This window comes from Photobacterium sp. MCCC 1A19761, from assembly GCF_037389125.1.
Classification (GTDB): Bacteria; Pseudomonadota; Gammaproteobacteria; order Enterobacterales; family Vibrionaceae; genus Photobacterium.
Genome location: NZ_JAZGTF010000002.1, coordinates 115,343 through 543,259, shown reverse-complemented (window position 1 = coordinate 543,259; position 427,917 = coordinate 115,343). Strand labels below are relative to the sequence as shown.

The window sequence follows — 427,917 nt, the reverse complement described above, 5'->3', positions numbered from 1 at the left end:
ACATCACGGAATATTACAGCAAGGTCAGGCCACATCAATATAACGGTGGTTTGACGCCAAATGAGTCAGAACGGTTATTCTGGAATGACTCTAAAACTGTGGCCAATTTTACTTGACCACTACAGACCGACTTGCAGAACCGCGGCGTCAAAGACATCCTGATCGCCATCAGTAGATGGCCTGAAAGGCTTCCCCGAAGCAATCGAAACCATCTATCTCGAGACAGAGGTGCAGGTCTGCGTCATTCACCATATCCGCAACTCCATGAAGTACGTCGCCAGCAAGAACCAGAAGGCCTTTATGGCTGATCTCAAGAGTGTCTACAAGGCCCGCAACACAGAATGCCGCGGAGCAGGCGCTGGACGAGCTGGAAGCCTTAAATAGCGCGGATGTTCATGATTTTTTCGTGGCGATGATGCCACTACAGCCAGCTTGGCACGGATCTGATTCATCAATGCTGTCCGTTCATGGACCCAATGATCACGTGCACGGTGCAGGAGCAAAATCGCCTGCTGCTCAGCCAATTTGATCCGGACGAAGCGCGTTGAAGGACGGGTGACAGTGGTGCAAATCGCGACGGCGTCATTGAGATCGTTTTTGGCCCCCGTTCTGAAGGGCGCCACATATTTTGATGCCATGATCTTTGGCGTATGGCCAAGTTTGGCCAGCTCTCGTGCCCAGTAATGAGAAGCGCCGCAGGCTTCCATCCCGATGATGGCAGGCGGGATATTGGCAAAAGTCGAAAGGACTTTCGATCATGATATTGTTCTGTAGATCAAAACCTTGCCTCGGTGATCTTCTCTGTGGATACTGAAGCTATGTCTGGCTAAATCAATGCCATAGACAGAGGGTGACATGGTGGCCTCCGGTTTAAATGGGATCAGACTTACTAAGTGTGGCAAAGCCTGATGAGGGGGAGTCCATGTTATTCGTTATATGCGGTATGATTTTTGAAAGTTGAGAGAAATATATAAGACATTATTCTTGATACAAAAGTTAGATTTAACTAAAACTATAAAATTTATAGGTGATAATTTTATTAAGGACTATTTTGTTTCATACTTTCGCTCTATGAAAGTTTACATTAAATTAAGTTAGAATTGAAGAGTAATAAGGTGAACAATTAGAAAAATGAATTTCTGAGCTTAGTGCCTTAGGCGCTTATTAAGCTTTTGTGGAACCTAATAAGTCTCCAGTTTCTCTGGAAGGAATTTTAACCCCTCAATTCTTTGTTAAGTGGAAAAATCCTGATTTTCTGTGGCTGCGTTGGTCACTTACTGAATAATATATCGAATCGCTTTCAGCAAAATAATGGGCTATAAAATGAAAATATTAGTAACTGGTGGTAGTGGGTTCATTGGTACACGATTAATCGATCTACTATTGAAAGAATCTCATGAGGTAATTATTTTTGATAAAAATGTTAGCGCCAAATATCCAGATTTATCAGTTATAGGAGATGTTCAAAATTTCGATTCTTTGAATTCAGCATGTAAAGGGGTTGATGTTTTATATAACTTGGCCGCCGAACATGCAGATAATGTAACACCTTTATCTTTATATCATGATGTAAATGTTGGTGGTGCTAAAAACATAGTTAAAGCTGCAGAAGAAAATAATATTAATAAGATTGTTTTTACTAGTTCAGTTGCAATATATGGATTAAATCGTGGTACACCAGATGAAAACACAGAACCTAGACCTTTTAATGAATATGGTCGAACTAAGCTAGCAGCTGAGCAGGTGTTTAATGAATGGTATTCCCAGAATAACGAAAGGACGCTTGTAACTGTTCGGCCAGCGGTTGTCTTTGGAGAAAGCAATCGAGGAAACGTTTATAACCTAATAAATCAAATCGTTTCTGGTCGATTTTTTATGATAGGTGATGGAACAAATTGTAAGTCGATGGGCTATGTTGGTAATGTGGCTGAATTCCTTAAGTACCAGTTAGATCAAGCCCCCGGTTACTACAGATACAACTATGCTGATAAAGCCGATTTATCTTCGTCGCAGATTGTATCTATTGTACGTAACGAGATGAATATCCCCGCTAGTAACGTTAAGGTGCCATACAGCATAGGTCTTTTGGGAGGATATGCGTTTGATGTTTTGTCGAAAATTACAGGTAAGAAGTTCCCTGTGAGCTCAATCCGTATTCAAAAATTTTGTGCCGATACCACGATTGACTCCAGTGCTGCCATGTCTTCAGGTTTTGTTCCCCCTTACACTTTAGAGGAAGGGTTGAAGCTTATGATTGAGCATGAATTCAAATAGTTTGGCCTATTAGCAGGGACAATCCCGGCAGTGCAATGGCTCGATTATTCAAGTGCTTGTATTCTAAGAACCATTGCCTAGCCAATGCTGAGATGCTTTGGTGGTCTCATTTTTAAATAAAATGTTTCTCTAACTGCTCAGGTGGACAGGCTTGATTGGTTTTAGCACACTTTCTGTCATTGCAGGGGCCCAGGACCAGGGTGAGATCACGAACGTTTTGTGACCAAATTCTGTGAGTTTGAACGGCCGATCGAATTATGATCTTATACTCTCTTTTTCGGGAGTTCTAAGGTGAGTATCGAGGCTTTTTCTCAGTATTTTGGCGATCTGCAAGACCCTCGTCAGTCTGCGAAAATCAGCTATCCCTTATTCGATGTTCTGTTTCTTACTGTTTGTGCGACGATTGCAGGAGCTGAGGGCTGGGAAGACATTGAAGATTTCGGTGAAGCACATTTTCAATGGTTTCAGCAAAAAGGACTTTTTGCATCCGGACTTCCTGTTCACGACACCATTGCTCGCGTTATCTCGCGCCTAGATCCAAGTCAGTTTCAGCAGTGTTTTATCAACTGGATGCAAGTCGTCACTGAGCGCTCAGACGGTGAGTTGATCGCTATCGATGGTAAGGTGTTGCGTGGCTCATATAACCGCGAAAGCAGGCAATCCACGATTCATATGGTTAGTGCCTTCGCCACGGCCAACGGCGTAGTTATGGGCCAACTCAAAACCAATGCGAAGTCGAACGAGATCACGGCAATACCGGAACAGCTTAACTTGCTGGACATCAAAGGCTGCCTGATTTCGATTGACGCAATAGCCTGCCAGACCAACATCGCCTCGACCATCATTGATAACGGTGGTGATTATTTACTTGCAGTTAAAGGTAACCAGGAAACACTGGCTAAAGCTGTACGTCAGGCGTTGTCTGCGAAGACTTCGATTCAGAGCGCCCCTGAAAATGTCACGGTGGAGCAAAGCCACGGACGAATCGAAGCCCGAGAATATCATGTACTACCTGCTGGTGAGTTGGTACAACAGTTTCCTGATTGGAAAGGGCTAAAGAGCATCGGCGTTACCATTGGTTATCGCATTGATAAATCAGGTAAAGAGTCACTCGAACACCGTTATTACATCAGCTCTGCTGAATTGGAGACAGAGCGTTTTGTCACCGCAGTGCGTGGCCACTGGGGAATTGAAAACAGCCTGCACTGGGTACTTGATGCATCAATGAACGAGGATGCTTGCCAGATTTATCGCGGAGATGCAGCTGAGATCATGGCCTGTTTTCGGCACATTGCACTGAACATGTTGCGAGCCGAAACCTCGAAAAAGGCTAGCATCCGACGTAAACAGAACATTGCAGCGATGAATACCGCTTATCTGGACAAGGTGTTACTGGCTGGTTTTAAGGCGGTGAGCAAAAAATGAGCATTCATGCTCTCACCCTGGGCCCAGGACACTGTTTGGCCGTTATGTGATGAAGGCGCAGTTGGCCCTAATATTTAAGGATATGTATGAAAAAAATAACAAAAGCCGTCATTCCGGTGGCGGGGCTAGGGACGAGAATGTTGCCTGCGACTAAGGCGATTCCAAAGGAAATGTTGCCTTTAGTGGATAAGCCACTCATTCAGTATATCGTTAATGAATCTATTCAAGCAGGGATCAAGGAAATTGTGCTGGTGACGCATTCTTCCAAAAATGCGATTGAAAACCACTTTGATACCTCTTTTGAGCTTGAGGCAACTTTAGAGAAACGGGTCAAGCGTCAGTTGTTGGATGAAGTGCAGTCTATTTGTCCACCGGATGTGACAATCATGCATGTGCGTCAAGGTCAGGCGAAAGGGTTAGGTCATGCGGTACTCTGTGCGAAACCCTTGATTGGGGATTCACCATTTGCGGTGGTCTTACCGGATGTAATTTTGGATGAGTACACGGCTGATCAGTCGATGGAAAATATGGCAGCGATGCTGAAGCGTTTTGAAGCGACGCAGGCGAGCCAGATCATGGTCGAGCCGGTCCCGATGGAAGATGTCTCGAAATATGGTGTGGTTGATTGTAATGGGGTTTCTTTTGGCCCAGGCGAATCCCAGCCACTGAAGGCGCTGGTGGAAAAACCTGCGTTAGAAGATGCACCGTCCAATCTGGCTGTGGTGGGCCGCTATATCCTGTCATCGACCATTTGGAGCAAGCTGGCGATTACCCCGCCTGGTGCCGGGGATGAGATTCAATTAACCGATGCGATTGCCATGTTGATGACTGAAGAGCCTGTTGAAGCGTTCCATATGTCTGGAAAGTCCCACGATTGTGGTGATAAACTTGGATACCTGAAGGCTTTCGTTGAATATGGCTTGCGCCATGATGCGCTGGGTGACGAATTTGCCCTTTACTTAAAAGAATTAACGGCTTCTGAAGTAACATTAAAGCTAGTCGGTTAAGGAGCAAAGCGCTGTTTTTAGATTGTTAGAACAGTGCTTGTTAGACCAATTACTCCATAAGAGTTTGCTATGACAGCTACCGCATTTGTTTTCGTTTTTGTTTTCTCTTTCTGCAGTCTCTTTGTTTTTCGTAAGCTGGCAAAGAGAGTAGGTTTAGTGGATAAGCCTAACGCCAGAAAACTTCATCAGGGCGTTATTCCGCTGGTTGGTGGGGTCTCTATTTTTACCACCCTAACTATTGCTTTTCTCTTGTTTACCCCTATTGCTCAAGACACCATTTTGTATCTGGGCAGTGCTGCTGTTCTTGTGATGATGGGGGTCATTGATGATCGCCTGGATATTAGTTTTAAAATCCGGCTGGTGATTCAGGCTGCTGTGTCTCTGGCAATGATCCAGATTGCAGGCAAAAGCCTGCATAACCTGGGCTTCCTGATGGGCAGCGAAGCGATTGAGTTGCCGCTTGCCATGAGCTATTTAGTCACTATCTTTGGTGTCATCGGTGCGATTAATGCCTTTAATATGGTGGATGGCATTGATGGGTTACTGGGCGGTTTGGCGTCCGTAACGTTCGCTGCATTGGGCTATATGTTTTGGGTTGATGGCAATGCTGAGTTGGCAGCCGTGTGTGGCTTGATTGTCACCGCAATGGTGCCTTATATCATGCTCAACCTTGGTTTTCCGCTGGGCCGTCGTTTTAAAGTCTTTATGGGGGATGCCGGCAGCATCTTTATCGGATTTACGGTGATTTGGCTCTTGATTGAAGCGACTCAGGGCGAACGGGTAACCCATATTCGTCCGGTCACAGCGTTGTGGGTGATTGCTGTACCGCTGATGGATATGGCGACCATCATGATCCGCCGGATCCGCAAAGGCCAGTCGCCATTCAAGCCGGATCGTGAGCACCTCCACCATATCTGCCAGCGGATTGGGTTGTCTTCCGGGATGTCTCTGGTGGTGATCTGCTCCTTGGCTTCTGTGCTGGCCGGGATCGGCATTTGGTCTGATGTGAACAAGATCAGCGAGTCGGTGATGTTCTTCAGCTTCCTGGCTGTATTTGTCGGCTACTTCCTGTCGATCAGCTACATCTGGCGTATTACGACTTTTATCCACAAACTCATGGGTCGGCAGAAAGTATCTGAACTTGAGCTTGAGATGAGTCAGTCTCACGTCGAGAAATAGTATTCGGTTTGTCTGAAGGCGAGTTTACAATTGGGTAGCTGGTATGAAGTGCTGCATCTGTTGGATGCAGCACTTTTTGTTTCTGACGTTTGTGTATGAGGAAAAGAAAGCCTTATGTTTCATAAAATCTTGGTTGTCTGTGTGGGTAATATTTGCCGGTCACCATCGGGAGAGTATTTACTGAAGCAGCTGTTGCCTGCAAAGCAAATTGCTTCTGCTGGTGTTGGTGCATTGGTCGGAAAGCCTGCCGATAAGATGGCTGCGGATGTGGCATCAGAACAGGGAATCTGCCTGGAAGGGCACGAAGCTCAGCAGTTGACCAGTGAATTGTGTCAGCAATACGACCTGATTCTGGTGATGGAAAAAGGTCATATCGAGGCGGTGACCAGGATAGCGCCGGAAGCGCGCGGTAAAACGATGTTATTTGGTCAGTGGATTGGCCAGAAAGATATTCCGGATCCTTATCGCCAAAGTCGCGAAGCGTTTGAGTTCGCCTATAGTCTGATAAAAGAAGCCGCCGAGGCTTGGGCCAAAAAACTGTAGTCCGGTATCTTCTGGGGAGAAGGCGTAGCACGATTAACGCATATCGACAAATGAAAAATGCCCTGTTGTCATTACGCAACAGGGCATTTTTATATCCAAGTTTGATAGCCACGATATTTTCTTTTGTGCTTCCTGCTTCAAACCCCTTTCAACCGATCTTCCCGGCGCATTGCCTTCGACATTTGGTCGTATTGTTCTAATTCATCAAAAAACAAGGAGAGTCGCAACGCGAGTAAAATACAAGTTTGCGTCGCCATATGGTAGACGTCGCTAATCAGGTTTGCTGCGAAATGAATTTTTTGCATACATCCTCCTTGCAATGAACGGGTGTTGTAAACAGGTAAGGCGACGTTATCTCCTTGAATATGAAATCAGTATGTTAGAAAGGTGACTCTAATGTTGAGTATAGTTGATTTATTGGGGAAGGGATTGATTTTGAGCACGTTTTTTGCGACGAGCGGGAAATCTTCGGCTTACAGCGGGTTACTGTAAGCCGAAGGAAGTTACTTCTGGTTGGTAAAGGTATTTAATTTTTGTTTAAGGTTGTGTGATTTGAGATGAGTTTGTGTCTTGATGGACAACTTTTTAAATGGGGTCCGTCGAAACGACAGCTTTCTGATCCAGGTTGTGATACGCCAGATGTGAGAAATCATGAAGTAGTACAGGGTAAAGACGAGTAGAAAGCTCAGGAACATCACCGCTTCATGAATCTGATATTGCTCACTTAGAATTCCAACATAGGCAAATAAGCCAGCGATACTACAGATGGTGACCAGCGTCATTCTTTGAGACAGTCCAACCCGTTGGCAAATGTGATGCAGGTGCTCGCGGTCTGGCTTGAATGGGGACTGGCCTTTCTGGATCCGACGGATCATGATGGTGGCCATATCCATGAGCGGCAAGGCAATGATCCATAGTGCCGTTACCGGGCGGAATGATGTTTCTTCACCTTGTGTGCCTTGCACCAGCAGCCAAACGATGGTGAAACCGATGAAGACACTACCTGCATCCCCCATGAAAATCTTAAATCGGCGGCCGAAGGGCAGCCCTAAATTCATCATGATATAGGGAATGGTTGCAACGACAAAGATGACGCAAAACTGGTATAAGTCGACTTGGTTTCCGGTCCAGAACAGATATCCCAATGCCGTAAATGAGACGGTAGCCAGTCCACCCAATAATCCGTCAATGCCGTCGACCATGTTGAAGGCGTTAATTGCCCCGAGAATTGCGAAAATCGTGACCAAGTAACTCAGTGGTGTTGAGAGGGTTAGTTCTTGGAAGCCACTGATATTGCCTAAGTTTGTTAATTTCAGGTTGCCAAAAGCAATCATCACAGCAGACATCAGGATTTGAACGAAGAGGCGACTTTTGACACTGATATCAAACTTGTCGTCAATCGCGCCCATCAGAACGAGGACTGTAGCGCAGCTGAGATACAGCGCGGGTGCTGTGTGGATGTCGGGAGATAGCAGGATGCCGACAAATACAGACCCAAAAATGGCAATACCGCCGACGAGCGGGATCACGCCTTGGTGTTGTTTCCGGCCATTGGGGATGTCAACCAGTTGAATTTTTTTAGCCATGACTCGAAGCGCAAATAAGCTGACTAAAGAGAAACTAAAGAGTATTGGGAGTTCCATATCCATCATTCTGCCTTTTCAAAGAAGCAAAAATTTTTCGTTATGTTATACCCAGAGACGGTGACATTAAAGTTACATATGCAATCTGTTTTGTTGTTGTTGCATAACGTGAATTAAGATAACAAAATTAGTATTTTTTTGTGTAATTGGTAAATTTATAACTATCATTAATAGTTTTCTAAACGTTATCCCATCACTTTTGAGTGTAGTGAGTTTGTCCTCAGACTGTCAAAATTAGTGTGAATCTTATAAGAAAGTGCAATGGGGAAGATAAACTATTTTAGGTAATCGTTATATCTGTCAGGGCGTTTTATAGTGATTTATTTCTAGACTCTCGATTGCCGCTATTTTATATCCCGCCGATTTTGTCATGATTTCTTCTTGGTGCAATGGGATAGGTGCAGGTTGTGGAGATCATACATCATGGAGCAAGTTCAGGTGTCACGGGTTCATGCCATGAACTCAAGTTGGGGCAGCACAGCTTATTAGTCGATTGCGGTCTGTTTCAGGGCCGTGAAGCCCCATCACGCCATGATATTGATTTTCCTATTTATCATATTCGTGCGCTGTTGCTGACCCACTGTCATATCGATCATGTCGGGCGGATCCCCTGGCTCCTGGCGGCAGGATTTCGCGGGCCAATTTATGCCACGGAAGCGACGGCTGCCTTATTGCCGCTGATGCTGGAAGATGGCTTAAAGATCAACCTGGGTCTGAATCAAGAGCAGTGCGAGCAGTTTACCCGGGTGATCAAATCTTTACTGAAACCGATCCCTTTTGGCTGTCGTGTGGATTTGACTTGGCCCAGTGGCGAGTTGATTCATGTTTGCTTTCGACCGGCTGGCCATATTCTGGGCTCGGCTTATATCGAGATCGTGTTGCCCGATGGCCATGTCGCTGTGTTTTCCGGCGATCTCGGACCTTGCCATACACCGTTACATGTTGACCCGGTGTCGCCCGTTCGTGCCGACACATTAGTGCTTGAAAGTACCTATGGCGACCAACGTCATCATGCGGTGACTCAACGGGAAGCGTGTTTATCTGAAATCATTCAGCGTTCTTTGCAGGATGGCGGGGCGATTTTGATTCCTGCTTTTTCAGTGGGTCGGACTCAGGAAGTTTTGTTTGATCTTGAGAATTTGCTCGCCAAAGCGATGCAATCCGAATTTGGTTATCCCTCGAATCAGACAAACTGGCCAAACATTCCTATCATTCTGGACTCGCCGTTAGCAGCTAGGGTCACCGAGCAATACCTGGATTTTCAGCGGCTTTGGGCGAAAGAAGCCAAGCAGCGGGTCTATCGGGGTCGGCATCCGTTATCGTTTGATCAATGTATCACCATCACCCAGCACGCAGATCACTTGGCCTTGGTCAATCGCTTGAAAGCAACGGGGGAGCCGGCAATCGTTGTTGCAGCCAGCGGTATGTGTAGCGGCGGCCGGATTATGAATTATTTACAGGCGTTACTGCCGGATCCCCGAACCGATGTGATTTTGGTGGGCTATCAGGCGGAAGGAACGCTGGGGCGTCAGTTATTAGCTCAACCCGAGCTGGTTGAGATCGATCAGAATTCAGTCGAAGTTAAGGCTGCGATTCACGCCATGTCCGGGTACTCAGCCCATGCGGATCAGCACGATCTGATTCAGTTTGTAGCGGGCATTCAACAGGGTCCGCAGCAAATCCGGTTGGTTCATGGCGAGCCTTCTTCGCAACAGGCTCTGTCCCAGAATTTGTCAATATTGCGCCCGGAATGCGAAATAATTACGACATTTACTTAGCAACAATATTCATTTTGCACTATCCGTTTAGATAGCTAGAGAGATGCTGTTTCAATATTCGTGTCACACTTTGCTGCTAAGGTGACTGAAGTTGAAACGGACATAATAACACTGCTTTCAGTTGATTCTTTGGGGGATAGTAATGAAGATTACTGTTGCGGGAACTGGATATGTTGGTTTATCGAATGCGGTCTTATTAGCACAGCACAATGAAGTTGTCGCGCTTGATATTTTGTCTGAAAAGGTTGATTTAATTAATCGTCGAATCTCCCCGATTGATGACAATGAAATTAAACGTTTTTTTTCAGGGAGTTCATTAAGTCTTATTGCAACGACTGATAAACTGAAAGCCTACCAGAGCGCTGAATTCGTGGTGATTGCAACCCCAACAGATTATGACCCGGTGACAAACTACTTTAATACTTCTTCTGTAGAGGCGGTTATTAGAGAAGTAATGGAAGTCAATCCGGGCGCCGTGATGGTGATTAAGTCCACCGTGCCGGTTGGGTATACTCAGCGGATGAAAAAGGAGCTGGGTTGCGACAATCTGATTTTCTCACCGGAGTTCTTGCGTGAAGGCCGGGCGCTTTACGATAATCTGTATCCTTCCCGAATTATTGTCGGGGAGCGCTCTGAGCGGGCCGAGACGTTTGCCCAGCTGCTGGTTCAGGGTGCGGTGAAAGAAGTTATTCCGGTTCTGTATACGGATTCAACCGAAGCAGAAGCGGTGAAATTGTTCTCCAATACTTACCTAGCCATGCGTGTTGCGTATTTCAACGAGCTGGATTCTTACGCCGAAGCGCACGGACTGGATACCCGCCAGATCATTGAAGGGGTTGGTCTGGACCCGCGTATTGGCTCGCATTACAACAACCCGTCGTTTGGATACGGGGGGTACTGCCTGCCGAAAGATACCAAGCAGCTGCTGGCCAACTACCAGGATGTGCCGAACAATATTATCGGCGCGATTGTTGATGCAAACCGGACCCGGAAAGATTTCGTGGCGGAGTCGATTTTGAGCCGCAAGCCGAAAGTAGTGGGTATCTATCGCTTGATCATGAAAAGCGGCTCCGATAACTTCCGTGCCTCATCTATTCAGGGCATTATGAAGCGACTGAAAGCGAAAGGGATTGAAGTGGTGGTTTACGAGCCGGTGCTCAAGGAGCCGGAGTTTTTTAACTCTCGTGTGATGACGGATCTGGAAACGTTCAAGCAAGAATCTGATGTGATTGTCTCCAACCGGATGGCTGCTGAACTGGCGGATGTTGCCGATAAAGTCTATACCCGGGATTTGTTTGGCTCTGATTAAGCTTATTCTCTGCGGTGACTTGCACAGCAAGAAAATCTGAACTCAAGGGGTGTCATTGAGGCACCCCTGACTGTCTGAATAACAATGATTTTTCCTTCGCTTTTTCCGCTATTGACCCGCTGTGCGGCTTTCTCACTTCTAAGATTGATTGCATCCTTTCTCTGGCCTCATCTCCCGTTTTTGTAAGCTGACCTATACTTATTTACATATCTATCAGCTCGTATTTGTGGTTCGGGGAATGATATGAAAAGAGCAACGCTTGCACTATTTTGCGCCGGTATTTTTGCTGGCATGGTGAGCTTGTCGGCATGCGCGGCTGAGCGCACCAGTGTGCAGCCCTCGGTGGCGCGCCAAGCACCTCAGACACAGGCGTCTCAAACACAGGCACCTCAGAAACAGGCTCCTCAAACAACCGCCCAGAATTTATCTGCTGTCAATTCGACATCGACAACGGCAAATCAAGTCGGAAAAACAGGAAAAGCTGCGGGGATTGATACGGCAATGGCTGCCTCGGCAGGTGGGATCACTGCCACGGTATTAGCAGTTGGTGTCGCGGCTTTAGTGGTGGGGGTTGCCGTCTCAGATACTGGTGGTGGCGACGATCCGGCACCACCGGTGACGGTTCAGGCGGAATAGACTGCCAGGCAGTCGCGGGCCATATGAAACCTGAAGTGATGGGTGACAACTCACCACTTCAGGTGTGGTTCTGCGTGTTGTTACACTTTCTTCCCTTTCACCAATTTTCTCACCCACATCCGGCCCGGATGGAGCGCATCTAAGACGCTATTCGGTAAGGGTAATGGATCCCCACAGATTTGCGAGGCAAGCAGCTCTCCCAACAATGGCGCTGAACTTAACCCGCGAGAGCCCAATCCAATCATGGCATACATGTTCGGGTAAACCGGCACTGGCTCCGCTGTAGTTTGCTGGGTCTTAAGCTCGGCATATTGCGTCAGTAACTGTTCGTACTCGCACACATCCCCGACGAACGGTAAATGATCCCGGCTGGCACAGCGCACAGCAGCCCGGGCTTGGTTATCGTCCATATTGATGGCTTGTGGCCATTCAACACCCGGCAGGCAGTTGACCAGGCGTTGTTTGTTGTCCGCGTGTTCTGACGGACAGAAGCCTAGGTCCGTGCTGCCCCGGCGGTAGCTGGCGCCGATGCAGTGGCTTTGGGAGGCCGGATTTGCCGGGGTCAGGTAGCCGTCGTAACACAGAACGGTTTTGAGCTGCGAGAGCGCTGGGTTGGTTGGAATATGGCTCACCTGGCCCCGGACCGAGTAGGCCGGGATCTGGTTGGTTTGCGGGAAGTCTTCAAAACGATGGCCATTGGCGACGATCACGGTATCGTGCTGAAAACATGCTTCATCGGCAATCAGCGTCCATTGTTTATCGGTTGAGTCTGTGTCAACTGGGTCGCTCAGCTCGAGTTGACGGATTTCGGTGTTAGTTCTGAGCGTCAGATGACCACTTTCACTCGCCAGTTCGATCAAGGCCCGGGTCAGAGCCTGCGGGCACAGCCAACCGCCCAACGGATAGTTCACACTGGTATGGCCGGTTTCGACGCCGGTGACGGTTTGGGTTTGGCCTTCATCCAAAAATCGGATCAGCGTGTCCGGGAATCCGCCTTCCAGCATTTTCCCCAGTTTCTTTTGTGCATTGTCGTCCCAGGCCAGTTGCGTGACGCCACACCAGTCATGGGCAAAGGCTTTATGCTGTGCCGCTTGTTCGACAAACTGCCGGGCATACAAAAATGCCGGGCCAAAAAAGCGCGACAGAGCATCGTTCGAGCCATTGAGCAGGGGATAAACGGCCCCCTGGCGATTGCCGGAAGCACCTTCTGCCGGCAGTGGATCGGCGCAGTAGAGTGTCACATCGACGCCGCGTCGGGTCAGCGCGAGTGCGGTGGTGGCCGAGCCAATGCCGCCCCCGATAATCGCTACGTCTTGCGGCTGGTCGGCACGTTTGCGGGCATACCAGGGCTTGAAGTTGGCTGGGTGTTGGCGCTGAGTCATGGTGCCGGCCAGCATGTCTCGCTTGGTGCCGAATCCTTTGACTTTCTTCATGTCGAAACCGGCTTCAATCAGGCCGCGGCGGACAAATCCGGCGGCGGTGAAGGTCGCGGTGGTACAACCTTCCCGTGCCAGTTTGGCCATGCCGTCAAAGAGATTCTGGTTCCACATTTCCGGGTTTTTGCTTGGGGCAAAGCCATCTAAAAACCAGGCATCCACGATCCCGTCATCATTGGTCCATACTTGTGGCATACAGTCTTTAATGTCGCCGAACCAGAGATCCAGGGTGATCAGGCCATTTTCCAGCACAATCCGGTGGCAGTCCGCGACGGCAGGCGGATAGTGCGCATGCAGTTGCTCCGCCAAATCCGCCAGCTCCGGCCAGGACGCATGCGCCTTGATTAAATCGTCACGCGTCACCGGAAATTTTTCAAAACTGATGAAATGCAATTCTTTGATGGCTGCATCCGGGTTCGCCTGGCGAAAGGCCTTGAACCATTGCCACACGGCCAGAAAGTTCAGGCCGGTGCCAAAGCCGGTCTCGGCAATCACAAATCGGCGACGCGTCGAGGTTTCCCAGCGCTGCGGGAGTCCGTTCTGATGGAGAAATACATAGCGCGTTTCTTCTAAGCCATTGGCATTCGAGAAATAAACATCGTCAAAGTCATTGGAGACCGGGGTGCCGGACGAATTCCAGTCGAGAACGGCATTTTCAATGCGATGGGGAGACTGCTCGGACAAGGGGAAACCTCATGTAGTGCTGTAACAAGGGTCGGTCATGGTCTTTGAATGCTTGATAAGCGATTGATTCGCGGGCAATGACCGATCAAACAGATGATCTTGGTGCTGATTGTACCGTTTGCCGGGAAAGCTGACCACTTTCCCGAGATAAACCCGTTATGATCAGCATCGTTAAATGACAGTAGGAATTCATCATGAAACGAGCCGTAATTACAGGCATGGGTATTGTATCCAGCATCGGTAACAATGTGAAAGAGGTGCTGGAGTCTCTGAAAGCCGGTAAATCCGGTATTAATTTCTCCGAACAGTTTGCGGAAATGAAGTTGCGCAGCAATGTTTGGGGTGATTTGAAAATGAACCCGTCTGAGCATATCGACCGTAAAAAAATGCGTTTCATGGGCGATGCCGCAGCATTTGCGTATTTGTCTATGGAGCAGGCAATTGAAGACGCCGGTCTTACTGAAGAACAAGTTTCCAACGATCGTACCGGCCTGGTTGCTGGCTCGGGCGGTGCATCCTCGCACAACCAAATCGCAGCGGTGGATATCCTGCGCGAGAAAGGCGTGAAGCGTGTCGGTCCTTATATGGTCCCGCGTACTATGTCTTCAACCGTGTCTGCCTGTCTGGCGACACCTTTTAAAATTCGTGGCGTAAACTACACCATGAGTTCTGCTTGTGCGACGTCTGCACACTGTATCGGCCATGCGCTGGAACTGATCCAACTGGGTAAACAAGATATTGTGTTTGCGGGTGGCGGCGAAGAGCTGGACTGGACCCTGACCATGATGTTCGACGCCATGGGCGCGTTGTCGACCAAGTACAACGATGATCCGACGAAAGCATCCCGGACTTACGATGCCGATCGTGACGGTTTCGTGATTTCTGGTGGTGGCGGCATGCTGGTGGTTGAAGAGCTAGAGCATGCGCTGGCGCGTGGTGCGAAAATTTACGGCGAAATCGTTGGCTACGGCGCGACCTCCGATGGCTACGACATGGTGGCACCATCAGGTGAAGGTGCGGTGCGTTGTATGAAGATGGCGATGCAGGATCTGGACGCGCCAATTGACTACATCAACACGCACGGAACCTCAACGCCGGTCGGCGATGTCAAAGAGCTGGGCGCGATCCAGGAAATCTTCGGTGACAACAGTCCTGCGATTTCTGCGACCAAGGCCATGACCGGTCACGCGCTGGGCGCGGCGGGTGTGCATGAGGCGATTTACTCAACGCTGATGCTGGAGCATGGTTTCGTTGCCCCGAGCATCAACATCGAGAATCTGGATCCGGCTGCGGAAGGTTTGGATATCGTCACGGAAACCCGGGAGCAAGCGCTGAAGACCGTGATGTCGAACAGCTTTGGTTTCGGTGGCACCAATGCAACGCTGGTGATCAAGAAGTACGAAGGCTAATGGGTCACCGCGGCAACAATTCGCGGTCACAATTATCAGAGACGAGATTCAATCAGGGAAGGCATTCCCGGCGCTCGACAGCAGGATCTTGTCTCTGCGCATGACTTTTGTCATTTTTCCGGGAGTGGCACTGGCTAATGGACTGCACTGAGATGGCTTTGCAGAGACTTCAAAGACAGGCCCGGTTAACCAGTGCCGAAAACAGACGCGGCACTTGTTGGTGTGAATAGTATTTTCTTTTGCGGGAGCTGTCTATTGCACTGGCAGGTGTTTTTAATCCTGGAATTTTTTACCCGGCTTGATGCCGGGTTTTTTTATGCTGGTCGTTCGGGGTAGGCAACGGCCCAACGGCTTGATGAACGCCAGCCCTAATCCCTCAATAGGCTTGTACTTTCCCAGGCAACTCAATACTATTTTGACACTTTTATTCTTATTGCCGCCGCAACGTGAGCCATCGCCGCGCAGGCCGCAATTGTCGCGAGATCTGTAATGGTCGCGATGCTACAGGAACGGACCCATGAAAATCCTCATTGATGAAAATATGCCTTATGCGCACGACCTCTTCAGCCAGCTCGGAGAAGTGATTGCCAAACCCGGTCGTAACCTGACGGCCGATGACCTGGTGGATATCGATGCGCTGATGATTCGCTCGGTCACCAAAGTGAATGCTGACTTACTGGTGAAGGCGAACCGGTTGCGTTTTGTCGGTACAGCCACGGCGGGGCAGGACCATGTCGATCAGGCATTGTTGGCGGAAAAGGGGATCACCTTCACCGCAGCGCCGGGATGCAATAAGGTAGGCGTGGCCGAGTATGTGCTGAGTAGCTTGATGGTGCTGGGCCAGCAGCAGGGTTTTTCTATTTTTGACAAAACGGTGGGGATCATCGGTGCGGGCAATGTCGGCAGCTATCTGGCGAAATGTTTGGACGCGCTTGGGATCCGTTATCTGCTGAACGATCCGCTGAAAGCCGAACAGGGCGACAGCCGGGCATTTCACTCGCTGGAAGCGCTACAGCAGCAGTGTGACATTATCACTATGCATACGCCGCTCACCCGTGACGGCGCATACCCGACCTATCATCTGGTGGATGAAGCGTTTTTGCAGCAGTTGAAACCCGGTGCGATTTTGATCAATGCAGCCCGTGGCCCAGTGGTTGACAACACCGCATTGAAGGTCGCGCTGCATCAAGCGCAGACCGGCGAAGGCAAAGCCCTGACGGCCGTGTTGGATGTGTTTGAGCAAGAGCCGTTGGTGGATCTTGAATTGCTGCCGTTGCTGGCGTTTGCGACCCCGCATGTGGCGGGCTACGGTCTGGAAGGCAAGGCTCGGGGGACGACCATGGTCTTTAACCGCTATTGCGAGTTTTTTGGCCAGGGGCAACCGGTATCGGCCGCCAGCCTGCTGCCGGAAGCGCCGCTGCCGCGGGTGGCCCTCAGCCGCACCTGGCAGGAAGATACCCTGTTTAGTCTGATCCAGCTCGTCTATGATGTGCGTAAGGATGACGGGTTATTCCGCCGCGAAATGACCGCCGCAGGAGAGAATACTGCCCGGATGGCATCGGCCTTCGATCAAATGCGGAAAAATTACTGGGATCGGCGCGAATACAGTGCGATTACAGTAGCCGGACAGGCTGGTTTTGGGTTAGAGTCGCTGGCTAATTTAGGTTTTACAGTTACAGTTGAGGAAACGCCATGAGTCAGGAATTTGATGTTGCCGTTCTGGGCGCCACAGGTGCCGTGGGCGAAACGATCGTAGAGGTATTAGAATCGCGTGATTTTCCGGTTCGCAATCTCTATTTACTGGCTTCGGAACGCAGCGCGGGTAAAACGCTGCGCTTTAAGGGTAAAAGCGTTCGTGTGACCAACGTCGAAGACTTTGACTGGAGTCAGGTTCAGCTGGCACTGTTCTCGGCCGGCGCCGAAGCGTCTGCACACTGGGCGCCGATTGCGGCGGATCAAGGCGTGGTGGTGATCGATAACACCTCACACTTCCGCTACGACTACGATGTTCCGCTGGTGGTGCCGGAAGTGAACCCGCACGCGCTGGCGGATTACCGGAACCGGAATATCATTGCCAACCCGAACTGCTCGACCATTCAGATGCTGGTCGCCCTGAAGCCAATCCATGATGCGTACGGCATTGAGCGCATTAATGTTGCCACGTATCAGTCGGTATCCGGCTCCGGCAAAAAAGGGATCGATGAGCTGGCCGGACAGACCGCGAAGCTGTTGAATGGCTTGCCGGTAGAAAATAAAGCGTATGACAAGCAGATTGCGTTCAACTGCCTGCCGCATATCGATGCCTTTATGGATAACGGCTACACCAAAGAAGAGATGAAAATGGTGTGGGAGACCCAGAAGATCCTGGGAGATGACAATATCCGCGTGAATCCGACCTGTGTTCGGGTGCCGGTATTTTACGGTCATGCTGAAGCTGTGCATGTCGAAACTTGCCAGCCGGTTCATATCGAAGAAGTGATCAGCCTGCTGGAAAATGCCGAAGGGATAGAAGTTTTCCATGGCAACGATTATCCGACCCAGGTTGGTGATGCAACCGGGAAAGATCACGTTATGGTTGCCCGGATCCGGGAAGACATCAGCCACCCGTGTGGTCTGAACATGTGGGTTGTGGCCGACAACGTCCGCAAAGGTGCTGCGACGAACAGTGTGCAGATTGCCGAAAAACTGATTGCAGAATACCTGTAATTGCTTCTGGTGCGGCTCACCCTGTCTTCCGGCAGGATGGGCCGCATTTGTTTTTATTCAACCAGAACGCCTGAACCCGCAAACCGGTTCGTCTTTCGAATTAGGCAGCATCCCTCATTTACCGTTCAAGAGTCTTGATGAATGGCCGATAGATTCATTATGCTTAGCGCCATAACTTCGAAGCTCGACGCGACTTTTTCGATACTCGAAACCAATTTCTCATCTCTGCCAGAGAGGACAGCAGGCAGTGTCTGACTTATCGACTATGATTAAACGTTTTATTTTACCGGTCGTCATTGCCGGAGCCGCCCTTCAGATGCCCTTGTCAGCCCATGCGGTGCGTATTATCGGCCCATCCGCAGATGAGGTGCGCGCAGCTTCGACTGAGCCTGCTCAATCTTTTGCTTCGAACCAGAATGCCATCAATCGCTACGGTCCGACCGGAAGTGACGAAACTCTGTGGTCGATCGCCTCTCGCTACCGTCCGAATAACCAGATCTCGATTTATCAGGTCATTGGCGCCATCCACCGGGCGAATCCGCAGGCATTTGAGCAGAACAATATCCACGGTCTGATCCCGGGCAGCGTGCTGAGAATGCCGACCCTGGATCAGATCCGTCAGGAAGATGTGGACAGCGTGCGGCGTCGTTTAGATGCCGACCAGCGTCGCCAGGTACGCCAGTCGGCGACGCCAAGTACTTCGGTTTCCAGAGCACCGGTACCAAGAACACAGGTAGCAAGAACTCAGGCACCAAGTACGCCCGCGCCAGCGCCGACCGTTGTGGCGAATCCACAACCGAAACCGCAAGTTGCTATTCAGGAGCAGGTGACACAGACGGCTAAGTCCGTTCCGGCTGCATCGGCTCAACCGGCAAGTGAAACAGCCCAAGCGACCGGCAATGCGGATAAGGGAGGCATCCCCGTGAAGCCGAGCGCTTTGCAGACGCAACTGGATGCCTCCGACGTGCAGATGACCAAGCTGGTGGAGAGTAACCACTTGTTGCGCGTTCGTCTGGCAGAAATGCAGCATGAGGTCAGCGCGCTCAAAGATCAGATCAGCAACGACGAGCGGCTGCGCGATGAAATCCTGAACTTCATTCAGCAACAAAAAGCGCAACCGGTCGCGCCGGTGGTGCCTGAAACTTCCTGGGTGGATGATTTGGTGGCTAACCCATGGGCGATGGCGGCTGCCGCGCTTGTGCCCGGCGCCCTGATTGCCGGTGCGATTGCATTTTTCATGATGCGTCGTAAGGAAGAAGATGAAGAAGTGAAATCGCTGGAAGGTCCGCAAACGCAGGAACCGGCGATCCCGGCACCGCCGAAAGGGGACGCTGAGGCGATCCCGGATCTGGATGGCGATAAGCAAGACGTCGATGATCTGTTTGCCGGGGATGATTCTCTGTTCGATGATCCGGAAACCAGCCTGTTTGGGCCGGAGCATGATAGTAACCCGTTGGGTGAGCAGGATGACTTGCTTGACTTGTCCGCCGGTGGTCATGATGACTTCGAAATTGAAAGTGGCCTGACGCCAAGCAGCATCTCGGTGAAAGGCGGTGAAGAAGCGATTGGACTCCAGGATATGGAGCGGGCGCTGGATGAGATTGAGCAATCCTCAGAGCCAAGCTCGGACGAAGCGCTGGCAGCCATGTGGGAGCAATCCTTGCAGGGCGATGATGATGACGACGACAGTTTTGATCTGGCGGATGCGGAACTGGCCGGTGATGCCGACAAAGATATTGAAGATGGGTTGCTGGATCAGTCCATCCTGGATGACTTGCTGAGCGAAGCGGGCGGGTTAACGGATGATCTTCCGGAAGCAGAACCTGCCAGAGCGGCTGAGCCTGAAGCTGCAATGGCCCAGGTCGTGGATCAGGATGAACTGGATTCGTTATTTGAGACGGTCGGATTGGATGAGCCAGTCCGTGAACCGGCACAAGTGCAAGTTGATGAGCCGGAGGAGCAAGCGCAACAGGCCGCTGTGGATCAAGCCCTGGCTGATGCAGACGCGTTGTTTGCAGTAGAAGAAGATGCGTTGCCGGAAGAGGCGCTGGACGCACTGTTTGATGCAAACAGTACGGCGTTGTTGGATGAATTCATTGATGATGATGAGCTGAATACCCCGGATATTGAGCTGGAAGAAAACAGTACTGCATTGCTGGATGAGATCCTCGAGGATGGCGAGGACACTTTCAATCGGTCCGATATTACAATCGATGAAAACAGTACCGCCCTGCTTGATGAACTGGTTGCGGACGATGACGACAGTGACGAGAGCCGTATTGATGTCGCGGATGTTGAAACCGACGATGAGCCGGTCCTGAACCTGGATGAGGTCGTCATCGATGAAAACAGCACCGATTTGCTGGATGATATTCTCGCGCAGCAGGGACATCAGCCTCAAGCGCTTCAGATGACGTCAGAGGTCCGTGAGCCGTTGGAGCCTACGGACCGTTTGGATTCTGCCTCAGATTCAGAGCGCAATGATGATGTCAATTGGGACGCTGATGCGCTGATGTCAACGGCACCGGCGACTGAGCCAGCGATTGCCGAGTCTACAGACTCGGCCGTCGACGCGTTGTTGTTTGACGATCCGGAATTTGAGCCGGTGGAAACGCAAACCGGCACGCATGACCTGGACACGTCACTTGATGCGGACTTCCCGGAAACCCGTGAAACGGGGTTTGCGGATGCGTTGCATGAAGCGCTGAATGAGCAGCAGGCAGAGCCCGTCGCAGACGTTGAAGCAGTCGCAGACGTTGAAGCAATTGCAGACGTCGAACCTGCCGCAGACGTACCAGATGATGAGATTGATGCGCTGCTTGCGGATGTGCAAGAGTTGGTGGATGCATCTGAGCCTGATGAAACACCGGCGTTTGAAGAGGCCGATGCACTGGCAGCGCTCGAGCCGGAAGCTGAAGCTGAGTTGCAAGCAGTACCGGCACCGGTTGAATCTGCCGCCGAGTCGACCCTGACCCCGGAGACTGCTGAGGACCCAGAGTCGGATGCACCGCTGAATCTGGAAGATTTACCCGAGTTTGATGAAGAAGCTGCCCTGGCTGAGTCTGACTTCGAAGCCGAGCCGACACTGACCTTGGAAACTGCTGAGAAGCCAGCTTCGGATGCACCGCTGTCGCTTGAGGACTGGCCGGAGTTCGATGAGGCCGCAGCAATGGCGGAGTTCGGGGCTGAATCGGAGGCGTCGTTTGAGGATGAATCAGCGCCAGCGCTGGATCTGGATAAGGCATTGGCATCCGAGGACGCCGTGACAGCGGCCGAGCCGGAAGAAACACAGCAGCAGGAGCCTGAATCAGATCCTGAGTCTGCACACGTTGAGCCGACACCGGACGAACTGGTGCTGGCCGCGGAGGAAGCCATGGGGGAGGTTGTGTCCGCAGAGCCGCGTTTCTCAATCCATGGCGAGCAACAGATTGAATTTGAAACGATTGATCCGGCCAGTATTGCTGAGTTCAGCGAAGATGATGCATTGCAGGCGTCGTTTGATGAGCAAATGGAGTTGGATCAATATCATACGGGTGCCCAAGAGTCGGCGGTTGCATTAGCACCGGTGTCAACTGCAGCATCAACTCCGGCGTCGGCTCAGGCTCATCAGGCTTCTGGGCAGACAACACTACCGGATGCTGCTCAGGTGCCTGCAGATATGTTTGATGATGAGCTGGTCGATTCGGCCGGGCTCGATATGGCCGCATTGCTCAGCGATCCGGACGAACATTTTGCGGATAGCCGCTTTGAAAATGACCGCTTCGAAAATGATAGCTTCGAAGATGACAGCTTCGAAAATGATCACTTTGTCGGCATGGATGTCGCGACCGCAGACAGTTTGCTGGCTGAGCAGGCACGGGCAGAAGCCAGTGCGGCAGAGCGTTCGGTAGCATCGAACCCCTCGGTAAGTGAAGCTTTGGAGCGTGCCGGATTTGAGCCTACCGAAGTTGAAGATGCACATTCTCTTCGTGAGGCCGAAACATCGGGACAGCAAGCACCGTCGGTCGCCGAAACGACCGCTGCTCAGCATGAGCTAGGCCTGCAGGACGAGCAAGATGCTGAGCGGGATCAGCTTTGGTCATCCGCTGTTGACGATGATGCCCTGGCCTCGGAAACGTATCCGGAAGAAGATGCGGAGATCTGGGGTACCAGCAATCCGGAGCCGGAGCTGGAAACGGAAGACTGGGCAGAGCAACCACAAATGGATATCGATGATGTGGCTGCGTTTGATCCGGAGTTTCTGTTGGCGGAAGCGGATTCAGAAATGTTGACTGATGAGGTCGGTGAGAGTGAGCTGGTCGATGATCCGGAGCCGGCACCGTCGTATATCAGTATCGATGAACTGATGAAAGATATGGAAGCTGACGCACCGGAAGAGCTGGAAGAGCAGCCGTTGGATCTGAATGTTGGTCTCGATGAGTTTCCGGATATCCTGAATAATGTTGCTGGCATTGATGTCGACAGCCAGGGGGAGTACGCCAGCAAACTGGACTTGGCCAAGGCGTATCTGGAGATGAATGATCGCGAAGGTGCGCAGGGGCTGCTGGAAGATATTGTCAGTAATGGCGATGCCCAGAGCCAGAAAGAAGCACAGACCCTGCTACACAAAATGAGTCGTTAAACGGCCATCTTCATCCTGGGAAAGGGCCCTCATCCGGAGGGCCCGAGCCCCGGCCGTGATTCCCCCTCGAAACCTGCCCGCTTTTTCCCTATAATTCCGCATCTCGATTAACCGGCCTGTGATGCCGACAGACAGTAAGAACAAAGTAGATGATGCGCGTAGCTTTAGGCATTGAGTATGATGGGTCCAAGTATTATGGCTGGCAGCGTCAGCGTGATGTTGACAGTGTTCAGGAGCGGCTTGAAAAAGCGCTCGGTAAAATAGCCAATCACCCGGTTGAAGTGCAATGTGCCGGCCGGACCGATGCCGGCGTGCATGGGACGGGCCAGGTAGTCCATTTTGAGACCCATGTTGCGCGGAAGATGGTTGCCTGGACCATGGGGGCCAATGCAAATCTTCCTAAAGATATTGCTGTGCGCTGGGCTGTCGAAGTGAATGAGGACTTTCATGCCCGTTTTAGTGCGACAGCACGCCGGTACCGCTACATCATCTATAATCATGCACTGCGACCTGCGATTTTGGGCTCCGGCGTCAGTCATTATCACGGCGAACTCGATGTAGAGAAGATGCACGAAGCCGGTCAGTACCTGCTCGGTGAGAATGACTTCACATCCTTCCGAGCCGTGTATTGTCAATCCCTGAGTCCTTGGCGTAATCTGATGCATCTGAACGTTTCCCGTCAGGGGCACTATGTGATTATTGATATCAAGGCCAATGCCTTTGTTCATCATATGGTGCGGAACATCACCGGCAGCCTGATCAAAGTGGGCCGCGGTGAAGAGAAGCCGGAATGGATGAAATGGCTGTTAGCACAGAAAGACCGGACCCTCGCTGGAGCCACAGCAAAGGCGGAGGGCTTGTATCTGGTGGAAGTGGATTACCCGCAAGCGTTTGGGATCCCGAAAGCGCCGATTGGACCGCTGTTTCTGCCGGAGTGAATGCTGGGATAGGCCCTGAGACGTTCAGGGTCGATATTAGGATCAACCGCCTAATCTCAACTAGTACAACCAGTTTTTTATCTACAGCCAGACAACTTTGTGCTTTAATTCCACCTCGGTAAAATTTAACGAATTTATAATTCTCTGCGAGTGAGCGGGGATATGAAAAAGATGAAAGGTCATTCATGAGCTGGCTTGAAAAGATCCTCACGAAAAGCAATATTGTTTCCTCACGTAAAGCGTCTATCCCGGAAGGGGTGTGGACCAAGTGTACATCATGTGAGCAAGTGCTTTATCACGCGGAACTGGAACGTAATCTGGAAGTCTGTCCGAAGTGTGATCACCACATGCGCATGAAAGCGCGTCGCCGCCTGGAAACTTTCCTGGATACCGAAGGTCAGGTCGAAATTGCAGGTGATATGGAGCCGCAAGACAAGCTGAAGTTCCGCGATTCCAAGAAATATAAAGATCGTCTCTCTGCTGCGCAAAAGAGCAGCGGTGAAAAAGATGCCCTGATTGTGATGAAAGGCACCTTGCTGTCGCAGCCGCTGGTTGCCTGTGCTTTTGAATTCTCATTTATGGGCGGTTCTATGGGTTCTGTCGTCGGGGCGAAGTTTGTCCGCGCCGTGGATGAAGCCATTGCCAACAACTGTGCTCTGGTGTGTTTCTCGGCCAGTGGTGGTGCCCGGATGCAGGAAGCGCTGATGTCGCTGATGCAGATGGCCAAAACCAGTGCAGCCCTGGAGCGCCTGTCTGCCAAAGGCCTGCCGTTTTTCTCCGTCCTGACCGACCCGACCATGGGCGGCGTGTCTGCCAGTCTGGCGATGTTGGGCGATATCAACATTGGTGAGCCGAAGGCTCTGATTGGTTTTGCCGGTCAGCGTGTGATTGAGCAAACCGTGCGTGAGAAACTGCCGGAAGGCTTCCAACGCAGTGAGTTCCTGCTTGAGCATGGTGCCATCGATATGATTGTTGACCGTCGTGAGATGCGCCAGCGCATCGGCGGAATGGTGGCGAAACTGACTCAGTCACCATCACCGATGGTGGTACCGGTGATCCGGCCGGAAGCTGTGGCGGTTGAAGATGAAGCTAACGCCAATGCCAACGCCCCTCAAGAAGAAAGCGGTCAGGATAAAGAGTAATTCTTGCTGACCGTATTACGCCGGTGTCTTCTGACCCGGCGTAAAACATGCAGACCGATGCGCGTTTCCCGCAAATTATTCGTCGGTTTGCATGAACTTCCTCCCGATTCAGTGGTAAATTAGTCCCCCTTACAGTGATTTATTAGAACGATAAAGAATGTCCGGACTGACAGCACCACAAGCAACCGATTCATTAGCCGACTGGCTGACCTATTTAGAAAACCTTCATACCAGTGCCATCGATCTCGGGTTAGATCGCGCAATGACTGTTGCCCGTCGTGGCGACCTTACCAAACCAGCGCCGCGGGTGATCACCGTCGCCGGGACGAATGGTAAGGGCTCCACCTGCGCTATCCTGGAAGCGATTTTGCTCGAAGCCGGCTATCGCGTCGGGGTGTACAGCTCACCGCATTTGGTTCGTTATAACGAGCGGGTACGGATTAACGGCCAGGAGTTGGCAGATAGCGAGCACAGTCGCGCTTTTGCATCGATTGAACAGTATCGTGAAGCAACCAGCCTGAGCCTGTTCGAGTTCGGCACCCTGGCGGCGCTGGAGCTGTTCCGGACCCATCAGGTGGATGTCGCGATCCTGGAAGTCGGTCTTGGCGGACGCTTGGATGCGACTAATATCGTCGATCATGATGTCTCTGTGATCACCAGCCTGGCTATCGACCATGTTGACTGGCTGGGGGACGACATTGAAGTGATCGGGTATGAAAAAGCCGGAATTTTCCGCACCGACAAACCCGCAGTATGCGGTCAGCCGAATCCGCCGGCCAGTGTACCAGCCCATGCCGATGATATTAGTGCCCAGCTGTATCAAGTCGGGTATCAGTTTGATTACCAGCAACATGACGGCGGCTGGGACTGGCAGTGCGGTGCGTTTGATTTGAAAAACTTGCCATTACCGTCTTTGCCGCTGCCGAATGCGGCCACCGCCCTGATGGCGCTGGGCGTGGCCGAGCTTGAACTCAGTGATGAGCATATTGCTGCCGGGTTGTCTAAAGCCAGATTACCGGGGCGCATGGAGCGGGTTTCGGAATCCCCTTTGGTGATCATGGATGTGGCGCATAACCCGCATTCAGCCCAGTATTTTGCGCAGCAACTGACGGCAATTCAGCAGCGCGAGCAGAAGCAGCGGATCTACGCTGTGGTCGCGATGCTGCATGACAAAGACATTGCGGCAACGGTTGCCGAATTGAAATCAATCGTTGATGTCTGGTATCCCGCTTCGCTGGAAGGCCCGCGGGCAGCCTCGGCGGATGAGATTGTTCGGCACTTGGCAGGGCAGACTTATCATGCCTGTGAGACGCCGGCACAGGCTTATGACACAGCGCTGACACAGGCGACCGAAGCGGATATGGTAATCGTGTTTGGCTCGTTTTACACTGTCGGTCAGATTTCCAGCCATATTGCAGCAACACAGGAGTAGACGTGGCAAGTAAATTCCAAAGCCGGTTGGTCGGGACCATTATTCTGGTCGCGATCGGGGTGATTTTTCTGCCGGACCTGTTCGACGGGAAGAAACAGCATTATCAGGAGCAGTTTGCCAGTATCCCGCTTCAGCCGGAAATGGAAGCGGCCGTGGAGTACGAGACCATTCCCGAGCCTGAATTTGCGGAAATAGAATTGCCGCCGGATCCGGTGACGGTCGTAATTGAAGATGAGTCCGCAGCGGCGGATGCACCGTTGCAGGTTGCTCCGCAGCCGGTTCAGCCACCGAAAGCCGGTAACCAGGAGAGCGGCTGGGTGGTACAGCTCGGGGTGTTCCGTCAGTTTGATAACGCCCATCAGCTGGTGGCGACGTTACGGGATGCCGGTTACCAGGCCCATGTATTTCCCAAGAAGCCCAAGCCGGGGGATTTGGCCCGGGTGGTTGTCGGACCGGATCTCTCGAAAGACAAGCTGTCTACCCAGATCAAAGAATTGGAAAAATTAACCGGCCTGAAAGGTCAGTTGCTCAGATTTAACCCACTAAATCCCTAGGTAAACGTTTGCGTTCTCATTTTTTCTGTTAGAATACGCACCAACAAGACGAATACAACAAATGATGATCTGGATAGATTACGTAATTTTAGGCGTCATCGGCTTCTCGGCACTGGTCAGTTTGATCCGTGGTTTTGTCAAAGAAGCTTTGTCACTTGTGATTTGGTTTGCTGCCTTTTTTATTGCCAGTAATTTTTACACTGAGCTGGCGGCATTCTTCACCAATATTCAAGATGAGATGCTACGCAAAGGTAGTGCCATCGCCGCATTGTTTATTGCGACTCTGGTTGTCGGGGCCGTCGTGAACTATGTGATCGGACAGTTAGTCCAGAAGACCGGCCTGTCAGGAACGGATCGGGTTCTGGGCGTTGTCTTTGGGGGAGTGCGCGGGGTTTTGATTGTGGCGGCCCTGTTGTTCTTCATTGACGCCTTTACCGGGTTTTCGGATGCTGACTGGTGGAAAGAGTCGCAGCTAATCCCGCAATTTGGTGTTGTGATCGAGTGGTTCTTCACTTACCTCAAAGAAACATCAAGCTTTTTGCCCGGTGCATTCTAGTATCGGAAATCAGGCAGTTGACTGATGGTGTCTTGAATCAGCGGGGATCCGGGCAGCCGGGTTCCCGCTGAATATTAAGAACTGCGTCATACTGCTATCATTGCACTTAATGCGTGACGAGGATTTAGGACATGTGTGGTATTGTCGGAATCGTGGGTTCATCCCCGGTCAACCAGTCTATCTATGATGCACTGACTGTGCTACAGCATCGCGGCCAGGATGCCGCCGGTATTGTTACCCTGGAAAGCAATCGTTTCCGTCTGCGAAAAGCAAATGGACTGGTGCGGGATGTGTTTGAAGCCAGACACATGCAGCGCCTGCAGGGAGAGGTGGGAATTGGCCATGTCCGTTACCCGACGGCCGGTAGTTCAAGTGCATCGGAGGCACAGCCGTTTTATGTCAACTCGCCTTATGGCCTGGCCCTGGCGCACAACGGTAACCTGACCAATGCTGCTGAAATCAGAGAGACCTTGTTTGAACAGACCAAACGTCATGTCAATACAACCTCTGATTCAGAAATCCTCCTGAATGTGCTGGCCAGCCAGCTTGAAAAAGCCCCCTCTTATCCAATCACCCCCGCCGAAATTTTTGCTGCCATTCGTGAAGTGCATCGGATTGTCAAAGGTGCCTATGCTGTGGTCGCGATGTTGATTGGTCATGGCATCATGGCCTTCCGTGATCCGAACGGCATTCGCCCGCTGTGTCTGGGTAAGCGCGAAGTGGATGGGAAGATCGAGTACATGGTGGCGTCGGAATCCGTCGCCCTGGATGCGGTCGGTTTTGATTTTGTCCGTGATGTTGCGCCGGGCGAGGCGGTCTATATTACTTTCGACGGCGAACTGTTCACGGAGCAATGTGCAGATCACCCGCTGCTGACCCCATGTATTTTTGAGTTTGTGTACTTTGCCCGACCGGACTCCTTTATTGATAAGGTGTCCGTCTATAGTGCCCGGGTGCGCATGGGCGTGAAGTTGGGTGAAAAAATCAAGCGGGAATGGGAAGATCTGGACATTGATGTCGTGATCCCAATTCCGGAGACCTCCACTGACAGCGCACTGGAAATTGCCCGGACGCTGGACAAGCCGTATCGCCAGGGCTTCGTGAAGAACCGTTATGTCGGCCGGACCTTTATCATGCCGGGTCAGCAGATGCGCCGCAAATCGGTACGCCGAAAGCTGAATGCTATTCGTTCTGAGTTCAAGGACAAGCGTGTCTTGCTGGTGGATGACTCGATTGTGCGCGGCACCACTTCAGAGCAGATTATCGAAATGGCCCGTGAAGCCGGCGCGAAGAAAGTCTACCTGGCTTCTGCGGCGCCGGAAGTGCGCTTCCCGAACGTTTACGGCATTGATATGCCAAGTGCCAATGAGTTGATCGCTCATGGCCGCGAAGTGGATGAAATCTGCAAGATGATCGGTGCCGATGGCCTGATTTTCCAGGACCTGGAAGATTTGGTGGCAGCGGTTTCCGAAGGTAATCCGGATATCACCCAATTTGAGAGTTCGGTCTTTAACGGCACGTATGTCACCGGGGACGTCAGCCAGCAGTATCTGGAATACCTGGAAACGCTGCGCAGTGAAGACTCGAAAACCCAGCGTGAAATCCAGCAGGATCTGGCCAACCTTGAACTGCACAATGAAGACGCTTAAGGCGGTACAGAACGGCTAACGTGCTGTCGCCGGTTTTGAAGCCAGACCGATAAACACCGTTAAAAAGCGAGAGGGGTTACCTCTCGCTTTTTTGTTGTCGATGTTCTGTGTCGAGCTGTGATGGGCGTTTATACTGCGCTGCAATCTTTTGTGATGCCAGGATCTACCGCTAGTGACTGAACTGCGGTCCCAGCCCCAGATTCCACAAAATGACCGAGCTGGCGATGATCGACACCAGCAACACCAAGCCACAGGTCACAATCGAGCTGGCATAAATGAACCCACGCTCTTCCGGAATATGCATCAGAATCGGTACTCCGGTGTAGAGCAGATAAACCGAGTAGGCAATCCCGATTAAGCCGGCAACCATCAAAAACCACACATGCGGATAGATCGCCGCGATGCTGGTCATAAAGAGCGGTGTTGCCGTATAGGCGGCCAGTTCTACTGCCTGGGTGTAGGTTGGCGTTGAACCGAACGTGTGGCTCATCCAGTAGGTCAGGTAGGCGAGGGCGAACACACCGGCGATTAAAGCAAAGTACATCGCAACGCTCATACCCAGTGCACTGCCCTGAGTCAGGTAAATCGGCTCACCGACCCCGATCCGCCAGCCGATAAAGACGCTGGAAATAAACGCAAAAATCGGGGGAAGCAAGGCAATCAGCAAAATATGCGATACGCTGCTCTGAACCCCTTCATGTTCCTTGTCAATGGTGCGCCACTCTTGTTTCGGATGTGTATATAGCCCGAATAAATGTCCCAGAATCATAACGTTTCCTCATTCCTCGGCGCATCAAGCGCATCATAAGGTTATTGTTCCCAAGAACACATCCCACATGTTCCGTATGTGCTCTTCTGTCAAACCGAACAGAAATGTACTGTCCTGAATGCCTGGGTTCGTTGTGACGGCGGGTCGCCGGGTGGAGCAGGCAAAAATTGCTCTATTCGGTCTATTAATGTTTAGTCTGGGTTGACAGGCTTGGCAAGAAATTCACCTGTCGTTTCACGGGCTTTCCTTGGGTTAATCGGCGCGGTTCAGAGTTTGAAATAGCTGCTGGTGAACTCGATAAACAACCGCAGCTTTTCCGGTTGATAATCGCGATGGTTGTACATCAGGTAGACATCACGGGGGTTTGCCGACCAGTTTTGCAGAATCTGGACCAGCTCACCGGATGCAATGTATTTCTCCAGCATCACATCCGGCATCAGGGTGATCCCTAGGCCGCTGACGCAGGCTTTGCGCACCACATTGAGCTGGTTGGCTTCAAAGCGTCCTCGTTCACTGATGGTCACCGTCTCACCATTGTGATCGGTCAGGCGCCAGCGCATCAAGGGACGTCCTTTCAGTAGCGAATGTTGGGAGAGATCCTGCGCGTGCTTCGGCTCCGGCTGGTGGGCCAGGTAATCCGGACTGGCGACGAGAATATCTTTTACGCTACTGATCCGCCGGGCGATCAGCGTCGAATCCCGCTGCGGCCCGACGCGGAAAATAATATCCCAGTCGGTTGGATCCAGCTGTTCCGGCTCATTGCTCATTTGCAGCACAATGCTGATGGCCGGGTGTTCGCGCATAAAGGCGTTGAGCATCGGCTGAAGCATGACCTTGGTCAGATTGGAAGGGGCTGCGATTTTCAGCTTACCGGCCGCGCCTTTACATTCCTCGCTAATATGCTCGGTGGTGTCGACCAGCTGCTGGAGCAGTGGGCTACAGTCATCATAGAATTTCTGCCCGGCCTCAGTCAGAGACAGTTTACGGGCGTGGCGGTTGAGCAAGCGAATACTTAAACACTCTTCCAGCGCCTGAATACGTCGGGTCAGGGTGGCGACAGGCACTTGGGTTTTTCGAGAGGCGGCAGTATAGCTGCCATGTTCAACCACCAGGCGGAACAGGTTCAGATCATCAAGCTTCATAGGTCTACAGCGGTTGAAATTAAACAAATGAGAATTGTATAACAAACTGTGTCTAAACATGTCATTATCATTAGATGATTTGCGGTAAATCAAAATCCATCCAGAGTCGCTATCGAGATCGACTTGCGGCAAATTCATGACGCAAAATTTGATATTGTTTGCATAACCCAATAAATTCCGTCTCGGATACAGTGATCCTTGTGACGGGGCATCAATTCCGACCTATGCTTTTGATAGGTTCATTTGCTGACCGGGGTTTCATGCGCACTTCTCCAGACAATACTGCTAACTCGCCTGACACCACTCAGGAGGCGACTCATCATCACTCATGGAGGGCACAGACTTTGCTTGAGGATAAAGATGTTCTTGTCGTTGAAGATGACCCTGTATTTCGCAGTATGCTCACTGGTTTTTTGAAAAGCCAGGGCTGCCATGTGCGTGAAGCCGAAGATGGTCTGGAAGGATTACAGGCCTTACGGGACAATATTCCCGATGTATTGCTGTGTGATTTGGCGATGCCCGTGCTGACCGGGATGGAATTTGTCGAAGAGGTGTCGGTTCAGTATCCCATGGTGCCGGTGATTGTGATCTCCGGGACTGGTGATATGGCGGATGTGGCCACGGCGTTACGCCATGGCGTGAAAGACTTTCTGATCAAGCCACTGGATAATATCATGGTGCTTAAATCAGCCATTTTATCTGTGCTGCGAACCGAGGATTCGATTGCCGACAACCGGGATTTTGCCAGCCAGTGGTTTGAGGTCGGGGGGGAAAGTGCCGGCATTGATGAAGAGTTGGAATGGCATATCGAGGAGCTGAAAGCGAATCCGAAAGCGGCGAGAGAGTTACTCTTGGGGTTGATGCCGGAAACTGAGTCGCAACTTGGGGATTGGCAACTCAGCTATTGCGTGTTGCAGTCGGTCGATGTACAGCCGGTCTTGCTGGACTACACTTGGTTGATCGACGGCAGGCTGGCATTTTACCTGGTGGATTCTTCATCGGATACTGAAAACGGCACGGCAACTACGTTGCTGATCCGGGCATTTTTCAATGATTATCTGCGTACCCGGATGGCCGATGAGCGGGATATCCGCGGTTTACTGCGCTTGATTGAGCAGGGGATGAAACATTCGGGTTATGCATCGCCCATCCGGGCTCTGTTCGGGATTTTTGATGCCTGCGATAAAAGTCTGAGTGTAACCTCAACCGGATTGGCGGCTGTCCTGCAAACCAGTGATGATCGGAAAGAGATTGTCGCCCAACCTTGGCTCGGCACTCAGGCTTATCAAAACGATACCATTGAATTGCAGCTCTCTGAGTCGGGCGGACGACTGTCGCTCAGTGAAATTGGCGCAGCCAGTTTCAGCCTGACCATCAAACGATGTGGGTTTTAGTTAAAGGTGAGCTTTAAAGGTGAGCTTATAACCGGGTCGCTTTTTCACTTCCGCCGTTTTTCTTCAATCACGACTTACCCTACGAGCTAAAGTACGATCAAAAAAGCGGAGCCCGGGGCTCCGCTTTGTTCATTTCGGGGCGTAATAGCGCGGGGCGCTACACCGGAAATGGTTTATGCTTTGGCTGGTTGAGGCTCAGCGCCTTCAAGCACAGCTTGATCGATTTTGCCTTCGGCACCGTGCATCCAGCGGATCAGTTGGTTCGACAGCAGGAGCAGCACAACCCCGGAGATCCCTGCGGCAATGGCAATGCCGCTGAAGATGGCCATTGGACCGGCTTCACCGACTTGCGAACCAATGATCCCGGCGACGTAGTTGGCGACGGCATTAAACCCGAACCAAACACCCATCATCAGGGACGCCAGACGAAGTGGTGCCAGTTTGGTCACCATTGACAGGCCGATTGGTGATAGGCACAGCTCACCCATGGTATGGAAGAAGTAGGCGGCGATAATCCACAGCATGGACGTTTTCGCGGTGAGGTCTCCCCCTTGCTGCACTACGGCGCCCATCATAAAGACGAAACCAATCGCCAGCATAAACAGGGCCATCGCAAACTTGACCGGCGAGCTTGGCTCTTTCGGCCCCATTTTCACCCACAGCGAGGCCAACACCGGCGCCATGGTGATAATAAAGAACGGGTTCAGTGACTGGAACCAGGCTGTCGGGACTTCAAAACTGCCAATCATCCGGTCAGCATATTCCTGGGTGTAGATGCTCATCAGGCCACCTGCTTGTTCGAAGCCGGCCCAGAAAACCACCACAAACAGACCCATGATCATGATCACTTTCAGACGATCGATTTCCTTTTTGGTCAGGGGCTCTTTCTTGCCGGATGCGTTCATGTTTGCCGCGCGTTTGGCTGCAGGCACCTTCCCGACATCGCCCAGCAGACGCTCAGCAAAAATCATTTGCGTGATCAGGCTGATCACCATCCCGATCCCTGCGGCAACAAAGCCGGCTTTCCAGCCATAAGCGGTGGATGCAGAACCTGCAACAATACCAGCCAAGAGCGCGCCCAGGTTGATTCCCATATAGAAAATCGTAAAGGCGCCATCGCGACGGTTATCCCCTTCCTGGTAAAGATCGCCGACCATGGTCGAAATGTTCGGCTTGAACATGCCATTACCGATAATCAGCAGGCCAAGGCCCAGATAAAAAGCGGTGACGGCATGCGGGTCGACCATGCTATTTGGCAGGGCGAGCGTAAACTGGCCCAAAGCCATCAGTACACCACCGATAATGATTGAGCGGCGTTGGCCCAGGAAGTTATCGGCAATCCAGCCCCCGATCAGCGGGGTGATGTAGACCAGACCGGTGTAAATCCCGTAAAGGCTTAAGGCTTCCTGGGTTGTCCATCCCAACCCGCCATTGATGGTTTTATCTGTGAGATACAGGACCAGAATGGCACGCATGGCGTAGTAGGAGAACCGCTCCCACAGCTCGGTGCCAAACAGCAAAAATAACCCTTTCGGATGTCCTAACAGGGTACCACTATTTCCATTGTTCATGATTTTACTCTGTAATCCATTGTCAGTGTGTTTGCAAATTTGGCCTATTTTATAATCTACAAATTTTTAAACTGCAAACTTTTACAAAATCAGAACAATTTATTATCAGTGTAAGTGGTTGATCTGTAAGTGAGTGGGTGAAATGTGCTCAAAAGTGAAATCTTAGGTTTAAAGGTTTGAGTTGGTTTTATTTGCTGCAGTTGATATTACTTTTGGGATTATATGTCGATTTACTATTGAGTGCTTGGTTGATAATGGTTGCCGATCGTTTTTTTTCATATTTGTTACATTTCTCGGGGCGAGTGTGGCACACAAAGGCGGGGGTTTTATGCGTATGATTGCATCGGGTCAGGCCTGATGACGCTTCAATTTTTGTTGTTGTGTGAGCGTGTGCCGGTCATGGCTGAAGTGAGTCCAAGCTCCGGCGACTAGCAGTGAAGCCTGTCGTGAGATTTCGAATTCTGCACCTTGAGGTTGTTTCGGTATATAATCTTGGGGTTTGGCGTCAATGAAAAAGAGAAGCAGATGAAAGATTGGTACCTTCTATATTGTAAGCGCAGTGAACAGGAGCGCGCCGTGATCAATCTTGATCGCCAAGGTGTCGAATGTTATTACCCGCAGGTTACGGTACAGAAGATTGTTCGGGGAAAACGCACAGAAAGTTGTGAGCCGTTATTTCCCGGTTATATGTTTGTCTACTTTGATCCGGAAGATATCAGCTACACGACTATTCGTTCGACCCGGGGGGTCGCCAATTTCATCAGCCAGGGCGCCAAACCGCAAATCGTGCAGCCGGATATCATCTACGGACTGATGATGAATGAAAATTGCGAGGAGCATCAGGCCAAACTTTCCAGTTTGCCGCAACCGGGTGAGAGCCTGAAGCTAACGCAAGGCCAGTTTAAAGGTATTGAAGCGATTTATCAGGAGCCGGATGGCGAAAAACGATCTTTTATGTTGATCAATTTGCTGGGCAAGCCGGTGAAAGTCAGCGTTCAAAATGAAGATATTGTGAAAAAATAATACGGTGTGTTTTCTTCGGGGTGAACGGTCGCTACTTTTTTGGTGGTTTGATATAGTTTGCCCGAATCTTGATTAATGGAATAAAAAATGCCTACAACTTCCCCTGTCCGTAAAGCGGTGATCCCAGTTGCTGGTCTGGGTACCCGGATGCTGCCTGCAACCAAGGCCATTCCGAAGGAAATGCTGCCGATTGTCGACAAGCCGCTGATTCAGTATGTGGTGAATGAGTGTGTGGCGGCCGGTATTAAAGAGATCGTGCTGGTCACCCATTCGTCGAAGAACTCGATAGAAAACCATTTTGATACCTCATTTGAGCTGGAAGCCACGCTTGAGAAGCGGGTTAAGCGCCAGTTGCTGGAAGAAGTACAAAGTATTTGTCCGAAGGATGTCACCATCATGCATGTCCGTCAGGGACAGGCCAAAGGTCTCGGCCATGCCGTATTGTGTGCGTATCCGCTGATCGGGGATGAGCCGTTTGCCGTCGTGTTGCCGGATGTGATCCTGGATGATGTTGCCAGCGACCTGCGCCAGGAAAATATGGCAGCCATGGTGAAAGCCTTTGCCGAAACCGGGATCAGCCAGGTGATGGTTGAACCGGTGCCGATGTCTGAAGTGTCCAGTTATGGTGTTGCGGATGTCAACGGCAGCGAGTTGCACCCGGGTGAAAGTGCTGCGATGACCAAGGTTGTTGAAAAGCCTGCTGTAGAAGAGGCGCCTTCAAACCTGGCGATCGTCGGCCGTTACGTGCTGCCGGCTGAAATCTGGAAATTGCTGGCGCGAACGCCAGTGGGTGCCGGGGATGAAATTCAGCTGACCGATGCGATTGATATGCTGATGGAATCGACCCAGGTGAATGCGTTCCATATGTCCGGCAAGAGCCATGATTGCGGCAGCAAGTTGGGTTATATGCAAGCCTTTGTCGAGTACGGCATGCGCCACGAGACTCTGGGTGAAGATTTTACCAAGTATCTTAAAACTGTCGTAAAAAGTCTGTCATAGCTCGGCTTAGCGGCGGCGGTGGTCCCATTGTTCGTCTTGGGATGCCATCACTTTGTACCGCGCTGATCACAGCACTGTGTTCAGCATTTTTGATACAAGTTATCCGCCGGCCAAAGAACATTAAAAAAGCGAAAGGGAGACCTTTCGCTTTTTTTGTGTGTGCGTGATTGATCGTTGATCAGCGTTCAATGATGGGGTGAGCACCCATCAACCTTCGCTGTGGAATTGCTCGCAGGCCAGCATCGTGTTTTCGATCAGGGTAGCAACCGTCATCGGGCCAACGCCGCCCGGAACCGGGGTGATATGACGGGCTTTTTCACGAGCGATGTCATATTCGACATCGCCGACCAGTTTGCCGTTATCCAGACGGTTAATGCCGACATCCAGCACAGTTGCACCGGCTTTGATCCAGTCGCCCGGGATAAAGTTCGGTTTACCCACGGCAACGACCAGAATATCGGCCTGGCGAACATGCTGCTCCAGATTTTGGGTAAAACGGTGGCAGGTGGTGGTGGTCGCACCGGCCAGCAGCAGTTCCAGCGTCATTGGTCGCCCAACAATATTGGACGCGCCGACAATTACCGCATGTTTGCCGCGAACCGGAATATTGTAACGATCCAGCAGGGTCATCACCCCCTTCGGGGTGCAAGAACGAAGTTTCGGGATCCGCTGACACAGACGACCGACGTTGTACGGGTGGAAACCATCCACGTCTTTCTCCGGATCGATTCGCTCTAAAACCTTGGTCGCATCGATCCCGGCCGGGAGCGGTAACTGAACCAGAATCCCGTCAATACTTTGATCGGCATTGAGTTCATCGATCAGCGCCAGTAGCTCAGTTTCGCTGGTGGTCGACGGAAGGTCGAACGATTTCGAGGTAAAGCCGACTTCATCACAGGCTTTGCGCTTGCTACCGACATAAATTTGTGACGCAGGGTCATCCCCGACAAGGACAACGGCAAGCCCAGGGGCACGCAACCCAGCTTCGGTTCTCGCTTTTACCCGTGCAGCAACTTCTTGACGAACAGTTTGTGAGATCAGTTTTCCATCAATAATTTGAGCGGCCATGTTTATCCTTTGAGCTGTTAATAACTGAGCGGCGTTATTGTCGCAGAGAATAGAGAATAGGTCTAGCGCAAACGTTTGCCTTTTGGTTTTTGCCGGAATGATGCCAATATGACTCGGGGCCTGCCGGCGTGATGCATGCTGTCATTTCAACAAAATAAAGCTTGGAACTGCTGGTGAGAGCAGGGCTTAAATTTCGTGAATTGAATCAAATTGTTGCTCCTTTAACCGCTTGAGTGCATCGAATGGAAAATTCAAGGAAAAAGCGTTGACGTGGGGGACGGGCAACGTATAATCCCGACCCGTAACTTTTGTTACACACTCCGCGCGCCCTTAGCTCAGTTGGATAGAGCACGTGCCTTCTAAGCATGTGGTCACAGGTTCGAATCCTGTAGGGCGTGCCATTCTTCTAAAGCCCCGATAAGCCTTTGCTTGTCGGGGCTTTTTCGCATGGGCTTCGCGCCAGACGTAGCAGATTTCCTCGTCGCTCGCTGAGGGTTTTGCAGTGTAATCGAGTGATATCACGGATTAATTACCTGACGATCTCCAGGGTTTCATATTCATGAAGAGTCAGCCGAAAAACCGAATATTTGGCTGATTCATCAATAGACAACTTTCTTTGTCAGTGAAAAAAATAGAGCAATCTGTTACTGAGCGTGCAAAGGAAGACCATGTTTGAGCAAATCACCACCCTGATCGCCGAAATCAAAAAAGATCCTTCCCTGAAAGAGACCATCACCTTAGAGAGCCACCTGATTGAAGATGTGGGCCTGGACTCGCTCGATATCATTGACTTTCTGCTGCAACTGGAAGCCGAATTTGACCTCCGGCTTGATTTTGACCAGTTGGATTTTTCAATTATGCAAAGTGTGCAAGCGCTGATGACGTTTATTGCCGAGCAGCAGAGCGAAGTGGCCGCGGATGAGCACTGAGATCCGATGGGCCAGCTTTGAGGCCGAAGCCTTATGGCAGGATCCCTCCCTCGTGACGCTACCGAGATTTGCCGCAGAGCGTGTTGATCCCCAGCTGTATTGCCTGGATGAAGTACTGGTTGCCCGCACCGCCACGGAGCAGGTCTTTACCGTGATTGCGCCGGATCAGGCGTTAGTCCGCTATCACGCCAGTTTGGGTATTGTGTCCTCGCGTCATGCTGCCTTTGTGCATCCTGAGGACTGGCAGGCAGCCGGAATGCCCAACTGGGGGGAAGCGGCTGAAACACTGTGCCACGGGTTACCCCACCAAGGCTTGCAACGGCCGTTTGCCTGTGTGTCGGCTGCTTATCAGTGCACGGCAAGTTCGGCGCATCTGCCATCTTTTGACGCTGTGGTGAAAGTCAATGACAAGCGCTACGCCGTCGAGGTTTGTCGTCAGCTGAATATCCCGCAATTGGGAGAGATCGTTTCAACGCGATCGTCGCTGCTGGCGCTGAACGCCCATCCCCTGCCGATGATTTTAAAAGAGCCGTTTGGTGTCTCCGGTAAAGGTAGCCTGGTGGTGCGTCATCCGGCCATTTGGGAGCGCGTCAGGGAGCACTTGCTACGTCAGGTGGAGGCTGGCCGGCAGGTGGGGCTCATTGCCGAGCCGTTTGTGGATAAAGAGATCGATTTTTCCAGCCAATGGCAGATCAGCCGGGATGGCGATATTGCTTTGCTAGGGTTATCAGAAATCATCAATGACAACCTGAAGTTCTCCGGGGTGAAAGCGATGGGGGATGGATTGTTACAGCGCATCCGTGCGCACGGGTATCCCGAGCTGTTGCGACCATTACTTGCCCGGCTTTATCAGGATGGCTATTGGGGACCGGTCTGCGTGGATTCCATGCTGTTGACGAGTGGGGAAATCGTACCGGTTGTCGAGATCAATGCCCGAGAATCGATGGGCGGCATTGCACATGATTGGTTCGCCCGGCTGGCCGTCGGCGGCGAGGTGCGGTTTCAGCAAGTCAGTGTCAAATACAGCCAGCCACTCGATATCCAACAGCTGTTGGACGGACTGGCGCGGCGAGGCTGCCTGGTCACCGGTGAGCACCGATATGGGTATGTTCCGCTGAACAGCCGCTGCGTGCAATTGCCGGGCGAAATGCCACGGATTGGGCGGCTTTATCTGTTGCAAGTGGGAGCTGATGGCGATGTACAGCAAGCACAGCTTGCTGCGGCACTCGCGGATCAGGGAGCCCGATTGTTATGACATCTGGCACGATTGCGATTTTAACTGCCAGCAGTGGGCTGGGAAGTTTTGTCCCTGCCGTCGCACTGTCCAAATGGTTTCAACGACAACAGCGGTCTGTTCGCTTTTATGCCTTAGAGCAACTCTACACACCGCAGGCCCTGGTCCGATTGGAAAAGACCAAGGCGCAATGCCGGCGGAGCTTGCGCACGGCGTTGCTAACCCAACGCTGGCTGAGCCACAGTCCGGGATCGATCCGCGAGGCGATTGATGCTGAGAAATGGCAAGCATTCAAGGCGCAGTGGCAGCATTGTCCGCCGGAGCAAGTATTTATCTTTAGTGGGTTCTGGCTGTCATTAATTTCTGAGCTTCAGGCAGCGCAAGGCGCGCGAACAACGGGTGAAAATCAACCGGTTTACCATGGGGTACATGTGGATGTAACGGCGTCTCTCTCCTGGCAGCCCGGTGAGATTGGTGATCTACAACACCATCACTTGCTTGCCGAGGGCGACGAGCAGTATCTGGTGCCACCGCCACCTGTGGTGGACTGGGCACAACGGGAGTCACGGGTCGCGGTGCATGGTGGTGGCTGGGACATCGGGGATCTCGACGCATGTATCGCCCTGCTTCGCTCGCGCTATACCTTGCTGCTTGGTCAATCCTCGCTTGCCGATGCCGATGCCGATGCCGATGCCGATGCCGAAAACTGGCAGCTGTTGACCGATCCGGACTGGCTCCCCTGGCAGCACGGCTGCGCTGCCGGAGGGCAGTATCCTGCGCAGACGCTGCTCGGCCAGACGGAAACAAGGACTGGTGAGCAGAGTCGAGCCATAAACGCACGGTGTCCGGACGAGCCACCTTTTCAGCAGCTGTTATCCCGTTGTCGGGCGTTGATCACCAAGCCCGGCGGGGCAAGCCTGATCGACAGTATGGCAACTGCGACGCCGCTCGTGCTGCTGTCACCATTCGGCGACTATGAAGCGGCCAATGGCCGGGCCTGGATCTCACGCGGTTTTGCACTGAGCTTTGATGACTGGAAAGCCCAGGGCTTTGCTGAGGCGCCACTCTATCGCTGTCATCAGGCATTGCTGGTGATGCGGGGCAATCGGTCTGTTTACGGAGAGAAATATGCAAACGAAAACGCAACAGAAGTTGGATGAACACAGTTTTGCCCGGCTGAAGGCGCGGGTGAAGCAGATTTCGTCTACCCAGCGGGGGCTGCGACAGCGGGCAGATTGGGCGGCTGAGATGCCGCATCAGGTCGGGGTGAAGATGAATAATCAGTGTAACCTGCGCTGTCAGCACTGCTTTGAGTGGAATGATGAAGGGTATCACCACCAAATGGAGCGAGATGTCCGCTCGCAGGAAGTTGATCTGGCAATCATCGACAAACTGCTGCGGGCGACGGAATCGACCCAGGCGCCGTTCTATCTCTGGGGTGGTGAGCCGCTGATGTACAAGCAGATGGAAGCTCTGATGGATCGCTTCGTCGAGCATCCGAGGTGGGTCACCATTTGCACCAATGGCCTGCTGATTGAAAAGCACCTGGCGCAACTCTCCCGGATTGATGAGCGGCTGGCGCTGCTCATTAGCCTGGATGGTCTGGAGGCCGAAAATGATGCGATCCGCGGCAAAGGGGTGTTTCGGCGGGTGGAGCGTATCATTCGCACCTTGTTGGAACAGCGCCAACGGCAGGCGTTTGCCGGTAAAGTGTCGCTGTGTCTGACGATCAGCGACAGCACGGTCGGCAAGCTGTTTGAGTTTGTCCGCCACTTTTCCGATTTGGGCATCGACAGTGTGTACCTGGTGTTTCCCTGGTATATCCCGCCTCAGGTTGCCGAGCAGATGGATCAGTGGGTCGGGGAGCAACTGCCCTGGAAGCAGGCGCGGCCGGCCGGGACCCAGGAATACAGCTGGCACGGTTATACCTACCATTTAAGCGACAGCAACATCCCCGCGTTGCTTGATGATATCGCTCGTATCAGTGCTCAAACCTGGGATTGCCGGGTTCGTTTTCATCCCAATCTTGAACCCCACGAAGTTCCTGATTTTGTCGCTGGCAGCACCAAACCCGCTGAAAACAAAACGTTTTGCAGTGCGATTCGCAACCGGCTTGATGTCCTGCCCAACGGGGACGTCACCTCATGCAAGTTTTTTCCCGAGCTGGAGGTTGGGAATCTGCAGTTGCTGCCGGTGCGGGAAGTCTGGCACAGCGCGGCGTACCAGGCTTTTCGCAAACAGCTGCATTGTGGGCTGATGCCCGTCTGTGCCAAGTGCACCTTACTTTACAGCACCGGCTGAGCCAATCAGGAAAGGAAGCGTGATGTCGAATACAAATATCTTACAAAATAAACTGCCGGTCTGGGTCACCCTCCAGCTCACGGATGCCTGCAACCTGCGTTGCAAAATGTGTTACGAGTGGGGAGAAAACGGTGCCTATCACGGGCGGAAAATCTCCCGGCTGGATAAAGACGCCGTGCTGCGGGTCATCGATGAATGCCTACCGGTCAAACCCTACTTTGCCCTGTTTGGCGGTGAGCCCATGATGTATCCGTGGTTTGAGGATGTCGTCGGCCGGATCCGTCAGGGCGGTGCCCGGGTGGATGTGCCGACCAATGGCACCTTTTTAAAGCGCAAGGCGGAGATGTTGGTTGAGACCCCGCCGAACCGGTTGTGGGTGTCGCTGGACGGTCCGGAGGAGATTAATGACGCCCAGCGCGGCGAAAATGTGTATCGCAACGTGCAGGAAGGGGTCGCAACCCTGTTTGAGCTGCGCGAGCGCAAGGGGCTGAAAGAGCCGAAGATCGGCTATACCTTTATCGTGACGCCGCTGACCCACCTCTATATTCAAGGATTCTTTGAAAACTGTCTGGATTTGGACATGGTGGATCACATCAGTATTGAATTTCAGACGTATGCGACGGCGCATGAGCATGACCAGCATCGTCAGCTGTTCCGCCGTTTGTTCGGAGTTGAGGAAACACCTTGTGCCGCCGGGATGCAGGATGATCCGCGCAAGTTTGAAATGATGGATTTCGAAGCCATTCAGGCCCAGATCCGCTGGGTGGAGCAGGCGTGTAAAAAGCGCGGCATTTACTTTGTGTGTTACCCCAAAACCATTGCCAGCGAGAATTACCGGGCATATTTCACCAAACAGTACGCGGACATGGCGGATCAACGTGACAAGTGTTTTTTCCCCTGGATCTACATGGAAGTGGCGTCGAATGGCGACATTACGCCTTGTCATACCTTCTATGATGTCCCGCTCGGCAATATCTATGAGCAGAGTGTGTCCGAGATCTGGAACGGCGGCCATATGAGAAATTTCCGCCATCAGTTGCTGCGCCAAGGCGGGTTGTTTCCCATCTGCGGCTCCTGCGCTCGCTATTATGCAGATCCGAATAAAAGGTGACCGGTATGGCTTATATCTCTGCGCACCAGCTGGGCAAGGAATTCTTCTACTATCGCAAGCAATCCGGGCTGATGGCGTCGCTCAAAAACCTGTGGGGCCGGGAGCAGCTCAGCAAGCAGGTGGTGCGTGATTTGTCCTTTGAAATCGAACAAGGCGAAATTGTCGCGTTTATCGGGCCGAATGGGGCCGGAAAAACCACCACCATGAAGATGCTGTCCGGCATTTTGCATCCCAGCACCGGGCACGCCAGGGTGATGGGGTACGTGCCCTGGGAGCGTGAAAAAGCGTTCAAGCTCAAGTTCTCGATCATCATGGGCCAGAAGCAGCAACTGTGGCCGGACCTCCCGGCGATCGACAGCTTTGAGCTCAATAAACGCATCTATGAAATCGAGGATCGCGCGTATCAGCAAATGCTGGGGGAGCTGAGTGAAATTCTCAACGTCCGGCATTTGCTGGACATCCAGGTGCGACGCCTCTCGCTGGGAGAGCGGATGAAGCTCGAGCTGATCGCTGCGCTGCTGCATCAGCCGGAGGTGATTTTTCTCGATGAGCCGACGCTGGGGCTGGATTTCTTATCGCAGCGGGCAATCCTGGCGTTTTTGAAAACCCTGGCAGAAGAGAAGCGAACCACTATGTTGCTGACCAGCCATAACATGGTCGACATTGCCACCTTGTGTCAGCGTGGGATTGTGATCAGCGGCGGGCAGCTGGTTTATGACGGCAGTCTTGAGGCGCTCGGGGATGTGGTCGGTGCCAAGCGCCACCTGCATGTTTACAGCCATACGCCCATCGAAAAACAGGCGTTTGCCCAGTACGGCCGGATCATTGCTGCGGATCGGAATGAGATTGTGGTTGAGATCAGCAAAGCGCAGTCTCAAACCATTCTGGCCCGGGTCCTGGCGCAGGCGGATGTGGCGGATATCAAGATCAAAGAGCCGCCGCTGGAGCATTGTCTGGAAAGCCTGTATCTGGCGCAAAAGGTTCCGGCATGAGGAAGTATCTGTTTGTCAGCCAGATGGGATTGCAAATGTCGCTGGCCTACCGGCTGAACTATCTGATCAGTGTATTCGCGGCAGGGTTTCCGTTGCTGCTGCAAGTGATGTTCTGGCATGCCATTTTCACTTACACCCAGGCCGAGCAAGTGTATGGCTATCGTTATGAGGAAATGATGGCCTATGCCTTGTTTGCGGCGCTGGTCAGTCAGGCGCTGCGAACCGGGTTTGAGTATGAGGTGGCGACGGATATCAAGGAAGGGGGGCTCAATCGCTTTCTGACCCAGCCCTTGTCGTATTCGGCCTACCGGTTGGCGGCATTTGTGGGGCAGAACCTGGGCTATTTCGCGGCGACCCTGTTGCTGATCGGGGGATGCGCGGTGCTGCTTAATCACTGGCTCCAGATGACGGTGAGTTTGTCTGACTATGTCCGGATGCTGTGTGTCTTGTGCGGGGCGTTCTTCATTCAGTTCTTCCTCTTTTACCTCATTGGGCTGGTGGCTTTCTGGATGCAGGAAGTGTGGGGCGTATTCGAGTCGATTCGCATCGTCGGCCTGGTGCTGTCCGGCGGTGTGTTTCCGCTCACGGTGTTTGGTGAGTCCGGTATGGCCGTGCTTCGCTATCTGCCGTTCCAGTATGTGGTTTTTTTTCCGATCGAAGTGGTGTTGGGGCGGGTCACCGGGAGCGATTTGATGATCGGACTGGCGATCCAGGGGGCCTGGATCATCGGGCTGTTTAGCTTGTCACGCCTGGTTTGGAGCCGGGGTTGCAAACACTTTATTGCACTCGGGGGATGAGGATGGGACGTGAACTGATCAAACACCTGAAAATCTATCTTTTTTTACTCAAGGTCAATGCGATGCGCCAGTTGGAGTATCGCGTCAACATTGTCCTGAACGTGATGGTCGAATTGGGATATCTGGGGGTGAAGCTGCTCTATGCCTATATCGTCCATGACACCGGTGTGCATATTGCGGGATTGCCGCCCAGCAGTATTTATCTGTTTATCGGCACCTATATGCTGATGACGGTTTTTTTCGTCAGTATGCTGCAATTCAACATCATCGGTTTTGATCAGCAAATCAGGAACGGTGATTTCGATGTGTTGCTGACCAAGCCGGTGTCATCCCAGTTTATGGCTACCCTCCGGCATGTCGATACCTGGATCACCCTGCCGAATGTGATTGCCGGGCTGGGGCTCATTGTGTACGGCTGGCAAGCGTCAGCGATTGCGTTGTCGGCTGTCAATCTGCTCGGGTTCATCGGTTATTTACTGCTGGGCGTGGTGACCATGTACGCCATCTTCGTTCTGCCGCTGATGCTGGCGTTCAAGTTTAAAAATATCTCCGCCTTGCAGGCGTTTTACTGGGCGATGTGGGATTTCAATAATCTGCCGCATCGGATCCACCTCAGGCCGGTTCAGCTGGCCTGCACGGTGTTGATCCCGATCTTCCTGGTGACCAACTGGTCGCCGCTGTTTGTGTTGGATCGCCTGTCCGGTGGGGAGCTGGCCTGGGGGATTGCCGCCCCTGTGTTGCTGCTGGCGCTGACGCGGGTGTGTTGGCGCCGGGCAATTCGCCATTATGAAAGTGCCACGAGCTAGAGAAGGGAAGTGATGTTCGATTTAACTGGAAAAACCATTGTGGTGACCGGCAGCTGCCGGGGAATTGGGCTGGCGATTGCCAGGGCGCTCCATGGGCAGGGGGCGAATGTGGTGATCACGGCCCGTAAACCGGCGCAATATCCGGATGTTCTGGCTACGTTTGCCACGGCGCCGGAGCGGGTCCGGTTGGTGCCATGTGACATCACCTCTCCCGAGTCGGTCGCGGCGCTGTTTGAATCGGCTCTGGCCTGGCAGGGGACGCTGTATGGTTGTGTCGCCAATGCCGGCAGCCGTGGCAGCGGGCAGGCAGTGTGCGATATGGATTGGGATGCGTGGCAGGCGCATGTCGGGGCCAACCTGCACGGCACGTTTGCGACGCTGCAGCATGCGGCAAAGCATCTGTGTCGTCAGGGGAAGGGGGGGCGCTTGATGGCGATTTCGAGTTTGTCCGCGGTTAAAGGGACGGCAGGCTTTGCCGACTATGGCGCGGGGAAGGCAGCCATTACCTCGTTGTGCCGCTCCCTGGCGTTAGAGCTGGCTGCCTCAGCGATTACGGTGAACAGTGTCTTACCCGGCTGGGTGGAAACGGAGATGAACCGGGATGTGCTGGCGGATCGCCGTCAGTATGAGTCAATCCGCCGATTGCGGATCCCGCTCGGCCGCTGGGCCACACCGGAAGAGATTGCCCCGTTGGCGGTGTATCTGATGTCGGAGGAGAGCCGTTACCACACCGGCGATGTCATTACTGTGGATGGCGGTTACCGAATTTTCTGAGGATAGATATGCATACAGAAATCAATGTTGCCCCGACGGATTTGGCGCGGCTGGCGCAATCCCGTTTTGCCTTCGATCCGAACAGCCTGGAATCGCCACCGAATTGTTTTATCTTCGGCCTTTATACACTGGCCTCGGTAGAGGCGCCGGTGCCATCCATTGCTAAACTATTCGCCGAGCACAGCTTCTCTTTCCGGCCGGATCACCATTCGCACCCGGCGTTGATCCATCCTGAAACCCGGTTTGCCCGATTTGAGTTTTTCCGCGATCAGACGGGGCCGTATCTGGATGTTCATGCCCGTCATGTCGACGGGAAAATGGCAGATTTACTGCGTGAGCGATGCGGGCTTGAAATTGAGGTGATCCCGTTTACTGATTTTGCCGCGCTGCTCGAGTACATCGGTGAGCGATTCAGTCGTCAGCGCCCGGTGTTGTGTGATTTTGATATGGGCTACATCCCGTCGAGATATCAGTATCAGCTGATCCGTGGCTATGAGCACATCGTCTTTTTGACCCAGTATTGCCCGGCTCAGAGTCGGTTCCTGCTCAGCGATCAGGATGTCCAGGATGATCCGGTGGCGATGCAGGACGTCAGCGCCTGCTTTGATGGGATGCTGAAACTGAAAGGAGTGTTTAACTGTTACCAGGTGAAGCGGGTCGGGGTGCCGTCACCGTACCTATCTATGGCTGAGATCTGTCAGGATGTCGGCGAGAATGTGGCTCACCTGACCACGGGCCAGAGCGAGGCCGGTATGGCCGCCGTCAAGCATTACCTTGAGGGCATGGCACAGGTGAAAGCGTTGAATCAGCCGTTTTATATCTTTGGCCACTGGATCTTCCTCACCCAGCGAAAACTGCAGGTTCGCTGGTGTGAGCTGGCCAGGCAGACACTGACCGCCCCGGCGCAGTGCGCGGCTCTGGCCGATCTTCAGCATCATTTACGTCGACTGACTGACAGATGGGGCGAATTCACGATGCTGGATAACCTTAGTCGCAGCACACAGCGTGTGACGCCAGCGCAGGTTGCCCAGCGGTGTATGGATGCGGCCCGGCTGGAGCTGGAGAGTCCGCGCTATTGGCAGGCGCTGCAAGCAACATTGTGAGTGGCTACCACGGCAGCTCGCTGCCATCCCAGTGAAAGAAACGGCCGGATTGCTCGGGCGTCAAGGTGCTGACAATGCGCAGAATACGTTCCGCCGATTGCGCTGGCGTGTAGTAGCGCCTTGGGTCAATCCCGTCCCGGAACGGGGCTGACAGCGGCGTTTTTGTGGTCCCCGGATGGATGGCAGCAACACTCGCCTGAGGAAACTGACGCCGCCACTCGATACTGAGGGTTTTGATAAACATATTCAGGGCTGCTTTGCTCATCCGGTAGCTGTACCAGCCGCCGCTGCGGTTATCCGAAATCGAGCCGACCATCGCACTCAGGCAGGCGAAACGAAACCGGGCCTGACGTGGATAAAAGGCGGCGAGCCATTGGGCCAGCACGATACTGGTGTAGGTATTCACAGTTAGGTTGAGCTCAAATGTGCGCGGCGTGATCTCGGATAAACGCTTCTCAGGCGTGAGCTGGGGGACATGTGCCTGATGGAGCACGCCGGCCGCGTTAATCACCCAATCCGGATATCCGTAGCGGTCAAATAATGCGGCCAGAGCAGCGCGGGTCGATTCCGGCGCCTGCGAGAGTTCGCCCTGAATCACGGCGAGCTGATTTGGGTAGGCTTTTTGCAGCTGGCACAGGGTGTGTGACGGGGAGCGCGTCATGGCAGTCACGGCGTCTCCGTTTGCCAGGCACCGCGTAACAAGTGCCTGGCCGATACCGCCTGAACCGCCGGCAATCATGACTTTCATTTTATTGGCCGATGAGTGAATGATGATACAGATACGGATTCCGGGGGCGACACGATCAACCCCGGTAAGCCTTACCGGGGCAGGTCGGCGGCATACGTGTGGCGCTGTGGGTGCAGTAAAAACCATCAATCGGCTGTGAAAAAAACCGAAGAATTCAGCTCATGGTCAAAAAATCGTAACGATGCGCGTTTTTTTTGGGTTTTTCCCTTGTAAATGGATTTTTTGCCCCTATCTTGTGTGAAAGGTTTGATGATGACGTACTTTTCTGAAGAGACGCTGTCTCGACGACAGGGCGCAGGATCGCTATAATACCGCGTTTTTAGTTTCTGGCTCAGTGGCCAATTGACCTGGAGTTACAGGAACTATCAGAATTAAGGCGTTATGGTGTTGGCGAGGTCGCCTGCCATAACACGAAAGGATGCCACCGTCAGTTCAACTGATCGGCAACATCACTCAGAGAATACTGAGTAAGTTTTGAGGTTAAATAAAATGCAAGTTACCGTTGAAACCACTGAAGGTCTAGAACGCCAACTCACTATCACAGTGCCAGCTGCAAACATTGAAGATGCTGTAACTGCTGAACTGAAGAAAATTGCTAAGAATCGTCGTTTCGATGGTTTCCGTCCGGGTAAAGCTCCGATGAAAATGGTTGCTCGTATGTTTGGCGCATCTGTACGTCAAGACATCCTGGGTGAAGTGATGCAGCGTCACTACATCGAAGCAATCATCAAAGAGAAAATCAACCCAGCAGGCGCGCCAACCTTCACGCCAGTTGAAATCGCTGAAGGCAAGGACCTGGTTTTCAAAGCATCTTTCGAAGTGTTCCCAGAAGTTGAACTGACTGGTCTGGACAAAATCGCAGTTGAAAAGCCAGCGGTTGAAGTCAAAGACGAAGACGTTGCTGCGATGCTGGATACCCTGCGTAAGCAACAAGCAACTTGGACAGAAGTTGAAGAAGCTGCTGCCGCAGACAGCCGCGTAACTATCGATTTCACTGGCTCTATCGACGGTGAAGAGTTCGAAGGCGGTAAAGCTGAAGGTTTCGCATTGGCTATGGGCCAGGGCCGCATGATCCCAGGTTTCGAAGACGGTATCGTGGGTAAGAAAGCGGGCGACGAGTTTACTGTTGAAGTGACTTTCCCAGAAGAATACCACGCAGAGAACCTGAAAGGTAAAGCTGCCTCTTTCGCCATCAAACTGCACAAAGTTGAAGTTCAGGAACTGCCTGAGCTGACTGAAGAGTTTGTTGCTAAGTTCGGTGTTGAAGACGGTTCTGTTGAAGGTCTGAAAGCTGAAGTTCGCAAGAACATGGAGCGTGAGCTGAAGCAAGCAGTTAAATCTCGCATCAAAGATCAAGTCCTGAACGGTTTGGTTGAGCAGAACGACATCACAGTTCCTGCTGCCCTGATCGACCAGGAAATCAACGTGCTGCGTCAGCAAGCGACACAACGTTTCGGCGGTAATGCGCAAAACGCACTTGAGCTGCCTCGTGAGCTGTTCGAAGAGCAAGCGAAGCGCCGCGTTGTTGTTGGTCTGCTGCTGGGCGAAGTGATCAAGTCTGAAGAGCTGAAAGCTGATGACGAGCGTGTGAAAGCGCTGATCACTGAGATGGCTTCTGCATACGAAGATCCAGCTGAAGTTGTTGCTTACTACGAGCAAAACGAGCAGATGATGAACAACATGCGCAACGTTGCTCTGGAAGAGCAAGCCATTGACGCACTGCTGGCCAAAGCTCAGGTTTCTGAAAAAGAAGTGAGCTTCAACGAGCTGATGAACCAGCAACAGCCTGCGGTTTAATTTGCTGAAATTACTGTAGAGATTTGACTTTGTTTCAAATCTTCTGCTAACAATGGTCCGTGTGAGAGTAATTTCATTCGGGCCATTTATTTTAGGGAAAAAACGTTATGAGCTACCAAGACAACAACGCCATGTCGCCAATTATGAACGCGCTGGTACCTATGGTGGTCGAGCAGACTTCTCGTGGTGAGCGTTCTTACGACATCTATTCCCGACTGCTAAAAGAGCGTGTGATTTTTCTGACCGGTCAGGTTGAAGATCAGATGGCCAACCTAGTGGTTGCGCAGCTTTTATTCCTCGAGTCTGAAAACCCAGACAAAGATATATTTCTGTACATCAACTCTCCGGGTGGCTCGGTCACTGCCGGGATGTCAATTTATGACACCATGCAGCACATCAAGCCGAACGTGAGTACTTTCTGTATGGGTCAGGCCTGCTCCATGGGCGCCTTCCTGCTGGCAGGTGGTGCACCGGGCAAGCGTTTCTGTTTGCCGAACTCCCGGGTGATGATTCATCAGCCGTTGGGCGGTTTCCAGGGCCAGGCATCTGATATTCAGATCCATGCACAAGAAATTCTTACGATCAAACAGAAGCTGAATAATTTGCTTGCAGAGCATACGGGTCAGCCGCTGGAGATTATTGAACGCGATACAGACCGTGATAACTTTATGTCAGCTGAGCAAGCTGTTGAGTATGGTCTGGTCGATGCTGTTTTGAGTAAGCGCGACTAATGTCATTGTTTTTGTTCTGTCACCTTGGAATTTCGGGTGACGGAGCAAAATGGCAAGAGTTGTTATACACTCAAAACAAGGCAATGATGGGGTGAAACCCGAAAAGAGGTTAGCGAATGACAGATAAGCGAAAAGAGAGTGGTAGTGGAAAACTGCTGTACTGCTCTTTCTGCGGTAAGAGTCAACATGAAGTTCGCAAGCTGATTGCAGGCCCTTCGGTTTATATTTGCGATGAATGTGTCGATTTATGTAACGACATTATTCGTGAAGAAATCAAAGAAGTGATGCCTAAGCGTGATGGCAGCGAGCTTCCGACACCACAGGAAATTCGTGCGAACCTGGATGATTACGTGATTGGGCAGGACCATGCTAAAAAAGTCCTGGCTGTTGCGGTGTACAACCACTATAAACGTCTGCGTAACGGCGATACCACCAGTGATGGGGTTGAGCTGGGCAAGAGTAACATCCTGCTGATTGGCCCGACCGGGAGTGGTAAAACACTGCTGGCAGAGACCCTGGCCCGCATGCTGGATGTGCCATTTACCATGGCCGATGCCACCACCCTGACCGAAGCCGGTTACGTGGGTGAAGACGTTGAAAATATCATTCAGAAACTGCTTCAGAAGTGTGACTATGATGTCGCTAAAGCTGAACGTGGTATTGTCTATATCGATGAAATCGATAAGATTTCCCGAAAATCAGATAACCCATCCATTACCCGTGACGTCTCGGGTGAAGGGGTTCAGCAGGCCTTGCTGAAACTGATTGAAGGGACGGTGGCTTCGGTGCCGCCGCAAGGTGGCCGTAAGCATCCGCAGCAGGAATTCCTGCAAGTGGACACCTCAAAGATTCTGTTTATCTGTGGCGGTGCGTTTGCCGGCCTGGATAAAGTGGTTGAGCAGCGTGTCGCGACCGGCAGCGGTATCGGTTTCGGGGCGGAGGTCCGCTCGAAAGACGAATCTCGCACCCTGAGCGCTCTGTTTGAGCAGGTTGAACCGGAAGATTTGGTCAAATACGGTCTGATCCCAGAGTTCATTGGTCGTCTGCCGGTGACCGCCATCCTGAACGAACTGGATGAGCAGGCACTGGTCCAGATCCTGCGTGAGCCGAAGAATGCGCTGACCAAGCAATATGCAGCACTGCTGGAGCTTGAGAACGTTGAGCTGGAATTCCGCGATGATGCACTGGTTGCGATTGCCCGTAAGGCGATGGAACGTAAAACCGGTGCCCGGGGTCTGCGCTCCATTGTGGAAGCGGTCCTGCTAGATACCATGTATGAACTGCCTTCTGCGGAAGGGGTGAGCAAAGTCGTGATTGACGAGTCCGTGATCAAGGGTGAGTCTGAGCCGTTGCTGATCTACGAAAACACCGAAAATCAAGCAGCTGGCGCTGAGTGATTGGTGAATAACTGTTCATAATGCTGAAAAAAAGGAGGCTTTGGCCTCCTTTTTTATTTTCTGCTACTTACCCCGTTGAATCTTGCCGCTTTACCCCCATATACTCAGTTAAAGAGATTGAACGGAAGAGAGAAGAATATGAACCTGGAGCGTTCGGAACGCCTTGAGATCCCCGTTCTGCCACTGCGTGATGTGGTGGTCTACCCTCATATGGTCATTCCATTGTTTGTAGGCCGGGATAAATCTATTCGTTGCCTGGAATCGGCAATGGACGACAATAAGCAGATCCTGTTGGTTGCCCAGAAAGAAGCGGCAACCGATGAGCCTGCGATTGAAGACCTGTACAGTGTCGGTACCGTTGCCACGATTCTCCAGTTGCTGAAGCTGCCTGATGGCACCGTGAAAGTGTTGGTCGAAGGCCAGCAGCGCGCCAAGGTCAATAACCTGCGCGATGATGAATTCTTCGTGGCGGACGCTGAATTTCTGGTGACCCAGGAGATGGACGAGCGTGAGCAGGAAGTCCTGGTTCGCACCGCGATCAATCAGTTTGAAGGCTTTATCAAGCTGAACAAAAAGATCCCGCCGGAAGTGCTGACGTCCCTCAATGGCATTGACGAAGCGGCCCGCCTGGCAGACACCATCGCGGCGCACATGCCGTTGAAATTGGCGGACAAACAAAAAGTCTTAGAAATTATCGAGATCACGGAACGTCTTGAGTTCCTGATGGCGATGATGGAATCCGAGATTGATCTGCTGCAGGTCGAGAAGCGCATTCGCGGCCGCGTGAAAAAGCAGATGGAGAAAAGCCAGCGCGAGTATTATCTCAATGAACAGATGAAAGCCATCCAGAAAGAGCTGGGTGAGCTGGATGACGCGCCGGATGAATTTGAATCGCTGAAGAAAAAGATCGACGAATCCAAGATGCCGGCTGAGGCTCGGGAGAAAACCGAGCAAGAACTGCAAAAGCTGAAAATGATGTCGCCGATGTCGGCCGAAGCCACTGTGGTGCGCGGTTATATCGACTGGATGCTGAGTGTGCCTTGGTACAAGCGCTCGAAGGTGAAGAAAAACCTGGCCAAGGCCGAGGAGGTGCTCAACGCCGACCATTATGGTCTGGAGCGCGTCAAAGAGCGGATTCTGGAGTACTTAGCCGTTCAGAGCCGGATCAATAAGCTGAAAGGTCCGATCCTGTGTCTGGTGGGTCCACCGGGGGTCGGTAAAACCTCATTGGGACAGTCGATTGCTGCTGCCACCGGCCGACAGTATGTTCGGATGGCCCTGGGTGGCGTGCGTGATGAAGCCGAGATCCGGGGACACCGCCGGACTTATATCGGCTCAATGCCGGGCAAGCTGATCCAGAAGATGGCCAAAGTCGGGGTGAAGAACCCACTGTTCCTGCTGGATGAAATCGACAAAATGTCATCAGACATGCGCGGCGATCCGGCATCTGCGCTGCTGGAAGTGCTGGATCCGGAGCAGAACAACGCCTTTAACGATCATTATCTGGAAGTGGATTACGATCTGTCGGATGTCATGTTCGTAGCAACCTCGAACTCGATGAACATTCCGGGTCCGTTGCTGGATAGGATGGAAGTGATTCGTCTGTCGGGCTACACCGAAGATGAGAAGCTCAACATTGCCAAGCGTCACCTGCTTGATAAACAAATTAAGCGTAACGGCCTGAAGCCGGGCGAAATTGAGGTCGATGACTCGGCGCTGATCGGGATCATCCGCTACTACACCCGTGAGGCGGGTGTGCGGAGCCTGGAGCGAGAAATCTCCAAGCTGTGCCGCAAAGCCGTGAAAGAGATCCTGCTCAATCCGGAAACCAAGAAAGTGTCTATCAGTCAGGTTAATCTGAAGGATTATCTGGGTGTGCAGCGCTTCGACTACGGCAAGGCGGAAGAAAGCAACCGTGTGGGTCAGGTCACCGGACTGGCATGGACTGAAGTGGGCGGCGATCTGCTGACGATTGAAACAGAATCCATGCCGGGTAAAGGCAAACTGACCTTCACCGGCTCGTTGGGTGATGTGATGCAAGAGTCGATTCAGGCCGCGATGACGGTGGTACGCAGCCGTGCTGAGCGTCTGGGCATCGATAAAGACTTCTACGAGAAGCGGGATATTCATGTGCACGTTCCGGAAGGGGCAACGCCGAAAGACGGTCCAAGTGCCGGGATTGCGATGTGTACCGCGCTGGTGTCCAGCCTGACCGGTAACCCGGTCCGCGGAGATGTGGCGATGACCGGTGAGATCACCCTGCGTGGGGAAGTGTTGCCGATTGGCGGCCTGAAAGAAAAATTGCTGGCAGCGCATCGCGGTGGCATCAAAACGGTCCTGATCCCGAAAGAGAACGAACGTGATCTGGAAGAGATCCCGGATAACGTGATTGCTGACCTGGAAGTGCGCCCGGTTCGCTGGATTGATGAAGTTCTGACGGTTGCTCTGCAGAACAACCCGACAGGCATCGAGCTGGTCAACGCGCAAAACAGTGACATGCAGCAAAGTTAACTCATGAAAAAACGCTTTCAAGCGCGAAAAGCCTTGTCAGCGTTTTTTTGTATCGCTATAAGTTAGGTCTGATTTGGCTGTGAGCCCAATAATATCAATACTTACCCGTATCTCAGGTGTTCGGTACTGATATACTTAGGCCTGATATCTTTTTTTGTCCGTACCAGACAAGTGATGGTCACCGTGGATTGCGGACGAGGTTCATAGAGGGGATGAAATCGTGAACAAAACTCAGTTAGTTGATAAAATCGCTGAAAATGCAGATATTTCTAAAGCGTCTGCTGGCCGTGCGCTGGATGCCTTCATTGACGCGGTAGCTGACTCGCTGAAAGCGGGTGAGCAGGTTGCATTGGTCGGCTTTGGTACTTTCTCCGTTCGCGAACGTGCCGCGCGCACTGGTCGTAACCCACAAACCGGGGAAGAGATCCAGATTTCTGCAGCGAAGGTTCCTGGCTTTAAAGCAGGTAAAGCGCTGAAAGATTCTGTAAACTAATTGCCGCGATTTTAGCGCTGTTAGGATTGAACAATGATCGATGTCGGTTGTCACACCTTGTGTCACCCTGGCATGAAAACGAAGGCGCATCAGGTTGATGCGCTTTTTTTACTTTGAAACTGTGTGATATTTGTTGTGTCTGGACCTGGTTTCCGGGACCTAAAGCATTCTTCACAACCCCGAGCCCGATCGAATTAAGCAGGAGATACGGCAGACTATGATGGAGCGTATGCGCGAAGGCGCTAGCAGCATTTGGGTTAAGATCATTCTTGGCCTGATTATTTTTTCTTTTATTTTTGCCGGTGTCGGTGGCTATCTCGCCGGTAGTGGTGAGCCGGTTGCCGCGAAAATTGATGACCGGAATATCAGCCAGCGTGAGTTCGAGCAGGCTTACCAGAATGAACGTAACCGGATGCAGTCGCAGCTGGGCGATTACTTCAATACCCTGATGGGTGATCCGGCTTATGTACAACAGTTCCGTCGTAGTGTGCTCGACCGTCTGGTCAACGATGTGCTGATTGAAGAACGCGCCAATGCGCTGGGGATGCGCATCAGCGACGAGCAGGTTCGTAAAGCGATTGTCGCGATGCCGGAGTTCCAGCGTGAAGGTCAGTTTGACAATGAACTGTATAACAGCCTGCTGCGCCGCGCCGGATATACCCCGGATCGCTTCGCAGAGACGATTCGCACCGATATGCTGCGCCAGCAACTGCTGGGTGCGCTGCAGAGCAGTGACTTTGCCCTGAACTATGAGCTGACTGCCCTGACGAAGCTGGAGCAGCAGCAGCGTGTGGTGCGCTCCCTGACCCTGGATTTGGCGGATTTCGAAAAACGTGTCGAAATCACGGACGAAGAAGTCAAAGCGTATTACGAGCAGAACCCGCTGCAGTTTACCCGCCCGGCGCAAGTGAAGGTGGCTTACATCGAACTGTCCGGCCAGGGGCTGACAGAGACGCTGAACGTGTCTGAAGCTGAGGCGAAAGCTTACTACGATGAGCACCGCAATAAATATGCAACGGCCGAGCAGCGTAAAGCGAGCCATATCCTGATCCAGGGTGACAGCGAAGCGGCGAAGGCGAAAGCGGAAGCCCTGCTGGCACAGCTGAAGCAAGGGGATGATTTTGCTGAGCTGGCAAAAACTGCGTCTGATGATACCTTCAGCGGTAAAGATGGCGGCCAGTTAGACTGGTTCGAGCGCGGGGTGATGGATCCGGCGTTTGAAGATGCTGCGTTTGCTCTGAACCCGGGAGAAATCTCCGAGCTGGTTCAATCGTCTTTTGGTTTCCACATCATCAAACTGGATGACATTAAGAACTCAGAAGTGAAGCCGTTTGCCGATGTCCGCGACGAGATCCTGGCTGATCTGCGTGAGCAAGGCGCTGCTGAAGCTTTCTACGATCTGCAAACTCAACTGGCGGAGAAGGCTTTCGAAATGCCGGATTCTCTGGATGATGCTGCGAAAGCTGTCGATGCTGAAGTGCATCACACAGACTTCTTTGCCCATGATGAAGCACCGGGGATTCTGGCCAATCCTTTAGTCCTGCAGGCGCTGGACAGCCCGGAAGTGCGCGAGGACGGTCTGAACTCAGAAGTGATTGAAGTCGGTCCTGAGCATGTGGTGGTTGTCCGGGTGGATGACGCTCGTGAAGAGACCCTGCTGCCGTTTGAAGATGTAGCAGAGACGGCGCGTCAGCAGCTGGCGGCCCAAAAAGGTGAGCAGGCTGCGCAGGATAAAGCTGATGAAGTGATTGCTGCACTGCGTGAGGGCAATACCGGCATTCTGGCGCAGGAAGATCTGAGCTTTAGTGATGCACAGACGATTGAGCGTACCGGAGCGAACCTGATGCTGTCTCGTGTTGCCTTTGGTCTGGCGAAGCCAGAAGCAGATCAGCCGGTTTACGGCATGACGCGTGATGCGCAGGGCAATGTGATGATCATTGCACTCGATGCGGTCGTTGAGGCGAGCGTGGCGCCGGTGGCAACCGATAGCCAACTGGCCGGCCAGGTTGAGCAGATGAACGCACAGCGCGATATTATGGCGACCCTGGAAGTGCTGCGTGATACCGCCGATGTCAGCTACCCAACTTTGGATGCAGTTGAAAACTAATTGTAATCGAGCGATTACTTGACGGGCCGCCCTTGTGCGGCCCGTCGTTTTTTCGGCGTCTGCCTGTCATTTTCAGCTCGTTTCTGTGGCCTGAGGTATTAATCTGCGGATCAGTTCTTTTGAAATCTAATACACGAGGTTTGAAATGAAAAAGCTGATACACAGCCTGGTGCTGGCTCTGACACTTTGTCTGTCTCCACTCGCCCAAGCCGAACAGGATCCCCATGAAGGGATCTCCATTACAGTCAATATCAACACCGCCAATGCGGAAGAGCTCGATACCCTCTTAATTGGGGTCGGTCCGGATAAGGCAGCGAAGATCATTGCTTATCGTGAAGCGCATGGGAACTTTACCTCGGTGGAGGACTTAACTAAGGTCAACGGCATTGGGACAGCGACGGTTGAGAAAAACCGCGATCGGATTCAATTGTAAGATGGGCTGGGACCCGAACCCGGACTCGCTTGTGATGGGAAAGTAAGATTGTGACCATAGCCCGGGGTGTACCTGCATCGCCGGGCTTCTTTTTTGATCAGATAATACTTTGGACAAACAATAGTTTGGTCAGAGAATGGCTGGGTCGCGAACGGTTTGGTGAGTGAACGGCGCCTGTCGCGTTGGCTTCAGATGTTGTTGTGCTGCGTGTCACGTCGTTTTCGGTAACGCTGCCAGGCGATACAGCTCACGGCGATCGCCACCCCGGCCAGCGCGCCGGCCAAATGGGCTTCTGTGGCAACCCGGGCCCCAATCAGCGCCTCAGAGCTGGCAGAGCCGCCTGCGATCTGTTCCCAGCCAATCTTCCCCCCCAGACCGAGTAAGAGCAGCCAACCCCCTTGTTGTCGCGTCTGGATATCTTTGACTGCACCCCAGGCAAATACACCGTGGAGGACTCCGGACAAACCGACATACCAGCGAATCTCGCTGGCCAGAATGGCGAGTCCGACCAGGGTGGACAATCCCAGTAACAGCACGGTGAAGGGCTTGAGGCGAATATGTGCCCGGAAAATAAAACTGATGATGGCCAGTGCCAGGGTATTCATGATCATGTGCGGCCAATTGGTATGGGTGAGGTTTCCTGTTAGGATCCGCCAGATTTCGCCGTGAACAATCGCCTGGCGATCCCAGGCCAGCCAGAACTGGATATCCGGCCATTGGGTGATGACCAGCAGCAGGGCGGCGAGTGATAGATAAATTCGAAGAGACAAGGTTACCTCAATGAGCCGATATTGTGAGCAGTGTGGTAAGGCGAAAAAGGCCTGTATCTGCCGTTGGATTCAAGTTCTTGATGCTAAAACTGAACTGTGGATATTACAACACCCTTCTGAGGTGAAGCGGGCAATCGGAACGGCGCGGATCCTGACCCTGTCGCTCCCCAACGCCCGTCTGTGGGTGGGCGAGGACTTCTCTGAACATCCGGAGCTGAATACATTGCTGGCGCAACGCGAGCGAGATACTTATCTGGTTTATCCGGGTGAGATGGCGATGCCGATTTCCCGGCTGGCTGACGAGTCCCAAACTGGCACCCGGCTCCGGACATTGATCCTGCTCGACGGTACCTGGAAGAAAGCCTATAAGATCTGGCAGTTGTCGACAAACTTGCAGGCGTTGCCAACGGTTACGCTGGATAACGTGGAGCAGGGGAACTACCGGATCCGAAAATCGCCCAAGGCACAGGGTGTCTCCACAGTTGAGGCCGGCTATCTGGCCCTAACGGCGCTGGAAGGTGAAGGCAAGTTTCACCCGTTGCTTGAGGCGTTTGAGCAGATGATTGACGATCAGATCCGCCATATGCCACCGGGGGTGTTTGAGCGCAACTATTGTGAATGAGGCGATGCGAGTGAGGCGAACTGGTGCGAGTGAAGCGATCTGGTGTAAGTCACACGAACAGGCTTCAAGCGAGCACAGCGCAGGTTTTTGCCGGGCGCCTGCTCGCTGATTGAGAGGGTAAGTTAAAACCCTTGCCCCTCATGGTTGAACCCGACCACGGCGTTGGGATGGAATAAGGTGCTGTAGAGTCGCTGGGCGTAGCCATCGGTCATGCTGGAAATATAATCGGCAATGACGCGGTGGGCGTTGTCCCCCCGATCCGCGGCAGCCATCCAGCGGGCGCGGGTATCGCCCGGCAACAGGCGCTCGGGGTCGGCGGCGAACGTATCGAACAGCTCCATCACCAGTTGCTGGCCTTTGTATTCCAGCAACTGGATCTCCGGCTTTTTCACTACATATTCGCTGACGAAGTGCTTGAGGATGGCGAGGACCCGCTCCATGGGCTCAGAAAGAAAAGCATTCCACTGCAACAACGGCTCTGCAAAGCTGTCGACGCCATTTTGAATTGACGGAGCAATGTGGATCGCGGTGAGCAGAGCATTGACCAGGGCGCCGATGGCGTCTTTGCGTTCATAATGGGTCCCGAACAGTTGTTCACTGAGGTGGCCGATATGGGTTTCCAGCCAGGGCTCATCGCTTTCGGCCAACTGGCTGGCCGCCGCCTCATGCCACTGCTCGCGGGTCACAATCCCCATGACGATCGCATCTTCCAGATCATGGACACCGTAAGCGATATCGTCGGCCAGCTCCATGATGGAGCAATCGAGCGATTTGAACCGGGTCTTTAATTGGTCAGTCGGGTGGTTGCGCGGCTGGCGCATCTGGCTGAACAGCTGGCGGTCATGCTCCGACAGCAGGGCCAGTACCCAGTTGAGTGTGGTTTGATCATCGTTGTAGATCCCTTTGGCCGGATGCCAGTCTTTGGCGCGCAGATGGCGGAACTGGCTGACTTCCGGAGGTTGTTCCTGCGCCCGGGTGGTGCTGATCAGCGCCGGATATTTCAGCAGGCCAAGCAGGGTGCGGCGGGAGAGGTTCATCCCGAAGTGTTCGGTGTACGGCTCAAGCAGGGTGACGATGCGGAATGTCTGGGCATTGCCTTCGAACCCACCGTGCTCACGCATCATATAGTTCAGTGCCACTTCACCGCCGTGGCCGAACGGCGGATGGCCGATGTCATGGGCCAGGCACAGGCTTTCCATCAGGCTGGTGGACGGCAGCAGGCTTTTGAAATCGGGTTGCTTGATTTTCAGCTGGGCCACAATGCCGGTTCCGATTTGGGAGGCCTCCAGCGAGTGCGTCAGCCGGGTGCGGTAGAAATCGTGGTGGCCGGCACCATGGACCTGGGTTTTCGCCTGCAGGCGGCGAAACGCGGCGGAGTGTAAAATCCGGGCCCGATCACGCTGGAAAGGCGAGCGGTGATCATTGCGCCGCATTTTCTGCTCGTTGCTGATGCGGATTTCCCACTCGGGATGGTGCTTATATTCCTTCATTAACTGATATCGTCCAACGTCAGGTTAAAACTGTCGGCAAATGTTTCCAGAAAATAGGTCATTTCAGGACTTTTTCGGGCAGCCAGGGTGTCCTCGAGACGTTTTCGGGCCTGGGTGAATTCATGATTGCCGGCATTGAGCTCCTCAAGGCACTTGAGGTAAGCACATAATGTATCCGCTTGTTTTACAATGGCATAGTCTGCCTGATCAATTCGTTCGCTGTCGAGCAGCGGCGCATAATCATCCTGAAACTCTTCCGGCAGCATGGACAGAAGCTTTTGCTCCGCGGCCAGCTCAATCTTTTTGTATTCCTCGGCAATGGCCGGGTTGAAATACTTGATTGGGGTGGGCATGTCGCCGGTCAGCACTTCGCTGGTGTCATGAAACATGCCGAGCAGGGCTATGCGCTCCGGATTGACGTTGCCGCCGAACTTGCGGTTTTTGATCAGCGCCAGTGCGTGGGCGACAAAGGCAACCTGCAGGCTGTGCTCGGAAATATTTTCACTCGACACACACCGCATCAGCGGCCAGCGCTGGATCAGTTTCATTCGGGCCAGGTGGGCAAAAAAATGACTTTGTTTCATATGTGTACTACTCAGCGGCAAGGCGTGTTTTTAGGATATACCCAAACGACTTCAATCGGCAGGACGCAATGTCTCGTCTTGCGTATCCGTTCAGGGGAGATGACGCCGGATTCAGTTCAGGATTATTAAGGTAGCAGAAAATAAAGAAAAGCCCCGGTGGTGTGCCGGGGCGAGAACGGGTTACTGGCGGTAGTTATGGAGGAACCGCTCCAGTCGGCTGATGGCCATTTCAAGATCATCAATCCGGGGCAGGGTAACAATCCGGAAGTGATCCGGTTGTTTCCAGTTAAAACCAGTGCCGTGCACCACCAGGACTTTCTCCTGTTGCAGGAAATCCAGCACCATGCGTTCATCATCAACGATATTGAACTTCTTCTGATCCAGTTTCGGGAACAGGTACAGCGCCCCTTTCGGCTTGACGCAGGAGACCCCGGGGATCGCGGTCAGCATGTCATAGGCTTTGTCCCGCTGTTCCAGCAACCGCCCGCCGGGCAGGATCAACTCGTTAATACTCTGGTAGCCGCCCAGTGCTGTTTGAATGGCATGCTGCATCGGCACATTGGCACATAAGCGCATGGACGAGAGCATCTCCAGGGCTTCGATATAGCCTTTGGCCAGATGGCGTGGTCCGGACAGGATCATCCAGCCGGCGCGGAAGCCACACACCCGGTAAGACTTGGACAGGCCGTTGAAGGTCACACAGAAGACATCCTCGGCCAGCGGTGCGATGGAGTGGTGCTGCGCGCCTTCGTACAGGATCTTGTCGTAAATCTCATCGGCAAAAATAATCAATTTATTTTGTCTGGCAATTTCAACCACTTCCAGCAGAAAATCCCGGCTGTACACGGCGCCGGTCGGGTTGTTCGGGTTGATCAGCACAATCCCGCGGGTATTGGGGGTGATTTTGCTGCGGATATCGTCCAGATCCGGATACCAGTCAGCTTCTTCGTCACAGGTATAGTGCACCGCGTTTCCGCCGGAGAGCGACACAGCCGCAGTCCACAGCGGGTAGTCCGGTGCCGGGACCAGGATTTCATCACCATTGTTCAGCAACGCCTGCATCGCGATCATGATCAGCTCGGACACCCCGTTGCCGATGTAGACATCTTCAACATCAATATCCAGCAAACCGCGTTTCTGGTAGTGCTGTACCACGGCCTTTCGTGCCGAGTAAATGCCTTTGGAGTCACTGTAGCCTTGTGAGGTCGGCAAATTGCGGATCACGTCGACCAGGATCTCATCCGGGGCATCGAAACCGAACGGGGCCGGGTTCCCGATGTTCAGTTTCAGGATTTTATGCCCTTCTTCTTCCATACGCTTAGCCTGTTTCAGAACCGGCCCCCGTATGTCGTAGCAAACGTTATTTAACTTGGATGACATCCCGATGTTGTGCATTGCGATTTTCCTGCGCGAATTGTTATCTAATGACAACAAATTACACTAAGGAATTGTGATAAATAAAGGGTCAACAGGAAAAAATAATGAAAAAAAGGGGAATATATAATTAAGTTCTTTTTTTACTGGCATGATTCTCTGCTGCCAGTCGAGTGCGGTGAAGGAGATGGCTCCTGCAATTGAAAACATACTAGTCAAATTGCATTTGGCGTCCGGTAATAGCACATATATTATGTGGTTAAAGTATTGGCCAATATTGAGCTGGAACAATATCCAAAGTGAGTTGCCTCTCTATAATCGCTTTAGATATGCCGTGACTGACAGAGCGCTGAGTGAGGTTTTTTTGACCGGAATACAAACTGCCATTACATCTCTCATCGAGTTGATTCAAGGTGCCGGTCCGTCGACACGCCGTGTCAGCGTGCCGGTCTGCTGGCCGGTTCATGCCGATATGATCGGCTGGATGGACTCGCAACCTATTTTTCCGAAATTCTTCTGGCAAGCGCGTGACACGCAGGAAACCGTGGTGGCGCTGGGTCAACTTGAGACTTTTTCCGACCCGGCGTTGGCTGAGCAGTCGATTGACGGCCAACAGCGTGTGTGGGGCGGGCGTTCATTCGACGGGCGTACGCCGCGTAACCGTCACTGCCTGTCTGCTTTCTTTTTCCTGCCGGTGATGGAGCTGATCCAGACCCATCAGGGCTGGCAGTTGGCTGCCAACCTGGATCCGGCGGACAAGGCCAGGACAGTGCGACAATTGCGGCGATTGGTGCCATCCGTTGCTCGGGTTCCGGCAATTCGAAGCGGGATCCGCCAGCGGACCGATAGCCCGGATTTCGACCAGTGGTCAATGATGCTGGATGGAGCCCTGCATGCCATTGAAACCAGTGCGTTGGATAAGGTGGTACTGGCACGCCGGACGACCTTGTCGCTGGATGGCGAACTGTCTTCGGCCCAGTTGCTTCAGGCCAGTCGCCAGAAAAATCACCATAGCTTTCATTTTATGATGGCCCAGGATGCCCGGCATGGTTTCGTCGGCTCGACGCCGGAGCGGTTGTTTCTGCGCCAGGAATCGCATTGCCGCACTGAAGCCCTGGCCGGAACGATCGCCCGGGGCCAGAACGAAGCGGAAGATTACCGGCTGGCGCAGTGGTTGCTGGAAGATGGCAAAAATCGCTATGAAAACCAGCTGGTGGTGGATGATATTGTCCAGCGACTGGCTGCCTGTGGTGCGACGCTGGACGTGGCCGAGACGCCGACGCTGGTTCGGTTGCGGCAGGTTCAGCACCTTAAACGGGCAATCTCCGGCGTACTGAATGCTGAGGTGGCCAGTGCGGCGCTGCTGGACACCCTGCAGCCGACGGCTGCCATTGCCGGTCTGCCAAGGGATGAAGCCCTGGCATTTATTGCGGCCCATGAGCCATTTGCCCGCGGTTGGTACAGCGGGGCGGTCGGCTATATCGGATGCGCGCAGAGTGAGTTTTGCGTCGCAATCCGAAGTGCCTTGCTGGAGGGCGATGAATTACACCTGTTTGCCGGCGCCGGCATTGTGCCCGGCTCAACCGCGGCCAGCGAATGGCAGGAGTTGGAGCGGAAAACCGAGACCCTCAGCCACCTGCTTGGTGCGGAGAGCACAGCACCCGGAAACTCGGGTGAGTCTTCAACCCGTGAACAACACCGGGAGCGTCATACTGCATGAGTATTTATCAAGCGACACCGGCATTACAACCTGATGCCACGACCGATCACCGGGCCGGGCTGAACCGGCTTTGGGCACAGCTGATGCTCGAAGAATTGTCCCGCCTCGGGGTGGAGCATGTCTGTATTGCACCGGGCTCACGCTCGACGCCGTTGACTCTGGCGGCCGACCGTCACCCCCGGCTGACGCTTCACACCCATTTTGATGAGCGTGGACTCGGATTTATGGCGCTGGGGCTGGCGAAAGCGACTCAGGCCCCGGTGGCGGTGATTGTCACCTCCGGAACCGCGGTCGCGAACCTGTTACCGGCAGTCGCAGAGGCCGGTCTGACCGGCGAGAAGCTGGTCCTGCTGACTTCAGACCGGCCCCCGGAGCTGATCCAGTGCGGCGCGAATCAGGCGATCCAGCAGGTGGGGATCTTTTCAGACCATGTCACGGCCTGCCATGATATTCCGTCACCTAGTCTGGATATCTGTCCGAGCTGGTTGCTGACGACCGTTGACGCCGCAATGTTCCAGCAACTCCAGCGGGGCGGCGCGGTTCATTTCAATTGTCACTATCCGGAGCCTTTGTATGGAGAAGGCGGCAACTTTACTTCGTACTTGGCCGCGCTGGGGAGTTGGCAGGAGGATACCCAGCCCTATACCCGGTTCCAGCGTGCCGACAGTGGTGCGGTGTGGGTCGAACCGGCATTCTGGTCAACGTTGGTGGCCCAGAAGGGCGTGATTGTTGCCGGGCGGCTGGCACCGGGGGAGCTGGGTGCGGTCAAGGCATTGGCTGAGCGACTGGGCTGGCCGTTGCTGGCCGATCCTCAGTCCGGCGGTTCCAGTGACTGGGCGGGCTATGATGCGTGGTTGCAAAATGATGCCTGTCGCCGGTATCTCAATCAGGCCGAGGTAATTGTCCAGTTTGGTGCCCGGCTGGTGTCAAAACGGCTGATGGGGGTCATTGCCGCCCGTCAATGGCAACAATACTGGCTGGTGGATCCGCTGACCGAACGGCTGGACCCCGCGCACCGTCGCAGCCGACGCATTGTCGCAGACGTGAAAGCCTGGGCCGAAGCCGCTGCGCAGCAGATTTATGAGTCTCCTTATCACGGCTGGGCCGCGCCGCTTGCACAGGCCTCAAAAGCCTATTTTCGTCAACTGGCCGAACGTGCAGATACGCTGGATGAAGTCACGCTGGCGATGCACCTGCCGGGCTGGCTGACGCCGGACACCGAACTGTTTCTGGGCAACAGCCTGATTGTCCGGCTGCTGGATATGTGCGGTCAGTTGCCCGATACCGCGGTGTTTGCCAATCGCGGGGCTTCGGGCATCGATGGTCTGATTGCCACCGCGGCCGGGGTCCAGCGCGCAAGACAGACCCCATTGCTGTGTGCATTGGGGGATACCTCGTTGCTGTACGACCTGAACTCCCTGGCGCTGCTGGGCCGCAGTGAGCAGCCGATGGTGGTCATCGTGACCAATAATGATGGCGGCGGCATTTTTGATTTGTTGCCGGTTCCGGACCAGCAACGCGAGCCGTTGTACCGGATGTCTCATGGGCTGGCGTTTGACCATGCCGCCGCGATGTTTGGTTTGGCATATCACTGTCCGGCCACGCTGGAAGCAGCGGCACTGGCCTGTCGTCAGGGACTCAGTCGTCCCGGAGCCACGCTGATCGAAGTAAAAACGCCACCGGGGCAAAGCGGGGAACTGCTGAAAGCCCTGTTTGCGAAGGTCAAAGATGCCCCTTTACTCTGAAGTGTTTGGCCATGTGAGTGACCGCGCGGAGCACAGCCCGTCATCCCCGCCGGTATTGGTATTTCTCCATGGACTGCTCGGCACCTGCCGGGATTGGGCGGCGGTGATCCAGCAGTGCGCGGCCTATCCGTGTCTGACCATCGACCTGCCCGGTCACGGCCACAGCCGGGAGATCACCACCATGGGCTTTGAGGACGTTAACCGGCAAATCATCGAGACCTTGCGCCAGCGAGAAATCCGACATTATGTCCTGATTGGCTATTCGATGGGCGCGCGGCTAGCGATGTATCACGCCTGTCAGCCGCGTCCGGCGAACGGACCGACGTTGGTCGGGCTGGTGCTTGAAGGGGGGCATTTCGGCTTACCTGAGTCGCAGCGATCAGCCCGGTTAGCACATGACTCGCACTGGGCGCAGCGCTTTATGGTCGAGTTGCCGGAGCAGGTCCTGAGGGATTGGTATCAACAACCGGTTTTTGCCTCGCTTAATCTCGCGCAACGACAGCAACTGATCAGCAAACGCAAGGATCTGTTTGGTCCGGGCATCGCGCAGATGCTGCGGGCAACGTCGCTGGCGAACCAGCCGATGTTGCTGGCCAGCTTGGCGGCGCTGAATTTGCCGATCCACTACCTCTGCGGGGACAAGGATACCAAGTTCCGGGCACTGGCCGAGGCGAGCGCGCTGGACGTCAGTGTGATCCCGGGGGCCGGACACAATGTGCATGTGGAGCGCCCGGATGCATTTTCCGCGGTCTTGCAGCAGTTTTTAAACTTAATTCAGTAGAAGATAAATATGACACGTCACGCGACACTTTATCAATATCAGTTACCGATGGACTCGGGGGTGATTCTGCGCTCCCAGCGCCTGGCAACCCGCGAAGGCTGGGTGGTTGAGCTCAGGGATGGGGACCGCGTAGGCTATGGCGAAATCGCTCCCTTGCCGGAGTTCAGTGCCGAGTCGTTGACGGAAGCCGGTGAGCAGGCCCAAGCGCTGTTGGCCCAATGGCAGGCCGACGGCTCCTGGGAGCTATCCGGCGCGTTTCCTTCCGTGGCGTTTGGTCTCAGTATGGCGCTTCTTGAGCTGACGGGTGATTTACCGGCTGAGGGGAATTATCAGGTTGCTCCGCTGTGCTCGGGTGATCCGGACGAATTAGTGGAACGCTTGAGCCAACACTCAGGTCAGCCGGTGGCCAAAATGAAAGTCGGCATGTACGAAGCGGTGCGCGATGGGATGATCGCTAATATGTTTATCGAAGCGATCCCCGGGATACGCCTGCGCCTGGATGCCAACCGACAGTGGACCCCGCTCAAAGCGCGTCAGTTTGCCAAGTACGTCGCGCCGCAACACCGGGCCGGGATCGCCTTTCTGGAAGAGCCCTGCCGCACGCCGGCAGAAAGCCTGGCGTTTGCCGAGGTGACCGGGATTGCGATTGCCTGGGATGAAACGGTGCGTGATCCGGGATTTACGGTGAAAGCCGAGCCGGGTGTGGTGGCGATTGTGATCAAACCAACCCTAGTCGGCTCGGTGCAGCGTTGTCTGGAGCTGGTCGCGGCGGCGCGGGAGGCGGGGCTGATCCCGGTGATCAGCTCAAGTCTGGAATCGAGCCTCGGGTTGAACCAACTGGCCCGGTTTGCAGCCTGGCAAACCCCTGAGGTGGTGCCGGGACTGGATACCATGCAACTGTTTCAGGCCCAGTTAGAAACCCCGTGGCCGGAGTGTCCGTTGCCGATCACACCATTGTCTTCGCTTGAGGTGGTATGGCAGCAGCACTAGCAGCCGCCAAGTTTTCCACTTGGCCCTGGCAGCATTGGGCGGCAGAGCAGCCGGATGCGCTTGCCCTGACCGAAGGGGAGCGCTGGTGGCGTTGGGCCGACGTGGCCCGTGAAGTCGAACGCTATGCCGCCGGGCTGGTGGCGCAGGGTGTTAAACCAGATCAACTGGTGGCGATTGTTGCCCCGAACTCGATCCAGCTGGTGTGGCTGTTGTTGGCGGTTATGCGTGTCGGTGCCCGCTCAGTGGGGTTGAACCCGAAAAGTAGCTCGCCGGAGCTGGCGGCCCAACTGCGCCGTCTCGATTGCGATTTTCTCTGGACGCCTGCGCCGATCTCTGAGATTTCAGAGCGTTACTCGGCCATTGAACTTCGTACGGTCGACGCTGCGTCGCCGATTGACGTTGACTGGCAGCCGGAGCGGCCGCTGACCCTGACCCTGACCTCGGGCTCAACCGGTGTCCCCAAGGCCGTGGTGCATGCTGCCAAGACGCATCTGGCCAGCGCGCAGGGCTTGCTGACCCGGATGGATTATCAAACCGATGATTGCTGGCTGTTGTCACTCCCGTTGTTTCACATCTCCGGTATGGCGATCCTCTGGCGCTGGCTGTATCGCGGCGCCCGGCTCAGGGTCGCAGATGCGAGCGCCCTGAACCAGGCGCTGTTGCAGGTGACGCATGCTTCTCTGGTACCGACCCAGCTTCAGCGGCTGCTGGCTGAATGTTCGGATGAATGCGCTGAAAGACGTTCAAGCGCCGGTTCAGAGGCTGCGAAGCCGGGGTTCCCGTTGAAAGAAGTTTTGCTCGGCGGGGCGATGATCCCGGTCAGCCTGACCGAGCAGGCGGAACAAGCCGGGATCCGCTGTTGGTGCGGCTACGGCATGACGGAGATGGCCTCGACGGTGACCGCCAAACGGGCCGACGGGCGTTCTGGAGTCGGTACGTTGCTGCCGCACCGGGAGCTGACCATCCGGGATGGCGAAATCTGCGTGCGTGGTGAGACCCTGGCGCTGGGCTATTATCGCCATCGGCACATTGAGCCGCTGTCGGCACAGGCGTGGTTTGCCACCAAAGATTTGGCTCACTGGGAGGCCGGGGAGCTGGTGATTCGCGGGCGGGCAGACAACATGTTCATTTCTGGTGGCGAGAATGTGCAGCCGGAATCGATCGAGCAGGTCCTGCTGGCCCACCCCGAGGTGACGCAGGCTATCGTGCTGCCGATCGCCGATCCGGAATACGGGCAGCGTCCGGTGGCCCTGATTCAGACGAAAACCGCAACGACCACGCTGAGCGAACCTTTCACGCAAGCGTTGAAAGCATATATGGCGGCGCAGGTGACGGCGTTTCGCCGTCCGGTGCATTACCTGAGGTTGCCGGAGCACTTATCCGGCACCGGGATCAAAATATCCCGGCGGCAACTGGCTGACTGGCTGGCCCATCAGCCCCTTTGCTAGAGGATTTGTTCGGAAACGCACCGAGCTGTGGTACTTGTGTTGTAATGGAGCTGGTTCGGTGATCGTTCTGGCTCGTATAGGGGCGCTAGCGGTTCTCGCCCCGCAGGGCCAGAATTTGTTCCCTTAGCATCGCGCTGTTGGCGTGCGCTGCTTCGACTGGCGGCCCGGCGATGATATGGACCCGGGACCAGAATCGCTTCGGTATTTTCAACAGTGCCCGTCCGCCTTCCCGGCTGAAATAGCTGCCCCATAACCCTTGTAACGCGACCGGGATCACCGGCACCTGGGCGCGTTTGATGATCAGATCGATGCCGCGCATAAACGGGCCGATTTCGCCGTCATAGGTCAGCTGCCCTTCCGGGAACACACAGACGATATCCCCTTGTTCCAGATAGCGATTGACATGGGTAAAAGCTTTCATCACGGAGCGTCGGTCGGTGGCATCAATTGGGATCACTTTGCACGCCGAGCAGAAGGTTTTGATGAACGGCAGGTTATAGATATCTTTATCCATCAAGAAACGGATCGGGCGGGGACAGGCCCCGGCCAGTAACAGCGCATCCATGTAGCTGACATGGTTACAGACGATCAGCGCACCACCTTTGGCCGGGATATGGCTCAGATCCTTATGACGTACCCGGTACAGGGTGTGGCTGACCAGCCAGACCATAAAGCGCCAGAAAAAATCCGGCGCCTGGGTGTAGATGTACAGCATCACTATCAGGTTTACTACCGACAGGAACAGGAAAAACTGCGGGATTGACAAGCCGAGTACCGACAGGAAGACAATAGCAGTAATGGCGCTGGCGACCATAAAAATGGCATTCCAGATATTATTGGCGGCGATAATCTGAGCCCGTTCATCTTCTTTGGCCCGGCTTTGCATCATGGCGTAGAGGGGCACGATAAAAATCCCGCCGGAGACACCGAGCATGGCCAGCGAGAAGAAGACCCGCCACAACTCCGGCTGAGTGATAAACGCTGTGATTGAATCGGTGACGGGGATCATCGCCGGAGTGGCAAACATCAAATCGGCACCGAACAGAGTGATCCCCAGGCTCCCGAGCGGAACGATCCCCGGCTCGATGCGATGACCCGAGAGGCGATCACACAGCAGGGAGCCGATCGCAATCCCGACCGAGAACAGGGTGAGCAGGAATGAAACCGAGGCGGCATTCCCGCCGAGGTGAAGCTTGGCAAAATTCGGAAACTGGGTGAGATAGCAGGCTCCTAAGAACCAGAACCAGCTGATCCCGAGTACGCACTGAAAAATGGTTTTATTGCGCCGGGCGATCGAGAGCGTATGGCGGGTTTGGCGCACCGGGTGCCAGTGAAAGTGGCTGTCCGGCTTGCTGGGTGGCGCATCCGGGATCCAGCGCGAGCTGATATAGCCGATGATGGCAAACGCGACCACACTGACTGCGGCAATGGTATGGGCATGCGGCTGATTGGCAATGATCCCGGCCAGCAGCGTGCCGATCAAAATCGCCAGAAACGTTCCGGTTTCGACCAGGGCGTTGCCGGAAACCAGCTCTTCTTTTTTCAGGTGCTGCGGTAGCAGCGCATACTTTGCCGGGCCGAAAAACGCAGACTGCGTACCCATCAGGAACAGCAGGACCAGCAGTGCGGTGTAGCTTTCGGTGACAAAGGCGATGGCCGCCAACGACATAATCACAATTTCGGCGAATTTGACTTTGCGCATAATCAGCGCTTTGTCGTATTTGTCGGCCAGCACCCCGGCGGACGCGGAGAACAGGAAAAACGGCAGGATAAACAGCCCGGCCGCCAGGTTGATCACCAAATCAGAATCAACCGGCAGGGCACCGGGCGCAGCAAACGCGATCAGGATCAGCAGCACATTTTTGTAGACGTTGTCGTTGAACGCACCGAAAGCCTGGGTCAGGAAATAGGGAAGAAAGCGTTGCTGGGTCAACAGACGTGCCTGGGGCTTGCTGCTCATGTCCGTCTCCGTTAGGCTTCTGCCTGCCAGGCATGAAGGTAAGTGTCGATCAGGTTATCGATCAAGGCTTTGCCGTCGACCGGTGTGTCGGTAAAGAGTTTATCGTCCACACTCAGGAGGGTGATGCCGTGAACGCCGGCCCACAAGACCCGGCTGACTTCGAGGATCGCCGCATCGGGTTTGTTCGGGGAGATCTGGCGGATCAGGGCTTCGAGCATGCCGGTCATGTTATCAATCCGCTCCGCTTGCCATTCCGGCAATTCTTCACCGTTCATTGTATGCTGGAAAATCAGCTGCCAGCGGTACGGATGACGTTGGGCGAAATCCAGATAGCAATAGGCAAGGCGGCGCAAGGCGTCTTCGGGCGCGGTGACATGCTGCATTTCGGCGGCAGCTTCAGCGAACAGTTCATCTAAGGTTTGAGCCACGGCATGGAGCAACAACAGGTTATAGTTGCCGAACACATTGACCAGAGTGCTGGGAACATAGCCGATCATGGCGGCGATTTTACGCAGACTCAGTTCGTGGTGTGGATGTTGGTCGAGAAAGTTTTTGACTTGCTCCAGTGTCATACTTACCAACTCTTCGCGAGTATGGTCGTTTCGTCTTGCCATCGAATCATTTCTCTTAAGCTAAAGTGCCTTACTCTGATAATTGTAATATGAGTACAGACCACGAGCGGTCCCAGAGTAAGCAAAAGGGGATACGCTGCTGACGGGCAGCAAAAATAGTATAGAACGATGTTCAATATTCTAGTGGCTCCCTGTTTCGGGGGTCAAGCTGAAACCCGGACCGGGCCGGGAGAGCTGAAGGGGATGTGACTTCTGTCATATCCCGTACAGTGACCCGGCCGGAGAGCCAGCCAAAGCCTGTGGTCCTACGCAGGGTTGCGGCTGGCGTTTTCGCTGTTGCGGATGGAAATTTGATCGTTGAGTGTCCAGAAATCAATGAGCACACCAATCAGGCAAAAACCCAGTGTCAGGAAGTACAGGATCCCGGTCAGCCATTTGCCCATGTACATCCGGTGTACGCCGAACACGCCGAGAAATGTCAGCAGCAACCAGGCGACCGTGTAGTCGATATCTCCGCTTTGAAAGCGCAGATCGGCTTCGCGATCCATGGACGGAATTAAAAACAGGTCAATGAGCCAGCCGATGCCAAGCAGGCCCAGTGTCAGAAACCAAATCGTCCCGGTTACTGGTTTTCCGTAATAAAAGCGGTGGGCGCCGGTAAAACCGAAAATCCACAATAAATAGCCAATCAGTTTGCTGTGAGTATCTTGCATTATCTTCTACCTGTGACTGAAGTGATCTAAGGATAGTCTTAAGCGGGGATGTCAGTAAATGTTTCCTTGGGGTTGCCCCTGAAAGGAATGCATGGCAAATCAGCAGGTTGTCATTGCATCGGGCGGTGGCGTTGGCAAATGTAACTTCAGAAACGACGCAGTTAAATGTTCGTAACAATTTGCCTGAGCGGTTGAGTTGACATTCAGGAGGTTAGCGTTAGGATGCAAAACTATCTAATTGGCAAAGGTATGCATTTCAATGAAACGCTTTTTCACGATTTTTGCATTGATCCTGACGGTCTCATTTATGGCCCCGACGGATGCGTATGCAAAGAAATTTGGCGGTGGTAAGTCGTTCGGTAAGACTCATAAAACGGCCCCGGCACAACAAAAACAACAAACGGACACGCTGAACCAGCAACAACCCACTGCCGGTAAATCCAGCAAGAAGGGCCTGATGGGCGGTCTGCTGGGAGGCTTGCTGGCCGGTGGTCTGCTGGCGGCGTTCTTCGGTGGGGCGTTTGAAGGGATCCAGTTCATGGATATCCTGATTTTCGGCCTGATTGCATTTGTGATCTTTAAACTGTTTAAAACCATGCGTGGCGCGAAGCGTACGCCGATGGGGCATCAAGAGGCGTATGCCGGCAATTCGCAGCATCAGTACCGTCAAGCTGCGCCGGAAGCGCAGCCAAGCGGTTTCTCGTCTCAGCCAGCTTACACGTCAACCGACAGCGATGTGCCGTTCAACCTGCCTCCGGGCTTTGACATGCATGCTTTCCTGAACGGTGCCCGTGAGCATTACCGTACGGTTCAAGGTGCATGGAACCACAATGAGCTGGAAACAATCCGCGAGTACGTCAGCCCGGCGCTGATGGAAGATCTCGCCGCTGAGCGTGCCAAGCTGACCGGTGAGCAACATACGGAAGTGATGTATGTTGATGCGGAGCTGGTTCGTGCCGACTATGACGCCAATGTGGCGCAACTGAGTGTGAAGTTCTCTGGTCGCTACAAAGACCGCCACGAGGATGTTGAGGAGGATATCACGGATGTCTGGCACCTGGAGCGCGATCTGCGTGCCCCGAATGCGCCTTGGCTGATTGTCGGGATCCAGGCTTAACACTTGTCCTGACGGCGAGCATGATCTACGAATAGAAAACCGCTCTCAGGAGCGGTTTTCTTTTATTTTCAGTTCTTTGAATTAGATCGCTTTTTTGCGTCGTTAAGTGCACCGGAGATGATCTGCTTTCCTACTTTTCCTGCCCGAAGCCGCTAGTATTAAGTCATACGCAATAATGAATGAGGTGACTATGCCATATACCCCAGAATTGGTTGATGAAATGAACCTGCTTGTGAAGTTTCCGATGCATAGCGATCGGGAAGGGTTGAAGGTCCATCATGACGCGACGCCGACGGTGATTGCAGCGGCTAGGCGATTGTTTGAAAAAGGGTTGGTGACGGATGAAGACGGTGGCTATCTGACGTATTCCGGCCATCAGGCGGTCGAGCATGCGAAATCGGCGTTGCGGATCCTGACCGGGAAAGTCGAAGTTGCTTAAGGCCAGTCACTGAACCGGGTCATTGAACACAAACGGAAAACATGGCCCTCAGGTCATGTTTTCCAACTCGGTAATATTGGTCAGCGCTTGCTGATTGGTCTCGCCACACAAATCCGGACACGGTTTGAACTGATGGCAAACCGCAGGGCGTTCCGGCCGGCCGAAGAGTTTACAGAGGTTTTGTTCATTGAGCTGAATACAACGGACACCGGCAGGCTTGCCTTTTGGCATCCCCGGAATTGGCGTTGAGATGCTCGGCGCGATACAACAAGCCCCACAACCTAATCGACACTCCATAACCCACCTATACTCTATAGCAACCTCGATGAAACGGGGGCGAACGCTATCACTTTTCCACTTTGGGATCAAAAATTATTCCCGATGGGTCTGGTAAATAATAATGACTCTTATTCCATTGATTTATCTGGTGGGATCCCAAGGAAAGGCTTGCACTTTGCCGGGCTGGCGGCTATAAAACCGCCTCCTTGGTGAATCTGGCCAGGGAGGCAATCAAGACAAGGCGGGTGATATGGTAGGTTTTTGGCAAGAGAAAGATCTGAAAGAAATGACGGATCAGGAATGGGAGTCCTTGTGCGACGGCTGCGGTAAGTGCTGCCTGCATAAGTTGATCGATGATGAGACGGATGAAATCTACTACACTAATGTGGCCTGCAGTCTGCTCGATGATCAAACCTGCTCTTGTAAAGATTACCCGAACCGTTTTGCGTCCGGTGAAGAATGCCTGAAACTGACGCGTGAGCGAATTGATGAGTTTGTCTGGCTGCCGGAAACCTGCGCCTATCGTCTGCTGGCAGAAGGTAAGCCCCTGCCTGAGTGGCATCCGTTGCTGACTGGCTCGAAACAAGCGATGCACAAAGCTGATGCGTCTGTGCGTAATAAAGTGGTGTACGAGATTGATGTCATCGACTGGGAAGATCATATTCTTAATCACCCGAATCGATAATACTTCTACCCCCTGAAAGCGAAGGCTGTACGTTGCCTCAAGAGCACCTACAGTCTTTGTGATTCAGCCTGTGCTATAAAATCTAGTTTACCCCTACCTTATCCCGCACTGTCCCTCGCTCTGGTTCAGAATCTTTCACCCCGCGTTAAGGGGGAATGCCCATATGCGCTTTGGTTGATTCAGGCGAGTCTACATTGAAGAAATGGCACCTTCAGGTTGATAAAAAACATCTGGAAATACCAGTGTCAGTATTTATCTCTGAACAGGACTGTCTGATTGGCTTTTTTTACGGTTAAATTCTTACCGTCGTCTCTCCTTCACGTTTGTCCTGAATCGTGCTGACAAACTGATAAATAGGGTCTATTTTTTATTCTGATGGCTTTAGTATTTCTTGTGGCTTTTGATCAGAATATGAAATTCACGTCATTCAACTTCAGCCATCACAAAATTGTGTGCGATATCGTCACAACTTCGTCCAGACTTTCTCCTTGTTTACCAATGCTGAAGTTTGGTGAATTACAATTTTTGAGAAAACTTTCCAAGGGTATGTCCTCTATTTTGTTTAAGACTACAGCTTACAGTTGGTTAGAGCTTCAAGCTGTTCATTATCTAAGCGATGCCGCTTGGTTAAAATGAATCATTACATGCAGAGGCGCACAATAATGACTCGCTCAAAAAGTACAAAAACAGCTATCAGAATAAGCATTGGAAATAAAAGAAAATCGGCCATTTTGATTGTGTCAATCGGGTTTGCGCTGGGTGTATCTGTCGCTCCCGGTGTCGTTCAAGCAAAGTCTGATAAAGAGGGATATGAGCTGACGTACCTGGAAGAGATGGGGAAACGGTTGTTCTTCGCCAATATTTCCTCCCCCAAACGTCAGGCTTGTGCCAGTTGTCATAACCCCGGCGCAGGGGGCACCAACGGCCAATCTCATACCAATTTAACCCAGGTGGCTGTGACGGGGGCCGATCCGCATACAGTGGGGAATCGTAAACCACCGACGAACAAATATGCGGCTTTTCTCAAGGGTGATGACGTCATGGGGTTATCGACGTTTGGTCCGTGTCGATCAATCGCCGGTGTGTGTGGCGGTGCTTTCTGGGATGGTCGCGCCCTTGGTGGTGATCTCATGGATAGCCAAAATAGAGCGATTAATGTTTTCTTCGGGCTTAAGAACGACTTTGATTATCACAAGATGTACAACAAATATGTGAATAACCCTGTGACTCACCAAGCCCATGCCAGTCCTTTTATTAATCCGGTCGAACAAGGGTTGGCTAATAAAACAGAAACCTGCCAGTTGGTCCAAAAAACGAAGTGGGGGGCGGAATTATACGAATATGCCTGGGGCGTGAAGCTGGATTGTAACAAAGACATTGATATTGTGTTTGCCCGGTTCGCAACGGCATTAGGTGCCTGGCAGTTGTCGGGCGAAAACAATAATTTCACTTCCAAGCGTGATGATGTGATGCGCAAAACTGCAGAATTTACCGACTTGGAACAGCAAGGGCAGGACTTGTTCTATGGCGCGGCAGGGTGTGCGATCTGCCACCGGAGTAGCGAAAGTGCTGAAGTTGCGAAACAAAATCTCCTTGAACGGTATACGGATGATAGTTACCACAAGGTTGGGTTCCCGGTGAACTATGATAATCCGGGCAGTGCTGAGTCGGATCAAGGTCTGTTTGCTGTCACCGGATTCATCAACGAGGAAAACCCGCTGCGTTCTCACATGGGGATGCACAAAACCCCAACGTTACGGAATGTTGACCAACGTCTAAGTAAAAATTTTGTCAAAGCCTACACCCACAACGGCTTCTTCAAAACGCTGGAAGGCTTGGTGCATTTTTATAATACCGGTGCGATTAAAGAGCGTTGCCCAACCAATAAGGTGACCGAGAAAGAAGCCCTGGAGATGGATTGCTGGCCGGAACCAGAGTTCTTCGAAGGCTCACTGATCCAATTATCAGGAAGTATTCCAGTACCGGTTGGCCTGCCAGGAAAGCTAGGCTTAGATGAGCAACAAGAAGCGGCACTGGTCGCTTACCTGAAAACATTTACCGATAGTGAAATCGTGGAGGTGCCAAAACCTTATAAATCATCTCCGGAGCGCGATCCAAACCGTGTGAAATAACAACTTGAAATAAAAAAACCGACATCCGGAAATCCTGGATGTCGGTTTTTTCTACTGTGTTGCCTGCGTCGCAGGAGGCGCGATAGATGCGCAGGAAGGCTTAAGCGGCAAGGCCGTGGTGAGCGGTTTGCAGTACCTCAATGATCGGCGCAGCTTTATTATGGCGGCGGATATCGGCAAACAGCGCTTTAGCTTGCGGGTACTCGTGGCGCAGATAGGCGAACCATTGTTTGACCCGGTTCGGGTAATACAGACCCTTGTCCCCTTTGATTTCGTATTCTGAGTAGCGCAGCAGCAGCGTGAGCACTTCGTCCCAAGGCATATGCGGGGCATTGTGTTTTACGACGTTGCACAAGTTCGGTAGGTTCAGGGCGCCGCGACAGAGCATCAGGGCATCGGCCTGAGTGACGGCCATGCAATCCAGACCATTTTGATGATTCCAGACTTCGCCGTTGGCAACGATGGAGATCGGGGTTTTCGCTTTGAGCTGGCGGATGTAATCCCATTTGATGGCATCGGCTTTGTAGCCATCCGTTTTGGTGCGGGCATGAACAGTCAGTTCATCAGCGCGGGCCTGGACTACGGCATCGGCAATTTCAAAGCAATGGCTCGGGCAGTCCCAGCCAAGACGCACCTTAGCGGTTACCGGAAAGCGAGGATCGACGGCCTCGCGTACGGCTTTGACGATCTGATGCATCAGCTCCGGATCCTGCAGCAATACAGCACCACCACGGCTTTTGTTAACGGATTTTGCCGGGCAGCCGAAATTGATATCAATCCCAGGTGAGCCCAGTTCAACCGCACGGCGGGCGTTTTCTGCCATCCAGTGCGGATCCTGACCGAGTAGCTGGACGCGCACCGGGGTCCCGGACGCAGTCTTCCCGCCTTGCTTCAGCTCGGGGCACAAACGGTAAAAGACCCGATCCGGTAACAGTTGATCAATTACCCGGACGAATTCGGTGACGCAGAGGTCGTAGTCATTGATTTCCGTCAGCATCTCCCGCATCAGGTGATCCAGTACACCTTCCATCGGGCCTAAAATTACTCGCATTGCTTGTCGCACCGTATCGTCTGGGATAAGGGGCGAGATTGTAGTGCGTAAACTCTGGCTTGTCACCTAGTCCGCACGGAGAGGCCGAGCCGCAGTTGTCAGGTGTTTACCTCCCGTAATTGTGACGGGGGGCAGGGTCCGGTTTTCCAGCACCAGCAAGGATAAATTCATCATGGCTTTGGCGACCAGCTCTGCGGGGATCGGGCGCAGATGGGCGAGTGGTCCGATAGCGAGCGGTTGAATCGCGTTGAAGAGCCATTGCACCAGCTGTTCGTCTTGGCGTGGTACAGGCCGCTCGCCTTGTAGCGGGCCGGGACGGACAAATACACAATGCTGGAAGCCCATACGTCGCAGGGCTTTTTCCATCTTTCCTTTGCAGCGTAAATAGTGCGACGGCGACCATGGGCAGGCAAATAAGCTGGAGATCACCACCAGGTGCTTGACCCCGAGCATTTGCATCGTAGACGCGACGGCTTTCACCAGATCAACATCGACAGCCTCCAGGGCCTGGCGACTGCCGGCTTGTTTTTTGGTCGTCCCGAGACAGATAAACCCGATGGTTGGTACCGGATCGGTATCGTCCCATTCGGTGACCCGAAGTTCGGGGTGGATAATCTGGGTCAGTTTCTTACTGTGAAATGGTAGCTGACGCCGGGAAAGGGCGTAGATTTTTCCGAAATGGTCGTTGGCCAGCAGTTGATGCAACAGTTCATCGCCAACGAGTCCGCTGGCACCGGCAATCATCGCGTTGGCTTGTTCGTATGGTATCGCTTGGTCTGGCATAGCTCTGTATGGCATAGCTCTGTATGGCATAGCTCCGTCCTGGTGCGGTTAACAGCTTCATTCTTGCCGATAACTGCATGAAAATTCAACAGTGAATATGCCGCGCTGCCTCACGTTTTTGCCTCTTGCTGCCAAAGCGCCGCGAAAGGGAGCAAGGCTGTTGCTGGTGGCGCTTCCGTGTATAATTTGCGATTACTCAAGATAGCCGAATGAATCGGATGATGATGACAGAATTAGTGACACTACCAGCGGACTGGGAAGGCATGCCGGCTTCCTTTATTGAAGGCGCATTACTTGCCGCGAACGCGAACCCGAAGCCGATGGAGCCCGAGGTTTGGCTGCCGGCGCTGATCACCGGTGGAGTGGTTGAAGAGGCGCCGGTGTTGCTGCCGGAAGCTCAGAAGAAAGCTCTGCTGGCCCATTTCGAATTACAGTACTGCCGGATGAAAGCGGGTGAGTATCAGTTGCCGTACGCCGTGCAATGGCAGGCAGACACCGGGGTGACGGACGAACTGCGCTATTTTGCGGAAGGTTTTCTGGCGGTGTGGCCCTCTATTGAACCAAACTGGGCCGAGCAGCCGGTTTCTGACGGGACGATGCGGATGTTGTCGGCCTTACTGACCACCTGCATGCTGCTGGTCGACGAGGAAGCGACCCTGGCACAAATGCAGGAAGCGGGCGTCGAAGGAGTGCCGGCACCGCAAGCCCTGTACCCGCAACTCGACTTGATGCTTAATGAGGTCGTGATGGCCGCGGATGAATTGCAGCAAGGCGGCGGTACACAGGCCGTCAACCCGTATAAAACCGTCGGTCGGAATGATGCTTGTCCGTGCGGGAGCGGTAAAAAATTCAAACAGTGCTGCGGTCAAGCATGAGCCGAGCGGACGGAAAAACCGAGATCCTGGTTGTGGCCGGGGTGATTGAAAAAGCCGGGCAGTACCTGCTGGCTCAGCGCCCGGTTGATGCCAGCCAGGCGAATCTGTGGGAGTTTCCGGGTGGGAAAGTCGAACAGGGTGAGACGCCGGAGCAGGCCTTGGAGCGGGAGTTGTTTGAAGAGCTGGCTATTACCACCCGGACGGGGTGTTGGCTGGCTGACAGCGTGTTCGATTATGGCGACAAGGTCATCCACCTGAAAGGCTATTTAAGCCACTGGCAGGCAGGAGAGCTGAAGCTGCACAGCCATCAGGATGTGGTTTGGGTTCAGGCCGGTGAGATGGCCGAATATGCCTTATGTCCGGCTGATTTACCGATTGTTGAAGCGCTGCGGCACCGCTAAGCGCTGATGTTTGTTGTGATGGATCCCTTGATGATGAAAAACGGCGCCCCTGAGCTCAGGGACGCCGTTTTGATCTTGGGGCGCGACAATATCTCGTCGACCGGATTCGTTAGGATGGTTAAGCTGTCTTTTTGTTGAAAAACCGGGCAAGCGCAATCACCGCCAGGGCGATCAGGTTGGCGGCAAAAATAATCACCAGCCATTGCGGCATCGACTGACCCAGAAACGTCCAGACAACCTTACTGCAATCCCCGGTGGCCTCAAACATCCACGGCATCCATTGATTCAATGGCGCCCATTCCGGAAAGCGGACGAACAGATCGCAGGTGGCAAACGGCGACGGGTTGAATTGATAACCGACATGTTCATTGGCCAGCTTTAACCCCCAGTAGGCACTGGCGCCCCAGCCGGCGAGTCCTAGCCAACGGAAGACGAAGTTTTGTGGCGCGATCAAACCGACCAGGGCGGCGAGGCCGATCCCCAGCATGGCAACCCGTTCATAGATGCACATGACGCATGGGTCAAGCTTCATGACATGCTGGAAGAACAGAGCACAGCCTTCAAAGAAGATGACAAACAACAGTAGTAGCCCCCAGGAGAGGCGACTTTTGGAAAATGAATTCAGAAATTGCATCGAATGTTCTCGCTCAAGGTTATACCCGAGTGTTGCGCACCGTTTGGCGGGTGGCCTGATTCACGTCAAGGTACCAAAAGAAGGCCCTGATGAATCAGGGCCTTGAATCGTTTAATCCGACACTTATCTTTACGAAAGATTCCCTTAATGTCCAGAGACCGGGGCAATATGTGATACAACTTCCGCGGCATGTTGCGTCAGCCAGCCCATGTCATAGAACCAGTTGGTCATTGGCACCAGCATAAACTCAATCCCGGCCAGGCCGACCATGGACAGGACCAGCGTATACGGCAGCGCCATGTAAACCATGCGACCGTAAGAAAGACGGATCAACGGTGCCAGTGCCGAGGTTAAGGCGAACAGGAACGCTGCCTGACCATTCGGGGTCGCAACCGACGGCAGGTTGGTGCCGGTATTGATGGCAACTGCCAGCATATCGAACTGATCGCGGGTGATGGCGCCTTCGAGCAGGGCTGATTTCACTTCGTTGATGTAAACCGTGCCGACAAACACGTTGTCAGACACCATCGACAACAGGCCATTGGCAATGTAGAACATGGTCATCTGCGCGTTGCCTTCCAGGCTCAGTACCATATGGATGATTGGCGCAAACAGCTTCTGGTCAATGATTACTGCGACGATGGAGAAAAACACCGCCAACAGGGCTGTAAACGGTAGGGCTTCTTCGAATGCCTTGCCCAGGGCATGCTCTTCGGTGATCCCGGTAAATGAGGTCGCCAGGATGATGACCGTCAGGCCGATCAGGCCAACCGCGGCCAGGTGCATGGCCAGTCCGACAATCAGCCAGACTGCAATTACGACCTGAATCGCCAGCTTGGCGTAATCCAGGTTCGTGCGGTTCTTACGCTCTTCGTTATCGAAATCAACCAGGATTTTACGGACGTTTTCCGGCAGCTTGGCACCATAGCCGCAGATTTGGAATTTCTCGACCAGTACTGTCGTGATCACACCACAGATAAAGACCGGTACGGTGATGGGAGCCATACGGAGAATAAATTCGCCGAACAGCCAGCCGGCCTGATCGGCAATGATCAGGTTCTGTGGTTCACCGACCATGGTCATCACGCCACCCAGCGCGGTCCCGATCCCGGCATGCATCAGCAGGCTGCGCAGGAAGGCCCGGTAGTTTTCCAGGTCGTTCCGGCTGACTTCGCGGATATGCAGGTCGGTTGTGTGGTCGTGGCTGGCATGGGGTTCGCGGCCAGAGGCGACTTTGTGATAAATGCTGTAGAAACCAATCGTCACGCTGATCACCACTGCGATGACGGTCAGGGCGTCCAGGAAGGCGGACAGAAACGCAGCCATGACCACAAAGGACAGCGAGAGCAAGGTTTTCGAACGAATGCTGATCAGGATCTTGGTGAAGATGAACAGCAGAAGCTGCTTCATGAAGTAGATGCCCGCGACCATGAAGATCAGCAGCAACAGCACTTCAATGTTCGCCACCAGTTCGTGTTTGACCTGCTCCGGGCTGGTCATCCCGATGGCAACGGCTTCAATGGCCAGCAATCCACCGGGTTGCAGGGGATAGCACTTGAGAGCCATGGCCAGGGTAAAGATAAACTCGACCACCAACAGCCATCCGGCGACAAAGGGATCGATGAGGAAAAAGACGATCGGGTTGATGATCAGAAAGGCAACGATTGCCAGTTTGTACCAGTCGGGGGCCTTACCCAAGAAATTCTTGATAAAGGCGTTCCCTAACGAAATAGCCATGGTGGTCGGTCTCTTATTATAAATGCATAAATATGTGCGACATTAGATTGAACCGGACGCTATCTTGCCCTTGCTGTCTGAAAGTCGGCCACATCATCGGCGATTGTTCTTTAGAGACCCTTTAAGTGAAAAACCTTGGCGATCAGAGTGTTTTACTTAAAGCAGGCAGCAGCATCCGTTCAGCTCCCGTTAAAATCGTGCTCACTCTACCTTTTGATCTAGATCAGTCAAGGGGCGAAAAGTGGGCATCTTGTATTAATTGAAAACTCGTCACTAAACGACAGCAAAACGGGGCTAGATTACCATGAACTGAAATATTTTCTTACAATTCAAAGGAAACATTGAGCATAATCAAATTTATCAGAGCAACGTCAAACATCGCGTTTACAAGTGCCTCAAAGTTTCTTCATTGGCTTAACTAGTGGTATGATGAGTTAATAAATATTAAGCAAGAAGCAATTGGATAAATAATCAGATGGTTATAAAGGCGGATAGCCCAGCAACGTTTGCTGAGAAATATATCATTGAAAGTATCTGGAATAATCACTTCCCGCAAGGTTCCATTTTACCGGCAGAGCGTGAGTTATCGGAGTTGATCGGTGTCACGCGGACCACGCTGCGTGAGGTGCTGCAACGCCTCGCCCGTGATGGTTGGCTGACGATCCAGCACGGGAAACCAACCCGTGTGAATAACTATATGGATACTTCGGGCCTGAGTATTCTGGATACCCTGATCACGTTGGATGGTCAGGATGTGCAGGGCGTTCTGGAAGATCTGCTGTCAGCCCGAACCGACATCAGCAGCGTTTATATGCGTTACGCTGTGAAAGGGAACCGGGAAGAAGCCAGCCAGCTGTTGGACAAAGTGATCAACGCTTGTGAATCTTTGTTGGCGGCCGACAGCTTTGCCGCGTTCGCTGAAGCAAGCGAAGAGCAAGAGCAGCTGATGCAGGAAGTGAAAAAAATCACCGACAAGTACGGCAAAGAACAGCCGGAGCTGTGCGAAGCGATTTGCCGTGCCCGGGCGTTTAACTATTACGATTACCGGATGTTCCAGGGGATGGCGGCGAAGTCCGGCAACACCCTGTACGTGTTGACGATTAACGGCCTGCGTAAAATCTATACGCGCGTTGGTGGTTACTACTTCATGTCGAAAGAAGCCTGCGAGTTGGCTTTGGCTTTCTATCGGGATATGAAGGCGCTGTGCGATAACAACCAGCCTGAGCTGGTGGGCGAGCGGATCAAGAAGTACGGTCGTGATAGTGGGGCGATTTGGTACAGCAACCGCCTTGAGATTGCCCGCTATCTGGTCGAAGAAGAGCAATAATTGCCGCAGATAACCTGATAGGACGTGTAGAAGAAAGGAGATGCCTCGGCATCTCCTTTAGTTTATCCGGCATCAGATGGTCCGGGATCAGATATCGGCGCTGTACTGGCTGCTGCGATTCGGACAGGTACTGAGGATCTGGGTTCTGCCGTCCGGCAACTCTTCCTCCAGGACCACATCAAATCCCCACAAACGGTATAAATGCTTGAGCACTTCCGAATGGCTGTCGGCCAGCGGGATCCGATTGTGCGGTACATAGCGTAAGGTCAGGGAGCGATCCCCCTTCAGCGCCACATTCCAGACCTGGATATTGGGTTCGTTGTTGCTCAGGTTGTACTGAGATGACAATTTCTCCCGAATCGCCCGGTAGCCTTCCTCGTTATGGATCGCGCTGACTTCGACATAGTTGTGCCGATCATCATCTTCGACCGCGAAGAATTTAAAGTCCCGCATCACTTTCGGTGACAGGTATTGGCTGATAAAGCTCTCGTCTTTGAAGTTTTCCATCGCAAAGTGAACTGTCTCCAGCCAGTCGGAGCCGGCAATATCTGGGAACCAGTATTTATCTTCCTCCGTTGGGTTTTCACAGATCCGGCGAATATCCTGGAACATGGCAAAGCCCAGCGCATACGGGTTAATGCCGTTGTAGTAGGGACTGTTGTAATCCGGTTGTGCCACCACATTGGTGTGGCTGTGTAAAAACTCAATGATGAAGCGATCGGTGACCAGGCCCTCATCGTACAGGTGATTGAGAATGGTGTAGTGCCAGAAGGTGGCCCAGCCTTCGTTCATCACCTGGGTTTGTTTCTGTGGATAGAAGTACTGGCTGATTTTCCGCACGATCCTTACCAGCTCTCGTTGCCAGGGCTCCAGTAACGGGGCATGCTTTTCAATAAAGTACAGGATATTTTCCTGCGGCTCTTCCGGGAAGCGGTACTCTTCTGCTTTGTTTTCTTTCTCTTCATGAACCGGAATCGTGCGCCATAGCGCATTCACCTGGGTCTGCAAATAATCTTCCCGGGCTTTCTGGCGGGCTTTCTCCTCAACCAGTGAGATTTTTTGCGGCCGTTTGTAGCGGTCGACTCCGTAGTTCATCAGGGCGTGGCAGGAGTCCAGCAGCTTCTCGACATCATTTACCCCGTACTTTTCCTCGCACTCGGTGATATATTTACGGGCAAACAGCAGGTAATCAATGATGGAGCTGGCATCGGTCCAGGCTTTAAACAGGTAATTGCCTTTGAAAAACGAGTTATGGCCATAGCAGGCATGGGCCATGACCAATGCCTGCATGGTGATGGTATTTTCTTCCATCAGGTAAGCGATACAGGGGTCGGAGTTGATCACAATCTCATAGGCCAGACCCATTTGGCCGTGCTTGTATCCGCGCTCGGTTTCAATAAAGCGTTTACCGAAAGACCAGTGGTGGTAGTTGATAGGCATCCCGATGCTGGAATAGGCATCCATCATTTGCTCGGCAGTGATGATCTCAATTTGGTTTGGATAAGCGTCGAGACGATAAGAATCGGCGACACGTTTAATTTCCGTGTGATACTGCTCAAGCAGGTCAAACGTCCAATCCGGACCGTCACTGAGTGTTTTTGACTTAGTGGTTGTTACCATAACACACTCCCCTATAGCGCTTGCTGACATCTAATGAACTTGCTTTTTAAATAGCTCCCGGAACACCGGGAAGATGTCTTCCACACTCCTTATGTTCTGCATCGCAAAGTTGCCATGGCTGGCCTGCAAGGCTTCATACTCTCGCCACAGGGTCTGATGCGCCCGGCGGGTGATCTCGATGTAGGCGTAGTAGCGGCTGAGCGGCAGAATGTGCTTGTCCAGCAGCTCACGGCAGCCCGGAGAATCATCAGCCCAGTTATCGCCGTCCGAGGCCTGCGCGGCATAGATGTTCCATTCGGCCGGTGAATAGCGTTTCTTGATGATTTCGTCCATCATTCGCAAGGCGCTGGAGACAATGGTGCCCCCGGTTTCCTGCGAGTAGAAGAACTCATGTTCATCAACCTCTTTGGCCTGGGTGTGGTGGCGAATAAACACCACGTCCACATTTTTGTAGGTCCGGTTGAGGAACAGGTACAACAAAATATAAAAGCGCTTGGCCATATCTTTGGTGGCCTGGTCCATCGAGCCGGAGACGTCCATCAGGCAGAACATCACCGCCTGGCTGGTTGGCTGAGGCCGGCGCTCGTAGTTTTTGTACCGTAAATCGAAGGTATCGATGAACGGCACGCGACTGATTTTCTCGCGCAACGCCAGGATTTCTTTTTTCACCCGATCTTCTTCAAGCGGCTGCGCCGGTTCGGTGGTCATCAGGTGGTCAAGCGTCTGCTCCAGCTCCCGTAACTGGCGTCGCTTGGCAGCGGTCATTGCCGTTCGCCGGGCCAGCGAGTTCTGAAGTGACTTGATAATGGCAATATTGGCCGGAACACCGGTCGATTTGAACCCTGAACGGAAGGTTTTCCATTCCACAATTTTATTGAGCTGGTTTTTCTCCAAATTCGGCAACTCCAGATCTTCAAACAGCAGATCCAGGTATTCGTCTTTAGAGATTTGAAACACAAACTCATCCTGCCCTTCACCGTCGGGACTGGCCTGCCCTTCACCAGCCCCGCCTTGACCCGCCCCGCCTTGGGGGCGTTCAATACGATCGCCGGGACTGAACTGGTCATTCCCCGGGTGGACAACTTCCCGTTGTCCACCTCGGCCTTGGTGAAAGCTAGGCTCGCGGATATCCCGGGAAGGAATGGTAATATCTTCCCCGCTTTCCACATCAGTGATCGAGCGCTTGTTGACCGCATCAGCAATCGATTCCTTGATTTGCTGTTTATGGCGGCGCAGAAAACGCTGGCGGTTCACTGTACTTTTATTCTTACCGTTGAGCCTTCGGTCGATAAAGTGCCCCATAAGCTCCCCCTTCTTCATCCTATTCTGCATTGGCCGTTAAGATGATTTACGGACACGCAGATACCATTCGGACAGCAGACGAACCTGCTTGCGGGTGTAGCCTTTTTCCATCATCCGAGCCACGAAGTCGTCATGTTTTTTCTGCTCTTCGGTGGACGTTTTGGCATTAAAGGAGATCACAGGCAGCAGCTCTTCTGTGTTGGAGAACATTTTCTTCTCGATCACAGTGCGCAGTTTCTCGTAGCTGGTCCAGTTCGGATTTTTACCTGCATTACTGGCACGGGCACGCAGCACGAAGTTGACAATCTCGTTTCGGAAATCTTTCGGGTTGCTGATCCCGGCTGGTTTCTCGATTTTTTCCAGCTCGTTGTTCAGGGCGGACCGGTCGAACAGCTGTCCGGTTTCCGGATCACGGTATTCCTGATCCTGGATCCAGAAGTCCGCATAGCTGACGTAGCGGTCAAAGATATTCTGACCGTACTCAGAGTAAGACTCGAGATAAGCGGTTTGGATCTCTTTGCCGATAAACTCAACATATTTCGGGATCAGATAACCTTTCAGGTGCTCCAGGTATTTCTCGGCCAGATCCTGCTGGAACTGCTCACGCTCGATTTGCTGTTCCAGAACGTAGAACAGGTGAACCGGGTTCGCGGCGACTTCGGAGTGATCGAAGTTGAAGACTCGGGACAGGATCTTGAAGGCGAAACGGGTCGACAGACCGGCCATCCCTTCATCCACACCGGCGTAATCGCGGTATTCCTGATATGACTTGGCTTTCGGATCGGTATCTTTCAGGGTTTCGCCGTCATAAACCCGCATTTTTGAGTAAATACTTGAGTTTTCCGGCTCTTTCAGGCGCGATAGCACCGAGAATCGAGCCAGGATGTCTAAGGTGCTGGGTGAGCATGGCGCGGCAGACAGCTCACTGTTCTGCAAGAGTTTCTCGTAGATTTTGATTTCTTCTGAGACGCGCAGGCAGTAAGGAACTTTGACAATATAAACCCGGTCGAGGAAGGCCTCGTTGTTTTTATTGTTGCGGAAAGTCTGCCATTCCGATTCGTTGGAGTGCGCCAGGATGATGCCGTCAAAGGGCAGGGCAGACAGACCTTCGGTCCCGTTATAGTTCCCTTCCTGAGTCGCGGTCAGCAACGGATGCAGCACTTTCAGGGGGGCCTTGAACATTTCGACGAACTCCATCAGGCCCTGGTTGGCTTTACACAAGGCACCGGAGTAGCTGTAGGCATCCGGGTCATCCTGGGCAAAATGCTCCAGCTGGCGGATGTCGACTTTACCGACCAGTGAAGAGATATCCTGGTTGTTTTCATCCCCGGGTTCAGTTTTGGCAATCCCGACCTGGTCAAGAATGGACGGGCGGACTTTGACCACTTTGAATTTGGTAATGTCACCGCCGTATTCATGCAGGCGTTTGGCTGCCCAAGGTGACATAATGTTGTTCAGATAGCGCTCAGGGATGCCGTATTCTTTACTCAGCAGCTCCCCATCTTCGTGTTTGTCGAACAGGCAGAACGGGTGGTCGTTCACCGGGCTGCGCACACCATTCGCGGTAAGGACATAGACCGGTACTTTCTGCATCAGGCTTTTTAGTTTTTCTGCCAGAGAGGATTTACCACCCCCGACTGGACCTAACAGGTAAAGGATCTGTTTCCGTTCTTCCAGACCTTGTGCGGCGTGTTTCAGGTAGGAGACGATTTGCTCAATGGCATCTTCCATACCATAGAAATCTTCAAAGGTTTCATAACGGGAAATCACGCGGTTAGAGAAAATTCGGCTCAAGCGTGGGTCCTGAGCGGTGTCAATCATTTCGGGTTCGCCGATAGCCATCAGCAAACGTTCTGCAGCATTGACATAGGCACTGCGGTCGTTCCGACAGATTTCAAGGAATTCCTGCAATGAAAGCTCTTCATCCTTGGCTTCTTCATAGCGTTGACGATAGTGGTCAAAAATACTCATGGTATGCCCCCTGAATCGTTCTTCAATCAATTAGAAAGGACGAAAACAAATAACTTTCACATCCCTCAATGTTAAGACTAGTCCTAACTGATCAAATTGCTTCACTGAGTTGTTGGTTTATAAACTAAATTTCCCTTTCATGTTGAGCTGATGCGGTGGTTAAATATTGAACATACTTCTACTATCCTCCTATAAATCGGGATGCGCAAGGGGAATTCTTGAAAAAAAAGGAGCGGTATTGTTGCAAAAATGTAACCGTTTGGCAGGGGTGGAATTATTAGCGCATGATCAGTTTGAAACCTGAGATGGCAGGCTGATTCGCTAAGTGTAATGGGTTGCATCGTGTAAAAATCTCATCTCTTGGATTTTCTTTAGTTGGAGATCTCTTTTTTCCGGAACTAGTGGCGAATAGGGTGATATCTCCCCGAATTGCCGGGTATTTTGCCAAGTGTGTCAAATAAATCGTGCGTGGTGACATGGTGACAGGATGTCAAAAAAATGCGATCCCTAGATGATTTCGGGCGCAACTCAGCTGTGCTGGATTAAGCTAGATCTGTATGCAGTACTGGGGGAGCGAATTCAATGGCGATTTCACGGGTGGATACGGTATCGATTCCGGTTTCGGATCAGCGGCAGGCCCTGTGGTTTTATCGGGATGCTTTGGGATTTGAGCTGATCCGTGATCACCACGGCGAAAACCATCAGCGTTGGATCCAACTGGCGCCGAAAGGGGCAGAAACGACGATCAGCCTGGTCAAACCCTTCGCCGGTATGGCGGCAGGCTCGGTCCAGGGATTAGTGGTTCAGACCGATGACATTCAGAAAACACATCAGGAGCTGAGCCGTCGGGGGGTGACACTTTCTGATATTGTCACCCTTGTCGGGGGGCGGTTTGCAACCTTCAATGATCCCGATGGGAATGGTTGGGTACTGATTGAAGCCAACGTGCAGATGCAGGCTTGAACGGATGATTGCCCGGACTACGGCCCAGTTGACAGCCAGCCGCTGAGCCGCATCGCAGACGGATGCGCAGTAGCTGGCCATGGACGATAATGGCCAGCTACTGCGCCGGGGTTAATCGTGGTGAACCTTGATATGCGTACTGAGGGTATGGGAGGTCCCCGGTGCTAGTTCAATCGGAGATTCATGGATCGTGGATTCGACGCAGACCATGGTTTCGAAACTGTTATCCGCCATGTCAGCCATGCTGGCGGAGAGATCCTGCCATGGGTTCCAAATCACGGCGCAATCATGCCCCTGATTGCTGACCTGGATCTGGCGCTGGTTGCGGGCGTCATGGATCACCACCGGGTTCTCTGATGAGGTATAGACGCGATCGGTCTCACCGCGGAACTGCAAGACGGCTTCACCTTCACAAGCAATGTCGCCCTGGGTGCTGTCGAGGTACGTCCGGCCCATGCCGGTGATGGTCGTTTCCTGGATATCACCCACCGTGAAATAGGTATGCAGGGCGCCGCTGAACGACCAGGCATGGGTGTCGGTATTGGTCGATGTCAGGCTGACGCGTAGTTCACGGCCGATTTCAAACGTCAGTTCAGTGCAGAACTGGTGTGGCCAGAGCGCCTGGGTGGCTTCGCTGGCTTCAAGGGTCAGGCTGATGATCACCCCATGGTCGTTTTCGCGATGTTCTTTGAGAGCCCATTCGCTGAGCCGGGCAAAGCCATGGGATGGCGTGCCCGCTTTGCCGAACCAGGGCCAGCACACCGGGATCCCCCCGCGAATGGCTTTTTGAGGGGCAAATTCCGCTTTCTCGCTCAGCCAGATCACGGCGGACTCCCCAGCCGGTTTGTACCAAACCAGATGGCCACCGTGCAGGGAAATGCCGGCTTCAGCCTGCGGATGTTGGATTCGCAGGAGCTTTATGCCTTGGTAGTCGCACACGGTGATTGCATCGGATAATACTGAAATTGTTGAAAGGTTACGTAAATCCATCGAATTCTTCCTTACTCGTGATCAGAAGCAAAGTCGCAGCTCATTGACGGGTTATTGAACGTTTTGAAAGTTAGCACCAATAAATGACAAACTTAATTTTAATTAAAAAATATCAGTAATATTTCAAAAATATTTGTTAATTTTGTTGTTGTGTTTGACGTCTTGGACGCAAATTTTAGTTTGGATTGGTCACCGAATGGGCGAAATCAGATACAAAAAAGGCAGCTTTACGCTGCCTTTTATTCACTATCTCAATCAGAATTACTTAGAGATGTGTGCAATCAGGTCTAGGACCTTGTTTGAGTAACCGATTTCGTTGTCGTACCAAGATACAACTTTAACGAATTTGTCAGTCAGGGCGATACCCGCTTTGGCATCGAATACAGAAGTTTGAACTTCACCGATGAAGTCTTGAGAAACAACTGCATCTTCAGTGTAACCCAGAACGCCTTTCAGCTCGCCTTCAGAAGCTTCTTTCATTGCTGCACAGATAGCTTCGTAAGATGCGCCTTCTTTCAGGTTTACAGTCAGGTCAACGACAGAAACGTTCGCAGTTGGTACGCGGAAAGCCATACCAGTCAGCTTGCCGTTCAGTTCTGGAAGCACAACGCCTACAGCTTTAGCAGCACCAGTTGAAGATGGGATGATGTTCTGAGAAGCACCACGGCCACCACGCCAGTCTTTTGCAGAAGGACCGTCAACAGTTTTCTGAGTTGCAGTCGTTGCGTGAACAGTTGTCATCAGACCAGATTCAATGCCGAACTTGTCGTTCAGTACTTTAGCGATTGGCGCCAGACAGTTAGTGGTACAAGACGCGTTAGAAACGATGTCTTGGCCAGCGTAAGACTTGTGGTTCACACCCATAACGAACATTGGCGTTGCGTCTTTAGATGGGCCAGTCAGAACAACTTTCTTCGCACCAGCAGTGATGTGCTGACGTGCAGTCTCGTCAGTCAGGAAGATACCAGTTGCTTCAGCGACAACGTCAACACCGATTTCGTCCCACTTCAGTTCAGTTGGGTTACGCTCAGCGGTTACACGTACAGTTTTACCGTTGACGATCAGGTTTCCACCTTCAACTTCAACAGTACCGTTGAAGCGACCGTGAGTTGAATCGTATTTCAGCATGTAAGCCATGTATTCAACGTCGATCAGGTCGTTGATGCCTACTACTTCGATGTCGTTACGCTCTTGAGCAGCGCGGAATACGAAACGTCCAATACGGCCAAAACCGTTAATACCTACTTTGATAGTCATTACAGTTGCTCCACAACTTAATTTCTAATGAAAGATAACTGGTAGTAAAATTACAGAATCTTGAGAGACCCTGCAAGCCAAAAACGAACTTAAATTGCGTGAGGTCAAAAAAAAGTTCGGATTTTTTTTACATTCCTTCTACAACGATGAATATTCATACAAGGTATGTATAAAGATCCACCATTGCCGTTGCTAACTTTTAATATCACCACCTCCACGCATGAAAATATGCTTAAATGAGGTGAATAAATGTAAAAACCTTTCGAGCAAAAAGTATGTGCCACAGTTTCGGACATTGGCAACTTCAATTGCTTGGATGGCAGACAGGAATGAAAAGGTAAGATGTTAGATGTCAGATAAATCAGATACTTATTGGCGTGATAAGTTAACGGCTGAGCAGTACCATATTTGTCGGGAGCGCGGGACCGAACCACCGTTCTCCGGAACATTGCTCCATAACCGTGAAACCGGGGTATACCACTGCACCTGTTGTGAAGCGGCCTTGTTCAGTTCAGCGCATAAATTTGATTCAGGCTGCGGCTGGCCGAGTTTTGATGCGCCGATCCGCCCCGAGGCGATCCGTTATCTGGAAGATCACAGTCATGGCATGCACCGGATTGAAATTCGTTGTGCTGAGTGCGACAGTCACCTCGGGCATGTTTTTCCTGACGGGCCGCCGACAACGGGCGAACGCTACTGTGTGAACTCCGTGTCCCTCATCTTTAATGGAGAAGCATCTGAGGGGGAATAATCCTCCCGATTGGGAGCCGGGCCAGGCAGAGCCCGTTGATTGGGCCTGTTTGGCTTATTGGACCTGCTCGGCGCGGAACTCGCCGCGACGAATCGATTTGGCCACTTTCAGTGCTTTCTCGTCCAGACGTTGGCGCTCTTCGTCAGTCATCGGGTAGAAGCTGTTCAGCTTTTCCTGGCTGGCGACCGATGCGCCGAGATCGGTGCCGATTTTGGCCCATAAATAGGCTTCCGTGGCGGACTCGGTCTGGTGGGATAATGTCGCAAGCGATTGGATGATCTCCGGTTGAATCGGCTGCTCACCGGTATGGAGTTCCAGGGCGTGCTTCAGTAACTGAATGGTTTTCTCTTTATCGACTTCGGTATAGAAGGTGGCTAGGGCCAGTTGTAACTCAGGCGTTTCAAGTGCCGGGGTTCCTTCCAGTTGCAGGAATTGACGCAGGGCACGCTTGTCGCCCTGGCTCCAGCGGAAATAAATGATTTGCGGATCGGTAGAATCAGCCAGGGCTTCTGACAGCCGGCGAATTTCCTCATAGCTGTGGATCAGGGCTTGGGTCCGCACTGTCTTGCGTTCTTTGAGCTCGGTTGGTTCAATTCGAGCGGCGTATTCCAGACATTTCTGATAGGCGTAAGTAAATTTCAGCTCTTTAAATTGCTCTTCATCGATCGGATTTTGCAGCACATCATAGCGCTGCCAGATTAACTGGGTCCGTTGCAGCCGGCACTGGCCATCATTGAGATTGGTATTGGCGCAAATTTCAGGATGATCCAGACACAAGCTTTCAGTTGAGCGATGTCGATCAAAACACCCGCCCAGTAGGGTCAGGCAGGCGACTGAAAGGAATAGTCGGTTCGTTGTCGTCAAGACTCGGTTTTTTATCATAAGAAATTGATTGCGTCAGGGTTCCATATCGCTCGGTGAAGAGCATACGATTTCGGTTTCTTTGGCATCCGGCGCGTATCACCAGGTGCACAATGCTTTATCAAAAGGCGACCGGATCCGGGTTGTGATTAATCTTCCCTGATCGCACGCGTGCCTTCGCGCGTCTTGCCCGCCGTTTGGGCGTCTACATTGTGATCGAAGAAACAAATTCGCGATTGTTAGTTGGCGCCAAGGGGCGAAATTGGTATTACTGCCTGCCTGTATTATCGAATCAGCAAGAGTCTGGTGGCATTTTAGCCATTGGACAGGAAGCCTGCAAATGGAACTCGAACAATTACTACAAGCAATGACCCCGGAAGTATTTCAACGGATTTCGACCGCGGTCGAAATTGGTAAATGGCCTGATGGTACGCCGCTGACCCCGGAGCAACGGGATGCGGCGATGCAGGCGATGATGATTTATCAGTCCCGTCATAACACCGAGGCGGAACATATGTCAGTCGCTGCCGGTGGTGACATTATGTTTAAGTCGAAGGCGGAGCTGAAGCGTGATTTCGGGATCGATGAGACCCCGGCACCAAATGACATTGCCCGCTTCGAACACGATCAGCTCTGATCAGCTGAAGTTATTGTGATAAATCATGGGCTCGCAGTAAAAGCTGCGAAGCTCATGGTCTTCCTCGCTCATCAAGTTTGCAACCCATGGCTCTTGTTCAATGGCTGCCAGGTATGCCTGCAACCGCGGGTAGTGGCTCAGTCTCAGCCCCGCCATCCAACCACTGCGACAAACACTCCATAAACTGATCTCCGCCATGGAGAGCTGCGGGGTCACATAGCCGGATTCGGGCAGTTGCTCTTCCAGATAGCGCAGTGCCTGCGGCAGGTGGTGGGTCAGACATTGCTCGATGGCGTCCTCATCGACTTCTTTATTCAGCATCTTTCCCCGCATGATTTTTTGGTAAAACAGTACGCCGCCAATCAATGAGGTCAGCCGGGTGTCGGCATATTCTTCGAGCCAGCGTATTTTCGCCCGGGCTTGGGCAGAGCCGGGGTAGAGGGGCGGCACCGGGCAGATATCATCCAGATAGTGGGCAATCACGGTGGAGTCGATGACGGAAATCCCGTCATGCTCCAGTACCGGGACCTTCCCGAGGGGGTGGCGTTTGAGCGCTAGTTCTTTCTCCAGATACGGATTCAGGGGTTGGAGCTCATATGGGAGCCCTTTATAGGCGAGCGCGAGCATAATTTTTCGGACAAAGGGAGAAATGGAAGAGCCGTGAAGAATCATAAAGCTTGCGCGCCTGTTGTGACCATGAATAGTGAAAGTGTAGTTGGCTCTGACAACATTGGGTGCCGCTTCGCGATGTAAGCGCCCATAGAGCGATGTGTTGAGGGGGCTCGGTCGGGAAGGAGGGGTCGCCGGGTGCTGTTGGGCGTCACGGGTGCAGCTGTCGCTGTCTTTATCTTTTCACGTGTGAATAAAAATAGGGTTGGCCACTTCGAAGAAGTATCTTTTTTCACCAAAGGCTGGTAGTGTCGCTGCCCTTCAATTTGCGTGAAAAGCGCAAAGTTTGTTTTCCGCCATCGAACGCGGCGCCATAAAGGATACGACCTGTGAGCCAGACTGATTTTTCCACCTTGGATCTGAAACCGGATCTGCTGAACAACCTCGCTTCGTTGGGGTATGACACCATGACCCCGATTCAGGCGCAAAGCCTGCCGCATATCCTGGCGGGGAAAGATGTGATTGCTCAGGGGAAAACCGGCTCCGGTAAAACTGCGGCGTTTGGATTAGGCGTGCTGGAACACCTGGATGTCAAACGCTTTCGGGTGCAATCGCTGGTGCTGTGTCCGACCCGTGAGCTGGCTGATCAGGTGGCCAAGGAAATCCGCCGGTTAGCGCGGGCGATTCATAATATCAAGGTGCTGACGTTGTGCGGCGGGATGCCGTTTGGCCCGCAGATTGGCTCTCTGGAGCATGGCGCGCATATTATTGTCGGAACACCGGGCCGGGTGGAAGAGCATGTCCGCAAAGGCTATCTGAATCTGGATCATCTGAATCTGCTGGTGCTGGATGAGGCGGACCGGATGCTGGAAATGGGATTCCAGGACAGCCTGGATGCGATTATCGATGCGGCTCCTGCGCGTCGTCAGGGCCTGTTGTTTAGCGCGACTTATCCGACTCAGATCCAGGCCATTGCCAGCCGGATTCTTGAGAAGCCGGTGACGGTCAAGGTGGCTTCGACCCATGATCAGCAAAGCATCCGACAACACTTTTTCAAGGTCGACAGTAATGACGACCGGATGATGGCTGTTCGGTTGTTGCTGGCTTACCATTGCCCCGATTCGGCGGTGATATTCTGTAATACCAAGCGCGAAGTACAGGACGTGGCCGATGAGCTGAATGCTTATGGCTTCAGCGCACTGGCGTTGCACGGGGATCTGGAGCAGCGTGAGCGTGATCAGACCCTGGTACGGTTTGCCAACAAGAGTGCCTCGGTGCTGGTGGCAACTGACGTTGCAGCCCGTGGGCTGGATATCGATGCGCTGGATGCGGTGATTAACTATCACCTGGCACGGGATGTTGAGGTCCATGTCCACCGCATTGGCCGGACCGGCCGTGCGGGCAGTAAAGGCATTGCCTGTTCGCTGTTCAGCGATAAAGAGCACTACAAAGTCGCTTTGCTGGAAGACTACCTGGAGCAGCCGATTGAAGGTGAGGCGTTGCCATCATCTCAGTGGTTGGCGGAGCCGAGTGCGCAGCCGGCGATGATCACCCTGCAAATCTCAGGCGGGAAGAAGCAGAAAGTTCGTCCGGGCGATATTCTGGGGGCGTTGACCGGCGAGCAGGGTATTGAGGGCAGCCAGGTTGGAAAAATTAATGTCTTTGACCAGTGCGCTTATGTTGCTGTGCAGCGGGATGTTGCCCGCCGGGCCCTGAAAAAACTGGAAAAAGGGAAAATGAAAGGCCGGACATTCCGGGTGCGACAAATTCGGGACTAATCCCGGGCCACCATGCCGAAATCAAGAATAAAAAAAGCAGCGGGATTGGCTCTCGCTGCTTTTTTCTTATCTGCCGACCGGCGTGTTTGCCTGGCGTGTTCGCTTAGTTGCTTAGTCGCTTAGTGGCTCAGCTCACCGCGCAGATCCTCTTGCATCAGGTTGCGAACGGTTTCATTCGGCAGATCCTGGCTCAGCAGGAAGTGCAGTTTGGCCAGTGCCGCTTCCGGGGTCATATCGTAGCCGCTGAGCACACCGGCATCTGCCAGGGCACAACCGGTGGCATAACCGCCCATATTGACCTTGCCGGACAGGCATTGGGTCAGGTTGACCACAACCACGCCCCGGTCGCTGGCTTCTTTCAACTGAGCCAGCAAATCCGCATTTTGCGGCGCGTTTCCGACGCCGAAGGTCAGCAGGATCATCGCATTGACCGGCTGACGCAGGGTGTTGCGGATCACTTCCGGGGAGATCCCCGGGTACATGGTGATCACCCCAATCGGTTGTGGCGTGATGTTGTGGACTTTAAACGGTCCTTCCGGTTGTTTGTTCAGTTCAACATTGTTGAGCTGAATGTTGATCCCGGCTTCCAGCAGCGGCGGCAAGTTCGGGGAAATGAACGCGCCGAAACCGTCTGCATGTGCTTTGGTGCTGCGGTTGCCGCGGATCAGCTGGTTGTTGAAAAAGACCGTCACTTCATTGATCGGGTAGTTGGCCGCGATATGCAGGGCATTCAGCAGATTGCTCTGACCATCTGAGCGTAGCTCGGCCAGTGGGATCTGCGAGCCGGTCACGATAACGGGCTTATCCAGGTTCTCAAACATAAACGACAGCGCTGATGCGGTATACGCCATGGTGTCCGTACCATGAAGAATGACGAAACCGTCATAGTCGTCGTAGTTTGCTTTGATATCGTCTGCGATGCGCTGCCAGTCCGATGGCGTCATGTCCGACGAGTCAATCAGAGGCGCGTACTCGTGGATCGTGAACTTCGGCATTTCCGGACGATGGAACTCTGGCATGCTTTCCAGTTGCTTTTGCATAAAGCCTGCGACCGGGATGTAACCGTGATCAGACTTCTGCATACCGATAGTGCCGCCGGTGTAAGCAATGTAAATGTGTTTTCTTTCCATAATTCAGGTACAGACATAGCGTATTGGTAGCAGCATTATATATGGTTATAGGCCTTGAACATAAAGAAAAAAGCCCGGCGGGTGCCGGGCTGTGTTTATTCCTGAATATTGGTGCAGTTCAGACAGAAGGCATAGTGACCTTTCGGGTCGTTAAAGTTGTTCAGGGCGGTAAAGTCCGAAACCACCTGTCGGGTGACCGGTTGCAGTGCGGCCGGTAACTGACCGAATACGGCCTGAACCATGTGCGCCTTCGCTTCCGAAGTGAACTCCTTCAGCAGTTGCTCGGCCGGGCTCAGCGGCTCTTCCATCCAGCGCAGCTCATAGCTGTCGAGTTTAGCCAGCTCTGCAGCCGTGAGTACGGCGTCATCAAAATCCCCGAGCTGATCGACCAGCCCCAGGCGAAGGGCGTCCTGTCCGGTCCAGACCCGGCCCTGGGCAATGTGATCGGCTTCGGCCAATGACATATCACGGTACTTGCTGACCAGACCAATGAAGCGCTGATAGCCGTGCTCAATGCCCAGTTGGAAAATCTTGGACACGCCTTCCGGCAGCTCGCGGGTGATCCCGACTCCGGAAAATGGGGTGGTGCCGACACCGTCGCTGCGGATCCCCATATTCTTGAGGCCGTCTTCAAAGGTGGTCAGGATGGCAAAAATGCCGATTGAGCCGGTGATCGTGGTCGGCTGGGCCAGGATTTTGCTGGCGCTGGCGGAAATCCAGTATCCGCCCGAGGCGGCTAGGCTGGACATTGAGGCCACGACCGGCTTACCGGCCAGTTTGAGTGCATCGACTTCGTTGCGGATCACTTCCGAGGCAAAGGCGCTGCCGCCCGGGCTGTCCACCCGCAGGATCACTGCTTTAATATCGTCATCCAGGCGTGCTTCCCGGAGCAAGGCGGCGGTGGAATCCCCCCCGATGGTACCCTGGTGCTGCTGGCCGTCTACAATGGCGCCACTGGCGACCACCACGGCTACTTTGTTCTCACTCGGCAGATCGCGGTTATCGACGGTGCTCAGATAGTCGTAATAGCTGATCTGGTTAAAGTGATCGTCCTCATCCTTGCCGAACTGATCGATTAGTTTCTGGTTCAGCACCGGACGGTTGACCAGCTCATCAACCAAGCCCATCTCCAGGCTCAGTTTGGCAAAGTCGCCGCCGAGGGCTTCCAGGCGGGTGATTAGGTCATCCAACTCAGGGGTGAGCATCGCCGGGTCGATTTTACGGTTGTTGGCCACATCGCGGGTGTAAGCATCCCAGAGCTGGTTGAGCCAGGCGGTATTGGCTTCCCGGGCTTCATCAGACATGCTGTCGCGGGTATAGGGTTCAACAAAGGATTTGTAGGTGCCGACCCGGAACACATGGGTATTCACGTCCAGTTTTTCCAGCAGGCTTTTGTAGTACAGCGAGTAACTGCCGTAACCGGTCAGCAACACGGCGCCATCGGGAGACATAAACACCTTGTCGGCATAGCTAGACAGGTAATACTGGCTCTGTTTATAGCTGTCACCCACGGCATACACCGGTTTCCCGGCCTGTTTGAACTCCTGGATCGCCTTGGCAATGTAACGCAGTTTCGTCAGGTTGGTCTCTGACATGTCCTGAAGATTAAGGACCAGGCCGGTAATGTGGTTGTCGGTCGAGGCCGCCCGGATGCTATCGACAATATCAAACAGTACGTTTTCCTGAACCGGCGGCTGACCCAGTGCGCTGCCGGCAAATTCGTCGATTGGATTGGTGTGAGCCCGGTGCTCGACGATCGGCCCGGAGAGATCCAGCACCAGGGCTGCTTTTTCAGGCAGCGCCGGTTTTTCTTCGCTTGGGTAGAACGCGAAGATCAGCAGGCCGGCAAAGGCCAAAAACAGCAGGTTGAGGATCAGTTGGCGGGTAAAACTGATCAGCCGCCACAGGGCGCGGAACAGTTTTCCGATTCCTTTGAATATCACTTTCATGAAGATTCCTGATGATGCAAACGATGATCTGTCTATCCTAACTTAGTAAACAAGGAATTACAGTAATTATCCCTGAGATAGGCGCCTCTCATAAGTGTATAAGGATCGAGCAAGCCGGGCGGAAGAAAAAGCGGTGGCAACCAATTGTGCAGTCGAGACAACATCGAAAGTGTGACATGTTGAGAATTTGTAAAACAAGTGTTTGAAAATCGTTCAATCGCTGAATATACTGGTCAGACCATAACAACAAAAGAATGGAAGCCATGGACGATAAATCTTACCCGCATTTGTTGGCGCCGCTGGATCTGGGATTCACTCAGCTGCGTAACCGTGTATTGATGGGGTCAATGCACACTGGCCTTGAAGAGTCACGTGACGGCTTCAAGAAACTTTCCGCATTCTACGCCGCACGTGCCAAGGGCGGTGTCGGGCTGATTGTCACCGGTGGCTTCTCACCGAACTTCCGGGGTCGTTTACATCCATTCAGCGCTGAATTCAGCTCGGGACGTGCCGCTCGGGCGCACCGAGTCATTACCGATGCCGTGCATAATGAAGGCGGTAAAATTGCCCTGCAACTATTGCACGCCGGTCGCTATGCCATGCACCCCTTTGCCGTGAGCGCCTCGGCAATTCGAGCACCGATTTCCAAATTCACGCCCAGTAAAATGAGCCCCCGTCAGATCCACAAGACGATCGACGCGTTTGCCCGCAGTGCCGAGCTGGCACGGGAAGCCGGCTATGACGGCGTGGAGCTCATGGGCTCGGAAGGCTATCTGATCAACCAGTTCATCTGTAAGCGCAGCAACCACCGCTATGATGAGTGGGGCGGCAGCTATGAGAATCGGATCCGGTTTCCGATTGAACTGACCAAAGCCGTGCGTCAGCGGGTCGGGCGGGATTTCATCATCATTTTCCGCCTGTCGATGCTGGATTTGGTTGAGCAGGGTAGCACCCACGAAGAAGTGGTGCAGTTGGCCAAAGCTTTAGAAGCGGCTGGGGTGACCATTCTCAATACCGGGATTGGCTGGCATGAAGCCCGGATCCCGACCATTGCAACCCAAGTGCCACGCGCCGCGTTTGCCTGGGTGACTGAAAAGCTGAAAAACGAAGTGAACATTCCGCTGGTGACCTGTAACCGGATCAACACTCCGGATGTGGCGGAAGGGATCCTGGCGTCCAACCAGGCTGATATGGTATCGATGGCGCGGCCGTTTCTGGCTGACCCGGAATTTGTCGTCAAAGCGCAGCAGAACCGGGCCGCGGATATCAATACCTGTATCGGCTGTAACCAGGCGTGCCTGGATCATGTGTTTATCAATAAACGGGCCAGTTGTCTGGTGAACCCTCAGGCGTGTTATGAGACCGAACTGGTCCTGACGCCGGCTGCGACATCCCGCCGGTTGGCAATTGTCGGAGCCGGTCCGGCCGGTATGGCCAGTGCCGTCGCGGCGGCAGAGCGGGGGTTCCAGGTGGATTTGTTCGAGAAAAACGATCATGTCGGCGGTCAGTTTAATCTGGCGATGCAGATCCCGGGTAAAGAAGAATTTAAGGAAACAATCCGTTATTTCTCCCGGCGTCTGGAGCAAACCGGAGTCAACGTGAAACTGGGTCACCGCATTACGGCGGAAGAACTGAAAGGCTATGACGAAGTGATTGTCGCCACCGGGGTGGCGCCGCGGCTACCGGATATTCCGGGCATCGAGCATGAAAAAGTGATTGATTACCAGACCCTGATCCGAGAGCAGGTGCCGCTGGGGCAGAAGGTGGCCGTGATTGGGGCCGGGGGGATCGGCGTCGATGTATCGACCATGCTGACCGAGCCGGAGCATCAGGATCTCGATAGCTGGCTGAAAGACTGGGGGGTCGATAAGTCGATAGATCACGCCGGTGGGTTGTATCCTCATGATGCGTACGTCAGTCAGCGCCAGGTGTGGCTGATGCAGCGCCGTCCGGGGAAAGTCGGCAAAGGGCCGGGCAGAACTACGGGGTGGATCCATCGCCGGGTACTGGAGAAACGGGGCGTGGAGCTGCTGGCCGGGGTCAGCTATGACAAGATTGATGATCAGGGGTTGCACATTACGGTCGAAGGCCAGCAACGGGTGCTGGATGTCGATCACATTGTGATTTGTGCCGGACAGCACTCGGTCGAGGAATTGTCGGTGCAACTCAAAGCGATGGCGATCCCGGTCCATGTGATCGGCGGTGCGGATGTGGCTGGTGAAGTGGACGCCAAGCGGGTGATCCGTCAGGGCGTTGAGCTGGTCGCTCAGTTGTAACGAACAAAGTGACAATTTGGGGACGCAGGGGCGCTGTTTCAGGCGCCCCTGTGGTTTTCTCGGCACGGTTTTATGGTACTGTTAGAACAATAACTATTTTCATCAAGATATTTTTAACAAGGTATTGTTATGGATGCTCTCTCGTTACTGTTAAACCGTCGTTCACTGCCAAAGCTGATGGAGCCGGCACCGCAGGGCGAAGCGCTGGAGAATATTTTCCGTGCCGGTTTGCGTGCGCCGGATCACGCGGCACTAACACCCTGGCGTTTTATCGTTTCTGAAGGCGAAGGCTTGCAAAAGCTGGCTGATATTCTGGTTGAGGCGGCCAAAGCAGACGGTGCCGATGACGCGGTGATTGAAAAAGCCAGTAAAGCCCCGTTCCGGGCGCCGATGGTGATCACTGTGGTTGCAAAAGTGACCGAACATGAAAAAGTACCGGTGGTGGAGCAGCATTTGTCAGCCGGATGTGCGGTACAGGCGATGCAGATGGCTGCAGTGGCGCAAGGTTTCTCCGGCTTCTGGCGTACCGGAAAATGGGCTTATCACGCAGTGGTTCGTGAAGCACTGGGGGTGACGGGCGACGACTTGATTGTCGGGTTCCTGTATCTCGGTACCCCGGGTTGCCGTGAAGCCAAAATGGTCGAGCGTGAGCTGAACGATTTCATTGAGTATCTGTAAACGACAGCGTCGTTCAGCTTTAAAGCAATCAGCCTCAATACAGATTCAGGGAAGCCGCACTATGCGGCTTCTTTTGTTTTTGGGGGACGTGTAAAGTTCGGATGCTGCGGTGGATGCCATGTCCCCCTGCGGTAGGCTCCCGATATCTGTGTTTATATCCAGTATTTTCTTGTGATGAAATCCGGTTTTCTCTATAGTGCGGTGTCAGAGCAAACCAACTTACGATTTCCATGACTCGCCTTTATATTGCTGAAAAACCAAGCCTGGGTCGCGCTATCGCGGCTGTTTTACCTCGTCCCCATAAAAACAATAACGGTTATATTGAAGTCGGCAACGGTGACATCGTGACTTGGTGTATCGGCCATCTTCTTGAGCAGGTCGAACCGGACGCCTACGATGAAAAATACAAAAAGTGGAATCTGGCCGATTTGCCGATTATTCCCCAGCAATGGCAACTGACCCCACGGAAATCTGCCCGGCAGCAACTCAGTGTGGTCAGGAAGTTAGTCAAGCAAGCCAGTGAAGTCGTGCACGCCGGAGACCCGGATCGGGAAGGTCAGTTGCTGGTGGATGAAGTGATCGATCATGTCAAACTGTCGGCGGCGAAAAAAGCCGGGATGAAGCGGCTGTTGATCTCCGACCTGAACCCAGCCGCAGTCAAGCGGGCGCTGGGAAAAATGCGCGATAATCGGGACTTTATTCCGCTGTCGGTTTCGGCCCTGGCACGCTCTCGTGCCGATTGGTTGTACGGGATGAACATGACCCGGGCGTATACGCTGTTGGGTCAACAAGGAGGTTATCGCGGCGTGCTGTCGGTCGGGCGCGTGCAGACCCCGGTGCTTGGCCTGGTAACCCGGCGTGATGACGAAATTGCTAATTTTGTCCCGAAACCTTATTACGAAGTGACGGCGCTGATCCCGTATCAGGGTAGTGATATTCGGGCACGATGGCAGCCTAGCGAAGCCTGCAAGCCCTGGCAGGATGAAGACGGACGGGTCCTGAACCGCAAGTTATGTGAGAACGTGGTGAATCGGATCCAGGGCCAGCCTGCCCAGGTGACGGAGGCGGAGCGCAAAGAGTCCCGCCAGTTGGCACCTCTGCCATATTCGTTGTCGGCGTTGCAAATTGACGCGGCCAAACGGTTTGGGATGAGCGCCGCAGACGTGCTCGCCACTTGTCAGTCGTTGTATGAAAAACACAAAGCGATCACGTATCCCCGCTCTGACTGTCGTTATTTGCCTCAAGAGCATTTTGCCCAGGCCGGGGAGGTCTGCCGGGCGATCAGCAACAGCGCACCCAAGCTGGCGGATGCGGTCGCTGGTGCGGATTTGTCCCTGAAATCCAAGGCGTGGAATGATAAAAAAGTCGACGCGCACCACGCGATTATTCCGACGCCGAAATCAGTTAACAGCACGGCGCTTAGTGGCCGTGAGCAAGATATCTATCAATTGATCGCCCGCCAGTACCTGATGCAGTTCTATCCGGCGGCGGTCTACAGCGAAGCCAAGCTGGTGTTTGCGATTGCCGGTGGGTTTTTTATTGCCAAGGGGCGGCAGCTGAAAAGTGCCGGATGGCGGGCATTGCTGGGCCGTGAGGATGTTGAGGATGAGCAGGCATTAGCGGATAAAGTGCCGCCATTAGAACAAGGGACGGTTCTGACCTGTCGGGAGGGGGAGATCAAAGATAAGATGACCGAGCCGCCGAAGCCATTTACCGAGGCCACGCTGCTGCAGGCCATGACCGGGATCGCGCGGTTTGTGTCGGACCCGTCACTGAAGAAAATCTTGCGCGACACAGACGGGTTGGGGACGGAAGCAACCCGGGCCGGGATCTTAGATATTCTGTTTAAGCGCCAGCTTCTGGTCCGTCAGGGAAAGAGTATTCATGCCACCGAAGCAGGACGGGGGCTGATTTATGCTTTGCCGGATGAAGCAACTTATCCGGATATGACCGCCCACTGGGAGCACCAGTTGCAGGATATGGCTGACAAGAAATGTGCCTATCAGCCTTTTATGATTGCGCTTCAGGATCGGCTGCTGCACATGATGGCGCAAGTGCGTGATAGTGATGTTCCACCGAGCTTGCGCGCGTTGCAATCGCCTGAACCGGTCAAAGGCGGAAAGAGAAAAGGATTCGGTAAAAGTGGCGGTCGTCGCAAAGCCAGCGCGCCTTCTGCTGGCAGGGGACGTGCGCGTAAGCCGAAATCGTCATAGCCCGGGCTAGCAGCAAAGCGGTTCAGCTTGAGGTGTACGCCATATATTGGTTCCGGCCACAGGATTTGGCTTCATAGAGCGCGACATCTGCCTGTTTAAACAGGGTTTCCGGTGAGCTGTCTCGGGTGGGTACGAGTGTACTGCCCCCGATACTGACAGTGACAATCCCCATTTTTTCAGTGTCCAGGTCGGTCCGGGGCAATTGGAGTTGTTGAATGGCCTTGATCGCCCGGTTGGCTGCGAACCGGGCTGCTGCACAATCCTGGCCGGGTAACAGGAGGACAAACTCCTCACCGCCGAACCGGGCGAACAGGGCCCCGGCGCGCTTTTCCAGTCCGGCCAGAGTATTGGCAATGATTTTCAGGCATTGATCCCCGGCGGCATGGCCGTAGCTGTCGTTGTAAGCTTTAAAATGATCCACATCGACGATCAATAGGGACAGTGGGAGTTGATGGCGTTCGGCCCGGCGCCATTCTTCATGGAACCTTTCGTCAAAGACCCGCCGGTTGTAGACCGAGGTAAGCGGGTCCAGCCGGGACATGGTTTTGAGTTTCTGATTGACCCGCTCCAGCTCGGCCGTACGTTCTGAGACCCGGCGCTCGAGTTCTTTATTCAGTGTGGTGAGTTTTTCTTCGGCCTGACGTCGGACCAGATGCTGGGACACAATAAAACCGAACTGTTTTAAAATTTGCTGGTGGTAGCTGCGCAGCGGCATCCCGGTGAGCAGGTTATCACAGGCAATCCAGCCGATGGGTGTATCACCGTCCCACAGGGAAATAAAGCCGCTCCAGCCGAATCCGACCTGCTTCAAGTCATGGAACAGCGGGGTGTTGTTTTCAAAGGCCAGGTATTCGCTTTTGGTGCGATCCTGGGTCATGTTGGTAAACCACAGATCCGGAATTTCGCACTCGAAGTAACCCTCATTCACGGTTCGGCCGTGAAGGTCGGTGCCGTAAGTCCCTTGCATGCGGTTGTGCTCCCGGAACAGAAAGACAGCCATGCGATCAACATGCAGGTGTTTCTTGGCTTCATCGACCGCGGTAAACAGCAAGTCGTCGCTGGATTTCGCCCGCCAGAGCTTAAAGGAGATATCATGCAGCGCCTGTAACTGCGCTTGCAGTTGTAAGGTTTCTTGCTGGCTGATTTCCAGCTCTTTTTCCGCGGTTTTTCGACCATCGTGTTCATGCTGAACATCTTCACTGAGCAGCCCTGAATCGACTTCCGCAGCCAGCAGTGTGGCAAGCACCAAAAATGCCTGGCCGTCCGTTTGGGGCCGTTCGGGGAAATCGATAGTCAAGATCCCGATCAGGCGTCCTTGCCGCTCCAGCGGTAACATCAGGCGAAATAACTGCCCATGTTCGGTGAGTGTGATCGGAAAGGGACCAGATGTGTAGGGCGCGAGATCGGGGGGCTCTCCCTCAGACCCTGATGGATCATCGCTCAGTGGCGTCGGGGGAAAATGGTACTGAATATCGCCTTCAACCATTTCCAGCAGCAGTTGCCAGCCTGAGGGGGCTGTAATCTTCAGCCGGGCCCGGATCGCTCCAAAGCTGTCACAGAGGTTACGACAGGTCAGCTCACAGAGCGGACGTAACCCGTGGGCTTTGCCCCACTGGGTCAGGATCCGCTGGTAAAAACTGTCGAGCTGCGTTCGGGTGGTCAATGCTAGTGGTCCGGTTAAAAAACATTCAGCTCCTATTGTTGTCATTTGATGACAGAAAGCCAGATGTTCGCCGGTGAATCTGGGGATCAGATCGGCCGGGTTCGTCGATTTGCGACTCAATACACACCAGATAACTGAATTTTCAATCAGTTGCGTCAAATGCAGGCACGTAAAGTGCCAGCTGACGGGGGGGCGGATTTACCAGGGAATCAGATTGCCCTGGTAGTCGAGAAAGCTTCCCGATTGGTGCGCCTCTAGAGAATCAAGCACTTGCTTGAGACCGGTTGCGGCGGTCGATGTCGAAATCAAGGCATTCGGCCCGCCCATCTCGGTTTGAACCCAGCCGGGGTGCAGCGCAACTGTCTTAATCCCCTGTGGCAGCAAGTCGTTGGACAGGCTCTTGACCACGGAGTTTAGTGCCGCTTTTGACGAGCGGTAGATATAACCGCCGCCGCTGGTGTTTTCCGTCATACTGCCGACTTTCGACGAGAGACAGGCGATGATCCCGGGTTGCGGGCGGCTGAGCTGAGGATAGAAAGCTTCGGCCAGCTTTAGCGGCGCGATAGTGTTGACCTCCAGTACCTCACGCCATTCATCCGCATCCGTGTTGCCGAACCCGTATCCCTTCGGTCCGTAGTAACCGGCATTGTTAATCAGTAAGTCCAGCGATACGTCGGCCAGTTGGCGGCTCAGCGCTGTGATTGCTGTGTGATCGGTTACATCCAGCGCCAGCAGGGTCAGGGTCGGATGGGCTTGTCGGCGTTGTTGCAGGGCGGTCGCCTGTTCCGGCTGACGACAGCAGGCGTACACTTGCCAGCCATCGGCCAGGTAGGCATCGACCAGCGCCAGTCCGACGCCGCGGTTGGCACCGGTGATGAGGATATGTTTTGTCATAAAGCTCTCATTGGCCATAAAGCGATCGATTGTCTGTTTGTCGGGGCTCTCAGTATAGCAAGTCTCCGGGCTGGGAGCCTGGCGGAGGACACGGGATGATTGGCGCTAAAGTTTCACAAGTAAGACAGGGGGCCCGGGCAGGGAAGGCTAATTTTATGTGGTGGGATTTTGTGATTGTCGGAGGCTGGAATGGGGAGGCTTGTGCGCGACTGCGGGGGGCTGCTCCTGGTGATTTTACTGGTCGGTTGTGCAGAAACGCGGCATGAACGTTTAGTGGAGCTCGGATTCACCCGTAACTACCTGGATGGGTATCAGGATGGGTGCAGCAGCCGGAAACTGGCGGCGAAAACCTATCTCGACGGGTTCCGGCAGGATCCGGAACGGCTGGCTGCCGATCCTAAATATGCCCATGGCTGGCAGGATGGTTTTGAGCAGTGCTACGCTGACAACACGTCGTATTTTTGAGCGGTAAGTAAGCGTCGGAAAAATAAAGGCAACCCGAGGGTTGCCTTGAGAGGATTGCTTAAGGCTCCGGCTGATAGAAGCGTTTGAGCTCATGCATGACCTGCATCAGGGTCGACAGCTTCGGTTTGCCTTCGCTTTGCAGTTGGTAGTCCTGATTATAAACCCGGTAATTCCCGTATTTATCGACCACGGTAGTGGTATTTTTTTGCAGGACCACAATGCTGCGGTCATCCCCGGCCAGCACCCAGCGTCGGCTGGTATCCTGATCAAACAGGCTGATGCCGCTGCTGTACTGGGCCGAAGGTGTGGTCGTATTCAGCAGCGATTCCATCAGGGTCGGCACCAGATCCAGATGGCTGGTTGCACGGGGCACGCTCTCAGGAACCATCCCCGGCCAATGAATGATCATCGGTACTTTCAACTGGAATTGGCTGTAGTTGCTGCCGGCACCCCAGGTGTTGCTACCGGTTTCGTTGAACTCACTGCCATGGTTGGCGGTCACGATCACGATGGTATCGTCCAGCACATTCTGCTCAACCAACTGGCTGAAAATATCCATCAGCAGCTCATCGATATGGTAGGCCGCATTGCGATAGCTGTTTTTCAGCAGCACATTGGTATCGGCTTCCGCCGGGTTTATCTGCATATTGCCGAGTGACGGGGTAAACTTCGGAACGTAGTCGCCCCCCTCTTCAAAACTTTCCACCGAAGTCAGCTCAAGGTAACTGAACCAGGGCGTTTTGCGTTGTTGCTGTGCAAGCCAGTCTTTCCACGCTGCAATCGCCTGTGCGTCACTGTGAATCGTCGCTGCATCGTTGGGCATGAGCCGGTTACTGAATATGGCATCCGTGTAGATGGTTTCTTCAAAGCCGTTGCCGCTGAACAGGCCAAACTGATAGCCCCGTTTTTGCAAGGTATCGAGCAGGACCGGTGAGGTTTGCTCTGAGCGAATGCTGTTGATGTAACCGCCCGGCAGCCCGTAGAACAGGCCGAAGACGCCGCCGTCATTGGTGTTGTCGGCACTATAGTGATTGCCGAAATTCAGATTTTGTCGGGCAAATGCCGACAGATACGGCATGGTTTCCGGAGCAACCATGTCGCTACGCAGGCTATCGACCATGATCAACAGAACATTTTGTCGGGTTCCCAGATCATCAAATTTAAGCACGCTCATCGGATAGCGAATATGTTCACTTTCTTCTATGCCCTGTGCTGCCTGACGGCGGGTGTATTCCTGGCGATCTAGCCAGCCATGTTTTTCCATGAAGCTTTTGGCAGTCATCGGATAGGAGAGCGGGAAGTTGGAGCGCTGCGCCGTCACCGGGCGATACAACTTGGCATCGGCCCAGATATAAATCAGGTGGCTACTCAGGAAGCACAGACCGAAGACCATGGCAATCGGTACGCCGACATGCTTTCGGGTCAGTTTTCTGAGTTTGCGCCAAATCCACTCTGCCAGTACCAACTGCATCAGGAAGATGGCTGGCACAGCAATAAACAGGTATTGCCAACGGGCATTCAACTCCGTTTTTTCACCGCTGAGTAGTAGATCCCAAACGAGCGGACTTAAGTGCAGCTCGAGTGTCTCGTAGGCATGGGTGTCAAGCAGCAGGGCTGTTAGGCCAATGGTGCCGACCAACACGGCAAACAACCGCATCAGGCGCTGAGACGGGATCAGAAAACTGGCTGGAAACAGGATCAGAATGTAAAAGCCAAAGACCAGGAACCCGAAATGTCCAACCCAGCTCAGTCCGAGATACAGTTGTCCGAGAAGGGTTTCCGGCCATTCAGAGTGTTCAATATATCGGGTGCCGAGCAGCATGGCGGCGATGATATTGAAAAAGCTGAACCAATGACCCCAGCTAATCAGCTGGGACACTTTGTCTTTATAATTGTTACCGCTGGTGACCATAGATGTCAGAAATTCCCAGTCTGATGTGCAATGCCGAACAACAAGCTTAATCTTCCTTGATGGAGGAAAGCAGCGCTTGTGAGAATTTCTCAGCAATGGCTTTCCGTTGGGCAGCCGGCACGTCGGCATTGATGATGTTGGTCGAAATGTTGCCCATGATCATCAGTGCCAGCTCGGCAGAAGCTTCATGCTTCTCTAGTACATCGAACACGTCATCAATGATTTGTTCAACTTTTTTATTCGAGTATTTTGAAGTAATTGGCATAGGAAGTCTTGTTTAAAGTTATAAAGAAAGCGACTTATAATAACCTACACTTTAGATTTACTGAAATATTTCCATTATGAGCCTAACGCTTTCCAATGTCATTCTTCACCAGTTGACAAAAAATGAGCAGGATGAGCTTGAAGTTCATCTCAGAAAACAACCGCTTGAGAACGACGCTTCTACGGAAGAGTTGGTCGCTGAGCTGCACCGGGTGTACAGCAGTAAGGGTGCGAAGGGCTTTGCCCACTTCGCCGAAGACAGTGAATTCTGTCACTGGCTGAAACAAGTACGCAGCGGCGAGCTGGATTTCCTGGCGTTTTCGAACCAGTCGGCTATCAAATTGCAGGCAGAGCTGAGCAAATACCCGTTTGCCGAAGCCGGAACCCTGGTGCTGGCGGAGTATCAGTCGTTGGCGACGGACTATCTGCTGATTGGTATGCTGCCGACTTGCCATAGCATGAAAGTGACCGAGCAGCTGGATATCAGTGCTACGGATTATCTTGATGTCGGCAAGATGGATATTGTGGCGCGGATTGACCTGTCTTCCTGGGAGACGGATGCCGAATCGAACCGTTATCTGACTTTTATTAAAGGCCGGGTTGGTCGAAAAATTGCGGATTTCTTCCTGGATTTCCTGCAGGCCGAAGTGGGAATGGATGCAAAAGTCCAGAACCAGGTACTGATGCAGGCGGTGGAAGATTTCTGCGCCGACTCGCGACTCGATAAAGAAGAAAAGCAGCAATATCGGAAGCAAGTGTACGATTACTGCAACAGCCAGCTTCAGGCTGGGGACGAAGTGATGGTGAAAGAGCTTTCCGGAGAGCTGCCTGCGGCCGAGGATGGCACGGACTTCTATCAGTTTGCTTCAAATCAGGGGTATGCGTTGGAAGAGAGTTTTCCGGCGGATCGAACCACCATGCGAAAACTGACCAAGTTCGTCGGTTCAGGTGGCGGCCTGACAATTAACTTCGACAGTATGTTGCTGGGGGAGCGGATTTTCTATGATGCAGAAACCGATACCCTGACCATCAAAGGCACGCCGCCAAACCTGAAAGATCAGCTGCAGCGCCGGTTATCGACCGATAACGACTGATGTGACTGACGGGTTAGGCAGGGCAAGCAGCGGCATTTGATGAGCCCGGTTTGATCTTTATCAATTGTTTACCGGGGCGGATCAGGATAATACCGCCCCTATGAACGTTTCAAAACCCGGCGCAGTTCAAAAGCAGCGTGAACTGAATACCGTGAACGTCCTGATCCGCTGGTATTGCCAGATCCTGCACCGTGGTGCAGTGACCTGTCCGGCGTGTCAGGAACTTGCTGCGTATGTCACGGCGCGTATGGCTCGTTGCCCCTCAGCATCAGGCAAGCCACATTGTTTGCACTGTCAACGGCAGTGTTTCTCACCGGCCAGACGCTTGCAGTTCAGTCATGTGCTGCGCTGGTCCATTCCGCGTTTTTTCTGGCGTCATCCCTTTCGGGCCTTGCGTTACCGGCTTCACCCTTTGTCCTCGATGGCCCGTTCGGGCGATAATCCATTGAAAACGAGCCGTTAAGGCGTCAAAGGATACTGCTCCCGGCGGTTCGGTTTAAAGAATACATCGCTTCCGGCTGCGACGACCTTTATAAGGTATGCCTTTGGATTGTCAGAATTTCACCAAAGTAGTTGAGTCACCATGAGGGCAAAGATATGCTTTCTCTCGTTTTCGCATTGCCGTTTAGCAATCGGCAGGTGCGACCATGCAGTTAGATTCAGCAACAGCAGGCAGTTTGAGAAAGCGGCGCGCGACAGGCGTTGACCGCACGAAAAAGAATATCGTTCAAGGTTGGCTATGAGTGCGTGTAAAACAGAAAGGCTGTACAGAAAAATTGTAAACCACGAAACACAACGGCATCTGGATTCGGTGCGGGCGAAATTCCTGAAACAGTATCAGGGCGAACTGAACAAGTCTGCTCAACAGGCGCTGACCTCTCAGATGATCGATCTTGTAGAGCGCGAATACCGATAAACGGAATACCGTTCAGATTTCGGTCGGGCTGTTGTCTTTGGTTTACCTGCCTGTCGCCCATCAACGCGCCCCCAAACGATTAATAAAAAAGCGCCCGAAGGCGCTTTTTTTGTCAGCGTATATGTTGTTAACCCGCCTCGTTCCGATAAAAGGGCGAGATCCAGTTGCTTACGCTGTCTGCTGTACCGGACTTGGTTGCGCCTGGTCAGATTCCTCAGAAGCCTCAGTCACGGACGGCGGGCAGCGGTCGACGAACCAGCCCATGTAAGATGAAATCACCGTGACTAGGATACAGACGAAGCTTAGCCACATGAACGGGGCGTAGGAGAACGTCGCCACACCCAGGATACTGGCCATGTAGATTCCGTTATCGCTCCACGGCACCATACCAGACGTCAGAGTGCCGCCAAACTCGGCGTTACGCGACAGGTTCTTGCGCTGGAATCCCAGGCGGTCATAGTTCTTGGCACAGATTTTCGGCGTCAGGATCAGGGATACATACATCGCAGAGCCGAACACGTTGCCCAGGAACGCCGTCGCAATGGTTGAGACCGACAAGCTACCTGCGGAGTTGACTCGTTTTTCGAACAACTTGGCGATGGTTTGCAGCACACCTACTTTATCCAGCAGGCCGCCAAAGCCCAAACCGAACACGATCACAGCCACGGAGCCCAGCATCGATGACATGCCGCCACGGTTGAGGATCGCGTCAATGAAGTCGACTCCGGAGCTGATGGAGAACGGTGCCCAGGCGGTGTTGAATGCCATCAGCGGGTCCATATCCTGGATCATGACTGCCCAGACGATCCCCAGCAGCGAGCCGAGAGAAATCACCGGGAAAGACGGCAGACGCATGGCCAGCAGTGCCAGCACAATGACCACAGGTGCGAAAGAGAACGGCGAAATGACAAATTGCTGATCCATGGCGGCGATTACGCTTTCCACCTGGGACATATCAACATTGCCGGCATAGTGGAAGCCCACAGCGGTGAACATGATCCCGGTGATCACATAACTGATCAGGGCAATTGGCAGCATGCCTTTGATGTGCTCCATGATTTCCACATTCGACATGGAAGAAGCCAGGATCACCGAATCAGAGAGCGGCGACATCTTATCCCCGAAGTAACAGCCCGACAGCACGGCACCGGCCGTCATCGGTGCCGGGATACCTAACCCCTGACCAATGCCCATCATCGCGATCCCGGCTGTACCCGCAGCGCCCCAGGAAGTCCCGGTTGCCAGCGCTGTTAGTGAACAGATGATCATGGTTGCCAGCAGGAAGATTGAAGGGTGAATGGCTTTGAGGCCGTAGTAAATGATGGTTGGGACAATACCGCCTGCAATCCAGGTACCGACCAGGGCACCGACAGCCAGCAGGATCAGGACGGCTCCCAAGCCGTTAGAGATCCCCTTGGTCGCAGCCTGCTCCAAAGATTTGTAGTCATGTCCCAGCTTGATGCCGAGTGCCATAATCACAAACCAGCCGATGTAGAGGGCAAGTTGGATCGGTAAATCGAGTTTTGCCGTGAAAGAAAATGCCAGCGCAAGAAAGATACCCAACGCGACAACGACCTGCATTAGCGAAGGTAGTTTCACACTCTGTTTGTTCATAGTTCTAACCTTGTTCGTTCGAGTCAGTGAGCCTGAAAAGACCCTGAGTTCGCATCCACGATGACAATGGGAAATCATTGTTATAACGATGGAGCCTTCCATGAGGGAACGTGTCATGAAGTCGCGCTACTCTATCTGAATGAATGATGTGGTGCGATAAATATTGCACTTTTATGTGACCTCATCCAACCAGTGCGAATTTTTAAGGAAAAAAACAGATAAACTTTTTATTTTTTGGTTAATTTTAGGTTTGTATTATGTTTTTTTTTGTGTTCGCCTATTGTTTTTTGGGAGTGTGGTTGGTTTTGCTTTTTTGACATAAAGTTTCTATGTCTTCAGGGTAAACTCGCATTTATGGGTGAATAGACCTGAATGATATTGTGGTCATGGTGTTTTAAACTTGTCGATTTATGCTGGTAACCGTTAATAGTTATTATTTTTGGTGTTTGGGTTTGTTTTAATGAAAATTGGCCGGTATGGGTATATTTTTATCGTTCACGGTGGGCTGCATGAAAGTTTACGTGGGTTCTGGCCCGCGAAACATGTTATTGTGGCCTCGGTTTGACCGGGAGCCATCAGGCAAATCAGGCCAGCCTTCGGACGCGAGAGTCGGGTGGATTTTTATATCATCCAGACGGGTTCCTCTTGTATTTCATGACTGAAACCTCTATAGATGAGGGTTACGCCTGTGGGTATAACTATCTGAGCTTGGCGAAGTGGGCAGATAATTATGGTCGCGAGGCGACACCATTTAGAACATGGACGGAGTGGAGTGAAATGATGAAAGTAGGTTTAGTTGGCTGGCGTGGCATGGTTGGTTCCGTGCTGATGCAGCGTATGGTTGAAGAGCGTGATTTCGATGTCATTGAGCCGGTCTTCTTTTCTACCTCGCAAGTGGGGATCCCTGCACCAAACTTCGGCAAAGATGCCGGCATGCTGCAAGATGCCTTTGACATCGACAGCCTGAAAAAGCTCGATGCGGTGATTACCTGTCAGGGTGGCAGTTACACCGAGAAAGTCTATCCGGCACTGCGCCAGGCTGGCTGGAAAGGTTACTGGATTGATGCGGCGTCGACTTTGCGTATGCATCAGGATTCCATCATTACTCTGGATCCGGTTAACCTTGAGCAAATTCAACAAGGGATCCATCGCGGAACGAACACCTTCACCGGCGGTAACTGTACGGTCAGCCTGATGCTGATGGCAATGGGCGGCCTGTTTCAGGAAGGCCTGGTAGAGTGGATGACTTCGCAAACGTACCAGGCTGCATCCGGTGCCGGGGCGAAAAATATGCGTGAGCTGATCAGCCAGATGGGTGTGATCAACGATGCGGTTTCCAGTGAGCTGGCTAATCCGGCAACCTCTATTCTGGATATTGATCGGAAAGTGGCGGATGTGATGCGTTCTGCGGACTTCCCGGCGCAAGAATTTGGCGTGCCGCTGGCAGGCTCATTGATCCCTTGGATTGATGTGAAGCGTGACAATGGCCAAAGCAAGGAAGAGTGGAAAGGCGGGGTTGAGACCAACAAGATCCTGGGTCTGGAAAGTCAGCCAATCGCCATTGACGGCACGTGCGTGCGGATCGGCGCGATGCGCTGTCACAGCCAGGCACTGACGCTGAAGCTGAAGAAAGCTGTTCCGCTGGATGAAATTGAAGAAATGCTGGCCGCACATAACGACTGGGTGAAAGTGATTCCGAATGAGCGTGACATCACCATGCAGGAGCTGACCCCAACAAAAGTGACCGGGACGCTGTCTGTACCGGTTGGTCGCCTGCGTAAACTGGCGATGGGGGATGACTTCCTGAATGCCTTTACGGTGGGTGATCAGCTGTTGTGGGGTGCTGCCGAGCCGCTGCGCCGGACGCTGCGGATCATCTTGGCTGAAAAGCACTGATGAGACCGAATTTATCGGAGTAATTACCCCGATTCGATGGCCCTGGAATACGGGCCATAAAAAAACGCCTGCACAGATGCAGGCGTTTTTTGTATCCGTCAGGATAACGAGGAATTAGGCTGCCAGGTTCTTGGCAACAAATTCCCAGTTCACCAGGGCCCAGAATGCGTTCATGTAGTCTGGGCGCAGGTTGCGGTAATCGATGTAGTAAGCGTGTTCCCACAGGTCAACTGTCAGCAGTGGTGTTACACCTGCTTCTGTCAGTGGCGTACCTGCGTTAGACGTGTTGACGATGTCCAGAGAGCCGTCAGCTTTCTTCACCAGCCAAGTCCAAGAAGAACCGAAGTTGTTGATTGCAGCGTCAGTGAACTTCGCTTTGAAATCTTCGAAAGAGCCGAAAGCTTTCACAATCGCGTCAGCAACTTCACCTGTTGGCTCGCCGCCGCCGTTCGGGCTCAGGCAGTGCCAGTAGAACGTGTGGTTCCAGATTTGAGCAGCATTGTTGAATACGCCGCCAGTTGAAGTCTTGATGATCTCTTCCAGAGACTTGCTTTCTAGCTCAGTCCCTTCAATCAGGCCGTTCAGCTTTACAACGTAAGTGTTGTGGTGCTTACCGTGGTGGTATTCCAGAGTTTCCTGAGAGATGTGTGGCTCAAGTGCGTTGATTGCGTAGGGTAGCGCTGGTAGTTCAAATGCCATTGCTCGGTTCTCCATTTTGGGTTGTGGGGCCAGGCCCCGCCGACATTGCTTCCAGTAGACTTCATGCCTACCTTTATTGTTTGAAACTATTACTGTTTGAAACTAATTTTTCTCAACCACATGAAGCCAATCGTTCAGGCTGACTGCTTCCCAAGAACGTTGTTTTCTCAAGAACACAGCTTCTCAAGAACACAGCTTCTCAAGAACATTGCGTCTCAGAGCGTTGGCTCATGTGTTGGTGAAAAGTATTTTAGCAAGTTTTTACTTTATTAAAAGCCCTATCTCTAAAAATAGCAGCTCTGGTTGAGTTCTGCCTCGGGTATCAGGGAAATATTCTGCAAAAGTGGCTAGCTCGCAGGCGCATTCGACCGGCTGCAAAGATGTATTTATAATATCCATATAGATATTAGGCGTTTTTTTCCTGAGCATGACCAAGTAGAATGACTGGTTTGAAACTTAATGAAGTGTCGTAAGAGGAAGCTATGGAAACCATCGACAAGATTAAACAACAGATCGCTGAAAACCCAATCCTGTTGTACATGAAAGGTTCACCAAAACTGCCAAGCTGTGGTTTTTCATCTCAGGCATCTCAGGCGCTGATGGCATGCGGTGAGAAGTTTGCTTATGTCGATATTCTGCAAAACCCGGATATCCGTGCAGAACTTCCTGCCTACGCGCAATGGCCGACATTCCCGCAACTGTGGGTGGAAGGTGAGCTGATTGGCGGCTGTGACATCATTCTGGAAATGTTCCAGAAAGGTGAACTGCAACCGTTGATCAAAGAAGCGGCTGAGCGCCGTGACGGTGCGGCTGCTGAATAAGCCGACTGTTACTGCTTCACCATAAAAAAAGACCGCATTTGCGGTCTTTTTTTGTCTCGCGAGTGGCGTTATACCAATCGCAGTAAATATCTGGTCATCCTAGCTTGTTAAAATGCTCGATAACTGCGTTAGAATTTTTGGTTGTAGAATAGCTACTTATCAAAAAAATCTGCCTTGTTCTCAAACATTTTCCCTGCGCTATTTCTGATCATTTACTTACTTTGATTGGTATTACAGAACCATGGCTGCCAGCCAGCCGAAACCGATTAACGGCAGGTTATAGTGAATGAAGGTCGGGACGACAGTTTCCCACATGTGCTCGTGCTGACCATCGGCATTCAGGCCGGCTGTCGGGCCTAGGGTTGAGTCAGATGCAGGTGAACCAGCATCTCCCAGTGCTGCTGCTGTACCCACTAGTGCGACGGTAGCCAGCGGCGAGAAGCCAAAGGTCAGGCAGAGTGGGACATAGATGGTGGCCAGGATTGGAATGGTCGAGAAGGATGAACCGATCCCCATGGTCACCAGCAGGCCGACCACCAGCATCAACAGGGCGGCCAGCGGCTTGTTATCGCCAATAGCATCGGCCAGAGAACTGACTAACGTTTCAACCCCGCCAGTCGATTTCATCACCGAGGCAAATCCGGCAGCGGCAATCATGATGAAGCCGATCATCGCCATCATGTGAACCCCTTTGGTGAAGACATCGTGGGTCTCTTTCCATTTGATCACGCCGCCAAAGGTAAACACCATAAAGCCGATCAGACCGCCGATGATCATCGAGCCGCTGTAGAGCTGGGCGCCCAAGGCGGCGATAATCGCGGCCACGGCGATATAAACATGCTGCATATTGATTTGGGTATGTTCCGGCTCTGTCGCCAGAATTTTATCTTCCGAGTATTCGCGTGGCTTGCGGTAGCTGAAAAAGACCGCCAGCAGCAGACCGAAGACCATGCCCAGCGCCGGCAGGATCATGGCATAAGGCACTTGGCCGGCACTGACATCCAGTCCGTTGTCATGCAGGTTCTTGAGCAGAATGTTGTTGAGGAAAATCCCGCCAAAGCCAACCGGCAGTACCATATATGGGGTGACCAGGCCAAAGGTCAGCACGCAGGCAATCAGGCGTCGGTCCAGCTTCAGCTTGGCGAACACATGGAGCAGCGGCGGGATCACGATCGGAATAAAGGCGATATGGACCGGAATGGCATTCTGAGAAGAGATGGCTAGCAGCACTAAAATGGTGAGAACAGAATACTTTACGCCGGTGGCAGCGGCAGCATTTTCATGACCGCTAATCCGTTTAATGACTTTTTGGGCCAGGACATCGGTGATCCCGGAGCGGGAAATCGCAACGGCAAAGGTCCCGAGCATGGCGTAGCTGAGGGCTGTAGTTGCGCCGCCGCCCAAACCGCTTTCAAAAGCAGACACGGTATCGGCGAGCGACAGGCCGCCTAAAAGGCCGCCTAAAATGGCGCTGAAGGTAAGTGCGACGACAACGTTGACCCGCATTAATGCAAGGACAAGCATGACGCACACGGAGATGACTACTGGGTTCATAAAACTTAGATCCATCGTTGTGTTTATGTCATGGGGAAAACTGTATTTTGTTATTTTTAGCGGTTTTTCCCGAAACGTTCCAGTTTGCTGAATTTTTCCTGTATGTCGAGAAAAATTTGAGCTCGATCAGTTTTTTTATTTTCTCAGGCCATGTCGTCCCCTTGCCATCGAGCCCTGTCTATACTGAGCGGTGAAGATCAAGGTGAGCGCCTGCCCTCGGTCGGCGTCGATTAACGGCATACCCGTCACTTACAGTCAGCGGGGATGTCTACGTGGAGATGATCATGAGCGTACTTGTAGGACGTCCCGCCCCGGACTTTACCGCTGCTGCTGTGTTGGGCAATGGCGAAATCGTCGAGCAGTTTAACCTTAAGCAGCATATTCAGGGCAAAGCGGCCGTGCTGTTTTTTTATCCGCTGGATTTTACCTTCGTCTGCCCGTCTGAGCTGATCGCGTTTGACAAACGCTTTGCCGATTTCCAGGCCAAAGGGGTCGAAGTGATCGGGGTGTCGATTGATTCTCAGTTCACCCATCATGCCTGGCGCAATACGCCGGTCGAAGATGGCGGCATTGGTCAGGTCCAGTATCCGCTGGTGGCGGATACTAAGCACGAGATTTGCCGGGCCTATGATGTTGAGCACCCAGAAGCAGGGGTTGCCTTCCGAGGCTCATTCTTGATTGATAACGATGGCGTGGTCCGCCACCAGATCGTTAACGACCTGCCGCTGGGCCGTAATATTGATGAAATGCTGCGCATGGTTGATGCTCTGCAGCATCACGAAGAACACGGCGACGTGTGTCCGGCGCAGTGGGAAAAAGGCAAGCAGGGGATGGAAGCCTCACCGCTGGGTGTGGCGCGTTACCTGTCTGAGCATACCAACGATCTGTAAAGCCAGCTTGAAAGCCGGGTCCGTGAGTAGTTCGACCCGTTCAGCGATAAAAGAAAGGCTAGCCGGGTGGCTAGCCTTATGGTTTGGTTATCTTGCCTTATGGCGTTGGTAGTGTGGTTAGCACTGAATTATCAGTAACCTCAACATTGCCAGCAGAAATAAAGCTGTGGGTTTGTAATTGCATTTCGTCATTGACTTCTTTGCTGGCAGTTTCGAGAAGCAAAGAACTATGTGAGCCGCTGTTAAAGATCACTGCATCACGTTGAGCATCATTGACTGTCGTGGTGGTCTGGTTATAACCGCTATAGATGAGTGGCAGAGTGCCGCCAAATGGTGAGTATGGCGAATTTTGCGTGGCATCCAGTCCGTTTGGAATCACCTTATCACCCAGAACCATGGTCAGGTAAGACGGTGTTGTTGTCAGCACGCTGCCGATGTGGTTCATTGGATCGACGGTATCCAGCACCGTTTGCGCGGCATAGGCAAAGGAACTCAAGTCACTGTTCACTTTCGCTTTATCTGACTCGCCCAGCATGGCGTAGAAATTACTGAAGCAGGTCGGGCCATCGACATTACCCTCTGGACAGGCTTTGGCTTTATATGCAACGTACTTCTCGCTGGCAGCAGTAAGCAGCTTGTCTTTGACTACGCCACCAAAGCGTTCGGAGTTCATCAGCAGATACGGAATACCGGCGCCTGGGTTAGCGAATTGAGCGCGGTTGACTTTAAACATCGCCTGTTCAGTAGTTTCATCCGCGATTGGCTTGTTGATGGTCGCGGTATAACCGATGCCTGTCATGGCGCCGAGCGAATGGCCCACATAACCCACGCCGACACTGGTGCCATTCACAGGCGAGAGCTTATCGAGTTGTTCACCTACCGTTGGATCGCCAGCCTTGTTACGTGCAAAAATCAATCCCAGCGCAGCACGCAGGCCCATGGCATCAGCGACGGATTGGCGGAAGTTGTCACGGCCGACGGTCAGGTAGGAGAGGTTCATGAACACATCTGGATGTAAGCCGTCGGTAACGGTCCCGTCAGACAGGGCTCGCTCACCATGCAGCGGATGGTCAATAGCAATCATTGCCTGACATTGGTCATTGATGGCCTCAGGCGCCAGGGCCAGCAGCGTCTCTTTATAGCTGGTGATGCCATGCTGATAAATACTCACTGGCACGCCGGTTAGAACATCGGCACACTTGGTCAGATTCGGCATCACCAGCAGGTAGTTGATCTCTTCTACAGATTTCAGCTGTGGGATCGGGCTGTAGCGGGTGATCTCACGCGCAGGATCTAACTGGGTGCCGTCGGCCAGGTACAAGGTTTTGCCGATGAGAGCGGTCATCACCTTCAGCTGGGTTGCCTGATCGGAGCTGACTTTCGCCAGATCTTCCGAAGTGATTCCCCACTCGGTCAGCTTGGTCATTACCGCAGCTTTATCAGCATCAGTACCGTTATTCAGGACATTTGAGATCTTGGCCAGGCTTGGCATGCCGCTTTGCCAGGGGGTCTTTTTCCATGCCTCACCGGTCACCGAAGTTTCCAGAAAATATGGGAGCTTGACGGTACCTTCGTATGCTGTCAGACCTTTGCCACCGAGGTTATCGATAAGAGGCGTAGGAGTGATGTTCAGGGTAAACAGATCGGTGGTATCAACATTGTTCGGGTTGGCACTGCCTTGCCACACGGCATTGGCGCTACCACCTTTGCTGATAGCATCAAGTGCTGATGCTATCGCACCTTTGGTTGCAAACAGGACATCCCCGACGGATGCGGTGGTAAACCAGCTGGAGTAGATGATCTTGTCTTTATCAATGCCCTGGGCAGCAAAGGCAGCTTCGATTTGATGAGTGTAGGCTTGCGCTTTGTCCAGCTTCTGGCTTGGCGGTGGGGTATCTGCCTTCAGATAAGCGTAAGACTGCGACATCCCGACGCTGTTGCCGTTTTTATCTTTCAAATCGTCCGTTAAGGCAAACATGTAGTCTGATTTCGGATCCAGCGGTTTGATCAGAATGACATTCAGGGTATCGCCCTGAACACTGACGACGAAATCGCCATCAGCTTGGGAGAGAACTTGCTTGGCAGAAATAGACTTAGTTGTCGTCGGACTGTCGGACTTAATCAGGAAAAATGCGCTGGCGGCGGTGTTCGGGTTAAGCTCTGCCCCGGTAAAAGAGATAGAGATCGGTTGTGTGGTGCTCCAGCCATCGGTTTTACCCATGGCCACTTTCGGATCCATTAACGAGCCGGTTTCACTGCTGCTTTCTAAACCCAGAGTACCGTCGGTGCTGTCCATGACGATAAAGGTCGGCAGGATGAGTGCAGGCTCTTCGGCCAACAAATCAAATGCAATCTTCGTTTCTGCCTGCAGGCTGCGTTCAATCGCAGGATTAACCGTCGGCTCACCGGAAATTTTGGTGTCATCACAGCCGTAAAGCGCGAGGTTGGCACCGATCAGGAGCGCCAGGAGTTTCTTATTCATGAGGTATTCCTTGTTAAATTCTTGTTCTTACTGGCTTGATTGGGCTTAGAAACGGTAATTTATCTGAGCGGCACTCAGAATCGCATCATTCTCACCACTGAACGCATATTCACGGTCGTCGACGTATTTCTCGTTGAAATCGCTACTCTGGCCGTAGAGGTAGGTCAGGCCGAAATCAAAGGTCATATCGTTGCTGTAGTTGTAAGTTAAACCAGCGGAATACCAGTAACGGTCGGTATCCGGAATACTCAGGGTGGATTTGCCTGCTTGTTCATCAAAGGCAAAACCGGCGCGCAGGATCCAGGCCTGGCTGAGGGTATAGGTTGCACCGATGGAGTAGCGGAAGTTATCGTCGAACTCTTCTTCTTTCAGCAGGCAGACGCCGTTTTTACAGTCATTGCTGGTTGCCTTCAGCTCTTCGAACTTGCTCCACTGGGTCCATTGCACGCCGTAGTGAAGGGCCCACTGGTTGTTCAGCTGGTGGAAGCCGCCAAACTCGGCAATGGCCGGCAGGACAACCGTCAAGTCACCGCCCACTTTCTTCGGACTGGCAATGCTGGAACCGGCGACTACTTTGCCGCTGTAATCGGTAAAGTCACCGGCAAACTCAAGATCCACCTGGGAGCGGTAGCTCAGGCCAAAGCGGTGATTATCGTTGAGTTCCCACAGGGCACCGACATTCCAGCCCCACTCCCAGGTATCGCCTTCAAGTTTCAGGAGATCTTGACCTGGGTTCGCCATATTCAGACTACCTTGATGACGCGTGAGGACGGCATCAGCATAGACCAGAGAGACACCAGCGCCGATGCTGAAGTTGTCGTTAATGCGCCAGGAGACGTTCGGGTTAAAGTTGACGGTGATCAGATCGGTTTTCCCGGCGAGCGCCCCGAAAAAAGCACCATCGGGATATTCGGTTGCAAAGCCGTAGTTCGCGAATACGCCGACACCCCAGGCGAACTGGTCGTTAATTGGCTGAATAAAGAAACCTGCCGGAACGATGGCAAACGGTGCGACATCTTCATAGGTTTGAACCGGGGCGTCGTGGCTGCCTTTAGAAGCAATGTCGATGGATGGGTCGATGAATGACAAGCTGCCGGATACTTCGGCGCGCTCAAAACGCGCCATGGCAGCAGGGTTGCGGGCCAATACGGACGCATTATCGGCAATCGCAGTTTCACCGGCAAAGGCCCGACCGAGACCAGATGCGGAGTGTTCGTTGACCTGGAAACCGGCTGCCTGAGTATTCAGGGAGAATAGTGCAGCGGTGACGGCAACGGCTGTCAATGAGATTTTTTTGGACATTATAATTTTTGCCTCTCTGATGCTTTGCTTCTTGTTCTTCATTCCGTGAAGGATAAAAAACTTGATGAGTGACGGTTTCATCGAACCTCAGTGAATTCAGCGCGGGTGTGCCGAAGGCGATATTGCAGGCAGGTCAACCTGAAATCAGGATGTGATATAGAGGTAACATTGACCTGTTAAGCTGCTTTTTGCACCCGTGACCGAATCAATCTGACAGAGTATGAAACAGTACTTGGCAGTATAAGGAGGAAAAGGTGAAATGTTAACCCATTGTAACACGTTGTTTTTGTTAAAAATGGCTAATTAATGAATATTCAATTGGATTGTGTTTAAAACGCGTGTTTTAAATTGGTCGATTGTTTGAAAAGTGAACTCTAAAAGCCCAGTAGCACTGGGCTTGTAAGAGGTCTGATGAGTTTGCGGATGTTTGATTTTTAAGACGTGCTATTTTCTTCTGTTTGAGAGGCCATAATCGGCCAGCCGCCTAATTTCTTCCATTTGTTAACAATCTCACAAAATAACTCAGCGGTCCGCTCGGTATCGTAGAGGGCGGAGTGCGCTTCTCGGTTATCAAATGGAATACCGGCCGTCGCACAGGCTTTGGCCAGAACGGTCTGGCCGAGGGCTACGCCACTGAGTGCGGCCGTGTCGAAGGTCGCAAACGGATGGAACGGATTTCGCTTTAATTTAGCCCGCTCAGACGCGGCCATTACGAAGCTGTGATCAAAGTTGGCGTTGTGCGCCACCATAATGGCACGGGAACAACCGGTTGCTTTCTGCTCTTTGCGAATTTGCTTGTAGATCTCTTTCAGCGCTTCTGCTTCAGAGACGGCGCCCCGGAGCGGGCTGAACGGATCACGGATCCCGTTAAACTCCAGCGCTTCTTTGTGGATCACGGCACCTTCAAAAGGAGCGACATGATAATGCAGGGTTGTTGCTGGTTTTAACCAACCGTCTTCATCCATCTGCAAAGTGACCGCGCAGATCTCAAGCAATGCGTCTGTTTGGGCATTAAAGCCTGCGGTTTCGACGTCAATGACGACAGGGAAGTAGCCGCGAAAGCGACTTTTCAGGGTGTTCAATTCGTTGTCTTGGCTCATAACAGGGCGGTTGGTCTGTAGTCGGCTCGAAAAATAAAGGGGGCATTATGTCAGATTCAGGTTCGGAGCTAAACCTAATTCCGGTGTCTCTGCGGCTTTGTCTAAACAATTGAATGGCTTGGCGTGTCCGCCGGAGTATGGCCACCTATGGGGATTTTCACCGGCAGGATAAAGATTTTTCGCAAGGATCCGATACAATAGTCAGCACTGTGATTGAGCGGATAACGGAAACATGGTTAACAACACAACGTCCTTCTGTCTGGCTGCCCTTTTGGGCGCGCTGTGGTGCGCCCCGGCCTGGGCCGTCAAACAATATGTGGCCACGCCGGCTCAGTCCAGTTGGAAGGTGGCTGTGGATACGCCGCTGGAGTGCCGGATGCTGCACGCGATCCCCAATTACGGTGAGGCGCAGTTCATTTCCAGGGCGAGCAAGAAAATCAACCTCGATTTTGAGCTGAAAATGCGTCGACCGATGGGGGAAACCCGGAATGTCAGCTTAGTGTCGATGCCTCCGCGTTGGATGCCGGGCGATGCTGCTGAGCCCATCACCAAGATTACGTTTTTCAAGCAGTTTGATGGCTACATCGGCGGCCAGATGGCCTGGGCGATGTTGGCCGAGCTGGAAAGCGGGCGTTATCCAACCCTGAGCTATCCGGACTGGCAGCATCGGGATAAGCGTATTGAAGTGGGCTTGTCTGCGGTGTCTTTTCAGACGACCTATCAGCAGTTCAGTCAGTGCCTGGACAACCTGTTACCTTACAGCTTTGAAGACATTGCATTTACCGTGCTGCATTACGACAAAGACAGCGATGAGCTAAATAAAGCCTCGCGGCAGCGTCTGGCGCAGATTGCTGATTTTGTCCGCTACAGCGATGATGTTGATCTGGTGCTGGTGGCGACTTACACCGACTCCCAAGGCGGTAAAAATGTGAATCAGGCGTTGTCTGAGCGCCGGGCTAAGAAGCTGGAAACCTATTTTATGGAAATGGGACTGCCGAAAAACAGGATTCAGGTGGAGGCTTACGGTAAGCGGCGTCCGATTGCTGATAATGAAACGCCGATTGGCCGCAATAAAAACCGCCGGGTGGTGATCTCTTTGGGGCGTACCATTATCTAACGTCACGGCATCAGTCCCTCGAATGTCTCAGGACTGGGGCATTGCTTATCTGTTACCACGCTACATTCAAAGGAAGCGGATGTGGCAAGAGGATAGGCGATGATGAAAGGGTGGGCGTGGTATTATGCGGTTGCGCTGGTTTTGTGCTGTAGTGGGTCAGCGATGGCGCTGGGTAACAATGGCCAGCTTTCGCAAGGCGCGGCACAGCAAGGCGTGATACATATACAGCAAGGCATAGCACAACAAGGTATAGCACAGCAAGTCAGCCGTGCTCAAGCGGCATCAATGGGTTTGCAGCCACAGGGTTTTTACTTCGTTGAAGACACTTCGGGGCTGGAGGCGTTGGATGCGCGCATTCGACACCGCCTCGCACAGGGGAGTAGTTCGCACTTCGCTGTGGTCTATTTTATGCCCCAACGCGACCGGGACATCTATCAGGCGCTGGTAACTGAATATGGGGCCAGGCAGAAATAGCTGATATCGACAATGCGGCCTGGTGTTAAACCGAAGATCACAGCGAGCCATGTCAGCGGCTCGCTGTGTTGTTTCTGTGACGGACTCTTGGCCTAGTGTAACCGGAATTTGGCGATGAGCTCACACTGGTTGCTGAGGTTGATATGCTCGACTTGCTTGGCCACTGCCGGATTCGGGTGACGTTTCAAAAACTCAATCAGTGCCGAACGGCAGCAGCCTAGGCTGTCGATAAACGCATCACACGTCTTGCGCGGGCACTGGGGGATCAGTGCCATCACTTGCTCGGAAGCCAACTGGAGATATTTGAGCTCATACTCGTTGTCTCCGGCCCGGCGCCAGAACCCGGCAAGGTTGTGGCAGGAAATCACTTTAATTGTCAGTAAATCTTCCAACTCGTCACGGGTGCCGTGGATCGGCTCAAGTTGCTGAGACTCAGCCAGGGCCAGTTGATAGTGGATCACGGACATCATAGGCCGTTGATCTCTTTCCGCCTCCGTTGCCAGTAAGGTATGTCGCTCCCAGCGTGATACGTCCATATGCCTCTTTTCCTTCCTGATTACCCTTGCAATGCCTCAAGATAATGCAATTCAATCTGCTGCCAGTCGACCACATGCCACCAGGCATCAATATATTCCGGACGCTTGTTCTGGTAGCTGATGTAATAAGCATGCTCCCAGACATCCAATGCGAGAATCGGCTCGCCACGTTGTGCGACAACATCCATCAGTGGATTGTCCTGGTTGCTGGTCGATGAAATCTCCAGCCGACCTTCATTGACGGACAGCCAGATAAAGCCCGAGCCGAAATGGGTGGCTGCTAATTCGGAAAATGCTTCTTTGAAGTCGTCAAAACTGCCGAAATGGCAGTTGATTGCTTCGGCAAGCAAGCCGCCGGGCTGGCCGCCGCCATCGGGTGACATGCATTGCCAGTACAGATTGTGGTTGAAATAGCCGCCACCGTGGTTGCGCACGGCAGGGGGTAAGTGGGAGACCCGGGCAAAAATATCATGCAGGGAGCATTGCTCCAGCTCGGTCCCGGCAATCGCCGTCATGAACTTATCATAATAAGTTTTATGGTGGCGACTGTGGTGGATCTCCATCGTTTTTGCATCGATATAGGGTTCCAGCGCGGTGTACGCGTATGGAAGGTCCGGAAATGTAAATGACATGATCGTTCTCTCTTGGTTTTTTAATGATATTAATGAGAATCAATATCATTATCAACCATGAGTTTTGTACGACTAATTTGAATTCTTATTTCTGGAGCAGAGGTCACGCTGAAACGAGCTAAAGTAAGTTATGCCTCACCAAGGCTTTTACGTGAAGACGGTTTCCATGCGAAGTCGGTGGGTATAGCTAAGACTGTTGGGCATAGCCAATAATAACAAGGCGGTGGTTATGAAAAAGCTTCTGTGGGTAAATTTTCTGTGGGTACTGACGCTCGGTGCCGGGGTTGCGTTCGCGGATGAAGATACAATTGTCAGCAGTGATGCGGCGCAGGTTGAAGCGAAGTTGTCGGAGCAAGTGTCATCACAGTTGATCACCGAAGAACAGGCAGAAGAGATGGGGCTGAATCGCGCCGATACCTATGAAGTGTCCAGCACGGTGAGTGTTGAGAATCTGGAATTACTGATTGCCGAAAAGTTGAAAGAGCGTGAGATGCCGTACTATTCCATTGAATTTAATGATCCGACCCAGGACAACGAGTTTCGGGCGACGGTGACGGAATACTTCAGTCCAGTGAATGATGAATAACGCACTGTATGGATCGGTCTCGTGCGCCTAGCTGTGCTCACGAACAAGCTGGATTCATGAAAAAGGCGGACTGGATTCACCGTCCGGCTTTTTCTTGACTGACGTTATCGGGCGGGGGGATTACCCGCGTTGGATCAGCTCAATTTGATAGCCATCCGGATCCTTCACAAAGGCGATGTGGGTTGTGCCGCCTTTGACCGGGCCCGGTTCACGCGTGATATTTCCGCCGGCAGCTTTAATCGCATCACAAGTGGCGTAGATGTCTTCCACACCGATGGCGATGTGGCCAAAAGCCGTTCCCATCTCGTACTCGGTGGTTCCCCAGTTGTAGGTCAGTTCGATGACCGCCCCTTCTGATTCATCACTGTAGCCGACAAAGGCCAGGGTGTATTTGTAGGCTTCGTTATCGTGTTTGCGAAGCAGCTTCATGCCCATGACGTCGGTGTAGAACTCAATTGCACGATCCAGATCGCCGACACGTAACATGGTGTGAAGAATGCGTCCGTTAGCCATAGTCCCTCCAATCGGGTAGTGATTTGTTGTGTTTGGCGAGCGATCTGCGATCACTCGTCCGGATAGACTTTGTCTTTGTACTCACAAAGATCTTCAATAATGCAGCTGCCGCAGCGTGGTTTGCGGGCAACGCAGGTATAGCGGCCGTGTAGGATCAGCCAGTGATGGACATCGACCTTGAATTCTTTCGGGACGACCTTCAGCAGTTTTTGCTCCACCTGATCCACATTTTTACCCATGGCAAACTTGGTGCGGTTGGAGACCCGGAAAATATGCGTATCGACGGCAATGGTCGGCCAGCCAAAGGCCGTATTGAGGACGACATTGGCAGTTTTCCGGCCGACGCCCGGAAGGGCTTCCAGCGCTTCGCGGTTCTCCGGTACTTCACCGCCATGCTGCTCCAGCAAAATTTTACAGGTCTTGATGACATTTTCGGCTTTGGAGTTAAACAGACCGATGGTCTTGATATATTCCTTAATGCCGTCAACGCCTAAGTCGTACATGGCTTGCGGGGTATTGGCCACCGGGTAGAGCTTGTCTGTGGCTTTGTTGACGCTGACATCGGTGGCCTGCGCGGACAACAAGACGGCGATGAGCAACTCAAAAGGTGTGCTCCAGTTCAGTTCCGTTTCCGGATGCGGGTTCTCTGCTCTCAGGCGTTCAAGGATTTGAACGCGTTTTTCATTGTTCATGTTAACTTCCTGACGCCTCGCGGCGGATACCCGCTGCCTGTTTTGTCCTGGTGTAGGGCCAGGGCCGTTCCGGACGGCTGAAACAGCAAGCAACGGGTTACTTTCATATGATGGTTGAACGTGTATCGGTTTTAATTTGCCGAAGTGATCCGCACTCGCTCGATTTGTGGCTTCGTTTCCGCTGCGGCGGATTTCTTCTCGCGTTGTTTATCGATGACATTTTTCAGCGCGATGATAAAACCGACCCCGATAAAGGCGCCGGGTGGTAACATCGCCAGCAGGAAGTTGCTGTCAAAGCTGAAGATTTCGATGCGCAGCACCGCAGCCCAATCTCCCAGCAGGCGATCCGCGCCATCAAACAGGGTTCCGTTCCCCAGAACTTCACGCATTGCCCCCAGGACGACCAGCGCCGAGGTCAGGCCCATGCCCATCCACAATCCATCCAGTACCGCCGGCAGCGGGGCATTTTTAGAGGCAAACGACTCGGCCCGGCCGATGATGATACAGTTGGTCACAATCAGCGGGATGAAGATCCCGAGTGACTGGTACAGGCCATAGGTGAAGGCGTTCATCAGTAATTGTACACACGTTACCAGTGCGGCGATGATCATTACAAACACCGGGATCCGGACTTCGGATGGGATCCACTGCCGGACCAGTGAGACGATCAGGTTCGAGCCGATCAGCACCATGGTCGAGGCCAGCCCCAGGCCCAGCGCATTGGTCACGGTCGCCGAGACGGCCAGCAAGGGACAAAGGCCCAGCAGTTGAACGATGGCCGGGTTATTGTGCCACAGGCCATTTTTCATCAGTTCTTTATTCGTACTCATGCTTTATCCTGGCAGTTCAGCGGTTGATTAAACAGTTGCTGCTGGTGGCGTTGGTAATACAGGGAAACGTGCTTCACCGCGCCGACAACAGCTCGGGGAGTAATGGTCGCCCCGGTAAACTGATCGAAGTTGCCGCCATCTTTGCGCACAGCCCAGTTCGGATCCTTCTCACCTTGCAGTTTTTTGCCGGTAAAACTATCAATCCAGTCCGAGATTTGGGTATCAATTTTATCGCCCAGTCCCGGTGTTTCATTATGGTTCAGCACCCGGACACCCGTGACCGCCCCTGCCTTGTCGAGGCCGACAATCAGTTTAATCGCACCATTGTAACCGTCGGGTGCGATGGCTTCGATGGCCACGCCGGAAATTTCACCGTCCTTTGTCGCTAGGTAAGCTGGCATCGGCTCGGCAGTGCCTAAATATTGCGCGCTGGAGATCAGCGTACAGCTTTGGGACAACTCGTTATCATGGCTGTCGGCCGGGATCACCTGGTTCAGTACTTTCAACAAATCTTTTTGTTGCTGGGCCTGAATCCGGTCCGCCGTGAGCAAGTAAGTCAGCGAGACCAGAAGGGTAGAGAGTAAAGCGAACGTGGCCAGCACGCCGCTGTTTTTTTTCATTGCCTTGAGCATGCTGACTCCTATGAGTGGCCGTAAGTCCGGGGACGGGTGTAGTAGTCGATCAGGGGAACGCACATATTAGCCAACAGGACCGCAAACGCGACGCCATCCGGATAGCCGCCCCAGGTACGGATGAAAAACACCAGCAGACCAATCAGCGCACCGAAGATGATCCGCCCCTTGGGAGTGGTGGAAGCAGAGACTGGATCGGTGGCGATGAAAAATGCCCCCAGCATCGTCGCGCCTGAGAACAAGTGCATGATCGGAGATGCTGTCCCGTCCGGGTGAACGATAAAGGCCAGGGTACTGGCGACAAACAGTGCGCCCAGCATGCCGGCCGGAATGTGCCATTGGATGATGCGCATTTTGAGCATCACCAACCCGCCGATCAGGAAACCCAGATTAACCCACTCCCAGCCTACACCTGCAATGGTGCCGAACTCCGGGCCGGTCAGAATTTCCGTGGTCGTGTGACCTGTGGTCAGGGACGTTTTCAGTGTATCCAGTGGGGTGGCCATCGTCACACCATCAATCGACATCCGCAGTTGGTGAATGCTGAATCCATCCTGGGTGAAGCCGGTGAAAATCGCGAGAACACTGTCGGGCAGTGTGACGGGGTGCGCGATCAACGAAGATGGCGGTAACCAGGTTGTCATCTGGACCGGGAAGGAGATCAGCAGCACGACATAGGCCACCATCGCCGGGTTAAACAGGTTTTGTCCCAGCCCACCGTATAAATGCTTGGCGATCACAATCGCAAAGACTACACCAATCACGGTCAGCCACCAGGGAGACAACGGCGGAATCGAAATGCCGAGCAATACCCCGGTCAGCAGGGCACTGTTGTCTCGCAGGTAAGGCATGATGGGACGGCGGCGTAGCTTGAGGATGGCCGTTTCAGCGCCAACCGCGACCAGTGACGCGAGCAAGACCTGGAGCAGGACACCCCAGCCAAAGAAAAACCATTGGGCGGCAACACCCAAAGCCGTGCAAAGAATGACTGTCCGCATAATGTCACGGGTACTGCGGCGACTATGGGTATGCGGTGAACTGGCAATGTTAAAAGCCACGATTAGTTTTCCTCATGATTCTGTGGTGCATCTTTTCCGGCCTGTTCGGCTTCTTTGGCTGCCTTGCGGGCTTTGGCGCGGGCAATGGCAGCGGCAACAGCGGCTTTTTTCGGATCCTCTGCAGGCGTGTCGGCTTGCTCAGCATCTGCCTGTTCCGTGTCAGCTTTTTCAGGCGTTGCAGATTCAGCCTGTTGGGCAGCTTTGCGGGCTTTGGCGCGCGCAATGGCAGCAGCAACCGCGGCTTTCTTCGGATCTTCTGCAGGCGCGTCGGCTGGCTCAGCATCCGCCTGCTCCGTGTCAGGTTTTTCTGACGCTGCAGATTCGGCCTGTTGGGCAGCTTTACGGGCTTTGGCGCGGGCAATGGCAGCAGCAACAGCGGCTTTCTTCGGATCTGCTGCAGGCGCGTCGGCTGGCTCGGTATCCGCCTGCTCCGTATCAGCTTTTTCAGGCGCAGCAGATTCAGCCTGCTGAGCTGCTTTGCGGGCTTTGGCGCGGGCAATGGCAGCAGCAACGGCGGCTTTTTTCGGATCCTCTGCAGGCGCGTCGGCTGGCTCGGTATCCGCCTGTTCAATTTCAGCTTTTTCAGGCGTTGCAGATTCAGCCTGCTGGGTTGCCTTGCGGGCTTTGGCACGGGCAATGGCTGCGGCAACGGCGGCTTTCTTCGGATCCGCTTCAGACGTTTCAGTCTGGTCTACATTGTTTTGCTGCGCCGCTTTACGGGCTTTGGCACGGGCAATCGCAGCAGCGACGGCGTCTTTCTTGGCATCGCCTGAGTTGACTGGCGCTTCTGAATCTGGCTTGGTTGTTTCAGCAGCTTGTTTCTCGGCTTTTCGCTCACGGGCCTGACGTTTGCGCTCTTCGCGCAATTTGGCCATTTCGGTGTTATCCGGTAATGCTTCGGTGTTGTCGGATTGCGCGGCCTGGGCTTCGGCCTGCTTGGCTTTGGCACGAGCAATCGCCGCGGCAACCGCCGGCTTTTTCTCTGCGGTTGCGTCGGTCGCAGCAGCTTCTTGCTTGGCCTTCACTCGGGCAATGGCCGCTGCGACGGCATCATCACCGCCCGTAGATTTCATCTCTTTGCGTCGGTCGTCGGCCGCTTTCTTAAAGCGATTCTCGCGCTCTTGCTTATCACGCTCTAAACGGGCGTTCTTTGCTTCAAAGCGCAGTTTCGCGCGTTCGGCATTGATTTCATCCTGTTTGCGGTGACGAATTTCAGCTTTGGCCTGGCGGTAATAGTGCACCAGCGGAATTTCACTCGGGCAGACGTAAGCACACGCCCCGCACTCAATGCAGTCAAACAGGTTGTATTCTTCACATTTTTCGAAATCTTCATCCTTGGCATACCACTGCAGTTGCTGCGGTAGCAGGGAAACCGGGCAGGCTTCTGCACAAGCCGTGCAGCGAATACAAGCCATTTCATGATTTGCCGGCGAGATTTCTTTGCGTGTCGGCGCCAAGATACAGTTGGAGATTTTGGTCACCGGCACGGCGGTGTGTGGCAGGGTGAAGCCCATCATCGGGCCGCCCATGATCACACGCGATAGTTTTTTATCGGCCTGAAAACCGAAGCGTTCAAGCAGAAATTGCACCGGGGTTCCCAGGAGTGCCCAGGTATTGCCCGGTTGCTTGACGGTTTGCCCGGTCACAGTGACGACGCGTTGGATTAAGGGCTCGCCATCAATGACGGCGCGCTTGATCGCATGGGTGGTCCCCACGTTATGCATCATAATGCCAATGTCTGCCGGGATGCCCTTGGACGGTACTTCTTTCCCGGTCAGCACTTTGATCAACTGCTTTTCGCCACCAGAGGGATACTTGGTCGGGATCACCCGGATCACGATCTGATCATGCTCGGCGAGCTGGTGTTGCAGCGCTGTGATGGCTTCCGGCTTGTTATCTTCAATCCCAATCACGGTAAGCTTAGGTTGCAGGATATGCTGCAGGATCCGGATCCCCTCGATCACTTCCTGGGCACAGTCCTGCATCAGGCGATCATCGGCGGTAATATAAGGCTCACACTCGGCCGCATTGATAATCAGAATATCGGTTTTACCCAGCCCGCTCTGGAGTTTGCGGCCGGCCGGGAAGCCAGCGCCGCCCATCCCGGCAATGCCATGAAGGCGGATATGATCAATCAGATCAGCCGGTGTGGCATCGTGGTAATTCGCGACGGGTGTTTTGGCAATCCAGGTCTCTTGCCCATCGGGCTCAATCACGATACAGCGATCGGAGAGGCCGGAAGGGTGGGCGATGGTATGTTGTTCGATGGCGATCACGGTACCCGAGGTCGGGGCGTGGATCGGCACGCTCAACGCGACATCGGTATGGGTCAGCATTTGACCTTTTTTGACGGTGTCGCCGACCGAGACCAGGACATCACCGATTGCGCCCAGATGCTGCTTCAAAGGCAGGATCAGTTTGGGCGGCAGCTCGGCTTTAGCAATTGGGGTGCGATTCGACAGGGTTTTCTGCTCCGGCGGATGAATGCCCCCCGGAAAGTCCCATAGCTGGCCTTGTTTAATTTGTTCGATAATTGACAGCATGGTTACCTTACCTTGTTGACTGTTGCATCCGTTGGAATATTGACCACTGGGATTTGGTCGAGATCCCACTTCCAGCTTTCGGGCGTCGATTCAACCGGCACCATCTCGATACAGTCGGTTGGGCAAGGTGCAACACACAGATCACAGCCGGTACATTCGTCTTTAATGACGGTATGCAGTGCCTTGGTGCCGCCGACAATGGCGTCGACCGGACAGGCCTGAATACACTTGGTACAGCCGATACACATATCTTCGTGAATAAAGGCAACTTTCTTCAGGCCTTTCTCTTCATCGTGAGCAGACTCCTGAACGTCAACGCCCATTAGGTCGGCCAGTTTTTCTATGGTCTGCTGACCGCCCGGCGGACACTTGTTGATGTCGTCGCCATTGGCGATGGCTTCGGCGTAAGGGCGGCAACCCGGGTAGCCGCATTGGCCACACTGGGTTTGCGGCAAAATGGCATCAATCTGCTCGACGATCGGATCGGCTTCGACCTTGAAGCGAATGGAGGCAAAGCCCAGAACTAACCCAAAAATCGCAGCAAGCACTGCGATCGCAATGACAGCAATTAAAATTCCACTCATCTTACAATTTCACCAATCCAGTAAAGCCGAGGAAGGCCAGAGACATCAGGCCAGCGGTGATCATCGCGATGGAGGCGCCTTTAAAAGGGGTTGGGACATCAGCAGCGGCGATTCGCTCGCGCATCGATGCGAAGAGGACCAGAACCAGGGAGAAACCAACGGCCGCACCAAATCCGTAAATTACGGATTCAATGAAATTATGGCGCTCATTTATATTCAATAGCGCAACCCCCAATACCGCACAGTTGGTGGTAATCAGCGGCAGGAAGATCCCCAGCAGGCGGTACAGGGTCGGGCTGGTCTTATGGACGACCATTTCGGTAAATTGCACGACCACTGCGATGACCAGAATAAAGCTGAGGGTACGCAGGTACTGAATACCCAGCGGTTCAAGAATATAGGCTTCAACCAGGTAGGCGCAGACAGAAGCCAGGGTCAGGACAAACGTGGTTGCCAGACCCATGCCGATTGCAGTTTCCAGTTTTTTAGACACACCCATAAACGGGCAGAGGCCTAAAAACTTCACCAGGACGAAGTTGTTGACCAACACTGTCCCTATGAGGAGTAGTAGGTATTCAGTCATACCGTCTTAATTATCAATGCTAGAGATCCGTATATTATCTTCCTTTGTGTACCCTATAACAACTCCTCTGAAGCAGGGTTTTTTAAGTTTGATGTGCTTTTCACCAATCAATGCAAGGACTTTTGCGCTGCGAAAGGGATACATTTTATGATAATGATTCTCATTTGTGTAATTCGGCAGTGAAACGTCATGGAAACAAGATGGGCAGCAAGCTCATTGGCAGGTGATTCGCTGACAATGAGCTTGCTGGTGATGTGTCTGGTGTTGTGCATGTTTCAAGTCAGCAGGAACCACTTAGCAGTGTTCTCGTGTCGTTGCGAATTTTGCGGTGCAAAACAGAATTTCGAAATTGCTGGAAAAAATTTCTTGATTTTATCGAGGCCTGTGATTGCAAGGCTTCTATGAAGTTATCCACGAAAACTGTGGATAACTATGTTGATGTCTGCTTGGAAAACTACAACGCGGGCAGGAATGTTCCGATATGGTGAATAATTGCTCTATATGGGGTTGGGTGACTAAACGGTTGTTATCTGGTGAGATAAGCAGCAATTTCGCAATGGATATGAATCAGTTAGAGTAAATGCTTTAATTTTTGGTATGGACCTGAGTCATTGTGAATTGATTTTCATCAAGGTATGGAAAAGCTGTGGATGATCCCGGATACAAAAAATTGGGAAAAGGGATATTTTGAGTGCTGAAAAACAGCTTTGAAGTATAGCCGAACCGGATGATCGTGTTCGTGGGCGGTGATAATACGCTTATCACAAGATTGGATCAATCCCTGGTCTGGCGTTTTTTGGCTTTTTTTCAGATGCCCTCTGTGGACAGGGAAGATGCCCGAGTGGGTGCGCCGGGGTGAGAGAAGAAATCGGAGCGCTTATTGACATGTGTCGAGAGGGTAGCACAATGAAGGATCACAGAGTGTTCCCTTCTGAATATTGACGGAAATTACGCATGGACAAAGTGTTCGAACTGTCTTCCCGCTTTTCGCCTTCCGGCGATCAGCCGACGGCAATCAATCAGTTGCTGGAAGGACTGGATGCCGGCTTGGCGCATCAGACCCTGCTGGGTGTGACCGGCTCAGGTAAAACCTTTACCGTCGCCAACGTCATTGCGCAGGCGAACCGCCCGACCTTGATATTGGCGCCGAATAAAACGTTGGCGGCGCAGCTTTACGGGGAGATGAAAGAGTTCTTTCCGAACAATGCGGTTGAGTACTTCGTTTCTTACTATGACTATTACCAGCCGGAAGCTTACGTACCAACCACAGACACCTTCATCGAGAAAGATGCCTCGGTGAACGCCCATATCGAGCAAATGCGCCTGTCTGCCACCAAAGCGCTGATGGAGCGTCGGGACGTGATTATCATTGCGTCGGTGTCGGCGATTTACGGCCTGGGGGATCCGGATTCTTACCTGAAAATGATGTTGCACGTCCGCCGTGGTGATCTGCTGGATCAACGCGATATTCTGCGACGGTTGGCGGAACTGCAATATACCCGCAATGATTTGGCGTTTGAGCGCGGCACCTTCCGGGTTCGTGGGGAAGTCATTGATATCTTCCCGGCGGAATCGGAAAAAGATGCGGTTCGGATTGAGCTGTTCGACGAGGAAGTTGATTGTATCAGTATGTTCGACCCGCTCACCGGGGCGATTTTGCAAAAAGATATCCCACGGGCGACCATTTATCCGAAAACGCACTACGTGACTCCGCGTGAGCGGATCCTCGAAGCGGTGGATCACATCAAAGTCGAGCTGGCGAGTCGCCGCAAACAACTGATGGACAATAACAAGCTGGTGGAAGAGCAGCGGATTGCCCAGCGGACGCAGTTTGATATCGAAATGATGAATGAGCTCGGATTTTGCTCCGGGATTGAAAACTACTCCCGTTACCTCAGCGGTCGGGCGGAAGGCGAGCCGCCACCGACCCTGTTTGATTACCTGCCGCCGGACGGGCTGCTGATTATTGACGAGTCCCACGTCACCGTGTCTCAGATCGGGGCCATGTACCGGGGCGATCGCTCGCGGAAAGAAAATTTGGTGGAATACGGATTTCGTTTGCCGTCGGCACTGGATAACCGGCCGCTGAAGTTCGAAGAGTTTGAAGCACTGGCACCGCAAACCTTATACGTCTCAGCGACACCGGGCAATTACGAAGTCGAGAAATCCGGCGGGGAAATTGCCGAGCAGGTGGTGCGACCAACCGGCTTGCTGGATCCGGAAATTGAAGTGCGTCCGGTGGCAACGCAGGTTGATGATTTGCTCTCGGAGATCCGCATTCGTGAAGCCAAGGGAGAGCGGGTGTTGGTGACCACCCTGACCAAACGCATGGCCGAGGATTTGACGGAATACCTCGACGAACACGGGGTGAAAGTGCGATATCTGCACTCGGACATCGATACGGTCGAGCGGGTCGAAATCATCCGGGACTTGCGCTTGGGTGAATTTGATGTGCTGGTGGGGATCAACCTGTTGCGAGAAGGGTTGGATATGCCGGAAGTATCCCTGGTGGCCATTCTCGATGCCGACAAAGAAGGCTTCCTGCGCTCGGAGCGGTCGCTGATCCAGACAATTGGCCGGGCGGCGCGAAACCTGGAAGGGAAGGCAATCCTCTATGCAGACCGGATCACCGGCTCGATGGAGCGGGCGATCAATGAAACCGATCGGCGTCGTGAAAAACAGCGAGCGTATAATGAAGAACGCGGCATTGTGCCGCAGGCACTCAATAAAGCGGTGGCGGACATTCTGGAGCTGGGTCAACCGGGCAAGCGTCGAACCAACAAAGCGGCGCAGTTGCATCAGGTCGCGGAGAAGAAAGGGGTCTATACCACGCTTTCACCGCAACAACTGGAGCTGGAAATTCAGAAGCTCGAGTCTGAAATGTATGATTTGGCGCAGAACCTGGAGTTTGAGAAGGCCGCGGAAGTTCGGGATAAAATCCAGACCATGCGTGAGCAGTTTATCGTCAATAGTTAACTTGCGTGACGCTTGCCCCTGAACTTTAGATAAAAAAAAGCCAACCGCAATTACTTCGGTTGGCATCATTGTTTAAGTGAAAAAATTCCACAAACAACGTCAGTTGGCTAGGTTGACTCTCAGGAAAGAGTCGAAATAGATAATGCAGGCTGCGTGCCAACTTTTTTGTCATGCCTCATTGTACTTTCTTATGGCTTTCACGGAGCATTTTGTGGACAGCAGTTGCGAATTTGGTGTGTTTTTTTTGCAATTTGCAAATCATTATGCAATTCACTGTGGCAAAATAGAAAAACTGGCATTTGTAATAACACGTTTTTTCCCTATTGATTACAATTGCTTTAGGGAATAGGGGTTGGAGGGGCAATGGAGAGCAAGTCTACACAGCGACACGTCTTAATGGTCGAAGATACCGCGTCAGTTGCGGCCTTGTACAAATCTTACCTGAATCCTCTTGGTTTGTCGGTCAACATTGTCGGGACCGGGGCGGAAGCCCTCAACGCGATGAAAGCTGAGACGCCGGATTTGATCCTGCTTGATTTGCGTTTGCCGGATATGACCGGGATGGCGGTTCTGGAGTCCGTGCGTCGCGATTACGGTAACATTCCGGTTGTGATCATGACCGCGCATGGCTCGATTGATGTTGCGGTAGAGGCGATGCGGCACGGGGCGCAGGATTTTCTGATCAAGCCTTGTGAAGCGGACCGCTTGCGGATCACCGTGAATAACGCTTTGCGAGCTGGGGAATCCGATGCGACGGATACGGCGCAACCGGGGCAGGGGAGTGCGCAATACCAAGGCTTTATCGGCAACAGCCTGCCGATGCAGGCGGTATACCGGGTGATTGAGTCGGCGGCGTCCAGTAAGGCGACCGTGTTTATTACCGGTGAAAGCGGGACCGGGAAAGAAGTCTGCGCTGAAGCGGTTCATGCGGCGAGCCCGAGGAGCAGTCAGCCTTTTGTGGCGCTCAACTGTGCGGCCATCCCGAAAGAGTTAATCGAAAGCGAATTGTTCGGACATGTGAAAGGTGCGTTCACCGGCGCGTCGACGGAGCGTAAGGGCGCTGTTGAGCTGGCGAATCTCGGGACGCTCTTTTTGGATGAGCTTTGTGAGATGGATTTGGATTTGCAAAGCAAATTGCTTCGCTTTATACAAACCGGTACGTATCAGAAAGTCGGCTCGTCTAAAACCAGCAAGGTTGATGTCCGGTTTGTCTGTGCAACCAACCGTAATCCCTGGGTGGAAGTTCAGGAAGGGCGGTTCCGGGAAGATTTGTATTACCGGCTACATGTGATTCCGGTCACCTTGCCGCCGTTGCGTGAGCGTGGCGAGGATGTGATCGAAATTGCCCATGCGCTGCTGGCTTTAATGTCAGTTGAAGAGCATAAGCAGTTCTCCCGCTTCTCCGCAGAAGTGATTGATTTGTTTCAGCGTTACGCCTGGCCGGGGAATGTCCGCGAGTTGCAGAACGTGATCCGCAATATCGTGGTACTCAATTCCGGTGAAGAAGTGACCTTACAGATGGTGCCACCGCCGATCTACTCGGGAACTGGCGCTGAATTTGCATATTTAACACAACAACCTACCGAGTTGCACCCGGCCTCTGGTTGGAATACGCAACCTGAAGGCTATGCTGGCGCCGAGACCCGAGCAGAAACTGCATTTCAGCGGCTCCCGGATCGCGCGGAAGTAGAACCGTTGTGGGTTGTTGAAAAACGCGCGATTCAAGCGGCAATTGATGCGTGTGATGGAAACATTCCGCGAGCTGCGGGCTTACTGGAAGTAAGTCCATCAACGATTTATCGAAAACTGCAGACCTGGCAGGATGGGGCTGGTAGTAACAGGGAGACGAAATAAATGACAACAAGTATTAACGCATCAACCATCAAGCGCTTAGCTGAAGAAGTTGGTCAGGATACCGTTTCACTGTTGCTTAAAGTGTTCAGTGATGAGTTAGAACAGTATCTGAGGCAGCTTTCCGATCAGCCTTCTGTGAGTCAGGTCAGGGAGATCAGCCACGCGATCAAAAGTAGCGCGGCGAGTTTTGGTGCCGATGATCTGGCGGAAATGGCTCAGGAATGTGAATCCCGGATGAAGCAAGGACAGGCGGACTGGATGCATGACCACCTGCCTGAATTCAGGCTGATGGTGCAGGGCATGGCGCTGGAATATAAGCAGTTAGCCAGCAATGATGAGCTTATCAATCGCCTCTTTTAGCTTTTCCCGGTCATGGCGCCATTCGTGATTACTTGAAGCCAGCGCTTCGATAATCTGCTGATAACGTGGTGCCAATTCCGTTCGATGGTGATCCGTCAGGACACCATCGACGGCTCTTCCCCCCATGGCGCGTTCGCACCAATGCAGCATCGTTTCCAGATTCATCGCACCGGCGGGTCCTTTCTCTTTATCCAAGTTGGTGATAAAGATAATTTTTGCGCGGCAGTGTTTCAGCGCCTGTTTGATTTCCTTCAACAGTAACGGGGGCATCACACTGGTCAGGAAACTACCGGGCCCCAGCAGGACGAGGTCAGCCTGTTCAATGGCCTGAACCGCTTCCTTGGTGGCCGGCACGGCCGGTTCGACATAGAGCCGCAATGGCACTTCATTGAGTTCATCCACGCTGGTTTCACCGGAAATGATGTCGCCGTTTCTCAGCATGGCGGTCAGATCGGCCGGATGTTCAGACATCGGTACAATCTGGGTGTCGACTTTGAGCATATCGCGGATCAGGGTGATGGCATCCAGCGGTCGGATCGATAAGTTATCCAGTGCGGTCAGCATCAGGTTGCCCAGGTTATGGCCGTTCAGTTCGCCATTACCGCGAAAACGGTATTCAAAAATCATCGAGCCGACAGAAGGCTCGGTAATTAACTGGTTAATGCAGTTTCGGGTATCGCCCCAGGCAATACCGCCCTGACAGGCGCGAATGCGGCCGGTTGACCCGCCGTTATCGGTCGTGGTGACGATGCCGGTCACCTGGGAGCCATAGCTGGAAAGGGCTGAGAGCACACGGCCCAGGCCATGTCCGCCGCCAATGGCCACTATTTTCGTATTGGTCGTCGTATGTGTCATCGCCATAAAGGCCGTTGTAAAGATTCCGGATCGGCAAGTGTAGCGATTTTGGGGGCGGCTAGCCAAGCCCCTGGTTAGAGGATGCAACAAGTATCACGAAATGCGAGGACGCCCACACTTTACCGCGGTATAGGGCAAAAAAACCTTCTGCAATTACAGAAGGCGAAGGTTATCACAACGACAGTGTCTGGTTGGCGCAGTCCGGTTTTAGTGGGGCTTATGCATGATACTCATCAGGTAGTCATAGGTGTCCATGCAGCTTGGTGTATTGAGTAGCATCTGTTTTTCGCTGGCAGGCACCGGCAGAATCTCCAGCCAGCGCTGACAAAGCCAGCTGAGATTATTAAATTGTTTTTTCTGATTTAACTGATTAAGTTCAGGATGTTTTTTGAACATCTGCTTAAGCTTGTCAGCTAAAATACGTTGCTCATTGCGGATTTTGACTTCCGGCCACTGCGGAATGAGTTCACACTCACCGCTGATGGCGCCGGACTCGCTTTGCTCCAACGCGTGGATACGAAAGTTTTCGTGGCCGGACACGGTCACAATCAATGAGCCGTCAATGGCTGAGGTATCGAAGTCTTCGACGGTCACCCGAGTGCCGATATGGAAAAATTCGTGGCCATGCTCATTTTCGTCAAACATACAGATGCCAAAGCCTTCAGGGGACAATAGTGCCGCTTTAAATGCTTCCATTTGCGGACCTGGTGCAATGCGGATTGGCATTCTTCCACCGGGCAGGACATGGCGTTTTTGAAAAAGTAGTGGTAATGACTGTTTCATAATCGGCTCCGGCTGTCGTTCTTGATGTCTGGTATGCTAGACGTTGCAATAGTGATGCCGGAATTTCATCTGATGGTCAGATCGCCTGATTTAAGCCGGATTCCTTCATTTTATAGATGCGTTTGTTTTCATATTGCAAACTTCAGCCGTTGAGCTGTTGCAAATTGCGAATCATTTTTGATTCGCAATAATTTTGAGCGCACTGTCGCTGGGGAGTAACTCCAGGTGGCTTTGTTCGTTGAAGTACCAGCCTTTGATGATGCCTTTGGCCATCATGTCATGAAATCCGGCGATAACTTCTTCCGCGGCTTCACGAGCATGTCGGGCATCAAGCCCTTCTTCGCGCTGCAAGTAGAGCGCAATATCGTTTACAGTGGCAGATTCGATGATATTGGACATAATTCCCCCACAAACAGTAAGAAAATTTGCATAACTTCTCTTTAGTAGTATTGTCGCGATTTCTGGCGATCGGTAGAATGCCCTACATCTTTTTTAGAGAATTGTCATTAGGCCAAACTCTCTGATAAGTTATAAAGACTATGCCGCTTTGTTGTTGGTGATCGGGTGAATTATCGCACTCACAACAAAGTAGCCATAACTCCGAGCTCTATTCACTAAGTTGCCTCGTGAAAGACGCAATAGGTGGCGTGAGCCGTGACAGTATGTCACCAGGGTCGATAAAGAAATGCATCGGCCTCCCGTATTTGGAAAGGTGTTTCGTGGCGAATCAATTTGAAGACCAATACCATCGCAAGTTTTACTACTTGCGGCTTTCAGTGACGGACGTTTGTAATTTCAAATGTACCTACTGCCTCCCTGACGGCTATCGGCCGGCAGAGAGAAAAAAACCTTCTTTTCTAACCCTGGATGAAATTCGCCGGGTGACTGGCGCGTTCGCGGCTTGCGGAACCACCAAAGTCCGGATCACCGGGGGAGAGCCGTCATTGCGACGGGACTTCACCGACATCATCCGGACGGTTGCCGAGCAGCCCGGGATCCGCAAAGTGGCAACCACCACCAATGGTTACCGCATGGCGAAGCATGTCCGGGAGTGGCGTCAGGCCGGCTTAACGCATTTGAATGTGAGTGTTGACAGCTTGGATCCGAAGATGTTCTTCCAGATCACTGGCGAGAACCTGTTCCACCAGGTGATGGATGGCATTGATGCGGCCTTTGCTGCCGGCTTTGAACAGGTCAAGATCAATACGGTTTTGCTCAAAGACCTCAATTCGCAACAGCTGCCGCAGTTCCTGAACTGGATTAAAGATCGGCCGATTCAACTCCGGTTTATCGAGCTGATGCAAACCGGTGAAATGGACAGTCTGTTTCAGCGCCACCATGTCTCCGGCGTGAGTTTCCGAAACCATCTGATTGCCAATGGTTGGCTGCTCAAGCCCCGGGCCAACAATGATGGTCCCGCCCAGGTTTTCTTCCACCCAGACTATCAGGGGGAAGTGGGCCTGATTATGCCGTATGAGAAAGATTTTTGTCAGAGCTGTAACCGGCTGCGGATCTCAGCTCTTGGCAAACTGCACCTGTGCCTGTTTGGCGATCATGGGGTCGATCTGCGTGATTTGCTGAGCCATGACCACCAGGAGGCAGCGCTGATCGATCGGATTCAACGTGGATTGCAGGAAAAAGCGGTCAGTCATTTTCTGGATGACGGCAATACCGGCATGACACCTCACCTTGCATCTATTGGTGGTTAACACCCCCGGGCCTTACTTCATCTCGAGAAAGGCGGCTGGCTCGCTGTGGGTTGAAATGGCTGGGCTTGGTTGCATGACCATCTGAAGGAAAAACAATGACACAATTGACACACATTAATGCATCCGGCGAAGCCAACATGGTGGATGTATCCGGGAAGGCAGACACGGTACGTGAAGCGCGGGCTGAAGCATTTGTCCACATGGCGCCAGAGACGCTGGCATTGATTGTCTCGGGCCAACATCACAAAGGGGATGTCTTCGCAACCGCGCGGATTGCCGGGATCCAGGCCGCAAAGAAAACCTGGGATTTGATCCCGCTGTGCCATCCGTTGCTATTGTCGAAAGTTGAAGTTCAATTAGAAGCTATTCCGGCTGAGAATACCGTCCGGATTGAGTCATGCTGTAAACTGGCCGGCAAAACCGGGGTGGAGATGGAAGCGCTGACGGCTGCCTCTGTGGCGGCATTAACCATTTATGACATGTGTAAAGCGGTTCAGAAAGATATGGTGATTGGCCAGGTCCGTTTGCTGGAAAAAACGGGCGGCAAATCCGGACATTTTAAGGTGGAAGCATGATTAAGGTACTTTTCTTTGCTCAGGTCAAAGAGCTGGTGGGCGTTGATCAACTTGATGTTACCGCTGAATTCACGACAGCTGAGGCATTGCGGGCGCACCTGGCAGCCCGTGGTGATAAATGGCAACTGGCACTGGAGCCGGGAAAATTGCTGGTTGCAGTGAATCAGACCATTTGTGCTCTCGACAGTGCGCTCAACGATGGTGATGAAGTTGCCTTCTTCCCGCCGGTGACCGGAGGCTGATGATGATTTCAGTACAGGTTGAAGATTTCTCTGTTGCCGAAGAATACGCCAGGCTGGCTGAGGGCAACGATGCCGGTGCGGTCGTTACGTTTGTCGGTAAAGTGCGTGATTTCAATCAGGGGGATCACGTCACCGGACTGTCGCTGGAACATTATCCCGGCATGACCGAAAAAGCACTGGCGGAAATTGTTGAACAAGCCCAATCGCGTTGGCCGTTGTTGCAAACCCGGGTGATCCACCGGGTCGGCGATTTGGCGCTGGGTGATCAAATTGTCTTTGTCGGTGTGACCAGTGCCCATCGCGGCGCTGCATTTCAGGCGTGTGAATTTATCATGGATTACCTGAAGACCCGGGCACCGTTCTGGAAAAAAGAGCAAACCCCGGCTGAATCTCGCTGGGTTGATGCCCGAGAAACGGACACCACGGCCGCTGAGCGTTGGCAGTCCTCGTGACCTAAGCTGACCGACTTGTTGCCAGAATCGGGTAACAAGTCGGTGGTTGCCCTGCTTTTATCCTCTCGTCACTGCATGTACTCACGGGAAATCAACCGTGAACACCATCATTATCTCATTGCAGTTCCGCTGTTTTCTTCATCACATCAATGTTTTTTGATGTACCGAGGGATGGATTCACCCCCCGATTATTTACTGTCAGAAATCTGTCGTTTAGGGGATCCCTCTGAAATGGCGATAGAGCAAGCCTCTCGCTGATGACCGCTGGTCTCAATGCTTCTTAGCTTATAGATGAATGGACTGAATTATGAGGTATATTATGAATTATATTATTGCATTTACTCTGGGCTCATTGTTTTATTTTGAATGCTTGGTTTAAGTTCGAATTTTACACTGAATCCCTGCGTCATTTGTCTATTTGAAAATACATCTATTCCTTTGTCGTACGACTAGGTTGATTTAATTTCCCGCTCGGTATTCCTTATTTATTTCGTATCATGATTGACCCATTTTTTAGGTTTATTGATAACCTTGAAGGGGTGGTTTTTTGTCTTTTTTATATTTTTTTGTGATTTTTAGTTATCTTGTATTCCATTTGGTTATCGATGGTGGTTTCTGGTTTATGCGTTCTTGATGAATAAATTGTCATAAATTGCACGTAATTTATAAATCTTTGGGTATTTTATTCATTGTTTGCGGGTCTGCATGTGGTTCATGATGCTGTTGAATGCTGATTTTGTGGTTTTATATCGTATTGCGGCGGGTTTATGTTGCTGATATGTTTCATCTCGACTTGGGATGAGTCGAAATTACAGAAATTTACAGGTAAGTAAAAATGAAAAAAACACTATTAGCAGTAGCAATTCCCGCAATTATTTTCAGCAATGCCGCCAGTGCCGTTGAACTTCTGAAAGACGAAGGTGCGATGGTTGATTTTTACGGTCAACTGCGTACACAAGTTGAAAAATACGAAGACAAAGACGTGACTCTAAACGCTGGCTCTTCTCGTGCTGGTGTTCAAGCTCAATATGCGCTTTCTGATACAGTGGACGTATTTGGTAAGGTTGAGTTTGGCATCGCCTTCAAGGAATCGAAGGACGAGTACAATATGAAAAACCGTCTGCACTTTGCCGGTGTAGATACAGATTTCGGTAAGATTTCGTTTGGTCGCCAGTGGATTGTTTCGGATGAAACCTACGGCGCTGACTACTCTTACTTCTTCGGTGGTTCAGCGATGCCTTACGCAACGCTTTCTGGTGCACGCCATGACTCACTGATCAAATACGTTTTTGAAGGTGAAAACTTTCTGCTGGCTGCGAACTACGGCTTGGCTGAAGATGACACCAACCAGGAACTGTCTGAGCTTTATGTGACAACAAGTGTTGCTGGCTTCAATTTCCACGTTGGTGGTGGTGTGAACCGCGATAAATCTTATAAAGTCGGTACGGACAAAGTCACTAATCCAGCCAAAGAGGCTGATGTAAACGCAGATCTGGAAAACACTTACTACGAAGGTACAGTTGAATATACTTTCGGTCCGGCACTGATCGGCTTCACTTACTACAATGCTGAGCTTGAATCACAAACTTCAGCTCTGTCAATTGATAGTGATGGCTACAGCCTGGGTGGTACCTTCAGCTGGGCAGAGAATGCGACGGCTTACGCAGGTTATGAATACCTGGAGCAAACTGGTGGTGGTCTGAGCGACGACAGCCAGAATATCTACATCGGCACCGATTACCACTTCAACAAGTGGTCTCGTATCTATGTTGAGTACGGTTATAAAGACGGCACAACGCTGGCTTACTCTAATACTGCAGCGAACACCACGATTTCTGGTAGCAAAGCAGATGGTGAAAGCCAGTACGCTATTGGCGCCCGCGTTTACTGGTAATTCCACTCAACATTCATTGTCTTATTTATTTTGCCCGGCTGACCCGCCGGGCTTTTTTGTGGCTGGCGTTCAGCGTCGTTTCGGCAAGGGTTCAGATTGCAGGCAATAAAATAGCCCCTGAGATGGGGCTAGGCTGGTGGTAGAAAGCTTGTGGCTTTAATGACACCGGTGATCACCGTTTGGGTTTATGTGCCGGTGGCACATAACCGTGGCGAACACGGGAAGGGCTTGGACGCGAGTTGCAACCACTGGGTCTCATTATGAACTCTCAAATAGAACGGAACGGAAACGTTGAAGTCTGACTTCATCCTGCGAACCTGAATCCATCCTCCAACACGTTCATACTAGCGCCATTGTGCATCGGTAGATACTTGAAAAATGATAAAAAATGGGTTTGTGAAAAGTTAATCTATCAGCCTTTTTTTTATTCGCTTTCGTTATTAATTCCGTGCTTCAAGCAAGGATTATGCTTCTGTGCCATAGTTATCATTCATCCTGTAAATTCTGTAAATTCTGTGAATTCAACTTTACAGGTCGCGCGACAAGGGCTGTTGATTCGGGGCTGATATCCCGACGAGTGAGTCCTTGGACAATGTTGACAGGGGAGGAGAGCATGAAGCATAGACGCGTATCGAACCGCCGTGTTAAGCAAATGTTAGAAGAGCTCCATACAGATGAGATGCATATCGTCTCGATTGATAGTGACGGAGAGCATCATTTGCTCGATAACAATCAACCCTCGGATCGGCAACAACGGCCGAATTTCGACTTAGGCAGTAAAGATAAGTAATGCCGAATTTGACCGAAGCGCCTGACTAAAGGCGCTTTTTTATGTCCTTAGGTCATGTTTTTACAACTGTGTTATTGACTGTGCTGAGAAATGTTAATTTCACAGGTGTTTTATGCTGATTATTTATTCATATCTGTGATTATTTATTCGTATTTTACGTTTTTTTGGCGACTTTGGCGGATTTCCCTCTATTGAGACGGTTTCATGACAGAAAGCGCTAGCATGTATTTGAAGGGTGGTGGATATAACTATGTAATGGATTGCTGTCGAGGATAATATCGCTTTTTGTTATCAATTTGTGGCAAATTGCTTCAATGCCTGATAAGGTTTTGACCAATTCTTCGGTTCGCTCTGTGTTGTTTAGGATTAACGGGACAGACACTGCTGACTACTCAGCCAACTGAAGAACGTCATGGACGTATTGATTAATGTATTGGAGCTAATGCATGAATAAGAACAAGATTACTCAAGCGCTTATGCTAAGCGCGGGTATGGCTGTTGCTGCCACCTCTTTTTCCACTCTGGCAGCCGATGTACCAGCTGGTGTCAAGCTGGCCGCAAAGCAAGAAATGGTTCGCGGTAACGGTACTGAAGTTGAATCTCTTGATCCGCAAAAAGTCTCTGGTGTTCCAGAATCCAACGTCATTCGTGACTTGCTGGAAGGCCTGGTAAATCAGGACGGCAACGGTAACCTGGTTGGTGGTGTCGCAAAATCCTGGGAAACCAAAGACAACAAAACCTGGATCTTCCATCTTCGCCCGGAAGCGAAATGGTCAAACGGCGATCCAGTCGTAGCAGCTGACTTTGTTTATGCATGGCAGCGTCTGGCCGACCCGAAAACCGGTTCTCCTTATGCGTCATACCTGGAAATGACCACGATGAAAAACGCCGTGGATATCATTTCGGGCAAGAAGAGCACGGACTCTTTAGGTGTTGAAGCGGTTGATGCGCACACGCTGAAAGTTTCTCTGGAGAAGCCGGTACCGTACTTTGTGGCGATGACTGTGCACACTTCCATGAAGCCAGTAAACCAAAAAGTAGTAGAGAAGTTTGGTGACAAGTGGACCAGCCCGGAAAACTACGTTGGTAACGGCGCATTTGTTCTGGACAAGTGGGTGGTGAACGAGCGTATCGTACTGACTCGTAACACCAAGTACTGGGACAATGACAAAACCGTGCTGAACCAGGTCACTTATCTGCCGATCGAGAACCAGGTTGCAGAAATGAACCGCTTCCTGGCCGGTGAGGTTGATGTGACTTATGAAATGCCGAACGAGCACTTCAAGCGTCTGGTGAAAGAGTATCCGGAAGACGTGAAGGTCACACCATACCTGTGTTCTTACTACTACGAGTTCAATACCACCAAAGCCCCATTTGATAACGAGAAAGTTCGTAAGGCCCTGTCTTACGCAATCGATCGTGATGTCATTGCCAAGTTCATCGTGGGTAAAGGGGAAACGCCAGCATATAACTTCACGCCGCTGGCAACAAACGGCCTGGAAGTGGAGACGCCTGAGTACGCTAAGCTGACCCAGAAAGAGCGTGTTGCGAAAGCAAAAGCGTTGCTGGAAGAAGCGGGTTACGGCCCGAACAACCCGTTGAAATTTGACCTGCTGTATAATACCAGTGAAAACCACAAGAAAGTGGCGGTTGCTATCGCCTCGATGTGGAAAAAACAACTGGGTGTCACCGCAGTGTTGGAAAACCAAGAGTGGAAGAGTTACCTAGACAGCAAACGTCAGGGTAACTTCGAAGTATCCCGTGCCGGCTGGTGTGGTGATTACAACGAAGCATCAACCTTCCTGGCAATCATGCGTGACGGCCACTCTCAGAACTACCCACGTTATACGAGCGCGTCTTACGACAGCCAGTTGGATAAAGCGCTCACGGCTGCTTCTGATGCCGATCGTGCCCAGGCTTACAAACAAGCCGAAGCACTCTTGGCGAAGGACATGCCAATCCTGCCAATTTATCACTACGTGAATGCGCGTCTGGTGAATCCTAACCTGGGTGGCTATCCGGAACACAACCCTGAAGATAACATCTTCAGTAAAGACCTCTACATCATTGCTGACAAATAAACAGCAAGATATCTAATATGCGCTGCTCCAGGAATGGGGCAGTGCTGTTTATTCGTATTTGTTACGAACAAACGTTAACTGTCACAGACTGAACGACACGGTGGAATTTTATGATTAAATTCATCGCAAAACGGATTTTTGAAGCAATACCAACCCTGTTGGTACTGATTACAATCTCGTTTTTCTTGATGCGTTTCGCGCCAGGCAACCCTTTCTCCAGCGACCGCCCGTTGCCGCCGGAGGTTATGGCAAATATCGAGGCGAAATACGGCCTGGATAAGCCGGTATTTGAGCAATACACGACCTACCTTGGAAATATTCTCCACGGCGATTTTGGCCCGTCATTCAAATACAAAGACTTTACGGTGAATGAGCTGGTGGCTGAAGCGTTGCCGGTATCGGCCAAGATTGGTTTCTTTGCATTTATCTTTGCATTAATCATGGGGGTCACCGTCGGGACGATTGCCGCCTTGAAGCAAAATAGTTGGCTTGATTACACCATCATGTCAACCGCTATGGCCGGGGTGGTGATGCCCTCCTTTATTCTGGCGCCGGTCCTGATTTATATCTTCTCGATTAACCTCGGCTGGCTGCCGGCGGGCGGCTGGAATGACGGCTCGCTGCAATACATGATGCTGCCGATGATCGGGATGTCGCTGCTGTACGTGGCAACGTTTGCGCGGATCACCCGTGGCAGCATGATTGAAACGCTCAACAGTAACTTTATCCGCACTGCCCGTGCCAAGGGGCTGAGCTATACCTACATTATTCTCAAGCATGCGCTGAAACCGGCTCTGTTGCCTGTCGTGTCCTATATGGGGCCGGCTTTCGTCGGGATCATTACCGGCTCGGTGGTTATCGAGACGATCTTCGGCTTGCCTGGTATTGGCAAATTGTTCGTGAACGCTGCCTTTAACCGTGATTATTCACTGGTCCTTGGTATCACGATTCTTATCGGTACGCTGACAATTATCTTCAACGCGGTTGTCGATATTGCCCTGGCGTACATTGATCCGAAAATTCGTTACTAGGGGGCCAACACCATGATGCTTACAAAGAAAGAAAATGTAGAGGCCGTTGAGAACTTTTCTGAACAGCTGGAAATTGAAGGCCGTAGCCTGTGGCAAGATGCCCGTATTCGTTTTATGCGCAACAAAGCGGCGATGGTGAGCCTGGCGATCCTGTTTTTGATCACCCTGGCTGTGATTTTCGGCCCGATGTTCAGCCAGTATGCTTTTGATGATACCGACTGGTATGCGATGCATGCGGGGCCAAGCTTTGGTCCTGAAGGCCACTTTTTCGGGACCGACAGCCTGGGCCGTGATCTGTATACCCGGACCCTGATTGGTGGCCGGATCTCCCTGATGGTGGGGATCCTGGGCGCGCTGGTTGCCGTGGTGATCGGGACGCTATACGGCGCGACTTCCGGCTTTATTGGCGGCCGGACCGACCGTGTGATGATGCGGGTGCTGGAAATTCTGTACTCCATCCCGTTCATGTTCTTCGTGATCGTGCTGGTGACCTTCTTCGGCCGGAATATCATGCTGATCTTCGTTGCGATTGGCGCGATTTCCTGGCTGGATATGGCCCGGATTGTTCGGGGACAAACCCTGTCGCTGCGCAGCAAAGAGTTTATTGAAGCTGCGTACGTGTCCGGGGTTAGCCGCTGGCGGATCATTACCCGCCATATTGTACCAAACGTTTTAGGTATTGTTGCCGTGTACTCAACCCTACTGGTACCGTCAATGATTCTGACTGAGTCCTTCCTTAGCTTCCTGGGCCTTGGGGTGCAGGAGCCGATGACCAGCTGGGGTGCACTTCTGCAAGAAGGCTCTCAAACGATGGAAGTGGCCATCTGGCAGTTGATGTTCCCTGCAGCATTTATGGTCGTGACTTTGTTCTGCTTTAACTATGTGGGTGACGGTTTGCGTGACGCACTGGATCCAAAAGACAGATAAGAATCAGTTTTGCCCTGGCTGGGCTGTCGTCCGGCTCAGCCAGCGACAAGCGTTATAAGGAAGTATTTATGAGCTTATTAGATGTCAAAGATCTACGCGTAGAATTTAAAACACAAGACGGGATCGTCACCGCGGTTAATGATCTGAACTTCTCTCTGGAGCAGGGAGAAACCCTGGGTATTGTTGGTGAATCCGGTTCTGGGAAAAGCCAGACTGTCTTCTCAATCATGGGCTTGCTGGCCAAAAACGGCGTGATTAGCGGCAGCGCTAAATTTGAGGGTCGTGAAATTCTGAACCTGCCGGAGCGGGAGCTGAATAAGATCCGCGCCGAGCAGATCGCGATGATTTTCCAGGATCCGATGACCTCCCTGAACCCGTACATGAAAGTCAGCGATCAGCTGATGGAAGTGCTGATGCTGCACAAGGGCATGGGTAAGTCAGAAGCCTTCGAAGAAAGTGTCCGGATGCTGGAAGCGGTCAAAATCCCGGAAGCACGCAAGCGCATCACCATGTACCCGCATGAATTTTCCGGCGGGATGCGCCAGCGGGTGATGATCGCGATGGCGTTGTTGTGCCGTCCGAAACTGCTGATTGCCGATGAGCCGACCACGGCGCTGGACGTGACCGTTCAGGCGCAGATCATGGAGCTGCTTAACGAACTGAAAAATGATTTCAACACCGCGATCATTATGATCACCCACGATCTGGGGGTTGTTGCCGGGAGTTGCGACAAGGTTCTGGTGATGTACGCCGGTCGTACCATGGAGTACGGCAAGATCAATGAGATTTTCTATCATCCGTCACACCCGTATACCGAAGGCTTGCTGAAAGCGATTCCTCGCCTGGATACCGAAGGTGAAATTCTGCCGACGATCCCGGGGAACCCGCCCAACCTACTGCGATTGCCGCCAGGCTGTCCTTACCAGGAGCGTTGCCACCGGGCAACCCCCCAGTGTAAGCAGGAAGCGCCGGCGTTGCTGGACTATGCCGAAGGTCGTTTACGTGCGTGTTTTTCTGATGTGGGGACGTGGTAATGGAAGCACAAAAAAACCTGTTGTTAGAGATCCAGGATCTGAAAGTTCATTTTGACATTGCCGCCAAATCGGCCTGGCCGTGGACCAAGCCGACCAAACTGAAAGCGGTGGATGGTGTCGGGATCCGTTTGTATGAAGGCGAGACCCTGGGCGTGGTTGGTGAGTCCGGTTGCGGTAAGTCTACCTTTGCCCGTGCGGTGATTGGTCTGGTTGAAGCCACAGACGGCAATGTCGTTTGGCTGGGTCAGGACCTGACCAAGCTAGATCGGAACGCACTGCGTGAAAAGCGTAAAGAGATCCAGATGATTTTCCAAGATCCGCTGGCATCGCTGAACCCGCGGATGACGGTTGGCGAGATCATTGCTGAGCCGCTGAAAGCTTTCTATCCGAACATGAGTGTTGATGATATCAAACAGCAGGTCAAGGCGATGATGGCGAAAGTCGGCCTGCTGCCGAACGTGATTAACCGCTATCCGCATGAATTCTCCGGTGGCCAGTGTCAGCGGATCGGGATTGCCCGCGCCCTGATCCTCAAGCCGAAGCTGATTATCTGTGACGAGCCGGTTTCGGCGCTGGATGTTTCGATCCAGGCGCAGGTGGTGAATCTGCTGAAATCATTGCAAAAAGAAATGGGACTGAGCCTGATTTTCATCGCCCACGACTTGTCTGTAGTCAAGCACATTTCAGATCGCGTTCTGGTGATGTATCTGGGGAACGCGGTGGAAATGGGCGAAGGTGAAGCATTATTTGCCGAGCCGAAACACCCGTATACCAAGGCGTTAATGTCAGCAGTGCCCATTCCGGACCCAGATCTTGAACGCAACAAAGTGATCGAGTTGCTGGAAGGGGAACTACCGTCGCCAATGAACCCGCCTTCCGGGTGTGTGTTCCGGACCCGTTGCCCGCAGGCGACCGCAACTTGCGCGGAGAAGAAACCGCAACTGGAAGGCGGTGACATCCACGCGGTTGCTTGTTTAAACGTACATTAATTCAAGCCTGTGACAGGCTTTAAGCGCGGTGTAAAAGCCGCGCTTTTTTTCTATTGAGGGCTTTGCCAACAAATTAAACCCAGGAGTCAAAATACCAACGTCGCGGCGTCTCATACGTTGTTCGACAGCATGTTTCAGTCACACATCGTATTCAGAAAAAACAAGGATTGTTGATATGCGGTCATTATCGGTGCAATGGAAAATTACCCTGATGGCAGGGGTCGGCCTATTGATGACAGTACTGGTGTTAACCAGTCTTTCTTTTTACTTTTCGGCGCAAAGCCAGCAGTTGGTCAGCGAGCAGTCATTTGCCTCGTTGCGGGGGAAGTCGCAGAGCGTCGTTCAGGCGCAGGCTGAGCGTCAGGCAATCCGCGTGCAGCAGTATCTGGATGAAGCCTCTTATCGCGCGGAAATGCTGGCGCAGAGTGTGCTGTTTCTCAAATACAATGCCGAAGAGAATTTTACCGGCAGCGAGGCGCTGCGCGGCTCGATCAATGAGCTGCTCCGTCGTGCCGCCAATGAGTTTCCTAATATTTACGGCACCTTTGCCGTGTTTGAACCCGATGCGCTCGATGGCGAAGATAACAATTACCACAGCGCTTCCTATGTCGGTGCCAATGAGCGAGGACGGTTTGCTTCGTTCTGGGCAAAACCGGGCAGCGAGGATGCGGCCCAGTTCGTTTTTTCTGAAGAGGCTCTGATTGCGCAGAATGCGCCCTGGTATCGCTGTAGCTTAGACCGCCGGAGTCCGTGCGTTCTGGAGCCGAAGTTTGCCACCCATGGGGGAGAAAGGCAGTTGGTCAGCACCATTACCATTCCGCTTATTGTCGATGAAGCGGCGGTGGGGGTCATGGGGATCGATATCCGGCTCGACACGCTGCATTCGGTGATCAGTCAGGTTGACCAGAGCATGTTTGGCGGTAGTGGAAAGGTGTCTCTGCTCAGTGAACAGGGCACGATTGTCGCGTGGGATCAGGCCAGCAATCGGCGGGGTAGTGAACTGAATCGCGGTGATGGCTTACCCGAAGCGATCTTAAACTGGCTGGCGCAGGGGCAGACTGTCGTCGGCTGGAGTCGTGACCAACAATGGTTGCAAGCCTTCACCCCGGTATCTTTAGCACAATCCTCGTGGGGCGTGGTGATCCAGTTACCGGCGGAGCAGGTGCTGGCTGAAGCGATTACCCTGGATTCGGCGATCGCCCGGCAGCGTGCGGAATCGACCTGGGTTCAGGTCGCAGCCAGCGGCATGATTGCGGTTGTAGGTTTGTTGGTGGTGCTGTTTTCAGCGGTCCGGCTGGTGGCCCCAATCAAGCAGGTGGCTGAGCGACTGAAAGATATCGCCTCCGGCGAAGGAGATTTAACGCAGCGCCTGGAGGTTGTGCAGCAGGATGAAGTTGGTGAGCTGGCGCAGTGGTTCAACCGTTTTCTGGACAAGCTGCAACACACCATGAGTCAGGTCGTTAAAGCCGTCGATGAGGTGGGTGGCACCGCTAACGAAGCGGCCCAGGTTGCCAGCAGTAGCCGGGACAGCAGCCAAGCACAATTTAAAGAAGTGGATATGGTAGCAACGGCGGCTGAAGAAATGGCCCAGACCGCAGAGCAAGTGGTTCACCATACCGAAACGGCGGTGGTGGCTGCCAGCCAGGCAGGGATATCTGCCGAAGAGGGCCAACAGGTGGTGCAGCGCTCCGCTGAAGCGATGACCGCACTGGTATCCCGGATGGCGGATGCTGTGCCTGCAGCCCGGGCGCTGGCCAGTAACAGCGAAGACATTAATCAGATCCTGCAAGTCATTGCAGCGATTTCAGAGCAAACGAATTTGCTGGCATTGAACGCGGCCATTGAAGCGGCGCGTGCCGGTGAGCAGGGACGGGGGTTTGCGGTGGTGGCTGATGAAGTACGTCAATTGGCCAGTCGAACTCAGGACTCAGTCGGCCAGATCCGCTCTGTGATTGATGTGTTGCAGCGGGGGACTCAGGACGTAGTCGGGGCCATCGAAGAAGGGAGTGCTCTGGCGACAGAAACCGCGCAGCAGGTCAGTCAGGCCGTCGAAAGCCTGAATCAGATCACGGATGCCGTGAAGTCGATTCAGGCGATGAACGAGCAGATTATGCATGCAGCGCAGGAGCAGCAGGCGGTGTCAGGCGAAGTGAATTGCAATGTGGTGAATATTCGTAATTTGAGTGAAGGGATCCTGAATCAGGCCGAAAGCTCGGCAGATATCGGCCAGCGACTGACCCGCTTGTCGACTCACCAGCAGGCTCTGACCGGACAGTTCAAGGTATAGCTGAGTGTCTCCGAGGGGCGGGCTCCGGGCAAAACGAGAACGGCCGCTGCGTTGTGAAGTCAACGCAGCGGCCGTCGCGTATGTTTTGAGGGTGTCCGCGGTTATTCAGCCGGGTACCAGTACCCTAGATTAATCAGCTGGGTGAGGAGCGCCATAAAGGCCGGATGGTCGAGCTGTTTGCCCAGGCTGTCGCGGCTGATGGTGTCCTGATCGCACAGATAGGTGGCCGCATTGCTGCACTCCGGCGGCAGCTCAAACCGTTCGCCATTGATGTAGAGAATATGCGGATGCTCCGGGTAATAGAAAGCCCGCAGGCCGCCCAAGCGGTTGATCGTTTCCCCATCTTCGAGAAACTGGTAAGTCTCGCTGATCTGCCATGGTGGCTCGGCCGTGATGACATCCAGCTCGTGGCGGCTGGCACTCAGGTGCTCCCCCATCCACTGTCGCAAGAGCTGCGGGTGATCCAGCAGGCTGCGCATCATGTTTTCCAAATCACGAAATTCAGCATCCGGGATCGCGCCATAGTTTTTCCGGGCCGGTAAATCCGGGTTGTGGTAATGCACATCCCCGATTTCATTGGCAATCACATAATCAGCAAAACTGCTCAGCAGCTCCTGTTTTTTTGGCGAACGGAAGCCGACCGAAAAGCTCATCGCCGTCTCGATGGCGTAGCCGTCATGCGGAAAGCCCGGCGGAATATAAAGGATATCGCCCGGCTCGAGGATCTCATCAATGATCGGATCAAAGTTCTTGATATGACGCAGGGCAGGGTGACGGAATTCCTCCTCGTAGTCCTCTTTCTTCGGACCGACCCGCCAGCGACGTTTGCCCGAGCCCTGGACGATAAAGACATCGTACTGATCAATATGCGGGCCGACGCCGCCACCCGGGGTGGAATAGCTGATCATCAAATCATCAAACAACCAGCCGGGCATCTGGCGAAACGGAGCGACCAGACGTGCGGCACCTTCATGCCAGTGGTTGGCGGCCTGCACGGTGAAAGACCAGTTGTCCTCCGGCATGTTGTCAAAACTGAGCGGCCCATGACGGACATCCCAATCCTCCCCGTGTCTGGCGATATAGCGGGAATCGACTTCTTCCTCCATTGCCAAACCAGCCAGCTCATCCGGGCTGATTGGGTCAATGAAGTTCTGGAAACCACCTTTAATGATGGTCGGTTGTTTTTGCCAGTATTGCGCCAGAAAGGCATCAAAGGCGAAGCTGAGTTGGTACATAAGATCACTATTGCTAGGCGTTTGCCGCGAGTATAGCGCATTTCAGCGATGAGAGTGATGGGGAAGTCGTTGTGAGCAAGAGGAAAAAAAAAAGAGAGGCTGAGGTGGCCTCTCAAATGAAGTCCTTGTCGTGTAGATATCGTCTTCGGAGTCGTGCCTGGAAGAAACTATTCGGCCGGTAGCTGACGCAGCAGCGGAAACGCAGATTTTTGCTGTTCGTGACTGACGACAAATCCAATCAGTGTTTCTGTTTCTCTGTCAAAGGCTTTGGCGATATAGCCTTCATCATCATACCGGGTGACTTCCCATCGTGCTTGCACGCCTGCTGTTTGCCCGGACAGGCTAAGCGGGAACCACGGCGTTTTAGCTTTGATGAGACTGGCTGGCAGCTTGACCGGCGTTGGTGTCCCCAACAGTGTTTTGGCCAATGCTATCGCCGATAGCATTGTCGGTTGCAGGAACGCTCTGACTTTGCCGTCAAACTCGGCGCAGTCTCCCAAGGCATAGACATCCTGGCCGGAAGTGCGAAGCTGATCGTCAATGAGAATACCCTGATTGACAGCCAGGCCAGCATTACTTGCAAGCAGGATGTTTGGCTTCAGGCCCATGGCTGCGATCACGGCATCCGCTTCGACATAGCTTTGATCGTCAAACTGAACAATAAGTTGCTGGTGGTGGCGATTCACAGCCTGAACTGTTGATGAGAGTTTGACCCGAACCTGATTTTCCACCATAACCTGATATAACTCAGCCCCAAGGAAAGAAGGCAGTAGGGTAGGCATCAGGCTCTCCGCCCGATCACAAAGCGTGACTTGTTTACCGGCGAGGGTGAGATCCATGGCAATCTCCGTGCCAATCAGCCCGGCTCCCATCACCACAACGGACTTCGCAGCTGCCAGCCGATCCTGCCGGTTGGCATATTCAGCTAAACTGTTGAGCGTCGCTATCTCGTCTGTCGCGTTGCCTTCGAAGGCCGGTACCAGCGAAGATGCTCCGGTTGCCAGGACCAGTTCGGAGTAATTGATTTGATGATCTGGCAGCCTGACAACTTTGGCCTCAGTATCGATGGATTGAACCTCGGTGTAGTTCATCAGCGCGATCTGTTGTGAGGCGGCAAATTCATCAGCCGTTTGTTTAATTAAATCACCAGCAGTCTGTCTGCGAGAAAAAACATGGCTCAGTTCTGGTTTGGAATAGTCATCTCCGCTGTCAGCCGTAATCACGGTTATCGGGGCAGCGCCATCAAGTTTGCGGAGTGATTTCACCAGTTGGTAAGCGGCAAAACCGCTGCCAATAATCACAATATGTTTGTCCATTGTCTGCCTCCTAGGCCAGCGGTTCAAAAACTTCTTTACCGATCCCGCAGTCCGGGCAAAGGAAAGTGCCAGGCACCGCCTCCCATGAGGTTCCTGGCGCGACATCCTGATTGGGTTCGCCTTGCTCCGGGTCGTAAACCCATTGGCAGACTGTACAGATCTGCTTCTGCGTCGGGCTGGCCGAGGAGCTGGACGGCTTCGCTGGTGAAGTCTGTTGGATAGACGGGGTTGTTTGCAGGGATTGCACCGAATTGTCGCAAGGCTCTTCGACAGGCGCCTTCTGAGCATCAATCGGCTGCAGTGCCCATTCGCGTGCGATCTTGCGGCCATGCGTTCGGCACGCTTCAAGGGCTTTGCCGTCCGGACGCCACTTCACTTTGATGCCGACGGTGGTGAAAAAACCGGCATCTGTAAGGCGGGCATGAATACGGTCAACGGCGCCGCCATTCCAGCCAAAGCTACCAAATGCTCCGGCTTTCTTGCCTTTGAAGCGCAGGCCGGTAATTTCTTCCAGCATGCCGGCGACTTTCGGCATCATTACGTTGTTCATGGTTGAGGAGCCGACCAGGATCCCCTTTGAGCAGAAGACGTTGGCCAGAATTTCATTTTTATCATGGCGAGCAACGTTGAAGATTTTCACCGCCACCCGAGGATCGGTTTCTGTAATACCCTGGGCAATCGCATCGGCCATCATGCGGGTATTGTTGGACATAGAGTCATAGAAGATAGTGATTTTGTCTTCCTGATATTCATCAGCCCATTGAAGATATTTTTCAATGATTTGGACCGGATTATCACGCCAGATCACACCATGGGACGTCGCAATCATCTCGACCGGGAGGTTAAAGCCCAGTACCTCGTGGATCTTGGCTGTGACTAAGGGGCTGAAAGGCGTCAGAATATTGGAGTAATAGCGCAGGCATTGCTCCATCAGCTCGTTGTACTCAACTTCATCATTGAACAGGCGCTCGTCACAGTAGTGCTGGCCGAAGGCATCATTACTGAACAAAACGGCATCTTCCGTCAGGTAGGTCATCATGCTATCCGGCCAGTGCAGCATTGGTGTCTCGATGAATACGAGTGACTTGCCGTTACCAATGTCTATGCTGTCCCCGGTTTTCACGGTATTGAAATTCCACTCGGGGTGGTGGTGATGGCCAGTGATGGAGTCGATGGCATTTTCGGTACAGTAAATGGGGGTGTCCGGGATCTTGGACATCAGCAGCGATAGCGCGCCGGCGTGGTCCTCTTCAGCATGGTTAATGACGATCAGATCGATATCCTTCAGATCGATCTCTTGCTCGAGCTTCTGGACGAAATCGTAACTGAACTTATGATCGACGGTGTCAATCAGCACGTTTTTACCTTCACGGATGAGGTAACTGTTGTAGCTGGTCCCTTTCAGAGTTTTGTACTCCGTACCGTGGAAGTCACGGATCTCCCAGTCGCGTTGGCCAACCCAGTGAATATTGCTTTTAACGTGAATAGACATACAACCTACCTAAGATAACGCTTAACATGTATTTTGAATGCATGTTAAGCGCGAAGGAGATGGTATTCAAGTCAAAAGTTGTATTAAGAATACATGTTAAGTGTAGTTGATTGATTAATAAGAAATTAAATTTGATTCGGCAAGCGGAAGAGGTATGAAAAAGGCCGGCAAATGCCGGCCTTGATGGTATGTGTGCGAATGCTTACAGCTTGTCCGTCAGCTTCACGGCGTCGCCGATGTAGTTCGCCGGCGTCATGGCTTTCAGGCGCACTTTCTCGTGCTCCGGCAGCTCCAGGCCGTCGATGAACTGGCGCATGCCTTCACCGTTAACACGCTTACCACGGGTCAGCTCTTTCAGCTTCTCGTATGGCTTCTCAATGCCGTAGCGGCGCATCACGGTCTGAACCGGCTCAGCGAGCACTTCCCAGTTCTGATCCAGCTCGGCTTCCAGAGCCGCCTGGTTCACTTCCAGCTTGCTGATCCCTTTCAGAGTTGAGGTGTACGCGATAATTGCGTAGCCACAGCCCACACCCAGGTTACGCAGTACCGTTGAGTCAGTCAGGTCGCGCTGCCAGCGAGAAACCGGCAGTTTCTGTGCCAGGTGGCTGAAGATGGCGTTGGCCAGCCCCAGGTTGCCTTCGGAGTTTTCAAAATCGATTGGGTTGACTTTGTGCGGCATGGTAGACGAGCCGATTTCGCCAGCAATGGTTTTCTGCTTGAAGTGACCCAGGGCAATGTAGCCCCAAACGTCGCGGTCGAAGTCCAGCAGAATGGTGTTGAAGCGGGCAAACGCATCAAACAGCTCGGCAATGTAGTCGTGCGGCTCAATCTGCGTGGTGAACGGGTTCCAGGTCAGACCCAGAGACGTCACAAATTCTTCGCTGAACTGGTGCCAGTTGATTTCCGGATAAGCTGACAGGTGGGCGTTGTAGTTCCCCACGGCACCGTTGATTTTACCCAGGATCTCAACCTGTGCAATTTGCTTGAACTGACGCTCCATGCGGTAGGCCACGTTGGCCATTTCTTTACCCATGGTGGAAGGCGATGCCGGTTGGCCGTGGGTACGGGACAACAGCGGGATTTCGCGGTATTCAGCAGCCAGGCCTTTGATCGCATCAATCACGTTGCGAACTTCCGGCAGCATCACGGTGTCACGGGCTTCATTGAGCATCAGTGCGTGAGACAGGTTATTGATGTCTTCTGAAGTACAGGCGAAGTGAATGAATTCATTCACCGCGTGCAGCTCAGGGACTTCTGCCACTTTTTCTTTCAGGAAGTATTCCACCGCTTTCACGTCGTGGTTGGTGGTGCGCTCAATTGTTTTAATGCGTTGCGCATCTTCTTCACTAAATTCAGCAGCAATCCGATCCAGGTATGCGTTTGCTTCGGCGCTGAATGCAGGAACTTCCACGATAGCGTCCGTGGCGGCCAGTTTTTGTAGCCAGCGGATTTCAACGATAGTGCGGTATTTCAGCAGACCAAATTCACTGAAGATGCTGCGTAGCGCACTTGTTTTACTTCCGTAGCGGCCGTCTACCGGGGAAACAGCAGTCAATGCTGACAGTTCCATGTTGCTCTCTCCTGATTAAAAGGGGTTAGTCAATATCTGTTGTCGCCGTCAGGGTTCATGTCTGAGTGGACGGCGGCTGAGTCAGGTGCCGCTGATTACCGGGCGGCACCCGGGGTGTACTTAGTTTCGGGCGAGCAATATTTTTGCCTGCTCCATCATTTGCTTGCGGCCAAAAATCAAGTGGCGGCGTTTGCCACCGACCTGGCGCCACAACACGGCACTGCGCACGGCAGCGAGCAGCAGGGCGCGAACCTTGTGCTGAACGCTCGGTTGTTGCAGGTGTGCTGGCGTACCGGTGACCTGGATGCGCGGGCCAAGCGGGCTGATAGTATCGAGGTAGATGCTCGCCAGATTACTGATCATCTGCTCTTCCATCAGCTCGAAATGATCCAGCTGGCGCTTGGCCGTCTCGATACGATCCCCGAGTTGTGCCATGCTGTCGCGACGTCCGGACAGTTTGCGCTCCAGCGCCATCACACTGACCAGGTAACGGGTCAGCTCGTTGCCGGATGGCGTACTGTCGATTTCGGCTGACAGGGTTTCCAGGCCAAGCCGCAGATTGGCTTCATTTCCGTAAATCTCAATGGTATTAGCCGGATCAGTGACCACGATACTCTTGAGGCAGGTTTCCAGTGCATCACGGTCGCACTGACCGTCGCGGGCAACGTTCTGGACAAGTTTTACGGCCTGGCAGATCCCGGCAAACGCAATGGTACGGTCATATACACTATGTGCCACGAGTGACAACTCCCTTTTATCCCTTTAGATTCTTTGCTCAATAATACCACCGCCCAGGCAAACATCGCCGCTGTAGAAGACAGCAGATTGGCCCGGTGTGACGGCAATTTGAGGCTCGTCAAAAATCACTTTGATGTTTTCATCATCAATCGGGATGATGGTACATGGAATGTCCTGCTGACGGTAACGGGTTTTTACCGTACATTGAAGCGGCTCGCGGATCGGCTGACGATCCACCCAGTGCAGCTGTGATGCGACCAGCCCTTCAGATTTCAGGCGCGGGTGATCTTTACCCTGGCCGACGATGAGCTGGTTGCGCGCGACATCTTTGTCGACCACATACCAGGCATCTTCATTGCCGTTGCCGCCTTTCTGACCGCCGATAAACAGGCCTTTGCGTTGGCCCAGGGTGTGATACATCAGGCCCTGATGCTGACCAATGACTTTCCCTTCGTCCGCGGTGACAATGTCGCCCGGTTGCGCAGGTAAGTACTTGCTTAGGAAGTCGGTAAACTTACGCTCACCGATAAAGCAGATCCCGGTGGAATCTTTCTTCTTGGCGGTGATCAGGCCTTGCTCTTCGGCAATGCGGCGCACTTCCGGCTTCTCCAGTTCACCGACAGGGAACAGGCTGCGGGCAATTTGATCATGGCTCAGGGTATACAGGAAGTAGCTCTGGTCTTTGTTGTTATCCAGGCCGCGCAGCATTTGCGGTCGTTCGCCTTCGACTGTCGGGAACGTCCGACGCGTATAGTGACCCATCGCGATGTAGTCTGCTTCCAGCACCTCGTCCGCAAATTCCAGGAAGGCTTTGAATTTAATTTCTTTGTTACAAAGAATGTCAGGGTTCGGGGTACGGCCAGCTTTGTACTCGGCGAGGAAGTACTCAAAGACATTGTCCCAGTATTCGGCTGCAAAGTTGATGGTATGCAGGGGGATACCGAGTTTGTCACATACAGCTTGGGCATCAGCAAGATCTTCCGCCGCAGAGCAGTACTCTTCCGTGTCGTCTTCTTCCCAGTTTTTCATAAACAGGCCTTCGACCTGGTAACCCTGTTGCAGCAACAGGTAAGCTGAGACAGAGGAATCAACGCCGCCGGACATGCCGACAATGACTTTTTTCTGGCTGTTATCTGACATATTTCTCTTCAGTCGTTACTAGTAATAAGAGCGTAATTCTAACAGAAAGCACCATCACGAAACAGAGCGAGAGCCATATCACACTTTAATAATTTTATCGTCTTTCGCTTCAGGCAACCAAACCGGGCCCTGGTGTCGATGATTTTCAGACTCAGGGTTTGTAAAGCTCAAATCAAAATACGCTTTTAGTGGGTTGCCGAAGGTTTAAAACCATGACGCAAACGTTTGCTTTGGCGGAATGATAAAGGATGTGCCCGGGAATGTGTAGTGTTTTTTCAGGCATCACCACAGGAGAGTGAGTGCCGGCCAACGTGCCGACACATCAAACAAGCCGGACCGATGCCTTATGAGTTTTCGGCCAGGGTGACCTCGCGCCACTCGCCCGGGGCCAGACCGTCGACGCGCCAATCAGCCATTTGATAGCGGATCAGGCGCAGGGTCGGAAAGCCGATGTGGGCGGTCATCCGGCGCACTTGGCGGTTGCGGCCCTCTTTGAGGGTAATCGCCAACCAGGTGGTCGGGATATTCTTACGCTCCCGGATCGGTGGATTTCGCTCCCAAATCTCCGGCGCGGCAATCACTTCAACCTTGGCGGGCAGGGTCGGGCCATCTTTGAGCGTCACCCCGCGGCGAAGCTGCTCCAAATCGGCCTCTTCAGGGGCGCCTTCAACCTGGACCCAGTAGATTTTGGGTTGTTTGGATTGCGGTTGGGTCAGCCTTGCCTGCAATATGCCGTCGTTGGTTAATACCAGTAATCCCTCACTGTCTTTATCCAGTCGTCCCGCCGGATAAACGTCCTTGACGGGGATGAAATCGGCCAGTGTTTTATCCCCTGGTTCTCCGCTGAACTGGGTCAAAACGTTATAAGGTTTGTTAAATAAAATGATCTTCCTCGGTCCACGCGGGCGTTTGGGTTGATTTAGTTTTCTTGATGACCGACGCTCATTCTGAACACGTTTCGGTTGACGGGAAGAGGTGTTTGGCTTCATAAATAGCGTGCTTAGTGCGGATAGTGACATTGAACTGCCTATTATACGCGAAAATGATCCCGATTGGCGTATCGACAAAATTTCAAGTATGATTTGCGCGCATCTTACAAAAAGATAACAAATGGACGCTAGGAGATTTAAATGGATAGTAAAGTAGTAGTACCAGTTGAAGGTCAAAAAATTTCTGTTGATGCAGAAGGTAAACTGGTCGTTCCTAATCACCCAGTCATCCCTTACATTGAAGGGGACGGTATTGGTGTTGATGTAAGCCCTGCAATGATCAAAGTGGTTGATGCGGCTGTCGAGAAAGCTTACGGCGGTGACCGTAAGATTGAGTGGATGGAAATCTACACCGGTGAGAAATCAACTCAGGTTTACGGTGAAGATGCCTGGCTACCGCAAGAGACCCTGGACTTTATCCGTGAATACAAAGTCGCTATCAAAGGTCCATTGACGACGCCAGTCGGTGGCGGTATCCGTTCTCTGAACGTTGCGCTCCGTCAAGAACTTGATCTGTATATCTGTGCTCGTCCGGTTCGTTACTTCGACGGCGTACCAAGCCCGTTGAAGCAGCCAGAACTGACGGACATGGTGATCTACCGTGAAAACTCGGAAGATATTTACGCTGGTGTTGAGTTCCAGGCCGGAACTGCAGAAGCTGACAAACTCATCAAATTCCTGCAAGACGAAATGGGTGCCACGAAGATCCGATTCCCACAACAGTGCGGTATCGGGATTAAGCCTGTTTCTGAAGAAGGCACCAAGCGTCTGGTTCGTGCTGCTCTGCAGTACACCATCGACAACGACCGTGACTCTCTGACACTGGTTCACAAAGGCAACATCATGAAGTTCACCGAAGGTGCCTTCAAAGACTGGGGTTATGAAATCGCGGCTGAGTTTGGTGCTGAGCTGCTGGATGGCGGCCCATGGATGACGCTGAAGAATCCGAACACCGGTAAAGAAATCATCATCAAAGACTGCATTGCAGACGCATTCCTGCAGCAAATCCTGCTGCGTCCTGCGGAGTACGATGTGATTGCCACTATGAACCTGAACGGTGACTACATCTCTGACGCCCTGGCGGCACAGGTTGGTGGTATCGGTATTGCACCGGGAGCTAACATCGGTGACGGCGTTGCGCTGTTTGAAGCCACGCACGGGACTGCGCCTAAGTATGCCGGTCAGGACAAAGTGAACCCAGGCTCACTGATCCTGTCTGCTGAAATGATGCTGCGCCACATGGGTTGGACCGAAGCGGCTGACCTAATCATCACTGCGATGGAAGGTGCAATTCGCAACAAGACCGTGACTTACGACTTCGAACGTCTGATGGACGGCGCGACCCTGCGTAAGTGTTCTGAATTTGCTGATGACATGATCGAGCAAATGAAGTAATTCACGTTGTGAATAGATATGAAGGCTCAGCCACTCCACTGGCTGGGCCTTTTTTATATCAGCTACCCGGAAGTTTCCGGCAAAATGAATTTGCAGCGATGGTGCTCACCCTTTATGGTGTAACAGATATGCACCTGTGATGTTTTGGCTTATCATTGTAGGAGCGCTGAAGCAAAGCGTGCGGATGGTCGGCAGTGAAGACCAGATTACGCGGTAGCAGACAGGATCAAGTACCTGGGTGGGCGGGGCAAAACACAGCCGTTGCAGCGGTCAAAAAAAGGTGAGCGCTGCTCACCTTAGAATTCGCTGTGAACAAGCGGGGCGGAGTTTATTTTGCCGCATCACTTTGGACAGGGACTATCTCTTTGGCATGGAAACCTTTTGGACCCGTCTCAACAGTGTAGTTGACTTGTTGGCCAGCTTTGAGAGTGCGGTATCCATCCATTTGGATAGTTGAATAGTGTGCAAAGATATCGCCTTCGCCCTCTTCCGGGCAGATGAAACCGAAACCTTTGGCGTTATTGAACCATTTAACTGTACCTGTTGCCATGCTATACATCCCTCTTTGCATTCAAGTTCCATTTTGCATCAGTATCAAGGCCAGTTTTATCATGACTTGAATACTAATGCTAATTTGATGCAGATTATATCTACTACAGGTTACACTTTAGTAAAAAGAGCTAGACAGTCAAGTGCATATTGTAACATTTTCATAAAAACTCGGTTTGTATATGAAGATGTTGTAGCAAGCACGTAAACAAATGGCTAAGATGAAACTATGAGCAAGCTATATGAATGGATTATACCTGAGTCCGACGTACAGGAAGAGGAAGCAACTCAGGTAAAACCGCCATCGATGTATAAAGTTATTCTGAACAATGATGATTACACACCGATGGATTTTGTGATAGAAGTGTTACAGAAGTTCTTCTCCATGGACCTGGAGAAAGCAACACAGTTGATGCTTACTGTGCATTATGAAGGGAAAGCAATTTGTGGAACCTTTACCGCTGAAGTCGCCGAGACGAAGGTGGCACAAGTGATGATGTATGCGAGGGAGCATGAACATCCGCTACTGTGTACGATGGAAAAAGCTTAATTTTTCCGGCACACCATTATGAGTGGTATTTAGGGGAGGTGCCTTATGCTAAACAAAGAACTTGAAGCGAGCTTGAACGGTGCATTCGCCAGGGCGCGAGAAAAGCGCCATGAATTTATGACCGTAGAGCACTTGCTGCTGGCGTTATTGGAAAATGCCGCGGCTCAAGAGGCACTGCTTGCTTGTCGTGCCGAACTCGATACGTTACGTAAAGAGTTGGACTCTTTCATTGAGCAGACCACGCCGTTGATCCCTGTCGATGATGAAAGTCGGGAGACTCAGCCAACGCTGAGTTTTCAGCGGGTGCTGCAACGTGCCGTGTTCCACGTCCAATCTTCCGGTCGCAGTGAAGTGACTGGGGCCAATGTTCTGGTCGCGATTTTCAGCGAGCAGGAATCACATGCCGCCTATCTGCTGAAGAAAAGTGATATCAGCCGTCTCGATGTGGTCAACTTTATCTCCCATGGTACCGTCAAAGACAGCGACAACGATGATCTGCACGGCTCCGATGTCGGTGGTGATGAAGCACGCGCAGAGCAAAGCAGCGAAGACAGGCTGGAAAACTTCGCAATCAACCTGAACCAACTGGCCCGTGCCGGGGGCATTGACCCACTGATTGGCCGTGATTTGGAGCTGGAACGCACCGTTCAGGTCTTGTGCCGCCGTCGTAAAAATAACCCGCTGCTGGTGGGGGAAGCCGGTGTTGGTAAAACGGCGATTGCCGAGGGACTGGCCTGGCGCATTGTGGAAGGCCAGGTACCGGACATCATCAAAGACTGTGTGATTTATTCGCTGGATATCGGCTCGTTGTTAGCCGGGACCAAATACCGGGGCGATTTTGAAAAACGCTTCAAAGGTATTTTGAAGCAGTTGGAAAAAGAAGATCACGCAATCCTGTTTATTGACGAAATTCATACCATCATCGGTGCCGGTGCGGCATCGGGTGGCCAGGTGGATGCAGCCAACCTGATCAAACCGTTGCTCAGTAGCGGGAAAATCCGCTGCATGGGGTCAACGACCTATCAGGAATACAGCAATATTTTCGACAAAGAGCGGGCCTTGTCCCGTCGCTTCCAGAAAATCGATATTATTGAGCCGTCGCTCGATGATACCACCAAGATCCTGATGGGCCTGAAACCGAAATACGAAGCGCATCACGAAGTCCGCTTTACCAATAAGGCGATTCGTGCGGCAGTCGAGTTATCGGCCAAATATATCAATGAACGTCACTTGCCGGATAAGGCCATTGATGTGATTGATGAAGCTGGTGCCCGTTGTCGTCTGGCGCCTGCCAGTAAGCGGAAGAAAACAGTCAATGTCAGTGATATTGAGGCGATGATCGCCAAAATGGCTCGTATTCCGGAAAAATCCGTGTCTTCCAGCGATCGGGATGTGTTGCAGAAACTCGACAGCAAGCTGAAGATGCTGGTGTTTGGCCAGGATCAGGCTATTGATGTGCTGACCGAAGCCATCAAGTTGAGCCGTGCCGGGCTGGGCGCGGAAAATAAACCTGTGGGATCATTCCTGTTTGCCGGTCCGACCGGGGTCGGTAAAACCGAGGTGACAGTGCAACTGGCACGTACCCTGGGGATTGAGTTGCTGCGTTTTGATATGTCCGAATACATGGAGCGTCATACGGTCAGCCGCCTGATTGGTGCGCCTCCGGGTTATGTCGGATATGATCAGGGTGGTCTGCTGACAGATGCTGTGATTAAGAATCCGCACTCGGTTGTCTTGCTGGATGAAATCGAGAAAGCTCACCCGGATGTCTTTAACCTGCTGCTGCAGGTGATGGACAACGGGACCCTGACCGATAACAACGGACGCAAGGCTGATTTCCGCAATGTGATTCTGGTCATGACCACCAATGCCGGTGTGACGGAAACGGTTCGCAAGTCAATCGGCTTGGTTCAGCAGGATAACAGCACCGACGCCATGGGTGAGATTAAGCGTGTCTTTACCCCTGAGTTCCGCAACCGTCTGGACGGTATTATCTGGTTTAATCACCTGGATAAAGTCGTCATCACGCAGGTGGTCGACAAGTTTATTGTCGAATTGCAGGCGCAATTGGATGCGCGCGGCGTGTCGATGGAGGTCTCTTCTGCTGCCCGTGAATGGCTGGCCAATAAAGGCTACGATAGATCGATGGGCGCACGTCCGATGGCCCGGGTGATTCAGGACAACCTGAAAAAACCAATGGCCAATGAGTTGCTGTTCGGCAGCTTAATCAACGGCGGCTCGGTCCGGGTCGATCTGGTCGACGATAAGCTCGATTTTCAGTTCAGCAGCGAAATGGAGCCGGCGCACTAACCGTTTTTTCTTCTCGCTAATTGCCATGAATATGCCATGAACAACAGCCGCCTGATGAGGCGGCTGTTTATTGCACGGAAATTGAACAATAAATAAAACCCGGCCTGAGCCGGGTTTTATTTGTATTCTTTAATCTTGCTATAAGATTAACGCGCGCGGAAGACGATGCGGCCTTTAGTCAGGTCGTATGGAGTCAGCTCCACAGTCACCTTATCACCAGTAAGAATACGGATGTAGTTTTTGCGCATTTTGCCAGAGATGTGCGCGGTAACGACGTGACCGTTCTCTAGTTCAACGCGAAACATAGTATTAGGTAGTGTATCAAGTACAGTACCTTGCATTTCAATTACGTCTTCTTTTGCCATTGAATCCTCTTAGGCTACCAGCCATGCTAACTGATCGGGCCGGATGATGCCTTGAAACTGTTTAAGTGTAAAGTTTAGGCCGCAATTTTACCCTTGCTTCCGGGCTTTGTCAGCTACTGTTCGGTATTTTCTCCCATAAATCGCGCATCGTTATGGCGAAGGGCTATTCCCAGTGCCCGTTGCGTAATTTTTGATACGGTTTAAACCGCACTTTATAGTTCATGGCTTTACAAGCATCAATTTGATAACCGGGATACAGCCATGCCCGGCCGGTTTGGTGGGCATACTGAATTTGGTACAGCACACACAGAGTGCCCAGAGACAGTGTGGCGTCCGGATCAAAGAAGCTGTACACCGCGCTCAGGGCGTCGTCAAACATATCGGTGACGGCGACAGCGATCAGTTGATCCTGCTCATACACGTGCAAAAAAAGGGTATCCATCCAGGCAGCTGTACAAAAATCAAAAAACTGCTCTTTATTAGCCGGGTACATGCTTCCGCCGGCATGGCGTAGCCGGATGTATTTCTCGTACAGGGTAAACCAGTCTTCATCCAGGGTCTCTTTGAACTCCCAGCGCAATTGTTTCATCTGGTTCAACTGACGTTTCTGGCTCTTGGAGGGCTGAAAGTTCCGGCAGTCAATCCGCAGGGGAGTGCATGCCTGGCACAGACGGCACATCGGCCGGTAGACGGCGCTGCCGCTGCGACGGTAGCCGGCAGCGACTAATATTCCGTAGCCTTCCGGTGTCAACCAGTGATGGTCCATCACCACGCCGAGCTGCTCTTGTGCCTCGGGCAAATAGTTACAGCCTGAGATCGGGGTCAGCCCAATGCGAAGGGATAAATTACGATAGCTGGTCATAGGTTATCTGATGTAATACCTGAGGTTGGTAACAGCCTTCTTTGAGTATGGCATCTCTTTGTGTGTATAAATGTTGCATAAATGGTGAACGCTCGAGTTCTTCCGCGCCCAGCGAGGCCAGGTGATCGTTCATCATTTGGCAGTCAACCAGCGTGCCGCCATGGGCGGTAAAATGTTCACAAAACAGCCACAAGGCAATTTTCGACGCATTGTCAGCCAGGGAGAACATCGATTCGCCGCAGAACACCGTGCCGACCTGGACGCCATACAACCCACCAATGAGCTGATCTGCCTGCCATACTTCAACTGAATGGCAGTAGCCGAGGTGATGTAATTGCTGGTAAGCCTGCATCATGTCACGGGTGATCCAGGTTTGATCCGGTCCCCGGCTGTCGGCGCACAGTCGGATCACTTCCGGACAGGCATGGTTCAGGGTGATCCGATACCCTGATTTTCGCAGAAATTTGCGCAGGCTTTTGCTGGGTTGAAACTGTGCAGGCACGAACACCGCCCGAGGCGCCGGGCTCCACCATAAAATCGGTTCACCTTCGGAGTACCAGGGAAAAATCCCCTGGCGATAGGCAGTAACCAAGCGCTCTGGTCGCAGATCACCGCCAAAGGCCAGTAAACCGTTGGGCTCATCCAGTGCAGTTTCAATGACGGGAAAATGTGTGGTTGCCGGGTCCAGCTCCGGTAGATAAATAGCCATAATACTGTTGTCGCAAGGATGCGAGACGAAATAAGAAAAAGACGTACTGGGGAAATTATATGATGAGAAAAATATTATTGTTACTGTTATTCCCCGCGATCTTGTTTTCTTCGCTGGGGAGCGCAGCACCGTATCTGCGCAACCAGGCGCGTCCGGTCGAGCAGGTGGTCTTCGGGGAGGTTGAATCCGTCCGTTACATTACTCAGCAGGAGATGCGGGCATCTGAGCGGGATGGCTGGAAGACGTTACTTGGTGGGGTGATTGGTGGCTTGGTCGGGAGCCAGTTCGGTAGCGGTGCAGGGCGGGAGGTGGCGACCGCTGTCGGTGCAGTTACCGGTGCTTCCGTGGCCCATCACAGACAGTCCCGGCAGATCATGGTGCAGAGCCAGCTGGTTGAGTTGTTGATCCAAACTGAAGACGGGCGGCTGATTGACGTGATCCAGGATGTTGATCTGCAGATGTTGTTTCAGCGTGGTGATCCAATCCGGATCTTATATTTTCACGACGGGGTTCGGGTCGATAAAATGTTCTGATTTTTTTTGGGTAGGGCGCTTGGGCTCGCGGTATCGTCGCTTTGCATCCGCGGATGAAGGTTGCGGGGATAAAAAAAGCGAAAGGCTCAGCCTTTCGCTTTTTAATGAAGGTGCGATGAACGCTGTTAAATTCGCTTACACAACTCAGCGTACCGACCACCTTGGGTCAGCAGCGTCGTATGTTGGCCACGTTCGATGATCTCCCCTTCGTCCATCAGGCAGATTTGATCCATTTGCTCCAACCCCACCAGGCGGTGGGTAATAAACAGCACGGTTTTCTCTTTGGCGTGCTCGAGCAGTAGGTTGATAATCTGCTGTTCGGTCCGGCGGTCAAGCCCTTCGGTTGGCTCATCCATCAACAAGATCGGCGCATCGTGCAGCAGGGCACGGGCAATCCCGATCCGGCGACGCTCACCACCGGAAATCTGACGACCACCGTCACCCAACCAGGTATCTAGCCCCTGGCCGTCCAGCAGGGCGCCCAGGCCAACTTGGTTCAGCACCGCTTTGAATTCATCGTCCGTGCCGTCCGGTTTGGCCAGCAGCAGGTTTTCACGCAGCGGACCATTGAATACATCAACGCGTTGGCTGACGACGGTAATGGACTCACGCAGTGCTTTTTCCTGCCAGGTCGGCAGGGTGATGCCATCAATGCTGATGCTGCCTTGCTGCGGATCCCAGTTGCGGGTCAGTAGTTGGAGCAGCGTCGATTTACCGCAACCGGTCCGTCCCAGCAGCGCCAGTTTTTCACCCTGCTTGAGTTCAAGCGAGACATTTCGCAGCACCGGCTGATCGCTGCCGTAATAGGTGTAACTGACGTTGTCGAGACGGATATCACCCCGGGCACGCTCTGAATGACCGTTAGGATCAAACGGCGTGTCCGGCTCAGCCTGGATAATTTCATTCAGGCGTCGGGCGGAGGTCAGGGTCTGGCCGAGATACTGGAAGGCACCAGCGACAGGCATCATGATCTCGACACTGGCCATGGTGGCAAAGGCAACCATGGCAATGAACGGATCAGGCGTGTTGCCCCCGACACCATCCGCCGCCAGCCAGAGGATCAGGACCAGCGCCCAGCCGGTCGCCGCAATGAGCACCGCATTGGCGAGGCCGGTCAGACTGGCCATCTTCCGTTGTGCCAGCAGCAGCTCATCTTGTTGAGCCAGTGCCGCCTGGCGATAACGCGATTCAGCATTGAACAGCAGCAACTCGGCATGGCCCTGGATCCAGTCCAGCAGCTTGATGCGGTAGTTGGCTTTGGCATACGTCAGAGACTCACCATTGCTTTTACCCAGGCGGTAGAACACAACCGGTAAGGTGAACATCAGGACCAGCAGGATCGTCCCCAGGGTCAGGCCGATCGTCAGATCAAACCAGGCCAGAAATCCGGTGATCGCAACGAGGCCGATCACCCCGATAACCAGCGGGCTGACCAGCCGCAGGTAGACGTGATCCATCGCATCGACGTCTGCCACCAGACGGTTGAGCAGATCGGCATCGCGCAGGTTGGCCTGGCGCCCCGGGATCAGCGGAGCCAGTTTGCGGAAGAAAAACAGCCGCAAATCGGCCAGCAGCTTAAACGTGGCGTTGTGGCTGACGACCCGCTCACCCCAACGACCCGCCGTCCGGGCCATCGAGAAGCCGCGTACCCCGGCACCCGGCAGCATGTAGTTGAACGTTTCCCGGGCAATGGTCAGGCCGGCCACGGCAGAAGCCGCAATGAACCAGCCGGACAGGGTCAGCAGGCTGAGTGCCGACAACAGGGTACCCAACCCGAGCAGCATGCCCAGGGTCAGGCCGAACCAGTGCTTGCGATAAAGTTTCAGGTAAGGGATTAAATCACGCATCGAGATCCCTCTTATCCGTGTGAGCCAGCATATCGGCCAGCAGGCCGTGATGGCGAATTTCATCAAAAGGACCGTTCTGAACCAGCTGACCGTTTTCCATCACCAGAACGCGGTCCATGGCCGTCAGTTGATCCAGGCGGTGGCTGACCATTAGCGTCGTTTGACCTTTGACGGCGACCGACAGGCTTTCCAGCACCAGATGTTCACTATTGGCATCCAGGCTGGCCGTCGGCTCATCCAACAGCCAGAAGGCACCGTTTTGCAACATGGCACGCGCCACGGCAATCCGTTGGGCCTGACCGACGGACAACCCGCCGGCACGATCACCGACCTGATGCTGATAGCCCTTTTCAAGACGGCGGATAAACTCATCCGCATAGGCTTGCTGCGCCACTTGGGTGACATGCTCATCGGTGGCGAGCGGATTGCCCAAGGTGATGTTATCCCGCACGGTGCCATGCACCAGGAGCGGGTTTTGGCCAACCCAGCTGATGGTCTGGCGCCACTCACTGTGATCCAGTTGGTTCAGCTCAATGCCGTTAATCATCAGGCTGCCGCGGTACGGCAGAAAGCCTAGTAGCGCATTGAGCAAACTGGTTTTCCCGGCACCGCTCGGGCCGACCAGGGCCACCTGCTCACGTGGATTGATGTCAAAGCTGAGTGGGCCAGCCAGGACCTGGCCTTGCGGGCTGAGCACTTCCAAATCGCGCGCGCTGATCCGAATGGTTTCCGGCGACGGCAACTCGGTATCGCCCTTGCTCATCTCATCGGCCTCGGCGTTCAGAAATTCGACAATGGACTCGGCAGCCCCAATCGCGGAAGCTTTGGCATGGTAGAACGTGCCCAGATCGCGCAGCGGCTGATAGAACTCAGGCGCCAGTACCAGCACAAACAGGCCGGTGAACAGGGTCAATGGTACGCCGTAATGGCCGAAGTTCAGTTCGCCGATGAAGGCAAAGCCAAAGTAGACCGCCACCAGGGCGACGGAAATTGCAGAGAAGAACTCCAGCACGGCAGAAGACAGGAAAGCCAGACGCAACACTTCCATGGTGCGTTTACGCAGTACATGGGACGCTGCATGCAGATTCTCGGCTTCGGCTTCCGTGCGATTGAACAGGCGCAGAGTCGACAGCCCTTGCAGGCGATCATAGAAGTGCCCGGACAGACGTTGCAGCGCCTTGAAGTTACGCCGGTTGGCATCGGCCGCACCCAGACCGACCAGCGCCATGAAGATCGGTACCAGCGGGGCGGTGATCAGGAAGATCAGCCCGGCGGCCCAGTTGAGCGGGAAGACGGCAACCAGAATGATCAGCGGCACCAGCACGGCAATGGACATTTGCGGAATATAGCGGGAGAAGAAATCCTGCATTTCCTCGACCTGCTCCAGCACCAGACTGGCCCAGGCACCGGCGGGTTTGCCCTTGATATAGGCGGGTCCCAGTTTATGCAGGCGATTCAGGATCAACTGACGGATATGAAGCCGGATTTGCTCCCCGCAGCGATAGCCGAATATTTCGCGACCCCAGCTACAGGCCGCCCGAAGGCCGACGATGATAATCAGGCTGATAAAGTGGCCGACCAGCTCGGCTTTGTCGGTATGCTCAATGATCAGCTGGTGAAGAATATGAGCCAGGAGCGCAGCCTGACCGACTAACAGCAATCCCGAAAGAAACCCGAGCCCGACGCTGAGCATCAGCCAGCGCTTGGCGAGTTTGCTTTGTGACTTTAACCATTTGGTTAAGTCGCGTTGTTTTTGTTTATCCATAAGACATCTTGAGCTGCAAGTTGCAAAGCGCAGAAATGAAGAAGGCGAAAAGCGACCGCTGCCAGAAGGCAGCGGTCGGACAATCAGTGATTATTGTTCTTCGAGTGCGTCGAGGTAACGTTCTGCATCCAGCGCGGCCATACAACCCGTGCCGGCAGATGTGATTGCCTGACGGTAGGTATGATCCATCACGTCACCGGCGGCGAAGATCCCTGCAACGCTGGTTTGCGTTGCATTGCCTTCCGTGCCGGACTGAACTTTGATGTAACCGTTAGCCATCTCCAGCTGACCTTCGAAGATCCCGGTGTTCGGCTGGTGGCCGATGGCGATGAAGACACCCATCACTTCCAGGGTTTCGGTCGCGTCAGACTGGGTATCTTTGATGCGTACAGACGTCACGCCCATGTCATCCCCAAGCACTTCATCCAGCACACGGTCGGTGTGAAGAATGATGTTGCCGTTTTCGACTTTATCCATCAAACGCTTGATCAGAATTTTCTCTGAGCGGAATGAATCACGGCGGTGGATCAGGTGGACTTCAGAAGCAATGTTCGACAGGTACAGGGCTTCTTCAACCGCGGTGTTACCGCCGCCGACAACCGCAACTTTCTGGTTGCGGTAGAAGAATCCGTCACAGGTCGCACAGGCCGAGACGCCGCGACCTTTAAAGTTCTCTTCGGATTCCATGCCCAGGTACTTGGCAGAGGCACCGGTGGCAATGATCAGGGCGTCACAGGTGTATTCACCGCTGTCACCTTTGAGGCGGAACGGACGCTGGCTGAAGTCGGTTTCGTTAATGTGGTCGAAAATAATTTTGGTGTCGAATTTTTCGGCGTGGGCTTTCATTCGCTCCATCAGCGCCGGGCCAGTCAGGCCTTCTGCATCACCTGGCCAGTTTTCGACTTCGGTTGTGGTTGTCAGCTGACCGCCTTGCTGCATTCCGGTCACCATCACCGGGTTTAGATTCGCGCGGGCAGCATAAACAGCGGCGGTGTAGCCGGCAGGACCAGAACCAAGGATGAGCAGTTTACAATGTCTTACGTTACTCATTACTTCTCCAGGCTGAATGAGAATTTCGTCATATAGAGGACTGATTGTAGGTAAATTGAAGACGTAAAGAAAGAGTTCGGTGATCAGGCAGGCTCCCCGGCCGGGGCCGGGAAGGAAAGGCTGCAGGAATTAATGCATACTAATGGCAACTTCAGGGTCGGTATAATGCAGGTTGAAGGCCTCGGCGACTTCTTTACAGGTGATTTTGCCGTAGATGACATTCAGCCCGGCCAGAAACCCCGGATCGGCCAACAAGGCTTTTTTATACCCTTGCCCGGCCAGCTTGATGACATAGGGTAGGGTGGCATTGTTCAAGGCGAAGGCAGATGTGCGGGCAACGGCACCGGGCATATTGGCGACGCAATAGTGCACCACATCGTCAACGATATACGTCGGCTTGGTATGGGTGGTTGGCTTGGAGGTTTCGAAGCAACCGCCCTGATCGATCGCCACATCGACTAATGCTGATCCCGGTTTCATCTGCTTCACATGCGCCGCGGTGATGAGTTTCGGGGCCGCAGCACCCGGGATCAAAACCGCACCGATAATAATGTCGGCTTCCGGAACCAGGCGATCAATGATCTCGTTGGTTGAATACACCACTTTGGCTTTGCCCTGAAACTCGACATCCAACGCGCGTAAGGTTTCGAGGCTGCGATCGAGAATGGTGACATCCGCCCGCATCCCCACCGCCATTCGTGCGGCGTTTGAACCGACCACGCCGCCGCCGAGAATGATGACTTTCGCCGGTTCGACGCCGGGCACGCCACTCAATAGCAGCCCGCGGCCGCCATTCGAATTCTCCAATGCCTGGGCGCCGGCCTGGATCGACATACGGCCGGCGACTTCTGACATCGGTGCCAGCAAGGGTAAGCGGCCATGGGCGTCGGTGACGGTTTCATAGGCAATACAGACGGCTTTGCTGTCAATCAGGTCTTTAGTTTGTGGTAAATCTGGGGCAAGATGCAGATAAGTGAATAAAATCTGGCCTTCTCGGAGCATGGCTCGTTCTTCTGCCTGGGGCTCTTTTACTTTAACAATCATCTCTGATCTGGTAAAAACTTCTTTAGCAGTCGAAATAATTGTTGCGCCAGCAGTTTGATAATCTGAATCCGAGAGCCCGATCCCGATCCCGGCTTGGGCCTCAACCAGAACCTGATGGCCTAATGAAACGAGTTCACGAACGCTGCTGGTGACAAGTCCAACGCGGTATTCGTGATTTTTGATTTCTTTGGGAACACCAATGATCATCCTGCATCTCCTTGGCTTGATAGAATGAACAGCTATTGACAAGGTTATAATTGCGGATCTATTGGCAGTATAGTTTGACTATCAGAGGATTGGATTCTAAATATTAGAAAGTTGTAGTATATTTTTTTGCAAGGAAGTAAGAAGGTGGAATAAAAAATGGTAGATACCAAGAAGAAACCATCCAAGGAATTGGATAGAATTGACCGTAACATATTGAATGAACTGCAAAAAGACGGTCGTATTTCAAACGTTGAGCTGTCAAAGCGGGTAGGCCTGTCGCCGACGCCGTGTCTTGAGCGGGTGCGTCGTCTGGAGCGTCAGGGCTATATCAGTGGCTATACAGCGCTTCTGAATCCGCAGTACCTGGATGCATCACTGCTGGTGTTTGTTGAAATCACGTTGAACCGCGGCGCGCCGGATGTGTTTGAGCAATTTAACAAGTCCGTTCAGGAACTGGAAGATATTCAGGAATGTCATCTGGTTTCCGGCGACTTTGACTACTTGCTGAAAACACGGGTATCGGACATGTCGGCCTACCGTAAGCTGCTGGGTGAAACCCTGCTGCGTTTACCGGGCGTGAATGACACCCGTACCTATGTGGTGATGGAAGAAGTGAAACAGACCAACAACCTGGTGATCAAAACGCGTTAATTCGGCGGTTGCCGTGAAACGTGGATCGCACTGTCAAGCGGCTTTTGCCGCTTGACTTGTTTTTGGCCCTGCAAGTCAAGCGCCGTCCGCTCAAAATTCATTCGCTTATCATGTCAAATTAACACTGCGATGAATATTTCTCGAACCAACACCGTTACAATAGTCCCACGCCCATGGCGAGAGATTCGCCAGATAGTGCTTTGCTCCCAGTTTTGCCTGATGTGTCAAAAAAGTGCGGCAAGTAGTATAAGATAAGGCAAGAATTTCAACCTATCCCAAACAGCAGCGGTTTCTACGGGGCAATCCTGATGAGGAGCATAACCCGATGGATGACAACGGCTGCTGTGATTGCAAAGAAACTAAGCGTTACTCCGGAGTGTTTTTTGAGGAAAGTAAAAGGCAAACAGCCTAGAGTCCGTCTTTCGGGCGGCCAGCGTCTGTTGGAAAGCTTCCTGATTATCGGCATTCTCGCCGCGATATTTATCATGGTTGCCCTGGTCAGTTTCGACCCTGCCGACCCATCCTGGTCCCAAACGGCCTGGGAAGGGCCGGTGCAGAATAAGGCCGGTGCCCTTGGGGCCCTGGTCGCCGATACCTTTCTGTTTACCCTGGGATCGCTGGCCTATCCGCTGCCCCTGGCCATTATCCTCGGTGCCTGGGTGCTGTTTCGCCGCCGTGGTGAGCGAGATGGCATTGATTTTATGATCTACGGGACCCGGTTGTTGGGCCTGTTGCTGCTGTTCCTGACCAGTTGCGGCCTTGCCGACCTGAACTTTGATGATATCTGGTATTTCTCTTCCGGCGGTGTGGTCGGGGATGTCGTCGCCAACATGGCGTTGCCGCTGTTCAATCTGCTGGGTGCAACGCTGGTACTGATGTTCTTCTGGGCGGTGGGTTTTACGCTGTTCTCCGGCATTTCCTGGCTGACGATTGTGGATACATTGGGGGAGACGACGCTTGGTTCTCTGGCTTGGCTGCTAAACAAAGTCCGTTCGGACAAGTCGGAAAATCTGACCCCGTTTGCTGCTGACATTCCTGAGGAGCAACAAACCGCCTATGCGCAGCAATTAAATCCATCCGCGGCAGCAGAGACGCCGGATGCAGATGATGTGTTGCTGGCTTCCAGCAGTACTCCGAAAGTCATGACGACCACGGTGCCGCGTTCTTTGGCACAATCGGAGCCGTTGCAGACAGAAACGGACTGGCAACCAGAAGAGACTGAACTGAAGATCGTGATGCCGGAGCGGGTAAAAGCCGCGCCGGTTGCCCCTGCTGTCTCAGTCCCTCCGGCTGCAACGACGGCAGCGGCACCTTCGCCGACAACCCACCACGCGGCGTCAACCCATCATGCGGAGATGACCGCGACGCGTCCGGTTCGCGGCATGACGATTGCCGAGCTTGAGCGCGAGTTGGATCGGGATGAGAATTTCTCGGTTCATCAAGGCGACGAGATGGCGTTTTCAGCGGCTCCGGAGCTGGAGGTTGCCTCGGGCTCGGCCTCAGAAAATCATGCCGGGATGAATGCAACTGCCTCGGATGTGATGGTTTCAGAGGTTGTCGCTCCAGATGCTGTCACCCAAGAAGCTGTTGTTCAAGGCGCTGTTGTTCAAGGAACTGTCGTTTCAGAAGCAGTAGCTCCGGAGACAGCCGTGCAGGAAGACATCTCACCGGTCAGAACAGTGTATATTGAGCCGTCTATCGGGGATCTGTCCCAGTGGCAGGCCGCAGATCAGGACGCTGAAACCGAGCGAACCCCGGGCGCAGAATCGGGGTACGTCGAAGACGTGCCCTGGGCCGAGGAGGCGTTAACGCCGGTCCGCCCGCAACATACGGCAATGGATGTTGAAATCGTAGTTGACCCTGTGTTCGAGCCAGCTTCTACATCAGATATGGATCTGAACCCGGCCCGACCGGACTATTCATCCGCTGTTCAGATGGCATCCGTAAGCTCAGAGTCAGCAGCTCCCGAAACCGTATTTGACGGCGGCGCGATTGAAATCGGGGTTCATGACGGTATGTCCGAGCTGGAGCGGGCCGAGCAGGGCCTGGCGGACGCAGATGACAGCGAATTGAGTGACGAAGAGGCGTTTTTGCAGAAAATCCGCGAGGCGCAGAAAGCACAGGCGCACGCTGCCGGTCTGGACAACCCGTTCCTGATGAAAAAGGGAGCAGATTTACCGGTGCCGACTTCCCCGATGCCAACGTTGGATCTGCTGGCACCGGCCCGGCAAACCGTGGAGCCGGCCAGCGAGGAGGAGCTCAAGCAAACCGCCATGCTGGTGGAAGCCAAACTGGCGGATTATAAGATTAAAGCCAAGGTCGTTGGCGTGTACCCGGGGCCGGTGATCACCCGGTTTGAGTTGGATTTGGCTCCCGGGGTGAAAGTCAGCCGGATTTCCGGTCTGGCCAAAGACCTGGCCCGTGCACTGTCGGCCTCAGCGGTACGGGTGGTAGAAGTGATCCCGGGCAAACCGTATATCGGTCTGGAACTGCCGAATGTAAGCCGCGAGACCGTTTACATGTCTGAAGTGGTCGGCAGCGAGCGGTTCCAGAAAATGAAAGGGGCGCTGCCGATCGTGCTGGGCTACGACATTGCCGGGGAGGCGATCGTCGCCGATCTGAGCAAAACGCCGCACTTGCTGGTGGCCGGTACCACCGGTTCGGGTAAGTCAGTCGGGGTCAACGTCATGATTGTGAGTCTGCTGTACAAGTGTAAGCCGGAAGATTGTCGTTTCATCATGATCGACCCGAAAATGCTTGAGCTGTCGATTTATGAAGGGATCCCGCACCTGTTGACAGAAGTGGTCACCGATATGAAAGATGCAGGCAACGCCCTGCGCTGGTGTGTGGGTGAGATGGAGCGCCGCTATAAACTGATGGCGGCTTGCGGCGTGCGTAACCTGGCGGGCTTTAACGCCAAGCTGAAAGAAGCGGCTGAGGCCGGTCACCCGATCCACGATCCGTTGTGGAAGCCGGGCGACAGCATGGATGAGTTTCCGCCGCTGCTGGAGAAGATGCCGAGCATCGTGGTGGTGGTGGATGAATTTGCCGACCTGATGATGGTGGTGGGTAAGAAAGTTGAGGAGCTGATTGCCCGTCTGGCGCAAAAAGCGCGGGCAGCCGGGATCCACCTGGTGCTGGCCACGCAGCGTCCGTCCGTGGATGTGATCACTGGCCTGATCAAGGCGAATATTCCGAGCCGGATGGCCTTCACGGTATCGACCAAAACCGACTCGCGAACCATTCTGGATCAGGGCGGGGCAGAATCCCTGCTGGGGATGGGCGACATGCTGTATTTGCCGGCGGGTCAGAACCATCCGATCCGGGTTCACGGAGCGTTTGCATCTGATGACGACGTTCACAATGTGGTGAATGACTGGAAAGCCCGCGGTAAGCCGCAATATATTGAGGGTATTCTCGAAGAGGATCAGGGTGCGGAAGGACTGCTGCCGGGTGAAGCGCCGGTTGCCGGGGATGATGAACTGGATCAGTTGTTCGATCAGGTCGCAGCCTTTGTTGCAGAATCGCGCCGCGGCTCGGTTTCCGGGGTCCAACGCCGGTTTAAAATTGGTTATAACCGTGCGGCCCGTATTGTTGAGCAGCTGGAAGCGCATGGCATTGTCAGCCCGCCGGGCCATAACGGTAACCGGGAGGTGCTGGCACCGCCGCCACCACGCGACTAACGGTCAGGTGGTTGGGGCTGAATTGTTTGTCGGTTGAACTTGTTGTCGATTGCAACTGTTGTGAGTTGCAACACCGCAGCCGACGGATATGATTGGGGAAGCGTAACGCTCCCGAAAACACTTAGGTGAATAAGAATGATTAAAAAATTTGTGATGCGTTTGCTGGTTGCAGCGCCATTTTTACTTGTGACAACGGCCTGGGCGAACCCGCAGCAGGAATTAAGTACCCGCTTGGGCAAGGTCAACGCATTCAGTGCGGACTTTCAGCAGAAAGTGGTAAGCCCGGAAGGCGATTTGCTGGTGGAAGGGGAAGGGGACGTAGCGATCACCCGTCCGAACTTGTTTCGCTGGAATACCGAGCTGCCGGATGAGAATATTCTGATTTCCGACGGCAAAACGCTGTGGTACTACAGCCCGTTTATCGAGCAGGTGACGGCCATGTGGCTGAACGATGCCACCGAGCAAACGCCGTTCGTGCTGCTAACCCGTAACAGTGCTGCGGACTGGGCCAAATATCATGTGGTTCAGACTGCGGATACGTTTACCCTGACGCCGAAAGATCCGACGTCGTCGATGGGGAAATTTATTGTCACCGTGGCGAAAAATGGCCAGGTCCGCAGTTTCTCTGTGGTGGAGCAGGACGGTCAACGCAGTAATTTCACGTTCAGCCGCTTCAGTACCCGTCAGCCGTCGCGGGATCTGTTCACCTTTACCCCACCGACAGGGGTGGAGCTGGATGACCAGCGAAACTAAGCTCAACCAAGAGACAGACATTGTTTGACTATTTAGGTGGCATTTCGATGCCGCCTAATTTCGTTTAAGGAGTGGCGATTTTGAATAATTTCAGCCTGGATTTTTCCTCAGATTTTCGCCCGTTGGCGGCCCGGATGCGGCCCAGAACGGTCGAAGAGTACATCGGCCAGCGCCACATCCTGGGGGAAGGAAAGCCGCTCAGACGCGCGCTGGAAGCCGGTCATTTGCATTCGATGATCCTCTGGGGCCCACCGGGAACCGGAAAAACGACGCTGGCGGAAGTGGCGGCACATTATGCCAATGCCGAAGTGGAGCGGGTTTCTGCCGTTACCTCCGGGGTGAAAGAGATCCGGGCGGCGATTGAGAAAGCCCGTGAAAACAAAATGGCCGGGCGGCGGACCATCCTGTTCGTGGATGAGGTCCATCGCTTCAATAAGAGCCAGCAGGATGCTTTCCTGCCGCATATCGAAGACGGCACGGTGACCTTTATCGGGGCAACCACGGAAAACCCGTCGTTTGAGCTCAATAATGCGTTGTTATCCCGGGCCCGGGTGTACAAGCTGAAATCCCTGGAGCAGGACGAAGTGCTGGCTGTGATCGAGCAGGCGCTGGCGGATACTGAGCGTGGTATCGGTGATGCCGAGAAGCTGGTGTTTGTGGATGATGTGAAGTCGCAGCTGGCGACTCTGGTCAACGGGGATGCGCGGATGTCCCTGAACTATCTTGAGCAACTGATCGACATGGCGGACGAAGACAGTGCCGGGATGAAGCACATCAGCCTGGCGTTGTTGGCGGAAGTCTCCGGTGAAAAGATCGCCCGGTTCGATAATAAGGGCGACCTTTGGTATGACATGATTTCGGCGGTTCATAAGTCGATCCGTGGCTCCAGCCCGGACGGGGCACTGTACTGGTTCGCCCGCATGCTCCAGGCGGGGTGTGATCCGCTGTATGTGGCCCGGCGTCTGCTGGCGATTGCTTCAGAAGATATCGGCAATGCCGATCCCCGGGCCATGCAGGTGGCGATTTCGGCCTGGGATTGCTTTACCCGGGTCGGGGCCTATGAAGGGGAGCGGGCCATTGCCCAGGCGATTGTGTATCTGGCCAGTGCGCCGAAAAGCAACGCCGTGTATACCGCCTTTAAGCAGGCCAAGGCGGATGCCATGAACCATCCTGACTATGAGGTTCCGGTGCATTTGCGCAATGCCCCAACCAAGCTGATGAAAGAGATGGGTTATGGCGAGGAATACCGTTACGCCCATGATGAGCCGGGGGCCTATGCGGCCGGCGAGTGTTATTTACCGCCTGAGCTGGCCGGAACGCGCTATTATCACCCGACAAATCGGGGGCTGGAGACTAAAATCGCTGAAAAGCTGGCGTATCTTGCTTCTTTAGATGCAAAAAGCGCTTTAAAGCGCTATCAATAATAAGGCTTTTTGGGTATTGTTTAAGGTCTGCGTTAGTTCCTTTAACGCATTCTGAATTAAAATGATTTAGCCACCAGGTTGGCTGAATAACGTGCACTTTAGAACATTATGAGCACAGGATTAGCATGCTAGATTCTAAATTACTTCGAACTGAGCTGGACGCAACAGCCGAAAAATTAGCGCGCCGTGGTTTTACCCTCGATGTTGAAAAACTACGTTCCCTAGAAGAACAACGTAAGTCCCTTCAGGTGACAACTGAAGAGCTTCAGGCACAGCGTAACTCCCGATCGAAGTCCATTGGTCAGGCCAAAGCGAAAGGCGATCATGAAGCTGCTGAGAAAATCCTGGCTGAAGTAGCTACGCTGGGTAACGACCTGGATGATGCCAAGAAAGCACTGGCCGACTTGCAGGAAGAAATCAAAGCCATTGCGCTGTCTGTACCAAACGTACCGGATGAGTCGGTACCGACCGGGAAAGACGAAGCTGAAAACGTTGAAATTTCACGCTGGGGTGAGCCGAAAACTTACGACTTTGACGTAAAAGATCACGTCGATCTGGGTGAAATGGGTGACGGTCTGGACTTTGCCAGCGCAGTGAAACTGTCCGGCTCACGTTTTATCGTGATGAAAGGCCAGTTTGCGCGTCTGCACCGTGCAATTGCTCAGTTTATGCTGGATCTGCACACTGAAGAGCACGGTTACACCGAAATGTATGTGCCGTATCTGGTCAACCAGGACAGCCTGTACGGTACGGGTCAGCTGCCGAAATTCGGTGAAGATCTGTTCCACACCAAGCCGGCAACGGAAGAAGGCGTGGGCATGTCGCTGATCCCGACTGCGGAAGTACCGCTGACCAACATGGTACGTGACGAGATTGTTGAAGAAGCAGACCTGCCGATCAAGATGACCGCCCACACGCCGTGTTTCCGTTCTGAAGCCGGTTCTTACGGTCGTGATACCCGTGGCCTGATCCGCATGCACCAGTTCGATAAAGTTGAACTGGTTCAGATCACCCGTCCGGAAGACTCTATGGCGGCCCTGGAAGAGCTGACCGGTCACGCGGAGAAAGTTCTGCAACTGCTGGAACTGCCTTACCGTAAAGTGATTCTGTGTACGGGCGATATGGGCTTCGGCGCAGCGAAAACTTACGATCTGGAAGTTTGGGTTCCGGCGCAAGAGACGTACCGTGAGATCTCTTCTTGCTCGAACGTGGGTGACTTCCAGGCGCGCCGCATGCAGGCACGTTTCCGCCGTAAAGGCGAGAAGAAGCCTGAGCTGGTGCATACCCTGAACGGTTCTGGTCTGGCCGTTGGTCGTACCATGGTCGCGATTCTGGAAAACTACCAGCAGGCCGATGGTCGCATCGAGATCCCGCACGTGCTGCGTAAGTACATGAATGGTGTCACGCACATCGGTTAATCACCGATTGGTTGCTCCTGACGATAAAACCCGGCATTTGCCGGGTTTTATCGTTTTGGTGGGGTGATTACGCTGATCATGAAACGGGTCAACTGGTAGAGTTACGGTTCCGGTAATGCTGCCCAGTCAGCGCCGTATGCGGCAGCTGGATAATATTGAGCATCTCGGCCGGCAGCTCCGGCAGCCGGATAGACAGCGCATCGCCGATATCGGCTAATACCAGATCGAACAGGCTGAACAGCGTATCCGAGAGCTGGAGGGACAGCTGATACAGCTCGGCTTTCACGACCGCTGGTGACTGGCTCTGCATGTTTATCTGTTCAAACTGTTCAAATAAAGTATCCAGCACGACAGTCGGGACCGGCTGGCTGCTCATCAATGCCATTTGCCCCAGACGCCGGTGCAGGATTTGAATATGAAGCCGCATTTCACGCTGCACCTTGGTTGAGCCCGGTGAAAAACTATGGATGGCGTGGCGAAACCGGCTCAGGCTGTCGATCGCATTGAGGGTGACCGGCCAGGCGGATTGGTATTGCTGGAATAGCTTCTCTTCATCCGCCGCCAGCAGGCTTTGGGTGATGGTGTCATCGATCAGGTAAAGCACGTGGCGGATGGTTTTGCCATGGGTACTCTGGTTCCGTTTGAGCGAATAATTCGGCCAGCTGTCGAGCAGCTGACCGGTTCGCTTGCGTAAAATACGATACATCGGCTTTTGTGCCGGCTCAGCCTGATTGTTAAGGGCCTTGAGCAGGCTTTGAATGGCCAGCGCCTCATTTAAAGGCGCCGATGCCGATTGGGGACTCTCCCCGTCACTCAGCATCTGATGGGTTTTGCGACGATGAAAGCGCAGCAGGTGGATCAGCTGGCGCAGACCAATCACCTGGTTAAACCGACTTTCCAGCAATACCTGTGTTTGCCGTGAACGGTAGCTGTAGTAGCCCAGCCCGAGCAACAGGGTGATAAAAATCGTAATGATGAGCATGATGTCCTCCGGCAGGTCTTGCGGCTTCCTGGGAGGAAAACTGCAAGAACTGGACCCGGAAAACCTTGAATGACAATTGTATCGGTTCCTTTATAAATCAATTGGTTATTGGGTTATCAGCGACAGATTTGACTCACGACGCTCCCGATTGGTGCGTTAGTGCATAAATTGAGGGCAAAGCAACCGTCAACATCCCCGGGCTTGCCGGGGATTAGGTTGGAGTTCAGGCACGTTACGGCTAATCGATATGACTGGCCTTGGGGTGCGGGTTCAGGTGGACTTCTTCGACTTTGGCGCCAGCCTGCGGATCATTGAAACATGCAATATCCATGGCGTTCTCTGATTTCGCGACAATACAGGTGACACAGCTGTCGCCGGTGATATTGACCGCCGTGCGGATCATATCCAGTAAGCGATCCACCCCCATGATAATGGCAATCCCTTCTACCGGCAGGCCCACCTGATTCAACACCATTGCCAGCATGATCAAACCTACGCCCGGCACCCCTGCCGTGCCGATGGAAGCCAGGGTAGCGGTGACAATTACGGCCATGTAATCGCTCATCGTCAGGTCGATATTAAATGCCTGGGCAATAAAGGCGGTGGCGACCCCCTGCATAATCGCGGTCCCGTCCATGTTGATGGTGGCACCAAGCGGAATGGTGAAGGAGGCAATCTGGTTGCTGACGCCCAGGCGCTTGGTGGCGGTTTCCATGGTCACCGGAATGGTGGCGTTTGAAGAAGCGGTTGAGAAGGCGAACATGATGGCATCTTCCATTTTCTTGAGGAAGATCTTCGGGCTCAATCCGGAGAAGACTTTCAGCATCAGGCTATACACCACCAAGCCGTGGATCAGCAGGGTTGCTGACAGCACCAGGAAATACCCGAGTAGGTTGAAGATGGCATCCAGGCCGATGTTGGTAAACAGCTTTGCCATGAGGAAAAAGACCCCGAATGGCGCAATGTGCATCAGTAAAGCGACCAGCTTCATGATCACTTCGTTGAGGTCGGTAAAAATGGCCGCAATGCGCTCGCCCGCCGAGCCTGCCGCACTGATGGCGATCCCAAACAGAATCGCAAATACGATAATTTGCAGGGTATTGCCTTGCGCCATTGAGTTAATCGGATTGGTTGGGAACATCCCGACAATGACTTCTCCCAGCGACGGGGCTTCACTGGCGCTGAAACTGGTGGCGGCAGACAGGTCAGCCCCGGCACCAGGTTGGAACAGGCTGCCCATGGTCAGGGCCAGCGTGATGGCCACTGCGGTGGTGGTGAGATAGAACAAAATGGTTTTACCGCCCAGACGGCCCAGGGTGCTGATGTCGCTCAGGCTGCTGGTCCCGCAGACCAGGGAGATGAACACCAGGGGCACGACCAGCATTTTCAGGCTGGCAATGAAGATGGCACCACCGACGTCAAACAGGCCGTTGACCAGATATTCGTGAACCCAGGAGGTTTCTGAAAAAAGGGAGCGAATGATGAATCCGGTGAAGATCCCGAGCACCATCCCGAGGATCACCCGGCCGGTCAGAGACAGTTTTTTATTTTGCGTAAGCATGAAATACATACTCCTTCTCATACTTCACTCTGTCCGCTTTGGAGCAGTGCGAGGCGCAAATGATCAGTCGCGATGCCGTACTTCGGCGAACCTGTTGATTTCCCGAACCTAGCTGAAGTGAAAAACGTGATTACCCGAAAACAGCATCAAACTCTGTTTAGATAAAAATAGTTCTTCGGTTGAGAAATTGTTGAGCAAGTGCCCGGAACGATGGCTGTTGTTTCGATTGTGAAACTAATCTGAGTGATGTGAGACATCTTCGGGGAAGACATGGAAGGGAATGGGAGGAAGTAAAGTGGAGCAGTGGCATGAGGTGGCGGGGCAAACAAAAAAGGAGCCGAAGCTCCTTTTTTATCATCTGGCGATGATTACATCACACGCATGCCAGGTTGGGCGCCTTCGTGCGGCTCCAGAATCCACAGGTCTTGACCACCCGGGCCGGCAGCCAGCACCATGCCTTCGGACATGCCGAATTTCATCTTACGAGGCTTCAGGTTAGCCACCATCACGGTGTGCTTACCAATCAGGTCTTCCGGGCTGTAAGCAGACTTAATGCCGGCGAAGACCTGACGGATTTCACCGCCCAGATCCAGCTGAAGCTTCAGCAGCTTGTTCGCTTTCGGCACTTCTTCACAAGCCACGATCTTGGCAATCCGCAGATCAACTTTGGCAAAATCGTCAAACTCGATCTCATCGGCAATCGGCTCTTCTGCCAGTGGGCCGCTCGGTTTGGCCGCTTGCTCAGCAGCGGCTTTTTCCGCCGCAGCGTCTTCTTTCGAGGTTTCGATCATCGCTTCAACATGCTTCGGATCGATACGGTTGAACAGCGCCTTGAACTTGGTGATTTCGTGGCCGGTCAGCGGCTCGGCAACGCCTTCCCAGCTCAGGGTTTCGTTCAGGAACGCTTCTGTTCGCTCAGCCAGCAGTGGCATCACCGGCTTGAGGTAAGTCATCAGCACGCGGAACAGGTTGATCCCCACTGAGCAGACTTCCTGCAGCTCCTGATCTTTGCCTTCTTGCTTGGCAAGCACCCAAGGGGCCTTCTCATCGACATACTGGTTGGCTTTGTCGGCCAGCGCAGTAATTTCACGGATGGCGCGGCCGAACTCACGGGCTTCGTAGAGTTCTGCAATGCGATCCGCCGCCGCAGCGAATTCACCGTACAGTGCTGGCTCGGCAAAGGTGTCAGCCAGCTTGCCGTCAAAACGCTTGCTGATGAAGCCGGCGTTACGGGAAGCCAGGTTGACGATTTTGTTCACCACATCGCTGTTCACACGTTGGGTGAAGTCTTCCAGGTTCAGGTCCAGATCATCGATTCGGTTGTTCAGCTTGGCTGCGTAGTAGTAGCGCAGGCATTCCGGATCCAGGTGCTTGAGGTAAGTCGCAGCCTTGATGAAGGTGCCTTTCGACTTCGACATTTTCGCGCCGTTCACCGTCACGTAGCCGTGGACGAAGACGTTGTTTGGTTTACGCAGACCGGCACCGTCCAGCATCGCTGGCCAGAACAGGCTGTGGAAGTAAACAATGTCTTTGCCGATAAAGTGGTACAGCTCTGTTGCGCTGTCTTTGTTCCAGAATTCGTCGAAGTTCAGGTCATCGCGCTTGTCACACAGGTTCTTGAACGAGCCCATGTAGCCGATTGGTGCGTCCAGCCAGACGTAGAAGTATTTGCCGGTCTCGCCCGGGATTTCGAACCCGAAGTAAGGCGCATCGCGGGAAATGTCCCATTGTTGCAGGCCGGAATCAAACCATTCCTGCATCTTGTTCGCGGTTTCATCCTGCAGGGCGCCGGACTTGGTCCACGCTTGCAGCATGGTTTCGAACTGCGGCAGGTCGAAGAAGAAGTGTTCAGAATCCTTCATGATCGGCGTCGCACCGGAAACAGCAGATTTCGGATTAATCAGATCGGTCGGGCTGTAGGTTTCACCACAGCTGTCACAGTTGTCGCCGTACTGATCTTCGGCTTTACATTTCGGACAGGTGCCCTTGACGAAACGATCCGGCAGGAACATTTCTTTTTCTGGATCGAATAGCTGAGAGATGGTGCGGCTGGTGATGTAGCCTTTCTCTTTCAGCTGGGTGTAAACAAAAGAAGCCAGCTCGCGATTCTCTTCGGAGTGCGTGCTGTGGTAGTTGTCGAAGCTGATATCAAAACCGGCAAAATCGGTTTGGTGCTCTTTGCTGACTTCCGCAATCATTTGCTCAGGCTCCATACCCATCTGCTGGGCCTTAAGCATAATCGGAGTTCCGTGGGCATCGTCCGCACAGATGAAATGGACTTCGTTGCCGCGAAGGCGCTGGTAGCGTACCCAGATATCCGCCTGGATATGCTCAAGCATGTGGCCCAGGTGAATAGAACCGTTTGCATACGGCAGGGCGCAGGTCACCAGAATTTTTCTTGGATTTGCAGCCATAGTTTCTTATTTCGCTCATGATGGGTAAAAAGATATCAAGCCCCAAATAGTACCTGATGGTTCATCTAATGCCTAGCGCCGCAAGGAGAATATCAACCCAATTAGCAGCGTGGCCTACAGATAAATGATAGGATCAAAAGGGAGTCTATCAATGGAGCGCTGTGAAGTATGGTAAATGAACCGAAAACCCGGTTTGAAAGTGTGGCGGACATCTGCCGCTGGCTGAATCAGTTTGAACATCCATGGCTGCATCACGAGTGGGCTGAGGCGACGAATGTGGTCTCGGTGACCCCGGCCGGAGAGGTGGTGATCACCTTGCCGTTCGCGGCCGCCTCGGTGGCGGAATTACTCGAGCAGTGGATTGTGTCCCAGCAGGAGATGAATCATGTCGCTCAGCAGCAGACCTTCACGGTGAACATCCGGGTTGCGCCGTTGGCGAGCGGGGAGAAAGCACCGCTGAAAGGCGTGAAGAATATCATTGTCGTCAGCTCAGCCAAGGGGGGGGTCGGGAAATCTACCACCGCGGTCAATCTGGCGCTTGGCCTGCGGGCGCAAGGGGCCAAGGTCGGCTTGCTGGATGCGGATATCTATGGCCCGTCTGTCCCGATGATGCTGGGAACCGTGGATGAGAAACCTCAGTCACCGGACGGCAAGATGATGCTGCCGATTGAATCGTGCGGTTTGTATACCAACTCCGTGGGCTACCTGGTGCCGGCAGAGAATGCGATGATCTGGCGTGGACCGATGGCATCGAAAGCGCTGTCGCAAATTATCAATGAAACCTGGTGGCCGGATCTGGATTATCTGGTGGTGGATATGCCGCCGGGCACCGGGGATATTCAGCTGACCCTGGCCCAGCAAATTCCGGTCACGGGAGCGGTGGTGATCACCACGCCGCAGGATTTGGCCCTGGCCGATGCCATTAAAGGCGTCAGCATGTTTAATAAAGTGCATGTGCCGGTGATCGGGGTGGTTGAGAACATGAGCTATCATATCTGTAGCCATTGTGGTCATCACGAAGCCATTTTCGGCACTGGTGGTGCAGAGCGGATGGCGCAGGAATACGCCGTGCCGTTGCTGGCCCAGTTACCGTTGCATATTCAGATCCGTGAAGATATCGATCGCGGAAAACCGACCGTGGCGGCATCGCCGGAGTCGGAACATGCTGCGGCATACATCGAATTGGCCGGGCAAGTGGCCAGCCGGATGTACTGGCAGGGAGAGCCCGTCGCCGAACAGATCACAATTCGTACGATGTAAACCTTTGCATGTGAACGATGTAACGGCTTTGTCTCAAAATGAGCCGGATGTCTCATTTTGACTGGCATCTGACGGGCCGAGCCCCTATAATCAGGCGGTTTATTTAGACCTGTTTGCGCTGTTTTCTACCTTCGTAGATAGCGCAGCAGGTTGTTTTAAAAGTATTTCCACCTCGCTACGTTGTATTACAGGTGCATTCTGATATGTCTGAACACTCACACCAATGCGTCATTATCGGTATCGCAGGCGCGTCTGCGTCCGGTAAAAGTCTGATCGCCAGCACAGTTTATAAAGAGCTAAAAGAAAAAGTCGGCGATCATCAGATCGGTGTAATCACGGAAGATTGTTACTATAACGATCAAAGCCACCTGAGCATGGAAGAGCGGGTCAAAACAAATTACGACCACCCGAATGCGCTGGATCACGATTTACTGTGTGATCACCTTGAGCAGCTGATTGCGGGCAATGCGGTCGAAGTGCCACGTTACAGCTACAGCGAGCATACGCGCATGGCGGAGACCACCACCATGACACCGAAAAAGGTGATCATTCTGGAAGGGATCCTGCTGCTGACGGATCCGCGTCTGCGTAACATCATGCATGCGAGTGTGTTCATGGATACGCCGCTGGATATCTGTCTGCTGCGCCGTCTGCAACGCGATGTTGCGGAGCGTGACCGCACCATGGAGTCGGTTCTGGCACAATATCAGAAGACGGTTCGTCCAATGTTCATGCAGTTTATTGAGCCGTCCAAGCAATATGCCGACATCATTGTTCCGCGCGGGGGTAAAAACCGTATCGCGATCGATGTTCTGAAGGCACACATTGCGAAGTTGCTTCGTGCGTAAGCTGCCATTCAGGCAAACGACTTAGCATTCGCTGAAAAGATTGAACGGGCAGCCCAAATGGCTGCCCGTTTTATTTAGGGCATTCACACGCCCTGTTATGATTTTAAAAAATATTCGCTACCATAGAGAGATAGCTCATATCGGGCTGGCTTATGGCTTATGGTTCAAGATGCATAGAACATAGCTTTGAGCGAATTGCGCGTCAGTGGGGATAACACGAGGACAGAATGAAAAAACTTTTGTATGTCGTTTTCGCGATCATAATCGTGGTTGTGGTGGGGATCGGTGCTTTGCTGGCGCTGGTCGACCCGAATCAGTTTAAACCTTTAATTACCGAGCAGGTGAAGAAAGCCACCGGGCGGGATCTGGTGATTAGCGGCGATCTCAGCTGGCGTATCTTCCCGAGTATCGGCCTGGCTCTGGGCAAAACCGAATTTCGCAACCCGGACGGTTTCGCGGAGCCGAATTTAGTTCAGATCAGCAGTGCGGAACTGTCGGTCTCGGTGCTACCACTGCTTTCTCGTCATCTGGAAATCGGCAATGTTCGGCTGGAAGACAGCCGGGTCTTCATCCAGACGCGTCTGGACGGTATCAGTAACCTAGATGGCTTGGGTCAGGCTGCGCAGGAAGCGGCCGAGGCCCCGGCAGCAGAGCCGCAGGTCACGGAAGCGCCGGTTGCCTCGGAAGAAGCCGCCGAGCCATGGAGCATCAGCCTGGAAGGGGTGGAGTTGGTCAATGCCAGCGCCGTGATCCGCGATGATCAGGCCGGAACCGAAACCTCAGTCAGCGCGCTGAACTTTGCCCTTAGCCGTTTCGCCCCGGGCGAATGGGCAAAGGCGAACTTTGATGTGGCCGGCAAGAACGGGGAGCTGGCGTTCACTGCTCAGGGCGAAACCGAACTCTTTATCGTGCCGACGCTGGATAATGCCGAGCTGAAAAATGTTCAGTTCGCGGCAACAGCGAAAGATGCCGCGATGAACATTGAATCGGCGTCGCTGACCATGGATCAGTTCAAGGCGGGTGATTGGTCAACCCTGACCTTTGCAGCCAAAGGCGCGGTGCCGGATCTGGCATTTGATGCCGAAGGCCAGACCCGACTCAAGCTCAACCGGGCGATGAATGATGTCATGCTGGAAGGGCTGGCGTTATCGTCTAAGCTGCAAGGCGCGACGTTGCCGCGTCCGGAAATGGCTGTGAAGCTCAATGCCGATCTGCAATATGATGTGCAGCAGGGCTTGGCGACGCTGAGCCGCTTCGAAACCTCAGTTGATGAGTTGGCTCTGACCGGTAATGGTTCATTCAAGAATGCAACGATTCCGCAGATTCGGTTTGCACTGAGCAGCGACAACATTGACCTGGATGCATTCCTCGGCCTGGACCAGGCCAAAGCCGAAGCGCAAACGGCGGCAACGAACGGAGCGTCATCAGAAACGCCATCTGACACACCAGCAGGCGACACGGCGAAAGCTGAGGCCGCAAAAAACCAGGAACCTGACTTGTCCGCGCTGAAAACTCTGGATGTCGCTGGCACCGTGAGCCTGGGTAAGTTTAAAGCCGCCAATGCCAAGCTGGCCAACGTGTTGATGGATGTAAAAATCGACAAAGGCGTACTGACGTTAAAGCAGCTCGATGCCGATCTGTATGACGGTCATATCCGTGCTGAAGCGACCATCGATGCCAATGGCAAGCTGCCGCGTTACTTCGTCACCAAGACGATCACCGGCGTTCAGATTCAGCCGTTGCTGGTGGATTTGGTCGACAATGATGTGCTGGCGGGCAAAGGCGATATTCTGATCAAGCTGGGGGGAACCGGGCTGGCCGAAAACCGCGTTCGTCAAAACGTGGCCGGGACCGTCGATATCAGCTTTGCTGACGGGGCCATCAATGGCATCAACATTCCGGCGATGATCCGCAAAGCCAAAGCGACCCTCAAAGGCAAGCGGGATGAGCTTGAGGATGAAGCCAAGAAAACCGACTTCTCGGCAATGACGGCAACCATTCAGCTGGGCAAAGGCATTGCGTCAACCAACAACCTGGATATTGACTCGCCGTTGCTGCGAGTCGACGGCGCAGGTGAAACCAGCCTGGTGAAAGAAACCATTGATTTCGGACTGGATACTTCGCTGGTGGCGACCAGCAAAGGCCAGGGCGGTAAACAAGTCGATGAAGTGGCCGATATCACGGTGCCGATCGAGATTAAAGGCAACTGGACCGAGCCGAAAGTGTCGCTGGATATGAAGCGCCTGCTCGCGCGCAACAACGAGCTGGAGCAGAAAGCCAAGAAAGAGCTCGACCGTGGGCTGGAGAAGCTCCTTGGCGAGAAAGCCAAGGATGACAAGGTGAAAGAAGCCGCGGATAAGCTTCTGAAAGGCTTGGGTTTGTTTAACTAAATGCTCTACTGAACCACTTTGGATGCAATCTGTCAGTTTCTTATCCATGATTTGAGCTGGCAGGTTGTGCTTATTGGTTTCGCCCCTTCCTGATTCAAGGTCTGTTCTCCCTGATTTAACCTCACTTTTTTCTTATTTGGGTCAACTAAGCTGGTCTTTAAGGCTCTTGAACTCTCCCTATGCAAGCGTATTAAAGACACATTAACAGTGCTCTTTGCTGGTGGTCTAATGGATTATCCTATTGAAAATATTAGTATTGTTTTTGATTGGTGAGTACATATGAGGTCTCGTTATACAAGCATGCTCGCTTTTACCAAGCGTACAGTTGCTATTGGATACCATGATAGCTTAAGTGTCTGATATTGCATGATACTTTTACGAAGGTGGTTAAAATGTCATCAGGATGGTGCGCGTGTTATCGAGCATGCAGCCTAATATGTTGTTAGTTGCTTTATCAATTTCGCATGTTCCATTAACTGTACAAGTCGATATCGCAAGGTTATACTTGTTCCATTAAATGTACATGTGGAGGTTCTATGAGAATCGTATCTTTTACAGAAGCAAGAAATAGCCTTAAAGCAGTTTTAGACGGTGTAGTGAATGATGCTGACACTACTGTTATCACTCGTCGTGATTCCGAAGATGCTGTCGTCATGTCTCTAGATTACTACAACAGCTTAATGGAAACCGTTCATCTGCTTCGTTCACCTAAAAACGCGGAGCACTTAAACCGGTCAATTGCGCAGTATCGTGCAGGTAAGACAACAGCACGAGAGCTAATGGATGAGTAGTAGTCAACGTTTATTGTCGTGGACTGACGAGGCTTGGGATGACTATCTCTACTGGCAAACTCAAGACAAGAAAACATTGAAGCGCATTAATAAGTTAATTAATGATGTAAAGCGCTCCCCGTTTGAGGGTATTGGTAAGCCCGAACCTTTAAAAGAAAATCTATCAGGTTTTTGGTCTCGTCGTGTTGATGATACAAACCGCTTGGTTTACGCAGTCGATGATCAAGCAATTACGATAATTTCGTGTCGCTATCATTACTAAATTAGGCTTAATCGTTTGGCAACTAACTAACTGCTTAGGATGGACTGCCAACGTTTGGCGGCTTTACTTCAAAGTTCGCTCCGTGTTTGCGGTGGCTTATTTGAGTTTTGTGGTATGTTGGCAGCCACTTAACAGGGCTACATGGACTCCCCCGGTTATCAACAACAGCGTCAGGTAATGCAAGATTTGGGACTGCCGCTCTACATTCGGTCTGTTTATTGGCATTGATGCCATGACCCTGATGACACTACGTGGTTGCGGTTCCTCATTCGAACGCTGTTCTTTCATGTACCCAATGATCACGCGCTCGGTGCAGGAGCAAAATGGCTTGCTGCTCTGCCGATTTGACCCGAACGAAGCGCGTTGAAGGACGGGTGACAGCCACACAAATCGCGACGGCATCATTGAGATCGTTTTTGGCACCCGTTCTGAAAGGCGCCACATATTTTGATGCCATGATCTTTGGCGTATGACCGAGTTTAGTCAGCTCTCGGGCCCAATAATGAGAGGCCCCGCAGGCTTCCATCCCGCTAATTGCTGGCGGGATATTGGCAAACGTCGAGAGAACTTTCGAGCGTGATATTGTTTTGTGGATCAGGATCTTGCCTTGGTGAACCTCACCGTGAATACTGAAGCTATGTTTGGCTAAATCAATACCATAGACAGATTGTGACATGGTGGCCTCCGGCGATTTTGTAATCAGACTTACCAAGTGTGGCAAAGTCTGATGAGGGAGAGTCCATGTCATTCGTTATGCGTCATTCAATTATGGAGTGAACTTATGGAACAACTTACTGAGAAGTTAAACAGAAAAGGGTTTGATGCAAAGCTTAAAAACAACAATGTAATTGTTAAGATTGATGGTTTGTCTAACTCAGTATCTATTAGCAAGGATATTGCCCTTGATCGTTATAAAATCAACACCAAGGATGAATTGATAGGAATAATTGGAGTTATAATGCTATTTTTCGGGATATTTGACTATAAAGTTGGCAATGGCTTGTTGAGTTCGCTATTAGTTTCCTCTTCTGCGCTAATGTTGTTGACGGTTACATTGACAGAGTTAAAAATTGGGCGGCTGCGTAAATTAATCGATGAAATTAACCTTGGTGAGCTCGTATAACAAGCGCCATTACAACGCCCCTTTGGGCTGGTCTTGCGCTTCGCGGCTGCCAGGTCGTTAATTTATTTCCATTTTATTCGCATTGTCAGAGTGTCGTGAAAGTAAGGTTTGTTTGTTCCAGAACGCAGCACGCTTGATATTAGTTTGGCGCCTGTTGTCTTCTTGTCCGAAAGTTAAGCGAACAACAAACCTATATCCTGTAAGTTCTGATTTCAACTGGTCAGTAAAAGCTTGTTCTTTGTCCAATGGTTTTTGATTTTGTTAAATAAGTCATAAAGTTATCGGTCAAAAGCTTCAGTTATCAGTCATGTTAGTTAAGACACTAAGCTCATATTCAGCAGGCGTTTCTGTTGCGGTAGCGCGTTTGAAAATTGACTTTATTTACAGAAGGTGGCCATAATAAACGACTATGGCGTCAATAATTAATTTCATGCTACTTTTTCTTCCCACCTGACGCCATCATGAGGCATCGCATTGAGGATAACAACCATTTTCCTGACACAGGCAATGATGGCTACTTTTTTCGGTTTTTCTTCAGCCAGATGTCGCTGATAGGTGCTCTTGAATACCGGATTACATTGCATGGCCGACATCATCACCATATACAAAACGGTCCTGGCCTGATCTCAGCCGCTTTGTATTTTTCTGTGACTTTCATAGTGACCAATTTCCCGGTTTATGGATGGCCCGCAGGTTTCTATCCCGATGATCGCCGGCGGGATATTGACAAAAGTCGAGAGAATTTGCGAACGCGGTATTGTTTTGTGGTTCAATACCTTGCCTTGGTGATCTTTACCGTGGATACTGAAACTATGTTTGGCTAAATCAATGCCATAGACAGATGGTGACATGGTAACCTCCAGCGATTTTGTAATCAGACAAACCAAGTGTGGCAAAGTCTGATTAGGGGAGTCCATGTCATTCGTTATGTCTATGCGGGCTCAGTTTCGGTGTATGAGCCTATTGCGTTTATAAATAGAAAGGTTATGCTAATTTTATGTCAACAAAAGAGAACGTGAAATATAAAGGAAACTATATTTTAATTTTACTTTGCTTGTTATCCTTCAAAGCAATGTCCGAACCAAAAAGTTTGTTTGTTCAAGTGTCAAGTGTTTATGTGGGGACAGAATCTTGGAAAACCAAAGCCTGGTTTGAAAAAGTATGTAGTGAACATAAAAATATTGGTTCAAACGATTATATTTATAATCTAGTCCTACAGCAAACAGGTGATCATGAGGGCAATCTCTACAATGCACAGCTTGATATTATAGATGATTATTTTTATTGTTTCGATAATATTTTTATGGGAACAACTACGGAGAGTGGTGCAGATGATTATGTAAAAGGGATTACAAGTGAGAAATATCGTTGGAATCATATAAAATTGTCGAACACTATAGCGGATAAGATTTTGGCTAAATATCCAGGCCTTTGGTTCAACTGGTACATTTCCCATGAGGCTAACTTGAACCATTTCATTTCCGGGCGTACAGGCTATAGCAACATTAGTGGATATGAAGTAAAAGAAGCTTACCTTGCTTACATTAAACAATTGTCAGAAGATCTAAATAAAAAAACTGAACGAGCAATTTTATGGTCGCCCACATTCTGGAACTCATTTGATGAACTGAGTTGTGAAGAGAAAGATATGCTTAAAATGCATTTGTCTGATTTTTTTTCTAAAGCTGACAAGATCACTTGGCTTCATTTTCAGGATTTTATTGGTCAAGCTTCTCTAGCTAGTTGTCAAGGTGTTTTCCAGTGTGAGGCACCTTCGAGAGTAATCTATCCAATAGACTACAAAAATACAGTTTCTTATTACAATTTGCTAAAAGAGGCGACCATGAACACCAACGTTCAGAGCCTCCGTGTTAATATGGAGATGTTTGTGACAAGTAGTGAAGTTCGAAACGAGTTCTTTCCTGGACAATTTAATGAAATTAGGGAAAGGGAGAAAAGATATAAGGAAAATGGGATACCAATAGGAGCATCCTGGGAAATCAGGTGGTGGTATCGTAGCCTTTACGGAAATGAGTAGCTTAAACTGTACCAATGCCTTGAACTGAAGAAATTGATGGTAGTAAGCGAGGACATAAACGACTATGGCTCCACCAAAACAACTGAGCACCACAAACTCCGGCATCATCAACCTTAGCGATGGGCGACAAAATCAAGGCTTGCCCGGTGGCAAGCCTTAATGCGTGTTCTGATTGGTTCTGAATTACGTGTGGTTTGGACTAAGACGCCACCGCTTTTTTCTTTTTATCGTATTTCTGGGCATCGAGGCTGTGCTTGAATGCCCGCAGCAGATCCACGGCTGACAGCATGCCGACCAAATCGTCGTTTTTGTCCAGCACCGGCAGGGCGCCTACATTGTGCTCAAGCAGGATACCTACCGCCTTGGTTAGGCTTTCGTAAGTATGGACCGAGATGACATCGGTGATCATCACATCGCTCACGTGTAGGTCGTCGGTGAGCTGGTATTCATGGCCGATTTCCGGGGACTCATCGACCCAGCCCGGCCGCCGCAGCTCGCGGTCACTGATAATCCCAATCAGCGCGCCATCGGCTGAAGTGACGGGTAAATGGCGAATGGCTTCATCGCGCATCAGAAAGAAGGCTTCACGTAAACCGGCTTGTGGTTCAATCGTGATGACTTTCCGGGTCATGTACTCAGAAACTTTTTTTGGCATGGACATCTTCCCTTGGTCAGCGTGAATGGATGTTGCCTGATTGAAGGTAACCAATTCAGTCCCGGTGTACTGCGACCGGTTCCATACTTTTGGGTTTCGTGCCGACCCGAGCTGCACGCTTTTATCCCGCTGACGTCGTATTTTTGGTAAGGTGTGCCCCAGTGAGTCGGTACTGCACGGACAGACCGGTGACATTGTACAGAATAAGGAGAAAACGTTGGATTCAGTGACTCAGGCCGCGTTAGGCGCTGCGGTAGCAGGATTGGTCGCAGGCAGGCAATGTTCGCCGAAAGTCCTGCTGGCCGGGGCAGCATTAGGAACGCTCCCGGATTTGGATGTATTGATCCGCTACGGAGACCCGGTGTCGGATATGGTCAAACACCGCGGGTTGAGCCACTCCCTGCTGGTCTTATTGCCGTTTTCACTGTTGCTGGCCGGGTTGTGGCACAAGCTCCGGGCAGACCGCACCGGGTGGCAGTTTAGTCGCCTTTGGCTGCTGATTGCCGGGTGTTTGCTCACCCATCCGTTGCTGGATGCGTTTACCGCTTACGGCACCCAACTGCTTTGGCCGTTGCCGGTCAGCGTTGCCGTCTCCAGTATTTTTATTATCGATCCGCTCTACACCATGCCTTTGGTGCTGATGGTGCTCGCCAGCCTGTTGTGGCGGCGAAACATGGCGAAGTTGTGCGGCATCGGCCTGACGATCTCGGGCTGTTACCTGCTCTGGTCCGTCATTGCCCTGAATATGGTTGAAAACCGGGTCGAGCACCAGTTGGCCAATACGCCGCTGGCAGAGCGGCCGGTGTTCATTACGCCGACCCCGGTCAACACCGTGCTGTGGCGGGTGGTTGTGCTTGATGGCGAGACTTACTGGGAAGGGCTGACGTCGTTGCTGGACAGTGATCCGACGATAGATTTTATTGCCAAAGAGCGCGGTCAATGGCCGTGGGATGAAAAACCGAAACATTTGCAGATGCTGGAGCAGTTTACTCACCAGTTTGTGAAATACGAACAGGAGGGCGATGCACTGCTGGCGACCGATCTGCGTCTGGGGATTGTCGATTACCTGCCGTTCCGGTTCGTGCTGGCCCACCAAACCGCTGATGGCGGCTGGCAGGCTGAGCAGCCAGTGCAGTTGGAAAGTCCCAATGTGCGGCCGAAACATTTACCGGCATTGTGGCTGCGCTTGCTGGGAAATCAGGATATTAATGCTGATTTGTGCCACGTCAAAGAATGTCCGATGCCGCCCAAAGAAAGTGGCGTTTAGCCGTTTCTCTCCGCAGGCCCACGATCGTGGGCCTTGTCACACTATTAACTGTGTTACATATTATTAAACAAAACGTAAACTGCTGCAGTAAAACTTGTAGCACATATATTTACGCGTCTCGTCATTTGTCAGCACTTGTTCACATTTCCCCGATCGAGTCGTATTTTGCTGCGATTCGTTGACATTCATCAATAGCTAGCCCACCGATTTACTGGCAGTCTACCTCCAAAGTTTTAAAGATCCCATGCTGGGATTGACGCTGTGATAGGGAGATAGCGAGCATGTTGTACCTGGAATTTTTATTCCTGCTTCTCGTGTTGTACGCCGGTAGCCGATTTGGCGGCATTGGTTTGGGGGTCGTATCCGGCCTGGGTTTGTTAATTGAAGTGTTTGTGTTTCGGATGCCGCCGACGTCACCGCCCATCACGGTGATGTTGATTATTCTGGCGGTGGTAACTTGTGCGTCAATCCTGGAGGCCGCCGGTGGTCTGAAATACATGTTGCAGGTCGCTGAGCGAATTCTGCGTAGTAATCCGAAGCGAGTCACGTTCCTGGGGCCGCTGGTGACCTATACCATGACGTTTATGCTGGGTACCGGCCATGCGGTGTACTCCATCATGCCGATCATCGGTGATGTTGCGCTGAAAAACGGCATTCGTCCGGAGCGCCCGATGGCTGCTTCATCTGTTGCCTCTCAATTGGCCATCACGGCCAGCCCGATTTCTGCCGCCGTGGTTTACTACCTGGCCCAGCTGACCGGGATACAGGATGATATCCACCTGCTGACCATCCTGATGGTGACGGTGCCATCAACTCTGATTGGTACTCTGCTGTTGTCGCTGTACAGTGTGCGTCGAGGCGCTGATCTGAACGAAGATCTGGAATACCAGCGCCGACTGAGAGATCCGCTGTGGAAAGATAAAATCAAACATACCACCGCAACGTCTCTGGATGAGAAGCTGCCGGCTTCGGCCAAGCATGCCGTGCTGCTGTTTATCCTGGCGCTGGCTTCGATTGTGCTGGTGGCCATGGTGCCGGAAATCCGCACTATTGGTGATGACAAGCCGATTAAGATGTCGGTGATCATTCAGATGATGATGCTGGCGTTCGGTGGCCTGATCCTGCTGGTCACACGCACCAACGTGCAGAAAGTACCGGAAGGGGTGGTGTTTAAATCCGGGATGGTGGCAGCGATTGCGATTTTCGGGATCGCCTGGATGAGTGATACGTACTTCCAATACGCGATGCCGTCGTTCAAGTCCGGGATCACGGAAATGGTGCAGAACTATCCGTGGACCTTCGCGCTGGCACTGTTTATCGTATCTGTAGTGGTGAACAGCCAGGCAGCGACGGCGCGAATGATGCTGCCGGTTGGTCTGGCGATGGGGCTGAACCCGGCGCTGTTGATTGGTCTGATGCCGGCAACCTACGGTTATTTCTTTATCCCGAACTATCCGTCTGATATCGCGACCTGTAACTTTGACGTGACCGGAACAACCAAGATCGGCAAGTGGTACTTTAACCACAGCTTTATGATGCCGGGTCTGATCGGGGTGGTCTCAGCTTGTACGATTGGCTACACCATTGCACAGGTGATTGTGTGATGGCTGTGTCCATGAAATAACAGAGAGCCCGCTGACCTGATCATTGAGTTGGTGCGCAATCAATGCCGGCATGCAATGCATGCCGGCATTTTTTATGCATGTTTTTTATGTATGTTTGTTATGCAGGTCGTTCCGGGGAAAGTTTGTACTCGCTTTCTGGCCAGACTTGGCTACGCGAGTGAACGGCTCAGTCTTCCGGCTGGCGTTTGTTTGGTTCAGTGACCGCTTCATAAGGCCAGTAATGGTGGCCGACACGGATGATCAGGGTAGCAGCAGCAAGGATAAAGGCGGCCAGCGCCAGCCACACGACGTAGATCCCATCGAGATCTTTCATTCCCAGGGTGATATAGCGGGCAATGGCCATAATGGCGATATAGATTGGGTAGCGCACCGGAATTTTGCCGTTGGCGACAAACTGCTGCACCATGGCCAGCACTTCCAGATAGATGAACATCAACAGGATATCGGTCAGCAAAATCTGCTTGTTGGTATACACGTGGATGAATTCGTTGATGATAGCGGCCAGGGTCGCTAGCGTGATGGCAACCAGCAAAACAGCTTCCAGAGCATGAAAGAGCTTGAGAAACGGGCGCGTGAAGGTTTTGGGCAAATGTGAAGGCATAAAGGGTCCTATTCAGAAGACTTTTTGCCGACATTATAGGTCGGGTTCTCCGGGTTGCACAGCGCTTATGAATCGGGGGTAGCGTTGTGCCCGAGCGGGTCGGGCACAGGCGGGATTACCAGTCGACACCTCGACGGGCCTTGATCCCGCTTTCGAAGGCGTGCTTGACGTTTCGTACTTCAGACACTGTATCTGCCATGTCGATCAGCGTGCGGTGCGCACCGCGACCGGTGACCACCACGGATTGCATCGGTGGGCGATTGGCGATTGCTTCGACCACTTCGTCCAGCTCGACATAGCCGTAGGTGACCATGTAGGTCAGTTCATCGAGCAACACCACGTCGTATTGCGGATCGGCCAGCATTTGTTTGCAGGCTGCCCAGGTTTGCTGCGCTGCGGCGGTGTCCGCTTCTTTGTTCTGGGTTTCCCAGGTAAACCCGGTCGCCATCACGGCAAAATCAACGCCGTTCTTCTCCAGCAAGCTGCGTTCGCCACAGTCCCAGGTCCCTTTGATGAACTGGCCGACGCCACATTTCTGGCCGTGTCCGACCGCCCGGGCAATGGTGCCGAAGCCTGAGGTTGATTTCCCTTTACCATTGCCTGTGATGATCAGAAACAGGCCTTTTTCTTCCTGGGCGGCATCGACGCGGGCATCGACTTCCGCTTTAATTTTTTGCTGACGTGCTTTATAGCGTTCGTCTTTCTGGGATTGATCAACCATGGGAGATCCTATGTCTGTTGAATGTGATTCGTCACCGGGGTGACGGATGATGTTGCGCTCGGGTTACATCAGTGCCAGAAGCACCAGATAACCGGCCAGCTCAGAGATTTGCTGGGCCGCACCGAGGCAGTCCCCGGTATAACCGCCGAGTTGGCGTTGAAACCATAAACCGCATCCCCAGCGTACCAGCGCGATGACGGCAACGAGTGCCAGCGCGGACGACAGGGGCAAAAGGAGTAATATAATCAATCCGGTGACGATTAAAACCCACAAATCCTGTTGGCTTTGCTGATTGGCCAGGGGTTTGACCTTACTGAGTGCATCCGCCCGGACATACGGGTAAGAGAAGATCAGGCTGGCGGCACAAATCCGGCTGAGGGGATGCAATATCAGCAATGCCAGTGCCGGAAGGAGTGGCTGGCTTTGGGCCAGGGCACTCAGGGTGGCCCATTTGAGGCCCAGCATCATGAAAAGCGCTGCCGCGCCATAGGTCCCAAGCCGGGAGTCTTTCATGATGTCCAGCTTCTGCGCCGGGGTCCAGCCACCGCCAAACCCATCAAACACATCGGCGAGGCCGTCTTCATGAAAGGCGCCGGTCAGCAGCAAGGTTGTGACCATTGCCAGCCCCACCGCGATTGGTGGCGGAAAGGCCAATTGAGCAACCAGATAGACAACCGCCGCGATCCCGCCGACCACAATGCCGACCGCGCCGAAATAGCGATTGGCCTGATTGAGCCGCTCTGGCGAGTAGGGCGTTTCCGCCGGGATCGGAATCCGGGTGAAAAACGCCAGTGCGACCAGAAAGATCTGCCATTGGCGTTTGACCGGATGCGTCTGCGCACTGTCAGATGCTGCTGGTGTTGATTCGGCCTGCTGAGGGATCTCGCTCACACCCTCACCCCGGCTTCACTGAAGCTTGCCATGTTGTTATAGAACTCACAGGCCGCACGGATCAAGGGCAGCGCCAGTGCCGCACCGGTCCCTTCACCCAGGCGCAGGCCCAGATCCAGCAAGGGCTTCGCGCCGAGATGCTCAAGCATCCGTTGGTGTCCGGCTTCTTCAGAGCAGTGGCAGTACAGGAAATAGTGACGGGCCTCGGGCTGGATTGCCGTAGCGATCAGGGCGGCGGCGGTGGCAATGAAGCCGTCAACCAGCACGGTCATCTGAAGCTCGGCAGCCTTTAACATCCCCCCGGTGATTTGCGTGATTTCAAAACCGCCGAGGCAGGCGAGGATATTGAGCGGATCATCGAATGCCGCCTGATGATGCTGTAGGGCCTGACGGATCAGCGTTAGTTTTTGTTCATACTGCGCATCTGTGATCCCGGTTCCCCGGCCGACACAGGCTTCTGCCGGGAGCTGGAGCAGGGCGGCCATCAGCGCGGCGGCACTGCTGGTGTTGCCGATGCCCATCTCGCCAAAGCCGACCAGGTTACATCCCTGTTGATGGACTCGGGCGACGGCTTCGGCGCCGTACATCAGCCCCTGGGTTGCGGTGTCCCGGGACATCGCGGGCTGCCGGAAAAAGTCCGCCGTGCCAGCCCCCAAGCGCTGCTTGATCAGCTGCGGGTGGTCGTCCGGCTCTAATTTGGTTCCGGCATCAATCACCTGGATCGCCATATTACTGGTGCGGCAGAAACAGTTAATCGCGGCGCCACCGGCAAGGAAATTCATCACCATCTGGGTGGTGACTTCACTGGGCGCGATGCTGACCCCGTGTTGGGCGATGCCGTGATCCCCGGCAAAGACCAGCAAATGCGGTTGGGAAATAACCAGTTGATCGAATTGTTGGATCAGGGCCAGTTGCGTAGCGATGTCCTCCAGTTGACCCAGCGCGCCGAGGGGTTTGGTTTTATGGTTGATTTTATCCCGGACTTGAGCAAGTCGCGTCGTATCCGGCGCGGTGATGGTGAACATGGTGGCGATACTCCCTGTCAGTGGCAAGCGCATGGGCCAAACGGCCAGTATGCAAAAAACGGATGAGCAGGAATTTTGCGTCAGCAAAGCACGGAAGGCAATGACAACACACGGAAAGTTCGGCAGAGTGTTGCTGCCGGACAAAGCAGCATTTAGTTCGACGACTGGGGCAGGTATAGTGACTGAGTGGCAGTCTGTTGTGTTATAGACTGCGCGATGATGCCGTTGAGAAAAAGAGGAGAGGCGATGGCCAATAAAACGGAGAAGGTACTTATCGTTTGCATGGGCAACATTTGCCGATCACCGACCGCAGAAGCGGTGTTGCGGGCAAAAGCGGCGCAGGCCGGTGTTGCACTGGAGATTGATTCGGCAGGAACCATTGGGTATCACCAGGGCAATTCACCGGATGAACGTTCCCGGGCTGCCGGTGAAGCGCGGGGATATAGTTTTCGCGGCATTCGGGCACGGCAGGTCGTCGCGGAGGATTTTGAACGCTTTGATTATATTCTGGCGGCGGATCATGCAAACCTGCGCGACCTGACGACACAGTGCCCGGCGCAGCATCAGCAAAAACTGGCGCTGTTTATGAGCTATTCATCGTCGGACATTGAGGAAATCCCGGACCCTTATTACGGCGGGGCGCAGGGGTTTGAGACTGTATTGGATCTGATTGAAGAGGCCAGCGAGCAGTTCTTGGCCCGGTTGATTCGTGGCTGATTTGCGATAACGAACCGCTACACATGACAACGCCCGCAGGTGCGGGCGTTGTTGGGTCTTTGAAGGGGGAAATTAACCCAGGGTATCCGTCGCAACTTTGTAGCTTGGATCTTCCATCACGTTGACTTCTACCAGGTTGCCGGCTTTTTTCAGCAATGAGCGGCATTCCGGGCTCAGGTGGCGGATATGCAGGGTTTTGCCCTGGTTGGCATAACGCTCGGCAATGGTATCAATCGCTTCAATCGCTGAGTGGTCGGCCACGCGCGAGTTGGCGAAATCAATAATCACATCACTTGGGTCGTTGTTGGCATCAAACAGCTCCATAAAGTGCGAGACGGAGCCGAAGAACAACGGGCCATTCACTTCGTATACCTTTGAACCCTGTTCGTTGATATGGCTGGTGGCGAAAATATGCTTGGCATGTTCCCAGGCAAACACCAGTGCCGAGTAGATCACCCCGACGATCACCGCCAGTGCCAGGTCCGCTACAACAGTGACGCTGGTGACCAGAATGATCGCAAAGAAGTCGTGCTTCGGTACTTTGCGCGCCATTTTGAAGCTGGCCCACTCAAAAGTGCCAATCACCACCATGAACATCACACCTACCAGGGCGGCCAGCGGGATCATTTCAATCAGCGATGAGCCGAACAGGATGAACAGCAGCAGACCTACGGCACCGGTGATCCCGGACAGGCGCCCACGGCCACCGGAATTAATGTTGATCATCGATTGGCCGATCATGGCACAGCCACCCATGGCACCGAATACGGAACAGGTCATGTTCGCAACACCCTGGCCTACACATTCACGGTTGCCCTGGCCACGAGTACCGGTCATCTCGTCAATCACGGTCAGGGTCAGCAGGGATTCGATCAGGCCAACAGCCGCCAGAACCACAGAGTAAGGCAGGATGATTTGCAGTGTTTCCATGTTGAAGCCGACTTCAGGCAGGGCGAAGGTCGGCAGCGAACCGGCCAGCGTTGCTGAAGCATCGCCGCTCATACCGCGGACGAAATCGATCACGGTCCGCGATTCGAGATCCAGACCGTGGACCAGTGCGGTCACGGTGATAATCGCAACCAGTGAAGACGGAACCGCTTTGGTTAGTTTCGGCAGGAAGTGAATAATTGCCATGGTCAGGGCGACCAGACCCAGCATGATGTATAGCTGGGAGCCTTGCATCCACTGTAAGACGCCATTGGCATCCGGGATCTTAAACTGGCCCAGCTGCGCCAGGAAAATCACAATGGCCAAACCATTGACGAAACCGATCATCACTGGGTGCGGGACCATGCGAATGAATTTACCCAGCTTGAAGATCCCCGCAAGAATTTGCAAGACACCGGCCAGCATAATGGCGGCAAACAGGTACTGGATCCCGTGCTCAGCCACCAGGCTGACCATGACTACCGCCATCGCACCGGTTGCGCCGGAAATCATGCCTGGACGACCCCCGAGCACAGCAGTTACCAGACCGACAATGAAGGCTGCATAGAGGCCAACCATCGGATCGACACCCGCAACGAAGGCAAATGCCACGGCTTCAGGAACCAGAGCCAGGGCGACGGTCAGCCCTGAAAGAACGTCATTTTTGACGGATTGACGCGAAAATTGTGGGAATTCAAACATTTTATTCAGTTTTGATCTGCTTCGGTTATAAAAAGAGCATGGGAAAGACGCGAATGCTACAGAAATATGTGATTTGGTTCAACTTTCAAGCGCTATTTCAGCACAATATTCGTAGCAAGTGTAAGAAACTTTGATGTCGATTAGGTTCATGGTGCAAAAGCAGGCTGTAGGTTTCAGCCGTGCACCAAGCGAAAAAAAAGCCATGCAAAACGCATGGCTTTCATTCCGTTTCAGACGGGTTAGTCCATCGACGGCTTGGTCATCGGCGCACCGGCAACACTGGTCGCCGTCTGGCTACCAGCCTGACGGGTAACGGCACGCTGTTCACGCATCGGTGCAATCGCGACGACAGAGACGTCCGAAGTAGCTGCCGGTGCTGGCGCTTTGGTCATCGGTGACGTGGTGTGATGGCCACGTGGCGATGTTGTCGTGATGCGAGTCGTCGTGATGCGAGTCGCCGGGCGGTCAGCCTGAGCCGTGGCAGCAGCAAGGGCTTCAACCACAGGTGCTTCCTCGGCCTGAGGTGCTACCGCTTCAACCGGGGCTGCAACATCGGCTTGCTCGGCTTGCGCTTCAGCGGGTGCTGCGGCCTCAGCGGTTACCGTTTCTTCAACGACAGCTTCTTCAGTTGTCGCTTCTTCAACTGTAGCTGTTTCAACGACAGTGTCTTCAACCGGCTTCACGTCGGCAACCACTGGCTCAGCTTCGACTTCCGTAGCTGCAACTGGGGCTTCTGTAGCTTCAACTGCAACGGTTTCTGCAACTGGTGCTTCAACGGCTATAGCGGCTTCAACCTCAGTGGCCTCTGCAACAACTTCAGGTGCACGTTGCGGGAACACTTTACCCATAGCCAGTTCCGGCATGGCGACACCACCAAGGGCTGGTGCTGTGGTCGCTGCAACAGCTGGCTCAGCCTGTGCTTCGGTCGCGGTTTCCACCACGGCTTCAACCGATGGCTTCTGGGCCGGAACCCAAACTTTGCCCATCGCCATTTCTGGTGATGCAACACCGGAAGCCAGGCGTGGTGCTTTTGGTTTTTCAACCACAGAAACCACGTTCTCCAGATCGCCCATCGTCTCCGTGGCGGCTTCGACGGCATGGCCAACCGCTTCAGTCACGGCCGAATCAAACCCTTCTTTCTCCGTACGGGTATCACGGATACGGCGACGACGCTGACCGCTGGCACGCAGGTGGCGTGGTGAACGGCGGTTGCGGCGCTGGCCGTTTTCCTGCTCGCCGTTTTGCTCGGCTGCATCCGTTTCGGCGGATTTGGCTTGCGCTTCTTTGGCGACGGCTGTACCCAGCTCCTGTAGCGGTGACGGTTGCTTCTCGGCGGTTACTTCTTCAACCAGCTCAGTTTGTGCTTCGTCGGCGTCAAGGATGCGAACTTTCTTCTGCAGCTGACGACGCTGGCGGCGTTGCTTCACCTTGGTCGCTTTCTCTTGCTCTTGCTGCTGAACCGCTTGCTCTTCAACGGCCGGTGTTTCAACGGTGGCCTCTTGAGTTTCCTGGCGACGTTGTTTTTTCTGCGCGCGGATCTCTTCGCGGCGCGACTGATGCTTCAGCTCTTTGGCTTCTTCATCCCGTTGCGGACGCGCTGGCTTAGCAGCTTTCTCAACCTGCGGACGCTCTTGCTTCGGTTTGTCGCTGCGACGACGTTGCTGACGTTCACCGGTGCGGGTATCGCGCTCAGTGTCCTGACGCTTGCGGCCCTGACGGGTATCTTCTTTGCCGCGACGGCTGTCTTTGTCCTGACGCTTGTCCTGACGTTCACCACGACGGCTGTCCTGGCGCTCACCACGGCGGCTGTCCTGACGCTCGCCACGACGGCTGTCTTGGCGTTCACCGCGACGACCATTGCGCTTGTCGGTGTCTTTCGGCTCCGGTTGCGCTTCCGAAGTACCGCCGAACAGGCTGGTCAATGCCGTAAAGATACGGCTGAACAGTCCTGGTTTTTCAGCAGGTTTCGCGGCAGCTACTTCAGGTGCCTTGCGCTTTGGTGGCTCTGTCGGTGCTGCGAACCCTTGTAGTACCGGCTCTTCACGCTTCTTGTTGATGATGCGATCTTGCTGCGGTTCAGATTCTGCTTCTTTCAGGGCTTCCAGTGCACGTGGCAGGTGGTAAGACAGGGTATCTTGCTCATCACCGGTACGGACACGGACCACTTCAAAGTGCGGTGTATCCATATCGGCATTCGGGACGATAATGGCACGGACACTGTGAGACTTCTCGATGTGCTGCACCGAGCGACGTTTTTCATTGAGCAGATACGAGGCAATCGGCACCGGCACAATGGCAAGCACCTGCGAGGTGTTGTCTTTCAGCGCTTCTTCTTCAATCAGACGCAGGATCGACAGTGACAGAGATTCACTGTCACGGATCACCCCGGTACCGCTACAGCGCGGACACACATGGTGGCTGGCTTCCGCCAGAGACGGACTCAGGCGCTGACGCGACATTTCCAGCAGGCCGAAACGTGAAATCCGGCCGATCTGGACACGGGCACGATCCATGCGGACGGCTTCGCGCAGGCGGTTTTCCACTTCACGCTGGTGGCGAACCGGCGTCATGTCGATGAAGTCAATCACCACCAGCCCCCCCAGATCACGCAGGCGCAGCTGGCGGGCGATCTCGTCGGCCGCTTCAAGGTTGGTTTGAAGGGCTGTTTCTTCGATATCGCCGCCTTTGGTGGCGCGAGCGGAGTTGATATCGATAGAAGTCAGGGCTTCAGTCGGATCGATCACAATGGAGCCACCTGACGGCAGGCGAACTTCACGCTGGAAGGCTGATTCGATCTGGTTTTCAATTTGGTAATGGTTAAACAGCGGCGTATCACTGTGGTCGTACAGCTTCACGCGGCTCAGGAAATCCGGACGCACCTGCTGGATATGCTCGCGGGCACGGTCGTAGATTTTCTTGCTGTCAATCACGATTTCACCGATATCACGGCGCAGATAATCGCGGATCGCTCGGGCAATGACATTACTTTCCTGGTGGATCAGGAAAGGTGCCGGTGCAGAGTCCGCTGCATCTTTCACGCGCTCCCAGTGGTTGAGCAGGTAGTTCAGATCGTATTCCAGATCTTCACCGGATTTGCCAACCCCGGCAGTCCGCACGATCAGGCCCATGCCTTGCGGCAGTTCCAGCGTGCTGAGGGCTGCTTTCAGTTCGGTGCGCTCTTCCCCTTCGATACGACGGGAGATACCGCCGGCACGTGGGTTGTTCGGCATCAGGACCAGGTAACTACCGGCCAGCGAGATAAAGGTGGTTAAGGCTGCGCCTTTGTTCCCACGCTCTTCTTTGTCGACCTGAACAATGACTTCCTGTCCTTCTTTCAGCACTTCCTTAATGTTAGGTCGGCCTTGGTAAGAGTAATCGGCAGGGAAATAATCGCGGGCAACTTCTTTTAGCGGCAGGAATCCGTGGCGCTCAGCACCGTAATCAACGAACGCGGCTTCCAGACTTGGTTCGATGCGGGTAATACGGCCTTTGTAGATATTTGCTTTTTTAGACTCGTGGCCAGGGCTTTCGATATCTAGATCGAAGAGCTTCTGCCCATCAACTAATGCGACGCGCAACTCTTCCTTCTGAGTCGCGTTAATCAACATTCTCTTCATTATTTTGTACTCGTTTTTGTCGTTGTGCTAGCGGTCCGATTAGCGAGTTTGTACCGGTGGTGCCTGACTCCAAGTCTGTTCGTTAATGCAGCCTCACGGCTGGAAATCAGGAGTGCTATCTGGCTACACGTATTGTCCAGCGGTATTCAAGATGATTAGATCAGAAAATATACAGCTGTCATCACCGATTTACGCGGCGGTATCTTTTACACCGGTAAAAAATCTATAATCGAGCACGCTAAAAAACAGTCCGGAAAGCATCGCGTCTTATGCCATGTGCTGCGCTTTCTCGCCGAGCTGTATGAATGATAGTCAGTTAGGTGATATTCTGTTCACCATGTTACAGAAGTAGGCACTTTATCCCACTCCTGCAGGCAATCATAGCAGGGTGACTTTTTTGCGGCAATCTGCTTTGCATGCATGTTAGAATGAAACCTATGAAAGATGATAAACCAAAAGTGCAATTCATCGAGATCACTGATGACTTTGCAGGCCAGCGGATCGATAATTTTCTCCGAGCTCGGCTGAAAAACGTACCAAAAAGTATGATTTACCGCATCTTGCGAAAGGGTGAAGTGCGAGTAAATAAAAAACGTATAAAACCTGAGTACAAGCTGCTGGACGGTGATGTGGTTCGGGTGCCGCCTGTGACGGTGCCGGAGCGTGAATCGCAGGCGCCGGTCAGTACCAGTCTCAACAAGGTGGCTGAGCTCGAAGACTGCATTATTTACGAAGATGATCACATGTTGATCCTCAACAAACCTTCGGGGACCGCAGTACACGGTGGGAGCGGACTGAAGTTCGGGGCCATTGAAGCCTTGCGGGCCTTGCGCCCGGATGCGCGCTTCCTTGAACTGGTCCACAGGATTGACCGGGATACCTCCGGGATTCTGCTGGTCGCCAAAAAGCGCTCGGCGCTGCGCCATTTACAGGCCCAGTTCCGCGCGAAAACCGTACAGAAGTATTATTTCGCACTGGTCATGGGGGAGTGGAAGGCCAGTTGCAAGCAGGTCACTGCACCGCTGCTCAAGAATGAAGTGAACAGCATTGTGCGGGTGAACCCGAACGGCAAGGCATCAGATACCCGGTTTAAAGTGATAGAGCGTCTGGAGCAGGCGACGCTGGTTCAGGCCAGCCCGGTTACCGGCCGGACGCACCAGATCCGCGTGCATTGCCAGTATACCGGTCACCCGATTGCCTGGGACGATCGGTATGGCGATCCGCGGTTTGATGCGTATACGAAAAAGGTGGGCCTCAACCGATTGTTCCTGCATGCCGCGAACATCAAGTTCTGTCACCCGAAAACAGAAGCGGTGATGGAAATCAATGCGCCGATGGAGCCAATGCTGGTTCGTGCCATTGAGCAACTGCGTAAAAAGCCGGTCCGACAGGCATCGTAAGGGAGCCGGACGGTCGGGCTGTTTTGAATCGCTAAGGCTGTTGTCGTTGATGTATCGCTTCAGTCGATAGTAATGAAAGGCGAATCTGAGAATCTGAATAGTTTCGCCTTTTTCGACGGTCCTGCTTCTACACGATAATGCGGTCTAAAGAATAGCCACGCCTTCGCGGGCCAGCATCTCACGCAGGGCAATTAACGGCAGGCCGACCAGGGTGTTCGGGTCGCGTCCTTCAAGACGATCGAACAGGGCGATACCGAGGCCTTCGCTTTTAAAGCTGCCGGCGCAGTTGAGTGGCTGCTCCAGCGTCACGTAGCGGTGAATTTCATCGTCTGTCAGCGAGCGAAAGTGGACATGAAACGGTTCGCAGATCACCTGATTGTGTCCGGTGCGGGCGTTATGCAGGCACAGGCCGGTATAGAAGGTCACGGTTTGGCCGCTGGCCGCTTGTAGCTGACGGACGGCATTGTCTACCGTGTGGGGCTTGCCGAGGATCTGACCGTCAATGACGCAGACCTGATCGGAGCCGATGATCAGCGCATCTGCATGGTTTGCGGCGCAGGCGACGGCTTTGGCCTGGGCCAGTCGCATGACCAGTTGTTCGGCAGTTTCACCGGGCAGCGCTGTTTCATCGATATCCGGGCTGGCGGTTTCGAACGGGTAGCAGAGTTTTTCCAGCAGGGATTGGCGAAATGGTGAGGTTGAAGCCAGCAGCAAAGGTTGGGTCATCGGATCGGGACTCGCTCTGGAAAGTATGGATTTCAATGCCGGGTAGTCTAGCGTGCATTCTGCCCCTCGGCTACCGGTGTGACAAAAGCGGTATAACAGGCGAATCGGCACCATACTAAGAAGGTGGCTGACGGTATCAAAACTGGTCAGGATTTCGTCTGTCTTTGGTGGTTATTTGTTCGTTTGGTGAATGGCAGGCAACCTGTTACCACTCAGGCAGATAGCGACCAGTAGGGGGGAAGTGACCCGACCGCGGGATGGCTACCGATGCGGTAGCTGGCGAATTGGCCAAAAGCTGTTAATTCGCGCACATTTCCTTTGACTCAAACAGATTAGAAGGCTAATATTCGCGCCCTATGCAAAAGGTAAAATTGCCGCTAACGGTAGATCCGGTTCGCGCCGCTCAGAAAAAACTCGACTATGATGGCATCATCAAAGCCGAAAAACTTGAGCGCCTGGCTGAATCCACCCAGAGCGTAATACGTGATGCAAACGTCACCTTATCATTTGACTTTGACCAACGTCATCTGGCCTTCATGCGCGGTCGCGCTGATGTTGCTGTGATGTTGACCTGTCAGCGATGCCAGGAAGGATTCGAACACGAATACAGTGTCGAGTTCTGTTATAGTCCGCTCCTCAAGCCTGAGGAAGTTGATGAGTTTCCGGAAGCTTATGAGCCGGCTGACGTCGACGAAAATGGTGAGATTAACCTGATTCAAATTGTTGAAGATGAGTTGATTTTGGAATTGCCTCAAGTCGCTATGCATGATGAAGCTGACTGCAAAGCCAGTGGAAACATGACTTTTGGTGAAATCCCCGTTGCTGATGAGCGTCCGAATCCGTTTGCAGTATTGAAAAATTTGAAGTAAGTAATTTTAACAGGAGTAGGGTTAATGGCCGTACAAAAGAGCAAAAAATCACGTTCAGCACGTGGTATGCGTCGTTCTCACGATGCACTGACAACTGCAGCTGTATCTGTAGATTCTGCAAGTGGTGAAACTCACCTACGTCACCACGTAACAGCTGACGGTTTCTACCGTGGCCGTAAGGTTATCAACAAATAAGGTTGAGCCTTGAGTGGTCTAACCGTTGCACTTGATGCAATGGGCGGGGATTTCGGTCCTCAAGTAACAGTGCCTGCCTCCGTGCAGGCACTGTTGCAATACCCATCGCTCAACGTGATTTTATTTGGTGATCAGCAAGCGATCACCGAGCAGCTATCCCTTCTTAATCAGCTCAAGCATCCCCGTATTCGCATTGTTCACTGTGAACATGTGATTGCCAATGATACCCGGCCGTCTCAGGCATTACGCCGAAGCCACGGATCGTCTATGCGTATGGCCCTGGAAGCGGTTGCCGCCGGGCAGGCCGATGCCTGTGTCAGTGCGGGCAACACCGGTGCCCTGATGGCGCTATCGCGCTTTACCCTCAAGTTGCTGCCGGGTGTTGACCGACCAGCGCTGGTTTCTGCGATCCCGACCAATAGCGAGCATAAAACCTGGCTGTTGGATCTTGGCGCCAATGTGTCCTGCGATGCCGATACCCTGTTTCAGTTTGCCGTGATGGGCGCCGTTCTTGCCGAACAGGATTTAACCGTTCAGCCGAAAGTGGCCCTGCTCAACATCGGTGAAGAGGAGATCAAAGGCAACGACCTGGTCAAGCGCTGCGCCGAGCTGCTGTGCGAGTCCCCCGAGATTGATTACATCGGCTATCTTGAAGGTAATGAACTTTATTCCGGACGGGCGGATGTCATTGTATGCGATGGTTTCGTCGGCAACGTCAGCCTGAAAACCAGCGAAGGGGTAGCCAATCTGTTTATTGATAGCATTAAAAATGCGATCACCCGGAACCCGATAAAGCGTTTGGTGGCTAAATGGTTGTTTAATGACCTATTCATCAGCCTCAAACGATTGAACCCCGACCAGTACAATGGCGCAAGTCTGTTAGGATTGCGCGGTATTGTGGTCAAGAGCCATGGAAGTGCTGATATTGCCGCTTTTTCAAATGCGATTGGCGAAGCGGTACACGAGGTCAAACGGCAAATACCGACAAAAATCAGTGACCGTTTGGAAGCAGTCTTACTCGAGAGGCATTATTAGTCTTCATGTATAGCAAAATTTTAGGTACCGGCAGCTACCTGCCAGCTCAAGTGCGTTCTAATGCCGACTTAGAACAGATGGTTGATACATCCGACGAGTGGATTGTCGCACGGACTGGAATTCGCGAGCGCCGTATCGCCGCTGCTGATGAAACTGTGGCGGTCATGGGTTATCAGGCTTCTCTGAACGCAATTGACATGGCGGGCATTGATAAATCAGAGATTGACCTGATCATTGTAGCAACCACCAGTGCCAGCCATGCGTTCCCGTCTGCTGCCTGCCAGGTTCAGGGTATGCTGGACATTAAAGGCTGCCCGGCGTTTGATATTGCAGCAGCCTGCTCCGGCTTTATTTACGCCCTGAGTATTGCTGATCAGCACATTAAAACCGGTATGGCCAAAAATGTTTTGGTGATCGGCTCTGATGCACTGTCTCATAAATGTGACCCCGATGATCGTTCGACCATTATCCTGTTTGGTGACGGTGCCGGTGCCGTGGTTGTCGGTGGCAGTGAAGAACCGGGGATCATTTCGACCCATCTGCATGCCGATGGGCACTTCGGTGGCCTGCTGAGCCTGGCGGTGCCGGAGCACGGCCAGACCTTCAGCGACGATAAGTGGTTGTATATGGCCGGCAACGAAGTCTTTAAAGTTGCCGTGACTCAGCTATCGAATCTGGTGAAAGATACGCTGGCGGCGAACAATATGGATAAATCCGAGCTGGACTGGCTGGTGCCGCACCAGGCCAACCTGCGGATTATCTCGGCGACGGCCAAAAAGCTGTCGATGTCGATGGATCAGGTTGTGGTGACGCTGGATCGCCACGGCAATACCTCGGCCGCGACGGTTCCGACTGCGCTGGATGAAGCGGTCCGTGACGGTCGGATCCAGCGTGGTCAGACCCTGCTGCTGGAAGCATTCGGTGGCGGCTTTACCTGGGGCTCGGCGCTGGTCAAATTCTGAACCGGCAGTGTAGCTGCCTGGATTCGATAAAGTTTAGGAAGGGGTGTGCCGTGACCGGTAATCTTGACTGGATTACTGTTGTCCGTAAAACACACCTCTTGTCAATCTACTGAAAAATCAGTACGTAAGAATAAGGATTCTCGAATGTCTAAGTTCGCGATTGTTTTCCCGGGCCAGGGCTCTCAAGCCGTTGGTATGCTGGCTGAGCTGGCTGCACAGTATGCTGTTGTGCAAGAGACGTTTGCCGAAGCTTCTGAAGCGCTGGGTTATGATCTGTGGGCGCTGGTTCAAAACGGACCAGCGGAAGCACTGAACGAAACGCACCGTACCCAGCCGGCATTGCTGACGGCTTCGGTCGCGATTTGGCGTGTATGGCAACAGCAGGGTGGCGCGCAGCCAACCGTGCTGGCAGGCCATAGCCTGGGTGAATATTCGGCGCTGGTGTGTGCTGGTGTGATGGATTTCAAAGACGCGGTAAAACTGGTTGAGCTGCGTGGCCAGCTGATGCAGGAAGCCGTTCCTGCCGGTGTCGGTGCAATGTCTGCCATTATTGGTCTGGACAACGACGCCATTGCCAAAGCCTGTGAAGAAGCAGCCCAAGGCCAGGTGTGTTCACCGGTTAACTTCAACTCGCCGGGCCAGGTGGTGATTGCAGGGAATAAAGAAGCCGTTGAGCGTGCTAATGTGCTGTGTAAGGAAGCGGGCGCCAAGCGTGCGATGCCGCTGCCGGTTTCAGTGCCTTCCCACTGTGCGCTGATGAAGCCTGCGGCAGAGAAGCTGGCTGTCGCGCTGGAAGCAGTTGCATTCAATGCACCGGCGATTCCGGTGATCAACAACGCTGATGTGGCGGTTGAAACGGATCCGGCGGCGATCAAGCAAGCGCTGGTGAAGCAACTGTACGGTCCGGTCCGTTGGACGGAGTCTGTTGAGCGCATGGCCGCCGACGGCATTGAAACGCTGCTGGAAATGGGCCCGGGTAAAGTCCTGACCGGTCTGACCAAACGAATTAATCGTGCCCTTGGTGGTGCAGCGGTGAACGATCCAGCCAGCCTGGACGCCGCGAAGTAAGATTGTTGCCTGTCTCCGGCCTGTCAGCTGGCCAGTTGGATGGCTGCGCCGTGAAGGTGCTTAAAGGGACAGGCCCCAGACTCCCTATAGAAGAGGAAATACAATGAGCCTTGAAGGTAAAATTGCTCTGGTTACCGGTGCAAGCCGTGGTATCGGTCGTGCTATCGCAGAAATTCTGGTCGAGCGCGGTGCAACCGTGATCGGAACAGCAACCTCTGACAGCGGTGCAGAAGCCATCAGCGCCTACTTGGGTGACAATGGCACTGGGATGGCACTGAATGTGACATCTCCTGAGTCAATCGAATCTGTCCTAAAAGCGATCAAAGAGCAGTTTGGCGATATCGATATTCTGGTGAACAACGCCGGCATCACGCGTGATAACCTGCTGATGCGAATGAAAGATGAAGAGTGGCAAGACATTCTGGACACCAACCTGACGTCTGTTTTCCGCCTGTCCAAAGCCGTACTGCGCCCAATGATGAAAAAACGAAGTGGCCGGATTATCAGCATCGGCTCTGTCGTGGGTATCATGGGCAACGCGGGTCAGACTAACTATGCAGCCGCGAAAGCCGGTCTGGTCGGTTTCACTAAGTCGATGGCACGTGAAGTTGCTTCGCGCGGGATCACAGTTAATGCGGTTGCGCCTGGTTTCATCGAAACCGATATGACTAAAGCGCTGAATGATGACCAGCGGGCTGCTACACTTGCCAATGTTCCAGCCGGTCGCCTGGGTGATCCGCGTGAAATTGCGGCAGCTGTTGCCTTCCTTGCATCGGATGATGCGGGTTATGTAACCGGTGAGACACTGCACGTTAACGGCGGCATGTACATGATTTAAACAAAAAAGTTGCATAACTTGCTGATGCAAGTCAAACTCATCCTGTTTTCACGGAAATTCGTGGTTTGACCAGCGTGTTGAGTATTGCAACTTTGGCCGTAATGAATAAACTACAGCAAATCGCATTAGCGAATTCTTGTTTTAAGGAAATAGATTAATGAGCAACATCGAAGAACGCGTAAAAAAAATCATCGTTGAGCAACTAGGCGTAGACGAAGCAGAAGTGAAGAACGAAGCATCTTTCGTTGACGATCTGGGCGCTGACTCTCTGGACACAGTTGAACTGGTAATGGCTCTGGAAGAAGAATTCGATACTGAGATTCCTGACGAAGAAGCTGAAAAAATTACGACAGTTCAAGCAGCTATCGACTACGTTGTTAGCGCGTCTGAGTAATTAAAGAACTCCCTCCAGGCGGTCACCATGACCGCCTGATTTAATTTCAAAATCCTGTTTTATCCTCAATTCCCGGAGAAAAAATCGTGTCTAAGCGTCGCGTAGTTGTTACTGGCATGGGTATGCTATCACCGGTTGGTAATTCTGTTGAGTCTTCATGGAAAGCCCTTCTGGCAGGCACTAGTGGTATTAGCAACATTGAGCATTTTGATGCGAGCGCATTTGCGACCCGTTTTGCTGGTCTGGTCAAAGACTTCGATTGTGAAGAGTACATGTCCAAGAAAGATGCTCGCAAAATGGACTTGTTCATTCAATACGGTATTGCCGCAGGCGTACAGGCGTTAAAAGACTCTGGTATTGAAGTAACTGAAGAAAACGCTCCACGTATCGGTGTAGCGATTGGCTCTGGCATTGGTGGTCTGGGACTGATTGAAGCCAACCATCAAGCCCTGTTGGAAAAAGGACCGCGCAAGATCAGCCCGTTCTTTGTTCCATCAACAATTGTCAACATGATCGCCGGCCACATGTCTATCATGTACGGTCTGCGCGGTCCGAACATCGCCATCTCTACGGCATGTACAACTGGCCTTCATAACATTGGCCATGCTGCGCGTATGATTGCTTATGGCGATGCAGATGCCATGCTGGCCGGTGGTGCTGAAAAAGCATCGACCCCGCTGGGCATGGGTGGTTTTGCGGCGGCGAAAGCGCTGTCGACCCGTAACGATGACCCGCAAGCGGCTTCTCGCCCGTGGGACAAAGACCGTGACGGTTTCGTGCTGGGCGACGGTGCCGGCATGATGGTGCTGGAAGAATACGAGCACGCCAAAGCACGTGGTGCGAAAATTTATGCCGAGTTGGTTGGCTTCGGGATGAGTGGCGATGCTTACCACATGACGTCGCCAAGCGAAGATGGCTCAGGTGGTGCGCTGGCGATGGAAGCGGCGATTCGTGATGCCGGGATCAATGCAGAAGACATTGGTTACGTGAATGCACACGGTACGTCGACGCCTGCCGGTGACGTTGCTGAAACGCTGGGGATCAAACGTGCCCTGGGTGCGGCAGCGGATAAAGTGCTGGTTTCTTCAACCAAGTCAATGACTGGTCACCTGCTGGGTGCTGCCGGTTCGGTAGAAGCCATTATTACTGCCATGACTCTGGTTGATCAGGCGGTTCCGCCAACGATTAACCTGGAAAACCCGGATGAAGGCTGTGATCTGGACTACGTGCCAGGCGAGGCACGTCAGGTGAACCTTGAGTACGCTCTGTGTAACTCATTTGGTTTCGGTGGCACTAACGGCTCGTTGCTATTTAAGAAAATCTAACGAGAACCTGTTATGATGACACGGCCCGGTGCTCTGCACCGGGCCGTTTTTTTATCTGGAGACTGGGATGATTCTGATCAACGGTGTAGAGACAGACGCGGTGTCGGTGGCCGATCGGGCATTGCAATATGGCGACGGCTGTTTTACAACGATTCTTATTGAACAGGGTCAGCCTCGGTTATGGCCGTTACATTTAAAGCGGCTGCAACATACGCTGGCGGCGCTGCGGATCGCGGCACCGGACTGGCAGGCGCTGGCCGAGCAGGTTCATCGGCTCGCAGCAGCCTTTCCGGACAAAGGCGGAGTGAAAGTACTGATCAGCCGGGGCGCAGGCGGGCGGGGCTATAGCCCGGCCGGTTGTCTCGACACTCAGGTGATCGTCTCTGATTTTGCCTGGCCGAGTCAGTACCAGCAGTGGCAGCAGCACGGCATCGCCCTGGGGGTCTGTCGGCAACGGTTGTCGACGAGTCCGATGCTGGCTGGATTGAAGCACCTGAACCGACTGGAGCAGGTGTTACTGAAACAGGAAACGCAGGATCGGGGCTGGCTCGATGCGGTGGTACTCGATGCGGATGGCTGTGTCGCGGAGACGGTTGCCTCGAATATCTTCTGGCGCAAAGGGCAGACTGTGTTTACACCGTCCCTGGAGGCCTGCGGTGTGCACGGTGTCATGCGCTCCCATGTCCTCGGCCTGCTGGCGCAGAGTCAATATTGTACAGAGTTTGTCAAATCACCTCTGGATGAGTTGCGTTACGCCGATGAAGTCTTTATTACTAATGCACTCATGGCGCTAGTGCCGATATCTGAAATTGAAGGAAAAACGTTTACGGAGCAGACGCTGCTGCGTGAACTGAATGAGAGGTTGTACGCGTGCTAAAGAAGTTGCTGATCGTCATCTTATGGGTTGTGTTGGCGGTTGCAGGTGGATTAGGCTGGTCGTATCAGCAGGTGAAAGCATCCCTGAACCAAACGGTCACACAACAGGAAAACGTGTTGCTGACCGTTAAAACCGGAACGTCCTTCCGAGGTTTGCTGGCGCAACTGGATCAGGAAAAAATCATCCCGGTATCGATCTGGAGTCGGTGGATCCCGCGGCTTGAGCCCCAGCTGACCCGCTTGAAATCCGGGACCTACCAGATCACACCGACCATGGCCTTGCATGATATCCTGACGCTGGTGGTGTCTGGTCGTGAGCATCAGTTTGCAATCACCCTGGTGGAAGGCGACCGATTCGTCGACTGGCGGGCGCAGCTGAAGGAAGCACCTTATGTGGTGCATGCCACCCAAGCGATGACGGAGGCTGAAATCGCCGCTGAGATTGGCGCGGACGTTGAGAAACTCGAAGGTTATTTGTTGCCGGAGACCTATCACTATACGGCCGGAACGACGGATCTGGAGCTATTGCGCCGTGCATACCGTCAGATGACTCGACTGCTGGCCGAAGCCTGGGAAGGGCGCGATGAGGCGATCCCGCTGAAAAATCCTTACGAAGCGCTGATCATGGCCTCGATTATTGAGAAGGAAACGGCAGTCGATCATGAGCGAACCGTGGTGTCTTCCGTGTTTATGAATCGTCTGAAGAAGGGGATGCGGTTGCAGACCGATCCGACCGTGATTTACGGCATGGGCGAGCGCTATGACGGGAATATTCGCAAGCGTGATCTGCGGACGCCAACGCCTTACAATACCTATACCATTTTCGGTCTGCCGCCGACGCCGATTGCAATGCCGAGCCAGGCCTCGGTTCTGGCGGCCGTGAATCCGCAAACCAGCAACTATTACTATTTTGTGGCTGACGGCAAAGGCGGCCATAAATTTTCAACGACGCTGCGCGAGCATAACCGGGCAGTGCGCGATTATCTGAGAACACTAAAGCAAAACAAATGACTGGTAAATTTATTGTAATTGAAGGGCTTGAGGGCGCCGGGAAAAGTACGGCGATCAACCTGGTGGCCAAGGTACTGCAAGAGCACGGAATTGCCGAGCCGGTTCTGACCCGTGAGCCAGGTGGGACACCATTGGCTGAACAGATGCGAACGCTGGTTAAACAGGGGCATCCCGATGAGCCGCTGACCGATATGGCGGAGCTGCTGTTGCTGTATGCGGCCCGGATCCAGCTGGTGGACAATGTGATTAAACCGGCGCTGGCGCAAGGGCGTTGGGTGGTTGGTGATCGTCATGACATGTCGTCACAGGCCTATCAGGGCGGTGGACGCGGTTTTGATCCGGTCGTGATGGAGAACCTGCGCGATACCGTGCTGGGGGATTTCCGTCCCGATCTAACATTGTATATGGACATCGATCCGGTGCTGGGCCTGGAGCGTGCGCGCGGTCGCGGCGAACTGGATCGGATCGAACAAATGAATATCGACTTTTTCCACCGGACCCGGGCGCGATTCCTGGCACTGGCCGAGCAGGATCCACACGTGGTGATCATTGACGCCGGGCAGTCGCTCGCGGACGTCTCTGCCGCGATCACCCAGGCACTCAACGCCTGGCTGGAGCAGCAATAATATGTTGTATCCATGGCAGGAGCCTGTCTGGCAGAACTGGCAGCAACTGCTGCGTCAGGGGCGCTTGCATCATGCCGTGTTGCTGGTGGCACCGAGCGGCAGTGGGCGCGAGGCGCTGGCCAGACAATTGGCGAAAACTGTGCTGTGCCAGCACAGTGAGACAGATCCTTGCGGACAGTGTCATAGCTGCCAGCTCTTCGATGCCGGGAACCACCCGGACTTCCACGCCGTGACGCCGGTGCAAGCAGGCAAGCAGATCGGGGTGGATGCGATTCGCCAATGTAACCGCTGGGCCACGGAAACGTCTCAGCTGGCGGGCCAGCGGGTGATCATGATTGATCCTGCGGATCAGATGGGGGAGTCCGCGGCCAATGCGCTGTTGAAAACCCTGGAAGAGCCGCCGTCTGGATGTCAGTTTGTATTGTTGGCGCATTCGCTGGACAGCTTGCTCCCGACGATCACCAGCCGATGTAATCAATGGCGGTTGCCAACTCCGGATGAAGGGCAAACCCAACGTTGGGTCGAGCAGCAGTTGATGCAAAGCGTCAAACGGGAAGCCATCCGGCTTAATAGTGGTTCGCCGTTGGCGACGGTCGCATTTATCGAGCAGGGGCAGGACATTCGTTACGGCAATCTGCTGGACGCGTTTTGTGCGTTTGCCAGGCCGCCCCACCTTGGCCTGTATGATGTGGCGGGCATGTGCGTCGCTGAAGGCGCGATTAGCCTGAAGTGGCTCAGCTATTTCCTGGTCGACTGTATTAAACTTCAGCAAGGGGCTGGTGCCCATTTGATCCACTGTGAATCCGTTTCGCGGGTACAGGCCGTGGCGGCCCAGATCAGCCCGGTAGTATTACTGCGCCAGGCACATCAGGTCAATGTCTTGCAAAGGCAGCTGGAAACCCACAGCGGGTTGAATGAAGAGTTGTTGATTGTCAATTGGTTAACCGGGTTTATGCCTGATTAACCGTCCGAAAAATTTGAGGAGCATCTTGTGTTAGTTGATTCACATTGTCACCTGGACAAACTGGATTACGAGCAATTACATACTGGGGTTGATGATGTGTTGGCTAAAGCCAAGGCCAGAGGTGTCGATTACTTCCTGTCGGTTGGGGTGACATTGAAAAGCTTTCCGACCATGATGGAAATGATTGAACCTTATCCGCATGTCTTTGCATCTTGTGGTGTGCATCCCCTGGATATTGAAGCCGGCTTTGATTACGAACAGTTGCGGGCTTATGCGCAGCATGAGCGTGTGGTTGCTATCGGTGAAACCGGCCTGGATTATCACTACCAGCCGGAGCTGGCCGAGCAGCAGCGGGAGATTTTCCGCCAGCATGTTCGTTTGGCCGTTGAGCTGAACAAGCCGTTGATTATCCATACCCGAATGGCGCGTGAAGATACGCTGCGTATTCTGCGTGAAGAAGGGGCGGAAAAATGTGGGGGTGTGCTGCACTGCTTCACTGAAAGCCTGGAAATGGCCCAGGCCGCGATTGAGCTTGGCTTCTACATCTCGATTTCCGGGATTGTGACCTTTAACAAGGCCAGCGAACTGAAAAATGTGGTTCACCAGATTCCGCTAGAGCGCCTGTTGGTCGAAACCGATTCACCGTACCTGGCACCTGTGCCGCATCGCGGTAAACAAAACCAGCCGGCTTATGTCCGTGAGGTTGCCGAGTATATTGCTCTGCTCAAAGGTGTTTCCGTCGAAGAAGTTGAGCGGGTCACCACGGAGAATTTCTTCTCGCTTTTCTCGCGCGCCCAGCGCTAAAAGAACTTTCTGTCTGAACCTAAAGGAGCCGCGGCTCCTTTTTTATTGGGCGCGGATGGTGCCGAACCAAGCCGCCGCAGGTCCAACCCTACATTCCCTCCATCAGCGTGAAAATGCGTTATCCATGGTTTCTTCTCAGGTATCCGTTCACGGCAGCTTGTGCATGGTCGTAAGATAAGTCGGTTGGTTAACGATTCAAATTTCCTCTCTTTTTTTTCATCCTGAAAAAGTGAACCCATTTTAATTTGTGGTGCATAAAAACGAACTTGGGTTGCTTGCCCAAGTTGCTTTTCAGGTATATCTGGCGCTGAAGTCGTGACGTATTCAAAGAACGTTGAGTTACCAAATTGAAATATAATTACCAATCATAGGTGATGCCAAAATGATTCATTCGCTGAAAATGAACGATCTACTGGTTCAGATTGTAATTTTTGACTGAATTTTAAGCATTTTGTGAAATTTAATTTCGTAACCTGTTGGTGTTATTGATAGGTATCAAGTTATATTTAGCGCCGCATTTTATACTCTTGCGGCAATAAAAAATAAAAGTGGTGCTAGCATTATGACTACGGGGGATAGTTGGCTTGCACTGACTTGATATCTAACTAAAACAGTTTCATTCAGGAGCACACTATGTTTAAGAACCTTTTTGCTAACCTGCAGAAAGTCGGTAAGGCGCTGATGCTGCCCGTCTCGGTTCTGCCGGTTGCGGGTATTTTGCTGGGGGTCGGGGCCGCGAACTTTAGCTGGATGCCGGATATTGTCTCTCATCTGATGGAGCAGGCAGGCGGTTCAGTCTTCGGACAAATGGCATTGCTGTTTGCCGTTGGTGTGGCACTGGGTTTCACCAACAATGACGGTGTCGCCGGATTATCCGCGATTGTTGGCTACGGGATCATGGTCGCCACGCTGAAAGTGATGGCGGGTGCTTACGGCGTTGATGAAATCAATACCGGTGTGCTGGGCGGGATCCTGGTCGGTGGCCTGGCCGGGTGGGCATTCAATCGATTCTATCGAATCCAACTCCCTGACTATCTTGGCTTTTTTGCCGGGAAGCGTTCGGTGCCGATTATCACCGGCTTCTGTGCCATTGCCCTGGGTATTGTGCTCTCTTTCATTTGGCCGCCAATCGGTGCCGGGATTGCCGCCTTCTCTGACTGGGCCGCAAACCAGAATCCGGTGACGGCTTTCGGGATTTACGGTGTGGTCGAGCGTGCGCTGATCCCATTTGGTTTACACCACATCTGGAATGTGCCGTTCTTCTATGAAGCGGGTGAGTGTGTGAATAAGTCGGGTGAGGTGGTGAACGGGATCATGACCTGCTTCCTGACCGCGGACGATGCCTCTCGCGCTGCCGGCAATGGTTTCGGTCAGCTGGCCGGTGGTTACCTGTTCAAAATGTTCGGTCTGCCGGCGGCAGCGATCGCGATTTGGCATTCGGCGAAGCCGGAAAACCGTGCCAAAGTCGGCGGGATCATGCTGTCTGCGGCACTGACTTCGTTCCTGACCGGGATCACCGAACCGATTGAATTCTCTTTCCTGTTCATTGCGCCGGTTCTGTATGTGATCCATGCGCTGCTGGCAGGGTTTGCCTATGTGCTGACCAATATGCTGGGCGTGGTCCACGGCCATACGTTCTCCAACGGCTTTATTGATTTTGTGGTGCAGTCACCAAACGCTAACAATATGGGGCTGCTGGTGGTGCTGGGCGTGGCTTATGCCATTGTTTACTACGTCGTGTTCCGCGTGGTGATCAGCGCCCTGGATCTGAAGACACCGGGCCGTGAAGCAGACGAAGAGCAAGGTGAAGTGGCGACCGGCACGGCACTGGCGCAATCCCTGGTGATGGCCTTTGGTGGTAAAGACAACATTACTGGTCTGGATGCCTGTATTACCCGCCTGCGCGTGGCTGTTGCCAGCGTTGATAAGGTTGATCAGGAAGAGCTGAAAAAACTCGGCGCAGCCGGGGTCGTGGTTGCCGGTGGGGGTGTACAAGCGATTTTCGGCACCAAATCGGATAACCTGAAGTCGGATATGGATGAGTGGATCCGCAATAACTGACGGTCTGTCTTGAGCACAACAAACAAGGGAAGCTTCGGCTTCCCTGTTTGTTGTTGTCGTTTACGCGGTCAGAGCGACAGGAAAAACAGCATCAGAAACGGCACCAGCAAGCTGAGAATAAACCCGCTGACAATGGCGACGGGGACGCAACGGATCCCACCGCAGTTTTGGATGACCGGCAAGGTGAAGTCCATTGCCGTCGCGCCGGCATATCCGATAGCGGTGCTGGGGTAGCGACCAATTACAACAGGGATCAGCGTCAGGGCAACCAGTTCACGCAGCAGCTCATTGAGGAATGCAGCGCCACCGAAAATCGGTCCCAGGCCATCGCCCATCAGGATCCCGGCCAGCGAATACCAACCAAAACCCGAAGCCATGGCCAGGCCATGCGTGATTGGGATCCCGAGGATAGCCGCGGCGATGACACCACCCGGCAGGGAAGTTAATACAATGACCAGTGCGATGGTGATCCCTTTCTTATTCAGCAGGATTTGCCGGAGGGTCATGCCGCTGTTGCGTAACTGGATCCCAATCAGGAACAGCAGTAACAGCAGGATTACTTCGCTGGCCTGATCGACCCAGCCCAGCTCAATACCGGACAGCAGGCCAACCAGTAAGCCGCCGGCGACGACGAAAATTAGCTTCACAGATTCCATCATCATTTTGCCAAACGGGAGACGGCGATGATCCTGGCTGGTTTCGGTTGGCCATAATTTGTCGATCACGGGCAGGGCCAGCAGGTTGCATCCGCTGATGGTCAGGAAGAACACCGTGGTATAGGTGAGGATCTGGCTCAGGTTTTGTCCCAGGTTATCGAGTCCGGCCAGGCTGAGGCCCATGAGGCCGAGGATCACCAGCACCAGACGGCTGGTTTGGACGTTGATAAATTCAATGACAGATCCCTTGTTCACCGGGATCAAATAGCCGATCACCAGCGGCAGGAAGATATAGAGCATTCCTGAAAACATGTGCATCCTTACGATCGTTGGCGGGTCAACGCTGATTGGGCAGGGATAGGAGACGGTTTATCCAGGCATCACCCAGGGCAATCAGCTGCTTTCATTCCATGAAACGAGCAGCTTATCAGTATCAGAAAGAAGAGGTCAATATAAGCCGCTGGATATCAAAGGTTTTTGACAACGGCGCGGCGATTAGAATCCACTTTCTTTAATGACGTCGCGTAACTGCTGATTAAACTCAGCTTCCGGCATGTTGGTCAGGTCATACATGATGTCGGCCCCGGCCAGATCCAGTTCGACATGGTGATCATCAATGGCCTCGTCATTGCTTTTGAACATCAGCAGGTGGTTGGCCATCCGGGCGATATCCAGGTAACGGGTCCCCGGTTGCTGCTGGCGATAAGGCATGCTGGTGTTGCAGGCGACTTCCAGGTAATCATCATCAAAGCCCCAGTGCCGGAGGATCAGCAGGCTGGCGTCCTGGCAGCAATGTTCAAACACGAACTTGGCGACGTTCAGGTCCAGGTAATTGCCATTGTCCAGGTATGACTGATATTCATGGATCAGACTGAACAAACCGATGTCGGCAAACAGGCCCGCCAGCAAGGCTTTCTCCGGTTCTATCCGCGCTGTACTGTCTGGATGGCTCAGCAAGCCCTGGCTGATGACCGCCATGGTGGCGGCGAGCTGTCGTGAACGCAGGGCGCTCTGTTGCAGCAACTGGTTACACCGGCTGTCAAAATGGCCATAGGTTTTGAGATCTTCAATGGCCTTTGCCGTCACAATGTCGCGAACCCGCATGATCCCGAGCCGGCTGACGGCGGTTTGGATATCATGGCAAACCACGTTGCGGCGGTTGAACATCAGGGTATTGGAAATTTTGATGATTGAAGCGGCAATGCCTGGGTCGTCGAGCAGGACATCGGCGACATCACGAATGGTCGTGTCGTCCAGCTCACATAGCCGCTGAAGTCTGGCAAGGACTTCCGGGATCGGCGGCAGGCTCAGGCGATTGTTGGCGATCGCGTCTTTTACTCGTGCGCAGAACTCGGACTGTATGCCTTTGACTATTTTGTCATTCTCCGGCTTGAGCCAGAAAAAAGATACGTGTGCCATGATGGTTATTTCATTGAAATTGAAGATAAGATTCTATCTTGAGCGCTGTCTGATAGACAGTATTGATGGGCAAAAATAGTCAAATAGTTCGAATTTTTTCGATCTTTATGCCAGCTCTGTTGAAGGTTCGGCATCTGTATCAAGCAATCTAAGCAAGAATCGGGTGGCCAGGATCACCGTGTCCTGGGTGAGCAGCAGCTGCTTGTAGTGGACTTCAAGCGGCAGCACTTCAAGCCAGCGCAGGCATACCCAGGTCAGGCTGTGTAAATTCGGGGAGGGGAACAGGGCGCCGACTTCCGGCATGGTGCGGTAAAACAGCTCGAGTTTATCAGCCAGGCAAGCCGTCTCGTCGTCAATCTCGGCCTCTGGCCATTGTGGATGGGCTTGGCTGGGACCATGTAACAGGCCGTCTTCCTCAATTTCAATCGACAGGATCCGGATCAGCTGGACGCCTTCGACGACGATACTCAGTAAGCCGTTCTCATCGGCATTGAAGTCGACAATCTTTGCTTCGGTCGCGATGGCCGGGATTTTCTTCACATCATCATGGGTTTCGAATTCATTCAACATACAAAGCGCAAAGCATCTTTCCCCGGCAAGGGATTGTTTGATCATCCGTATGAATCGCTCTTCGGTGATCGAAAGTTCTAACCGTCCCTCAGGCAACAGGTGCTTGGATGACGGATAAAGTGCGATGTCAGCCATATCATCTCCTCCCTACTAATAACCATAGTCGTCAGGCGGCAGATACACGACAGGGATGTTCGGACTTATTGTGCTAACTGTGAGTTATACGGTCAGCACATCATTTGGGGTAAATTTTGTCTCATTTAACTTATTTCGCCTCGTATAATATGCCGAAAATCTCAGTTTCAAATGTTCATGGTTTCATATGTGGACAATATATAATCGCTGTGTCATTGTCACTGCATCGAGAGATTTTTCTTGAATTTACGGCTACTTAAACGAACTTTTCACGGTTAGCGGGGGAGTGATTGTGCAATCGATCAAGGAAGACTTATTTAATTATTTGCGCGAATTTGGCAAGTATGAAAAACGTTCCATGTTTGGTGGTACAGGAATTTTCATCCATGGGGCCATGTATGCCATCCTGACCGAACAGTCGATGTTTTTGCGCGGCGGTGACACACTGGATGGCCGATTGGCCTCGCTGGGATGCGAGAAATTCAAACACATCAAGCGGAGCACAACGGCCATTGTGAATTACTACGATATTACGCATTGGTTCCATCAGGATCGCGCGCTGTGTGATGAGATCATTCGCGAATCGATTCGCTTGTCCACGGAAGAAAAAGCCCATAAAACCTCTTCGCAGGGGAAACGGCTGCGGGATCTACCCAATATGCGCCTGACGCTGGAGCGGATGGTGAAAAAAGCAGGGATCCCGGATGTCAGCAGCTTCGTCTCTCTCGGCGCTGCCGAAGTCTACCGAAAGGTCCGCCACTCACATGGCAAGGACATTGACCTCAAATTGCTCTGGATGTTTGCCGGTGCGATTGAGGGCTGTCACTGGACCTTGCTTGAAGAAGAGCGGAAACAACATTTGCTCCAGTCGCTCGAGTAAGCGAAAACCGATACTCAGTGCACTATCTCCTTTTCTGGCTTTCAGAATCTGGCCACCGTATGTCGGTGGTCTTTTTTATTGTATGATGGCAACAATTTCATCATAAAAATTAGCCCTTTATGCAATTACCAAAACTGACGGGTCAAGTGCTGTCCGGACTACACTGCTTTTTGATTGCTGCTGATCAAATGAGTTTTACCCGGGCCGCAGAGATTCTGTGCCTGACCCAAAGTGCCGTCAGCCATAAAATTAAAAACCTTGAACAGAACCTCGGGGTGCAGCTGTTTATTCGCCAGCCGCGGAAGTTGGTGTTGACAGAAGAGGGCAAGCGGCTCAAAGCGGTCGTGGCCCACAACTTCGGGGATATTGCACACGAAATTCGCGATTTGAAGACCGTGGAGCTCAGTGGTGATTTTAACGTTGCGGTGCCGCCGACCTTTGCGCAAACCTGGCTGTTGCCCAGGCTGAAGCACTTTATCGACCAGTATCCGGCGTTGCGGTTCCATTTGCGGACCCGCAATGAATTGGTGGACTTTCAGACGGAAACGTTCGACTGCGCGATCTATTTCGGTCACGGAAAATATCCGGGGCTGCATACCGCCAAACTGATGGATGAAAGCATGCTGCCGGTGTGCAGCCATGAGTATGCGCTGACCCATGATCTGTATGGTAATCCCGAGAAACTCACTGCTTGCCTGTTGTTGCATGACGCTGCTCCCTGGGCACGGGCCGGCCAGAATGATGAGTGGCAGTACTGGGCTCAGCGCCATGGTGTGATGTTGCCGGAGGCCGGTTGTACCTTCGACCGGGCCGATCTGGCTCTGCAGGCGGCAGAGCAGGGGATTGGCGTGGCGATGGGGCGCCAGTCTTTTGTGGCCCATCAACTTGAAAACAAGCGCCTGGTGGCACCATTCGCGATGACGGTTCAGTCACCACTGAGTTACTACATTGTCTGTCGGCGTGAGATGGCATTGTCGCCACGGTTTGAGGCGTTTATGAGCTGGCTGAGAAGCGAAATTGGTTGAAAATTAAAACGACGAAGGCTGACGTTGCGAGCAATTGAAGCAGCTTAGCGTTGGTGCAGAAAAAGAAATAGATAAAGACAGAGAAATAAAGAAAGAGAAAAGGCACTTCCCGCGATGGGAAGTGCCTGAAAACCGGCTTAGTATTTAAAGCGGGTGGTGAGCATGATTTGATCATCATAGATGTCGTTGAAGCGCGCCTGGACGCCAATCGAGAACAGTTCGGTGGCATGGAAGCGACCATAAATAGAACCGATGGTTTTTTCGCTATCATCAATATTCAGGTGGCCGAGTTGACCGCCGACTTCCAGCTGCGGGCCTAACCACTGACGTACGCCAATGTTGACTTCCATGCCCAGCTTGCCGCTTGAGCTGCTCAGCGCCCCTTCGTCTTTTTTGGCATTGCGGGCTTTAATTTCACCGGTAATATCGGCCCAGTTATTGACCGGGGCGTGGAAACCGACGCCAAACGCCATATCCCAGTCGTTATCAAACTCGGTGTCGATGCTGCCAGTCAGGTGAGCATTCGGGTGAATCGATTTGCTGAAGCCTGCGCCATAAGTTAGTGGGCTAATCCCAATACGCGCTTCGGCGTAGTCGTAACTAAAGTTACTCATGGTCGCTTGATTGTTCGCGTGAGCCACCGAAGTAAGTGATGCCAGGATAATGCCGGTGGCAATGAATGTTTTACGCATGAAAATTAGTCCGTGGAACTTTCAAAAGATTAGGAGCATTTTAATGGACAAAGCTGGTTAATCATAGATTTTTGCCATGAGAAGTGATTATTTTGACGATTGGTCGGGTAAAAATGCAGCAAAAATCACAAAAAAATGTGATCTGTAGCGCGAATTATTACCCGGTATAACAGACAGGGATCAGCGGGTCTGCGCCCGCTGGATCGGGTTAAGCCTGAATGAGCTCGTTGCCGGAGCGTTGCCCGGCCTCAAACAGCTTGAGGTTGTTAAGGGTAGTATCGGCGATGTTTCCCAGTGCTTCTTCGGTCAGGAACGCCTGGTGACCGGTGAACAGGACATTGTGGCAGGAAGACAGGCGACGGAATACATCATCGACGATGACATCATTCGACTTGTCTTCAAAAAACAGGTCTTTTTCGTTTTCATACACATCAATCCCCAGCGAGCCGATTTTACGGTTTTTCAGCGCTTCAATCGCATCTTTGGAGTTGAGCAGTTCACCCCGGCTGGTGTTGATGATCATCACGCCGTCGCGCATTTTGCCAAACGCCTCGGCATCAAGCATATGGTAATTTTCTTCGGTCATCGGGCAGTGCAGGGTGATCACATCCGCCTGGGCATAAATCTCATCCAGGGTGGTGTAGATGACGCCCAGCTCAAGAGCGATTGGGTTTTCATACGGGTCGTAGGCCAGGATGTTCATCCCGAGGCCCTTGAGGATGCGAATGGTGGCAATGCCAATTTTACCGGTGCCGATGACACCCACGGTTTTACCGTAGAAGTTGAATCCAGTCAGTCCTTCCAGAGAGAAATTGGCGTCGCGGGTGCGCTGGTACGCGCGGTGGATCCGGCGGTTCAGGCTGAGCATCAGGCCCAGGGTATGTTCGGCAATGGCTTCCGGCGAATAGGCGGGAACACGAACCACCTGGATGCCTAACTCTGCGGCGGCTTCCAGATCAACCTTGTCGAATCCGGCGCAACGCATGGCAATGATCCGGACCTGGTGTTCGGCCAGAACTTTTAAAACCGGACGGCTTAAATCGTCGTTGACGAACGCACAAATGGCGTCAAAACCGTGCGCCATCCGGGCGGTCTGCTCGGTCAGCCGGAATTCAAAGTAAGTCAACTCATGCTGATAGTGGGCATTAATGCGCTCGAATGACTGTTGGTCGTATTTTTTGGTGCTGAAGACTGCAACTTTCATAGGTCACCGTTTCGGGGAACTGATTATGTGAGAAACATAACACTTTTACCCGATCCCGCAAAGCGGTGCCTGTGATTTAGCGGTCGGACAGCGACAGGCGCCGATCACTCAGGGCGTTCATGATCCGATTGGTATCCAGTACCCGGGCCCAGGGCATCAGATCCGTTTCATGCTCAATGACATAGCTGGTCAGTTGATCGATCGCGACCTGTTTGAGCTGATCGCCGTCCCAGGGCTTGGCGATGTAATAGTCCAGACTGGCCTGGTTGACGGCCTGCACGGTCTCTTCCAGCCCGGCCTGGCCGGTCAGAAGAACCCGGCGGGAGCTTTCGGTTTCCGACCAGTGCTTCAGCTCGATCAGGAAATCAATCCCGGTTTCACCCGGCATGATATGGTCACACAGGATCAGGGCGAGCGGGATATGATCAGCGATCGACTCGGCCAGCACTTCCTTGGCCTCATCGACCGATTCCGCTGCTTCAATGACAAAATGCTCTTCCAGGCTGCTGAGGTCATGGATGACGCTGTCGAGCACTTCCCGCTCATCATCGACACAAAGAATCAGGTATTTGTTCATAGGGCCTCCTGTGGCGCGGTGGAATGTGCTGCCGGCCCGGGGCGGGAGACGCCGCCGTTCAGCGGGAGCGTGACAATCATTCGGGTAAACTGTCCGGGCTCGGATTCAACCCGGATCTGGCCGTGGTGATGGTGGATAATTTGCTGACAGACCGATAAGCCGATACCCAAGCCGAAGTTGCCTTCACGCTTGGTGGTGTAATTGAGTTCGAAGATTTTCTCCTGCTGCTCCGGAGCAATCCCTTTGCCGTTGTCTTCCACGATGATGTCCACGCTTTGGCTGGCAGGGCTCAGGTTTTCCGTGCCGGGTGTGAAGCGGGTCGTGATCTGGATTTCCCCGGGTTCATCCACCGCATCCAGCGCATTGGCAATCAGGTTGGTCCACACCTGTTGCAGGGCAATAGGCTGGCAGGTAACGGGGGGCAGCGCCGCATACTCTTTGGTGATGTGGTGGCGCTTCAGGCGATTTTCGAAAATGACCAGGGTATCTTCCAGCCCTTCATGAATGTCAACCTGGTGGAAGGTTTCATCATCCTGGCGGGCATAGCTTTTCAAGCTCTTGACCAGATCGGCAATGCGCTGGGCGCACACGTGCATTGAGCGCAGAAAACTGCCCATCTGGTAGTAATTGTCCCACTCCGCCATCACCGGCTTGAGGTCTTTTTTCTGGCTGAGCAGCCAACTGTCGAGGTGCTCCGGCCCGTCAATCCCCATCTGGACCGCTTTGCGGGCCAGCTGGCGATCCCCCAGTACCTGCTCCAGGGCTTTGGCCCGGCTCCGGGTTTCCGATGTCGACAGCGGGCGCGACTGCATGGCCTGCTGCAGGATGACATTGCCGCGGGTCTGGTTTTCCAGGCTCAGTTGCGTTTCGGTCAGTTTGCCAATGGTGTGTTTGAGGGTATCGCTGCCTCGCAGGATGGCCGAGACCGGGTTATTGAGCTCATGGGCCACTCCGGCAACCAGTTGGCCCAGCATGGCCATTTTTTCTTTTTCGATTAGTTGTTGGTAGGCGGCATCCAGCGATTGCAGGGTTTGCTGCAGCTGCATTTCGGTGCGGATACTGCCTTGCAGGCGGCGGTTGAAGTTCCGCAGCAGCAGGTTGGTGAATAAGGGCAGCAGCTCGCTGCGGGAATTCATCACCTTGTTGAACAGGGTGCGATCAAGCTTGATGACGTCGGTTTTGCCCAGCGTGATCCCGGTCGAAAATGACGGCTCGCCCGAGACAAACGACATCCCCCCAACCAGGTTGCCCGGCCCGACCCGGACCACTTCGTGCCGGTTGCCGTGTTCATCTTCTTTAAACAGCACCACTTCTCCTTCGGTAATAAACCAGAGAAAGCGGTTGGGCTGGCCTTCCTGGGTCAGCAGGTGGTTGGCACTGTAGGTCCGGCAGGCCCGGCTCTCATCGTTGCCGTCAAAAAAGTCGTGCAGGGCATCGGTGACCTGACGGGCCAGGCTGGCGTCGTCCAGATCGTTGGTATTTTGAATAAAGCCGGAGCGGAAGTTGGCCATTTGCCGGTCGATATGGGCATTGAGGATCCGGCGGTGGTCCAGGATTTGACTGTATTGCAACCAGTCTTCGCCGGGATGTTTGAGCACAAAGGTGGTGAGTTCCTTGGTCAACACCTGCTGTAACTCATCGCGGGGCCAAGGTTTGTTGAGGCAGTAATGCAGCCGCCCTTCGTTGACCGCCTGCATGATGCTGTCGAGCTGGGGTTTGTCATTGAGCAATATCGAGCGGGCATGGCGGGTGGCCGGATGGGCCTCAAGCTGGATCAGAAAATCCACCCCGTTATCCTGGCCGAGCCGGTTATCGCAGATCACTGCGGCGACCTGCTGTCCCTGCCGTTCAACGAGATCCAGGATCTCGTAGGCTTCGCGGATGCTGTAGGCGTTACAAAGATCAAACAGTCCGGCGAATCCCGCCAGCTCCTGGTTGAGTCGTTCAATAATACAGGGGTCGTCATCCAGACAGACAATGACAAAACTGTTCAACCTTGCCTCGCTTCCGTGGGTGCCTTTGCTTCAAGTGTATAAGAAATCATCAATCAAGAGTGAGAGACGGATTACAATCTGATGCCATTAGTTGTTGATTCAACGACAATATACGCAGAGGTTACCGTGCAATGTGATAGACTGAGCGCTGAATGAGTAGCAACTGGGACACAACATGTTGAAGAAAATTGGTGCCATCGGCGGTGCCGTGTCAATCATCTTATGCTGGCCGCTGGCAACCGGGCAAATTGGTGAGCGTATCTATCTGGATACGGTCGGGAAATATGAAAATCCCTACCTGACGATCAGCAATGAAAGTTATGACCGGGGTTATCTGAGCTCGGATGTGGTGTCCCGCCTCGAAGTGAAAGATGACTGGAAGCCGATGTTCGATGATGAAGGCTTGCCGACGGTCTGGTATGTCCATCATAAAGTTGAGCATGGCGTGCTGGGCGTGGCATCGACCAGCGAGCTGGTGCTGGATGAGGCCTTCAAGCCGGTGGCGGACAAGTTGTGGGGCGACGGGGTGACGCCGATCCGCTTTACCACCTCGACCTCTCTGACCCGGGCGACGGAATTTTCCATCACCATGAACCCGATTGCCTTCAAGGATGAGCAAGGGGCCACGGCTGATGTGACATCGTTTGAGATGACCGGCTCGGTGGATAGCAAAGGTGCCGGGGAGTTCCATTACCGGTTGCCGAAAGCATCCCTGACCACCACGGCCCGCGAAACTATGGTCCTGAACGGGCTGAAAGGAGGCGGTAAGGGCGTGATGGATGGTCAGTTCTGGATTGGCAGCCAGAATCTGGCTGTAGAACATCTGAGTTTCCATAATCTTGAAGCCGATCAGGGGGTGGCGCTGGACAAGCTGGTGGTCGCGATGCAGAACAGCCTGAGCCAGCCGGAACCGGCAGCAGAAGCGGCGGATCCGAAGCTGACTAATACCAACAGCGTGCGTGTTGCGCGTGTTGTCGCGATGGATGGTCAGGAATACCAGGACTTCCATTTCCAGGTGGCGCTCTCGGAGCTTGATTACCCGGCCATCACCCGCCTTGGCCATGTGGCTGAAGGGATTGAACAGCAAATGACCCAGGCACAGGCGGAAGAAGCAGCTCTGGCGCTGGATCTGCTGGTGGCGAAAGGAATGAAGTTTGCGATTGAGCAACTGAGTGTGGTGACGCCGAAAGGGGCGGTGACCAGCAATCTGAATCTTGAACTGGCGCCGGGCATTGCCAGGGCGTCAGAGAATCTGGCGTTGATTACGGATAAACTTCGGGGCGATTTCAGTTTGCAGTTGCCGATTGCGCTGGTCGAAGCGAATCCTGAGCTGCTGGACAAAGCGAACATGATGGAGCAAAACGGCATCATTGAAAAAGGGTCTGAGTTTTACGACCTGAAGGTCAAAGTAGAGGGCGATCAAATCATTCTGGCATCGGGCGATCAGTTGCCGCTGGCGATGCTGATGATGCTGTTTATGTAAGACCACCGTTCTCGGTAACTCCGAAGCGAACAAAACCAAAGCCGCACCTTTTCCGTGCGGCTTTTTTGATCGCCGGCCGGCTGTGGGGTGCCTCAATGCATCGGTCATACCTATTAATGAAATTGCCTATTTCCATTTAGTAATTTCAGAGAAATGGGCAACACTTAAAGCATACAGCAGGTTGAACAAGATGAAGCGCCTGTTTTGGTTTGTAAAATTCGTTTAGGGGGATGCATGGAGTCGCTTAAAGTTAAAGATTACATGAATATGCGCCCGGTCACATTTGATCCGAAAATGTCCTTGTCGCAGGCGCTGGGTAAATTGCTGGTATCCAAGCAGATCGGTGGCCCGGTTGTCGATGAGCAGCGTAAAGTGGTCGGCTTTATTTCAGAGCAGGATATGATCCATAAGTTGCTGAAGGTTGGCTACCACTGCCAGGACACCCATAATGTGCAGGATTGTATGCGCTCAGAGGTGCTGACGGTCACGCCGGAAGACTCGATTATTGAGCTGGCAGAAGTCATGACCGGCCAAAAGCCGAAAATTTATCCGGTGGTGGATAACGGGCGGCTGGTGGGGATTATCACCCGGCGGGATGTGCTGACCGCGATCAGTAACCAAATTGTGGATTGCTTTAAACATCCGGTCTGAACAGGGCAGAACCGCAGCACGCGTACATTGATCCTGAAACACCGACCCTGAAACACTAATTCTGATAGACCAATCCTGAAACATCAGCCACAGGCGCTCCGGCGTCTGTGGCTGTTTTGATCCCACTTCCCCCTGCCCGAACAGCCTAGCTTGAGCCCACCTCATCTTCAAGCTTGCCATATTGCGCCTCCTGCTGGAATTCCCCTTGTGACTGAATGTGCGATAGCGCCGGTTTACAACATTTGGTGGAATTTCATCGGCTTATTTATTGATCTGCGGCTAAGAAATCCCCCGTCGCCGGTCGCAGAATGGCCAGAGTTGCTTTTGACATTGCTCTAGAAACAGCGTTCGAACTGCCGCTGGTGGCTCCGGAAACCGACGGCAGATCCGGATACCTGGCCGTGTGTCCCTTCATGCTTGCGACATGCATCATCTGTCACCCATAAGGCATCAGGTATCGAACTGGTTTTTTATTTGTTGTTAGGGAATAGATCCATGATGCGCCAATCTCTGAGGTATCTCGTACCGATATTGATCCCGCTGGTGATCCTGCTGCTGCCGGCCACAGCATTTCCGGTTGAAGGACTGACCGTGATCCAACAACGGGTGATCGCCATTTTCCTGCTGGCCGCTTTGTGCTGGGTGTTTGAGCCGATCCCGATTTACGCCACATCAGTGGTAATTATTGTGCTGGAACTGCTGATGCTGTCCGACAAAGGGCTGGTATTGTTTCGCGGTGGGGAAGGTCAGGCAGCGTTTGGTGAGCTGCTGAGCCATAAAGCCATTATGGCAACCTTTGCCAGCCCGATCATCATGCTGTTTCTCGGCGGATTTTTCCTCGCGATGGCCGCGACCAAGTACCGGTTGGATGTCAACCTGGCCCGGGTGTTACTGAAACCGTTCGGCACCCGCCCGAGCCATGTGATGTTCGGGTTGATGTTGATCACGGCTGTCTTTTCGATGTTTATGTCCAACACGGCCACCACAGCCATGATGTTGTCGATCCTGGCCCCGGTGATCGCTCTGTTCGGTGCCAAAGATCCGGGTAAAATTGCCTTTGCCCTGTGCATTCCGGTCGCTGCCAATATTGGCGGGATTGGCACGCCTATCGGCACGCCGCCCAATGCTATCGCGCTGAAATATCTGACCGGCGAGAATCTCATCACCTTTGGTGAGTGGATGTTCTTCGGCGTGCCTTTCGTTGCAATCCTGCTGTGCTTTTCCTGGGTCCTGATCAACCTGTTTTATCCGGCGAAGCAGGAAAAAATTGAGCTGACCATTCAGGGCAAATTCCTCAAGACGCCAAAGGCGATTACGGTGTACGTCACCTTTGCGCTGACCATTGTGCTGTGGCTGATGGGATCGGCCCATGGGATGAATGCCTACACAGTGGCGTTGATCCCGGTCGCGGTCTTTTCGCTGACCGGTATTATTAACAAAGAAGATTTGAAGAAAATTTCCTGGGACGTGTTGTGGCTGGTTTCTGGCGGGATCGCCCTGGGGCTGGCGCTGGACCAAACCGGCTTGGCCCGGCTGATGGTGCACAGTATCCCGTTTGACAGCTATTCCCCTTACGTGGTTCTCGGCGGCTCGGCTGTTCTGTGTCTGCTGATGGCGAATTTTATGTCGCATACGGCGACGGCCAACCTGCTGATGCCGATTATGGCTGCTTTAGGGACATCGATGGCGTCTCTGGTCCCGCTGGGCGGTGAGATCACCCTGATCCTGGTGGTGACCTTTGCCGCTTCCTTGGGGATGTCCCTGCCGATCAGTACGCCGCCGAATGCCCTGGCCCATGCAACGGGCCATGTGGAAAGTCAGCAGATGGCACGGGTTGGGGTGATTGTCGGCGTGGTCGGTGTGCTGCTGAGTTTTGTGATGATTTGGATCCTGCATCTGATCGATCATATTTAAGTGGTCAATACACGGAGATGACATGCAACAACCCATGGCCCTGCAACGCATTATTGAAGTGTACTTTGGCGACCCGGCAAGAACCCTGGTGGTGAAATCCGGCACCCAGGTGCTGCGCCAGGATGGCTATAACGACCGGCTGTACTGGGTGAAATCCGGCAAGCTGGCCGGTTACATGCACAATGAAAGCGGCGAACAGACGGCGAGGATTTTCCGGGTCGATCCCGGGATGTTTTTCGGCGTTCACAGTTTCTTTTCCAGAACGCTGGTGGCTTCGACCACCGTGATTGCCGAGGAAGACAGTGAACTGGCCTGGATTGACAGCACCACTACGGCGGTGGATGCCGCGCAATTCGGGTCATTGACCGAGCAGTTTATGCCGGTGATGGTGCATGAGCTGGCGAAGCGGCAAGTACTGGCGGGTCAGCAGGCGATCGCCAAAGAGAAAGCCTTGCAGAAACTGTATGCCGCAGAGCAGATGACCACATTGGGTCAGCTGGCGGCGGGAATTGCCCATGAGCTGAATAATGCTATCGGTGTGCTGAGCAGCAAAACGGAAGGGGTGGAGGCAGCGGTACGCCAGTACCTGGCGCAGCACCAGCCTGAGCTCTGCCCGTTCCTGATCAGCGGGATCGACGAGGGTCAGGCGACGACATCGTCGCAGGTTCGTCAGCGGGCCCGGGCATTACAGCAAACGTATGGCTTAGCACGCGAGCCGGCCCGGCAACTGGCCCGGGCGGTGCCGGAGGGGGAGGTGCCGCCTGCATGGCTGGCAAACTTAGAGGATGCGCTGGCGTACTGGGAGATGGGGCGCGATCTGCATGACATGCGCCTCGCCGCCCGGCATGCAGCAGGCATTGTCCGCTCGGTGAAGCAACTGGGCGGTGTCGATCAAACCCGGCAGCCGGGCGTGGATGTGAACGACACGCTGCACAAGTCCTTATCGTTGCTGCAAAGTAATCTGCGCCGGGTGAATGTGGTACTGCAACCTGCCGAGTTACCGTCCCTGACCGCCAGTACCACCGAGCTGGTGCAGATTTGGGTCAACATCATCAAAAATGCCTGTGACGCCATGGCTGAGACCCAGGCACCGGAGCTGGAGATTGTGACGCGCAGTTCGCGACGTCGGATCAGCGTCATCATTAGCAATAACGGTCCGATGATCGACGAAGCGATTCGTCACAAGGTGTTTCACCCGAATTTCACCACCAAAAAAGGCGGCTTGTCATTCGGGCTCGGGCTGGGGCTGTCGATCGTGCAGCGGATTGTCCACAGCTACGGCGGCTCGATTTCGCTTCGGAGCAATCCGGATCGCACGCAGTTTCGAATTCATTTACCAATTGCTTAAGGGAAAGCTGATGGAAAAGTTAAATATCATTTGTGTGGATGATCAGCGGGAAGTGCTGAGTGCGGTGCTGAAAGATCTGGCGCCGCTCAATGATTATTTTCAGGTTGAAGACTGCGAGTCGGCTGACGAAGCGTTGGAGCTGATGGACGAGCTGGATGCCGAAGGGGAGTTTATCGCGGTGGTCATTTCAGACCACGTGATGCCCGGCATGACCGGTGTCGAACTGCTGAGTCGGGTGTCTCAAGATCAGCGCTTTACCCAAACCAAGAAGGTTCTGCTGACCGGTCAGGCAACCCACCAGGATACGATTGAAGCTATCAATCGGGCCCGTATCGAGAGCTACTTCGAGAAACCATGGACGGCGGAAGCGCTGCTGACCACCGTCAGAAGCTTAATCACGGAATATATTTTCGACAGCGGCTTGGATTATCAGGCGTGGGCCGATGTGCTGGATAATAGTGTGGTTTTCCGGCGTCTGCGTTAGGAAGCGACTCGCGGTATCAGAAATGGCTGTGCGTGTGGCTCTGGGTGGTTGAACGGCGATTTGCGCGATATCAAAGGTTGCCGACTCTCGGCGAGCTGCCTGCCACGCATCAACTATGATTAAGGTGAATAGGTTGGTGTGAGGCAAATATCATGGTTGATTTCCTGGAGCACATGCGCCTGAGAGGGAAAGCCGAGGAAGATCTGTATTTTGCAGAGCGCGATCGTCAGCTCATTAAAGCGCTGCATGACAAGCGGGACCGTGAACAGCAGCAGCCGGAGGAGTCCGCCGGACAGCAAGACTTGACCGGTTTACCTGAACGCTAAGGCTGGCCGTTTCGATTGCAGGTTATTTTGATTGTAGGCCGTCTCGATTGAAGGTCGTTTCGATGGATGGACACCCACGTCGCTGAAAGTTGGCTTTGGGAGCGGTTTGTTGCAGTTTTTCCGGGAATGGTGAGCGCGGGGAAGATAATAAGAAACATTTTTCATGACATGGCTTGACCTTAGACTCAGCTCCAAGGTTTATAGTTAGGATATTCATCCTACAAACCAACCTGAGGAGTGTGCCATGTGTGCTCAGTGTAACAACAAGAAATCCCATATTCATACCGTCAAGCCAACAGGGGCTCAGACTGGTTCGGTCCGCGTTGAGGCCGGACGAGACCCACAAGGCTGTTGTGCATCTGCATCAGTGCAGACGGTGTCTGCCGGCCAGAGCAGCGAGGCGTCGGGGAGTGATTCCGGCGGCGATGAAGAGCCTGCCGCGCGGCCCCGAATTTCTGCCATTCACCCGTCTGCTAATCCACTTCAGCCTGCGGCGTTGATGCTGTCGCCGGGAGTTCTGGATTCCCGGTCTGAATCTGATCACGCACATCACTCATCAGATCCGCATGAGCAACCGCAAGAACACCCGCAAGAACACCCGGGTGCCGATTGCTGCAGCACTAGTACTAGCAGCTGTACCAATACTAACAGCAGTACCAATACTAACAGCAGCACTAATACCAACAGCAGTGAACCTGCGGCCACATGTTGCAGTTCGCACAAGACCGAAGCGCGCGAACAGGATGTCTTGTTCGAAGCGTCAGCAGACAGCCACACCCTGAGCTGGAAAATCCAGAATATGGATTGCCCGAGCTGTGCCGGAAAGCTGGAGAAAGCGATTTCGGCGATTGAGGGCGTGTATACCGTCAAAGTGATGTTTGCGACTGAGAAGCTGATGGTGAGCTGCGGCGATCAGGTGCTGGCAACGGTGATTGAAAGCAAAGCCAGTGACACCGGATTTCCGTTGACCTCTACGCAGCAATCGTCCGAGCCTGCTCCGCAAGGCTTCTGGCGTCGTAATGCCGCCATTCTTTCCATCGCCGTCATGATGTTGGTCTCGTTTCTGATCAGCCTGGTGTCGGAGACCTTCGGGTTGGCGGCATTTACCGCGACCACGATCCTGGGCCTGATCCCGATTGTCCGCAAGGCTGTGGCTCTGGCCAAAGGCGGCTCGCCGTTTTCAATCGAAACCCTGATGAGTGTGGCAGCGATCGGGGCGTTGTATCTCGGGGAAACGGCAGAAGCCGCGATGGTGCTCTTGCTGTTCCTGCTGGGTGAACAGCTGGAAGGGTATGCTTCTGCCCGGGCCCGGAGCGGCGTGAAGGCGCTGATGGATCTGGTGCCGGAGCAAGCGACCTTGGTTCGCCCTGACGGCACCAAAGTTAAAGTTGCCGCAGAGGCCCTGGCCCCGGGCGATGTGATTGAAGTGGCTCCGGGCGGGCGACTGCCAGCAGACGGCGAGCTGATGGATATCAGCGCCAGCTTTGATGAAAGTGCCTTGACCGGTGAGTCCGTGCCGGTCGAGCGGTTACCGGGCGAGTCGGTGATGGCCGGCTCTTTGGTTGCCGATAAGGTGGTCCGGCTGAAAATTGTGTCCGCCCAGGGGGAAAATGCCATCGATCGGATCTTGCATCTGATTGAAGATGCCGAGTCGCGCAAAGCGCCGCTGGAGCGCTTTATCGACCGTTTCAGCCGCTGGTATACCCCGGCGATGATTGCCCTGGCGGCGCTGGTGATCGTGATCCCGCCGGTGTTCTTTGCCCAGTCCTGGGAAGCCTGGCTGTATAAAGGGCTCACTCTGTTGCTGATTGCCTGCCCGTGTGCCCTGGTGATTTCAATTCCGGCGGCGATCACCTCTGGCCTGGCAGCGGCGGCTCGACGCGGGGCGCTGATTAAAGGCGGTGCGGCCCTGGAGCAACTGGGACGAATTGACCTGGTGGCCTTTGATAAAACCGGCACCTTGACGCAGGGCAAACCTGTGATGACCGATCTGGTCAGCTGGGACGGTGATGAAGCACGTCTGTTGCAACAAGCGGCAGCGGTCGAAGACGGCTCCATGCACCCGCTGGCACAGGCCGTGGTCAAAGCTGCGGCATCGCGCGGGCTGCCTGTCCCGCACGCTGAACACCGGGAAGCATTACCCGGACGCGGGATCATGGGGGTCGTTGACGGTGATTCTCTGCTGCTGGTCGCCGCAGACCGTCTGCCGGAAGAGATTCTGCTGACCGCGGCTCAGCAGGCTGAAGCCGAGGCCCTGGAGGCGCAAGGCAAGACGTTGGTGGTGGCGATTCGTAATCGTGAGCCGGTGGGTCTGATTGCCTGGCGGGACAACCTGCGCGAGGAAACACCACAGGCGGTTCAGCAACTGCATGCGATGGGGATCCGTTCCGTGATGCTGACCGGTGACAACCCCCGGGCCGCCGCAGCAATTGCCGGCGAAATCAAAATTGATTACCGCGCCGGACTCTTACCGGCAGATAAAGTCCGTGAAGTGGAACTGGCCAACCAGCACGCCAAGGTGGCGATGGTTGGGGATGGTATTAACGATGCTCCGGCGATGAAAACTGCCGCGATTGGGATCGCAATGGGTGGGGGAACCGATGTCGCACTGGAAACGGCCGACGCTGCATTGACCCATGATCGGGTGGCTGAGCTGCCCGCCATGATTGCCCTCTCACGTGCGACGTTGGCCAATATCCGTCAGAACATTGGCTTGGCCCTCGGCCTGAAGGCGCTGTTTCTGGTCACCACCTTACTGGGCTTTACCGGCTTGTGGGTTGCGGTTCTGGCAGATAGCGGCGCCACCGCGCTGGTCACCCTGAATGCCTTGCGTCTGCTGCGGTTTAAACCCCGGTATGAACGCTAGCCGATCAAACCTGTGCCCCGGATTTCCGGGGCACAGTGTTTTCAGGGGCATTCTTTTCAAGGTGACGGGTTTTTCAGATGGGTAATGTTTTCAGGGGACTGGTTTTTCAAGGGGGCAATGTTTTCTAGGGAACCAGGGCTTTCAAGGGAACAGGGTTTCAAGGGAGCCAGGACTTTCCGGGATGACGCCTACGCAGCGCGCTATATTTTGAGGAAAAAGTGTGAAGAAGGGCAAAAGCAAACGTTTATTTGTGACGTTTGTCACTTAATTTTGTAACGTTTCATTTTTTGTATTTCAATTCATGTGATGTGAATCACTAAAACTTCTTGCGCTATCAGCTATCGTTATCAGGTGTTTTGAGCGTGCTGTTTTGCCGGACAGTACGCTCAAAACATTTTGATTTCCAATCAATAGCCGCAGACCTCATCGTCCCTAACAAGCGGCATGGTATAAAAAGGATAAAATTATGTCTGACAACGCAGTGTTCCATTTGGGTGTTAATAAAGCCGATCTTAACGGCGCTGAGCTGGCGATTATTCCGGGTGATCCAGCCCGTGTTGAAAAAATTGCCAACCTGATGGATAACCCTGAGTTCCTGGCAAGCTCACGTGAGTACACCGTGTACCGTGCCAAGCTGGACGGCAAGCCAGTGGTGGTTTGTTCAACCGGCATCGGTGGTCCGTCAACGTCGATTGCGGTTGAAGAGCTGGCGCAATTGGGTGTTCGTACGTTCCTGCGTGTCGGCACGACTGGTGCGATTCAGCCGCACATCAATGTTGGTGACATGATCGTGACCACCGGCTCTGTCCGTCTGGACGGTGCCAGCCTGCACTTTGCACCGATGGAATTCCCGGCGGTTGCGGACTTCGCTGTCGCGACAGCAATGAAGGCAGCCTGTGATGCCGACGGCGCAACGGTTCACACCGGTGTGACGGCTTCATCCGATACCTTCTACCCAGGCCAGGAGCGTTACGACACTTACACCGGTCGTGTGGTGCGTCGTTTCCAGGGCTCGATGGAAGAGTGGCAGCAAATGGGTGTGCTGAACTTTGAAATGGAATCAGCTACCCTGCTGACCATGTGTGCCAGCTCTGGTCTGCGCGCAGGCTGTGTTGCCGGCGTCATCATCAACCGGACTCAGAAAGAGACCCCGGATCACGCGACACTGAAAGAGACCGAAGCACGCTCAATCAAAGTGGTGGTTGAAGCGGCACGCCGCATGCTGGCAGAATAATCCAAGCCGGGCTGGTCTGGGATCAGCCGTTGTGCTTCACCAAAACCGATGCTGCGGCATCGGTTTTTTTATGCCGGCGGCACCGTGATGGATGGGAAAGGTTGACTTCAACCGATGAAGCTATCTTTGTGTTGTCTCTTGATACTGACGTTCAAACTGTGTGATATGCAGCAAAAAGTTAACACAATGAATTCGTTTGCAACATGAGGATGTGATCACCGATAACTTTTAATGATTCATTACTCATTACCCTTAGCTGACTTTTTCATCAGTAAACAGAAGGTTATATGGATATTAGAGTAATGACTCTCACCGCGGCAGCGTTGCTGGTCTCACAGAGCGGCTGGGCCCAGGTTGCCAATGGCGATTTCGAACAATGGAATGGTAATGAGCCTGCTGGCTGGAGTGTGATTGATAGCGGCGTTACGCTCTCCCCAGTGTCGGCACCGGTGATGCAGGGCGGGCTGGCCGCACAGGTCACGGTGAATACCGGGACTCAGGGCAATACCGACCTGCTGCAGACGGTACATGTCGAGCAGGGCCAAACCTATCCGTTTACCGTGTCGCTCTATCATACTGAGGGGCATGTGAAAGCCCGCCTGGTGGTTGATGGCTATCAGGGATATTCGAACCCGCTACAGACTAACCAGTGGCAGACGATCAGTTATACCTATATCGCCACAACGACGAAAGATATTCAGGTGGGGCTGCGATTCTACGATGAGTCTGGTTTTGACGGTTCCGAAGTCGTTTATGTCGATCACTTCCAGCCGACAGACACGAGTGAGCCGCCGGCACCTGCCTGCATTGACACGATCGCAACGCTGACTTTGGTGACCGATCAGTATGCTTCTGAAACCAGCTGGAGCCTGGCCAATGTCGGCGGCGCCGTGCTGTTTGAGGGTGGCGGCTACGCCAACGAGACCACAAACACCCGGGAAATGTGTCTGGCCGATGGGGATTACACCTTCACGATCAACGATTCGTACGGGGATGGCCTCTGCTGTAGTGCCGGAAACGGCTCCTTTGTGCTGGCGGCCGACGGTCAAACGCTTGCTTCCGGCGGTCAATTCCAGCACAGCCAGGCGTTTCCTTTTACACTGGGCGACACTGAAACCCCGCCGCCGCCTTCAGACGTGGACGAATACTACCAGTCCGCAGCTGGCAAAACCGGTTTTGCGCTGAAAACAGCCTTATATAACATCATCAATCATCACAGCAGCCGCGGCTATTCGGCGATCTGGGATCTGGTCAAGGTGGCCGATTTGGACCACTACTACGAAAACGACGGTTCAGTCCTCGACATGTATTCGGAGCAGCCTGCGTCGAGCGATGCGGTGAACTTCACCAAAGTGACCGACCAGTGTGGTCAGTACAGTGGTGAAGGGGATTGCTACAACCGGGAGCATTCGTTCCCGAAAAGCTGGTTCGGTGGTCAAGTCGAGCCGATGAATTCAGATGGTCACCATATCTTTGCCACCGATGGTTATGTCAACGCCAAGCGCAGCAATTGGCCGTTCGGGGAAGTGGGCAGCGCGACCTATACTTCGGGCAATGGCTCGAAACTGGGCATGGCCGAATCCGGTCTGGGTTATACCGGAACGGTGTTTGAGCCCCTGGACGCTTTCAAAGGGGACTTTGCCCGGGCCTATTTCTATATGGCGACCCGCTACGAAAATGAAATTGCGTCCTGGGAGGGCAACACCACCAATGCCGATGCTGTTCTGGATGGCACCAATACCACGGTGTTTGAACCCTGGATGCTGAATATGCTGAAACGCTGGCACCAGAATGATCCGGTCAGCCAGAAAGAGATCGACCGCAACCAGGCAGTGTTTGAGTTCCAGGGCAACCGGAACCCGTTCATCGATCACCCTGAGTTTGTCGGTGCAATCTGGGGCAATTAATCCAATTTCCTGCTGCACTGATCCGTGCGTGGTCCCCCGGTGCCATTGGCCCGGGGGATTGTCACTTCTTCTCGGTTTCATAATTCACTTCGTTTCATTTCATTTCGTTTTACGTCCGCCCGAGCGCATGTCCCACATGGCTGACTTTCTCTGTTTCGTGACGGGGATTTGATCAAGAAGAACGGTTGTTGTGTCAATATCATAGGTATCCGAGCTGAAACTGGGGGTCACGATGCGCGTACTGACGTTGTTGTGGATAGGGGTTGCCGTGCTGTTTTCCGGCTGGCTGCATGCTGAAAGCGCGGCGGAAATCGTCCGCAAGGCCGACTTGCAACTGCGCGGAGATTCCAGTTACAGCGAAGCAACAATGCGGATCATTCGTCCGAGCTGGACCCGGACAATGCGAATGAAAGCCTGGACCAAGGGGCGGGATCTGTCGATGGTGTTGGTCACGGCACCGGCAAAAGAGAAAGGCAGTGCGTCGCTCAAGCGCCAGCGGGAAATGTGGAGTTGGGTTCCGAGCATTGAGCGGGTGGTGAAAATTGCGCCGTCGATGCTCAGCCAGTCCTGGATGGGCTCGGACTTCACCAATGATGATTTGATCAATCAGTCCTCGATTGTGGTGGACTATCGCCACGATATAGTCGGCACCGAAGTCTTTGACGGCGATCCCTGCTGGGTGATCGATGCCTATGCCAAACCGAATGCACCGGTGGTGTGGAATAAGGTGCGGATGTGGATTTCAAAGAGCACCTATCTGGAGCGCCAAGTCGAGTTCTATGATGAGTTTGATGAACTGGTCAACATCATGAAAACCTATGATGTGAAAATGCTCGGCGGCCGCCAGTTGGCGACTCGACTGGAAATGCTACCGGTTGATAAGCCCGGCAATAAAACTGAGATCGTGACCCACCAGGCGCAATTTAACTTTGCGATCAAAGACAGTTTCTTTTCCATCAGCCAGATGAAAGCGCTGCGCGATTAGCCGCACCGGGAGTCGGTATGTTAGTGAAACTGGCTTGGCGAAATTTATGGCGACAGAAGAGGCGGACCCTGCTGACCGCTTCGGCTTTGGCGCTGACGCTGGCCCTGTCGCTGTTCATGCGCAGCCTCCAGGAGGGCAGTTATGCCAATAATATCGAGAATGCTGCCCGGTTTTATACCGGGCTGATCCAGCTCCAAAATCCTGAATTTCGTGACAGCCAGAGTATTGATGATTTGCTCCCGGCCGATCCCGCCTTTACCGAGCCGCTGGCCACCCACGCCAATATCGCCCTTTATTTGCCCCGAATTGAGTCGTTTGCCCTGGCTGCTGCCGGAAATAAGTCGAAAGGCGTGATGGTGATGGGGGTGCTTCCCGAGCAGGAAGCTGGCTATTCGGGCATCGCGGCGCGGGTCAAAAACGGGGCGTTCCTGAACGCTGATGATCAGCAGGTGCTGATCGGGGAAGGGCTGGCACGTTTTCTCAACCTCAAGGTGGGTGATGAGATCATTCTCTATGGTCAGGGCTATCATGGCCAGACAGCAGCCGGTCTGTATCCGGTGAAAGGGATCCTGAAATTTCCCATGCCTCAGCTCGATAACCAGCTGGTGTACATGCCGCTGGCATTGGCGCAGACCTTGTACGGCACCGGGCCGCAAGTGACTGCCTGGGTGCTGCACACCCGCCATCTGGACAGGCTGCCGCAGACCGTGGCCGAGTTGTCGGAAAGCTATCACGGCCGAGCACGGGTGCGTGATTGGCAGGATCTGTCGCCGGAGATGGCCCAGCAAATCGTGATGGATAAAGCCGGCGGCATCATCATGATGTACCTGCTGTACGGGGTGGTGGGTTTTGGCCTGTTTGCGACCTTGTTGATGATGACCCTGGAGCGCCAGCGGGAGTTTGGGGTGATGTTGGCAACCGGTCTGTTGCGGCGCAAGTTGTTGTGCCTGATTTCCATTGAGTCCGTGCTGATTGCAGGAATGGGAACTGTGCTCGGGCTGGTGGTGGTGATCCCGATCCTGATCTGGCTCTACTTCGATCCGATCGAGCTGACCGGTGAAACCGCTGAAATGATCCTGGAAATGGGTTGGGATCCGGTGATGCCGGTGTTGCTGTCCCCCGAGCTGATGGGCGATCAAATCCTTATCATGTTGGGCTTGTTGTTGCTGTGCCTGCTGTACCCGATGTGGCGGGTGTATCGGCTGGATGTCGTCAGCGCGCTGAAAGGAGGTGGCCATGCTGGCTAAACTGGCCTGGCGTAACCTGTGGCGCAACCGGCTGCGGACCGGGATCATGCTGACCGCCATGGTGTTTGGCCTGATGAGCGCGGTCACCATGATGGGACTGACGACCGGGATGTATCGCAGCATGATCGACAATGCGATTGCCTGGCAGACCAGCCACCTTCAGGTTCACCACCGTGACTACCTGACCAACCCGGATATCCGTTCGGTGCTGGATCATCCGGAGACGCTGATTGCAACCTTGAAACGTTCCCCGCAGGTGAAAGCCTGGTCGGCACGCTTCGTCGCGACCGGGATGGTGGCCTCTGCCCGCAGTGCCCGGGGGGTACGAATCAACGGCATTGACCCGGCGGAAGAAGCGGCGGTCACCCCGCTGGCCGGGAGCTTGCGGGAAGGCCAGTGGCTGTCCGGGCCGGGACACAACCCGGTGCTGATGTCGGTGAAAACTGCGACACGCTTGAAGGTCAAAGTGGGCTCGAAAGTGGTGCTGACCTTCACCAATGCGGCGGGTGATGTGGTCGGGGCCGCGTTTCGGATCCGCGGACTGTTTCGCACCCCGGCCTCGGGGTTTGATGAAGGCAACGTGTTTGTCCGTCGCACTGATTTAGTGCCGCTCGCTGGCATCAACGGCAGTCATGAGCTGGCCGTGTTATTGGACGATGAAAATAACGCTTTCGCGTTTCGCGAGATCTTGCAGGCCAGTAGCTCGGCACAAAACCGGGTTCGGGATTGGACTCAGGTTCAGCCGATGTTGGCGACGATGATTAACCAGATGGGGGTGAGTAACGCCATCATGCTGACGATTTTCGTGGTGGCCTTGGGGTTTGGCATCGTCAATATCATGTTGATGTCGGTGTTTGAGCGTACCCGGGAATTCGGAGTGCTGATGGCGGTGGGGATGCCCAAACGCCAGATTTTCTTGTTGATCCTGATGGAAGCGGGATGGCTTGGCATCGCGGGAGCGGTGGCCGGTCTGATCAGCAGTCTCGCGGTGATCCGATTGTTGCAATATACCGGGGTGCCGCTGGGCGGGTTGGCCGAGGGGCTGGGCGCTTTCGGGGTCGATACCGTGCTCTACCCGGCGGTGAGCGTGTCAGACTATCAGATGATCTTACTGACGGTGGTGGCGGCCAGCCTGCTGGCGGCGCTGTATCCGGCCCGGCAGATCCTGAAAAAACAACCGGTGGAAGCCATGGCGGAGAAGCATTAAGCATGACCATCCAAACCAAACAATTGTGTAAAACCTATAACCCCGAGTCAGATTTCCCGGTTCAGGCCGTGAAAAGCCTGGATCTCACCATTGAGCAGGGCGAGTTTGTGGCCGTGATGGGGCCGTCGGGCTCAGGGAAAACGACCTTGCTTAACCTGCTGGGCGGGATCGACCGGCCGACATCCGGCTCGGTGCTGATTGACGGCTGTGATATCTGCCAGTTGTCGGACAGAGCCAGAATTGCTTTTCGGCGCGATCATATCGGGTTTATTTTTCAGGACTACAGCCTGCTGCCGGTTCTGACCGCGCTGGAGAATGTTGAGTTTGTGATGCAGTTACAGGGGCAAAGTGAGCAGGTGTGCCGCCAGCGGGCCGAAGCATTACTGCGCCAGGTCGGGTTATCTGCGCAGCAGGATAAATTTCCGGCCAAGTTGTCCGGCGGTCAGCAGCAACGGGTGGCCGTGGCGCGGGCGCTGGCCCCGAGCCCGCGCTTTATCATGGCGGATGAGCCGACCGCCAATCTCGATGCACAAAGTACGGCGGAGTTGCTGGATATCATGCAGCAGCTCAATGAGCGGGAAGGGACCACTTTTATATTTTCGACCCATGATCCCCGGGTGATCACCCGGGCCCGGCGGGTGATTGTGTTTGAGGACGGGGCCCTGACGGAGGATCGTCAGCAGTGAAGTGGGCAATGATCCGTCTCGGAATGTTCGGTGCTGTCGCGGTGATTGCAGACGTTGCGGCCGCAATAGATTCTGCACAAGACCCAGCAGCTTCGGCGCAAGACCTAGCAGCTTCGGTGCAAGATCTAGCAGCTTCGGTGCAAGACCCAGTACAGTTCAGCAATCCAGCGCCTGTATCTGAGCCAGCTTCTGATTTGAATGCCGAGCCGATCCCCGGGTTGTCCGGGGGACAGGGCGCAGTGCAGGGCTCAGAACCCAGCTCAATTCCGGGTCTGGTGCCCGAGACCAACTGGGACTTCGGCGGCTACGTGACCTATCTGGTCACCGCCAGCTGGCCGGATGCAGCCGATCATGGTTTAGATCACCTGATCCATCAACGCTTTAATGCGGAATATCGGTTTACGTCGGCGCTGCGGTTGAATGCCGGGATGCGTAACCGGTTATTGTTTGGCGACAGTGCCGAACTGCAGGGGTTTGCGCGTCTGGTGGGGGCCGATGCCGGCTATATGGATTTAACGCATAACTGGTTTGAGAAAAACGGCGTGGTCGGCACCAGCCAGTTCGATCGCTTGTATCTGACCTGGCAGCCGCCGGGCTGGCAACTTCAAGCCGGGCGATTTCGGGTGAATTGGGGCATGGCCACAGTCTGGAATCCCAATGATATTTTTAATGCCTACTCCATTTACGATGTGGATTATGAAGAGCGCCGCGGCACGGATGCGGTGCGGATTAGCCGGAAATTGGGTTTTGCCAGCTCAGTGGAAGCGGTGCACAGCCCGGCACGCGACTCTGCACTGGAAAGTTTCGCCGGACGTTATGGTTTCAATCATCAGGGGTGGGACTATCAGCTGCTGGCTGGGAAATCCGGTCTGGATCGGGTGATTGGGGCCGGGCTGGCCGGGGAATTCGCCGGGGCTGGGGTGCGGGGGGAAGTTTCCTGGTTTGAGCCGAACCGGGATCAGTGGCGGGGGATCGCCCTGAAGGCGACGGCAGTCGCCAGTGCGGAAGTCGATTATAGTTTCGGGGGCGACCGCAACTGGCTGGCCCGGGCCGCGCTGTTGTATACCTCCACGCCGCAGCCGCGGCAAGATGCGGTGCTGTTTCTGAATTTGCCCCTGACCGCCCGGACGCTGAGCTTTACCGAACTGGGCAGCTATGCCGGACTTGATTTTGACTGGTCAGCACTCAGCCGGGTGGGATTATCGGCGACCTATTATAACGACGGCTCGTTCTTTCTCGGGGTCAGCAATACTTATTCCCTGGCGGATGACTGGCAAATGTTGACGGTCTTGCAACGCTTTGACGGCAGCACCGATAGCTTGTTTGGCCAATCGGCTGCAACCTTGCTCTACTGGCAGCTGCGCTGGAGTTTTTAGTGCTGGGCTTTTGTCGGAAATATTTTTTTGAAGGAAAGAAGACGCCAGTCCGCTTGTTGAAACGGCCTGGCGTGAGAAAGAAAGCAGAAGGAGGGGCGATCAGGCGATATTATGCCGATGGCCCCCGGCATCTTTAAACCAGTTATGCAGGTGCAATTGCAGATCGCCCAGCTGTTCTGGGCCGATGATCGCCAGTCCCAGATCCTGAGCACGTACTAAATCATGGTGGCGAAGCGGACGGAAGCTGACCAGCATGGCGCGGGCTTGCAGGCCGCCGAGCAGGTCACGCAGTGATTCCAGTTTATACAGGGTATCGTCGCCGTCATCACGCATGCCTTTGGTTTTACATTCGATGATGTGGAGCTTGTTATTCACCACGGTCGCGACGTCCAGCTCATTGCGCACTTCGCGATCGCCAATCTGGCGATAGACCTGAACACCGAGGGAGTGATCCTGAATCGTCGGCAGCTCATTCTGAATGGCCCGTACGGTGCTGTGCACCAGATTCTCCAGCCACTCCCCGTTGGCAAAACGGCGGGCTTCTTCATGCTTGAAGGTCAAAATGCCGTTTTGGTAGCTGGCCAGTCCGGTTTCGTCCAAATCTTTCAGCAAGATCCCCAGCTCTTTATAGCCCTGCTGTTTCTCGCTCAGGGCGACATCCAGTTTTTGCTCTTTGCGGCAGGTGGTAGCCAGGTAGTTCAGGGTTGCCAGGCCCGGGCCGAGTTCCAGCGCTGAGCTGGCCCAGCGCTGGCCCAGCTCCCAGAGCTGATCGTTCAGGGCTTCCGGCACACTGGATTCGGGCAGCTCACTGCGAGCACCGAAAATCGTCAGGTAATCCGCCAGTTGGATGCGGTCTTCCACTTGCTGTTGCTCGCGATCGGCCGGATAGAGCCAGCACATTTCATCGCTGAACGGCTCAATCACGTAAATCGGCCAGTGGTAGGTGCGGAACACTTCGTATGCCGATAACAGGCGGTGACGCAGCCCGCAGCTGGCATTGAACCAGACCTCGGATTGCTGCTGCTTGAGCGTTGCAGCCAGTTCATCAAGACGGTGGCGAATCGAGGCGATATTGATGGAGCTGGGAATGGTAAAGAATTCGGCTTTGATATTGCGCGGTGTGAGAATTGAAGCCAGGCGTTCGTATTGTTCCTGCTCAGCCTCGGTGCCGATAAATATCATGCGCTCGGCGGGCACACCGTGGTCGAGTAAAGGGGTGATCAGTCGTACCGGATCCTGATCGATAATGCCAACATGAGTAATCATAATCATCCTTATGCTTTATCAAGGTTGGCACGAAAAGGGTCATCCAGAAGATAAGGGCCAACACACGACGTTCAGCAATGATTGCTATTGTTATTGTCGAGTACCGGGCTGGGATTGAAGTCAAACCCTGTCCGGCCTGATGATACAAATGGGGCCTGCAAAGAATAAATTCAAGTAAATACAGGCACTAAAGGCAACATATCTGATTCCGCTTCAATAAATGTCCGCATACTGTAAGTATTTCTCATCATTCGGTGCTTGGAAACCTGGATTTTCTCTGGCCGGTATTGGGCGCTTGTGCGTGGGGTTGCGTCGGACTGTGCGGGAAAAAGGATTGAAATCCTGACGCTTACGGTGACAATAGGGGAGATTGTTCCAGCCTGTACCGAGATATGACGCAAAAGCTCACAATTTTAGATATTGCCAAACTGGCCGGGGTAGGGAAGTCTACCGTCTCCCGTGTCCTGACCAATGATCCCAAGGTGAAACCGGAAACCCGCAGCAAAGTCGAGCAGGTGATCCGGGAATCGGGCTACGTACCATCCAAGTCGGCGCAGGCGATGCGTGGCGGCAGTGCCAAAGTGGTGGGGATTATTCTCTCCCGTCTGGACTCGCCGTCAGAAAACAAGGCGGTCCGTGGGATCCTGGAAGTTATTTATCAGGCCGGATACGACGCGGTGATTATGGAAAGTCAGTTCAGCGCCGAGAAGACCAATGAGCATCTGGCGGTTTTGCAAAAGCGCCAGGTGGACGGTGTGATTGTATTCGGGTTCTCGGGCTGTGATTTGACCCCGATTGAAGCGCTGGGCCAACGCGCCGTGGTCATTGCGACCGATACCGATCAAGTGTCTTCGGTGGGTTACGATAATCACGGCATGATTACCCTGGCGATGAACCATCTGTTGCAACAGGGCAAACGGCAGATCAGCTATATCGGCGTGGGGGCTGAGGATAAAACGACCGGCCTGATGCGGCTGAACGCCTATCTTGCCAGCTGTGAGGCGGCAGGTCTGGTGCCTAGCTATCAAACCGGGCAATTGAGCCATGAGAGTGCCTATCAGCTCACCGAGCGGGTGGTTGGCCCTGACACTGAAGCCATTGTTTGTGCCAGTGATACCCTGGCGATGGGGGTGGCCAAGCGGCTTCAGGAGCTGGGGCGGACGGATATCCAGGTCTCCGGTGTCGGCGCGACCGATTTGCTGTCTTTCATCTTTCCCAATACCTTCAGCATTGATCCGGGCTATTATCAGGCCGGTCATGCCTCGGCAACCCTGCTGATTCGCCAGCTTGCCGGTGAGCAAGCCATCACTCACCTGACCCAGCAGGCAAGCTTGTAACCCGGCAACTACACTCGTAACAAGCCTTTCCGGCCATGTAAACTTTCAGATTCACCCCGTCAATGAGTGTGAGCTGATTCACGGAGTGGGAATGTTCCCATTTTAAATTCCATCAGGGTTTGCCATTATCATGGTCAAGTAATGGGAACATTCCCATTTCATGATAACGATAAGACCCTCCCTTCAATGAAAAGATGGACATCGGCATGAGTAAGATAGATCGGCAACAAGTCGAGCGCCTGGTGGCGTTGATCGGTGGCGGCGACAATATCGCCAGCGTCAGCCACTGTCTGACCCGACTTCGCTTTGTCTTGAGTGATACAGACAAGGCCAAGGTAAAGGATATTGAGGACATCCCTATGGTGAAGGGGTGTTTCACCAACGCCGGACAATTTCAGGTGGTGATCGGCACCGAAGTTGATCAGGTATACAAGCAGCTGGCAGAGCTTACCGGAGACAAAGGAGCCAGCAAGGAAGAAGCGAAAGTCGCGGCTCGCCAGAACATGAACCTGCTTGAGCGCGGCATCTCCCACCTTGCAGAAATCTTTGTGCCGCTGCTGCCTGCAATTATCACCGGGGGGCTGATCCTGGGCTTTCGTAATGTCATCGGTGACATCCGAATGTTCGACGGCCAGACCCTGACCGAAATCAGTCAGTTCTGGGCCACGGTCCATTCTTTCCTGTGGCTGATTGGTGAAGCGATTTTCTTCTTCCTGCCGGTCGGGGTGTGCTGGTCAACGGTGAAGAAACTGGGCGGGACGCCGATTCTCGGGATTGTGCTCGGGGTGACGCTGGTCTCCCCGCAGTTGATGAATGCTTATCTGATCGGTAAGGAAATTCCTGAAACCTGGGATTTCGGCTGGTTTGTGATTGAAAAAGTCGGTTATCAGGCACAGGTGATCCCGGCAATGCTGGCGGGGATTGCGCTGGCCTTTATTGAGACTAACCTCAAGCGGATCATTCCGGACTATCTCTACCTGGTGATTGTCCCGTTCGTGTCTATCATCCTCTCAGTGATCCTGGCCCATGCCCTGATCGGCCCGTTCGGACGGATGCTGGGTGATGCAGTCGGTTATGCTGCTAAAGCCGCGATGACCGGTGACTTTGCGATTCTGGGCGCCATGGTGTTTGGCTTCCTGTACGCGCCGCTGGTGATCACCGGGGTGCACCACACCACCAACGCCGTTGACTTGCAGCTGATGCAGGATATGGGCGGCACGCCAATCTGGCCGCTGATTGCGCTGTCGAATATTGCTCAGGCATCGGCTGTCGTTGGCATCATCTGGATCAGCAAGAAGCACAATGAACGCGAAATCTCGGTGCCGGCAGCAATTTCAGCCTATCTGGGTGTCACGGAGCCGGCGATGTACGGGATTAACCTGAAGTATAAATTCCCGATGCTGAGCGCCATGATTGGTTCAGCGCTTGCCGCCGCTATCTGTGGCAGTGTGGGTGTGATGGCGAACGGTATCGGGGTTGGCGGGTTGCCGGGGATCCTCTCCATTCAGCCGCAATACTGGATGGTTTACCTGCTGGCGATGTTGGTGGCCGTGGTGGTGCCGCTCACCCTAACCGTGCTGCTCTACAAGCGTGCCCAAGCCAAAGGTGAGCTTGAGCAATCGCCGCAAACTGCATAATTCCCACAGATTGGCCGCCACATGCTGGCGGCCGAGCTTATAAAACAGACAACGTCAGGCTAGAGACAATGAAACAGCAATTGGAATGGTGGCGCACCGCGACGATTTATCAGATTTATCCCAAAAGTTTCTGCGACAGCGGTGACAAGGGCACCGGTGATCTTCAGGGAATTATCTCGAAGCTGGATTACCTGAAAACCCTTGGGGTTGATGCGATTTGGCTGACCCCGGTGTACCGCTCACCGATGATCGATAATGGCTATGACATTTCTGACTATTACGACATTAATCCGGATTTCGGCACCATGGCCGATTTTGATCAGTTGCTGGCGCAGGCGCATCAGCGCGGGATCCGGGTGGTGATGGACATCGTGGTGAACCATACGTCCACCGAGCATGCCTGGTTCCAGTCCGCGGTGGGGGATAAAAACAGCCCGTACCGGGATTATTATATCTGGAAAGATCCGGTCGACGGTGGGCTGCCGAACAACTGGCAGTCAAAATTCGGCGGCTCAGCCTGGGCGCTGGATCCGGCAACTGAGCAATATTATCTTCATCTGTTTGCCAAAGAGCAGGCGGATCTGAACTGGGAAAATCCGAAAGTCCGGGAAGAAGTCAAAGCTATTATCGGCTTCTGGGCGGAAAAAGGGGTTGATGGCTTTCGCCTCGATGTGATTAATCTGATTTCCAAGCAACAGGACTTCCCGGATGATCATCAGGGCGACGGTCGCCGTTTCTATACCGATGGACCGCGGGTGCATGAATACCTGCAGGAGATCAGCGAAGCGGTGTTCCGGAAATATGGTTCGGTGACGGTGGGGGAGATGTCATCGACCACGCTGGAACACTGTCAGCAGTATTCGGCGCCTGACGGCAAAGAGCTGTCGATGGTGTTTAACTTTCATCACCTGAAAGTGGATTATCCGAACGGCGACAAGTGGACCAAGGCACCGTTTGATTTCATCCAGCTGAAATCGATTTTGAACCACTGGCAACAGGGGTTGCACGATCAGGGCTGGGGAGCGCTGTTCTGGTGTAACCATGATCAGCCGCGGGTGGTCAGCCGCCTGGGCGATGATCAGCAGTACCGAGTCGAATCAGCCAAAATGCTGGGTGCTTCGATGCACATGATGCAGGGCACTCCGTACGTCTACCAGGGGGAAGAGCTCGGCATGACCAACCCGGGCTATGACTCGATCGATCAGTACCGGGATGTCGAAAGCATCAACATGTACGACATCATGGTTAATCAGCAAGGCATGTCAGAGCACGAAATGCTGGCGATCCTGGCGCAGAAATCCCGAGATAACTCGCGCACGCCGATGCAGTGGGATGACAGCCGTAATGCCGGATTCTCTGCCGGAGAGCCCTGGCTGGCGGTAGCGGACAATTACCCGGTGATTAACGCCCAGAAGGCGGTTGCGGATGAGCATTCGGTGTTTCATTTCTACCGTCAGCTGATTGCGATGCGCAAAGAGATGGAGGTGATCACAACCGGCGATTACACCGACCTGATGCCGCAGCATGATCAGATTTTCTGTTACAAGCGGGAATCCGAGACGCAGATCCTGCTGTGCATCAACAACTACTACGGTGAGCCGGTTGAGTGCCTCCTTCCGGAAAGCATTGACCTGACGACTGCTGAATATGTCCTGAGCAACTATTCGGATGTGTCGATGCAGCGCCCGGTATCCCGGTTCACCCTGCGGCCTTACGAGAGCCGGATTGTGTTGATCCATAAATAGGGTGTTGCTCTATAAATAAAGTATTGAGCAACAAGCAGAAACCAAAAGAGCGCCGATGGCGCTCTTTTTATTGGTGCGATGTGAGTCCGGGAAGGGCTAGGGCGTCGGCACTTGTGAGGCCAGCAGCCAGATCGCCAGTACGAAAAAAATCAGCCCCATGAACTTGTGCTGGTTGGTGCGGAATTTTTCATTTTTCAGCAGCGGTTTGCCCAGGCTGCCGACCATGGTCACTAAAAACAGGTTAAACAGTAGACCCAGCACATTGAGCAGTAAACCCAACACCAGCATTTGCTCGCCGGAGGAAGCGCCGATCTGTGGCGAGACGAATTGCGGCAGGAACAACACAAAGAAAATCAGTGCTTTCGGATTCAGCAGGTTGCTGATCACGGCCCGGCGGTACAGCGTCATTGCCAGGCCGGAAGACTGCGCAACATCCGGCGCATCCGCCGGCTGGGTGCGCATACAGTCCCAGCCCATCTTCAGCAGGTAGGCACCGCCCAGCAAGCGGAGCACTTCCAGCGCCAGTGGATTCATGGCAATCAGGGCCGACACGCCCAGTGCGGCCAGCAGGGTCAGGATGATCCCGGAGGTGGCATTGCCAAAACTGGCGAACACGCCCACTTTTTTGCCGTAGCTCAGGCTTGAGCTGGCGATGAGCAACATGTCAGGGCCGGGGATCAGCAACAGGGCAATGACCGCTGTCAGGTATACCGGCAAGATGGAAAAATCGATCATGGGAAATTCGAACTACAGAAAGAAGGGCTGGATTCTAGCGGTAAATTTGGACGAATAAAATAGGGTGTGGGTATATTGTGGGCGATTTTTCCTGAATTGATTCTATTGATGGATTTTTATACTAGACATATGTCCTTATCTTTGACTCGTGATTGAAATAATTAATTGAACAGTGTTCGATTGTGTCGTAGAGTACCGTCTATCAACTTCGAATGGATGGCGAGGCGACACATGAACCAGTTCAGATTAATGACCACCCGGCGCTTTTTGCCCTTTTTCCTGACGCAGGCACTGGGCGCGTTTAATGATAATTTGTTCAAGAATGTTTTACTGTTGATGATTGCGTTTTCCGGCCTGTATTCCCAGCAAGCTAGTGTCACAATGGTCAACTTGGCGGCAGGTTTGTTTATCTTGCCCTTCTTCCTGCTCTCACCGATTGGCGGTCAGCTGGCTGACAAGTATGAAAAATCAGCCCTGATCCGGCGGTTGAAATTAGCCGAAATCGCCATTATGGCCGCGGGGGCGCTGGCGCTGTATTTGCAGTCCATGCCGGGCTTGCTGGCGGTGCTGTTTTTGATGGGAGCCCAGTCGGCATTGTTCGGTCCGGTCAAATTCTCCCTGATGCCCCAGCAGTTGCGCGAGCATGAGCTGGTGGGTGGCAATGCCATGGTTGAGATGGGCACCTTCGTTGCGATTCTTGGCGGGACGGTCGTTGCCGGACTGCTGTTCTCCTCCGAGCAAGCCACGATGCTGGTGATGGGGCTGATCCTGGGGCTGGCGGGACTGGGCTATCTCAGCAGCCGGGCGATACCGGCCACGCAAGCCGGCGATCCATTGCTGACCGTGAACTGGAACCCGCTGACCCAGCTGGTCCGGACCATTCGTCAGGCGCGTCAGAACCGGACGGTCTTTCTGTCGATCCTGGCGATCAGCTGGTTCTGGTTTATCGGCGCGACGTATCTTACCCAGTTGCCGCACTTTGCCCGCGATGTTCTCGGCGGCAGTCCGCAACTGGTGACGCTACTGCTGACGGTATTCTCGGTCGGGATCGCCTGTGGCTCGTTGGTATGCGAGAAGCTATCTGGCGGACAGGTGGAGTTGGGGCTGATCCCGCTCGGCGTCCTCGGGATCAGTGTCTTCGGGATCGACCTCTATTTTGCCGGACAACAGGTTGTGGCGGCCCAGAACGTTGGTGTGATGGCGTTTCTCAGCGCAGGAGAAAATCTCAGGTTGTTGTTCGATTTGGCGATGGTCAGCGTATTTGGTGGTGTGTATGTCGTGCCGCTCAATGCTCTGATCCAGCTGCGCAGTGATGCTCGCAGCCGTGCCCGAACCATCGCGGCTAATAATGTGATGAATGCACTTCTGATGGTCCTGAGCGCACTGGTTTCGGTGGTGTTGATCAACGGACTCGGACTGTCGGTGCTGCAACTGTTTCTGGTGGTCGCGGTGGTCAATATTGCCGTTGCCTGCTACGTGTTCTCTCAGGTGCATGAGTTCCTGCTCCGTTTTCTGGTCTGGAGCCTGACTCACGTGATGTACCGGGTCAAACATACCCAACTCTCACATATTCCGGAAGAAGGGGCTGCGGTACTGGTGTGCAACCATGTCAGTTACGTTGATGCGCTGCTGATTGCCGGGGTTAGCCGTCGCCCGGTCCGGTTTGTGATGGATAAAAACATCGCCAACCTGCCGCTGGTGAAATACTTCTTCAAATGGATCAAAGCGATTCCGATTTGCGCCCATGGCAAGTCGCCTAAAATCTACCATCAGGCGTTTGAGGCCATCAGTGAGGCACTCGAGAAAGGCGAGCTGGTGTGCATCTTCCCGGAAGGCAAGCTGACCCGGACCGGCGAGATGAATGAATTTAAAAAGGGGATTGAGCTGATCATCAGCCGCAACCCGGTTCCGGTGGTGCCGATGGCGCTCAAGGGGATTTGGGGCTCGTTCTTCAGCCATCATTACGGCCGGGCGTTCAGCAAACTGCCGCGACGCTTCTGGTCCAAAGTGGAAATTGTTGCCGCCCCCAAGGTTGCGCCGGACGTTGTCACTGCGCTTGGGCTCCAGCAGCAGGTACAACGCTTGCTGAATACTGCTTAAGCGTGGTTTGGGGAAGAATGAAGCAATAGCGCTGTGACGACCCTCAGGCCCCGAACGTTCGGGGCCTGATGAATTGGCGAAAAGCTATGTTGGGGGAGAGCTATGCCTGCCCCGGTTGGCCGGAGAGGGCCGGTGGCTGGGCATCTTTGCGGGTGCGGGCGGCCAGTTTATTGGCCAGGGAATGCAGCTCCGGCAGCATGCGCTGGATCAGGTGGAGTTGTTGCAACACCATTGTCACCGAGGTGTTGTCCTCGTCGCGCCATTGGGCCAGGCGCTGCTCCAATTCGAGATCAGATTGCGGGGCCTGGACACACTGGTTGCCGCTGAGCTGTTCGGCCAGACAATCGAGGTGGCCATGGATTTGCCGGTGGGCCTGGGCCACCAGAGAGTGGGTTTGCTCATCATTAAGCTGCGTGCGATGGGCGCCCAGCGCCGAGATATAACTCAGCATGGCATGGTTTAAGGTCAGGAAGCGGAAACACTCCTCGGTGGCCATGCGGTAGCGACCCGGCTCGGCCAGCATATTGCTGATCGCAGTGCTGAGCTGGGCATCGGTGTTATGGGCTTCGCGCCGGGCGATCCGGTAGCTCAGGCTGTCTTTCTTACCGATCCGGTACTGGCCGATAATCTGTCCCAGGTAATCCCGGTTGGTGGCGATCGCAGCGGCCATCACCTTGTGCAGTCGCTTGGCCTGCCAGTCCGGCAGGATAAAGCTGACGGCCAGAACGGCCAGCAGGCATCCGAGCAGGGTATCGCCCAGGCGCGGCAGGATCACCGCATAGCCTTCGCCGAGCTGGTTAAAGCAGAACAGCACCAGCAGGGTAATGAAGCCGGTCGCCAGATCGTAACGTACGGTCCGAAACGCAAAGAACAGCACCCCGGCCAGCACCATCAGCACCAGCTGGCCTTCCTGGCCCGGAAACAGGTACAGCAACGGCATGCCGATCAGCAGTCCGGCCAGCGTGCCGACCACCCGCTGAACCAGTTTCTGCCGGGTCGCGCCATAATTCGGCTGGCAGACAAACAGAGTCGTCAGCAAAATCCAGTAGCCCCGTTCCAGTTCCAGCACCTGAATACAGCCGTAGCCGATGGTCAGGGCCACGGCCATTCGGATCGCGTGGCGAAACAGCATGGAATCGGGCTTGAGCTGACTTTTCAAGCGTGCCCAGCGATCCTGCATACTGCGGGCTTCGGTATCGGCCAGCTCAGTGTCGCTGCCGGTTTGTGCCACATCCGGGTTACTGACGTTCGACAGCTGGCGCTCGACCGTGGCCAGGTTCTGAAACAGATATTCCAGTTGGGTCAGGAGAGAGCGCCATTCAAGATTGTGCTGGTTTTTCAGATACAGCAGCGATTCCTGCAATTCATCCAGTGCTTTGACGCTGTCGGCGCTGTGGCGGTAGGGCTTGCCCATTGCCAGCGCGTACGAGATATCCCGGCAGGCTTGCGCCTGATGGGTCAGCAGACGCTGAAAGCGAAACAGCACGTCGCTGCGCTGGAAGGCTGCTGCCAGATCCTGATAGCGATAGTGAGACGAGCTGGCTCGTTCGTGAATATCCTGGGCGAGAAAGTAGATTTGCAGGAACCGGTCGCCGCGCTGATTAGGCTGGCCCCGCCGGGCCCGGCTCAACAGGGTGGCCTTGGCATTGTTCAGTGCCGTGACGACCCGCGCATTCTGGCTTGCCGCAGCCAGCCGCAACGGCTGGGGATTGAGGTTACTGACCGGGTCGAACAGGCGACTTTTGCATTCCAGATAATCGGAGAACTCACTGAATACGGCCGCCAGGCTTTGTTGTACCGGATGGTTGGGCCACAACAGTTGCCAACTGATGGACAGCAGGCCGTACCAGGATGCCCCGGCTAACAGCAGCGTAGGCTGATACCAGAGATTAGGACTGTTTGCGGCCCCCAGCATGGTATAGACCGCCAGTAGCAGAGAGGCGAACGCAATACTGGCGTACCGGGCGCCAATTGCGCCGAGCATGATAAACCCGAAGGTCGAGCAGAACAGGCCAATCGCAAACAGCCAGGGGAAATCAAACAGCAGCTCGATGGAAAATGCAGCCACCATGAAGCAGATCAGCGTCATGGCCAGCGCTTTGAGCCGTCCTTGCAGGCTGTCGTCGGTTTCCGCCAGCGCGGCGGCGATGATCCCCAGCACCAGGGGAGTGACTTCGGTACTGGCCTGAAAATACCAACAGGGCAGGGCCACGCCGATCAAAGCAATCAGAACCCGAATACAGTAGTTAATGCGTTCATTGGCCCAATAACGGCGTAACGTAAATTTCAGTCGGCTGGTGTGCATGGCGGCTTAATTCATCAGATAGAGAGTTAAAGATACCAGAATTGCCCGTAACAGGGCTATAAACCCCTATTCAAAATAGTGAGATAGCGATTTCTTAGCAGAAATTTTACGCAAAAGACGGTTTCGGCGCTTTGGCAGCAAAACACTTCTTGCTACTCTTACGGACGTTTGAAGTTAGGGTTGGGTTACAGCAATGCGTTTAACAGCCGGTTGGCTCGCACAGTGGTTAGTGCAAGGGGATTTTTGCAGCATCGCATTAGGCGAGAACTGCTTGATCCTGGACAGTCAGACTGCAACAGAAGAGATCCCGTTTGACGATTGGGACGGGGCCATTGCTGTGCATCGTGGGGTCCTGTGGGGCGCGTTGGAAATCACCTCGGCCGATCAGCAGTTTTGTTGGACGGTGCATGGGCTGCCCTGGCGGCAGTGCAAACAATTTGCCGCTGTGCTGCTTGAGGCTTATCGTCACTGGGCACAGGGACGAGTGGAAACTCTTGATCAGCAGCTGCCTGAAATGCTGGCGCGGATCGATCAGTTTGCAACCCAGCGCACTTATTTGCGGACCTCGGAATACTACAAACTGACTCGCTTCCTGGAAAAGTCGCTGGCCATGACCGGGCTGACTCAGGAGCTGGCGGCGTCATTCCGCCCGATGGCGTTTGAGAAAGTCTCTCCCTGGCTGGCCGGTAACCAGGACTGGGTCGAGGAAACCAATCAGCAATGGTTGCGGCAGGAAGCCGAAAAATGGTCTTCCTGGTTCGATACGTTTGAATCCTCGCCGCTCAATGCTTCGCAGCGGGAAGCGGTGCTGATCAATCAGGACCATAACCTGGTGCTGGCCGGGGCCGGTTCCGGGAAAACCAGCGTGCTGGTGGCCCGGGCCGGATATCTGGTGGCCAATCAGGTGGCGCAGCCGGAAGCGATCCTGATGCTGGCCTTTGGTCGCAAAGCGGCGGAAGAGATGAGCGAGCGCCTGAGCCAGAAGGTGAATAAGCAGATCAAAGTGGCGACGTTTCATAGTCTGGGCACCCAGATCATCCAGGCGGTTGAGGGGGAGCGGCCGAACGTTACCCCATTGGCGCTGGATGAAAAAGCCCGTGCCGGATGGATTGCCGGCATGCTGACCGAGCAGTGGGAAACGGCGGCATCGGCCAAGCGCTGGCAAAAACACCTGACCCAATGGCGGATCCCCGGATTCAAAGCCGATAACTCGATGGAGAAGCAGGCCCGCAGTGAACAGCTGGCGGCCTGGATCTGGCGTCATATCGAGCTGCTGGGTCAGCGCGGGGCGAATAAGTCCGAGCTGGCGCAGAGCATCGAGCAAAGCGAGGCCCATGAAGCCAGCCAGGCACGGATGAAAAGTGAACTGGCGCTGTTGTGGCCCTGTTTCCGGGCTTATCAGCAGCATCTGAAAAACCAGAAGCAAATTGACTTTAACACCATGATCCAGAAGGCGACGGAGTATGTTGCCGACGGGAAATTTACCCCGCCCTGGCAATTTATCATGGTGGATGAATATCAGGATATCTCGCCCCATCGTCTGGCTTTGATTGAAGCCTTGTGCCGTCCGGTCAGCGGGCAGGTCAAACCCAGCCTGTTTGCGGTGGGGGATGACTGGCAGGCGATCTACCGTTTCGCCGGGGCGGATGTGAACCTGACCACCGGGTTTGAGCAGCGCTTCGGTGCGTGTCACCTCACCGAGCTGGATACCACCTACCGTTTTAACAGCATGATCGGGGAAGTGGCCAATCTCTTTGTCCAGCAGAACCCGCAACAGTTGAAAAAGCAGCTGAACAGTTTCAAAAAGCAAAAGCGCAAGGCCGTCACCCTGCTGTGTCAGGACCTGCTGGAGCAGGAACTGGTGCAGCTGGCAGCCCAGCACAGTGAGCCGACCACCGTGCTGTTGCTGGGACGAAATAATAACCAGCGCCCGGACAAGCTCAAAGCCTGGCAAAAGCAGTGGCCACAGCTGGGGCTGAACTTCATGACCTGCCATGCCAGTAAAGGGCGTGAAGCCGATTATGTGTTTATCCTGGACGTGAACCGGGGCGTGTTCCCGGCACCGGATCGGGAAACCGGGCTGGCGGGCTGTTTGCAGGCACGGCATGAGCATTTTGCCGATGCCGAAGAGCGGCGGTTGTTCTATGTTGCCCTGACCCGGGCGCGGCATCATGTCTGGGTCTGTGCCGATCCGGAAAAAACCTCGCCGTTTGTCAATGAACTGATAGATGAACGCTATCCGGTGATGAATAAAATCAAACGGATGAAAGCCGCCCGCAGTTAGGACGGTCTTCAGCCACCCCCTGCATCAGCGCTGCGTGTCCTTGGCGCTGATGCGCAGCACCAGCTTACCGCTGTGCAGGCCCATATTCAGGGTTTCCAGCCCGGATTTTAACTCCTCGAACGCAAACACTTCACCAATCATCGGGTCGAGCTTGCCGTCAGCCACCAGATCGCTCAGGGAATTGCCGATATCCGTCAGGTGGTGAACATGATCCAGAGTGCCGTGGGCGTAGGTGCCATGCAGGGCGACTTCGTGCAGACTCAGGGCCTTGGTGGTCGCCAGCAGCGGGACCTGGTTGAACTGATCGGCAATCATTACAATCTCGCCGTTATATCGGATCAGCGCACTCATGATGCTGCCGGACTTAGCGGACACGCAATCGATCACCGCGTGGACCAGTTGATCTTCGGTCAGTTCGATCAACCGCATGGCCACGTTCTCGGTCTCCGGGTCAATGACGGCGTCAGCACCGTAGCCCTGTAAGCGTGGGTGATGGCGGCCCGAGGCGATGGCATAGACGGTCGCGCCGGCCAGTTTTGCCAGCTGGACGGCAAATCCGCCGACACCACCGCCGGCACCGGTAATGGCGACCTTATGGCCGGGCTGGAGGCGGAGTTTATCATAGACCGCCTGCCAGGCACTGAAACCGGCACACGGCAAGGCCGCTGCCTGCTCGAACGTAACGGCGTCGGGGATCCGACTCAGGGTCGAGGCTTTGACACAGGCGTATTCGGCAAACCCGCCGGCCCGGCGCGGATCGGCGAAACATAGGACCCGGTCCCCGGGACGCAGGTGGCTGACGTTGCGCCCGACCTGATCGACGGTCCCGGCAATATCCAGCCCGATAATTTGCGGATAAGTCCAGGTTGCGTAACCCCAGTAGAGCAGTTTGTGATCGAAGGGATTTAGCCCGGCCGCCGCGACTTGAACGCGCACTTCATCGGCAGCAGGTTTGGGTTTGACCGCGCGGGCGAGGGTGAGGCTGTCCGGTCCCTCAGGCTGATTTAAGATCCATGCTTTCATATCCACCCCTGCTATTTATCATTATGATTTGATAAAGATATACCAAACACAGCGGGCTGGGCGGGGTGGCAAAGAAAAAGCCTTCCGGTGAGGGAAGGCTTGGGTAGTGCATAAGGTGTGTGATTACCCGAGACGTTCGGTCAGGTAAGCATCGTAATCCGGAATTTCAATGTCGACTTCTTCATTGAGCTTCGGGGACGAAATCATGAAGTTGGCACTGGCACGGTTGGTCGCCACCGGAATATTCCAGACCGCCGAAATACGCAGCAGGGCTTTGACATCCGGGTCGTGCGGGACGGCATTCAGCGGATCCCAGAAGAAAATCATCATGTCGATTTTCCCTTCCGAAATCAGTGCGCCGAGCTGCTGGTCGCCGCCCATCGGGCCGCTCAGCAGGCAATTGACGTTCAGACCGGTTTCGCGGGAGATCAAGTGGCCGGTGGTGCCTGTCGCATACAGGGTATGGTGTTGTAGTTTTTCCTGATGTTCAGATGCCCAGCGCAACAGGTGGGTTTTGCAGTTATCATGAGCAACCAGTGCAATATGCTTGCTGGCGTTCATTTTACGGGTTGTTACGTGCATTCAGCGCTCCACGTTGGGGTAGGGTCGGGTATTACTGATAGGTAAAATTGTAGTCATTAATATCAGAGGCCACCGGAGATGTACAATAGCAATATCGTGAAATTTCGCCTTGGTAACAGTATTTTCCCCGATCTTTACAGCGCTACGGACGTGAATGGGTGGTGGGCGAAATCCGGAAAGTGGGTCGAAATTCAGCGGGCGACAATGAATCGCTGATCACCTGAGCGGGCAGATGATCGGGGGTCAGTGGTTCGATGATGGTCGCCAAATCCCGCTCAACCGGACGTTTATCCAGATAGCGGACGGCCTGGTCGACGGACAGCATTGCTTGCTGAGCCATTTTGTCCGTTGGAGCAAACAAGACCCGGCCGCGCAGCAGACCGCGATAGACGCCGTGACTGAGATAGGTTGAAACGATCCCAATCTCTTTCAGCTGATCCATTGAGCGCAGCTCGCTGATCGCCACCTCCGCGGCAACCGCCCCACCGACGATATAATCGATATCCTGCCGTTCGGCAAACAGCTGTTGGATCAGGTTGCGCTGGAGCTCTTTGCTGTTGTCGGCCCACAGGGTTGCGACAATACGAACATCACTGCCTTGAATCGCCTGGCGAAATCCCTGGTTGACCGGGTGGGTACCGCCGCGCCATTTGGGGCCCGGCAGCCAGGCAATATTTACAATGCCGCTGCCGGCCGGATGGCGCTTGGCCAGAAACTCTCCGGCGGCCTGGCCCATCTTCGACCAGTCGACGCCGACTTTGCCGACGACCTGCCGATGCAGGTCAGAGTCGGTCATGTCCAGATCATTGATGGTGGCAAACACCGGGATGTCGGCGACCAGTTGGCTGAGCTGGCCGGCGTAGGCGCGGCGATCCACGGCGCCGAGAATGATCGCGTCGGCCTGCCACTGGCGGCACTGTTGCAGTTGCGCCTGCTGGTGGGTCAGGTTGGGATAGCCGCCGGCTTCGAGCACCTTGAGCTGAACGCCCAGTTGCCTGGCATGGCGCACCATACCGTAATTGACGGAGAGCCAGTAGGAGTCTTTCAGATGCGGATAGACGGCACACAGTTTCCATGGCTTGGAAGCTTGCGTCAGGGGCTGATAATGGATCTGCTGCGGTTGTCGGGGTTCATGAAACGGAGGGCGGTTGGCTTCAACCCAGACCTCAGCCGAGGCGGAAAAGGACAACAGGCTGAAAAACAGAGAAAATAACGGCCTTTTTGTCATGATTCGTAGCATCCCAACAGTTATCGCTGGCAAAATAGTAAAGCTTTATTGGTTAGAGCGCCATACAGATGATGGGGTTCCTGCGGGGAATGCCCGGTACGCTTCCGGATCAGGTGTTCACCCGAACCGGGATTGATCTGCCATGATCTGAATGAAAGCCGTTATTTTGGAGTGTCACACTTTGGGTCGATTTATGACATTCACGCCGCGCAGCATCGGCCGGAAATTGCTGATTGCCTTTTCGATGATGGCGGGGTTGATGATCGCCGCCGCGGTCATCGGGGTGGCCGGATTCTCGCTGGTGGCCAAAACCGAGCGGACCGTGATTAACACGGCGGTCCCGGCATTGGCCGAAGCCCGTAAGTTATCGGATCTCAGTACCCGGATCATTTTCACCGCGCAGGTGCTGGCGAAATCGACCACCGAGACAGAGCGGGATCGCCAGGGAAAAGCGCTGACGATTCACATTGAACAGTTGACGCAGAGCCTGGCGGATCTGGAGCAGTATGCCTTTGCCCCGGAGTTGATGGACCAGTTGCATCAGGACGTGCGCAATATTGTCGATAATCTGGCGCAGCTGGGTTGGTTGGTCGGGCGTAAAATCAAACTGGAAGCCTCGGCGGCGGACTTGATCAAGGTCCTGACGGCAGCCACCCAGCAAATCGACGTCCTCTCGCAATCTCAGGTGTCCAACGCCAGTACTACGGCGGTGGCCAATGTGGCGCGGATCTATGATTTGGTAGACAGCGGCGATAAACCGGCGGCGTTTCGTGCTCTGGATACCCTGGTCGAAGTGGATATGGACCTGACCGAGCGGTTGTTCGAGCTGCGGTTTATGTCGCAGCAACTGATCAATATGCTTGATGAAATCAGCCGGGTGGAGAATCAGGGCGCGCTGGAAGTGCTACATGAGCGGTACCGGCAAGCCACCACGATTATGCAGCACCGGGTTCGCGCCGTAGAAGATCCGAGCCGCTCGGCACTGCTGGTGACGCAGACCGATATTCTGGCCCGCGAAGAGCCACTATTTACCCTGACCCGCGAGTTGCTGAGCGCCCGGCAGGATGTGGAACGGATGGAGCAGCAAAACCTGGTTCTGTTCCAGCAGTTGAACCAGACGGTCGGGGATCTGATTGCGGCGGCGAACTGGGGAACCCAGCAGGCGGTTTCGGTGGTGGAGGGGACCTTAACCGTGGCCCGTAACAGCCTGATCGGGATATCCGTGGCCGGTTTGCTGGCGCTGGTGCTGATCACCTGGCGCTATGTGTATGCCCGGGTGATCCGGCGGATGAACCGGTACCGCGAGGTGCTGCTGTCGATAGCGCGCGGCGACCTGGATGTTGAGTTGTCGATCCAGGGGGATGATGAGCTGGCCCAGATGGGACGGGCGATTATGGTGGCGCGGGACACGGCTGCCGAACGTCACCGTCTGGCCCAGGCCGAGGCCAAAATCCGGGCTGAATTGCAGCAACATAAAGCCAGCCTGGAGCGGCTGGTGGCCCAGCGAACCAGCGAGCTGGAGCTGGCCAACAATCAGCTGAATCTGGAAGTGGTCAACCATGCCAAGGCTCGGGCCGAAGCCGAGCGGGCCAACCGCGCCAAGTCCGCCTTCCTGGCGACCATGAGCCATGAGATCCGCACGCCGATGAATGGGGTACTGGGGACTGCATCCCTGCTGGCCGATACCGGGCTGACCGCGCAACAGGAAAAATATCTGGACGTGATTAACCGCAGCGGTGAAGCGCTGATGGACATTCTCAACGATGTGCTGGACTACTCGAAAATCGAAGCGGGCCATCTGGAGATCCGCCCGGCGGACTTTTCCCTGCCCGAAGTGGTGTCGGATGTTTATCAGCTGTTTGAAAGTCGGGCGCTGGAGAAAGGGATCCGGATCGAAACGGAGATCAGTGCCGAGCTGCCGGCGTTCTGGTTCGGTGATCGGGTGCGGTTGCGGCAGATCCTCACCAACCTGGTCGGCAATGCGGTGAAGTTTACCGAGCAGGGGCAAATCACCATTCGGGTCGAAGCTGATCCGGATGATGCCGAGCAGTTGTTATTCCTGGTGGAAGATACCGGGGTAGGGATTGCCACCGATGAACAACGGGGCTTGTTTGAAGCCTTTCAGCAATCGGAAACCGGGCAACAGACACTGGGCGGCACCGGCCTCGGGCTGGCGATTAGCAAGCGGCTGGTCGAGGCGATGGGCGGCGAAATCGGGGTGCGCTCCCGGCCCGGCGCCGGGAGCTGTTTTTGGTTTCGTCTGCGCCTGGCTCAGGGGCAGCAAGTGAGCCGGTCACTGGCTTCGATTCAGGATATCGCGGCGGCCCGGGTCCTGCTGGTGGAAGATAATCCGGTGAACTGCTTGATTGCCGAGGGCTTTTTGCACCGGCTGGGCCATCACGTGGTGGTGGCTGAAACGGGAGAGCAAGCCAGGGCGCTGTATGCTGCGCAGGCGTTTGATGTGGCGATTCTGGATATTAATTTGCCGGATACCGACGGCGTGAGCTTGCTGAAAGCTCTGCGCGATCTCGAAGATGGACAGGAAGGCCCGTACACCCCGATGATTGCGTTTTCCGCCCATGTGTTCCGTGAAGAGGTCGAATCCTATCTGGCCGCTGGATTCGCCGGATTTCTGCCCAAGCCGCTGACCGAAATTCAGCTGGTGGAAACCATGGCCAGCGTACTGTCCGGGGAGCACCGGGTACTTGATGTGGCACAACCTTTACCGCAGGAAGAAGTGATGACAGAGACCCATGATGACAAGCCTGAGCGGATGCGTGAGCCGGAGGCCCCGGTTTTGGACCTCGCAGTGCTGGCCGCGGATGCCAAAGTGCTGGGGCCGAAGCAGGTGCTGAAGCTCATCACGCTGTTTGAGGATTCGTCTGCTCAGACGGTGGCCAAATTGCAGGCCGCAGCGGACGACGGCAAGACGCCGCTGGTGGCAGACCTGGCCCACACCCTCAAAGGGGCAGCCGGGAGCTTGGGGCTCAAGCAGCTCTATCACCTGTGCCTCGATTTGGAAGTGACGGCCAAGCAGGGGGAGTTACGGGATGGGCTGATCGCCCGGTTGCCCGCGGCGTTTGAGGCGGCCTGCGAGGCGCTGAACGCAGCATTCGGCACTAATGCGCCGGATAACAGCCAGACGCCCAATTCGTAACGGGCCCGACAAAGCAGTACGAAAGAAACGGACAAGAAATAAGCATAAAAACCGCGAATAACAAGGAGTGTGGTGTGAAACATGATTGGCTGATTTTTGATTTGGACGGCACCATCAGCGATCCCAAAGACGGGATTGTGCGCTCGTTTAACTATGCGTTGCAGGCGTTTGATCTTCCGGTTTGCCCCGAAGCTGAGATTGCCGCTTATATTGGCCCGCCGCTCGATCAGACCTTTATCCAGCTGGTCGGCAGCCATGATCCGGACCTGATCCAACAGCTGGTGGCGAAATACCGCGAGCGTTATGCCGAAATCGGCTATCGCGAGAACCGGTTGTATCCGGGGATGGCGCAAATTCTGGCGCAACTGGCGGACGCCGGTCAGTATCGGCTTGGGGTGTGTACCTCCAAGCGGGCGGATTTCGCCGAGAAAATCCTTGAAATGTTCGGGCTCCGTGAGCGGTTTGAATTTGTCAGCGGCGGGGACATCGGCATCGAGAAGTGGCAACAGCTGGCAGAATTACGTCGGGACGGCGTGATTTCGCAGCAGGCGGTGATGATTGGAGATCGGGCGGTGGATATCACGGCCGGTCAGCGCAATGGCCTGCAAACAGCCGGGGTGTTGTGGGGTTACGGCTCGGTTGAAGAGCTCAGTCAGGTTGCGCCGACCTATCTGTTTGAGCAGCCGCAGCAACTGGGACAGTTGTAATGCGATGACTTGATGTAGATTTGCCGGACATGAACCGGTAAGGTCTCTTGAGCACGGTGTACTCAAGAGACCGCCGCACGACAATTACGCTGCGGTTTCCCGTTCGCTGGCCCAGGCGTACATCAGTTCCAGGGCGATGGTGGCGCCGGCCAGGGCCGTCACGTCACTTTGGTCGAATGGCGGCGAGACCTCGACCACATCCATGCCGACAATGTTCATCCCGGCGAGGCCGCGGATGATATTGAGCACTTTATCTGAATTGAGCCCGCCACAGACCGGTGTGCCGGTGCCCGGTGCAAAAGCCGGGTCCAGGCAGTCGATGTCAAAAGTGACATAGACCGGTTTATCGCCAACCACATCGCGGATTTGTGCCACAATGCTTTCCACGCTCATCTGATTGGCCTGGCTTGCATCAATGACGTTGAACCCGTGTTGCTTCTGCTCATATTGCGTCCGGATACCGATTTGAATCGAATGCTTCGGACAGATCAGCCCTTCTTTGGGCGCATGATAAAACATGGTGCCGTGATCATAGGCGCTGCCGTTAGCATACGTATCCGTGTGAGCGTCAAAATGCACCAGAGCCATCTCACCATAATGTTTGGCGGAGGCGCGCAGGATCGGCAAGGTGATAAAGTGATCACCGCCCAGCGCCAGCAAGGTTTTACCGCTTTTTAAAATTTCACCGGTTGCCGCTTCCAGCCGGTAAGTAAAATCTTCGGCATCCCCGCAATCAAACACCAGATCACCGACATCAATCACGTTGGCCTTCTCGAACAGGTTGAAGTCCCACGGGTACTTCTTGCTTTCCCACGCCAGGTTGACCGACGCGCGGCGAATTGCGTCGGGCCCCAGGCGCGCGCCCGGGCGGCCCGAGGTCGCCATATCCAGCGGGACACCAAGGACCACGAGATCCGCATCCGTGTCGACGGGGTTGCGCACGTAAGGACGGCGCAGAAAGCTCATGGCGTTTGAGTACAGAGAATAATCAGTTTTCGTAAACAAATCATTCATTTAAAAGTCCTCTAAATAGGTATATCCGTTTAAGCCGTTTTCCAGCTCATCCAGAATCGCCTGTTGTTCATTCGAACACACGCGCGCTGCAACCAGTTCGCGGTAATGGCCGCGGATTTGCTCGACATCAATATGGACGTAACGCAGCATGTCTTCCACGCTGTCGCCTTCGTTGATCAGGGTCAGTTCTGCCTCACCGTCCGAGTCGATGTTGACCACCACACTGTGGGTGTCCCCAAACAGGTTGTGCATGTCGCCCAGAATTTCCTGATACGCACCGACCAGGAAAAAGCCCATCAGGTACTCTTCGTCTTTGGTCCAGGCCGGAACCGGTAACGTCGTTTCGATGCCTTGCCCTTCAACGTATTGCTCCACGGCGCCATCCGAGTCACAGGTGATATCGAGGATCACCGCCCGGCGATCATCCAGTCGCTCAAGCCCGGAGAGGGGCAGCACCGGGAACACCTGATCAATCCCCCACGCATCCGGCAGGGACTGGAACAGGGAGAAATTGACGAAGAACTTGTCCGCCAGTCGCTCATGGAGCTGGTCCAGGATCGGCCGGTGGAAGCGGTTCCGGGTGTTCATTTTCCGGCTCAGCTCGAAATAAATCCGCAGTGATAACTGCTCGGCCCATGCACGCTGTTCCAGATTGAGCAGTCCCATCGCAAACTGGCTGTGGACTTCCGACAAATCGCTTTGCGTGTCGTTGTAGATCTCGATTAGCGCCCGTGCATTGCTGTCATCCTGCAGGATCTCCCAGTTACGCCACATATTCTGAAGCAGCACCGGATCATCCGTCAGCGGCTCGACCACCGTTTCCGGCTGATAGCTTTCTGTCCCGATCACATTGGTGATCAGCACGGCGTGATGCGCGGTCAGCGAGCGGCCGGACTCGGAGATAATCACCGGCATCGGCTGCTCGTAATGCTGACAAACGTCACTGACGGTGCTGACCACATTGCGTGCGTATTCTGCCAACCCGTAGTTCATCGAGTTGGAGGACTGGCTGCGGGTGCCGTCATAGTCGACGGCAAGTCCGCCGCCGATGTCGAAATACTGGATCTGTGCGCCCATGGAACGCAGTTCACAGTAAAACCGCGCCGACTCGTTCACGCCGTTGCGCACGTCGCGAATATTTGCCATCTGCGAGCCGAGGTGGAAGTGCACCAGTTGCAGGGCATCCAGCTGATCTTCTTCTTTCAGGCGCGCGATCACACGTAGCACTTGCGAGGCTGACAGGCCGAATTTGGATTTTTCACCACCGCTGGCCTGCCATTTTCCGGCGCCTTGAGAAGCAAGGCGAATCCGGATCCCCAGCCGAGGCTTGACCCCCAGGCTGGCCGCTTCACGCAGCACCAGATCGAGTTCGGACATCTTTTCCAGCACGATAAACACTTTGTGGCCGAGCTTTTCGCCAATCAGTGCCAGACGGATATATTCGCGATCTTTATAGCCGTTGCACACGATCACCGAGCTGGCTTTTTGCGCCATCGCCAGGACGGCCAGCAGCTCTGGTTTGCTGCCGGCTTCCAGACCCAGTTGTTTGGTTTCCAACTGCGCCTGGCTGGCCAGAATCTCATCCACAACTTCACGCTGCTGGTTGACCTTGATCGGATACACCAACAGGTAGTGATTCGGGTAATCATACTCTTCAATCGCTTGGTTGAATGCCTGGCAGATGTTGTGCACGCGTTGGTGTAAGATCTGTGGGAAACGTACCAAAGCAGGCATGCTTAAGCCGGTTGCTTCGATTTGTTTGGCGATTTTGCTGAGCGCCAGTCCGCGTGTTTTGTCACAGGTTGGCGAAACATAAACTTCGCCGGTGTCATCAATGCCAAAGAATCCCTGGCTCCAGTAATCAACGTTGTAATCTGCACGAACGCTATCTAGTTTGGATACGTTTTCCACTTATCTTCTCAGTCAGCAGATGCCCGGTGGATTGCCACATCGGGGCATAGCCAAAAACAAGGCCCAACCTGAACAGACAAGTTGAGCCACACCTGACGCCTGTTGCGTCGCGCGTATTAACGGGCAAAACGGTGTGTGAGTCTAACGAATAAAATTTGTCGTGAAGATAAACTTTGGTGCGACAACCAACCATCGATCGCCGGGATTCGGCAGGAGCGGCTTTGCGACGGCGAGCACGGGGGAGTGGGCACGGAGATGATAGCGTGGCAGGAAGGGACGCAACCCAAAGAGGCAGCCGACCAAGCCAGCTGCCTCAGGGATTATTCAGACGGATTGATGAGCTCTTCAAATCGTTCATTGCCATGCAGTGAATCGAAGTCCAGCTCTTCGCTGGCCAGCTCGCGCAGTGACGCGCTGCCGATAATGGCCTGTTCCAGATCAGAAATCGCCTGCTCCTCCACACCCAGACAAGCGAAGGCACAGGCGCGCTGATAGAGCGCGTGTGCGTTGGTGGTGTCGACTTCCAGCACCCGGTTACAGATACTTAATGCCCAGTGGAATTCACGGATTTCCATCGCAGCATCGGCTTTGTAGGTCAGGGCTTCTAAATCGCCGGGACGGATTTTGAGGATTTCATCATAAATTTCGATTTTCTGCTCGGCAGTTTGTGAGCTCTGTGCCCGGAGCCAGAGGTTATGGACCTCGTTAATGATTTCTATTTCCTTGTTGTTCTGGGCAATGATCCGGGTTTTTCGTTTCAGATCCCGCTCGAGCAACTGAAATTTCTTCTCATACTGCTGGGCAATTTCATCCAACTGCCGGTCAGCCATCTGGGTGGTTTTCTCTTTGAGCTCTTTCAGCGATTGCCAGCCGACCAGGGCAAACAGTGACGCGGCACCGGCAATCAGATAGAAGAAGTAGGTGACTGTGACGTTGGCATAGTTCATGGACTTATCGGCAACGCCAAGCTCGCGGTCAGTGATCTGAATCGTCAGTCGCCGCTCTAAATCCTGTTGGTCCTGGCGCAGGGATTTAAGTTCATCCAGAACGTATCTCTCCATCAGGGGTTTATCGTAAATACTTTCCTCTGCGTACCTTTCCTCCCCCCAAGTCGGCAGCGCCAGCAGGGCAATGAGCAGGCAAGACCATAGCCATCGGGTCATCACATAATCCTTTCATTTCATTCTTGATAAGATCTTCAATTCAGCTCCAGCCTATCAGATCTCTTGCCTGAAATGCGAGGCACCACCGGTTAAAAGTTCGCCATCAAGGCAGCAGCGATGGGACGAATAAGGCGTTATGCCTTCGCTAATCCGGATACAGTCGGTTCTTAAAAGCCGCCGGCCAGCTGGGCCTGGGCCAGCAGGGTTTGTCGCAGCGCTTCGCGATGAAGCGCCTGAGTCTGCACGGGGGCAGGTTGGACGTTGGCTGATAATGCGTCGGTCGCCGGTGTCTGAGCAGCATTTCTTGGCATATGCATGGTCGCAGTGTGCGCAGGGGAGGTTTCCGTCAGGGACGGGATCAACACATAGGCTTTATTGAAAATCAGCATGGTTGGGGCCTCTTACAATGGATGTGGCGCTTATGCTGTCGCAATGCGGTTAAAAAAACATCACCCCCGATTTCGGCGGATAGGGAGGAGGTGGGAGGCGTAGACGCCGGGCTGGTGGATTTCGGCGGTAATGCGATGTCAATGCGATGGCGATCGGCGCGCGACTTCGGCTGGGAAATCTCCGTGTGCGGGTTGGCTTGAATAGGGTAAACTACGGCGAAACTATTTATTCCGGTTAATCCTATGTCTGATCATGAAAATGAATACGAAGTAGAAGCGTTAGGGGTTGAAGTCTCCAGTCAACCGATTGAGCTCTACAAAGTCCTGAAAATTGCCAATGCCGTGAGCGGTGGGGGAGAAGCCAAGTTTGCCATTGCGGAAGGCTATGTGGCGGTCAACGGCGAACTCGAGCAACGCAAACGTCGTAAAGTTTATGACGGGGATGTGATCGAGTTTAATGAAGAGTTCTACCTAGTGATTTGTGATCAGCCGGTGACTGAGGTGCCGCCGAGTCCTGTAGTCGAGAAAGCAACAAAGCCGGCAAGAGCGCAACAGCAGCCGAAACCATCAAAGCCGTCTAAACCTAAATCGGCGTCGAAATCTAAACCGGCGTCGAAATCGGCCGGACGTAAACAAGCGTCGCCGAAAAAATCAGGCCCCGCGGATCAGGCCACTGGACGTAAGCCCATCAGCTTCTAGTCGTAATATCTCCTTGGTCCACAGTGCTCAGCCAAGGCACACGGCCCATAAAAAACGCCTCCGAAACCGGAGGCGTTTTTTGTGTTGGAGCAGCATACTTTCAACGTGGGTCGAAAGCGCGCTGTTAGCCGAGCGAGATTAACGACGGTTCGCCATACGTTTGAACTGATGGCGACGGCCGCGGATGGTGATGCCCATCCGCATGATATTTTCCAGCACTGCCAGACCGCCGTAGCCGCCGTCACCGATGTGGACGATATCAGCACCCGCGCCTTTGGATTCGGAAGCCACTTTCTCGATGAAGCTCTCGCTCGCCCCTTCCTGAGAAGTTCCGATTGCCAGCATGCCTAGCATGCCCGCTTCGTGGACGGCAGTCATCAGTGAGGTCGCCAGGGCCGGATTCATCCCCGGGGTGGTGAACGGCGCCGGGAACATCATGATATCGGCACCTGCTTCAGCAAACTGCGGGATAAAGTCAGTGTTGTAGTCGTTGCCGACACCGCCACCGTGCATCTTACCGGCAATGATCACGATGTCTTTCGAGATTGAGCGGGTCAGGGCAATTGCATCCAGGATGGTTTCCTGGGACACGGCCATCCCCGGGTTCCCGGTGAGCATAATGTAGTTCAGGCCCAGCTCAACGGCACGCTCAACAGTCTCGGCGCTCAGCGCACGTCCTGGTGTGATGTCGGTAAAGCCCTGAGGAACCGGCTCCAGGTTACAACCCAGGATACGACCGGAAAGTTGCTTCAGATCGGCAACCGTAAAGTGGTCAGCCACGCCATGCGCTTCGGCACCGTTTACGGCCGCCCGCGGATCCAGCAGGTCCAGCACGTTCAACGTGATCATATCTGCTCCGAACGCAGCGGCGATTTCAGCCCCGGAGACCAGATCCAGAGGGGGCTCCATCGACACCACATTTTCGACCATCATGGTCCGACCCTCAGAAATCTTGATGCAATTGACGATTTCTTTCCGGCCCATGGTCGCAATGTCCTGGCGGGTAAGATCAAAAATACGCTTTTTCATGGCTTGTTAACTCCATTGAGGTTGCAGGTTTTAAAACTGTTTGGAAATAAAATGAAAGGCTGTTTTTAGGCACAGTTCACTTTATTGGGAATACTGTCTGAAGTTATTGCTCGGGTGTTGCTTGAGGGTTATTTTGGTCTTGTTACTCATTAATTTCAATAGGCGAAATTAATATATTTGAACCAGCTTTTATTAATAGGTTTGATAATATTTCTTTTGCCGTTAAAGCGTTTCGTGTCATTCCCTTGGCGTATTTTTTCAATTTTATGTGTAAAGGGTGAATATATTTTTTATCAAATTAAATAAATCAACGGAGACATGCAAGGGCGAACCCGTTCAGACTATTTCCGGAGGGGACGCGTCGTGGGGCCGGTAGCGGAGAAATGGGGAGGAAAGCCGCGACAGTAAGATATTTCAGTCTTGGGAGTCACTTCACAAGTTCACAAGGTGAGGTGTGCCGCGTGCTTTCAGGGGCGTGACGTTGGTGGTCAATGTCGCTTATGGCGCAGGAGTTCCAGCTCGATTTCCCGGTTGCTGACGTTGAGCAGAAAGTCCAGGCTGGCCGGGTAATCACTGCTCTGACTTTTCATATAGGCTGCCAGTAATTTCACGTCATCGGGACGCGGTTTGTAGCTCAGATTCGGAAATGCTGAGTAAATTCGGGTGATCGCTTCTTTGAGCGTTTCGTTTCGGGTGCTACACATACCTGTGTGATCTCGCTACGGTTCAATGAGGTTCTCTGTAAGGCGAGACGCATTGTAAGCGGCAATTGTGACACGTAAGTTGCAACGGTTTGGGGGGAAGATCAGGTGGTGATTCATTGCACAATGGCTGGGGGATTTAAATCAGATGGTCTCAGCCATTGGCCGTCGCATCAGCGACAACCGGGGCTTTGCGCTATCCCAGTACCATCACCTCGGCAGAGGCGCTGCATGCCGAGGTGATGGTAAGAGATTCACTTAAGCGGCTTTTTTCAGCGCTTTTTTCAGCTTCTTCAGTTTGCCTTGCTGCTTGGCAACTTTAGCTTTGCGTGATTTGATCTCTTTTTTCAGTGATTTCACTTTCTTTGATACTTTTGCCATTGTTGTATCTCCTTTCTTCGTGAGTAAATCGGCCCGATGGCCGGTCAAGTTCGCGTTTGCCGCGGGCCCGCGGGATGTATGGAGCCCAGGGCCGACGGCTGCGAATCGAACGGATGCGCCGTTACTATGGTTTGCCGTTACTATGGTTTGCCGTCACTATGGTTTGAGTGCAGGCGGCGCATCCTCCTGGTGCTCGGCGAGAAACCCGCGAATAAAGCGGCGAATTTCACGTGCGGCACTCGTATCCAATTGTTCACACAGCGAGATAAAAGTATCCCGCTCTTCACTGTTAATTCTGATCACCAGCTGGCTGTCTTTCTTGCCAAATTTGATCCGTTTCGTCTTTTCGGCCATGGCAGCCAAGCCTCAGCAAATGTTTTACGTTGTATATAGAGTGTATATACAAAAATCGATGTTGCCCGGAATTTTCCCGAAAACAATCAACGAAAAGAATATTATTCGACACCTATTCCATATCGATGAAATAACAAGCTGAATAATTACAGGAAAGTGAAATACAAAGCCGTGAAGAATCATTGGCGTGTGTAAAACCATCTGCGATTCTGAAATTTTTCGGGGTGAGTCGCACTGAATATCGCGTTGCAAATTGCTGGTTTAATGCGAGACAGTTCGCAATATTGAAGTGCAAAGACTCTATTTTTATCCAGCCGTTATTTTTCGGGCCCTAAATCAGCGTGATTTCTCCGGAATATTGCGGGTCGCCCGCCTCAGCCAGATTGGCACAGAAATTGAGACTTTCCTGAATCGAATGTGAGAGCCGTCCGGTGTGAACAACACCGGTCCACAGGCCGAGCAAGGCAGGAGAGCGACATGTACATGAAAAGGCAAAACCGACGCTGGTTGTTGAGATGTTCCCTGTTGCTGGTGGCAGTGCTGTTGCTTTCGATGCTGTCGCTTCCGGTGCTGGCGGCGCGGCCGGTTCTGGTGTTCGGGGTGGTGCCTCAGCAGTCGGCGGCTCGACTGGCGGCCCAGTGGATGCCGCTGCTGGATGTGTGGGGTGACATTGTCGGTGTCGAATTTCGATTTGCGACGGCGCCGGATATTCCGACCTTCGAAGCCCGGTTAAAGGCCGGCGAGTACGATCTGGCCTACATGAATCCTTATCACTTCACCTTGTTCCATCAGTCGCCGGGTTATCGGGCGCTGGCACGGGCCAGGGATAAGCGGATCACCGGGATTCTGGTGGCGAAAAAAAACTGGCAGGGGGATTTAACGCAGCTGGAAGGCCAGACCCTGGCCTTCCCGGCCCCCCGGGCTTTTGCGGCCACCGTGCTGACTCAGTCTGAGCTCGATGCCGCCGGGATCCACTATCAGCCCCAGTATGTGGGCTCTCATGATTCGGTTTACCTCTCGGTCGCAAAAGGTTTGTTTCCGGCCGGAGGCGGTGTGATCCGAACTTTCAACAGTTTGCCGGATGCGCTGCGGAACGAATTGACGGTGATCCACCACACTGCACGCTATACCCCCCACGCAGTGGCGTATCACCCCAAACTGGACGCCGCGACAGTCTCCCGGCTTCGGCAAAGTATTGCGCTCTTGGATCAACACGCAGGAGCTGCGGTGGCTTTCTCTCAACTCAATATCAAGGGCTGGCAATTGGCAGCGGACCAGGACTGGGATGATGTGGCCGCACTTGGGATCCGGCGTTAACAATAAGGATGAGCGATGACACTGCGAATGAAGACGATCCTCGGGATCGCACTGATCGAGGCGCTGGTGTTGGCGGTACTGATTGTTTTCGGGATGCACTGGCTGAAAGATTCCAATGAGCAGCGGTTGGAAACCAGTAGTCGGCAACTGGTCAGCGTGTTTGCCAAAGCGACGCGCGATGCGGTTCTGGCATCCGATCTCGCATATCTGGACAGCTTCGCGGCCTCCATTGTCAGTGAGCATAATCTGGCTTATATCCGTATCACGGATGGCGACGGGACAGAGCTGGCGGTTCACGGTGACTATCAGGGGGTGGATCGGCAGGTGAAGCCAGTTGATGCCCATGATGAGGTTTATGATGTCGCCAGCGAGATCCGGATTGGCAATCACAGCTTCGGCCTGGTCGAAATGGGCGTTCGGGTCGATGGCTTGCAGCAACTGCTGAATCATGTCGCCCAGTCCAGCTTGACCCTGGCCGGGATTGAAATGGTGCTGGTGGCCCTGTTTTCTTTTGCCTTGGGGACATACCTGATGACCCGGCTGGATCGCCTTAAATGCGGAGTGGAGGAAGTTGGCCGCTGTGGACCGGGAACACAAATTGAAATCAACGGCAACGATGAGGTTAGCCGGGTCAGCGAGGCGTTTAACCGGATGTCACGCTCTCTGGCGGAAGCTCAGCAGGCGCTGGAGCTAGAGCACCGGCATCAGCTCGCATTAGCCGCCAAAGTGAAAGAGCTGGCGCAGGTCGCGGAGTGTGCCCGGGATGCCATTGTTATTACCAATGCCGACGGGGGGATCACCTGGGTCAACGGTGCTTTTGAGCAACTGACCGGGTATAGCCTGACGGAACTGAATGGTCAAGCGCCCGGTCGGTTGTTGCAGGGGCAAAACACAGATCCGGAAACGGTGGCGGCGATTCGACGCTGCTTGGCCGACAACCAGCCGGTGCGGGTTGAGATCCTCAATTATCACAAGCGGGGCATGCCGTACTGGGTCGAGTTGGATATCTCACCGGTGTTCAATGAACAAGGGGCGGTAGAACGGTTTATTGCCGTGCAGCGGGATGTCACCGAGCGGCACCGGGTCGAACGACAGCTGGAAGCGGCTCTGGAGAGTGCGACCAAAGCGACTCAGGCCAAGTCTGAATTTCTCGCCAACATGAGCCATGAAATCCGTACGCCGATGAATGCGGTCATGGGGATCAGTGAGCTGTTGCTGGAAGAGATCACCGAGCCGCATCATCAGGCCCAGCTCCGGTTGATCCATCAGTCCGCGGACAACCTGGTCGCCATCATCAATGACATCCTCGACTACAGCAAAATTGAAGCCGGTAAGCTGACCTTGCAGCATGAGCCGTTCGATTTACCCCAGGTGTGTGAGCACGCGCTGGCGCTATGCGCTTATCAGGCCGGGCAGAAAGGGCTGCACTTGTTGTTGGCATTACCTCCGGCCTTCCCGAGCCGGGTGATGGGCGATAAAGGCCGGATCAACCAAGTGCTGATCAATCTGCTTGGCAATGCGCTCAAGTTTACCGAGTCCGGCCATGTCACATTGAGTGTGACCGAAGAAGCGAGCGGTCGGCATCAAAGCCGCTACTGCATTGCGGTGGAAGATACCGGCATTGGGATCCCTGCCGAGCGCCTGCCGCATATTATGGATAAATTTGAGCAGGTGGATAATTCTGCCACCCGGGAATATCAGGGCACCGGACTGGGCCTGGCGATTTGTAAGCGCCTGGTCGGCTTGTTCGGGGGAGAGCTGACGGTGCGCTCCACACCGGGGCAAGGGTCGTGTTTTTCATTTCAGCTGACCCTGACGCATGAAGGGGAGACCGTCTGCCGGGAAGCGCCGATCCTGGCCGGACAATCCGTGGTAGTGATTGACGCCTATGCGCCGCGGCAACAGGTGACCCGGCAAGCGTTGGAGATCCTGGGGGCTGACGTTGCATTGTTCCCGTCGGTGGAAGCGGTCGAGCAGGCCGGTGGGGTGCCCAAGGCCGCCCTGGTGGTGGTCTGTCAGCAGACATTGACCGGCAACATGCTCTGGTGCCGCCGGGTCGGCACACAGCGCCCGCTGATTGTGCTGGGCCATGGGCCGGTTGACGAATCACCGGCGCAGTCAGGGCCTTGGTTGGTGCTCAACCAGCCGGTTACCGCCGCCAAGCTGGTCGCTTTGCTGGACAATAGGTTACTTACCCGGACATCGCTTGCGGGGCAGTCAAGTATGAACCGGGAGCAGTCAAGCATGAGCCAAGAGCTGCCAAGCACGGGCCAGGGGCTGTCAGATGCGCAACCCAGTGACAGTGAGATACCGGAAGCGCTCGGCCCGTTAACCATCTTGCTGGCAGAAGACAGTCCGATTAACCGATTGCTGGTCGAGAAAATGCTGGCGCATACCCCGGCGGAATTGGTGATGGCGGAAAACGGGGAAGAAGCGATTGCCCTCTATGCTGAGGTCGAGCCGGATTTGGTGCTGACGGATATTTCGATGCCGATCAAAAACGGCTATGAAGTGACGGCAGCGATCCGGGCCATGCAAGCGCAGTCAGGGGCACACCAGTGTCCGATTATCGGCTTGTCGGCTCATGCGATGAAAGAAGAGCAGCAACAGAGCCTGGCAGCCGGGATGGATGACTACCTGACCAAACCGGTTCGCAAAGCACAATTGCTGGCCATGATCCAACGCTGGTCAGCGCCCGAAGCGAATGGACTGGCATTGGGGCAACAAGACGGGCTTGGGTTCAGGAGGTTGTGATGAAAGTGATGCTGTTTTTAGACTCGTCAGGTTTCGGCGGGATTGAATCGCATGTGCTGCAACTAGCCATGATGCTGCACCAGCGACAAGTGGCGGTTGAAGTGATGTTCTTCCGCCATTATCCCCGGCATCCGCTGTATGCCCGGTTGGCACAGGCCGGAGTTCGCTATCGTTTTGCCCGAGGTTCGTTAACCGTTGTGCGTCGGATGCTGTCGGAGCTGGCAGCAACGGATACCCTGCATGCGCACGGCTACAAAGCCAGTGTGCTGGCACGGCTGTTCAAGCCATTGTGTGCCGCTCGGGTGGTGACGACCTTCCATGCCGGGGAAACCGGCGATCGCAAAGTCCGTTGCTATGAATGGCTCAATCGTTTCACCGCGCCGCTGTCGGATAACCTGGCGGTAAGCGAATCGATCCGGGCACGGGTAGGCCGGGATTGCAAGGTGGTCCGTAATTTTATCGATACCCGGCAGGTACTTCCGCGCACCGAGCGCACCGGCGCTCAGTCCCCGTTACGATTTGCGTTTGTCGGTCGTCTGAGCCATGAAAAAGGGCTGGACCGCTATCTGGCCTGTGCCCGATTGTTTCCGGATCATCAATGGCATGTGTTTGGCGATGGGCCACAAGCCGCATTGCTGAACGAGGCACCGAATTGTATCGTTCATGGGGCTGTGGCGTCGATGCAGGCTTACTGGTCAGCCATTGATGTGCTGGTCATGCCGTCGCGGCAGGAAGGGTTGCCGATGGCGGCGATTGAAGCGATGGCCCATGGCACCTTGGTGATCGCGACGCAGGTGGGGCAACTCAGCGATCTGGTCGATCACCGCTTTCTGGTGCCGGAGCCCGATTGGCAGCAGATCCCGGCGCTGATTGATGTGATCGCCGGTTGGGAGCCCGGCTTGTGGCAGGATTTTCAGCGCCGGGCGCAACATCGGGTGGAGACCCAATTCAGTGCCGGTGCGTTGTGGCGGGAGTATCAGGCGATTTACCGTTACCGCCCGGCGCAGCCGTCTGCTGAAACAGCCGCTGCGGCTCAGACGACGCCCGCTGAGTGAGCTGGCGCAGTTGTCCTGAGTGGTCATTTCAATGAAGCGGTCCCGGTATCACCGGGGCCATAATATTTTGGCGTTTTGGCGTTTTGGCGTTTTGGCGTTTTGGTGTTTTAGTGCCTCTGTCGCAACCATCATTGCTAACGTTAGCGCTTGATCAGCGTCAGCAGCTTCCGGTCGTCCTGAACTTCCGGCGAGTTGTGTGCCTGCATAATCCCTTGATCTGATAACAGCTCCTGGTGCCACAGCCACTGATGCAGTGTTTCGCCGGTGACGGGAGGCGGCGCATCGGCGGCAGCAATTGCGTCAGTCAGTTCGCTGACCTGCTCGGCGATGCCGTCACTAAAGCCGTGGATACTGTCGCCGGGGGCCAGTTGGTAACACTGGATCTCAGCGTCGATGACCGGATCGATCCCCAGTAACCCGAGATTGTGTGACTGCGCGGTTGGGATCCCCTGTTGTTGTACGATGTAGGGCGGCATACCGGCGTTGATCACCTGTAGCGTGCCGGTGGCGTCGATTTCCAGAGCCATCAGACACATCAGATGCGGCAGGCGCTGTCCGGTGCGATAGAGCTCCTGGTTGACCTGCGCCATGAAGCGCGAGAGCGTCATATCGGGATGGCTGAGCAAGCCCTGCATATAGCCAATCCAGGCGGCACCGTTGGCTCGGGCAACCGGTCCGTGTCCCATCTGATCTCCCATCACCAGCATGGTCCGATCGTCATCGAACGTTCTGGACAGGAGAAAATCGCCGCTGTGCTCCGGGTAACTCTGATGCAGGATCTGCCAGCTCGGTGGCACGGCCGGGGTTTCCGCCAGTTGCGGCAACAGACTGTTCAGCAGCATTTGTTCATAGAGGGTTTCCAGGTTCTGGTGACGGGAGAGCACCCGGGCCAGGCTGTCGAGGAGCACCCCGCGTTTGACCGGTTTTATCAGGTAATCGTCGATGGCCTGTGTGACTGCCCGGTTGCGGGTCGCCGGGAGTTCATCGCCGGTGAGGAAAATAAAAGGCAGCAGCGAATGTTTCGGCAGCCGCCCGACCTGAAGACGAAACTCAAACCCGGACATGTTCGGCATATGAAGGTCAGTGATCACCAGGTGGCATTCATTTCCGCTCAGCCAGGTCAGTGCTTCGGTCGCCGTACTGAACGTGACGACCTGATAATCCCGGCTCAGGTATTCGCGCAGCAGGGTCAGTTGGCTGACACTGTCATCGATGACCAAGACGGTCGGCAGCGACAGCGTGTCCGGAAGTGCAAAGGCCAGACAATTCTGCCCCGGCAGGTAGTGATACTGGTGATCAGGCAGCAAGGTGGCAATCAGCCCCAGCCCCATGCCGTCGGCGGCCAGTTCGGTTGGCAGGCTGGCCTGGGCCAGCCGCTCGGCCATCGACGCCCAGCCGGGGCCGTCATCTTCAATCTCGAACATCAGCGCCTGGCGTTGCTTGTAAAAACGCAGGATGACATGCACCGGTGGCTGCTGCTGGTGGCGCAGCAGGTTGGTGATGTATTCGGTGGTGACCAGCTCGACCGCCTGGGCGGTCGGACCGGCAATTTGCAGCAGGTTCAGCTGACGCTTGAGGTATTGGCGGATCCCGGCCAGGGCAGCAAATGAAATTGGAAACTGGTGACTCAGCAGGCATTGCTTCACAACTGGTACTCTCCTTGTAGTAGCGGGCTGCGGTTGATGCGTTCCGTCAGCCGCTGGCGCAGGCGACGCGGCAGCCAGCTGCCCCGGCTGTTCAGTACCCGGGTGATCTCGCTGGCTAACGTCGGGTAGTGCAAGTCATTGATTATAGTCCCGATGCACGTCACTTTCCCCTGTTCCAGCCGTTTGATGCTCTGGAAAAGGCTATTTTCCGGTGTTTTTGCGGCGGCGGCACAGAGCAGTGCGCCGTCACTGGCTGACCCGATCGCCGTTGCTGAAAGGTTTTGCCAGTTGGCTACATACACGGTGCCGGCATCGCACAGGACAAAATCGTATTGCTCCCGCCAGGCAGCAACCGCCTGGCTCAGGCACTGCGGCTGGCGCAGGCTGGTGAGCGTCGCCGGCGAGCTGGGCCGCGGCAGGATCGCCAGATGGCTGTTGGGCTGATAGATCGCCTCGCGCTGACCAGTGCCGTCGAGCGACCACTCCGCCGGGGGGATCCCTTGGCCGGTCCCGCTGAAATCGAAATCGATTAGCAGCACATTGGCGTTTTCACCGCTGAGACGCTCGGCCAGCCAGCGACACAAAGTTGAGGTGCCGCACGCCCGGCTAGCCCCGGCGAGGGTGATCACCCGGGCACCGCTCTGGTACACCTGCTGAAACAACAAATCAAATTCCTGACTGAGCCAAGGGGTCATAGGGCTGCTCCCAGTACAATTAAGGTCACCATCGATAACACATCCCGCAATCCCTGACGCAGTTGCGAGGGCGCAGAGTCTTCTTTATTCGGGACATAAACTGTATCCCCCGGGCGCAACATCGGCAGGGGATGGTCCGCCGGGTCGTTGACATAGTCGCGTAGGTTGAAGGACTGAGATTCATCGCCGCAGCAGGAGGTGTTGACGATCATGATCCGCTCAATAAAGGCATTCTCGGTCGGGCCGCCGGCCTCGGCCAGCAGATCGAGCAGTGACATTTCCTGGCTGAAGGTGTAGCGGCCGGGGGTGGTGACTTCTCCCATCAGCCGGACGACTTTATCGGCGGGTTTATCCAGCCAGTCGGCATCGAGCTTGGGGACATAAATCACATCTCCGGGGACGACCGTGGGCAGGAGCGATTCATCCCCGGTTTCGAAATAAAGGGCCAGGTCAAATTTGCTGACGCTGGCGGTCGGGCCGTCCCGGTGGCTGATGCGCAGCTGACGCAGGTTAGCATCGCCGTTGGGGCCGTCGGCGGCGGCCAGAATATCCAGAATACCCAGCTCGCGGTTAAAGGCGTAGCGGCCCGGCGCGCCGACCTGACCGAAGACGTAAATGGAATCATCGGCGGACTGGCGAACCCAACTGGCTTTGTTATCGGTGGGATCTTTGGGCAGCTCGTCGACAATGATGGTGTCACCCGCCTTGAGCACCGGCAGGGTGGCAAAGTCCCCGCCCTGATTGATGAAAGCTTCCAGGTTGAAGCGGGTCAGGTTGTTGTCGCCGCTGCCCTGATGCAGGATCCGGATATTGGCCAGGTTGGCTTCCTGATTCGGCCCGCCGGCATGGGCCAGCACATCGAGAAAGCTCATGCTGCTCTCCCATTCAAACCGGCCGGGGTTGTACACCGCCCCGATGATTTTGATCGCCCGATCATTGGTAACTTTCAGCCAGGACTTTTCGTTGAAATCAATTTTCTCCGGCACGAAAATGACATCCCCCGGACGCAAGTCCGGCAAAGGATGGCGGGCCGGATTCTGGCTGTAATGCACCAGGTTAACCAACAGGGCCGGCCCGTTTTCGCGCAGTACCCGGATCTGGGTGGTATCTGCAAACCGGGTCGGCCCGCCGGCATTGGCCAGCACATCCATAAATCCGGCACCAGTACTGTTTTCATATGCGCCGGGCGCCTGAACTTCCCCCATAATGTACACGGTGCGCTGGGTGGTGCTGATCTCTTCGACTTCGATAGGCGCGAAGATAATGCTGCCGGGTTGAATGGGCGGTAACTGCTCGGTCTTGCCGGAGTCTAAATAGGCCTTGAGATCGAATAGGGTAGGCTGGTTATTGGTGATCACCCGGATCTTGGTGACATCGGCGTAACGCGTGACCCCGCCGGCGCGCATGACGGCATCGACCACGCTCATGCCCGGTTTGAAACTGAATGTGCCCGGATTGCGAAATTCACCGAACAGGGTGAGTCCGCTCTGTTGCTCTGCGTCACCGGCTTCGACCAGTGAGGCTGCATCGAACTGGATTTCGACATTGCCCAGTTGCGGCGAGGCGGCAACGAAAACCGTATCGCCACTTTCCAGCGCCGGCAGCAAGCTGAGATCGCCGCTATCGAGATACGATTTGTAATTCAGCGGCCGGGATTGCCCGTCGCGGGTGAGTTGCAACTTATCGAGCTGGGCGCCGGGTTTCAGCCCGCCGGCTGCGGTCAGGGCCATTTGGATATTGGCGTCGGCTGCCAGTGTCACAGTGCCGGGTTGGTTGACATAGCCCAGCACGCGAACCCGGATTTCACTGCTGAGCAAGCTGAGGGAAAACTCATCCAGATTCCGGTACACCGCGGCCAGCCGTTGGCGGATTTGTTGCTGGGCCTGCTGTTCATCCATCCCGGCGACGGACACTGCCCCCACTTCGGGCAGCAGCAGCTGTCCGCTGTCGCTAATGATGAAAGGTTGGTTGAATGCTTCCTCTCCCGGAAGCTGAATGTTGACCACATCTCCCGGTGCCAGCGTTTGGGCTTGGAGCCAGACGGGGCATAAGACCATCAGCAGACAAAGCAAAATCCGTTTCATAGCGACTCCCTAGGGGTGCTGATGCCAGTGTCTGATTGCGTGAACGCCCGGTGAAGGTACGGCAGAGGATGACTTCTCGGACAGCTCGGCAATCACCGTGCGTTCGGCCAGCGCTGCGGTACGGTCCGCGCCCGGATGGGCAAACTGATCACCGTGGCTGCGGGTGGTCAGTTGCGACGGAGACACGCCCTGGGTGACCAGGAATTCTTTCACCCGGTTGGCGCGGCGCAGTCCCAGTTGCTGGTTATAGGGCGCGGTGGCCTTGGCATCGGTATAACCGGTTAAGGTGATCAGCCAGTTGTCGCGGCGCTTTAAAATGGCAGCCGCATGGCGCAGGGCCTGCTGGTAGTCGGGCAGCAGCGCACTTTGATCCAGCGCGAACTGGTTGTCGACGGAGAAATACAGCATCAACTGGCGTCGCTCCTGAGCCACAGAAGCCCGGCTGATGCACTGGGTGTGCTCTTCCAGCCAGTCGAGCTGGTGGGTGATCAGGTGGACCTGCTCGTTGGCATCAATCAAAGAGTGTTGCACATCTTTATCGAACCCGGCTTCAGCTTCCTGCTTGGCCTTCAGGTAAAGGTGCTGCAACACCTGCAATTGGCCCGGCAGGCATTCCCGGGCACCACGGTTGGCCAACACTTCGATCTCCAGCCGCAGGTGTTCCACCTGGTGAACCAGTGCCAGATCGGCTTGGTTCAGCCTGGGATAGTGGGTGTTATCCCAGGTTGCACAACCGCCGAACAGCAGCAGGGGAAAAAGGATCAATCGTCTGTCCATGTCAAATCTCCGCACTGGTGATTAAAGGGATCACTTTGTCGATGCGTAGCATATTCATAAGCTGGCGGGGCTGGCCGTTGACATTGAGCAGGCGGAGGGTCCGGCCGCGGCTGCGCAGGCGTTTGTACAAAAAGACAATCGCGCCGATCCCGCAGGAGTCGATAAAGCTGACCTGGGTTAAATCCAGGATCACTTCCGTTTGTTCGGTCTGGCTCAGGGTCTCGAAATCGGCTTCAAGCTGCTTCGCCGAATAAGCGTCAAATTCGTTTGCCAAGGTCAGGGCAATTGCTTCGGTCTTTTCCATCACTGCTTCTCCTGAACAAGATGATCGATAAGGTGCATTCAAGCGGTTGGTCACATTCGGTCGATACAGTCTGGTCTGTGACGCAGGGTCTCTAGCACCCGGTCTCTAGCATTGGTTCTCTATAGATAAACAAGTTGCATGCCAAGGTTATTGTCCGCGACCGGCCATCATGATCCAGGCGGTTTTACCGATGATGCGTAAATCCATCATAAGCCATTGAAATGGCGAGCTAAGTGCCGTGGAGTAAGCATGGTCCCACAGCAGTTTGTTCTTCACATCGTCCAGGGTTTCGTCGTAGCCGTTGTTCACCTGCGCCAGTCCGGTGATCCCCGGTTTCAGACCGGCGGTGCGTTCGGCATAAAATGGCAATGCATTTTGCAAATTGCCGCAGAACTCAGGCCGTTCCGGCCGCGGGCCGATCAACGACATGTCGCCCCGGAGCACATTGAGAAACTGCGGCAGCTCGTCCAGACGGGTTTTACGCAGGAATTTACCAACCCGGGTCACCCGGGGATCCTGCCGGGACGCCCAGACTGCGCCGGTCTCTTTTTCGGCAAACTGCCCCATCGAGCGAAACTTGATCATGTGGAACAGCTCGACCCGGTGATGATGGATCTGGCCCACCCGCAGCTGGCGGAAAAACACCGGCCCCGGGGATTCTAGCTTGATTGCCAGCGCGATCAGCGGCCACAGCGGCAGGGTCAGGAGCAGGCCAAGGGTACTCAGCACCAGATCGGAGAGACGCTTGAGGATCCGGGTCGACAGGCTCTGGTACAGGTGCAGGGCCGCAGCGGGTTGCCATCCCTGGCGATACTGCCCGCCCAGGTAAGCCACCATGCCTTTCAGCGACGCCGTGTAGCCGCGCACCAGATAATTGAGCTTGACCAGAATCCCGGCGCGCACGTCGAGTTCGGGCAGCAGCGCCAGGCTGTATCCCAGGATTTGCGCGATGCTGAGCCCGGTGGCGATCAGGCTGCCGCTGAGTGCCAGGGCGAGGGAGAGCAACAGAAACAGGATCAAGAGAAAAGGCATCAGGGTGCGGAGCCCTTTGCCGGACATGAAGATCCAGGCACTGGTGAGCAGGGACGGGCGCAGCAGAAAGCGGCAGCGGATCAGCTGTTGCAAATTACCGGCCCCGATCCGTTCGCGGCGTTTCTGATCCTGCTGATCACTGGTTGGGGCCATCTCTACGCTGTTGATCGCCTGATTCAGCAGCACCTGAGAGCCCTGTTCGATGATGCTCATCGGCAGCATGAAGTCATCATTGATGGTGTCATGCGGCAGCGGGCGGAACAGGGCGGTGCGCATGATGTAAAACGCGCCGCTGCCACCCATGACATTGCCCAGGGCGGATTCGGAGCGGCGGATCTGGTTTTGCCAGGCCCAGTATTGCGCTTCGCCCGGTAGCGGAGTCGCCAGCAGGTACTGGCTGGTGAGTGCCCCGATGGCCGGATCGGCAAAAGCGGTGACGCTTTGTTGCAGGGCATCAATTGAAATCAGCGCCGAGACGTCGGTCAGTGCCGCGAAGGTTTCATGATCCCGGGCTAGATCCATCAGCTGGTTCAGGCGATAGAGCTTGCCGCGGTTATCCGGCGCGTCGATCAGGGTCAGTTGAAGACCGGCGGCATCGAGTCGGGGTTGCCAGTTGCGGATCTTCTCTGCGGTATCGTCGCTGCAACCGTCACAGGCAATGTACAGGTGCAGCTTGTCCGCCGGGTAATCCAGGCTAATCAGGTTCGCCAGCTTGGCTTCGATGTAGTCGCTTTCGTTATAGGCGCACATCACGATAGCCACTTTCGGCCAGTCACCGGAGGCTGCCGTAACAGCAGCCTCCGGGCTTTGGCGGCTGCGCCACCGGCTCAACAGGAGCATCACGGGTAAATAGATCAGGTGGTGATAGATAATCAGCACCGCAAGGACAATCAAGGTTCCCCAAACCCAAGCCATAACATTCTCCTTAATAGTGACAAGCCAGCTGTTCGTAGCGGGCGACTGTGGTGCGAATGTCGGCCACCCGGGCGACAAACTGCTGGTTCAGCTCACGGTACTTGTGATGCTGGATGTTGATTTTTGAGGCCAGGATCTGCGCCAGTGAACGGCTGTCTCCGGGCGCGAACAGGGTGCCGGTTGCCGGGTTGGTCAGCTCCGGAATGGCTCCGACCCGGCTGGCGACGACACTGCACCCGCAGGCCTGGGCTTCGAGCAGCGCCAGCGGCAGCCCTTCGCGTACCGACGGCAGGCAAAACAGGTCGATGGCCTGATAGAACCGGTGCATGTCTTTGACATGGCCGAGCCAGCTGATGCGCTCGGCCACGCCCAGCTCGGCCGCCATCTGTTGCCAATGCTGTCGCATGTCGCCATCTCCGGCGATCGCGACATGGATGGGCTGTGGCAGTTCCGGCAGCGTTGCAATCAGGGTTTCCAGTGCTTTTTCCGGCACCAGCCGCCCGGCACAGCCAATCAGAAAGGCATGCTCCGGCAGATGGAAGTGCGCTCTGGCCTCAGTCACGTTACCCGGAGTGAAGGTCCGGGTATCGATGCCGTTGAGGATCACCAGCGGCGCAGCCGTGTCGAGTTGTTCTGCCAGCGCGTTGGCCACCATCGGGGCATCGGCGACCAGCCGGATGTTTCGATTGAGCAGCAGCCGGGTGAGCCAGCGCTGTTTGGGATCCTCCAGGTGCCAGGCGTCATGCTCGGTATGCACGTGGCGGCAGGTCTCGCCCAGCAGGGCCAGCTTGCCGTACAGCAGGGGGCCGAGATGATGGGTATGAATGGCCTGCGCCTGATGGCGGCGGATCAGATGCCTCAGTTGCCGAACCGACTGCCAGGAAAAACCGGCTGGTTTATCCAGGAAATGCAGCCGATCGCCAAATTCGCGCAACAAAGGCCACTGGCGCAGGCTGTCCTCCCGGCTGCCTTCAAGAGCGACCAGGTGCATCGGGCAGTTTGCATGGCGCAGCAGGTTCAGACACAGGACTTCGATGCCGCCGGGCTGAAGGTGCTGAACAATTTGGATGATTGTTGCCGAAGTTGGCGTCTTCATAGGTGCGATCCTCATCTGGACGTCGCAAGGCCGGGATCCGTCCCAGAACGGCTGTCCGGGTGATCCGCTGTACCTGCTCAGTGGCGTAAATTCGGGTATCTGTCAGAACCATCAGGGTGGTCATGGACAGGCCAAGCCCCAGGCCGCCGACGATGCCGAGGACAAAACTGATCCACCAGGGCCAGTTGGTCGGCTGAGACGGGATATAGGGGGTATCGATAATTTTCAGCTTGTCCCGCTCTTCGAAACGGCCCAGCTGGCCGGTCACCTGCGCCATTTCGTAGCGCTCCAGTAACCGGTTGTAGATTTTTTCTTTCACCTCGAAATTACGCTCCAGCGATTTGAGCGATTTTTCGAGGTTGGCAAACTCGGCCCGCTTGCGGGTCAGGCTCTGGATTTGCTCCCGAAGGACCTGCTGCTTCTGTGCCAGCGCGTCAATATTGCTTTCAGCTTGTTGGTACTGCTCCAATTGGCTGATCAACAAGGGGCGGCTGGCCGCATCCGGGTGGTCACTCTGGTTCGCGGCCACGGTCCAGAGCTGGTTCAGCTCGGCTTCGCTCAGGTGACTCTGCTGAGTCAGCAGCCGCTTGGACTCCTGACGTAGGGTGTTGACCCGACGTAGCATGGCTTTGACCTCCGAGTGTTGGTTGGTGTAGCGGGCCCGGAGGATCGTGAGTTTGGCCTCTGCCTGGATCAGCTCGTCTTCCAGCAGCGACATCACCGGATTGGCGTTGATCAGCCGCTTCTTCAGCATTTCCCGCTCGGCTTCGGCCTGTTTGAGCGCCAGTTCGGTTTCCCGCAGCTGAGATTCGAGCTGGGCTACATTCTGGGTCTGGCTGCCCTGAATTTGCGGCAGGTTATCGATGTTTGCCTGCTTGAACCTGGCCAGGGTTTCTTCCGCCGCTTCCAGCTCGGATTGAGTTTCGTGCAGTTGCTGCGCAAGGAACTGCTCGGAACTGGAGACCGAGGTTTTTCCCGGCGCTTGCAGCCGCTCCAGAAACTGTTTTGACACCGCTTCCAGGATCGGCACCATCTGCTCGGGTCGGTCCCAGCTGAGGCCAATTTTGATCAAATCTGAGCCGGCCAGCGACAGGCGGAGCCCGCCGGAGAGCTTGTTGCGCATCCGGTTCAGTTCGTAGGGTGTTTCATCGGGAACCAGCGACAGGGTGGTAATGACCTCATTCAGGATGTAGCGGCTGTGGATCATTACCCGCAGGGCTTCCATCCGCTCCTCAAGATGGAACGAAATCGAGAGATCCTCCAGAAACGGGTTCATCAGCGCTGTCTCCTGAACCAGAATCGTGGTGTGGGAGTAATAGTTCTTGGGCTTGAGACCGTTGATGAAGGTGGCGACGAATGGCAGTAACACCATCGGCAGCACGATCAGGTAGCGGTACTTCCACAGCGCCTGCAGGATCGGATACAGCTGGGCAAAGAAACGTTGACGCATCTTAAGGCTCCCTGATGATCACCGTATCGGCCGATTGCCGGGGCTGGTATTGCTCGTTCAACCGGATGCTATGCTGTTTGGCCAGCTGGCGAATTGCCTTGATGCGTTGCTGGCTGATCAGCAGGGCGCGAAACGGCTGCTCATGGCTGGATGGCGCGACATCGAGCGTCCACGCCGGTGCGGTGTTGAACAGAGCAGTAATGTCGTCTTTCTGCCTGGCCGTGAGCGTGGTTTGCTCCTGGCTGTAATACAGCTCAAGACGCTGTGCGGACTGATTACCGGGGGATACGCACCCGGAAAGCAGCAGTATCGCGAAGGCGCTCCATAACGCTTTCATCGGCGGCTCCTGATCTGACCATGGGTTGATATCAGATCAGGAGCAAGGAGAGTGCCTAAATGATGCTGAATTCAGGCAAACAGGTCTGTTTTTCTTCTAAGATATTGTTTATCAAGATTAATACGGCTTCTCCCCGCATCTCCCAGCTTTCGTTCACCATGTGCTGGCGGGCTGTTTTCCGATATTGCAAACGATGTTGCTGGCTGAGATGGCAAAATGCGTCGATGGCGTCGAGCCAGTCCTGTTGGGAGGTAGCGACGGAAACCAGACACGGATACTGGCGGGCGGCGGGAAAGTTGCTGCTGATCACCGGGCAGCCCGCAGCCAAGTATTCCCGCAGTTTGAGCGGATCGCAGGCGCGGATCTGAGCGTTATCGACAAACGGCAGGATCGCGGCGTCCCAGTGCTGGACATATTGGGCCAGATGCTGATGCGGAACCGGCGGGTGAAATTTGATGTTGTCGCAGGCGTCGAGCAGCGGGGTGTCGCAGTCGCGGCGGCCGATCAGGTGGAAGTCGACTTCGGGCCGTGCGGCGGCTAGTTCGCACAGCAGGGTCTGATCCAGCCACTGGTTCAGGCTGCCGTAAAAGCCGATTTTATAACGCCCCTGCGTGGGGGACGGCGCAGGCGGATATGGATCCGGCTGCGGTGCGGCAAAGCGATGAAAGTCGACGCCGTGGCGCAGCAGATGGGTTTTCTGCGGTGAAAGCCGGCCCATTTTCTCGACCAGTGCCGGGCTGGCGCACAGGATCAGATCGGCCCGCTGTGCCATGTGCTCTTCCATTTGTTTGACCCGGAGGTGGTCCACCCCGGCGAGGCCGGAAAAATCATCGCCGCAGTAGTAAATCACTACATCGGCCTGCAAGGCATCCAGATAGTCGACGGCGCTGGGCAGGGCAGCCCAGACCACCCGCAGATGGCGCTTCCGTGCCAGTTGGCGTCGCACGGACAATTGATTGAACCACCGCAGTAGCGGGTGCTCCGCTAACGGCCAGACCAGCGGATGGATCACCGGAAATGGCGGCGGGAGATCGTCCCGGCGTGGGGGCGCGGTGAGCGCGTTGCGCAGCTTTTCCCGGATCCGAGCCAGATCCCGGGGACTCGGTGAGGGTTTGCGCAGGCCGATGGAATTGACCCACTGAATCGAAGCAAACTGATGCTGCAACGTGTTCACAGTATGCTGTGAGCTGGACGGGTGGCGGTTGTAATCTTCGCCGAATACGATGAGTTCTTTCATGAACGCAGCTTCTCTCATGATCGCAGTTTCTTTCATGAGCACAGCTTCTTTGTTAAGTGCATGTTCTTTCATGAGCGCACCTCCAGATTTTTGATCACGCGGGCCGGGTTGCCGCCGATGAGCACATTGGCCGGCATGGATTTGGTGACCACGCTGCCGGTCGCGACAATGCTGTTTTCGCCGATGGTTACCCCCTGAAGAATGGTGCAGCCGGTGCCGACCCAGACATTTTCCTTGAGATGAATCGAGCCGATTTGGTGGGCATCATCCGGCTCTCCCCGGGCGCGGCGCAGCGGGTCCACCGGGTGCCCCGGATATCCGGCGAGAAACACGCGCCCGGCCAGGCGGACGTTGTCCTCCAGCGTCACCCGGTCGCCGACGGCGATGGTGGTTTGCCAGTTGATGTCGACGTTATTGCCGATCACCAGCGTGGGTTGGGCGCTGCTGGTGCGACCGGAAAACGTGGTCGCACCGGAGATCCGGCATTGCTCTCCCAGTTCAATGCGCAGGTGACCGCTGATGAGGGGCATGCCGGAGTAAAGCTGCAGCCGCCGGGGCCGGATGGCAACCCGGGACAGGAACAGCGGCGTAAAATAGAGTTTCTGGAGCAGTGTTTGTCCCACGCTCACCAGCGCGCGGTGCAGCCCGTACACCAGGGAGTGGATCCCGGGGAGCACCGGCACCGTGAAGCCGTTCAATGCCTGATGCCACAGCCGGAGCTGGCTGACGTGGTCAGGGGAGAGATGTTTTTTTAGGATGGCTGTGATCATCGGTTTCTCCTTGTGTCAGTCGATTCAGGGCAATCAGTAACCCGATCAGGATGTACAACGGCCAGGTGAACCCCTGGGTCAGAAAAGTGCCTCCGACGCAGAATGAGATCAGACCGAGCCAGAGGCCCTCGGCAAAGGGCTGGAGATCATGCCCGCGGAGCCGCCGGAGCAACTGATAGCTGCTCATGAAGGCGCCTACTATCAGTAGCAGAAACAGTGCCAGCCCGAAGAAGCCGGTTTCGCCGAGGATTTGAAACCAGGTGCTGTGAACGGCGTGGTTTTTGCCGTCCCAGTGCGGTGAGTAGAAATAGTAATTGACGTAAAAGTTGTTGAGGCCGACGCCGGTAAACGGGTTAGATACAGCCATTCTGAAGGCGGCAACCCAGGCGTAGACGCGGCCCATCGCCGATTCATCAACGCCGCCTTCCGCCGCGCCGCCTGAGCTGCGATCGCTGATCCCGGCAGCCAGTACGAGCACCGCCAGGCTACAGACCCCCATGATCCCGGGGAGAACCAGATTCTTACTGCGCAGCAAAGTCATGGTGAATACCCCGGCGGCAATCCCCAGCAGGCCGCCGCGGCTCTGGGTCGCCAGCACCCCGAAGACCAGCGTCACAAAGCACGCGATTGTCAGGACGCGACGAAATTTGCTACCGGAAAAGCAATACGCGAGGGCGAAGGAGACCGGGAATTGCAGCACCAGCGCCAAATCATTGGGATCGCCCAGCATGGAGCCGATATTGCGGCCAATGGTGACGCGGGTGCCTTCGACCAGCCCGATGCCGTTCGCCTTGTTATACAGGGCAATGCCGGCAATCAGGACGCCGCACATCAGCAGGCCGGGCGGAAACAGCCGTAACTGGTTGAGGTGGGTCGGTAGCCAGCTGATGGCAAAGACCATGAGCACGATTTTGATATACGTGGAGTTAAAGCTGCCGAACGCCATCCCTTTATTGGAAGCCATCAGGCAGGAGACAAAGACCCAGAAGGAAAAGATACAGAGCAGGGTATGGACCCGGTGCCAGGCCAGCTGTCCGCGCATCATCCACAGCTGCCAGACCAGACCGGCCAGACTGGCGAGGGCCAGTAACTGCGGGATCTTAAAGGCCATCAAGACCGGAATCGCTTCGTGCAGCCGGAAATAGGAAAAGAAAATAAACCAGACGCAGATCAGGTAAGCATTGCGGATCAGCATCGGGAGTACAAAAAGCATACACAGCGCCAGTGCCAGAATGCCCTGCAGGTAATAGCCCACACCGATTAACGTGGTTGCTGACAGGGCGGCCAGGATGTGACGCTGCTGCTCAGTCATGGCGGTTGGTCTCCTGGCGCAGCTGTTGTCCCTCGCTCCAGAGCTGGTAGCTCATGGCAGCGATCACGGCGATGGTGAATGGGACCGTGTAACGCGCGAATTCGTCCGCTTGGCCCTGCGTCCATTGCAACAGCGTGATGACTGTCAATCCAACTAATTGTTTGCCAAGCGGACCGCTGGGATAGCATAGGGGCAGCAAGCGCTGGCTGACGGCCAGGAACAGGATCAGCCGGCATCCCTGAACCAGCAGCCCGGCCCCGATGGCGCCACCCAGACCGAAACGGGGGATCAGCAACCACATCAGCAACAGGGCCAGCCCGGCACTGACGGTTGAGATCACCATGGCGATATCGCTGTTCTGCTGGTAGTAGCAGCCAATGTTGAGCTGGGTGCTCATGTACTTAATGAACAGGAGCCAGGCCAGCCACGGCAGGATTTCACTGGCCAGCCGGTAGCTCTCCGGCAGCCATAGCAGCAGGAACGGGCAGCCCAGCGTAATCAACACCGCGGCAACCCAGGTGGCACACTGGCAACCGAACATACTTATCCGGGCAACGTATTGCTTTCCGATGGCGGAATGCAGGTGTCTGAAGCGTTGCGGGAACCACCATAAGTTGAACGGGTCGAGCAATAAGGTCGCCGCCATGGCCCACTGCATGGCAATGGCGTACACCGCCAGATCAGCAGTCCCGATGCTCCCGGCCAGCACAAACCGCTCTGCACCGAATGCGACAAAGCCTACTGTGCCGGAAACCGCGATGCCGATCCCGTATCGGAGTAACATGCTGGCATTGCGGCCGGTGAAGGTCGGCCATTGGCGGTGCAGCAGGACCCACTGAATAGCCTGGGCCAGCACCCCGGCCAGCATCAGCCCTTCCACGCCCATGTTCGGGGTGAGCAGCATCATGAACCCGCCCTGCGCGAGGGCAAATATGAGTTGGATGTTCATGAAACGCAGCGCCTGATCGTCAATACGCAGCTTGGCCAGCTGCAAGGCACTGTGGGTTCCCAGCATCAGGCTGACAATCAGGCAGCGGACGGAAAAGGTCGAAATATCACCGGGCAGCCAGGCCGCAACCCAATGCGGCCAGAGCAGGAACGGCAGCGCTGTCAGCACACTGGTCAGAACCGTCAGGCTCCAGGCACTGCGGTAGATCTGCGCCGTGTCGTACTTTGGATCATTCGCAAAACGATACAGGCTGTCGACCATACCCACCAGCATGAGCAGGGACACCAGATTCGCCAGGGTGACTAGAGTCGCGTATTCACCAAAGGTCTCCGGGGGCAGCCAGCGGGTGAGCAGCGGCTGCATCACCAGCCCGATCAGTTTGCTGACCATCAGTCCGATGGCATAAGCTGCGACGCTGGGCAGGCGCTGTAGCTGGGCGTAAATCGCCTCCATACTCAGACCCCCTGGACCAGGCAGGACAAGCGACCGGCATGGCGATCGGCATTGTAGAGTTCGAACACCCGTTGGTAAGCCTGACGGCGTAGTGGCGACAGGGCAGTAAAGGGCTGCTTGAGCACATGTGCCATCATCTGGGCCAGCGCATCGGCATTTTGCATCGGGACCTGTAAGCCCGATTGCGGGTCGAGGATCTCATTGCACCCGGCCAGATCGGAGGTGATCACCGGCAGGCCCAGCCCCATGGCTTCTTTGATCACCAAAGGGCCGGTATCCCGATCGCCGCTGGGGGCGATGCAAAAGGGTACAACCAGCGCTTTGTAATCCCCGGCGTGCTGGCGGAGCCACTGGGCATTCTGGGCGCCGAGCAGGGTGACTTGCCGCGCCAGCCCTTTGTCCTGCAGCCAGCGACGTAACACCGGCATCAGCGGCCCGTCGCCGACCACATCCAGCGAGGTGGTCGGCGGAAGCTGTTCGAAAGCGTCGAGCAGGGTATCGAGGCCTTTTTTCTCGACCAGTCTGCCGATGAACAAAAAATCCTTCCCCGGCACCCAGTCCGGGTTCAGCGGCGGGTAATGCGATGGCTCCAGGCCGCAGGCGACGTAGTGGATCCGGGTGGCGGTTCGGGTTTGCAAATGGTGCATCATGTCCTGGGTGACCGCGCAGCCGAAATCGATATGGTCGAGTTTGCTGTCCAGATCTTCCGGCGCGGAATAGATGTCTGCGCCGTGACCGACCAGTGAGACCGGAATCCCAAGCAGTCTGGCGGCGACAATAGCTGTCGCGGCACTGTGCCAGGCAAAGTGGGCGTGCAGATGGTCACAACCCGTCCGACCGGCCAGCTCGGCCAGGATGGCCCCTTGCTTGAGCAGGGAAAGATAGGAAAACCCTTGCTGCCGGGCTAGGAAGCGATGGCTGGCACCGACGTTCAGCAGGTAGCGCAGCGCTCCGGCGGACAGGCGGTCAGGGATGTACTGGCAGCGCTCGACCAGCGCCTGATCGGCAGGTTGAAACTGCGCAGTGGCTGCAAACGCAAAGGGCTGAACGGCGTGCCCCTGACGCATCATCGCCCGCATCTCGACGCCAATGAAGGTTTCAGAAAGGACAGGAAATGTCGGAATGACATAACCGATTTTCTTGAGGTTTTGCTTTGTCATGCCGTGCTTAGTCATGGATGCACTCCTTCATGCCGAGAATCAGATCCCATCTCCTGCGGGTTGCCCGAACGGGCGAGAAAACAGGACTAATCCCTGCGTAGCAATTTGTGTTCCGACTTGGGACTTGCTCTCTGGCGTGCTCTTTGCACCACTCTGATTGGTGTTGCCGAAAAGCGGTGCCGGGAGACGGCACAAGGACTTGGCAAATTTGATGATTGCAATTTGACGATTGTGACGCCTCTGCCACGGTCACGGCTGATTGACGAGGCGTGATCCGGACCGGCCGGATGCAGGGCGACTCACAGGAGAGTGCTGATGAATACATGCAAGCTCACCGTGGTGATGCCGACCTATAATTGCCTGTCGACCTTACCGAAAGCGGTTGAAACTGTGCGCCGCCAGGGGCAGGCCGTCGAGATCCTGGTGGTCGACGACGGCTCGGTAGACGGCACACAAGCCTGGCTGCAGGCGCAAACGGATATCCGGGTGATCCGCACTGAGCGGGTTGGTGTTTCCGTGGCCCGTAATCTGGCGATTGAACAAGCCCGTGGCGAGCTGATCGCTTTCCTTGATGCGGATGATTATTGGCATCCTGAAAAACTGATGCATCAGCTTGCATTGCATGATGCAAATCCGCAACTGGTGATGAGCTTCACCGATTACCGTTTTTTGATTGATGATCAACCCTCAGCGCTGCGCTGCTTTTGTTTCTGGCCGGGTTTTACCCGTCGCCTGTCAGCGTGCGGTGATCCGCAGTCGCAGGTTTTCCTCGATTTCCTGAGTGCCGTGTATCGGGAAAATATGATTGGTACTAGCACTGTGATTGCCCGGCGTGATGCGTTGCTGGCTGTGGGGGGATTTGATCCCCAGTTTCGCTCGGCCTCGGATTGGGATGTGTGGCTGAAACTGGCCCGGCAGGGACCGGTGGGGGTAGTGAACCAGCCCTTGTGTGATTACACCTTTGGCCGGGTCGGGGCGATTTCCGGGAACCACGAGCGGCGTGCGGCGGCCATGAAACAGATCCTCGACCGCCATGCCGCCTCGGTACGCACGCAACCACTGACCTTGCTGGCGGGGTATCAGCGCTGGTTTTCGGCCACAGCTGACTGCTACCGGGCACGGCACGCATTTGGTGGGGCGGTACTTCGCGAGCTGATGGGTTTTTGCCTGAAGCCGGACTGGCCGCGGTTGAAAGTGATCTCCGGGGATACGTTGCGATGGCTGTCGTTGCGCGCCTGAGGCGAAGGGAAGCTCGAAGTACCTGATGCCATGAAAGAGGGCTTTGCGCCCTCCTTGGATTTCCGGTGGCAATTAAGAGGAAATTGAGATGTGTTTTACATCTTTCGCTGGTAGCTGCCGTCTTGGGATCTTCAGCATTAATACACCGTCTTTCAATTCGGCGGTAATTGCTTCTTTATCGGCATCGTCGGGGAGCGACAGGGTGCGCTGGAAAGCCCCGTAGCGTCTTTCAATTCGGTAAAACTGGCGATCTTTATGTTCTTCCCGCTCTTCTTTGTCTCCCTTAATGGTAAGCACATCCCCTTTGAGCTCGATTGAAAGTGCTTCTGCAGATAAGCCCGGCACGTCTAAGGTGATGTCATATTGCTGCTCATTACCGGAAACATCGATTTTGGGTCTGAAGCTGCTTTGGGATTGCAAGCTGTCAATGTACTCCGATGGTTGTTGGTTGTCCCAGATTGAGCGGTTGGCTGGTGTTCGAAGGGAGGGCATGCCAAAAGCATTGGATACATCATCAAACAGCTGTTCCATTTCCTGACGCAGGCGAAGCAGTGTATCTGCGCCTTGCGGAGTGATACGTTGCTGGGCTTCTTCCCGGGTCACAGGAATTTGGTTCGCTGATTTGTCAGCACTGTCTTCGTGCTTAAACCAGTTCCAGGGGTTGAGTTTTGTAAGGTCCATGATGCTTTCCTCAGTTTATTTAAGTTAATGCTAAGCAAGGTAAACGAGAACAAAGACACTTTATGTATAGAAACTGCCATGGCGAATTCAAGGGACTCATGCAATGAATATTGCGATGTTGTTCGTGATAGCGGCGATTAAGTACGTCATGTGGTGTGTCCGAATAATCAGACAATATGAAAAGAAGGGTATTTTTATTTTTGAATGAATACAATATAGGAAAAATCACTTGTCATAAAAAAATGCCACAAAAAAGTGATAAGCATTAACAATTAACGACGCTAATCATAAGAAATCATCATAGACGCTAAAAAATAAGACGATCTTGATTGAAATTTTAAGTGGGTTTAATTGCTTGAATTATTATGATTCTATTTGTATGAGATCAATATATTCTTATTGTTAAGACGTTTTCTTTGAAAAATACGCTGTTTTGAATTTGACTCACTTGCCCGAATCGCCATCATGGTGGTCAAAAATAGCACCAGTTTAAGGTGGTGCGAGGGATGTCGCCGTAGCCGTAGATACAGAAATCTAGTCATCGAGCGTGAGACTCTGGCGTATTTGGCCAGTGCTCGCCCAGAACCATCAATCTCATGATGCATCAAGCGCAACGGGCGTACTGACCCGAGGCTGTGCTTTGGCGTGTGTGCCGTGTCGAGTGAATACAGAACAGGAATCAAAAATGAAAAAAGCATTCGCGACGATCTTCGCTTTGGCTTCGTTGCCCGTACTCAGTTACGCCAGTGAATTTCGTGCGACCTTGCCGATGGCCAGTAAGCATTATGATTGCGCAAGCGAACAGTGCCTTAAATTAAACGAATCGAACCCGGGTTTTGGCGTGGAATATGCCGGTTTTGGTATTGTCGGTTATAAAAATAGTTATTCCCGACAAAGTTTTGTTTTTTATAAGGCTTTTGAATATGACCCCTATGACTATTTTGGCTTTGGCATCCGCTTGGGCGGTGTCACCGGGTATGAAGAGGAGTCCGGCCTGCCGGTCATGCCGTTGGCCCATCCTTACCTGCGCCTGTTACCGTTTGACGGGCTGAGTTTTAACCTCGGTGCTGCGCCGGTAGGCTTGATTGATACCAAGAACTATAACTTGGTGGTCACACTCGACTCGCAAATTACTTTTTAGCGGCATCAAGCCGTTTTACCGCATAAAAAACAGGGCACCCAGGTGCCCTGTTGAATATCTGTCCGGGGGCTGTGGAAGCCTACACCTTGAACTGGCCCACCAGTTGCTGGAGCTGCGCATTGGCGGATTCCAGAGCGGTGGCGTGTTCGCTGGAAGAGCGACCGTGCTTGTGCAGTTGTTGCAGCATGGTGCGGATCGAATCCATGCTTTCATTGATGCTCTCGGCTACCTTGCTTTGCTCATTGGCCGCGGTGGCAATTTGCAAGCTGATGTCATCCACCTTGACAACAGACTCGGTCATGGTGGTGATGCCCTGATTGACGTTTTCCGTCACCTCAGCCGTACTCAGGCATTGCTGCTTGGTGTCGGTCATGGCCGCAACGGTCTCGTCGACGCCGATCTTCAGCAGATGGAGCATTTCCTCGACTTCGGTGGTGCTTTCCTGGGTTCGGGCTGCGAGGTTGCGCACTTCATCGGCAACCACCGCAAAACCGCGACCCAATTCACCGGCACGCGCTGCTTCAATAGCCGCATTCAGGGCCAGCAGGTTGGTTTGCTCGGCGATGCCGCCAATCACCTGTAACACAGACTCAATCGCCGCCGCGTTCTCCTGCATCCGGGTGACCTTGTCCGAGGTGAGCTCTACGTTCGAAACCAGACTACGGACACTGTCCGTGGCCTGTGCGGCTGAATGACTGGTCAGGTCGGACTGCTTCTGCGCTGCGTTGGTGATCTCGGTGCTTTGTGCGGTATGGCCGGCGACATCCTGAGCGGACGCGCTGAGCTGGTTGACGGCTGTGGCCACCATATCGGTTTCGTTGACATGCTGCTCGAGGACGTTCAGGGTTTTCTCGGTCACTTCCGTCATGGCACTAATCTGCCGACTGCATGCCTGGTTCGCCTGCATCACATTGTTCATCAGGTTTTGCAGATAAATAATGAAATGATTCACCGACTCGGAAATCGCATCCACTTCATCGTTGCCTTTCACCGGCAGGCGCATTCGCAGGTCGGCGTCACCGGCCGACAGGGAGTCCACATTGCGCTTCAGGCTGTCGAGACGCTTGGTGAGCTGATTCAGCGCCAGGAACAGGATGAGCAGCAGCAGGGCGACCATCGGCAGCTGGATCTCCGCCAGGGTTCCCAGCATCTGCTGGCTTTGTGCGGTCAGTAGCCGGGTAGGCTGCGCGACACCGACCAGCCACGGTGTGCCTTCCACATCTTTCAGCAGCAGGGTGTACTCTTCCTGGTTCTGGGTGAACTCGACCCGGTCGTGGGACTGGCGCAGGGCGCTGAGCATGGCGTTGGCCAGCGGATAGGGGTGATCGGCCAAATTGGTCAGAATCACATTGTCACTGGTCAGTTCACGGTTCTTGCTGAGAATTTTACCGTCACGTTCGACGATCAGGATCTCAGCGTTGAGCTCCCGCTCCTTGTCGGCCACCAGGGTGTTGAAAAAGCCCAGGGTGACATCGACGGTGGAAACGCCGTATAGCTGACCGTTTTGGTAGATGCCCATGGCACAGTTGGTGCGGGGCTGGGTGCTGGCCCCGTCTTTGTAGGCGGCGGCCCAGGCACAGGTGCCGCGTGGGGCATGCTGCCCGGCCAAGTGCCAGGGTTGGGTAAAGTAGTCCGGGGCCTCGGCGCTGTTCCAGAATATGTTTTCAATCAGGCGCCCGCTGGCGTCCCGGTGATAAAAGGTACTGGCGCGGTCCTGTCCCGGCATACGTTGATTGGGCAGTGGCCAGATCCCGCCACCGAAAACCAGCTCGTTGCCATACTGGTCAACCAGGAAAGGCAGCAAGCGATCAATCTCGGGGCTGCTCAGCTCGGGGACGAGCTGTGTGGTGGCGCGTTGCTGCGCCTGAACAGCAGATAAGGCATGGCGGATGTCAGTGGAAATCTCTCCCACTGCCAGAACCAGGTTCTGCTCTCCAACGTGACGTAAACTCGGCTCGATCCATCGCTGTATCCCCAGCCAGGTGAGCACGCTAACCAGCAAGGTAAAGCCGATCAGTATCGCACTGTATCGCTGCTTAATGGTGGTGAACGGACTGTTCATGGAAACCTCAGTATATCGAAAATTGATGATGTCAGATTGTTATTAGAATGAAAGGCTTGTCTTGATTGCTCTATATTTCGAAATCGAAAACAAACGGATTTAACATAGCATGTAACATCTTGTTAATGATCGATTTCAACCAAAAGTGTGAGCGTGTGAACATGATGGGAAACGGAACTCAGAAGATGCTCAGGAACTGCTATATTTTTAAGTTATTGTTTTTATATCTTGTTTGTCGCAAGAGCCTTTGGCGACTGGGGATGCTTCGGTGCGTATTTTCCTGATTTTATCGCGCCCGACGGAGCGCTCAATCGGTATTTTTGCAAACTTGCATTACAAATGATTGACAAACAAAGCCCCCCTGTGAGGGATAATTTGGTTTGAAAATTCAAAACGTTAATGCTATAGCGTGCGAGATAAGCCGCCGCATTCAGCTTGGGATGGAATGCGGCATCAGAGACAGGAGACCGGGCTGTGCCGGTCAGGGCTGGTTGAGATTGTTCAGGATGAAAGCGGCAATGGCCTCGGGATGGTTGAGATCGAGCACCGGGAGCGGACAGTCGGCCGGGGCCGACGCATCACTGGCAAAGGCGGTGATATACGGGTCCGTCGGATAGAGCAGCGGCTTGCCGTAGCTGGGCCGGTGAATTTCGATCTTGGGAATGGGGGCTTCACGAAACCCTTCGACCAGCACCAGATCCAACTGGTTGTGATCCAGCTGGTCAAGACATGCCGTCAGCGTTGGCTCTTCACGGGTCGGCTCAGGGTATTCGAAATAGAGCATGTGTCGCTCCCGGGTCGCCATGAGAGTTTGGGCGCACCCGGCGTGCCGCAACCGGTAGCTGTCTTTGCCCGGGGTATCGGGATCAATGGTGTGATGGCTGTGTTTGATCAGCCCGATGCGCAGACCGTGTTGCTTCAACAACGGGATCACTTTTTCCAGCAAGGTGGTTTTCCCTGAGCCGCTGTATCCGGCGAAACCTATAATTGGAGTCATAGACATAAAACGTGTAAGAAACATGCCCACATCCTAAAGGAAAGCCAATGACCAGACTAGTTGCGATTCAAACGGATATCACCACGCTGGAAGTGGATGCGATCGTCAATGCGGCCAATACGTCGTTGTTGGGCGGTGGCGGTGTCGATGGTGCCATTCACCGGGCGGCGGGCCCAGAGCTGTTGGCAGAGTGCCAAACCTTGGGCGGTTGCCGCACCGGTGAAGCGAAGTTGACCCAGGGGTATCAACTGCCGGCCAAATATGTCATCCACACTGTGGGGCCGGTATGGCACGGGGGGATACACGAGGAAGTGACGCATTTGTCCAATTGCTACCGCCGCTCGCTTCAACTGGCCCGGCAGCACGGGGCGAGGAGCATTGCGTTTCCCTGTATCAGTACCGGGGTTTACCATTTTCCCAAAGCACGCGCCGCGGAGATTGCGGTGGCTACCGTGAAAGCGACGCTGGATGACATCGACAATGCCATGGATGTGGTCTATTTCGTCTGTTTCAGTGATGAGGATTTGAAGCTGTATCAGGCCATTTTACAAGCGTAAACCGGGTTGTATCAAAATTGAGCTGCTACTGCTTTTTTGCGTGCTCAGAAATGATAGCGTCTAAAGTTAATGTGTAGTTTGTGAGCCTTGGTTCAGACCCGTGCTGAATCCATCAGGCTCCCGTCAAAGTCGTGATCTGGCTGTTGTGACAGGATGTCGCTGTAACGGAGACGACCAATATCAAATAAGCATCAGGGAGAGTGCAATGTGGGCAACTTTGGATTTTGAAGCCTCGGGATTATCCGATCAGTCTTACCCCATCGAAGTGGGATATTCTTTACCCGATGGCCAGGGTCATAGCATTCTGATCAATCCGCAAACCGCAAGCGGGGTCTGGCAATATTGGGATGACTACGCGGAGCAGGAAATCCACCGCATATCGCGTCAGGAGCTTTATCGCGAAGGATGGCAGGTGGTTGAGGTGTGCCTGCATCTCAATGCGGTGCTCGGGCAGTATGAGCATGTGTTTTGCGACAGCCAGTGGGATTTGTTCTGGCTCGGGCGACTCTACCATGCCGCTCACATGCGGCCATCGTTTCTCCTGACGGAGATCGGCCATTGGCTGATGCAGGAAAACGGGATTAATCGCGCTCAGTTTCAGCTGGCGTTGGAGGAAATCGGGCCGGCAAAGCATCGTGCCATGCAGGATGCCCAGCAAATTCGTCTGGCGATCAGCCAGTTGGTCAAGTAGTGACTCGATTAAGTCGTTATGCGGTCAACTAGCCATTCGGGCAGTGCCGGACTTCGGTGGTGGCCGGGGCAATAAAAGTTCAGCGGTACTTTCCCTCTCGGGTGGTAACCGCTAGAATTTTCTTTTGTTTTTTGCTGGAATGCGCCTTTGTTTTCTGATTCTGCGTCAACATCTACTCGCCTGCGATGCGCCGTGTTCAATGTCTCGATGTCCGCTCCGGAGCCAGGTGAAATTCTGGCGCAAACGGCAGTCTGCGTTGATCCCCGTTTGAGCCGTCTGGCGGCCATTATTCAGCATATCCGCCCCGATCTCCTGATGCTCTGCGAGTTTGACCATCCCGGCACGGGTGGCGATGACGGGAGTCTGGCGAACTTTTGTCGCCATTATCTTGAGCGTTCCCAGCATCAGAAATCGCCGATCACTTATCCTTACCGGTACTGTCCGCCGACCAATACCGGCTTGCTCAGCCCACATGATCTGGATGGGGATGGCGTGCTGACACTGCCGGGGGACGGGCTGGGGTTCGGTGAGCACCACGGCCATTTCGGTTTTGTGGTGTTGTCCCGCTATCCGATCCTGGCGTCGCAGATCCGCAGCTGGCAGCAGTTTCGTTGGCAAGATATGCCGGATCACCGGATCCCGGCGGATTACTACAGCCCTCAGGCACAGCAAGTGTTGCGCTTGTCGTCTAAAAATCATGTGCTGGTTCCGGTGCAGGTTGACGGGCAGCAGCTCAACCTGCTCTGTTGCCATCCGACCCCGCCGGTGTTTGACGGGGCAGAGCAGCGCAATGCCCGACGCAACTTTGATGAATTGCGGCTGCTGACGGAGATTATCGATAATGCTTCCTGGCTGCGCGATGATCAGGGCAAGTCTGGCGGGCTGGGGCCTGAAGATCAGTTTGTGGTGCTGGGCGATCTCAATGCTGATATGGCGGATGGTGACGGGATCCAAGCCGGGATCCGCCGGTTGTTACTGCATCCGAAAATCAATCGTCAGGTCAGTGCCGGAAAGCATACGCCGAAAAGTCTCGGTGGTCGTTTTCATCTGCCGTGGCAACCACGGCAGGGGCGGGCGACGGAATGGACCCATCTTGCCGGGTTGCGTCTCGACTATGTGCTGCCGTCGGCGAATCTGCCGGTGCTCCAGTCCGGGGTTTTCTGGCCGGATAAGAAAGATCCGCTTCGCCCCCTGATTTGCGATGAACAAGGGCGGCCAAGAGCCCAGGCCGGATCGGACCATCGGTTGGTGTGGGTGGATATGATGCTGGCACCGGACGTATCCCGGCAGCATGCAAATGTTTCTGTTGAATCCCGGACTTTGCCCGCAGCCGGTCCGGATGTGATGGCGAAAAGGTGACACCTCATGGAGACCCTGTCTTTGTTTCCACCCGAAGCTTCGGGTGAGTGGCTTGATATTCCCGATGGCCGGTTATACTGGGCACCGGCGTTCTTTTCTGCGGCGCAGGCGCAGACCTATTTTGAGCAGCTCCGGGAAACGCTGGACTGGCGGCAGGAGCAAATTCGTATTTTCGGTCGCAACGTCTGGCAACCGCGGCTACAGGCCTGGTGCGGTGAAGCATCGTATACCTATTCCGGTTTAACTCTGCATCCGGCCCCCTGGACCCCGGCGTTGCTGAGTATCAAAACCGCGTGTGAAGCGGTTTGTGATCAGCGATTTAACTCGGTGCTGGCCAACCTGTATCGCGATGGGCAGGATTCGATGGGCTGGCATCAGGATAATGAGCCCGAGCTGGGGCCGCAGCCGGTGATTGCCTCGGTCAGCCTGGGCGAAACCCGCCGCTTTGTCCTGAAGCATCTGCACAGCAAACAGAAAATCACCTTCGATCTGACTTCGGGCTCCCTGCTGATCATGGCCGGGACCACCCAGCAGTACTGGACTCATGCGATCCCGAAGTCCAGGCAGCCCTTGTCCGCGCGGATGAACCTGACCTACCGAACCATCTATCCGGCCGCTGGTGCCGGCGTCTAGCGGGCTGGTACTGTCCCGAGCGGGCGTAATTAGTGCCTGAGATCACATTCAACATGAGCGGGGAGATGCTTTTGACGCGGTGCTGACGCATGGATTGTTATTTTTGCTAGCGTTATTTGGCATTGATTACCGATACTTATACCAACTTGCCTGAGGCAATGGTCTGCCATTGCTTTCGGCTGGGATTGAAGAGATGAGCCTGCGGCAAGGCTCATTTTTGCCAAGGAGAGGTTTATGAAATCCTTTAGCGCCGTGTTGTTCCTCTGTTTTTCACTGTTGTCCGCTCCCCTCTGGGCTGACGTTGCTCCCGCTGTCCGGCCGGAAACTCGTTTGCCGGAGACCCGGTTGCCGGAGTCTTTGGTCCAAACCAGCCCGGCGGCGGCATCCTACGCCCAGGATGCTGCATTGATTAAGGCCACTTTTGAATCCAAGCTATATACCTTACCGCCGTATACGTTGGGGCACTACGGCTTGCGACTCTATCGCCAGACCCAGGATGACCGGTATGCGACCGCAGTTTGGACGGATATGGCCCGGGTGGCCAGTCGCCTCAACAAGTTTGCCGCTGAAGTCCATACGCCGGAGCAAATCCGTAACTATTCCAACAAGAAGATCAACAGCTATCGCCAAAAGAAGGGAGAGCGGAGTGCGTTCCGGTATGAAGTGACCCAATCCCGGCCGGAATACCTGTATCTGGGCGTTGGCTTGCTGGGTTCCATGGCCCGGGCGGACGAGTACGGGTTGAAGCATCGCGAGGATGCCAAACTGCGCGAGGTGATCCGCCGGTATGACTTTACCCGTTACGCGGCCGATCCGGCGATGATCCGGGCCTGGGCTGCGCAACTGGCCAACCAGGTGTACTGGCTCAAACAACTGGGCGAGCAGGATGTAGTCGATGAATTTATTGAGGCATTCAAGGCGACGTATCCGGACGCACAGGATGCGACGCTGAGCGAGCAGCAGTATATGAATAAGATCTACGGGCTGACGCATATCATCTTTGCCGCTTCCGGGTATTATCAGCATCCGGTGAGAGAACAAGAGTTTCAGTGGATTTTTGATTACTATCGCCGCAACATCGACACCATTTTGGCCCGGACCAAAGAAGATGTGATTGCGGAAGTCGGGATTAACTTTCTGCTGGCGGGTTTGACATCGGACCCGGTAGTCGAGAAAGCCCGCCGGGCGATTCAGCAGGGGATCGACCGTCGTGCCGGGATGATTCCGTCTGTGAAAGGAGAGACTGATCTCGATCAGGGTGAGCATCGTAATGTGCTCGCCATCATGTTGCTCGACTGGCAGGGCGCTCGTGCGGTTCCGACGGTCGCCGGGCAACCTGAGCTGTTTACTGCCGTGCCTTACGGTTTGATCCCTCGTGAACCAAGGCAAAAAGTACAGCCCTAAGGTTTCGCTCTGTCGTCCGCCGGTGCTCAGACCGGCGGCGCTTCTCAAGCTTAATAGGTGTCCGAAAGCTGGAAATACCGACCCTTGATACTGGTGACGGTAAAGGTTTTGACCGTGAGGGTGTCAGACCAGTAATTTGCCGGCCAGCCGGCTTTCAGTTTCAGGTGACGGAGGAAAAGCTCCGGTGCCGGCAGCTGTTGCCAGACCTGGGGGAGAAACAGGGCTTGTGCATGGTGATCGGACAAGACGACACCGACCCGATGCTGTTTCAGATAATCAATGAGTGCTTGCTCTGAATCGACTGCCAGCACTTGGGGCTCCGATAGCACTGAGATTTCAATCATTAGCTTATCCAGCTGATCTTCGGTCAGCGGCATAAATCGCCGATCCTGATAAGCGCTGTCCCTGGCTTTGTTGTGTACTTCCAGTACCAAAGGTTCATTGGCTGTCATGGTCCCCAGGCATCCTTGCAACACGCCATCAACTTCCAGGGTCACAAAGCACGCACCGGGCCGGAGGAGCTTGTAGCCATAGAGATCCAACTGAGGCGGGTGCGGCAGTTCATCCGAAAAATGGCCGCGAATTGACTCACGCGCAACATCCAGTAGTTGCGTGAGCTCTCCCTTATTGAGTTTCTGAGACGAGGTAACTGACATATCCAACAACTCTCTCCTTATCTCCGGCAGTATCTCCGGAATTTTTTTGTGTTATGCGGGTTAGTTGATAATGGCGCTGTTTGGCAAGTTGCAGTAATGCATTAATGCCGGTGGAGCCGCAAGCCTGCTCTGGGTTTAGCGACGCCCGGTAATGTTCGATCAGATCGCAGGTCTTGCTGTCTATCTGCTGTGCTTGCGCATAAGGATGATAGTGACTGAGATCGCTGCTGATCACCAACAGGGTCTGATCACCCTGCCAGATGGTATCCAGGATCCGGGCGACGACGGTTGGGGAAACATCACTGGTTAAGAGCGGCAGTAAACTGAAATTACTTAAACAGGTTTGCAGAAAGGGCAACTGAACTTCCAGACAGTGCTCGAAGGCGTGCGCTTCATCTGATAAATGAATATCGGCTATTTCACTTAGCTTTTCAACACATTGTGTGTCAATCGGCACATCGCCCAACGGGGTTGAGAAATAATGGGCCGTCGGCAGGGCACAGCCTTTGAAATAGTAACGGTGGCTGGGGCCCACCAGAATCACCTTGTTGATGGTCGCTGCCTGGGACTTCAGATGGCGATAGGCATCCGCCGCGACTTTGCCGGAGTAGATATAACCGGCATGCGGCACGATCACCGCCCGAATATTTTCCGGCTGTCCTGCACCGGCCCCGAGCCAGTGTGACAGTTGAGACTGTAGGTTTTCCGGGGACTTATCATAAAAGCTCCCCGCAACGGCTGGTGGACGAATATTCATAGAAATCACGCGGTTATTTCTGGCAATACTATATTTAGTATAGGAACAAATGACTCTGTTGCGGGTGTTCTATGCACCAACCTCCTGAATTTTTTAAAACTGAATACTGGCACCGGCTGGAAGATGGCCGGGTGATCTGCGATGTGTGTCCGCGCCACTGCCGGTTGCGGGACGGAAAACGGGGCGCCTGTTTTGTCAGGCAGGCCAAAGATGGTGAAATTGTGCTGACCAGCTATGGTCGCTCCAGCGGGTTCTGTATCGACCCTATCGAGAAAAAACCGCTCAATCACTATTATCCCGGCAGCTCCGTGCTGTCGTTCGGAACGGCCGGATGCAATTTAGGTTGCAAATTCTGTCAGAACTGGAGTATCAGCAAGTCGCGGCAAATCGACACGTTAGGGGCCACTGCGATGCCGGAGCAAATCGCCCGCGCAGCACAGCGATATGGGTGTGACAGTATTGCCTTTACCTACAACGATCCGGTGATTTTTATGGAGTATGCGGTCGACTGTGCCCAGGCCTGCCACGAGCTGGGTATTCACAGTGTGGCGGTCAGTGCCGGCTATATCTGTGATAAACCCCGGGTGGCCTTCTATCGTGATATGGATGCGGCCAATATCGACCTCAAGGCGTTTACCGAGCGTTTTTATCATAAAATCTGCAGTGGCCACCTGGCGCCGGTCCTCGATACCTTGTTGTACCTGAAACATGAAACGGATGTCTGGTTTGAAATTACCACCTTGCTGATCCCGGATGAAAACGACAGCTCGGCAGAGCTGGACCAGCTGACCCGGTGGGTGGTGGATAATCTCGGCCCGGATGTGCCGATTCATTTCAGCGCTTTTCATCCTGATTTTAAGATGATGGATAAACCCAGAACCCCGCCGGAAACCGTGCAGCGGGCGAGGGAGATCGCACTGGCCAACGGGATCAACTATGCCTATGTCGGCAATATTTTCGACGAAGCAGGCGATAGTACCTATTGCCCGGGCTGTCATCGCAAAGTGCTGGTGCGAAACTGGTATGAGTTGGGCGAGTGTGCGCTTACCGACAGCGGGGCCTGTCGTCATTGCGGCTATCAGATCGCAGGTCATTTTGCCGCGCCGAAAACGTTCGGGCGACAACGGATCCCGGTTCATATTACCTGAGCCGCAGGAGCTGGATTAGACACCGTAGACGCGACGGCGCTTGTCAGAGCGTGGATCTTTCCTTAATCTTAGCGACCGGATTTCCCTGAACTGAAGATGAAAGTAGATGCCTGATATGACCTTTGAACAGCTGGCCGGTTACCAGAACCTGGTGATCACCCAGCCGAACTGCCCATTTTGTGTAAAAGCCAAAGCCATTCTGGATGAGCGCGGCACGGCGTATACAACGCTGGTACTGGGGGCCGATCTGGCGAAAACCACGATGGTTGATTTTGTTGAACAGCAAACAGGCAATACGGTACGCACGGTGCCGCAAATCTTCCTGGACGGCAGTTACATCGGTGGTCACGACGATCTGGTGGCCTTTCTGGCGCGACAGGTGGACGGCGACGCCTTCGGTGATTTCGAACTGTAACTGGGTCTGCCCGGAGCTGCCTGCCCGGTGCTGCTTGCCCAGTGCTGACTGTCTGAAGGGGTAGCGCTTGGTGAGCTGAGCGATATGAACCTGAACTGAAAGAACTGTGTGACACGCGAACAAGCCCGTTGAAAAAAGGACACCTGCATTTGCGGTGTCCTTTTTTTATGTGTGTCGAAGAAGAGGGTAAATCAGTTGGGTTGAAATAGGAGACAGATCACGAACCGGATTGACCCAACTGCGGTTTGACGACGCCAAAGTGCGAGTCGTTTCATGTGACTTGGTAGACATAATCGCTGTATGTGGTCTCATCTGACCAGACTCTCTTGATCTGTATCAACAATCCATTTTGCGCCCTGGCGGTATGATTTACCTCGATGAATACCCCACTCCAATCAGAAGCGACGAGCGTTATTTTTTTGGCATTTTTAATTCATACAGGTGACGCGATGGTTGCATGTAAACCGGATTAAAATGCGAATGGGAGCGGGGGATTGCGGTCATTTTGAGTAGGAAAAACCTATACCAATGAAGTATAAAATAAATGGGTTTCTATATTACGACGCAATAGATGGCACGCTAAAGCTTGAAGAGCAGGCTGCCAGCGACACGCAACTTTCCATTACCGCCAATGCATTATTGTTTTTTTTAATTCAGCATCCGGGCGTGCTGACCCGTGATGAAGTGATGACTAAGGTATGGGATGACAATGGCCTGATTTCATCCAACAGTAACCTGAACCAATACCTGAGTTTGCTGAGAAAATCTTTTCGCAGCTACGGGATTGAGAATGTGATTGTCACCATTCCCCGTGGACGGTTGGAACTTAATCCCGGGCTGGACCTTGAGATGGTGGATGATAATCCGTTGCATCCGCTCTTGCAGCAAGCCAATACGGACCCCGCGGTTGCACCCGAGCCATTGGCCAAAGAGAGTAAGGCGGCGCAGCTTCCGCCACAAACCGAGCAACAGGAACGCAACTGGATGATTGCCAGTGCGTCATTGTTCATTGCCGCTTTGGTTTTATTGTGGACGGCAATCATCACCGAACGTTCGTTGCATGTTGTCGGTCTGACCGAGGTGGAGAGCGGGTTATGTGAGCTGTTTTCGCCGGAGTTGATGATCAACGGCGCGATGGGTGAAAAGTACATTAAGAACTTTAAAGCTGTGAGAGACAAGCTGGGCCTGTCTTGTGCGAAGGATGAACGTTTTATTTTTTACTATGGAGATAAATTGCAGAGCAATGGGTTGGGGCGAACCTATATTGCGCGATGTGCTAAAAATGAAAATAACCCTTACGCCTATTGTGATAATTATTTTTATTATTCCTGGAAGTAATAATGCAAACACGCAAAAGCGGTAAGATTTTTTTTTTCTACGCGCTGATTTTATTTTTCCTCTGTACTTTGCCCTTTGTTTCAAAAGTGATCCCATCTCAGTCTGGTGATCTGAGCTGCACGGCACGGGCAATCATGCACTTTGAAGACACGGTAACAGAAACCGTGAATGCGAATATTCACTTTCGATTTGGTGAGCGCGGCAAAGGATCTCTGGTTGTCGAAGGATACTCTGACTCCAAGGCTGGCTGGTTGTATTTACAGCGCTACGTTCAGTTTGATTACACCAGCGAACGGGCCTCGGCCTATGAGCGTCATTACCAGGTAAAAAAGTGGTCTTCGACCAAATCTTCAATCGATGAATCCCCCGATGTGCTGTTCGATTACTTCATGCGCGAAATGTCTGATAGCCATGACCAACTCCTGATCAAAGTCGAGAAGCTTAGCTACGACACCGTGCTCCTGAGCTCGATCAACTCGCCTTTATTTGTTTGTGCTTTAAGTGATCAGTAGATTGGGCGAACACTTATGATTGGTTTGATTTCCTGTGAAAGCGCCTGCATCCAATCATCGTCCTGCTGCGGGGTCGAATGACCGGCAGGCTCTGCGCTGCGATAACTTGACTCCGTCTCCCCACTTCATGCGCTATCCCCAAACATGAATATCTTCAACCAGCCGCTTGCCGCTGGCGATCATTCATGAGTGAAAACCGCCAGACTTCCGGTGGGAAGTGTTGTCATCAGCGGCTCTGATGACTGCGCCGCTGACGGAGCTTTGGCATCGCACTCAGAAAATCCCCCGGATCTTATCTGGTTGGCCATTGCACATCCCCTACTGGGTAAGCGCATTTCTGTTTATCGCCTCTTTGATGCTTTTCTCTGAGGACGATGCCCTCCATATTTTATTTTGCTACCACGACCACGACCACTTTCTCTTCGATTACCACTTTCACTGCCATATCTACACCTGAGGCCACGGTTATTTCAGCCGTCATGTTTACTTGCGACACCTTGCCAAGCGACGGGTGAATACCGAACCGTCTTTTGTCGTTTTTATCCTGTTTCTTGCCGTAGTCACGGCCGCCGGATGACACCGCTACGGGTGAAATCGATCGGAATTTTCAGGCTGAATGTTCGGATATGACGAGGTTTGTTTGGGATGTGATTTAGCTCCGTTTTTGGGTCTTATTTAGGTTGGTTGTCAGTATCGGATAAAGATAAAAAACAGGATTGTTTTGTAAATTGAGGCGTCAAACTTTCTTATCTCAAGAGTAATCAACTAAGTATCCATAGTTTTTGGAGTTTAATGCCATTTTCTTTTTGTGGGGAATATAGTGATTTTCGTGGTTGGAACAGGCCAATAAAACCATAAGAAAACCACACAAAAAGGCCTGGGGCCTTTTCTCAATAACGTTTACTCGAGACCTATGTACGGAGGAAAGAAATATGGGTGATGCATTAGGTTTGATTGAAACAAAAGGGCTGGTTGCCTGTGTCGAAGCGGCAGATGCGATGTGTAAAGCCGCCAATGTCGAATTGATTGGCTATGAGAACGTCGGTTCCGGTTTAGTGACGGCGATGGTGAAAGGTGATGTCGGGGCAGTGAAAGCTGCTGTCGATTCAGGTGTGGAGTCGGCGCAGCGCGTTGGTGAAGTGGTGACTTCATTGGTGATTGCCCGTCCGCATAACGATATCAACAAAATCGTTATTAAGCATAAAGCATAAGTGGCGTGAACGGAGGATCTGACAATGAGTGATGCTTTAGGGCTGATTGAGACTAAGGGACTGGTTGCTTGTATCGAAGCCGCTGATGCGATGTGCAAAGCCGCCAACGTTGATTTGATTGGTTATGAAAATGTCGGCTCTGGTCTGGTAACGGCCATGGTGCGTGGTGATGTCGGTGCGGTGAAGGCTGCGGTGGACTCAGGTGTGGAATCGGCGCAGCGCGTCGGTGAGGTTGTCACGTCATTGGTGATTGCCCGTCCGCACAGCGACATCGAAAAAATTGTCTCTCAGTACACCGTGACTGAATAAAAGGAAAGTTCTATGAAAGATGCACTTGGTCTTATCGAAACAAGAGGTTTAGTTCCAAGTATTGAAGCTGCTGATGCCATGTGCAAGGCCGCCAATATCGAGCTGATTGGTTACGAAAATGTAGGTTCCGGTCTGGTGACCGTCATGGTGAAAGGCGATGTCGGTGCGGTGAACGCAGCCGTTGAGTCAGGCATTGAAGCGGCACAAAAAATTGGCGAAGTGGTGTCATCTCGCGTGATTGCCCGCCCGCACAATGACATTGAGAAAATTGCATCTCAGCACAAAGCCTAGCGTTGCCGCTGTGCAAGATGCCGGGGCGAGTTTGCCTTACCCAATTGTCGTAAGGCAATCCTTCTTCCCCTTCGTTTCACGCGTTAGTGAAGGACAAAGATCATGACTTTAGACAAGGATTTACAATCCATTCAGGCAGCCCGGGAGCTGCTGAAACAGGCCAAGCTGGCACAAGCCCAGTTTGCGCAGTTCTCGCAGGAGAAAGTCGACAGCATTGTGGCGCATATTGCTGCTGAAGCCGCTCGCCATGCAGAAGAGCTGGCGAAACTTGCCCATGAGGAAACCGGCTTCGGGCGTTGGCAGGACAAGGTCCTGAAGAATATCTTTGCATCGACCAAGGTGCACGAGCACATCAAGTCGATCAAAACGGTCGGCATTATTTCTGAGGATCCGGTCAATCAGGTGATGGAAGTCGGTGTGCCGCTTGGGGTCATCACCGCGCTGGTGCCCTCGACCAACCCAACCTCAACGATTTTCTACAAAACCCTGATCGCGCTGAAAGCCGGGAATGCAATTATCTTCTCGCCGCATCCGAACGCCAGGGTGTGTAGCCAGAAAGCCATTGAACTGGTGAAGCGTGCTGCAACAGAAGCCGGAGCGCCTGCCGGGATCGTCGACGGCGTGTCGTTGCTGACGATGGAAGCTACGCAAGAGCTGATGCGCAGCAAAGATGTCTCACTAATCCTGGCAACGGGTGGCGAAGGCATGGTCCGTGCCGCTTATGCATCGGGTACACCGACAATCAGCGGCGGACCGGGGAACGGGCCGGCCTTTATCGAGCGTACCGCCGATATCAAGCAGGCGGTCAGCGATATTATCACCAGTAAAACCTTCGACAACGGTGTGATCTGCGCGTCCGAGCAATCGATCATCGCGGAACGCTGCATTTATGAACAGGTGCACCAGGAGCTGCTGGCTCAGGGCGCTTACTTTATGAATGAGCAGGAGTCGCAACAGCTGGCGAAGATCCTGCTGCGCCCGAACGGCATGATTAATCCGGCCATTGTCGGTAAATGCGCGCTATCACTGGCAGGCATTGCCGGCTTCAGTGTACCGGCCAGCACCAAGGTCCTGATTTCCCGCCAGGACAGTGTGTCCCATCAGAATCCGTATGCCCGTGAAAAACTCTGCCCGGTCCTGGGCCTGTACATCGAGGAAGACTGGCGCTCTGCCTGCGATCGCGTGGTGGAATTGCTCACCAACGAAGGTCTGGGCCATACGCTGGTGATCCACACCCAGAACCCGGACATCGTTCGCCAGTTTGCGCTGGAAAAACCGGTGTTCCGCATGCTGGTCAACACGCCGGCAGCCTTGGGCGGTATTGGTGCGACAACCAACCTGATCCCGGCCCTGACCTTAGGGTGCGGCGCATTGGGCGGCGGCTCCAGCTCCGATAACGTCGGTCCGATGAACCTGCTCAATGTTCGCAAGGTCGGTTACGGCGTTCGCAACATTGAAGACCTGCGCCAGCCTGAAGCGGCTATCACGCCAGCGATACAGTCTGCGTCTGCTTCGCTTGCTGCACCGGCTGCGACTCCAGCTCCGGCAGTCACTGCCAGTGCACCGGTCAGCATCTTCGAAGACACGCGCTTTACCGGTGGTCAGGCACCAGCTGCTGCGCCTGCGGCCATCACAACAGCAATGACAGCGGCGGATGATCGCTTTGGCTGTGGTATTCCGGCGCCTGCCTGTCATGGCACCCATGGCGATACCTGTCATGACATCACCGAAGAAAATGTTGAGCGCATCATCAAGCAGGTGATGGGTCGCATGGCGCCCTAACCCGGCAGCAACGCAACAGAAGGTGGCAAAACTATGATTCTCGCAAAGGTAACCGGGCATGTCGTCGCCCCCCAGAAAAATGACGAACTACGCGGCAGCAACCTCTTGCTGGTCACGGCACTGGGGGACGATCTGGCGCCCATCAAGGACCGGACTTATGTCGCTGTCGACAGTGTGGGGGCTGGTGTGCGTGATCTGGTCCTGGTTGAGGAATATTTTGCGCTGCACAAACAGCAGTACAAGGCCATGTCAATCGTTGCCATCGTGGAAAAAGTCCACCAGGACAGATAAGGGAGACTCAATCACATGAACGAATTTCAGATTAAGCCGACGCTCCATTTTGGCAACGGCGCTCTGGACAAGCTGGGCACACTGACGGGGCAGCGGGCTTTGATCGTCACCGACCAGGCGATGGTTAAATTTGGCATGGCCGACCAAGTCCGCCAGCGGCTGCAGGCGAACCAGATGGTGGTCAGTTTGTTTGCCGAGGTTACTTCGGATCCGGACATCTCGGTCATTGTCAATGGGATGAAACAAATGGATGCCGAGGCGCCGGATGTAGTGGTCGCACTGGGCGGTGGCTCGGTGATCGATGCGGCGAAAGGGGTGATCTACACCCTGTGGGAAAGCGGCAAGCTGGCGAAAAAACCATGCTTTGTGGCTATCCCGACCACCAGCGGCACGGGCTCGGAAGTCACCGCATTCTCGGTCATTAAATCAAAAGGTGAAAAGTGGGTGGTGGTCGACGAGTTTATGTTGCCGGATCACGCCATTTTAGACCCTGAATTGGTGAAGTCGGTGCCTGCGGGCATTACGGCCGATACCGGGATGGATGTGCTGTGTCATGCGCTGGAGGCTTATGTCTCCACCCAGGCATCAGACTTTAGCGATGCCTTGGCAGAGAAGGCTGTGCAGTTGGTCTTTGCCCACTTGCTGGAGTGCTACCAGAACGGCAGTAATCTGGCTGCCAGGGAGAAAATGCACAACGCCTCGTGTATCGCAGGCATGGCATTTACCAATGCCTCCCTGGGGATCACCCATAGCCTGGCCCACGCGCTTGGCGGTGTCTTCGGGATCCCGCACGGGCGGGCGAACGCGCTGATGATGACGCATGTCATTGCCTTTAATGCCAACTTACATGGCGATTGCAAAACCGCCGCCGCCCAAAAATACGCCCACCTGGCGAAGCAGCTTGGCTTGCCGAGCCGGACGACCCGTGAGGGGGTGATGAGTCTGATTGTGGCGATCGATGTGCTCAAAGAGCAGATGAATATGCCATCAGGCATCCGCGACTGTGAGGTGGCCGAGCCCGTATTCTTTGCCGCGCTGCCGGACCTGATTGGACCGGCGCTGAAAGACGGCTGTACACCAACCAACCCCCGTGAGGTGAATACGCACCACATGGAAACCCTATACCGACAAGCGTTTGCAGGGATTGCCCACACCTAGGTCATACCACAACGCACAACAATCCAATATCCCACGGCTGGGCGTCAGGCCCGGTCGACAGTGAAACATATAATTAGGAGAGGCTGAAGATGGCCAACTATTCCCTCACGCCGCGTGTAAAAATGCTGGCGGAAAGACTGCTTACGCAAAAAAGCACCATTAGCGCCGAGCGCGCAACGATTCTGGCATCCATGGGCGACGATATCGCCGGGATGACGCCGATGGTCAAAAATGCCCATCAGTTTTCCCAGTTGATGGCTGAGCTGCCGGTTTATATCGGTCAGGACGAACTGATTTTCGGCAGCCAGTCGTCTCAGGCACGCGGGGCGATCTTCCACACCGAAGCCGAACTGAACAACGAATCGGTGTTTGGCTTCCTCAACTGCGAGAAAACCAACAGCCCTGATTACATGTCGGTGATCAGCTCCGGTTTCCAGGTCCTGGAACAACACATCGAGATGCGCCTGAAAAATATCGGTAGCGCAATCAGCCGCAGCGGCATGGACGAAGTGAATCAGGGGAAGGCAATGATCTTTGCCTGCAACGGTGCCGTGGCGTTGGCCAATAAACTGGCCGCCGAGATGGAGCGCATGGCGGCCACGGAAACTCACCCGTACCGCCAGGCTGAGCTGAAAGAAACTGCCGCGATCCTTCGCCGCGTTCCGGCGCAACCGGCACAGACCTTCAAGGAAGCCTGTCAGGCCTTCTATCTGTTCCAGCTGATGATGCATTTGGATAACGGCAGTTACGCCGTGGGTGCGACCGGCTTCGATAAGGCGCTGTACAGCTACTATCAACGTGATCTGCAGAGCGGTGCAATCACCGAGCAGCAGGCATACGAGGTGATTGAGTGCCTGTGGCTGAAATTGAGTGAGCTGTCTGAAGTTCGTGCTGAGAAAGCCGTTGACGGTTACCCGATGTTCGACTGGATGGTCCAGGGAGGCCGTTTCGAAGACAGCCAGCTGGTGATCAACGATCTGTCCAAAATGCTGCTGGCAGCCCGGAACAACCTGGCAAGCCTGGACAGCAAGTTGACGGTTCGCCTGTACCGGGCGGGCGGTGCTGCAATGTCAATGGCTGCGCCGCAAGCCGCGGGCGAGCCTGAAGTGAAAGCCATGGAAGGTCTGACGCCGCGGATGCAACGCCTGCGCCAGAACTACCTGAAAGCGCGCCCGAGTGTGTCTATCTACCGTGCGCTGGCCTTCACCGAAGTGACTAAGCAGCATCAGGGTTTGCCGACAATCCTGCTGCGTGCCAAGGCGTTCCGGGTTGCCTGTGAAACGGCGCCGCTCTTGATCCAGGACGACGAGCTGATTGTTGGTCACCCTTGTGGCAAGCCACGTGCCGGTGCCTTCTCGCCGGATATCGCATGGCGCTGGGTTCGTGACGAGCTCGATACCATGAGCACCCGTCCGCAGGATCCGTTCGAGATCTCCGAAGAAGACAAGAAGGTGATCCGTGAGGAGATCGTTCCGTTCTGGGAAGGCCGTTCGCTGGATGAGATCTGTGAAGCCCAGTACCGCGAAGCGGGTTTGTGGGCGTTCAGCGGCGAGACCTACGTCAGTGATCTGTCTTACCACCAGATCAACGGGGGTGGCGATACCTGCCCGGGCTACGATGTCCTGTTGTTCACCAAGGGCATGAAGGGGATCAAGGCTGATGCCGAGGAAAAACTGGCTCAGCTGAGCATGGAAAACCCGGAAGACATCGACAAGATCTACTTCTACAAGGCGTCGATTGAAAGCTGTGAAGGCGTGATGGCCTATGCCAAGCGTCTGGCGAACCATGCCCGCGAGCTGGCCCTGACGGAAACCGATCCGGTGCGTCGTGCCGAGCTGTTCACTATTGCCGAGACCAATGAAAACGTGCCGGCTAACCCGCCGAAGACCTTCCAGGAAGCCTTGCAAAGCGTCTGGACCGTTGAATCCCTGTTTGAGGTCGAAGAAAACCAGACCGGCTTGTCCCTGGGTCGTCTGGACCAGTACTGCTACCCGATGTATCAGGCCGATATTGAATCCGGCCGCCTGACCCAGGAAGAAGCCCTGGAGATGATGCAGGCCTTCATCATCAAGTGTGCCGAGCTGATGTGGATGTCAAGCGAGCTGGGTGCGAAATACTTCGCCGGCTACCAGCCATTCATCAACCTGACCGTTGGTGGCCAGAAGCGTATGGGCGGCGATGCGACCAACGACCTGACCCTGCTGATCATGGATGCCGTGCGCTTCGTGAAGGTGTACCAGCCATCGCTGGCATGCCGGATCCACAACCAGTCGCCACAGCACTACATGGAAAAAATCGTCGAGGTGGTGAAGGCGGGTATGGGCTTCCCGGCCTGTCACTTCGATGACTCGCACATCAAGATGATGCTGCGCAAAGGTTACGACTTCGAAGATGCCCGTGACTACTGTCTGATGGGCTGTGTTGAACCGCAGAAATCCGGCCGTATCTACCAGTGGACGTCTACCGGTTACACCCAGTGGCCGATTGCAATTGAGTTCGTGCTGAACCGTGGCCGGATGGTGTTGTTCGATAGCTATCAGGGGCTGGATACCGGCGATCTGAATCAGCTGACCACCTTCGAAGCCTTTGATGCGGCGGTGAAAGAGCAAATCGCTCATATTGTCAAACTGTCTGCCGTCGGGACGGTGATCAGCCAGCGCGTCCACCGCGATGTGGCGCCGAAGCCGCTGATGTCACTGCTGGTGGAAGGCTGTATGGAGCAGGGCAAAGACGTCAGTGCCGGGGGCGCGGTGGTGAACTATGGCCCGGGCCTGATCTTCTCCGGCCTGGCAACTTATGTCGATTCCATGGCCGCGATCCGCAAGCTGGTCTTCGAAGACAAGAAATACACCCTGGAGCAAATGCGTGACGCGATGCTGGCTAACTTCGAAGGTTACGAAGAGCTGCGCCGTGACTGTCTGAACGCACCGAAGTTCGGTAACGATGATAACTATGCCGATGAGTTCGCGCTGGATATCACCGAGTGGACCGAGCGTGAGTGTGGCAAATACCGGATGCTTTACTCGCGTCTGAGCCACGGCACCTTGTCGATTTCCAACAACACCCCGATTGGTGAACTGACCAATGCGACCCCGAACGGCCGTCTGGCGTGGATGCCGCTGTCTGACGGGATCAGCCCGACGCAGGGAGCAGATAAACAAGGCCCGACAGCGATTATCAAATCCGTGAGCAAAATGAATGTTGAAACCATGAACATCGGCATGGTGCACAACTTCAAGTTCCTTAAAGGCCTGCTTGATACTCCGGAAGGCAAGAACGGTCTGATCACCTTGCTGCGCACGGCTTCGATTCTCGGCAACGGCCAGATGCAGTTCAGCTATGTCGATAACGAAGTGCTGAAGAAGGCCCAGCAGGAGCCGGAGAAATACCGCGACCTGATCGTGCGTGTTGCCGGCTACAGCGCTTACTTCGTCGAGCTTTGCAAGGAAGTTCAGGACGAAATCATCAGCCGTACCGTACTGGAAAAATTCTGACCCAGCGCCAGGGGCCTCAAGGCCCCTGATTAAAGCCACTAAGCGCGAGCGAAGTGAGGAGAAAAAACAATGACTGGGATAACACAAGTGAGCAAAGACACCGAGCTGACCGGGCGGATATTCAATATCCAGAAATATTCCATTTATGACGGTGACGGGATCCGGACGCTGATTTTCTTCAAGGGATGCAACCTGAAATGCGACTGGTGCGCCAACCCCGAGGGGCTGAGCAGCAAGTTCCAGGTGATGTTCAGCCAGGACAAATGTGTCGCCTGCGGCAAATGTGCCGAGGTCTGTCCTGCCGGGGTGCACCTGATGAGCACCGGGGCAGACGGTAAGCCCGTTCACAAGATCAACCGGACGGTGGACTGCATTGGCTGCCGGAAGTGTGAAGAAGTGTGCATGGGCGATGCGCTGGATGTGATGGGTAAAGATGTTACGGTCTCCGAGCTGATGGAAATCATCATGCAGGACTACGACTTCTATATGTCTTCCGGCGGTGGGGTGACTTTGGGCGGCGGTGAGCTGAGCCTGCAGGCGGATTTCGCCACGGCCCTGCTGACCGAATGCAAAAAGCAGATGATCAACACCGCGATTGAAACTCAGGGCACCACTTCTCTGGAGAACTACCAGAAACTGGCGACATGCACGGATCTGTTCCTGTTTGATATCAAGCAGATTGATACCAACCAGCACCGTCAGTTGCTCGGGATCGGGAACGAAGGGGTAAAACGCAACCTCGAGTATCTGGTCGATATGGGCGCCAACATCGTGATCCGGATGCCTTTGATCCGGGGTTACAACGATTCTTACGACGCGATCACCGGGGCATTCAGCTATGTCATGGAACTTGCCAAGCGCGGCAATATCCAGCGCATCGACGTGCTGCCATACCACCAGTTTGGCAAAACCAAGTACGACAAACTCGACATGATTTACCCAATCAAACAAGACCTTGGCTATAGCGACGATGAGCTGGATCAGCTGAGCGCCTTCTTTACCCAGTTCGATTTCGATATCCGCTTGGTTCGACATTAAGGAGGAAATGATGATGACCAGTTTGGGCGTCATAGAAACCCGGGGTCTGACATCTGCCATTCAGGCTGCTGATGCGGCCTGCAAATCGGCAGCCGTCAATCTGGTGGGTTACAAGAAAATTGGTTCAGGGTTGGTGTCCGTGATGTTTCACGGCGAGATTAGTGCCATATCGGCGGCGGTTGAAAACGGTGTTGAGGCGACGAAAGACGTCGTGGCATCACTGGTGATTGCCCGTCCGGACGAGAGTGTGCTGGCGATGCTGGAAAATGAGGTATGCCCTCAGCCAGACCTTGTCACCGAAGCCGCTCCTGAGGTGGACTCTGCAGCAGAGACGGCGAGGTCAGACGGTGCTGAACCAACAAACAAGGCAGTTTCTGAAGCGGCCAAAGAGGCAGAGACAAAGCCAGAAGCAAAGCCAGAAGCAAAGCCTGTCGACGTTGATGAAGTAAAAGCCGACCAAGCCAAAGCAGACCACGCTGACGCCGACGTAGTTGAAGTCAAAGTGGCCGCGAACAAGGCCGAAGAAAAACCGGTAGCAACAAACCATGAGGCAACAGCCGTGCAGAGTGGCAGCGCGACTCGTACATCGGGCGATAAACCTGCCGCGAAACGTTCTACCCGAACCCGCAGACAAGGAACACGCCAATGATTAGCGCAACGTTAATGGCACAGATTGAGCAGAAACTGCCGCCGAGCTGCCGCGAGGAAGCCGCGATATTGAGCTCGGCCATGTTCGATGCCGTGTCGGACCTTGGTATTCCGACCGGGGTCTCCAATCGCCATGTTCACCTGAGCCAGCCCGATATCGAGGCGCTGTTCGGGGAGGGGTATCAGCTCACGCCTATCAAGGCGCTCAAGCAGCCGGGCCAGTTTGCGGCCAAGGAATGCGTCACCATCGTCGGACCGAAGGGCTCGATTCAGCGGGTCCGTGTGCTGGGTCCGGCGCGGGCAGAAACCCAGCTCGAGGTCTCGAAAGCTGACTGCTACACCCTGGGTATCAAGGCACCGGTTCGTGAATCGGGCGATCTGACAGGCTCGGCAGATGCCTTGCTGGTCGGCACGGCTGGCTACTGCCACCTTGATTCGAAAGTGATTTGTGCCCAGCGCCATATCCACATGAGCCCGCAGGATGCCGCGCGGTTTCAGGTCGAAAATGGCCAGCGGGTGAAAGTGCGCGCCGGTGGCGGTTGCGGGCTGGTGTTCGAGCAGGTGGTTGTCCGAGTCAGTGCTTCGTACGCGCTCGAGTTCCATATCGACACCGACGAAGCCAATGCGGCAGGGCTCCGCTCCGGGGAAGACGTTTATCTGGCGAGATAGATCAACCGGCCAGATAAGCTCGCCAACAGTGGCTGAGTGAAGAGAGGTAGGAATGAACGAGCAACAGATTGAAGCCCTGGTGAAACGCGTACTCGCGGGCATGCAGCCTCGCACCCTGATTGTGCTGGGTGGTGATGCGGACTATCAGTCCCTGATCATTGCGCGTCTTCAGCAGTGTTCGCAGCGCCGATTCGCTATCTACATCCCACCTTCTGCGGCTGCCGCACATTCAGCGGTTCAGTGGCAGGAAGTGGGGGAGATCCTTTCTTGGGACGGCAGCGATCCGGCGCAGTTTCTGTCCGGTTTCGAGACGGTGTGGTTGCCGTTTCTCGACCCGGCAACGCTGGCCGAGATCGCCACCGGCCTGTTTGCAACACCAAGCGCCGTATTGGTGCAAACCGCTCTGATGAAAGGAATACCGACGGCGGCACTGGACTATCAGTGCCGGTTGGACAGCGAGCTGAACCAACTGAAGGGACTGGCCAATAACCCGGCCATGACCGCAAGGCTGGCAGCGCAATGCCAGACGGTTCAGGCACTGGGGATGACGCTTGGTTCTATTGATGTATTTGACGCTGAGCTTCGGGAGCCGGGCTGCCAAGCCATTTCAACAAACGTAACAGTAACAAACGCAAGCACAACAAACGCAAGTGCACCGGCAGAGTCGGCATCGCCGCGCTTCATTACCCTTTCGGAAGTGATGGCGCAGGGGATTTCCGCATTGTCGGAGCAGGACCGGTTAACCGATCTGGCTCAGGAGTATGTGAAGGCTCAGCAGGTTAACTCACGCTTTATCTGATTCGTAAACAAAAAATTGAAAGCAAACTTTAGGAGTATTTATGTCTGAATCTGTAAAAAAATGGCTCTGGATGGCGTTGGTCATTGCCTCTGAAACCTCAGCCACCTCAACCCTGAAAATGTTCGACACCAGTGAAGGTTTTACCAAAACAGCGTTGCTGGCGGTGATCGTGTTGCTGTACGTGGTGTGTTACTACTCGCTGTCTCAAGCGGTGAAATACCTGCCGGTCGGTCTTGCTTACGCAACCTGGTCGGGCACCGGCATCCTGTTGGTCTCGACGCTGGGTATGGTGTTCTATGGTCAGCATCCGGACCTGGCTGCGATGATCGGCATGCTGATCATTGCCAGCGGGATCATCATCATGAACCTGTTCTCCAAAATGGGTGAAGAAGAAAGCGAAGCACCAGTCGAACTGAATACTGAAGAAGCGAAAGGGTAAGGAGAGATATCATGTTTAACGTAGGATTTTTGTGGCTGGCACTGTCAATTTGCTCTGAGATCACAGGTACTTCATATATCAAGAAAACCAATAACTTCCGTAACCCTGCGATGTCGGCATTGGTCATCTGTGCTTACAGCTTGTGCTACTTCGCGCTGACCAAGGCGATGGGTTATATCCCGGTCGGGATTGCTTACTCGCTCTGGTGTGGCTTCGGTATTATTGGTGTCACGATTTTCTCGATGATCCTGTACAAGCAGAAGCCTGACTTCCCGGCCATGCTGGCGATGGGCTTGATCATCACCGGCGGCGTGATCATGAACGTGTTCTCGCAGATGTAAAACATAAACCGTCCGCATGCGTTCCATGTTGTATGGACGCATGTGATCGGAAGAAATCGAATGCCCCGAGCGAGTCTCGGGGCTTTTTCTTTAACTGGACTTTCAGGTCACGCCTGAACTGGATTGATTGGAGAAAGACAGTGATTATAGAGAGCTGTAAAAGGAGACCCGTCAATGTGTCACTGAATGTGCAGTGTCGTAAATTTGAAAAAATATTTAATTTTAATATCGATTGGAATGAATGCCTATTACAAGTGATTACACCAAGTATTGAAATAACATCGGTTAAATGAATCTGATATAAATTTCAAAAGTTTATTTGTTCGTCATTCGTATATTCACTTTTTGTAATAATAACCACGTCTTATTATCCATATTGGCAAACACGTAAGACCGGATGGGGCCGACTTCCTTTTCCCTCGCTCATTCTAACGCTCCCAGAGTTTCCTTGCGCCCGCGATGGTTTCTGACGCCTCGATGCTTCATGACACGCTCGATGCTTCCTGACATGCCAGGTGCTTCCTGACATGCCAGGTGCTTCCTGACATGCTAGGTGCTTCCTGACATAGTAGATGTGTCCTGACGTTCTGCTGTTCCCCGGTTCTGCTCTCATGAAGATCAGCTGAGGCGGAAAGTACCCTCAAAGCCGCTGGTGTATGAGGCGTGAAATGAAAGTGTGCCGATCTCTTTATAAATCACGAATGAATTAACCCGGTATCTTTCAATATTGTATATATACTTGGAATACACTCTGTCTATATGAGTATCGGCTGCCGTTTTTGTGCGATGAAATATGCGGAGTCGGGGTGAAATTTTGATTTAATTTTGATTTTACCGGAAGTGTTTTATTCGGTAGGCAAGCGTCTATGAAGAGCGGAAATGATTTAGGGATGAACTATGAAAGTCAAAACTGCAATCATTCTATTCCTCGGCGGGATATGTCTGAATCAGGCGATATTAGTGGGTGGGGTCTTCTGGCAGAAAAAACTCATTGAAAAACAAGGAGAAGTATTTTCACAAAAAGAACGACAAGAGCAAATCATTCAGGAATTTATCCAGTCATCGGAAGATTTGACCCGACTGTCCCGAAGTTATGCGGTAACGGGGGAGCCGCAGTTTCTGGCGGCATATCGATCAATAGTCGATTGGCGAAACGGCCAGACTCCCCGTCCGGAATCGTTGTCCATTTCACCCGGCGCGACCATCTCGCAGCAAGCCTTGATGCAGGCAAACGGGATCAACCGGACGGAAATGGCGTTCTACCAACAGGCGCTGAGCCAGTCCGATACGCTGGTCAAGCTCGAAGAGCAGGCGATGCAGTCGGTGCAATCCGGGCGGTTACAACTCGGTCCGGCAATCCCTCAAACGGGTGAAACCGTCAATCAGTTCGCGACCCGGGTGCTTTATGATGCCAATTATTTTCGTGAACTGGCCGTGATTCGGCGCGCGGTTGATCAGCTTTCGCAAGCGGTTCTGACGCGGACGGCGTCTGATGTCGCCACGGTGGAGGCCGAGGCTTCCGCGACGCAACGGGTGTTGTTGATCGTGCAGGTCGTGCTCACGGTGGTGCTGGCAGCCGGTGCATTGTGGATGACGAAAAAGCTGTTGGAAATGCTGGGCGGAGAGCCGGACGATATCGCGACCCTGGTTCAGCAAGTGTCTTCTGGTCAGCTTCGTGAGCAAGGTGAGTCGGTGCAGGATGCCAGGGGCATCTACAAGCATGTCTTGCAGATGAGAGGCAGTCTGCGTGATCTGGTCAGTGAACTGTTGACCCTGACGGATGGGCTCAATCATGCGTCACAAAGTTTGACCGCCAGCGCGACAGATATGCGGGCCGGTACGGCACAGCAGACCTTGGCGCTGGAGCAGACGGCGACCGCGATGAATGAGATGTCGACGACGGTGGAAGATGTTGCCCGGAATACGGTTCAGGCAGCAGATGCGGCGAAAGAGGCGAGTGGCGCGTCGCAGCAAGGAATGGATCGGATTGGCACCATGACCACTCAGGTTCAGAATCTGGCGCAATCGATGGAGCAGATCAGCGCTCGAATGCGGGGATTGGAGCAGCAAAGTGACGCGATTGGGGGGATCCTCGATGTGATTCGTGGCATAGCTGAGCAAACCAACTTGCTGGCTTTGAATGCGGCTATTGAAGCTGCCCGGGCCGGGGAAGCCGGGCGCGGATTTGCTGTGGTTGCGGATGAAGTCCGGGAGCTGGCCAGCCGGACGCAGGACAGTACCGAGGAAATTCAGTCGTTGATTGTCAACCTGCAGCAGGAGACCAAAGGATCGCTGCAGCATATTAATCAAAATGCCCAGTTTGCGGCGGAAACAGCGCATTTGGCAGAGGACGTCCGGGGAGCGGTTGAAATCATTTCCAATGCGATCACCGTGATTGAAGAGATGAATAATCAGATTGCGACGGCTGCAGAGCAGCAAAACATCACCACAATGGAAATTAATCGCGGTGTGGTGGAAATCAACGACAGTGCGAAGGAAAATGCTGATCGTGCTGAACGGACTTATGTTGCCGCTGAATCTCTCAGCAAGATGTCGGAACAGCTGAAGCACAGCACGTCCGCTTTTGCGGTTTGATTGAGGAAGATAGTGGGTCGAGTTCGCAGGTATTTCTTGCTCGACGATTCGAAATCTTCAACAACATGAACCCGTTGCAAGCTTTGAATAGAGATAAAGATTATTTATCGCCTGATGATAAATAATCTTTTTTTATATGCATAAATGTCGCAGTTTCCCTACACTGAAATTAATGCTAGAAATGGTAAGGAGCATCCAATATAAATCTTTCAACTTAAAAACACAGCGCAAGGATGCAATCGCTGTTGGCTTGATTGTCAGTTGAGCTGAATATTTTACAGTGGCGGGCGGGGCGATCTGGGATTACCGGGCTGGCTAGGGAGGCTGTAAGTGCTTAAAGGGAAAAAGTTTTTACTCATCGATGACTGTAATACCGCAATTTCTCTGATGCGGTCGATGCTGAATTCGTTTGGGATCACCAATGATTTTATTGAGAGTACAACCGATAGTTTAAAAGCGATTCGGATGATGGTGTCTCATACCTATGATGTCGTCATTTGTGACTACAATATGCGGCATAATATTGACGGTGGGTTGATTTTTGACGAAGCCAAACGCCGTCAGTTACTGCCGAGCGATGGGGTGTTTATTTGTGTCACCGGTGATAATACTCAGCAGGTAGTTTCCCATTTTATTGAATTAGAACCGGATGATTATTTAATTAAGCCTTTTTCTGCTGCGAAATTTTATGAACGTATTGAAAGGGTTGCCGAGAGAAAATCAGCCCTTTATCCGCTTCTGCTCGCTATTGATAATAAGGAATATCAAACGGCGATTGGTCTTTGTAAACGATATAAAATTAGCTACCCCGATTATGCCGGGTATATCGACCGGATTAATGGTGACTGTTTGTTGCGCTCAGAGCGGCACCTGGAAGCCAAGAAGTTTTACGAAGAGGCGTGCCAAAAAACTGACCATCTCTGGCCGAGAGTTGGGTATGGCCAGGCGTTGAAAGAGTTGGGCCAATTAAAAGAAGCGGAATCGGTGTTTCAGGAGATCCTGAACAAATACCCCAAACAGCCACTGGCCCGCAAGCATCTGGCCGGGTGTTTGATGGTGTCCGATCGGGTGCCTGAAGCCTTGGAGCAGTTTAACATCCTGCATAAAGTCAACTCGGCCAACCCATTGCGCGAGTTGATCATTGCCAATTTATACGCGGCGCTCCAGCAGCATAAAAATGCGGCGATTGGCTACCAGCGATACACGTCGAAAGTGTCGGGTACCAGCCGTTTCAGTTATGGGGTGAACCTGAATATTTCGGTATCACTGATGTTGGCCAGTATTTACACCGAAGATGTTGCAGAGCACACCGAGCTGGTCAAGGAAGCCCGTCACAATATCCACGAACAGCGCATTGTCGGGGAAGCGGATGAAGAGCGTTATGAGAGCGAAATCAGTGCGCTGGTGGGCGTGGCGATCTTCGCCTGTCTGCACGGGGATATCGAAAACTGTTTTACCATTGTCAATAAAGTGAATTCCCTCAATAAGCCGTTGACGGATTACTACACGGTGTTGAATGTTGCCAGGCTCTATGGTTTTTGCGGCATGCCGGATAAATACGAACAAACCATGCAAATGGCAAGGGAGTTGTGCGCTTTAAGTGATGACGATGCCTTGATCCAAAGTCAGGTGAAGTTACTGGAAGCCTGTCACGCTGAAATTAACCAGCGTCTCACTCGGGGAAATAAACTGGTCGAACAGGCATTTGAGAAACGTAAGAACAATCGGGCGACCGAAGCGATCGAGGATGCCTACCGGGCGTTCCATATGGTGCCGTTTCATTACCGGCTGTGTTTTCTGATCCTTGAGCTGACAGCACTGGCAACCCCATCGTTTTTAACCCCGAAAGAAGTGGAAGCCGTGATTTACTCATGCCATTGGGTTTATCAGAACGATACCCGGCCAACAGCCGCGGAAGTGAAACAAGCCGATGAATTTTATCGGGTTGCTTTGCAGCGGATCGGTAATATGTCGAAGGTATCCATTGCTTGATAGCGGTCGCTGTCTTATGCGTAAATGCAGTTTTCAAAGCAGTAACGAGAAAACCCATGCTCAACGGCATTCACCATGCAGCGATAATTTGCAGTGACTACACGCGCTCGAAAACGTTTTATACCCAAGTGCTTGGATTGAAGGTGCTCGCCGAGCACTATCGCGCTAAGCGGGATTCCTACAAGTTAGATTTGCAACTGCCGGACGGCAGTCAACTGGAGCTGTTTTCGTTTCCCGAACCACCGCAACGGCCGAGTTATCCTGAAGCGTGCGGTTTGCGGCATCTGGCGTTTGTGGTGACGTCCGTGGAAGCGGCAGTCGAACATCTGTGCGCGCACGGCATCGCCGTCGAGCCCGTTCGGGTGGATGAATACACCGGCAAACGCTTTACCTTCTTTCAGGATCCGGACGGGCTACCGCTGGAGCTGTATCAGGCCTAGTGCGACGATGCTGCAAATTTAAAGGCGTTTGAATGTAGCGATGCTTTTTTTTGAATAACGTGCTTAGTTTCAAATCAATCCGTTTTGTTTCCGATCATCATACTTTGCTGCTGATAACCGGAGGTGATCTGGAAGTGATCATGTGAAGACGGTGACGATGGCGAAGGCGAAGGCGGGTGAAGCGGATAGATTCCCCGCCTTTGGGTCGGGCTGGTAGTACCGGCGAGGGCGGAATTGTCAGCTCAATATGCCGATAATCAGGCCCGTGAACACGATACAGGCTGTGGCGAACATCCCATACTCAATTCGTTTTTCAACCAGACTTTCGACTTCATTTGCTTTCAGCGTCACCAGGCTGAACAGGCAGCCGCCGGCCAAACCGGTCAGCAACACGGCCAGACTAAACAGGAAAGCGTTGACGAAATCCATAACAACCATAATTTTCTCCTTTGGGGCTTATAAGAATCAATCGCGTGCTTGTTTGATGCGGTTATTTTGCGCTGTAGCACGTCTTGTTTGTCTTTCTGAGGGCGGAATCATACCGTTTCTTCGCGGTGCTGTAATCTCCCGACCGGGTGAAAATGCATTCTTACTTGGGCTTCCGGATTTGCAGGCAGGGAAGCAGGCAGTCATTGCAGATCTTAGCGTTGAGTATTTTGTCTTAAAACTAGGATAAAAACGCCGTTCAGAATTAGATAATCCTTCTGATTTCAAGTCCGGAATATATTGCTGAAACTTCTGAAAATGCAGGGCGTTGTGGCAAAACGGAGCGCGTGTCATGGATTACGCTTGTAGAAGCACTGGTTTCGAAATGGGGAAGCCGCGTGAAAATTGCATTTTTTGGTGAATGTATGGTGGAACTGAGCGGGCAGCCGCTGCGTCGAACCTTTGGCGGCGACACGCTCAACACGGCACTCTATCTGGCCCGGTTGGGGCGCTCACGCCAGTTGTCCGTCAGTTATGCCACGGCGTTGGGAACCGATCATATCAGTTCCGATATGCTCACGGCCTGGCAGGAAGAGCACATTGATACCGCCATGGTCCGTCGGCTGGAACATAAGTTGCCGGGATTGTATCTGGTTGAAACCGAACCCAGCGGTGAGCGCCATTTTCATTACTGGCGTAATGACAGCGCGGCGAAGTTTTACTTTGCCACGGCGCTTAGCCCGCTAGAGGAAGCCATTCAGCACCGGCAGTTGGACATTTTGTGTATCAGCGGGGTTAGCCTGGCTATTTTGGCGGAAGAAGCCAAAGCGATCCTGGTGACGTTGCTGGAACAAATGAAAGCCAATGGTGGCCGTGTGGTATTTGATAATAACTTCCGGCCGCAGCTGTGGACGGCCAAGCAAGCGCAGTACTGGTATCAGCAGGCGCTGCCTTATGCGGATCTGGTGATTGTCAGTGAAGAAGATGATCGGCGGATTTGGGGCGATTGTGATGTGCTGTACCGCTATCCCGCTTTTGGCTGTGACGAAGTGGTGGTGACCCGGGGCAGCCAGCCTTGTTTGGTGTATACCGAGATGCGTTCGGGAAACGCCGTGCGAAGCGAAGTGGCGGCCAAAGTCCTTGATGACACAACGGACCCCAGTGCGGTGGGGGATGCGTTCGCGGCAGGATATCTGGCTGGCCGTTTCAGTGGTGGAAGCGCTACAATGGCGGCAGAGTTAGGCCACGAATTGGCCGCCATCGTGATTCAACATCCGGGAGCCATTATTCCACCGGAGGCGATGGAAGACATTTTGTAAGGAGAAACGTGTTCATGTCCCAAGCCCTGATCGATCAACTGGCCTCTTTTAAAGTGATCCCCGTGATTCAAATCAATAGCGTAGAGCAGGCCGTCCCTTTGGCGAAAACACTCGTTGAGAATGGATTACCGGTTGCGGAAGTGACGTTCCGGACCGAAGCCGCAGCGGAAGCGATTCGGCTGATGCGTGACGCATACCCTGAAATGTGTATTGGCGCGGGGACCGTACTGACGGCTGAGCAAGTAGATCGTGCCAAAGCCGCCGGCGCAGAGTTTGTGGTGGCACCGGGCCTGAATCCGAATACGGTGCGTTACTGCCAGTCGAACAATATGCCGGTCATTCCGGGGGTGAATAACCCCAGCCAGATTGAACAAGCGCTGGAATTAGGGCTGACTTTCCTCAAGTTTTTTCCTGCGGAGGCCTCTGGTGGAGTCGCTATGGTGAAGGCGCTGCTTGCCCCTTATGTTGATATTTCACTGATGCCGACCGGCGGGATCAGCAAATCCAATGTGAGTGAGTATCTGGCGGTCGATCGGGTTGCCTGCTGCGGCGGCACCTGGATGGTGGCCCCGACGTTGATTGAACAGGGGCAGTGGGAGGAAATCGGGCGTTTGGTGCGTGAAGCCGTGGCTTTGACCCAGGGGTAAACCATAGATTTGTGTTCAAACGCCGCAATTCGCGGCGTTTTTATTGCTATCACTATCAACATCGATAAGCAGCGTATTTCACCGTGATCCCGGATAAATATCGCAGCCATGTATAGTTTCATCATATAGTTTGCGCATTCGGGATCGATTTGACTCAGGTTTGTCAAACGGGTGGATGGATACCAGATGTATCAACTGCTTCACTGCTATAGAGAAGTCGCTGCCGGACGAGCCCATCGCATAAAAAATCAGAGGTTTCGGCTTGGTTTGACCGCAAAACAGACACTTGGCCGAGACGTTTCAATTTTCTTATTGACTCAGTTGAGCCAATCCGTAGAATGCAGCCCATACCGCAGCGGGGTCACCCGGTAACCGGTTGAAACACTTCAGTTCAGGAAGTGTTGTGATGAAAAGGCGCGTTGGCAGAGTGGCTATGCAGCGGATTGCAAATCCGTGGACCTCGGTTCGACTCCGGGACGCGCCTCCATTTCGACAAGCCCGGCAGGTTGAGCGCAAGCTCATCACAGTTGAGGTTTCACCAGGTTTCCTTAAGAAGGGGAGCTTTGGATGTCGATACAGATTAAACGATATGGCAGTTTTGCGGTATCGGACGATTGAATAACAATCAAAACAGAATTGTGTGCCCTGGTGGTGAAATTGGTAGACACAAGGGATTTAAAATCCCTCGACGTTCGCGTTGTGCCGGTTCAAGTCCGGCCCGGGGCACCATTTTAACAACGGCTTACAGGCTTGTCCTGTAAGCCGTTTTTCTTTATGGCACCATTTTATGACCGCGATATTGCCTCAGTTTACCCCGCGTAATTAATACACCACGACGCGACTGTTCAACTGTGTCGACAGATCTTTTGCATCCATCGGGGTTGTGAATCGATACCCACTTGCCCCGACCACAATGGTGGTGCCATCTTCATTGAGATCCACAGTATGGCCAAAAAATGCATTTTCCTCGATCTCATTTGCTTTGAGCGTCAGGCCAAATTGCCAGTTTTGTTGCGCATCCAGGGTATAGATATGCACGGCACCAACATTTTCGAGTGGGATGTCAGGCTGGTCCGGCAGGCTTTCTTGAGAAGCGGTTGCGCCGACGGCCAACACGCGTCCGTTTTGGCTCAGGCTTAATCCATACTGACCGAAATCATTCGCTTTATTCATTTCCGGGCTGGCAATTTCCGTGGTAAGTTGCCAAGTGTTCTCATCATCACGGTGATAAACATAAACCTTCCCAACATTATGTTCTTTCCTACCGGGCATCGAAACAACCAGAGTTCTTCCACTACCATCGATGTCGACTTCTGAGCCAAATTCTGCCACCGGCTCTGCTTCGCCGAGAAGCGATGCCGATAACTGCCAGATGCCCTGTGCATTTCGGCTGTAAGTCGAGACATGGCCATATCGGTAGTCACGGAAGTAGGGCATTCCAACAGCGACTTGCGAGCCGGAATAGTCGATAGCGAGACTATAACCGTAACCTTCTTCACTTCTGATGTAGGAGCCTTTCAGATACTGTTTTTCAGCCCAGTTGCCGTTTGGCTGACGCTCAAACAAATACAGGCCGCCCGAATTTGTTTTTCCATTATCTATCGGCTCGTCTGTTGTCGCGGCATCATGGCCGGTGGCTGTGATGGCCAGAACTTTGCCGTTACCGCTGAGTTTGACCTGGTGACCAAAGAAATCAAATGTATCCAGGCTGGACTCGCTCTTGAGGTAGGCTGTTTCCTGCCAAGTACCAAACCCAGATTGTTCGAAGATATAGACGGCACCGACACCGTCAGTCGCATTGATAGTCGGGTCATCCACGCTTGTTGAGCTTTCCCCGCTGGCTCCGACAGCGAGCGTTTTCCCGTTATCAGAGAAGCTGATACTGACGCCGAACCAGTCGGCGCCATCGCCGTTACTGGCGGTAATGCGGACCGGCTCTTGCCAATTGCCTTCGTCATCCCGTTGATACACATACACCGCGCCCATCTGCTGATCAAAAAATCGACCGGTGCCTTTATCTTCAAACGGTGCTGCGACTGCCAGCGTCGTGCCGTCGGCGCTCATCGTCACGCTCTCAGCATAGACAGAGTTTTTCTGAACCACGGTGGGCTCGAATGCGCTGGTTATTTTGACGAGTTCGGAAACTGGGAGAGACATCCGGTTTGAGTCCGTCACGCCCGATGTATTCACAGCTCGAATGAAATAGGGATGGCCTTGTATCGCCTTGACTGCCCGGGCAGATAAGGTGAGTTCTGTCTGATCAGTTGTTGCGACCTCGGAACAACTGCTGTCATTGGCCGTATCCGCGATACACAGTTGGTAGTACTCGGCCCGCTCGGCGGCTTGCCATGCAAAGTGGATATTCCCTTTTTGCGTTGTAACTGCCGTAATCTCCTGGAGGTTAAAGGCAGAAGGGAGGGGGTCGGGTTGGGTTCGTGGGGTGCTGTCGCCGCCACCGCCGCCACATGCAGTTAAGAGTAAGGTTGTAAGCAAGGGGAGGCCCACGATGGGGACGGGGTTCTTCTTGTTTTCCATGTCATGATCCCTGACGTTGTGTTTGCATAAGTCCCTGCTCGGCGGCAGGTTGGTGAATCCATCGTACCCTGTCTTTACTGAATCACAGCTGGCGCTCTACGCTGTTCAGTGTTTGAAAATATTGTGCGAGTGTCCGCTCTCCGTAGGCCGGCGCGATCATATCTTGCGCGGATGCCGTGAGGAAAAATTCAACAACTCCGGTATGTTTCTCTGGCAGATTGCGTGACAAAAATAGCAATAGCTTGCTAAGCCAGTTCGGTAGATAAGTTATGTTTGTGGGTTGCTTGACAGTGTTAAAGGCAATCTGAGCAACTTGACGGTGCGTAAGGATCTCCGGGCCGCCGACATCAAGCTCCCGGTCATTCGTATGGATGGCTTCCAGGCAAAACGTCGCTAAATCATCGCCATGAATCGGGTTTAGCTGCTGGGAGCCGCTGCCGAAAAGGTAGATCCGTCCCTGCTTGGCCATCTTGTAAAACTCAGTCATATCAGAGAAGAAACCATTTGGACGGATGACACATGGCTCGGGGATTGTCGAGGTCAGCAGTTGTCTGGCAAAGCGCTCTTTGGCACGTAACAATCGAACGGTTTGAAAATTGGGTGCATTAAAGGCAGAGATGTAGATGAAGCGTTTGACGCCGGCTTTTTCGGCTTCACGTAACAGGTTCAGGTTGGCCTGATAATCCACATCCATATATCCCAGACCGTCGCGTTGTCGGGTGATCCCGACGCAAGAGATCACCACATCGATATCGTCGCAACATCCAGCCAGTGACGCCGGCTCCGTGACCTGGGCGATTCGAATTTGCGGGTCTGCCAATCCCAGCTCCTTGAGCCGGTGTGGGTCTCTGGCTAAGGCCAGGAGAGGAGCTCCCCGGCTGAGAAGCTGTGTGACCAGATGGCGTCCCAGGTAGCCGGTGGCACCGGCCACTAGGACGCGAGGTTGAATGTCGGTCATTGTGTCTCCTGGTTTGAGAAGTGGGTGAGAAAAAAATGGGTTCTGAGAGCGACGTGCTGTTCGAGTTGAGCGGGCGCCAGCGGCATGGTGCCGGTGAAGCGGAGCTCATCATAGAAATCACTTTTCCACAGTTGAAACAGCATATCGGCCAGCTGAGCAAGTTCGAACGTCGGCGAATGAACTTTACCCTGCTCCAGTACCTGGCAGATCGCCGCCACGGCGCGTTGCGGGCCGTGGCGATACAACTGATCTTTCAGTCCGGCCATTTGCGATCCGGCTGCGGCGATGGCGTTATCAAAAGCGATCACACGCGGCTGGCTGATTAGGGTCATGAGTTGGACCCCCAAGTTGTTCAGCCCTTGCTCCAGGCTAATTGGCTCTTCGGGCCTGATGCTGGTCAAGGCCGACTTGAGTGCGGTTTGGGTAAAACTTTCAACATACGCGCTGATGATGCCTTCCAGGTTGGTAAAGCGCCGGTACAGCGTCACTTTGGAAACCTGAGCAATACTGGCAATCCGTTCGATGGAGAGTCGGGCAATGCCATCTGTGGCGAGGATGGCGTCGATCGCATCGAAGATCTGCTGGGTTTTCTGCTGATCCACCGGTCGGCCGGCCTGGACGGTTTGGGAAGAGGTGGTCATCAAGATGCTCGCTTATTGATAGTTATGGTGAAAATATATGCAACCCAATTATGAAACGCAAGCGTTCATTAATGGGCGGGTGAGCATTAGTGGTTGGTTTCTATGAGGTTCATCAGGGCCGGCGGCGTGCAAAATGCACACATTGATCCACCTGTGGTTTGTGTATAAAGTTAAAGTAATCAGTGAAATAGAAGCTTGCAGGGAATCGCAATGAAACTGAACTGTGATATGGGTGAGAGTTACGGCATTTGGCAAATGGGAAACGACCATGCAGTGATGTCGTGGATTGATATGGCCAATATTGCCTGTGGCTTCCATGCGTCGGATCCGGATGTGATGGCCGAAACGGTGGCTTCAGCGCTAGCTCACGGTGTCGAAATTGGTGCTCATCCTGGTTATGACGATAAGCCCGGTTTTGGTCGTCGCAGTATTCCGCATCCACCGGAGTCGATCACGCAGCTGGTGGCTTATCAGGCCGGTGCGCTGGATGCAATTTGCCGATTGCAGGGGGGGCATGTGCGGTATATCAAACCGCACGGTGCGCTCTATCACGATATGATGGCCAGCGAAGCCATTTTCGAAGCCATGCTCAGAGCTGTCGCCGGTCTGAACCAGTTTGCTCCGATGCGGGCGGCCGAGCCGGTAAAGCTGATGATCCAGGCTCGCTCAGATAATGATATTTATCAGGAACTAGCCCGCCGCTATGCAGTGGAGCTGCTGTTCGAAGGGTTTGCGGATCGGGCGTATCGTGATGATGGCAATCTGGTGCCTCGCAGTGAGCCTGGCGCTGTTCACCGGGATCCGGCCCGGATTGAACAGCAAATCCGTGAACTGGCCATGGGTGAGGTGACCACCATTACGGGCAACAGACTGGCGTTGCAGGCTGATACCGTCTGTGTCCACGGCGATAACGATGAATCCGTGGCCATGATTGCCCGGTTGCATCAGGTACTCAACCCATGATGCGTGTTGCCCCCGTGTCCGAAACCGCATTCATCGTTTATTTAGGAAGTCACATTGATACGCGCCTCACCGAGCAGGTTGGCAGACTGGCCCGGTTGGTGAAAGCAGACTTTTCCGATGCGCTGATTGAAGTGATCCCTTCCTACACCTCCCTGTTTATCCAGTTTCATCCGCGCAAAACCACCTATGCGGTGCTGGAGCAGGCGATGTTTCAGTATCAATCGGTGCTGAACCAGCCTGCTTCGGAGAATGAATCCCAGGCTGGCAAGCTCATTACGTTACCGGTTTATTATCATCCGGACACGGGGCCGGATTTAGCAGGTGTGGCGAAGGCACATGATAAAAGTGTTGAGGAAGTGATTGCCCTGCACAGCCAGCAGTTCTATACCGTGTGTGCGATTGGGTTTGCGCCCGGCTTTGCCTTTCTGGCCTCCGTTGATCCGGCGATTGCGACCCCTCGCCATGCAGAGCCCAGGTTGAAAGTACCGGCCGGGAGTGTCGGGATTGCCAATGCGCAGACGGCCGTGTATCCGGCTGATTCGCCCGGCGGGTGGCAGATCATCGGGAATTGCCCGCTGCCGCTGTTCTCGCCGGATCGTGAGCCCATGACCCCGTTTGAAGTTGGTGACAAGGTCAGGTTTGAGCCAATCGACCGGGAGCACTTTTTACAACTGGGAGGGGGATTATGGCCGCATTAGAAGTCCTGCATCCGGGGATGCTGACCTTAATTCAGGATACCGGCCGGTTGGGCGTTGCAGAGCTCGGATTAAGCCAGGGAGGTCCGGTGGATCTGCATGCGTTTTGCTGGGCCAATTATCTGGTCGGCAACGCAATGGAGCGCCCGCAGCTGGAAGTCACCTTGGGGCAAGCCAGTTTTCGGGCACAAGATGATCTGATTTGTGCAATCACCGGCGCGGACATGGCCGTCACGGTGGATGGCCAGCGGCAGCTCCCCTGGCAGAGTTTTGTAGTGCATCAGGGACAAGTGCTGAAATTCGGCTATGCCCGGGACGGGCTTAGGGCCTATTTGGCGGTCAAAGGAGGGTTTGATATCCCCCGGGTGCTGGGCAGTGCTTCGGCGGTGCCCCGCAATCAGCTCGGTGGCCTGAAGGCCGGGACTGCACTGGCCGAAGGGGATGTGCTCCCCGTGACGCACGGTGAAATCAATCGTCATGCGTTTCAGTCGAAACAGGCGGCGCCGCGCTATATACCGGACTATACCGATCCGGTTCATTTGCGGGTGATGGAGTCGTATCAGTGCGATTATTTTTCTGAGCAGGCCAAGCAACGTTTTTATGCCAGTGCATATCAGATCAGCCAGCAATCTGATCGCATGGGATGCCGTCTGGAAGGGCCGGCAATTCAGGCGGAGATTGACGGCATCATCTCTGAGGCCATCGCGTATGGCGCGATTCAGATCCCGCCGAATGGACAACCGATTATTTTGTTGAATGACCGCCAGACACTAGGTGGATATCCTAAGCTGGGTTGTATTGCCCGGATGGATATGCCAAGGTTGGCCCAGGCAAGGCCAGGTACTGCGGTTCAGTTTGTCCGGGGAGACTGGGCGACCTTACGTAAAGAATGGCAGGACTTTTCACAGTTTTTCGGCTTGCCGATGTAGTGTTGATTTGGGGACAGTGGGGGAGACAGTATGTATATTTTCGGTTACGGCAGCCTGATCAATCGTCATTCGCGGTTGTTGACGGGGCAGACTGGCGAAGCCGTGCCGGTGGTTGTCGACGGCTTGCACCGGCGTTGGGGTAAAGTTGACGGCAGCTACACCATTGCGCCGTTGGTATGCGAACCGGGCGAAGGACGTTGTAATGGCGTGCTGGTCCGTGTCCATGACGGCTTTTTGCCGGAGTTTGACCGCCGGGAGAAGGGCTATCGCCGCATCGCGCTGGACCCGAGTGCAGTTCATCCCGAGCAGGAGGTTACGCTCAGCGACGATCCGATCTGGGTCTATGTGCGTGAAAATTCGGCGCCGCCATGCCCGGTTCAACCGATTATGCAAACCTATGTCGACACTGTGCTGGCGGGTTGTTTATCGATTTCAGAGTCGTTTGCCCGTGCATTTGTCGACACCACTCAAGGCTGGCACCATCCGTTGGAAAATGATCGCCACCAGCCGAAATACGGCAATCTGGCCGGGGTTGAAGCGGCGCATTTAAGTCTGATTGACCAACTGGTCGCGACGGCCCGCCCTTAACTGACGGGCTGCAATATGGCAAAACCAAATAAGAAAGGGCCGACCCAAACCGTCGAGATTTATTGTGCCGCCTGTCAGGCCATCCTGTTTAAATACCGCAAGGGTGGCAAGGGCGCGTTGGTGAAATGTTTCAAGGAAAGGATCAGCCGGGACTATACCACCCAAGCAGGTGTTTGCCCGAACTGTGAGGCGGTGTTCGCACGCGACACTTTGGTGCGCGGCACCCCGGCATTCAAAATGATTGGCGGAAAAGTCCGCATGAAATAAAGGGCAGCGAGCCGATGCAGCCTGATGTCATGGCAACATTGGCAACCTTATGGAATTGAGGGCGTTGATTGCGTCGTGGCAGTGGATTGAATCGTGGCAGTTGATTGCATACTGGCAGCAGATTGCACAGCGGCCGTTGTCTCCGGACATTGAATATCCTGGCGTAGCAGCATGGCTTTAAGATTCAACAAACGGCGCTCGTAGGTGGCTTTCACCAGTTGATAGTCCACCTCCGGCGCAAACCACATCACCAGCTGGCGATCCGGTTTGCGTACCTGCTCGACCCGGAATGCTTTCAGGCGACCGAAGTTGGTGTTGATGTATTCCTGTCCTTTCACTTCAAAGTAATACCGGTCAACGTCATCGTTACCCTGCAGCTTGAAATCGAAAGATTGTTTTCCGTTGAGCAGATTGAGCCGGATCTGACTACCGACGGCATCGCCATCACGGATCGGGATGTCCTGGCTGGTAAAAGTCAGGGTGTCTCCTTCACGTTGCAGCGACGTGCGTCGGCCATCCTCGCTGAATGTGGCCGAGGTCTGACCGGCCATCAAGCCTGAAATGCGCCGTTCAAACGAGTGGGTTAAAAAGCCATTTTCCTGCTCAGACCAGAATACCTGGCTGTTCTGCCGGAACTGACTTTTCGACACCTTAATATCAATCGTGCTGTAGGAGCGGATCTGAACCTGATCCCCTTGCCAGTTGAGGGTTCGCTGGTAATGTCCAATCCGGTGGTTGCTCAGAAACAAATCATACGTAAATGACTTGGTGCACTGATGATATTGCTGCGCAGGGAGCGCCAGTGCTGATGTACTCAAAAAACCGATCCCCAACCCCAGTAAGGTATGCACGGCTAACTGTAATTTCACCAGACCTCCAGCCGACAGATATCGTCATTAAACGTTAGCAGTGGGTGTCTGATTGCGCAAAAAAGCGGGAGCTTGAACCTGCCGGATGTGACCGCGGTCCAGATAAAAATATGAATCTTTTTTTTCATTATTAATTCAAAACAATGAAGGACTTAGCTGAAAAATAGCGTTCTTGTTGTTGCAACAGACATCGATGCTTATGTTAACCCACTGAAAGTAAACGCTTTGCGTTTATCGACGTAGACCGCAATTGTGACCGTTTGATGGCGAAAATTTGACGGTCCTCCGACTCGCTCCTATTTTTATCTGGGTTTAATAGACAGAGAGGTGAGGTCCGATGAAAAAAATGAATTCAGCATATCGTCTGCGGGTCATTAAGGAAGTTGCAACACGACAGCGGTTGCTGGAAAACGGTGATCCGATGGCCTGCCACATCTCTCAACTGTTGCACGAAAGACACCGGCAAGCGCCGAAATTGGAACAGCACTTTAGTGGCTGTCATTATGATGCCAATATCGGCGGCTGGGTCAGTAATCTTTGGGACGCCAAAAAATAATTGCAATTACATTGTTTCGGAGCCGGTTCCCGCAGATATCGCTGAGCGTTCAGCTGGCTCCTGTCTCGAACAACCTGCCGTTTTCCCTGCGTAGCTTGAGTTCATTTTCAACAGCTTTTTCTGCAACACTGGAACAATCCAGACGACTGAGGTACATTGCCCGGGCATTGTAATGTTAGGTCGCAGCATGAACTACTTAGAGTTAGACAGCTATTCCCGCAAGTGGATTTTTACCCACGCCTCCATGCCGGTCGCGGCAGAAGATTTATCCCAGATTAAGCCATTGACGCAGGCGCGCTCCGCAGAGCTTTGGCGCGAGCACATCAGCAAACAAAGCCCGGATGCTGATCATTTCGGCAAAGGGGATTGGCCGAGTGATTCGTCTCTCTGGAGTGAAGCGCTGGACTGGCAGGCCGACTGGGATGGCGATGAACCGGATCTGCCGGCAGCGATTGCAGAGTTCATCGATTGGGAAGACAACACCACGGTATTTTTCTGTTACGAGAAATACAATGTGATCGAAACCAAGTGGGGTGTGTTCAAGCGGAATTGGAAAAACTTTCTGTTCTTTGATGATGGCCCGCTGCTGATTGGCCGTAAGAAAACTCAGGCGGTGTGGTTCAGCTCGAAAGGCACGTTTCAGTGCGCCCACCGTCCATAAGGCCGCCGGGAGCAGGTGGTGTGCGGCGGTAGGGCCGCATCCCCTCAAACAGTTCAGCGCCGTTCCTTAGGCGCTTCGAGGGCCGGGGTGGTAGGTATTGAACTCAATAATCTGCCCTTTACCGGAAAGCTTGGCGCCATACATGGCTTTGTCGGCCCGTCGTAGGATATCTTCAACGGTCAGTCCCTGTTCCGGATGAACGTAGTAGCAACCGATGCTGGCCCCCATGTTCACCTGCGTTTCCTGCTCCAGCTTGATGGGCTCTCTGATCCGCCGCAGGATCCGTTGGCTGGTCAACACGACATCCGCTTGCTGACCCACCGGATAAATTACCGTCACGAATTCATCGCCTGCCAGCCGCGCAACGAGATCGCTGCGACGAACGGTACGATTGAGACGCTCGGCAATAATCTTCAGCACCATATCCCCGGCATTGTGACCATAGTTGTCATTGATCTGTTTGAAGTCATCTAAATCGATAAACAGCACAGCGAAAAGTTGCTGGGATTGTTGTTGCGCCATCAATAAGTGATCGATTTCCTCACACAGTTTGCTGCGGTTGGCCAGGTTGGTCAGTGGATCGTGCGTCGCCAGGTGTTCCAGTCGTTTCATCTCTTTCATTGAGCGTAGGTCGGAGGCGATCAGCACGGTCTGCAAGTCGTGGCTGTCTTTGATGTTATTGATCCGCACCAGCAGCGGAATATAAGAGCCGTCTTTACAGCGCTGGTTAATTTCCCCCTGCCAGTGGCCGGTTTGCGCCAGCTCGCGCAAAATCAGCTGCTCCATCCGACCAAAGGTCGCGACATCGATGAACCGATGGAAATGACGGCCGATCACTTCCCGGGCGTCATAACCTAAATATTGGGTAAATGCCGGGTTGACCATCTGGATTTTGCCGGCGCCACTGAGGATCATGATGGCATCCTGACTGCTATCAAAGACCTTGGCGGCCATTTTTCGCTGTCGTTGCGCCAGCTGGCGTTTGGTGACATCCTCAATCGCAAATAGAGTTTGCTGGCGTTTATGCAACGGGCGGCTGGTAATCTGATAGTAGCGGGTGTCTCCGTGAGGGTTGGTGCCAACCACCACGGTATGATCAAACTGGCGTTCTCCGTTGAGGACGGCTTGCATCTTGCTTTGAAATGCGTCCGGCGCTTCCGGCCGGATGGCTGCGTCAATTTTCATCCCGAGAAGATGATCCGGTTTCTGTTCCAGAACCCCCTCGCAGGCTTCATTAGCCAGGGTGATTTGCTGCCGGGCATTGACCACAATCAGTGCATGCTGCACCGTCTCGATAATATCGTCAGCGAAAGCCTTTTCATCGCCCAACTGGCGCAGGGTTGCGCGGATCTTGGCATTCCGTTCGTTCAGTTTGACCTGCATGCTGTTAAAACATTTGACCAACTCGCCCAGCTCATCATAGGTATGGGGCTGGAGCGGTGCCGGATTTTCATTCTTGATGATACTGGTCATCGCGTGGTTGAGCTGGATGATGGGCTGCGTTACCCAGGACTGAATCCGATTAACCACATAGGCACTGATGGCAAAGATCACCAGCAGTAATGCAAAACTGATCTGAAAATGGGTCTGCCGTACTTCTTTGAGAGTTTCCAGGGAGACGGCAATATGCATGTGGGCAATCGGCTCATTGTCCAGGGTCACCGGCACGATCAGATAGAGCAGATCATCCCCGAAGTGGTGGCCCTGGCTGGCAATCTGGTGCTGCTGCTCGGGACTCGGCGGGACGAAGGTGATTGCCGGATTCTCATAGCGGGCGAACACGCTATGATCCGGGCGCTCAAGGCGAACCCAGGCCACCAGCGGATCCGCTTTAAAGGCTGAGAGCACTTCATTACCGACGACAGGATCGTTGAACAGAACGGCAGCAGTGAGATTCATGCCGACGCCACTGGCCAGGATCCGGGTCCGGGTCAGCAGGTTCTGCTGCTCAATGTTGAGGTAGTTCTGATAGGTGATGAATTGAAAACAGAGAAAAACCAGAATAATGACACTCATCACCGGGATGGAGAGCCGCTGGCTTAGCGAGAGTCGTCGCATCAACTTACTCACCCCGGCCTCCTGTCTTCACATCTGCAGGAAGCAGGGCAATCCGCAGCAAGTGGGCGCTGATCGTCAACTCGCTGCGATTGACATGATCCAGGGCAATGGCGGGTTTGATGCGGTGCTGGTAGGCCCGGAGTTCAATCATCCCCCCTTTTTGCAGGAATATGTCACTGTCACTGACGGTAAGGATCCCGCGGATTTGCGGCACGGCTGGAAGATAAGCCAGTCGCTCTGCCGTGAGATAGAGGATGTCACATTGTGTCGACAGGCTGTCCAGATCATCGAGCGTTTGGATATCGTATTGTTTGTTAGGTTGATTTTTGCGTTCAACCAATAGGTGTAAGGTCGCGGTCACTTTGTCGCTGCCGTAGGTGCAAAACCGGTTGGGATGACGCTGTTCGGGCCAGCGGACAAAGTTGGTAAAGTAATACACATACAGCGCTTTGATCCGGGCTTCACTGGCGACGGCGGGTGTCGGGGTATTACCCATGTCCTGCGCATCAGTCGCCAGTGGCACGAGGCCGATGGCGAACAGAAGCGTGCGGAGAAAACATCGCCATCGGGGTTTTGAAAAATGTGGATGGTAGCGGCACATTGTCCATTCGTTGCAATACTGCCTGAACTTCCCCATACCGCCTCACTGTCGAACTGGAATTGATCGCTGATTCTTTCCCTTGGAGCCCACAGGATTCGTTAATGTCCGGCTTTGCGTGCGGCGAGCAACTCGGCAATGTGTCGGGCCCCGGTTACCAGGTTGGCGGCTGTCGAGTGCACCGAACTACCCGATGAAACAAAATGCTGGTGCAGCGGTTCCCCTAAGGTGACGAAGAACCGCGCGCCGAGCCGACCGGTTTTGATTTCCAGCGGCAGGGCAGAAGGATACAGGGTGCCCATCTGGTGCGGGTGGAGCTGATTGCCGTTGATGTAGATCATCCCGGAGCGAACATAGAGAAAGCCGGTTGTTTGCTTGGCATCGGGCTCAAAGCGCCAGCAGCCGTAGGGGGTGATCATAATATCCAGATACGTGACCGGAATGCTGTAGGGCACCGGACTTATCACGTCTTTGTATTGGCCGATCAGGACCTTGGTTGTCGAGTCGGTCTCTTCGACCAGCGGGATACACTGGGAGGTAATATTGACGCTGGAGGCTGCAGCCATTTCAGATTGTCCCGCCGGAAGTGCGGTCCATAAACTGAATGATTCGACCCGGCCGTCCTGCGGCGTCATGGTGTCCTGATGAATGATGCCGTTTCCGGAGGTCATGACATGAATATCACCACTGTTGAGGGTGACATGGCTGCCGGCGGAGTCATGATGTCGAAGCCTCCCAGTGACAGGGTAACTAATAGCATCAATGCCGGAATGGCCGTGGTAATCGAGGCCGGTGGAGCGGACGACTTCCTTGGCTTCAAAGTGATCCCACAGGACGAAGGGATCGAGCTCATACATGTCGTCCGGATTGATGAAGGCGGTGATCGCGCCGGATCGGTGACCATAGCGGATTTTGTTGATCGTTTTCGTATTTTTCATGTCCAAATACCACGTACCACTGCGACTGATTCAGAGGTTGGATTTGAACTGCCTGCAAATCTTGATGCGTGCCTGTTTTGGTTGCGCTCAGGCCGCAATAACAATCTGACGGGCTGGATCACGACAGCTCGGATCTCCGTCCTGATCAGTCTGGTATAGTTGCGTATTTTATTGATTAAATCTTAGACCTTCCCTTCTGATTTGCTCAAGCGATGCGGTGGAAAATCCCGCTTTTTTGGGATTTTTTTGTCCCGGATTTCATACTTTATCCTGAGCCGTTTCGACCACCAGTCGACTACGCCTGATCCGGCTCATCGGCATCATTGTTCCAGCGGACATAGTCGACGCGCGCCGGGACATTTAACTCGGCAAAGGTTTTCAGCCAACGAATTTGATTGCTTTGCAATTTATCACCGGGACCTTTGACTTCAACCCACAGGTATTGGCCGGATCGAAACAGGATCAGGTCCGGCAGACCGGCGCGGTTGCTCCGTGGATCAAACAGGATCCGCTCAAACAGCCGGGCCAGTAACGGGCCGGAAAAACAAGCGGTACTCAGGGTCAGGAGCTCCGGCGGGAGCAGCGGCCAATTGACCCAGTCATTGCTCAGGCCGTATTTTTCCCCGTAGACGCGGTGCCAGTGCTGCCAGCGACCCTGCGTAATGTCGTGCAGTCGTTGTTGGATTTGCACCTGACGTTGTTGGGTAAAATCGGGCTGGAACATATCCCGGGGTGCGCGCTGGTACGGATTAAGAAAGGCGCCCGGAACCGGCGCAAAGATGATGTCCCAGAAGGCCAGGCCAAACAGGCCGCACAGCAAGCTGTTTTCGGTATAAAACACTTGCCAGCCCTGCGCGGTGTAATACTCGGCAACTGCCAGCTCGACCCGCTGGCCTGTGGGCGCCAGTTGGAGGTGGCTCTCTGTAATATCCGGTTCAGCGACGGGCTCAAACGGATGGTTGAGCTGGCAGCAAAGCTTTTTCTCCAACCGGGCCGCCACATCCGCTTCTTCTTCATTGTGCGGTGCCAACCGCATTTGCCGGGCCAGAGCCAGGGCGCTGGCCGGATCGCCGAGCTTGTCCAGCATCCGTGCCTGACGCTCCCGTGAAGGGGGTAGCTCACTCTGGCGAAACAGTGCCAGGGCCGTATCAAAGTGTTCGGTTCGCTCCAGGTCACGGGCGATCAGGTTGATCAGTTTCTGCCGTCTGCGTTCCAGCGGCAACCAGCTAAACGCTGCGGGAAGCTGGTGGGCCAGGGCGGGGATCGGCTCAGGATCTTTGCGATCTTTTGCTTGCCAGTATTGGTCGCTGAGATCCGATAACATCAGCCACTGCTCAATCTGCTGGCGTTCCGTAAATAAACGGCTGTCGCGATCAACCGGATAATTCTCAAACTGATGCAGACCGAGATCCGTCAGTACAAACTGGCTGAGATCCTGGTGTCGATTGCCGAAAAACAGCAGCAGGAATGTGCTGAGATGCTGCTGATGGCAGATGCGCAGAATATTGTCTCCGAAATCTTCCGGGGTGGGTTCTAGTGCCGCCAGCGCTTCGAGCAGTTGCGGTTTGCGGGCCTGCTTGAAAGGCGACAGCGCCGGAAACCGGCTCAGCAGTTCAGGTTTGGTAAATAAAGAGGCTATTTGATCGGTGGGCCACGCGTCCTGGTGCCACTCAATCAGGCCCAGATCGGCCAGGGCTTGGGCGGCAGGCCCCAAAGCACCGATTTCCGGGTAATTGAGCTTAGCGAGGCGGAAAAACTCACCTTTGCGAGACAACAGGCGGACGTACAACATCTGTGCTTGGGCGGTAAGTCTTCGAAACTGGGTGACCCAATGTGACTCGTCGTCACTGAGCAAATCCTGGTAACGCTGATCGACCGTGTCGAGTAGTCGGCGAAAGTTGTGCAGGTAATAGTCAGGTGCAAGTTCAATAGGCGTCATGGTGGGTCCTGTCACCGGTTGATATCTTATATCTTGTTGTTATATTTAATAAAAACAATGTCGCAAGTAGGACATTCCCCGGCGAGCTGATATGATGGGGGAAATGTTTGGGGAAAGGTTTGCTGTGTTTGCCTGTCTATTTTCTGTATTTCGATATTTATTCATATTTGCACTGGGTATGATCGCCATATCCGCAAATACCTTTGCCGCCTTACAACATACCAGTAATCCGCCATCCGAGCTGCTCGGTGCTTCTTGTGTTATCCGCCATGATAATCAACTTGTCATGTTCTCTGAAGCCATTGTTCGAAAAATGTCACTGCCGGGAGGCTATATTGATACCGGCGAAACGGCCGCCCAGGCGGCGGCCAGAGAGGCTTTAGAAGAAACCGGGATTGAGGTTGAAGTTCAACATTTAATCACTTACCGGGGACGGGCTGCTATTTTCAGCTGCGTGGCTAAAACGCCGATCCTGGTATCTTCTTTTCAGGATCGGTCCGGCCATCCGATTGTGGCCTCCTGGTTTGCCGAACACTACGCCAAAGAAGTGCGCCGGGTTTACTTAGTCGATCCGACGTCATTGACCGAAAAGCAGTACCGTTACCCTGACGATGTCAGCAGTTTGCCGCAATGGCTGGCCCAGACCCCGTCCAGTGATGCCGAAGTCTATGCCGTGTTGGCCCAACATGCGAACTCCTATCACCGCCTTGAGCTGGAATGGATCGAAGCGCTCCAGAACTGGACGCGTTCGTTGCCTGCGGCGCTCGAACAGGGGTTTGAATGGTTGATGTGGGGGTTGAACCTGCCGGGTGAAGCCCTGGTGTTCGCCTTACTGGTTGTGGGGGTGACGGCCTGGTTTGGTCCCCGTGCTATGTTACAGCTGTTAGTCATCCTGATGCTAACGATGTTTACCAGTTCATTGATTAAGTTGGGGGTGAGCTCGCCGCGTCCCTCAGACATTATGCCGGAGCTTCAAAAGGTCAATGCGTACGGATACGGCCTTCCCAGCGGTCACACGCTGATGACGACCGTGTTGTGGGGCATGGGCTGGTCCTGGCTGAGCCATCGGGTCGGCCCGGTGATCCGGTGGGGCACCTTCTGTTTATTACCGCTCCTGATCGGCGGGCAAGCACTGGCCCGGGTCTGGTATGGCGTGCATTTCATCAGTGATACTGTGGTGAGTATTCTTCTGGGCCTGGTGTTACTGGCCTTGTTTCTGTGGTGGCAGTCAGCGCAACGCTTCCCGCTGGCGGCAGTGGTCGTCAGTCGCGGATTTTGGTTTATCAGCGCTTTGATTTGCGGTCTGATTGCGGTGCTGACCCAGGCACCGGATCATACTTATCTGTTTGCCGGGCTGGTGGGGCTTTTATTGATGGTCGATCAACTGCCGGCACCTACCAGTATCCCGACCATGTCGACACGATGGCAAATTCTGGTGGCCTCTGTGGTGGGAGTGAGCCTGGTGATGCTGGTGACTGAAATGATTTCCGACCAGAGTTCGGTCAATGCCATGGTGTTGGTGATCCGGGCCATCGGCTGGGCGCTGGCGTTGATGTGGCTGGTGGGGGCGTCATCCGTCATCATCCGCCGTCAGGAACGGATCGCCAGGATTCCTCACTGATTTAGCGCCGTGCGCGATGTCACGCTTTGTTTCAAATTTGGAGTGCGGTAAAGTGAGGGCAAACGATTTCTATAAGAGAGGCCAGTAGCCGTAGGGAACGGCGGTGATACTGGACAAGGAGAGCAATGTTACCTGTATTGACCCATCAGAATAGTATCGACGATGTCGTACTGTCTTATCTGCATGCATTAGAACAAGTCGGGTTCACCGGCGATATTGAGCAGAGTTATGCCAGCCGCCTGGCGGTTGCAACCGACAATAGTGTCTATCAGCAACTGCCGCAGGCTGTGGTGCTGCCGCGCTCGACCGAAGATTTGGTGCGAATTGGCCAAGTCGGCCAGCAGGCAGAGTTTCGGACCATCACCTTTTCCGCCCGGGGCGGCGGTACCGGCACCAACGGGCAATCACTGACCCCGGGGATCGTGGTTGATTTGTCTCGCCACATGAACCAAATCCTGGAAGTGAACCCGGAAGAGGGCTGGGTTCGGGTGCAAACCGGGGTGATCAAAGATCAGCTCAATGATGCACTGCGTCCCCACGGTTTCTTCTTCTCGCCGGATCTTTCGACCAGTAACCGGGCCACCATCGGCGGGATGATTAACACCGATGCGTCCGGTCAGGGCTCCCTGAAATACGGTAAAACTTCTGATCATGTGCTGGCGCTCAAAGCGGTGCTGGTGGACGGCTCTGTGCTCGACACCGCGCCTTTGACTGAGCAAGCGCTGGCGGCACAAAGCCAGGGCGATGATTTTGCAGCCCGGGCGCTGCGGGTTTCGGCGCAGGTGTGTCGCGACAAGCGTCAGCAAATCCTCGATAAATTCCCGCCGCTGAACCGTTTTCTTACCGGGTATGACCTCAAGCACGGCTACGATGAGGCGATGTCGCAGTTTGATATTGCGCGCCTACTGTGCGGCGCGGAAGGCTCGCTGGCGTTTATTGCCGAGGCAAAACTCAATATTACCCCGATCCCGAAATCCCGCACCCTGGTCAACATTAAGTACGACAGTTTTGATTCGGCGCTGCGCAATGCCCCGATGATGGTCGAAGCGGAGGCGCTGTCGGTGGAGACGGTGGATTCGCGGGTACTAAATCTGGCCAAGCAGGATATCGTCTGGCATACCGTCAGCGATTTGCTGACGGATGTACCGGGGAAAACCCTGCTCGGGATCAACATGGTCGAGTACGCCAGTAATGATCCGGCGGAAAACCGTCGTCAGGTTGAGGCGCTGTGCGCGCAGCTCGATGTGTTGATGGCTCGCGGCGAGAGTGGGGTGATTGGCTATCAGGTGTGTGATGATCTGGCGGGGATCCAGAAAATTTACACCATGCGCAAAAAAGCGGTTGGCCTGCTGGGTGCAGCAAAAGGGAGTAAAAAGCCGGTGCCGTTTGCTGAAGATACCTGTGTGCCGCCGGAAAACCTTGCCGATTTTATTGTCGAGTTCCGCCAGCTGCTGGACGAAAAGCAACTCGACTACGGAATGTTCGGCCACGTTGATGCAGGGGTGCTGCACGTGCGTCCGGCGCTGGACATGTGCGATCCGGCGCAGGAACGCCTGATGAAGGAGATTTCCGATCAGGTGGTGGCGCTGGTGGCCAAATACGGCGGCCTGATGTGGGGCGAGCACGGCAAAGGCTACCGTTCTGAATACGGCCCGGAATTTTTCGGCGACGAGCTGTTTACTGAGCTGCGGCGGATCAAAGCGGCATTCGACCCGGATAACCGGATGAACCCGGGGAAAATCTGTACCCCGCTGGACAGTGATGCCGAGCTGGTCCAAGTCGATGGCGTGAAACGCGGTACCTTTGACCGCCAAATTCCGGTGAAAGTCCGCGACAGCTTCAGCCGCGCGATGGAGTGTAACGGCAACGGGTTGTGTTTTAACTATGACACCAGCTCGCCGATGTGTCCGTCGATGAAAATCACAGCCGATCGCCGCCATTCGCCGAAAGGCCGGGCCGGGCTGGTCCGTGAGTGGTTGCGACTGCTGGCCGAGCAGGGGATCGATCCGGTGAAGCTCGAAGAGCAATTGATGAGCCGCACCCCGTCGGTGAAGCAAATCATCGACCGCTTTAGAAATACCTTCGGTGCCGGCAAGCAGACGTATGATTTCTCCCATGAAGTGATGGACGCGATGAACGGCTGTCTGGCCTGTAAGGCCTGCGCCAGTCAGTGCCCGATTAAAGTGGATGTGCCGAGCTTCCGCTCCCGCTTTATGAATCTCTACTACAGCCGTTACCAGCGTCCGGCCAAGGACTACCTGGTAGCGTATGTCGAAAACTATCTGCCGCTGATGGCCAAGGCCCCGGTGACCTTCAATGCCCTGATGCGTCCGTCGTGGTCGAAAAAGCTGACCGAGAAAACCATCGGTTACGTCGACATGCCGCCGCTGTCGGTCCCGACCTTGCTGGAAGGGCTCGACGGCCACCATGCGACCCGGTTTGATCTGCAATGGCTACAAGCCCTGTCGGCGCAGGAGCGTGAAGATTATGTGCTGATTGTTCAGGATCCGTTTACCAGTTATTACGACGCTGAAGTAGTACGTGATTTTGTCCTGCTGGCGGAAAATCTCGGCAAAAAACCGCTGCTGGTGCCGTTTAAACCGAACGGCAAGGCGCAGCATGTGAAAGGCTTCCTGCGTCAGTTTGCCAAAACCGCCCGCAATACCGCAGATTTCCTCAACCAGCTGGCCCTGCTTGGGATCCCGCTGGTCGGGGTCGATCCGGCACTGGTGCTGTGCTATCGCGATGAATATCAAGAAGTGCTGGGGGAGACCCGCGGCGACTTCCATGTGATGACCGCACATGAATGGCTGCTGCCGCTGTTGCCGTCGCTCCCGGCCCGGTCGATGCGCGAGGCGGATCGCTGGTACTTGTTTGCGCACTGTACTGAAAAAACCAAAATGCCGAATGCGGAAAAAGAGTGGGCGCAGATCTTTGCCGGGTTCGGGGCGAACCTGATGCCGGTTTCGGTGGGATGTTGCGGCATGGCTGGCACCTTCGGTCATGAAAAAGACAAGCTGTCGATGTCCCGCGGGATCTACGATCTGAGCTGGCAGCCGAACTTAGAGCAACTCGATACCGAGCGTTGTATGGCAACCGGCTATTCGTGCCGCAGTCAGGTGAAGCGGTTTGAGCATATCCGGATGAAACACCCGGTTCAGGTATTGCTGCAGGTCGCCAGGGCCAACCCTGTGCCGGCAAACCAGGCGGGTTAACCCGGCCAAACCAACGGGCTTGCATCAGGCTGGCGGGTTGTCTGTGACAAGCATGCCGGATGACAAGTTAGCGAAGTGACAGCAATGTTTGCTGCTCACCAAACGATCAAGGCGACTGCTTTTACAGGCAGTCGCCTTGTTTTTTAGGGAGCGCTGGTCAGAGTTAATCTTTCGGATTGGGGGATAGCCAGTTATACACCCAGCCGGCGATCAGAGCGCCAAAGAGCGGGGCGACCCAGAATAACCACAGCTGGCTCAGCGCCCAGTCTCCGACCAGAATTGCCGGGCCGGTACTGCGGGCTGGATTGACCGAAGTGTTGGTGACCGGAATGCTGATCAGGTGAATCAGCGTTAAGGCGAGCCCGATCGCGAGTCCGGCATTGGCAGGCGTGGCATGTTTGTGAGTTGCACCGAGAATGACGATCAGAAACATAAAGGTCATCACGAACTCAGTCAGAAAAGCAGTGCCCAGACTGTAATAACCGGGAGAGTGGTCGCCATAGCCGTTTGAAGCCAATCCACCGGCGAGGTCGAATGCCGGTTGACCACTCGCGATGAAGTACAATACGGCCGCGCCGAGAATACCGCCGAGGACCTGGGCCCCGATATAGGGAATCACTTCGTGGGCCGGAAAGCGCCCGCCGGACCAGAGCCCGAGCGTGACTGCTGGGTTTAAGTGGCATCCCGAAATATGGCCGATACTGTAGGCCATGGTCACGACGGTCAGGCCAAAGGCAAATGAGACGCCCAATAACCCGATACCCACTTCAGGAAAGGCTGCGCTGATCACGGCACTGCCACATCCCCCGAGTACCAGCCAAAATGTTCCGATCAGCTCAGCCACCAGTTTTTTGAGCATGCTGAATACCTCAGGCAAGCAAAAGTGAGATGAAGTATAGCCATCTTTATTCACTGCCTGATGCGTCATTCTTGCTACAAAACACTGCCTTCCCGGCTTATCTGCCGAATGCCTGACATTGAGCGGCAGTTGTGAACGCCACTGAAGGCTTGGAAAGAGCCAAGCCGGTGAGCTGAACCGGAATGAGATTAATGATTTGCTTCGAGCAGATAGTCCGCCAACTGATCGGAAAGCCACTGGATCACGCTCCCCGGACGGCTGTCACTTTTCATGATTTCCCCATAAGACTGCCAGCTCATCGCCTGATTGTATTTGAGTACCTTCAGCGTGCCTTCCCGTAAATACTCATTGATCAGCAGCGCCGGAACATAGGCCCAGCCGGTATTGTCCAGCACGGCATCGCGCATGTGTTCAAAGAAAGGCAGGGCGATAAAGTTGCTGGCCCGCGGCGTAAAAGCTTTCAGGCTCTCGTCGTCAATATAGGCCAGCGCAACCTCAGTGTAGCGATCCATATCGCTGCGTTTGACCTGACGCAGCCGCCCGAGTGGGTGGTCTTGATGGGCGACAGACATCATCCGGATTTGCCCCAGTTTATTTTGCGACAGCTGCGAAATCCGGTGATCATCTGCGAGCAGGGTATACGCCACATCCACAATATTTTCCTGCACCATCTGCTCCAGTTCCGGCGGCGGCGCGACATAAATCGAGATACTGGTGTTGGGAAAGCGTTCACTCATCGCTTGGATCAACTGGCGCCACAGGACTTCCGGCAGGGCATCATCCCGGGCAATTCGCAGGCTGGTTTCGACGCCATTCAGGTGCTGGTGGCATTTGTCCTGAATATCTTTGCTGATTTGCAGCAGTCGCTCGCAATCATTGGCAATGGCTTCCCCGATCTCGGTCAGGATCACTTTGTTCCCGGAGCGGGTGAGTAGCTGGACGCCCAAATCATCTTCCAATGCGCTTAGGGCGGCGCTGACGGTGGTGCGGCTTTTGTTGAGTTTTCTCGCCGCTTCCGCAATGGAGCCGCTCTGGCTGGTATGGATGAACATCTCGACCTGGCTGATTTTCACATTGGCTCCGCTTAAATGATTCGTGTCATGAATAAAATTTATTTGCTTTAGCGACGAAAAAGTCGGCGCTCAGTGATTATATCAACCAACTATCATCAGGTAACCTTACGGCTGTGTGATCAGATTCGAGATATCCGACGAAAAATATGTCGGTTTGTCAGAGGTAGTTATGTTGACCAATATACAATTAGAACGCCGGTTACTGCAGTTCTCCACATTTTCCTCCTTGATGTTTGCCCTGATGGGGATTGGCCTCGGGCTGTGGATGGGGTCGTTAGTGATCGTTTTCGACGGCGCTTATTCCTTCATCAGCCTGGCATTGACCCTGGTATCCCTGGTTGCAGCGGCGTATATCCGCAACCCGGCGGTCGCCGCGCAGCCGGAGCGCGTTGCGATAATTGAACCCGCGGTGATTGCGTTGAAAGGCATTGTGATTACCGTGATGTGTTGCTTGTCATTCAGCTCTGCGGTGATGGCGATCCTTCATGGCGGCCGGGAAGTTGATGCTGGACTGGCCCTGTTGTTTGGGGTGGTGAATGTGCTTGGCTGTCTCGCAACCATGTGGGTGATGGCCACGCAGGGGAAAAAGATCCAATCGGGTTTAGTGACTGCTGAGATTAACCAGTGGCTGATGGATACGGTGATCAGCGGCGCGGTGATGATCGGCTTTATTCTGGCATCCCTGATGCGTTTCACGCCCTGGGCGGAATATGCGGTCTACGCTGATCCGGTGATGGTGGTGGTGGCGTCGATTTACTTTGTGATTGTGCCGTTGCGGATGGTCTATGGCGCGCTTCGTGATTTACGGGGCGCGGTTGCCGGTCAGTCGCAGACCGGCAAGCTGGTGAACAGTGGAGCGGAATGAATTACTTGCGGTTGAGCAACAGGGTGTGCTCGATTTCCCGAAAATGGCTGGCGGCATCAATCAGCGAGCTGGCAGTGAGCGCCGGCACGCCGTAGATCTCAACATCCGCCTGGTAGCGCGAGCGCACTTTATCTACCAGTAAATCAAAATCTCCGTCGCCTGAGAGCAGAATCACCCGATCCACTTCCGGCGCATGCTCAATGACATCCAACGTGATCCCGACATCCCAGTCGCCTTTCGCCGAGCCGTCGCTGCGTTGAATAAATGGTTTGAGCTTCACCTCGAAGCCAATACCACGCAGGATATTTTGAAACTGCCGCTGCTTTTCGTCGCCCCGATGAATGGCATAGGCATACGCGGCAACGACTTCTCGCCCTTGCGTTGCTTCAGCCCAGAAGGCGTTGTAATCAAAGTTACAGCCATAAGTATCTTTCACGGTGTAGTAGATGTTTTGTACATCGACGAAAATAGCGACTTTTTCCACGGGAACTCGGCAGGTAAATGAATAAACTCAGCAAGAGTGCCTGTGAATCGGTTGAAATACAAGCTATACCAATCACAGTCAGTCATTGATCAGAAATCGCGTCGGAAAAATGCTTGAGAACAAGGCAGGATTTTCGATAAGTGGTTATTCTACAATCAAAAATCCTAACACAGTTATCGAGTATCTTCACAAGCTAGGATGAACAGTGATTGACGACGATTGGTATTCGTCAGGATGTTGTAAGGAAATTTTGTAGGCTCTTGTCGCGGCAGGGAAAACATGTGACAGTTAGCAGGGTAACTTGTCGAAGTTGAGAGCAAATCCATTGAAAAAGTCGATGATGAAAACGGCCCTGGCAGCGGCTATCCTGTTGAGCGCAAACGCTGCTTTTGCGAAAACCTGCCCGGTTGATGTCCAGCACGATATCCATATTGCGGATGAGCAGGTGTCGGTCTATCAGGGCGGCCAGGCCAAAATGTGGATCGATGCGCAGAACCAGGTCTTTGTAGACGGCAAACAGCTGGAATTGAATACGGTTCAGCAGCAGGCGGTGGAAGCCTACAGTCAGGCAGTGAAGACTTACTTACCGAAAGTGGCTGATCTTGCAGACGATGGTGTCGGGATTGCGTCAGAGATTATGAATGAAGTGTCGTCCCGGTTCGACTCGGGTGAGTCCTTTGCCGGGGTGAAAACCCTGATTGCGGATTACAGCCAGAAAGCCCATGATAAATTTTATCCGGAAGGAGAGTTTGTCATGCCGGCCAACATCTTTGAAACGGCAGACACTGACTGGCGCCAGGAATTCGAGCAGGCGATGAAGCATGTGAGTGTGGAGTCGATGTCGAACCTGTTTTCGGCCCTGACCGAGAAAATGAAAAACGGTGAAATCAGCTTTTCTGAGTTGCAACAGCAGTTCGGTGAAATGAAAGCGGCCATTGAAGCGAAAGTACGCGAACGCTCCGGAGAAGTGGCAGAGAAAGCCGGGGAAGTGTGTGATTCGATCAAAGGGCTAGCCGAAGAAGAACAACAGTTGCATCGGGTGGTTCCGGAGTTGAAACCATACCAGATGTTTGAAATTTAACGGCCCGGAAGGGCAGTTTCATTTGACGGCGCAGGAGTAAAATCATGCTGAAATTCGCAGTGATCGGTGTTTTATTGTTGCTGGCTTATCTGGCGACGAAATACTTAGATGAGCGCCGTCAGAAAAAGCTGCTGATTGCCTTGGGCGTCGTGATTGCTGGCGCGGTGGCGTACCTGATGGCGATTGAGCTGATGCGCTGACTGGCCTTCATCCGTTTGGCATAAAACAAAGCCCGCTTTGTGCGGGCTTTGTGTTTTATCAAGTTCTGGCGAAAGGTTTAGCGGGCCGCGGAACGGCTGCGGGCCGGTTTACCATTCTGGCGCTGGCCGGCCGGTTTTCCCGGGCGGGCAGGGCGGTTGGATGGGCCTTGTGTTTTGCCGCTATTACCATGCTTGCCGTTGCCGTTGCCGTTGCCGTTGCCGTTGCCGTTGCCGTTGCCGTTGCCTTTGGCTGTGTTGGCTTTTCCTTGCGTGCCACGGGACGGATTCCCGGGACGGCCATTTGACTTCCCTTGACCGTCTTTACGGATATCCGGTTGGTTCGGGTGTTTGGTCGCAAAACGCTTGGCACCGTGGCGACTGGAGCCGCGGCGCTGAGCCGGAGTCAGTTCGGCATCGCTGCCGGCTTCCGGGACCAGACAGTGTGGCTTGTCACCAATCAGGTGCTTCTTGCCCATGCTTACCAGCGCTTCGCGGATCAGCGGCCAGTTGGCCGGATCATGATAGCGCAGCAAGGCTTTATGCAGTCGGCGCTGACGTTCGCCCTTGGCCACAAACAGATCTTCACGCTTCTTGTACTTCACGCGCTTCAGCGGGTTGGTTTCCGAGTGATACATCGCGGTAGCGTTACACATCGGTGACGGGTAAAAGTTCTGAACCTGATCACACTGGAAGTCATTTTTCTTCAGCCACAGCGCCAGGTTCAGCATGTCGTCATCAGTTGAGCCCGGGTGCGCTGAGATAAAGTACGGGATCAGGTACTGCTTCTTACCGGCTTCGGCGCTGTATTTTTCAAACAGCTCTTTGAAGCGGTCATAAGTGCCCATGCCCGGCTTCATCATCAGATCCAGGGTGCCTTTCTCGGTATGCTCCGGCGCAATCTTCAGGTAACCGCCCACGTGGTGGGTCACCAGCTCACGGATATACTCCGGAGACTCAATTGCCAGGTCATAACGAACCCCGGACGCGATCTGGATTTTCTTGATGCCGTCGACTTTGCGCGCTTTACGGTACAGATCGATGGTGTGTTTGTGGTCGGTATCCAGCTTCTTACAGATCTCCGGGAAGATACAGGACGGACGGCGACAGTTCACTTCCGCTTTTGGATCCGAACAACCCAGACGGTACATATTGGCGGTCGGGCCACCCAGATCTGAAATGGTCCCGGTGAAACCCGGCACCTTGTCACGAATATCTTCCAGCTCGCTCAGGATCGACTCATGCGAGCGGTTCTGGATGATCCGGCCTTCGTGCTCGGTGATCGAACAGAACGAACAACCGCCGAAACAGCCACGCATAATATTGACACTGGTTTTGATCATGTCATATGCCGGGATCTTGGCTTTACCGTACTTCGGATGCGGCACACGGGCGTATGGCAGGCCAAACACGAAGTCCATCTCTTCGGTGGTCAGCGGGATCGGCGGCTTGTTGACCCACAGTTCCCGATCACCGTGTTGCTGGATCAGGGCACGCGCAGAATACGGGTTCGCTTCCAGGTGCATGATCCGGCTGGCGTGGGCATACAGGATGCGGTCGTTACGCAGTTTCTCAAACGACGGCAGGCGAACCGCCGTGGTTTTCGAGTCGTGGCGCGACGGCTGAATGGTGATTGGCTTGGCCGCTTCTTCCTCAGCCTGTGCTTTCTTGGTGGTCGCGCAGGTTTCTTCCGTGGCGTACGGGTTCGGCATCGGCATCGCTTTGCCCGGTTTCTCAATCCGGCTGGAGTCGATTTCCTTGTAGCCTTCCGGGCGCTCTTTCAGGATCACCGCGGTCCCGGCAATGTCGGTCATGGCAGCGATGTCTTCACCCCCGGCCAGACGGTGCGCCACTTCCACCAGGGCACGCTCGGCATTGCCGAACAGCAGAATATCGCCCTTGGCATCAAACAGCACCGAGCGGCGGACTTTATCCGACCAGTAGTCATAGTGGGCCAGACGGCGCAGGCTGGCTTCAATGCCGCCCAGCACAATCGGCGTGTCTTTGTAGGCTTCACGGCAGCGCTGCGAGTACACCAGCACGGCGCGGTCCGGACGCTTGCCGCCTTCGTTATTCGGCGTGTAGGCATCGTCGTGGCGCAGCTTACGGTCCGCGGTATAGCGGTTGATCATGGAGTCCATGTTGCCGGCGGTGATGCCGAAGAACAGATTTGGTTGCCCCAGCTCCATGAAGGCGTCTTTATTGTCCCACTCCGGCTGGGCAATGATCCCGACCCGGAAACCCTGGGCTTCCAGCACGCGGCCGATCACGGCCATGCCGAAGCTCGGATGGTCGACATAGGCATCGCCCGTCACAATAATGATGTCACAGCTGTCCCAGCCGAGGGCGTCCATTTCTGCACGCGTGGTCGGCAGGAACGGTGCTGTGCCGTAACATTCGGCCCAGTATTTTGGGTACTCGTTAATTTTGTTTGAAATCATTTGCTTACAGTTACTTCATTTATGTTAGGGGCATATTGGGGGCATTCTTGCCTTCTTGTAGGGGCAGCGGTGTCGCTGCGTTGGGTGTGCTCACTCACCCAAACACCCGGATATTGTCAATTGCTGTTGCATATGAATGCCCCTGTTGATTGGCGTATGTCGGAAATTGCCCCTGCAGAGAACATCCGGCCAGCTTACAGTATGGCGGGTTTGCCACGGCTTTCTATCCGTGACCACCATCAGTTGCGGCTTAACCATTGATGTTCTGGCGTGCCGGTACGACAGGCGCTGATTTTCGTTTATTCGGCTGCTGAAACTTCCGGCAACCGAGTACTCATCTCAAAAGGGGCATGAGTTTACCATGTTCAGTGGGGAAAACATCAATTTCTGTGGCAGGGGGAGAGGTTTCGTTGCAGACCACAAACAAGACCTTAAGCTCTTTATGGTTAAGGTCTCGCACATGACAAAAGAGTGAATTTTATCGAGACTTTAGTAGGGAAAACTTACCAGTTATTGGTGACCTGGCAGCGAAGCAATCAAGCTAACTCTCAATAAGCAATGGCATCGACGGTAATGCACTGTACCGAATATCCGAATTTCCAGTTTGTTCGATCGTCTATCGAGATGTCCGCAATATAGTTTGTCCCCTTATGATGCTTCTTGGCTGCTTGGATTGCCTCGCTGGTTGACGTTGCCGGACCCACTGGAAACAAATACAGAACCCTCGTTTGACAGCTTTCACCCCTCACTGGCCCGATTGCTTTGGGGCTTTTCCCTGCGCTCTTATCAATGTAACTGGTCGCTGCAAATGAACCATGCAGAGAAGTACTACATCCCGTTAACAGGATGGGCAGTACGAAAGCAAGACAGCCTCGTTTACGAAAAAACATAAAGGGACGACCTCGACCGTGGTTGTTGTCACTTTTCAGTCTAACGGATGACATGGGCTTCCCCTCAATTAATGACGCCGTAGCGATTTGTGTTGCTGTTTTTTTCGGGGGGATGTCCTGTGTCAGGTAGATAGTTGTCATCCTCAATGCGATGCTGCGAGATGGCGTCAGGTGGGAAAAAAACCAGAGTGAATTTAATTATTGACGCCATAGTCGTTTGTTATACCTTTGTGTATTCGAAGTCATAGTAGTGCTGACCATTTTCAATTCTTATAGCCATTTTACCGGTTAGACCAACTAACTCTCCTGTACCAGAATCCGGCACCACTTCAAGTGTGAGTCTGTCAGTACCTCCTGACATAATTCCGTAGTGTTGCAGTACGAAGCTGCCCTGTTCACCTGAAACTGAACCCACAACTTGTTCAATCGCAACATAACCAGCTGACCCTTTTATAGAAGTCATCACATTAAGCATTTCACCTTTACTATCTGCTGATAACTCACCATGAAAAACTTTACTTATAGACATGCGACCAAGGTTTGAGCCTTCGACACCTTTTGCAAAGGTTTCCATTGGTTCAAGTGCTACATCAAACTTCCCTGTAATTTTCATAAACTCTCCACGTATGATAAAAGGCATAACAGCCTATTGTGCAGCATGCTTGGTTTCACGCAGCTACCACATTGGTCTCCGTTGCATACTATAGCCACAAAACGTAATCACCTTCAATTGGTTAGATCACCAAAATATTCTCGTCTACCTTGAATTCATTTGCGCAAAGTCAGCATTGTGATTTAACGAGGATTCGGATACCCCGAAAACCAGAAGAATAACCTTTATGATCAATAAGATATATGAATTGATGGTGCACAAAGCAAGCAAAATCGGTCTCGAAAATGCCTAGGTGTGTTCGGATAATCGGCTTTTGAGTTTGGTCTTAATCGGGTGCAGTTGCGTCTCTGATAGATCTGGTCACAATCCATTGGCTTTCTTAAACCGCCGGACTTTGGTCCGCATGTTTTTCATGGGGGAGGATGTGTTGAACTGAATCATCCGGCCCAACGTCCATTGTTGGTACCACGGGGTTTCATAGAGGTCTTGATTGCTGAGGCCTGCGATCAGCGCCAAGATCTCATGGACGGTGTGCTCAAGCTCGGTGAGCAGCGCGCCATAGGGCCAGTCGTTGTATTGCTGATGAAAATGTGTGGCGAGTAATCCCAGCTGATTCCATTGGTAACCGGTCTCCGGAAAATCCACCGGCTGTCCTTGTGCCGTGAGGCGATGCCATTTTAACACTAACTTTCCCCAGCCAATCAGGTAGGCCACCGTATCACAGACACTGATTTGGGTGCCTTTGATATTGCCCTCGACGCCTCGCTCTCGCGCCAGGTGAGCCGGAATAGAGCGGTAATCGGCCATCAGCTTGGGAAAGATCGTCTCGATTGCTTGTATCAGTGCTTCTTTAGACTGGGGGACAGAGGACATCGTTTTCTCCGTTCACGTGCGCGATGGCGGGACTGACTCGCTGCGCTTGGATGCTTAGTCAGCATTAAGCCAAGACGTGGTTGCAATCGCAATGTGTTGCATCATGAATCGCTGATGCCAGATCGCTGGAAGACCGTTCGTGCGGGGGGCATCTCAGATCGGGTGAAACGACTGTGAAAAGCAGGGAGCCGGTTGGCTCCCTGTCGATGACGGCGTGGTCGTCGGACTTAGGGACGGCAGCGCGATTAGGACTCGCCGAAGGATTTTGCCAACCCTTCCAGCATCTGAACCTTTTGATTCATCAGGCGGGATGAAGCTTCAATCTTCTCCACCTGGATCAGGTTCTCGCTGGAAGATGCTGAGATTTGGGTGATGTTTTGGCAGATATCTTTTGAGACCAACCCTTGCTCTTCAGCCGCCGTGGCGATTTGTGCAGAAATACTGGCGATGTCGTCAATCATGCGAAACACATCGCGGATCCGTTGCGCTGTGGCTTCGGTGTTCTCGACGCACAGGTTGGTTTTCTCTGTGGTTTGTCCGGTTCGGGCTTGCCATTGGTTCAAGGCAACCTGAATTTCCCCAATGCTGACCTGCATTTTTTCGGTGGCACCATGGGTGCGTTGCGACAGTGCCCGGACTTCGTCGGCAACCACCGCAAAACCACGCCCTTGCTCTCCGGCCCGGGCTGCTTCTATGGCTGCGTTGAGTGCCAGCAGGTTGGTTTGCTCGGCAATGCCCTGAATTTCAATCATCATGGTTTCAATTTGCGCGGAAATATTGGCCAGAGAGCGGGCGGTTTCAGCTGATGCCCGGGTTTCTTGTGCCAATTCATGAATTGTGGTCTGGGCCGCATTGAGCGCGCGGGTGGTTTCCTGACACTGATTTTGCGCCGCAGCGACTTTATCGGCGGTGAGCTGGGTATTTTGTGCAATTTCACCCGACACTGTCGTTAGCTGGGTAATGGCGGATGCAATGGTATGGGTGTCCTGATCCTGCTGAGCAATGGAAGCTTTGGTTGAGGATGAAGCGTCCTGCATGGCATCGGCCACATCTTTCAGGGTATGGCCAGTATCTTCGATCCGGCCGAGAACCGTGTGCATTTTGGCCCGATTCAGCTGGAGGTGAAAATCAGCAATGGACGCCTGGGCGTTGCCGCTATAGATGACTCGGGTCAGGCTGTCATACTGACTGGCCAATCGGGCACAGAATTTTGGGGTGATGAACAGCTCCTGACGATAGATCAGGCTGAGAAAACACAACGGGGCCAGGGCGCTGAACGCTCTGATGCTCTCCGGCAGGGAATAACTGGCAGCTAGAGTCAGCAAGGTACACAACAGCGCCAGGGGGAACTTCAGGTTGGCCGAGAGTGAACCGGCTGATGGTTGCTTCTTCTGGTTCAGTTGCTGATACACCGTGGTCGCGGTTTGGATCAGGGCATCACTCGGTTTTCTGCGCACCGATTGATAGCCTGAAATGCGGTTATTGTCATAAATCGGCGTGACATAGGCATCGACCCAGTAATAGCGGCCGTCTTTACAGCGGTTTTTGACCATCCCGCGCCAGGGCTGCTCTGCTTTCAGGTGTTGCCATAAATCGGCGAACGCCTGTGGCGGCATATCCGAATGGCGAATAATGTTGTGGTGCTGGCCAATTAATTCTTCAGCCGAGTAGCCGCTGACCGCGATAAAATCGTCGTTGGCGTAGGTGATTACGCCTTGTAAATTTGTGGTGGTGACCAGTTGGTCGCCCTGGGCGAGTTTAATCTCGTATTGGGTTGCCTGACGTTGATTGTTCATGAAATACCTTTGCCTCAATCGCTATCCATTGACGCGTAACCAATATAATTATTAATAGAGTATGAATGGATGAGGTTAATTGTAACACGATAATTCCCCCAGAGAATGCTGTTGCGGCTAAAGTCGGGAGAGAATTCAATTAGATAGAGGCGACAAGATAGTGTGATGATTGAAGTGGGTTTGAAAAATCAGTGAAATTTATGGCGAAAATGTGTTTAGGCAGATCAATCACGCTACGTATTCACAGCAAAGCCCACACACGGTGGGCTTTGCTCAGGCAGATTGAGGTAGGGAGGCAGCGGTTATGCCGGAACCATCACTTGGGTGGCAAGAATAACCACGACCACGCCGACCAGCACCGGCACGGAGGTGCGTTTGACCACTTCAAACGGCGACAGCTGTGCCATCCCGGAGCAGGCGACCACAACCCCGGAGACCGGCGAAACGGTGCGGCCCAGATTCGATGCTTGCAGCATCGGGATCACCAGATATGCCGGGTTAATCCCCATTTTTGCCGCCAGGCTTGGGATCAGCTCAACAAAGGCATAGAAAGGTGCGTTACCGGAACCGGTGGTAATGGCAGCAATGGTGGTGATCCCGACCAATAGGATCATCAGGAACACGCCGCCGGTTCCGGCCATTTCAGCCAGATGCAGCAGGTTGTCGATAAAGCCGACGGATTTCAGGCCCTGCGCAAATACCCCGGCGGCGATCAGCAGCATCACGACGCCGGAGAAAGCCTCGGCCATGCCGTGATAAGCCGCATCCAGTCCGTCAAAAACAGCATTGGCGCGGCGATGGCGAACGAGTTCAATCAAGGCTGCCAGGAACATGCAGATCACCAGAATCGTGACAATATGCAGCTCGGGCAGCAGTGTCCCGTTAAACAGCAGTACCCCAATGATCGGTGTGAACGGCAGAATGCAGAAGAACTTCGGCGCGTCGACGGTGATTTCTTTGACATCCAGGGTTTCGTGGCTGATGCCTTCTTTCTGATCCAAATGACGTTGCCAGAAGTAATGTGCCAGCGCCATGGCGATAATCGCGACGATGGAAATCGGCAGGGTGGTCTTGAACGCAAAATCAATCAGTTCCATGCCGGAAGACTCGGCGGCAATCACCACATCCCCGGAAGTCGGAGACAGGATAATGGCAGCCGGGGAGGCACAAATCGCCGCGGCCGCGCCACGGCTGATCCCCATGTTCACCATCAGCGGGAACAGGGTCGCCATCAGCAACACTCCAAGACCGGTTGCCGAGGAGACCGCCAGCGACATCAGGCAGGCGACAAAGTAAGCCGCGACCATCAGGACATAAGGGGATTTGATGAATCTCAGTGGCTTGGATGCCATTTTCACGACCATGTCGTTGGCACCAATCTTGGTCATATAGGCGGCAAAACCACACAACACCATGATCATCATGCCCAGGCCACCGGCACGGTACATCAGCAAATATTTAATATATTCAAATACATCCGTGACCGCATTGCCGGTGGATGCGACATCGGCCGGCAGCACGGCCTTGTTCATTGCGGCACTGATGGCCAGCAGTAGAATCCCCCCGGTTAACAGCACGCCAGTGGCCGTATAACCTTTGAATATATACCGGCCGACAATCCCGGCGACGATGAGGCCAATGATGAGTTCCAGCATGAATAATCCCCTTATCAACGTCATACAGTTGGTGAGTTATTGTGCGTTTTCATAAATACTTTAATACGCACTTTGTATGGGGGAATTTACCCGTATTTAACCTGATGCTCGATACATAACTGAAGCTATCATGATCTAAAACAGTATTTTTGTTGGGCTTTGATTGTCTGTGAATTAGGTGAAAACAGCATGGAAAAATGCTGTTTGATGCCTGTAAAGAATTGGCTGTGGCACATGCCGGCCCGTTTAGTGACCATGTTGCTTGACGTACTCCATAAACGCGCGATCGGCCACGGAGAGGTAACCGTTTTTACGCCAGGCCATCGAAATATCCAGGTAAACCGGCTCGGCAAAGGGAATGGGCACCAACCCTGATTCATGCTGGGTGACCATTTCCAGCAGAGCGGTGATCGCGAAATCGTTGCGTACGATTTTCAGGATCATCGGCAGCAGATTCGTTTCAAACGCGATCTTCGGGCGCAGTTGATACTGGTGGCAGACTTCGTCGATAAACTCACGGTGAAAATAGCCGGTTTTGAACATCACCAGTTCTTGCTGAAAGAAAGCGTCGAACGGAATTGTTTTGCGCTTGGCGAAGGGGTGCTCCGGGCTGACAACGGCAACCATTTGCGACCGCAACAAGTGCTCGGTTTCCAGGCTGTCGGGCACCTCGGCATTCTGGATAATGCCGAGGTCGAGCTCGCCGCTGATGAGCATGCGGCGAATGGATTGGGTGCCGGCCTCGACAATGGTGAGTTTCAGGTTCGGATAGCGGCTCTTAAACCCCATCAGGATTTCGGGAAAATAATACGACCCCAGCATACTGGGCAGGCCGAGTCGTACTTCGCCTTTCTCCAGGCCTTTGAGTTCAGCCATCGCAACGTTGGCATCGTTGACCTGTTGCAGGATCAGCTTCGCATGCTCAAGCAGCACCTCGCCTTCATGGGTCAGGGCGACCTTGCGCTCGTTGCGCTGAACCAAGGCCAGATCCAGTTGGTGCTCGAGCTTCTTGATCGCGATGCTCAGTGCTGGTTGAGCGATGTGCAGTTGTTCAGCCGCGCGGGTAAAGTTTTTGGTTTCGGCGAGGGTGACGAAGTAGGTCAGTTGGCGGATATCCATCGGCTATAAATTCTGTTTATCATCTCCATATTTTTAATATATTTTCATTATTGCAGGTGGATTGCTACTGTTTTCACAGTCACTTTAACCAGGCTGCATCGGATGATCGATTTAAAAACCCCTGCGTATCGACGCGCCAGCTTCGCATTGGCTCTCGGCTCTTTCCTGATTTTCTGTAACTTATACCTGTTTCAGCCGATGCTGCCGCTGATGGTAGAAACATTCTCGGCCACAGCCACGGAAGTGAACTGGTTACTCGCCGCCAGTACCCTGGCACTGGCGCTGACGTTGGTGCCGTGGGCGGTGGGCTCGGAAGTGATAGGTCGGCGACAAGTCATGCTGCTCAGCCTGTTTTTGTTACCGGTGGTCGGATTGTTGATGCTGGCTGCGGAGGATCTGGTGTGGCTGAGTATCGGCCGGGCGCTGATGGGCGCTTCGTTGGCCGGATTTGCGGCGGTCGCCGTAGCTTATATGGCGGAAGAGTTTACCCCGCGTGCTTTAGTGGTGGCCGTCGGTGGTTATATTAGTGCGAACTCGCTCGGCGGTATTGTCGGGCGACTGGCGGGTGGATTTGTAGCCGATCACTGGGGCTGGCAAACGGCGGTGATCGGGATGGCCGGATTTAGTTTGCTGGTGGCGGTGATCGTGTGGCGCTTGCTGCCGCCTCAGCAGCATTTTGTCGCCAGCAAAGGGCAACTGGGCATGCATACCCGCAGTGTTTTCCAGCATTTTCGCCAGCCCGTGTTGCGTTATGCGATGCTGATTGGTGGGGTGAATTTTGCCTTGTTTGTGAATTTGTACACCGTCATGGGCTTCCGGTTGGTCGCTGCACCTTACCTGATCCCGGTGAGTTTGGCCTCGATGATCTTTCTCTGTTATCTGGGCGGGAGCGTGACGGCGAAACTGAGCGGTCGGTGGACGCTGTCCTATAACCCGGTGACCGGCATGTTGCTGGGCACCACAATCAGCATGGCCGGCATGTGGGTGGCCGCGTGGGAATCGATCCCGGCGATGTTGACGGGGTTAATGCTGATCAGCTCCGGGGCTTTCTTCACCCATTCGCTGGCGTATGCCTGGGTCAGCCAGAAAGCGACACAAGCGAAGGCCACCGCCACGGCGCTGTATCTGGTGCATTACTATGCCGGGGGGAGCCTGGGCGGCTTCTTCCTGGTGGCGTGCTGGGAATACTGGGGCTGGTCCGGGGTCCTGGCGGGCGGCAGTGTGCTCTATGTGGTGCTCTATCTGCTGGCGTTCCGGTTGATTGGGGTGAGTCAGCATGTCGCGCCCATCGGGGAAGAGACTGTTCATCCGGCGCAGGGCAATTCGCACTCTGCGTGACAGCGCTGTGCTCCGGGCATTGTTACAAACATCAAAACGAACACAAACGCCGCAGCTCAGCTGCGGCGTTTGTGTGGGTGGGGTCGATTAATCGGCCAGAGCCATGGCGAGCAAAGAGACCGGATGCAGGGCTTCCAGACCGGTGTTCTCTTCAATCTGCCATTTGCAGGTTTCGCAATCGGTAACGGCAAAGTCGGCACGTTCCCGTTGGATTTGGTTAAACAGCGGATGACCAATCGCCATCGATGTTTCATAGTTTTCGACTTTATAGCCGTAAGTGCCGGCAAGGCCGCAGCACTGACTGTCGAGTACGACCAGATCCAATCCCGGAATTTGCTTCAACAGCTCAATGGTGTAGAGACTGCCGCCGCTTTTCTCCAGGTGACACGGGGTGTGGTAGACCACCTTTTTGTTGATCGGCTTGAGCTTCGGCAAATTGCCGTTCATGCATTCCTTGAGTAAAAAGCGGGTAACGAACTCAATATGGCTGGCCACCTGACTGTTATCCACTTTCAGCACCTGCGGATATTCATCTTTCAAGGTCAGAGCACAAGTTGATGAGGTCGAAATGATCGGTGCGTCATATTTCTCAACAGCGGCTTGAAAGCTGCTGACGTTCAGTCGGGCGTTTTTTCGCGCCTTGTCGAAAAAGCCGTTGGCAATCAGGGGAACGCCGCAGCATTTTTCTTTGTCGAGTAACTGGACGCCGATGCTCATGGCGTTCATCACCTTCACCAGATCTTTGCCCAGTTGCGGGTAGTTGTAATTGACATAGCAGCCGTGGAAGTAATGCACCTGTCGGGGATAGAGCGCCTGACTGGTACAGTTTTGTTTGTACCAGCGCCGGAACGTGCCATGGGCATATTTCGGCAGGGTCTTGCGCTGGTCGACGCCGATGGTGTGGTGCATGGCTTGTTTCACCGGCTGCAGACCGGTCATGGTGTTGATGATCGGCGCAAACGGTGTGGCCGCAGAACCCATCAGATCGGTGTGGCTCAGCACGAAATCCCGGATGGTTTTAATGCTCAGCGGCTTTTTAGCGTGCTCATCCCGGGCCACAGCGATCAGATCGCCGATTTTCACCCCGGATGGACAGGCAGTTTCGCATCGCTTGCAGTTGGTACACAGCTTGAGGGCTTCGTCGTAAAATTCCGGGCTTTTGATCCGCAGCCGTTCGCCGTCGGGGCCACACTGTTTCGGACCCGGATACTCTGGGTTGGCTTTGGCCACCGGGCAGTACACGGTACACACGGTGCATTTGATGCATTGATCAAAACTGGTGTCTTTGCGCGGCAGGCTCATAGGAAAACCCTCTTTGTTTGTTCGTTTGTTTCGTCGGCTGTGCCTGGATTGGTCCGGATAGCGGCGATCATTTGTTCAGCAGCGAAATAGCCGGTACTGATCGCGACGCCACTGCCGCAGCCTTCGGTGACCGGGTCATAGTGAGCAAGCAGGGCACCGGCACAGTAGAGATTGCCGATGGTCTGGCCGTTGATTGCCGGTTGCAGGTGTTGGTTACACACAACGCCCATTTTCAGATAGGGATGGCTGCCGGGGCCAAAGAACTCCCGCTGATACCAATGGCTGCGATCCGGGATGTCAGCCATCTCCAGCCCGAAAACCGGCTCTTGGATCTGATTGCGATCCGCATGGAGCCCCCGGCTGAAAAAGCTGCCGCTGGCGATCAGAAATTGATTGGCAACCAGCGGCATATCCTGATGATGCTTGGTGTAGATCCGCTGCAGGCGGCCGTCTTTAAACTCGCCTCCGGTGACTTCATCACCTTTGAGCAGGAGTCCGCCCAAAGCCTGGAAGTGTGTTTTCATTGCTTCTTCCAGCCGGATCCCCAGCAGCGACGGCGGCATGGTCGGCAGCTCGCAAATCCGGCAGCCGGTCAGGCCTTCCAGCAGCTTGAGGGTGGCGGCTCCATCGCCGTTGCCGAAAATGGCTGGCAACACCACCAGATCAGCCTGGCCCACTTGCTGGATCAGGGCTTTGGCAAATTCATGCAGCTTGGCGGTGTCCCGTAAGACCCGGGAGATATCAATCGAGCGAAACTCGCACGGGTTGCGCAGCATGGTGTCAAACCCTGGCAGGGTGATGGCGTCGGTATGTATCTCAACGCCATCGAACGCCGGCAGGCGGCGGAGGTTATCGGCTGCCAGTTGCGGCTGAAAATCGCGGAACCCTTCCAGTGTGATCAAGGCGATCCGGCTCAGCCCTTGCGCCGGGGCGGTCAGTGGAAAAGGATGCACCGTTTGCTGTGACAGCCAGGTCGGACGGAAGGTACCCATCGGCGTGAGCCGCAGGTGGTTGCTCATATCCGGCTGCGCTTGTAACTGAACCCCGCAGGTGGCCATCATGGCCTGATACCATTGGAGCGCTTCAAAGACGGTGTCTTTGCCCAGCAAGCTGTACGGGTGGCCCGGACTTTGCTCACGCAAAGCGTCGAAGGCCGCGAACGGCTGGGAGACGCGGGTGCCGTCCGGCAACTGGCTGAGCAGATCGATGGAGCCGGAAGAAAAGTGTAGCGCACTTTGCCCGGCGGCAATCACTGCCGTTTTTAATCCCGCTTCGGCGCAGCGAATGGCACAACTGAGGCCGGCGACACCGCCGCCGATAATGATGCTGTCAAATCTCATGGTGCGACCTCCTCAGTTGAGTGCGGACGGGGACGATTGGCGTTATTGCTGCCGGTATTGCTGTCATTGCTGTGATTGATGCTGTCGTGGTTCGGCGCCGCTTCACCGCAAGTGCCAGTTGCCGAAGGGCGTTCCGGCAAGTCGCTGAGGCCGAACAGCCCCTCATAGATCCAATAGGTAAATTCGCTTTCGCGCAGGGCATCGCCCCAGAACACCGGCTTGATCCCTTTCCAGCGCTCTTCCAGAAACTCATGCAGCAGGTGGCTGGCCTGGTTACCCGAATTCGAGCCGAATTCGGTAAACAGCCCGGCGGCCCGGTAAGCGCAGAGTTCACCCTGGCAAGGGCCCATGCCGACGCGGGTCCGGCGGCGCAGATCAACCAGGTTATGGACATCCAGCGATTTGATGGCGTACTCGACTTCGCCGCAGGTCACCATTTCGCATTCGCAGATCACCGCCTGGCGCTGTTTGTCATTTTTCAGGAACTGTTTCGCCCGTTCGCCGTGGCGATAAATGGCCGACTGATAGACCGGTTTGGCCAGACTGGCCGTCGTTTTCGGTTTGGCCGCCGGTTGTTCCGAACCGGGCAGGGGTTGCAGGTGGGTGGTGCAGGGCTGGGTGTTGCCGAGCTTTTTCGCCACCATATCGGTGGCCCATTCTGCCATCATCCGGTAGGTCATTAGCTTGCCGCCGGTGATGGTGATCAGGCCGTTCATACCGTCACGTTCGGCATGATCGAGCAGCACGATACCCCGGCTGATATTGCGCCCGCTGCTGTCGCCATCGACCGCGACGAGCGGCCGGACCCCGGCATAGGCCCGCAACACCCGGGCATTGGCCATGATCGGCGCGAGTTTGGTGCCTTCTTCCAGCAGAATATCGATTTCTTCGGGCGTGACCTGAAGATTGTCGATGTCGGCGTAATCAATGCGCTCGGATGTAGTGCCGATCAACGAGATGGTATCGCCCGGCACCAGAATATCGGCATCGGACGGTTTCCGGCAGCGGTTGATCACCCGGTTGTTGATCCGGTAGTCGAGGATCAGCAGCGATCCTTTGGCCGGGAACATCTTGAGCGACAAATCGCCGTATTCGCAGATCTGTTGTCCCCAGATCCCGGCGGCGTTGATCACCTGCTTGGCGTAGATCGCAATATGCTCTCCGGTACGCAGGTTGAGGCAATTGACCCCTTTGACGGTATCACCGTCGCGGATCAGGCCGGTGACCTGAGTGTGGTTCATCAGGCGCGCCCCGTGCTCGGTGGCATCGAGCATGTTGGCGGCGGCCAGACGAAATGGGTCCAGCGTGCCGTCCGGTACTTTGACCGCACCAATCAGCGCCGGATTACAATTGGGTTCCAGCGCCAGCGCCTGTTCCGGATCGAGTTGTTCGACATCGATGTCCGCTTGTCGGCAGGCTGTGATGAACTGTGCCTGGAAATCCAGATCGTCTTCCGGCAATGAAATGAACAGCCCCTGAGTGTCTTCGACACAGTGGCGGGCGATTTTTTTCAGGATCCGGTTTTCCTGAATGCACTCACGGGCCGATTCCTGATCGGTGACCGCATAGCGAGCACCGGAGTGCAGCAGGCCGTGATTGCGTCCGGTGGTGCCGGACGCCAGGTCATCTCGTTCAATGAGGATGCAGCGGATCCCGCGCAGGGCACAGTCGCGCATGATCCCGGTTCCGGTGGCACCGCCGCCGATAATTACAACTTCCGTTTCAAACCAACTTGTCATGTTCGTATTCGCTTATTTATTGTCTATGACCGAGGAATGAGTTTGATTCCTTGTTTTATGGGCCCAATATGACACGAAAAGTAAGGGAATTATTTGATCTGAACCATATGGTGAGCGAACGAAGGTTGTTATCGCGTAATTTTGATGCGCAGATAACAAAAAAGCGCCCAAGGGCGCTGTTTTGAACGATGAAGATGTTCGTTGTGGATCAGGCCATAGCTCGTCGACGCTCATCCCCGAGGTACAGGTGCCCGACGTGATGGAATCGGCAGCAGTCGCGGCCGGAATCTTTACATTCATACAGCGCGCGGTCGGCACGCTCGATCAGGGACGAGAGGGTATCGCTCCCCGAGTTGGTGGCGATGCCGATACTGGTGGTAATTTTGAGTGTGGAGTCGTCGTAGCCTGAGGGCAATTCCAGCTGGCGAATCGAAGTGAGCATGCGTTCGGCAATTTTCTCAGCCATCTCGCCGTTACAGCGCGGCAGAAAGAGAATGAATTCTTCCCCGCCATAACGACCGAACAGGTCCGTTTTCCGGATCTGCGTTTGCATGAAATCGGCAAAACCGCGCAGGACTTTATCGCCGGCGCTGTGGCCCCAGGTATCATTAATCCGTTTAAACCGATCAATATCGAACAACAGGATAGAGAAGGGCGCATCTTTGGCTTCGCAGGATTTTAATGATTTCTGTGCCAGCTGCAGCAGCATCCGGCGGTTGTATATCCCGGTCAGCGGGTCAAGCGTCGCCTGTCGGTAAAGACGCATCAGCATATAGAGCTTGGACAGCTGGGACCAAATCACCATCAGGGCGAGGACATTCTGCAACCAGAGATCGGCGATATGCTCCGGAGTAAACAGGCGCTCGGTCTGGAATCCGACGTAAATCTGGGTGATTGCCGTCATCGCCAGCAGGCCCAGACTTTCCTTGAGGGTTACCGGCAAAATGGTCAGGATGGCGACGTGAAGGATGGGTAATAAGGTATAGCCATACTCAAATCCGCTGGAGACCTCCGGATAATTCAGGATCTGCATGGTGTAGAGATAAAACACGTTCAGCCCGAAGACCATCAGGGCCATGCACCATTGGGCTTTGTGGAGCGAAGTTTGTCGGTTATTCACCTTGGCAATGGTAAACAGGAACAACCCGAGGACAACGCGGGCGATGGCGGCTGGTACACCTTGGTGTTCGGGCAGGAAAAACAGGTCGAACGGCGCCCAAAGAACAATGAGTACTCCCCAGACCATGCACAACATCGAGACACGGTTACGTAAGTAACCACTACGGGTATGTTGGAAGCTGGCACTGTGGGCGCTGGCGCTCCAGAGATCCGGAACGTAAAGTTTCAGTGTCTTAATCAGTTGCTCTTGATTCTCTTGCATTCCTTTCGCCGGCTTGGTTGCTGTCGCCCCGATTGGCACCGGGTGACGGCACTTGATGACAGAGGTTATGAGTTATCTGGATGATTTTACTTTGAAAAACAACACAATTTGTCCGTGTTTATCTGGGTAATTATTCTACAGCTTGGGTTTGTAAACCGTGATACTGATCCAGATTAAAGGTGGTTTTTCTGTGCACCAGCTCGAGGATTTACGAATCCGAAAGCGGTATGAGAAAGATGCGCGATTATGCAAAATCGAAGGGAACTTGTTATGATGGCGGCCGGTTTTTCATAGTGCTGATTCCTTCATGTTTACAGGTTATTTAACATTTCTGGTGCCTGCGTTACTCGGGGCGCAATTCATTCTGACGCTGGTGCTGACCAAAGGTGAAATTTGCCCGGGCCAGCGTGGTCGGGTTCACAAAACGTTACCGGTACTGCTGGTGGGGTGGCTGCTGGCCGTTGCGAGCCATCCTATCGCTATTTTGCCGCTGCTGACACTGAGCTACTTCACGTTCCAGGTGAAAACCGGTAAAACCCGGGATGCGGGTCCGTTGAAGGTTTTATATGCTGCCGATGTGCTGGCGGTCCTGAGCTGGCTCTGGTTGTTGCCTTCGATGGATGTACCGGAAATGATGCTCAGCCTGATGGCAGTTCCGCTGTTCGGTGCTTCCCTGGCGCATTTGCTGCTGACCCAGGCCCGGACCCGGTTGCAGGCGTTTCACCGGATCCTGCCGTTTACCGGTTTTGTCAGCGCAATGCTGAGTATCCTGACGATGCTGTGGGCATTGTCCGGGCTGGATGAGACGCAGTTGGATCTTCTGGTGAACAATGTGATTGGCGCGCTGGTGCTGCTGGTGTTGTCACTGCTGGTCTGGGCCGGGCATCTCTTGCTGACCAAAACGGTCAATCGCTGGCAACTGCTGGCGGCCTCACTGCTGTTGGCTGCTTCCGGTAGTTTGCAGCTGGCATTTATTTAGCCGTGAATACAACACCCGATTCGATGAACATGAGCGCCAGATGGCGCTCATGTTGTATTTGAAGTTGTATGTTTCAGGATCTGCACCCGTGCTTTCTCTGTTGTTAGGGAACGCGGCAGGTTTTGTGACCAGGCCAGCAACAGCAACAATGACTATGCTTACTGAGAGTCACTGAAGTCGTTTCGGTCAGGGGGAAGCATGGAAATTACAAACTTGTTGAAGATGGATGGCAATATCGTGCTGGGTATTGTCAATGAGAAGCTGCGGCTGGAATGCTCGTCGATTGATGACCTGGTCAGCCGTTATGAACTGGATTACGACGAGTTAAACGACAAGATGGAATCATTGGGCTTTCGCTATGATCCCATCTCGAATCAGTATAAATAAGTCCAGTTTGCTGAACCCGGCTGATGAAATCGACCATTGACTGAATCAGCTGGCATCTCTGAGAGATAAAGCGGCTCGGGCGCGGAGGCCATTAAGCCGCTTTAATTCCTTCCAAATGTGTCTGGCATTGTTGTTTTGCGGTGGCAAAGAATGCCTGCAAATAATGTCGGTCCCGCTCGGAGGCGCGAATGGCAGCGAATAAGCGCCGCCACAGGCCGTCACCGAGCGGTTTGCTGACCACCAGTCCCTGACGGGCAAAGTCATAAATCGCCCAGTTGGGCAGGGCAGCGACGCCGAGCCCGGCGGAAACCATTTGCACCAGCATCAGGGTATTATCTGCCTGCTTCCAGTGACTCGGCTCAACGTCGGCTGGCTGGAGGAAATGTTTGACCACATCTAACCGTCCCTTCTGAACCGGATAGCTCAGCATAGTTTGATCGGCCAGATCCTGCGGGGAAATAAACGGCTTGTCTGCCAGCGGAGACTGGGGAGAGACAACCAGCCGCATTTCAAAATCAAACAATGGCTCGAAGTGAACCTCACTGCGTGGCTGAATATCTGAGGTGATCACCAGATCCAGCTCGCCGGCACCCAAAGCGGGCAGGGGCTCAAAGCCGAAGCCGGAGGAGAAATCCAGGGTGACGCTCGGCCAGTGGATCTGATATTCCTTCAGGGCCGGCATCAGCCATTGAAAACAGGAGTGGCATTCGATTGCCATATGCAGCCGACCGTTGATGTCTTCTTTCAGGCTGGCCAGTTCATGCTCGGCTTTGGCAATCCTGGGGATTAATTCGTCCGCCAGGCGCAATAGAATTTCACCTTCCGCAGTAAATTTCACCGGCCGGGTTTTCCGTAAGAATAACTGTCCGCCCAACCGCTGCTCCAGATCTTTGAGCTGGTGAGACAGCGCAGACTGGGTCAGGCAGAGGGTCGTGGCGGTTGCCGTCAGAGAGCCGGTGTCTCGCAGTACCGAGAGTGTTCTGAGATGTTTAACTTCAATCATGGTTTTTGCTTACCGTCCCTGTTGCAAGTGCTTTATCCGTGCTGGGTTTGCTGTTCAACCTCATTCGTCCCGGATAAGAGAGAGGTTCACTGTACCGCTAAAAATTGGATGTGTAAACATCTGGACGTCTAAACGTATGAATTTAATATGAAAGATGATCAGTATTAAATTTCTTCATGATCAGGTTGAATTTTAAGACATTGTTCATCAAACGCCGTTCAGCCATTGTGAAGTTATCGATACGGAACCGCATTCATAAGGTAATGATGATGACAACAACACAAACAACGCCGAAAACAACGACTCATATTCTTGGCTACCCACGCGTGGGGAGCCAGCGTGAACTGAAATTTGCGCAGGAAAAATACTGGCGTGGCGACATTAGCCAGCAAGAACTGAAAGAGGTGGGGAGCCTGCTGCGTCACCGTCACTGGGGCGATCAGGTCGGTGCTGGGCTGGACTATGTTTCAGTGGGTGACTTCGCCTGGTATGACCATGTTCTGGGAACCAGCATGCTGCTGGGCCATATCCCGCAGCGCCACAATCACGGCCATCCGGATCTCGATACCCTGTTCCGCGTGGCACGCGGTAAAGCACCGACCGGCTGTGCTTGCGCGGCGTCGGACATGACCAAGTGGTTTAATACCAACTATCACTATATTGTTCCGGAATTTACCAAAGACGATACGTTTAACGTCAGCTGGACCCAACTGTTTGAAGAAGTTGTGGAAGCACAAAAAGCCGGCCATGCCGTGAAACCTGTGCTGTTGGGGCCGGTGTCTTACCTGTGGCTGGGCAAAGAGAAAGAAGCTGATTTTGACCGCCTGTCCCTGTTGCCGCGCCTGTTGACCGCTTATCAGCAGATCCTGAATAAACTGGCGGCTCTGGGCGTTGAGTGGGTGCAGATTGACGAACCGGTACTGGCGCTGGAACTGCCTCAGGCGTGGGCGGATTCATTCAAGTTGGCGTATCAGGTGCTGAACGGCAGTACCAAGCTGCTGCTGACGACGTACTTTGACAACATCACTCATCATCTCGATAAAATCGTTGAACTGAAAGTGGATGGCCTGCATATCGACCTGTCGGCCTCGCCGGAGCAGTTGAACGACGTCGTGGCTGCGATCCCGGCCCATTGGGTGTTGTCTGCCGGTGTTGTGAACGGTCGCAACGTGTGGCGGGCCGATCTGGCTCAGCAACTCTCCATCCTAGCCCCGGTGAAAGCGCAATTGGGCGAGCGCTTGTGGCTGGCCAGCTCCTGTTCGCTCTTGCACAGCCCGATTGACCTCGACCTGGAAACCGAACTCAACCCGGAAGTCCGTCAGTGGCTGGCGTTTGCCAAGCAAAAATGTCGTGAAGTGACCCTGCTGGCCCAGGCGCTTGACGGTAGTGATGTCGCGGTGCAGGAATGTCAGCACTACAGCGCGCCGATCCAGGCCCGTGCGACCAGTGAATTGGTTAATAATCCGCAAGTCCGTCAGCGTACTCAGGCGATCACCCCGGCCCTGGCAGAGCGTAAAGCACCGTATGCAGAGCGTGCCCGCCAACAGCGTGCTGCCCTGAACTTGCCATTGTTGCCGACCACAACCATTGGCTCGTTCCCGCAGACCGATGAAATTCGGGTGCAGCGCCGTGACTTCAAAGCCGGTCGTCTGTCTGAAGCCGATTACAACACGGCGCTGAAAGGGCACATTGCCGATGCCATCGCACGTCAGCAGAAGCTGGATCTGGATGTGCTGGTTCACGGTGAGGCTGAGCGAAACGACATGGTCGAATACTTCGCCGAGCTGCTGGAAGGCTTTGCTGTCACCCGCTTTGGCTGGGTTCAAAGCTACGGCTCACGCTGTGTGAAACCAGCGGTGATTGTGTCGGATATTTACCGTGCCAAGCCAATGACGGTTGAGTGGATCACCTATGCACAGTCGCTGACCGACAAACTGGTGAAAGGCATGCTGACCGGACCGGTCACGATTCTTGGCTGGACCTTCCCGCGTGAAGACTTGAGCCGTGAAGCCATCGCCAACCAGATTGCTTTGGCCTTGCGCGACGAGGTGGCTGATCTTCAGGCGGCCGGGATTCAAGTGATTCAAATCGATGAGCCGGCGATCCGTGAAGGGCTGCCGCTGAAAGCCTCGCAATGGCAGACGTATCTGGACTGGGCGGTGAATGCATTCAAGATCTCTGCGGCCAGCGCAGAGCCGGAAACTCAGATCCACACCCATATGTGTTACAGCGAGTTCAACGATATTATCAAGTCGGTGGCAGCCCTGGATGCTGATGTGATCACCATTGAAACCTCGCGCTCGGATATGGAGTTGCTGAAAGCCTTTGAAGCCTTCGATTATCCGAATGAAATTGGTCCGGGTGTGTATGACATCCACTCGCCAAATATTCCGGAGGTCGCGCAGGTAACGCAACTGGTCGAGAAAGCAGAAGCGCTGATCCCGGCAGAAAGACTGTGGATTAACCCGGACTGTGGTCTGAAAACCCGAAACTGGGAAGAAACTGAAGCAGCACTGCACAACATGGTCACTGCGGCCAAGGCACTGCGTGAACAGTGGCAGGCGAAAGTCAGCTAAGCGGGTTGTTCATCCCAATATCAACCGATAAAAAAGAGCGCTTCGGCGCTCTTTTTGTTTGCTTTAATCCGTTCAGCATCGGATTCGCTGAGATAGCGAATCCACTTTCAGACTGAATCCATCCAGGCATTGACCTGTTTCGGACCATGCCGAACCGGGACGCAACCGGTGCCGTTCCGACCGGGCTTACTGGTTATCCTGACGTTTGAAGATCAGGGTGTGCTCAGGGTTGCTCAGCACCAGTTCATTCCCCACAATGCTGGCCTGGCTCCAGTCCATCAGCGTGCTGCTCATCAGTTGTTCCATTTCCATCGCCGGTGCCGGGCAGGCCATCATGGTCATGCCCATTTTCTCAATGCGCAGCTTGCCCGCTTTCAGTTCGGCCTGACCAAAATAGCGGTTACAGCCGGAGTGGCCGTTGGCAGCCATATCCGGATCAAATTGCAGTGTTGGGGCGGAGAAAGGTTCCGGGAGCGAAACGGGGGAGCTGTCGACTTTGGTCAGCACCCAGTTGTGGGTGGCCAGATCCGTTTCAGCGATCATTTTCGGTGGTGTCGGCTTGTCGGCGGCACACGCCGAGAGCAGGGTGGTAATGGCGAGAGCCGTCAGTAAGCGCTTTTTCATGATTCATTCCCCAACGGATGAAGGATAATTTCGGATAAATTGTTGCTATTTTTCAAGGTGCTGTCGCTATTATTTTCAAGGTGCAGTTGCTATTGAGTATAGTGACCGGAGCCCGGAACGTCTGGTTATCATGCCCGGTTCTGCTTGAACCGAACATGAACAGGCGGTTGCCGGGCCACTCCGGTGAGGCCGAAGCTGTGGTCAATCCACGTCGGTCAATCTACGTCACATGGTGCTGTTTCAGCGATGGCTGGGAATAGCTTGGCAAAAATCAGCGCGGGATATGTTAGGCGGATGTCAGTTATCGGCTCATTTTCGAATTTAGGCCCTTGTTCAATAAGGATTTATTTTCTGGGTGAATGTGATGGTGGCCGGATATAAAAAAGCCCGCCAGATTGGCGGGCAAAGCAGCGAGTTGCTTAATTTACATTACAGGATCCGTGATGACATTATGACGCCGCCAGTGCCGATTCGGACTCCCGCTCGGATGCCCGTTCGGACGCCCCTGAGCGGTGCGGATGGGGCACCCGAAACAGCAGCGCATAGCTGACCGGCAAGACAATCAGCGTCAGCAAGGTGGCAAAACCCAGACCGAAGATAATGGTGACTGCCATGGCTTCAAAGAACGGGTCGAAGATCAGCGGGACCATCCCCAGCATGGTGGTGATGGCCGCCATGCACACCGGCCGGACCCGGCTGACCGAGGAGTCGAAGATGGCTTCGTAGGTTGGTTTGCCACTGTCGAGCTCTACCCGGATCTGATCGACCAGGACGATGCCGTTTTTAATGATCATCCCGCTCAGGCTCAGCATGCCGAGGATCGCCATAAAGCTCAGCGGGGAATTGAGCAACAGTAAGCCTGCGGCAACCCCGATGATCGCCAGCGGGACATTGAACCAGATCACCAGCGGCTGACGAACCGAGTTAAACAACAACACGGTGATCAGGAACATCGCCAGGTAGCCCATCGGCAGTGAGCTGAAGACGCTGGTCTGTGCATCCCGGGAGGTTTCATACTCGCCGCCCCATTCCAGGCTGTAGCCTTCCGGTAGCGGAATTGCCTCGATTTCGTTCCGGATCTTACGGTGGACCGAGTCCGCAGTTTCTTCCGTTCCCAGGATCGGGTCGGCCATCACGGTCAGCATACGCTTGCGATCGCGACGCATGATGATCGGGTTTTCCCACTCGGTCTCAAACGCCGACACAATCTGGCTGACTGGCACAAAGGTGTTGTATTCCGAACTCCAGACCTGCAGCTTGTGCAGGCTGTCGGCATCGAGTCGTTCTTGCTCCGGTGCCCGGGCCAGGATGGGCATTAGGTGCGATTGCTCGCGGTAGGTGCCGATCATTTCGCCACTGAAGTTGGTCAGCAGCGCGGTATCCAAATCCTGTTTGCTGATCCCCACTTCCCGCGACTGGGCGAGGTTCAGCTGCGGGCGAACCACCGTAACCTGATTGCGCCAGTTGTGACGGATGTTTTCCGCCGTCGGTTCGGCAATCATGATCTGCTCGGCCTGAGCAGCCAGCTGACGCAGGATCTGCGGGTCTTCCCCGTAGAAACGCGCTTCAATCTTGGCCGGTGGCGTCGGGCCGTTTTCCAGGTATTTGACCCGGAACTCAGCTTCCGGATAGGTTGTTCGCAGGTAATCGGTCAGCTGCGGCATATTGCGGGTCTGCTGCTCCAGGCTGTCCATCTCGATAATGAGCTGGGCGTAGGCCGCATAGCCTTTTTCCGGCACATAAGGCAGCACGAAACGCTGTGCCCCCTGACCAATCACCGAGGTCAGGTTTTTCAGCCCCACATGATGCTTGGCCTCGTACTGCAGAATGTCGTCTTCGACTTGCTTGACGAATCCTTCGGTGGTGCGGATATCGGTGCCTTCCGGCATCCAGACGTCAACGAAGAAAATCGGTGTATTTGACGGCGGGAAAAAAACATTTTTCACATGTCCCATGCCGTACACCGCTGCGATCAGCATGACCAGAACCAACCCGATACTGGCGGCCCGGAAACGCATCGCGGCGGTCAGCAGGGTCCGGTACAGGCTGAAGAACCAGCCCTGATACATATCCTGCGGCTCATCGGTCGCTTCGCCGTCTTTAAACAGCAGATGGCAGAAGAACGGAGTGATGGTAATCGCCGTGATCCAGCTGATAAACAGCGACACCAGCAGAACCTTGAACAGTGAATTCAGAAACTCACCGGTTGCATCGCCGGACAGACCGATCGGCGCGAAGGCGAGAATGGCAATCACGGTTGCGCCAAGCAGCGGCCACTGGGTTTGCTTGACGATTTGACCCGCCGCTTCAAGGCGGGTTTGGCCGCGTTGAATGCCGATCAGCACCCCTTCGGTGACCACGATGGCGTTATCAACCAGCATCCCCAGCGCAATGATCAACGCGCCGAGCGAGATGATTTGCAGCTGAATGCCCATCACGTCCATCATGATGAAGGTGCCGAAAATCGTCAGCAGCAGGACGGCGCCCATAAGGATCCCGGAGCGCAGGCCCATGAACACCAGCAGCACGACAATCACAATCGCGACCGACTGGGCCAGGTTGATCAGAAAGCCCTGAACCGACACTTCGACCACAGAACCCTGGTCATAGACCGTGTTGAGCTCCATCCCAATAGGCAGTTGCGATTGCAGTTCCGTAATTTTGTCGGAAATCGCCTTCGAGATATCAACGACATTGACGCCGTTGGTAAAGGAAATTCCCAGCGATAGGGCATTCTGCCCCTGGTTGTGATACAGGGTATCCGGCGTTTCGGTGGTGGTTTTGTAAACTTTGGCAATATCGCCCAGGTAGACCAAGTCTTCACTGTTCGGCGGGCTGACCAGCAGTCGGTTCATTTCGGAAACATCATCGAACTCACCCGTCGGGTGGATTCGGATCCGGTTGCCGCCGACGAGGATTTTACCGGCGTTCGAGACCACGTTCTGATTCTGGATCTGGCTGTAGATGTAGCCCTGGTCCAATCCCAGTGCAGTCAGTTTCTCCTGGCTGATTTCTACCACGACTTGCTCTTCCGGCACACCGGCGACGGAGACTTTTTTAACGCCTTCAATCATCACCAGCTCACGGCGCAGGTAATTGGCGTAGTTTTCCAGCTCGCGGTAGTCGTAGCCGTCGCCGCGGATGTTCAGCAGGACCCCGAAAACGTCGGAGAAATCATCGATGATGATTGGCTGTGCTGTGCCCGGTGGTAGCTGGCTGACGGTGTCGTTCACTTTACGGCGCAACTCATCCCACACTTGCGGAAGTTCCGTCGCGTCGTAGGTGTCTTTCATCTCGATTTCAATCTGGGATAACCCGGCACTGTTGATCGAGGTGATATGTTTGACCTGCTGCATTTTCTGAATGGCATCTTCAAGCGGCAGGGTGACTTCTTCTTCGACCTGCTCGGGCGATGCGCCGGGGTAAGGCGTGATCACCAGAGCGTTTTTGATCGTAAATTCAGGAAATTCCAACTGACCCAGGCCGGTGAACGACACCGCGCCGCCAATCAGCATCAGCAACACGAACATCCAGCTGACGACTTTGTTTTTTATACTGTAATGAGCAACATTCATGGATTAAACGCCTCGTTCCCATCGCAGGGGTTTGACTTCCATGTTGTCTTTGAGGGCTGTTGCGCCGACAGCCACGATCTGATCCCCGGTTTGCAGGCCGGACACTACTTCAATACCGTTTCCTCGGATTTTGCCCAGATGAACTGAAATCGCTTCGATCTGGTTGGTGGTGTGATCATAGCGCCAGACTTTGGTGTCCGTGCTGTTGTCAGTCCGGACGATTGCGGTCATCGGCAAAATGGCAATGGCTTGTTGGTGCTGGCTGAGGGCAGACATATCCAGCAGCAGTTCCGCGCTCATACCCGGCAAAATGTTGAGGTTCTCCGGTGGGGTCAGGCTGAACACAACTTCATAGGTCTGGCTGCCCGGGCTGACTTTGCTGGCACGCTCTTTAAACTGGACCGGATAAGTGGATGACTGGCGTGAGGAGGTCAGGGTCGGGGTAAAACCTTTCTCCAGGGCCAGTGTCTGCGGGGCGCTGAAACGGACGCGGGGCTTGAAGGCTTCGTCAAAGGAGATATTTTTCAGGGACATCAGCAGCGATTCTGGCACCTGAATGCTGACGTCGACTTTCTCGTTCCCTTGCAGGGTCAGGACCACTTGGGTGGGCTGCACATTCTGGTAATTATCCAGATTGATCTTTGCCACGATCCCGGAGAATGGTGCTTCGATACGGGTATAGGCCAACTGATCCCGCGCGGTATTCAGCGCTGCCTGGGCGGATTTCATCGTTGCCTTGGCTGTATCAAACTCGGCTTTGGAGATCAGCTTGCGGTTGAACAGCTCTTGCTTGCGGGTGAAATCGACCAATGCCAGTTCATGATTGGCTTCGGCATTGAGCAAGGCATTTTTGGCATCACGCTCATCCAGTTTGGCGAGCAGTTCGCCTTTGCTCACTTGCTGTCCTTCGACCAGCTCAAGCTTGACCAGCTCGCCACCGATTCGAAAGGCCAGGTCCGCTTGCCGGCTCGCTGCAATTTTGGCCGGGAAAATACGCTGCTGCTCCAGCTTACTGTCTTCGATGGTCATGAGTTTAACCGGGCGGATCGGTGGCTCAGGTTGAATCGCGCTTTCCACATCGTTACAGCCGGAGAGGGCCGGGGCGATGAGCAGGGCGATTAAGCTCAGGGATTTAGGCGTCATCTTGGTGTTATTCCTTATTCGTATCTCATGCATACACTATATCGATTTAAAGGGTTGCGAATAACTGGATGATTTGGAAAGATGTGTTCTGTTTATTGAAACAAAAATGGCGGGAAATTTGATTTACAATAAACGTCGTTTGTGAACTGAGGGGTTGTGATGAAAACGGAAGATATCAAGCTGTTCCATCAAATTGTAGATGCAGGCAGTCTGATCCGGGCCGCAGAAATTTTTGATTTGCCCAAGTCTAATCTGAGTCGGCGGATTAAGTCGCTCGAGGAAGAGCTGTCAATTCGGTTGTTTCACCGCAATAATCGCTCGATGCAGCTGACCGATGCCGGGCATAAATTTTATGAAAAAACCAAATGTATTCTGGCTGATCTGGAGCTCAGTATTTTAGAGATCACGGCGCCGACTTATGAGATCTCAGGCCACTTACGGGTGCAGTTGTTGCCGTTGCCGGGGATCATGGAAATCGGGCGGCTGATCTTTCAGTTTATGGATATGTATCCGAAGGTCAGTATCGAGGTGATTTGCAGCTCGGAAGAGCACAACCTGATTGAGCGTCACATTGATGTGGCGTTGCGGGTCGGGGAGAAACTGGAAGATTCCAGCCTGATTGCGCGTCCGTTTAAATCGGCGTCCTTTGGCTATTACGCGACTCAGGACTACATCGACAAGTTCGGTATGCCGGCTTCTCCGGAAGATATGGCCGATCACAATTTCATCATCTACCGTTACCCGAACGGGACGCTGAAAAATCAGATGCCGATCAGCGCCGATCAATCCATTGAAGTGTCGGGAAATCTAATTATGAACAGTGTCCCGCTGATCATGGAAGCCTGCCTGCAGGGGCGCGGGATTATTCAGATGCCTGATGAGCTGGCGAGTTATTACGTCGAGCGCGGGATGGTGCTTCGCCTGTTCGAAGAGGTTGATCCGTTTATGAGTTTCGGCTGGCTGGTGTATCCGTCTCGGAATTACCGCTCGCTGGCGGTGCGGACCTTTATCGATTTCCTGCTGACGGAAGCGGAAAACTATCCGAACTGTCGACCGGAAGGGGATGTACGCGGGATGCCGATGTAATCGTCGGCCCGCAAATCTGCGAAGACTCCCCCCGGAGATCCGAGATGAACCAAAAAAAAGCCCTCTTACGAGAAGAGGGCAATAAGTACCATCGCTTTTTATTATTCGGTTACACGGACTGCGAGCCGAGGAAGATGGTCAACAGTGGCTTGCTTAGCCAAAATCACCGTTAACGTAACCACGGGTGCGATCATCGCGTGGGTCAGTAAACAGTGCGTGCGTACTATCGTGTTCAACCAGCTCACCCATCAGGAAGAAGGCGGTGCGGTCTGAGATCCGGCGTGCCTGCTGCATGGAGTGGGTGACGATAACAATGGTGAAGTCTTTTTTCAGCGACTCCATCAGGTCTTCAATTTTCTTGGTGGCGATTGGGTCCAGGGCCGATGTCGGTTCATCCATCAGGATCACTTCCGGCTCCATGGCAATGGTCCGGGCGATACACAGACGCTGCTGCTGACCGCCGGACAGGCCGAATGCGTGTGATTTCAGACGGTCTTTCACTTCATCCCACAGCGCGGCACCGCGCAGTGAACGCTCAACCACTTCATCCAGTTGTTTCTTGTCGCTGATGCCCTGAGCACGCAGGCCGTAGGCAACGTTCTCATAAATGCTCATCGGGAACGGGTTTGGCTTCTGGAACACCATGCCGACTTTAATGCGCAGCTGGGAAACATCGATGTTGCCGTAGACGTTTTCGCCGTCCATGGTCAGCTTGCCGTCGATTTTGACCCCTTCGATCAGGTCGTTCATGCGGTTCAGGCAACGCAGCAGGGTGGACTTACCACAGCCGGACGGACCGATCAGGGCCGTGACCTGACGTTGCGGGATCGGCAGGCAGATTTTCTTCAGCGCTTGATTTTCGCCGTAGTACAGGTCCAGGTTTTCAATATCAAATTTGTTCATGTTCGTCTTCCTCAAAATTTAGTAAGTCGCAGTGTTGAATCGGTTCGCAATCAGTTTGGTGATCATGTTAATCACAAGAACAACCACAATCAGAATGGTGGCGGTAGCATATGCCTGATTCCATTCATGGATGGTGTAAAGTTCCTGGGTCAACTTATACAGGTGAACAGTCAGTGTCCGACCGGAGTCAAGCATGCTCTCCGGAATCCGGGCGACCATACCTGCGGTCAGGAACACCGGTGCTGATTCACCGATCACGCGACCTACGCTGAGGATGATGGAGGTCACGATGCCCGGCATAGCGCTTGGCAGAATGAGTCTCCAGATGGTGTAAATTTTTGAGGCGCCCAAGCCGTATGAACCTTCACGGTATGTGTTCGGCACGGCCATCAGGGCTTCTTCCGTCGTCCGGATAATCACCGGCAGGATCAGGATACTCAACGTCAGGGCTCCTGACAGAATCGAGTAGCCGAAACCCAGGACAACGACGAAAAAGGTCATCCCGAATAAGCCGTAAATAATCGACGGGATACCGGCCAGGGATTCAGTACAGAAACGAATCACTTTGACCAGGCGGCTACCGACTTTGGCGTATTCGGTCAGGTAAATGGCGGTCATGATCCCCATGGGTGCGGCAACGGCAATCGAAGCGGCAACCATGTACAGGGTCGAGACAATCATTGGCCAGATCCCGGACTCTTGTCCGATGGTGGTGTAGTTACTGGTGATGAAGCTCCAGTCTACATGGGCCAGGCCATTGCTCAGGATGTACCAGACGACCCACAGCAGGAAACCTACGGTGATTGAGGCCGACAGCCAGATGACACTGAGCGAGATTTTATCTTTCAGTTGCTGTTTGGCAGCATTTTTCGAATAAATAGTCATAGGGATTACCTCGCACGCTCGCGGTTCAGATACAGCAGCGCGGCGTTCAACATCATGATAAAGACCAACAGCACAATACCGGTTGCGTACAGCGCACTGGCGTGAACACCGGTGGCGTAAGACATTTCAATGGCAATGTTTGCGGTCAGGGTTCGGGCAGAATCCAGCAGGCCTTCCGGCATGGCTGGCGAGTTACCCATCACCATGATGATGGCCATGGTTTCACCCAGAGCCCGGGCAATCCCCAGGATCACGCCGGTCATGATGCCGGAGCGGGCTGCCGGAACCAGCAGCTTAAAGATGGTGAACATGTGCGAAGCACCCAGTGCCAGCGAGCCTTCTTTGTAGCTGCGCGGAACGGCACGGATAGAGGTTTCCGACACGGTAATCACGGTTGGCAGAATCATCACGGCCAGCACCACAATCCCCGCCAGCACGGTGTTCCCGGCCGGTACGTCGAAGATGTTCTGAATCATCGGTACGATAATCACCAGGCCGAAGAAACCGTAAACCACCGAGGGAATCCCGGCCAGCAGTTCGATCATCGGGCGGATAATATCGGACACGCGCTTTGGAGCCACTTCAGCGATGAAAATTGCCGTCAGGACACCGATTGGCACACCCAGGACAACCGCACCGGCGGTTGACACAACCGAAGCGACGATCATCGGTGCAATCCCGTAGAGGGCAGGTGGTAACCAGTCGTTACCGAACACAATGCCGGTGATGCCGGAGTGTTCAATGGCTGCATAGCCTTCACGGAAGATGAAGTAGCCGATCGTAATGAGTGAGAAAATACCTAGGGCAGCACTGCCTAAAAATAGGTATTTGAAAAAGAGCTCGCGCCAGTCAATTTTATCTTTGGCCTTGAGCGACGATCTTTTGGTTGTTCTTGCTATGTTATTTGCGATGGTCATAGTGTGTTCTCCAGATATTAACCCTTTCAGGGAGCGTCAATATCGAGGAATTGAAAGGCCGGCCAACCCCATCAGGGACGTTGACCGGCAAAGGAGTTGCAGATTACTTGATAGCGATGAAGCCTTTGTTGGCAACAATTTTTTGTGCGTCTTTCGTCTGAATCCAGTCCAGGAACTCCAGCGCAGCTTTTGAAGGGCGACCGTCTTTGTAAACCACCAGGAACGGACGCTGAACACCGTACTCACCAGATTTAATCGCTTCAACAGAAGGCTTGTGACCTTCGATAGCCAGTGGCTTCACAGAGCCGTCGACAGAACCCAGAGAGATGTAGCCGATAGCAAACGGGTTGTTAGCAACGATGGTTTTCAGCTGGCCGTTACCGCTGGCAACCTGAGCGCGCTGAGAAATCGCAGAGACTTTAGTCCCGTTGATTTTCTTTTTCAGGCTCATGATGTCTTCGAAAGCACCACGGGTACCGGAAGCGGTGTCACGGGTCGCAACCACGATTGGCTTGTTCTCGCCGCCAACCTGGCTCCAGTTGGTGATTTCGCCTTTGTAGATTTTGGCAACTTCTTCTTTCGTCAGGTCAGAAACTGGGTTGTTGTTATGAACGACAACAGCGATACCGTCGCGTGCAATGACAACTTCTGTAATATTGTTGGCCTTTTCAGAAGATTTCAGGTTGCGTGAGCTCATGCCCAGGTCTGAAGAACCATCGTGAGCAGCACGGATACCGGCAGAAGAACCCGGACCTTGAACTTCGACAGTCACGTTATGTGTTTTTGCGTAGGTTTCACCCAGAACTTCCATGATAGGTGATACGGAGCTTGAGCCTACAACGGAAATTGTTTCGTTGGCGACAGCAGTGTTGAATACCATTGAACCTGCCAGGGCTAGTGCACCAATAACCTTAGTTTTCATTTTCCTAATCCTTAAATGCTTGGCTGTTTTGCCAGTCGGTTTTGAATGAACGAGGGAAAGATTAGGAGAGTTTTATGACAGTCATGTTTCAGAACTTTGAACACTATATGACGGTTACTCCTTTCATCTTTATAAGTCCTTCATTTTAGGCGTGGTTTTTTATGAATCAGGGGGCCGGAGAGCTGACGAATTTTTTGGAAATGAGTCAATATATTGACTGCCGTTTTTTAAATGGAGTTGAGTCATAATTTTTTTATGATCCTTCGTCCATTTTTGCCTTTTTTTGTGACGCAAGTCTATCTTTTGGGCGATGTTGCGGCCATAATGCCGCTCTAATTCGTGCAGGGACGCGAACTATAACGTGTGTTTGAGGTTTCGATGCAGTCAATAATAAAAAACTTATCAGTCCGACTTCAGGTGCTGTTACCTGTCCTGTTTACGGTGGTCGTTCTGTTTATTTCTCTGTGGGTCGTGAAAAGCGACTTAGACCAGGAATTAGATGAAATTTTCGTCAATACGTCGTCCCTGATTGAGTATAAAGATACCCTTGCCAAGGTCGATGATCAGCTTTATCCACTGCGTATCAGCGCGGTGTATGCTATCTATGATGACGCCCGTCGCGATTCATTCCAGCAATCGTTAAATCAGATTTCCAGCAGCATTACCCATGAACTAAATGTGTTGGGAAGAGAGCCGGTATTCAAAGCCCAGACTGCGCAAGTGAATGCAGTTATTGCGGAATATATTCGCTATTCACAACGTGCGGTCCCGTTGCTGAACCGTCAGGATCAAGGGCTGCTACCGCAAGCTGAGTTTGATCAATTTGTCAGCGAGTATGGCGCGATTGGTCGACAAATGATGTCTTCCGTCAATGAGTTGTCCAAGATGGTCAATGAATATTCGGGTAAACGACTGGAAAATAGCCTGAAGAAAAGCGAATCGCTGAAACGAAATGCGGTGATCACAATTTGTGTCATCTTTGTCGTGGCGATGCTGGTGGCCTGGTGGCTGTCCGGCCTGATTGTATCTCCGATCACCCGTCTGCAGGCGGTGATGCGTGAAGTGGCTGGCGGTAACTTGCAGGTTCAGGCAGAGCAGGATGGCACCAATGAGATTGCCCGCCTCAGTGCGGATGTGAATGAAACCGTGACGCAACTGCGCACGACGGTGAATGCGTTGATCCGCATCAGTGAAGATGTCGCTTCGGCTTCAACGGAGCTGGCATCGGTGATGACTCAGGCGGAAGTGAATGCCCAGTCGGAGCTGAATGAAGTGGATCAGGTTGCGTCAGCGGTGAATGAGCTGTCCAGCACCGCGGATAATGTCAGCGATACGGCGACTGCGGCGGATGCTGCGGCTAAACAAACCGATGAGCTGGCTCGCGAAGGGTTAAATAAATTCGACCAGAGCAACTCGGCAAGTATCCAGATGGGTGTGAAGCTGAACGATGCTGCCGGTGTGGTGATGCGCCTGAAAGAGCAATCAGAGCAAATCAGCAAGGTGATCGAAGTGATCCAGGGGATCTCTGAGCAAACCAACCTGCTGGCCCTGAATGCTGCGATTGAAGCCGCGCGTGCCGGTGAATCTGGCCGGGGCTTTGCGGTGGTGGCTGATGAAGTCCGGATGCTGGCGGCGCGGACCCAGGATTCGACGCAGGAAATCCAGGCGATTATCGAAGAGCTGCAATCCCAGTCGAACATGGCGAATGAGAGCATGCAGTCCAGCCTGGAGATGCTGAATCGCAATCAGCAACTGGCCAACGAAGCCAATGAAGCGCTGATGGGGATCACGACGGCGATTGAGCAAATCAATGATATGAATACCCAGGTTGCGACCGCGGCAGAGCAGCAGTCCCAGGTGACGCAGGAGATCAACCGTAACGTGACCAACATGTCTGAGATCATTAATCAGAACGTCGCGGGGATCACCCAGAGTGCTGCGGCCAGCGGCGAACTGTCTCAGCTGGCGGAGCAACAAAAACAACAGCTGTCCTTCTTTAAGATCTGATCGATTTCAGCTATATAAAGGACTACCGCAGCATCAAAGGCCTGTCACTGACAGGCCTTTTTGTTTTGGGTACAGTCAACGAACGCCCCCTGATCGGATGGTCTTGCATGGGCAGGAAACAACAATCAAAAGGTGTTTATGCTTAAACAAGTCCAGCAAATGGTAATTTTTCATGCGCTGAACAAGCAGCAAAGCTTTACCCGCGCCGCGCAGCTTCTGGATATTTCCCGACCCCAGGTCAGCAAGCAGATCCAGCAACTCGAAGCCCGGCTCGGGGTACAGCTGGTGCAGCGAACCACGCGTTCGTTCGCCCTGACCGAGGCCGGGCTGCGGTTTGCCCGTCATTGTGCCAGCATTGTGGATGAAATTAATGAAGCAGAAAGTGAATTGCTGACCGATCCGGATACCTTGCAAGGGGCGCTTCGGGTTGGCGTCGCTCAGTCGTTTGCGCTCAATCATATCGGTCCGTACATTTCTGAGTTTCATGAGCAGTATCCGCTGCTGGATCTGGAAATGAGCCTGTTTGATCACAAGGTGGATTTAATTGCCGAGCAGCTGGATCTGTGGATCGGGATGATGGATGCGCCGCCGGAAGGCTTTGTTGCCCGGCACCTGACCGACTGCCGCTTTGTGCTGGCAGCCAGTCCGGCCTATCTGGCGAAGTACGGGGTGCCGTATCAGCCGCAGGATCTGACCGAACACAACTGCATTACTTACCATAGTCGGGAACGGAAAGATGACACCTGGAGTTTTCGCCGCGGAGAGCAAACGCAAAAAGTGAAGGTGCGGGGGAACTATCGGGTGGATTCTGCCGATGCGATCCGCGACGCGACGCTCTCAGGCAATGGGATCGGCTACCTGGCAACGTATTTGCTCAACAACGAGTTTCGCGAAGGGCGGTTGATCCGGCTGATGCCGGACTGGGAACTGAGCCAGCATCTGCCGTTGTATGCGATTTACCCACGTCACAAGTTCTTACCGCTGAAAGTCAAAGTGTTTATTGACTTCGTTCGCGGGCATATTGGTGAGCCGGCCATCTGGGATCGGACTTTGTTCTGAAGCGGCCATCACCTTTGCTGCGTAGTTCCTGCCGATCCGAACGATCTGACAGCACTCTGGCAACGCACCGTGATGGCCCTGACTTCGGCGGATACGCTTAGCGGTAAATCATGTACTCCGTTTTCGGATAAGGCTCCAGCTCGTAGCGCGACTCCAGGAAGGTAATGAGGTTGACCAGATCGGTCACGGTTAAGACGTCATTGAAACTTGGCATCACCGATTGACCATCAACCTGGATTTTCGACAGATCATACCCTTCAGCCAGTTGGTGTGAGGGGTTGATCACGGAAGTGACCAGTTCGGCATAGGTTTTCAGGCTGTCGACTTTCCCGCCTAATTTCACGGCCAGCTCCTCGTTGGCATTAGCCGGACGTTCATAGCCGTCCATCTGGTGGCAGCTGAGGCACTCCAGCGTCAGAAACACCTGCTCACCCTTCACGGGATCGCCGACCGGGAGGCTGAACCCTTTGCTGGACTGTTCACAGCCAGCGATACCGAATACCACGATTAACATTGTTAGAAGTTGATATTTGTTCATGGTGATCACTCCGTATTCTGCGAAAGCCAGTGGCCAGACATTCAGGCAGCGGTTGCTCGCAGTCTGTTTCGTACATGAGCCTGCTTCGTGCATGAGTTTGCTTTGTGTATGAGCTTGCTCCGTGCATGCATAGGCTGTCTGAGTTGCCATTGACGTGACACTGCAAAGACAAGTCTAGGCGATATCCGGCGAACGCGAGGGTATTGACCCTACAAAAGTGATGGTGAATTGATGAGCGACAATAAATTCCTATGGGGACTTGAGGGGGGGTATTGTTCTGTATAGAAACAACAGTATTCCTGTGGAGCACCAATCTGCCGATTTCGTTTGCTTTGGCGGGAAAGTCGGCAATTTTTCCTGCAGGTGTATCGGAAGTGTAAAAACCCATAACAATTTGAACCTTGTCACAGTTTTTTTTATCCCTACAATGCCGCCGCAATCGTTTACTACAAGCTTTACACTGGAGAATGACCTTGAGCCATCTGGTCAGCCTATTAGGCGTTGTCACGCTATTTGCGGTTGCTATCTTATTTTCTGAAAATCGTCGGGCGATTAACTGGCGGACCGTTGGCGGTGCGTTTGCGATCCAGCTCGTGTTTGCCGGGTTCATTCTGTATGTGCCGCTCGGCCGGGAGGTCCTGAATACGGTTTCCGGCGCCGTCTCCGGTGTGATTGATTACGGCCGGATTGGTTCCGAGTTCCTGTTTGGCGATCTGGCGAAATTCAAAATCGGTTTCATCTTCGCGGTGAACGTCCTGCCGACCATTGTGTTCTTCTCTGCGCTGATCTCCGTATTTTACTACCTCGGGGTCATGGGCTGGGTCATCCGTTCCATGGGCGGTGCGTTGCAGCGCTTGCTGGGCACCAGCCGCACCGAGTCGATGTCCGCGACCGCTAATATCTTCGTCGGCTCGGTTGAAGCGCCGCTGGTGGTCCGTCCGTTTCTGGCCAAGATGAGCCGCTCTGAGCTGTTTGCCGTGATGGTCGGAGGCCTGGCCTCCGTAGCCGGCGGTACGCTGGTGGGCTACGCGGGTCTGGGCGTTGAAATCAGTTATCTGATCGCGGCCAGCTTTATGTCGGCTCCAGCCGGGTTGATGATGGCTAAAATTCTGGTGCCGCAGACGGAAACACCGCTGGATCATGCCGAGATGGAAGCGGAAGCCGCTGATGATGCGCCGGTGAATATCATCGATGCTGCGTCGCAAGGCGCGTTGAGCGGCCTGCAAATTGCCATGGCCGTTGGTGCCAGCCTGCTGGCGATTATCAGCTTGATTGCCTTACTTAACGGCGGACTGGGACATCTTGGCCAGCTGTTTGGCCTGGACAATCTGAGCCTGGAGCTGCTGTTCGGTTACCTGTTTGCACCGGTTGCCTGGCTGATTGGTGTGCCTTGGTCTGAAGCAACGGTTGCGGCGAGCCTGATCGGCAAAAAAATCGCGGTGAATGAATTTGTGGCATTTGCCGATCTGATGGCGGTGAAATCGCAGCTTAGCGAGCATTCGCAGGCAATTGTGACCTTTGCCCTGTGTGGTTTTGCCAACCTGACTTCCATTGCCATGCTGATGGGCGGTTTAGGCGGGGTCGTCCCGAGCCGTCGGCCGGATATTGCCCGTCTGGGGGTGAAAGCCATTTTCGCCGCGACGCTGGCCAATCTGATGAGTGCGACCGTCGCCGGGGTTTTCTTGTCCTTCTGATTTTCATGCAATGGCAGCGGATACCACTTGCAATGGCTGCGAATGACAACAGAGCGCTTCGGCGCTCTGTTTTTATTTGTGCGGAGAATGTCTCGCCGTGATTGAGTCGGCGACAGAAAATCACGACAAAAAAAGCCCGCATCGCGGGCTTTCTTTGTGCGTACATCTAAGACCTAAGGACAAGTTAAAGATTAGCGGACGCCTGGAGGGTAAAGTGTCTTAATCGTGATACGAAGGCGGCATTCAACTCTTACGGGATGTTTTCCGTCGTCTCGCAGATGCGCGTGAAGTAATAAAAAGCGACTGAAGCATCATGCGCTTCGGCCGCTTGGGAATTGCATCGCTGACCGGGTTTAAGGGGTCATCAGTGCATCGGTGATCTGGAAGCCGTAAATCAGCACCAGGCCAATGATTCCGGTAACCACCAGGTAGTAGAACGTCGGGATGACAGTCTTACGCAGAGTCGCCCCTTCGCGGCCCAGCAGGCCAACCGTTGCCGATGCCGCAACCACGTTGTGGATCGCAATCATGTTCCCGGCGGCCGCGCCGACCGCTTGCAGGGCCACCACCGCGGCACTGGAGATGGTCAGGGTTTGCGCCACTTCAAACTGGAACTGGCTGAACATCATGTTCGAGACCGTGTTCGAACCAGCGATAAAGGCACCGAGGGCACCAATGGTCGCACTCAGGGCCGGGAACAGATCACCCACCAGGTTCGACGCAAAGTTCGCGGTGGTCACCGGCATACTGGCCAGATCGGCACCATTGACGCCGGAGTTGATGAAGATACGCACCATCGGGATGGTGAAGATCAGCACGAAACCAGCGCCCACCAGGGTTTTGCTCGACTCATGAAAAGCCTGCACCACCGGTGAGATTTTGCGTGATTGCAGCAGCACCGCCAGCAGGGCAACAAACACCAGGATCCCGCCCGGCAGATACAGCGGCTGGATGGCAGCGCTGATCCCGCTCTCGCCCAGAATGTTGGAGAAAGACAGGCTGATGCTGACCAAAAAGCCTTTGAAATCAGCACTGACCCGGCTAGCCACCAGGATCACGGCCAGCAGGACGTATGGGGCCCAAGCCAGCGCCAAGCTCATCGGTTTGCCCTGCGTTTCTTTGATATCCATTTTCAGCGAGCCCAGCCACTCTTGCGGCCACTTGTCTTCGTTTTCAAAATCCCACTGAGACTTCGGCACCAGGAACCCTTTTTTGGCTGCGGTGACGACAATCGCCAGCCCGACCAGACCGCCGATCAGTGACGGGAATTCCGGACCCAGCAGCACGCCGGTCAGCGCATACGGAACCGTGAATGCGACCCCGGCAAACAGGGCGAAAGGCAGAATATCCAGGCCTTCAGTCCAGCTCTTGTTCTTGCCGAAGAAGCGGGTCAGCATCATCGCCATCAGAACCGGCATCAGGGTACCCACGCTGGCATGGATCAGCGCTACGTTGGTGGTGATTTGCTGCAGGTAGAAATCCCAGCTGGCGCCATTGCTCGCCAGGGCTTCAGTAATGTTGTGGGTATCCAGACCTTTGTTGACACCGACAATAATGGGCGTGCCCACGGCACCGAAAGAAACCGGCGTGGACTGGATCATCATGCCCATCAGGACGGCGGCAAGTGCTGGAAAACCGATGGCAACCAAAAGAGGGGCAGCAATTGCAGCAGGGGTCCCGAAACCGGATGCGCCTTCGATGAAAGAGCCGAAGCACCAGGCAATGATAATCGCCTGAATTCGCCGGTCTGCAGAAATATTCGTAAAGGCATTCCGAATCGTGGTGATCGCGCCGGTATGTTTCAGCGTGTTGAGCAGGAATATGGCGCCGAAGACGATCCAAAGTACGGACACGGTGATGGCCAGACCTTGCAGCGTTGAGGCAAACACGCGGGTCGCGGACATGTCCCAGGCCAGCAGGGCGATAGCAACGGTGAGCAGAAAGGCCACCGGCATAGCGCGTTTCGCCGGCCAGTTGAGGCCGACCAGCAGCACAGCGGCCACCACAATCGGTGAGAACGCCAGGAGTGCGAGTAGGGTATCGTTCATGAGTACTTCCTTCGTACAGCGATGTTGTTTGTCTGAGGTTCAGTTTTAAGTGTTGTTGTTTGTGATGCTTTTGTTAATACAGTGTGATGATGACGCTTTATTTTTTTCTGATATAGGGAAATAATGAAAAAGATTAATTCCAAAACTAGATAAATAATGGCGACATATGGCAAGGACAGATGATTTGATCCTGTTTGCACAGGTAGTGGAGTGTGGGTCATTCAGCAAGGTAGCTGAGCTAAATTCCCTTACGAACTCAGTGGTTAGCAAACGGATTGCCCGGTTGGAAGAAGATCTCGGAGTCCAGCTGTTGTATCGGACGACCCGAAAGTTAACGGTGAGTGAAGCGGGCAAAGTGCTCTATCAAGGTGCAAAAAATGTGAAGCAGGCAGCACTGGAAGCGGTCGATGCCATCAGCGGATATGGCGAAAAAGTCAGCGGCCACGTCAAAATGTCGGTGCCGACCATCTCCGGGGACTTGTTGCTGGCCGACGCGGTGGCGGAATTTTGCACCCTACATCCCGGTCTGACGGTCGATATGTCGCTGGATAACCGATTTGTGGATCTGATTGAAGATGGCTTTGATCTGGTGATCCGGACCGGCTATCTGGAAGATTCCAGCCTGATTGCCCGCCATATTCTCGACTCCCAGTGGGTGATTTGCGCCGCCCCGGCCTATATCTGCCGTCGTGGTCGGCCCCGGGAGCCGGAAGATCTGGTCGACCATAATTGTCTGCAATACGCCTACCAGACCACCGGGGCCGCGGAATGGGAATTTATCGGTCAACAGGGTAACTATATCTTGCGGGTCAACGGGAACTTTTCAACCGATAATGCCACGGCCCTGCGAAAGGCGGCTTTGGGCGGTTACGGCATTGCCTATGTGCCGCGCTGCCTGGTGTATCACGACCTGATGGAAGGCAAATTGGTGGATCTGTTTCCGGACAAAGTCGGCAAAAAACTGGGCATTTACGCGGTTTATCCTTATACCCGCCAGCCCTCGCAAAAAATTCGTCTGCTGATTGAACATATCCGCAATCGCTACCTGTCGATGAACCACTATTTCTAATCCCTGCGCCTCTGCGCCCGCCATTGCTGCCTGCATCCAATTCCTGAAGCCATCTCGTGCGTCAGGCGCAGGCAGTCCGCTCCAAACCGCAATAGCCGCCAAAATCGGGAGCTGTTTTAGAACAGAGAAACGGTCTGAGTTCTGGCTGGATATACTTTCAGTAGGTCCTCTCAGGCAGGTAAAACAATGCATTGGTATCTTTATGTGCTGAAAAAATACGCGGTCTTTCGGGGCCGGGCACGGCGGCAGGAATACTGGTATTTTTTCCTGTTCAATCTGTTGATCAGCCTGGCTCTGACGGGCGTGGATAAGCTCATTGATAGTCCGCCCGGTGGCGAAGGGGCCGGGATGCTGGCCAGTATTTACTCCCTGGCGGTGTTGCTCCCCAGTATCGCGGTGGGGGTTCGTCGCCTGCATGACATCGGGCGTCAGGGCTGGTGGATGCTGTTGGCGTTGATCCCGCTCATCGGCACGATTGTGCTGGTTTATTTTTTTGTTCAGGACAGCCAGCCCGGCGCGAACGAATATGGCCTTAACCCCAAAGAGATCGATGCCGATTCGATGGGGCATTTCAAAGTCTGAACCTCAGGAGAGCAGAAAACGTTGATCACGCGGCCGTATTGAATGATGTTGGGGGAGTCATGACGAAGCATGCGCCTGAAATCCTGATCGTGACCGGGACCCGACCGGAAATTATTAAAATGGCCCCGGTCTATCTGGCCTTCAAGCAGCAGGGATATGCCATCGACTGGTGTCATACCGGGCAGCATGATTCGCTGGCGGCGCAGACGTTTCAGGTGTTTGCCATCCAACCGGATGTCGTGTTTGACCGTCCTGCCGGGACAGGCTTGCCGGCACTCTTAGGCGGGTTGATCCATCATATTGATCAGCAACTGAACCGCAAAACGTACCGGTGTGTGCTGATTCACGGCGATACCAGTTCCACCCTTGCCGGTGCGTTGGCGGCGTTCTACCATCGAATTCCGATCATCGGCCATGTCGAGGCAGGTCTGCGCTCCGGCGATCTGCACCATCCCTTTCCCGAAGAGCTTAACCGCGTTCTGGTTGCGAAAATTGCCAACCGCCATTTTGCGCCGACCCGAGCGGCCGAGCAGGCTTTGCTGAAAGAAGGCGTCAGCGGGAACACCATTCTCGTGACCGGCAATACGGCGATTGATGCCCAGCAATACCTGCTGGCGAGGGGCACGATTGCGATTCGGGAGACGAATCAGGTGCTGGTGACGGCCCACCGGCGTGAAAATTGGGCGGCGATCCCGACGATTTGTGCTGCCATCAAAGTGCTGAGCCAACGACAGCCGCATTTGAAATTTATCGTTGCCGCGCACCCCAACCCGGCGGTGAAACAAGCGGTGACGGATGGCCTGGCGGATTGTCCGGCAGCGTCTGTGGTGCCACCGCTCGATTATGTCGAGTTGCAGCAGGTGCTGGCGCAGTCGACCTTGGTGCTGACCGACTCGGGCGGGATCCAGGAAGAAGCGCCGACCTTCGGCACCCGGGTGGTGGTACTTCGTGAAACCACCGAGCGTCCGGAGGCGCTGGCGATGGGGCTGTCGCAGCTGGCCGGGGCCTCGGACGTGGCGCGGATCGTTTCGGCGGCGGAAGCTTTGCTGGCGTTGGGCCGGGCCAGGGATGTCATTAACCCCTACGGCAACGGTCAGGCATCCGGCCTGATTGTCGAACATGTGCAGCGGGTGTTTGATGAGCTGGTTTGACGTCTTTGTGACTTACCTGTATGGCCTGAGGTCGGTGTTGCTGGTCCTGATGATCACCCTGATGATCTGCGGGCTCGACGATTTGTTGATTGATCTGTGTTACTGGGTGCGGCGGGTCTGGCGCTCAAAAACGGTCTATAAGAAATATACCCGCAAGCAGGCCGCGGAACTGTACACCAAAGCCGAGCAGCCCCTGGCCGTGATGGTCCCGGCATGGCAGGAGCACGGGGTGATCGATAAAATGGCCGAGTTGGCCGCCTCGAGGCTGGACTACGAGAATTATCAGATTTTTGTTGGCACCTATCCCAACGATCCGCAAACCCAACAAGATGTCGACAGCGTGCGCGCGCGGTTTCCCCATGTTCACAAAGTCGTGTGTGCCCGGCCGGGGCCGACCAGTAAGGCCGATTGCCTGAACAATATTATTGCCTCCATTGTCGAGTTCGAAAAAAAAGCCAAAGTTGAATTCGCCGGGTTTATTCTCCATGACGCCGAAGACATCCTGTCGCCGATGGAACTGCGGCTGTTTAACTACTTGCTGCCGGGCAAAGATTTGATCCAGTTGCCGGTCTACCCCTATACCCGCAAATGGTACGAAATGACCCCGGGCCACTATGCTGATGAGTTTGCCGAGCTGCACGGCAAAGATGTCGTGGTGCGCGAAGCCATTGCCGGACAGGTGCCCAGTGCCGGCGTCGGCACCTGCTTCAGTCGCCGGGCCGTCTTAAGGCTGCTGGTGGAAGGCGACGGGCTGCCGTTTGATGTCCAGTCGCTGACCGAAGACTATGACATTGGCTTCCGGCTCAAGCAGTGGGGGATGAATGAGATTTTCGTCCGATTTCCGGTCGAAGATCAGGACCAGATCACGCTGAGGGAAAATGCGCGGGGGGTGTCGATGCGCGAAGGGAGTGTGGTGTGTGTCCGTGAGCACTTTCCGCGCACCTACCATACTGCCGTGCGGCAAAAAAGCCGCTGGATCATCGGCATCGTATTCCAGGGTTTTAAAAATCATAAATGGACCAAAGATTGGCGGGTGAATTACTTTCTGTGGCGGGATCGGCGCGGGCTGATCAACAACACCGCAGGTTTTCTGGCGATGTTACTGTTGCTGCAATTGCTCTCCCTGATGATCTACAGTTATCTCTCGCACGACAGCTACCGGTTTATGTCGATCATCACTGATGACGCCCTGACCCGGGCGTTGCTCTACATCAACACCGGGCTGCTGCTGAACCGTCTGTTTCAGCGGTTCTATTTCGTCAGCCAGTACTATGGCTACCGGGAAGGCGGGCTGTCCTGGCTGCGGATCGTGTGGGGCAATATCATTAACTTTTCGGCCAACCTGCGGGCGCTGCATCAGGTGATCCAGCAGGGCGATCCGCGCCGGGTCGCCTGGGATAAAACCGAGCACTACTTTCCGTCGATCGCCACCGAGTCACGCAAAGTGCCGCTCGGACAAATTCTGGTGGAACACGGGCATGTGAGCCAGCATCAGCTGGATCGCGCTATCCTGGATTGTCCGCCACACCAACGCCTGGGCATGTACTTGGTGTGCTCAGGTTTGGTCACCAATCATATGCTCAGTATGGCGATTGCGGCGCAGTATCATGCCGGTTATCAGGCGTGTGATCCCTTTACTTTAGATGAAAGCCTGATTGCGGTGTTGCCTAAGAAACTGGCACTCAAGTATGCCGTGCTACCCGTTGCCATGGAGAACGGCATGCTGATCCTGGGTAAAGAGTCAGCCCTGAGCCCGGTCGCGCTGGCCGCGATAGAACGCCGACTGAAATGCCCGGCCCAATGGGTGATCGTCACCAATGGGGCGGTGACGCTGGGGCTACGCTACTGGTATCTGTCGGCGAAGGAAACCAATCCGACCCCGGCTTTGACGGCGGCACTCAGCGACGGGGTGATCTCCCCCGAACGGCAGCAAACCATTCTGGATAGCTATTACGCCTCACAGTGTCAGCTCGGCGCTTGTTTGCTCTCGGCCCGGCAGATTGAACCGGCGGTGCTGCATCAGGCGATCCTGGTTTTTGAATCGGTCGACGACCAGAGTCTGGGGGAGTTTCTGGTCAGTCACGGCTATGTTTCGGAAACCGGGGTGCAGCAGGCATTACAGTTACAGGCCGAACAACAACTGACGATTGCGCAGCTGATCGCACAGGAGCGGGAGCGATCACCATGAAGCGTGCGCTGAGAGTGGTATGGATGTTGAGAGTGGGATGGATGCTGGTGGTGCTTTACTTCGCTGGAGCAGCTGGGTTTGCCAGTGCCGTCGGGCCAACGGACGATATTTATCAGGGGCTCACGGAATACCAGCAATTTCGCACCTATCCCTATATCGACAAGGCATTTCGCAAGGAGCAACAGCAAGATTATGACGCCGCGCTGGCAGAAGTGAACCGGGCCCTGACGCTGATCCCGGGGCATGTGCCTTTTTTGAAATACGCCTATACCCTGAGCGTGAAAGCCGGACGGCCGGAAGATGAAATCGAGCACCTGGTGAAGCAGATCCCGGCCGATCAGCGCGGGGATTTGTTACTGGATCTGAGGTCGCAGGCTTTGGGCAATGCCCGACTTTACTCGCCCATTGAGTTAGAAAGCCTCACCAAGGGGTTAACCGCCGCCCAGATCAAGCAATGGTATCTGACCCATCTTTATGCCATTGAAAGCCGGAAAGGAGCAACGGAGGCGCTGAACTGGAGCCTGAAGCAGCCGGAGCGATATAAATCTGCCGAGGCCAGGCGGTTTGAGGCGTACACCCTGTACCAACTGCAGCGATTTCCGCAGTCGGTCGCTATTCTTGAGCCGTTCGTGGAACAGCAGCTGGCGACAGAAAAAGATCTGGAATATCTGGCGCAGATGTATGTGAGCCTGGGACAGGCGGCATCGTTTCGCCGGGCCGTTGCCGGGATCACCGACGTATCGGTCAAAATGAGTCTGTGGGAAAGTTATGTCGATGGGCTGCTCAATAGCAATCGGCTCGGGGAGGCCAAAACCGTCCTCAATGACTTAGTGCTGGCCGGACTGATCACCGAGCGCCACCGGGAGCAGTTGGCACGTTTGAATACGCTCAGTACCGCACAGCTCCGGAAAACCACCGAAGAGAGCCGGGTGCTGAACCCGTGTCTGAAACAAGTGATGCACCTGATGCAGGAGAAACAAACTTCACGGGCCGGCACAGTGCTGGCGCAGTGCCCGGTTGATGAGAATCCGGCCAAGTGGCTGGCCCTGGCCGAATCTTTGGGGGCTTATGCTTTGCTGGCCGAACAATCTTTTCAATCGCCGGAACTGGAGCGCAGGCGCCGTGCCGTTTTGGTACAACATTACCAGCAGCAAGGGGAGTGGCAGCGGCTGATTGTGCTGCTGCAGGACAGTCGGCGCGAAGGGGATCGGAAAATGCTGGCAGAGGCGATGCGTCAGGCCGGGATGGCACAGGATGCGGCACAGGTACAGTTTGAATTGTATCAGCGCACGCGCAAGGTGGCTTATCTTGATGCGGCTACCTACACGCTCAGCACGTTGCCCGAACCGCAACAGGCCCGCCAGGCAGCGATGTTTGCGGCGGGGTTGCGAACTACACCGAGGGCGTTTCTCAAACATCCGAACTTAGTGAATCGTGCTGCAACCCTGGCCTATGCCAATGTCGCCTGGTTTTCGGTGGCCGATATCGAGCGGCTGAACAGCGCGCTGGCACCGAACGCGAAAATCGGCCCTTATAAATGGCAGCTCCAGGAAAAATGCGATGCCCTGACTGTGCAGGAACGTCGTGCGGTCACAGTTTTTGCCCGGCGCGTGGTCGCGTATTGTCTGGCAGCCAAGCAACCTCAAGCCGCCGCGACATTATATGCGGCCACATTGCCGGCTAGTCCTAGCCTTGAGGAGAGCACCATTGTCGCCCGCTGGTATGCTCAGGCGCAGGCGTATTCGCAAAGCTATCCGTACTGGCGCAATATGGATGCCGCCTTGCTACCCGAGGGGGATCGCTATCTCTACATTCGTACCCTGGATGAAGTGGGTGAATTTGAGCTCGCCGAGTCATACTGGCGCAATACGGACTTTGACCGGGAAAATCCTTACTGGTGGCTGCTCGGGCTCAATCTTGCCGCAGCGCTCAATGATCAGCGGGTGTTTGAGATGCGGTTGAAACAGGCCTTTCACTGGGCACCCTCACCGCAAGTTGCCAAACAACTGGGGGAACGATATCTGGCGGCAGGGGATAGCCAGGAACTGGCGGCGTTAACGGCCACGGTTGTGGCGAAGGATGCTGATGAGGGGCGCGGCACCATGAGTGCCGAACTCGGCTATTTGCTGGCACCGACGCATCCGTTTCTGGCGGAGAAGCTGTTTTGGCAAGCGGTTCAGGTTGAGCCGTATCAGACCGATCTGATTTTAAAATCCGAATATGCACGGGTGGCGGGAGAAAATGGCCGGAAGGCGCGAGCAGCGAAGCTCTATGCGGAAAATATTGATCAACTGGCAGCAAATTCATCCCTGGATGCCTCTCAGCAAAAGCAGCTGGATTATTTCCGCCGTGCACACCGCGACCTGGAACAGGGCTGGAAATTCACCGTCGCCGGGTGGGTTGGGGAGAGTAACGGGCAGGCCATTCCCGGCTATTCGGACAGTACCGGGGACTTTTTCCTGTATGAAGAAGCCCGTTACTACCTGGATGATCGCTGGCTACCCCGTAGCGCGCTGTCGATTGCCGGGCTGCACAGCGGGCAATACCGCGCGGATAGCGGCACCCAGGCGAACAATGAGCTGGATCTAGGGATCGTGTATCAGCCGTTTAAACACTGGAATTACTATCTTAAAGCCGGGCTGAAACAGTCTTTTTCCGGCGGCGATAGCCAAACCCGGCCGTATGTCCGGCTCAGCGCTGATGTCTTTTCCCGCGATGCCTGGAGCAAATCATGGAAGCCGGAACAGGTGCATTGGCTGTATCAGAACCTCTATCTCGACGGGTTGTATTACCTGAATCGGGATGACGGGCACGCTTTGTATGGTCGCTATGAGTTGGGCCAGACGTTCAAGATCGCCAAGCGTCACCGGCAATTGCTGACGCCATACGGCTTTGGCCAGTGGAGCGAAAATGAAAGTGCGCTGGCCAGACAGCAGGACAGTCGGATCGGACTGGGCGCCAGTTGGCGGTGGGAGTGGTATCCGAGTTATTACGATGGCTATGATGTCGTCTCGGAAGTGGGGCTGGAATGGCAGCATATCCTCGACAACGATGCGCTGGAAGAGGTCGGCAACGCAGTATTATTGCGTTTCTCGGCTTACTTTTAACAAGCTTGCTGTGCGCATAATGCGTGTTCCCCCGGGCTGCCATGATGGCAATAAAATCCAACAGGGAACGTGATGATAGCCTGACGGTGACGGCACTTAGCGCTTAATGTAAGAAATTTGTGCCAATCGTCGTTGGGTGAGAGACATGAAAATGACTGTTTAAAATCACCATCATGATAATAATTCATTGATTTAATTGCTTCAAATCATAGGGTGTTATCATAGGGCGTTTTTTTGATATTTAATCGTAATTAATTACCCTGATTTTTTGCTTAAATTTAATTTCATTTGTTTGCGATGGGAATGTTTCTTAAGGTGACGATTATTTATTAATTACAGTTTTAAGTACGAAGGCTAATCTTTGTATTATCGGTGTTTTTTATAATTTAAAATAAATAAAAGGTGATGAAATTTGTAGTTTTATGTTTAGCTGTAAGGATGAATTGATGTGTATTTTTCAGGTGAGTTTTACGAGTGGTTATTCTGGATTCTTAAATATGAGAATTGAGAATAGGTAATTGATGGCCTTGACGGTGTGGTCGATAAAAAATTTAACATATTTAATCTCTTATAAGATACATGGGAAAATTAGATTCGTTAGCGAATAACAAAATCACTTCTAGAATTAATCAATGTCAAAGTGAATCCACTGTATTTCATTTGAATGGTTTTCGTGGTTTTAAGAGTGATGAAAACATCAACCCAGTGGTATGGCGTTAGTTAAAATAGAATGTCTGGTTTATTTTCCTGGCCATGAAGTTTTCAACGTTTTCACAAAGGGTTCATGGAGAGTTGAGATGAAAACAAATAAATTCGCACTATCCGTGTTGACGATGTGCATCGGTTATTCAGGTTTTATTGTTGCGATGGATGATGTCTCAAATGGCAAATCATATAAGGATCATCGATATGAAAGTGATGAGACAAAAAATCATAAAGATGCATCATATGATGACTCAGTTCATAAACAACGGCTAGCCCTGAACTTAGTTGGTTTAGGGTACATGTATGAAATGGCGGTTCCGGATATTGATGGCGACGGCCAGCCCGATCCGGCATTTTGTTTTGATGTTGATTTAAAAAATGCGGCAAATGGTGAGCTGATTGGGACGGCAACAGATTGCCTGTCTAATATTGAGCCAGGGGAAAACGGAGGGGTTAAACTGGTCGGAACCACATTCTTTAATTTACCGAACGGGCAAATTGTAACTCGCGGCCTGACAACGGTTCAGCCTGTCAATCAACCAACCGTCACACCGGATGGCGAAGAAATAACCCATATTACGGGGGCATCGAGCGACGAGAATGGTGTCATTCAAACCTCCGGTGACTATGCGTGGTATCATGGTACTGCCCGGCTATCTGGCATGGTGAACCTATCACAGTTTGACGCTGGGGTTGGTGATCCCTTGTATTTTGACTGTTTGTTTCTCATCGACTTGGAAAAACATAAATTTAAACATAAATATTGGGAACGATGGTATGGCAAACACGACCGGAAGCATCACCATCAACATCATGAAAAATATGACCACGCCAACATGAATGATTCATCAGATGAACATGAAAGTTACAGTGTTGACGAGCATGAAGGATATCGCTAACTCACTGGAAAAATGGCCGAATTGTCGCTTGAGATTCGGCCATTGAATGTGAATGATAGTGCGATATATCCTTACGCCCGTGCAAACTGATACGTGCGGTAGCCGCCAATCAGGTTGCGGGCTTTGAAGCCGTTGTTGACCAGTTGGCGATAGGCGACGTTACCGCGCAGGCCGACGGCGCAGTAAACCACAATCTCTTTGTCTTTTGGTAGTTCATCCATCCGTTGACGCAGTTGGTCGACCGGAATGTTGATGGCACCGCCAAGACAGCCGGTGGTTTGCAGCTCGCCCGGGTTGCGGACATCGAGCAACACTTGCTGGTCGGTCAACTGATCGATTTCATCAAAGTGGATTGGGGTTGCATCGCCTTTGATGATGTTTGCAGCAACAAACGCAGCCTGGTTGATGACATCTTTGGCACTGCCGTAAGGCGGCGCGTAGGTCAGTTCCAGATGCTGGAGCTGCTCAACCGTCATGCCGGCACGTTGGGCTACGGCCATCACATCAATGCGTTTATCGACGCCGTCTTTGCCGACCGCCTGGGCACCGAAGATTTTGCCTGATGTCGGATCGAACAGCATTTTGAACGAGACAATTTCCGCCCCCGGATAGTACCCGGCGTGGCTGGCGGCGTGGACAAACACCTTCTCGTAGGCGATGCCTTCGCGTTTCAGCTGCTTCTCGTTTTTACCGGTGGACGCGACGGCTAAATCAAACACTTTACAGATCGCGGTGCCTTGTGTGCCTTGATAGGTTTCACTCCGGCCCAGCATGTTATCCGCAGCCATGCGGCCCTGGCGGTTTGCCGGTCCGGCCAGTGGCACCAGCGTGGCATTGCCGGTCACGAAGTCCTGTTCTTCGACGGCATCGCCGACGGCATAAATCGATGGGTCGCTGGTTTGCATTTGCGCGTTGGTCCAAATCCCGCCCAGCTCTCCGACTTTCAATCCGGCCTCGGCAGCCAGCGTGATTTCCGGGCGAACGCCGATCGCCATAATCAATAAATCTGTCGTTAGCTTTTCACCGTTATTGAGGCTGAGGATCAGCTCACCTTCCAGGTGCTGGTGCGAAACGGGTTCCCCGGCATCTTCGCTGGCGACAGTGATATTGGGTTGGAACTCAACTGCTTCGAGTGCCACACCGAGACGCAGGTCAATGCCTTTGTCCCGGATTTCCGCGTGAACGATACCGGCCATTTCGCGATCGACCGGCGTCATCACTTGATCCGCCATTTCTACCAGAGTGGTTTTGATCCCGAGCTGGTGGAATGCTTCCATCATCTCCAGACCGATAAAGCCGCCCCCGGCCACGGTCGCATGCTCGGGCTTGTTCATCTGGATAGTTTCAATGATCCGGTCCATGTCCGGGATATTGCGCAGTGAGTGGGTGAGCGGATTAGCAATGCCTGGGATCGGCGGGACAATCGGTGCCGCGCCCGGGCTGAGCAGCAGAAAATCGTAGCTTTCGGTGTATTCACTGCCATCAAGCAGGTTCTTGACCGTGACTGTTTTGCTGTGGCGATCAATGCCGGTGACTTCGTTCATGACCCGGACATCAACGTTGAATCGGGCCAGGAAGCTATCCGGGGTTTGCAGCAGCAACTTGCTGCGATCTTTGATATCGCCGCCGATATGATAAGGCAGGCCGCAGTTGGCGAAAGATACAAAGTTACCGCGCTCAAACATAATAATTTGCGCATCTTCACTTAAACGTCGTGCACGCGCAGCAGCCGAGGCACCACCGGCAACGCCACCTACGATAAGAATTTTTGTCATTACTCGCTCCAAATCAATTAAGGGCAGCGGAGTGGCAGACCCCCGCTTAAAACAGGCTTACTTCGCTGAACTGTTCTGAAAACCCAGCTTACTCAGAATCATGGCTGCCGGGCAAAAGCCAGTATAGGCGCTTTGGATCAGGTTGACGCCTATAAACACGGTCAGCCAGAAGAAATTAGGGTGGACCCACAGGGTCAGGGCGACAGACACCAGTACCATGGACCCGGCAAACACACGCACTGCATTTTCTAACGTCATTGTCCTACTCCTTGGGATAGCCGTTCGAATTTCCATCACTATAATTTTTAATTTTAGTTTTGTCTAATGGATTTTAGGCTAAATTAGTGTTGACTAAAATTTATGGTTCAGTAACCTCTAATGGAAATGAATCACTGATTGGTTAGGAGTAAATAATGGAAACATGGCCTTGGCCTGCTTTATTCGGTGGCATGATGTTGGGTGCTTCGGCAACCCTGTTGCTTTTGTTCAATGGCCGCGTGGCCGGGATCAGCGGGATTGTCGCTGGGATCCTGAATCCGAAGCCGGGCGAGTTTTCCTGGCGGTTGCTGTTCTTGGTGGGCATGGTCTGTGCTGGTTTGATGGCCCCGGGTCTGGGCTTTACGCTGCCGTCGTCGTTGCCGGTTTCATCGCTGGGCATGCTTGCGGTTGCCGGGGTATTGGTGGGGATGGGCACGAAGCTCGCTAACGGTTGTACCAGCGGACACGGGATTTGCGGCATGGGCCGGTGCTCGAAGCGTTCCGTAGTTGCGACGCTGGTGTTTATGGCCACGGCATTTGCCACGGTCTATGTACGGGTTCATGGGTAAGAGGCTGCGATGTTTTCCAATTTGATTTCTCGATTGATTTCTTTGGCTTCCGGTTTACTGTTCGGCATGGGGATGATGGTTTCCGGAATGGTTGATCCGGCCAACGTGATTGGCTTTCTGGATGTGGCGGGTCACTGGGACCCGAGTTTGGCTTTTGTGATGGGCGGGGCGTTACTGGTCTTTGCCCCGGCGTACTGGGTGTTGATTCGCCGTCGTGCTCAACCTGTGTGTCGGGCGGCGTTTCACCTGAGCCAGAAGAAGCGCATAGACGCTCGACTGGTGCTCGGCTCTGTGCTGTTCGGCCTGGGGTGGGGGATTGCCGGGATCTGTCCGGGACCGGCCGTGACCTCGCTGTCGGGCGGTCGTTTTGAAATGCTGGTGTTTGTGGTCAGTATGATTTTCGGAACACTCGTAAGTTGCCTGTGGACTGAAAAACAAGAAAAAGCCGCCAAGATCACCATCGAGCAGCACTGATTCAGCTACTCTGGACATGGATGTCGTCAATTGTATTCACCATGAGCCATGCTGGCGGAACTTGGGATATCAGGGGCTGCCGGGTGGTTGTCGGTTGAAAGGAAGCGAGGGAGAAAGCGATGACAGATCAGGTCAAACCCACTTCGGGACAAGTGCATCCGACGGATGAAGCCGGGCAAGGGGCGGCTGAGTCCGGTATTGTCGGACGTTTTCTCCATAGCTTGTTTCCGCCCATCTTGATTGTGTTAGCCCTCATTGCCGGTGCCGCTGCGTTGTGGCTGACCCCGCGTGAGGAAGATCCGCAAATTATCGTGCCGATGGCCGATGTCCTGATCCAGGCGCCGGGATTGTCACCGGCCCAGGTCGAGAATCAGGTCACCCAGCCGCTGGAGAAGCTGCTGACGCAAATCGACGGGGTGGAAGATGTGTATTCCACGTCGATGAAGGGGGCCGCGCAGGTCATTGTCCGCTTCTATGTCGGCGAGCAGCGCGAAGAAGCGCTGATCAAGCTGTATAACAAAATCTACTCCAACCTGGATCTGGTGCCTCCTTCCGTGACCCAGTGGGCAGTGAAGCCCATAGAAATCGATGATGTGCCGATTTTAGTTGCGGCGCTCTACAGTACACGTCCTGAATTGACCGGCCCGGCGGAGCTGCGTCGAATCGCCGAGCAAGCGGTGATCCAACTGCAAGCATTGGATGATACCAACAAGGTGGCGGTGGTTGGCGGCAGTCCGCGGGTGATCCAAATCGCCCTGGATGCTCCGGCCATGGCAAGCCGCCTGACCACGGTAGAAGATATTCAGCAGGCATTTGCCCTGACCAACCAGCACCAGCAGCTGGGGACGTTTCACCAGCAAAGCCAGGTTTATCAGCTGGAGAGCGGGCAGTTTTTCCGTGATGCCGATGATGTCGCCAATACCGTGGTGAATGTGATCAATGGGCATCCGGTTTATCTGCGCGATATCGCCACGGTCACGGATGGTCCCGATGAGGCCCAGAGCCAGACCTGGTTTCACTGGGGACCGGCCGCACAGCAGGCTTCACCGGACACAGTGAGTTCGTCAGAGCCGTTTCCGGCGGTGTTCCTTTCAATCGCGAAACAAAAAGGCAGTAACGCGGTTTGGGTCGCTGATGATGTCGTCGATCTCCTCGATAAGATCGCCTCCAGCCAGCTGCCGCCCCATGTCAAAGTGTCGGTGATCCGCAATTACGGGGAGACGGCCAATGGGAAAGTCGGCAACCTGGTTTCCAGTCTGGGTCTGTCGATCCTGACCGTGGTGGTCTTTGTCGGGGTCTTTTTGAACTGGCGCGCGGCGGCGGTGGTCGGGATTGCAATCCCGATCAGCTACGGGGCGGCACTGGCGATGGACCTGGCGTTTGGCTATACCATCAACCGGGTCACCCTGTTTGCGCTGATCCTGGCGCTGGGCCTGATTGTGGACGACCCGATCGCCAGTATCGATAACATTGAGCGGTTCCTCAAACGGCGGGGATTGCCGAAATCCCGGGCGATTGTGCTGGCGATGAGCGAGATCCGCAGTGCGCTGCTGATGTCGACGCTGGCGATTATCATTGTGTTCACGCCGATGTTTTTCATTACCGGGATGATGGGCCCGTATATGGGCCCCTTGGCATTCAACGTGCCGATTAGCGTGGTGTTCAGTACGGTCGTTGCCTTTCTGATCACGCCCTGGCTGGCGAAGCACATTCTCAAAGCGGCCAAGCTGTCGAGCGGATACCGGGTGGAAAACACTTTGCTGTACCGGCTCTATGACCGGGTGTTAAGTCCGTTGCTGGCGAGCAAACGCAACGGCGCACTGTTTCTGGCTGCGGTTGGGCTGGCGTTTGTGCTGGCGGCAATGCTGCCGGCGCTGCGGATTGTGCCGCTTAAGTTGCTGCCTTATGACAACAAGAATGAGTTCCAGCTGGTGCTCAATATGCCGGAGACCAGCAGCGTCGAGCAGACCTCGAACGCGCTGAGCGACTTTGCGGATTATCTGCAATCGGTGCCGGAAGTGGTGTCGGTGTCCGGGTTTGCCGGGACGGCTTCGCCGATGGACTTCAACGGCATGGTCCGGCACTACTTTATGCGCAATCAATCTCATCAGGGGGAGCTGCGGATCGTGCTGGCCGAAAAACACCGGCGTCAGCAGCAGTCCCATGAATTGGTGACGCGACTGCGCGCCGACCTCACGGCGATTGCCGCGCGGCACCAGGCCGATATCCAGTTGGTCGAAATGCCGCCGGGGCCACCGGTGATTGCTACGGTTGTCGCTGAAGTGTATGGCCAGCCTCAAACGCCGTATGCCGAACTTCAGCAAGCGGCGCACCGGGTGGCAGAACGGTTATCCCGCGAGCCGCTGGTGGCGGAAACCGATACCAGCATTCAGGGGGCGCTGACCTCCTGGCAGTTCCGGGTCGATCAGGAAAAAGCAGCGCTCTCCGGGGTATCGGTGCGTGATATCAATCAGGCGTTGGCCGCGGCGAATGATGGACTGGTGGTCAGCTATTTACAGGACGAATATGAGATAAATCCGTTGCCGATCACCATTCGGCTGCCGCGCAATCAGCGCGATGATCTCAGCGCGCTGGAGAATCTGTATGTGCGGGGGATGCCGGGGATTGCCAAACGGGTCGAGCAGGGCCGGGTGGTGGATGCCGGACAGCCGCTGGTGCAACTCTCTGAGTTGGGCGAATTTGTGGAAGTCGATGCGCCGCAGCCCATTCTGCGTAAGAACTTGCGCCCGGTCGTTTATGTGTTTGCCGAGGCTGTGGGGCGGGTGCCGGCAGAAGTGGTGGTCGATGTGATGACGGACCTGCAATCCGCACCAGGTGTTTCTTATCAATCAACCGCTCAACTTCAGACGCCCCGGACGTTGCAGGAACGGACTTATTTCAGTAACGGCGGCGGGGATCACTGGACTTTACCGGACGGCATTTCGGTGGTGTGGAGCGGCGAAGGGGAATGGAAAATTACCCTGGATGTGTTCCGTGATCTGGGGATTGCCTATGGCGCCGCGCTGTTGGGCGTGTTTATCGTCATGGTACTGCAAACCGGGCTGCCGGCGGTGTCGGGCATGATTATGCTGGCGATCCCGCTGACGGTGATCGGGATTATGCCCGGTTTCTGGCTGCTCAATCAGCTGGGAACCACGGAAATTAACGGGATCCCGAATCCGGCACTGTTCACCGCAACAGCGATGATCGGCATGATTGCGCTGGCCGGGATTGTGGTGCGAAATTCGCTGGTGCTGATTGAGTTTATTCATCAGTCGCTGCGCGAAGGGATGGCGTTAAAACCGGCGCTGATCATGGCAGGGACAGTGCGGATGCGGCCGATTTTGCTGACCGCCGGGACGACGTTGCTGGGGAACGTGGTGATCACGCTCGACCCGATTTTTAACGGCCTGGCCTGGGCGATTATCTTCGGGATTTCGGCATCCACCTTGTTTACGCTGCTGGTGATCCCTGTGGTGTACCACCTGGCTTACGCTAACCAGCCGGGTCATGGGTTACCGGCCGAGGCAGGCGAGGAAGAGACGGGAACACCCTCGACGTCTGCGCAATCAGCGGATCAGACAGATGCCCAGGCTGTGACCAGCAACTGAGAAAGGGAGCGAGAAGATGAACAGGAAGAAAAGTGGACTGACGGTCGCTGCATTTGCCGGACTCGGTGTGTTGTTTTATGCCATCTCGGGTGGTTTTATCGCGAAAATCGATCCCGAGCACCAGTCGATGCCGGGCGAGTCCCTGGCTGGTCGGCAAACGGTGCCGGTTGAATCCGTGCACATTCCGGTGCAGCAAAGTTACACCGGGACTATTGTCGCCGATCAGCAGGCGACGCTGTCAGCCCGACTCACTGCGCAGGTAGCTGATGTGTTGGTGGATGTGGGTGATTCGGTCAAAGCCGGGGATATTCTGATCCGGCTGGACAATTTAGATTTAGATGCCCGGGTTCGTCAGACCGAGCAGGCGCTGGCCAGTGCGCAGGCGCAGCTCAATGTCGCCCGAAAAGAATATCAGCGGATGCAATCGCTGGTGGCGCGGAAACTGGTCTCGCAGTCGCAACTGGATACGGCGCTGAGTACCTTGCAGACGGCGCAGGCGGAGCTGAAACGCCAGCAGGCATCATTGGAAGAAGCCCAGACGACTTATGGCTATAGCATTATCGCGGCCCCGTTTGATGGGGTGATCACCCAGAAGCTGGTCCATCAGGGCGATATCGCTTCCCCCGGAGTGGCGATGCTGAGTCTTTATAATCCGAAAACGCTGATGCTGGAGAGCTCGATCCCCGCCAGCCAGCGGCATTTGCTGCAACTTGATCAGCGCTGGCCGATTGCGTTGCCGGCGCTGAATCAGAGTTTGTCAGGGCAAATTCAGGAGATCACCCCGGCTTCGGATACCGGATCTCGCAGTGTGATTGTGAAGCTGGCTTTGCCGGATCAGGTGCCGGGAACGCAGCTGTATCCGGGCATGTTCGCCCGTCTGACGATTCAGACCGGTGAGCAGGCGGTGTTGTTGATCCCACGGTCGAGCCTCTACCGGATCGGCCAGCTGCAATATGTCAAAGTAGTGGAATCGGACCGGGTGGTGCCACGCTTGGTTGAAACCCGTGAGCACAATGCGGACAGCGTAATTGTCCGCAAAGGGGTCACGGATAAGACGGTCCTGCTGGCTTCGCCAAGAGCAACTGTGGAGGAGTGAAAGGTGCATTGATTGCGATGGCTCATCGGTTGGTATGGTTTGTCGATTAGAACAGATTGCCGATTGTACTGGCGCGTCGAATCATATGATGACTGAGAAAGACTGAGGGCCGTGTTGGTTTGAGTCTGTTGCTGTGAACCTGAGCGCCATGCGTTGTGGGTATATTTCTGTTGGCATGAATCGCTCGGAATTTAATATCACAGGAATGGAGGACGCTTACTTGTGTTATCCGCGTCCGACCAATACAGGTCATTCAGGAAAATACAATGATAAAAACAACATCTCCTACCATCGCCCAGGTGGCGGGCAAACTCATTCTTGCTTCAGCAATTTCGTTAGGGATCACAGGAACAGCCAACGCGAACCAACTTCAATCTCAGGTCCTGAGTTTTGAGGAAACTCGGCTGCCTTCGTTTGTCCAAAATAATCACAGTGAACTGACGCAGCTGCGTGCAATTCATGGCGACCAGTCCCTGCTGTGGCACTGGCAGCAGGGCGATACGCTCGCCATCAACCATTCTTTTGAACGCATGACCGATGCCGAGGCCACTCGCGCCTATGGGCGTGGTGCGACGCAAGTGCTGTCGTTCTGGCTCTACAACCCCGTTGCCGTGGATGACACCATGACCGTGGTGCTGTCGGATGAAGAAGGCCGGGAATCAACAGATTTGAAGATTCAGATGAATTTCACCGGCTGGCGTGCCGTCGGTGTGTCTCTGAATGCTGATTTCAAACCTGCTGTAACCGACTATCTGGCAAAACTCACCTTCCACGCACCGGCAGCATTAAACGAGAGTGCGGCGCCGCTCTTTATTGATCGGATCATGGTCTCGGTCGATGACAAACGTTATCAATGGTCTGATCATCAGGTCACCACCCGTTATGACATCCCGGAAATTGATTTTGGGCTGCCGGACACGCTGCCGGTGCCGACGCAAACTGAGCTGGACGATGCCAAAACAATTCAATCGCAGCTGATTGAGCAATACAGCGGTAGCGCCGGCAATTTCGCCTCGCTGGAGAAACGATTCAATGCCTTCAATATTCAGAAAGACGCGCAGGGCGTGATCACCGGCCGTCATATTGTCTCGGGCTACCAAAAGACCATCTATCAGCCGGATCATTTGTTGCCGGCGGACAAAGCGGCATTTGATGAGTATGCTGAAATCTCAGACTACACCGATCTGATGCTGGACTTAGCCAAGGCGTATCACTACCCGTCGTTTAAAGGGGATCGACAACAGGTCGCTACCATGTATCGCCTGATGACAGAGCATCTTCTGGATCAGGGCTATGCTGCGGGCAGTAGCCTCGTCACAACCCACCACTGGGGATACGGTGCACGCTGGTGGTATATTTCTGCGCTGATGATGGCTGATGAGCTGAAGCAGCATGATTTGCTCAAACCGACGTATGATGCGCTGGTTTGGTTCTCGCGTGAGTTCAAAGAAAGTTTTGATATGGTGCTGAGCAGCCAGAGCTCCGATCTGGACTACTTTAATACGCTGTCAAACCAACATTTAGCGCTGCTGCTGTTGAACCCGGATGATCGCGAGCGAGTGGCGCTGCTGCATAAGTTCTCCGCCTTTTTCTCCGGAGCCCTGAGCCAGACACCACCCGGCTACCATGATGGTTTCCGCCCGGACGGCACCGCATGGCGCCATAAAGGTCACTATCCTGGCTATGCATTCCATGCCTTTAAGCGGGCCGCGCTGGTGGCTTACGTCCTGAAGCGCTCGAGCTTTGCGTTGGAGACCCAGGCACTCGACAGCTTGAAATCGGTCATGGTCGCTGGTTGGCGTTATAGCAACCCGTATGTACCGCTGGCACTGTCTGGCCGACATCCGTTCGGCAAGCTGGGCGTGATGCACTATCAGAGCGGGCTGGAGTACCTGGCCAAAGCCTATCCGACGCTCGATCAGGAGCTTGCATCGATTTTCCTGCAGGTAACCAATACCCCGCAGGCGCAAAGCCAGTCTATTTTCGGGCAATCGGTCGCGCCAGCGAAATTACCGCAAGGGAGCTGGAGCTTTAATGGCGGTGGATTTGTGGTGCACCGATATGGTGATCGGATGGCGGTGTTGAAGGGGTACAACAAGGATGTCTGGTCCTCTGAAATTTATTACAAAGATAACCGCTACGGCCGTTACCAGAGTCATGGCAGCGTGCATGTGATGCCATACGGGGATCCGGAACAGTTCGGTTATCAGCAGGAGGGCTGGGACTGGAACCGTAATCCGGGTGCCACGACGATCCATCTGGATTACGATCAGCTGGAAAGTCCGAACAAGCATAGCCTGATGGTGCGTTCGGAAGAAGGGATCAGCGGTGCGACCACGCTGAATGAGCAGTTCAGCCTGTTTACCTTTAAACACAAAGCACCTTCGGATATCCGTAAGTTCGAATCGACGTTTGAAGCAGAAAAACATGTGATGGCCGTCGATGATAAGCTGTTCCTGACCGGCAATGGTATCCGCAATGCTGATGGTCACCACCAGACCGAAACCACGCTGTTCCAGTTGGCGATAGGGGAGCAGTCGAAAGGGATCTGGATTAATGGCGTCCGCCATCAGGATGAAAACTTCTCGGAAACGCTGGGAAGCGGGGATTGGATCATCGACGATAACGGTGTCGGCTATTACCTCATGGATGTCGATACCGTGCATGTGCGCCGTGGGCCGCAGCAATCCCGGCATGACAAAACCAAGAAGGCGACTTCTGGTGAGTTCTCCACGGCATGGATTGATCATGGCCGTGCCCCGCAGGGTGCGCATTATGAATATGTGATGGTGATGGAAACCAATCCGGAGGGTATGGCTGCCTTTGCTGAAGAAATGAAACGGTATCCGTACTTCGTGACCCGCAAGACCGATGATCACGGGATGTATATCCGCAACCGGACCAATAACCTGTTTGGTTACAGCAGCACAGGATATGCGGATTTCAAATATGGCCCGCTGCGCTCGATGAGCACAACTGCGCAGGCACTGATCCAGCTGAAAGGAGAGATGGCCTATCTGAGTGTTGCATCACCGGAGCTGATGCTTCATCCAACAGAGCCAACCCCGACCGTGTCGATTGATGTGGTCGTCAAGGGCCTCTGGAAAATGGAAGGGGCCGATTACTTCTACCAGGGCGAGAATACGGTGATTACCGTAGAGAGCTTCTTCGGAGAGTCAGTAAATCTGACGCTGAACAAGTTTCAATGAGCTCTGTAACTATTTGAAGTCATGTTAAACCAAGCCCTTACCACGCAGGTGGTGAGGGCTTTTTCATGGCGGTGCATTATTGGGGGGTGGATTTGCGCCTGACAGGAACACAAGGAAACCGAGGCACTGGGGTGGATGCTGTGATGGCTTATTTTGAAATCTTAGATTCCATTATCGGTTGTTGAGCTTTATACTTCAGCCCTATAAGTTGCTAAATGACCGAACGAAAATAGAATAATCAAAGGATGATTATTCTGCCATCCAGTAATATCGTTTTTTGGAGTACGATAAATGACACATCATTCGCCTGGGCTGCGAATTACAGCTATGAATCGGCTTTTACCGGCGCTCAGCACGGTGAAACGCCTGCACTGCCAATCTTTCCGCTTTCCTGCTTTTACCTCTCAGTATTACGGCTTTCTGACCGTTTCTCGATTTAGCTTTTCACGCTGATTCTTTGTCTGAACCCGATGGGACCGGTTTCACTGATTTGAAACCCACACTGCTGACCACAGTGTCATCCCGGAAATCGTGACGACAGATAAGACTGACCCCTGGCCTCAACCCTTGTTGATGCCGGAACCCCTTTTTTGACCAATTTTCAGAGATTATTGTTGTGAATTTAAAGTTACTTGGAAGCTCGCTGATCATTGCGGGTACTGCACTGGGTGCAGGTATGCTGGCGATCCCGATGGTGCTGGCACAGTTCGGCTGGCTGTGGGGCACCCTGATGATGCTGTTCATCTGGATGGGAACCACCTATGCAGCACTCTTGCTGCTGGAAGCCAGTATTAAGTCCGGCGGCGGGATGGGCATGAATAGCATTGCCCGTAAAACCTTAGGCAAAGGTGGCCAGTTCGTCACCAACGGCCTGCTCTACGCGTTGCTGGTTTGCCTGCTGATGGCTTATATCATTGGGGCAGGGGATTTAGTGCGCAAAGTGCTCTCCGGCATCGGGCTGGAGCTGAGCATGGTTCAGAGCCAGATAGCCTTTACTCTGCTGGCTGGTGCGGTTGTTGCCGCCGGGACCGCGGTGATAGACAAGCTTAACCGCGTGCTGTTTGCCGTGATGGTGATCATGCTGGCAGTGACGCTGATGTCGCTGGTTCCAACCTTGTCGCTTGAGAATCTGCTGGTTGCCAGTAGTTCAGACAAAGTGGCGTTGGTGAAAACCAGCTCGGTCCTGTTCACCAGTTTTGGCTTTATGGTGGTGATCCCATCTTTGGTTTCCTATAACCAGGAAGCGACACATCGTCAGCTGCGAAACATGGTGATTTTCGGCTCTCTTATCCCGCTATTCAGTTACCTGCTGTGGTTGTATGCAGCCATGGGGAACCTGACACCAGCGCAAATGGGCACATTTGCCAACGTTTCTGAGCTGATTGCCGCGCTGGGTACGAATCACGGCACGATTAGCGCGGTACTGTCGGTTTTCACAGGCCTGGCCTTGCTGACCTCGTTCCTTGGTGTGGCAATGGCGCTGTTTGATCAGAATGTCGACACGTTCCAAAAAAATCGAGCCGTAACGTACGTGATGACCTTTATCTTCCCGCTGATGGGGGCTCTGTGGGCTGCTGACCAGTTCCTGGCGGTGCTGGGCTACGCCGGGATTATTCTGGTCTTCCTGGCTGTTTTTGTACCCATGGCAATGACGCTGAAGGTACGCCGGGCGCCGGCACTGTCAATCAACACGTCAGCGTCGCAAGCTGTCGCTGCTGAAGGCACACAAGCGGTTGTCGCCGAAGATTACCAAGCCGCGGGTGGCCATCTGGCGATGGCGATGAGTTTCGCGTTTGGTTGCTTTTTGCTGGCCGCTGAGCTGATTTAAGCAATAACACATTCGGGAACGACAAAAGGGCGCTTACCTTCGGGTAAGCGCCCTTTTTTCAGAGATTAATCGCTTCTCAGAGATTGAACGCTACTCAGAAACTGATTGTTGAACAATGGGGGCATTAAGGTTTGACCGAACGATAATGGCCGTGCGATAAACTTGTTTGACCGAACGAAGTTTATCCGGCTTTCCTTTGGAGTCACCGACATGCTTTGGAGTTAGCAATATGTCAGTGGGAAAGCTTGTTCATTTCAACGCCGTTGATAATACAAATTTTCTCCTGCGGCGGCTATGAATCGCCGAGTTTAAGCGTCAACGGAAATCGCATGAAAGTGTAAACTAACACATACACGTGCTCGAAAATTCAGCAAATGTTCGGTTTGTCACCGAAGTGGCCGTGATTCATTTAAGATTCAATGATTTGAGATGCAATGCCTTCAAGGCGAGACAAGGATAAATCAATGTTCTGGAAGCAAGCTGAAATCGTAACCCGGCAGGCGTTGGACAGTGGCGATTTGATGCCGATCACCACCGACGCTGAGACTATCTCGGAGCAAGGGATCGATTTTTTGGGGTATGTCGTTACGCAAAATGCCCGCAAGAAGCCGATTGCCCTGGCACCGGGTGCCAATCCTTTTCTGCCCTACGAGCCGGCCATGTACGTGGCTCCAGCAGGCGCGGAGCATGTCTGCCTGCTTAATAAATTTCCGGTTCTGTCACCTCATTTGCTGATTTGCTCGGCAGATTTTGTCCCCCAGTCAGCGCCGCTCACTCGCGCGGACTTTGAGGCCTGGCGACTGGGATTTACCGGTGAGGACGTGCTGGGTTTTTATAACAGTGGTCCGCTTGCTGGAGCCAGTCAGCCCCATCGTCACATGCAACTGGTCAAAGCGGAGATCCCTCTGGAGCCGTGTATTGTCGGGGGAACCCTGCCGTTCAGGCACATGTTGTTTACACACCAGACTTTAGAGGTTGCGGTCTTGTATGCGAGTTATCTCGAGGCCCTGACGCGGTTATCTTTGGTTGACGGTGACCACTGCAAGCCCTACAACATCTTGCTGACAACACGGTGGATGCTGGTTTTCCCGAGAAGTCAGAACAACATTGAAGGGGTGTTTGCCAATGCGCTGAACTACAGTGGCCGCTTTTTGGTGAAACATCCGGAGCAGCTGGTCTGGTTGAAACAGTATGGCATTTTTCGTTACCTGACGGAATGTGCGCAATACCTTGATGGCGCTTAATGGCGCTTAATAGTTGATGTCGCGTGGCGTTTGTGAAGGGTTGTGTTTGGCTGTAAAGGCAGGCAAGCCGCGTTAAGCGTCGGCGGGCTGGAGGGCCGTTACATGCAATGGCATTCAAAGAAATGGGGCAGAGTAGGTATATAAAAATAACCCCGGCACCAGGCCGGGGTTATTCAAGAGGTCGTTAAGAAAAATTATTTCTTAGCGTTTTTCTCTTTTTGCTCAGCGATTACTGCTTCAGCAACGTTCGCTGGACATGGTGCGTAGTGTGCGAACTCCATAGAGAACTGACCACGACCAGAAGTCATTGTACGCAGAGTACCAATGTAGCCGAACATTTCAGACAGAGGTACGTCACCTTTAATACGTACGCCAGTCACGCCAGCTTGTTGGTCTTTGATCATACCACGACGACGGTTCAGGTCACCGATAACGTCACCAACGTGATCGTCTGGAGTGAACACGTCAACGTGCATGATTGGCTCAAGAAGCTGTGGACCCGCTTTAGGCATAGACTGACGGAATGCGCCTTTCGCTGCGATTTCAAATGCGATTGCAGATGAGTCAACTGCGTGGAAGCCACCGTCGAACAGCTCAACTTCAACATCAAGAACAGGGAAGCCCGCCATAGGACCAGTGTCCATCATGCCAGCAAAGCCTTTCTCGATTGCAGGCCAGAATTCCTTAGGAACGTTACCACCAACAACTGTTGAGGTAAACTTGAAGCCTGAACCTTGCTCGCCTGGCTTGATGCGGTAGTCGATCTTACCGAACTGACCAGAACCACCAGACTGCTTCTTGTGCGTGTAGCTGTCTTCAACTGGCTGCGTGATAGTTTCACGGTAAGCAACCTGTGGCTGACCAACAATCAGGTCAACGCCGTAAGTACGCTTCAGGATGTCTACCTTGATGTCCAGGTGAAGTTCACCCATACCTTTCAGGATAGTTTCGCCAGTCTCTTCGTCAGTCTCAACCTGGAATGATGGATCTTCTGCAACCATCTTACCAATCGCGATACCCATCTTCTCAGAACCGCCTTTGTCTTTAGGAGCAACTGCGATAGAGATTACTGGTACTGGGAAGATCATTGGTTCCAGAGTACATTCGTGCTTAGGATCACACAGAGTGTGACCAGTTTGAACGTTCTTCATACCAACGATAGCGATGATGTCACCAGCTTGTGCTGAAGTCAGCTCGTTACGGTCGTCTGCTTGCATCTCAACCATACGGCCGATACGCTCAGTCTTACCAGTAGCGGCGTTCAGGATGGTGTCACCCTTGTTCAGCTTACCAGAGTAGATACGGACGAAAGTCAGGGCGCCGAAACGGTCGTCCATGATCTTGAACGCCAGTGCGCGGAATGGTTCGTCTGCAGATACAGTTGCAACTTCACCAGTCGCTTCGCCAGTGTCTTTGTCAGTCAGCGGCTGAGGATCAACTTCTGTTGGTGCTGGCAGGTAGTCAACAACTGCGTCCAGAACCAGCTGGATGCCTTTGTTTTTGTATGCAGAACCACAGAAAGTAGGGAAGAATGCCAGGTCACGAGTACCTTTACGGATACAACGCTTCAGGTCTTCGATAGAAGGTACTTCACCTTCCATGTAAGCTTCCATCAGATCGTCGTCTTGCTCAACAGCAGTTTCAACCAGCTCTTCACGGTAAGCTTCAACATCGTCAACCATGTCAGCTGGGATGTCTTGGATTTCGTAGTTTTCTGGCAGACCTGAGTCATCCCACACGTAAGCTTTACGAGTCAGAATGTCAACAACACCGACGAAGTCTTCTTCACGGCCGATTGGCAGTGTCATAACCAGTGGAGTTGCGCCCAGAACTTTCTTCACTTGACCAACAACGTTGAAGAAATCTGCACCCATACGGTCCAGTTTGTTTACGAAGATCAGACGAGATACGTTTGATTCGTTCGCGTAACGCCAGTTTGTTTCAGACTGAGGCTCAACACCACCTGAACCACAGAATACACCGATACCACCGTCCAGAACTTTCAGAGAACGGTATACTTCAACGGTGAAGTCAACGTGTCCCGGAGTATCGATAACGTTCAGACGGTGATCGTTCCAGAAACAGCTCACTGCTGCAGACTGGATTGTGATACCACGCTCAGCTTCCTGCTCCATGAAGTCAGTAGTAGTTGAACCGTCGTGAGTATCACCGATTTTGTGGATCTTACCAGTCAGCTTAAGGATACGCTCAGTAGTGGTAGTTTTACCCGCATCAACGTGCGCGAAAATACCAATGTTTCTGTATTTAGATAAATCTGTCATTGTTTTTCTCTATAAACAATTACTGTCACTATTCGGTGGGGGAGTATATCACTGAATTAAGCAAACATGACATAGCTCATTTAAGATTAAATGAACATTTGTTTGTTTTTGCTTCGTCTTTTTCATATTCCTGGCTTAAACGCTCAAGAAAACCACAGGAGAGGTCAGGCAGTAGCGTAATCTGCTGAAAGCGGTTCATTATCTCAACTTTCAACGATTGATACTGCGCTCCTGATGTCTTGCTCGTTTGTCTTGCACGTTGGCCAGTTATGAATAAATCGGCTTAAGTCTAGTTG

358 protein-coding genes, 3 tRNA genes, 4 pseudogenes and 1 riboswitch are annotated in these 427,917 nt (G+C 53.7%); of the genes and pseudogenes, 209 read left to right on the top strand and 156 right to left on the bottom strand.

Translation table 11 applies throughout. The annotated features are described in order from the left end of the window. Positions 1–125 precede the first annotated feature (125 nt). Positions 126–373 (top strand): annotated as a pseudogene (locus VV869_RS05085) (transposase); the annotation flags it as partial. 52 nt (positions 374–425) lie between these two features. Here the strand turns inward: VV869_RS05085 and VV869_RS05080 are convergent. Beyond that, a pseudogene (locus VV869_RS05080) lies at positions 426–857 on the bottom strand (IS110 family transposase); the annotation flags it as partial. Between the two features lie 466 nt (positions 858–1,323). On the opposite strand from VV869_RS05080, the gene VV869_RS05075 reads away from it, so the two are divergent. The 5 genes from VV869_RS05075 to VV869_RS05055 all read left to right on the top strand — a co-directional run bounded on the left by VV869_RS05075 (position 1,324) and on the right by VV869_RS05055 (position 6,428). Beyond that, a complete protein-coding gene (locus tag VV869_RS05075; protein ID WP_337733879.1) occupies positions 1,324–2,274 on the top strand; it encodes an NAD-dependent epimerase/dehydratase family protein in 951 nt (316 codons plus the stop codon). A 291-nt stretch (positions 2,275–2,565) separates the two neighbouring features. Further along, positions 2,566–3,699, top strand: a complete 1,134-nt coding sequence (locus tag VV869_RS05070; RefSeq protein ID WP_337733878.1) for an ISAs1 family transposase — start codon at positions 2,566–2,568, stop codon at positions 3,697–3,699. 86 nt (positions 3,700–3,785) lie between these two features. Next, positions 3,786–4,706, top strand: coding sequence for a UTP--glucose-1-phosphate uridylyltransferase GalU (gene galU / locus VV869_RS05065; protein ID WP_337733877.1), 921 nt, complete (start codon positions 3,786–3,788; stop codon positions 4,704–4,706). Positions 4,707–4,775: 69 nt separating this feature from the next. Then, the gene (gene wecA, locus VV869_RS05060) at positions 4,776–5,885 is read left to right on the top strand and encodes a UDP-N-acetylglucosamine--undecaprenyl-phosphate N-acetylglucosaminephosphotransferase (protein WP_337733876.1); all 1,110 of its coding nucleotides are present in this window, start codon (positions 4,776–4,778) and stop codon (positions 5,883–5,885) included. 114 nt (positions 5,886–5,999) lie between these two features. Then, positions 6,000–6,428: an arsenate reductase/protein-tyrosine-phosphatase family protein gene (locus VV869_RS05055; protein WP_337733875.1), complete on the top strand. Its 429-nt coding sequence runs from the start codon at positions 6,000–6,002 to the stop codon at positions 6,426–6,428. A gap of 137 nt (positions 6,429–6,565) precedes the next feature. Here VV869_RS05055 and VV869_RS05050 read toward each other — a convergent pair whose 3' ends face one another. Continuing rightward, positions 6,566–6,733, bottom strand: a complete 168-nt coding sequence (locus tag VV869_RS05050; protein ID WP_337733874.1) for a hypothetical protein — start codon at positions 6,731–6,733, stop codon at positions 6,566–6,568. Between the two features lie 198 nt (positions 6,734–6,931). Next, positions 6,932–8,077, bottom strand: a complete 1,146-nt coding sequence (gene wecA / locus VV869_RS05045; RefSeq protein WP_337733897.1) for a UDP-N-acetylglucosamine--undecaprenyl-phosphate N-acetylglucosaminephosphotransferase — start codon at positions 8,075–8,077, stop codon at positions 6,932–6,934. A 401-nt stretch (positions 8,078–8,478) separates the two neighbouring features. Here wecA (VV869_RS05045) and VV869_RS05040 point away from each other — a divergent pair, with 401 nt between their 5' ends. From VV869_RS05040 to VV869_RS05030, 3 genes are all read left to right on the top strand, one after another. Then, positions 8,479–9,849, top strand: coding sequence for an MBL fold metallo-hydrolase (locus VV869_RS05040; protein WP_337733873.1), 1,371 nt, complete (start codon positions 8,479–8,481; stop codon positions 9,847–9,849). Positions 9,850–9,991: 142 nt separating this feature from the next. Then, positions 9,992–11,158 (top strand): nucleotide sugar dehydrogenase, encoded by a 1,167-nt coding sequence (locus tag VV869_RS05035; protein ID WP_337733872.1) that lies wholly within the window; start codon positions 9,992–9,994, stop codon positions 11,156–11,158. 243 nt (positions 11,159–11,401) lie between these two features. Next, positions 11,402–11,794 carry a hypothetical protein gene (locus tag VV869_RS05030; protein ID WP_337733871.1) on the top strand — a complete coding sequence of 131 codons (393 nt, stop codon included), beginning with the start codon at positions 11,402–11,404 and terminating at the stop codon, positions 11,792–11,794. A gap of 80 nt (positions 11,795–11,874) precedes the next feature. On the opposite strand, the gene mnmC is transcribed toward VV869_RS05030, so the two are convergent. Beyond that, positions 11,875–13,914, bottom strand: a complete 2,040-nt coding sequence (gene mnmC / locus VV869_RS05025; protein WP_337733870.1) for a bifunctional tRNA (5-methylaminomethyl-2-thiouridine)(34)-methyltransferase MnmD/FAD-dependent 5-carboxymethylaminomethyl-2-thiouridine(34) oxidoreductase MnmC — start codon at positions 13,912–13,914, stop codon at positions 11,875–11,877. Between the two features lie 194 nt (positions 13,915–14,108). Here mnmC and fabB point away from each other — a divergent pair, with 194 nt between their 5' ends. The 10 genes from fabB (at position 14,109) to purF (ending at position 28,921) form a co-directional block, all read left to right on the top strand. Continuing rightward, entirely contained in the window at positions 14,109–15,323 is a 1,215-nt protein-coding gene (fabB, locus tag VV869_RS05020) for a beta-ketoacyl-ACP synthase I (RefSeq protein ID WP_337733869.1), read from the top strand. A 517-nt stretch (positions 15,324–15,840) separates the two neighbouring features. Then, the gene (locus VV869_RS05015; RefSeq protein ID WP_337733868.1) at positions 15,841–17,019 is read left to right on the top strand and encodes a 4-phosphoerythronate dehydrogenase; all 1,179 of its coding nucleotides are present in this window, start codon (positions 15,841–15,843) and stop codon (positions 17,017–17,019) included. Next, on the top strand, positions 17,016–18,029 hold the full coding sequence (locus tag VV869_RS05010; RefSeq protein ID WP_337733867.1) for an aspartate-semialdehyde dehydrogenase: 1,014 nt from the start codon (positions 17,016–17,018) through the stop codon (positions 18,027–18,029). Before VV869_RS05015 ends, VV869_RS05010 begins: the two co-directional genes overlap by 4 nt. Positions 18,030–18,294: 265 nt before the next feature. Continuing rightward, positions 18,295–22,650: a FimV/HubP family polar landmark protein gene (locus tag VV869_RS05005; protein ID WP_337733866.1), complete on the top strand. Its 4,356-nt coding sequence runs from the start codon at positions 18,295–18,297 to the stop codon at positions 22,648–22,650. Between the two features lie 152 nt (positions 22,651–22,802). After that, complete coding sequence (truA, locus tag VV869_RS05000) at positions 22,803–23,588, top strand: tRNA pseudouridine(38-40) synthase TruA (protein ID WP_337733896.1); 786 nt, start codon at positions 22,803–22,805, stop codon at positions 23,586–23,588. 185 nt (positions 23,589–23,773) lie between these two features. Then, the gene (gene accD / locus VV869_RS04995) at positions 23,774–24,730 is read left to right on the top strand and encodes an acetyl-CoA carboxylase, carboxyltransferase subunit beta (protein WP_337733865.1); all 957 of its coding nucleotides are present in this window, start codon (positions 23,774–23,776) and stop codon (positions 24,728–24,730) included. 157 nt (positions 24,731–24,887) lie between these two features. Beyond that, positions 24,888–26,162: a bifunctional tetrahydrofolate synthase/dihydrofolate synthase gene (folC, locus tag VV869_RS04990; RefSeq protein WP_337733864.1), complete on the top strand. Its 1,275-nt coding sequence runs from the start codon at positions 24,888–24,890 to the stop codon at positions 26,160–26,162. Between the two features lie 2 nt (positions 26,163–26,164). Further along, a complete protein-coding gene (locus tag VV869_RS04985) occupies positions 26,165–26,716 on the top strand; it encodes an SPOR domain-containing protein (protein ID WP_337733863.1) in 552 nt (183 codons plus the stop codon). Positions 26,717–26,780: 64 nt separating this feature from the next. After that, complete coding sequence (locus VV869_RS04980) at positions 26,781–27,272, top strand: CvpA family protein (protein WP_337733895.1); 492 nt, start codon at positions 26,781–26,783, stop codon at positions 27,270–27,272. 131 nt (positions 27,273–27,403) lie between these two features. Next, positions 27,404–28,921, top strand: coding sequence for an amidophosphoribosyltransferase (gene purF, locus VV869_RS04975; protein WP_337733862.1), 1,518 nt, complete (start codon positions 27,404–27,406; stop codon positions 28,919–28,921). Positions 28,922–29,090: 169 nt separating this feature from the next. Here purF and VV869_RS04970 read toward each other — a convergent pair whose 3' ends face one another. Together VV869_RS04970 and VV869_RS04965 are read right to left on the bottom strand one after the other, a co-directional pair. After that, positions 29,091–29,690 carry a Yip1 family protein gene (locus VV869_RS04970; RefSeq protein WP_337733861.1) on the bottom strand — a complete coding sequence of 200 codons (600 nt, stop codon included), beginning with the start codon at positions 29,688–29,690 and terminating at the stop codon, positions 29,091–29,093. A 266-nt stretch (positions 29,691–29,956) separates the two neighbouring features. Continuing rightward, positions 29,957–30,832, bottom strand: a complete 876-nt coding sequence (locus tag VV869_RS04965; protein WP_337733860.1) for a LysR family transcriptional regulator — start codon at positions 30,830–30,832, stop codon at positions 29,957–29,959. A gap of 344 nt (positions 30,833–31,176) precedes the next feature. Here VV869_RS04965 and VV869_RS04960 point away from each other — a divergent pair, with 344 nt between their 5' ends. Continuing rightward, positions 31,177–32,226 (top strand): response regulator, encoded by a 1,050-nt coding sequence (locus VV869_RS04960; protein WP_337733859.1) that lies wholly within the window; start codon positions 31,177–31,179, stop codon positions 32,224–32,226. Positions 32,227–32,399: 173 nt separating this feature from the next. On the opposite strand, the gene VV869_RS04955 is transcribed toward VV869_RS04960, so the two are convergent. Continuing rightward, positions 32,400–33,797, bottom strand: a complete 1,398-nt coding sequence (locus tag VV869_RS04955) for a peptide MFS transporter (RefSeq protein ID WP_337733858.1) — start codon at positions 33,795–33,797, stop codon at positions 32,400–32,402. 525 nt (positions 33,798–34,322) lie between these two features. On the opposite strand from VV869_RS04955, the gene rfaH reads away from it, so the two are divergent. Further along, the gene (rfaH, locus tag VV869_RS04950) at positions 34,323–34,820 is read left to right on the top strand and encodes a transcription/translation regulatory transformer protein RfaH (protein ID WP_337733857.1); all 498 of its coding nucleotides are present in this window, start codon (positions 34,323–34,325) and stop codon (positions 34,818–34,820) included. Between the two features lie 87 nt (positions 34,821–34,907). Beyond that, positions 34,908–35,819 carry a UTP--glucose-1-phosphate uridylyltransferase GalU gene (gene galU / locus VV869_RS04945; protein ID WP_337733856.1) on the top strand — a complete coding sequence of 304 codons (912 nt, stop codon included), beginning with the start codon at positions 34,908–34,910 and terminating at the stop codon, positions 35,817–35,819. Positions 35,820–36,026: 207 nt separating this feature from the next. Here galU (VV869_RS04945) and folD read toward each other — a convergent pair whose 3' ends face one another. Further along, positions 36,027–36,887: a bifunctional methylenetetrahydrofolate dehydrogenase/methenyltetrahydrofolate cyclohydrolase FolD gene (gene folD, locus VV869_RS04940; RefSeq protein ID WP_337733855.1), complete on the bottom strand. Its 861-nt coding sequence runs from the start codon at positions 36,885–36,887 to the stop codon at positions 36,027–36,029. A gap of 324 nt (positions 36,888–37,211) precedes the next feature. Between folD and VV869_RS04935 the strand changes: the two genes are divergently transcribed. From VV869_RS04935 to VV869_RS04885, 11 genes are all read left to right on the top strand, one after another. Then, positions 37,212–37,288, top strand: a tRNA-Arg gene (locus VV869_RS04935). A gap of 267 nt (positions 37,289–37,555) precedes the next feature. Further along, positions 37,556–37,816: an acyl carrier protein gene (locus VV869_RS04930; protein ID WP_261600550.1), complete on the top strand. Its 261-nt coding sequence runs from the start codon at positions 37,556–37,558 to the stop codon at positions 37,814–37,816. Then, positions 37,806–39,071 carry a hypothetical protein gene (locus tag VV869_RS04925; protein ID WP_337733854.1) on the top strand — a complete coding sequence of 422 codons (1,266 nt, stop codon included), beginning with the start codon at positions 37,806–37,808 and terminating at the stop codon, positions 39,069–39,071. Before VV869_RS04930 ends, VV869_RS04925 begins: the two co-directional genes overlap by 11 nt. Further along, the gene (locus VV869_RS04920; protein WP_337733853.1) at positions 39,068–40,210 is read left to right on the top strand and encodes a hypothetical protein; all 1,143 of its coding nucleotides are present in this window, start codon (positions 39,068–39,070) and stop codon (positions 40,208–40,210) included. The genes VV869_RS04925 and VV869_RS04920 overlap by 4 nt, the downstream gene beginning before the upstream one ends. Next, the gene (locus VV869_RS04915) at positions 40,179–41,351 is read left to right on the top strand and encodes a radical SAM protein (protein ID WP_337733852.1); all 1,173 of its coding nucleotides are present in this window, start codon (positions 40,179–40,181) and stop codon (positions 41,349–41,351) included. Before VV869_RS04920 ends, VV869_RS04915 begins: the two co-directional genes overlap by 32 nt. A gap of 22 nt (positions 41,352–41,373) precedes the next feature. Further along, positions 41,374–42,462: a radical SAM protein gene (locus VV869_RS04910; RefSeq protein ID WP_261600546.1), complete on the top strand. Its 1,089-nt coding sequence runs from the start codon at positions 41,374–41,376 to the stop codon at positions 42,460–42,462. A gap of 5 nt (positions 42,463–42,467) precedes the next feature. Then, complete coding sequence (locus VV869_RS04905; protein ID WP_337733851.1) at positions 42,468–43,454, top strand: ABC transporter ATP-binding protein; 987 nt, start codon at positions 42,468–42,470, stop codon at positions 43,452–43,454. Beyond that, entirely contained in the window at positions 43,451–44,251 is an 801-nt protein-coding gene (locus VV869_RS04900) for an ABC transporter permease (protein WP_337733850.1), read from the top strand. The genes VV869_RS04905 and VV869_RS04900 overlap by 4 nt, the downstream gene beginning before the upstream one ends. 2 nt (positions 44,252–44,253) lie before the next feature. Then, positions 44,254–45,057: an ABC transporter permease gene (locus VV869_RS04895; RefSeq protein ID WP_337733849.1), complete on the top strand. Its 804-nt coding sequence runs from the start codon at positions 44,254–44,256 to the stop codon at positions 45,055–45,057. Between the two features lie 12 nt (positions 45,058–45,069). After that, entirely contained in the window at positions 45,070–45,831 is a 762-nt protein-coding gene (locus VV869_RS04890; RefSeq protein ID WP_337733848.1) for an SDR family NAD(P)-dependent oxidoreductase, read from the top strand. An 8-nt stretch (positions 45,832–45,839) separates the two neighbouring features. Beyond that, complete coding sequence (locus tag VV869_RS04885) at positions 45,840–46,934, top strand: hypothetical protein (RefSeq protein WP_337733847.1); 1,095 nt, start codon at positions 45,840–45,842, stop codon at positions 46,932–46,934. 4 nt (positions 46,935–46,938) lie between these two features. Here VV869_RS04885 and VV869_RS04880 read toward each other — a convergent pair whose 3' ends face one another. Then, entirely contained in the window at positions 46,939–47,673 is a 735-nt protein-coding gene (locus tag VV869_RS04880) for an SDR family NAD(P)-dependent oxidoreductase (protein WP_337733894.1), read from the bottom strand. Positions 47,674–48,171: 498 nt separating this feature from the next. Here VV869_RS04880 and tig point away from each other — a divergent pair, with 498 nt between their 5' ends. The 7 genes from tig (at position 48,172) to VV869_RS04845 (ending at position 57,151) form a co-directional block, all read left to right on the top strand. Next, positions 48,172–49,479 carry a trigger factor gene (gene tig / locus VV869_RS04875; protein ID WP_337733846.1) on the top strand — a complete coding sequence of 436 codons (1,308 nt, stop codon included), beginning with the start codon at positions 48,172–48,174 and terminating at the stop codon, positions 49,477–49,479. A gap of 107 nt (positions 49,480–49,586) precedes the next feature. Further along, positions 49,587–50,210, top strand: a complete 624-nt coding sequence (gene clpP / locus VV869_RS04870; protein WP_337733845.1) for an ATP-dependent Clp endopeptidase proteolytic subunit ClpP — start codon at positions 49,587–49,589, stop codon at positions 50,208–50,210. 116 nt (positions 50,211–50,326) lie between these two features. Further along, entirely contained in the window at positions 50,327–51,607 is a 1,281-nt protein-coding gene (gene clpX, locus VV869_RS04865) for an ATP-dependent protease ATP-binding subunit ClpX (RefSeq protein WP_337733844.1), read from the top strand. Positions 51,608–51,745: 138 nt separating this feature from the next. Further along, the gene (lon, locus tag VV869_RS04860) at positions 51,746–54,118 is read left to right on the top strand and encodes an endopeptidase La (RefSeq protein WP_337733843.1); all 2,373 of its coding nucleotides are present in this window, start codon (positions 51,746–51,748) and stop codon (positions 54,116–54,118) included. Between the two features lie 220 nt (positions 54,119–54,338). Further along, positions 54,339–54,611: a nucleoid-associated protein HU-beta gene (gene hupB / locus VV869_RS04855; protein WP_337733842.1), complete on the top strand. Its 273-nt coding sequence runs from the start codon at positions 54,339–54,341 to the stop codon at positions 54,609–54,611. A 217-nt stretch (positions 54,612–54,828) separates the two neighbouring features. Further along, the gene (ppiD, locus tag VV869_RS04850) at positions 54,829–56,718 is read left to right on the top strand and encodes a peptidylprolyl isomerase (protein WP_337733840.1); all 1,890 of its coding nucleotides are present in this window, start codon (positions 54,829–54,831) and stop codon (positions 56,716–56,718) included. A gap of 145 nt (positions 56,719–56,863) precedes the next feature. After that, positions 56,864–57,151, top strand: a complete 288-nt coding sequence (locus tag VV869_RS04845) for a ComEA family DNA-binding protein (RefSeq protein ID WP_337733839.1) — start codon at positions 56,864–56,866, stop codon at positions 57,149–57,151. A gap of 188 nt (positions 57,152–57,339) precedes the next feature. Here VV869_RS04845 and rrtA read toward each other — a convergent pair whose 3' ends face one another. Continuing rightward, positions 57,340–57,921: a rhombosortase gene (rrtA, locus tag VV869_RS04840; RefSeq protein ID WP_337733838.1), complete on the bottom strand. Its 582-nt coding sequence runs from the start codon at positions 57,919–57,921 to the stop codon at positions 57,340–57,342. 10 nt (positions 57,922–57,931) lie between these two features. Here rrtA and VV869_RS04835 point away from each other — a divergent pair, with 10 nt between their 5' ends. Next, the gene (locus VV869_RS04835) at positions 57,932–58,543 is read left to right on the top strand and encodes a tRNA-uridine aminocarboxypropyltransferase (RefSeq protein ID WP_337733837.1); all 612 of its coding nucleotides are present in this window, start codon (positions 57,932–57,934) and stop codon (positions 58,541–58,543) included. A gap of 122 nt (positions 58,544–58,665) precedes the next feature. Here VV869_RS04835 and VV869_RS04830 read toward each other — a convergent pair whose 3' ends face one another. From VV869_RS04830 to VV869_RS04820, 3 genes are all read right to left on the bottom strand, one after another. After that, positions 58,666–60,033 (bottom strand): anti-phage deoxyguanosine triphosphatase, encoded by a 1,368-nt coding sequence (locus VV869_RS04830; RefSeq protein WP_337733836.1) that lies wholly within the window; start codon positions 60,031–60,033, stop codon positions 58,666–58,668. Then, positions 60,033–60,617 (bottom strand): 5'-deoxynucleotidase, encoded by a 585-nt coding sequence (gene yfbR / locus VV869_RS04825; RefSeq protein ID WP_337733835.1) that lies wholly within the window; start codon positions 60,615–60,617, stop codon positions 60,033–60,035. Before yfbR ends, VV869_RS04830 begins: the two co-directional genes overlap by 1 nt. Positions 60,618–60,797: 180 nt before the next feature. Further along, entirely contained in the window at positions 60,798–62,012 is a 1,215-nt protein-coding gene (locus VV869_RS04820) for a pyridoxal phosphate-dependent aminotransferase (RefSeq protein ID WP_337733834.1), read from the bottom strand. 343 nt (positions 62,013–62,355) lie between these two features. Here VV869_RS04820 and VV869_RS04815 point away from each other — a divergent pair, with 343 nt between their 5' ends. The 5 genes from VV869_RS04815 to menE are packed head-to-tail and all read left to right on the top strand — an operon-like array spanning position 62,356 to position 68,675. After that, on the top strand, positions 62,356–63,711 hold the full coding sequence (locus VV869_RS04815; RefSeq protein WP_337733833.1) for an isochorismate synthase: 1,356 nt from the start codon (positions 62,356–62,358) through the stop codon (positions 63,709–63,711). Continuing rightward, a complete protein-coding gene (gene menD / locus VV869_RS04810; protein WP_337733832.1) occupies positions 63,708–65,456 on the top strand; it encodes a 2-succinyl-5-enolpyruvyl-6-hydroxy-3-cyclohexene-1-carboxylic-acid synthase in 1,749 nt (582 codons plus the stop codon). Before VV869_RS04815 ends, menD begins: the two co-directional genes overlap by 4 nt. Then, entirely contained in the window at positions 65,440–66,237 is a 798-nt protein-coding gene (menH, locus tag VV869_RS04805; RefSeq protein ID WP_337733831.1) for a 2-succinyl-6-hydroxy-2,4-cyclohexadiene-1-carboxylate synthase, read from the top strand. Before menD ends, menH begins: the two co-directional genes overlap by 17 nt. 9 nt (positions 66,238–66,246) lie before the next feature. Next, the gene (menC, locus tag VV869_RS04800) at positions 66,247–67,227 is read left to right on the top strand and encodes an o-succinylbenzoate synthase (RefSeq protein ID WP_337733830.1); all 981 of its coding nucleotides are present in this window, start codon (positions 66,247–66,249) and stop codon (positions 67,225–67,227) included. Further along, positions 67,212–68,675, top strand: a complete 1,464-nt coding sequence (menE, locus tag VV869_RS04795) for an o-succinylbenzoate--CoA ligase (protein WP_337733829.1) — start codon at positions 67,212–67,214, stop codon at positions 68,673–68,675. The genes menC and menE overlap by 16 nt, the downstream gene beginning before the upstream one ends. Positions 68,676–68,760: 85 nt before the next feature. On the opposite strand, the gene VV869_RS04790 is transcribed toward menE, so the two are convergent. The 3 genes from VV869_RS04790 to VV869_RS04780 form a co-directional block, all read right to left on the bottom strand. Beyond that, a complete protein-coding gene (locus VV869_RS04790; RefSeq protein ID WP_337733828.1) occupies positions 68,761–70,635 on the bottom strand; it encodes an MFS transporter in 1,875 nt (624 codons plus the stop codon). Positions 70,636–70,646: 11 nt separating this feature from the next. Further along, entirely contained in the window at positions 70,647–71,249 is a 603-nt protein-coding gene (locus VV869_RS04785; RefSeq protein WP_337733827.1) for a TetR/AcrR family transcriptional regulator, read from the bottom strand. 263 nt (positions 71,250–71,512) lie between these two features. After that, positions 71,513–71,920 (bottom strand): TM2 domain-containing protein, encoded by a 408-nt coding sequence (locus tag VV869_RS04780; protein ID WP_337733826.1) that lies wholly within the window; start codon positions 71,918–71,920, stop codon positions 71,513–71,515. 259 nt (positions 71,921–72,179) lie between these two features. Between VV869_RS04780 and VV869_RS04775 the strand changes: the two genes are divergently transcribed. Then, positions 72,180–73,037: a Tim44 domain-containing protein gene (locus VV869_RS04775; protein WP_337733825.1), complete on the top strand. Its 858-nt coding sequence runs from the start codon at positions 72,180–72,182 to the stop codon at positions 73,035–73,037. A gap of 190 nt (positions 73,038–73,227) precedes the next feature. Beyond that, a complete protein-coding gene (locus tag VV869_RS04770) occupies positions 73,228–73,476 on the top strand; it encodes a TIGR02647 family protein (RefSeq protein ID WP_337733824.1) in 249 nt (82 codons plus the stop codon). Positions 73,477–73,524: 48 nt separating this feature from the next. On the opposite strand, the gene VV869_RS04765 is transcribed toward VV869_RS04770, so the two are convergent. Beyond that, a complete protein-coding gene (locus tag VV869_RS04765; RefSeq protein ID WP_337733823.1) occupies positions 73,525–73,773 on the bottom strand; it encodes a YkgJ family cysteine cluster protein in 249 nt (82 codons plus the stop codon). Between the two features lie 232 nt (positions 73,774–74,005). Between VV869_RS04765 and VV869_RS04760 the strand changes: the two genes are divergently transcribed. Next, a complete protein-coding gene (locus VV869_RS04760) occupies positions 74,006–74,440 on the top strand; it encodes a YcgN family cysteine cluster protein (RefSeq protein ID WP_337733822.1) in 435 nt (144 codons plus the stop codon). 662 nt (positions 74,441–75,102) lie between these two features. Continuing rightward, the gene (locus VV869_RS04755) at positions 75,103–76,572 is read left to right on the top strand and encodes a cytochrome-c peroxidase (RefSeq protein ID WP_337733821.1); all 1,470 of its coding nucleotides are present in this window, start codon (positions 75,103–75,105) and stop codon (positions 76,570–76,572) included. Between the two features lie 100 nt (positions 76,573–76,672). Here VV869_RS04755 and dusC read toward each other — a convergent pair whose 3' ends face one another. Further along, entirely contained in the window at positions 76,673–77,623 is a 951-nt protein-coding gene (gene dusC, locus VV869_RS04750) for a tRNA dihydrouridine(16) synthase DusC (RefSeq protein WP_337733820.1), read from the bottom strand. A gap of 66 nt (positions 77,624–77,689) precedes the next feature. Continuing rightward, a complete protein-coding gene (locus VV869_RS04745) occupies positions 77,690–78,406 on the bottom strand; it encodes an NAD(P)H-binding protein (RefSeq protein ID WP_337733819.1) in 717 nt (238 codons plus the stop codon). A 224-nt stretch (positions 78,407–78,630) separates the two neighbouring features. Between VV869_RS04745 and VV869_RS04740 the strand changes: the two genes are divergently transcribed. Continuing rightward, a complete protein-coding gene (locus tag VV869_RS04740; RefSeq protein ID WP_337733893.1) occupies positions 78,631–79,281 on the top strand; it encodes a YecA/YgfB family protein in 651 nt (216 codons plus the stop codon). Further along, positions 79,278–79,682: a (deoxy)nucleoside triphosphate pyrophosphohydrolase gene (locus tag VV869_RS04735; protein WP_337733818.1), complete on the top strand. Its 405-nt coding sequence runs from the start codon at positions 79,278–79,280 to the stop codon at positions 79,680–79,682. The genes VV869_RS04740 and VV869_RS04735 overlap by 4 nt, the downstream gene beginning before the upstream one ends. A 118-nt stretch (positions 79,683–79,800) precedes the next feature. Here the strand turns inward: VV869_RS04735 and dsbB are convergent, their stop codons facing one another. Together dsbB and nhaB are read right to left on the bottom strand one after the other, a co-directional pair. Then, positions 79,801–80,316: a disulfide bond formation protein DsbB gene (gene dsbB / locus VV869_RS04730; protein WP_337733817.1), complete on the bottom strand. Its 516-nt coding sequence runs from the start codon at positions 80,314–80,316 to the stop codon at positions 79,801–79,803. A 144-nt stretch (positions 80,317–80,460) separates the two neighbouring features. Further along, positions 80,461–82,053, bottom strand: a complete 1,593-nt coding sequence (gene nhaB / locus VV869_RS04725; RefSeq protein ID WP_337733816.1) for a Na(+)/H(+) antiporter NhaB — start codon at positions 82,051–82,053, stop codon at positions 80,461–80,463. A 475-nt stretch (positions 82,054–82,528) separates the two neighbouring features. On the opposite strand from nhaB, the gene fadR reads away from it, so the two are divergent. Further along, on the top strand, positions 82,529–83,380 hold the full coding sequence (fadR, locus tag VV869_RS04720; RefSeq protein ID WP_337733815.1) for a fatty acid metabolism transcriptional regulator FadR: 852 nt from the start codon (positions 82,529–82,531) through the stop codon (positions 83,378–83,380). An 87-nt stretch (positions 83,381–83,467) separates the two neighbouring features. On the opposite strand, the gene VV869_RS04715 is transcribed toward fadR, so the two are convergent. From VV869_RS04715 to VV869_RS04705, 3 genes are read right to left on the bottom strand one after another with little or no spacing between them, the layout of a single operon-like run. Continuing rightward, positions 83,468–85,000: a SpoVR family protein gene (locus VV869_RS04715; protein ID WP_337733814.1), complete on the bottom strand. Its 1,533-nt coding sequence runs from the start codon at positions 84,998–85,000 to the stop codon at positions 83,468–83,470. Positions 85,001–85,030: 30 nt separating this feature from the next. Further along, positions 85,031–86,302 (bottom strand): YeaH/YhbH family protein, encoded by a 1,272-nt coding sequence (locus VV869_RS04710; RefSeq protein WP_337733813.1) that lies wholly within the window; start codon positions 86,300–86,302, stop codon positions 85,031–85,033. Positions 86,303–86,338: 36 nt separating this feature from the next. After that, on the bottom strand, positions 86,339–88,273 hold the full coding sequence (locus VV869_RS04705; protein WP_337733812.1) for a PrkA family serine protein kinase: 1,935 nt from the start codon (positions 88,271–88,273) through the stop codon (positions 86,339–86,341). A gap of 582 nt (positions 88,274–88,855) precedes the next feature. Here VV869_RS04705 and VV869_RS04700 point away from each other — a divergent pair. Next, positions 88,856–89,236 (top strand): VOC family protein, encoded by a 381-nt coding sequence (locus VV869_RS04700; protein ID WP_337733811.1) that lies wholly within the window; start codon positions 88,856–88,858, stop codon positions 89,234–89,236. Positions 89,237–89,347: 111 nt separating this feature from the next. Here the strand turns inward: VV869_RS04700 and VV869_RS04695 are convergent, their stop codons facing one another. Both VV869_RS04695 and gap read right to left on the bottom strand, forming a co-directional pair. Continuing rightward, positions 89,348–90,226, bottom strand: a complete 879-nt coding sequence (locus VV869_RS04695) for a D-hexose-6-phosphate mutarotase (RefSeq protein ID WP_337733810.1) — start codon at positions 90,224–90,226, stop codon at positions 89,348–89,350. A 261-nt stretch (positions 90,227–90,487) separates the two neighbouring features. Further along, on the bottom strand, positions 90,488–91,483 hold the full coding sequence (gene gap / locus VV869_RS04690) for a type I glyceraldehyde-3-phosphate dehydrogenase (RefSeq protein ID WP_337733809.1): 996 nt from the start codon (positions 91,481–91,483) through the stop codon (positions 90,488–90,490). 349 nt (positions 91,484–91,832) lie between these two features. Between gap and msrB the strand changes: the two genes are divergently transcribed. Then, a complete protein-coding gene (gene msrB, locus VV869_RS04685; protein ID WP_337733808.1) occupies positions 91,833–92,234 on the top strand; it encodes a peptide-methionine (R)-S-oxide reductase MsrB in 402 nt (133 codons plus the stop codon). Positions 92,235–92,288: 54 nt separating this feature from the next. Here the strand turns inward: msrB and VV869_RS04680 are convergent, their stop codons facing one another. Further along, the gene (locus tag VV869_RS04680) at positions 92,289–93,098 is read right to left on the bottom strand and encodes a DUF2989 domain-containing protein (RefSeq protein WP_337733807.1); all 810 of its coding nucleotides are present in this window, start codon (positions 93,096–93,098) and stop codon (positions 92,289–92,291) included. A gap of 337 nt (positions 93,099–93,435) precedes the next feature. Here VV869_RS04680 and VV869_RS04675 point away from each other — a divergent pair, with 337 nt between their 5' ends. Then, complete coding sequence (locus VV869_RS04675) at positions 93,436–93,732, top strand: YeaC family protein (protein WP_261600457.1); 297 nt, start codon at positions 93,436–93,438, stop codon at positions 93,730–93,732. On the opposite strand, the gene VV869_RS04670 is transcribed toward VV869_RS04675, so the two are convergent. Continuing rightward, on the bottom strand, positions 93,733–94,404 hold the full coding sequence (locus tag VV869_RS04670) for a glutathione S-transferase family protein (protein WP_337733806.1): 672 nt from the start codon (positions 94,402–94,404) through the stop codon (positions 93,733–93,735). It abuts the gene before it with no gap. A gap of 326 nt (positions 94,405–94,730) precedes the next feature. Between VV869_RS04670 and dbpA the strand changes: the two genes are divergently transcribed. Continuing rightward, positions 94,731–96,119: an ATP-dependent RNA helicase DbpA gene (gene dbpA, locus VV869_RS04665; RefSeq protein ID WP_337733805.1), complete on the top strand. Its 1,389-nt coding sequence runs from the start codon at positions 94,731–94,733 to the stop codon at positions 96,117–96,119. Between the two features lie 119 nt (positions 96,120–96,238). On the opposite strand, the gene ansA is transcribed toward dbpA, so the two are convergent. Both ansA and sppA read right to left on the bottom strand, forming a co-directional pair. Next, positions 96,239–97,249, bottom strand: a complete 1,011-nt coding sequence (gene ansA / locus VV869_RS04660) for an asparaginase (protein ID WP_261600454.1) — start codon at positions 97,247–97,249, stop codon at positions 96,239–96,241. Between the two features lie 95 nt (positions 97,250–97,344). Beyond that, positions 97,345–99,198 carry a signal peptide peptidase SppA gene (gene sppA / locus VV869_RS04655; protein WP_337733804.1) on the bottom strand — a complete coding sequence of 618 codons (1,854 nt, stop codon included), beginning with the start codon at positions 99,196–99,198 and terminating at the stop codon, positions 97,345–97,347. A gap of 263 nt (positions 99,199–99,461) precedes the next feature. On the opposite strand from sppA, the gene VV869_RS04650 reads away from it, so the two are divergent. The 3 genes from VV869_RS04650 to VV869_RS04640 all read left to right on the top strand — a co-directional run bounded on the left by VV869_RS04650 (position 99,462) and on the right by VV869_RS04640 (position 104,365). Beyond that, positions 99,462–101,474 carry an NADPH-dependent 2,4-dienoyl-CoA reductase gene (locus VV869_RS04650; protein ID WP_337733803.1) on the top strand — a complete coding sequence of 671 codons (2,013 nt, stop codon included), beginning with the start codon at positions 99,462–99,464 and terminating at the stop codon, positions 101,472–101,474. Between the two features lie 129 nt (positions 101,475–101,603). Next, positions 101,604–102,152, top strand: coding sequence for an NAD(P)H nitroreductase (locus VV869_RS04645; RefSeq protein ID WP_337733802.1), 549 nt, complete (start codon positions 101,604–101,606; stop codon positions 102,150–102,152). A gap of 230 nt (positions 102,153–102,382) precedes the next feature. Beyond that, positions 102,383–104,365, top strand: coding sequence for a DNA topoisomerase III (locus VV869_RS04640; protein ID WP_337733801.1), 1,983 nt, complete (start codon positions 102,383–102,385; stop codon positions 104,363–104,365). A gap of 22 nt (positions 104,366–104,387) precedes the next feature. Here VV869_RS04640 and VV869_RS04635 read toward each other — a convergent pair whose 3' ends face one another. Together VV869_RS04635 and VV869_RS04630 are read right to left on the bottom strand one after the other, a co-directional pair. Beyond that, on the bottom strand, positions 104,388–106,028 hold the full coding sequence (locus tag VV869_RS04635) for a sensor domain-containing diguanylate cyclase (RefSeq protein WP_337733800.1): 1,641 nt from the start codon (positions 106,026–106,028) through the stop codon (positions 104,388–104,390). 198 nt (positions 106,029–106,226) lie between these two features. Continuing rightward, positions 106,227–106,922: an SDR family oxidoreductase gene (locus VV869_RS04630; protein ID WP_337733799.1), complete on the bottom strand. Its 696-nt coding sequence runs from the start codon at positions 106,920–106,922 to the stop codon at positions 106,227–106,229. 189 nt (positions 106,923–107,111) lie between these two features. On the opposite strand from VV869_RS04630, the gene VV869_RS04625 reads away from it, so the two are divergent. Beyond that, entirely contained in the window at positions 107,112–107,387 is a 276-nt protein-coding gene (locus VV869_RS04625; protein WP_337733798.1) for a hypothetical protein, read from the top strand. A 58-nt stretch (positions 107,388–107,445) separates the two neighbouring features. Here the strand turns inward: VV869_RS04625 and VV869_RS04620 are convergent, their stop codons facing one another. Both VV869_RS04620 and VV869_RS04615 read right to left on the bottom strand, forming a co-directional pair. Beyond that, positions 107,446–109,299 carry a DUF3413 domain-containing protein gene (locus VV869_RS04620; protein ID WP_337733797.1) on the bottom strand — a complete coding sequence of 618 codons (1,854 nt, stop codon included), beginning with the start codon at positions 109,297–109,299 and terminating at the stop codon, positions 107,446–107,448. 46 nt (positions 109,300–109,345) lie between these two features. Continuing rightward, on the bottom strand, positions 109,346–109,564 hold the full coding sequence (locus VV869_RS04615; RefSeq protein ID WP_255388088.1) for a YejL family protein: 219 nt from the start codon (positions 109,562–109,564) through the stop codon (positions 109,346–109,348). 76 nt (positions 109,565–109,640) lie between these two features. On the opposite strand from VV869_RS04615, the gene yejK reads away from it, so the two are divergent. Next, complete coding sequence (yejK, locus tag VV869_RS04610) at positions 109,641–110,657, top strand: nucleoid-associated protein YejK (protein ID WP_337733796.1); 1,017 nt, start codon at positions 109,641–109,643, stop codon at positions 110,655–110,657. 100 nt (positions 110,658–110,757) lie between these two features. After that, entirely contained in the window at positions 110,758–111,120 is a 363-nt protein-coding gene (locus tag VV869_RS04605; protein WP_337733795.1) for a nitrous oxide-stimulated promoter family protein, read from the top strand. A gap of 621 nt (positions 111,121–111,741) precedes the next feature. Here VV869_RS04605 and nhaC read toward each other — a convergent pair. Then, positions 111,742–113,187 carry a Na+/H+ antiporter NhaC gene (gene nhaC / locus VV869_RS04600; RefSeq protein ID WP_337733794.1) on the bottom strand — a complete coding sequence of 482 codons (1,446 nt, stop codon included), beginning with the start codon at positions 113,185–113,187 and terminating at the stop codon, positions 111,742–111,744. 780 nt (positions 113,188–113,967) lie between these two features. Here nhaC and asd point away from each other — a divergent pair. Next, positions 113,968–115,083 (top strand): aspartate-semialdehyde dehydrogenase, encoded by a 1,116-nt coding sequence (asd, locus tag VV869_RS04595; protein WP_337733892.1) that lies wholly within the window; start codon positions 113,968–113,970, stop codon positions 115,081–115,083. Positions 115,084–115,197: 114 nt separating this feature from the next. Here asd and sodB read toward each other — a convergent pair whose 3' ends face one another. Next, on the bottom strand, positions 115,198–115,782 hold the full coding sequence (gene sodB, locus VV869_RS04590) for a superoxide dismutase [Fe] (RefSeq protein ID WP_261600438.1): 585 nt from the start codon (positions 115,780–115,782) through the stop codon (positions 115,198–115,200). Positions 115,783–116,264: 482 nt separating this feature from the next. Here sodB and VV869_RS04585 point away from each other — a divergent pair, with 482 nt between their 5' ends. Beyond that, positions 116,265–116,603, top strand: a complete 339-nt coding sequence (locus VV869_RS04585; RefSeq protein WP_337733793.1) for a Grx4 family monothiol glutaredoxin — start codon at positions 116,265–116,267, stop codon at positions 116,601–116,603. A 231-nt stretch (positions 116,604–116,834) separates the two neighbouring features. Here VV869_RS04585 and VV869_RS04580 read toward each other — a convergent pair whose 3' ends face one another. Then, entirely contained in the window at positions 116,835–118,157 is a 1,323-nt protein-coding gene (locus tag VV869_RS04580) for a Na+/H+ antiporter family protein (protein WP_337733792.1), read from the bottom strand. A gap of 284 nt (positions 118,158–118,441) precedes the next feature. Between VV869_RS04580 and VV869_RS04575 the strand changes: the two genes are divergently transcribed. Further along, the gene (locus VV869_RS04575) at positions 118,442–119,047 is read left to right on the top strand and encodes a peroxiredoxin C (protein ID WP_337733791.1); all 606 of its coding nucleotides are present in this window, start codon (positions 118,442–118,444) and stop codon (positions 119,045–119,047) included. A 97-nt stretch (positions 119,048–119,144) separates the two neighbouring features. On the opposite strand, the gene VV869_RS04570 is transcribed toward VV869_RS04575, so the two are convergent. The 3 genes from VV869_RS04570 to rnt form a co-directional block, all read right to left on the bottom strand. Next, a complete protein-coding gene (locus VV869_RS04570; protein WP_337733790.1) occupies positions 119,145–121,529 on the bottom strand; it encodes a VolA/Pla-1 family phospholipase in 2,385 nt (794 codons plus the stop codon). 45 nt (positions 121,530–121,574) lie between these two features. Then, positions 121,575–122,831, bottom strand: coding sequence for an outer membrane protein transport protein (locus VV869_RS04565; RefSeq protein WP_337733789.1), 1,257 nt, complete (start codon positions 122,829–122,831; stop codon positions 121,575–121,577). Between the two features lie 434 nt (positions 122,832–123,265). Then, the gene (gene rnt, locus VV869_RS04560; protein ID WP_261600432.1) at positions 123,266–123,931 is read right to left on the bottom strand and encodes a ribonuclease T; all 666 of its coding nucleotides are present in this window, start codon (positions 123,929–123,931) and stop codon (positions 123,266–123,268) included. Between the two features lie 232 nt (positions 123,932–124,163). On the opposite strand from rnt, the gene motY reads away from it, so the two are divergent. Continuing rightward, on the top strand, positions 124,164–125,048 hold the full coding sequence (gene motY, locus VV869_RS04555; RefSeq protein WP_337733788.1) for a flagellar protein MotY: 885 nt from the start codon (positions 124,164–124,166) through the stop codon (positions 125,046–125,048). A 99-nt stretch (positions 125,049–125,147) separates the two neighbouring features. Further along, a complete protein-coding gene (locus VV869_RS04550; RefSeq protein ID WP_337733787.1) occupies positions 125,148–125,522 on the top strand; it encodes a hypothetical protein in 375 nt (124 codons plus the stop codon). Positions 125,523–125,614: 92 nt separating this feature from the next. Here the strand turns inward: VV869_RS04550 and VV869_RS04545 are convergent, their stop codons facing one another. Together VV869_RS04545 and VV869_RS04540 are read right to left on the bottom strand one after the other, a co-directional pair. Continuing rightward, positions 125,615–126,058, bottom strand: a complete 444-nt coding sequence (locus VV869_RS04545) for a DUF2753 domain-containing protein (RefSeq protein ID WP_337733786.1) — start codon at positions 126,056–126,058, stop codon at positions 125,615–125,617. A 20-nt stretch (positions 126,059–126,078) separates the two neighbouring features. Continuing rightward, a complete protein-coding gene (locus tag VV869_RS04540; RefSeq protein WP_337733785.1) occupies positions 126,079–126,690 on the bottom strand; it encodes a superoxide dismutase in 612 nt (203 codons plus the stop codon). A gap of 229 nt (positions 126,691–126,919) precedes the next feature. On the opposite strand from VV869_RS04540, the gene VV869_RS04535 reads away from it, so the two are divergent. Then, complete coding sequence (locus VV869_RS04535) at positions 126,920–127,276, top strand: hypothetical protein (RefSeq protein WP_337733784.1); 357 nt, start codon at positions 126,920–126,922, stop codon at positions 127,274–127,276. Between the two features lie 120 nt (positions 127,277–127,396). Here the strand turns inward: VV869_RS04535 and gloA are convergent, their stop codons facing one another. The 8 genes from gloA to rsxA all read right to left on the bottom strand — a co-directional run bounded on the left by gloA (position 127,397) and on the right by rsxA (position 134,711). Then, positions 127,397–127,789, bottom strand: a complete 393-nt coding sequence (gloA, locus tag VV869_RS04530) for a lactoylglutathione lyase (protein ID WP_337733783.1) — start codon at positions 127,787–127,789, stop codon at positions 127,397–127,399. 50 nt (positions 127,790–127,839) lie between these two features. Continuing rightward, positions 127,840–128,481, bottom strand: a complete 642-nt coding sequence (nth, locus tag VV869_RS04525) for an endonuclease III (RefSeq protein WP_261600425.1) — start codon at positions 128,479–128,481, stop codon at positions 127,840–127,842. Positions 128,482–128,612: 131 nt separating this feature from the next. After that, positions 128,613–129,311, bottom strand: coding sequence for an electron transport complex subunit E (locus VV869_RS04520; protein WP_337733782.1), 699 nt, complete (start codon positions 129,309–129,311; stop codon positions 128,613–128,615). After that, the gene (gene rsxG / locus VV869_RS04515) at positions 129,308–129,943 is read right to left on the bottom strand and encodes an electron transport complex subunit RsxG (RefSeq protein ID WP_337733781.1); all 636 of its coding nucleotides are present in this window, start codon (positions 129,941–129,943) and stop codon (positions 129,308–129,310) included. Before rsxG ends, VV869_RS04520 begins: the two co-directional genes overlap by 4 nt. 8 nt (positions 129,944–129,951) lie before the next feature. Then, positions 129,952–131,001 carry an electron transport complex subunit RsxD gene (gene rsxD, locus VV869_RS04510; protein ID WP_337733780.1) on the bottom strand — a complete coding sequence of 350 codons (1,050 nt, stop codon included), beginning with the start codon at positions 130,999–131,001 and terminating at the stop codon, positions 129,952–129,954. Between the two features lie 2 nt (positions 131,002–131,003). Next, positions 131,004–133,544 (bottom strand): electron transport complex subunit RsxC, encoded by a 2,541-nt coding sequence (gene rsxC, locus VV869_RS04505; RefSeq protein WP_337733779.1) that lies wholly within the window; start codon positions 133,542–133,544, stop codon positions 131,004–131,006. Positions 133,545–133,546: 2 nt separating this feature from the next. Continuing rightward, on the bottom strand, positions 133,547–134,128 hold the full coding sequence (gene rsxB / locus VV869_RS04500) for an electron transport complex subunit RsxB (RefSeq protein WP_337733778.1): 582 nt from the start codon (positions 134,126–134,128) through the stop codon (positions 133,547–133,549). Position 134,129: 1 nt separating this feature from the next. Then, a complete protein-coding gene (rsxA, locus tag VV869_RS04495) occupies positions 134,130–134,711 on the bottom strand; it encodes an electron transport complex subunit RsxA (protein ID WP_337733777.1) in 582 nt (193 codons plus the stop codon). A 954-nt stretch (positions 134,712–135,665) separates the two neighbouring features. On the opposite strand from rsxA, the gene uvrB reads away from it, so the two are divergent. From uvrB to VV869_RS04480, 3 genes are all read left to right on the top strand, one after another. Beyond that, positions 135,666–137,687: an excinuclease ABC subunit UvrB gene (gene uvrB / locus VV869_RS04490; RefSeq protein WP_337733776.1), complete on the top strand. Its 2,022-nt coding sequence runs from the start codon at positions 135,666–135,668 to the stop codon at positions 137,685–137,687. A 363-nt stretch (positions 137,688–138,050) separates the two neighbouring features. Next, a complete protein-coding gene (gene luxO, locus VV869_RS04485) occupies positions 138,051–139,541 on the top strand; it encodes a quorum-sensing sigma-54 dependent transcriptional regulator LuxO (RefSeq protein WP_337733775.1) in 1,491 nt (496 codons plus the stop codon). Next, complete coding sequence (locus VV869_RS04480; RefSeq protein WP_337733774.1) at positions 139,542–139,901, top strand: Hpt domain-containing protein; 360 nt, start codon at positions 139,542–139,544, stop codon at positions 139,899–139,901. It abuts the gene before it with no gap. Here VV869_RS04480 and yvcK read toward each other — a convergent pair. The 3 genes from yvcK to VV869_RS04465 form a co-directional block, all read right to left on the bottom strand. Beyond that, positions 139,863–140,756 carry a uridine diphosphate-N-acetylglucosamine-binding protein YvcK gene (yvcK, locus tag VV869_RS04475; protein WP_337733773.1) on the bottom strand — a complete coding sequence of 298 codons (894 nt, stop codon included), beginning with the start codon at positions 140,754–140,756 and terminating at the stop codon, positions 139,863–139,865. The genes VV869_RS04480 and yvcK overlap by 39 nt on opposite strands. 207 nt (positions 140,757–140,963) lie before the next feature. Further along, complete coding sequence (locus tag VV869_RS04470; RefSeq protein WP_337733772.1) at positions 140,964–141,539, bottom strand: LON peptidase substrate-binding domain-containing protein; 576 nt, start codon at positions 141,537–141,539, stop codon at positions 140,964–140,966. Between the two features lie 171 nt (positions 141,540–141,710). After that, on the bottom strand, positions 141,711–141,938 hold the full coding sequence (locus VV869_RS04465; RefSeq protein WP_337733771.1) for a hypothetical protein: 228 nt from the start codon (positions 141,936–141,938) through the stop codon (positions 141,711–141,713). 187 nt (positions 141,939–142,125) lie between these two features. Continuing rightward, positions 142,126–142,270, top strand: a riboswitch (molybdenum cofactor riboswitch). Between VV869_RS04465 and moaA the strand changes: the two genes are divergently transcribed. From moaA to VV869_RS04405, 12 genes are all read left to right on the top strand, one after another. Then, positions 142,259–143,248: a GTP 3',8-cyclase MoaA gene (gene moaA / locus VV869_RS04460; RefSeq protein ID WP_337733770.1), complete on the top strand. Its 990-nt coding sequence runs from the start codon at positions 142,259–142,261 to the stop codon at positions 143,246–143,248. It overlaps the preceding riboswitch by 12 nt. 95 nt (positions 143,249–143,343) lie before the next feature. Further along, positions 143,344–143,823: a cyclic pyranopterin monophosphate synthase MoaC gene (gene moaC / locus VV869_RS04455; protein ID WP_337733769.1), complete on the top strand. Its 480-nt coding sequence runs from the start codon at positions 143,344–143,346 to the stop codon at positions 143,821–143,823. Continuing rightward, entirely contained in the window at positions 143,820–144,065 is a 246-nt protein-coding gene (gene moaD / locus VV869_RS04450) for a molybdopterin synthase sulfur carrier subunit (protein ID WP_337733768.1), read from the top strand. Before moaC ends, moaD begins: the two co-directional genes overlap by 4 nt. 2 nt (positions 144,066–144,067) lie before the next feature. Next, positions 144,068–144,517 (top strand): molybdopterin synthase catalytic subunit MoaE, encoded by a 450-nt coding sequence (gene moaE / locus VV869_RS04445; RefSeq protein WP_337733891.1) that lies wholly within the window; start codon positions 144,068–144,070, stop codon positions 144,515–144,517. 835 nt (positions 144,518–145,352) lie between these two features. Further along, positions 145,353–146,411 (top strand): porin, encoded by a 1,059-nt coding sequence (locus tag VV869_RS04440; protein WP_337733767.1) that lies wholly within the window; start codon positions 145,353–145,355, stop codon positions 146,409–146,411. 613 nt (positions 146,412–147,024) lie between these two features. Further along, a complete protein-coding gene (locus tag VV869_RS04435) occupies positions 147,025–147,201 on the top strand; it encodes a hypothetical protein (protein ID WP_337733766.1) in 177 nt (58 codons plus the stop codon). 446 nt (positions 147,202–147,647) lie between these two features. After that, positions 147,648–149,282, top strand: a complete 1,635-nt coding sequence (locus VV869_RS04430) for an ABC transporter substrate-binding protein (protein ID WP_337733765.1) — start codon at positions 147,648–147,650, stop codon at positions 149,280–149,282. A 110-nt stretch (positions 149,283–149,392) separates the two neighbouring features. After that, a complete protein-coding gene (gene oppB, locus VV869_RS04425) occupies positions 149,393–150,313 on the top strand; it encodes an oligopeptide ABC transporter permease OppB (protein ID WP_337733764.1) in 921 nt (306 codons plus the stop codon). A 15-nt stretch (positions 150,314–150,328) separates the two neighbouring features. After that, entirely contained in the window at positions 150,329–151,240 is a 912-nt protein-coding gene (oppC, locus tag VV869_RS04420; protein ID WP_337733890.1) for an oligopeptide ABC transporter permease OppC, read from the top strand. A 68-nt stretch (positions 151,241–151,308) separates the two neighbouring features. Beyond that, positions 151,309–152,274, top strand: coding sequence for an ABC transporter ATP-binding protein (locus VV869_RS04415; RefSeq protein WP_337733763.1), 966 nt, complete (start codon positions 151,309–151,311; stop codon positions 152,272–152,274). Beyond that, positions 152,274–153,263 carry a murein tripeptide/oligopeptide ABC transporter ATP binding protein OppF gene (oppF, locus tag VV869_RS04410; RefSeq protein ID WP_337733762.1) on the top strand — a complete coding sequence of 330 codons (990 nt, stop codon included), beginning with the start codon at positions 152,274–152,276 and terminating at the stop codon, positions 153,261–153,263. Before VV869_RS04415 ends, oppF begins: the two co-directional genes overlap by 1 nt. 175 nt (positions 153,264–153,438) lie before the next feature. Next, positions 153,439–155,550, top strand: coding sequence for a methyl-accepting chemotaxis protein (locus VV869_RS04405; RefSeq protein WP_337733761.1), 2,112 nt, complete (start codon positions 153,439–153,441; stop codon positions 155,548–155,550). 101 nt (positions 155,551–155,651) lie between these two features. On the opposite strand, the gene VV869_RS04400 is transcribed toward VV869_RS04405, so the two are convergent. From VV869_RS04400 to rluE, 7 genes are all read right to left on the bottom strand, one after another. Continuing rightward, complete coding sequence (locus VV869_RS04400; RefSeq protein ID WP_337733760.1) at positions 155,652–156,785, bottom strand: ribosomal protein uL16 3-hydroxylase; 1,134 nt, start codon at positions 156,783–156,785, stop codon at positions 155,652–155,654. A 167-nt stretch (positions 156,786–156,952) separates the two neighbouring features. After that, positions 156,953–158,101 (bottom strand): NADH:flavorubredoxin reductase NorW, encoded by a 1,149-nt coding sequence (gene norW, locus VV869_RS04395; RefSeq protein ID WP_337733759.1) that lies wholly within the window; start codon positions 158,099–158,101, stop codon positions 156,953–156,955. A 10-nt stretch (positions 158,102–158,111) separates the two neighbouring features. After that, positions 158,112–159,593, bottom strand: coding sequence for an anaerobic nitric oxide reductase flavorubredoxin (gene norV, locus VV869_RS04390; RefSeq protein WP_337733758.1), 1,482 nt, complete (start codon positions 159,591–159,593; stop codon positions 158,112–158,114). 202 nt (positions 159,594–159,795) lie between these two features. Further along, the gene (gene purB / locus VV869_RS04385) at positions 159,796–161,163 is read right to left on the bottom strand and encodes an adenylosuccinate lyase (RefSeq protein ID WP_337733757.1); all 1,368 of its coding nucleotides are present in this window, start codon (positions 161,161–161,163) and stop codon (positions 159,796–159,798) included. 120 nt (positions 161,164–161,283) lie between these two features. Next, entirely contained in the window at positions 161,284–161,901 is a 618-nt protein-coding gene (hflD, locus tag VV869_RS04380; protein ID WP_337733756.1) for a high frequency lysogenization protein HflD, read from the bottom strand. 24 nt (positions 161,902–161,925) lie between these two features. After that, a complete protein-coding gene (mnmA, locus tag VV869_RS04375; RefSeq protein ID WP_337733755.1) occupies positions 161,926–163,041 on the bottom strand; it encodes a tRNA 2-thiouridine(34) synthase MnmA in 1,116 nt (371 codons plus the stop codon). Positions 163,042–163,385: 344 nt separating this feature from the next. Then, complete coding sequence (gene rluE, locus VV869_RS04370; RefSeq protein ID WP_337733754.1) at positions 163,386–164,030, bottom strand: 23S rRNA pseudouridine(2457) synthase RluE; 645 nt, start codon at positions 164,028–164,030, stop codon at positions 163,386–163,388. A gap of 141 nt (positions 164,031–164,171) precedes the next feature. Between rluE and icd the strand changes: the two genes are divergently transcribed. Continuing rightward, positions 164,172–165,425 (top strand): NADP-dependent isocitrate dehydrogenase, encoded by a 1,254-nt coding sequence (gene icd, locus VV869_RS04365; RefSeq protein WP_337733753.1) that lies wholly within the window; start codon positions 164,172–164,174, stop codon positions 165,423–165,425. A 328-nt stretch (positions 165,426–165,753) separates the two neighbouring features. Here the strand turns inward: icd and cspD are convergent, their stop codons facing one another. After that, the gene (gene cspD, locus VV869_RS04360; RefSeq protein ID WP_261600394.1) at positions 165,754–165,975 is read right to left on the bottom strand and encodes a cold shock domain-containing protein CspD; all 222 of its coding nucleotides are present in this window, start codon (positions 165,973–165,975) and stop codon (positions 165,754–165,756) included. 228 nt (positions 165,976–166,203) lie between these two features. On the opposite strand from cspD, the gene clpS reads away from it, so the two are divergent. Beyond that, complete coding sequence (clpS, locus tag VV869_RS04355) at positions 166,204–166,524, top strand: ATP-dependent Clp protease adapter ClpS (protein ID WP_261600393.1); 321 nt, start codon at positions 166,204–166,206, stop codon at positions 166,522–166,524. A 45-nt stretch (positions 166,525–166,569) separates the two neighbouring features. Beyond that, positions 166,570–168,834, top strand: coding sequence for an ATP-dependent Clp protease ATP-binding subunit ClpA (clpA, locus tag VV869_RS04350; protein WP_337733752.1), 2,265 nt, complete (start codon positions 166,570–166,572; stop codon positions 168,832–168,834). A gap of 146 nt (positions 168,835–168,980) precedes the next feature. On the opposite strand, the gene infA is transcribed toward clpA, so the two are convergent. From infA to aat, 3 genes are all read right to left on the bottom strand, one after another. Further along, on the bottom strand, positions 168,981–169,199 hold the full coding sequence (infA, locus tag VV869_RS04345; protein WP_005298441.1) for a translation initiation factor IF-1: 219 nt from the start codon (positions 169,197–169,199) through the stop codon (positions 168,981–168,983). A 163-nt stretch (positions 169,200–169,362) separates the two neighbouring features. Continuing rightward, a complete protein-coding gene (locus VV869_RS04340) occupies positions 169,363–170,061 on the bottom strand; it encodes an arginyltransferase (protein ID WP_337733751.1) in 699 nt (232 codons plus the stop codon). Next, complete coding sequence (gene aat / locus VV869_RS04335) at positions 170,045–170,770, bottom strand: leucyl/phenylalanyl-tRNA--protein transferase (RefSeq protein WP_337733750.1); 726 nt, start codon at positions 170,768–170,770, stop codon at positions 170,045–170,047. Before aat ends, VV869_RS04340 begins: the two co-directional genes overlap by 17 nt. Positions 170,771–170,832: 62 nt before the next feature. Between aat and VV869_RS04330 the strand changes: the two genes are divergently transcribed. Continuing rightward, complete coding sequence (locus VV869_RS04330; RefSeq protein WP_337733889.1) at positions 170,833–171,303, top strand: glycine zipper 2TM domain-containing protein; 471 nt, start codon at positions 170,833–170,835, stop codon at positions 171,301–171,303. Between the two features lie 125 nt (positions 171,304–171,428). Here VV869_RS04330 and cydC read toward each other — a convergent pair whose 3' ends face one another. The 4 genes from cydC to ald form a co-directional block, all read right to left on the bottom strand. Further along, positions 171,429–173,150: a heme ABC transporter ATP-binding protein/permease CydC gene (cydC, locus tag VV869_RS04325; RefSeq protein WP_337733749.1), complete on the bottom strand. Its 1,722-nt coding sequence runs from the start codon at positions 173,148–173,150 to the stop codon at positions 171,429–171,431. Then, complete coding sequence (cydD, locus tag VV869_RS04320) at positions 173,143–174,915, bottom strand: heme ABC transporter permease/ATP-binding protein CydD (RefSeq protein ID WP_337733748.1); 1,773 nt, start codon at positions 174,913–174,915, stop codon at positions 173,143–173,145. The genes cydC and cydD overlap by 8 nt, the downstream gene beginning before the upstream one ends. 90 nt (positions 174,916–175,005) lie before the next feature. Then, positions 175,006–175,965, bottom strand: a complete 960-nt coding sequence (gene trxB / locus VV869_RS04315) for a thioredoxin-disulfide reductase (protein ID WP_337733747.1) — start codon at positions 175,963–175,965, stop codon at positions 175,006–175,008. Positions 175,966–176,094: 129 nt separating this feature from the next. Continuing rightward, positions 176,095–177,216 (bottom strand): alanine dehydrogenase, encoded by a 1,122-nt coding sequence (gene ald / locus VV869_RS04310; RefSeq protein WP_337733746.1) that lies wholly within the window; start codon positions 177,214–177,216, stop codon positions 176,095–176,097. 156 nt (positions 177,217–177,372) lie between these two features. Between ald and lrp the strand changes: the two genes are divergently transcribed. The 5 genes from lrp to serS all read left to right on the top strand — a co-directional run bounded on the left by lrp (position 177,373) and on the right by serS (position 185,145). Continuing rightward, positions 177,373–177,867: a leucine-responsive transcriptional regulator Lrp gene (gene lrp / locus VV869_RS04305; RefSeq protein ID WP_036832575.1), complete on the top strand. Its 495-nt coding sequence runs from the start codon at positions 177,373–177,375 to the stop codon at positions 177,865–177,867. 383 nt (positions 177,868–178,250) lie between these two features. Next, the gene (locus VV869_RS04300) at positions 178,251–181,550 is read left to right on the top strand and encodes a DNA translocase FtsK 4TM domain-containing protein (protein WP_337733745.1); all 3,300 of its coding nucleotides are present in this window, start codon (positions 178,251–178,253) and stop codon (positions 181,548–181,550) included. Positions 181,551–181,685: 135 nt separating this feature from the next. Next, positions 181,686–182,303 carry an outer membrane lipoprotein chaperone LolA gene (gene lolA, locus VV869_RS04295; protein ID WP_337733744.1) on the top strand — a complete coding sequence of 206 codons (618 nt, stop codon included), beginning with the start codon at positions 181,686–181,688 and terminating at the stop codon, positions 182,301–182,303. 80 nt (positions 182,304–182,383) lie between these two features. Continuing rightward, complete coding sequence (locus VV869_RS04290) at positions 182,384–183,727, top strand: replication-associated recombination protein A (protein WP_337733743.1); 1,344 nt, start codon at positions 182,384–182,386, stop codon at positions 183,725–183,727. 125 nt (positions 183,728–183,852) lie between these two features. After that, the gene (gene serS / locus VV869_RS04285) at positions 183,853–185,145 is read left to right on the top strand and encodes a serine--tRNA ligase (protein WP_337733742.1); all 1,293 of its coding nucleotides are present in this window, start codon (positions 183,853–183,855) and stop codon (positions 185,143–185,145) included. Between the two features lie 88 nt (positions 185,146–185,233). Here serS and VV869_RS04280 read toward each other — a convergent pair whose 3' ends face one another. The 3 genes from VV869_RS04280 to metG all read right to left on the bottom strand — a co-directional run bounded on the left by VV869_RS04280 (position 185,234) and on the right by metG (position 190,102). Further along, positions 185,234–186,127, bottom strand: coding sequence for a hypothetical protein (locus VV869_RS04280; protein ID WP_337733741.1), 894 nt, complete (start codon positions 186,125–186,127; stop codon positions 185,234–185,236). 238 nt (positions 186,128–186,365) lie between these two features. Next, positions 186,366–187,688, bottom strand: a complete 1,323-nt coding sequence (locus VV869_RS04275) for a dicarboxylate/amino acid:cation symporter (protein WP_337733740.1) — start codon at positions 187,686–187,688, stop codon at positions 186,366–186,368. Between the two features lie 368 nt (positions 187,689–188,056). Beyond that, on the bottom strand, positions 188,057–190,102 hold the full coding sequence (gene metG / locus VV869_RS04270) for a methionine--tRNA ligase (protein ID WP_337733739.1): 2,046 nt from the start codon (positions 190,100–190,102) through the stop codon (positions 188,057–188,059). 168 nt (positions 190,103–190,270) lie between these two features. On the opposite strand from metG, the gene apbC reads away from it, so the two are divergent. The 5 genes from apbC to VV869_RS04245 all read left to right on the top strand — a co-directional run bounded on the left by apbC (position 190,271) and on the right by VV869_RS04245 (position 195,653). Next, positions 190,271–191,362 carry an iron-sulfur cluster carrier protein ApbC gene (gene apbC, locus VV869_RS04265; RefSeq protein ID WP_337733738.1) on the top strand — a complete coding sequence of 364 codons (1,092 nt, stop codon included), beginning with the start codon at positions 190,271–190,273 and terminating at the stop codon, positions 191,360–191,362. A gap of 203 nt (positions 191,363–191,565) precedes the next feature. Continuing rightward, on the top strand, positions 191,566–192,210 hold the full coding sequence (gene udk / locus VV869_RS04260; RefSeq protein WP_337733737.1) for a uridine kinase: 645 nt from the start codon (positions 191,566–191,568) through the stop codon (positions 192,208–192,210). 227 nt (positions 192,211–192,437) lie between these two features. Then, positions 192,438–194,600, top strand: a complete 2,163-nt coding sequence (locus tag VV869_RS04255; protein WP_337733736.1) for an AsmA family protein — start codon at positions 192,438–192,440, stop codon at positions 194,598–194,600. 536 nt (positions 194,601–195,136) lie between these two features. Further along, positions 195,137–195,391: a type II toxin-antitoxin system Phd/YefM family antitoxin gene (locus VV869_RS04250; RefSeq protein WP_337733735.1), complete on the top strand. Its 255-nt coding sequence runs from the start codon at positions 195,137–195,139 to the stop codon at positions 195,389–195,391. Beyond that, a complete protein-coding gene (locus VV869_RS04245; protein WP_337733734.1) occupies positions 195,384–195,653 on the top strand; it encodes a Txe/YoeB family addiction module toxin in 270 nt (89 codons plus the stop codon). Before VV869_RS04250 ends, VV869_RS04245 begins: the two co-directional genes overlap by 8 nt. Before the next feature lie 274 nt (positions 195,654–195,927). Here the strand turns inward: VV869_RS04245 and VV869_RS04240 are convergent. Continuing rightward, positions 195,928–196,329, bottom strand: a pseudogene (locus VV869_RS04240) (IS110 family transposase); the annotation flags it as partial. A 105-nt stretch (positions 196,330–196,434) separates the two neighbouring features. Here VV869_RS04240 and VV869_RS04235 point away from each other — a divergent pair. Further along, complete coding sequence (locus VV869_RS04235) at positions 196,435–196,776, top strand: hypothetical protein (RefSeq protein ID WP_337733733.1); 342 nt, start codon at positions 196,435–196,437, stop codon at positions 196,774–196,776. Between the two features lie 428 nt (positions 196,777–197,204). Here VV869_RS04235 and VV869_RS04230 read toward each other — a convergent pair. Beyond that, positions 197,205–197,456, bottom strand: a pseudogene (locus tag VV869_RS04230) (IS110 family transposase); the annotation flags it as partial. Between the two features lie 317 nt (positions 197,457–197,773). Here VV869_RS04230 and VV869_RS04225 point away from each other — a divergent pair. After that, the gene (locus VV869_RS04225; protein ID WP_337733732.1) at positions 197,774–198,814 is read left to right on the top strand and encodes a hypothetical protein; all 1,041 of its coding nucleotides are present in this window, start codon (positions 197,774–197,776) and stop codon (positions 198,812–198,814) included. Positions 198,815–199,013: 199 nt separating this feature from the next. Here the strand turns inward: VV869_RS04225 and VV869_RS04220 are convergent, their stop codons facing one another. After that, positions 199,014–199,469, bottom strand: coding sequence for a CBS domain-containing protein (locus tag VV869_RS04220; RefSeq protein WP_337733731.1), 456 nt, complete (start codon positions 199,467–199,469; stop codon positions 199,014–199,016). Between the two features lie 217 nt (positions 199,470–199,686). On the opposite strand from VV869_RS04220, the gene VV869_RS04215 reads away from it, so the two are divergent. Both VV869_RS04215 and VV869_RS04210 read left to right on the top strand, forming a co-directional pair. Continuing rightward, entirely contained in the window at positions 199,687–200,736 is a 1,050-nt protein-coding gene (locus VV869_RS04215; RefSeq protein ID WP_337733730.1) for a metal-dependent hydrolase, read from the top strand. 281 nt (positions 200,737–201,017) lie between these two features. Continuing rightward, entirely contained in the window at positions 201,018–202,340 is a 1,323-nt protein-coding gene (locus VV869_RS04210) for an anaerobic C4-dicarboxylate transporter (protein ID WP_337733729.1), read from the top strand. A 187-nt stretch (positions 202,341–202,527) separates the two neighbouring features. On the opposite strand, the gene VV869_RS04205 is transcribed toward VV869_RS04210, so the two are convergent. From VV869_RS04205 to cobT, 4 genes are all read right to left on the bottom strand, one after another. After that, the gene (locus VV869_RS04205; RefSeq protein ID WP_337733728.1) at positions 202,528–202,962 is read right to left on the bottom strand and encodes a phosphate-starvation-inducible protein PsiE; all 435 of its coding nucleotides are present in this window, start codon (positions 202,960–202,962) and stop codon (positions 202,528–202,530) included. Positions 202,963–203,077: 115 nt separating this feature from the next. Further along, positions 203,078–203,683, bottom strand: coding sequence for a cob(I)yrinic acid a,c-diamide adenosyltransferase (cobO, locus tag VV869_RS04200; RefSeq protein ID WP_337733727.1), 606 nt, complete (start codon positions 203,681–203,683; stop codon positions 203,078–203,080). A 63-nt stretch (positions 203,684–203,746) separates the two neighbouring features. Beyond that, a complete protein-coding gene (locus VV869_RS04195) occupies positions 203,747–204,565 on the bottom strand; it encodes an adenosylcobinamide-GDP ribazoletransferase (protein WP_337733888.1) in 819 nt (272 codons plus the stop codon). A 5-nt stretch (positions 204,566–204,570) separates the two neighbouring features. Further along, positions 204,571–205,599 carry a nicotinate-nucleotide--dimethylbenzimidazole phosphoribosyltransferase gene (gene cobT / locus VV869_RS04190; protein ID WP_337733726.1) on the bottom strand — a complete coding sequence of 343 codons (1,029 nt, stop codon included), beginning with the start codon at positions 205,597–205,599 and terminating at the stop codon, positions 204,571–204,573. A gap of 246 nt (positions 205,600–205,845) precedes the next feature. On the opposite strand from cobT, the gene VV869_RS04185 reads away from it, so the two are divergent. After that, positions 205,846–206,316 carry a low molecular weight protein-tyrosine-phosphatase gene (locus tag VV869_RS04185; RefSeq protein WP_337733725.1) on the top strand — a complete coding sequence of 157 codons (471 nt, stop codon included), beginning with the start codon at positions 205,846–205,848 and terminating at the stop codon, positions 206,314–206,316. Positions 206,317–206,388: 72 nt separating this feature from the next. On the opposite strand, the gene VV869_RS04180 is transcribed toward VV869_RS04185, so the two are convergent. Continuing rightward, positions 206,389–207,945, bottom strand: a complete 1,557-nt coding sequence (locus tag VV869_RS04180; RefSeq protein ID WP_337733724.1) for a SulP family inorganic anion transporter — start codon at positions 207,943–207,945, stop codon at positions 206,389–206,391. A 239-nt stretch (positions 207,946–208,184) separates the two neighbouring features. After that, a complete protein-coding gene (rne, locus tag VV869_RS04175) occupies positions 208,185–211,562 on the bottom strand; it encodes a ribonuclease E (protein WP_337733723.1) in 3,378 nt (1,125 codons plus the stop codon). Between the two features lie 437 nt (positions 211,563–211,999). On the opposite strand from rne, the gene rluC reads away from it, so the two are divergent. Continuing rightward, complete coding sequence (gene rluC, locus VV869_RS04170; RefSeq protein ID WP_337733722.1) at positions 212,000–212,962, top strand: 23S rRNA pseudouridine(955/2504/2580) synthase RluC; 963 nt, start codon at positions 212,000–212,002, stop codon at positions 212,960–212,962. Positions 212,963–213,106: 144 nt separating this feature from the next. Here the strand turns inward: rluC and VV869_RS04165 are convergent, their stop codons facing one another. Next, positions 213,107–213,688, bottom strand: coding sequence for a Maf family protein (locus tag VV869_RS04165; RefSeq protein ID WP_337733721.1), 582 nt, complete (start codon positions 213,686–213,688; stop codon positions 213,107–213,109). Positions 213,689–214,044: 356 nt separating this feature from the next. Here VV869_RS04165 and yceD point away from each other — a divergent pair, with 356 nt between their 5' ends. The 14 genes from yceD (at position 214,045) to ptsG (ending at position 226,716) form a co-directional block, all read left to right on the top strand. Continuing rightward, the gene (gene yceD / locus VV869_RS04160) at positions 214,045–214,557 is read left to right on the top strand and encodes a 23S rRNA accumulation protein YceD (RefSeq protein ID WP_337733720.1); all 513 of its coding nucleotides are present in this window, start codon (positions 214,045–214,047) and stop codon (positions 214,555–214,557) included. Between the two features lie 24 nt (positions 214,558–214,581). After that, complete coding sequence (gene rpmF, locus VV869_RS04155; RefSeq protein ID WP_039468809.1) at positions 214,582–214,752, top strand: 50S ribosomal protein L32; 171 nt, start codon at positions 214,582–214,584, stop codon at positions 214,750–214,752. Positions 214,753–214,761: 9 nt separating this feature from the next. Beyond that, positions 214,762–215,787 (top strand): phosphate acyltransferase PlsX, encoded by a 1,026-nt coding sequence (gene plsX / locus VV869_RS04150; RefSeq protein WP_337733719.1) that lies wholly within the window; start codon positions 214,762–214,764, stop codon positions 215,785–215,787. 5 nt (positions 215,788–215,792) lie between these two features. Continuing rightward, positions 215,793–216,749, top strand: coding sequence for a beta-ketoacyl-ACP synthase III (locus tag VV869_RS04145; protein ID WP_337733718.1), 957 nt, complete (start codon positions 215,793–215,795; stop codon positions 216,747–216,749). 144 nt (positions 216,750–216,893) lie between these two features. Beyond that, the gene (gene fabD, locus VV869_RS04140; protein ID WP_337733717.1) at positions 216,894–217,817 is read left to right on the top strand and encodes an ACP S-malonyltransferase; all 924 of its coding nucleotides are present in this window, start codon (positions 216,894–216,896) and stop codon (positions 217,815–217,817) included. Between the two features lie 103 nt (positions 217,818–217,920). After that, positions 217,921–218,655, top strand: coding sequence for a 3-oxoacyl-ACP reductase FabG (fabG, locus tag VV869_RS04135; RefSeq protein WP_337733716.1), 735 nt, complete (start codon positions 217,921–217,923; stop codon positions 218,653–218,655). Between the two features lie 157 nt (positions 218,656–218,812). Next, complete coding sequence (gene acpP, locus VV869_RS04130) at positions 218,813–219,049, top strand: acyl carrier protein (RefSeq protein ID WP_002541727.1); 237 nt, start codon at positions 218,813–218,815, stop codon at positions 219,047–219,049. Between the two features lie 86 nt (positions 219,050–219,135). Next, complete coding sequence (gene fabF / locus VV869_RS04125; protein ID WP_337733715.1) at positions 219,136–220,374, top strand: beta-ketoacyl-ACP synthase II; 1,239 nt, start codon at positions 219,136–219,138, stop codon at positions 220,372–220,374. Positions 220,375–220,441: 67 nt separating this feature from the next. Beyond that, the gene (gene pabC, locus VV869_RS04120; protein ID WP_337733714.1) at positions 220,442–221,251 is read left to right on the top strand and encodes an aminodeoxychorismate lyase; all 810 of its coding nucleotides are present in this window, start codon (positions 220,442–220,444) and stop codon (positions 221,249–221,251) included. Continuing rightward, positions 221,245–222,261: an endolytic transglycosylase MltG gene (gene mltG / locus VV869_RS04115; RefSeq protein WP_337733713.1), complete on the top strand. Its 1,017-nt coding sequence runs from the start codon at positions 221,245–221,247 to the stop codon at positions 222,259–222,261. The genes pabC and mltG overlap by 7 nt, the downstream gene beginning before the upstream one ends. Then, positions 222,258–222,887, top strand: coding sequence for a dTMP kinase (gene tmk, locus VV869_RS04110; RefSeq protein WP_337733712.1), 630 nt, complete (start codon positions 222,258–222,260; stop codon positions 222,885–222,887). Before mltG ends, tmk begins: the two co-directional genes overlap by 4 nt. A gap of 1 nt (position 222,888) precedes the next feature. Beyond that, entirely contained in the window at positions 222,889–223,851 is a 963-nt protein-coding gene (holB, locus tag VV869_RS04105; protein ID WP_337733711.1) for a DNA polymerase III subunit delta', read from the top strand. A 27-nt stretch (positions 223,852–223,878) separates the two neighbouring features. After that, the gene (locus VV869_RS04100; RefSeq protein WP_337733710.1) at positions 223,879–224,655 is read left to right on the top strand and encodes a TatD family hydrolase; all 777 of its coding nucleotides are present in this window, start codon (positions 223,879–223,881) and stop codon (positions 224,653–224,655) included. A gap of 633 nt (positions 224,656–225,288) precedes the next feature. Further along, positions 225,289–226,716, top strand: a complete 1,428-nt coding sequence (gene ptsG, locus VV869_RS04095) for a PTS glucose transporter subunit IIBC (protein WP_337733709.1) — start codon at positions 225,289–225,291, stop codon at positions 226,714–226,716. Between the two features lie 68 nt (positions 226,717–226,784). Here the strand turns inward: ptsG and VV869_RS04090 are convergent, their stop codons facing one another. The 3 genes from VV869_RS04090 to VV869_RS04080 all read right to left on the bottom strand — a co-directional run bounded on the left by VV869_RS04090 (position 226,785) and on the right by VV869_RS04080 (position 229,496). Beyond that, positions 226,785–227,684 carry a lysine exporter LysO family protein gene (locus VV869_RS04090; protein WP_337733708.1) on the bottom strand — a complete coding sequence of 300 codons (900 nt, stop codon included), beginning with the start codon at positions 227,682–227,684 and terminating at the stop codon, positions 226,785–226,787. Positions 227,685–227,867: 183 nt separating this feature from the next. Next, on the bottom strand, positions 227,868–228,791 hold the full coding sequence (locus VV869_RS04085; protein ID WP_337733707.1) for an HDOD domain-containing protein: 924 nt from the start codon (positions 228,789–228,791) through the stop codon (positions 227,868–227,870). A gap of 105 nt (positions 228,792–228,896) precedes the next feature. Then, positions 228,897–229,496, bottom strand: coding sequence for an LON peptidase substrate-binding domain-containing protein (locus VV869_RS04080; protein WP_337733706.1), 600 nt, complete (start codon positions 229,494–229,496; stop codon positions 228,897–228,899). A 358-nt stretch (positions 229,497–229,854) separates the two neighbouring features. Between VV869_RS04080 and VV869_RS04075 the strand changes: the two genes are divergently transcribed. Next, positions 229,855–230,376, top strand: coding sequence for a TfoX/Sxy family DNA transformation protein (locus VV869_RS04075; protein WP_443147290.1), 522 nt, complete (start codon positions 229,855–229,857; stop codon positions 230,374–230,376). Positions 230,377–230,495: 119 nt separating this feature from the next. Then, the gene (gene dsdC / locus VV869_RS04070) at positions 230,496–231,401 is read left to right on the top strand and encodes a DNA-binding transcriptional regulator DsdC (RefSeq protein ID WP_337733704.1); all 906 of its coding nucleotides are present in this window, start codon (positions 230,496–230,498) and stop codon (positions 231,399–231,401) included. 137 nt (positions 231,402–231,538) lie between these two features. Here the strand turns inward: dsdC and VV869_RS04065 are convergent, their stop codons facing one another. The 4 genes from VV869_RS04065 to VV869_RS04050 form a co-directional block, all read right to left on the bottom strand. Then, on the bottom strand, positions 231,539–232,093 hold the full coding sequence (locus VV869_RS04065) for a hypothetical protein (protein WP_337733703.1): 555 nt from the start codon (positions 232,091–232,093) through the stop codon (positions 231,539–231,541). A gap of 208 nt (positions 232,094–232,301) precedes the next feature. Next, positions 232,302–233,297, bottom strand: coding sequence for a 2-hydroxyacid dehydrogenase (locus tag VV869_RS04060; protein WP_337733702.1), 996 nt, complete (start codon positions 233,295–233,297; stop codon positions 232,302–232,304). Positions 233,298–233,373: 76 nt separating this feature from the next. Beyond that, positions 233,374–233,874, bottom strand: coding sequence for a response regulator (locus VV869_RS04055; RefSeq protein ID WP_337733701.1), 501 nt, complete (start codon positions 233,872–233,874; stop codon positions 233,374–233,376). Then, positions 233,871–235,868 carry an ATP-binding protein gene (locus VV869_RS04050; protein ID WP_337733700.1) on the bottom strand — a complete coding sequence of 666 codons (1,998 nt, stop codon included), beginning with the start codon at positions 235,866–235,868 and terminating at the stop codon, positions 233,871–233,873. The genes VV869_RS04055 and VV869_RS04050 overlap by 4 nt, the downstream gene beginning before the upstream one ends. A 175-nt stretch (positions 235,869–236,043) precedes the next feature. On the opposite strand from VV869_RS04050, the gene VV869_RS04045 reads away from it, so the two are divergent. The 14 genes from VV869_RS04045 to VV869_RS03980 all read left to right on the top strand — a co-directional run bounded on the left by VV869_RS04045 (position 236,044) and on the right by VV869_RS03980 (position 253,582). Further along, entirely contained in the window at positions 236,044–237,351 is a 1,308-nt protein-coding gene (locus tag VV869_RS04045) for a DUF945 family protein (RefSeq protein WP_337733699.1), read from the top strand. A gap of 234 nt (positions 237,352–237,585) precedes the next feature. Next, positions 237,586–238,002 (top strand): CBS domain-containing protein, encoded by a 417-nt coding sequence (locus tag VV869_RS04040; protein ID WP_337733698.1) that lies wholly within the window; start codon positions 237,586–237,588, stop codon positions 238,000–238,002. 498 nt (positions 238,003–238,500) lie between these two features. Beyond that, a complete protein-coding gene (locus VV869_RS04035) occupies positions 238,501–239,916 on the top strand; it encodes an SLC13 family permease (RefSeq protein WP_337733887.1) in 1,416 nt (471 codons plus the stop codon). Between the two features lie 22 nt (positions 239,917–239,938). Continuing rightward, on the top strand, positions 239,939–241,264 hold the full coding sequence (locus VV869_RS04030; protein WP_337733697.1) for an ATP-binding protein: 1,326 nt from the start codon (positions 239,939–239,941) through the stop codon (positions 241,262–241,264). Positions 241,265–241,274: 10 nt separating this feature from the next. Next, positions 241,275–241,748, top strand: a complete 474-nt coding sequence (locus VV869_RS04025) for a response regulator (RefSeq protein WP_337733696.1) — start codon at positions 241,275–241,277, stop codon at positions 241,746–241,748. Positions 241,749–241,900: 152 nt separating this feature from the next. Continuing rightward, positions 241,901–242,074 (top strand): hypothetical protein, encoded by a 174-nt coding sequence (locus tag VV869_RS04020; protein WP_337733695.1) that lies wholly within the window; start codon positions 241,901–241,903, stop codon positions 242,072–242,074. Between the two features lie 244 nt (positions 242,075–242,318). Beyond that, entirely contained in the window at positions 242,319–244,940 is a 2,622-nt protein-coding gene (locus VV869_RS04015; protein WP_337733694.1) for a zinc/cadmium/mercury/lead-transporting ATPase, read from the top strand. A 466-nt stretch (positions 244,941–245,406) separates the two neighbouring features. Then, positions 245,407–246,174: a uridine phosphorylase gene (udp, locus tag VV869_RS04010; protein ID WP_337733693.1), complete on the top strand. Its 768-nt coding sequence runs from the start codon at positions 245,407–245,409 to the stop codon at positions 246,172–246,174. 287 nt (positions 246,175–246,461) lie between these two features. Next, positions 246,462–248,081, top strand: coding sequence for an endonuclease (locus VV869_RS04005; protein WP_337733692.1), 1,620 nt, complete (start codon positions 246,462–246,464; stop codon positions 248,079–248,081). Positions 248,082–248,313: 232 nt separating this feature from the next. Further along, positions 248,314–249,066: an outer membrane lipoprotein-sorting protein gene (locus tag VV869_RS04000; protein ID WP_337733691.1), complete on the top strand. Its 753-nt coding sequence runs from the start codon at positions 248,314–248,316 to the stop codon at positions 249,064–249,066. 17 nt (positions 249,067–249,083) lie between these two features. Next, complete coding sequence (locus VV869_RS03995; protein ID WP_337733690.1) at positions 249,084–250,313, top strand: ABC transporter permease; 1,230 nt, start codon at positions 249,084–249,086, stop codon at positions 250,311–250,313. Next, on the top strand, positions 250,303–251,520 hold the full coding sequence (locus tag VV869_RS03990) for an ABC transporter permease (protein WP_337733689.1): 1,218 nt from the start codon (positions 250,303–250,305) through the stop codon (positions 251,518–251,520). The genes VV869_RS03995 and VV869_RS03990 overlap by 11 nt, the downstream gene beginning before the upstream one ends. A gap of 2 nt (positions 251,521–251,522) precedes the next feature. Then, positions 251,523–252,206, top strand: coding sequence for an ABC transporter ATP-binding protein (locus tag VV869_RS03985; protein ID WP_337733688.1), 684 nt, complete (start codon positions 251,523–251,525; stop codon positions 252,204–252,206). A gap of 8 nt (positions 252,207–252,214) precedes the next feature. After that, positions 252,215–253,582 (top strand): hypothetical protein, encoded by a 1,368-nt coding sequence (locus tag VV869_RS03980; RefSeq protein ID WP_337733687.1) that lies wholly within the window; start codon positions 252,215–252,217, stop codon positions 253,580–253,582. A 99-nt stretch (positions 253,583–253,681) separates the two neighbouring features. Here VV869_RS03980 and VV869_RS03975 read toward each other — a convergent pair whose 3' ends face one another. Then, positions 253,682–254,848, bottom strand: a complete 1,167-nt coding sequence (locus VV869_RS03975; protein ID WP_337733686.1) for a Card1-like endonuclease domain-containing protein — start codon at positions 254,846–254,848, stop codon at positions 253,682–253,684. A gap of 392 nt (positions 254,849–255,240) precedes the next feature. On the opposite strand from VV869_RS03975, the gene treR reads away from it, so the two are divergent. The 3 genes from treR (at position 255,241) to treC (ending at position 259,567) form a co-directional block, all read left to right on the top strand. Beyond that, positions 255,241–256,185, top strand: coding sequence for a trehalose operon repressor TreR (gene treR / locus VV869_RS03970; RefSeq protein WP_337733685.1), 945 nt, complete (start codon positions 255,241–255,243; stop codon positions 256,183–256,185). 206 nt (positions 256,186–256,391) lie between these two features. Beyond that, a complete protein-coding gene (treB, locus tag VV869_RS03965; protein ID WP_337733684.1) occupies positions 256,392–257,822 on the top strand; it encodes a PTS trehalose transporter subunit IIBC in 1,431 nt (476 codons plus the stop codon). Positions 257,823–257,890: 68 nt separating this feature from the next. Then, positions 257,891–259,567, top strand: a complete 1,677-nt coding sequence (treC, locus tag VV869_RS03960) for an alpha,alpha-phosphotrehalase (protein WP_337733683.1) — start codon at positions 257,891–257,893, stop codon at positions 259,565–259,567. A 96-nt stretch (positions 259,568–259,663) separates the two neighbouring features. Here treC and VV869_RS03955 read toward each other — a convergent pair whose 3' ends face one another. Continuing rightward, entirely contained in the window at positions 259,664–260,302 is a 639-nt protein-coding gene (locus VV869_RS03955; protein ID WP_337733682.1) for a LysE family translocator, read from the bottom strand. A 231-nt stretch (positions 260,303–260,533) separates the two neighbouring features. Between VV869_RS03955 and VV869_RS03950 the strand changes: the two genes are divergently transcribed. Further along, positions 260,534–262,402, top strand: a complete 1,869-nt coding sequence (locus tag VV869_RS03950) for an MFS transporter (RefSeq protein WP_337733681.1) — start codon at positions 260,534–260,536, stop codon at positions 262,400–262,402. 100 nt (positions 262,403–262,502) lie between these two features. Here VV869_RS03950 and yccS read toward each other — a convergent pair whose 3' ends face one another. Further along, positions 262,503–264,707 (bottom strand): YccS family putative transporter, encoded by a 2,205-nt coding sequence (gene yccS, locus VV869_RS03945; RefSeq protein WP_337733680.1) that lies wholly within the window; start codon positions 264,705–264,707, stop codon positions 262,503–262,505. Between the two features lie 193 nt (positions 264,708–264,900). On the opposite strand from yccS, the gene helD reads away from it, so the two are divergent. Next, positions 264,901–266,991, top strand: coding sequence for a DNA helicase IV (gene helD / locus VV869_RS03940; RefSeq protein ID WP_337733679.1), 2,091 nt, complete (start codon positions 264,901–264,903; stop codon positions 266,989–266,991). 24 nt (positions 266,992–267,015) lie between these two features. Here helD and VV869_RS03935 read toward each other — a convergent pair whose 3' ends face one another. The 3 genes from VV869_RS03935 to torT all read right to left on the bottom strand — a co-directional run bounded on the left by VV869_RS03935 (position 267,016) and on the right by torT (position 269,824). Further along, positions 267,016–268,014, bottom strand: a complete 999-nt coding sequence (locus VV869_RS03935; RefSeq protein ID WP_337733678.1) for an alcohol dehydrogenase catalytic domain-containing protein — start codon at positions 268,012–268,014, stop codon at positions 267,016–267,018. A 123-nt stretch (positions 268,015–268,137) separates the two neighbouring features. Then, positions 268,138–268,596: a methylglyoxal synthase gene (locus VV869_RS03930; RefSeq protein WP_337733677.1), complete on the bottom strand. Its 459-nt coding sequence runs from the start codon at positions 268,594–268,596 to the stop codon at positions 268,138–268,140. Positions 268,597–268,738: 142 nt separating this feature from the next. Then, positions 268,739–269,824, bottom strand: a complete 1,086-nt coding sequence (torT, locus tag VV869_RS03925) for a TMAO reductase system periplasmic protein TorT (protein ID WP_337733676.1) — start codon at positions 269,822–269,824, stop codon at positions 268,739–268,741. Positions 269,825–270,017: 193 nt separating this feature from the next. Between torT and torS the strand changes: the two genes are divergently transcribed. Continuing rightward, positions 270,018–272,981, top strand: coding sequence for a TMAO reductase system sensor histidine kinase/response regulator TorS (gene torS / locus VV869_RS03920; RefSeq protein WP_337733675.1), 2,964 nt, complete (start codon positions 270,018–270,020; stop codon positions 272,979–272,981). Between the two features lie 74 nt (positions 272,982–273,055). Beyond that, complete coding sequence (locus VV869_RS03915) at positions 273,056–273,688, top strand: HAD hydrolase-like protein (RefSeq protein WP_337733674.1); 633 nt, start codon at positions 273,056–273,058, stop codon at positions 273,686–273,688. Positions 273,689–273,772: 84 nt separating this feature from the next. Here VV869_RS03915 and speB read toward each other — a convergent pair whose 3' ends face one another. The 4 genes from speB to VV869_RS03895 form a co-directional block, all read right to left on the bottom strand. Further along, positions 273,773–274,702: an agmatinase gene (gene speB / locus VV869_RS03910; RefSeq protein WP_337733673.1), complete on the bottom strand. Its 930-nt coding sequence runs from the start codon at positions 274,700–274,702 to the stop codon at positions 273,773–273,775. Then, positions 274,703–276,613, bottom strand: coding sequence for an arginine decarboxylase (gene speA / locus VV869_RS03905; protein ID WP_337733672.1), 1,911 nt, complete (start codon positions 276,611–276,613; stop codon positions 274,703–274,705). It lies immediately after the preceding gene. 320 nt (positions 276,614–276,933) lie between these two features. After that, complete coding sequence (locus VV869_RS03900; RefSeq protein ID WP_337733671.1) at positions 276,934–277,776, bottom strand: TPR end-of-group domain-containing protein; 843 nt, start codon at positions 277,774–277,776, stop codon at positions 276,934–276,936. A 167-nt stretch (positions 277,777–277,943) separates the two neighbouring features. Further along, positions 277,944–278,165 carry a hypothetical protein gene (locus VV869_RS03895; protein WP_337733670.1) on the bottom strand — a complete coding sequence of 74 codons (222 nt, stop codon included), beginning with the start codon at positions 278,163–278,165 and terminating at the stop codon, positions 277,944–277,946. A 243-nt stretch (positions 278,166–278,408) separates the two neighbouring features. On the opposite strand from VV869_RS03895, the gene VV869_RS03890 reads away from it, so the two are divergent. After that, on the top strand, positions 278,409–278,864 hold the full coding sequence (locus VV869_RS03890) for an RNA-binding S4 domain-containing protein (protein WP_337733669.1): 456 nt from the start codon (positions 278,409–278,411) through the stop codon (positions 278,862–278,864). 138 nt (positions 278,865–279,002) lie between these two features. On the opposite strand, the gene VV869_RS03885 is transcribed toward VV869_RS03890, so the two are convergent. From VV869_RS03885 to VV869_RS03870, 4 genes are all read right to left on the bottom strand, one after another. Next, the gene (locus tag VV869_RS03885; protein WP_337733668.1) at positions 279,003–279,893 is read right to left on the bottom strand and encodes a DUF7916 family protein; all 891 of its coding nucleotides are present in this window, start codon (positions 279,891–279,893) and stop codon (positions 279,003–279,005) included. Positions 279,894–280,381: 488 nt separating this feature from the next. Beyond that, entirely contained in the window at positions 280,382–280,597 is a 216-nt protein-coding gene (locus VV869_RS03880; RefSeq protein ID WP_337733667.1) for a hypothetical protein, read from the bottom strand. A 255-nt stretch (positions 280,598–280,852) separates the two neighbouring features. Further along, complete coding sequence (locus VV869_RS03875; RefSeq protein ID WP_261600307.1) at positions 280,853–280,975, bottom strand: hypothetical protein; 123 nt, start codon at positions 280,973–280,975, stop codon at positions 280,853–280,855. A 156-nt stretch (positions 280,976–281,131) separates the two neighbouring features. Beyond that, the gene (locus tag VV869_RS03870; protein WP_337733666.1) at positions 281,132–281,329 is read right to left on the bottom strand and encodes a hypothetical protein; all 198 of its coding nucleotides are present in this window, start codon (positions 281,327–281,329) and stop codon (positions 281,132–281,134) included. A gap of 483 nt (positions 281,330–281,812) precedes the next feature. Between VV869_RS03870 and VV869_RS03865 the strand changes: the two genes are divergently transcribed. The 3 genes from VV869_RS03865 to VV869_RS03855 are packed head-to-tail and all read left to right on the top strand — an operon-like array spanning position 281,813 to position 286,455. Beyond that, positions 281,813–282,646, top strand: a complete 834-nt coding sequence (locus tag VV869_RS03865) for a phosphate/phosphite/phosphonate ABC transporter substrate-binding protein (protein WP_443147289.1) — start codon at positions 281,813–281,815, stop codon at positions 282,644–282,646. Between the two features lie 15 nt (positions 282,647–282,661). Further along, entirely contained in the window at positions 282,662–285,400 is a 2,739-nt protein-coding gene (locus VV869_RS03860; protein WP_337733664.1) for a hybrid sensor histidine kinase/response regulator, read from the top strand. Then, entirely contained in the window at positions 285,400–286,455 is a 1,056-nt protein-coding gene (locus VV869_RS03855) for a glycosyltransferase family 4 protein (protein ID WP_337733663.1), read from the top strand. Before VV869_RS03860 ends, VV869_RS03855 begins: the two co-directional genes overlap by 1 nt. 140 nt (positions 286,456–286,595) lie before the next feature. On the opposite strand, the gene VV869_RS03850 is transcribed toward VV869_RS03855, so the two are convergent. The 14 genes from VV869_RS03850 to VV869_RS03785 form a co-directional block, all read right to left on the bottom strand. Continuing rightward, entirely contained in the window at positions 286,596–288,101 is a 1,506-nt protein-coding gene (locus VV869_RS03850; protein WP_337733662.1) for a SpoIIE family protein phosphatase, read from the bottom strand. Then, positions 288,098–288,796 (bottom strand): hypothetical protein, encoded by a 699-nt coding sequence (locus VV869_RS03845; RefSeq protein WP_337733661.1) that lies wholly within the window; start codon positions 288,794–288,796, stop codon positions 288,098–288,100. Before VV869_RS03845 ends, VV869_RS03850 begins: the two co-directional genes overlap by 4 nt. After that, positions 288,793–290,880: an SLBB domain-containing protein gene (locus VV869_RS03840; protein WP_337733660.1), complete on the bottom strand. Its 2,088-nt coding sequence runs from the start codon at positions 290,878–290,880 to the stop codon at positions 288,793–288,795. The genes VV869_RS03845 and VV869_RS03840 overlap by 4 nt, the downstream gene beginning before the upstream one ends. 9 nt (positions 290,881–290,889) lie before the next feature. Further along, the gene (locus VV869_RS03835) at positions 290,890–291,657 is read right to left on the bottom strand and encodes an OmpA family protein (RefSeq protein WP_337733659.1); all 768 of its coding nucleotides are present in this window, start codon (positions 291,655–291,657) and stop codon (positions 290,890–290,892) included. Position 291,658: 1 nt separating this feature from the next. Next, a complete protein-coding gene (locus VV869_RS03830) occupies positions 291,659–291,961 on the bottom strand; it encodes an STAS domain-containing protein (protein WP_337733658.1) in 303 nt (100 codons plus the stop codon). Between the two features lie 147 nt (positions 291,962–292,108). Next, the gene (locus tag VV869_RS03825; RefSeq protein ID WP_337733657.1) at positions 292,109–293,908 is read right to left on the bottom strand and encodes a sugar transferase; all 1,800 of its coding nucleotides are present in this window, start codon (positions 293,906–293,908) and stop codon (positions 292,109–292,111) included. 10 nt (positions 293,909–293,918) lie between these two features. Then, on the bottom strand, positions 293,919–294,929 hold the full coding sequence (locus VV869_RS03820) for a glycosyltransferase (RefSeq protein ID WP_443147288.1): 1,011 nt from the start codon (positions 294,927–294,929) through the stop codon (positions 293,919–293,921). Next, entirely contained in the window at positions 294,880–296,454 is a 1,575-nt protein-coding gene (locus tag VV869_RS03815; RefSeq protein WP_337733656.1) for a GumC family protein, read from the bottom strand. The genes VV869_RS03820 and VV869_RS03815 overlap by 50 nt, the downstream gene beginning before the upstream one ends. A gap of 1 nt (position 296,455) precedes the next feature. After that, positions 296,456–296,791, bottom strand: a complete 336-nt coding sequence (locus VV869_RS03810) for a hypothetical protein (protein ID WP_337733655.1) — start codon at positions 296,789–296,791, stop codon at positions 296,456–296,458. Between the two features lie 55 nt (positions 296,792–296,846). Then, positions 296,847–298,100 carry a glycosyltransferase gene (locus VV869_RS03805; RefSeq protein WP_337733654.1) on the bottom strand — a complete coding sequence of 418 codons (1,254 nt, stop codon included), beginning with the start codon at positions 298,098–298,100 and terminating at the stop codon, positions 296,847–296,849. Beyond that, positions 298,097–298,711: an acyltransferase gene (locus VV869_RS03800; protein WP_337733653.1), complete on the bottom strand. Its 615-nt coding sequence runs from the start codon at positions 298,709–298,711 to the stop codon at positions 298,097–298,099. Before VV869_RS03800 ends, VV869_RS03805 begins: the two co-directional genes overlap by 4 nt. Positions 298,712–298,760: 49 nt before the next feature. Next, entirely contained in the window at positions 298,761–300,110 is a 1,350-nt protein-coding gene (locus VV869_RS03795) for an O-antigen ligase family protein (RefSeq protein ID WP_337733652.1), read from the bottom strand. Beyond that, positions 300,103–301,512 (bottom strand): lipopolysaccharide biosynthesis protein, encoded by a 1,410-nt coding sequence (locus VV869_RS03790; protein WP_337733651.1) that lies wholly within the window; start codon positions 301,510–301,512, stop codon positions 300,103–300,105. The genes VV869_RS03795 and VV869_RS03790 overlap by 8 nt, the downstream gene beginning before the upstream one ends. A gap of 2 nt (positions 301,513–301,514) precedes the next feature. After that, on the bottom strand, positions 301,515–302,687 hold the full coding sequence (locus VV869_RS03785) for a glycosyltransferase (protein WP_337733650.1): 1,173 nt from the start codon (positions 302,685–302,687) through the stop codon (positions 301,515–301,517). A gap of 300 nt (positions 302,688–302,987) precedes the next feature. Here VV869_RS03785 and VV869_RS03780 point away from each other — a divergent pair, with 300 nt between their 5' ends. Further along, complete coding sequence (locus VV869_RS03780) at positions 302,988–303,911, top strand: glycosyltransferase family 2 protein (protein WP_337733649.1); 924 nt, start codon at positions 302,988–302,990, stop codon at positions 303,909–303,911. Positions 303,912–303,983: 72 nt separating this feature from the next. On the opposite strand, the gene VV869_RS03775 is transcribed toward VV869_RS03780, so the two are convergent. Next, positions 303,984–304,592 (bottom strand): Hsp20/alpha crystallin family protein, encoded by a 609-nt coding sequence (locus tag VV869_RS03775; protein WP_337733648.1) that lies wholly within the window; start codon positions 304,590–304,592, stop codon positions 303,984–303,986. Between the two features lie 685 nt (positions 304,593–305,277). Between VV869_RS03775 and VV869_RS03770 the strand changes: the two genes are divergently transcribed. After that, on the top strand, positions 305,278–305,733 hold the full coding sequence (locus VV869_RS03770) for a hypothetical protein (RefSeq protein ID WP_337733647.1): 456 nt from the start codon (positions 305,278–305,280) through the stop codon (positions 305,731–305,733). A 79-nt stretch (positions 305,734–305,812) separates the two neighbouring features. Here the strand turns inward: VV869_RS03770 and VV869_RS03765 are convergent, their stop codons facing one another. After that, positions 305,813–307,795, bottom strand: coding sequence for a methyl-accepting chemotaxis protein (locus VV869_RS03765; protein ID WP_337733646.1), 1,983 nt, complete (start codon positions 307,793–307,795; stop codon positions 305,813–305,815). A 481-nt stretch (positions 307,796–308,276) separates the two neighbouring features. Then, positions 308,277–308,792 carry a molybdopterin-guanine dinucleotide biosynthesis protein B gene (gene mobB / locus VV869_RS03760; protein WP_337733645.1) on the bottom strand — a complete coding sequence of 172 codons (516 nt, stop codon included), beginning with the start codon at positions 308,790–308,792 and terminating at the stop codon, positions 308,277–308,279. A gap of 47 nt (positions 308,793–308,839) precedes the next feature. Here mobB and VV869_RS03755 point away from each other — a divergent pair, with 47 nt between their 5' ends. From VV869_RS03755 to VV869_RS03735, 5 genes are all read left to right on the top strand, one after another. Then, positions 308,840–309,349, top strand: coding sequence for an O-acetyl-ADP-ribose deacetylase (locus VV869_RS03755; protein ID WP_337733644.1), 510 nt, complete (start codon positions 308,840–308,842; stop codon positions 309,347–309,349). 205 nt (positions 309,350–309,554) lie between these two features. Continuing rightward, positions 309,555–310,040, top strand: a complete 486-nt coding sequence (locus tag VV869_RS03750) for a hypothetical protein (protein WP_337733643.1) — start codon at positions 309,555–309,557, stop codon at positions 310,038–310,040. Between the two features lie 207 nt (positions 310,041–310,247). Continuing rightward, entirely contained in the window at positions 310,248–311,399 is a 1,152-nt protein-coding gene (locus VV869_RS03745) for an endonuclease/exonuclease/phosphatase family protein (RefSeq protein WP_337733885.1), read from the top strand. Between the two features lie 6 nt (positions 311,400–311,405). Next, positions 311,406–312,032, top strand: a complete 627-nt coding sequence (locus VV869_RS03740; protein WP_337733642.1) for an alpha-ketoglutarate-dependent dioxygenase AlkB family protein — start codon at positions 311,406–311,408, stop codon at positions 312,030–312,032. Between the two features lie 234 nt (positions 312,033–312,266). Continuing rightward, complete coding sequence (locus tag VV869_RS03735) at positions 312,267–313,436, top strand: DUF3541 domain-containing protein (RefSeq protein ID WP_337733641.1); 1,170 nt, start codon at positions 312,267–312,269, stop codon at positions 313,434–313,436. Positions 313,437–313,486: 50 nt separating this feature from the next. Here the strand turns inward: VV869_RS03735 and amrA are convergent, their stop codons facing one another. Together amrA and amrB are read right to left on the bottom strand one after the other, a co-directional pair. Then, on the bottom strand, positions 313,487–314,092 hold the full coding sequence (gene amrA / locus VV869_RS03730) for an AmmeMemoRadiSam system protein A (RefSeq protein ID WP_337733884.1): 606 nt from the start codon (positions 314,090–314,092) through the stop codon (positions 313,487–313,489). Next, positions 314,061–314,849, bottom strand: a complete 789-nt coding sequence (gene amrB / locus VV869_RS03725) for an AmmeMemoRadiSam system protein B (RefSeq protein WP_337733640.1) — start codon at positions 314,847–314,849, stop codon at positions 314,061–314,063. The genes amrA and amrB overlap by 32 nt, the downstream gene beginning before the upstream one ends. A gap of 71 nt (positions 314,850–314,920) precedes the next feature. Between amrB and amrS the strand changes: the two genes are divergently transcribed. From amrS to gloA2, 20 genes are all read left to right on the top strand, one after another. After that, positions 314,921–315,997: an AmmeMemoRadiSam system radical SAM enzyme gene (gene amrS / locus VV869_RS03720; protein ID WP_337733639.1), complete on the top strand. Its 1,077-nt coding sequence runs from the start codon at positions 314,921–314,923 to the stop codon at positions 315,995–315,997. A 106-nt stretch (positions 315,998–316,103) separates the two neighbouring features. Then, on the top strand, positions 316,104–316,412 hold the full coding sequence (locus VV869_RS03715; RefSeq protein ID WP_337733638.1) for a glutaredoxin domain-containing protein: 309 nt from the start codon (positions 316,104–316,106) through the stop codon (positions 316,410–316,412). A 528-nt stretch (positions 316,413–316,940) separates the two neighbouring features. Continuing rightward, positions 316,941–317,750: a transcriptional regulator gene (locus VV869_RS03710; protein WP_337733637.1), complete on the top strand. Its 810-nt coding sequence runs from the start codon at positions 316,941–316,943 to the stop codon at positions 317,748–317,750. A 2-nt stretch (positions 317,751–317,752) separates the two neighbouring features. Then, entirely contained in the window at positions 317,753–318,262 is a 510-nt protein-coding gene (locus VV869_RS03705; RefSeq protein WP_337733636.1) for a FidL-like protein, read from the top strand. Between the two features lie 932 nt (positions 318,263–319,194). Further along, complete coding sequence (locus VV869_RS03700) at positions 319,195–319,473, top strand: BMC domain-containing protein (protein ID WP_015670698.1); 279 nt, start codon at positions 319,195–319,197, stop codon at positions 319,471–319,473. 24 nt (positions 319,474–319,497) lie between these two features. Continuing rightward, positions 319,498–319,782, top strand: coding sequence for a BMC domain-containing protein (locus VV869_RS03695; protein WP_255387922.1), 285 nt, complete (start codon positions 319,498–319,500; stop codon positions 319,780–319,782). 12 nt (positions 319,783–319,794) lie between these two features. Further along, complete coding sequence (locus tag VV869_RS03690) at positions 319,795–320,073, top strand: BMC domain-containing protein (protein ID WP_261600274.1); 279 nt, start codon at positions 319,795–319,797, stop codon at positions 320,071–320,073. Positions 320,074–320,175: 102 nt separating this feature from the next. Further along, positions 320,176–321,855 carry an acetaldehyde dehydrogenase (acetylating) gene (locus tag VV869_RS03685; RefSeq protein ID WP_337733635.1) on the top strand — a complete coding sequence of 560 codons (1,680 nt, stop codon included), beginning with the start codon at positions 320,176–320,178 and terminating at the stop codon, positions 321,853–321,855. A gap of 33 nt (positions 321,856–321,888) precedes the next feature. Then, complete coding sequence (locus VV869_RS03680) at positions 321,889–322,146, top strand: EutN/CcmL family microcompartment protein (protein ID WP_255387920.1); 258 nt, start codon at positions 321,889–321,891, stop codon at positions 322,144–322,146. A gap of 15 nt (positions 322,147–322,161) precedes the next feature. Continuing rightward, positions 322,162–323,304: a 1-propanol dehydrogenase PduQ gene (locus VV869_RS03675; protein ID WP_337733634.1), complete on the top strand. Its 1,143-nt coding sequence runs from the start codon at positions 322,162–322,164 to the stop codon at positions 323,302–323,304. Positions 323,305–323,393: 89 nt separating this feature from the next. Further along, positions 323,394–326,798, top strand: coding sequence for a choline trimethylamine-lyase (gene cutC / locus VV869_RS03670; protein WP_337733633.1), 3,405 nt, complete (start codon positions 323,394–323,396; stop codon positions 326,796–326,798). A 69-nt stretch (positions 326,799–326,867) separates the two neighbouring features. After that, complete coding sequence (gene cutD / locus VV869_RS03665; RefSeq protein WP_337733632.1) at positions 326,868–327,836, top strand: choline TMA-lyase-activating enzyme; 969 nt, start codon at positions 326,868–326,870, stop codon at positions 327,834–327,836. Positions 327,837–327,843: 7 nt separating this feature from the next. After that, positions 327,844–328,485: a BMC domain-containing protein gene (locus tag VV869_RS24420; protein WP_443147287.1), complete on the top strand. Its 642-nt coding sequence runs from the start codon at positions 327,844–327,846 to the stop codon at positions 328,483–328,485. Continuing rightward, positions 328,482–329,153, top strand: coding sequence for a phosphate propanoyltransferase (locus tag VV869_RS03655; RefSeq protein ID WP_337733631.1), 672 nt, complete (start codon positions 328,482–328,484; stop codon positions 329,151–329,153). The genes VV869_RS24420 and VV869_RS03655 overlap by 4 nt, the downstream gene beginning before the upstream one ends. 52 nt (positions 329,154–329,205) lie before the next feature. Then, entirely contained in the window at positions 329,206–329,952 is a 747-nt protein-coding gene (locus VV869_RS03650; RefSeq protein WP_337733630.1) for a hypothetical protein, read from the top strand. Between the two features lie 40 nt (positions 329,953–329,992). Beyond that, on the top strand, positions 329,993–330,391 hold the full coding sequence (locus VV869_RS03645; RefSeq protein WP_337733629.1) for a DMT family transporter: 399 nt from the start codon (positions 329,993–329,995) through the stop codon (positions 330,389–330,391). Positions 330,392–330,402: 11 nt separating this feature from the next. After that, positions 330,403–330,732 (top strand): DMT family transporter, encoded by a 330-nt coding sequence (locus VV869_RS03640; RefSeq protein WP_337733628.1) that lies wholly within the window; start codon positions 330,403–330,405, stop codon positions 330,730–330,732. A gap of 897 nt (positions 330,733–331,629) precedes the next feature. Beyond that, positions 331,630–333,327 (top strand): methyl-accepting chemotaxis protein, encoded by a 1,698-nt coding sequence (locus tag VV869_RS03635; protein WP_337733627.1) that lies wholly within the window; start codon positions 331,630–331,632, stop codon positions 333,325–333,327. A 330-nt stretch (positions 333,328–333,657) separates the two neighbouring features. Continuing rightward, complete coding sequence (locus VV869_RS03630) at positions 333,658–335,319, top strand: response regulator (RefSeq protein WP_337733626.1); 1,662 nt, start codon at positions 333,658–333,660, stop codon at positions 335,317–335,319. A gap of 56 nt (positions 335,320–335,375) precedes the next feature. Then, a complete protein-coding gene (gloA2, locus tag VV869_RS03625; protein ID WP_337733625.1) occupies positions 335,376–335,759 on the top strand; it encodes an SMU1112c/YaeR family gloxylase I-like metalloprotein in 384 nt (127 codons plus the stop codon). Positions 335,760–335,996: 237 nt separating this feature from the next. Here the strand turns inward: gloA2 and VV869_RS03620 are convergent, their stop codons facing one another. Further along, positions 335,997–336,197 (bottom strand): hypothetical protein, encoded by a 201-nt coding sequence (locus tag VV869_RS03620; RefSeq protein ID WP_261600262.1) that lies wholly within the window; start codon positions 336,195–336,197, stop codon positions 335,997–335,999. A 386-nt stretch (positions 336,198–336,583) separates the two neighbouring features. Here VV869_RS03620 and VV869_RS03615 point away from each other — a divergent pair, with 386 nt between their 5' ends. From VV869_RS03615 to VV869_RS03600, 4 genes are all read left to right on the top strand, one after another. Then, positions 336,584–337,504: a sugar kinase gene (locus VV869_RS03615; protein ID WP_337733624.1), complete on the top strand. Its 921-nt coding sequence runs from the start codon at positions 336,584–336,586 to the stop codon at positions 337,502–337,504. 14 nt (positions 337,505–337,518) lie between these two features. After that, complete coding sequence (locus tag VV869_RS03610) at positions 337,519–338,151, top strand: bifunctional 4-hydroxy-2-oxoglutarate aldolase/2-dehydro-3-deoxy-phosphogluconate aldolase (protein WP_337733623.1); 633 nt, start codon at positions 337,519–337,521, stop codon at positions 338,149–338,151. A gap of 413 nt (positions 338,152–338,564) precedes the next feature. Continuing rightward, positions 338,565–338,638, top strand: a tRNA-Cys gene (locus VV869_RS03605). Between the two features lie 155 nt (positions 338,639–338,793). Beyond that, a tRNA-Leu gene (locus tag VV869_RS03600) sits at positions 338,794–338,880 on the top strand. 93 nt (positions 338,881–338,973) lie between these two features. On the opposite strand, the gene VV869_RS03595 is transcribed toward VV869_RS03600, so the two are convergent. From VV869_RS03595 to VV869_RS03585, 3 genes are all read right to left on the bottom strand, one after another. Next, complete coding sequence (locus tag VV869_RS03595; protein ID WP_337733622.1) at positions 338,974–340,686, bottom strand: FG-GAP repeat protein; 1,713 nt, start codon at positions 340,684–340,686, stop codon at positions 338,974–338,976. Positions 340,687–340,768: 82 nt separating this feature from the next. Then, positions 340,769–341,644, bottom strand: coding sequence for an SDR family oxidoreductase (locus VV869_RS03590; protein ID WP_337733621.1), 876 nt, complete (start codon positions 341,642–341,644; stop codon positions 340,769–340,771). Beyond that, positions 341,641–342,285 (bottom strand): TetR/AcrR family transcriptional regulator, encoded by a 645-nt coding sequence (locus VV869_RS03585; RefSeq protein WP_337733620.1) that lies wholly within the window; start codon positions 342,283–342,285, stop codon positions 341,641–341,643. The genes VV869_RS03590 and VV869_RS03585 overlap by 4 nt, the downstream gene beginning before the upstream one ends. Positions 342,286–342,495: 210 nt before the next feature. Here VV869_RS03585 and VV869_RS03580 point away from each other — a divergent pair, with 210 nt between their 5' ends. Genes VV869_RS03580 through VV869_RS03560 form a run of 5 tightly spaced genes read left to right on the top strand, consistent with a single transcriptional unit; the run spans position 342,496 to position 345,727 of the window. Further along, a complete protein-coding gene (locus VV869_RS03580) occupies positions 342,496–343,248 on the top strand; it encodes a 5-oxoprolinase subunit PxpA (RefSeq protein ID WP_337733619.1) in 753 nt (250 codons plus the stop codon). Next, on the top strand, positions 343,245–343,946 hold the full coding sequence (gene pxpB, locus VV869_RS03575) for a 5-oxoprolinase subunit PxpB (RefSeq protein WP_337733618.1): 702 nt from the start codon (positions 343,245–343,247) through the stop codon (positions 343,944–343,946). Before VV869_RS03580 ends, pxpB begins: the two co-directional genes overlap by 4 nt. Continuing rightward, positions 343,934–344,872: a biotin-dependent carboxyltransferase family protein gene (locus VV869_RS03570; protein WP_337733617.1), complete on the top strand. Its 939-nt coding sequence runs from the start codon at positions 343,934–343,936 to the stop codon at positions 344,870–344,872. Before pxpB ends, VV869_RS03570 begins: the two co-directional genes overlap by 13 nt. Before the next feature lie 30 nt (positions 344,873–344,902). Next, positions 344,903–345,460, top strand: coding sequence for a gamma-glutamylcyclotransferase family protein (locus tag VV869_RS03565; protein ID WP_337733616.1), 558 nt, complete (start codon positions 344,903–344,905; stop codon positions 345,458–345,460). A gap of 15 nt (positions 345,461–345,475) precedes the next feature. After that, positions 345,476–345,727 (top strand): hypothetical protein, encoded by a 252-nt coding sequence (locus tag VV869_RS03560; RefSeq protein WP_337733615.1) that lies wholly within the window; start codon positions 345,476–345,478, stop codon positions 345,725–345,727. Between the two features lie 47 nt (positions 345,728–345,774). Here VV869_RS03560 and VV869_RS03555 read toward each other — a convergent pair whose 3' ends face one another. Then, the gene (locus tag VV869_RS03555) at positions 345,775–346,596 is read right to left on the bottom strand and encodes a DUF3108 domain-containing protein (protein WP_337733614.1); all 822 of its coding nucleotides are present in this window, start codon (positions 346,594–346,596) and stop codon (positions 345,775–345,777) included. Positions 346,597–346,933: 337 nt separating this feature from the next. Here VV869_RS03555 and VV869_RS03550 point away from each other — a divergent pair, with 337 nt between their 5' ends. Together VV869_RS03550 and VV869_RS03545 are read left to right on the top strand one after the other, a co-directional pair. Next, on the top strand, positions 346,934–347,152 hold the full coding sequence (locus VV869_RS03550; RefSeq protein ID WP_337733613.1) for a hypothetical protein: 219 nt from the start codon (positions 346,934–346,936) through the stop codon (positions 347,150–347,152). A gap of 187 nt (positions 347,153–347,339) precedes the next feature. Next, positions 347,340–347,813, top strand: a complete 474-nt coding sequence (locus VV869_RS03545) for a DUF2947 domain-containing protein (protein WP_337733612.1) — start codon at positions 347,340–347,342, stop codon at positions 347,811–347,813. A gap of 66 nt (positions 347,814–347,879) precedes the next feature. Here the strand turns inward: VV869_RS03545 and VV869_RS03540 are convergent, their stop codons facing one another. The 4 genes from VV869_RS03540 to VV869_RS03525 form a co-directional block, all read right to left on the bottom strand. Beyond that, positions 347,880–349,883, bottom strand: coding sequence for a diguanylate cyclase domain-containing protein (locus tag VV869_RS03540; RefSeq protein ID WP_337733611.1), 2,004 nt, complete (start codon positions 349,881–349,883; stop codon positions 347,880–347,882). Then, on the bottom strand, positions 349,876–350,367 hold the full coding sequence (locus VV869_RS03535) for a YfiR family protein (protein WP_337733610.1): 492 nt from the start codon (positions 350,365–350,367) through the stop codon (positions 349,876–349,878). Before VV869_RS03535 ends, VV869_RS03540 begins: the two co-directional genes overlap by 8 nt. A gap of 203 nt (positions 350,368–350,570) precedes the next feature. Further along, positions 350,571–351,407, bottom strand: coding sequence for a pirin family protein (locus VV869_RS03530; protein ID WP_337733609.1), 837 nt, complete (start codon positions 351,405–351,407; stop codon positions 350,571–350,573). A 295-nt stretch (positions 351,408–351,702) separates the two neighbouring features. Beyond that, positions 351,703–353,346: a VRR-NUC domain-containing protein gene (locus VV869_RS03525; RefSeq protein ID WP_337733608.1), complete on the bottom strand. Its 1,644-nt coding sequence runs from the start codon at positions 353,344–353,346 to the stop codon at positions 351,703–351,705. A gap of 178 nt (positions 353,347–353,524) precedes the next feature. Between VV869_RS03525 and VV869_RS03520 the strand changes: the two genes are divergently transcribed. Both VV869_RS03520 and ydiJ read left to right on the top strand, forming a co-directional pair. Further along, positions 353,525–354,967 (top strand): phosphatase PAP2 family protein, encoded by a 1,443-nt coding sequence (locus VV869_RS03520; protein ID WP_337733607.1) that lies wholly within the window; start codon positions 353,525–353,527, stop codon positions 354,965–354,967. A 125-nt stretch (positions 354,968–355,092) separates the two neighbouring features. After that, positions 355,093–358,182, top strand: a complete 3,090-nt coding sequence (gene ydiJ / locus VV869_RS03515) for a D-2-hydroxyglutarate dehydrogenase YdiJ (protein ID WP_337733606.1) — start codon at positions 355,093–355,095, stop codon at positions 358,180–358,182. 163 nt (positions 358,183–358,345) lie between these two features. On the opposite strand, the gene aqpZ is transcribed toward ydiJ, so the two are convergent. Together aqpZ and VV869_RS03505 are read right to left on the bottom strand one after the other, a co-directional pair. After that, positions 358,346–359,041, bottom strand: a complete 696-nt coding sequence (aqpZ, locus tag VV869_RS03510) for an aquaporin Z (protein WP_337733605.1) — start codon at positions 359,039–359,041, stop codon at positions 358,346–358,348. A gap of 188 nt (positions 359,042–359,229) precedes the next feature. Continuing rightward, on the bottom strand, positions 359,230–360,114 hold the full coding sequence (locus tag VV869_RS03505) for a LysR family transcriptional regulator (RefSeq protein ID WP_337733604.1): 885 nt from the start codon (positions 360,112–360,114) through the stop codon (positions 359,230–359,232). Positions 360,115–360,283: 169 nt separating this feature from the next. Between VV869_RS03505 and VV869_RS03500 the strand changes: the two genes are divergently transcribed. Continuing rightward, complete coding sequence (locus VV869_RS03500) at positions 360,284–360,979, top strand: cation transporter (protein WP_337733603.1); 696 nt, start codon at positions 360,284–360,286, stop codon at positions 360,977–360,979. 1 nt (position 360,980) lies between these two features. Here the strand turns inward: VV869_RS03500 and VV869_RS03495 are convergent, their stop codons facing one another. After that, positions 360,981–361,463, bottom strand: coding sequence for a LabA-like NYN domain-containing protein (locus tag VV869_RS03495; protein WP_261600241.1), 483 nt, complete (start codon positions 361,461–361,463; stop codon positions 360,981–360,983). 337 nt (positions 361,464–361,800) lie between these two features. Here VV869_RS03495 and VV869_RS03490 point away from each other — a divergent pair, with 337 nt between their 5' ends. Together VV869_RS03490 and VV869_RS03485 are read left to right on the top strand one after the other, a co-directional pair. Beyond that, complete coding sequence (locus VV869_RS03490) at positions 361,801–362,544, top strand: YggN family protein (protein WP_337733602.1); 744 nt, start codon at positions 361,801–361,803, stop codon at positions 362,542–362,544. Between the two features lie 44 nt (positions 362,545–362,588). Further along, positions 362,589–362,744 carry a hypothetical protein gene (locus VV869_RS03485; protein WP_337733601.1) on the top strand — a complete coding sequence of 52 codons (156 nt, stop codon included), beginning with the start codon at positions 362,589–362,591 and terminating at the stop codon, positions 362,742–362,744. Between the two features lie 77 nt (positions 362,745–362,821). Here the strand turns inward: VV869_RS03485 and VV869_RS03480 are convergent, their stop codons facing one another. The 6 genes from VV869_RS03480 to VV869_RS03455 all read right to left on the bottom strand — a co-directional run bounded on the left by VV869_RS03480 (position 362,822) and on the right by VV869_RS03455 (position 372,128). Beyond that, a complete protein-coding gene (locus tag VV869_RS03480; RefSeq protein ID WP_337733600.1) occupies positions 362,822–365,182 on the bottom strand; it encodes a YgiQ family radical SAM protein in 2,361 nt (786 codons plus the stop codon). Positions 365,183–366,292: 1,110 nt separating this feature from the next. Then, complete coding sequence (locus tag VV869_RS03475; protein ID WP_337733599.1) at positions 366,293–366,685, bottom strand: DUF3224 domain-containing protein; 393 nt, start codon at positions 366,683–366,685, stop codon at positions 366,293–366,295. Between the two features lie 360 nt (positions 366,686–367,045). Then, on the bottom strand, positions 367,046–367,558 hold the full coding sequence (locus VV869_RS03470) for a ClbS/DfsB family four-helix bundle protein (protein WP_337733598.1): 513 nt from the start codon (positions 367,556–367,558) through the stop codon (positions 367,046–367,048). Between the two features lie 245 nt (positions 367,559–367,803). Continuing rightward, a complete protein-coding gene (locus VV869_RS03465; protein WP_337733597.1) occupies positions 367,804–369,354 on the bottom strand; it encodes a methyl-accepting chemotaxis protein in 1,551 nt (516 codons plus the stop codon). A 302-nt stretch (positions 369,355–369,656) separates the two neighbouring features. Beyond that, positions 369,657–371,009 carry an anaerobic C4-dicarboxylate transporter DcuC gene (dcuC, locus tag VV869_RS03460; protein WP_337733596.1) on the bottom strand — a complete coding sequence of 451 codons (1,353 nt, stop codon included), beginning with the start codon at positions 371,007–371,009 and terminating at the stop codon, positions 369,657–369,659. 246 nt (positions 371,010–371,255) lie between these two features. Further along, positions 371,256–372,128 carry a LysR family transcriptional regulator gene (locus VV869_RS03455; RefSeq protein ID WP_337733595.1) on the bottom strand — a complete coding sequence of 291 codons (873 nt, stop codon included), beginning with the start codon at positions 372,126–372,128 and terminating at the stop codon, positions 371,256–371,258. A gap of 102 nt (positions 372,129–372,230) precedes the next feature. On the opposite strand from VV869_RS03455, the gene VV869_RS03450 reads away from it, so the two are divergent. Continuing rightward, on the top strand, positions 372,231–373,466 hold the full coding sequence (locus VV869_RS03450; RefSeq protein ID WP_337733594.1) for an MFS transporter: 1,236 nt from the start codon (positions 372,231–372,233) through the stop codon (positions 373,464–373,466). A gap of 87 nt (positions 373,467–373,553) precedes the next feature. On the opposite strand, the gene glpC is transcribed toward VV869_RS03450, so the two are convergent. The 4 genes from glpC to VV869_RS03430 form a co-directional block, all read right to left on the bottom strand. Continuing rightward, a complete protein-coding gene (glpC, locus tag VV869_RS03445) occupies positions 373,554–374,768 on the bottom strand; it encodes an anaerobic glycerol-3-phosphate dehydrogenase subunit GlpC (protein WP_337733593.1) in 1,215 nt (404 codons plus the stop codon). Further along, positions 374,765–376,108 carry a glycerol-3-phosphate dehydrogenase subunit GlpB gene (glpB, locus tag VV869_RS03440; RefSeq protein WP_337733592.1) on the bottom strand — a complete coding sequence of 448 codons (1,344 nt, stop codon included), beginning with the start codon at positions 376,106–376,108 and terminating at the stop codon, positions 374,765–374,767. The genes glpC and glpB overlap by 4 nt, the downstream gene beginning before the upstream one ends. After that, positions 376,105–377,847 carry an anaerobic glycerol-3-phosphate dehydrogenase subunit A gene (gene glpA, locus VV869_RS03435; protein ID WP_337733591.1) on the bottom strand — a complete coding sequence of 581 codons (1,743 nt, stop codon included), beginning with the start codon at positions 377,845–377,847 and terminating at the stop codon, positions 376,105–376,107. The genes glpB and glpA overlap by 4 nt, the downstream gene beginning before the upstream one ends. Positions 377,848–378,055: 208 nt before the next feature. After that, positions 378,056–379,228, bottom strand: coding sequence for a GGDEF domain-containing protein (locus VV869_RS03430; protein WP_337733590.1), 1,173 nt, complete (start codon positions 379,226–379,228; stop codon positions 378,056–378,058). Between the two features lie 307 nt (positions 379,229–379,535). Between VV869_RS03430 and VV869_RS03425 the strand changes: the two genes are divergently transcribed. Together VV869_RS03425 and VV869_RS03420 are read left to right on the top strand one after the other, a co-directional pair. Next, a complete protein-coding gene (locus VV869_RS03425; protein WP_337733589.1) occupies positions 379,536–380,207 on the top strand; it encodes a hypothetical protein in 672 nt (223 codons plus the stop codon). Positions 380,208–380,405: 198 nt separating this feature from the next. Beyond that, positions 380,406–380,594 carry a DUF4250 domain-containing protein gene (locus tag VV869_RS03420; RefSeq protein ID WP_261600220.1) on the top strand — a complete coding sequence of 63 codons (189 nt, stop codon included), beginning with the start codon at positions 380,406–380,408 and terminating at the stop codon, positions 380,592–380,594. A 91-nt stretch (positions 380,595–380,685) separates the two neighbouring features. Here VV869_RS03420 and metR read toward each other — a convergent pair whose 3' ends face one another. Beyond that, entirely contained in the window at positions 380,686–381,597 is a 912-nt protein-coding gene (metR, locus tag VV869_RS03415) for an HTH-type transcriptional regulator MetR (protein WP_337733588.1), read from the bottom strand. 269 nt (positions 381,598–381,866) lie between these two features. Here metR and metE point away from each other — a divergent pair, with 269 nt between their 5' ends. Continuing rightward, a complete protein-coding gene (gene metE, locus VV869_RS03410) occupies positions 381,867–384,173 on the top strand; it encodes a 5-methyltetrahydropteroyltriglutamate--homocysteine S-methyltransferase (protein ID WP_337733587.1) in 2,307 nt (768 codons plus the stop codon). 186 nt (positions 384,174–384,359) lie between these two features. On the opposite strand, the gene VV869_RS03405 is transcribed toward metE, so the two are convergent. From VV869_RS03405 to VV869_RS03395, 3 genes are all read right to left on the bottom strand, one after another. After that, complete coding sequence (locus VV869_RS03405; RefSeq protein ID WP_337733586.1) at positions 384,360–384,797, bottom strand: META domain-containing protein; 438 nt, start codon at positions 384,795–384,797, stop codon at positions 384,360–384,362. A 449-nt stretch (positions 384,798–385,246) separates the two neighbouring features. Further along, positions 385,247–388,372 (bottom strand): efflux RND transporter permease subunit, encoded by a 3,126-nt coding sequence (locus tag VV869_RS03400; RefSeq protein ID WP_337733585.1) that lies wholly within the window; start codon positions 388,370–388,372, stop codon positions 385,247–385,249. 3 nt (positions 388,373–388,375) lie between these two features. Next, positions 388,376–389,515 (bottom strand): efflux RND transporter periplasmic adaptor subunit, encoded by a 1,140-nt coding sequence (locus VV869_RS03395; protein WP_337733584.1) that lies wholly within the window; start codon positions 389,513–389,515, stop codon positions 388,376–388,378. 159 nt (positions 389,516–389,674) lie between these two features. On the opposite strand from VV869_RS03395, the gene VV869_RS03390 reads away from it, so the two are divergent. Beyond that, positions 389,675–390,601: a LysR family transcriptional regulator gene (locus VV869_RS03390; protein ID WP_337733583.1), complete on the top strand. Its 927-nt coding sequence runs from the start codon at positions 389,675–389,677 to the stop codon at positions 390,599–390,601. Positions 390,602–390,754: 153 nt separating this feature from the next. Here the strand turns inward: VV869_RS03390 and pstB are convergent, their stop codons facing one another. The 4 genes from pstB to VV869_RS03370 form a co-directional block, all read right to left on the bottom strand. Then, entirely contained in the window at positions 390,755–391,504 is a 750-nt protein-coding gene (pstB, locus tag VV869_RS03385) for a phosphate ABC transporter ATP-binding protein PstB (RefSeq protein ID WP_337733582.1), read from the bottom strand. A gap of 18 nt (positions 391,505–391,522) precedes the next feature. Beyond that, positions 391,523–392,389 carry a phosphate ABC transporter permease PstA gene (gene pstA, locus VV869_RS03380; RefSeq protein ID WP_337733581.1) on the bottom strand — a complete coding sequence of 289 codons (867 nt, stop codon included), beginning with the start codon at positions 392,387–392,389 and terminating at the stop codon, positions 391,523–391,525. 5 nt (positions 392,390–392,394) lie between these two features. Next, a complete protein-coding gene (gene pstC / locus VV869_RS03375; RefSeq protein ID WP_337733580.1) occupies positions 392,395–393,306 on the bottom strand; it encodes a phosphate ABC transporter permease subunit PstC in 912 nt (303 codons plus the stop codon). Positions 393,307–393,409: 103 nt separating this feature from the next. Beyond that, positions 393,410–394,228 (bottom strand): phosphate ABC transporter substrate-binding protein, encoded by an 819-nt coding sequence (locus VV869_RS03370; RefSeq protein WP_337733579.1) that lies wholly within the window; start codon positions 394,226–394,228, stop codon positions 393,410–393,412. A gap of 378 nt (positions 394,229–394,606) precedes the next feature. On the opposite strand from VV869_RS03370, the gene VV869_RS03365 reads away from it, so the two are divergent. Together VV869_RS03365 and VV869_RS03360 are read left to right on the top strand one after the other, a co-directional pair. After that, positions 394,607–396,235, top strand: coding sequence for a methyl-accepting chemotaxis protein (locus VV869_RS03365; protein WP_337733578.1), 1,629 nt, complete (start codon positions 394,607–394,609; stop codon positions 396,233–396,235). Between the two features lie 138 nt (positions 396,236–396,373). After that, positions 396,374–397,294, top strand: a complete 921-nt coding sequence (locus tag VV869_RS03360; RefSeq protein ID WP_337733577.1) for a LysR family transcriptional regulator — start codon at positions 396,374–396,376, stop codon at positions 397,292–397,294. Positions 397,295–397,391: 97 nt separating this feature from the next. On the opposite strand, the gene VV869_RS03355 is transcribed toward VV869_RS03360, so the two are convergent. Continuing rightward, positions 397,392–397,832 carry a c-type cytochrome gene (locus VV869_RS03355; protein WP_337733576.1) on the bottom strand — a complete coding sequence of 147 codons (441 nt, stop codon included), beginning with the start codon at positions 397,830–397,832 and terminating at the stop codon, positions 397,392–397,394. Between the two features lie 473 nt (positions 397,833–398,305). On the opposite strand from VV869_RS03355, the gene VV869_RS03350 reads away from it, so the two are divergent. Continuing rightward, complete coding sequence (locus VV869_RS03350) at positions 398,306–399,526, top strand: NupC/NupG family nucleoside CNT transporter (protein WP_337733575.1); 1,221 nt, start codon at positions 398,306–398,308, stop codon at positions 399,524–399,526. 353 nt (positions 399,527–399,879) lie between these two features. Here VV869_RS03350 and VV869_RS03345 read toward each other — a convergent pair whose 3' ends face one another. Further along, complete coding sequence (locus VV869_RS03345; protein WP_337733574.1) at positions 399,880–401,574, bottom strand: L-lactate permease; 1,695 nt, start codon at positions 401,572–401,574, stop codon at positions 399,880–399,882. Positions 401,575–401,740: 166 nt separating this feature from the next. On the opposite strand from VV869_RS03345, the gene VV869_RS03340 reads away from it, so the two are divergent. The 6 genes from VV869_RS03340 (at position 401,741) to VV869_RS03315 (ending at position 411,275) form a co-directional block, all read left to right on the top strand. After that, complete coding sequence (locus VV869_RS03340; protein WP_337733573.1) at positions 401,741–402,643, top strand: LysR family transcriptional regulator; 903 nt, start codon at positions 401,741–401,743, stop codon at positions 402,641–402,643. A 186-nt stretch (positions 402,644–402,829) separates the two neighbouring features. Further along, positions 402,830–403,225, top strand: coding sequence for a DUF805 domain-containing protein (locus VV869_RS03335; RefSeq protein WP_337733572.1), 396 nt, complete (start codon positions 402,830–402,832; stop codon positions 403,223–403,225). Positions 403,226–403,284: 59 nt separating this feature from the next. Beyond that, positions 403,285–404,376 (top strand): non-hydrolyzing UDP-N-acetylglucosamine 2-epimerase, encoded by a 1,092-nt coding sequence (wecB, locus tag VV869_RS03330; RefSeq protein WP_337733571.1) that lies wholly within the window; start codon positions 403,285–403,287, stop codon positions 404,374–404,376. Beyond that, entirely contained in the window at positions 404,363–406,564 is a 2,202-nt protein-coding gene (locus tag VV869_RS03325; RefSeq protein WP_337733570.1) for a glycosyl transferase family protein, read from the top strand. The genes wecB and VV869_RS03325 overlap by 14 nt, the downstream gene beginning before the upstream one ends. Positions 406,565–406,587: 23 nt before the next feature. After that, entirely contained in the window at positions 406,588–409,671 is a 3,084-nt protein-coding gene (locus VV869_RS03320; RefSeq protein WP_337733569.1) for an NfrA family protein, read from the top strand. A 797-nt stretch (positions 409,672–410,468) separates the two neighbouring features. Further along, on the top strand, positions 410,469–411,275 hold the full coding sequence (locus tag VV869_RS03315; protein ID WP_337733568.1) for a hypothetical protein: 807 nt from the start codon (positions 410,469–410,471) through the stop codon (positions 411,273–411,275). A 71-nt stretch (positions 411,276–411,346) separates the two neighbouring features. On the opposite strand, the gene VV869_RS03310 is transcribed toward VV869_RS03315, so the two are convergent. Continuing rightward, entirely contained in the window at positions 411,347–413,050 is a 1,704-nt protein-coding gene (locus VV869_RS03310; RefSeq protein WP_337733567.1) for an FAD-dependent oxidoreductase, read from the bottom strand. Between the two features lie 57 nt (positions 413,051–413,107). Next, positions 413,108–413,308: a YgaP family membrane protein gene (locus tag VV869_RS03305; protein ID WP_337733566.1), complete on the bottom strand. Its 201-nt coding sequence runs from the start codon at positions 413,306–413,308 to the stop codon at positions 413,108–413,110. Positions 413,309–413,463: 155 nt separating this feature from the next. On the opposite strand from VV869_RS03305, the gene VV869_RS03300 reads away from it, so the two are divergent. From VV869_RS03300 to VV869_RS03270, 7 genes are all read left to right on the top strand, one after another. Continuing rightward, positions 413,464–413,877, top strand: a complete 414-nt coding sequence (locus VV869_RS03300) for a YeeE/YedE family protein (protein WP_337733565.1) — start codon at positions 413,464–413,466, stop codon at positions 413,875–413,877. 9 nt (positions 413,878–413,886) lie between these two features. Then, positions 413,887–414,351 (top strand): YeeE/YedE family protein, encoded by a 465-nt coding sequence (locus VV869_RS03295; protein ID WP_337733564.1) that lies wholly within the window; start codon positions 413,887–413,889, stop codon positions 414,349–414,351. A 119-nt stretch (positions 414,352–414,470) separates the two neighbouring features. Next, positions 414,471–417,962 (top strand): efflux RND transporter permease subunit, encoded by a 3,492-nt coding sequence (locus tag VV869_RS03290; RefSeq protein WP_337733563.1) that lies wholly within the window; start codon positions 414,471–414,473, stop codon positions 417,960–417,962. 16 nt (positions 417,963–417,978) lie between these two features. After that, positions 417,979–419,058: an efflux RND transporter periplasmic adaptor subunit gene (locus VV869_RS03285; protein ID WP_337733562.1), complete on the top strand. Its 1,080-nt coding sequence runs from the start codon at positions 417,979–417,981 to the stop codon at positions 419,056–419,058. A 266-nt stretch (positions 419,059–419,324) separates the two neighbouring features. Next, positions 419,325–422,267, top strand: coding sequence for a chondroitinase family polysaccharide lyase (locus tag VV869_RS03280; RefSeq protein WP_337733561.1), 2,943 nt, complete (start codon positions 419,325–419,327; stop codon positions 422,265–422,267). 616 nt (positions 422,268–422,883) lie between these two features. Further along, positions 422,884–424,095: an amino acid permease gene (locus VV869_RS03275; protein ID WP_337733560.1), complete on the top strand. Its 1,212-nt coding sequence runs from the start codon at positions 422,884–422,886 to the stop codon at positions 424,093–424,095. Between the two features lie 464 nt (positions 424,096–424,559). Next, positions 424,560–425,339, top strand: a complete 780-nt coding sequence (locus tag VV869_RS03270) for a DUF4922 domain-containing protein (protein ID WP_337733559.1) — start codon at positions 424,560–424,562, stop codon at positions 425,337–425,339. Between the two features lie 194 nt (positions 425,340–425,533). On the opposite strand, the gene fusA is transcribed toward VV869_RS03270, so the two are convergent. Continuing rightward, positions 425,534–427,621 carry an elongation factor G gene (fusA, locus tag VV869_RS03265; protein WP_337733558.1) on the bottom strand — a complete coding sequence of 696 codons (2,088 nt, stop codon included), beginning with the start codon at positions 427,619–427,621 and terminating at the stop codon, positions 425,534–425,536. Between the last annotated feature and the right edge of the window lie 296 nt (positions 427,622–427,917).

Coding starts and splice junctions, on each gene's coding strand:
- VV869_RS05075 (WP_337733879.1), top strand. CDS start 1,324: ATGAAAATATTAGTAACTGGTGGTAGTGGGTTCATTGGTACACGATTA.
- galU (WP_337733877.1), top strand. CDS start 3,786: ATGAAAAAAATAACAAAAGCCGTCATTCCGGTGGCGGGGCTAGGGACG.
- wecA (WP_337733876.1), top strand. CDS start 4,776: ATGACAGCTACCGCATTTGTTTTCGTTTTTGTTTTCTCTTTCTGCAGT.
- VV869_RS05055 (WP_337733875.1), top strand. CDS start 6,000: ATGTTTCATAAAATCTTGGTTGTCTGTGTGGGTAATATTTGCCGGTCA.
- VV869_RS05050 (WP_337733874.1), bottom strand. CDS start 6,733: ATGCAAAAAATTCATTTCGCAGCAAACCTGATTAGCGACGTCTACCAT.
- wecA (WP_337733897.1), bottom strand. CDS start 8,077: ATGGATATGGAACTCCCAATACTCTTTAGTTTCTCTTTAGTCAGCTTA.
- VV869_RS05035 (WP_337733872.1), top strand. CDS start 9,992: ATGAAGATTACTGTTGCGGGAACTGGATATGTTGGTTTATCGAATGCG.
- VV869_RS05030 (WP_337733871.1), top strand. CDS start 11,402: ATGAAAAGAGCAACGCTTGCACTATTTTGCGCCGGTATTTTTGCTGGC.
- fabB (WP_337733869.1), top strand. CDS start 14,109: ATGAAACGAGCCGTAATTACAGGCATGGGTATTGTATCCAGCATCGGT.
- VV869_RS05015 (WP_337733868.1), top strand. CDS start 15,841: ATGAAAATCCTCATTGATGAAAATATGCCTTATGCGCACGACCTCTTC.
- VV869_RS05010 (WP_337733867.1), top strand. CDS start 17,016: ATGAGTCAGGAATTTGATGTTGCCGTTCTGGGCGCCACAGGTGCCGTG.
- VV869_RS05005 (WP_337733866.1), top strand. CDS start 18,295: ATGATTAAACGTTTTATTTTACCGGTCGTCATTGCCGGAGCCGCCCTT.
- truA (WP_337733896.1), top strand. CDS start 22,803: ATGCGCGTAGCTTTAGGCATTGAGTATGATGGGTCCAAGTATTATGGC.
- accD (WP_337733865.1), top strand. CDS start 23,774: ATGAGCTGGCTTGAAAAGATCCTCACGAAAAGCAATATTGTTTCCTCA.
- folC (WP_337733864.1), top strand. CDS start 24,888: ATGTCCGGACTGACAGCACCACAAGCAACCGATTCATTAGCCGACTGG.
- VV869_RS04980 (WP_337733895.1), top strand. CDS start 26,781: ATGATCTGGATAGATTACGTAATTTTAGGCGTCATCGGCTTCTCGGCA.
- purF (WP_337733862.1), top strand. CDS start 27,404: ATGTGTGGTATTGTCGGAATCGTGGGTTCATCCCCGGTCAACCAGTCT.
- VV869_RS04970 (WP_337733861.1), bottom strand. CDS start 29,690: ATGATTCTGGGACATTTATTCGGGCTATATACACATCCGAAACAAGAG.
- VV869_RS04965 (WP_337733860.1), bottom strand. CDS start 30,832: ATGAAGCTTGATGATCTGAACCTGTTCCGCCTGGTGGTTGAACATGGC.
- VV869_RS04955 (WP_337733858.1), bottom strand. CDS start 33,797: ATGAACAATGGAAATAGTGGTACCCTGTTAGGACATCCGAAAGGGTTA.
- rfaH (WP_337733857.1), top strand. CDS start 34,323: ATGAAAGATTGGTACCTTCTATATTGTAAGCGCAGTGAACAGGAGCGC.
- galU (WP_337733856.1), top strand. CDS start 34,908: ATGCCTACAACTTCCCCTGTCCGTAAAGCGGTGATCCCAGTTGCTGGT.
- folD (WP_337733855.1), bottom strand. CDS start 36,887: ATGGCCGCTCAAATTATTGATGGAAAACTGATCTCACAAACTGTTCGT.
- VV869_RS04930 (WP_261600550.1), top strand. CDS start 37,556: ATGTTTGAGCAAATCACCACCCTGATCGCCGAAATCAAAAAAGATCCT.
- VV869_RS04925 (WP_337733854.1), top strand. CDS start 37,806: ATGAGCACTGAGATCCGATGGGCCAGCTTTGAGGCCGAAGCCTTATGG.
- VV869_RS04920 (WP_337733853.1), top strand. CDS start 39,068: ATGACATCTGGCACGATTGCGATTTTAACTGCCAGCAGTGGGCTGGGA.
- VV869_RS04915 (WP_337733852.1), top strand. CDS start 40,179: ATGCAAACGAAAACGCAACAGAAGTTGGATGAACACAGTTTTGCCCGG.
- VV869_RS04910 (WP_261600546.1), top strand. CDS start 41,374: ATGTCGAATACAAATATCTTACAAAATAAACTGCCGGTCTGGGTCACC.
- VV869_RS04905 (WP_337733851.1), top strand. CDS start 42,468: ATGGCTTATATCTCTGCGCACCAGCTGGGCAAGGAATTCTTCTACTAT.
- VV869_RS04900 (WP_337733850.1), top strand. CDS start 43,451: ATGAGGAAGTATCTGTTTGTCAGCCAGATGGGATTGCAAATGTCGCTG.
- VV869_RS04895 (WP_337733849.1), top strand. CDS start 44,254: ATGGGACGTGAACTGATCAAACACCTGAAAATCTATCTTTTTTTACTC.
- VV869_RS04890 (WP_337733848.1), top strand. CDS start 45,070: ATGTTCGATTTAACTGGAAAAACCATTGTGGTGACCGGCAGCTGCCGG.
- VV869_RS04885 (WP_337733847.1), top strand. CDS start 45,840: ATGCATACAGAAATCAATGTTGCCCCGACGGATTTGGCGCGGCTGGCG.
- VV869_RS04880 (WP_337733894.1), bottom strand. CDS start 47,673: ATGATTGCCGGCGGTTCAGGCGGTATCGGCCAGGCACTTGTTACGCGG.
- tig (WP_337733846.1), top strand. CDS start 48,172: ATGCAAGTTACCGTTGAAACCACTGAAGGTCTAGAACGCCAACTCACT.
- clpP (WP_337733845.1), top strand. CDS start 49,587: ATGAGCTACCAAGACAACAACGCCATGTCGCCAATTATGAACGCGCTG.
- clpX (WP_337733844.1), top strand. CDS start 50,327: ATGACAGATAAGCGAAAAGAGAGTGGTAGTGGAAAACTGCTGTACTGC.
- lon (WP_337733843.1), top strand. CDS start 51,746: ATGAACCTGGAGCGTTCGGAACGCCTTGAGATCCCCGTTCTGCCACTG.
- ppiD (WP_337733840.1), top strand. CDS start 54,829: ATGATGGAGCGTATGCGCGAAGGCGCTAGCAGCATTTGGGTTAAGATC.
- VV869_RS04845 (WP_337733839.1), top strand. CDS start 56,864: ATGAAAAAGCTGATACACAGCCTGGTGCTGGCTCTGACACTTTGTCTG.
- VV869_RS04835 (WP_337733837.1), top strand. CDS start 57,932: ATGAGCCGATATTGTGAGCAGTGTGGTAAGGCGAAAAAGGCCTGTATC.
- VV869_RS04830 (WP_337733836.1), bottom strand. CDS start 60,033: ATGAAGGAATATAAGCACCATCCCGAGTGGGAAATCCGCATCAGCAAC.
- yfbR (WP_337733835.1), bottom strand. CDS start 60,617: ATGAAACAAAGTCATTTTTTTGCCCACCTGGCCCGAATGAAACTGATC.
- VV869_RS04820 (WP_337733834.1), bottom strand. CDS start 62,012: ATGCACAACATCGGGATGTCATCCAAGTTAAATAACGTTTGCTACGAC.
- menD (WP_337733832.1), top strand. CDS start 63,708: ATGAGTATTTATCAAGCGACACCGGCATTACAACCTGATGCCACGACC.
- menH (WP_337733831.1), top strand. CDS start 65,440: ATGCCCCTTTACTCTGAAGTGTTTGGCCATGTGAGTGACCGCGCGGAG.
- menC (WP_337733830.1), top strand. CDS start 66,247: ATGACACGTCACGCGACACTTTATCAATATCAGTTACCGATGGACTCG.
- menE (WP_337733829.1), top strand. CDS start 67,212: ATGGCAGCAGCACTAGCAGCCGCCAAGTTTTCCACTTGGCCCTGGCAG.
- VV869_RS04790 (WP_337733828.1), bottom strand. CDS start 70,635: ATGAGCAGCAAGCCCCAGGCACGTCTGTTGACCCAGCAACGCTTTCTT.
- VV869_RS04785 (WP_337733827.1), bottom strand. CDS start 71,249: ATGGCAAGACGAAACGACCATACTCGCGAAGAGTTGGTAAGTATGACA.
- VV869_RS04780 (WP_337733826.1), bottom strand. CDS start 71,920: ATGCAAGATACTCACAGCAAACTGATTGGCTATTTATTGTGGATTTTC.
- VV869_RS04775 (WP_337733825.1), top strand. CDS start 72,180: ATGAAACGCTTTTTCACGATTTTTGCATTGATCCTGACGGTCTCATTT.
- VV869_RS04770 (WP_337733824.1), top strand. CDS start 73,228: ATGCCATATACCCCAGAATTGGTTGATGAAATGAACCTGCTTGTGAAG.
- VV869_RS04765 (WP_337733823.1), bottom strand. CDS start 73,773: ATGGAGTGTCGATTAGGTTGTGGGGCTTGTTGTATCGCGCCGAGCATC.
- VV869_RS04760 (WP_337733822.1), top strand. CDS start 74,006: ATGGTAGGTTTTTGGCAAGAGAAAGATCTGAAAGAAATGACGGATCAG.
- VV869_RS04755 (WP_337733821.1), top strand. CDS start 75,103: ATGACTCGCTCAAAAAGTACAAAAACAGCTATCAGAATAAGCATTGGA.
- dusC (WP_337733820.1), bottom strand. CDS start 77,623: ATGCGAGTAATTTTAGGCCCGATGGAAGGTGTACTGGATCACCTGATG.
- VV869_RS04745 (WP_337733819.1), bottom strand. CDS start 78,406: ATGCCAGACCAAGCGATACCATACGAACAAGCCAACGCGATGATTGCC.
- VV869_RS04740 (WP_337733893.1), top strand. CDS start 78,631: ATGACAGAATTAGTGACACTACCAGCGGACTGGGAAGGCATGCCGGCT.
- VV869_RS04735 (WP_337733818.1), top strand. CDS start 79,278: ATGAGCCGAGCGGACGGAAAAACCGAGATCCTGGTTGTGGCCGGGGTG.
- dsbB (WP_337733817.1), bottom strand. CDS start 80,316: ATGCAATTTCTGAATTCATTTTCCAAAAGTCGCCTCTCCTGGGGGCTA.
- nhaB (WP_337733816.1), bottom strand. CDS start 82,053: ATGGCTATTTCGTTAGGGAACGCCTTTATCAAGAATTTCTTGGGTAAG.
- fadR (WP_337733815.1), top strand. CDS start 82,529: ATGGTTATAAAGGCGGATAGCCCAGCAACGTTTGCTGAGAAATATATC.
- VV869_RS04715 (WP_337733814.1), bottom strand. CDS start 85,000: ATGGTAACAACCACTAAGTCAAAAACACTCAGTGACGGTCCGGATTGG.
- VV869_RS04710 (WP_337733813.1), bottom strand. CDS start 86,302: ATGGGGCACTTTATCGACCGAAGGCTCAACGGTAAGAATAAAAGTACA.
- VV869_RS04705 (WP_337733812.1), bottom strand. CDS start 88,273: ATGAGTATTTTTGACCACTATCGTCAACGCTATGAAGAAGCCAAGGAT.
- VV869_RS04700 (WP_337733811.1), top strand. CDS start 88,856: ATGGCGATTTCACGGGTGGATACGGTATCGATTCCGGTTTCGGATCAG.
- VV869_RS04695 (WP_337733810.1), bottom strand. CDS start 90,226: ATGGATTTACGTAACCTTTCAACAATTTCAGTATTATCCGATGCAATC.
- gap (WP_337733809.1), bottom strand. CDS start 91,483: ATGACTATCAAAGTAGGTATTAACGGTTTTGGCCGTATTGGACGTTTC.
- msrB (WP_337733808.1), top strand. CDS start 91,833: ATGTCAGATAAATCAGATACTTATTGGCGTGATAAGTTAACGGCTGAG.
- VV869_RS04675 (WP_261600457.1), top strand. CDS start 93,436: ATGGAACTCGAACAATTACTACAAGCAATGACCCCGGAAGTATTTCAA.
- VV869_RS04670 (WP_337733806.1), bottom strand. CDS start 94,404: ATGATTCTTCACGGCTCTTCCATTTCTCCCTTTGTCCGAAAAATTATG.
- ansA (WP_261600454.1), bottom strand. CDS start 97,249: ATGGAAAGAAAACACATTTACATTGCTTACACCGGCGGCACTATCGGT.
- sppA (WP_337733804.1), bottom strand. CDS start 99,198: ATGAAAGTGATATTCAAAGGAATCGGAAAACTGTTCCGCGCCCTGTGG.
- VV869_RS04650 (WP_337733803.1), top strand. CDS start 99,462: ATGGACGATAAATCTTACCCGCATTTGTTGGCGCCGCTGGATCTGGGA.
- VV869_RS04645 (WP_337733802.1), top strand. CDS start 101,604: ATGGATGCTCTCTCGTTACTGTTAAACCGTCGTTCACTGCCAAAGCTG.
- VV869_RS04640 (WP_337733801.1), top strand. CDS start 102,383: ATGACTCGCCTTTATATTGCTGAAAAACCAAGCCTGGGTCGCGCTATC.
- VV869_RS04630 (WP_337733799.1), bottom strand. CDS start 106,922: ATGACAAAACATATCCTCATCACCGGTGCCAACCGCGGCGTCGGACTG.
- VV869_RS04625 (WP_337733798.1), top strand. CDS start 107,112: ATGGGGAGGCTTGTGCGCGACTGCGGGGGGCTGCTCCTGGTGATTTTA.
- VV869_RS04620 (WP_337733797.1), bottom strand. CDS start 109,299: ATGGTCACCAGCGGTAACAATTATAAAGACAAAGTGTCCCAGCTGATT.
- VV869_RS04615 (WP_255388088.1), bottom strand. CDS start 109,564: ATGCCAATTACTTCAAAATACTCGAATAAAAAAGTTGAACAAATCATT.
- yejK (WP_337733796.1), top strand. CDS start 109,641: ATGAGCCTAACGCTTTCCAATGTCATTCTTCACCAGTTGACAAAAAAT.
- VV869_RS04605 (WP_337733795.1), top strand. CDS start 110,758: ATGAACGTTTCAAAACCCGGCGCAGTTCAAAAGCAGCGTGAACTGAAT.
- nhaC (WP_337733794.1), bottom strand. CDS start 113,187: ATGAACAAACAGAGTGTGAAACTACCTTCGCTAATGCAGGTCGTTGTC.
- asd (WP_337733892.1), top strand. CDS start 113,968: ATGAAAGTAGGTTTAGTTGGCTGGCGTGGCATGGTTGGTTCCGTGCTG.
- sodB (WP_261600438.1), bottom strand. CDS start 115,782: ATGGCATTTGAACTACCAGCGCTACCCTACGCAATCAACGCACTTGAG.
- VV869_RS04585 (WP_337733793.1), top strand. CDS start 116,265: ATGGAAACCATCGACAAGATTAAACAACAGATCGCTGAAAACCCAATC.
- VV869_RS04580 (WP_337733792.1), bottom strand. CDS start 118,157: ATGAACCCAGTAGTCATCTCCGTGTGCGTCATGCTTGTCCTTGCATTA.
- VV869_RS04575 (WP_337733791.1), top strand. CDS start 118,442: ATGAGCGTACTTGTAGGACGTCCCGCCCCGGACTTTACCGCTGCTGCT.
- VV869_RS04570 (WP_337733790.1), bottom strand. CDS start 121,529: ATGAATAAGAAACTCCTGGCGCTCCTGATCGGTGCCAACCTCGCGCTT.
- VV869_RS04565 (WP_337733789.1), bottom strand. CDS start 122,831: ATGTCCAAAAAAATCTCATTGACAGCCGTTGCCGTCACCGCTGCACTA.
- rnt (WP_261600432.1), bottom strand. CDS start 123,931: ATGAGCCAAGACAACGAATTGAACACCCTGAAAAGTCGCTTTCGCGGC.
- motY (WP_337733788.1), top strand. CDS start 124,164: ATGGTTAACAACACAACGTCCTTCTGTCTGGCTGCCCTTTTGGGCGCG.
- VV869_RS04550 (WP_337733787.1), top strand. CDS start 125,148: ATGATGAAAGGGTGGGCGTGGTATTATGCGGTTGCGCTGGTTTTGTGC.
- VV869_RS04545 (WP_337733786.1), bottom strand. CDS start 126,058: ATGGACGTATCACGCTGGGAGCGACATACCTTACTGGCAACGGAGGCG.
- VV869_RS04540 (WP_337733785.1), bottom strand. CDS start 126,690: ATGTCATTTACATTTCCGGACCTTCCATACGCGTACACCGCGCTGGAA.
- VV869_RS04535 (WP_337733784.1), top strand. CDS start 126,920: ATGAAAAAGCTTCTGTGGGTAAATTTTCTGTGGGTACTGACGCTCGGT.
- gloA (WP_337733783.1), bottom strand. CDS start 127,789: ATGGCTAACGGACGCATTCTTCACACCATGTTACGTGTCGGCGATCTG.
- nth (WP_261600425.1), bottom strand. CDS start 128,481: ATGAACAATGAAAAACGCGTTCAAATCCTTGAACGCCTGAGAGCAGAG.
- VV869_RS04520 (WP_337733782.1), bottom strand. CDS start 129,311: ATGAGTACGAATAAAGAACTGATGAAAAATGGCCTGTGGCACAATAAC.
- rsxG (WP_337733781.1), bottom strand. CDS start 129,943: ATGCTCAAGGCAATGAAAAAAAACAGCGGCGTGCTGGCCACGTTCGCT.
- rsxC (WP_337733779.1), bottom strand. CDS start 133,544: ATGCTGTCAATTATCGAACAAATTAAACAAGGCCAGCTATGGGACTTT.
- rsxB (WP_337733778.1), bottom strand. CDS start 134,128: ATGAGTGGAATTTTAATTGCTGTCATTGCGATCGCAGTGCTTGCTGCG.
- rsxA (WP_337733777.1), bottom strand. CDS start 134,711: ATGACTGAATACCTACTACTCCTCATAGGGACAGTGTTGGTCAACAAC.
- uvrB (WP_337733776.1), top strand. CDS start 135,666: ATGGACAAAGTGTTCGAACTGTCTTCCCGCTTTTCGCCTTCCGGCGAT.
- luxO (WP_337733775.1), top strand. CDS start 138,051: ATGGAGAGCAAGTCTACACAGCGACACGTCTTAATGGTCGAAGATACC.
- VV869_RS04480 (WP_337733774.1), top strand. CDS start 139,542: ATGACAACAAGTATTAACGCATCAACCATCAAGCGCTTAGCTGAAGAA.
- yvcK (WP_337733773.1), bottom strand. CDS start 140,756: ATGACACATACGACGACCAATACGAAAATAGTGGCCATTGGCGGCGGA.
- VV869_RS04470 (WP_337733772.1), bottom strand. CDS start 141,539: ATGAAACAGTCATTACCACTACTTTTTCAAAAACGCCATGTCCTGCCC.
- VV869_RS04465 (WP_337733771.1), bottom strand. CDS start 141,938: ATGTCCAATATCATCGAATCTGCCACTGTAAACGATATTGCGCTCTAC.
- moaC (WP_337733769.1), top strand. CDS start 143,344: ATGACACAATTGACACACATTAATGCATCCGGCGAAGCCAACATGGTG.
- moaD (WP_337733768.1), top strand. CDS start 143,820: ATGATTAAGGTACTTTTCTTTGCTCAGGTCAAAGAGCTGGTGGGCGTT.
- moaE (WP_337733891.1), top strand. CDS start 144,068: ATGATTTCAGTACAGGTTGAAGATTTCTCTGTTGCCGAAGAATACGCC.
- VV869_RS04440 (WP_337733767.1), top strand. CDS start 145,353: ATGAAAAAAACACTATTAGCAGTAGCAATTCCCGCAATTATTTTCAGC.
- VV869_RS04435 (WP_337733766.1), top strand. CDS start 147,025: ATGAAGCATAGACGCGTATCGAACCGCCGTGTTAAGCAAATGTTAGAA.
- VV869_RS04430 (WP_337733765.1), top strand. CDS start 147,648: ATGAATAAGAACAAGATTACTCAAGCGCTTATGCTAAGCGCGGGTATG.
- oppB (WP_337733764.1), top strand. CDS start 149,393: ATGATTAAATTCATCGCAAAACGGATTTTTGAAGCAATACCAACCCTG.
- oppC (WP_337733890.1), top strand. CDS start 150,329: ATGCTTACAAAGAAAGAAAATGTAGAGGCCGTTGAGAACTTTTCTGAA.
- VV869_RS04415 (WP_337733763.1), top strand. CDS start 151,309: ATGAGCTTATTAGATGTCAAAGATCTACGCGTAGAATTTAAAACACAA.
- oppF (WP_337733762.1), top strand. CDS start 152,274: ATGGAAGCACAAAAAAACCTGTTGTTAGAGATCCAGGATCTGAAAGTT.
- VV869_RS04405 (WP_337733761.1), top strand. CDS start 153,439: ATGCGGTCATTATCGGTGCAATGGAAAATTACCCTGATGGCAGGGGTC.
- VV869_RS04400 (WP_337733760.1), bottom strand. CDS start 156,785: ATGTACCAACTCAGCTTCGCCTTTGATGCCTTTCTGGCGCAATACTGG.
- norW (WP_337733759.1), bottom strand. CDS start 158,101: ATGGACAAACATATTGTGATTATTGGCAGCGGTTTTGCCGCTTACCAA.
- norV (WP_337733758.1), bottom strand. CDS start 159,593: ATGTCTATTCACGTTAAAAGCAATATTCACTGGGTTGGCCAACGCGAC.
- purB (WP_337733757.1), bottom strand. CDS start 161,163: ATGGAACTGTCAGCATTGACTGCTGTTTCCCCGGTAGACGGCCGCTAC.
- mnmA (WP_337733755.1), bottom strand. CDS start 163,041: ATGTCAGATAACAGCCAGAAAAAAGTCATTGTCGGCATGTCCGGCGGC.
- rluE (WP_337733754.1), bottom strand. CDS start 164,030: ATGAAGCCAAACACCTCTTCCCGTCAACCGAAACGTGTTCAGAATGAG.
- icd (WP_337733753.1), top strand. CDS start 164,172: ATGGATAGTAAAGTAGTAGTACCAGTTGAAGGTCAAAAAATTTCTGTT.
- cspD (WP_261600394.1), bottom strand. CDS start 165,975: ATGGCAACAGGTACAGTTAAATGGTTCAATAACGCCAAAGGTTTCGGT.
- clpS (WP_261600393.1), top strand. CDS start 166,204: ATGAGCAAGCTATATGAATGGATTATACCTGAGTCCGACGTACAGGAA.
- clpA (WP_337733752.1), top strand. CDS start 166,570: ATGCTAAACAAAGAACTTGAAGCGAGCTTGAACGGTGCATTCGCCAGG.
- infA (WP_005298441.1), bottom strand. CDS start 169,199: ATGGCAAAAGAAGACGTAATTGAAATGCAAGGTACTGTACTTGATACA.
- VV869_RS04340 (WP_337733751.1), bottom strand. CDS start 170,061: ATGACCAGCTATCGTAATTTATCCCTTCGCATTGGGCTGACCCCGATC.
- aat (WP_337733750.1), bottom strand. CDS start 170,770: ATGGCTATTTATCTACCGGAGCTGGACCCGGCAACCACACATTTTCCC.
- VV869_RS04330 (WP_337733889.1), top strand. CDS start 170,833: ATGAGAAAAATATTATTGTTACTGTTATTCCCCGCGATCTTGTTTTCT.
- cydC (WP_337733749.1), bottom strand. CDS start 173,150: ATGCGTGATTTAATCCCTTACCTGAAACTTTATCGCAAGCACTGGTTC.
- cydD (WP_337733748.1), bottom strand. CDS start 174,915: ATGGATAAACAAAAACAACGCGACTTAACCAAATGGTTAAAGTCACAA.
- trxB (WP_337733747.1), bottom strand. CDS start 175,965: ATGAGTAACGTAAGACATTGTAAACTGCTCATCCTTGGTTCTGGTCCT.
- ald (WP_337733746.1), bottom strand. CDS start 177,216: ATGATCATTGGTGTTCCCAAAGAAATCAAAAATCACGAATACCGCGTT.
- lrp (WP_036832575.1), top strand. CDS start 177,373: ATGGTAGATACCAAGAAGAAACCATCCAAGGAATTGGATAGAATTGAC.
- lolA (WP_337733744.1), top strand. CDS start 181,686: ATGATTAAAAAATTTGTGATGCGTTTGCTGGTTGCAGCGCCATTTTTA.
- serS (WP_337733742.1), top strand. CDS start 183,853: ATGCTAGATTCTAAATTACTTCGAACTGAGCTGGACGCAACAGCCGAA.
- VV869_RS04280 (WP_337733741.1), bottom strand. CDS start 186,127: ATGCTCATCATTACGATTTTTATCACCCTGTTGCTCGGGCTGGGCTAC.
- VV869_RS04275 (WP_337733740.1), bottom strand. CDS start 187,688: ATGCTTACGCAAAATAAAAAACTGTCTCTGACCGGCCGGGTGATCCTC.
- metG (WP_337733739.1), bottom strand. CDS start 190,102: ATGGCTGCAAATCCAAGAAAAATTCTGGTGACCTGCGCCCTGCCGTAT.
- apbC (WP_337733738.1), top strand. CDS start 190,271: ATGGTAAATGAACCGAAAACCCGGTTTGAAAGTGTGGCGGACATCTGC.
- udk (WP_337733737.1), top strand. CDS start 191,566: ATGTCTGAACACTCACACCAATGCGTCATTATCGGTATCGCAGGCGCG.
- VV869_RS04255 (WP_337733736.1), top strand. CDS start 192,438: ATGAAAAAACTTTTGTATGTCGTTTTCGCGATCATAATCGTGGTTGTG.
- VV869_RS04250 (WP_337733735.1), top strand. CDS start 195,137: ATGAGAATCGTATCTTTTACAGAAGCAAGAAATAGCCTTAAAGCAGTT.
- VV869_RS04245 (WP_337733734.1), top strand. CDS start 195,384: ATGAGTAGTAGTCAACGTTTATTGTCGTGGACTGACGAGGCTTGGGAT.
- VV869_RS04235 (WP_337733733.1), top strand. CDS start 196,435: ATGGAACAACTTACTGAGAAGTTAAACAGAAAAGGGTTTGATGCAAAG.
- VV869_RS04225 (WP_337733732.1), top strand. CDS start 197,774: ATGTCAACAAAAGAGAACGTGAAATATAAAGGAAACTATATTTTAATT.
- VV869_RS04220 (WP_337733731.1), bottom strand. CDS start 199,469: ATGCCAAAAAAAGTTTCTGAGTACATGACCCGGAAAGTCATCACGATT.
- VV869_RS04210 (WP_337733729.1), top strand. CDS start 201,018: ATGTTGTACCTGGAATTTTTATTCCTGCTTCTCGTGTTGTACGCCGGT.
- VV869_RS04205 (WP_337733728.1), bottom strand. CDS start 202,962: ATGCCTTCACATTTGCCCAAAACCTTCACGCGCCCGTTTCTCAAGCTC.
- cobO (WP_337733727.1), bottom strand. CDS start 203,683: ATGGTTGATCAATCCCAGAAAGACGAACGCTATAAAGCACGTCAGCAA.
- cobT (WP_337733726.1), bottom strand. CDS start 205,599: ATGTTCACCATCACCGCGCCGGATACGACGCGACTTGCTCAAGTCCGG.
- VV869_RS04185 (WP_337733725.1), top strand. CDS start 205,846: ATGGCCAATAAAACGGAGAAGGTACTTATCGTTTGCATGGGCAACATT.
- VV869_RS04180 (WP_337733724.1), bottom strand. CDS start 207,945: ATGTTTGAATTCCCACAATTTTCGCGTCAATCCGTCAAAAATGACGTT.
- rne (WP_337733723.1), bottom strand. CDS start 211,562: ATGAAGAGAATGTTGATTAACGCGACTCAGAAGGAAGAGTTGCGCGTC.
- rluC (WP_337733722.1), top strand. CDS start 212,000: ATGAAAGATGATAAACCAAAAGTGCAATTCATCGAGATCACTGATGAC.
- VV869_RS04165 (WP_337733721.1), bottom strand. CDS start 213,688: ATGACCCAACCTTTGCTGCTGGCTTCAACCTCACCATTTCGCCAATCC.
- yceD (WP_337733720.1), top strand. CDS start 214,045: ATGCAAAAGGTAAAATTGCCGCTAACGGTAGATCCGGTTCGCGCCGCT.
- rpmF (WP_039468809.1), top strand. CDS start 214,582: ATGGCCGTACAAAAGAGCAAAAAATCACGTTCAGCACGTGGTATGCGT.
- VV869_RS04145 (WP_337733718.1), top strand. CDS start 215,793: ATGTATAGCAAAATTTTAGGTACCGGCAGCTACCTGCCAGCTCAAGTG.
- fabD (WP_337733717.1), top strand. CDS start 216,894: ATGTCTAAGTTCGCGATTGTTTTCCCGGGCCAGGGCTCTCAAGCCGTT.
- fabG (WP_337733716.1), top strand. CDS start 217,921: ATGAGCCTTGAAGGTAAAATTGCTCTGGTTACCGGTGCAAGCCGTGGT.
- acpP (WP_002541727.1), top strand. CDS start 218,813: ATGAGCAACATCGAAGAACGCGTAAAAAAAATCATCGTTGAGCAACTA.
- pabC (WP_337733714.1), top strand. CDS start 220,442: ATGATTCTGATCAACGGTGTAGAGACAGACGCGGTGTCGGTGGCCGAT.
- tmk (WP_337733712.1), top strand. CDS start 222,258: ATGACTGGTAAATTTATTGTAATTGAAGGGCTTGAGGGCGCCGGGAAA.
- holB (WP_337733711.1), top strand. CDS start 222,889: ATGTTGTATCCATGGCAGGAGCCTGTCTGGCAGAACTGGCAGCAACTG.
- ptsG (WP_337733709.1), top strand. CDS start 225,289: ATGTTTAAGAACCTTTTTGCTAACCTGCAGAAAGTCGGTAAGGCGCTG.
- VV869_RS04090 (WP_337733708.1), bottom strand. CDS start 227,684: ATGTTTTCAGGAATGCTCTATATCTTCCTGCCGCTGGTGATCGGCTAT.
- VV869_RS04085 (WP_337733707.1), bottom strand. CDS start 228,791: ATGGCACACGTATCTTTTTTCTGGCTCAAGCCGGAGAATGACAAAATA.
- VV869_RS04080 (WP_337733706.1), bottom strand. CDS start 229,496: ATGGCTGACATCGCACTTTATCCGTCATCCAAGCACCTGTTGCCTGAG.
- VV869_RS04075 (WP_443147290.1), top strand. CDS start 229,855: ATGTTTGGTGGTACAGGAATTTTCATCCATGGGGCCATGTATGCCATC.
- dsdC (WP_337733704.1), top strand. CDS start 230,496: ATGCAATTACCAAAACTGACGGGTCAAGTGCTGTCCGGACTACACTGC.
- VV869_RS04065 (WP_337733703.1), bottom strand. CDS start 232,093: ATGCGTAAAACATTCATTGCCACCGGCATTATCCTGGCATCACTTACT.
- VV869_RS04060 (WP_337733702.1), bottom strand. CDS start 233,297: ATGAAAGTTGCAGTCTTCAGCACCAAAAAATACGACCAACAGTCATTC.
- VV869_RS04055 (WP_337733701.1), bottom strand. CDS start 233,874: ATGAACAAATACCTGATTCTTTGTGTCGATGATGAGCGGGAAGTGCTC.
- VV869_RS04045 (WP_337733699.1), top strand. CDS start 236,044: ATGTTGAAGAAAATTGGTGCCATCGGCGGTGCCGTGTCAATCATCTTA.
- VV869_RS04040 (WP_337733698.1), top strand. CDS start 237,586: ATGGAGTCGCTTAAAGTTAAAGATTACATGAATATGCGCCCGGTCACA.
- VV869_RS04035 (WP_337733887.1), top strand. CDS start 238,501: ATGCGCCAATCTCTGAGGTATCTCGTACCGATATTGATCCCGCTGGTG.
- VV869_RS04030 (WP_337733697.1), top strand. CDS start 239,939: ATGCAACAACCCATGGCCCTGCAACGCATTATTGAAGTGTACTTTGGC.
- VV869_RS04025 (WP_337733696.1), top strand. CDS start 241,275: ATGGAAAAGTTAAATATCATTTGTGTGGATGATCAGCGGGAAGTGCTG.
- VV869_RS04020 (WP_337733695.1), top strand. CDS start 241,901: ATGGTTGATTTCCTGGAGCACATGCGCCTGAGAGGGAAAGCCGAGGAA.
- VV869_RS04015 (WP_337733694.1), top strand. CDS start 242,319: ATGTGTGCTCAGTGTAACAACAAGAAATCCCATATTCATACCGTCAAG.
- udp (WP_337733693.1), top strand. CDS start 245,407: ATGTCTGACAACGCAGTGTTCCATTTGGGTGTTAATAAAGCCGATCTT.
- VV869_RS04005 (WP_337733692.1), top strand. CDS start 246,462: ATGGATATTAGAGTAATGACTCTCACCGCGGCAGCGTTGCTGGTCTCA.
- VV869_RS04000 (WP_337733691.1), top strand. CDS start 248,314: ATGCGCGTACTGACGTTGTTGTGGATAGGGGTTGCCGTGCTGTTTTCC.
- VV869_RS03995 (WP_337733690.1), top strand. CDS start 249,084: ATGTTAGTGAAACTGGCTTGGCGAAATTTATGGCGACAGAAGAGGCGG.
- VV869_RS03990 (WP_337733689.1), top strand. CDS start 250,303: ATGCTGGCTAAACTGGCCTGGCGTAACCTGTGGCGCAACCGGCTGCGG.
- VV869_RS03985 (WP_337733688.1), top strand. CDS start 251,523: ATGACCATCCAAACCAAACAATTGTGTAAAACCTATAACCCCGAGTCA.
- VV869_RS03980 (WP_337733687.1), top strand. CDS start 252,215: ATGATCCGTCTCGGAATGTTCGGTGCTGTCGCGGTGATTGCAGACGTT.
- VV869_RS03975 (WP_337733686.1), bottom strand. CDS start 254,848: ATGATTACTCATGTTGGCATTATCGATCAGGATCCGGTACGACTGATC.
- treR (WP_337733685.1), top strand. CDS start 255,241: ATGACGCAAAAGCTCACAATTTTAGATATTGCCAAACTGGCCGGGGTA.
- treB (WP_337733684.1), top strand. CDS start 256,392: ATGAGTAAGATAGATCGGCAACAAGTCGAGCGCCTGGTGGCGTTGATC.
- treC (WP_337733683.1), top strand. CDS start 257,891: ATGAAACAGCAATTGGAATGGTGGCGCACCGCGACGATTTATCAGATT.
- VV869_RS03955 (WP_337733682.1), bottom strand. CDS start 260,302: ATGATCGATTTTTCCATCTTGCCGGTATACCTGACAGCGGTCATTGCC.
- VV869_RS03950 (WP_337733681.1), top strand. CDS start 260,534: ATGAACCAGTTCAGATTAATGACCACCCGGCGCTTTTTGCCCTTTTTC.
- yccS (WP_337733680.1), bottom strand. CDS start 264,707: ATGCACACCAGCCGACTGAAATTTACGTTACGCCGTTATTGGGCCAAT.
- helD (WP_337733679.1), top strand. CDS start 264,901: ATGCGTTTAACAGCCGGTTGGCTCGCACAGTGGTTAGTGCAAGGGGAT.
- VV869_RS03935 (WP_337733678.1), bottom strand. CDS start 268,014: ATGAAAGCATGGATCTTAAATCAGCCTGAGGGACCGGACAGCCTCACC.
- VV869_RS03930 (WP_337733677.1), bottom strand. CDS start 268,596: ATGCACGTAACAACCCGTAAAATGAACGCCAGCAAGCATATTGCACTG.
- torT (WP_337733676.1), bottom strand. CDS start 269,824: ATGACAAAAAGGCCGTTATTTTCTCTGTTTTTCAGCCTGTTGTCCTTT.
- torS (WP_337733675.1), top strand. CDS start 270,018: ATGACATTCACGCCGCGCAGCATCGGCCGGAAATTGCTGATTGCCTTT.
- speB (WP_337733673.1), bottom strand. CDS start 274,702: ATGAATGATTTGTTTACGAAAACTGATTATTCTCTGTACTCAAACGCC.
- VV869_RS03900 (WP_337733671.1), bottom strand. CDS start 277,776: ATGACCCGATGGCTATGGTCTTGCCTGCTCATTGCCCTGCTGGCGCTG.
- VV869_RS03895 (WP_337733670.1), bottom strand. CDS start 278,165: ATGCTGATTTTCAATAAAGCCTATGTGTTGATCCCGTCCCTGACGGAA.
- VV869_RS03890 (WP_337733669.1), top strand. CDS start 278,409: ATGTCTGATCATGAAAATGAATACGAAGTAGAAGCGTTAGGGGTTGAA.
- VV869_RS03885 (WP_337733668.1), bottom strand. CDS start 279,893: ATGAAAAAGCGTATTTTTGATCTTACCCGCCAGGACATTGCGACCATG.
- VV869_RS03880 (WP_337733667.1), bottom strand. CDS start 280,597: ATGTGTAGCACCCGAAACGAAACGCTCAAAGAAGCGATCACCCGAATT.
- VV869_RS03875 (WP_261600307.1), bottom strand. CDS start 280,975: ATGGCAAAAGTATCAAAGAAAGTGAAATCACTGAAAAAAGAGATCAAA.
- VV869_RS03870 (WP_337733666.1), bottom strand. CDS start 281,329: ATGGCCGAAAAGACGAAACGGATCAAATTTGGCAAGAAAGACAGCCAG.
- VV869_RS03865 (WP_443147289.1), top strand. CDS start 281,813: ATGAAAAGGCAAAACCGACGCTGGTTGTTGAGATGTTCCCTGTTGCTG.
- VV869_RS03860 (WP_337733664.1), top strand. CDS start 282,662: ATGACACTGCGAATGAAGACGATCCTCGGGATCGCACTGATCGAGGCG.
- VV869_RS03855 (WP_337733663.1), top strand. CDS start 285,400: ATGAAAGTGATGCTGTTTTTAGACTCGTCAGGTTTCGGCGGGATTGAA.
- VV869_RS03845 (WP_337733661.1), bottom strand. CDS start 288,796: ATGACCCCTTGGCTCAGTCAGGAATTTGATTTGTTGTTTCAGCAGGTG.
- VV869_RS03840 (WP_337733660.1), bottom strand. CDS start 290,880: ATGAAACGGATTTTGCTTTGTCTGCTGATGGTCTTATGCCCCGTCTGG.
- VV869_RS03835 (WP_337733659.1), bottom strand. CDS start 291,657: ATGGACAGACGATTGATCCTTTTTCCCCTGCTGCTGTTCGGCGGTTGT.
- VV869_RS03830 (WP_337733658.1), bottom strand. CDS start 291,961: ATGGAAAAGACCGAAGCAATTGCCCTGACCTTGGCAAACGAATTTGAC.
- VV869_RS03825 (WP_337733657.1), bottom strand. CDS start 293,908: ATGGCTTGGGTTTGGGGAACCTTGATTGTCCTTGCGGTGCTGATTATC.
- VV869_RS03815 (WP_337733656.1), bottom strand. CDS start 296,454: ATGCGTCAACGTTTCTTTGCCCAGCTGTATCCGATCCTGCAGGCGCTG.
- VV869_RS03810 (WP_337733655.1), bottom strand. CDS start 296,791: ATGAAAGCGTTATGGAGCGCCTTCGCGATACTGCTGCTTTCCGGGTGC.
- VV869_RS03805 (WP_337733654.1), bottom strand. CDS start 298,100: ATGAAAGAACATGCACTTAACAAAGAAGCTGTGCTCATGAAAGAAACT.
- VV869_RS03795 (WP_337733652.1), bottom strand. CDS start 300,110: ATGACTGAGCAGCAGCGTCACATCCTGGCCGCCCTGTCAGCAACCACG.
- VV869_RS03790 (WP_337733651.1), bottom strand. CDS start 301,512: ATGGAGGCGATTTACGCCCAGCTACAGCGCCTGCCCAGCGTCGCAGCT.
- VV869_RS03785 (WP_337733650.1), bottom strand. CDS start 302,687: ATGACTAAGCACGGCATGACAAAGCAAAACCTCAAGAAAATCGGTTAT.
- VV869_RS03780 (WP_337733649.1), top strand. CDS start 302,988: ATGAATACATGCAAGCTCACCGTGGTGATGCCGACCTATAATTGCCTG.
- VV869_RS03775 (WP_337733648.1), bottom strand. CDS start 304,592: ATGGACCTTACAAAACTCAACCCCTGGAACTGGTTTAAGCACGAAGAC.
- VV869_RS03770 (WP_337733647.1), top strand. CDS start 305,278: ATGAAAAAAGCATTCGCGACGATCTTCGCTTTGGCTTCGTTGCCCGTA.
- VV869_RS03765 (WP_337733646.1), bottom strand. CDS start 307,795: ATGAACAGTCCGTTCACCACCATTAAGCAGCGATACAGTGCGATACTG.
- mobB (WP_337733645.1), bottom strand. CDS start 308,792: ATGACTCCAATTATAGGTTTCGCCGGATACAGCGGCTCAGGGAAAACC.
- VV869_RS03755 (WP_337733644.1), top strand. CDS start 308,840: ATGACCAGACTAGTTGCGATTCAAACGGATATCACCACGCTGGAAGTG.
- VV869_RS03750 (WP_337733643.1), top strand. CDS start 309,555: ATGTGGGCAACTTTGGATTTTGAAGCCTCGGGATTATCCGATCAGTCT.
- VV869_RS03745 (WP_337733885.1), top strand. CDS start 310,248: ATGTCCGCTCCGGAGCCAGGTGAAATTCTGGCGCAAACGGCAGTCTGC.
- VV869_RS03740 (WP_337733642.1), top strand. CDS start 311,406: ATGGAGACCCTGTCTTTGTTTCCACCCGAAGCTTCGGGTGAGTGGCTT.
- VV869_RS03735 (WP_337733641.1), top strand. CDS start 312,267: ATGAAATCCTTTAGCGCCGTGTTGTTCCTCTGTTTTTCACTGTTGTCC.
- amrA (WP_337733884.1), bottom strand. CDS start 314,092: ATGTCAGTTACCTCGTCTCAGAAACTCAATAAGGGAGAGCTCACGCAA.
- amrB (WP_337733640.1), bottom strand. CDS start 314,849: ATGAATATTCGTCCACCAGCCGTTGCGGGGAGCTTTTATGATAAGTCC.
- amrS (WP_337733639.1), top strand. CDS start 314,921: ATGCACCAACCTCCTGAATTTTTTAAAACTGAATACTGGCACCGGCTG.
- VV869_RS03715 (WP_337733638.1), top strand. CDS start 316,104: ATGCCTGATATGACCTTTGAACAGCTGGCCGGTTACCAGAACCTGGTG.
- VV869_RS03710 (WP_337733637.1), top strand. CDS start 316,941: ATGAAGTATAAAATAAATGGGTTTCTATATTACGACGCAATAGATGGC.
- VV869_RS03705 (WP_337733636.1), top strand. CDS start 317,753: ATGCAAACACGCAAAAGCGGTAAGATTTTTTTTTTCTACGCGCTGATT.
- VV869_RS03700 (WP_015670698.1), top strand. CDS start 319,195: ATGGGTGATGCATTAGGTTTGATTGAAACAAAAGGGCTGGTTGCCTGT.
- VV869_RS03695 (WP_255387922.1), top strand. CDS start 319,498: ATGAGTGATGCTTTAGGGCTGATTGAGACTAAGGGACTGGTTGCTTGT.
- VV869_RS03690 (WP_261600274.1), top strand. CDS start 319,795: ATGAAAGATGCACTTGGTCTTATCGAAACAAGAGGTTTAGTTCCAAGT.
- VV869_RS03685 (WP_337733635.1), top strand. CDS start 320,176: ATGACTTTAGACAAGGATTTACAATCCATTCAGGCAGCCCGGGAGCTG.
- VV869_RS03680 (WP_255387920.1), top strand. CDS start 321,889: ATGATTCTCGCAAAGGTAACCGGGCATGTCGTCGCCCCCCAGAAAAAT.
- VV869_RS03675 (WP_337733634.1), top strand. CDS start 322,162: ATGAACGAATTTCAGATTAAGCCGACGCTCCATTTTGGCAACGGCGCT.
- cutC (WP_337733633.1), top strand. CDS start 323,394: ATGGCCAACTATTCCCTCACGCCGCGTGTAAAAATGCTGGCGGAAAGA.
- cutD (WP_337733632.1), top strand. CDS start 326,868: ATGACTGGGATAACACAAGTGAGCAAAGACACCGAGCTGACCGGGCGG.
- VV869_RS24420 (WP_443147287.1), top strand. CDS start 327,844: ATGATGATGACCAGTTTGGGCGTCATAGAAACCCGGGGTCTGACATCT.
- VV869_RS03655 (WP_337733631.1), top strand. CDS start 328,482: ATGATTAGCGCAACGTTAATGGCACAGATTGAGCAGAAACTGCCGCCG.
- VV869_RS03650 (WP_337733630.1), top strand. CDS start 329,206: ATGAACGAGCAACAGATTGAAGCCCTGGTGAAACGCGTACTCGCGGGC.
- VV869_RS03645 (WP_337733629.1), top strand. CDS start 329,993: ATGTCTGAATCTGTAAAAAAATGGCTCTGGATGGCGTTGGTCATTGCC.
- VV869_RS03640 (WP_337733628.1), top strand. CDS start 330,403: ATGTTTAACGTAGGATTTTTGTGGCTGGCACTGTCAATTTGCTCTGAG.
- VV869_RS03635 (WP_337733627.1), top strand. CDS start 331,630: ATGAAAGTCAAAACTGCAATCATTCTATTCCTCGGCGGGATATGTCTG.
- gloA2 (WP_337733625.1), top strand. CDS start 335,376: ATGCTCAACGGCATTCACCATGCAGCGATAATTTGCAGTGACTACACG.
- VV869_RS03620 (WP_261600262.1), bottom strand. CDS start 336,197: ATGGTTGTTATGGATTTCGTCAACGCTTTCCTGTTTAGTCTGGCCGTG.
- VV869_RS03610 (WP_337733623.1), top strand. CDS start 337,519: ATGTCCCAAGCCCTGATCGATCAACTGGCCTCTTTTAAAGTGATCCCC.
- VV869_RS03595 (WP_337733622.1), bottom strand. CDS start 340,686: ATGGAAAACAAGAAGAACCCCGTCCCCATCGTGGGCCTCCCCTTGCTT.
- VV869_RS03590 (WP_337733621.1), bottom strand. CDS start 341,644: ATGACCGACATTCAACCTCGCGTCCTAGTGGCCGGTGCCACCGGCTAC.
- VV869_RS03585 (WP_337733620.1), bottom strand. CDS start 342,285: ATGACCACCTCTTCCCAAACCGTCCAGGCCGGCCGACCGGTGGATCAG.
- VV869_RS03580 (WP_337733619.1), top strand. CDS start 342,496: ATGAAACTGAACTGTGATATGGGTGAGAGTTACGGCATTTGGCAAATG.
- pxpB (WP_337733618.1), top strand. CDS start 343,245: ATGATGCGTGTTGCCCCCGTGTCCGAAACCGCATTCATCGTTTATTTA.
- VV869_RS03570 (WP_337733617.1), top strand. CDS start 343,934: ATGGCCGCATTAGAAGTCCTGCATCCGGGGATGCTGACCTTAATTCAG.
- VV869_RS03565 (WP_337733616.1), top strand. CDS start 344,903: ATGTATATTTTCGGTTACGGCAGCCTGATCAATCGTCATTCGCGGTTG.
- VV869_RS03560 (WP_337733615.1), top strand. CDS start 345,476: ATGGCAAAACCAAATAAGAAAGGGCCGACCCAAACCGTCGAGATTTAT.
- VV869_RS03550 (WP_337733613.1), top strand. CDS start 346,934: ATGAAAAAAATGAATTCAGCATATCGTCTGCGGGTCATTAAGGAAGTT.
- VV869_RS03545 (WP_337733612.1), top strand. CDS start 347,340: ATGAACTACTTAGAGTTAGACAGCTATTCCCGCAAGTGGATTTTTACC.
- VV869_RS03535 (WP_337733610.1), bottom strand. CDS start 350,367: ATGGGTAATACCCCGACACCCGCCGTCGCCAGTGAAGCCCGGATCAAA.
- VV869_RS03530 (WP_337733609.1), bottom strand. CDS start 351,407: ATGAAAAATACGAAAACGATCAACAAAATCCGCTATGGTCACCGATCC.
- VV869_RS03525 (WP_337733608.1), bottom strand. CDS start 353,346: ATGACGCCTATTGAACTTGCACCTGACTATTACCTGCACAACTTTCGC.
- VV869_RS03520 (WP_337733607.1), top strand. CDS start 353,525: ATGATCGCCATATCCGCAAATACCTTTGCCGCCTTACAACATACCAGT.
- ydiJ (WP_337733606.1), top strand. CDS start 355,093: ATGTTACCTGTATTGACCCATCAGAATAGTATCGACGATGTCGTACTG.
- aqpZ (WP_337733605.1), bottom strand. CDS start 359,041: ATGCTCAAAAAACTGGTGGCTGAGCTGATCGGAACATTTTGGCTGGTA.
- VV869_RS03500 (WP_337733603.1), top strand. CDS start 360,284: ATGTTGACCAATATACAATTAGAACGCCGGTTACTGCAGTTCTCCACA.
- VV869_RS03490 (WP_337733602.1), top strand. CDS start 361,801: ATGATGAAAACGGCCCTGGCAGCGGCTATCCTGTTGAGCGCAAACGCT.
- VV869_RS03485 (WP_337733601.1), top strand. CDS start 362,589: ATGCTGAAATTCGCAGTGATCGGTGTTTTATTGTTGCTGGCTTATCTG.
- VV869_RS03480 (WP_337733600.1), bottom strand. CDS start 365,182: ATGATTTCAAACAAAATTAACGAGTACCCAAAATACTGGGCCGAATGT.
- VV869_RS03475 (WP_337733599.1), bottom strand. CDS start 366,685: ATGAAAATTACAGGGAAGTTTGATGTAGCACTTGAACCAATGGAAACC.
- VV869_RS03470 (WP_337733598.1), bottom strand. CDS start 367,558: ATGTCCTCTGTCCCCCAGTCTAAAGAAGCACTGATACAAGCAATCGAG.
- VV869_RS03465 (WP_337733597.1), bottom strand. CDS start 369,354: ATGAACAATCAACGTCAGGCAACCCAATACGAGATTAAACTCGCCCAG.
- dcuC (WP_337733596.1), bottom strand. CDS start 371,009: ATGCTGGAACTCATCATTGGCCTCATCGTCGCCGGGATTGTCGGCCGG.
- VV869_RS03455 (WP_337733595.1), bottom strand. CDS start 372,128: ATGGATATCCGCCAACTGACCTACTTCGTCACCCTCGCCGAAACCAAA.
- VV869_RS03450 (WP_337733594.1), top strand. CDS start 372,231: ATGATCGATTTAAAAACCCCTGCGTATCGACGCGCCAGCTTCGCATTG.
- glpC (WP_337733593.1), bottom strand. CDS start 374,768: ATGAGCCTGCCGCGCAAAGACACCAGTTTTGATCAATGCATCAAATGC.
- glpB (WP_337733592.1), bottom strand. CDS start 376,108: ATGAGATTTGACAGCATCATTATCGGCGGCGGTGTCGCCGGCCTCAGT.
- glpA (WP_337733591.1), bottom strand. CDS start 377,847: ATGACAAGTTGGTTTGAAACGGAAGTTGTAATTATCGGCGGCGGTGCC.
- VV869_RS03430 (WP_337733590.1), bottom strand. CDS start 379,228: ATGCAAGAGAATCAAGAGCAACTGATTAAGACACTGAAACTTTACGTT.
- VV869_RS03425 (WP_337733589.1), top strand. CDS start 379,536: ATGTTTACAGGTTATTTAACATTTCTGGTGCCTGCGTTACTCGGGGCG.
- VV869_RS03420 (WP_261600220.1), top strand. CDS start 380,406: ATGGAAATTACAAACTTGTTGAAGATGGATGGCAATATCGTGCTGGGT.
- metR (WP_337733588.1), bottom strand. CDS start 381,597: ATGATTGAAGTTAAACATCTCAGAACACTCTCGGTACTGCGAGACACC.
- metE (WP_337733587.1), top strand. CDS start 381,867: ATGACAACAACACAAACAACGCCGAAAACAACGACTCATATTCTTGGC.
- VV869_RS03405 (WP_337733586.1), bottom strand. CDS start 384,797: ATGAAAAAGCGCTTACTGACGGCTCTCGCCATTACCACCCTGCTCTCG.
- VV869_RS03400 (WP_337733585.1), bottom strand. CDS start 388,372: ATGAATGTTGCTCATTACAGTATAAAAAACAAAGTCGTCAGCTGGATG.
- VV869_RS03395 (WP_337733584.1), bottom strand. CDS start 389,515: ATGACGCCTAAATCCCTGAGCTTAATCGCCCTGCTCATCGCCCCGGCC.
- VV869_RS03390 (WP_337733583.1), top strand. CDS start 389,675: ATGAAAACGGAAGATATCAAGCTGTTCCATCAAATTGTAGATGCAGGC.
- pstB (WP_337733582.1), bottom strand. CDS start 391,504: ATGAACAAATTTGATATTGAAAACCTGGACCTGTACTACGGCGAAAAT.
- pstA (WP_337733581.1), bottom strand. CDS start 392,389: ATGACTATTTATTCGAAAAATGCTGCCAAACAGCAACTGAAAGATAAA.
- pstC (WP_337733580.1), bottom strand. CDS start 393,306: ATGACCATCGCAAATAACATAGCAAGAACAACCAAAAGATCGTCGCTC.
- VV869_RS03370 (WP_337733579.1), bottom strand. CDS start 394,228: ATGAAAACTAAGGTTATTGGTGCACTAGCCCTGGCAGGTTCAATGGTA.
- VV869_RS03365 (WP_337733578.1), top strand. CDS start 394,607: ATGCAGTCAATAATAAAAAACTTATCAGTCCGACTTCAGGTGCTGTTA.
- VV869_RS03360 (WP_337733577.1), top strand. CDS start 396,374: ATGCTTAAACAAGTCCAGCAAATGGTAATTTTTCATGCGCTGAACAAG.
- VV869_RS03355 (WP_337733576.1), bottom strand. CDS start 397,832: ATGAACAAATATCAACTTCTAACAATGTTAATCGTGGTATTCGGTATC.
- VV869_RS03345 (WP_337733574.1), bottom strand. CDS start 401,574: ATGAACGATACCCTACTCGCACTCCTGGCGTTCTCACCGATTGTGGTG.
- VV869_RS03340 (WP_337733573.1), top strand. CDS start 401,741: ATGGCAAGGACAGATGATTTGATCCTGTTTGCACAGGTAGTGGAGTGT.
- VV869_RS03335 (WP_337733572.1), top strand. CDS start 402,830: ATGCATTGGTATCTTTATGTGCTGAAAAAATACGCGGTCTTTCGGGGC.
- wecB (WP_337733571.1), top strand. CDS start 403,285: ATGACGAAGCATGCGCCTGAAATCCTGATCGTGACCGGGACCCGACCG.
- VV869_RS03325 (WP_337733570.1), top strand. CDS start 404,363: ATGAGCTGGTTTGACGTCTTTGTGACTTACCTGTATGGCCTGAGGTCG.
- VV869_RS03320 (WP_337733569.1), top strand. CDS start 406,588: ATGTTGAGAGTGGGATGGATGCTGGTGGTGCTTTACTTCGCTGGAGCA.
- VV869_RS03315 (WP_337733568.1), top strand. CDS start 410,469: ATGAAAACAAATAAATTCGCACTATCCGTGTTGACGATGTGCATCGGT.
- VV869_RS03310 (WP_337733567.1), bottom strand. CDS start 413,050: ATGACAAAAATTCTTATCGTAGGTGGCGTTGCCGGTGGTGCCTCGGCT.
- VV869_RS03305 (WP_337733566.1), bottom strand. CDS start 413,308: ATGACGTTAGAAAATGCAGTGCGTGTGTTTGCCGGGTCCATGGTACTG.
- VV869_RS03300 (WP_337733565.1), top strand. CDS start 413,464: ATGGAAACATGGCCTTGGCCTGCTTTATTCGGTGGCATGATGTTGGGT.
- VV869_RS03295 (WP_337733564.1), top strand. CDS start 413,887: ATGTTTTCCAATTTGATTTCTCGATTGATTTCTTTGGCTTCCGGTTTA.
- VV869_RS03290 (WP_337733563.1), top strand. CDS start 414,471: ATGACAGATCAGGTCAAACCCACTTCGGGACAAGTGCATCCGACGGAT.
- VV869_RS03285 (WP_337733562.1), top strand. CDS start 417,979: ATGAACAGGAAGAAAAGTGGACTGACGGTCGCTGCATTTGCCGGACTC.
- VV869_RS03280 (WP_337733561.1), top strand. CDS start 419,325: ATGATAAAAACAACATCTCCTACCATCGCCCAGGTGGCGGGCAAACTC.
- VV869_RS03270 (WP_337733559.1), top strand. CDS start 424,560: ATGTTCTGGAAGCAAGCTGAAATCGTAACCCGGCAGGCGTTGGACAGT.
- fusA (WP_337733558.1), bottom strand. CDS start 427,621: ATGACAGATTTATCTAAATACAGAAACATTGGTATTTTCGCGCACGTT.